This is a genomic window from Streptomyces sp. NBC_01450, from assembly GCF_036227505.1.
In the GTDB taxonomy this organism is placed as follows: domain Bacteria; phylum Actinomycetota; class Actinomycetes; order Streptomycetales; family Streptomycetaceae; genus Streptomyces.
Genome location: NZ_CP109480.1, coordinates 3,262,697 through 3,637,500 on the forward strand (window position 1 = coordinate 3,262,697; position 374,804 = coordinate 3,637,500).

The window sequence follows — 374,804 nt, forward strand, 5'->3', positions numbered from 1 at the left end:
CGGGACGGTGCCCGACTGGGCGGCGTTGATCGCGGCCTCGCTCGCGTCGATGCAGGCCAGCGAGCCGTCCGTCGAGACGATGTACAGCCGTTCGTCGTGGTACTGCATGGACAGCGCCGAGCCGCCGCCCGTGCCGAGCTTCCACAGCCGGGTGCCGTCGGCGGTGAAGCAGTAGACGGAGGAGGCGGAGTCGCCCGCGAAGACGTACTGCCCGCCGGGGGACGTGGCACACGAGTACACCGCGGCGTCACACACGTAGGAGGCCTCGATCAGCCCGGTGGACTTGGCGAGCCGCTGGACGACCCGGCGCCCCGTACCGGCGTAGACCGCGTTCTCCTCCTGCCATCCGAAGAGCACATTGCCGTTGGTCGCGGTGTGCCAGAGCTGGCTGGTGCCGTCCGCCGCGTAGGCCGTCACACCGCGGCTGTGCCCGTGGTAGACGGCGTGGTCGTCGGCCCGCACCATCCACGCGTTGTCCCCGGACGAGTTGCGTGACCACTGGAGCTCGTCCTCATGGTCGATGACCGTCAGACCGCCGTTGCGGTCGGAGACGTTCAGCACGCCCGCGTGAATGTCCAGCCAGAAGATGTCCACCTCGGCCGCTATCTCGTAGGCCGCGAACGGCACCTTCGAGGAGAGGTCGTACACCCGGCCGTCGTCACAGCCCGCGTAGATCCAGAAGTCGTCCGCCACCAGGCACTTCACACCGTCGGGCAGGGAGTAGTGCGCCAGCACCTCACCGTCATGGCTCAGGTTGTAGACGCTGCCGTGCTGGTTGCCGACCCAGCAGCGGTCCTCGTCCACATGAATGCCGAACGCCGAGGCTCCCGTACGGAACCGCCACAACACCGGAGCCGTCGCCCGCGCCGTGGAGGGGGCGGACGTCACCTGACGGCGCGTCACCGCCCGGGCCGCGCGCTGCCCCTGAACGGCGGGCGCATACCCCTTGCGCACCTTCTCGGCTATCTTCTTCGCCGCCGCCGCGTTCGCCTTCTCGACGGTCGGAAAGGCGGAGGTCTGGCGCTGCCCGTCCACACCGATCCGTCCGTACCGCACGGAGACGGTGGTCCCCTCGACGGTCACCTCGTAGAACTTGTGGGCACCGCCGCTCTCCTGGGACAGCTCCAGATACGTCGTGTTCCCCGACTGTCGTGCCTGCGCAGCGGACACAGCACACCCCTCCCCAAAGGCCCGGTCGGCCGGTTCGGCCGTTCTCCAGTGACTCCAAACTAGTGGTCACCACTGACAACGACGGGGTCGGACCGAGGCCGCTACGCAAGGACCTTCACACCCGCACCTTCGACCTCGACCCGAAAAGGTCGACCGGCGGTTCTTCGCCATCGCCACCGCCCTCGTCGGAACCCCCACCGAACTGATCGACGCGTCGGGCGACCCCGCGTGGCGCAGCCGCAGCACGCTCTGGGGCACCACGGCCTGGGCCCGTGACAGCAGTGCTTACACCCCCCCTCCGGTTCCCAGGCCAGTACTACGACCCCTAGACCGGCCTCCACCACAACTACTTCCGCCACTACGACCCGGAGACCGGCCGCTACACCTCCCCGGACCTCCTCGGCCTCGCTCCCGCGCCGAATCCCCTCGGATATGTGGACAACCCCCACACCGGGTGCCACCCGCTGGGTCTGATGCCCAACTACACGACGGGCGGAAGACTCACGTTCCGGCACGGCGAGGACGTCGTCGTGACCGACGGGCCCGGCATCACCCAGGGCCAGGCCATCACGGCATACGGACCGTCGGGCATCAAAGGCGACTCCGGGGTGGGGCGCTCGGCGGCGATCCCACGGACCCCGGTGCACCAGTGACCCACGAGGACATCGTGGAGGGCAGGATTCCCGCCAAGGGTGGCTATTTGGCTCCGGCAGTGCGGATCAGATGAGGCAGGAATGACCATGAAACCGTCGCTCGACGGCGACTGGCGCGCAACGGTGACGGATGATCCGCTGCACATCACCCCCCGCTTCGACGGCGGCTCCGTGCGCGTCATGCGCTACGCGGACGTGCAGGAACGTGAGGGGTTCTTCGTGGACACCTTCGGCAGCCGGCAGTGGCTGTGGGACGCGCCCGACATCCTCCGGTTCGACCCGGCCGGCCGGCAACTGGTCGGGGCCTAGATCCAGTTGCCGGAGGAGTCCGCCTCCGCCGAGGACGCCGCCCGCCTTTCGCTCACGCCCACGGTGCGCCCGGGCGGGCTGCGCGCGGACGAGGTCCGGGACTTCCGGCATGAGATGTGCACGGTGCTGTGTCGCGTTCCCGGGGACGCCGTGCTGACCGGTCTGCGCGATCTCGAAGTCCTCGACGAGCCGCTGGAGGCCCGCATCGGCATCGCCTCCGACGTGGCGCTCCTGGTGCAGCACGGCAGCGTCGTCGGCTGGAGTCTCACCGACCCCGCGCGGTATCTGACCACCGCCTACGCCGACCCCGACTCCGACCCGCCGTCGCGCGGCCGACGAGGCCCTGTGCAACCGGCCCGAGGACCGCCACCGGGCCGACGCCCTGCTCTCGCTCATCGCGAACCTGGTCGAGGACTACGGGAACTGGTGACGGTCAGCCGGCGAAGCAGAGGCACGCATGTCGCTCGGGGGCGTCCTCGTCGGTGTCGACGAGGCAGATCGGCCGCCGGGTGCCGAGCTCCAGCCGGACGTGGTGCACCGTCGTAGCCCGCCGCATGCAAGAGCCCCGCGGCCCCTCCCGGCGTGACTTCGTCATCTCGCGCGCCACCCGCCGGGCCATCAAGAGGATCTGTTTACGCGTCAGAGTCCCTCTTTGACCGGTTCGAGGATCGCCACGCACTCCACATGATGCGTCATAGGAAAGACATCACGAATGACCTAAACTCCCAAATATGCAGGTCAGGAGGCACTCGGGGAAGCTCTTCCCATGTTCTGCAACGCTGCGTGCGTCGCAGATGCGTCATGGCCGCGCAGGCTCGATAGAACCTGCGCCTCCTGGCAGCCCTTACTCCCACCATCATCGACGAGACACTGAACGCGTGCCCGGCGCACGCTGAGGTCCAGTTCAATGGACCCCAGCTCCTAGTGGGCGAAGGAACCTGCTGGGCTCACCGTTCCAGGAGATGGTGAGTGCATCTCTCGCTCTGGTAGCCGCGACGAACAGCAAAGAGCGGGCCCGCTGCAGTTCGCGCCTGTGGCGCAGTCGGTCAGTCCGTTCCCAGGTATCCACTGTCGAGCGGGGGACCAGGCCCTCCGAGACACCGGCGATGATCATGCGACGGTATTCGAGCCCTTTGAAGCGGTACATCGTGCCGACGTGTACGCCCTCGGCTCCTCGCGCCCCGTCGCCAGTGATCTTCGTGGCCACGATTCCGCGTCGGCCGAGACGCGCCACAACCTCGTCGACCTTTTCGTTCGTCGGCACGCAGACCGCGACGGACTCGCGTGGGACGTCGTGCCACGCCTGCACCTGCTCCGCCACGAGGTCGAGTTCCTCGTCCCAACTGTCCGCGCTCCGAAGGCACGGGCGTCCGCCGTGCAACACGGACCGGTATCCCGCGAGGTCGTCGGTGCTGCCGTCGAGGTCGTCGTAGTCGGTCCCTTCGAGGATGCCGATGGCGGCACCCAGGATCTCGCGTGTGGTGCGATAGCTGAGTGTCAGTTTCGCCGAACGGCCCCGGATGTTGATGCCCAGACTGCCGAGCGTGACTTGGTTGTCGTAAATCCTCTGGTGGGTGTCACCGACGAGGAACATGTCGTCGTCCTCGCGGGGAACCATGGCCCGCAGCATCTTCCAGTGCGCGGCACCAAGATCCTGCGCCTCGTCCACGACGACATGTCGGTAGCGGTAACGCAGCCAGGCACCTGTTCCCGACTCCACGTGGACATTGCCCGGTCCGCCGCGCTCTTCCTCCTGACGGCGGCGCTCCTCGATCTTGTGGCTGCGGGCCATCTCCAACTGGGCTGCCCGTTCCGCCACTTGTCGGTGAGTTTCCAGTCCCCTGACGTCGAGGCGTTGGGTGAAGCGCTCGGCGAGTTGCCAGATCTCCGCCCGGTCAGGGCGACTCACGCTGCGGCCCCGGCCGGCCCGCCGGGCCTTGAAGTAGTCGGAGCGCGACGCCACGGCCTGGCCGAGGATCACCTGGTTCCACTCGTCGCTGAGGAACTCGGCGTCCCAGCGGTTCTCCCCGGTCTCCACAAGCAGTTGGCGCCACTCGCGCAGAGCTTGTGTGTCATCGATTCTGCGCTTGGTGTTCCCCGGGTCGGCCTCACTGACGACACGTGTCGCCAACTGGTCGACGTGCAGGATGTCGACGCGGGCGAGCATCTGCGGGCCGCCGAGGGAGAGAAGACGAGAACGCAGGTCGGCGGCGAGGTTCTTGTTGAAGGTGGTGAGGAGGACCGGCTTGTTGTGGCCGGGGGCCAGGTGGTCCACCAGGTGCTTCACCCGGTGCAGAGCGACGATCGTCTTCCCCGTTCCGGGGCCTCCTCCCACGCGGGCCGGCCCGGAGTACCTGCGTCCCACCAGCTTCTCCTGGGTGGGGTGGAGGAACACCTTCCACCGGCCGAAGTCGCCCTCCTCAAGGATGCTCCGCAGCGACTCGTCATCAGTGATCACCACAGCCTGTGAACGGTCGGCCGCCGCTCGCCAGTCGTCACCGCGGGTGCTGTCGATCGATTCCTCGGAGGCAACCGCGACCGGCGCGGTCACCTCCTCCATGACCTGCTCGTAAGGAACTTCGTCACGCAGTCGCAGCAACACCTCGCCCGTGTGCCGCGGGGCGTACTCGGCGAGTCCGAGCAACTCGTCGTCCGTGGTGAGCTTGAGGACGATCGGGATAAGAGGCTCGGCCACCCCCAGGTCCGCCAGTTGCCGCGCGGTGTAGGCGGCGAACAGCGGAGTGTCGGTGGCAGCACTTTCAGCGGCGGATGGTTCGGGACGCGCCTCCGCTCCTTCCGTGCCCAGAACGCCGTCCTCCACCACCTGGAGGTCCACGTACTCGATCGCGCCGGTGATCTGGTTGATGCCGTATGCGAGCCGGTCGAGGTTGCGGTGGACGTGTCCGCGGTGCTTGACCGAGACCAGGAGCCAGTCGTTTCCGCTCAGCCGCACCAGAAGCGCCCGGTATTCGCGGTTGACACGCGCCGACCACAGACGCTCGTGTCCCTTGAGAGGCTTGAGGTCGAAGCCCGGCGCCTCGGGGTTCCTCCGGAACTCGTGCTGGAATTTGTAGACCGCCCCGACGATCGCCCGGTCCAGCTTGACGATCTCCTTGTCCGCCTTGTCGAGCAGGCGGAGGGTCGCGCCCGCTGTGGGCGCGCCGGTGCTGGTCATCGGTCCTGCTCCTCGTCGTCGTTCGCGGCCGGATGGCCGTCTTCGGTGTGTCGGGTGAGGGTGGCCGCGAGTTCCCGGGCGTCCCACTCGACGGCGGTCCGTACGGTCCACCCCGCTGCCACATAGGCGCGGTCACGGTCCTGCGCTTCGGCAACGGCGGCTTCGTCCTCCTGGACAGGGGCGAGAACGACACCGATGCGGTGTGCGGGCCAGGCCAGTTCGGCGGACCAGGCGGCATCGCCGAGCTCGAATCCGGCCTCGGGAGCAGGCACCGCGGACCGGACGAGTACGTCGACGAGTTCCGCGAGCCCTGGCTCTTCCACCAGGTAGTCGACGACCTCGTCCCAGGCGGGATCGCGTACGGCCTCCGTCGCCGAACCCGAGGGGAGCGGTGCTTCCACGGACGCTGTCTCGGTCTCAGCGGCCTCGGTGGAAGGCCCTTCCGTAGGAGATTGCTGCGGCTGTCGGCGGGACTCCAGCCAGCCCCCTCCACCTGTCACGGCCAGTTCCACGGGATCGAAGCCCGTCAGTTGGCCGGCCGCCAGCTGGACACCGTCGCCCTCGCCCTCGTTGAGGAACTGGAGGAGATTGGTCCAGTAGAGCCAGGCCTGCCAGCGCCTGCGATGGGCGTTCTCGTCGCGGCCCAACGCTTCCGGACTGTCGTCGAGAACGGTCAGAGCGGTCCACACCGCGCCCGCCTGCCCCTTGCGCAGGTCGAGGGCGACCGTCAGGGGGCATCCGCTGCTGTCCTGGGTGGCCATGATCTGGACAGCACCCTGCCCGCCGGAGAGCCGCTTGCCGTGCAGGGCCTCGGCGATACGGTGCCCGATCTCGGGCTCGTCCGCCAGGGCGCGGCTCGTCGCGGAGACCGCGGCGAAGCCTGCCAACGCGCTCTGGGTACGCCGCCTCCACAGCTCTTGGTCCGGGGTAGTCAGGTAGCCGATCAGGGTGTCGACCGGGTTGGTCCACACGAAGCGGTTCAGGTCGCGCGGGTCGTCGCCGTGCAGCCGCCGGTGGATGTCGGACGCGGTCTTCTGCGCCGTGTTCTGGTACGGCACCCATACGGGATCGGTGGGTGGCTTCGCGTCGCCGGTCCAGGCGCGTACGTCGTCCCAGGTCAACTGGAAGACCTGCCACCCGTGCCCGGCGCGCAGCCGGGTCCGTTTGTCGGCGTCGGACGCGATGCGGTTGTGGTCGGGACTCGCGTGATAGCGGTAGCCGTCCAGGTAGACGGCGACGCGCTTGCGGTCGTCGTCCAGGCTGCGGAAGACCACGTCGGGCACGGTGAAGCCGAGGTCTGTCTGGGTCTCCATGCGCCAGCCGCTGACCTTGCCGTCGGGCGCGGTGAACCGCAGCGTCGTGTCGCGCTCGCCGTCGGGTGTCTGCGCGGAGCGCACGCTCACCTCGTCGACGCCTTCGGCCCAGGAGAGGAGCCCCCGGCGGAACAGCGCTTCCAGTTCGCTCTCGACCTGTTTGTCGAGGCTGATGGCACGGGTCGTCCCGGCTTCCTCGATGTGCCATGCGTCACCGGTGCGGCCGAGGAGCTCACCCAGCATGTCGAGGGCGTGTTCGCGTGAGACCAGTTCGTACTCGCTGTCACCGACATACCGCAGCAGGCAGCGGTGGCAGGCGGGGCGCTTCTCGCCGACGCACGGGCAGCGTTCGATGACCTGGCGGGCCCGGGTCAGCACGTCGTGCAGCCCGTCGGGCCCCGCGAGCCGGTGCAGATAGCCGGTGCCGCCGGGCAGCGAGTCGTACAGCACGAGGAAGTGCCTGCGGACGTCGCCGCCGGGCTCGGGCATCGAGTCGGTGACCACGGCGAGGTGGTCGGGGTCGCCGCCGTAGCTCTGGGCGATGCCCGCGAGCAGCAGCGCCTTGAACGAGGCCAGGCGCTCCTCGGTGTACGCGGTGACCGCGGGGATGAGGATGCGCAGCGCCTCGCTGCGCAACTCGTGGGCAAGCAGCAGTCTCACGCCCGCCTGCGCGGCCTGTGTCTCGCCGAGCCCGTCGCGCAGCCGGGGGCACCACGGGCGGTGGTACTTCGTGGCCCGGGACGCGCCGAAAGCGCTCTGCTGTCCGGCCTGCGCGGTGGTGGGTCCGCCGTCGGGGTCGGCGTATCCGCAGGAGTCGCAGACCCAGAAGGGGTTGAGCCGTACCTGGCGTCCCGCGAAGGCGCTCTCCACCCCGGTGTCCACGCGAGAGGCGCCGACGTTGAGGTGGCGGATCACGGCCTGCCGGGTGAACTCCCAGCCGAAGGTGGCGTTCTTGTGCTTCCACCCCGCCTCGACGTGCTCCTGCGGAATGTCCACGGCGGGGACCACGGTGTAGAGGCGCCGCTCCCGGTCGTCGGTGTCGTCGCGTACGCGGATGTCGTCCCGCTGGTCGCGGGCCGTCACCCGGTGCGGCACCAGTACTTTGTGCAGGCAGCCGACGTCGCCGATGGCCGGGGAGTGGCAGCGTGGGCATGCGGTGGAGTCCTGCCGTGCCTGCTCCGTGCGGATGTGCCCGCAGTCGGGGCAGACGCGCCACCACAGCCACGCGGGGCGGTTCGGGCTGCCGACGTCGAGCCCGGTGACGCGGTGCTTGTAGCCCTGTACGTAGTAGTGGTTGCCGGGCGCGAAGTCGGTGAGGGCGAGGCGCGCCGACCGGTCGTATCTGAGTACTTTGCTGTGGTGCTCGGGCTGCCCGTCCTTGCCGTCCTCCTTCCAGGTGAGGGTGGCTTCGAGTTCGGTCAGCGAGTCGACGAGGCTGTAGTTGGGCAGCAGCCCGAGGTCGACGAGCGCGCCGTGCGCGGTGGTGCGGCTGATCTCGCCCGCGTGCCGGGACACGGCTCGCCGTTCGGCCCGCAGTTCCCTGCCCTGCCGTTCGTGTTCGGGATCACCGGCCACCAGTGCCTTCAGCGCCTCGTCGATCGACGTGACCCGGCGCTGCATCTCGCCGCGTCGTTCCTCCCACTGATCGCGCGCCTCCTTCAGTGCACTTGCGAGTCCCCCCGTCGCGTACGAGCGCAGTGCCTCGGCCGCCTGCGGGCTGACGCCCGTTCCCTTCGTCTCGTCGTACGGCGGGAACAGCAGAAGGAAGGTGTCGACGCGGCGGGGGCCCTCGGCCAGTGCGGCCTGCTGGAACTCCGCCAGCCATGCCGAGGCACCGAACAGGTCGGTGGCCTGGCGGGGCATCGGGCTGAGCGGTTCCCCTTCGCCGTCCGGCGCGGGCAGGCGCCCGGCGCCGACGAGGTCGAGGAGGTGTGCGAGGTACTGGCGGCGCAGGATCTCACTCGCGGAGAGGAAACAGCCGGGAGGCTGGATGTCCCCGGCGATCATCTGCCGGGGGTCGTCCAGGTAGTAGCGGTCGCGGGGGCCGCGGTCGACCATGGTCAGCAGGTAGGCGTTGCCGGTGGCGCGGCCGGCCCGGCCCACCCTCTGCACGTAGTTGGCCGGCCCCTTGGGCAGCGAGGCGAGTACCACGGCCGACAGATCACCAATGTCGATACCGAGTTCGAGCGTGGGGGTGCAGGACAGGACCTGCGGGTTGGCGTAGTGGACCCGGGTGCCTTCGCGGAACGCCTTCTCCACGGCTTCGCGCTTGGGGCGGGTGAGGGTGCCGGTGTGCTCGGCTGTGTTGATGGTGAAGACGCCGGCGTCGCGGTACATCCGCCGGTAGAAGTCCTGGGTGAAGTCCCGGCGTCGTACGCCGCTCTCCAGGTCCTGACCGGTGCGCAGCAGTCCGCCGCAGCGGTAGCGGGGGCACGGCTGTCCGTGCCACTGGTCGGCCAGGGCCGGGTGGACGGTCTGTTCCCAGGAGCAGACCGGGCAGTGCGCGGAGGCGTCGGCCACCTGGTCGTCGGCCAGCTTGCGGACGTGTACGTGGCCGGGCTGGAGACCGTAGACGCGGGTCACTCCGTCCTTGGCGGTGCGGGCGGACAGCACGCCCGCGTCGACGAGCGCGGGCAGCAGTCGTACGAGGAAGGCGTTGGCGGCGTCGGGACGCAGGCCGAGACTTCGTCGCGTCCAGTCCTGGTACCAGCCGAGGCGGCCGGTGACCACGTCGAAGTCGTCGCTGCCCTGTTTGGGGCTGCCGAGCAGGAACGCCGGGGCGGACACGCCGGGCGGGAACGCCGGCATCCCGGTCCTGCGCCCGCCCCAGACGAGCCAGCGGCGTACGCCCGCCTCGTCCAGCCAGCCGTCGAGCCAGGCGTGCCGGATGGCGCCGCGCGTGCGCAGCCGTTCGAGGAGGCCGCGTACGTACCCGGTCCAGCGGTCCGGACCGGGCAGGGAGCCGTCCGGCAGTGCGATGTCCCCTGGAGTGGTGTGCAGGAGTTCTCGCACGATCTCGGCGACCGCGTCCGGGTCCTGGAGCGGGACGTCCGCAGCGACCGTGCGGGTCAGCTCCAGCGTGCGGCCCTGCCGGGACCTCAGCCCGAACTCCAGAACCGCCGCGAAGGCGAGGCGCTGGGCGATGAGTTCCCAGGTGGGGCGGGAGCCCTGGCTGCGCCCGGACAACAGGGTGTCGACGCCGCGCACGACGTGCAGGTCGGGCGGGATCACCGCGGCCTGTACGGCCTTGCTGTCCACGACGTCCGCGATGAGGTCGGCGGCCAGGTCGCTCAGCGCGATGGGCTCGTCCTCGTCGATGTGGCTGGCGAGCAGGGAACGCAGCGAGAACGTGTACGAACGGTTGGCGACGAATCCGGCGCGGTGGGCGGCGTCCTGCACGGAGTCATTGAAGAGGAGGGTCTTGTCCTCGTTCAGGTTCTTGTCGAGCTCGCCGCCCGTGAACAACTGGGTGATGGAGGCGGCGGCGAGCGCGGCAAGCCCGGTACCGAGGTAGCGGATGGCGTTGAAGGTGCGGCAGGCCGGGCACTGGTCGCCCCGCGCCGCCCGGTCGTCGCCGAGGTCCGCCCAGACGAACGCCGCGTCGTGCAGCGGCTTGGCCGTGTGTGGGCCTTCGCCGTCGCGCGGCGGGTCGAAGTCCGTTTCCCGCGACAGCGGCCGCACTCGTCCGGTCGCCCCGTCGAGCACCATCACGGTCGGTCCGCTGCGCTGCTTCTCGGCCACGAAGGCCGCGTCGTACGCCTGCCGCGGGGTCGCCGCGATCATGTTGCGGACGCGGCTCTTGTCGCGGCCGACGGACGCCCGGCGGATCTTCGTGGCGTTCATGTCGAGCTCCGCCGGATCCGCCTCCGGGGAGAGCGCGGCCCAGCCCGAGCGGCCGCATTCCCGGCAGAAGACCGCGGGCAGGAACACCTGCGCGGGCGGGGGCGCACTGTCACCCGCGGGTGTGACCGGGACCGTATCGCCGTCAGGGGCGAGGGCTCCAGCCTCACGGCCACCGGCCGTACGAGCGGTGAGCCTGCCGCCTGTGGTGATCCGCTCGTCGTCCCAGCGGAACTCGGCCCTCGCCGCGCTGACACCGCGCAGTACCCGGGAGACCGAGCGCACCCAATGGTGCACCTCGATCGACAGGAGTGGTCGGGTCGGGTGTTCGGGGTCACGAGCCGTGGACAGCAGGGCGACATAACGCGCGAGGGCCTGGGCGGCGACGCCCGGGCTCTGCTGGACCGCCATGCCCCAGTGGTAGGCGTAGCGCGGCAGGACGTCCATGATCTCGGCCGTGGTGCGCGGCCGGCCGTCGAGGATCTCCAGGACGGCGGCGGTCAGCCGGTGGCGGCGCAGTTGTCTGCCGAGCTGCCCGGGGTCCAGGCCGCTCCGGCCCGTGAAGGCGGCGGCCAGCTGATCCAGCACGTCGCGGTCGCGGGCGGGATCACCGAGTTCCGCTACTTCGTGCGGGGCGGGGAAGGGCAGTCCGAAGTCGCTGCTTCCCGCGAAGTCCTGGGCACTACGCCGGTCTTCGCCCACCACGGCGTCCGGCGGGAAGGGTACGCCGAACACCTGCTCCGCCACGTCCAGCATCGACCCGCCCGCCGTGCCCGGCGTGCCCTCGCCGAGGGTGGCCGAGGTGGCGACGGGGCAGACCGGGCCCAGGGGTCGTCCCGGCTCGTCGAGGCCCGCGACGGCGCCGAGCCGGCGCAGCAGCATGGCGACGTCGGTGCCCTGGGCGCCGTCGTAGGTGTGGAACTCGTCCAGGACGACGTACGCGAGCGCGGAGCCGCCCGGCTCCTGCCACAGCCGCTGGTCCTCGGGCCGCTGGAGCATCAGGTCCAGCATCTTGTAGTTGGTGATGAGGATGTCGGGCCGGGTGCGCCGGATCTCGTCCCGGTCGACCGCGACGCGCGGGTTGGCCTGCTTGAACTCCTTGGACGCTTTGTCGCCGATGTAGAGCGCGGCGCGCACCCCGGCGTCCCTGAGCCGGGCGTCCCGGGGACTGTCGAGGTAGTCGTTGATGCGGTGGGCCTGATCGGTGGCCAGCGCGTTCATCGGGTAGAGGAGGACGGCTTTGACGCCCTCTCGGCCGGCCTCGCGCTCCCGCCGGCAGTGGTCGAGGATCGGCACGAGGAACGACTCGGTCTTGCCGGACCCGGTGCCGGTGGTCACCAGTGTGGGCAGGGCGGGACCGTGCAGGGTCGAAAGGCGTTCCCAGGCCCGCTCCTGGTGCCGGTACGGGGTGGTGAAGCCTTTGGTCCGCGGCCACCAGGTGAGATGCCGCTGCCAGTCGTCGTTCTCGGCCGAGCGGAAGGGGGTGCGGATGCGCAGGTAGGGGCCGCGGAAGATGCCGTCGTCCGCGTCGCCGAGAAACTGCTCCAGGGCGGTACGGGTGCCTTCGTCCGCCAGCGCGTACGTCGTCGACAGGTACTGGCTCAGGCTGTCGCGTACCTGCTCGGCGGCGAGGGTCGGTCGCACCCTGCTTCTCCTTCGTTCCGATGTCTCGTCGGTGCCGTCTCACCTGCGCGGCTCCGGGCCCCACGGTAATGGGCGAGGCCGACACCCCGGCACGGCGGAGGTGGCCGGGCCTTGCTTCGTCGTTCTGCTCAGACGCCCAGCTTGCGGCCTACATGCGCGACGCGTAAGGCCTTGTTCTCCGGCACGAGCCGGAAGTGCACCCGGCCGGGTCCCGGGGTGAAGCGGGCATGCGTGTCGAAGATCCGTGTCCGGCCGTCGAGGTCGGTGAACGCGCAGAGCTCGCGGCCGCGCTGTTCGCCCTCGCCCGTCACCCAGGAGTGCCACTGAGGTCCGCCGGGCTCGGTGTCCGGGTTCCACGAGGCGACCGCCTGGTCGAGTTCGGCCAGCCGCCTGCCGGCCGGGCGTACCCAGACCTGGAGCAGGTTCCGCAGCTGCTGTTCCACCCCGGGGAGGAACTCCAGGTGAGGGAAGAGGGCTGCGCGCCGCTCCCACAGGTCGGCCCCCTGGGTCACCGCGTCGAGTCCGCCCCTGCGGGCGAGTTCGACCTGTTGCGCGATCCACCTCAGATGCTCGTCGACATGCGTCCCGCTCGACGCGTGCCGAAGCTCGACGTCGCTGACGTGCGACGCGAACGCGCCGTCTTCCTCCTCGACCAGTTGCTCACGTTCCAGCCACACCCGGTCCACGCCCCAGCACGGGTCGACGGCCAACGACACACCGAGCCCGTCCATGAGGTGGGCCGCGCCGAGTCCTTCGACCGTCTCGCCCCGGTGCCGGTACTCGACGTCGTAGAAGCCCTCTCCCTCGGGAAAGGCGACGCGGTGCGGCCACTTGCTCTGCATCTGGAGGAGCCGCCGCCACGCGTCACGGTTCTTCGGGTCGCCGTGCCACTTGCCGATCGGATGCCCGTCCGCGATCTGAAGTCCGGTGATCGGATCCCTGCTGACCAGTACGGTGCCCGCCCGGTCGGCCCGGACGACGGCGAGCACCGCCCGCGCCAGTTCGGTCATGGCCCGTTCGGCCCGCGCGGGATCGGCTCGGGTCCCACAGGATCTCTCGTTCAGGAACAGCAGCGGCACGTTTCCCCCTCCGTGATGTCGTCCGCGCCCGTCGGTCGGCTCCCCGGCCGGTCTTCAGGCGAGCAGCTCGTCCAGGGTGTTCTCCACCTCGTCGAAGAACCCCTCGGGCCACTGGTCGATCAGCCCGTCGCGGTCGATGCGGGGGCTGGTCACCTCGCTGCCCGTGGAGCCGCCCCGGAAGTAGTGGAGAACGGCCTTGTCCGGTGCCAGCACCCCACGCTTGACGGCGAGCCGCACCCCGTTGAGCACGTGATCGCTGTGCGTCTCCACGACGAACTGCGCCCCTTGTGCCGCCGCTGCGGAGACGAGGGCGGCCATCCGGGTCTGACCGCGCGGGTGCAGATGCGCCTCGGGGTTCTCCAGCAGGACGAGCGATCCGGGCTCCGCCGTCAGGCAGGCCACGACGATCGGCAGGGCGTACGTGAGACCGAAGCCGACGTTCGTGGGGCGCCGCCGGGTGCCGCGCGGCCCGTCGAAGCCGTAGGAGAGGCGCACCGAGTCGGTGCCTTCGATGGGCTCGGCCTGGAGGTCCACCCCCGGGCAGAGCTCCCCCATCCACGCGGCGGCCTGGTCGAGCAGCCGCGCCGACTCCGCGCGCACGTGGCGTAGCGGCCCTTCGGGAACTTCGTCCCTGGCGTGGTGGCGCAGGAAGTTGACGGTGTGTTCGCCGCGCACGCCGAGAAAGCCGCGCCCGATGGCAACGTGGTGATCGCGCGGGTAGAACTCGGCGGGCGAGATGCGGTCGGCGTGCAGGTACTGGAACCCGGCGGTGAAATATCCGGGGACGACGGCGGCGGGGCCGACGGGAGGCGACGCCCCTTCACTGGTCAGCGGGATGTCGACACCGGTCAGCGGAAGCAGGTTCTGTTCGGCCGCGTAGGCCACGGTCCAGGAGTAGCGGTACGCGCCTTCGCTCACGGAGAGGGTGATCTCCGGCTCGTCGCCGGTGAAGTCCTCGTGCAGGACGTCGTGGCCGGTGCCGAGGGAGACGAGTTCGCCGTTGAGGAGAAAGCCGTTGTCCACGGCGGCGACCTCGCCGGAGCCCGCCTCCTCCACCAGATCCCGCACGTCATCGAAGTCGCCCGCTGCGTACGACTGATGGAGGAGGCCGAGCGACTGGAGCACGCTGCTCTTGCCGGAGGAGTTGAGGCCGGTCAGCAGGGTGAGGGGCCCAAGTCGCAGGTCCGCGTGCTGGAACGCCTTGAAGTTCGTCAGCGTCAGCTGGTCAATCACTGCCCACTACCCCCCGGAAGAGCTCCGCCATGGCGGTGAACCTCTTGCGCACCTTCTTCGTGTCGCCGGTGGCGACGGAGATGGCCCGGTCGAAGTCCCAGTCCCCCATCAGCCCGAAGAACCCTTCGAGCACCCTGTCACGCGACGTTACCAGCGTCTCACGCTCGTGATCGTCCAGGATGGCCAGATTGACCGCGACCGTCTCGAACAAGGCTTTGTTGATGGGGGACTTGCTCCCCTTTCCACCCCGCCATTTCCGGAACGCGTGATCTCCGAAGATGTCCGAAGCGCAACGCATCGCCTTGCGGAACTCCAGCGCCAGCAGCTCCCGTTGATCCGCGCTGAGCCGGTTGACGTAGTGCATGGAGGTGACGAGGAACTGGTCGAAGTCCCGCTGCGCGTGCCCGGAGGGGTCGCTCAGCCGGAACGCCAGGAAACGCAGCACCATCTCCCGGTCGGCCATCCGTTCGTTGGACACGCTGTGCCCGGTGGCGTCCCCGAACGCCGAATCCTCGGCGAGGTCGGCGAGGTAGCCGCGCACCGGCCCGTCGACCAGGGCGTGCCGGATCTCCTGCGGGGTGAGCGGCAGCCCCCCGGTGTTGATCCGCGAGAACACGTTGAACTTCACCGCCTCCGGCGTGCCCTGCTGGATGATGTGCACCACCAGCTGGGTCTCGCGCAGCCTGATCTTCAGCCGGCCGGTCAGCGCCTCGTAGCCCTTCCCGTGGTAGTCGCGCAGGTAGTCGAGGCCCCGCAGGGTCAGCGGCGGCATGTCCACCGCCTCCGGCGCGATGAACCGGGCGATGGCCGTGAGCCGCTGAATGCCGTCGACCACGGCCCAGTCGTCCTTCTCGTCCTGTGCCATGTGGAAGGACGAGATGGGGATGCGCAGCAGCAGCGACTCGATGAGACGGCTCTGCTGTACGTCGGTCCAGATGCCGGCCCGGCGCTGGAAGTCGGGCGCGAGGTCGATCATCCCCTCCCGCAGCCGCGAGAGCAGCAGGTCGACGGTGGTCGTCTGGGTCTCGATCTTGATGCTCTCGGGCCGGAAGGGCGCGGAGATCTCATCGGGGTCACTGGTGCTCGCGCCTGCTTCCGCCCCTTCCTCGTCGGCGGGCTGCTCCAGTTCCACCCCGGTCGGCAACCCGTCGCCGCCGACCTCGACAGGGCCGTGCAAGGAGGGGAAAAGTCCGGGCTGGAGCAGTTCGCTGTCCTCCAGCGGGAACTGGTAACGCCGGAATCCGACGTCTCGCCCCCGCCCGGTCGCCCGTCCGCTGCCACTGTCCTCAAGCCCTGCCATGACTCCCCGTCGCCTCCGCCGCCCGCCGCCGCTGACCTTGATGCATGGTCGGCTGCCAGCCTATAGACGGCGGGCTGGACAGTCAGCGCGGAAGGTCCAGTTCGGCGCGGACCGTTTTGCCTACGGGCAGACGGTCGAGGACAGCCCATCGGTCGGCCAGCGCCTCCACGAGCAGCAGTCCTCGGCCGCCGTCCGCCCCGGCCGGCGGGGACGGGACGGTGCCCGGCCCGACAGGTCGGCGCTCTCCGCGCGGGTCCGACACGTCGATCCGGAGGACGTACGCGTCGAGGCTGAGCCGTACCTCGAAGTCGCGGCCGGGAACGCGGCCGTGGGTGACGGCGTTCGCGGCCAGCTCCGCGACGAGCAACGCGGCGGTGTCGGAGGCGTCGGAGTCGTACGGGATGCCCCAGGCGTCCAGCCGGTGCGCGGCGAGGTGGCGGGCGAGGCGGGCACCGCGCGGAGTGGCACTGAAGCGCTGCACGAACACACGTACGGTAACCGGCGCTTGGCGGGCTGGACTTGGCGTCATGCGCCCAAACTGGCCGCCCGCACGACCTGCACACCAGGTCAGCGACTCGTACTCTGCGCGAGAGTACGAGTACGGAGGGTGGACAGGGCTGGCAACTGACCGTAACCATGGCGGGGTTGGAAGTGGTTTGCGGGGCAGGCGTACGGGAGGGGTCCTCGCATGACGGACGGTACGGGCGGGTCGCCGGGCGGCGGTGAGCCGGAGGTGTCGGACAGTCTCCGGACATTCGGCGAGGTCTTCAAGGCCTTCCGCAAACGGGCGGGCCTGACCCAGGAGGAGTTCGCCGAACTGGTCCCCTACTCGGTCCAGACGGTAGCCAAGATCGAGCAGGGCCGCCGCTTTCCGCAGCCGGACTTCGTGGAGCGGGCGGAGGGGGCGCTGGACGCGTTCGGGGCGCTGCGGGGAGCGGCTCGGCATCTTTCGCGGCAGCCGGGGCTGGCGAGTTGGTTCCGGCAGTGGGCGCGGCTTGAGGCGGAGGCGGTCACTCTGTGGACTTACGAGTGCCGTGTCATCCCGGGCTTGTTGCAAACGGAGGCATACGCGCGGGCGGTGACCGTCAGCGTGCCTCCGGTCAAGGATGACGAACAGGTCGATCAGCAGGTGGTCGCCCGCCTGGAGCGCCAGAAGCTCTTCCAACGACGGCCGCCCATCACGTTCAGCTTCATCATTGAGCAAGCCCTGATCGAGCGTTGCACCGGCGGACCAGAGGCGACACGGGAGCTGATCGACCATCTGCTGGAGCGGGCAGGTCAGTTCAACGTGGAGTTGCAAATCATGCCGTTGCGGCAGCCGGATCATGCTGGGTTCGATGGACCGTTGCGACTGTTGGAGACGCCGGAGAACAAGTGGCTCGCCTACGCCGAAGGGCAGCGCGGCGGCCTGCTGATTACCGACCCCAAAGAGGTCAGCATCATGCTCCAGCGCTATGCGAGACTGCGCTCACAGGCTCTCACCCCCGAGGACTCCAAGGGCCTGTTGAAGCGGATGCGAGGAGCGCTATGAGCACGTCCGAACTGGCCTGGTTCAAGAGCAGCTACAGCGGCTCCGACGGCGACGACTGTGTCGAGGTGGCTCTCTCCTGGCGGAAGTCCACCTATAGCAGCGGAAGCGACGGTGACTGCGTCGAGGTCGCAACCTGCCCTACCACCATCCACGTACGAGACTCCAAGCTGCGGCAGAGCCCGCAGTTTGCGGTCACCCCTGGGACGTGGCAGAGCTTCGTCTCGTACGCGCGTCAGGGCTGACGCCGCTACGCCCGTGAGCGCCCCGCTGGAACCCAAGTCCCGTGCGGGGCGCCCTCGTTACGCCTGCTTCTCCTGCGCCTTCCTCAGCCTCTCCGAGAAGATGGCGTGGGCAGCCCGCATTTCCTTCTCACGGTCGGCTTTGTAGAAGGGGGCGGTGTAGCCCTCTGGGGGGTCGGAGCGCTCGCCCTTGTCGTAGGCGAGGAACTGTTCGTAGTGCTCCTTGGTCTGGCCGAAGCCGTAGGTATGACGGACCCCGGCGATCTTCCGTTCATGCCCGTCAAACCAGGTGGCTTCGTCGAAGTCCTGCATGATCGGAAAGCGGGACTTGTACATAGCCACCAACGCATCGACACTGACTCCCAGCCAGACCGCCACGAGCGCGTCGATTTCCACGAGGGCGGCACGACGTGCTCGCTCGGTACGTAGCGGAGTCTCGCGCGTCCAGTCGGACGTGACGCTGTGCAAAGGCTGTAGGCCAGGCCAGGTATGAGCCCAGGGCTCGTAGCTGGACCATGTGGGGTCGTAGAGCTCTTGCCAGAGGTCGGCGTATGCGCTCGTCAGACAGTTGAGACGAAGGGTGCGCAGTAGAAGTGCCGAAGCCAGAGGATGATCGGCTGCGGGCATTGGCAGACGGCCCGCGGGCGCCACGTCCAGGTTCCTCACGCGTGCCGTGCGGAGCAGATAGTCGACAGGTATCGACGACCAAAATCCAGTCACGAGAGCAGTAGATCGGAACCCACACACCGACCCACTGCGCATCCCATCGATGTGTGACGGGCCAGGCGGCAAGAGCGCTACGTAGAGGGCACGTTCGGTGTCCGGCGCGATCATCTTTCGCCAACCGACCCTATAGAACTCTGTATACGGCCGCCGCAACCGCCCCACCAGTTGCCCGTCCATCTCCTCCGCAGATACCTCCTCCGACACAACCTTTCGAGCCTCGGCCACAGCGGCCCGCGCCCGCCTCACCTCGTGCTCCGACGCCCGTAGCTCCTCCAGCGTCCGGTGATCACTCCACACGTCCTGGGCAGCACGATAGACAGCGGGCTCCGCCACGTACACGTACTCAGACTCGGGAACCGCGTCGTCCGCGAGCGTCAGCGGGTTGAGCCCCAGAACCTCACCGGCGCCCTGGCTGGGCTGCTTGAACATCGGGTTCGCCAGACCGAGTTGAGGCCCCTTGAGGATCACCTCGGACCAATCGGCCGGCTGGTGTACTGTGCCGGTCTCGTCCGGCACGTTGTACCCGATGATCCCGTCATCCTTCGCAGTTTTTTCGTTGTAACCGCTGCTGATCTGCGGGTCAAACGCAGCCAGCCGCACGGGATACTCCGCCAACGCCTGAATGGCCTGAGCCTCAGCCGTGCTCACTGGCGACAGCAGTCGCGTCTGACGGACGGGCTGAGACTCCTCACCCGTGAGGCGCTGCCACTGAGCCAGAGCCTCCACGGTTACCCGGACGATCCGCTTGCGGTGCGGGCGCTCGTCCCAACTACCGGCGTACCGGATGCCCGGGTCAGGGGCGGTGCCGTCATCCTGCGCCGACAGTCGTAGAGCGTCCACCGAAACCAACCACGAAAGGTGGTCAAACCCGATCTCGCCCGCCTGACCGTAGATGTGCACCCCGAAGTGACTGGCATGTCCCACAGGCGGCGGGAAGAAGCGATTTCCCTGGTTCATGAAATCGCCATGGACCAACAGCCGCTCGTAGGCGGCCTCACGCAGCCGTCCTTCTTTGTCACCGCTGAAGTGGGAACCTGGATGAATGAGACCCACGGTGCCCTGGCGACCCGCGTGCGCCCACGTCGTGCACATGAACGCGCGGTACAGGTCCGGTCGCGTACCTGCCAGCACGGGGTACGTAACCGGATTGCTCAAGTACGCGGCCGTGCCCGCCGTGACAACCAGGTCACGCAAGTACTGACCACGATTGCCGCCCTGCGCCAGCGTTTCGGCCTTGCGCTCCTGCCACACGGTCGCCGACGGCTTCTCCGCGAGCTGGAACCATGGCTCGAACTCGGCGAGCACCACGCCCTCGTTCCAGTCCGGCCTGACCCACGGCGGATTCCCCACCTGAAGGTCGAACCCGCCCCCAGGTCCCCGGAAAACATGCGCGAAGTGCAGCTCCCAGTGGAAGAACCCGTGTCCGTCCTCCGCCTTTATGTCGCGTTCCGTCGTGCCCGCGATGTCCTCGACCACGTCCAGCCACGGGAAGCGCTCCGCCAGCTTGAACGGGCTGTCCATGCCCAGGACGCCGTCCAGGCTGCGCTCGTACGTCTCCAGGAGTGGCAGGGCCTCGTCCACCGGGAGGTCGTCCAGGCCGTCCAGGAAGGAACCGGCGTCCGCGTCCTTCGTACCGAGCGTCAGCTCAAGGAAGTCCAGCCAGTCGGCGAACGTCTTCAGCGGGATGAACGGTCGCCGAAGGTCCTCGGCGATCTCGGCCTGCCGACCGGTCGCCCTCCGCCCCTTGATCTTCAGGCCCTTGATCTCCAGGCCCTTGATCTCCAGGCCCTTGTCGCTGTCCGCGAGGGTGCCCAGCTCGTCCTGTTCGCCGTCGGGGTCGTCGAAGAGCCCGGCAGCCCGCCAGGCGACGTCACCCGGCGCGGGACCGCTCGGGGCCGCGTCCTCCGGCTTCGGCGCCACCGGGGCGGCCACCGCCCCGAACGCCCCCTCACCCACCGCGTACGCCGCGTCCGTGCCGTCCAGCAGTCCCACCTGGTCCAGCGGCCAGAACCACAGCGCGCACCACGCGTCCATGACCGTCTTCAGCCGCCAGTAGGGCGTGCCGGCCGCCGTCAGGTCGTCCAAAACGCGCTGCTTGTCGGCGGCCTCCGTGGCGGGCTCCAGCCAGTCCGCGCCCCAGACGTCGATGCGGCGCGACACCTTCCGTTCAGAGAGTTCGAGACGCTTGGCAACCAGGCTCCACAGGAACTCGGCCCGGCGGGCCACCGCCTGGAGCCGGTTCAGCTCGGTCTTGGCCGCCGCCTTGGCCCACCGGGCGTAACGTGCCTGCCGCTTCTCTGGCGACTCGCCGTCAAGTTCCTCGAACAGCTTGCCCTTCGGGGCCTTCTGCACGCCCTTCCGCCACTGTCCGAGGGCCTTCGCCTGCTCCTCCGCCAGCTTCTTCGCCTCGGGCTCCCCCGCCACCGCGCCCCAGCCGAGGGCGGGGAGGAGGAAGTGGTGCACGGCGCCGTCGGGCAGGTCGCCGTCCCGGAAGGGGAGTTCGGTGGGCGGCAGCGGGACCTTCTTCGACAGCCACTGGCCGTGCGGCAGCGCGTCCGCGCCGTACACCTTGCGGCCGGCCCCGATCAACGAGTTGCCGCGCCGCAGATGCAGACCGAACCAGGGTGCGCGCATGCCAGGGTGCATGGAGTTGAGCCAGAGGGAGACCTCGGCCAGCTCCACGGCGGTGGCGTTGAGGTCCACGCCATACGCGTTGTGCAGGGCGATGTACGCCTTGACCTTCTGGAGTTCGACGGGCCGCGCCTCCGGATCGACGCGCCGGTCCACCTCCCTTTCCCTGCGCCGCAGGTACTCCGCCGCCACTTGGTCGATGGCCTCGTTGAGGAACGCGCCGGAGCCGAGCGCGGGCTCGCAGATCTTCCAGCCCAGGAGTTCCTCGGCCGACGTCTCGGTGCCGTCCTGGTCGAGGCGGTGCTTCAGCGCGAGCTCGACGGTGACCTCGGTCAGGGACTTCGGCGTGTAGTAGGAAGCTGACGTCTGACGGTCGCGGCCTGCCAGGCGGTACACGAACGAGCCCCTGGGGTGGACGACGCGCAGCGGACGGCCGGTTTCCTCGTGCGGGCGCTCGACGAACACCTCGTCGGGGTAGTCCTGGACCCGCCCGGCGGGGATCATCCAGCTGCCGCCGGACGCGTCGCCGCCCTTGGCCACCTCGTACAGGTCCTCGTCGGCGATGAAGCCGGTGTAGGACATCAACCCCTCGTAGACCGCTCCGAGTTGGTTGATGCCGAGCTGCGCGTAGGAGATGAAGCCGCCGCGCTCACGCCCCTTGCCCTTGGTGAGCATCAGGCTGCGCAGCACCTTGTGCAGGGTCTCGTTGCGGAGCCGGGTGTCGAGGAACTCGGGGAGGTCCGAGCCCTCCTCGTACGCCGGGTTCTCGACCTGGTCGGCGGAGATGAGGCGTACCGCGTCACTCTTGAACAGGTCGGAACGCAGTGGCTCGAAACGCAGGCCGACATCGGCGCTGAGGGCGGCGGTCTTGCGCGCGCGGTCGGCTTCGCGGACCCGCTCCGTGTACTCGTCCCGGGTGATGGCCCCGGACGTGAAAAGCTCGGCGGCCTCCCGTTCGGCCTCGGTGGCAGCCCGGTCGGCGGCTTGGGCCTCCAGGTCCTCGGGCTCGCTGCCGAACTCCCGATGGCCCTTCTGGACCTGCTGGAAGAGCAGGTCCAGGGACTCGTACAGATGGAATCCGCGCCGCGACCGCTCGCCCACCAGGTCGCGGACGACGAGGTCGCCCAGGCGCTGGAGGCCGTAGCCGCTGGCGTACTCGGGATCGTCGGCCGGCAGGATGCCCAGCGACGGCTGGGCCTCGGCGTACAGCAGGAACAGGATGCGGTAGAGGTAGCGCAGCGACTCGCGGCCGAGTTCCTTGGCGAGGCGGGCCGGTTCGTCGATCCGCTCCGGGGTGACGCCCTGGTCCCGCAGCCGGGCCAGGACCTCGTTGGCGATCCACTCGACGGACAGCCGCAGCCCCTCCCGCAGTTCGGTGGAGACTCCGACCGCGTGCTTGCCGGACTTGTCGACGAAGCCGGCGAGCGGCGCGGTGCCGCCCTCCTCGGGGGTCCGCAGCGAGTCGGCGCCGAACAGCGCGGCGACCGTGTCGAGTTCACCGCCGTTGCGGATGTCGCGGCGGTTGAGCGCGGCGTCCAGGCCGACGGCGAGGTAGCGGCCCTCGTGCCAGGCGAGACGGTCCGCGAGGACGACGACGCCACCGGCCAGCATGAGGATGTAGCGCGGCGGCTCGTCGCACTCGAAGAGGAAGTCCGCCAGGGCCTTCGCGTCGGTGAGACGGGCCGACGCCTCCAGGGCGACGGGGCTCAGCAGGCGGCCCGCGCCGTCCGGGTCGAGGGCCGCGTCCGGCTCGTCCGTCCAGCCGCAGGGGACGGCGATCAGGCCGGGCTCGGTGTGCAGGACCTGGACCGGGTGGTCGTGGCCCGAGCGGTGGACCGTGACGGTCTGCTCATGGGCGTCGTCGAAGCCGAGCGCGCGCAGGGTGTCCAGGTGCAGTTCGGTAAGACGCTTGGTCCAGTCGGCGGGGACCGGCGCGTCCGGTACGGCGAGGGCCTCCGCGTCCCGGGCGAAGTCGGCGCGGGAGGCGAAGTAGGGGCCGTGCAAGGCTCGCAGGCCCTCGCGCGGGGTGCGGGTACGGGGTGGAACGGACGCGGGGTCGCGCCCTTCCGACGTGGCCTCGGCGACGGAGGCGGCGTGGGCTCGCCGCTCCCGCTCCTCGGTCTCGGCCCACCGGGCGAGAAGACCCTCCTTGGACTTGAGGTCCTTGGGGAGGACTTCGGCGAGATAGTGCGCCGAGAGGTAGTCGCCGTGGTTGACCAGCGAGTCGTACGTCACGTCAGTTCTCCGCCGGGTCGAAGGCGTGGTCGGGGGTTCCGTGGTCGGGGGTCCCGTGGTCGGAGGCCTCTTCCGAGGTCTCGTACGGCGCGCTTTCCGGGGCGGGCCGGTCCAGGACCGCGAGGACGCGCAGCAGCGGAAGTCCGGTGGTGTGCAGCTGGTCGAGCAGATCTGCCTGGTCGCCCGCGGTCTTCTCGACCTGCCGCTTGCGCCGGGTGCTCTCACCGGGCAGTGAGTCCAGGGACTCCTGGCGCCAGTCGGTCAGACGCTTGCGGTACTCGGCGAGCGGGACGCTGATCTGCCGCGCCCACTCCTCCTTGTACTGCTCCAGGTGCTCGCGAGCTCGCGCCACCGCGGCGGGCACCAGCGACTGCAGGTGCGCGAGATCGCGCGGGCCGCCGGTGCGAGCGAGGTCGGGACGGACCTTCGCCGCGCGCAGGGCGTCGGTCATCTCGCCCACCGGGGCATCGGGGTCGGCGCTGACGGCCATCCACCGTACGACCGTGGGGCGGCCCAGCGCGTTGGAGTAGATGCCCTGGATGAGGAAGGTGGGGTGCTCCACGTGCGGGGAGGTGATCACCGGCGCCTCCTGGCGCCCGAACTGCACCAGCACCTTGTCCGTGAGCCACTCCACCACCGGATGGATGTCGCTCAGATAGGAGACCGTGGGCCAGATGGTGTCCGTCGCCTCGCGGGCCTCGGTCAGCTTGTCCTGGGCGAGGCCCCGGTCGAAGGAGAGGATCATCCGTTCGGCCACGCCCTGCTCCTTCAGGTAGGAGGGGGGCAGGGCCTTCAGGCGGCGCAGCAGGTCGGGCGCCTTGACCGGGGAGAGAGAGAAGTACGGGCGCTGTTTTTTGGCGTCCTTGCTGCGGGACAGGCCGATGACGTCCTCGGCGTGGTCCTCGTACAGCTCCTCGAACGCCGTGGCGACGAAGGCCGCCGTGTCACCGTCGAACAGCGAGGGGACCTCGGCGCGGTCCGGCAGCTCCTCCTCGGTGATGGTGTCCACCTGACCGAACAGCCCGGCCAGGTCGGTGTCGTCCGCGGCCGGCGCGGACGCGAGGAACTCCTCGACCGTGCCGCCTGCCATCAACTCCCTGATGAGACGGCGTTCTTCCTCGTCGGCGCGGTAGTAGCCGGTCTCCGCCTCCGCCGTGCCGCTCAGCTTGTGGGCCTCCTCCTCGCGGACGAGGAGCTTCTCGGCGACGGTCCTGTCGTCCTTGGCGCCCGGCTGTCCCGAAGTGAGGATCAGTGCCCGAAACTCCGGCTCGTGGCGCTGCCCGTAGCGGTCGATGCGTCCGTTGCGCTGCTCGATGCGGATCAGCGACCACGGGATGTCGTAGTGGATCAGATGGTGGCACTGGCGGTGCAGGTTGACACCCTCGGAGGCGACGTCACCGGCGAACAGCAGCCGAACCGGCGAACCGGCGAGGCTGAACTCCTCACGGATAACGCGCTGTTGTTCCTCGACGACGCCACCGTGCATGACCCGCACGGCCGCGTGGCCGCCGTCCTTGCCGGGTGTGAATCCGAGACGCTCGGGGACCTTCGCGGCCAGCCATGTGAGGGTTTCGACCCGCTCGGAGAAGATCACCGCGCGGGTGTCGCTGCCCGGCCGTACTCCGATCTGTTCCAGCTGCTCGACGAGGGTGTCCAGTTTCGTCGAGTCCCCCAGCGCGCTGCCGTCACCCATCGAGTCGACGAGCGTACGCAGCCGGGTCAGGGCACCCTGCTCGCCGTCGATCGCGGGGTCCGGCCGCCTGCCTTCGGCCAATGCGTCCGCCACCCGCTTGCCGAGCGCCTTGACACGCCGGTCGACCAGCTCTCCCAGAGCCTTGTGGGAGGAGAGGAACGTCTTGAGGACGTTGTACGCGAAGAGCGGATCGGTGCTCACCGAGGTCCGCTCCTGGTCCGCCGTACCGAACTCGGTACTGGTGGACGGCGTGGGCAGCCAGTGCTCGGCGAGCTCCGCGAAGATCCGCTCCTCGGTCTCGTTGGCCGCGCAGCGCAGCGAGCGGGTGGGGCCCCGGTCCGCCCACTCCTTGCCGATGCCGTTGCGGACCTCGGGACTGATCTTCGTGCGCCGGATGAAGAGGTGTCCGAGGTCCTCCGCCGGGTCGTAGTGATCGCGGTCCACGATGGCGGCGGGGTCGAGCAGGGACACCAGGTCGGCGAAGGAGCGCTTGTCGCCGTTGTGCGGGGTGGCGCTGGCCAGGAGCAGGGCGTCGGTGCGCGGGGTGAGCGTCTCGGCCAGGGCTCGACGCTGACTGCCCTGGTTGATGAGGTTGTGGGACTCGTCGATGACGACCGCGTCCCACTGGATACGCTCCAGGTGGTGCCGGTACTGGCCGATGTTCTTGAGCGTGTCGACGGAGATGATGACACGCTTGTAGTGGGTGAACGGATTGCGGCCCGCGGGAATCTCGCGCTGAATGCGCTGGATGCCCAGCGAGTCGAGCCGCACCAGTGGGATCGAGAACCGCGTCCACAGTTCGTGCTGGAACTGTTCCAGAACACTCTGCGGGGTCACCACGAGAATGCGCTCGCCGCGGCCCCGGCGGATCAACTCGGCGAGGGTGAGACCTATTTCGAGGGTCTTGCCGAGGCCGACGACGTCGGCGATCAAGATGCGGGGGCGGAGGTTGCGCATCGACAGGGCGAGCTCCGCGGGACGCTGCTGGTAGGGCAGCGGGTCGAGGAGGAAGCGGTCGGCCAGAGCGAGCCCACGCTCGGTCTGCGGCAGCGGCGTCTTGCGCAGGACCGCCTCGAGGAAGAGCCGTCCGCGGCGGAAGTAGGAGGACGTGTCGGGGACCAGACGCGTCTTCTCCGGTTCCAGCAGCTCGACCGTGTCGATGCCGGTGAAGAACACGGCCTCCTCGTCCCGGACGAACTCCGAAACACCGATGGCCTCGATGCGGTCACCGTCGTGGTCGGTCCGGCGCGCGATCCTGACCAGCCACTCCTCGTCCCGAACGAGGATCTGGGCCCCGGGTGGAAACCGATTCTGCCCCTGCTCTGTCACCCGTGGTCACTCCGTTGTCCGTGCCGGGAAATACGGTCTGCTCAGTACGCCCCCGAGTCTTTCACGAGGCGTACATGGGTCATGCGGGAATCCCGGCGAAACGGGGCTTTCGCCGCGAGGCAGCGGCGAGCACTCCTCAGAAGCGGGCGTCGCTCGCGTAGGCGGCCCGCAGCTTTTCGGCGATCCGCAGCGGCGCGGAGAGCCGGACACCCGGCCTGGGGGGACGGCTCCCTTCGGGCCTTTCCGGAGTGGACGCGGCGGAGGGGCCGACATCGTCGGTGGGCGTATCGCCGCCCGAAGCTCCGTCCTCGTCCACACCCTCGTCGCGTGACGCGTTCTCCTGCGGCGACGGGACGTCATCGTCCTCGCGTACGGCGACGTCCACCACGGTCGGGGTGTAACCGGGCCGGCTCTCCGGAACCTCCGGAGGCTCGGGTGGCAGTGGCATCTCGGGCAGGACCGCCTCGGGGGTCAGCGCCGTGAGTCGGCGCTTGGCCCGCAAGGCGGTCAGTCCCTGGCCCGCGATGACCTGCACAAGCTGGGCGGTGACCTGGGGCAGCGTCGGCCGGTCGGCGGGGTCAAGGGCAAGCATCAAGGAGATCAGCGGTTCCATCTGGGGAGGCAACCCGCTCAGGTCCGGCGGAACGGCCGGATCCTCGATCTGGCGGGCGATCGCCTGCCAGCTGGTACCGCTGTAGGGGTAGTGGCCGGTGGCCGCGTACAGGAGAACCGCGCCCAGGGCGTAGACGTCCGCGGCCCGGTCGAGGTGCTGCCCGCCCTGCGTCTGCTCCGGCGGCATACAGAGTACGGAACCCACCACCACACCGGTCGCAGTGAGCGTCGAGCGCCGCTCGGCCAGCACCGCGAGGCCGAAGTCGATCACCTTGGGGCCGGACTGAGCGAGCAGGATGTTCTGCGGCTTGAGGTCACGGTGCAGCAGCCCCGCCTCGTGCACGGTCCCGAGCCCTTCCGCGAGCAGCGCCCCGAGGCTGGCCGTCTCCACGAGCGGCAGCGGCCCCTGCTCGGCAACGTGTGCCAGGAGGTCGAATCCGGGGACGAACTCGACGGCCAGCCAGGGGCGTTCCGCTTGAGCGTCGGCGGCGACGAAGGATGCGATGAACGGGCCGTACACCGTCTTGAGACTGTCAACTTCGAGCAGGAAGCGAGCCCTGCTGTCCTCGTCGAGCACGGACGGCTTGATGACCTTCACCGCGACCAGCTGGCCGGCCGGTGACTCTCCGAGGTAGACCTGCCCCATGCCTCCGGCACCGAGCCGGCACACGAGCGTGTACACGCCAATGGTCCGCGGATCGTCATCCCTCAATGGCTCCACTGTTTGCGGACCTTCCCTGTTCGGTGATGATGTTGTCGGTCGCCTGCGCATCCGACCTGGTGTCCTGAGGGATTCCTGGCCGACCGGAGAGCGCATCCGGAGTGTATCGACGGCCCCTCGTGTCAGGCCGCTCCACTGTCCTCCCAGCAGTCCTTGAACCAGCCCAGCGTCTTCAGGAGGAGCTCCCGGTTCTGCTCGTCCTCCAGCACGGAGAGCCGGAAACCGGGGCGCAGCTCCAGCTTTCCCTGCGGCAGGGAGACACCTTCCAGCTGGTTCAGCCTGTCCAACAGTTCGGCACGGAGCCGGCGCTCCGTGAAAGGCTCGCGCTTCGCCAGATGCTGGAAGACGATCTCAGCGGTGCCCCCTCGCCCACTGCCCGGGTAAAGGACCATGGGCCAGATGCCCCGGCCAGGACCGCCCGCACTCCCGAGCATCAGGAACGCGCTGGTCATGGCCTCGCCGGCACCATGACCTGTCCAGCCCCCGAGCCCCTCCCAACCAGCGATCAGCTCGCGCACGGCTGCCACGGTCGTGGGGGTGTCGTCCGCCGCGAGCTGACGGAGGAACCTCGCAGCACGCGTCTCCACGCCCAGCTGCTCCGCGCTCTCCCGTGCGGCCTCCCCCACGCCGGCATCCCCGTCCGCCTGTTCGGCGTCTTCGGCGTCGACGACGAGCAGAGCAAGGTCGCCGCTGGTGAGGCGCTGGACCGGATCGGCGGCGCCCAGGGCCGTGAAGTGGACGCCGTCGGCACGCAGCCGGACGCGTACGTCACCGCGATCCTGCCCGGTCCACTGGAATCCGTCGGCCACCTTGCCGTCGGCGTTGAGCACCCGGTACGCGTTGACCACTCCGTCGGTCTTGGCGAGGTGATTGCCTACGGCCTGGGCACCGGACCCGACATACGCTGCCAGATCTCCGTACGACGTCCAGGTGCCATGCGGAAGCGCGGCGAGCACCTGGTGGGCGAGGCTCCAGTCGCGGCTGCGCTCTGCCCGCCCCACGCCGCGCAGCGGCGCGGGCCACAGCCGAATCGCCCGGTCGGCGAGATCGTCGGCGCGGGCCAGGATCTCCGCGCAGCCCAGCGCTCGGTGGCGGCGATACGCCGGTTCATCTCCAGGTGGCTACCGTGCAGCAACCCCTGTTTACGCTCGAAGGGATGGTTCGAGAGTTCCGCGTTCACGCCGGTCAGCGTCAGGTTGCCGAGGGTGTGCTGCAAGCGGGAGTGCAGGTCCTCCGGGCTCTCGCCCTCGGCCGTGCCGGTCTTCAGCATCTGCATCCACTCGTCGCCTGGCGACTGCGGCATCACGTGTTCGATGGTGAGCTGCGCCGCGTCGAAGTCCACCGGCTCGGGATGCTCATAGCTTTCCTCCAGCCGCTGGAGGACCAGCTTGCGCTGGTTCGGCCGGCCATACTGGTAGAAGGGCGCGGACCGGATCTTCTCGCGCAGCTCCTCGTCGTCCGGCCACTGGCGGTTGTCGGCGGAGAGCAGCTGACGCAGGCCGTCGGCCACCGGCACATCGCGCGGGAGTTGAGCGGGAACAGCCTGAAAGATCCGGTTCAGGTTGTTCGTGGCCACTCGGCAGACCGTCCTGCGTACCAGGAAGCTCTCGACGTACGACAGGGCGCGCGCGGTCTCGTCGTCGTCCAGCTCGCCGCGTGCCCGCCGGTCAAGCAGCAGCATCAGCGCGGGGTAGGTCACGACGGCCTGCCAGTCGTGCAGCCTGCGCAGGTGACCGCGGACCGTCGGAGCGCTCTCCTCCGCCGGGTGGATCATCTTCCTGAAGTGCGCGCTGCGACGGTGCAGCTCCTTGATGTAGTCCTCGATGTCCGCCTCGGTCCGCGCCTCTCCCGTCTCCCCGTTCTCGAAGTGCTTCTGCTGGGCGGCGTACAGGTCCTGTCGTCGGACCCGGTCGTCTCCGTCGAGCACCAACTGCAGCCACATCAGCTGTTCGAGCTCGTCGTTGGTGAGGCTGGCCTGCAAAGGCAGCCAGTACGTCTCGTACACCCGCTCACCGCGGGTCGGCAGACGCATGAACAAGTAGTTGCGCAGCAGATCCGCCTGGCTGAGTTTCAGTCCTGTGTTGTTGAGTGACTCGAAGATGCGATGCACGTTGTCACCGCGCTCGGCACTCACCACGACCAGCGTGAGGCGCGACGTGATCGCCTGCTCGATGCGCAGGATGCCCTTGGTGCTCGCCGCGTCGTCGGCCTCGACCAGTTTGCGGCGGAAGAACCGGTAGGCAGAAGCGACTCTGTCCCCCGCGGTCTGCTCCGCGGGAAGACTGCGGATGTGGGCGGCGAACTGCGGCCGGTCCGCCTGCGTAGGCAACAGCCGGAAGTACTCGTCGCCGTGCTTGCGCTTGTTGATGAGGTATTCCTCGTCGATGCGCTCGGCCTCGTCGGGCTTCCCTCCGGTGATGTGGTCACGAATCGCCACCAGCGCAAGGGACAGTGTGGTCAACCGCTGCTGCCCGTCGACGACGAGCCAGCGGGGGAACGTCGCCTCGTTCTGCGGGGACGGGGCGAGCACGACGGAGCCGAGGAAGTGTGTGCTCTCCGACGCACCGGAATCCAGGAGTTCGGTCTGTTCGAGGATGTCGTTCCACAGTTGAGCCAGCTGCTTCTCCGACCAGGAGTACGTGCGCTGGTAGAGCGGTACCTGGAACTGCTGAGTCCGGCCCTGCATCAAGTCGGCGAAGACGGTCTCTTTGGCCTGCACGGAAGTTCTCCTAGGACGAGGACGGTAGTCGGTCCGGCACGGACCGGATACGACTGGTGACAGCAGGACGACCTATTTCTGGCCAATGACCGATCCTCGTCCGAAGTCGGACAGCAGTCGCCCATGACCGCTTCCCCCTCCACCCACCGCACCGGAGTTCTCCAACGCGCCCGCCGGGTCGCGGTCCCACCGGTCGTCGGCCGGCATCTTGGGTGAGGGGCGAGCCGATAGCTAGCCTGCACAAAGCAGTTCGGTAGTCGGCGGCGGTGTAGCGCCAAGGGCTACAACGACGCGGCGCAACGGCGAACCGGCTCGCGAGCGCGTCGAGCTCGAGATATGCCTTGCCGGGCTGCTCGTCGGCTGTGAGGGAGAGGAAGGCCCGCACTTGCGTGACGATGTCGTGCAGAGCGAGGGCCCGGAGGGCACCGCACCGACCAGCGCCTCGCGGAGAGCGGCGAGGGCCTCCTCGGCGGCTTCGCTGTCCTGGGAGAGCATCGCGTTCCGCACGGCGAGGTAGGTGAAAGGGCTTTGGTCCACCAGCCAGATAGGCTCCGGTGACAATCATCAGCAGCCATTTTGTCGTGGCGGGAACGCTCCTGGGCACGGGCCGAAGCACTTGGCTGAATAGTGCCGGAGATGCCCCACTGCCGTCCGCCTGCCACGAGCAGCACAGCAGGGCTCGCTTCATAGACCGCCCTTCAACCCTCGCGACGCCCTGTCCACTGCACAGCCCCTTTGAAGATCCTCGCTCCCCAAACTCAACGCGGCACCCACACGGCAGCCTGTGTTTCATAGTGCCGGGACGTAGGCGGCCTCGCAGGTCTCCAACAACCTGTGGATTCAGTCGGCCGGAAAAATCTGACGGCGCTTCAGAACATGCGTCATCTGTGCGTCAGAATTTTCAGCGATTTACTGAGCTGCTACCGGAGCGGCCGTCGCACCGTCCGGAAACCGCAGGCCAACCGCTTTCGAGAGCCAACGAAGCCATCGCCCAACCTTCGCCCGTTGAATGTACGGAAACACGTCGAGGAGACCAATCGGACCAAGAAAGCGCAGGTCAGGAGCCCTTTGACGCAGGCTCCAGAATCGCCACGCACTCCACATGATGCGTCATCGGGAAGGTGTGCAGTTTGACCCCTTCCAGAAAACGTGCAGGTCAGAGGAGGTTTCGAGGCGAAATCCAGACCCCTCAAAGAGCCTCGTGCGTCATACGTGCGTCACCGCCACAGCCGTGCGTCAGACGCGCACGGATCCCGATAGATTCCCGCCGTACCCGCGCCAACGGCACCCTCTAGCAGCACAAGGACAGCCACTGGGAAGCCGCCGAATACGTCTTCGCCCCCGGCGACACCCGCAAACACGTCCGCGTCTACTGCAGCTCGCGCAAGGAGGCGCTGGCCAAGCTGACCGAGAAGATCGCCGCCAGGAACCACGGCCTCCCGATTATCACCGCCCAGGACAGCCGCGCCGCGTACCTGACGTACTGGCTGGAGAACGTCGCCGTCCACCAGCTCCGAGAGACCACCCACACCCACTACACCGCAGTCGTCCACCAGCTCCTCATCCCCCGGCCTCGGCCAAAAGAAGCTCTCCAAGCTCGCCGCCATAGGCGTCCGCACCGACGACGAAGCCCGACGCTTCCTCACCGCCGTCCAGGGCCACCGGCACCCCTCGCTGTTCGAACCCGCCCTGCGCACCGGTCTACGCAAGGGCAAACTCCTCGGTTTGCGCTGGGAAGACCTCGACGCCAGTACCGCCACCATCCGCCGCGCCCTCTAGCGCTCCCGTACCGGCGGTCTGACCACCTCGCCGGCCAAAACCATCAGCTCCGAGCGGCGCATCGCGCTGCCGGTCTTCTGCGTCGCCTCGCTTCGTGCGCACCGCGAGCATCAGGCACAGGAGAAGGAGGATGCGGGCAGCGGGCACGTCTTCACGCGACCCGGCGGGCACCCGATCGAACCCGCCCCTCACCCGCCACTTCAAAGCCTTGATCCGCGACGCCCTCCTACAGCGGATACGCTTCCACGACCTCCGTCACTCGACCGCGACCCTGCTCCTGGAGCAAGGCGTCGAACTCTGCGTCATCAAGGAGCTCCTGGGCCACGCGCCCATCGAGGTGACCGCGATGGTGTACGCGAACACGTCCATCTCCGCCTCCAGCGCCAAGCCATCGACACCCTGAGCACCGCGCTGAACGGCCCGACGAACGCCGAGAGGACGGCCAACGGCGGCGTCGATGAACCGCCGCCCTGCGCCGACCTCGTCCTCTGATGTTGCCGTGTATGCGGAGGTATCCCGGCGATCGAGAGCCTCATGCTGAAGATCGCCAAGTCCTCTTCGCGCTCGCGGAAGTACCCCGGGGCCTCACGCTTAATTTCTCATGTGAGGCTTCAAGCGGATATCAAACCATTTCCGAGAATCGAGTCAGAGATCGACAGTGAATCCCAAAGCGGCGGAATATTTGGCCGCCCACCCTTTAGCGGACGACAAGATCTCAAGCAGCCTTCCATTTGACAGGCGGATCGGCTCTTGAGCCAATTTCCTCTCGATCTGAACCTGCATCTCATCCAAACCCAAATCACGTGCCAAAATGAGAGCCTGAACTAGTCTCGCTGGATAGTTTGCCACCGGGAGCCAAGCGTGGAGATTCCCTCGGACCACGGTCTCGGGTGAAGACAGGATGGAGCACAGGTCGCCTCTATCAGCGACAAATTCTGCCGCCTCACCAAGCCCATCCTGAAGAAAACTGGTCAGCGAATCATCAAGTGCGGTCGGCCAAGCCGTTGAATCCTGAGAACTACGGATTGGTACCGACAAACTTCCATACGTCGCCAGTGGCGGACCGAACTTCGCGTCACCCACGTTCAGATGCCAGGTCAGAGCGCCCTCTGGGGTCTTGGAAACCCACCCAAGATGCGCCAGCTCCCGGCTCTCCCAGCGCGCTTCACCCTTCCGCGTTATGGATGCATCCGAGGGGATGAGTCCTAGGTCGACGGCTGTGCGTAGTACGGCTGGGGCAGCTATGGGCTTGGCCATCCGACATCACCACCTATTCCACCGGCGAGACGCGACCTTGGGTGTCGCAACCAGATCGAAGACTACACCGTCCGGCGTGTCGCGATACGTCCACAGCTCACCGTAGTCCACGCCCATTTCATTCATGTAGCGGCGGAGCTGCCGAGTTCCAGCCTTGATGCCGCTCCGAGTGTTCGGCTTCAGCTCGACTGGGAAACCATCTGCGGTGAATCCGTCTGGAATATTTCCGGGCGAGATCTGATGGCCACGCGAGTATCCGAGAGAAGCAAGATGCTCGCCCCACTCGGGTCCATTGTGGACTGCAGTACCGGCTGCGGCTGCGGCATTATTCCCAGATTGGAGATTACGCGTGCAGGTCCCACCACCGGCATTGTGCACCAATACTGGCCTATTTCCTGCCAGTACATAGTACGTGTGGAGCTGTTGGATGGTGAGGTTGTACATGTCCGCTGCCCCTGGGCGGACCCGGATGGCGAGGATGCGGGCGTGCCGGTTAGTTGCGGTTTCCAGGACGTGGCCTGGCTTGAGGCGGCCGGCCGGTACCCAGGTGTGATCCGTGTCGTCCCAGAACGGGTGGCGGGAGGTGGTGTGGACGATGGCGGAGTGGTGTGGTGCGGTTTCTATCGACAGGTCGATCAGGTCGTTGTCGTGGTGGACGAGGCGCGCCAGGACAGCGCGTGGACCCCGGTGTTTTCCTGTCTTGGGGTCGGCGGCCTCGACCTGGTCACCGACCTTGATCTCGGCAATGGCCTTGGTCTTGCTGTGGGCCATCAGAACCGGCGTCGAGGGCGTGAAACTGCATGGATCCCCGAGGATTTCGGGATCATCCTCGAAGAATTTTCCACCCAAAGCCAGGAACGGCGCTGTGAAGCCGTTAGCTGCTGCCTTCTTGTAGGCATTCGCTTCAGTATCCGCTCCCGCATCCTTCGCCCAATTATCAACCGTTGCGGGGTCAGAGCTGCAGGAACCCGAGTCGAACCAGCAGAACGGATTCGTCAAGTCACTTATCTTGTCAAGACCGTTGGTTACGCCGGCGAGTTCACCCAGGACGATCGTCGTCGTACTGAGGTTGCCGTGGGACTGCATGGGGACCGTGGTCGCGTGTCCGCTGCCACCGCACGGGTTGAGCAGGGCGTAGTGGCAGCCGCCACCGCCGCCGCCCACAATGCCGCCGCCACCGCTGCTGCCGACAACGCCACCGCACGTGTGGTAACAGCCGCCTGCGCCTGTTCCGCCTGCCGGGATCCCAGGGGTGGGGCTGGCCGGTCCGGAGGGACCGTCGCTGCGGGGCTCGTTGTGGCCGGTTCCGTCGTCGAGCCACAGGCCGGTGGGGTCGCTGTTGGCCATGGGATTGTCGCCGGCGTAGGTGTAGCCGCCGAGTTGCTGGGGGCTGGTGGCGTCGAAGACGGGGTCGGGGCTGATGAAGCGGCCCAGGGAGGGGTCGTACTTGCGGGCGCCGACGTCGGTGTAGCCGGTGGTGGTGTCCTGGGGTTTGCCGAGGTAGGAGTGTGTGGGGTCAGGCCAGGTGGTGGTGTTGGCGCTGGCTCGTGGCTGGCCGTAGGGGGTGTACTGCTGGCGGGCGACCTGCTGGGTGGTGGTGTCCATCGAGAGGGTCGCGGTGCCATGCGGGTCGTTGAAGAGGTACTTCACTCCACCGTTCGCGAGGCTGGAGCGGACGGCCACGGGGGTCCCGGCGCCGCCGTGGGTGTAGGTGCGGACTGCGCCGAGGAGGACGTTGGGGGTGACGCTGGTGTTGACGACGATCTCGGTGTCGCCTGCGAAGAGGGTGGTCTGGCCGGGGTCGCGACGGATGAGCTGGTTGCCGTCGGCGTCGTACAGGTACTTGGTGGTCGTGGGGGTGGAGCCGCTGGTGTCCACCTGGGCGAGGTGGCCTTCGTCGTCCCAGGTCAGACTCTGGCCGGGTCCGGTGGTGGGGGTGCGGGTGTGCAGGTTGCCGTCTTCGTCGTAGCCGAAGGCTGTGGGGTTGGTGCCGCCGGTGGTGGCGGTGAGGGTGTGGGGCTGGGCACCGGTGGAGTTGCAGTTGGCGGTGCACCCGTTGGTGTAGCCGGTGGTGACGTTGGTGCCGGAGCTGCCGATGGCGTGGTCGACGCTCTGCTGGCGGTCGCCGATGGCGTCGTAGCTGAACGACTGCCAGTAGGAGCCGGGCGTTGTGGTGAGGGTGCCGGCGGTGGGCGGGTTGACAGTGCAGTTATTGCCGGTCCAGGCATCCGCGAGCCGGTCCAGGGCGTCGTAGCTGTAGCACTGCTGGTCGGTGACGGCGTTACCGGTCTCCGACTGCAGGTCGGTGATGGAGGTCGGATTACCGGAGGCGTCGTAGGCGTATTTGGTGTCATCGACTACCGGGCCGGGAGCCTGGGTCCGTTTGATCACACGGTCGGTCAGCCGGAGGGTCTGGGCGTCGTAGTCGTAGGTGGTCGTGGCCGGGTTGGTCGAGGCGCCCTGGGTGACCAGGGAGGGCGCGCCGAAGGGCGTGTAGACAGTCGAGCTGACATAGACGAAGGCGCTGCTGCCCGTGGTGGTCGGGTTGCCCAGCACGTCGTGGCCATAGGTGATGAGCTCGCTGTTGAGCCCCTTGGTACTTGGGTCTGTCTGCGTGGCGAGCAGCTGGTCGTTGATGGTGTAGGTGTAGTTCGTCGTGTAGGTCGACGGCAGCGGCGTCTCGGAGGCTGGGAGGGTGATCTGCGTGCCGGTCGGCTTGCCGAGGACGGTGTAGCCGGTGGCGGCGACGGTATAGCCGCCGGTGGTGCCCTGGACGTAGCGGGTCGAGGAGGTCAGGTAGCCGATGCGCTTCGTGTCGTACAGCCAGGAGGCGAACTGGAAGTTGGACTTCGCCTTGTCGCTGCCGGTGAGTTTGCGGCCCAGAAGGTCGTAGGTGTAGTCGAGTTCGACCTGCTTGGCGTCGGTGGTGGACACGAGGTTGCCGGCGTCGTCGTACCCGTAGCCGCTGCTGCCCGCGTCCGGGTCGTTCTGGGACGTCTTACGCCCGAGCAGATCGTAGTCGGACGTCCACACGACGTGGTCAGGGCCGGTGACCTGGTGCTGCTGGCCTGCGGCGGTGTATGTGTAGGTGGTGGGTGAGGGGGTACCGCCGGTGGCGGTGAACCCGGTAGCCGCGGTGCCGGAGAGGGTGGGGGCGGCCGTGTACTGGTCGAGTTCGGTGCTCTGCCCGCGTGCGTTGACGACCGTGGTGGTGGCGACGCCGCCCTTGGGGGGCAGGACGGTGGTTTTGTCTCCGCTGTAGGCGGTGGTCGTGGTCCAGGTCTTGGAACCGTTGTGCTGCTCGGTGACCAGGCCGGCGCGGCCGAGTCCGTCGTGGTCGGTGACGGTGGCGTCGGGGATGGTCACCTGGGAGATGGTGTCCAGGCTGCTGCTGGGGTTGCCCGCGACGTTGTAGGCGTTGTTGGTGACAACGGTCCAGCCGTGCGAGTCGTACTGGATGTCGCTGACCGTGGTGGTCGAGTTCTCCCCGGTCGCCTGCGTCTGCAGGGGGCGCAGCATGGCGTCGTACAGCGTTTCGCTGGTCGCGTAGCTGCCGTTGTCCAGGAGAGAGTTGGTGGCGACGATCGAGGGGCCCGTCTGGGACAGGTTGTAGGTGTAGGTCGTGTTCGCCGGCGCGCCGTTGACCTTGCTCTCGTTGGGCAGCCATACCCCCGCGCGGCGGCCGAGCGCGTCATAGGTGAGTGAGGTGAGCCGGCTCGCCGCGTCGGTGGTGGCGGTGGGCACGGCGCGGGCCGGGTCCATGGTGCTGCTGGCGACGTGGCAGTCCTTGGAGCTGGTCGTGCTGGTGGTGCAGGTGGCTCCGGGGGTGACCTGGGTGGCGGTGACGACGGTGGTCGGGAGTTCTCCCGTGGCCGGCGTGTAGCCGGTGGCGGTGCTCTGCGACAGGCTGGTGCCGTTGGGGGCGGTGGAGTGGGGTGTGCGTGTGGTCAGTGTGCTGCGGCCGTAGCCGTCGTAGGTGTTCGCCGCCTCGTCGACGAACGCGGTCGCTGTGGCGCCGGTGGCAGCGGACGCCTTCTGGACCAGGGTGACGTCACCTGTCGTGGGAAGCACTGGGTTCTGCTGGCCGTCCCCGTCGTAGGCGAAGGCGTTGCTGTCGTAGGACGTGCGGACGTCGGAGATCAGCGTGCCGCCGGGAGTCGCTCCGGCAGCGGAACAGTCCTGGCTGGTGGTGATGATCTCGGCCGGCACAACCAGGGTGTCCACGCTGCCGGTGAGGTAGCGGGTGTAGGCGCACTTGGCGACGTTGTCGCTGTCCGTGGTCTCGCCGCGGTCGTCGATCTGCACGGGCATGCCGGTGGTCGGCTTACCCTGGGTGGTGTTGTAGAAGGTGTCGGTCTCGGTCTTGCGCCAGCCAGTGGAGACCGCCTGCCGGCTGAGGCTCTTGGCGGTGCGGACCATTCGTGCCGTGAGGTCCGGCAGGCCGCTGCGGGACCGAAAGGCCGTGGGCCCGATGATCGTGGGAACGGTGACGGTGGCTGTGTTCAGGCTGCCGGTGGCGCTGATGTAGGTGTCGGTCTCGAAGACCTGCCCAGCCAGCGCCTTGTCGTCGGCGACGGAGGTCACGCCGTCCTGGCTGGTCAGCGCCGGCACCGAGCGGATCTTCCCGCCGGGCAGGATGTCGCCGTTCATGCCGAGGAAGTAGTAGGTCTTACTCAGGGTCTTCTGGTCGTAGACCTGGGCGCCGTCCGTTTTGTGGAACACAGTGGGGTCACCGGTGGTGACGTCTACCTCCGGGTAGCCCCGGAACTGTCCCCAGGTGCGGTACTTGGCCTTGACGACCTCGTTGTCGTCGTAGTGCCAGCCAGGGCCGCCCTTGTACGCGTAGTCCGTCTCCAGCTTCGGCTCGGTGCCGTCCTGGTAGGAGTTGTGCTTATCTTCGGTGACGACCGCGGTGACCTTGTACTTGTAGAACCAGTCCATCATCGGCGCCGGCTGCCCGTAAGGCGTCCAGTACACCGGGAAGCACGACAGCGTGTTGGTCGACGCGAAGGTCCGAGCGGCTGCGTCCGTCGGGTCGTTGGGGTCACTGGCCGGGGCGCTGGAACAGTTGGGCCGGTCGTAGGTGACGGTGGTCTGGGAGCCGGTCTCGCTGGTGACCGTCTGGATGCGGTCGTGGTACATCAGCGGCATCTGCGGGATGGTTCCGACCCGGTTGGGCAGCTGCAGCGGCGGGTCGAAGTTCACTGCCGGCGTGGAGGTACTGCCCGATGCACCGCCCAGGGTGTCCAGACCGGTGCGCTGGATGGAGTCCAGCCACAGTGTGGGGGCGTGGTCGCCGCCGTCGGGGAAGGACTGAGTGAAGCTGTACTTGTCGACCTGCTTGGTCGCCCCTCCCGTCTGGATCTGGGTGGTGATCGACGTCAGGCGCTTGCGCGACCAGAAGCTCGGACCGTGGTTGGTGCAGCTCGACGAGCCCGAGGTGCAGTTGAGGTCGACCGGCACATCCGGCCAGTACGCGGCGTTCGCGGCTGTGAACTGGCTGTCCGCGCAGGTGTTGCCGGAGGGAGTGCCAGCAATGCAGCGTTCGGCGGAGGCGTCGAACACGATCTGCTCCGGCGCCGTACCGGAGTAGATGCTCGAGGAGGTCATGCCGTAGTCGATGCGGGACAGGGCGCCGCCCCGGGTGTAGGACACCGCGGTGTCCTTCAGGTCCGCGCCGTAGTAGCCGGTCTCCGGCGTGTAGTACCAGGCGGTGGCGTTGCCGTGCAGGTCCACCGCGTAGTCCAGGTTGAAGCGGTAGCCCAGCACGCAGGAAGTGGCGGCGAAGTCGGTGCTGTCCGGGCAGTCGGACACGCCGCTGTGCGCGTGGTACACCGGCACCGTCCACACGGACTTCGTCTCGTCCTTGCCGCTGGACCAGCCCGGCAGGCGGTTGAGGCCGAAGAAGTACTGCACCCCGCCCTCGGTGACCTTGAAGTACTCCCCGTTCTTGGTGCCGTTCGTGCCGTTGCTCAGGTCCTCAATCTTGGTGGTGGAGTTGTCGTCGGCGGGACGGAAGGTCTTGGTCCCGTCGTCATAGACGATGTCGGTGGACGTGCCGTTCAGCGACAGGGTCAGGATCTGGCCCGCCCAGCACTCGTCGCCGTCGTTCTTCGGCGCACCGGACGAGGAGTCGTCGCTGCACGACTTGTAGGTGCGCTCGACGTAGTTCTCCGACGAGCTCCAGCCGTCACCCAGCCACGAGGACTGGTTGTTCGTCCCCTCGGTGCGTGCGTCCTGGCTGGCGGAGCTGTACGACAGGCCCACCTGAGGTGCCGCTCCGCCGACCGCCGGCGGCACCGCGATCGGGTAGCTGTAGGTGAACGCGCCGGTGTTCCCCGAGGTCGACCAGGAGCCGCCCGGAGACAGACTGGTCGCCGAGTAGTCACCGGATGAACCGGAAGTGCCTGCGGTCGCCGCCATGACAACCATCGCACTGGACGCAGCCATTGCCGAGCGAGGAGAGAGCACCGTGCCGGAGGCAGTGGGGGAGCCCGGCACCGAGACCTGGGCGGACAGCGGCGCACCGGGGGCCGCGTGCACAGGAGTCTGCGCCTGGCACTTCGCCAGTTTCGGCGTGGTCAGCGCGCAGGCGGGCAGCTCGACCAGGTGGAGACGCGAGGCGAAGTCGCCGCCGAAGGCGTAGCTGAAGGACGAGTCATCCACCCGCAGCGCGACCTTCCCGCTCCCCGGGCTGGTGCGCTGCAGCGTGAACAGCACACCGTGGACACCGGCGGAGCGCGCGGCTTTCTGGTCCAGCATCGTCACCCGCACTCGCTGCGACCGGGTGACGGCGGCTGACGGGGACTGCGAACCCGCACCAGTACCGAGCAGGACGGGCATGCTTCCGGCCCGTACCTGAGTCGCCTTGGCGCTCAGGTTCGCGGAGGCAGCCGCGTCGGGCAGGGTCACCACGGCGCTGCCCGGCGCAGGGAGCTTCGTGTGCCCGCTGGGATCGAAGTGCTTGAACGGTTTGGGAGAGGGCCCTCGCTTGGGGGTGGCGCGAGTGAAGGGGATCAGCTTGTCGTGTGGAGCGGCGGAAGCCGCCAGGTGCGGCTTGGCCGGAGAGGCCGCCGCGGCCACACCGGCGGGCAGCAGGCCCACCACCAACGCACCGGCCATCACCACAGCCGTGCGACGAACCCTCCGGGCAGCCCAGACCGCCCGACCGCGTCTCCACTCCGAAATCCGCGCCATGCTGTGCGTCCCCTCCCCAGCCCCGAACCGCCCAAGTTCCCCTCAACCTGGACGATTTGAGTGCACGTCAAAACGGAGGCACACATCGGTCAAGCCCCCCGCGGACGATCACGCTACGGCCTGAGGTCGATCCAATACGCAAAGTATCTCCACAGGAAGAACAAAAGAATCACCCAAACTAGAACGCAAGTTGATGCTAATGCGTCAAAAACGAACTACAGACGGGCACTTGGTGATCCCTTGACGATGGACCCCGCACACACCAGCCCCACAGAATGCACAGCGGCGCGGAGCCCACGGGGGGAACCGCATGAACCTGCGAAGGACCCCAACCTCGATGTCCGCTTCTCGCAAAACCGTGCGCGCGTCCAGACGCCCCACGTCGAGACCGATCGCCACCGCCGTCGTCGCCGCCCTGGCTGCCGGATCACTGGCCGCCACGGCACCAGCCCACGCCGTATCCGACGCGCCGGCCCCCTCACACCAGGCCACCTCTCCGAGTGACCGCCCCAAATCCGCCGCCAGGCGCCTCAACCCCACGGAGTCGGCGTCCGCGCAGGCGAAGGCGACCGGCCAGCCGGTGATCATCGACCAGCTCACCGGCACCGGGACCCAGGTGGTGGCCAACCCGGACGGCACCTTCACCCGGACCGATACCTCGATGCCGCAGCGTGTGCAGCAGCAAGGGAAATGGGTCCCGATCGACACCACCCTGGTGCGGCAGACTGACGGGACCTGGACACCCAAAGCCGCCGTCACGCACGTGGCCTTCTCCGGCGGCGGCTCCAGCACGCTCGTCACGATGCGCGACGGGGCTGACAAGCTGGGCTTCTCCTGGCCGGGCGCACTTCCCAAACCGGTGATCTCCAAAGACACCGCCACCTATCCGGAGGTGCTGCCCGGGGTCGACCTCCAGCTGACCGCGGACGCCTCCGGCTACTCCTCGATCCTGGTGGTCAAGACCCCCAAGGCCGCAGCCGATCCGCGGCTGCAAAGCCTCGGGTGGAACACCACCGCGGCCAACCTCAAGCTGGCCGCCACCTCGAACGGCGGTGCGCAGGCCACCGACAAGCGCACCGGCAAGACGGTGTTCCACAGCGACACCGCGCTGATGTGGGACAGCGCCGGCCAGAAGACGGGGGGCACGGCCCGCGCCCGCACCGCGACCGTCTCGGCCGCGCGGGCCGAACACACCGCGGCGGCCAAGGTCGGCAAGCACCGTGCCCGGGTCCATGTGACCCTCAAGCACGGCAAGCAGCTGCTCGGCCTGGACAAGTCCCTGCTCACCGCCAAGACCACCACCTACCCGGTCTACGTGGACCCGGAATGGAGCGGCAGGCCCTCCCAGCTGGACTGGGCCCGGATCTCCGACAACGGGTGGAACGTCTACAACTCGACCTCCACCAGCGGAGCGACCAACGCCCGGGAGGGATGGGACAACACCGCCCCCGGCAACGGTGAACGCGCCCGCACTTACTACCAGATCAACACCAGCGGCATCAAAGGCGCCGTGGTCAGCCACGCCTCGCTGTACGTGAAGCAGCTCTCCGCCGCCTCCTGCTCCGACACCCCGGCCGCCGTCTACGGCACCGACCGCCCTGCCGGATGGAGCTCGTCCTCGCTGTACTGGGGGCATGAGCCCGGGGGGCGCACCGGCGCACTCGGCACCAACCCGAAGAGCCATGAGGCCGGCACCTGCCCGGTCACGGATGGTTCCAACTCCTGGGTCAGCCCACCGTCGCTGGAGTTCGATGTCACCTCCCGGGCCCAGAGCGCGGCGGGCGGCAGCTGGAGCAGCATGACGCTGATGGTGCAGTCGCCCGACATGAACGACGCCTCCCAGTGGAAGCAGCTCGCCTACGGTGGCGGCGCCACCCTGTCGGTCACCTACAGCTACCGGCCCAAGCTCAAGAACGGCACCGGTACCCCCGCCATCAAGCCGTCCATCGTCAGCTCGGGCAAGACGATGACCACCACCAACACCCCGACGCTGTCCGCCCGCGCGGTCGACCCCGACCTGGCCGGCGGCAGCGAGCTGGTGCGCATCGACTACAGCGTCTACAACTCCTCAGGCACCCTCGTGGGCCAGGGCTTCGGCCCCAACCTCGACTCCAAAAAGCGCGCACGGTACAACACCAACGGCAGCGACTGGACCACCCCGAAACTGCCGGACGGCACCTACACCTGGAAGGCCACCGCGCAGAACGCCGCCGGGTACTGGGTCGGCCCCGGCTCCGGCATCTGGACCAAGACCCAGACCTTCACCGTGGACACCAGCGCCCCGCCCGCCCCCACGGTGACCTCCAGTCAGTTCCCCGCCAAGCAGATCGGCGCCGCTTTCGGCGACCAGGGCACCTTCGTCCTGGGCAACAACCACACCAACAACATCACCGGCTACCTGTTCTCCCTGGACTCCACACTCGCCGGCACGGCGTACACCAGCAGCGGCGTCATCCACTTGACAGCAAGCACGAAAATCACAAAGGCCAACATCTACTACGCCACGTCCGACAACGGTCCCGGCACCGGGACCTCGGTCATCAACGGCAGTGCCTCCCCCGCCTTCGCCCCCGGCGTGACGGGATCCCACACCCTGTACGCGAAGGCGGTGGACCAGGCCGGCTCGACGTCCATCTCCCAGACGGCCTACGTCTTCTACGCCGGGACCAGCACCCCGACGTACGCCTACGGCGACAAGATGATCAGCGGCTGGACCGCGACCAACGCCGACGGCACCACCACCGTCGTGCCCAAGGCCACGACCACCAGCACCGGCGGCCAGCTGATCAGCCAGGCCGCCGGCAGCGGCTACGACTTCGCCGACGGCTACCAGGCCATGCTCGCCAACAAAAGCACCACCTCGAAGGCCGTCAGCGGTGACAGCGCAACCTTCAGCTTCGACATCCCCAAGGACGGCCCCTGGAGCTTCGGCGCCAACCTCACCAAGGCCAAGGACTACGGCATCTACCACCTGGTCCTGGACGCGGGCCAAAGCACCCAGTCCACCCTGATCAGCGGCTTCGACGCCTACAACTCCTACACCACCACCCAGTTCCTCAACCTCGGCATCCCCAAGGACACCAGCGGCCAGCTACTCACCCTCAGACAGGGCGTACACACCCTCACGCTCACCCTGAGCGGCAAGAACCCCAGCTCGACCGGCTACCAGGCCGGCATCGACGTGCTACGCCTCGGCCCGGCACTGACCTGCGCGATCAACGACACGACTAGCTGCCTCAACAACACCGCCACCAGCACCTTCACCACCACAACCAGCACAGCGGACGCCGACGGCTCCGGCAACAGCATCAACTCCGCCGACCTGACGAGCACATCGGGCTGGCAGAGCAACAAGACGGTCACCGTGGACGGCGCCACCGTCACACTGCCAAAGTTCGGCACCGGCACGTACGACAACATGCTGGCCTCCGGCCAGACCATCACCCTGCCGGGCAGCGGAGTGGTCAACACCGGCGACGCCCTGGTCTTCCTCGCCTTCGCCACCGGCGGCGCCGCCAAAAGCGCTACCGGCACCATCACCTACGCCAAAAACAACTGTGTGGACCTAAACAACCCAGTCGATCAGAGCTACCAGCTGGACACCGTGCCCGACTGGCTCTCCGGCCCGGCCTCCGCGGCCTCCATCAGCCTGGTCCACGAGAACCACAGCAACAACACACAGACCAGCCCGACCTCCGGCCCGAAGATCTATGCCATCAGCGTCCCGCTGCAATGCCCCGGCTCGGTCATCAGCAGCATCTCTCTACCGCTGTTCACCAACGGCGTCCAGGGAGGCCAGCCCTCCCTGCACGTCCTCGGGCTCGGCCTGCGGCCGATGACCATCACCGGCAGCGGAACAGACGCCCAGCACTGGGTCGGCACCTGGTCCTCGGTCCAGGACACCGCCAAGGTGCAGCTGTCCAGCGGCAGTACTGCCGTCATCAACGGGGGGCAGACGCTCCGTATCCCGGCGCACGTCAGTGTCGGTACCGACGACGGCAACGGCGTACGCATCCACCTGTCCAACGCCATGGGCACCACCCCGGTGACCTTCGACGCGGCCTCCGTCGCGCTGCAGGACACCACCGCGGGCGGCGCCACCGCGGACAAAGCCCCGACCCCGCTTACCTTCGGCACCTCCCCCTCCCCCTCCAACTCCGTCACCATCCCGGCAGGTGGCGACGTCACGAGCAACCCGGTGACCCTGGCCGTCACTCAGCAGGCGACCGTCCTGGTCAGCCTGCATGTGCCCGGCTCGATGTCCGCGATGCCCGGCCACGCCGTGGCCCAGACCCCCGTCTGGGCCAGCGATGCCGCCAACCGCACCGGTGACACCGCCGCCACCAACTACACGCAGACCACCTACACCGGTCTGCCCTACCTCGCCGGAATCGACGTCACCACCCCCACCGCCGCCCCCACCGGCTCGCTGGTCCTCTACGGCGACCAGAGCGTCAACGGTGATACCGCAAAAGGCGACGGGAACTCCCCAAACGGCGACGGACAGCACCACCTCAGCGACGCCATCACCAACGCCCTGGTCAGCGACACCAACGGGGACAACTCCGTGGACTACGGCATCCTCAACGCAGGCACCAACAGCACCAGCCTGAACAACAACCTGCTGCCCCAGATCACCAACAACACCACCCCGACCAACGCACTCAACCCCCTGGACCGCAACGTGCTGACCCAGGGCAACGTGCGCACCGTCCTCGTCGCCACCGGCGCCGCCGACCTGCTCAACTGCACCAGCGACGCCAACACCTGCGCCACCAACGTGGAGAACGGACTGGCCTCCCTCAACAGCCAGCTGGGCTCGTACAACACCGACGACAGCCAGACCGGGGTCACCCAGTACTCCAACATCACCGTCTACCTCGCCACCATCCCGCCCTTCACCGCCGCCCACCCAGGCACGGCAACCCAGGAATCCGCACGTCAGCTGGTCAACAACTACCTGCTCAACAACCTCCCCAGCCAGGTCATCGACTTCGCCACTGCAGTCTCCACGGACGGCAACGCCACCTCCTCGACCGTGAAAGCAGCCGACCTCTCAGGCGGCAACCCCTCCAACGCCTACTACACCGACCTCGCCGGCCAGTACCTCAACGACACCAACACCGTGGTCGACATCAAGCCGAACCTGATCGTCCCGCTCGCCACCGGCAGCGACACCCCCGAGGACGACTGGGAACTGGCCACCGACGGCAACGACACCAACGCAGACAACCCGCTCACCACAGTCGGCAGCGCGAGCTTCAGCTCCGACGGCCCGGACGCGGTCAACGCCGGCGCCGGTACGGCATCCTTCGACGGCAGCACCGGATTCCTGGAAAGCGACCACACCGCCGTCAACACCTCCAGTGACTACACCATCTCCGCCTGGGTGAAGATCAACTCGGACGTCGGCGCCACCGCCATCTGCCAGGGCACCAGCCAGCACCAGGCCCTCTACATCGGCTACGACAGCGGCAACAAGGGCTGGATGTTCCAGACCACCACCACCAACGACGCCGACGCCGACTTCCCCACCGCAGAAGGAGACAGCAACACCGCCGCCGTCGGCACCTGGGCCCATCTCCTGGTCACCTACACCGCCCCCGTCGACGGAGACCCCAGCACGGGCGTGATGTCGATCTACCAGAACGGCAGCCTGATGGGGACCACCACCAACCTCACCCCGCAATACGACTCCTCCATGCCCCTGACCATCGGCGGCTGCGTCAACAGCGTCGACGCGACCACGCCGTACGCCGCCTTCCCCGGCTCCGTGGCAGACGTCCACACCTACCCCTACGCCATGCCGACCGCCCAGGCCAGCGCAGACAGCGTGATCGTTCCCATGGGCTGGGACAACGGGATGCCCGAGGACGAATGGAAGCTCGCCACCAGCGGGACCGACACCGCCGCCCTCAACCCGTTCACCGCTTCCGGCAGCGCCACCTACGGCACCGACGCACCCAGCGGGATGGCCGGCAGCGTCGCCTTCGACGGAAACACCGGCTTCCTCAAGAGCAAGCAGAGCGCGGTGAACACACTCGGCGACTACACCGTCTCAGCCTGGGTGAAGATCAACTCAGCTCTCGGCACCACCGCCGTCTGCCAGGGCACCACCCAACACCAGGCGTTCTACCTCTCCTACGACAAGCCCAGTAAAGCCTGGATGTTCCAGACCACCACCACCAACGACGAGAACTCCGACTTCCCCACCGCAGAAGGAGATCCCAACACCGGCCCCATCGGCACCTGGACCCACCTCGTCGCCGCCTACCGGGCCCCCATCGCCGGAAAGTCCAGCACCGGCTCCATGGCCCTCTACCAAAACGGGACCCTGATGGGGACCGCCACCAACCTCAGCCCTCAGTACGACTCCTCCATGCCCCTGACCATCGGCGGCTGCGTCAACAGCGCGGCAGCCACCAGCCCCTACCTGGCCTTCCCCGGCTCCGTGGCCGACGTCCACGTCTACCCACGGACGCTCTCAGCAACCGAGGTCGGCGCACTGCACTGACCCCACCACTGCCACCCGGGCCCCGCCGCTCCCGCCAGGAGCGGCGGGGCCCGTTCGTGTCCTCGGCCGAGACGAAATGGCAGCGCCGCTCTGACGGCACCTCGGTACCCAACGATGAAACGATCCGTCGGATCCGCGGACGTAACTCACCGGACACTGCTCCACCAACCTGACGTGCCATCAGTACTAACGTCAGATGAGCGTCAGAAGAGCCTCACGACCGCCTCACAAAGCCGAGACACGGCACCCGGGTTCATCGCGCAAACCGAGTGAAACACCTGGTCAGCCTGCCTTCTCAAAAATATCCGACGCTGACCACATCATGCTCACCGGGAAACAGGTCGAACGAGTCGCAGCCTGCGACAAACCGCAGGTCAGACGCCCTTTCCAACAGGCTCCAGAACCGCCACGCACTCCACATGCGACGTCATAGGGAACACATCGCAGAAGGCAGACCTGCGAGACGCCGCAGGTCAGACCTGGTTTTGGCCTATGTTGAGCGGACCCTCGGGCGCCCGGAGCGTCAGATGAGCGTCACGGAACGAGGAACGGCGCATCACAAGGAGGTCGAGGCTGCCGGTCACAAGCATGCCTGCTCTGATGCCCAGCACAGCGCGCACGCGCGCCACCAGCGCAGGGTTGCTGTCACGACAGCCGAACCCCCGGGACCCGGTTCGGCCCGCAGCCGACCGATGGAACCGGTGCCAGCGAGGAGCCCCGCGAGGTCTACTGGCCCGGCAGCGCCGACGAGCGCTGGACGTCGGTGCCAGGGCGGTCAAATTACACTCGCCTACGTTTTGATATCCAGGAACCGCTGGAGCAATCGTTGCGCCGGTTCGTGACGATAATGTTTCGCTATCTGCATCGGTGTTTCACCATCAGCAGCTGGCAATTCAGGGTCCGCCCCATAGGCCAAAAGAATCGCCGTCGCAGCAGTATTCAGCGGATAACCTGATTGCAAGTGTCCGTCACCTTCCACGTCAATGGCGTGAGTAAGTAGCGTATGCCCGAAACACATCTCATTCGGGTCGACACCAGCATCCAGGAACATGGCCAACGCTTCGTAATCACTACTCTCCACTTCTTTGTGCACAGGCGTCCATTCATCACCCTCGATAAGTACTGACTCAACAGGAGATTCGTCACCCACATCAAACTCCTTCACTTAGACCTACAGACCCGATTCCTTTTTCACGCCAGACGGGATAAATGATACCGCATCCCATGATGCTTTGAATAGCCACTTCACACGCTACCCCGAGCCCGCGCCGCCAACCTCGTCGGGCTAAATACCCGATCCATAATTTAAGTGAATGTTCGGGAATTCTTGCGCAAATCGCCCGATGACATGCGTGCACGAGAGACATGCCGCCTGCGTGGAGAAAAGAGTAAGACTTCCACTAACATGCGACGGGGCACCCAGTTGGTTGGCGATATGTGTGAGCATCTTATATTCGGTATCGTTGTCGCGCGCATTCTTACCTGTAGGCGTTGCAACATAACGAGCAGGGTTCCCGGGACTCCCCACATCGGGAACCCATCCCTTTCGCCCAGGACCTCTCTCTTGTCCGCTGAACGCTCTCAGCAGTTCCGGCTTGCCATCTCCCAGACGCAAAACGCCACCTAGTCCCGCCCTGTTCTTGCCAAGTTCTTTGTTGGCAATGGCATCCGCTATCAGCTGCCTTGCGGTTACCCTCTCCGCTGCAACCCGTGCCCGATTGGCAAGCAACTCTTGCACAGCTTGACCGAAGGTGCGCCCACCTCCGCTGCTCCCGCACCCGTCCCTGACGCCGCTGAGCCCCAGCGGGTCCACCCATCCAGTCGGGTTGTGGACATAGGTGGATGGATTAGGGGCCGGGACAAGACCGAATGGGTCCGGGCTGGTGTAGCGTGCGGTTTCAGGGTCGTAATAGCGGTAGAAATTGTAGTGGAATCCTGTTTCTGGATCTAGGTATTGCCCAGGAAAACGGAGGGGGGCGCTGGCCGTCGATTGGGTGGGCCAGGAAGCTGCACCCCAGACTGTCGAACGGTTTTCCCAGGCAATGTGACCCGCGTCGTCAACCAGTTCAGTGGGGGTACCTACCAGGTCAGTAATGATGACATAGAAGCGCTTGTCTATCTCATGCCCTGGAGCCTCGGCAAGAGTTATCCGTTCGGTCTGAGAGAGGGGGTATAATCCGTCGTGATCCCAGGTAATGGTGGTCGGATACAGCGCCCCGGAAGAGGTAGTGGTCTGTTCGGCGAGGGTGGTGCCATCCCATGTGAATTCGGTCTGCTCCAGGACGGTTCCGTCGTCGGCCAAGCGCTGTTTTTCGATGCGACGACCGAAGGGGTCGTAGAGGTAGCGCCAGACAGCACCGTCGGGGGTGGTTACCGACGTGAGTCGGTCTTCAGCGTCCCACTCGTAGTGCCAGGTGTCGGGTTTTCGGGACAGCCGGGTCTTCTGGCGAAGGACGATGCGGCCCTGGGCATCGTGTTCGTAACGGATGGAGCCGGCACGGGTGATCCGAGTTCCCGTGTAGGTGCGGATGCCGGCGGCCTCCGCACCGAAATGCCTTGACGGCCACTGCGCAGTGGTCTGGTTGCCGACTTCGTCGTAGGCGTACCGCTCGGTCCAGTCGCATGCGTGGACGGCCGTCACCCGGCCGGTAGTGTCGAGGTCGAAGGTGCGTGAGCCGTTGAGGTCGTCATCGATGGCGGTGAGGTAGCCGTCGGCGCGGTAGGCGTACGCGCGGTGCTGCAGCGTGCGGGCGTCGGGGCCGCCGGTGACGGTCTGCGTGCTGAGTCGGCCGGTCAGGTCCCATGTGTGTGTCAGGGTGAGTGTCTCGCCGAGTCGGCGTGTGACCTCGCGGCCCGTAGCGTCGTGTTCGAAGGTGAAGGTGTGCTCTGCCGTGGTGAGTGCTGTGGGGCGGCCAGCCGCGTCGTAGGTCCACGTGCTGGTGGCGCCGACGGACGTCGTGCGGCTGGTGCGGTTGCCAAGAGAGTCGTATGTGAAGGTGATGGTGCGGCCGTTACAGGTCTCGGATTCGACGCGACCCAGTCTGTCTCGGCTGTAGGTGATGGTTGCGTCGGTGCCGGTAGCTTGCAGAAGGCGGCCTGCGGGGTCGTGGGCGTAGGTTGTGACTGTTCCGTCGGCGTTCTTGGTGAGTACCTGGCCGAGTGCATCATGCGTGTAGGTGACGGTCTGACCGAGTGCGTTGGTGCGGGCGGTGAGTTGGCCCGCTTCGTCGTGGGAGTAGGTCAGCGTCCGGCCGTCGAAATCGGTTTCCGATGTGAGGTGACCTGCTGAGTCGTACTTGTACGACCAGATCAGCCCTTGGGGGTTGGTGACCCTGCGCAGTTGCAGCTCGGTGTCGTGCTCGAACTCGTAACGCACGCCGTCGGGGCCGGTGCGGGCGGTGGGCAGGTCGAAGTGGATGTACTCGAAGCGGGTGATCCCGCCGATCGGGTCGATGTGGCTGGTGCAGTTGCCTTCGCCGTCATAGGTCCAGGTCTCTTCGGCTCCGTCCGGATCGTTTCGGCGGGCGAGCTTGCCTTCGACGGTCCAAGACAGACGCGTCGTGGCGCCCAAGGGGTCGGTGACGGTGATGATGCGGCCGAAGGCGTCACGTTCGCGTCGGGTGATCGCTCCCAGCGGGTCGGTGACGGCAATGAGCAGCCCCGCGGCATTGCACGCGAGGTGGGTAGTGTTGCCCAGGGCGTCCGTGATGGAGGCGAGGTCGCCGCGGCCGTCGTAGGTGTAGCGGGTCGTCGCCCCCACGGCATCAGTGACTGCGGTCAGGTTTCCGCCGTCATCGAATGCCTGGTGGAGTTGCGTTCCATCTGGTTGGGTCACCGTGACCGGCAGGCCCTGGTCGTTGTATGCGACGGTGATCGCGCGCCCGTCGGGGCGGACGATCCCCACCACGCGGCCTGCCTCGTCGTAGCTGCATTCGACAGTGCGGCCGAGCGGGTCGGTGATGGTGAGGGGCCGGTGGAGCCGGTCGTAGGTGGTGTGCGTGGCGGCGCCGTCCGGGCGGATCTCGGTGACCACCTGCAGCTTGTCGTTGACCAGGTGCCGGCTTGTGTGTCCGAGCGAGTTGGTCACGGCTGTGACCTTGAGACCCGTCGCCGGGTCCGTGTCACCGTAGGTGTAGGTGTTCCGCATGTGTCCGGCTTCGCCGGTCTGGTAGGTGCAGCGGTCCTCGTCGTCGTACTCGTAGCGGTACGACGAGCCGTTGGTGTCCGTCCATGCGGTGATTCGGCCCATTGCGTCGTTGGTGAACCGTGTGGGGACACCGCAGGAGTTCGTTACCGAGGAGAAGTGGCCGTGTTCGTCATAATCGAAGCGGAGCAGTTCCTGGTCACTGCCGTCCTCGGCCGCACCCACCAGGTGGAGGGCGGTGATGCGCTTGCCTTCCGTGGTGATCTTCAAGCAGTAGCCGGCCGAGTGCCGAATCGCGCTGGGGGCGCCGTCCGTGTCGTAGGCGAACGTCAACCGCTGGGTGCCTGTGCGGTCGGTGACGTGCACCAGGAGTGCGATGCCGCGGCCGTCGGCGCCTGGGGCCGCGAAGTCCCATCTACAGCCCGTGTCGGGGTCGGTGACGGTGTAATCGCCGTTGGTGTCAACAGTCAGCGGTAACAAGTCGCCCTCGACGGGCAGCGAGGCGGCTTCCGAAGTCGGGTGGGGATATGACAGAAGCGACCCGTCCTCGCGTACGAAGACGACGCCCTCGGCGTCGATCTCGAGCCGCTGGTCCGCCGTCGAGGTCCAGGTGGGGCCGAACCATCGCCCGGCCCGGTAGGACGACTCGAAGTGGCGAGAGAACACCAGGGGGAGCCGAGCCGGCAGGCGCAGATCCGTCTGCGGAAGGGCCATTCGTCCGGTGGCCAAGTCGACCGGGTCGCCACAGAACACCTTATTCTCATGTTTCCTGGCCACATCGCCGAGCGCGGACTTGACGGCCCATCGGGCCGACCCCGTAGCGGCGCCGCGCGCTGCCCCACGTGCGGCCAGCAGGGCTGCGGTTCGGGCAGCTGCGCCACCGCCCCGGCCGGACGCCACCGCACTCGAACCAAGCGCGGGTATGGCGGCGCGTATCGCCTGCGCACACCGCTCTTCAGCTTCGGCGGCAACCTGCGCCACCTGACGGGCCATCGTGGCGGCGTCCTGCCGCTCCCCTTCGGCCTGGGCGGCGTAGGCGCCGACCCGTGCGGCGACTGCGCGGATCTCGGGGCGTTGGTACTGGGTGTACCTGAGCGCGAACGGCTCGTCGAGCTCGCGCCAGTTGCCGGTGTACCAAAACCCCGGGGCGAGCGTGCAGAACTGCCGTAACGCGGCCTTGTACTGGGCGTCCGCCTGCAGGCCCCGGCTCAGCGCGGCGCGGGACTCGATCTTGGCCTGCTCAAGGGTCTGCGCGTACGCGATGAGCGCCCTGCCGCAGCTCTCGTGAGCCGGCCCCAGAGCGGCTGCCTGCTGCGGGAGTTGGGCAAGCCTTTGCTGGAACAGCGGCGCGTAGTCGCCCTGCATGCGCAGGTCCGCGCTGTTGGCGGCGACCTGCCCGAGGCGGCTGGCGTGCTGCTCGGCGTACTGTGCCTCGCGCAGCAGTCGTGCCGCCAGCGTCTGGATCTGGGCGGGGTCGCCCGGGACCGGGTCCTGAGGCAGGTCCAGAACGCTCCAGTCCTCCATGCTCAGGCGCCCCCGCCGGTCAGTTGCCCGCGCCGCCCGCCAGCCGTGTGTCGAGTTCCTGGTGGCCGCTTACGACGTTGTTGAGGAAGCCCGCCATCCCCTCCAGGCCCTGGATCATGTTCTGGGCGCCGGTCGTCCACTGCTGGTACGACTCCTGGAACCTGGGCGACGCCATCTGGGTGCGGAACTCGCCGGCCACCAGCTGGTCGACCATGCTCTTGAGGGACTGCAGCTTCTCGCTCATCTCGGTCTGCCCGCTGACCAGCCGCGACGCCGCCTGCTGCACGCCGTCATAGCCGACACTGACATCCGCCATCGGTTTCTCCTCACATCTCCATGGCCTGGCCGGCGAAGACCTGGTCGAGGTCGAGCGCGCCTTCCACCAGGCCCGCGAAAAGTCCCGCGGCCGTATCGACCGACGCGATGAGGCTGGTCTGGGCTGTGGTGACGGCGTTGAGGAACTCGGCGAGAGCCTGTACGACCGGGCCGCCGGTCATCGTGCTCATCGCATCGGCCAAGGGGTGCGGCACCGAGAGTTTTATGTCCGAGCGCATGCGGGTCAACTCCCGTGCGACGACATCCGCTTCCTCTGGATCGCAGGCGAATTTTTGAGCCATCAGCTCGGATCTCCCCCGTGAGACCTCAACTGCGCGTCAATAGTGGCTAATCTGCTGTCAGGTTAGCGTACGGGGCGCCGACCGGTAAGCGATCCGACAGGAGCGCGGTGGTGACAGGGACGGACTCCTCCCAGACCGGACCGAGACTGGTTGCAGGGCGCTACCGGCTGACGGAGGTGCTCGGGCGGGGCGGCATGGGCGTCGTCTGGCAGGCCGCCGACGAACTGATCGGTCGCACGGTCGCGGTCAAGGAACTCCGCGTCCCGCATGGGCTCTCCGAGAGAGAGCGCGCGGCCTTCGGCGAGCGGGCGTTGCGCGAGGCCCGCACCGCTGGGCGCATCCACCATCCCGGAGTGATCGCCATCCATGACCTGATTCCGGACACGGCGCAGCACGCCGTGGTCTACGTGGTTATGGAGTTCGTGGAAGCACCCTCGCTGGCAGCGGTTCTGGAGCAGGATGGCGCCCTGCCCGAGCGGCGCGTGGCACGTCTGGGAGTCCGATTACTGGAGGCGCTGGACGCTGCACACGCGATCGGCCTGGTGCACCGGGACGTCAAGCCCAGCAACATCCTGGTCCTGGCCGACGACCAGGTGAAGCTGGTCGACTTCGGCATCGCCCACGCTGTCGACGACACCCGCCTCACCCGCACCGGTGTCGCCGGCTCCATCGGATACATAGCCCCCGAACTGTTCGAGGGTGAGTCCCCCACTCCCGCGGCCGACCTGTGGTCCGTCGGTGTCACGCTGCACCACGCGGCCACCGGCCGCAGCCCCTTCGAGCGCGGATCCACTGCGGCCACCATTCGAGCGGTCCTCCACGAGGACCCACCGCCGCTGGACCGTCATCCTTCGCTGTCCCCTGTGATCGAGGGCCTGCTCGTCCGGGACCCGGCCCGACGCCTGGGCGGCGGGGAAGCGGCCGAGGGTCTTCGCTCTGCCGTCACCTCAGCCCGGAACCCGGCCCCCGAACCAGTGAGACAGGCCCCCCGGCCGGACGAAGCCACCGGCCGACCCGCCACATGGCAGGGCCGCCCCACCGGCGTGCACCCCCGCCTCACCAGCGCCCGGAGACCGAGAGCCAGAGCGGACACGACGGGCCAGGCATCCACCACGGGCAGAGACACGGCCACCGGATCACCGAGGCAGCCCGAGCCGGCGGACCGTTCCGCTGCCGCCCTGCGTCACCAGGGGGAACAGCGGAACAACGGTGGCAGCGGACCGGCCACATGGGCAGACCAGCCCACCACTGTCCGGAATACGGCGCCACCGAGACCAACGGCGCGATCGCGGGCGGCTGGATGGTCGGACGACGAGACGGATGGGGGCACCGAACGCTACGCGATCTCTCCGTCGCAAGCCGTGCGGCAGTTCAGGCGTTCCTCCCTCGTCGTCCTGGCCGGACTGAGCTGGTGGACCGGCTGGAGACTCTGCAACGACGTGTTGCAACTTCCGTTCCTCCTCGTCGTCGTGGTGGCCGGTTGCCTGTTCTTCGTGACGCAGCTGACCGTGGTCGGCAGTTCAGGGTTAGGCAGCTTCGCCCTTGATAGCCAGGGCATCACCCTGTTCTGGAGGAAGGAACCCTGGCGGAGGCTCCTTTCGCCCCCGAACGGCAAGGTTTTGGTGCCGTGGAACCTCATCGACGAAGTCGTCCTGCTCCCTCGGCCCCATACCGAGACCACCAGCCAGGACAGGCGGACCGCCATCGCGCTGCATGTCTCCCTGAGCAAACGACGCCCCGTGCTCGGCGTCGATCGCACGGATGACGGGCGCGGCTTCATCTGGAGCTTGGGGGAAGCGGATCACCCGGCTGCCGAACTGAACGAATCGATCCACGCCGCCGCACCTCCACAGGCCACCGTCAGATGTCCGTCTGAGCAGGACTCCAAGGATCTGTGGCATCACCGTCCTCGGCGTCTCGGGCCGGTACTGGCCTCCCTCTCACTTGCCGGGATTCTCGTGGCCACGTACGTCTTCCACCATGAGGGAGGGCCGGTTCAGCTCGAGAAGGCCGGATGGGACGGTGAAGTAGAGTTCAGTCCCGACGGGGCGACACTGGCAAGCAGCAGTACCGACCACAGCATCAGACTGTGGGACGTCGGTACCCGCAAGAACACCGGTGTCCTTTCCGGAGATACGGGCGACATCTCGGCACTGAGGTTCACTCCGGATGGGAGCCTGCTGGCCGCTGCCGCCGACGACATCGACGAGCACACCATCAGGCTGTGGGACGTGTCCACGCACACCGAGCGCAGGACCCTGACCGTGGGCGAAGACACCTCGGTGGTGTCGCTGGCCTTCAGCCCCGACAACCACACCCTTGCCAGCGTGGACGAGGACGGCACCATCCTGGTGTGGGACGTCCGATCGGGCCGGAAGACCGCCACGATACGCGAGAACACGTCCGACGCCTTCCCGGTCGAATTCAGTGTGACCAGCCAGTTTCTCGGCGGTTTCGACAGCGGGAACCGGCCGCACCGGTGGTATCTCGTCACCGGCCGCCCTGTGCCCGTAGCCGCCCGCGACGGGAACTGGGCCACCATCTCGGGCTCCACCGTCTCCATACGGGACGGTTCCGGATCGTCCAGGCTCCTGCTGATCGGCCACGAAAGCAAGATCACCGACATGGACTGGTTGGGGGGCACTGCGAAACTCCTGGCCACCGCCAGCACGGACGGCACGATCCGCATCTGGCGCACCGATACCGGCAAGATGGCGCGGAAACTGACCCTGGACCGGGATAGCGGCTCCACGGCCGATGCCGTCGCCCTCAGCCCCATCGGAAGGACTCTCGTCTACGGGAGTGGCACGGCCCTGTGGATATGGGAGACGGGAGTCAAACCGTAGGTCGCCCCAACTCGCGACGTTTCCACAGGGGTTCACTGCAGACGACTCCTGGCTAACCTGTTGTCACGCTGGCGTGCCGGGCGCCGGCCGGTGAGCGATTCCGACAGGGGCGCGACGTTGGTGGGGACGGACTCCCAGGCGGCACGGCGGCTGGTGCACCGGGATGGCAAACCCAGCAGCATCCTGGTCGTACCTTCTGACGACGAGGTGAAGCTGGGAGGCGGAGCATGATTCTCCGGTTGACCGTTCAGGACGCTGACGCGGGCACGCTTGAGGACGTCGAGGTGGTCGCCGGTCCCGACAGCAGTACGGCCTCGCTGCTCGCGGCCTTACCGGTGGCCGTGGGTGACAGGCAGTGTTTCGTCGGATCGATTCCGCTGGATCCCGAGGCCGGCCTGGCGGACAGCCCGTTGATGCCGGGAGCGGTGATCAGCGTGGGGGCGCCGGGGCCGGCTTACCGCTTCCCCTCGGGGGACGGGGTCGGCGTGCTTCGGGTGACCGCCGGCCCGGACACCGGGCTGACGGTGGCGCTCGGCCCCGGAACCCATACCGTGGCGAGAAACTCGACGGCAGCGGTGTGTCTGCGGGATCCGGACATCTCCCGCCGCGAGCACGCCCGGCTGGAGGTCTCGCCGGACGGCCGGGTCTTCGTAGTGGACCGGGGCTCGACCAATGGGACGTACATCAACGGCCGCAGGGTCACCGGCCGGATCGCGCTCGCTCCGGGCAGGACCCTCCAGGTGGGAACCGACGAGCTGCAGTGGACGGCCCGGCCGACGGGAACCCAGCGGGCCACCCGCAGTGCGGACGGATGGCTGGACTTCGACCGGGCGTTCAGCCCGGCCCCGGCGATCCCTCGTACGGAGGCCACGTTGCCGGTGCAGCAGACCGCGACGGGCAATGCGGGCCTCGCAGGGCTGGCGGTGGGTTTGCCGGTATTCGGCGCGTTGGTCATGGCCATGATGATGCACCAGCCGAAGATGGCGTTCATCGCCTTACTGGGCCTCGTGGCCTGGGGGGTGATGGACAACAACCAGGACAAGCAGCGTGAAAAGCGCGAGGCCGTGTACGCGACGGCGAAGACCACCGTCCAGGAGAAGATCGACGCCCACGTCGCCGAAGAACTGCGCGTGCGTCGGCTCCTGGCCCCCGACCCGGCCAAGATCACCAGCATGGCCACGGGCGCTCGCCCGGACCTGTGGTCCCGGAGAGCGGACTCTCCGCACGGGCTGGTGCTGCGCGTGGGAACCGCCGATCAGGCGGCCGCCGTGGAACTGCGGGGCGAACCGTCGGAGGGCTTCGAGCCCCCGTTGCTGCGCAAGGCGCCGATCACACTGGACCTGCGGGTCACCGGCGTGCTGGGGGTGGTCGGTTCACGCCGGCAGGTGCAGGCGCTGACGGATTGGCTGGTATTGCAGCTGGCCGCCTTGCGCGGGCCGGCCGATCTGCGCATCGTGGTGATCGCGGCCGACGGGCACGACGGACTGGCCTGGACCCGGTGGTTGCCGCACGTGGACGCCGGGCCGGCGGCCGATGTTCCGTGCGTCATCGGCAACACCGGCACGACGCGCGCCGCGCGGGTGAAGGAACTGCGGCAGCTCGTCGGCGCGCGCCGCGAGCAGGGCACCCGTGACTCCCGCACACGGTTCGGTGACGAGGTCGTGGTCATCCTGGACGGAGCCCTCGCCCTGCGCGAACTGCCCGGCATGGACGAGGTGCTGCGGGACGGGCCGTCGGTCGGTGTCTATCTCGTGTGCGCCGATCGGCGCGGCATGAACGAGTGCCGCGGCCTGTGCGAGATGACCGGCACCACGCTCCGGCTCACCCGCACACCCGAAGAACACGCCATCACCGTGACGCCTCACACCCTCGACGAAGGCGCCGCCGAGCCGCTCGCCCGGGCACTCGCCCCGATGCGGGACCGGCTCACACTCGGCTCGTCAAGCAACGCCGTACCCGGCTACGCACGCTTCCTCGATCTGCTCGGCATCGGAAGACCCACCGCCGACGACGTCCTCGCCCTGTGGGGGCACGGGCAAGGACCGCGTACCCAGGTGATGCTCGGCGCGGACGCCGCAGGCCCGGTGGCCGTGGATCTGGCCGGTCAGGGCCCGCACACCATGCTCGGCGGCGCCACCGGAGCGGGGAAGAGCATTCTGCTGCAGACCCTGGTGACCTCGTTGCTGCTGGCCAACCGGCCCGACGAACTCAACCTGGTGCTCGTGGACTTCAAGGGGGGCAGCGCCTTTCTGCCCTTCCAGCACTGCCCCCATGTGGTCGCCCTGATCCGATCCACCGGGGAAACCCCCGCCGACATCTTCGATGACGCCGCCGCGACCCGGGTGCTGGCCTCCGTACGCGCCGAGGTCAGCCGCCGCGAGTCCCTCCTCGCCCGGTACGACGGAGAGATCGACCGGTACTGGAAAAGGCGCCGCACCGACGCAGCTCTGCCGCCGCTTCCGCGCCTGGTGATGGTCTTCGACGAGTTCGCCCGCGTCCTGGAGACCTCACCGGACTTCCTCAAAGAACTGGTCAATGTCGCCGCCAAGGGCCGTTCGCTGGGCATGCACCTGGTTCTGGCCACCCAGTCCCTGCAGGGGAAGCTGTCGCCGGAGCTGAAGAACAACATCTCGCTGCGCGTCAGCCTGCGGCAGAACGAGGCCGCCGACAGCACCGAGGTTCTCGGTGTGCCCGACGCCGCTGCCATCCCTGGCTCGCTGCGCGGACGCGGCCTGATCCTGTGCACCACCGACGAGGCGCGCATCCCGCAGGTGTTCCAGTCCGGATACCTGGGCTCCCCGCCGCCCTCCGGAGCGGCGCAGCCCGTCACTGTCCGTACCCTGCAGTGGCACCAGCTCGGAGCGCCACGGCCGGCCGAACATCTGACACGCGTGGAGGCGCCCACCGACCAGGAGCTGGCGGTGACCGCCGTCGAGGAAGCAGCCCGCCGCCGGGGGCTCGTCGCCCCCTTCCGGCCCCTCCTGCCGCCCCTGCCCCTGACGTTGACGCTGGAGGAACTCGCGGGCCGTCAGACCACCGCGCCGCCCGCCACAGCCGTGCCCTTCGGGCTGGCGGACGAACCCGCGGAGCAGGCCCAGCCCGCCCAGTACCTCGATCTGTCGGGTACGGACCGGCTCATGGTGGCGGGCGGTCCCCAGTCGGGCCGCACCATCTTCGCCCGGACGCTCATCAACGGCCTCGTCACCCGATTCCGGCCCGATCAGGCTCATCTCTACGTCATCGAACACCACCCTGCCGGGCTCGCGGACTTCGCCGAACTGCCGCACTGCGGCGGTGTCTTCTCCCCTGCCGAACCCGACCGCATCCGGCGCCTGGTCGCCTGGCTGGACGAAGAGGTCCAGCGCCGGTCCACAAGTGACCCCGCCCAGGGCTCGGACAGACCCCGCATCGTGGTCGTCATCGACGGCTGGGAGTACTTCGAGGACCACGGCGCCCCCACCTTCACCGAGACCTCACTGCTGACCGCGCTACGCGGCATCATCGCGGCCGGCGCTCCGCTCGGGGTGCACATCGTGCCACTCGGGGGCCACGACATGCTCAACCACAAGCTCCCCACCTACTACACCCGCCGCCTGCTACTCCCCTTCCCCAAGGAAGAGACCCGCCGAGCCCACTTGACCTCCCGCATGACCAGCCCGCCCGCCCTGCCCGGACGGGCGATCGACGCCGCGAGCGGCCGCCACATACAGATCTGCCGACCGGACGCACTCCCCGCCGATCTATCATCCCGCTTCACCGACCCCGACCCCGCCCGTCTGCCCCGCGAGTTCCCCGCACTGCCCACCCGGATCACACTCGAGGAACTGCCGCTGCCCGAACCACCGCCCTCCCCCACCTGGATCCCCCTCGGCATCGGCGGGCCCGACCACAACGCGGTGGGCATCGACCTCATCGAGGGAGCCCATCTGCTGCTCGTCTCCGGGCCGCCCGGCTCCGGCCGCACCACCGCGACGGCTGCACTCGCCCACTCGCTACGCCGAGCCGGCATCGGCGTGCTCGCCGTCGCCCCGCCCCGCTCCCCCCTTCCCGGCCTGCTTCCCGAAGACCCGGGCGTACGCGTCCTCACCGGCATCTCCCACAAGGACGTCGACCTCCGCGAGGCCGCCGAGGTCTTCGGTGACGGCCCCTATGCCCTGATACTCGACGACGCGGACCACATCACGGTGCTCCCCACCCAGCAGGGGTTCGCCGACGCGCCCACGCTGCTGGACGACATCGCCCGCCTCTCCGCACGCGGCCGCCAGGCCCTCGTTCTCAGTGCCGACGCGACCCCCCTGCTCACCGGCTTCCCCAGCCCACTCACCCGCCTGATCAACACCATCCTGGCGACGGGCCATCGGCTCCTGCTCACCCCGGCCGGCCGCCCCTCCGCCGTGGCGCACAGCATCACCCTGGAACCGGACCAGTACTTCGCCGCGCCACCCGGCCGGGGATATCTCTCCTCGAGCCGGGCACCGATCCTCCTCCACCTGGCAACGGCCCCCCGACACCTGCTCTGATCACAACAGCGGCTTTGGATCAGCACCCGCAGCCGCTGCCCGACCCGGTGAAAACGTCTGCGCGCTCAGGGCTGCTCTCCGCGCTTGACCTGCGGCCTCGGCAGCCGGAGTCGGCGCATCTGCAGGGAACGCTGCAGGGCGTAGCCGACCGCGCCGTGCGTGTTCTCGTCCGGGAAGCGCTCCTCGAGCCGCTTCTTGAGGCGGATACCGCTCACGGCCGCGTCCAGCACCATCAGCCCAATGACAATCGGCCACAGCAGCAGCGCGATGTTCTGCACCGCGGACATCTGCACCACGCTCAGCACGAGGATGACCACAGCGAGCGGCAGGAAGAACTCCGCCACGTTGACCCGCGAGTCCACCCAGTCCCGGGCGAACCGGCGGATCGGACCCTTGTCCCGGGCCGGCAGATACCGCTCGTCGCCGCCGGCCAGCGCCTGGCGTTGCCGCAGCATCTGCGATCTGACGGTGGCGGGGTGGGACTCCGGGGTCGAGGCGCGAGAACGGGCGGAAAACGGGCCTTGTGGGCCGTTCGTGCCGTGCTCCGGTGGCGGCATCGGCCTGACGCTGGTGGGGTGGACCTCCCAAGTCGCCCGGAAAGCGTCGCTGTCCGCGTCGGCCTGATGGGGAACGGTCCCGGTGACGCCATCCGGCTCACCCTGCCGGGACGGCGCCACGTCGGCGGCGGTGCGCAATGCCGCCATGGCCTGTTCGCTGGTCATGCGGTGCTCCCTGTCACGCGTGAGCAGACCACCGATCAGCGGTCCCAGCGACGGGTACTCGCTGAGGGACGGCGGGTCGTCGTAGAGGATCGCGTGCAGGGTGGCCGCCGTGGAGGCACGATCGAACGGACCGGTACCCGCCACGGCATGGAACAGGGTCGCGCCAAGTGACCACAGGTCCGCGGCCGGCGAAGGTGAATTGCCTTCGAACAGCTCCGGAGCCATGTATCCGGTGGAGCCGGCTACGCCATGGCGTGTGAGACGGGTGTCGTCGATGGCATGTGCGATGCCGAAGTCCACCAGTTTCGCTTTGTCACCGGGCAGGACCAGGATGTTGCTGGGCTTGACGTCGCGGTGCACCAGACTGATGGCGTGCGCCTCGTTCAATGCCGCGAGCGCCCCGAGGCCAAGGCGCGCCACGCGCCACTCAGGCAGGGCGCCTTCCTGTTCGAGGATTTGCGCCAGAGAGGGTGCCTCGACCAATTCCATGACGATATAGGCCGCTTCGTCATCCGGCGTGATGGGGATGAGGTCGTAGATGGCTACAAGAGCAGAGTGGTTAAGCCTTCCAGCGGTGCGCGCCTCCCGCAGCGCCCTCTCACTGAAGACTTCTCGCTCCTGACCGGACAGACCGTGCGGGGCCCGTAACTCCTTCACGGCGACCGTACGTCCGATCAACTCGTCGGATGCCCGCCACACGACCCCCATGCCGCCTCGGCCCAGCACCCCGGTCAACCGATACCGTCTCGCAACCAGCCTTGCTTCCCCGGAGCCCGTCCCCGTCACAGCCCAACTCCTCGACGTTGAGAAACCGCACCAGCAGTACGACTAACACGGCAGGGCCGTTCGCACCAGCGCCATCACAACTCGGGATGATCGCTTTCATACCCGCATTCTTGCTCGTCCGGCGGGCCCAGGGTCAGCCCTTCCTTGTGGACTTCCCACGTGAACTCCGCCCCACGCAGGTAGGCGCGCACCGCGCGTCCGACGTCGGCCAGAGCGCCAAGGAGTGCGTGCTGGTCGAATCACACCTTCTCAGCCACCACTCGCGGGTGCTCCACAGTAAGCATCTCGATGTCTTCCACGTCGGAGGTCAGAATCGTCACCCGGCCCGGATGAGCCAAGGCCGTCGCGCAGAGCATGGCGTCGATGGCGTACTTGTGGCCATGGACGCCCGCAGCCCGAAGGAGAGCCGCTGCAGACTGGGCAATCGCTTGAGTGACCGGCTCGATGCGCAGGCGGGACAGAGTCCACTTCAGGGCAGCGTCGTTGATCCTCGGGTGGATAACCTCGACCAGCACCGCAGCCGACGTGATCACCGGGAGATCCGCCTCGCGGCCGGCCGTCAGCCACTCGTGGACGTCCCGGTCTCGTTGGACGGCCTTCGCCAAGCCCTCACTGTCCAGGATCAGGGCACCACTCACGCGGCAGCCTCGGCCCCGGGCTGGGATCCGGTGAGCTTGGCTCGTTTGGCCGCCACGGCCTCCGGATCGGCCGGGCCGTGGACCTTGTCAAAGTCCGCAATCAGCTCGTCCAGGTTGTCACGCTCGATCTGGCGCTGCGCGGCCCGCTCCAGATATGCCGAGACTCCACGCCTGCCCACCCGCTCGCGGATGGCCTGCAGCGTGCCGGCGGTCAGGGACACAGAGATACCGCTACTGGGGCCGTCTCCTGGGAGGAAGTCAGCATCGTCAACCATGGGGACAGTTTGGCATTCGAAATAGCATAGCGCTACCCGGTTGTGGATCCACATCCAAAAGCGTCGGCCCGGCAACGTCCGTGGACGCGGCCGGGGCCAACGTGATGGGGCTTCAGAACGTGCGTCATTTGAGCGTCAACAGTCGGAGGAATCGCTCTGATACTGCTAGCGAAGGGATCATCGCCCCCTGCTGAAACCGCAGGTCAGGCTGTTTCCGGCAAACAGCGTCACCCTTCACACGTTGCACGCCCGGAAACGCGTCGAGCAGATGACAGATCCCAAAAACCGCAGGTCAGGCACCCTTCTGAGCAGGCTCCAAAATCGCCACGCACTCCACGTGGGAGGTCATAGGAAACAGATCGAACGCCCGCAGCGTCCGCACCTTGTACCCGCCGTCGCGGAAGTACCCGAGGTCGCGGGCCAGTGCCGCCGGGTCGCAGGCGACGTACGCGATGCGGCGGGCGCTCAGGGAGGTGAGGTGTTCGACCGTCTTCTTGCCGGCGCCGGCGCGGGGCGGGTCGAGGACGATCAGGTCGACCTCGGTGATGCCGGTGCGCGGGAGGACCGACTCGACCTTGCCCTGTTCGATGCGGACCCGGTCGAAGGCGGCGAGGTTGTGCCGGGCGTCCTCGACCGCGCGCTTGCCCGACTCGATGCCGAGGACCGCGCCCTTGTCGCCCAGGCGGTCCGCCAGGGCGCCCGCGAAGAGGCCGACGCCGCAGTACAGGTCGAGCGCCATCTCGCCCTTGCGCGGCATCAGGCCCTGCATGACGGCCTTGACCAGGGTGTCGGCCGCCATCGGGTGGACCTGCCAGAAGCCGCCGCTGCCGACGCGGTACGTACGGCCGTCGGCGCGCTCGCGCACGAACGCGCGGCCGTGGACGCGGTGGATGCCGCCGTCGTGCTCCTCGACGCGCATCACGGAGACGGGCTTGTCGAGTTCCACGAGGGGCAGGCGGGCGCCGGGGCGGGGCTCCAGGATGACCATGCGGTCCTGGGAACCGGTCGCGGCGATCGCGTCGACCGAGGCCATGCCGGACCAGTCGCGCTCCTCGATGCCGAGTTCGCTGACGCCCGGCGCCGCGATCATGCAGTGCTCGATCGGCTCGACCTCGTGCGAGCGGTGGCGGCGCAGTCCGGCGTTGCCATCGGGGTCCACGGCGTACTGGACGCGCGTGCGCCAGGCCGGGACCTCGCCGGCGGGCAGCTTGTCGCCCTCGGCGGGCATCACCGTGCCGTCCCAGCCCGCCTCCTCGGGCGTGAGGCCCGCGAGTCGCTGCAGCTGCTCGGCGATGACCTCGCCCTTGAGGCGGCGCTGCGCGCCCGGCTTGGCGTGCTGCCAGTCGCAGCCGCCGCAGCGGCCGGGGCCGGCATAGGGGCAGGGGGCTTCGACGCGGTCCTTGGAGGCCGAGAGGATCGTCACCGCGTCCGCGCGCAGGAAGCGCGCACCCTCCTCGCCCTCCGTGACGCGCGCGACGACGCGCTCCCCGGGCAGGGTGTGCCGGACGAAGAGGACCTGGCCCTCGCTCGTACGGGCGATGCAGTGCCCGCCATGGGCCACGGGGCCGATCTCGACCTCGTACTCCTCCCCCACCAGCGATTTCTTCGGTTCTGCCTGCATGGCGGGGTGACTCCAGATGCGAAAGGGGATGAAGGAAGGGGTCGCGGAACGACGAGCGGCCGGACAACAGCCCACCAGTCTACGTGGACGTTGCCCGGCCGCTCACCACAAGACCGTCAGCCCTTGGCGTTCGAGGTCTCCTTCGGACGCTCCTCCGCCGGACCCCGGCGCACCGCACCCGGCGCGTTCCAGTCCTGCCGCTTGCGGGCCCGGTTCTTCGCGACCTCGGAGGACTCCAGCTGGTAGGGCACGGAGGTCACCATCACACCGGGCGTGAACAGCAGCCGGCCCTTGAGCCGCAGGGCGCTCTGGTTGTGCAGCAGGTGCTCGTACCAGTGGCCGACCACGTACTCGGGGATGATCACGGAGACCGCGTCGCGCGGGGACTCCTTGCGCAGGCTCTTGACGTACTCGATGATCGGCCGCGTGATCTCGCGGTACGGCGAGTCGAGGACCTTCAGCGGTACGTCGATGCCGCGCCGCTCCCACTCCTCGCGCAGCGCCTTGGTCTCGGCCGGGTCGACGTTGACGCTGAGCGCTTCGAGGGTGTGGGAGCGCATCAGCTTGGCGTAGGCGAGGGCGCGCAGGGCCGGGCGGTGGATCTTGGAGATCAGGACCACCGAGTGCACGCGGGAGGGGCGGACGCTGTCGTCGGAGGGACCCTCGGGGGCAGCGAGCTCCTCGGAGACCCGGTCGTAGTGCTTCCGGATCGCGCTCATCGTGGCGTAGAAGATCACCATGCCGAGCAGGGCCACCCAGGCGCCGTGGGTGAACTTGGTGACGAGGACGACGACCAGCACCAGACCGGTGAAGAAGGCGCCGAAGGCGTTGATCGCGCGGGAGCGGATCATGTGGCTGCGCTTGGCCGGGTCCTTCTCGGTGCGCAGGTGACGGTTCCAGTGCCGGACCATGCCGGTCTGGCTGAGCGTGAAGGACACGAAGACGCCGACGATGTAGAGCTGGATCAGCCGGGTCGAGTCGGCGCCGTAGATGACGACCAGGAGCGTGGCCGCGCCCGCGAGCAGCACGATGCCGTTGGAGAAGGCGAGGCGGTCGCCGCGGGTGTGCAGCTGGCGCGGCAGATAGCGGTCCTGGGCGAGGATCGAGCCGAGCAGCGGGAAGCCGTTGTACGCGGTGTTCGCCGCGAGGAACAGGACCAGCGCGGTGGCGGCGGCGAGCACGATGAACAGGAGGCTGCCCTTGCCGAAGACCGCCTCGGCGACCTGCGAGATCACCGGGTTCTGGACGTATCCGGAGCCGATCGGGACGCCGTTGTGGATCAGGTCGGTGGCCGGGTTCTCGGCCATCCGGACCTTGGTCGTCATGGCCAGGGCGATGATGCCGCAGAACATGGTGACGGCGAGCAGGCCCATCGCCGCGAGTGTGGTCGCGGCGTTCTTCGACTTGGGCTTGCGGAAGGCGGGAACGCCGTTGGAGATGGCCTCGACGCCGGTGAGCGCCGCGCAGCCGGAGGAGAAGGCACGCAGCAGCAGGAAGACGAGCGCGAAGCCCGCGAGGCCCTGGTGCTCGGCCTTGATGTGGTAGTCGGACGTCGGCGCGCGCATGGTGTCGTTCAGGACGAGCCCGCGGAAGGCACCCCACGCGATCATGATGAAGACGCCCGCGACGAAGACGTACGTCGGAATCGCGAAGAGCTTTCCGGACTCCTTCACTCCGCGCAGGTTCATCAGCGTGAGCAGCACGATGACGACGACGGCGCACAGCACCTTGTGCTCGACGACGAAGGGGATCGCGGAGCCGAGGTTCTCGATGCCGGAGGCGATGGACACGGCGACGGTGAGGACGTAGTCCACGAGCAGCGCGCTGGCGACGGTGAGGCCGGCCTTGGGGCCGAGGTTGGTGTTGGCCACCTCGTAGTCGCCGCCACCACTGGGGTAGGCATGCACGTTCTGCCGGTAGGAAGCGACCACCGTGAACATCAGCACGACGACCGCGAGCGCGATCCAGGGGCTGAAGTGGTAGGCCGACACGCCCGCGATGGAGAGGACCAGAAGTACTTCCCCGGGTGCGTAGGCCACGGAGGAGAGCGGGTCGGACGCGAAGACGGGGAGTGCGATGCGCTTCGGCAGGAGGGTTTCCCCGAGCCGATCACTGCGCAGTGCGCGCCCGATCAAGATCCGTTTGGGCACGTCGGTCAGTTTGGACACGCAGAGGATCGTAAGCGTTCGAACGGGACGTCGCCCACCCGCCGCTCGACATCTGCTCTCCGAGTGAAAACGGGAAGGGGTCCCGTTGCGGATTCCGTAGCCACGTACTTCCGCATGCCTATATGACAAAGCCCCGGTTTGTCCCACTATGGAGGTTCCATGCACGCGACCGCTGAGCTCATCGGTGCCACGGCAGGACTCGTCGGACTCGGAATCCTGACTCTTCTCAGTGTGCGCAGCTTCAATCGCCGCTGATCGCCGAAGACGCGCAGGCGAACGTGCACAGGGGTGCCCCTGATCGACCGCGCGTGTGTAGCTTGGGCGGCGGTCTGAGACCCTGTTCAGCCTGAGCCGTAACCAATTACATCCGGAAGGACGGTCGTGCACATCGTCATCATGGGCTGCGGAAGAGTGGGTTCCGCTCTCGCCCAGACCCTGGAGCAACAGGGGCACACGGTCGCTGTGATCGATCAGGACCCCACCGCCTTCCGACGACTGGGCTCCGGCTTCGGCGGCCGTCGTGTCACCGGAGTCGGCTTCGACCAGGACACCTTGCGCGAAGCGGGCATCGAGGAGGCCGGAGCCTTCGCCGCCGTCTCCAGCGGTGACAACTCGAACATCATCGCCGCCCGGGTGGCCCGCGAGATGTTCGGCATCGAGAACGTCGCCGCGCGCATCTACGACCCGCGCCGCGCCGAGGTCTACCAGCGCCTGGGCATCCCGACCGTCGCCACCGTCCGCTGGACGGCCGACCAGATGCTGCGGCGGCTGCTCCCCTCGGGCGCCGAGCCGCTGTGGCGCGACCCCACCGGCGGGGTTCAGCTCGCCGAGGTGCACGCCTCCGCCGCCTGGGTCGGCCACAAGATCAGCCGTCTCCAGGACGAGACCGGGGTGCGTGTGGCCTTCCTCACGCGGCTGGGTGAGGCGATCCTGCCCTCCTCGCAGACGGTGCTGCAGGAGGGCGACCTCGTGCACGTGATGATGCGCACGGACGACGTCGAGAAGGTCGAGGCGTCGTTCGCCGAGGGCCCCGAAGAGGAGAGCGGTCACTGATGAGGGTCGCCATTGCCGGTGCCGGTGCCGTCGGCCGCTCCATCGCGGGCGAGCTCCTGGAGAACGGGCACGAGATTCTGCTGATCGACAAGGCGCCGACCGCCATCTCGGTCGAGCGCGTCCCGCAGGCGGAGTGGCTGCTCGCCGACGCCTGCGAGATCACCTCGCTGGACGAGGCGGCGCTGCAGCGCTGCAACGTGGTCATCGCGGCCACCGGTGACGACAAGGTCAACCTGGTCGTCTCGTTGCTCGCGAAGACCGAGTACGGCGTCCCGCGCGTCGTCGCCCGCGTGAACAACCCCAAGAACGAGTGGCTGTTCAACGAGGCCTGGGGCGTGGACGTGGCGGTCTCCACCCCGCGTCTGATGTCGGCCCTGGTCGAGGAGGCGGTGAGCGTCGGCGACCTGGTCCGGCTGCTGCGCTTCAGCCACGGCGACGCGAACCTGGTCGAGCTGACCCTCCCGCCGGAGTCGGCCCTGGCCGGCACCCAGGTCGGCGACGTGGAGTGGCCCGAGGACACCTCCCTGGTCACGATCATCCGCGGCACCCGCGTCCTCACCCCCTCCCAGGAGGACTCCCTGGAGGCGGGCGACGAACTCCTCTTCGTGGCCGCCCAGGCCCGCGAGGAGCAGCTCGAGGACCTGCTCTCGGTCCGCCGCGACGACGCGACGAGCTAGTCGGCTCCGACAGCTCCGATACGACGGCGGGGGCGCCCGGAGATCTCCGGGCGCCCCCGCCGTCGTATCAGCCCGTCCGGTGCACGCCGCCCTCAGGGACGGCCACTCCGGCGCGCCGGCGCTACGCCTATCGGCGGTGGCGACCCGCGGTGGTGTCGTGCTCCCCGGCGGCAGCCGCCCGGCGCTCCTTCTCGGCCTGCTCCTCCGCCTCCATCTCGGCGAACACGTCGATGGGCGCCGGGGCCTTGGCCAGGAACACCCAGGTCAGCCAGACGGCCAGCAGGAAGGGCGGGATCTTCAACGCGATCAGGACCCAGCCCAGCTGGGCGGTGTTGGCCCACCAGTAGAGCGGGAAGAGGATCGCGCACTTGGCGAGCAGGATCAGGCCCCAGGCCCAGCTGGCCTTCGCGTAGGCCTTCTTGCGGCCGGGGTTGCGGGTGCGCCAGGAGAGGTTCTCCTTGAAGACCGGGCCGAGGATCAGACCGATCAGAGGCACGCCGGCGAGGGTCGTGACGATGTAGGCGACGGCCAGGCCGAGCGTGTAGAGCATGCCCGGCAGATAGAAGTCCTTGGCGTTGCCCGTCATCATCGCGAAGACCACGCCGAAGGCGACGCCGAAGACGCCGCTGAAGGCGTGCTTGACGGTGTCCCGCATCGCGAGGCGGACCACGACCAGCAGCAGGGACACCCCGAGGGCGGCGATCGCCGACCAGTGCAGGTTCTTGTTGATCGTGAAGATGGTGACGAAGAGCAGGCCGGGCACCACCGTCTCGACCATGCCCCGCACGCCGCCGAACGCCTCGAAGAGTGCGGCCTCGGTCACCGCCCGCGCGTCCTGCTGGGCGTTCTGGGCGTCCTGGGCGTCTTCGGTCGGCTTGTCGAGCGACGTCACCGGCTACTCCCGTCCAAGGGGTCTGAGTTCGTACTTCGGATTGAACAGCACCCTACGGCCCCGGCTCATCGAGATCCGGCCCGAGGCGATCAACTTGCGTCCCGGCTCTATGCCCACGATGGAGCGTCTGCCGAGCCAGACCACGTCCAGGGCGGCCGAACCGTCGAACAGCTCGGCCTCCAGGGCCGGGACTCCGGCCCGTGGGCGCAGAGTGACCGTGCGCAAGGTACCAGTAACCGTGACGATCTGTCGGTCGTGGCAGTCACCGATACGCGTACACCCCGCGGTCTCGGAGTCCTCGCGCAGCTCCTCGGACTCCAGGTCCTCCTGGGACGAGGAGAGCCGGTCGATCATGCGCCGGAACCGGCCCGCCGGCTTTTCGGAACGAGGAACAGCACTCATACCGAAAGCGTACCGGGGAGCGCTGACGTCGGATGAACGCGTGCGCTCACCAGCGCTCCTTCGCGCGCCTGTGCCGTTCCTGTGGCCCTGCCCGCCCTGTACCCCTTCCCGCAGGGACTACTTCTCGAACCGATATCCCATCCCCGGTTCCGTGATGAAGTGCCGAGGATGCGAGGGGTCCACCTCCAGCTTGCGGCGCAGTTGCGCCATGTAGACCCGCAGGTAGTTCGTCTCGGTGCCGTACGACGGTCCCCACACCTCCTGGAGCAGCTGCTTCTGGCTGACCAGGCGGCCGGTGTTGCGCACCAGCACCTCCAGCAGGTGCCACTCCGTGGGGGTGAGCCGTACGTCCCGCCCCGCCCTGTTGACCTTCTTGGCGGCCAGGTCGACCGTGAAGTCCTCGGTGTCGACGACTACGTCGTCCTCGCCGCCCCCGGTCGGCTCCGCGCGGCGCACGGCGGCGCGCAGCCGGGCCAGCAGCTCGTCCATGCCGAAGGGCTTGGTGACGTAGTCGTCGGCGCCCGCGTCGAGCGCCTCGACCTTCTCGTCCGAGGAATGCCGGGCGGAGAGCACCAGGATCGGCACCCGGGTCCAGCCGCGCAGCCCCTTGATCACCTCTACGCCGTCCATGTCGGGCAGCCCGAGGTCGAGGACGACGACGTCCGGATGGCGGGCGGCGGCGAGCTGGAGGGCACCAGCGCCGTCGGCGGCCGCGTCGACCTCGTAATGGCGTGCCTTCAGGTTGATCACGAGGGCACGCACGATCTGCGGCTCGTCGTCGACCACGAGCACCCTGGTCATGAAGCCTGCCTTTCTGCTGTTGCCGTGGCCAGGGCGCGTCGGTTGTCCACCGCCCGGACCGTGAGCACCATGGTGAGTCCGCCGCCAGGCGTGTCCTCGGCGTTCAGTGTGCCGCCCATCGCCTCGGCGAAGCCGCGGGCGACCGCGAGGCCGAGGCCGACGCCCGCGCCGCGGGGAGCGTCGCCGTAGCGCTGGAAGGGCGCGAAGATGCGGTCCTTGGCCTCGTCCGGGACTCCGGGGCCGCGGTCCACCACCCGTACCTCCACCCGGTCGGCCATGGCGCTCGCGGACACCAGGACCGGTTCGTCGGCGGGGCTGTACTTGACGGCGTTCTCGACGAGGTTGGCGACCGCGCGCTCCAGCAGGCCGGGGTCGACGGCGACCATGGGCAGCGTCTCGGGGATGTCCAGCTCGGCACTGCCCTCGGGTACGCCGCCCAGCGCCATCGGGACCACCTCGTCGAGGTCGATCTCGCGGATCAGCGGGGTGACCGTACCGGTCTGCAGGCGGGACATGTCGAGCAGGTTGCCCACCAGGTGGTCTAGGCGGTCGGCGCCCTCCTCGATCGCCTCCAGGAGCTCCGCCTGGTCCTCCTCCGACCAGGCCACGTCGTCGGACCGCAGCGAGGACACGGCGGCCTTGATCGCGGCCAGCGGGGTCCGCAGGTCATGGCTCACGGCGGCCAGCAGCGCGGTGCGGATGCGGTTGCCCTCGGCCAGCTCCTTGGCCTGGTCGGCCTCGTGCTGGAGGCGCTGACGGTCCAGGACGACCGCGGCCTGGGCGGCGAAGGCGGCGAGCACCCGGCGGTCGGAGGCGGGCAGGACGCGTCCGGACAGCGCGAGCGCCATGTGGTCGCCGACCGGCATGTCCACGTCCGCGTCCTCGGGCCGTGTCGGTGCCTGGGGGCCCACGCTGCCCGCGCACGTCCACGGGTCGACGTCGCCGGCCCGCTCCAGCAGGGCGACCGACTCCATCCCGAAGGTCTCCCGGACCCGTTCCAGCAGGGCCTCCAGGCTGGTCTCGCCGCGCAGCACGCTGCCCGCGAGGAAGGAGAGGATCTCCGACTCGGCGCGCAGCCGGGCCGCCTGATGGGTGCGTCGGGCCGCGAGGTCCACGACCGAGGCCACGGAGACGGCGACCCCGACGAAGATCGCGATGGCGACGATGTTCTTGGGGTCGGCGATCGTCAGCCGGTGCAGCGGCGGCGTGTAGTAGTAGTTCAGCAGCAGCGAGCCGAAGGCCGCCGAGGCGAGGGCCGGGAAGAGCCCGCCGAGCAGCGCCGCCGCGACCGTCACCGTCAGGAACAGCAGCATGTCGTTGGCGAGGCCGAGGTCGATGGTGTTCAGCAGCAGGGCCAGCACCACCGGGCCACCGACTCCGATCAGCCAGCCCCAGATGATCCGGGAGCGGCCGAGCCGGGCGCCCCGGGCGACGGGCAGCCCGCGCCCCTTGGCGACCTCGTCGTGGGTGACGATGTGGACGTCCAGATCGGGGCCCGACTCCCGGGCGACGGTGGCGCCGACGCCGGGCCCGAAGACGTACTGCCAGGTCTTGCGGCGCGAGGAGCCGAGCACGATCTGGGTGGCGTTCACCCCGCGCGCGAAGTCGAGCAGCGCGACCGGTATGTCGTCCCCGACGACATGGTGGAAGGTGCCGCCCAGGTCCTCGGCCAGGGTGCGCTGGACGGCGAGCTCCTTGGGCGAGGCGGAGGTCAGTCCGTCGCTGCGGGCTATGTACACGGCCATGACCTCGCCGCCCGCGCCCTTCTCGGCGAGCCGGGCGGCCCGGCGGATCAGTGTGCGCCCCTCGGGACCGCCGGTCAGCCCGACCACGATCCGCTCACGGGAGCCCCAGATCTTCGAGACCCGGTGCTCGCTGCGGTACTCGGTCAGATACTCGTCGACCCGGTCGGCCACCCACAGCAGCGCGAGCTCACGCAGTGCGGTGAGGTTGCCGGGGCGGAAGTAGTTGGACAGTGCGGCGTCGACCTTGTCGGACTTGTAGATGTTGCCGTGCGCCATACGGCGGCGCAGCGCCTGGGGCGACATGTCGACCAGCTCGATCTGGTCCGCCCGCCGCACGACCTCGTCCGGGACCGTCTCACGCTGCCGTACACCCGTGATCGACTCGACGACGTCGCCCAGTGACTCCAGGTGCTGGATGTTGACGGTGGAGACGACGTCGATCCCGGCGGCGAGCAGCTCCTCAACGTCCTGCCAGCGCTTGGCGTTGCGTGAGCCGGGGACATTGGTGTGGGCGAGTTCGTCCACCAGAGCGACGGCCGGGGCACGGAGCAGGACGGCGTCCACGTCCATCTCGCTGAAGACCGAGCCGCGGTACTCGAGCTGCTTGCGCGGAACCTGCTCCAGGCCGTGCAGCATCACCTCGGTGCGCGGCCGGTTGTGGTGCTCCACGAAGGCGACGACGCAGTCGGTGCCCCGCTCCATGCGGCGGTGCGCCTCTGAGAGCATCGCGTACGTCTTGCCGACGCCCGGTGCCGCACCGAGGTAGATCCGAAGCTTGCCGCGTCCCATGGCCCCATTGTCTTCCTGTCACCGCTGTGTACGCAGCGTCGACCTTACGGCCAACAATCTCGACAAATGGGGTGGGAGGCCGGCCCGCGGCCGTCTTTGACGCAACCCTGATGCCGCCCGGCTCAGTGCTCGACGATCCCTCCGTCGCGCAGCTCGATGACCCGATCGGCCAGGTCGAGCGGGGTGGCCCGGGAGGGGGCGACCAGGGCCGTCACCTGTTCGCAGCGGACGATCACGTGCAGCAGCTCCATCAGGGCACGGCCGCTCCCCGCGTCGAGCCCGGCCGCGAACTCGTCGGCGACGAGGAGCGCGGGTTCGCCCGCGAGGGCGCGCGCGATCGCCACGCGCTGTTGCTGCCCGCCGGTGAGCTCCCCGGGCCGGCACGTCGCGTGGTCGGTGAGCCCGACGAGCGAGAGCAGCCGGGCGATCCGCTCCTCGCGCGCGTGCCCGGCGACCCCGCGCAGCCTCAGCGGCACACCGATGTTCTCGGCGACCGTGAGCAGCGGGATGAGCCCGAGGGGCTGGAAGACGAAGCCGATCCGGTCCCTGCGCAGCTCCAGCAGGCCGTCCTCGCCGAGCCCGTCCAGCGCGAACCCGTCGACGGTGATCCGCCCCGCGTCCGGTTCGTCGAGGCCGCCGACGAGGTTGAGGAGCGTGGTCCTGCCGGACCCGGGGCGGCCCGTGAGGGCGACCAGTTCGCCGCGTGGCACGTCGAAGGAGACGCCGCGCAGGGCGGGTACGACGGCGGCTCCACCGCCGTACCAGCGATGCACCTTCTCGACGCGCACCATGGTCTTTGTGGCGACCTCGACCTGGCTCATGTCCCTCCCCGGTCCACCGGGCGAATACCTTCCCCGCCGTTCGGGCGCCCCGGTGTCGCCACCGGGACGCCCGGCCGGACAGGGCGTCAGTTCGGATTGTCCCCGTCGGTGAGAGTCTCCCAGGCGACGAAGAGGTTGTTGCTGCCGGACGGCCGGTTCTGCTCGGTCAGCTTCTGGGTGTTGGTCATGGCGATGCCCAGGCGGTTGTGCAGGGCGTTGTAGCCGGTCTCGGTCACCGGCCCCAGCCCGAGGGTGAGGGAGCCACCGCACAGCCAGCTCGGTACCGCCTCGCCCAGCTGGTACTTCGACTGGAATCCGAGCGCCTGCCGCAGCCGCTCGCCGACGTCCGTGCCGTACAGGTCCTCGCCCTGGATCCGGCTGGTCTCGGCGATGTGCGAGATGGCCGAGATGCCGTACCCGGTGTGCGTGAAGTCGCGGCAGGTCTCCTGGGTGAGCCCGGTGACGAAGGTGGACTGCCCCTGCCAGTAGTTGACGATCTTCGCGGTGGTGTCGAGGTTCTGGCTCGGCACGGTCTTGGGCAACGCGCCGTCGGAGGAGAGGTAGACGTACGCGGCCGCGCGGGTCCGGAACTTCACCATGGCCTTGTCGTACGACGTCCGGTCCTCGAGGAAGACGGAGATGCCGACGGCGGCCTCCATCATCGACAGTTCCCAGTTCCCGTTGGAGTTGGAGCCGTTGATGACCTCGGGGAGGTAGACGGTGCGCAGCATGGTCGCGAAACGGCCGGAGTTGGCCCAGGTGCCGGTGTACGTGTACTTGATGAGCTCGGCGGCCTTGGGCCACGAGGAGCCGGCCCAGCCGGTCTGCAGGGGCGCGTTGCTGTTGGTGTGCTCTTTGATCACGGCCGACCAGGCGTCCATCAGGGCGATGGACTTCTGCGCGTACCGGTCGTCGCGGGTGATGTACCAGGCGAGGGCGTCGGTGTACGCGGCTATCGCGTCCTCGCGCTCGTCCGTGCAGCCGTAGTTGGGGTTGGAGTAGGAGCCGCACTCCACGGTCGCGCGGGGCTTCGGGACGCGGTTCAGGTCGGCGTACTTGCTCGCCATCATCTGGTCGTACGCGGCCTTCCAGGGCTGGGCCCCGGCGTTGACCTTGGTGCGGGCGAAGTCCAGCTGGCTCCTGGAGACCGTGACTCCGGGGTGCGCGAAGGTGGTGGGGGCGGCGTCGGCCTGTCGGGCGGCGGGCCAGACGAGGGCGCCCGCGACGAGGGCGGTGACGGTGGCGAGGAGGGCGGTACGGCGCATGGTGGGGGGCCATCCGTTCTCGTATGTGAACGATGAGCGCCTCCGTGAACTCAGGCGCTGGGCCGAGACCATAGGTACAGACCAACTGCCCGTCAAGGGATCGCGCACAAGAAAGGGCCGCACCCCCGTCGAGGGGTGCGGCCCTTTGAAGCCCTGTGGCTGTTCTGCCCGCGGAGTCCGACGGACAGGTCCTAGCGGACCTCGGTGATCTCCGGTCCGCGCTGCAGCTGTCCCATGCCTCCGGAGAAGCGGGAACCGCTCTGCTCCTCCTGCTGGACACCCTCGGGCACCATCTGCGCGTCGTTCGGCAGCTTCAGGACGATCGGGTCGCGCGGGGCCATCGGACCCTCACCGCGTACGACGACCGTGTCCCTGAAGATCTGCTCCAGCAGACCCGCGGCCTGCGGCTGCACGGCGCCCTGCCCGGAGATCACTCCGCGCAGGAACCAGCGGGGGCCGTCCACGCCGACGAACCGCACGACCTGGAAACCACCCGTGCCGTCCGGCAGCTGCACCGGCACCTGCGCCCGCAGCTCCCAGCCCAGCGGGCCCTCGACCTCGTCGATGACACCGCCCTGCTGCGTGATGCCGGAGGCGATCTCCTCGCGCACCTCGCCCCAGATGCCCTCGCGCTTGGGAGCGGCGAAGGCCTGCAGCTGGATGGCGCTGTCCTTGAGGACGACGGTGGCCGCCACGATCGCGTCACCCGCGACCTCGACCCGCAGCTCCATCCCGTCGACTCCGGGGACGAAGAGACCGCCCAGGTCCACGCGCCCCTCGGCGGGGTCCCGCACCTCCGAGTCGTCCCAGGGTCCGTCGGGTCGCGGCTCCGGCTCGAGCCTCACGCGCTCGCGCTCCGCCTCGTCCGCCTCAGTGTCGACACTGTCGACGACCTGCTCGGCCTCGCCCGCCGCGTCCTCGGCGGCACTGCCCTTCTTGCGACGTCCGAACACGTCACTGTCCTTCCCGGTCGGATACGACCGAAGCGTATCGATTCCCACCCGTTGTGCCGCCCACGGCGGCATGACCGCCAGTGGACCCGAAGCCCCCTGCAGCCCGCGCCGAATCGGGAAGTTCCGCGACCTCCTGGAAGCGGACCTTCTCGACCTGCTGGACGACCAGTTGAGCAATCCGGTCGAAGCGCTCGAACCGCACCGACTCATGCGGGTCGAGATTCACCACGATCACCTTGATCTCCCCACGGTACCCGGCATCAACCGTCCCCGGGGCATTCACGAGGGCGACACCGCAGCGGGCGGCCAGCCCGGAACGCGGGTGCACGAAGGCCGCGTACCCCTCGGGCAGCGCGATGGACACGCCCGTGGGCAGTACGGCGCGCTCACCCGGCTTCAGTTCACGGCTCTCGGTGGTGCGCAGATCGGCTCCCGCGTCACCCGGTTGCGCGTACTCGGGGAGCGGTACGTCCGGGTCGACGCGGCGGATCAGCACAGCGAGTTCTTGACGGGGCTCGCGGGTCACGGGTTCACCTCGAAGGCACGGACACGGCGGATCTGGTCCGGTTCGTTCATGGCGGCCCGGATCTCCTCCGGACGGCCGTTGTCGATGAAGTGGTCGACCTTGACCTCGACGAAGACGGCGTCGGCGCGCACGGCGACGGGCCCGTCGGGGCCGCCGATCCGCCCGGTGGCGGTCGAGTAGATCTTGCGGCCGGCCACCGCCGTGACCTCGGCCTCCAGATACAGCACCGTGTCCACGGGGACGGGCAGGGCGAAGTCGGTCTCCAGGCGGCCGGTGACCGCGATGGTGCGCAGCAGCCAGTTCAGCGAGCCGAGCGTCTCGTCGAGGGCGGTGGCCAGCACTCCGCCGTGGGCGAGCCCCGGGGCGCCCTGGTGGGCGGGCCGTACGGTGAACTCCGCCGTGACGGTGACGCCCTCCCCCGCGCGTGCCTCCAGGTGCAGCCCGTGCGGCTGCTCCCCGCCACACCCGAAACACTGTTCGTAGTGGGCGCCGAGGAGCTCGCCGGGGGCGGGCGCGTCGGGGTGCCGCACCGGCGCGACGGCGTCGGCGGGAGGCTTCAGAGCTGCGGAAGTACGACTCACAGCCGCAGACCTTACCCGCGCGTCCACCAAGTCTTCGCACCGTGCCAAGCTTGGCTTCATGCAGCTCTCCGCCTCCCCGTACGAAGAACGCCTCACCGCCCCCCGCAGCTGGTGGGCGATCTGCTTCCTGACCGGGATAGCGATGGCCCTGATCTTCCTCCCCTTCGGCACCTTGCCGCTGCTGGGCGGGCTGGTCGGCGGCACGGCGGTCTCGGCGGTCGTGGCGAGCGCGTACGGGTCGATCCGCATCCGGGTCGTCGGTGACTCCCTGCTCGCCGGCGAGGCCAAGATCCCGGTCACGGCCCTGGGCGACGCGGAGATCCTGGACCAGGAGGAGGCGCGCGCCTGGCGCACGTTCAAGGCGGACCCGCGCGCCTTCATGCTCCTGCGGGCGTACATCCCCACGGCCCTCCGCGTCCAGGTCACCGACCCGGCCGACCCCACGCCGTACCTGTATCTGTCGACCAGGGAGCCGGAGCGCCTGATCGCGGCGCTCGAGGCGGCTCGGGCCGCGGCGTAGGACCTTCGGAATCAGTAGGGCCTTCGGAATCAGGGGCGCGCCTTCGCGTGACGGTTGCGCACCCGCGCACACCGGTCCACGGCCAGTGCGCCTCTGCACGCGAGTACCGCCGTTCCGCCGCTGTCTCCGCTCCGCGGGCGGCCGGTGGTCAGGCGGGGCTCAGTGCCCCAGTTCCTTGGGGATCTCCCCGATCCGCAGTGGATCCGTCGGTTTCTCCAGGGGCGGCAGTTCCAACAGCGCGTCCCACGGCACCTGGGACTTGCGCAGGTCCTTGCGGATACGCGCCGCCAGGCGCTTGGTGTCCCGGCGGTTCATGACCGCCCCCACCGCCGCGCCCACCATGAACGGCATCAGGTTCGGCAGATCCCGGACCATCCGTTTCATGATCTGCTGGCGCAGCTCACGCTTCATCTGGCCGCCCAGCGCGGCGTTGATCGTCGACGGTTTGGTCACGTCGATCCCGCGTTCGGAGGACCAGGAGTTCAGATACCCGGTACTGCGCTGTTTGAGGTTGCCCGGCGGCCGCAGGCCGTAGACCTCGTGGAGCTCGGCGATCAGCTTCAGCTCGATCGCGGCGACCCCGGTGATCTCGGCGGCGAGCTCGGTCGGCATCGCGGGCGGCACCGGCAGCATCGCTGCGGCACCGATCCCGGCGCCCACGGTGGACGTCGCGTTGGCCGCACCCGCGACGAGCTTGTCCGCGAGCTGTTCGGGGGTGAGTCCCGGGAACTGCTTACGGAGGGTCGCGAGGTCCCGTACGGGGACCCGCGGTGCGATGTCGATGATCCGGTCGGCGAGGTAGGACAGGCCCGCCCTGGCCCTGCTGCCGCCTTTCTGGACGCTCTTCCTGACCCCGTCCCGGACGCCGGCCGCACGGCGGCCGGTGGCGGGTACGGAGGCGTCCGTCGGTACCGGATCGTCGGCCGGTCCGGGGTCTCCGGCCGGCGTCACCTCTCCGGCCCGCGCAAAAGCGCCTGTCGGCGCTGTGGCGGGCGCCCGCTCGAGCGAGGCTGATCCTGGTCGGGAAGAGCCCCGCTCGTCGTCACGCACGCCTTCAGGGCCGTCTGAGGGCCCTTCGTCCGCCGCCCGTGAGGGGAAGCGGCGCTTCCAAGGAGGGGTCGAGCCAGTCACGGCCGACCCTGCCTCAGTCGCAGTCGCGGCAGATCGGCTGACCGTTCTTCTCGCGGGCCAGCTGGCTGCGGTGGTGCACCAGGAAGCAGCTCATGCAAGTGAACTCGTCCTGCTGCTTGGGCAGCACCCGGACAGCCAGCTCCTCGTTCGAGAGGTCGGCTCCGGGCAGCTCCAGGCCTTCTGCGGCCTCGAACTCATCTACGTCGACCGACGACGTCGACTTGTCGTTCCGGCGAGCCTTCAGTTCTTCAAGGCTGTCCGAGTCGACGTCGTCGTCGGTCTTGCGTGGGGTGTCGTAATCCGTTGCCATGTCGCTCTCCCCCTCTGGGTGTCTGCGGTGTCTCAGCGCACGTAACGCGTGAGAGGCCGGACTTGTGCCCGACCTGAGGCGGAGATTTTGCCTCACATCAAGGTCTGTTACTCAATCGACACCCAACCGGACTCCTCATGAGTGATCGGCTTGGATGGCGATGCGGACCGTACACGGTCCGAAGGGCCCACTTCAAAGGCGTCCCACCGTGTACTTCCCGTGATCTAGACCTCCGAAAACCCGGATTTTCCCGGCTTTACGACAGCCTGCGTGGCCACGGAGAGTAGATGGCCAGAAACTCGCCCTTGTGATCGATCACACACGAGCCTCCCGGATGGGCGACCAGAAATTTCCGCGCAAAGCGAACATCGTCGCGTGTCCGCGACATGCTCTCAGATAGGCAGGGTGACGCGCATCACGAGTCCACCCCCCTCGCGCGGCTCTGCCGCGATATGGCCCCCGTGTGCGCGGGCCACCGACCGGGCGATGGACAGGCCGAGACCCACGCCCTTGTCGCTGCCCGTACGCTCCGTGCGCAGCCGCCGGAAAGGCTCAAAAAGATTGTCGATCTCGTACGCGGGAACCACCGGACCTGTGTTCGAGACCACCAGTACCGCGTGTCCGTGCTGGACCAGGGTCGTGACCTCGACCCAGCCGTCCTCCGGCACGTTGTACCGCACCGCGTTCTGGACGAGGTTCAGGGCGATCCGCTCCAGCAGGACACCATTGCCCTGGACGACCGCCGCGGCGCGCTCCCCGCGGATCTTGACGCCCTTCGCCGCGGCCTCGCCGTGCACCTGGTCGACGGCCTGTGTGGCGACCTCGGCGAGGTCCACGGGCTTGCGCTCCACGATCTGGTTGTCGCTGCGGGCGAGCAGCAGCAGGCCCTCGACGAGCTGCTCACTGCGCTCGTTGGTGGCGAGCAGCGTCTTGCCGAGCTGCTGCAGCTCCACCGGGGCTCCCGGGTCGGACAGGTGCACCTCGAGGAGTGTGCGGTTGATCGCGAGCGGGGTGCGCAGTTCGTGCGACGCGTTGCCGACGAACCGCTGCTGGGCGGTGAAGGCCCGCTGCAGCCGCTCCAGCATGTCGTCGAAGGTGTCCGCCAGCTCCTTCAGCTCGTCGTCCGGGCCGTCCAGCTCGATCCGCCGGGACAGGTCCGAGCCCGCCACCGCGCGCGCGGTGCGGGTGATCCGGCCGAGCGGCGACAGGACGCGGCCCGCCATCGCGTAGCCGAAGGCGAAGGCGATGATCGCGAGACCGAGCAGGGCGAGCAGGGAGCGGCTGAGCAGGTCGTCCAGGGCGTGCTGGCGCTGCTGGTTCACGCAGGCGTTCATCGCGTTGTTGAGCTCGGTCGCCGTCGGGTTCGACGGGAAGTTGCAGCTGCTGCTTCCCACCTGTCCCGAGAGGATCTTGAAGGGGAGCTCACTGCCCACGTTCAACGCCTGCGCCGCGAGCAGATAGATGATCGACAGCAGCATGATGCCGGCGATCAGGAACATGCCGCCGTACAGCAGTGTGAGCCGTATGCGAATGGTCGGACGCAGCCAGGGGAACGGGGGTTCCGCCCTTCTGGGGTCCCAGGTGGGCTTCGGAGGCGCCGTGGGAGGCGCGGGAGTCGTGGCCACCGGGGATCAGATCCGGTAGCCGGAGCCGGGCACGGTGACGATGACCGGGGGCTCCCCGAGCTTGCGCCGCAGGGTCATGACGGTGACCCGGACGACGTTGGTGAAGGGGTCCGTGTTCTCGTCCCAGGCCTTCTCCAGAAGCTGCTCGGCGGAGACGACGGCGCCCTCGCTGCGCAGCAGCACCTCCAGGACGGCGAACTCCTTGGGCGCGAGCTGGACCTCCTTGCCGTCGCGGAAGACCTCGCGACGGTTGGGGTCGAGCTTGATCCCGGCGCGCTCCAGGACGGGCGGCAGCGGCACGCTCGTACGGCGTCCGAGGGCACGCACGCGTGCCGTCAGCTCGCTGAACGCGAACGGCTTGGGGAGGTAGTCGTCGGCGCCGATCTCCAGGCCCTCGACACGGTCGCTGACGTCGCCGGAGGCGGTGAGCATCAGCACGCGCGTGGGCATGCCGAGCTCGACGATCTTGCGGCAGACGTCGTCGCCGTGCACGAGCGGGAGGTCGCGGTCGAGGACGACCACGTCGTAGTCGTTGACGCCGATGCGCTCCAGGGCGGCCGCGCCGTCGTACACGACGTCGACGGCCATGGCCTCCCGGCGCAGTCCGGTGGCCACCGCATCGGCGAGCAGCTGCTCGTCCTCGACGACGAGTACGCGCACGTCGCTTGTCCTTCCTCTGTCCACCCGCGTAGCGCCACTTCGGCGCACGCGGGTGGGGGGTCTGTCACGGGTAAGGCCTCCATCCTGCCCTTTTCGGCCATAAACCGGCTGTAAGACGGGTGAGAGGCGCCCAGTACGCCGGTTCCGGCCCCCGGGAATGCCAGATTTTCTCGTCGGGTTGAGGTTTCCACGGAAGGGAGCGGGGGGAGGACGGCTTTACACCCCGCGATCACGCTCTGCATGTGGCAAGCCACCTTGTGGTACGTCCAACCGCTTCCGCAGAGCGGACGTGGGTGTCCGGCACCGTCGCCGCCCAGCCCGGGCAGCGCTGGGCACCCTCTGGAGACGTGATCGCCCCTTCCCAACGGCACACCCCCGTGCCAACGACCCACGACCCAGGACGAGGGGGCGCAGCATGGACGCATTCACCGCAGGACTTCTGCAGCGCATAAGGGCGACCGAGTCCGACCTGACGCGGGCTCGCGAAACAGGCGACGACTTCCTCGCGGAGGTCGAGCAGGCCGAGCTCGAGGACCTGCGCCGCCTTGCCGCCGAGCACGGTGTGGAGGTCGGCGCGTCGCGCGTCTGAGCAGTTCGTACAAGAGCGGGGCCCCGGCATCGATCCAGTGCCGGGGCCCCGCTCCGTAGTCGTGCGTACCTAATTCCGTAGCCGCTGTACGGACCGAGGACGGCGGGAGTCCTCAGTCGTGCCAGGCGCCGAACTCCTCCAGGAGCCGCTGGAGGGGCTCGAAGACGCCCGGGGAGGCCGCGATCGCGAGATCGCCCGCGGGGCGCTCTCCGGGGCGTCCACCGGTCAGGGCGCCCGCCTCACGGGCGATCAGGTCGCCCGCCGCGAGGTCCCAGGGGTGCAGGCCGCGCTCGTAGTAGCCGTCGAGGCGGCCCGCTGCCACGTCGCACAGGTCTACGGCCGCCGAACCGCTGCGCCGGATGTCGCGCAGCAGTGGGATCAGCCGATGGGCGACCTCCGCCTGGTGGACCTTGACCTCGGTCACGTAGTTGAAGCCGGTCGAGACCAGGGCCTGGTCCAGCGGCGGCGAGGGACGGCAGGCCAGCCGGCGCTCGCCGACCCAGGCTCCGGTGGCCCGGGCGCCCCGGCCGCGCACGGCGCTGTAGGTCTCGCCGCGCATCGGTGCCGCGACGACCCCGACGACGGTCTCGCCGTCCTGTTCGGCCGCGATGGAGACCGCCCAGGTCGGCAGCCCGTAGAGGTAGTTCACGGTGCCGTCGAGCGGGTCCACGACCCAGCGGATGCCGCTGGTGCCCTCACTGGCGCCGCCCTCCTCGCCGAGGAAGCCGTCATGGGGGCGGTGCTGGGAGATCAGGTCGGTGATCAGCTTCTCGGCGGCGATGTCCATCTCGGTGACGACGTCGATCGGGCTGGACTTGGTGGCGGCGACCGTGAGATCCGCCGGGCGGCCGTCCCGCAGCAGCGCGCCGGCACGGCGGGCCGCGTCGTGCGCCAGCTGGAGCAGTTCGGTGTGCAGGGGCTCGATCACGGTGCTCCTCAGGCGTACGGGCTGTCGGCGCCCGCGGCGGCGGGCTTCGGGGCACGGGCCGGGCAGCAGCCCACCGGGCACAGGCCGTGACTCGCGCCGAGCGCGCCCAGGGCGCAGGGTGTCACCCGCAGCCCGTTCTCTGTCGCGGCGCGCTCCAGGACGAGGTCGCGGATCGCGGCGGCGAAGCGGGGGTCGGCGCCCACGGTGGCCGAGCGGCGCACGGGCAGTCCCAGCTCCTCCGCCTTGGCCTTCGCCTCCGTGTCGAGGTCGTACAGGACTTCCATGTGGTCCGAGACGAACCCGATGGGGGCCATCACGACGGCCGGGACCCCGGCCCCGTGCAGCTCCTCCAGGTGGTCGCAGATGTCGGGCTCCAGCCACGGGATGTGCGGGGCTCCGGAACGCGACTGGAACACGAGCTGCCAGGGGTGCTCGGTGCCGGTCTCCTCGCGGACGGCGTCGGCGATCAGCCGTGCCACGTCCAGGTGCTGCTTGACGTAGGCACCGCCGTCGCCGTGGTCCTCGGCCGGGCCGGAGCTGTCGGCGGCCGCGGTGGGGATGGAGTGCGTGGTGAAGGCGAGGTGCGCGCCCGCCCGTACATCCTCGGGGAGCTCGGCGAGGGACTTCAGGACGCCCTCGATCATGGGCTCCACAAAGCCGGGGTGGTTGAAGTAGTGCCGCAGCTTGTCGATCTTCGGCAGCTCCAGTCCCTCGGCCTCCAGGGTCGCCAGGGCGCCGGCGAGGTCCTCGCGGTACTGCCGGCAGCCCGAGTACGAGGCGTACGCGCTGGTGGCGAGGACGAGGACGCGGCGGCGGCCGTCGGCGACCATCTCGCGCAGGGTGTCGGTGAGGTAGGGCGCCCAGTTGCGGTTGCCCCAGTACACGGGCAGGTCCAGGCCGTGGTCGGCGAAGTCCTTGCGGAGGGCGTCGAGCAGACCACGGTTCTGGTCGTTGATCGGGCTGACCCCGCCGAACAGGAAGTAGTGCTGCCCCACTTCCTTCAGCCGTTCCTTGGGGATGCCCCTCCCCCGCGTCACGTTCTCCAGGAACGGAACCACGTCGTCCGGGCCTTCGGGGCCGCCGAACGAGAGCAGGAGCAGGGCGTCGTAGGGGGTGGCATCGAGCGCATCTGGCATGCGTCCGATCCTGCCATCCGTCGCTGACAGCCGGACAACAGCCACGTGACGAGCGGAATCGGGGAGGACCCGACAGAAGCGTTAGGGTCACCTAACCAGTAAGCTGTATTAGCCATCTTCACGCCTTACCGGAGTCCGGCCGCACGCGGTGACCGTGCGGCCGGGCCGAGCCCACCGGAGACCCCTCGTGCCGAGCCCGTACCGCGCCCTGTTCGCCGCCCCCGGCTCCAGGGGGTTCTCCGCCGCGGGCTTCCTCGGCCGGATGCCGCTGTCGATGATGGGCATCGGCGTGGTGACGATGATCTCCCAGCTCACCGGGCGGTACGGGCTCGCGGGCGCGCTGTCGGCGACCATGGCGCTGGCGGCCGCGGTGATGGGCCCGCAGGTCTCCCGGATGGTGGACCGGCACGGTCAGCGGCGGGTGCTGCGCCCCGTCACCCTGTTCGCGCTCATCGCGGCCGCCGGGCTGCTGCTGGCCGCGCACTTCGAGTGGCCGGACTGGGTGCTGTTCCTCTGCGCGGCGGGGATCGGCTGCGTCCCGAGCATGGGCGCGATGGTCCGGGCCCGCTGGGCGGCCCTCTACGGGGGCACCCCGCAGTTGCACACCGCGTACTCCTTCGAGTCCGTGGTGGACGAGGTCTGCTTCATCTTCGGGCCGATCTTCTCCATCGGCCTGTCCACGGTGTGGTTCCCGGAGGCCGGTCCGCTGCTCGCCGCCTGCTTCCTGGCCGCGGGCGTCTTCTGGCTCACCTCCCAGCGCGCGACCGAGCCCGTGCCGCATCCGCGTGAGCAGCACACCAGTGGTTCGGCACTGCGCGCGGCCGGACTCCAGGTCCTGGTGGCCACGTTCGTGGCGACCGGAGCGATCTTCGGGGCCGTGGACGTGGTCACCGTGGCCTTCGCGGAGGAGCAGGGCCACAAGGGTGCCGCGAGCGTGGTTCTGGCCCTCTATGCGGCGGGTTCCTGCGTGGCGGGAGCCGTGTTCGGACTGCTGCACCTCAACGGGGCGCCCGAACGTCGGTGGCTGCTGGGCATATGCGCCATGGCCGTGAGTATGATCCCCCTGCTACTGGTCGGAAACTTGCCGTTTCTGGCCGTGGCGCTGTTCGTTGCGGGCCTGTCCATCGCTCCCACGATGATCACGACGATGTCCCTCATCGAACAGCACGTACCACGCGCGAAACTGACCGAGGGCATGACCTGGGTGAGCACCGGACTCGCGGTCGGGGTCGCGCTCGGCTCCTCCGTGGCCGGCTGGGTGATCGACGCCGCCGGTGCGAAGGCCGGGTACGGGGTTCCGGCGGTGTCCGGAGCCGTCGCGGTCGCGGTCGGATTCCTCGGGTATCGCCGGCTGAGCAGGCCGGTTCCGCAGCGGGAGGGGACCCATGAGCACCACAGTGAGCGGGAAGAGCGGCACGTGGCGTAACTGGGCGGGGAACGTCACCGCCCGTCCCGTGCGGGAGGTCGCCCCCGCTTCGGTCGAGGAGCTCGCCGCGGCCGTACGCAAGGCGGCCGACGACGGCCTGAGGGTCAAGGCCGTCGGCACCGGGCACTCCTTCACGGCCGCCGCCGCGACCGACGGCGTGTTGATCCGCCCTCAACTGTTGACCGGAATCCGCAACATCGACCGCGAGGCCGGGACCGTCACCGTCGAGGCGGGCACCCCGCTCAAGCGTCTCAATGTGGCTCTCGCGCGCGAGGGGCTGTCGCTCACGAACATGGGCGACATCATGGAGCAGACGGTCTCGGGCGCGACCAGTACCGGAACGCACGGCACGGGCCGCGACTCGGCCTCGATCGCCGCGCAGATCAAGGGCCTTGAACTGATCACCGCGGACGGCTCGCTCCTCACCTGCTCCGAGAAGGAGAACCCCGAGGTCTTCACGGCCGCCCGCGTCGGCATCGGCGCCCTGGGGATCGTCACCGCGATCACCTTCTCCGTAGAGCCCATTTTCCTGCTCACGGCCCGCGAGGAGCCGATGACCTTCGACAAGGTCACCGCCGACTTCGACGAACTCTTCACGGAGAACGAGCACTTCGAGTTCTACTGGTTCCCGCACACCGGCAACTGCAACACCAAGCGCAACAACCGCAGCGCCGGCCCCGAGAAGCCGATCGGGCAGATCGGCGGCTGGATCGAGGACGAGTTCCTCTCCAACGGGGTCTTCCAGGTGGCCAATCTGGTCGGCCGCGCCGCGCCCGCCACCATCCCGACGATCGCGAAGATCTCCAGCCGCGCGCTGTCCGCGCGGACCTACACCGACATTCCCTACAAGGTCTTCACTTCTCCGCGCCGGGTGCGCTTCGTGGAGATGGAGTACGCCGTTCCGCGCGAGGCGCTCGTCGAGACGCTGCGCGAGCTGAAGACGATGGTCGACCGCTCGTCCCTGCGGGTCAGCTTCCCCGTCGAGGTGCGCACGGCCCCCGCGGACGACATCACGCTCTCCACGGCGTCCGGGCGGGAGAGCGCCTACATCGCCGTCCACATGTTCAGGGGTACGCCCTATCAGGCGTACTTCACCGCGGCCGAGCGGATCTTCACGGCGCACGAGGGCCGCCCGCACTGGGGCAAGGTGCACACCCGTGACGCGGAGTACTTCTCGAAGGTGTATCCGCGCTTCGGTGAGTTCACGGCACTGAGGGACCGGCTTGACCCGGATCGGCGCTTCGGGAACGACTACTTGCGTCGGGTGCTGGGCTCGTAGCCGAACCGTCCGTGGGCGCCGGGGTGTCGGCCGGCGCCTGCGAAGCGGCACTGGAACTCGGCGTCGGCGCCGGGGTCGTGACACCGCCGTCACCCTGAGGGGCGTCGGCGCCGGAACCGCTTTCGGTGCCGGGGGTGCTGTCGGTGGCCGACGGCTCCCCCGACGAGGATCCGCTCGACGGCGTCGTACCGGGCTTCGAGTTGGAGCTGGAGCCGCCGCTCTTGAAGGCGTCACCGACGGTCGTGCTCGTGCCGTCGCCGCTGAAGCTCTGCCCCGACACCAGCTCGTACGTCGTGATCCCCGCCATCGTGACGCCGAAGACGAGCGCCGCGGCCACCACCGGCCGCTTCCAGCTCCTGACCCTGGCGCGGTAGACGGTGCCCGCGGTGAACTGCCCCGTCACCGGGGTCTGCTGGGGCCTCGGCTTCGTCTGGACCGTCACATCACGGAGCTGCTCGCCGGTGCGCTTGAAGAAGTGCTGGAAGACGGTGCCCCCACAGGTGGCGATCGCGCTGACCACTCCGGCGCCCAGGATCGTCCCGTACACCCCGAAGTAGGAGGCGAGTTTGGCCGCCACCACCGCCGCCACGGCGCTGCCCGCCACTTGCGGAAGGCTCAGGTCCACCCGCTTCTTCCTCTGCTCCCCCTCCTTCGCCCTCGGTTCCTCGCCACCAGCCGACTTCTCACGCATCCCCGGACCTTGCCTGCCTTTCCCGTACTTCTCGACCGCTTGCACGAGAAAGGGACGAATAGGCGAAACCTTTGGTTCCGTTTCCGGCGATTACGTGAAGTACGACACGTTTCAAGGTCACGAATACGGCGCAACGGACGGCCAACTACCACCCCCCGCTAGAAGTTGGGCGGCGCGCCGATCCACGCACGTGGCCCGAATGGAGTACTGTTGCGAGCCCTGGGTCCGGACTCCCGCCAGGGTGTCCGGGGCCTGACAGGACCGCCGAGAGGGGGCTCGTTGCACAGGGTGATGGAGTTCGTCACTTAGCGTTGCGAATAGGTAACCGTGCCATAACGGCGACCCCGGGCCCGTGCCCGACACGCCGGGCAACTCGGCAAGGTTGTGGCAGGCTGCACCCGGGCAGGCCACACTCGACTAGCGGAAGCAGCGACGCACGTGACGTCGGCAGGCACCACCCGGGAGGTCCCCATGCCCGAACTGCGTGTCGTGGCCGTCTCTAACGACGGCACACGGCTGGTGCTGAAGGCTGCGGACAGCACGGAGTACACGCTTCCGATTGACGAGCGTCTGCGCGCCGCTGTTCGCGGCGACCGTCCCCGCCTCGGCCAGATCGAGATCGAGGTGGAGAGCCATCTCCGCCCCCGAGACATCCAGGCGCGGATACGCGCCGGCGCCTCCGCGGAGGAAGTCGCCCAGCTCGCGGGAATCCCCGTCGACCGGGTGCGTCGCTTCGAGGGCCCCGTGCTCGCCGAGCGCGCCTTCATGGCCGAGCGGGCCCGGAAGACTCCTGTCCGCCGCCCCGGTGAGAACGCCGGACCCCAGCTCGGCGAGGCCGTCCAGGAGCGGCTGCTGATCCGGGGCGCCGAGAAGGACACCGTCCAGTGGGACTCGTGGCGTCGAGACGACGGCACGTGGGAAGTGCTGCTGGTCTACCTGGTCGCGGGCGAACCGCACTCGGCGAGCTGGACGTACGACCCGCCCCGGCGGCTCGTCCAGGCCGTCGACGACGAGGCACGCTCGCTGATCGGCGAGTCCGACGATCTCGCGGCCCCCGAACCGAGCTTCCCGTTCGTCCCGCGCATCGCACGGCTGCCGCGCGACCGCCCGCTGGACCGTGCCCTGGACCGGCAGATGGAGCGCCCGAGCCTACCCGGGCCCTCCCCCGAGCCGGTCCAGGAGAGCGTGAGCGACCGCGACTCGCTCACCAGCCTCCTGGAAGCGGTGCCCAGCTTCCGGGGCGACATGGTGGTGCCCGAGCGGCCCGCCACCACGGAACTCCCGGCGACGGAGGAACCCCCCACCGAGCCCGAGGCGGAGGAGCCCCCGGCCCCCGCGGCCTCGGCCGGTGCCGGTTCCGCCTACGCGGACGTGCTCATGCCCCGCTCGGTCGGCAGCCATCGCGACCGTCTCGTCGGCGCGACCGACCGCCAGGCCGAGGCCGACGGCGTCCGCCCGGGCCGCAGAGCGGCGGTCCCGAGCTGGGACGAGATCGTCTTCGGGACACGACGGAAGAAGCAGGATTAGTCGGTTGTACGACAAAGGGGCCCGCGCCAGGCTGGAGCGGGCCCCTTTGCCGTTACTCGGGGTCGGGGCCGGCCGCGACTTGCCGTTACTGGGGGTCGGGGCCCACCGCGACCGGACGGCCGCCGTCCCGCGACCACTCCGACCAGGAACCCACGTACAGAGCCGCCGGGATGCCCGCGACGGCGAGCGCCAGCACCTCGTGGGCGGCGGAGACGCCCGAGCCGCAGTAGACGCCGACCTCCGAAGTGCCGGTCACGCCGAGGGACTTGAAGCGCTCAGCGAGCTCGTCCGATGGCCGGAACTCGCCGGTCTCCGTGACGTTCTCCGTGGTCGGCGCCGAGACCGCGCCCGGGATGTGCCCGCCGACGGGGTCGATCGGCTCGACCTCGCCCCGATAGCGCTCACCGGCCCGGGCGTCCAGCAGCAGCCCCGTACGGGCCAGCGCGGCGGCCCCGTCCGCGTCCAGCAGCGGCCGGGCGCCCGGTACCGGCTCGAAGGTTCCGGGGGCGGGCTTCGAAACCTCCGAGGCCACCGGCCCGTTCCAGGAGGCCAGCCCGCCGTCAAGCACGCGCACCGACGGATGACCCGTCCAGCCCAGCAGCCACCAGGCCCGCGCGGCGGCCCACCCCACGCCACCGTCGTACACGACGACATCCCGGTCCGTGGACACCCCGGCGGCCCGCATCGCGGCGCCGAAGACCTCCAGGTCGGGCAGGGGATGGCGGCCGCCCTTCCCCGGCTCCCCGGCCAGTTCGGCATCCAGGTCGACGAAGACCGCGCCGGGGATGTGCCCTGCCTCGTAGGCGGCCCTGCCGTCGAAGGGAGCGGCCCCGGCGGCCGTGGCCACGGAGAGCTGCCAGCGGATGTCGAGCACGACCGGCGGGTTCGGTCCCACCAGATCGCTCGCGAGTTCGGATGCGGAGATGATGGCGTTCATGGCCACCATCCTCGCCTACGGGGTGGCCCCGGCGTCCAGGTCCGGCTACTCTGCTCGGCCGGACAGGTCCGATCACCCGGCGTACGGGATCGGGCACATGCTGTACAACCGATGGACACCCCCCGGCAATCGCGCGGAAACGGATGGGAAACGGCACATCGGGCATTCTCCGGCGGTGGGCCGCTACACGACGACGCCGTCGGGGCGCGCAGGGTGACGGGTGGTGCGAGCATCGGCACGGGGCGTGCACGCGCGCGATTGCGGTACGCGGTTGGTAGGCGGAAGGTGAACGGCCACCGCGAGGGGCCGAGAAGAGAGTGACGATGACCGAGGCACGGGAGTCGGCCGGCCCGAAAGGCACCACGAACGCTCGGCACGCGCCCGGCGTGCCCTGCTGGGTGAGCCTGATGGTGCACGGAATGGCGACGACCCAGGAGTTCTACGGAGAGCTGTTCGGCTGGGAGTTCCAGCCGGGCCCGCGGCAGCTCGGCCCTTATGTGCGGGCCCTGCTCGACGGCCACGAGGTGGCGGGGATCGGACAGATGCCACCCGACCGGCATCTGCCGGTCGCCTGGACGCCGTATTTCGCCTCGGAGGACGTGAACCACACCGCCGAGTCGGTACGGCATTGCGGCGGCACCGTGGGCGTGGGCCCCTTGGACGCCGGAGAGGCCGGGCGACTGCTGATCGCCTCGGACCCCACAGGCGCCGTCTTCGGGGTCTGGCAGGCGGCGGCCCATCTGGGCACGGCGCTCCACGGGGTGCACGGCACGCCCGCCTGGATCGAGTTGCTGACCCGGGACACCGAGAGCGTCGTCAAGTTCTACCAGGGGGTCTTCGGACACGAGCCGGAGGCGGTCGTCTCGGCCGACTTCGACTACGTGACCCTGCACATCGACGGCCGCCCGGTGGCCGGCATGCACGGAGTCGGCCACGGGCTGCCCCGCGACCGCGGCTCGCACTGGCTGACGTACTTCGAGGTCGCGGACGTGGACGAGGCCGTCGCCGAGGCCACCCACCTCGGCGGACACCTCCTCAAGGCGGCCCACGACTCGCCCTACGGACGGGTGGCCACGGTGGCGGACCCGGAGGGCGCGGTGTTCTCGGTGATCCGCACCGAACGGTGATCGGCGCGGAGCGGTAACGGCCGCAGAGCGATGATCCGTACGAAGGGTCAGGCGGAGGCGATCGGCAGTACGTCCGGCGAGAGGGCGCCCGCGCGGGCCGTCGCCGCCGTCATCCGGCGCCGGTGGTGTCGGCGGCACAGGACCTCGTAGCCGATGTCCTCCGCCTGATTGACGTCGCCCACGACCACCTGGGCGCCCTCGACGACCATTTCGCCCCCTATCGTGCGGGCGTTGTGGGTGGCGCGGGCGCCGCACCAGCACAGGGCCTCGACCTGGAGGACCTCGACCCGGTCGGCGAGCTCCACGAGGCGCTGGGAGCCCGGGAAGAGCTTGGAGCGGAAGTCGGTGGTGATACCGAAGGCGAAGACGTCGACACCCAGGTCGTCGACCACCCGGGCCAGTTGGTCGATCTGTCCGGGAGCCAGGAACTGGGCCTCGTCCGCGATCACGTAGTCCGCCCGGCCGCCCTGGGAGAGGTGGTCGACGAGGTAGGCGTACAGGTCCTGGTCGTCGGCGACCTCCACGGCGTCCGTGACCAGGCCGAGGCGGGAGGAGAGCTTGCCCTCTCCCGCGCGGTCGTCGCGCGTGAAGATCATGCCCTGCAGGCCCCGGGCCGAGCGGTTGTGCTCGATCTGGAGAGCCAGCGTCGACTTCCCGCAGTCCATCGTTCCGGAGAAGAACACCAGCTCGGGCATGGGGAGTTGAGCACCTTTCGGCAAGAAGGGGGGCAGGCGGAGGGAGAGGGGCGGGGAGGGGTCAGGTACGTACTTCCAGGAGCGGAACATATTGCTCCGCCGGCACCATCGAACCGTGGTTGCCGACCATCGCCGACTCCTTCGGCTCCCGCTCGGACGCGATGATCAGGACGTCGTCGCAGGCCGCCGCCACGACGTCTCCGATCCGGGCGTACACCCGTTCGTCGACCTGCGGCCCGAACCAGCCCGCCGCGATCGCCTCGTCACGCGAAGCCACCCAGAACTGCTCGCCGAGCACCTCGCGCCAGCAGGTCAGGACGTCCGCCTCGGCACCGGGGACGGCGTACACGTGCCGGGCCCGGGCCTCGCCACCCAGCAGGGCGACTCCCGCGCGCAGCTCCCAGTCCTCGTCGAAGTCGATGCGGTGCTGCTCGTCGAAGGGGATGTCGATCATGCCGTGGTCGGCGGTGACGTACAGCGCCGCGCGCGGCGGCAGTTGCTCCGCGAGGCGCTGGACCAGGCGGTCGACGTACATCAGCTGGCCGCGCCAGGGGTCCGAGTCGACGCCGAAGCGGTGGCCCTTGCCGTCCACCTCGGCGTAGTAGGTGTACACCAACGAGCGGTCACCGGCAGCCAGTTGTTCGGCCGCGAGGTCCATGCGCTCCTCGCCCGACAGCCGCCCGTGGAACGATCCGCCGCTCAGGGCGATCTTGGTGAGCGGGGTGTTCTGGAAGGTCGGGGACGAGACCTGGGCCGTGTGCACGCCCGCCGCGTCCGCGAGCTGGAAGACAGTGGGGTACGGCTGCCAGACGCGGGGTTCCGTCCAGGGACTCCAGCGCAGCTGGTTCATCAGCTCGCCGGTCCTCGGGTTGCGCACGGTGTAGCCGGGCAGGCCGTGCGCGCCGGGCGGCAGGCCCGTGCCGACGGAGGCCAGGGAGGTCGCGGTGGTCGCCGGGTAGCCCGCGGTGAGCGGGCGGCCCGTGCCGCCGCGCGAGCTCCCGAGGAGGGAGCTCATGAAGGGGGCCTCGTCCGGGTGCGCCTTCAGCTGCTCCCAGCCGAGACCGTCGATCAGGAAGACGCAGTTCCGGTCGGCCCCGGTCAGCTCCGGTATGGCGGTGCTCATACCGGGGACGCCCATGCCGGCGGCGAGGGTGGGCAGCAGATCGGCGAGCGAGCCCGCGCCGTACTCGGGGACGGGCGCGGAATCGATGGCCAGCGGTTCCGGGTGGTCCCAGGTGGGCAGCGCCATCAGCGGGCGACGTCCGCGGTCGCCTCGGAGAGGGACTGCGCGAAGGCGAGAGCCTGGCGCACCGTCTCCGGACCGTCCCCGGCCTCGCTGACGCGCAGGCTCAGGTCGTCCGCCGTCGAGTTGCCTGTGTAGCCGTGGTCCGCCTCGCAGTTGGGGTCGCCGCACGCCGCGGGCTCCAGGTCGATGCGGGAGACCGCGCCCCAGCCGATGGTCAGGACGACCTCGCGGGGCAGTGTGCCCGGCGTGTACGACTCCGGGTTGGCGACGACGCGGCTGACGACGACCGACGAGATCCGGCCGAGTTTCACCGACTCGGTCGATGTGGTGGCGTAGGGCGTCGGTGAGGTCGTGTCCGCGTTCTGCTCGTCGGTGTGGCTCACGATGAAGCGGTTGCCGGTGAGGACGAGCACGGTCACGTGCCGGCGCACCTCGTTGGCGTCGAACGTCGTCTCCTGATGGACCAGGTACGACCGGATGGTGTCGCCGCCGATCGCGGCCTCCACCGCCTCGGCCACGAGGGCCGGGTAGTAGCCGCTGCGCTCGATCGCCGCTCGCAGCCCCTGGGTCGTCGTACTGGTCTTGGCCATGACGTCCATCCTACGGTGGCCCACTGACTGCGAGGCACCGCTCGCGGGTGTCTGTCGTGGACGGATCAGAACGAATCGTCGACGGCGGCGGGCGCCGGTGCGGCTCGCAGGACGGGCCGGCATGGGACGGCGCGGGACGGCACGGCTCGGGCGACGGGACCGGTACGGCTCAGACGACGGGAAGCGTGCGGGGGCCGAGGTCGTCGCGGACGGGGGCGCGGGCCAGCCGCACGGTGGCGCCGAGCACGCTCAGGCCGCGCGGGGCGACCACCACGGGCTCCAGGGAGACGGCGACGACCTCGGGATGGTCGTCGACCAGCCGCGAGACGCGCAGCATCAGCTCTTCCAGGGCCGCGGTGTCGACCGGCGCCGAGCCCCGCCAGCCGAACAGGAGCGGCGCCGTCCGGATCGACCGGACCAGCGAGCTCGCGTCCCGGTCGGTGACCGGAACCAGCCGGTGTGCCGTGTCCCCGAGCAGCTCCGACGCGGCTCCGGCGAGACCGAACGAGAGCACCGCTCCGGCCGCCGGGTCGATGACGGCCCGTACGACCGTGTCGACCCCGCGCGGCGCCATGCCCTGCACGACCGGGCGCAGCACCTCCGGCGTCCCGAAGAGGTCGGTCAACTCCACGTACGCCCTTCTCAGTTGCGCCTCGTCCGTCAGATCCAGGCGTACGCCGCCCAGGTCGGCGCGGTGCCTCAGGTGCGGAGCGGTGGTCTTGAGGGCCACCGGGTAGCCGAGGGTCCGCGCGGCCGCGGCGGCCTCGTCGGGTGTCGGCGCGGGCCGCGCCTGGTGTACGTCGATGCCGTACCGCCCGAGCAGCACACAGGCGGCCTCGGGGGCGAGCGTCAGTCCGGAGCCCCGGGAGAGCACCTCGTCGATCTGCTCGGCGGCACCCTTCTCGTCGATGTCCTCGTACTCGGGGACCTTGCCGGGGTCGGCCACCTCACGCCGCCACTGGGCGTACTTCACGGCCTCGGCGAGGGCGCGGACGGCACGCTCGGCGGCGGGGTAGGCGGGGATGAGCCGGGGGCTCGCCTGCGAGGGGGCGCTCACCGCGGCGGCCGGGCGTTCGGCGGGACGGGGTGTCTGGCCCGCGCCGGGTGCCGTGGACGCCGTCTGTGGTGCGGTGCTGGCCGCCGCGGACAGGGCCTCCGCGAGTCCACCGAGCTCGACGTGCACCACGAGCACCGGCTTCGCCGGGGCCGAGGCCGAGGCCGACCGCAGGGCCTTTGCCAGGGCCGTGTCCTGGGCCGACGTCTCCCCCACCGCAGGTATGGCGGTCACCACCACGATGTCGCACCGGTCATCGGCGAGGGCGTGCGTCAGGGCCCGGTGGAAGTCGTCCGCCGAAGCCGCCGTGGTCAGATCCAGGGGAGGCAGCGGTCGCAGTCCTTCGGCGAGGCACGCGTCGAACGTCAACAGCCCGAGGGACTCCGAGTTGCCGAGGATCGCCACCCGGGGTCCCTCGGGAAGCGGCTGGCGGGCCAGCAGGAGCCCCGCGTCGACCAGCTCGGTGATCGTGTCGACCCGGATCACCCCGGCCTGCCGCAGCAGCGCGGACACGGTGGCGTGCGGCAGCCGTGTGGCCCGTACGGCATGCCCCTGGGGAGCGGCGGCGTGCCGCGCGCCCTGGACCACGACCAGCGGCTTGGCCGCCGCCGTCCGCCGGGCGAGGCGGGTGAACTTGCGCGGGTTGCCGATGGATTCGAGGTACATCAGGGCGACGTCGGTGTCCGGGTCGTCGTACCAGTACTGGAGTACGTCGTTGCCGGACACGTCCGCCCGGTTCCCGGAGGAGACGAAGGTGGACACTCCGGTCACGCCGGTGACGCCGCCGCCTCGCCGGTGCAGCCGGGAGAGCAGGGCGATCCCGATCGCGCCGGACTGGGCGAACAGGCCTATCCGCCCGGGGCGCGGCATCTCGGGCGCGAGCGAGGCGTTGAGGCGCACCTCGGGGGAGGTGTTGATGATCCCGAAGGCGTTCGGCCCGATGATGCGCATCCCGTACGTACGGGCCTGGCGGACGAGTGCGCGCTGGCGCTCGCGTCCGGCGGGGCCGCTCTCGGCGTACCCGGCGGAGACGACCACGATGCCCTGTACCCCGTGCTCGCCGCACTCCGCGACGACCTCGGGGACGTACGGCGCGGGCACGGCGACGACCGCGAGGTCGACGGGCTCGGCGATGTCACGGACGGAGCGGTGGGCCGGGACCCCGGCGAGCTCCTTCTCCTGGAGCGCCTTGTTCACGGCGTACAGGCGTCCGGTGAACCCGGCCGCGCGCAGGTTGTCGAGGACGCTGCGTCCCACCCCGCCGGGGGTACGGCCCGCTCCGATGACGGCGACCGAGCCGGGCGCGAGCAGGCGCTGCACGGACCGTGCCTCGGCGCGCTGCTCCCGCGCGCGCTGCACGGCGAGCGAGCGGTCGGTGGGTTCGAGGTCGAACTCCAGGCGGACGACGCCGTCCTCGAAGTGCCGCTTCTGCTGGTACCCGGCGTCCGTGAACACCTTGATCATCTTGGTGTTGGCGGGCAGCACCTCGGCGGCGAACCGGCGGATGTCCCGCTCCCTGGCGACGGCCGCGATGTGCTCCAGGAGGGCCGAGGCGACGCCGCGGCCCTGGTGGGCGTCCTGCACGAGGAAGGCGACCTCGGCCTCGTCGGCGGGTGCGGAGGCGGCCCGACCATCGGCATTAATACGGTCATAGCGTACGGTGGCGATGAACTCGCCGCCGACCGTGGCCGCGAGTCCCACCCTGTCCACAAAGTCGTGGTGCGTGAAGCGGTGGACATCCTTGGCGGACAGGCGCGGGTAGGGCGCGAAGAAGCGGTAGTACTTCGACTCGTCCGAGACCTGCTCGTAGAAGCTCACCAGCCGCTCGGCGTCGTCGACGGTGATGGGCCTGATGCGGGCGGTGCCGCCGTCGCGCAGCACCACGTCGGCCTCCCAGTGGGAGGGGTACTCGTGCCGGTCCGACGAGGTCTGCATGGGGCCCAGAGTACGGCTCGCGTCCGACAACGGCGCGGGGCAGGCTGAGGGCACCGACGTCGGATCCAGGCCGGGATCCGACGTCGGAGTCCGGGAGAGGAACAACACCTTTCCCCGGACTCGCTTCACGTTGTGGAACACTGGTCTAGACAACCCTGAACACCTGAAGGGCAGCATCACATGGCTGAGCGCCGCGTCAACGTCGGCTGGGCCGAGGGCCTCCACGCCCGTCCCGCCTCCATCTTCGTCCGGGCGGCCACGGCCTCCGGTATCCCCGTGACGATCGCCAAGGCGGAGGGCAACCCCGTCAACGCGGCCTCCATGCTGGCGGTCCTCGGCCTCGGCGCCCAGGGCGGCGAGGAGATCGTCCTCGCCTCGGACGCCGAGGGTGCGGACGCCGCGCTCGACCGGCTGGCGAAGCTGGTGGCGGAGGGTCTCGAGGAGCTCCCCGAGACCGTCTGAGAAGGAGCCCCCACCCGGGGTTCCCGAATTGATGGCCGGGGTGGTCTTCGCACCAAAAGACCCCGCCCCGTACGCATTCGAAGGGCTCGCCTGAAAACATCGGGCGGGCCCTTCGCTTTTCCTAATTGCGGGCAGCGGAAATAATCCCCCGCGAATTACCCCTCTTTGTATACGGTGCCGGTGTTAATGACGCACGCCCGTCATGTTTACGGGATGTTGCGAAGTCCTCACGCGCTCCGGACGATCTCCCCCGCCGGGAAAACGCAGCCGGTGCGCGACCGCCGCGCGCTCCGTGTGCAGCGCCGTGACGGCCCGCGCCCGCTCGCTGTCGCCGCGCGCCACCGCGTCCACGATCCCGCCGTGCTCCGCCCAGGACTCCGCCGGGTTGGCCGGCGCCTCGACCGCGTACATCCAGGCGATCTTGTGCCGCAGCTGGGCCAGCGTAGAGGTCAGAGCGGGGCTTCCGGAGGCCTGCGCGAGGGTCTCGTGGAACCAGCCGCCGAGCGAGCGCAGATCCTCGCTGTTCCCCCTCCTGGCCCGCTCCTGGCCCAGTCTGACCAGGCCTCGAAGCACCTTGAGGTGGGCCTCGGTGCGCCGCTGCGCGGCCCTGGCGGCGCCCAGCGGCTCCAGGAGCATGCGCATCTCCAGCAGGTCCGCCGCCTCCTGCTCGGTGGGCTCCGCGACGCACGCGCCCGCGTGCCGACGGGTGACGACGAAGCCCTCGGCCTCCAGCGTGCGCAGGGCCTCGCGCACGGGGACCCGCGAGACGCCGTAGCGACGCGCGAGTAGTTCCTCGGTGAGCCGGCTGCCGCGCTCGTAGACACCCGCGACGATGTCATCACGGATCGCCGTGCATACCGAGTGCGCGGGAACGCGCATGACCGGACCTCCGCCTTAATCCCCGCGAAACGCGGTCGATTGACGCTTGTTCACCGACTCTATTGCAGAGAGCCGGAATTTCCGATGGCGGGCCGGAATCCATGGATATTTTTTGGACAGACAGCCGTTCGAAACGACGAAGCCCCGGCTCGGGGGAGCCGGGGCTTCTGAAGTGTTGACGCCGGTCGTCGGACGTTCGGGGTGTACGGGCGTCAGACGTTCACGCCGTGCGCGCGGAGGTAGGCGACCGGGTCCATGTCGGAGCCGTACTCCGCCGTCGTGCGGGCCTCGAAGTGGAGGTGCGGCCCGGTGGTGTTCCCGGTGGAGCCGGAGAGGCCGATCTGCTGGCCCGGGGTGACCGTCTGCCCCACAAAGACGCCGATGGACGACAGATGGCCGTACATCGTGTAGGTGCCGTCGTGCATCTTCAGGACGATCTGGTTGCCGTAGGCGCCGCCCCAGCCGGCCGTGACGACCGTGCCGGAGCCGACCGCGTGGACCGAGGTCCCGGAGGCGGCGTGGAAGTCGACGCCGGTGTGACTGCCGGAGGACCAGAGGCTGCCACCGGTCTTGTAGCCGGTGGAGATGTACGAGCCGGTGATCGGCAGGACGAAGGTGTTGAGACGCTTGCGCTCGGCGGCACGGGCGGCACGCTCCTTGGCCTCGCGCTCCTTCTTCGCCTCCTCGGCGGCCCTCTTCCGCGCGGCTTCCTCGGCCTTCTTGCGCGCGGCGGCCTCGTCGGCGGCGCGCTGCTGGGCGGCGGCCTGCGCGTCGATCTGGGCGGCGACCTTGTCCCCGAGGGTGACGGCCTGGGTCAGTCCGGTCTGCTCGACGGAGGCGTCCGCGGCGAGCGCCGGAGCGGCCAGGGTTCCGATGACACCGGTGGTGGTGAGCGCGGCGACGCCGACGGCGTTCGTGGTGGAGCGCTTCACGCGGCTCGGACGGCGGTGTTTCCCGGGGCCACAGGTGAACGCCATGTAGGGGCTGATCCTTTCCTTCCCTCTCGCCTACCGGGTTAGCTGACGGGTTCGGAGCAGGAAGGTCTCCTACGGACTCCCTCCGGGGAGGGCGTCCGATTCACCCCAGGGACTGCGTGTGGGTCCCCGGCTCCCCTGGCTCGCGCCGTACGGGGACTCGGCGATGACTGTCCGGTGCCGCGGGCGCGGCGCACTGCCTGACGAACAGCCGGACCGACGCTAGACGGGGCGTCTTTCAATCAACAAACGGATCACGGCTTTTGTAGTGCATGCCACAGGGCAGACGGGCAACCTCCCTACCAATACGGACATCTTGGGGATGAGGCCCGGGCGAAAATCCGAGCAAAAAGGGGCCCGGGCGACTCTTCAGTCACCCGGGCCCTACGGAGTCGCGCTCTTCCGCTCCGCGTGCGGCTCCGCTTCCGGCCGACGTCCCGCCGGCCTCTGTTGAGCCTCTACTCCGCCGACACGACGGTCACTTGACCGATTCCGAGGGCCTTGACGGGCTCCTGGATCTGCGCGGCGTCACCGACGAGGACGGTCACCAGACGGTCCACCGGGAACGCGCTCACGGCGGCCGCGGTGGCCTCCACGGTGCCGGTCGCGGCGAGCTGCTGGTACAGCGTCGCCTGGTAGTCGTCCGGCAGGTACTGCTCGACCTGGTCCGCGAGCGTGCCCGCGACGGCCGCCGCGGTCTCGAACTTGAGGGGCGCCACCCCCACCAGGTTCTGCACGGCGATGTCGCGCTCGGCGTCCGTCAGCCCCTCGGCGGCGAGGGTGCGCAGCACCTTCCAGAGGTCGTCGAGCGCCGGGCCGGTGTTCGGGGTGTCCACGGAACCGCTGATGGCGAGCATCGCGATACCGGTTCCGTCCGGAGCGGCCCGCAGGACCTGGCCGAACGCCCGCACACCGTAGGTGTAGCCCTTCTCCTCGCGCAGGACGCGGTCCAGACGCGAGGTGAGGGTGCCGCCGAGGCAGTACGTGCCGAGCACCTGGGCGGGCCACACACGGTCGTGCCGGTCGGCGCCGACGCGGCCGATGAGCAGCTGCGTCTGGACCGCGCCGGGGCGGTCCACGATGATCACGCGGCCGGTGTCGTCGGCGGTGACCGACGGCACGGGGCGCGGCTCGCCGGACGAGCCGGTCCAGTCGCCGAGCGTCTCGGCGAGCAGCTCGTCGAGGTCGACGCCGGTCAGGTCGCCGACGATCACGGTGGTGGCCGTGGCGGGACGCACGTGCTTGTCGTAGAAGGCGCGGACGGCCGCCGAGTCGATCTTCTGGACGGTTTCCTCGGTGCCCTGGCGCGGGCGCGACATGCGCGAGGTCGCCGGGAACAGCTCCTTGGAGAGCTCCTTGGCGGCGCGGCGGGCCGGGTTGGCCGTCTCGTGCGGGATCTCGTCGAGCCGGTTGCGCACCAGTCGCTCGACCTCGCTGTCCGCGAACGCCGGTGCCGCCAGGGCGTCGGCGAGCAGACCGAGCGCCTTGGGCAGGCGCGAGACGGGCACTTCGAGCGACAGCCGTACGCCGGGGTGGTCGGCGTGCGCGTCGAGAGTGGCGCCGCAGCGCTCCAGCTCCGCGGCGAACTCCTCGGCGGAGAGCTTGTCGGTGCCCTCGGAGAAGGCGCGCGCCATGATCGTGGCGACGCCGTCGAGGCCCGCGGGCTCGGCCTCCAGCGGCGCGGCGAGCAGCACCTCGACGGCGACGACCTGCTGGCCGGGGCGGTGGCAGCGCAGCACGGTCAGGCCGTTGTCCAGCGTGCCGCGCTCGGGCGCCGGGAAGGCCCAGGGCTTGGGCCGGCCGGCCTGGGGCTGCGGGTGGAAGTCCATGGTGGCGAGCTCGGTCACTTCGCCGCCTCCTCGTCCTCTTCGGTGGTGTCGGCAGCGATCGGCTCGTACACGAGCACCGCGCGGTTGTCGGGGCGCAGACGGGACTTGGCGACCTCCTTGACCTCCTGGGCCGTGATGTCCAGGACGCGCTGTACGGCCGTCAGGGCGAGCTGGGGGTCGCCGAACAGGACCGCGTACCGGCACAGTTCGTCGGCGCGGCCCGCGACCGTGCCCAGCCGGTCCAGCCACTCGCGCTCCAACTGGGCCTGGGCGCGCTCCATTTCCTCGTCCGTGGGGCCCTCCTCGGCGAACCGGGCGAGCTCCTCGTCGACGGCGGACTCGATCACCGGGACCTCGACGTCACCGGACGTCTTCACGTCCAGCCAGCCCAGGGACGGCGCTCCGGCGAGCCGCAGCAGCCCGAACCCGGCCGCGACGGCGGTGCGGTCACGGCGTACGAGCCGGTTGTAGAGCCGGGACGACTCGCCGCCACCGAGGATGGTGAGCGCCACGTCGGCCGCGTCGGCCGCGCGCGTGCCGTCCTCCGGGAGCCGGTAGGCGGCCATCAGGGCGCGCGCCGGAACCTCCTCCTCGACGACCTCGCGCAGCTGCTCGCCGATGACCTCGGGCAGCGCGCCGTCGCGCGGGGCGGGCTTGCCGTCGTGCCCGGGGATGGAGCCGAAGTACTTCTCGATCCAGGCGAGCGTCTGCTCCGGGTCGATGTCCCCGACCACGGAGAGCACCGCGTTGTTCGGCGCGTAGTAGGTGCGGAAGAAGGCGCGGGCGTCCTCCAGGGTCGCCGCGTCCAGGTCCGCCATCGACCCGATCGGGGTGTGGTGGTACGGGTGGCCCTCGGGGTAGGCGAGCCCGGTCAGCTTCTCGAAAGCGGTGCCGTAGGGCACGTTGTCGTAGCGCTGGCGGCGCTCGTTCTTGACGACGTCCCGCTGGTTCTCCATGGACTCGTCGTCGAGCGCGGCCAGCAGCGAGCCCATGCGGTCGGCCTCCAGCCAGAGCGCGAGCTCCAGCTGGTGGGCGGGCATCGTCTCGAAGTAGTTGGTGCGCTCGAAACTGGTCGTTCCGTTGAGGGAGCCACCCGCGCCCTGCACCAGTTCGAAGTGGCCGTTGCCCTTCACCTGGCCCGAGCCCTGGAACATCAAGTGCTCGAAAAGGTGAGCAAGGCCGGTACGGCCCTTGACCTCGTGCCGTGAGCCGACGTCGTACCAGAGGCACACCGCCGCGACCGGGGTCAGGTGGTCCTCGGAGAGCACCACGCGCAGGCCGTTGGCCAGGCGGTGCTCTGTCGCTGTCAGGCCGCCGGAGCCTGCCTCAGCTGTGGCCGTGTGACCCATGGGCATGTACGTCCCTTCGATCGCGGAAACTGCAGAATTCCTGCCGGTCCTGCCACTGTATGCAAGCGCGCCGACAGGTGGCGAAGTTCCCGCACCTCGTACGCCGAGAGCGAGAATTCCTGAGGTGGGAGGCCGGACTTCCGTTCGCCGTGAGCGATCGGAACCGGGCTCCGGGAAGCCCCTATGGACGGGTCGCGGTCGGCGTTGTCAGTGCGGCGGTCCACAATGGTGCGCGTCAGAACCCGTTCATGCCCCGGCAGAGACTGTGAAGGAGCCGCAGCAGCGATGGCCCGCCGCAGCACGAAGACCCCGCCGCCCGACGACTCGTACGAGGAGAAGATCCTCGACATCGACGTCGTGGACGAGATGCAGGGCTCCTTCCTCGAATACGCGTACTCGGTCATCTATTCGCGAGCCCTGCCGGACGCCCGTGACGGCCTCAAGCCCGTGCACCGCCGCATCGTGTACCAGATGAACGAGATGGGGCTGCGCCCCGACCGCGGCTATGTGAAGTGCGCCCGCGTCGTCGGCGAGGTCATGGGTAAGCTCCACCCGCACGGCGACGCGTCGATCTACGACGCGCTGGTGCGCCTGGCCCAGCCTTTCTCCATGCGCCTGCCGCTGGTCGACGGCCACGGCAACTTCGGCTCGCTCGGCAATGACGACCCGCCGGCCGCCATGCGTTACACCGAGTGCCGGATGGCCGACGCCACGTCACTGATGACCGAGTCCATCGACGAGGACACGGTCGATTTCACGCCGAACTACGACGGCCAGGAGCAGGAGCCCGACGTCCTCCCGGCGGCGTATCCGAACCTGCTGGTCAACGGATCGTCCGGGATCGCCGTCGGTATGGCGACGAACATGCCGCCGCACAACCTCGGCGAGGTCATCGCGGCCGCCCGCCACCTGATCCGCTATCCGGGCGCCGACCTGGACACCCTGATGAAGTACGTACCGGGCCCCGACCTGCCCACGGGCGGCCGGATCGTCGGCCTGACCGGGATCAGGGACGCCTACGAGTCGGGCCGCGGCACCTTCAAGATCCGTGCCACGGTGGCGGTGGAGGACGTCACGGCGCGCCGCAAGGGCCTGGTCGTCACCGAGCTGCCCTTCACCGTCGGTCCGGAGAAGGTGATCAGCAAGATCAAGGACCTGGTCAACGCCAAGAAGCTGCAGGGCATCGCCGATGTGAAGGACCTCACCGACCGTTCGCACGGACTGCGTCTGGTCATCGAGATCAAGAACGGCTTCGTGCCGGAGGCGGTCCTGGAGCAGCTCTACAAGCTGACGCCGATGGAGGAGTCCTTCGGCATCAACAACGTGGCACTGGTGGACGGCCAGCCGCTCACCCTGGGCCTCAAGGAGCTCCTCGAGGTCTACCTCGACCACCGTTTCAACGTCGTGCGCCGCCGCAGTGAGTTCCGCCGCGGCAAGAAGCGCGACCGTCTCCACCTGGTCGAGGGCCTCCTCGTCGCCCTCCTGGACATCGACGAGGTCATCCGCCTCATCCGCTCCAGCGACAACTCGGCGCAGGCGAAGGAGCGCCTCATCGAGCGCTTCTCGCTCTCCGAGATCCAGACGCAGTACATCCTGGACACGCCGCTGCGCCGTCTGACCAGGTTCGACCGCATCGAGCTGGAGTCGGAGCGCGACCGGCTCAACGGAGAGATCGACGAGCTGACCGGCATCCTCGACTCGGACGCGGAGCTGCGCAAGCTGGTCTCCGCGGAACTGGCCGCGGTCGCCAAGAAGTTCGGCACCGACCGGCGTACGGTGCTCCTGGAGTCCGCGGGCACCCCCGCCGCGACGGTCTCTCTCCAGGTGGCCGACGACCCGTGCCGGGTGCTGCTGTCCTCGACGGGTCTGCTGGCCCGTACGGCCAATGGCGCCCCCTTCGGGGAGGCCGAGGACGCCAAGCGCACCAAGCACGACCTGATCGTCTCCGCGGTGTCGGCGACGGCCCGCGGCGAGATCGGCGCGGTCACGTCCTCGGGCCGCCTGCTCCGGCTGAACGTGATCGACCTGCCGCAGCTGCCGGAGACGGCGGCGGCGCCCAACCTCTCCGGAGGCGCGCCGATCCCGGAGTTCCTGTCCTCGCTGGAGCCGGACGAGACGGTGGTCTGTCTCACGACGCTCGACGAGTCCTCGCCCGGCCTGGCGATCGGCACCGAGCAGGGTGTCGTGAAGCGTGTGGTCCCCGACTACCCATCGAACAAGGAGGAGTTGGAGGTCATCACCCTCAAGGACGGGGACAGGATCGTCGGCGCGGTCGAGCTGCGCACCGGCGAGGAGGACCTGGTCTTCATCACCGACGACGCCCAGCTGCTGCGCTACCAGGCCTCGCAGGTCCGCCCGCAGGGCCGGGCGGCGGGTGGCATGGCGGGCATCAAGCTCACCGAGGGCGCGAAGGTGATCTCCTTCACCGTGGTCGACCCGGCGGTGGACGCGGTGGTCTTCACCGTGGCGGGCTCGCGCGGCACGCTGGACGACTCCGTCCAGACCACGGCCAAGCTGACGCCCTTCGACCAGTACCCGCGCAAGGGCCGCGCCACGGGTGGCGTGCGCTGCCAGCGGTTCCTCAAGGGCGAGGACTGCCTCTCGCTGGCCTGGGCGGGCGCGGTTCCGGCGCGGGCCGCGCAGAAGAACGGCACACCGGCCGAGCTGCCGGAGATCGACCCGCGCCGCGACGGCTCGGGCGTGTCCCTGGCGAAGACGGTGTCGGTGGTGGCGGGCCCCGTGTAGATCAACCGGTCCCTTCGAGACCGTCGGGCTCCTCGTCCTGTACGTGGGCGTCCTGAACGTGGCTGTCCTGTACGTAGCGGAGGACGCCCCACATGCTGTGTTCGTCGGCGTGTGGGGCGTCCTCTTCGCACGCCTCCAGTTCCTTGCCGAGGGCGTCCGCGTCGATGCCCGAGCCGATGAGCACGAGCTGGGTCAGCCGCGCGTCGGAGGGGGCCCAAGGCTCCGGGTAGAAGCGCAGGAACCGCCCGACGGCGTGCACGGCGTAGCGGTTGCGGCGGTCGTGGGCGCCGAAGTCGACGTACCCCTTGATGCGGTAGAGCCCCTCGGGTCTGCTGTCGAGGAATTCCATCAACTTCCGGGGCCCGAGCGGCACTTCGGAGGTGAAGGAGAGCGATTCGTAGGCGGAGTGCAGGTGGTCGTGGTGCCCGTGGGGATCGCCCTCGTCGTGCCGGGGGAGGTCGTCGAAGGACAGCTGCCCGATACGCTCCTCGTTCGGCCTGCGGTCGAAGAGGAACTCGGGGTCGACCCGGCCGTAGGTGGCGGGCACGACGGCGGCCCGGTCGACGAGCTCCCGTACGGTGCGCAGCACGCGCTCGCCGTCGTCGGCGCGGTCGATCTTGTTGACGACGACGAGGTCGGCGAGGGCGAGATGCCGGTCGATCTCAGGATGCTTCTCGCGCGTACCGTCGAACTCGGCCGCGTCGACCACCTCGACGAGCCCGCCGTAGACGATCCGGGGATGCTCACTGGCCAGTACCATCCGCACGAGCTCCTGGGGCTCGGCGAGGCCGCTCGCCTCGATGACGATGACGTCGATACGGGCCGAGGGCCGGGTCAGCCGCTCGAGATACTCGTCGAGCTCACTGGCGTCGACGGCGCAGCACAGGCATCCGTTTCCCAGCGAGACGGTCGAGTCGCCGAGCGCCCCGGCCACGGCCATCGCGTCGATCTCGATCGCCCCGAAGTCGTTGACGACGGCGCCGATACGGCTGCCTCCGCCGCGGTGCAGGAGGTGGTTGAGCAGGGTGGTCTTTCCTGAGCCGAGGAAGCCGGCGAGGACGATGACCGGGATCTGCGTGGCGGAAGTCACGTCGATGGAGACCTGGTCACGGGTGCTCTGGTCGGTCGGGACCTGCTGCGGGCTGGGCTGGCTCAACGGGCGACCTCTTTCACACCGACGCGTGCACCGGCTCATGAACCGGCTCTTGGGCGAGGACGGCTCGTAGACCGGCGCTCGTACGGGGAATGACTGCCGACCAAGGATACGAGCGGGAGGAATCCCCGCGAAGTGAACGATTGTTAGCGGCGCTCGCGGGGCACACGTTGGGCATGGCGCCGGGAAACGCGACCCGCACTTCCCTCCGTGCGCCTCCTCTCCGCCTCCCCGCCGATCAGAGCCGCTCGGCAAAACTGGGAGACGGCAAGCGCGCCGCCCACCGCTCGCCGGTCCGCTCCCTGTCGCCCCACAACCGACGACCGGCGGAACGGTCGCCTGATTCGGGGGTTGACATGGCCACACGGAACTCCGCGATACGGAGGCTCGGCTCAGCTGCCTGGGCCAAGCTCGCCCTCGCGGCCAACGCCGTCACGGAACGGAGCTCACGACAGCGCAGGCGCGCCGTGCTCACCGAGCAGCACCGGCTCCATTTCGATCTGTTGTGCAAGGCCATGGACGATCCCGCCCTCGCCGCGGTCCTGAACACGTACGAGACGGAGATCACCTCCGAGGAACAGCGGCAGTACCTGTTCGCCAACGCGCTCTACATCAACGCCCTGTATTTCCACCGGATCGGGGCCCTGACGCGTGCGGAGCTGCACGGCCACTTCCGCATCATGTGCCAGAACCAGATCTTCCGGGCGTACTGGGTGGCGACGGAGCACCACCGCAAGAGCCTGCCCGACTCCTCCGAAGAGGCCGAACTGGGCCGGATGATGGACAGCCTGATCCAGGATCAGACTGATTCCGACACCGACGAATGGTGGGTCGTGGGGGAGCCCGACGAGGAAACGCCGTGACCCTCGCGCCGTCCGGCACCCTCGCACGCCCCTCGCACCCCCTTCACAGGGACACACCGAGTATCACTCGACTGCTCGCCGTCGCTCTGCGCACTACCGGCAACAAACACCGCTAAGTTGTCGCCCGGCCAACGGGGCGACGCGTACCGTGTCCTGGCGCCCATATGCAGCACCGAGGAGAAGGTATTCCGGCGTCGGGCATAGCGCCGCAGGTCACCACCCATTCGGATGCAGCGCGCCCCGGACATCCAGCGCACGGGAAGTGCGCCGCCAGTGACCCCGATGCGCACCTATCACCCCAATGCCACTTTTCGTCAAGGGGAGATGCAGAATTTCACTCGACTGCTTGTTGTTGCTTTGCGCACCATGGGCAACAGAAGCCGCTATGTTGTCGCCTGGCCAGATTTCCGGCCACTCCGACGAACACCCCTGCGCTCGGAGACACCTTGCATGCCTCCGACGAACATCTCCGCTCGGAGTCACCCTCCGAGGACCCCACAGCTCGGAGACACCCATCAGTCCGAGCCATAAGGTTGGTACCACTCCGTGAAAATCGTGCGACGTGTCGGGGCTACACCACGCGAGCGCGGCAGCGCCACTGGCCAGTCGTGCCCCGACATCTTCGAGCTCAGTGACGGCAGCTTCGCTGTCATTGGGCGCGAGGCCACCAAGGAACTCGACCCCGAGCTCCCGTCCGACGCCGCACGAGCCGACTATGAGCGGATCGTCATCATCACGCGCGAGACCCTGCTCCGAGCGAAGAAGGACATCCCTGATGCTTGACGTCACCGCCGTCAGGATCTGATCCAGGGATCGTTCCAGGCACGGCTCCAGGAACCGATCGCGGGCAGCTGAAGGGCAGAGCTCCGCCCGGTACCCCTGGGGCCACGACGTCCAGGCCCGGCATCGACGTGATGCCGGGCCCTTCACCTGCCACAACACTCGATCGCGTCAGCCGGCCGTCGGCACCGCCACCGGCGGAACCGGCCCCACATACCGTGCCGCCGGACGGATGATCTTCGGGTCCTCCGCCTGTTCGAGGATGTTGGCGCTCCAGCCGACGACGCGGCCCGCGGCGAAGGTGGGGGTGAACATCTCCCGCGGGAGACCGCAAAGTTCCATGACCACACCCGCGTAGAACTCCACGTTGGTGTGGAGTTCGCGGCCGGGCTTCAGCTCGGCCAGGATCGCCTCCACCTGGTGTTCGACCTCGACGGCGAAATCGACCAGAGGGCCGCCGAACTGCTGGGCGATGCCGCGGAGCATTCGGGAGCGGGGGTCCTCGGTGCGGTAGACCGCGTGTCCGAAACCCATGATGCGATCGCCCGCGAGGACCCGTTCACGGATCCAGGGGTCGATGCGGGCGGAGGTGCCGATCGCGTCAAGAGTGTCCAGGGCCCGGCTCGGCGCACCGCCGTGCAGTGGCCCGGACAGCGCCCCGACCGCACCCACCAGACACGCGGCCACGTCCGCTCCCGTCGACGTGATCACCCGCGCGGTGAAGGTTGACGCATTGAATCCATGATCAATGGTTGATATCAAGTACTGCTCGACCGCCCGGGCCCGCGCCGGGTCCGGCTCCGAGCCCGTCAGCATGTAGAGGTAGTTCGCGGCGTACGGCAGATCCTCGCGCGGTTCGACCGGTTCCAGGCCCTGCCCCAGGCGATACAGCGCGGTGAGCAACGTCGGTACGGCCGCGCACGCCGCGAGCGTGTCCGCGCGCCTCCGGTCGACGTCGATGTCGTACACCGGCCGGAAGCCCAACGACGCACCGAGCAGTGACAACGCGGTCCGCAGTCCCGCGAGCGGTCCGGACGGTCCGGTCGCCGCGGCGATCGCGGGCAGCGCCGCGCGCACCTCGTCCGGCAGCCCACGCAGCGCCGCGGTGCGTGCGGCGAAGGCCGCGCCGCGCGCCGCGTCCGGCAGTTCACCGTGGACCAGCAGATGCCAGACGTCCTCGAACCCGCGGGTCTGGGCGAGTTCGACGGCCGAGTACTGGCGGTAAATTCGGTGCACCGCTCTGACCTGGGCTTATGAAGGCCGAAACGGTTGTGACCTGCTAGGACGGGTCGCAGAGGCGATCGGAGGCAGTCAGAGGGAAACGCTCTGATTCGACCCCGGTTCGACCCGGGTTGCTCGGAGGCAGTCAGAGGCGATCCCTCTGATTTTGGCTCCGAGCGGACCCGAGTTGGCCGGCTCGATCAGGGCACCACCTCGACGCTCTTCGCTTCGCCCCGGTCGAGCCGCGATGGGGAAGCCTGCCTCTCGTCGGCGCCAGGCATACGAAAGCCCCCAGGACCGGAAATCCTGGAGGCTTCGCCTGGCACCGATTGGAGGTCGGTTCCGGACACCACCCGTGGTTATTGCGGGCCTGGGTGGCGTCCACGTCTTTGCGAGACGCCTTCAGAATGCCATACGACATACCGACTCCGCACTACTCGCAGCATGCTTCACCCCAGCCAGAGGCAGTCACAGGCACCCACACCACGCGGCAGGGCCTCGCGAAGCTCCCGCGGACGGCGGCTGACCTGGTCCTTCTCGGAGACCTCACCGGCCGCTACGCCTCAGGCAGCTACAGCCGGCTCGATCGTCAAGGACACGTAGTCCTGCGTCAGGTCAGGACGGGCGTGGCCGAGCACGGTCACCGCATCACGGCGGCCATCGCCTGCCATGTGGCCCGGGTCGGGGGCACCGTCAGCGAGTTGACGGAACTCCTTCTGCATCCGGATCACGAGGGCGGCAGGCACGCACAGCACATCGCCCTCCGCTCCGGCCAGGCCCGTGCCCTCGCCTATATCGAGCGCGTGTGGAGGAACGCCAGCGCCACGGTCACCAACAGCGTGAGGGTCGCGTCGCGGCAGGGCGTGCACGAAGACCTTGCGGCCCTCCGTGACCGCATCGAGGTCACGCCCTGGCGTGGGGAGCGGGGACGCACCGCCTTGCGGGTGCTGCGGGCGCATCTCAACTTCGCCGAGGCCGCCGGCGGCCGTCTGCACGCCGCGAGCGAGCGCCAGGCCGCGGAGGAGGCGGGGATCTCCCGGCAGACGCTCCGGCACGCGTACGAGACGGTTCTGAAGCCCGGTGGGTGGCTGCGCCGACTGAAGGTCGGGCGTGGCACGGAGGGATCCTCCTGGTACCTCGGCGACGGTCTCAACGGCGCGGCAGGCGTTTGGTCTTCTCGCACACAGACCACTCAGTTCCCCCCCTCCCCGGTACTTGAGGAGTGGACCACTCCTGAGACAGGCCTTTCTGCCGATGTCGACTCAACCGTCATCGCCCGCCTGATGGCCCACGACGCCTTCGCCCACCGCGCGCTGGGCAGTTCCGCCCTCATGATCATCGCAGCCTTGCACGCCCGCCCGGCCCAGACCGCCGGTGAACTCGTCATCACCTCGTCCGTCTCCCGCGCCACCGTCTACCGCGCCCTCGACCGCCTCACCAGCCACGGCCTCGTGCACCACATCGGCGAGACCTGGATCCTGGCCCCCCGCGCCCTCGAAGGCTTCGGTAACAGCCTCCCGGAGGCTGTTACCGCCCCGCACGTCGTGCTCTCACGCGGCTGGGACGCGGTCGCCACTCATCACGCAACCGCGGGCCTCGCAGCACGCCGGAGGGCACTACACGCGTCCGAGCGGTCGGCGTACCGCACGGCACTGGACCGGCTTGCGGGACATCGCAGCAGCGCCATGGTGATCGTCCGCGACGGCAGCCAGGTCCTCGTTCCGGCCCCGCGCCCCGACGAGATCCCCTCCACCGTGCAGGCCCGCAACGGATGCGTCCTCGATCCGGTCACCGGACAACCCTCCCCGGACTGGCGGATCGCCACTGACGGCCGCCTGATCCTCATCACCCCCGCCGACCAGCGCAGTTACGACGAACTGGCCGCCGCGCATGCCGAAGCCCTCAGCGAATGGGAGTCCGCAGCATGAACTCACAACCCCCGTGCACACCCGCCGACGATGAAATACGGGCCCCGCAGTCTCTGCGTGAACGGTATGAGTCCGGTGCCACGGTCCAGGAGCTCATGGCTGCAAGCGGCCTGTCGTACGGCACTCTCCTCAACCGGCTACGCGAGGCCGGGACCGTGATGCGCACCTCGTGGCAGACCCGCCGCATGCGCGCAGACCCCGAAGCGCGCCGACGTCTCGCCGCCCATCTGCGCACCCTCTACGAAAAGCACGGCGCAACCCTCACCGAACTCGCCTCAGCCGCAGGAGAGACGAGGACCGTCGCCCGAGGCCTGCTCATCGAAGCCGGCGGCACCGTGCGCACGACGCAACAGACGCTGCAGATCCGCTTCGCAGCGCGCACCGCCGAGCGGCAAAAGCTCGCACAGTCCTTGCGCACGAAGTACGAAGCGGGTGCCACGGTCCCGGAACTCGCACAGGAGTGCAGGTACTCCGTCGGCACGGTCTACCGGCTCCTACACCAAGCAGGCACCCCAATGCGGCCCCAGCACAGCCACGGCCCTGCCCGCGCCCCAAGGAAGCGGTCATGAGCGCTCTCGTGGGTGTCCCCGGCTGGGTCCTCCAGATCAAAAGACCGGTGGCGCGCCATTCCGGAGCCAGCGCTGCAGCACGGGGCCCTCCGCGGGGCCTCCGTCAGCCGCTACGGGACGTCGGCCTTCTCGTCGACGCGCCCACGTCAACACACCTTTCCAGATTCAGGAGATCAAGCACACGTGAACGAGAACACCCGTCACAAGACCCTGGCCGCGGCCACAGCCGCCGTCTGGGACGCGTTCGTCATCGTGGTCGGCATGCTCAAGGGCGGCACCGGCAAGACCACCTCCGCCTGGTTCATCGCCCTCTACTACGCCGTCATCCTCGGCCTGCCCACGCTGCTGCTGGACGCCGACGCGACGAGCCAGTCCGCCTACGACTGGTTCAAGGTCGCCCAGGCCGCAGGCTTCGAGATCCCCGCCAACCTGGTGGTCGAGCGGTACCCGTTCGACGACATCGCCGAGTACATCCGTACCAAGCGAGCCGAGTTCGGCGCGATCGTGGTCGACGCCGGCGGCGGCAGCGCCCGCATCTTCCACGAGGCTGTCACCGAGGCGAACCTGCTGCTCGTGCCGGTCGCCCCTACCAAGATCGAGCGCCGCAAGCTCGTGGCCACCTTCGACGAGGCCGAGCGCGCCGCCGCCCGCAACGAGCACGGCGTCACCGCCCACGTCGTCATGGTCAAAGCCGACGACCGCACCAGCCTGCCCAGCCGGGCCAAGGACCAACTCCTCGATCCCGCCCAGGGCGAGGGCATCGGCCCCGACCGCGACGAGGCATTCCCACTCGCCGAGACCACCATCCATTCCTGGGTGCACTACATGGAGGCCTTCGGCGAGATCCCGACCGAGCTGAGCGAGTACGCCCAGCTGATGAAGGAGCTGACCGCGGCATGAGCGAGAAGAACGAGAGGCCGAAGCCTCCGGCCCGCCGCACCGGCCGTGCCCTCGGGGGCGGGGCCAAGAAGGCGGCCCCGCTGCCCCCTCCGCCGACCGCCGAGCTCACCCCCGAGCAGTTCGCGGCCGAACAGGCAGCCGCCCAGGGCGAAGGGCGTCTCGCCGCGATTGAGCCCGAGGTCGAGCAACCTTCTACGGCTCCCGTGGAGACATTGAAGCAGGGCGAGCCGGCGGGGACGGTCTCTGACGGGCCGCAGCTCAAGGCTCCGCCGACCGTCGACGTCACATCGAGCGGCCCTGTCCAAGCCCCGACCGCCCAGTCCGCTCGCCCGGCCGCGGCAGAGGCCGCGGTGCAGCCGCTTCCCTCTGGGTATTCGTCGCAGGGCCAGGAGCAGTTCGTGGCCCGTGCTGCCGAGCCCGCGGCTCCGCCGGTTCAGTCCAGGCAATTGGTCGAGCAGGTTCCGCAGGCCGGTCTGCCCCAGGCCGCCCCCACGGTCGCTGAGTTGTCTCCGGCTGCCGAGGTTGCCGTCCGGCCAGCCGTTTCTCCGGTCCCGGGTGGTACGGCCTTCCCTGTGAGGAGCGATGCTCCGGGATCTCACCAGGAGCAGAACATCCGATCGGAGGCGGCACCGAGCGAGGGAACCCCGTGGGCTCAGGGACCCGGCCGACCCAAGGACATTCCCGAGACTGCCGCCGTGCTCAACCAGCGCATCATCATGCGCGAAAGCCTCGACTCGTCAGTCCCCGCCGCGCTGAAGCTGAAGAAGCGCATCAAGCGCTTCGCACTGGACAACGAACTCGACCACCTGCCCATCGGCGACATCGTCTCGGTCGCCCTGGACGAATGGCTCACCACCCGAGGCTTCTGACGCAGCCCGCATATCCCAGGGTGACCGCCCGTCGCAGCGGCGGGCGGCCACCCACTCGTCCGACTATTCGACTAGCTCGATAGGCGGATAACTATTCGTCTATCCGGACCGACCGGAGTATTCCATGCCCGATCTCACCCATCACGCCCGACGACTGCGTGAGCTGGCCGACGCGTTGGAAGCACAATCCCAGCCTGCCGAAGACCCGTTTTTGCCACACCCGAACACATTGGAGATCATCAGCAATCGCAGCACCCACCGCGGGCAGCTCAACTACGCCGTCCCCGATGTGCTTCAGCTCCAAAAACGCATCCGCCGCTATAGCGCCGACCACGACGTGCCCCACGGTGACATTGTTACCGTCGCCCTCGACACTTGGCTGCGCGCTAAGGGCTATCCACCCGACCTCACCCCGCCCAGCACCAAAGCACGGTGGTCACGCAGCTGATCCACCGGTGCATCGTTTCGGCGCAGTCACCGACCACTTCGGATTCCAGGCGCTCGTCTCCTCTCTCCGCCTTTGCCACGCGCTGACTCTGATTGTTTGTCATCTCATTCGCCGACGGGAATGGTTCCGGTCGGCCCGGCGGCAGTTCGAACCGGCATTGGCCGTGCCAACGGGGCGGTAGCCAGCGAGGCCGGGCGCGCTGAACGGCCGCGCCCCGAGCCGGGCAGGCAGTCCCGTCCGCTCTGGCCTCATCACCCGGCCTCTCGCACGGGATCGATGACGGATGCTGATCAATAATGATCAATACGGACGTAATCCTTCACATCACTGACCACTTTGAATTAAGTAGGCACCTCTGTCCCGTCCGTATCAGATACTGCTCTGACTCTCGGTAGTCGCACGCGCATGCCGTCCCGGGAGCTGGGTTGGGGACGATGTCGGGAGTGAGATGCAGCTGACCCATGCCGAAGTGATCAACTTTCGTGCCCTGGAGAGAGTGGACGTCAGGGTTGATCCGAAGGTCACCCTCATCGTCGGGCGCAACAACAGCGGCAAGACGTCGTTCGTCAATCTCTTCGAGAAGTTCTTCGGCGAAGAGGACACGAGGTTCGTCCTGGAGGACTTCTCCACCTGCCGTATCGCCGACATCGAGCAGGCACGGCAGATCTTCGGCGAGGCGCAGGCGCATGCTGGCCGGGGCGACGTTGAGACGAGCGAGGGCCTTTTGGCCAAGGCGTACGACCTCGTTCCGGCCATCCGATTGGTCCTCACCATCGAATACACGGAAGACGACGACCTCGCGCCGCTCACGGGTGTGATCCTCGACCTGGACGACACCTGCTTCGAGGTCAAGATCGAGGCGGCGCTTGAAGTTGCTCGCCCAAACGACTTCCTCAAGGACTTCTGGTCGGCCAGCCAGCGGGAGCCGTTCGACCGCATCAAGTGGCTGCGCAAGAACTTCTCGGACTACTTCGCCCCGGCCTATCGGGCGATCAGCCCCTTGGACAAGGACGTCCGCAAGGAGATCAAGCGCGGCGCCGCCGAATCCATGCTGTCGGTCAAATTCGTCTACGCGCAGACCAAGATGGATGACACGCCGAGCGACAAGGCCCGCACGTTGTCGAAGACTTTCGAGGCCTACTACAAGGTGAACAGCGGGCACGAGGACCGTCACCAGAGCGTCGAGCAGATCGAGACCGCTCTGGCGTCCGCCTCACAGCAGCTCGACGACAACTACGCCATGCTGTTCGATCCGATCTTCGAGGACCTGCGCACCTTCGGGGTGGGCACCATCACCCCGGTCCAGAAGCCGCGCATCGTCTCCCTCATCGAGGCCTCAGGCATCCTCCGCGGCAGTACCCGCATCCAGTACCCGTCCGAGGACGCCGACTTCCATCTTCCTGAAGGTCACAACGGGCTGGGCTACAGCAAGCTGATCTTTACGATCCTGCAGGTCATCAGCTTTCATCAGACCTACGAGCGCACCACACCCAAGCCAGCGCTGCAGGTGCTGTTCATCGAGGAGCCCGAAGCCCATCTGCATCCCCAGATGCAGGAGACGTTCATCAAGAACATCCAGGACTTCATCGACCGTAAGACGGGCTGGAAGGTGCAGGTGGTCATCACCACGCACTCCTCCCACATCGTCGCAAGCAGCGGCTTCCACACGGTGCGCTACTTCGACCGTTCCGAGCCTCAGCTCACGGTCAAGGATCTATCGACCTTCGAGGCCAACGTGAAGGCCACTCCGCAGGGTGACGAGACCCTGCGCTTCCTGCGCCAGTACATGGTCTTGCACCGGTGTGACATGTTCTTCGCCGACAAGGTGATCCTGATCGAGGGCACCGCAGAACGGCTGATCCTGCCGGAAATGGTCCGGCGGTGCGCCAAGGGGCTTCTGCACCAGTATGTATCGGTCATCGAGGTCGGCGATGCCTACGCCGTCCGCTTCCGGGAACTGCTCGCCTTCCTGAACGTCAAGGCCCTCGTCATCACCGACATCGACTCCGTGTGCCCCAAGCACCGCAAGGCCTGCCCACCCGGCCAGGGGCAGACGGTCACCTCGAATACGACGCTCAAGAACTGGCTGCCCGCAAAGTCCAGTATCGCCGAGCTGCTCGCCGCCGACCCGGCCGACAAAGAGCAAGGACACGTCCGCGTCGCCTACCAGATCCCGGAGAGGGATTCGGGAGTCTGCGCGCGGAGCTTCGAGGACGCCTTCATCATCGCCAACGCAGAACACCTTGTACGTGGCTTCCGCCAGCTCGCCCTGAAGACGGCCTTCGTCAAGGAGGTCGGGGCCGACCCCACCGCCGACGACATCGAAGCCAAGGCCTACGACATTGCACAGCAACTCAGCGACCACAAGACGGACTTCGCCTTCGACGTCATGCTCCTGGAGGACTGGGTCGTTCCCCGCTACATCGCCGAAGGACTGCAGTGGCTCGCCTAGACACCCTCGAAGCCGTCGCCACGGAGCTGGAGGCCCGGCGCAGCTTCCTCGTCGAAGCAGGAGCCGGCGCCGGCAAGACAACCACCCTGGTACGTGCCCTGCAGCACCTCCTAACCCACCACCGCACAGACCTGGAGGCACACGGGCGGCGGATCGCCTGCATCACGTACACCAACGTCGCCAAGAAGAAGATCCACGAACGCATCGCCGCAGACCCGCTCGTCGACGTCGGCACCATCCACGAATTCCTCTGGAGTGCCATCCAGCCCTACCAGCGTGAACTCTGGCAGCAGATCCTCGACTACAACAAGGACCTCACCAGACCGGAAGACCTCGATGACGTCACCGCTCCACCGGCCATCGAATATTCCGACCGCGGGCGCAGGCTGAGCGAGGGACGCATCTCCCACGACGACGTCATCGCACTGTCCCTCCGCCTTGTCACATCTCACCCCAAGCTCATACGAATCATCGCCAGCAAGTACCCGGTCATCTTTGTCGACGAGTACCAGGACACTTCTCCCAAGACGATCCAGCTGCTGCTGGACCACCTGGCGGGCGCGGGCCGTGAGAAATGCGTGGTCGGTCTCTTCGGCGACTCCATGCAGAAGATCTACGAATCCGGCGTGGGAACGGTGGAACGTCCCGGCCTCCTCACCGAGATCACCAAGCATGAGAACTACCGGTGCTCGCCTCCTGTCGTCGATGTGCTCAACCAGATGCGCCCAGAGCTCGTCCAGGACGCCGTCGGCAAGCAGCAGACAGGCGAGGTCCACCTGTTTCTCAACGGTGGCATCTCACCCGGCTTTGAGCGACTGTCGGCTGCCGAAGCGATACTCGCCCGGAACGGCTGGACACGGGAGAACAGCAAATACTTGCTGCTCACCCACCGAGGGATAGCCGGCACCCTGGAGTACGCCAACCTCCTGGAGGAGTACCGAAAACTGGGCCGCTACGGGCCCGACGACCTCATGGCACGCAACGAGTCGTACATTCAGTACCTCACCCGCATCGAGGCCGTCAGCATCGCTTTCCGCAACAACGACTTTGCCGAGCTGACCGGTCTGCTGGACGAGGGACGGACACGGATCACCCGCCACGCCCACAAACGCGCCATCAGTGACGCCATCCGCGCACTCGACGCCGTACGCATGACCGGAACCATCGGCGACGTGCTCGACCTGATGGCCGACGGCCACCTTCTCTCCATGCCAGGAAAGCTCAAAGACCTCGAACGCCGCAGAACCGCAACGGGCCTGGACGAGCGTGACCAGCGGCGAGCTGACTTCTCGAACAACCTCCGCAGCGTGGCCTACCGGGAAGTCATCAGCGTCACGTACTTCATCGACGAACTCACCCCGTTCTCGACCCAGCACGGTGTCAAGGGCGACGAATTCGAGAACGTCTTGGTGGTGGTCGATGACCGCGCGTGGAACAGGTACAGCATCGGCAGGATGCTTGCCGGCACCGACAAACCCGACCGGACAGAACGGTCACGCAACCTGTTCTACGTGTGCTGCTCGCGAGCCCAGCGCGGCCTGGCTGTTGTGTTCGTCGACGATCTCCCAGACGGGGCGGAATCCACACTCCACAAGTGGTTCGCCTCAGGAACCATTCATCCATAAGAGAATGGTTCGGAGCCTCCATCAGACTCGGAGCGGTTCACGTGGACGCGTAGCCCGGGACCTCGTCCCGAGCGGCTCAGACAGAAGTCAGGACGCGGGAACAGCCACTGGCGGTTGCGGTCCTACGTACCGCGCCACCGGGCGGATGATCTTCGGATCCTCCGCCTGTTCCAGGATGTTCGCGCTCCAGCCGACCACCCGGGCCGCCGCGAACGTCGGAGTGAACATCTCGCGGGGAAGACCGCACAGTTCCATGACCACGCCCGCATAGAATTCGACGTTCGTGTGAAGGTCGCGGCCCGGCTTGAGCTCCGCCAGGATCGCTTCCACGTGCTGTTCGACCTCGATCGCGAAGTCGACCAGCGGGCCGCCGAACCGCTCCGCGATGCCCCGGAGCATGCGTGAACGAGGATCCTCAGTGCGGTAGATGGGGTGCCCGAACCCCATGATGCGGTCACCTGCGAGAACGCGTTCGCGGATCCACGGGTCGATCCGGTCACGGGTTCCGATCGCGTCGAGCGTGTCCAGCGCACGGCTCGGAGCGCCACCGTGGAGGGGGCCCGAGAGTGCTCCCACCGCGCCGACCAAGGCGGCGGCCACGTCCGCCCCTGTTGACGTGATCACCCTCGCGGTGAACGTTGACGCATTGAATCCGTGATCAATGGTCGAGATCAGGTACTGCTCGATCGCCCTCACCCGCTCCGCGTCCGGCTCCGAACCGGTCAGCATGTAGAGGTAGTTCGCGGCGTACGGAAGATCCTCGCGCGGCTCGATCGGTTCTAGCCTTTGCCCCAGGCGGTAGAGAGCCGTCAGCAGCGTCGGTACAGCTGCCGCAGACACGATTGTGTCGTCGCGGCGCTGGCCGGCGTCAATGTCATACACGGGGCGGAACCCCTTTGCGGCCCCGAGCAGTGACAGCGCCGTCCGCAGAGCTGCGAGTGGGCCGGAGCGGCTGCTCGCCGCGGCGACGGCGGGCAGCGCTTCACGTACGCCGGAGGGCAGGCTGCGCAGTTTCGTGGTTCGGGCGGTGAAAGCGGACAGCTGCGCTGCGTTCGGCAGTTCACCGTGGACCATCAGGTGCCAGACGTCCTCGAAGCTGCGGGTGTGCGTGAGGTCCACGGCGGAGTACTGACGATAGTGATAGAAGCCTTCCAGTCCCCTGACGTCCCCCAGTTGAGTGTCGGTGACGACGACGCCCGCGAGTCCTGGCGGCACGTCGACGGTGGTGGACGCGGTCGGGTTGATGGGCATGTTCCCTCCTTGAACTTGATTCGACTGTCCATGCTTGACTGATCTCCTGTCAATATTGATTGAATCAATGCATCATCGTGTATGCCTGGATGTTGGCGGGAGAAGCGCGGTGGGCGCTCGCGTTCTGCAGCGGCGGTCGAATAGCCGGGTGGACGGAGACGTACGCAGACGAGCCGACGGTCGTCGGGGGCGCAGCGCTTCCGATGGTTATGCCGAGGCAACGAGGCGTTGATGCCCGTGAGGCATGTGTCGGATTCACGGTGGGCCCTCGGCCGGTGGCGTGGAACTGCGCAGGTCACTCGTCCTTGAACGGAAGGATCTGACGCATGGCCATTACCGTGCCGTCTCGGCTGATCGAGACGACCCCGCCCCAGGTGCGGTCCCAGAACGTTCCGTGCCTCTTGACTCTCCAGGCGTGTACTCGGCGTCGGTAGGCAGCGATATCGGCGTGTCGTTCGGGTTCTTTCCTGGTGACCAGGGAGTCGAGTACCTCGGTGGCGACGCCGGAGAACGCTTGGACTCGGTTGCCGTTGAGCCGGAAGACGTGATCGGTGCCCTCGAATTTTTCGCCGAGCAGGGTGTAGCCGAGGTCCTGGACGCTGCCGGAGGCGGCGTGTGCGAAGCCCTGGAAGAAGTCGCTGCCTTGGCGTGTGGTGAGGAGTGCGGCAGTGGATTCGCCGTCGCCGGCGAAGGCCGTCAGTCCTGCGGCTCCGGCGCGGGCCAGGGCACGCTGGAACCACTCGTAGTAGTCGGGGCCGACTTGGCATCCGGGCTCAGAGGAGTCGGGCTCTTTGCCGTGTCCTGGTTTGAGGATGCCTATGGCCGGGTTTTTGTCGCCTACGGGCAGGCCGATGTCGGTTGCGGGTGTGTTGTCAGGGATGTGCAGCCAGCCGCCGGGTCCGTCGGCATGGAGGACGTGCACGGTGAGCGGGTCGGTCAGGGAGATCTCCGTGCTGAAGAGCAGGGCCGGGGTTTCGTTCCAGGCTCCGATGTGTACGCCGTCGGCGTGGACGGCTGCGGAGGCGAGTTGTTCGTAGGCCTTTTGCCGGTCGCTGTGGTTGCCCTTGCATGCGATGGGGATGACGCGTGAGGACTCGCCGGGCTTCCAGAGTTCGGCGAAGAATTGCGGACGGTAGGGGTAGCCGACGGTCTTGGTTTTCGCCTTGTCGCGACTGGTCAGCGTCCAGCCGGCCCGTAGCGCTGTGTCGGCGCGGACGAACGAGACACTGTGGTCCGGGTAGCGGCGGGTGAGGATCTGTTCGCTGACGGCCAGCGCGAAGGCATGTCCCAGCTCTTCGGACTGCAGCGCCTTGTAGTACATGGCGATCTGTTTGCCTTCTTCGGACAGGCCGAGTGGGTTGCCCCCATCGGTGAGCCCGAGCTGGGTCATGGTGTCTGCGCTGAGTGCCTGGCAGTACTTCAGGCTGCCCCAGTGTTCGGCCAGCCCGCGCGAGGCGCCGCGCTGGGAGAGCGCCAGCGCTCGGCCCAGGTGGTGCAGGACGTCCCAGAATGTCAGCAGGACGGAGTGACCGCCCTGTGTGCCGGGGAGCGGGCGCAGATTCGGCTTGCGCCGCAGGGGTTCGTAGGTTTCTCCGGTCTTGGTCTTGCCCTCCTCCTGCCGTTTCTGGAATGTCTGGTGACGCTCCCGTTCCTTGTCGGCGGCAGCCTCGTCGACCTTGCCCACGAGTTCTCGCGTCGAGTGAACCGCCACGGATACCTGCTGCCTGAGGCTGGTCAGGACCTCTTCAGTCTTCGGAGTGCGTGCCACGACTGCCCTCCCCGCATTGGATGTCCCGGTCGACCGCCCATGGTCGATCGGTCGCTCAGTCGAACAGCGGCGCCAGTGCGTTCGGGCCGGCGAGGATGCGCCAGGCGGGGATCCGGACAACTCGCGTGACAGGACCGGCTTTTGTGCCCCGGCCACCGGAGGGCAGCCCGACGAGCAGGCCGGCTCGTTCATGCATCAGCCGGAGGTGTCGTGCCGGATCACGGTCGGGCATGGGACCGGTGTCGACGAGTACCGCAGTGTTGCCTTCGGGCGCGGTGAACAGGAGGTCGATCCGATGTCCGCCAGCCACCGCATCGCGTTCCAGCTCGACGATGCCGCGCGAAGCGAGGAGGTGCTGCACGGAGTCGGCGAGATCTCTGCGCCGAGGGTCCTGCCTCTGGCCGGCTTCTGGCACGGCGGACTGCGGCGCACCCGTGGGTTGTGTTCGGTCCCACAGGCGTGAGCGTGCGGACAGCAGGTGCGGGAGCCCCGTCCGCTGCTGCCAGTAGACGTGGTCGCCCACGGTGATCAGCTGGGACTTGGCCCGGGTGATCGCGACGTTCCAGAGGTTGACCTGGCTGGCCACCCAGTGGGCCGTTCTGGGCGGGGTGTTGGAGGTGGCGACCGGGCTGAGAATCATCACATCGCGCTGGCCGCCCTGGAAGGCGTGCACGGTTCCCACGCGCACTCGGTCGCTTCCCACCATGCGTTCCAGGGCGTCTTTCTGCGCGCGGAACGGCGTCACTACGCCGACTGTTGCGTGCTCCGGCAGGCGGTGAAGCAGTGCCTTCACGATGTCGGCCACGGTGGCGGCCTCGGACGGGTTGCGCCAGGACTTCCCTCCGGGGCCTTGTGCCGACTCGCTGGAAGGCACGTTCGCCCAGGCCAGGACGGGGGAGGTTTCCCCGGTGCCCATGAGGTCGACGGCGGGTACCTGCCGTCGTACGTCGGTCATGATCTCCAGTGCGCCGGAGTAGCAGTGGCCGTTGACGATGTCGGCGATGTCCGGATGGCAGCGGTAGTGCTCGTCGAGCAGCAGTGCGCTCTCGCCGTTCTGCGCGGCGGCGTGATACGAGGAGTGGACGTGATAGGCGAGCCGCCGGTCTTCCAGCCATGCCGCACTCAGCCCCGCCCTGAGGCGGGCTTGACGTTCCTGTTCCGGGGTGATGCCGGGAATGTGCGTCAGCTGCATCGGATCGCCGATGATCAAGGCTCGGCGGGCGCGGAACAGCAGGGGCAGCACAGCCGCGATGGAGCACTGGCTGGCTTCGTCGATGACGACCAGGTCGAAGAGATTCGGAGCCGGCGTCAGCTGGCGCACCGCGTGTGTGGTGATCGCCCACCCCTTCAGGTGGCGCAACAGGTTCAGCTGGCTTCGCTGGGTCCCTTTGTGCTGGCGCAACGTCTGGAGCCGCTGGTCCAACAGCGAGCGCCCGCGGCCGAGTACCTCCGCCGACACCGCTCTGCACAGCTCCGCGGACAGCTGGGCCCGTGTCGTGGCGCAGGCTGAGCGGGCCTGGTGCACGGTCTCTTCGTCGTAGGCGAGCTGAGCCGGCGTGAGTTCACGCACCTGACGCTCCAGACCGGTCAGATCCGCCAGGTCGTGGAGAAGGTTCGCGGCAACGGGCCGTTGCGCAGTCCATGACGGCAGATGCGGGATCGCATCGGGACCGGCAGCTGTGACGAACGCCTTCATGGCGCGTGCCCGGCGCCAGCGTCCCCACCAGCTGCCCGCCGCTGCCGCGCGATGGGCCCGCGCCTCCCAGCGGGCGAGCACTGAAGAGTCGTCGGACTCCCACCACCGGGACACAAGCTGCACCGGAAGTCCGACCTTCCCGGCCAACTCCGCACGCTGCCCGAGTACTCGGGCCAGCCGCACTTCCCCCTCGACCTGCCGTCCGGCCTGGTCACGCAGCGCGGCGGCGCGCGAGCGCAGGCTGCGCAGTTCACCCGCCACGGTCGGGGAGCTGCGGCCGGGCGGGGCAGGGGGAGTCGACAGCAGCTGCTCCAGCTTCTCGGCTTCCTTGACCAAGGCGTCGACGTTGCCGGTACGCATCAGCAGACCAGGAGCAATGTCGTCACAGCGCTGGGCGACGACGTTGACCGCCTCGTTGTTGGTCGACGCGACCAGAACCGACTCTCCGGCCGCGACACAGGTGGCCACCACCGAGGTGACGACCTCGCTCTTTCCCGTTCCGGGCGGACCGGTGGCCACGGTCAGCGGCTGCGTCATGGCCGAGAGGACCACCTGCTCCTGGCTCTCGTTGGAGGGCCCGGCCGCAACGACGAGTACTGGATCCGATGATGAAGCGGGGGTGCTGCCGTTCAGGAGGGTGTCCAGTGCCGTGCCCGGGATCTCGTCCGTGCGTGTGGAGAGGGCCAACAAGTTCTCCACGACTCCGTCGGTGGCGAACCGCTCCACGCTCGACGGGGCCAGGATCACTGCGGCGTTGTGCGCACCGGGGCGCAGGGCCTCGTTGGCCGAGTCCGCGCTCAGGGCGGAGGCCTCCAGCGGTTCAAGCTCCGGCAGTCCCAGCACGTTGAGCAACTCCCGGACGGCTTTGAGCATCTGCGCGCTGTTGCCGTGCTGCCAGGTGGGCTGCCAGCGGGCGAGCAGCTGGGCGGCCTCGTCCTCGGAGAGCAGCTCGGTCACCACTTTGGTGTGCAGGGACGGGATTCCGCTCGGGCGGAGTATGGCCTTGCCGCTCTCGTCCGGAGCCAACTCCATCTGCTGGATGAGCAGTGGCGCGATACCCACGTCCGTGCGCCGGCCTCCCTCGCCGCGGGATGGGAGCGTGATGGCCGGATACCCGTACCAGTACTCGTGCTGACCGGCGGCGCCCCCTGCCCCATGCTTCGCGCTGCCGTCCCCTGGGCCACGCGTACCGGGCAGGTTCTTGGGCGCCGCCAGTGCTGCGCCCAAACCGGACTGGATGGTCTCGGCTCCCTCGTCCACCAGGAAATACTGCGAGTTCCGCCCACCCCGCCGGTCGGGCAGCATGCTGGCTGCGGCCTGGGCGCTCAGGCACTGCGCGTAGTAGCGAAGCAGCCGCTGCCAGTCGTTGGCGCACTCACGTTCCCCCTCGGCCCGCTCGCGAGCCTTGAGGTGAGCCGCCGACAGCGGGGACGGTGCATCGGGTGGAGCGGGAAGGGGGACCGGGCGCGCCACTGACCTGGCGAAATAGAGTGTGTGGGTGGCACGGATGGTTGACTTGGTCGGGCGTTGTTCCTCCGGCACGCCCTTGCGGACCATCTGCGCGGTCAGGTACTCGAAGAGGTCCTCCGGCGATATCCAACCGCTGTCCTTGATCCGCCCGTTCCGCAGTCCTTCGACGATTTCACCGGTGAACCGCGAGGTGCCGAGCGTCGATCCCTCGGGGGCCATGGCGGAGGCGGCCTGCAGCGCGTCCGAAGCAGTGATGAAGTAGACGCCGGTGGGGCGCAACAGAGTACTGGGCTCCGCCTCGCCCGACTCCGAACTCTCCCTGCCCTTGGCGCGCCAGCCCTGGACGACCGAACCGCTCGCGCAGCAGTCGAGCAGCACGATCTTGGACGCGGCACGGCAGGACTGCAGGGTCCGCTCCAGGAACTCCGCCGACACCGCCGTACGGGGAAGATCAGCAGGGTCGCTGTCGCGGGTGAGGAAGTACAGCTGGTTGTCGGCCTCGCAGAACTCCCCGTGCCCGCTGAAGTACAGCAGCGCGCTCTCGCTCTGCTGCCGCTCCTCCAGGAACGACTCGATGGCGTACAGCATCTCGGCACGGGTCGGATCGGCCACCACATCACAGTCGTTGTACTGGCCGATCTCGGTGCTCTGCAGAACGGCCTGCATGTAGTGCAGATCCGCGCGCACGGCCGGAAGATTGTGGTAGGTGTCGCTGTCGTAGTCGGAAATGCCGATCAGCATCGCGTACCGGTCGTTGTTACGCACCCCTGGTCAGCCCGCCGTGGAAGTGCCGCTGTCGCCGAGAGTGCTGTCCATGGTCCCTGGCAGGGAGCTGCCTGTCAGGAACCGCTCAAGGCGCTCGTTGTCCTCACGGGCCTCAAGGCCCGTGATCTGCAAGGTGGCGCCGTCGGGACGGGTCGCGACGATGGTGCGCTGAGGCACTTTGGCCAGCCATACCTGGACGCAGGCTGCCGCCAATGAGCCGGCATTGAGCACGAGACCCACGACCTCCACGAGGTCGCCGCCCTTGTCGGTGCTTGTCGAGGTGGCGGCGGTGGGCAAGGACAGCGAGGCTGTTGGATCGGTCTGCTGCGCTTCGGCCAGTAGCTCGCGCGCGTCGCTGCGTGCCCGCAGCGGATCGTCGTCGATCACGGAGATCAACAAGTGTGGTGGGCCTTTGCTGTCGTTGCTCACGCGTCCCCCTGCGCCGTCAACCGTCGACTCAGATGCCCTGGGAAACTACCGGTGCGGCGGCATGGGGAAACAGGTACTTTCCGGAATCTGCCGATAGTTGACGCGAAACCAACTTCGCTACCGCAGACGGCACCGGCTGGTCGCAGACACGCGACGCGTGCTCCAGCGGGTCGGACCCGCCTTGACGATCACACGGCTGGCGTGCCGGTGCGAGGTCCGCCCGGTGGACTCTCGCTGGGCGACCTGTCCTGCTCAGCGGTCCCGGCGCTGGCATCGCAGAACCAATCCGGCCCTACCGCGCAGCTCCACGAGCAGTAATAAGCCACCACAACTATGAAAAAGTCGGGCAGGTGTTATCAATGCCTGAGAACGCAGTGCTGAATACTGCGACAGTGACTCCTTCCACCGCCAGGGGCGGGTGGGCATAGGTGTCCCACGTCTCCGAGAATTCGGCATGCCGGGAGAGCGCCTGTACGGTCTTCGGGTCGTGTTTACCGGAGGCGCCGAGAGTGGTGGTGTAGAAGTGCTTGAGATCGTGGAAACGGGTGCGCTCCGGGAGTCCGGCCAGTCGCACAGCACTCCTCCATTTCTCATAGAAGTCGCCGTGGAGGATGGGGAGTCCGAGCCGGTTGGTGGCGATCAGTTCCTGGTCCGCAGGATTGGCCAGGCCGCGCTCTCGGCGTTGGTATCCGGCGTATCTCAGTGCGGGCTCCGGTCCGGAAAATCGTGACGTGTGATGGGCCAGACGCTCGATCAGGAAGCGATCCACCGGCAAGGTCGCACAGCTGGACTTGGTCTTGAGGCGCGTAGCTTTACCGCGCTGCCGCTGCTCGACGATACGCAGCAGGTTTTCCTCCCAGGCCACCCGACTGTGCTTCAGCGCGAAGGCTTCGCCCTGGCGCAGGCCGGCGCATGCGCCGAGCCAGACCAAGACCTCGTATCGGGGCGCCACTGCGCGCATGGCGGCTGCGACAGCTGCGACTTGGCCTGGGGACAGAGGAACTGTGACGCGTGGCGTGACCTCGGGGAGGTCGATCCGCGCGACGATGTTGAACGGGAGGGGAACGTCCTCATCGAGCATGTAGTGCATGAGAACGCGCCAGACCTTGAAGTTCTGGACGACTGTGCTGGGTGAGTTGATGCCTGGTTTGTCGAGCAGGTAATCGACGAAAGCCGCAGAGTCCCGACGGCGCAGGGTGTCGGCCGGGCGGCTTTTAACGAAGGGTAGAACATGGTTGCGGAGGCATCCTTCGTAGCTCGCGGTGGTATTGGCATTCTTCCGTCGTCTATGCCTCCTCTCAATCATCTGAGCCGCATAGAAGGAAACCCGCCTGCCGTCAGCGGAGTTCGGTGATCTGTTGTCCCTGACCTTTACCGCTTCTTGATCCAAGTGCTCTCGTGCTTCCTGCCAGGTAGGCAGGGAGGCTCTTCGCTCATCGCCGTGGGCGTCGGTGTAGCGTGCTTGCCACCTCATGCCCCGGCCGTGATCCACAGAAGGGTATAGAGGGCGCTTTTTGGTGCCGCATCTGCACGGTGCGTCACCGCGTTCTGGTTTGGGATAACTCTTGTGCCAGCGGTCGAACGGTTCGGTTGGCTTGCCCAATTCCCTGCCCATGAATGCGTGTTCCTGTGGCCTTGCCTAAGATGCGCCAAGCCGTTGCAGTGACGGCGAATTGGTGTCGACCTGACGCGGGTCCCAGTGGCCGACGCGATGGGGTGCGCCCCTTGGATCCGGTGCGCCTGGGATGTTCCAATCGGCCACGGCGATGCTTTCCACTACACCCGGTAGTTATGCACAACTGTTCATGGTGCTGCCCGATGAGGTGACGGTCGAGTCACCGTGTGCCCAAAAGTGAATCACTGCCGGATCCGCGACTTGTATCCATCGGAATGCAGATCCGGCGGCTCAGGGAAGAACGCGGCTACAGCCTGGAGGAGCTCGCAGAACGCAGCGGGCTGAGCTTTCGAGGCCTGATCTACATTGAGCATGGCAAGCGCAATCCCAGTGCCTTGACTCTCGTCGACATCGCAGTGGCGCTCGCCGTGGCACCCGGAGACCTCATCAATCACCTGGTCCAGGGGCGCTCTGGCGAGACCCAGCCGTAGCCGTTAGCGGCGTTCCGGTTCCAAGATCCGATGTCGCCCGTACTCGTGGAGCGTTCAAGGATTCGGACTGGTCCCGCGGATGTGGCCGGCAGGAGAAGAGGAAGAGAGGGGCATCCCTGCGCGGCGACGGCATCGTGCTCGCCCAGCGCGAGGTCGATGCCAAGAGCAATGAGATCACCGCGTTCCGGCCGCTGCTGGCACAGCGGGATCTGACTGGCGCGGTGGTGACCTTCGAGGCGGCTTGTCGAGCAGGTGATGTCAGTGGGATTTCCCGCAACTCGCGTTTGGCTAAACGGGGTTGTGTTTCCCTGCCCTCTACTACGGTGACTGAGGATCGGTGATCACAGGGGGGTGGATGGAGGCCGTCACTCGATCGAAGGCTGAGCGGCAGCATCAAGCGCAAATCCTGCGTTTTTGGCGCGCCGTGGAGTACTTCAGCCCGCCGAAGGTCGAACCGGTAAATCCGCGTAAGGCTTGGTCAGTCACGGGACCTGTAGTTCTTGATCACGGTTGATCGTGACGGTGGTGTCGTTGCTGGTGGCAGGCCGTCGCGACGGCTTGGTGATGGCGTCGCCAGGCGGTCCAGTGCAGGACGTGTTCGCGGTCGCGGACGGGTGGTGGCAATACGAGGGCTCGCAGAAGCCGGATGAGTTCGGGGCAGCTCAGCGGGACGAGCGCGGGCTCGTCCTCGGCGGCGTCGTGGACGGCGGTGGCCGTGAGGGCAAGGACAGCGGCGGCGATCAGGGAGAACAGTGACCAGCGCATCCAGGAGTTCCAGCAGGTCACCTGCCCCTTGTCGAATCCGGTGAAGCCCTTGGCGAGTTGGAAGGTTTCCTCGATCCGCCACCTGCGGCAGATCACTTCCACCAGCGTGCCGAGCGAGACGTCGCCTGGTGCCCAGCAGCGGAAATAGGACACCTCACCGGTGCAGCGGTGTCGCCGCGCGACCAGCACACTCGTCCCGACCTGCTTCTCGTTCCGGTTCTCGTCGGGAGCGTCGTCGGGGCGGACATTGAGCCAGGCCCAGTCGTACTCGCGGGTGCCCTTGGTGCCGTGTCCGGTCCGCCGGCGCATCCACTGCCCGGGCCGCACCTTATTGATCATTTTGCGGGCCTCCCACCGGTGTCCGGCCCCGTCGATGACTTGGTAGGTAGCGGCGCTGCCAACGGTGTAGCCGAGCCCCAACGACCGGATGCCCCGGCGTAGTTCGCGCCCGCAATAGACTTCGTCGCCCGCGAACCAGCGGGCCTTCAGCCCGGCGGCGACCGCATCGGTGACCATGGCCAGCGCCTGTTGCGGCTTCGTCGCGAAGGCGATCTCCTCCGGCACTCCGGCGACCTCGCGGCGTTCCTCGTCCGCAGCCCAGTCCGCCGGGAGATGCAAGGCCCGATCGATGATCACCTTCGTCGTCGCGGTGACCGCCGCCAGGTCCACCGCCACCTGGCACAGTCCGACACCGCCGATGGCACCGGAGTACTGCCGGCCGGCGCCCACACAGTCCGTGGACGACTTCGCATCCCCCGTCTCGTCCGCCACCAACACCACGCTCTGACCGGCGAGTTCATCGATCACGAGGCAGGCGATCGCCTGCCGGGCCTGCTCATGGTCAAACCGGGCGCGCGCGAGCAGGTGCTACAGCCGATGCGGGCCTGGATGTCCCAGAACCTGCGCGAGCGTCCAGCAGTGAGCTGAACCGGCAGGGCCGCCGCGTGACCCGCTGCACCGTCGAACGCTTGATGCGCGAACTCGGCATCACCGGGGTGGTCCGTGGTAAACGCGTGATCACCACGCCGCCCGGCGGGCAGGCCGAACGGGCGCCGGACCTGCTGGACCGCGACTTCGTCGCTGCCGCCCCGAACCGCTGCTGGGTCGCGGACTTCACCCACGTGAAGACCTGGGCCGAAGTCGTCTACGTCGCCTTCGTCGTGGACACGTTCTCCCGCCGGATCGTCGGCTGGTCTGCGGCCACCGTGAAGGAAACGGTCTTCGTCCTGGATGCCCTTGAGATGGCCGTGTGGCAACGTGACCGCGACCAACACCCAGTTCAGCCAGGCGAGTTGATCCACCACTCGGATGCCGGGTCGCAATATACGAGTTTCCGGCTCGCCGAGCATCTGGACGCCGCCGACATCGCCGCCTCGACCGGATCGGTCGGCGACACCTACGACTGTCAATGCCCTGATGGAGAGCACGATCGGCCTGTACAAGACCGAGCAGATCAAGCCTCGACAGCCCTGGCTCGCTGGCTGCCGCCGATTGCACCGCCGCTACGAGCGCAAGGCCGAGCACTTCCTGGCCTTCACCAGCATCGCCTGCACCCTCATCTGCTACCGCAGACTCGCCAAATGAGATGACTTCTTATACTTCTCCGTCGGCCGCGACGCAGGCTGCGTGGCCAAAAACGTCGACCAGGCCCTCAAGGACATCGCAGCTAATCGCCGTGGGCAAGTCGCCGGCCAGTGCACTGGGTGGCGGGGATCGAGGAGGTCTACCCGCATTGCCCCAAGTCGCTGCTGCGCAGCGGGGCCTGGAAGGCGGAGCAGCAACTGCCGATGGACGCCCAGCCGACCTCAGCCGAGGCGACCCTGGCCCAACTGCGGATGGCGGAGCTGACGATCGCCGGCACGAACAGACGGAGGCGGACTCTCTGAAGTATCGCTATGAATAACGGGCCGACCTGCGATTGCCGAACCACCACCTGGCCGAACCTCCAGACCGACATGCTCCAAGGTCAACTGCCGGGCAGCCCGTAGTCACTACTCGCCAGGCAGCTCGAAGATGTCGGCGCCGGCCTGGCGGAGCAGATCGGCCAAGACATCGCCCTTTACGAAACGGGAAATAGCGCCTGCCGCAGCATCGCTGCGCGCCTCAATGTGACCAGCATTCACACCCGCCAAGACATACTGCGTGCCCATGGCTCCCTTTGAATCGAAGTCGTTCCACGTCACTGGTCGCGGGACCGCACACAGAACAGGGGATCCTGACATGCCCTTCCAGCTGAAGGCGTGACAAAGAGCTTCATCCGGGTACTCCTTCGAGCCCAACACCGCAGGGAACCGAGGATCAGTCGCGATGACCCCGCCTACCAGGATCGGGCGATCCGCCAGTTGGTCCCCAATGCCCGGATATCCCGGCATCAGCACCTGGCGCCCCACTGTCACATCTCCACTGCGGAAGTCGTGCCGCAGAGCCAGCATCGAAGCGGGGAGCACGTTGAATCGACCGCGTCCCGAGACCACTTCCGTGCGGTCAGTGATCAGCGGCAGCACCGCCAGATCAACGTGCCATGCCGAGGGAAAACAGAACTCGGGAGAGGCCAGCACGACCTCTTGCCGTACTGGCGGGGACTGAAAATCTCGGGAGCTCTGGTAGAAGCCTGTGATCCGAACATCCGTGAGCGTCCAGCCACGCCTCTTCTCGTAGTCGGCATCGACCACATGACGGTTCGTCACGAGGTACAGGTGCTCATCAGGTCCCGTGCCTTCCCCCACCACGAAACCGGTGCCCGAACCGGCCGAAGGCCGCACCTCCCCGTACTCCGAGAAACGCACTGTGAGACGGACAGCCGAGTACAGCGTCGTCGCGTCGATCTGCTTCAACATGGTGCTCAATCATGCCGTGCCTCTACGGCCGCCCCAACGCGGCAAGTTGGTTGCCCTTCCACAGGATCCATGGCGCTCCAACCGCGCTGGCGACCTGACTGCGCAAGCGGTCGCCGGCCAACACGGTGGCAATTCATCTCTAGCTGTGCCGAGGCATCCTTCGTAGGGCGCAGCGGTCGGCTACTCGCCGGTGGTGCCGTCGATGGCCTCGCGGAGGAGATCCGCGTGGCCGACGTGGCGGGCGTACTCCTCGATCACGTGCTCAAGGACGAACCGCACGTCGGTGTCACCGAATTCCGGGTTCGGCACGATGCGCGCGAGGTCGACGGTCACCCTCGCGAACACCTGCCGCGACTCCTCGCACGCCTTCAGGTAGTCCTCGTAGACGTCCCTGGCCGCCGTGGCGTCTGACTCGTCGTACCACTCCCCGCCGTCAGCGGTGGCATAGGTCCGATACGGGAAGAAGTCAGGCGCCGTGCCGGCCAACGTCCGCTGGAACCAAGCCCGTTCGACCCCCTGCAGATGACGCATGAGCCCCAGCAGGGTCAATGCCGACGGCCCCACGGGGCGTAGCCGTAGTTGTGCGTCCGAGAGACCCTCGCACTTCCACAGGAAGGTCGCTCGGTGGTAGTCGAGATTCGAGGCGATCAGCTCCACCCACGGGCCCGACAGTGCACGTTCGGGCCGGACGATCTTCTGGACGACAAGGTCACTCACGCTGGGGTCTCCCTGCTGGGCATCAGTCTCGGCCGAGTTGGTACGTCCCCACGATCCGAGAACCGAGCAGCCTCTCTATCGGCACCTCGGGGGCACGTTCGACCAAGGAGACCTCTCTTCGTATCGGAACTCATCGCTCGACGCTGCACCGAACGTGGCCAGGTGTCGCTGCGAGTCGCAGACGACCCGGACGCAACCCGGTGAACCCATGCGGGCACAGAATTCGGCGACCGCGAAATACACTCGCTGGAGGCCGATGGACGACACGTCAGAGGTAACCCATACTGACTTCCACCGGCCGCCACGAGCACACTCCGTCTGACGTCGAGACGTGGTCTTGGCCGTGGCTCTGTTGAACTCGCAGGGTGGATCGTGGGCAAGTGCCATCGAGTGGATCCAGTGAACCGGCCCCGCGCTGGCGCTGAGGTATTCGCTAGGTCGGCGCGCGGTCGCGTTGGCGCCGAACAGCAGGCCGTCGCCAGCTGACGACCCCAGCGGACTCTGTCCCCGTAGGTGCCGCATCGGTCGCTCAGAGAGCGCGGGCGAGGAAGACGTCGGTGACCTGGAGTACGTCGATTCCGCCGCCGTGGGCGTCGAGCAGGCGCCCGGCCTCGGCGAGTGCCTGGTCACGGCGGTCGTCGGACAGGATGCGGTAGGCGGACAGCGAAGTGAGATAGCCGAGGTAGGAGTCGGTGTCGTATCGCAGATCCTGCGGGAACCGGACCGACCGCAGATCAGTGAAGCGGCCGTCCCGACGGCACTCCGTGTCCGGCCAGACCTGGTCCCAGTTCCCGGGCTCGTCGCCGGAGAGGTCGCAGGCCAGGAAGCGGTGCGGAGACCCGGTGATCCCGTGGCGGTCTGCGATACCGGCGAGTTCGGCGCGCAATCCAGCGTCATGGATCCCGTGCGGGTTCCTGACCAGCGCGATGGCACCGCCGGGGGCGAGCGCGGCGTGGACCAGGTCCCAGCGCCGGCCATGGTTCAGGAAATTCCAGGCGGAGGCGGCGAACAGCAACCCGTACTGCCGCTCGCCCGGTTGCCACTGCTCGAAGTCGCCGACCTCGACCCGGACGTTCGGATATCCGGCGGTGTTGCGTCGCAGCACCTCGGCCATGCGCGCAACCGGCTCGACGCACACCAACGGAATCCCCAGCACGGCGAACGGCACCGTGGCCTTCCCGGTACCCGCGCCGATCTCCACAGCCGCACGGTCCCCGAGAGCCGCGTACGCCAGCACCTCGGTGACCATCGCGTCTGAGTAGCCGGGGCGGGCGGCATCGTAGAGCTCGGCCACCTCACCGAAGACCTTGCTACGGGCTGCGTTGACGTGTCCCTCTGAGGTCATGAGCGTCCCTCGGCTTCTTGATCGGCAGGCGGGAACCCTACCGACCTGACCGGCCGCAAGCCACCTCTTCAGGAGCCGCCCGCTTGCTCCAGACACCAACCTCCGCGGTCCGTGTCAACGCCTGCGAAGGTCCCGTATGAGCCCAGTTGCCACCGACAAAGCCCGGCGCCCCGGACAAGTGATGTCCGGGGCGCCCTGGCCGCGGTGGCCGCGTCTTTACACCGCGGCGATGCCCTCCATGCCGGACTCGGCGAAGGGAGGCAGTCCGGTGGTCGTGCCGACCTTGGTCAGGGAACCGTCGCGGCCGATGCGGAAGCCGTCGACGGTGCCCGATGTCGCGTTCTGCACGTAGAGGAACTTCTGGTCCTTCGTCACCGCCAGGTCGATGACGCCCTGGGACTTGGCGGACGGCGGGGTGGCAACGCCGACGTCGTTGGTGAGCGCCAACTTGCCGTGGCGGTCCGTGCGGTAGCCGGTGACAGTCGAGTTGCCGGTGTTGCCGCCGAAGAAGAAGTCGCCGGCGCGCTCCAGCCAGCACAGCGTGTCCTGGCCGTTGGGCAGACTCTTCTGGACGACCTTGAGGGTGCCGTCGGCGCGCACCTTGTACGTGCTGACCGTCGAGTCCTTGGCCTCGGCCACCAGCATCCGGCCGGCCCGGTCGAAGCTGATCGCGAACGGCACGGCACCGGCCGACTCGTTGACCTTCGCATGCCGCGCGGGCCGTCCCGCGCGGGTCATCGGAAAGACCTCAAGGGTGTTAGCGGACTTCGTGGTGACGACCAGCTCACGGCCGCCCGGGGTGAACGCGACCTGGCCGGGCGAACTGCTGAACAGCGGCACCTTCTCGTTGTCCAGCCCGAGCGAACGGTGCGCGTCGCTCAGCGGCGCCAGGCCCGCGGCCGTGAGGCGGAACCCCTGGACGCTGCCCGCGCCACCCGCGTTCATGACGTAGGCGACGCGCCCCGAGACCGCGATCGAGGCGGGGAAGTCCCCGCCGGAGCTCACCACTTGACGATCCGTCAGCTTTTGTCCCTCGACCCGGAACGACGTCACGGTGTTGCTGCCCGCGTTGACCGCGAGGAGCAGCCCGGACCGGTCGTCGTAGACGAGGGAGCCCTGGGAGGCGAGCGAGTCGGTGGGCGCGTCGACCTGGTCGCCGCCCTTGCCGCCGGTCGCGTAGCTGCCCGCCGCGCTCAGCGTGCCGTCCTGGGCGCGCTTGAAGACGTGGATCGTGTTGCCCTTGAGTTCGTTGCCCTGCACGAAGACCGCGTGGTCGGCCCCGGCCTCGGCCTGCTTCACGGTGTCGTGCCCGTGCGCCACCTCTCCCGCCGAGGCGACGGTCACCGCCGTCACAGCCGCCGCGGCGGCGAGAATGCCCGCTCCGACGACCGTCAGCTTGATCTGCAACGGTGACCTTCGCCTGATGTGCCTGCTCATACGCCGCTCCTCGGGCCTTCGCCGCCACCGCGGGGTCGGTGGAGAACGGGGACCAGAGTTGCCCCTGGGGTGAGTGAGCCGCAGGGATTCGGCCGTCACGTCAGTTTCCCGTAACAACTCCGTGCGCGTGGGCAGGAGTTGCAGGGAAATCCTGCCGCACGCCCCGCTCAGTTCAAGGTCGCGCCACCGGTTCCCCGGCCTCGCGTGCCTCCTCGGCCGACCGTGACCCGGCGTCGCGGCGGTCCAATCGGCTCAGCAGTGGAACGGTCATAACCGTGGTGGCCAGGGCGACGAGGACGAGCGCGGTTGGACCGCGCGGAGATGGCCGACGTAGCGGCTGTTCCAGGCCATGCAGACCGAGTGCGGGCCGACGACATGGATGACCGCGGCGGTCTCGACAAGGTTGTCAGCGGTCTCCAGGCGGAGTCGCCCTTGCCGATGATCAGAACGCGCGACGGGAGCCGGCGAGGGGACCCTCAGGCAGCCGTGCGGCACGCGCCCGGCGTCGCCGTCGCATCCGCTGAACCCATCCGGCCGGATCGGCTCCTCACGGTCGACCGGTGGAACCTGCGCGATGGATCGACGTGGATCTCGGCAGGGCGCCTGCCGCGAACCCCGCGAAGAGTTGAGCCATCGGCGCGCGGTCCGGCCGACGGGCTCAACAAGGCCGGGCAGCAGGGCACTTGGAGACCGGCGAGGGCTTCGCCACGGGACCGCGCCGCACCGGGTACGACTGATACAACGGCCCATACACACCGGGCGCGACCGACCGGCCTCGTCGGGTTCTCGACGGCATGGCCTGAACGACACCGCCGCCACCCTGCGTGCCGTCACCGACCCGGCCGCGCTGCGCCGCCTCGCCGAAGCGGCAGGGCCGGTCGACATCCTGGTCAACAACGCGGCGATCTTCCCCGGAGCGCCGACCGTGGACCAGGACCCCAGCACGCTCGACGAGAGCCTCGCGGCCAACGTCCGCGCCCCGTACCTCCTCACCGCGGCCCTGGTTCCCGCGATGATCGCCAAGGGCTCCGGGTCCATCGTCAAAGTCAGCACCATGGCCGCCCGGATCGGCCTGCCCGGGCTGTCCGTCTACAGCGCCACCAAGGCCGCGCTGGAGTCGCTGACCCGCACCTGGGCGGCCGAGTTCAGTCCGGCGGGCGTGCGCGTGAACACCGTCGCGCCGGGTCCCACGCGGACCGACATGGTCCTGGCGAACATGGGCGAGGAGAACGCCGAGCAGTTCGCGAAGACCACCCTGCTCGGCCGGCTCGCGGCCGACGCGGGCCGGACCGCCGTCTACCCGGCGGCGGCTCACCCACATGCCTGCGGGACCCCGGCGAAGGAGTCGGCGGGTATGTCTCACGACCGCTCCAGGAGGACCGCTTCGCCTACTTCATTTCGTGGAGCCCGGTTCGGGGTCCGGGCCTCCGAGCGGCAGTTGTCCGTACCCGCGGGCCATCGCCCGCGGCTATCGTGCCGCCAATGACGACCACTGCCACCATGACGCTGAGCGACGCGGACTTCGGCGCTCCGATCCAGGACCGCTTTTTCGAGGATTACGTCCCGGGTTCGGTGTACGTCTACGGCAGCATCACCATGACCGAGCAGGACATCCTGCGGTTCGCCGGGGAGTTCGACCCGCAGAGCATCCACACGGACCCTGAGGCCGCCGAACAGGGTCCCTTCAAAGGGCTGATCGCCAGCGGCTGGCACACCTGCGCCGCCATGATGCGCCTGTACGCCGACCACTACGTCAGCAAGGTCGCGAGCCTCGCCTCTCCCGGCATCGACGAACTGCGCTGGGTCCGCCCGGTCAAGCCCGGCGACAGTCTCTCGATCCGTACGACGATCCAGGAGGCCCGCGCCTCCCGGACCAAGCCTGACCGCGGCATCGTGCACACCGCCATCGAGGTGGTCAACTAGCGGGGCGAGCCCGTACTCACCATGACGGCGATCAACATCCTGCTGCGGCGCACGCCTCAGCGATAGTCGGGGTTGGCCGCGTCGAGGCGACAGCCGGCGTCCCACTCGGAGCGCTGGTTGCCGTGCGCCGGGATGCCCCCGGCCCGCTTGAGCATGGCGGCCAGGTGCATCAGGTTCCAGGCCATGAAGGTGGTGTTGCGGTTGGTGAAGTCGTTCTCCGGACCGCCCGAACCGGGGTCGAGGTAGGAGGGTCCGGGGCCCGCCGGGCCGATCCAGCCCGCGTCGGCCTGCGGCGGAATGGTGTAGCCGAGGTGCTGGAGGCTGTAGAGGATGTTCATCGCGCAGTGCTTCACGCCGTCCTCGTTACCGGTGATCAGGCAGCCGCCGACCCGCCCGTAATAGGCGTACTGGCCCGCCGAGTTGAGCAGTCCCGAGCCGCCGTAGAGCCGCTCGATGACCTTCTTCATGACCGAGCTGTTGTCGCCCAGCCAGATCGGCCCGGCCAGCACCAGGATGTCGGCGGCCATCACCTGCTCGTACAACGCCGGCCACGCGTCGGTGGCGAAGCCGTGCTCGGTCATGTCCGGGTAGACGCCCGGCGCGATGTCGTGGTCGACGGCGCGTACGACGTCCGTGGTGACGCCGTGCGCTTCCATGATCGCCCGGCTCTTGTCGATCAGTCCCTCGGTGTGGCTCTGCTGCGGCGACGGCTTGAGTGTGCAGTTGACGAACAGGGCGCGCAGGTCGTCGAAGCGGTACGGGTCGTCGAGCTGGTCGGGGGCGGGCGGTGGCTGGGTCATGGAGGCTCCTTCACGCGAGACCGCCGGGGCGAGTCCCCCATCCGGTCCGAGCCGTGGCTCGGCGACAGCGTCTCGCGTGGATCCCGGCCTGTCCCTCTGCGACGCACCGGCACCCGACGCTTGCGCACGGCGCCCGGTCGTACACCGTGCGCCCACCGTCCATCACGAGGATCCTGGGCTCAGCCCCGGGCGCGACGGGCACCGGGCAGGACGACAAGGCGGCGGTGCGATGGCCATCGACGTGTCCGCGCAACGTGTGATTCCCGTTCCGCCGGAGCAGGTGGCGGCGTACGCGATGGACTGGCGTCACGATGACGAATGGACGCAGGGCATCCGTAGCGCGGAGCTGACGAGGGAAGCCGACGGCGGTGGTTTCGGTGTCGGGGCCGAGGTCACCCGTACGGCGTACTTCCTGGGCCGGCGCATCGACTACGTCCTGCGCGTGGCCGCGCACGATCCGCCACGACTGCTGGACATGGTGTCCGTGGCCGGACCGATGCCCATGCACGTCACCTACACCTTCGACCCGCATCCCTCCGGGACGACGGCCCGTATCCGCGTCCAAGGCGGCGGGGGCGGCTTCTACCGGATGGCCGCACCCCTGATGGCCCGCCAGGTCCGCACTTCCATCGGGAGGGACCTACGCGACCTCGAACTCAGGCTCACCGGCACGAAATGAGAAACCCCCATGGCATACGACGAAGGGCTGGCCGAACGCATCCGCGCACGGCTGGGCGTGCATCCGGACATCGCCGAGAAACGGATGTTCGGCGGGATCGCCTTCCTGTACCGAGGGAACATGGCCGTGGGCATCAGCGGCAGCGACCTCATGGTGCGCGTCGGGCCCGAGCACACCGACGCGGCCCTGGCTCAGCCCGGCACCCTCGTCTTCGACATGACCGGCCGCCCGATGCGCGGCTGGATCCTGGTCGACTCCTCCGTCCTGGCCGAGGACGACGTGCTTGGCCGATGGGTCGACGAGGGGCACGCCTTCGCCGCGAGCCTGCCGCCCAAGTGAGTTGAACTGGACCGCACTCGTGCCCGGCAACCGACCATCCCGCATCGGGCAGCGATGCCGAGGCTATGAGCAGGTCTTACGGGCCGGTGACATGACGGGCGTGGTGCTGCCGAGCGGCGGGTCTGCGGTCCTAGCGTCGGGCGTATGCGAGTACTGGTCACCGGCGGTGCCGGGTTCATTGGGTCCCATGTCGTCGAGGCGCTGACCGCGCGGGGGCACGAGGCGGTCGTGTTCGATCTGCGCGACGGCCACGACGTGCGCAGTCCCCAGGCGGTCGCGTCCGTGCTGCCGGATGTGGACGCCGTGTGTCATCAGGCGGCGATGGTGGGGCTAGGGACGGGGTTCGGCGACGCGGCCGACTACGTGTCGCACAACGACCTCGGTACGGCGGTGCTACTGACCGCCATGGCCGACGCGGGGGTGCGCCGACTGGTGCTCGCCGGGTCGATGGTCGTCTACGGCGAGGGCTCCTACGCCTGTGAGTGGCACGGACCGGTGCGGCCGGGCCCCCGGGCCGTGGTCGATCTGGACGCGGGGCGTTTCGAGCCCCGGTGTCCGGACTGCGGTGAGGAGTTGGCGCCGGGGCTGGTGGGCGAGGACGCTCCGGTCGACCCCCGGAACGTGTACGCGACGACCAAGCTGGCCCAGGAGCATCTGGCGGCGGCGTGGGCGCGGTCGACGGGTGGTTCGGCGGTGTCGCTGCGCTACCACAACGTGTACGGCCCGCGGATGCCGCGCGACACCCCGTACGCGGGGGTCGCCTCCTTCTTCCGCTCCGCGCTCGCGCGTGGTGAATCGCCTCGGGTCTTCGAGGACGGCGGCCAGCGGCGGGACTTCGTGCACGTCCGGGATGTGGCGGCGGCCAACGTGGCGGCGCTGGAGTCCGAGCCCCGGGAGGGGGCACTGACCGCGTACAACACCGGTAGCGGGGACCCGCACACGGTGGGCGAGATGGCGCGGGCGCTGGCCGCCGCGTACGGCGGGCCCGAGCCCGTGGTGACCGGGGAGTACCGGCTCGGCGACGTCCGCCACATCACGGCGGACTCGTCACGGCTGCGGGCCGAGCTGGGATGGAAGGCCGAGGTCGAATTCGCGGAGGGGATGCGCGAGTTCGCGACGTCGAAGCTGCGCGGGGAGCAGTAGCCGGCCAGGGACCAGCCGGCAGTCGGCCGGCGAGCACCAGCCGGCCAAGGACGTCTCCGGCGTTCACGCCTCGGCCATGGGCAGGGTCACCTCGAAGCGGCAGCCACCCGACACGTTCCGTACGGCGGCCCGTCCCTGGTGCGCCTCGACGATCCCGCGCACGATGGCGAGCCCGAGTCCGGCCCCGGCGGGCGGGGTCCGCGCGTGCGTGCCGCGCCACCCGGTGTCGAAGACCCGCGGCAGATCCTCCTCCGGGATACCGCCGCAGCCGTCGGTCACGGACAGCACGACACCCTCGGCTGACCGCTCGGCGGCGACGGCGACAGTGCCGTCGGCCGGTGTCCGCCGGATCGCGTTGACCAGCAGGTTCCCCAGCACCCGGCTCATCTCCTTGCCGTCGACCTCGACCGGTACCGGCTCGATCCAGTCGCCGACCAGGCGTACGCCGTGCTCACGTGCGAGTGGATCGGCTCCCGCGAGGGCGTCGCCGATCAGGTCGTACAGGGACATCCGCGATGGGGAGAGAGTGAGCGTCCCGGCGTGGATGCGGGAGAGTTCGAAGAGGTCGCCGACCATGCCGTTGAGGCGTTCGACCTCGGTACGGATCTGGCGCAGGTAGCGGGCGGGGTCGGCGGCGACGCCGTCCTCCAGGGCCTCGGACATCGCGCGCAGACCGGCCAGCGGGGTGCGCAGATCGTGCGAGATCCAGGCGACGAGTTCGCGCCGGGACGACTCCAACGCGCGTTCCCGGTTGCGGGATTCGGCGAGCTTTGCGCTGGTCGCGGCCAACTCCCGGCTCAGGTCGGCCAGTTCGGCGGTGCCCGGACGGTCCGGGGCGAAGAAGTCGCCGTCGTCGCCGAAGTCACGTGCGGCGAGGGCGAGTTCACGGCTGCGGGCGACGACCCAGCGGCCGAGCAGCAGGGCCGTGGCCAGCGAGACCACGGCCGCCATGGCGACGACGGTGGTGACCACGGTCAGGTCGTGCGAGGAGAGGAACATCGCCTGCGCCACGGCCAGCGTGCCGGCGAGCATCGCGGTCACGGCTACGGCCGCGACCACGGCGACGGAGGTGGTGAGCGAACGCCGGCGCAGCGACCACAGCGCGCCCACACCCAGCACCCCGGCCGCGGCGGCCCCGAGGAGGGCGAACAGGGCTATGAGCAGCATGTCGCGCATGATCAGCCCTCCCCGGTGCCGACTGTGCCGGTGGACTCGAAGCGGTATCCGACGCCCCACACCGTCTGGATGAGCCGGGGCCGCCCGGGATCGTCCTCGACCTTGGCTCGCAGCCGCCGCACATGCACGGTGACGGTCGACAGATCACCGAAGTCCCACCCCCACACCTCCCGCATGAGGTCCTCCCGGCTGAACACCCGCCCGGGGTGTCGTAGGAAGAAGGCGAGGAGGTCGAACTCCCTGACGGTGAGGGCGAGTTCGGCGCCGTTCTTGGTGGCGCGGCGGCCGGCTGAGTCGGCGGTGAGTCCGGCCGACCGCAGGGTGCGTGCGGCGGTCGCGGGCCGAGTGCGCCGTAGCACCGACTCGACGCGCAGGACCAGTTCACGGGGGCTGAACGGCTTGGTGACGTAGTCGTCGGCGCCGACCTCCAGGCCCAGGATCCGGTCGTCCTCGTCGCCGCGCGCGGTGAGCATGATGACCGGCACGGGCCCGTGCCCGCGCAGCCGGCGGCACACTTCAAGGCCGTCGATACCCGGCAGCATCAGGTCGAGCACCACCAGATCGGGCCAGTGTGCGGCGGCCCGGGCGAGAGCCTCCGGCCCGTCCTCGGCGCGGTCCACGACGTATCCGGCACGGTCGAGATATCCGGAGACGACCTCGGCGACGGTCGGGTCGTCGTCCACGACGAGGACGCGCATCGTGTCCCGGGGCCTGCTCAGGACGGGTACGGCGGCTGGGGATTCGTACGGCTGCTGCATGTCGTCCAGCGTCCCACCGACCGCGCGCGCCACCCGGTTTCCTGTCTCGACGTCCGCGTTTCGTAAGGACCCGAAGCCCGATATGCCCGATTCTCGCCCGTAGGGTGAAAGCCGTGACGACCTCCCCCGCAACGGAACCGGACACGGCGCCTGTCGACGTGGTCCTCCCCTGTCTGAACGAGGCCGAGGCCCTGCCCTGGGTCCTGGCCCGCATCCCGGCCGGCTGGCGTGCGCTCGTCGTGGACAACGGATCCACGGACGGTTCGGCGGAACTGGCCCGTAGCCTCGGCGCCACCGTCGTGCACGAAGAGCGCCGCGGATTCGGTGCCGCCTGCCACGCCGGGCTGCTGGCCGCCACCGCGGACATCGTGTGCTTCTGCGACTGCGACGCCTCGCTCGACCCGTCCCTGCTCGTGCCCTTCGTGCGCGAGGTACGGGACGGCGAGGCCGACCTGGTGCTCGGGCGGCGCCGGCCGCAGGGGCGAGGAGCCTGGCCCGCGCACGCCCGGGTGGGCAACCTCGCGCTCGCCGGGATGTTGCGCCGCCGCACCGGACTGAGCCTGCACGACCTCGGGCCGCTCCGTGCCGCCCGGCGCGCGGATCTGCTCGCCCTCGGCCTGACGGACCGTCGCAGCGGCTACCCGCTCCAGATGGTCGTCCGCGCCGCGGACGCCGGTCTGCGCGTCGCCGAGCACGACGTGCCGTATCTGCCGCGCACCGGCGCCTCCAAGGTCACCGGGACCTGGCGCGGAACCTGGCAGGCGGTGCGGGACATGCGCCGTGTCCTTGCCGAACCCCCGGCCCCCGGGGGCGGGTCGGCCACCGGCTCCTTCTCCGCACCGCAAGGAGCGAACTCCCTGTGACCACCCTTCTCGTCATCGCCAAGGAACCGCTGCCGGGACGGGTGAAGACCCGGCTGACTCCGCCGTTCACGCCCGAGGAGGCCGCCGTGCTCGCCGAGGCGTCGCTCGTCGACACCCTGCACGTGGTGCTGGCGACGCCCGCACGGCGACGGGTGCTGGTGCTCGACGGAACACCCGGTCCCTGGCTGCCGCCGGGCTTCGACGTCGTACCGCAGTGCGGCGGCGGGCTCGACGAGCGGCTGGCCGCCGCGTTCGCGGGCTGCGACGGGCCCGCGCTGCTGATCGGCATGGACACCCCGCAGGTGACGCCCGAGCTCCTCACCGTGGACTTCGCCGACTGCGACGCGTACTTCGGGCCGGCCGAGGACGGCGGCTTCTGGGCTCTGGGCCTCGCCGCCCCCGATCCCGAACTCCTGCGCGGCGTACCGATGTCGACGCCCACCACCGGCGCCGTGCAACGCGGCCGGCTGACCGCCGGGGGACTGCGCGTCCGTGACCTGCCGAGTCTGCGCGACGTCGACACGGCGTACGACGCCGAACTCGTCGCCGCCGAGGTTCCGGAGGGGCGGTTCGCCGGGGAACTCGCGCGGCTGAAAACGGCAGTCGCCCGGTGAGCGCGGCGCACGAGCCGGAGCGTCCCGCGCCAACAGCGAAGGGGAGCCCGGCAACCGCCCTCATGAACCCCCGTCCGTCGAGCGTCACGAGTCACCCGAAGGGCGACCTCGGCGAGTGGTCGGCGCCGGCCGCCGGTCGGCTGTCCTCCGCGTCGCTCGACGTCACGGCACGCCCCTGGTCCGCCGACCCGTACACCGATGCGCTGCGCACCGGTCGCGGTCCCCTCTACCTCCGCCGCAGCGACGGCTGGCTGCTGCCCCTGGAGGTCGAGCGCTGGTGCGCCGAGGCCGATGCCGCGGACCAGGAGGTGCTGGGGCGGTGCGAGGGGGCCGTGCTCGACGTGGGATGCGGGCCCGGGCGGCTGGTGGCGGCGCTCGCCGCACAGGGGCGGCGAGCGCTGGGTATCGACGTCAGCGAGGCCGCCGTCGCGCACACCGTACGGCTGGGCGGGCAGGCGCTGCGCCGGTCCGTCTTCGAGCCCGTCCCGGGCGAGGGCCGCTGGGACACCGCCCTTCTCATCGACGGCAACGTCGGCATCGGTGGCAACCCCCACGCCCTGCTGCTCCGGATGTCCCAACTCCTCACCTGGGAGGGGCTGTTGATCGCCGAGACCGCGCCGGTCGATGTCGACGAGCGCGTGCAGGTGCACGTCGCCGACGGGCGTGGCGCCTCCGGCACGGACTTCCCGTGGGCCCGTCTGGGCACCCCTGCCCTGCTGCGCCACGCCCGTCGGGCGGGGTGGCGCCCGGACGGTCAGTGGGCGGCCGGGGGTCGCTCCTTCCTCGCTCTGCGCAACCGCAGGACGAGCAGTGCGGCCGACGCCCCGAACAGCACCGCCGTGACCAGCAGCCAGCGGGCCAGGAACCCGTCGCCGGACAGGCCGGTGGCGGACCTGTAGTGGTCCGCGACCTGCCCGCTGATCAACGGGAACCACACCAGGAGCAGGAGGCCGGAGAACATGGCCGGGACCCGGACGTAGACCGTCCACGTCCGGCGGCCGACCGCGCCCAGCGCTCCTGCCAGGGCCCGGTCCGCCCCCGCGTACAACGGCACCAGCACCAGGTCGTGCAGCAGTGCCGCGCCCACGAACCACAGCGCCACCCCGAACCAGTCGTCCGCGAGCAGCCGCACCCCCGCATACCCGGCGAGCGCGAACGAGCAGGCGAGGAGAAGGATCTGCAGCGGGCTGCCGAGGGGCGGCCGCCTGAACGGAATGCGCATCACAGGTCTCCGAACGTCATCCGGGCCACCCATTTGGTGTTGAGCACGCCGGGCGCCGCGGGGACGATGACGCGCGCCGGGTAGCCGTGGTCGGGGGTGAGGTCCTCGCCGTTGACGAACAGGGCGAGGAGGGAACGCGGGTCGGCGACCTGGTTGGCGCGCAGGGCCGCGCGCCGGAACGCCCCGTGGCGTTGCAGCGACTCCACGAGCACGTCTACGGGATCGTCGTGTCCGACCAGGGCGGCCAGATCCCGCAGTCGTACACCCCGCCACCACTGGTCCGAGGTCGACCAGCCCTCCACGCAGGCGATGGGCAACGCCGAGCTGTGGAGGGCGAGTTGGAGGAGCTGGGGGCGGGCGAGCCGTACGCTGCGGCCGGCGCGCCCGGTCACGACCAGCTGCCACGCTTCCTCTCCGGTCTCCGTCGGGCTGATGCCCGCGTAGGCGGCCGTCTTGTTGATCTGGAACCCGCCTGGACCGCCGCCCGGTTCGGGCCCGCCGTGCGGTGCGAGGACGGCCGTCTCCCGCAAGGGTCCGTCGAAGCTGCGGCCCGCCGTCGTGGCGAGCAGGAGCAGCGATCCGCCGCCCACCACACCGAGGGCGCCACGGCGCGAGACGGTGGGTTCCGCGGGGTTCGGGGACACCAACTCCCCTTCCTCGACAGAGGTCTCGACAGGGGTTTCGTCTCGGAGGTGGCGCAGGTTGCGCAGGGCCAGGGGCATCTTCAGGACGGCGTGCGCGAGGAAGGCGGCGAAGAAGACCCAGGCGCCGTAGAAGTGCAGGGGATAGAAGGAGCCGGGAAAGACGTAGTCCAGCTGGACGTTGAGCACGCCGGTGGTGAACTCGAACAGGGCGCCGCCCACGAGGAGCAGCAGCGAGAGCCGTTCCAGCGCGTGGGCCAGGGAGCGGGCCGGCGGCAGGGCGAACAGCTTCGGCACGACCGACCACAGCTTCGCCAGCAGCACCGGGATCAGCACGATGCCGAGGGTGACGTGCACACCCTGCGTGAGGCGGTACAGCCAGGACGGGTGCGTCGGCCAGGAGAAGAGATAGAAGCCGAGCAGGCCCTTGTCCGGGGTCTGGTCGTTCACCGGCGACAGGTCCGGGTTGTAGGCGGCGTACGACACCAGACCTGTCACGAACAGCACGGTGATCCCGACGAGCAGCACGACACCCAGCACGGAGGTGAACCAGGGACCGCGCAACGGGCTGCGCCAGAAGGCAGGTGAGGAGGGGGAACGTGGCATGACCCGACCGTAGGCCGAGGACACCCCCCGAACGGGTTCGCAAACCATGACGAAACACTGACGTCCACTCCAGCGGCGGCTCCACCGGGCACACCCCGGCCTAGCGTGTCGGTGTGAACCGCGATCTTCTCCGCGACCGTCCCCGTACCCGTCCCGACGACCGTCCCCGTGACGTTCCGGGCGACCGCCGACGCGACCTCGTCCGCGACCTGGCCGCAGCCCTCGCCGCAGCCCTGCTCGTCCTGGTGGCCGTCCTGGTCGGCACCGCCATCCAGCACCGTGACCATTCGCTCTTCGTCGCCTGGCCACCCGTCTTCGCCCAGTGGGAACCCCACGTCGGCCCCGGCACCCCGGCGGCACTCGCCGTCGCGGTCGCCGTCGTCGCCTACGGTCCCGGCCTCGCCGCCCGACTGCCCTGGCGAGCGCTGCTGCTCACCGCCTGGGGCACCGCAATGGCCTGGACGTTCTCCCTGGCCCTGGTCGACGGCTGGCAGCGCGGCATCGCCAGTCGGCTGACGACCACGAACGAATACCTCACGGTCATCGACCGCTTCCACGACATCCCCGCCACCCTGCGCGACTTCACCCACCACATCCTCAGCCACTCCCCCGCCCCCTGGCCCGCGCACATCGCCGGGCATCCCCCGGCGGCCACCGTCACCTTCGTCCTCCTCGACCGGATCGGCCTCGGCGGCGGAGCCTGGGCGGGCATCTGGTGCATCACCGTCGGGGCGACCGCCGCCACCGCGGTCCTCGTCACCGTGCGCGTGCTCGCCGGTGAGCAACTCGCCCGCCGTGCCGCGCCGTTCATGGTCCTGGCCCCGGCCGCCGTCTGGATGGGCACCTCGGCCGACGGCTACTTCGCGGCGGTCGCCGCCTGGTCCGTCGCCTTCCTCGCCCTCGCGGTCACCGGACACCGGACACGGTCCAGCGGCCTCGCCTCCGGGCTCCTCTTCGGCCTCACCGCGTATCTCTCCTACGGGCTGACGCTGTTCACGGTCATCGCGGGCGCCGCACTGCTGCTCGGCCACCGACGGCTCGCCCCTCTCCCCTACGTGATCGCCGGACTCACCGTCGTACCAGCCGTGTTCACGCTTCTCGGCTTCAACTGGTGGGAGGCGTACCACCTGTTGATCACCCGCTACTACGAAGGCGTCGGCGGGACCCGGCCGTACAGCTACTGGGTGTGGGCGAACCTGGCCTGCACCGCGCTGCTCGTGGGCCCGGCGACGGCGACGGGGCTGCGACGCGCGGGCGCCGCTTCCGCACGTCCCGAACTCCGCGACGTCCGGGGCGGTTTCCGAACCGCCGCACCCGAACACCGCCTCGCCCTGCTCGTGTTCGCCGCACTGCTCGCCCTCCTCATCGCCGATCTCTCCGGCATGAGCAAGGCGGAGACGGAGCGCATCTGGCTGCCGTTCGCGATGTGGCTGCTCCCCGCCTGCGCGTTCCTTCCCCGGGCCCGCGCCTGGCTCGCCGCACAGGCCGTGCTGGCCCTGCTCATCAACCACCTGCTGCTGACGGGCTGGTGACAGTGAACCGGGCAAGCTCGGGAGGCTGTGCAGGGCGGTCGTCGCGCGCTTCACCACGCCACCCCTCGTCACCGGTGACTCAGCCGACCGCCCCTGGCAGGCGTACGGGCCCTGGGAGTCGAGCAGTAACGCCTGTGGTGGGTGGCGTCGTCATGGATCCGTGGTCGGCGTCTTCACGTCGGGCGGCTGGTGTCGTGCGGCGATGCCGCTGAGTCGGCCCGCCGACGCCGCCGCAGCCAGTCGCCGACTTCCCCGATGGCGACGAGAAAGGCGGACGAGGCCGTGCACTGGGCGAGTGAGGCGGGTTGGTCGAGCATCGCACCCAGGGACCAGAGGATGACGGCGATCAGCATCCACCAGACGACGAGCGAGACGGCGAGGCGCCGCAGGCTTTGCCGGCCGGTCACGTGGTGGCGTTCCTGGTTCGGCGTGGGGCAAGGGCTGCGTACGTGCAGCCCACCGCAGCCACGACACCTGCGGCTGCCGTAGCGACCAGGATGATCAACGACGGAGCGTCGGCCAGGCGCGGGATCGCGGTGAGGGGGGCGACGGAGTAAAGAGCGAGAAGGGCCCAGCCACGCGGGCGCATGGGAGCCAGCCAGTACCGCAGACGACGGGGTATCCGGCCAGTGACCAGGGCCAGCCCGGCCGGGAGCAACGTGAGCGAGAAGAAGACGAGACCGGTCCAGTGCCAATTCATGGGTGCGAGGGCTCCTGTGGTGGGCGGGACAGGGTCAGGCAAGGCGTACGGTGCAGGTCACAACAGCGTCCGCAGCCGACGTTGCGTGGCCGGGACAGGCCACGCGACGCCTCGTCCGAACGACGCGTCGGGACTGCCCGAGACCACCGCGCACCGACGGCGCAGGCCCAGGGTCATAGTCATGGTCATGGGCGACGCCTGCCGCCGTGGACCAGATGAGCGGTGAGCGCCCCGATGAGCAGGCCCCAGGCGAGAGAAGCGAGGCCGGCCTGGTGCCAACCGAGCAGGATGACGGTACCCAACACCGTCGTTCCGGCGACCACAGCCTGGCGGTTGGCGACAAAGGCCCACTGTTCGCGGGCGCTGCCCGGGCGCTGCAGCTCGCCGAGCGCTGCTCTGATCACCAGTGCGGCAGCCAAGATCGCGGGTGCCAGGAGGGAGGTGTCGGCGGCCATCAGCCGGACCTCCCGTCATACCGGTCCGCCCGCGCGGAGGTTGGAGGTACCTGCTCGTATGCATCCGGTATGCCGTCAGCTTCCGCGTGGGTGTATTCCTCCTCGTGCCCGCACGGGTAGAGGCGGGCGTGTCCGCGCAGGAGCGGCGCCGAAAGGAGGGCGGAGGCCAGAGAGGCGAGGAGAACAGTGGCCTTGCCGTGCTCACCCCGCGCGGCCTGGGGCAGGCCGGTTCCCCGAGGACGAGTTCTCGTTTGAACTCGACTCCGGCGACCGGAAACAACGCGGTCAGCAATCCGCCTGCCGGCCGATGGCCGCAGCCAGGCCGAGCCGGAAGCCCGATACACCGAAGCGGACGTCGCGTATCGGCTCATCCGCACTGCGCAAGGACCTGTTCCCCCCGTACCCGAGCCGTCGCTACGGCGACCGGCAGCACCAGGCCGCCGGCTCTGTCCGTACGCGAGGCGCGAGAGACGGCCAGCCGCTCGCGGGGAGACGACAACGCCCAGCAACAGCGGGCACGAACGCGCAGTGGCCATGGCAGCAAAGCCTCCGGGACATCGGCGACATCGGGCACACGGCCCCTTCACGCCGACCAGACTTCCCGGCACACCTCGCATCACTTGACGCGTTCTTTGCACACTATCGCCGGCAGCCCTTCGTGCCCAGCCCGCGCCCGCCACCGACCGCTCTGCGGTATCGGAACAGGGAGCCTGGGGCTGGGGCCCACGGGGACCATGAGGCAGGTGCCTCGCGCCGGTCGGACGGCCTGACGGGTCGTGATCGTCACGCCGCAGCACGGCTCGAAGGCTGCCCGAGAGACCCAGGATGAAGCACCAAGTACAGACAGCGGGCTCGCGTCGGCCGTACCCTGCTGGCGGCCGGGGCGTGCAGGTGGTCAGCGGTCGAGCACCGGTCCTGCGGTGTCCAGCGCGGCGCCGACATGGTCGGCCAGGCTCACGGCCACGAGACGTGCCTGCAGAGGTGGCGGCGGCGTGCCTGGCTCCGGCTGCATCATGAACCAGCCGATGTAGCGGCCTCCGACCGAGGCGCGCAGTTCGATCTCCTCACCGGGCCAGCCGTCCTTGTCCAGGTCCCAGTGGGCCCGGGCGACGGTCAGCATGCCGTCCTGTTCCAGACGGGGGTGCCTGCCCAGCAGTGTCCCGTGTTCGAAGCGGCAGCCACGCAGTCCCAGGATCTCGACGAGTTGCAGCCGTACCTGGTCCACGACGGCATACGGCGAGGCTCCGGCCTGGACCATGTTCGCCGTCTCGTGGATCCGCGCCAGATGAGCCGCGTCGGTGATGGTGACCAGCTTCAGGGTGCGGGCGTGGGCGGCCAGTTGGGAGACGGTCACGCCCACCGCCAGCAGCAGGAGCGTGGTGATGATGTCGTCGCTGTCGGCGATGGTGAACCGCTGGTAGGGACGGGTGAGGAAGAAGTCGAACCACGCGGCCGCCGACAGCGCGGTCACCACCCCGGCCGTCCGGCTGCCCAGCGCGGCGACCGCGACCACCACGAGGATCAGCGCCAGGTTCGCGGACGTCATACGAGAGCGGACCGGAGCCAGAGCGAGGGCGACGACGAACGGAGCCAGTAGGGCGGCTGCCAGGGCGATCCGGTCGCGCAGGGTGATCCGCATGATCCACCACCTCACGGAAGCGAGGGGCAACCCATGCCCGAAGAGGCCGCCCATACGGGCGCGACGCGTCACTGCGCCGACGAGGCAAGAATCCCTCTGCCGCTCTCTCCCGGCCAGCGCCGCGCACGATCTTGACGTACTTCTGACGCCGCTCGCCCGAGGCCATCAGGCCGGCCGACCCCTTTTCGCCTCGGCGCCTGCCGATGCGTTCGCGCACCTCGCCCCACTCTTGCGCTATGCAAAACCCAGGGCCGCGAGGGCCCGGCTCCGCCGACAGAGCAACCGGGAATCCTGATGCGCCTCTAACCCCTTGAACGACGGGCATTTTGAGGTGGCAACACGAGTGGCGTGCCAGGAAGAGGCCGCGCCATGCGCCCTGCGCTGCGACCTCACACTGCCGCCGCCGACAGTTCCGGTGCGGGTCGGCGGTCCGACCCACCCGCGCCGACGCGGGCTGACCGCCCACAGAGGGGACGGCGCCACACGCTCGGCGTTCCCCGGCAGAGCACCACCCGGCTCACCCCTGTGACGTGCACCCTTGACTCGTTTTGCATAATGCAAAGGTATGGAAGGGGAAGCGATGAGTGCCATTCCGGCAGCAAGGGACGAGCAGCACGTGCCCAGCACCGCACCGAGGGGTCTCCCGCCAACACCGAGGATCGCGGGGCTGCGTACCGCCCCTTGGGGTCTGATGGCCCTGGCCGTCGTGGTGGGCGCCGGAGCCGGAGCGGGCTCAGTGGTCTTCCGCTGGTGCATCAAGACGTTCACCCGCCTGTTCTCCGGCCATGCCGACTACGCGGCAGCCCCCGGCGCGAGCAATCCGCACGTGCCGTGGCTGGGCCCGTACTTCGTACTCCTGGCGCCGGTGGTAGGTGGTCTGCTGTACGGGCCGCTGGTGAACCGGTTCGCCAAGGAGGCACGCGGGCACGGGGTGCCCGAGGTGATGCTGGCCGTCGCCCAGCGCGGCGGGCGGATCAGCCCCAAGGTCGCCGTCGTCAAGACTCTCGCCTCCGCTCTGTGCATCGGCTCGGGTGGTTCGGTGGGCCGGGAGGGGCCGATCGTACAGATCGGCTCGGCGCTCGGCTCCACCCTGGGCCGGGTGACGAAGGTGACCGAGGGCCGGATGAAGCTGCTGGTCGCATGTGGCGCGGCGGGCGGCATCGCGGCCACCTTCAACGCACCGCTGGCCGGCGTGTTCTTCGCCATGGAGCTGATCCTGGGCACCTTCACCGCGGAGGCGTTCGGTGCCACCGTGCTGGCCAGCGTGACCGCGAGCGTCATCGGACGGGCCGCGTTCGGCAACGCCGCCTTCCTGAGCCTCCCCGACTTCCACGTCGACCACCTCGCCCAGTACGGTCTGTTCGCCGCGCTCGGCGTCGGCGCCGCCGTGGTGGGGGTGGGCTTCTCGCGGTTCCTGTATCTGATCGAGGACGTCTGCGACTGGGTCTGGCGCGGCCCTGAGTGGCTGCGCCCGGCCGTCGGCGGCCTCGCGCTCGGCCTGCTCCTGCTGGCCCTGCCGCAGATGTACGGTGTCGGCTACCCCGTGCTGCAGAAGGCGACCGAGGGCGGTTACGCAGTCGGCTTCCTGTTCATGTTGCTGGCGGGCAAGATGCTCGCGACCAGCCTCACGATCGGGATCGGCGGCTCCGGCGGGGTCTTCGCCCCCAGCCTGTTCATCGGGGCGATGCTCGGCTCGGCGTACGGCATCGGTGTCCACCACCTGCTGCCCCACTCCGCAGGCGCGGTCGGCGCGTACGCACTGGTCGGCATGGGTGCCGTGTTCGCCGGCGCGGCCCGGGCTCCGATCACTGCCGTGGTGATCCTCTTCGAGCTGACGGGCGAGTATTCGATCATCCTGCCGCTGATGCTGGCGATCGTGCTGGCCACCGCCACCAGCCGGCTGCTGTCCCACGACACGATCTACACGCTCAAGCTGCGCCGTCGCGGCATCGATCTGGAGGGCCCCGCGTCCGGCGCCCGGCTCGGTGGGCAGCGGGTCGCCGACGTCATGGAACCGCTGCCCTCGGCCCTGCCCGCGTCCATCGGGCTCGGCGACGCGGCCGACCTGTTGAGTTTCTCCGGCCATGGCGCACTGCCGGTACGGGACGCCTCGGGACGCTACCTCGGCATGGTCACCGCCCAGTCCGTCGCCGAGGCGCTGGCCGAGCAGCCGGACGGAGCGCCCACACAGGTCGGCGAACTCGCCGAACCGCCGGCCTCCGTCACGGCCGACGAGCCGTTGGCCACGGCCCTGCACCACCTGGTGTCCGCGAGCGGCACGGGCGTGCCGGTCCTGGAGGGGGAGAAGGGCGAACCGGTCGGCTGGCTCAGCCACCAGAGCGCGCTGCGCGCCCTGCACTCGACAGCCCCGGCCACCGCGTAGCCGACCGCTCGCGGCTGCCGTTTCCCCGGCCCGCCCCCCAGCACTCCGGTGATTGCTTTCGGTCACGGCGTCGGGCATCCATGGCTCCCGGACCCGCCAAGAGCTTGGCATAGTGCAACCTTTACCTGGAGCAAGGGTTCTCTTTCCGTTGCGGGCCCGTACCTGCCGACGTACCCGCTGTCCGCTCCAGGAGGCACGATGCCCATCTCGCGCAGCACGCTCGGAACCGTCTTCGTGGGCGGCGCCCTGAGCGTCACGCTCGCCGCCCTGGCCTACCCGAGCATGCTCGGCGTCCAGAACGTGTCGACCAACCCGGCGCGCGTGATCGCCAACACCCAGTGGGGTCCGCTCACCGAGGCCGACCGCAACTTCGTGGTCTTCGTGCGCTCCGCCGGACTGTGGGAGGGCCCCTCCGGGGACCTGGCCATGAAGAAGGGGACGACCGCGGCCGTGCGCGAGGCAGGCCGACACCTGGTCATCGGGCACGCCGCACTCGACGCCTCCTGCCGCAAGATCGCCCCCGAGCTGAACATCACCATCCCCAACCAGCCCACCCCACAGCAGCAGGGCTTCCTGGCGACGTTCCAGTCGGACACGGGCAAGCAGTTCGACACCGACTTCGCCAACACCCTGCGCATCACCCACGGCTCGATCTTCAACACCATCGCCAAGATCCGTTCCACCACCAAGAACACCCTCGTGCGTGCACTGGCCGACCAGGCCAACGACGTGGTGCTGGACCACATCACCCAGATGGAGAAGACCGGGCTGGTCAACTTCGACCAGGTCAACTTCCAGGAGACGACCCCGCCGAAGCTGCCCGCCAGCCAGGTCACACCACCGGTGCCGCAACCGGGGGCACCCATGGTCGCCCTCACCGTGCCTCCCGGACTGCCGACCGCCGGAGTACCGACCGGCCCGGCGGACCCTGCCGCGACACCCTCACCGTCCGCCTCCCCCACCACCGGATGACCCCAGGCATGTGACGCACACCACTCGGCAGCATGCAAAATTTACCTAGAGCAATGATCGGATGCTCCGGCCTGTCCGTACCCCCTGGCATACGAGCCGCTCACACCTGGAGGCCGCATGCCCCTCTCCCGCAACATGGCAGGAACCGTCTTCGTGATCGGCGCCCTGGGCGTGACCCTCAGCGCCCTCGCCTACCCCGCGATGCTCGGCGTGCAGAACACCTCCGGCAACCCCTCACGCATCATCGCCAACACCCGCTACGGCCCGCTCACCGAGGCCGACCGCGACTTCGTCGTCAAGGTCCGCTCCGCAGGGCTGTGGGAGTACCCCCTGGGCGAACTGGCGCTGAAGAAGGGCTCCACGGAGGAGATGCGGGAAGCCGGCCGGCACCTGATCGTCGGTCACGCCGGCCTCGACGAGCTGTGCCGCAAGATCGCGCCCGAGCTGAACATCACCCTGCCCAACCAGGCCAGCCCTCAGCAGCAGCAGTTCGTGGCAACCTCGGCGGCCCAGTCGGGCACACAGTTCGACTCCACCGCCGCCAACATCATGCGCGTCACCCACGGCCAGATCTTCCCGGCCATCGCCAAGATCCGCGCCACCACCACGAACACCATGGTCCGCGCGCTCGCCGACCTCGCCAACGACACCGTCCTGGACCACATCACCGTGCTGGAGAAGACCGGCGTGGTCAACTTCGACCAGGTCAACTTCCAGCAGAGCACCCCGCCCAAACTCCCCAAGGATCAGGTCACCCCGCCCCCGCCGCAGGCCGGCGCGCCCCTCGTCGCCCTCACCCCCCGCCCCGACCTGAACGTCAACACCACCTCGCCCACACCCAGCCCAACGGCCGGATGATCAACGATGCGTGGTGGCGCCCCGCCCGGGAGACGCCAAGGCGACGGGAGGCACGGAGAGCCGGTAGGAGCGGACGACGGCGATCACGCTCGCGGCCACGAGGGAGACGGCCCACGGGGCCAGGTCACGCAGCGCTCCCGCCATCCCGGCGCCTGCTTCCATTCCGCGCGGGGCCACGTGCCCCTGGGGGTCGTAGACGACGGTGAGTGCGTCTCCTGGACGGGTCACCTGCCCGCACCCGCGCCAGATGCGCACCGTGAGCGGCGAACCGTCCCGGCGAGCCACCGCGCAGAGGTAACGGCCACGTCCACCAACCGCGGCCCGGCTGCTCTCGATCGACGTCACCACCACCGTCTGCACCCGTCCGCGTTCCATCAGCACGACGCCCGCGGCGGCCTGCGGCGCCTGGAGGGCGAGGCACACACCGAGCAGCGCCACGATGCCGACCAGCGCACGTCCCACCCCCACGACGGACAGGTATAGGGCGAGGGCTGCGGCACACACGAGGCCCGCCTCGCCGCCGGCCAGGGAGGACCTCCCCGTCCACGCCCCGAAGAGCGTCGCAGCGATGATCGCGGCGGCACCGAGGACTCCCGCAAGGAGCCCTTCGCCGACCAGCCGGCGGGGCGGCGTCCCGACGAACTCCGCGGGCCCCCACACCGACGTACGCAGATGCGCCATGAGGTGCGACTCGGCAGGTGCCCTGAACCGGCGCCATCCGCGCATTCCCCTGCACCCCTTGTGTCGTTCCCGGTCCGTCGGCGACCGCCCATGGTGCCGCCGCGGCGGCGCGACCGCCCTGCCTCTGACCGGACACGTCCGCCCGGCGCCCGTTGCCGGAATCCGGCAGCGGAGCGCCCCGCCCACCACTTCCTTGCATTATGCAAACAATGTCGGGCACGGAGAAAAGCCGACCGCCCGAAAATGCACGGAACAGCCGCAAACCGTCACACGTCGTGCGCCAGCGCGCCGTCCACGACCCAGCCGAGCGGGTGCGGCTCCGGGTCGTCCGCGGCGGGGGCCGGGGGCTCTCCGCCCGCCTCGTTGAAGGCGTTGAGGGCTTCGACGAGCGCCAGCCGCTGCGTCGGCCGGAGCCGTGCGACGACGGCGGCGATCTCGGTACGGCGCCGGGCGGTGACGTCCTCGACCGTGCGTCGACCCTCCTCGGTGAGCTGCAACATCGTTTCGCGACGGTTGCCGGGGTTGGTCTGCCGGTCGGCCAGACCGGCGGCGATCAGCCTGTCGACCATGCGCATGGCCGTCGAGGGCGCCACCTTGAGCAGCTCGGCGAGCGCGACCAGTTTGGTGGCACCCCGGGTGGACAGCACGACCAGCATCCGGAACTGCGGCAGGGTCACCCCCTCCTCGACAGCGGCGAGCGAGCGCGCGGAGACCGCCACCAGCAGCCGGGACGCGGTCAGCACCGCCCGGGTGACCTCGTCGACATCGTCCATGGCCCCCGCTGGGGTCTCTCGCTCCGGCATGTGTCCTTTCTACCGTGCCGAAGTCGCTGCTCACTCACGTGATGGGAACAGATTTTCCTTCCCCATGACCGTGGTAGCGCAGCAGGAGCATCGCGGCGTCGTCGTGCAGCGGCCCGGCGGCGTGCCGCACCAGGTCCTCGCGCAGGGCCTCCAGAGCACGGTGCGCGTCGGGTTCCTTGAGCAGGTCCGCCCTCTCGCCGAGGGGGTAGAAGGAGCCGCCCGCGTCGCGGGCCTCGCTGACCCCGTCGGTATACAACAGCAGCTGCTCGCCGGGCGTGAAGTCCACCCGATAGGGCTTCGGGCCCTCGATCCCCTGTGCACCCAGACCCAGCGGCAGGGCGTACACGGGCGGCTGCGGGAAGTCGACGGCGCCGTCCTGGCGTACGACCATGGGAGCCGGATGACCGTAGTTGAGGAAGACGACCACACCGTCCGGGCCGATCTCTGCGAGGACTGCGGTGACGAACTTCTCACCCTCCAACTCCCGGGCCACACTGCGCTCCAGACGTTCCCCCAGCCCGACCAGGTCGGCTTCGTCGTGCGCCGCCTCCCTGAAGGCACCGAGCACCACGGCGGCCGTCTCTACCGCGGCCAGCCCCTTGCCCTGCACATCCCCCACGATCACCCGGATCCCGTGCGGCGAGGCAACCATCTCGTACAGGTCACCGCCGATGCGCGCCTCCGCGACCGCCGAGGTGTACGACACCGCCGCCTGCAGCGGACCCGCGGTCCGCGGCACCGGCCGCAGCAGCACCCGCTGGGCCACCTCCGCGATCGACCGCACACTGGCCAGCTCCGCCTCTCTGCGGGAGCGCATCACGGCCGCCGCGATGCCGGCGCCGGTCACGCCCGCCACCGACACCATCGCGGTGAAGCCCCTGCGCTCCTCGAAGAGCCCGTCGTACAGCCCGAGCCCCACGCACAGGACCAGGGCCACGGAGCCGATCAGCGCCGTACGCCGCCACCCGCCGGCAAGCCCGGAGAACGCCGGCCCCAGCGAGACCAGGGGCAGAAATCCCACTCCCGGACCGGCAACGACGTCCGCAGCGGCCACCACGGCCATCGCCGCCACCGGCATCCAGGACAGCGTCGCTGAATCGGGCGCCGTCCCGCCCATGCCCATATCGTCCTCCAGCGGTGCGGCAGCGCGTAAGAGCCGCCTCTTCGTTTCTGACACAGACGCACCTCCCCGCCTTTAGACTATGCAAAGGTTTCTGGGGCGAAACAGCCCTCGCCCCGGCCTTTTAGCCGACAGAGGCCGCAAGCCGCCGCGTCCGACCCTCCGGAAGGCGAAGATGTCCCACAGACAGAGCACCCCGCACCGGCCCCAACTTCCCACCGGGTGGCGGCGTTTCGGCGCCCGGCTGCCGATCCTCCTCTTCCGCGGCGGGCTAGGACGGGTCTTCGGCAAGCGGCTGCTCCTGCTGCACCACACCGGCCGCGTCAGCGGACTCGACCGTTGCACTGTCCTCGAAGTGGTGGAGCACGACGCGGCCCACGTCAGCTGGATCGTGGCCTCCGGCTTCGGTCCGATGGCGGACTGGTACCGCAACCTGCACGCTAAGCCGAAGACCGTCATCCAGGTCGGCAACCGCCACCGCGCCGTCACGGCACAATTCCTCACGCCGGACGACGGCGCCGAGATCATGGCGGGCTACGCACAACGGCACCCCCGGACCGCACAACGCCTGTGCACGTTCATGGGGTTGCCCGGCGACGGGAGTGAGGCCGGCTTCCGTGACGCCGGCCGCAGCATCCCCTTCGTGCGCCTGGATGCCGACACCGATCCCCGACTGCCCTGACCCACGGTGCGCTCATCGCCGGGCCGGGAGACCGGACACGGCCAAGCGCCCCGGGATCGGCCCGGGGCGCTGTTCCACGGCAGCCGCTTCCCATACCGCGGCGGCACCCTCTCGGGCGCCGAACAAGACCAGAGTCGCGCATGGCACGGCCGGGGCGGCAGCATGCGCCCGCCATGTCAGAGTCTCGTAAGACGCAGGCACCCCAGGAGATTGGCGGCAACGCGGCCGGGCCGAGACCTTTACCCGAAGCGCTGGCGAACTGATTTTGCACTGTTCAAGAATCACATCGGGGGCCGAGCCGACGACCGACAAGCACCCGGCGCCCAGGAGTGACCGGCATTTGTCAGGGGTTTGGGTGGCACACCGGCCGTCGGCGGCCCCGCCATGCAGCCGCGCAGGGCGTGGACATCGCCTTCCGCGGAACCCTCGACCGGCCCTCGGTGAGCGAGTGAGCCGCCTCCAGAGGGAGATGAGAGCCCCACCCTGCGTGCGCCGGTCAACCGGCCATGGCCGCCACGACTAGCGCAACAGCCGCACCGCACAGCAGCACCACAAGCGGCCATGCCGGCCAGCCGCGCCCGGTACGCCTGCGCCACAGCACCAGCCACAGCGCACACGCCGCCACGAACACGACCGTCACACCGCTCAGCTCTCCGTCCCGCCACGCCACCCGCACGGCGCCAGGGTCAGCACCCCATACAAGGAGCGCAACGAGGACACCCACGGTCAGCGCACACACCGCTTCCAGCAGCCTGCTCATACGGTGCCCTTCTTCTCCGGCGTCTCCGTCAGGTCAGTGCGCGGGCGGAACGGATGGCTCGACCTCGACGGTCTCCGTCTTGTGGCCTTCTACGTCCATGCTGGTGGACCGCACGCGGGCTCCTTCGCACGGGACAGCCGGGACGAGTCCCCGACCCGATCCGAGACGCGGCTCCGCCACACCCTCTCGCGCGGACCCAAGTGAGATCTGGACCGCACTCGTACCGGGCCAGGACGCCGGCCCCCTTGCGTCCTAGCCCACCTCGTACGGCTCCTCGGCAGTGCTCTCCCTGGTGTCTCCCGTGTCCGCCGCAACGGCGGTCTTGTCGCGCCTGCGTCCGGTCAGGCGGGTGGCCAGGGGCTCCGTGTAGCGGGCGGTGAGGGGGCCGACGATGACCAGGATCAGCACATACGCCGTGGCCAGGGGGCCGAGGGAGGGTTCGATGCCGGCAGTGACGGCGAGTCCGGCGATGACGATCGAGAACTCACCCCGGGCGACCAGCGTGCCGCCCGCCCGCCAGCGGCCCTTCGCCGAGATCCCCGCACGCCGGGCCGCCCAGTACCCCGTGGCGATCTTCGTGCCGGCGGTGACGACCGCCAGGGCCAGCGCGGGCAGCAGGACCGGCGGGATGCTCGCCGGGTCGGTGTGCAGGCCGAAGAAGACGAAGAACACGGCGGCGAACAGGTCCCGCAGCGGCGAGAGCAGACTGTGCGCGCCCTCCGCCGCCTCTCCGGACAGGGCGATGCCGACCAGGAACGCGCCCACGGCGGCGGACACCTGGAGCTGCTGGGCGAGACCGGCCACCAGCAGGGTCAGGCCCAGCACGACCAGCAGCAGCTTCTCCGGGTCGTCGCTGGAGACGAAGCGGGAGATGTGGCGGCCGTAGCGGACCGCGACCAGCAGGACCAGTGCCGCGGCGCCGAGCGCGACGGCCAGGGTGAGACTGCCCGCCGCGAGGCCCGTACCTGCCAGCAGGGCAGTGATGATCGGCAGATAGACGGCCATGGAGAGGTCTTCCAGGATCAGGACGCTGAGGATGACCGGGGTCTCGCGGTTGCCCAGGCGGCCCAGGTCTCCGAGGACCTTCGCGATGACACCCGAGGAGGAGATCCAGGTGACCCCGGCCAGCACCACCGCGGCGACCGGTCCCCAGCCGAGCAGCAGCGCCATGGCCGCACCGGGCAGCGCGTTGAGGGCGGCGTCGACGAGACCGGCGGTGTACTGGGTCTTGAGGTTGGAGACGAGATCGCTGGCCGAGTACTCCAGGCCGAGCATCAACAGCAGCAGGACGACACCGATCTCGGCGCCGATGGCGACGAACTCCTCGCTCGTGCCCAGCGGCAGCAGCCCGCCCTCGCCGAAGGCCAGCCCGGCCAGCAGATAGAGCGGTATCGGGGAGAACTGGAAACGCGCGGCGAACCGGCCCAGCAGCCCCAGGGCCAGGATGATCGCGCCGAACTCGATCAGGAACCTCGCGGACGAATGCACCGGTTCACTCCCGTCCGAGTATCGCCGCGGCCGCCTCGACACCCTCGCGCGTGCCGATCACGATCAGGGTGTCCCCGCCGGCCAGCCGGAAGTCCGGCGTGGGAGACGGCACGGCCTCGGCCCGGCGCAGTACGGCCACGATCGAGACGCCGGTCTCCGTGCGCATCCGGGTCTCGCCCAGCACACGGCCGTTCCAGTACGAGAGCGCCGACAGCGCTACGCGCTCCGCGACCAGTCCGAGTTCGGTGGTGGACAGCAGATTCGGGCTGTGGTGCGAGGGCAGCAGGGCGTCGATGAGCGCCGTCGTCTCCCCCGCGGTCAGCCGCACCGACAGGGCGCAGGCGTCCGGGTCGTCCGCGCGGTACGCGTTCAGCGTGCGCTCGCCGTCCCGGTGCGCGACCACCGACACACGGCGCCGCTCACGCGTCGTCAGGTCGTACCGGACACCGATCCCCGGCAACGGCGTACTGCTCACGCGTGGAGTACCCATGTGCGTCTTCCTGTCCTCTGTCTCTGTCATCTCTGTCCGATGTCGGTGGTGGCCCTGTTCAGGCCAGTGCGAAGTAGCGCAGCCACACATAGCCGAGCGAGATGGCCACGGTGACAGCCGTGACGATCAGGCCGTACTTGGTGAACTGCCAGAAGGTGATGGGTTGTCGGTTGCGTTCGGCGATGCCGAGGACGACGACGTTCGCGGAGGCGCCGATGGCGGTGGCGTTGCCGCCGAGGTCGGCGCCGAGGGCGAGGGCCCACCACATGACGTGGTCGCCGGCGCCACCCATGTTGTGGACCAGGTCGCCGGTGATGGGCGCCATGGTGGCGACGTACGGGATGTTGTCCACGACCCCGGACAGGACCGCGGAAGCACCCAGCATCGTCAAGGACCCGCCGAGTTCGTTCGTGCCGATCGCGTTCGCGAGCGCGTTGGAGACCTCGTCGATCACGCCGGTGTCGATCAGGCCGCCGATCATGATGAACAGGCCCGCGAAGAAGGCGAGCGTGGGCCACTCGACCTCGGACAGGACCTCGCTCGTCTCGGCCGTGGAAACGGCGACGAGCAGCCCGGCGCCCAGCAGCGCGACGATGCTCGGCTCGTAGTGCAGCACCGGGTGCAGGACGAAGCCCGCCACCACCAGGGTCAGCACGATCAGGCCCTGGACCATCAGCTGCGGGTCCTTGATGGCCTCCCGCTCCTCCAGGGCCATGATCTCGGCGGCGCGGTCCTCGTCGTAGACGAAGGTCTTGCGGAACATCACCCGGCACAACAGGACGAGGACCATCACCAGGACCGCGGACAGCGGGGCGAGGTGGACCAGGAAGTCGTTGAAGGTGATCCCGGCCCGGCTGGCGATGATGATGTTGGGCGGGTCGCCGACCAGGGTCGCGGTGCCGCCGATGTTCGAGGCGAACACTTCGGCGATCAGGAACGGGGCCGCGGGCAGGGCGAGGCGTTCGCAGACCAGCAGCGTCACCGGGGCGATCAGCAGCACCGTGGTCACGTTGTCGAGCAGGGCGGAGGCGACCGCCGTGATGACGACGAGCATGGCCATCACCCGGAAGGGTTGTGCCCGGGCCTTCTTCACGGACCAGATGGCCAGGTACTCGAACATGCCGGTCTTCTTCAGCACGCCGACGATCATCATCATGCCCATGAGCAGGAAGATGACGTTCCAGTCGATGCCGGAGTCCTCGGAGTAGAACGCCGAGACGTCGTCGGTCGCCCCGATCGCGAGCATCAGGCCCGCGCCGCCCAGGGCGACAGCGACGCGGTGGATCTTCTCGCTGATGATCAGGGCGTACGCGCCGACGAATACGACGATCGCCGCCCAGCTGTGCCAGTCGTTCACGGTCCTCCGGTTGCCGAGAGTGCTTGTGGTGAGGTGCTTGTGGGGGCGTCCGTGTCGCCACTTCCGTCCGGGATGCCTGCCAGGTCCTCGACGTCGAAGGCTCGGGCGATGGGCACGTCCGTCGAGCTGTGGGCGACGATCGAGAAGGCGATGCACACCGCGACCAGCGTGAACGCCTGCTCCGCCTGCGGGATTGCGGACTGCAGGACCAACAGGCCGTAGACGACCGAGGCGAAGCCCTTCGGGCCGAACCAGGCCGCCACCAGCTTCTCCCGCCGGGAGATGCCCGTGCCGAGCAGGGACAGCAGCAGCGAGGCCGGGCGGATCAGGAAGATCGCCAGGACCACCGCCGCGTACCCGCCGAGCGACAGGGCACCGAACAGCTTCGGAGTCAGGAGCGCGCCGAACACGAGAAGCGCCGCGAACTTCGCCAGTTCCGCCAGGGCCTCGCCGAGCGGTTCGAAGGACGCCTTCGCCTCCGGTGAGACGTGGGCGAGGACCGCGCCCGCCGAGAACGCCGCCAGGTAGGGGTTGGCGTGGGTGAGGTGGCAGGCCGCGTACAGGATGATGCCGCTCGCCAGCGGCAGCAGCGGCTGGAGTTTCGCCTCCGCGCCCAGCAGCCGGAACCGCACCAACACATTGACCAGCAGGGGCAGTACGACACCGAAGGTCAGGCCGAGCAGCAGCTCGACCGCGATCTTCCCGGGTGACGCCTCGGCGCTGCCCGCGGTGGGACCGGCGGCGGCGATCAGGACGAGGACGACCGGGAGGGCGAGCCCGTCGTTGACACCGCTCTCCACGTTCAGCAACTGCCGCAGCTTGGCAGGCACTTCGGTGCGCCCGACGATCGCCGAGGCGAACACCGGGTCGGTCGGCGCCAGCACGGCGCCCACCAGGAACGATGTCGTCCAGTCCAGGCCCACCAGGAAGTGGGTGACCAGTGCCATGAAGACGAAGGCGAGGGGCATGCCCAGCCCGAGGGCGCGCGCCGGGTTCCTCCAGTGGGCGCGCAGCTTCGGCAGCGAAACGTGCATGCCGTCGGTGAACAGCACCGCGAACAGGGCGAGATCCGCCGTCACGGAGACGATCTCGCTGTCGGGGGTGATGTGGATCAGGCCGAGAAAACCGTCGCTGACAAGCGCGCCCCCGGCCAGGAAGAGGAAGGACGTGGACAGCACCGTGCGGGCCGCCAGGCCCGACAACAGCACCGCCACCAGCAACGCGACACCGAACACCGCCACCAGCACCATGCCGAGTACCCCGATCGGAAGAGAGAGCGATCCCCTGCTCGCCGACCAGGCTTCCCGGCACACCGCTGGAAACCTTACCGGTTCTTGACGCGTCTTTAACAGGCCGTTGCCAGGCACCGCGGGATGCACGGTCTTGCCGGTTTCCGGCAAGGAGCAAGGCGCGCCGGATGGTGCCGCCCTTCTTGTCGGACACCGCCACCCGCGTGGCTGCCCACGGAACGTACGCCTAGGCTGACGATCAGGTGTGCCCGGAAGTCTGGTCGGCGATCGGCCCTCCTCTGCCCTCGGAGCCCCGCATGCCGCACTCCCCCGCAGGTCACGGACCTCACGAGCGCCACCGTCTCCGGGAGATCGGACACCGCCTACGGAACGCCCTGCTGCCCCCGACCGTCAGCGTGATCTCCGACGGGGACCACGTCGTTCTGCGCCTCGCGGGGGAAATCACCTCACGCAACGCGAAGGAAGTCGGCGAACGTCTGCGGGAGGCCCTCGATGCCCGTCCCGGTGTCCTCGAAGTCGATCTCGGCCGGGTGACCTACCTCAGCAACGACGGGGGCGCGGCGTTCTTCCGGGCACTGCGGGCGCCACGCCCACACGGCACCCTGGTGACCGTGACGCATGCGAATGCCCGTGCCCGGACCACGCTCACCCAATTGGGCCTGGCTCGCCTCATCGACATCCGTACCGACTCGGACCGGGACGAGCTCTGACCCCGGAAGTCAGCAGGAAGCGGCGGCGAGCAGCCGTTCCAGCAGATGGGAAGCAGTGATCACGCCAAGCAGACGCACGCCCGCCCCGTCCTTCTCCACGACGGCCACCAACGGGCTGCGCACCTGGGCCATCTGAGCGGCGACCTCCAGCGCGGTGTCGTCCGGCGCGGCGACGGCGGGCCGTGGCGTGCTCTTCGACAGGCAGTCGCGCACCTTGCGGCCCGCGAGCGCCTCGCACAGCCGGTCGGCATGGCGCTCGTCGACCACCGCCGCGAGGGTCGGGTCCTCGACGACATAGGCCGGCACCAGGATCTTGACCATCTGGGAGGCGGGCAGGATCGCCTTCGGCGCTCCCCGTTCGTCGACCACCAGCAGCGCGGGGAGCCGCTGTTCGGCCATCAGCCGCGCGGCGTCCAGAGCGTCGCTGTCAAGGCCGACCGTTTCGTACTCCACCGCCAGGTCACGCGCGCGCACGCTCGGCTCCTGTCTCACGCTCGATGCACCGACTGCCGGCCTGTCCGGTCGTCCACCGCAACGGCAGGCTGGTCGTACGAGCACGATACAACCGACGGCTCAGGACGTACGTCCTGCGGACTAGCCCGCATCCGCCGTCGGTCCCCGCGAACCAGCACGGCCGTACCGAACGCCACAATCACCAGGGCGGCGGCAAGCGGCGCGAGGTAGTAGGCCATCACCGCTCCTCCCATCCCGCTGCATCCCAGGCGTCCAGGTCAGTGGCGTTCACGGCATACGTCCTTAGGCATGAGGAGAGTTGACGTGCGAGGCATGAGGACGTGGCCCCGGTGCAGGTGGGCTCTGGCTCAAGCGGCGTCGTGGTGCGCAGTCGGCCGGGACGGCCCGCGTTCGTCAGGGAAATGACGGCTCAGCCGCCGCACGCACCGGCGGGTCAGCCGCCAGGCGATGAGCGGCGCACCGACTGCCACCACCAGACGCAGCCCGCAGCCGATCGCCCCCGGCGGCGCGAGGACGGCCAGCAGAGCGGTCGCACCGACGCCGAGGACCCACGCGAGCACCGTGAGCAGAGTGACCGCGACCGCCACCGGCACTCCGCCCATGCCCGAGGCGTCCAGATCGGCGTCCGCGTCGAAACTGTCCAGGGCCACGAGTCCGACGGCGAGAAGCAGCCAGAAGCACACGGCCACCAGCAGGGCGGCGGTGCACAGGATCATGGGCAGGCCCGCGGCGGCTTCCACGAAGATCCGCATCACCGGCCCCTCCCCCGCTCGCCTCGTACTCCGACGGGGCACCGCTCCCCTCCGGGTTCCGGCCCGGCACCGTCTGCCGGTGTCCGGCACCGGAACCATCCGCAGCGCTCCCCGCACGCCATGCTGCACGCCCGAGCCCCGCCCTCGCATTGCCGGTTCCCGGCAGCATTCACTAGGGTCTGCATGCCGGTGAGCCGCTAAGAAACCATCACCGATGCGTCAAGATCGCGGGGGCCACATGACGAACCGAAGGATTCCCGACCACTACCTGGACGGCTACGCCGAGATCCTCACCGGGGTCTCGGCCACCGGCCGGCGCCTCACCCGGGAGGAGATCGAGTCCCGGCGCACCCTGGGGGAACAGGCCGCCGACGCCGGCCACGGGCTGCGCGACCTCGTCAGCGCACACCTGGCCGCCGCGCGCCTCGCCTGGCCCCGCGCCTCCGGCTCGACCGACATCGCACTCGCCGCCGTAGAGCAGGCGATAGACGCCTTCGCCGAGGGCTACGAACGCGCCCAGCGCCTCGCCGTACGACAGGAGGAGGCGGCCCGGCGGGAGTTCATCGACGACCTCCTCTACGGCCGCAGCGACCTGGGCCGCCTCGCCGAACGCGCCGAGCGCTTCGGCCTGCGTCTGTCCCACGCCCATGCGGTGGCCGTCGCCCAGGGTCCGGCCGCCTACGACGAGGGCGACCAGGTGCCCCGGCAGGTGGAGCGCGCGCTCATGGCCCGCTTCGGCGACCGCAGCATCCTGCTCACCACCAAGGACGGCCGCCTGCTGTGTGTCGCCCCCGGCCACCAGGACGAGGTCCTCGCCCACTTCGCCAAGCAGGTGTACGCCGCCACCGACGGCTGTCGCGTCGCCGTCGGGCGTCCACAGCCAGGCGCCGGCGGGGTCGTGCAGTCGTACGAGGAGGCACTGAACGCCCTCGACCTGGCCGAGCGTCTCGGCCTCGAAGGGCCGGTGCTGCGCGCCGCCGACCTGCTCGTCTACCCTGTGCTGACCCGCGACCGGCAGGCGATGGCCGACCTCGTCCTCGACACCCTCGGACCACTCACCACGGCCCGCGGCGGCGCCGAGCCGCTCCTCGGCACCCTCACCACCTACTTCGATTCCGGCTGTGTGGCCGCCGAGGCCGCCCGCCGCCTGACGCTGAGCGTGCGCGCCCTGACATACCGCCTGGAACGCATCCACAAGCTCACCGGTGCCGACCCGGCCGACCCCGCCCACCGCTACATGCTCCAGACCGCGGTGATCGGCGCCCGTCTGCTGGACTGGCCCGCTCAGGAGCTCTGAGGGCGATTCGGGCAGGCGGCACCGGCGTTCTCACGGTCGCGCCCCAGTGCCTTGGACGGGGTGCCCTGGGCGTCGGTCACGAAGAGCATGTGCCAGCCGGTCTGCAGCAGGGCCCCGTGGATTGTGTTCTGCCGGAACTCCTTCGGGACGTTCACCGGGTCCCAGTGCCCGTTCTTCGCCTTGTACTCGGGTCTGTTGATCGCGTACTGGTGGTACTTCTCGCTCCCGAAGCGGTACAGCCACGGCCCGTTCATACCGGCAAGCGCGAGCACCGCCACCGCGCCGACCACGAAACGACGGACACGTCGACCCGTGCCAAGATCACTCATTTCCTGCATCCCCCCGGAATGTCTGCAGAGACGGTAGATCGTCAGTCGCACGACCCCGCCTTCGTAATTTGCATGACGCAAAGAAGAGTCCAAACCCATGTAACGGGTGCGATAACCGGACCACTCGCGCACCAGCCGCCCCAGACGTGAAGTGCTCCAGGACGTCCGCGGGAGGACACTGGGATGGGAAACGGGGGCGGGAGCGGGGGTACGCGCGAGGGGGTGTCGACCATGACAGGTACCCGAGTCGGCAGGCTCTGGACCTGGCGCTGGCGCCGGAGTCCGCTCAGGCGCCGCAGCGACCTCGTCGAAGCCTGGATCGTGCTCACGGCGTGGCTGATCGCTCTGGCCGGGAGCCTCCTCGCAGGGCTGACGACAGCGGACGCGGTGAACCGAGGGCTCGACCAGCAGCGGGCGGAACGCCGCCCGATCACGGCGGTCCTGACCCAGAAGGCAGCCGGCAGCACGTCGGCACAGGCCGTGGACGACAGCCACGTATGGGCCGGCGTGCGCTGGACCGCTCCAGACGGTTCATCGCACATCGGCCGCACGGAGGTACGACCCGACACACCGAAGGGCACCCCGGTCGCGATCTGGACCGACCGGCAGGGGCAACTCGTGTCGAAGCCGCTCACGCCCGGGGACGCGGAGTTCCAGGCGGACTGGACGGGCGCGCTGGCCGCGGCGGGCGCGGCCGGATTCGTGTTCGGTGGCGCCCAGCTCGCCCGCGCCGGGCTGTCGCGGCGACGCCTGAGGCAATGGGAGGAGGAGTGGATGCGCGTCGACACCCGCCGGGGCGGGAGGACCGGATGACGCGACGCAGAACCTCTCAACTTCTCAGCTCTTCAACGCCACTTGGGTGCAGCCCGTTGGACGGGGCACACGGTCGGAGCCGGGCGGTTCGGTGCGCCTGACCGACCGTTGCCGGGACCAACGACCTCGAATCGTGGCACGATGCAAAGGTGAGCCGGAAAGCGGGTCCCCAAGGGAAAACGCGCGCCGGAGGCGGGACACCGGGCCGTGTCCGCCCGGCCCCGGACATCGCGCCGTACGACGAGGGGGCCGACCGTGTCCACCATTGCCGCCGCACTGCGCCAAGCGATGCGCATCGACGGAGTGCGCGGCGTGGCGGTCGTCGACTACTTCAGCCGTATGACACTCGGCGCCCTCGGCGACCCTGACGGACTCGACCTGGACCAGGCTGCCTGCGGCGACACGGATGTCGTACGCGCCAAGCTCTCCGCCATGGAGCTGATCGGTTACGCGCCGACGCGGCTGAAGGACATCCTGATCACCCTGGACACGGAGTACCACCTCATCCGCCCTCTGCTCCGCCGAGCCCACGAAGGACTCTTCCTCTACCTCGTCCTGGACCGCAGCTCTGCAGAACTGGAAGCAGTCCGCAAGGAGTTGCGCCGAATCGAGGATCTGCTGTGAAGACGACCGCCCGCCTCCCTCTTGACGAACTCCCCACCGAGATCGTGCAGTTGACCCGCGGCCCGGTCGAGTTCCGGTACGAACCCCGCGGTCCGGCCACCATCGTGGTCTTCTACGGCGGTCACCTGCGCGCCGGACTCTCTCTGGGCGAAGAGGTGTTCGCCGGCGGCGGCTGTTCGTTGCTGGTGGTGTCGCGGCCCGGATACGGCCGCACGCCGGTCACGACCGGGGACTCGGTGACCGGATTCGCCGATGTCACGGCCGAGTTGTGCGCTCATCTCGGAATCAGCGTCGTCGCCGCGGCGGTCGGTGTCTCGGCCGGCGGCCCGACCGCGGTGGCCATGACGGCACGCCATCCGGCGCTGGTGGAGCGGTTGATCCTGCAGAGCGCGGTCGGACCGCTGCCCTGGCCCGACCGCAGGACGCGCATCGGCGCCCGCCTCGTCTTCGCGGCCGGAGCGGAGGCCGTGACCTGGGCAGCCCTCCACACCCTGGTACGGCGCGCACCCGACGCGGGCCTGCGACTGCTGCTGCGCGACCTCACGATCGTTCCCGTCCGGGACATGCTGGCGGCTCTGCGACCGGAGGACCGGGCCAGACTCGCCGGCCTTTTCTCGCGAATGCGATCGGGACGCGGCTTCGTGCACGACCTCAAGGCACTGCGGAACCCGGCCACCTTGACCCGCCTGGCTGTGCAGGTCCGCCGGCCCACGCTGGTGATCGCCTCCCGGAAGGATGCGGCGGTGCCGTTCACCCATGCCCAGGCCCTCACATCGGCGATCCCCGGCGCGGAGCTGGTGGAAAGTCAGGCTGACGGGCACCTGGTGTGGTTCGGCCAGGACTGGCCCTCGATCTCCGAGAGGATCCGCACTTTCCTCACACCTCCGGAGGCGATTGCCGAGCCCGGTCGACGCGCCCGTTAGGACCGGATCGTTCAGGAGCCGATCCCTCCAGAAGGCAGCGGTGATCCACTTTGGCCATCCTCAACGACCTGGGCTCCGACGCCGACGGGGAGTACCGCCTCGGCTTCGGCTTCCTCGACGGTCACGCCATCGAACTCTCAGACCACGCCGTCGGCCTCCGCGCGGCCATGTCCCGATGGCGCTAGGTCACCGTCGTGGCCGACAGATCATGGTCGTCCGCTGTCGGGCCGGGAGCCACCGGCAGCGTAAGGACCATGGTGAGGCCGCCGCCGGGTGTGTCCTCGGCATTGAGGGTGCCGCCTATGGCCTCGGCGAAGCCGCGGGCGACGGCCAACCCCAGGCCCACCCCCGTGCCGCGCGGTGCGTCACCGTAACGCTGGAAGGGCGCGAAGATACGGTCCTTGGCCTCGTCCGGAACACCGGGGCCCCGGTCGACCACCCGGACCTCCACGCGATCGGCCATCGCGGACGCCGAGACCAGGACCGGTTCGCCGACCTGGCTGTATTTCACGGCGTTTTCGACGATGTTGGCGACGGATCGCTCCAGCAGACCCGGGTCGACCGCGACCATCGGCAGCGTCTCGGGGATCTCCAGTTCCACGCTGTCCTCGGGCACTCCGCCGAGCGCCATCGGCACGACCTCGTCCAGGTCGATCTCGCGGATGATCGGGGTGACCGTGCCGGTCTGGAGGCGGGACATGTCGAGCAGGTTGCCCACCAGATGATCGAGCCGGTCGGCGCCCTCCTCGATGGCCTCCAGCAGCTCCGCCTGGTCCTGTTCCGACCACTCGACATCATCTGAACGCAGAGAGGTGACGGCGGCCTTGATGCCGGCGAGCGGGGTGCGCAGGTCGTGGCTGACGGCGGCGAGCAGGGCGGTGCGGATGCGGTTGCCCTCGGCCAGTTCCTTGGCCTGGTCGGCCTCGGACTGGAGTCGTTGGCGGTCCAGGACCACTGCGGACTGAGCCGCGAAGGCGGCCAGGACGCGCCGGTCCTCGGCCGGCAGGACGCGGCCCGACAGGGCGAGCGCCATGTGGTCGCCGACCGGCACGTCGACGTCGGCGTTCTCGGGGAAGACGGGCGGCCGCGGTCCCACGCTGCCGGCGCAGGTCCAGGGAGCGACGTCGCTCTCGCGCTCCAGCAGGGCCGCCGACTCCATGCCGAAGGTCTCGCGCACCCGTTCCAGCAGTGCCTCCAGGCTGGTCTCTCCGCGCAGCACATTGCCCGCCAGGAAGGAGAGGATCTCCGACTCGGCCCGTAGCCGGGCAGCCTGATGCGTACGCCGGGCCGCCAGGTCCACGACCGATGCGACCGACACCGCGACGCCGAAGAAGACCGCGATGGCGACGATGTTCTCCGGGTCGGCGATCGTCCACGTGTGGATCGGAGGCGTGAAGAACCAGTTCAGCAGCAGCGAGCCCACCGACGCCGAGGCCAGGGCGGGCAGCAGTCCGCCCAGCAGTGCCGCGGCCACCGTGAGCGAGAGGAACAGCAGCATGTCGTTGGCGAGGCCGACGCCGGGGGCGGACGTGCTGAGGAGCAGGGTGAGCAGAGCCGGTCCGCCGAGCCCGACCAGCCAGCCCCAGATGATCCGGGAGCGGCCGAGCCTGGTGCCCCGGGACACGGGCAGGCCGCGGCCCTTGCCTGCCTCGTCGTGGGTGATCAGGTGGACGTCGAGGTCGGGACCGGAGTCGCGGGCGACCGTCGCGCCGACGCCGGGGCCGAAGACGTACTGCCAGCCTTTACGACGGGACACCCCGAGCACGATCTGCGTGGCGTTCACGCCGCGCGAGAAGTCGAGCAGTGCCGAGGAGACGTCGTCGCCGACCACGTGGTGGAAGGTGCCGCCCAGGTCCTCGACCAGCGTGCGCTGGACGGCCAGTTCCTTGGGCGATGCGTTGGTCAGCCCGTCGCTGCTGGAGATGTAGACGGCGAGCACCTCGCCGCCCGCGCCCTTCTCGGCCAGTCGCGCGGCCCGGCGGATCAGGGTCCGCCCCTCGGGGCCGCCGGTCAGACCGACGACGATCCGCTCGCGCGAACCCCAGATCTTGGACACCCGATGTTCGCTGCGGTACTCATTGAGGTACTCGTCGACCCGGTCGGCCACCCACAGCAGCGCCAGCTCGCGCAGGGCGGTGAGGTTTCCGGGCCGGAAGTAGTTGGACAGGGCCGCGTCGACCTTGTCCGGTTTGTAGATGTTGCCGTGTGCCATACGGCGGCGCAGCGCCGGTGGGGACATGTCGACCAGCTCGATCTGGTCGGCCCGGCGTACCACCTCGTCCGGCACGGTCTCCTGCTGCCGCACCCCGGTGATCGACTCGACGACGTCACCGAGCGACTCAAGGTGCTGAATGTTCACCGTCGAGACCACGTCGATGCCGGCCGCGAGCAGTTCCTCCACGTCCTGCCAGCGCTTGGTGTTGCGGGAGCCGGGGATGTTGGTGTGCGGCAGTTCGTCGACCAGGGCCACTTCGGGCTGCCGGGCCAGGACGGCGTCCACGTCCATCTCGGTGAAGACGCCGCCCCGGTACTCCAGCTCCATGCGCGGGATCTCCTCCAGGCCGTGCAGCATCACCTCGGTGCGTGGCCGGTGGTGGTGCTCGACGAAGGCGACCACGCAGTCGGTGCCGCGCTCGATACGGCGGTGGGCCTCGGAGAGCATCGCGTACGTCTTGCCGACGCCCGGTGCCGCGCCGAGGTAGATCCGGAGCTTGCCGCGTGCCATGTCATCCCTCGAAGCGATAGCCCATGCCGGGCTCGGTGATCAGATAGCGGGGGTGGGCTGGGTCCGCTTCCAGTTTGCGTCGCAGCTGGGCCATGTAGACCCGAAGGTAGTTGGTCTTGTTGCTCTGGGCTGCACCCCAGACTTCCTGCAGGAGCTGCCTCTGTGTGATGAGACAGCCGGGGTTGGTGACAAGGATCTCCAGCAGATGCCACTCGGTCGGGGTGAGACGGATGTCGTGCCCGCTCCGGGTGGCCTTCTTGGCGAGCAGGTTGATGGTGAAGTCGTCGGTGGTCACCAGCGTCGTCTCGGGAGCGAGAGGTATCGCCTCCGTACGGCGGACGGCGGCCCGCAGGCGGGCCAGCAGCTCGTCCATGCTGAACGGCTTGGTGATGTAGTCGTCCGCGCCCGCGTCCAGGGCGGCCACCTTCTCCTCCGATGCCCGCCGGGCGGACAGCACCAGGATCGGGACCCGGGTCCAGCCGCGCAGCGCCTTGATGACGTCCACGCCGTCCATGTCGGGCAGGCCCAGGTCGAGTACGACCACATCGGGCTGGCGCGCGGCGGCCAGCCGGAGCGCGGTGGCGCCGTCGGGCGCCGCGTCCACGCCGTACTGGCGTGCCTGCATGTTGATCACGAGGGCCCGTACGAGCTGCGGGTCGTCCTCCACCACCAGCACCCGGCTCATCGGTGTGCGGCCTTCCTGTAATCGGTGGGGTCCGGGCCTTCCGGACGACCGCGGGAGCCGGCAGGGCGGGAAGACCCGCACCGCCGGCTCCCGGCCGCCTGTCCGCGTAAGCCCATCAGTTCTTTGCCAGTTCCCTGAGCGCGATGTTGAGCTCAAGGACGTTGACGTGGGGCTCGCCGAGGAAGCCGACGCTCCGTCCGTCCGTGTGGTCCTTCACCAGCTTCTGGACCTGCGCGACGGTCAGACCGTTCGCCTCGGCGACCCGCTTGACCTGGATGTCCGCGTACTTCGGGGAGATGTCCGGGTCGATCGCGGAGGCGGAGCCGGTGACCGCATCCTTGGGGACGTCGGACTCGGGTACGCCGTTGAAGTCGGCGACCTGCTTCTTCGCCGCCTTGATGTTCTTGACGAGAGTCGGGTCACTGGCGCCCAGTTGGCCGGAGCCCGTGGCCAGCGGGTCGTAGCCGCTGTTGGAAGGCCGGCCCTGGAACCACTTGGGGTCCGGCTTGTCGGTTCCCTTGATGTTCCAGCTCTGGCCGATCAGCTTGGAGCCGACCTCCTTGCCGTCGACCTTCACCATCGAGCCGTTGGCCTTGTCGTGGAAGGCCAGCTGTCCGATGCCGGTCACCACCAGCGGATAGATGACACCGGTCACGACCGTGAGGACGAGCAGCATGCGCAGCGCCGCCCACACCATGCGTCCGGTGTTGACTACGGAGTTGTTCATGCTGATCAGCCGATTCCGGGGATGAGGGAGATGAGCAGGTCGATGATCTTGATGCCGATGAAGGGGGCGATCAGTCCGCCGATGCCGTAGATCCCGAGGTTGCGCCGCAGCATCTTGTCCGCGCTGACCGGCCGGTACTGCACGCCCCGCAGGGCGAGCGGGACCAGGGCGATGATGATGATCGCGTTGAAGATGACCGCGGAGAGGATCGCGGAATCAGGCGAGGACAGATGCATGATGTTGATCTTGTCCAGGCCCGGATAGACCGCAGCGAACAGCGCCGGGATGATCGCAAAGTACTTCGCGACGTCGTTGGCGATGGAGAACGTCGTCAACGCGCCCCGGGTGATGAGGAGTTGCTTGCCGATCTCGACGATCTCGATGAGCTTGGTCGGGTTCGAGTCCAGGTCCACCATGTTCCCGGCCTCCTTGGCGGCCGAGGTACCGGTGTTCATGGCCACACCGACATCGGCCTGCGCGAGCGCGGGCGCGTCGTTGGTGCCGTCGCCGGTCATCGCGACCAGCTTGCCGCCGGCCTGCTCCCGCTTGATGAGGGCCATCTTGTCCTCGGGAGTGGCCTCCGCGAGGAAGTCGTCGACCCCGGCCTCCTCGGCGATCGCCTTGGCCGTCAGCGGGTTGTCGCCCGTGATCATCACGGTCTTGATGCCCATGCGGCGCAGCTCGTCGAACCGCTCCCGCATGCCCTCCTTGACGACGTCCTTGAGGTGGATGACGCCCAGCACCCGGGCGCCCCTGTCGTCCTCGACGGCAACCAGCAGCGGTGTACCGCCCGCCTCGGAGATCCGGTCGGTGAGCGCGCCGGCGTCCTCGGAGACCTGGCCGCCCTGCTCCTTCACCCAGGCGATGACCGAAGCCGTGGCGCCCTTGCGGATCTTCCTGCCGTCCACGTCGACACCGGACATGCGGGTCTGGGCGGTGAAGGCGATCCACTCGGCATTGGCCAGCTCGCCCTGGTGGCGCTCGCGCAGACCGTACTTCTCCTTCGCCAGCACGACGATGGAACGGCCCTCGGGCGTCTCGTCGGCCAGCGAGGAGAGCTGCGCGGCATCCGCCAGCTCAGCCTCGGTGGTGCCGGACACCGGCACGAACTCCGACGCCTGACGGTTGCCGAGCGTGATGGTGCCGGTCTTGTCGAGCAGCAGCGTCGAGACGTCACCGGCGGCCTCAACTGCCCTGCCTGACATGGCCAATACGTTCCTCTGTACCAGCCGGTCCATGCCCGCGATGCCGATCGCGGAGAGCAGGGCGCCGATCGTGGTCGGGATGAGGCAGACCAGGAGGGCCACCAGCACGACCATAGTCAGATGGGTGCCCGCGTAGTCCGCGAACGGCGGCAGCGTGGCCACCGCGAGCAGGAAGACGATCGTCAGCGAGGCGAGCAGGATGTTCAGCGCGATCTCGTTGGGCGTCTTCTGCCGGGCGGCGCCCTCGACGAGGGCGATCATCCGGTCGATGAAGGTCTCGCCGGGCTTCGTCGTGATCTTGATGACGATGCGGTCGGAGAGGACCTTCGTCCCGCCGGTGACGGCCGAGCGGTCGCCGCCGGACTCGCGGATGACGGGTGCGGACTCGCCGGTGATGGCCGACTCGTCCACGGACGCGACGCCTTCTACGACGTCACCGTCGCCGGGGATGATGTCGCCCGCCTCGCACACGACCAGGTCGCCGATCTTCAGGTCGGTACCGGGGACCTGCTCCTCCTGGTCGCCCACGAGGCGCCGGGCCACCGTGTCGGTCTTGGCCTTGCGCAGGGTGTCGGCCTGCGCCTTGCCGCGGCCCTCGGCGACGGCCTCCGCCAGGTTGGCGAAGATGACGGTCAGCCACAGCCAGGCGCTGATCGCCCAGCCGAACCAGTCGCCCGGGTCCTTGAAGGAGAAGATCGTCGTCAGGACCGAGCCGACCAGCACCACGAACATCACGGGCGACTTGACCATCACCCGCGGGTCCAGCTTGCGGCAGGCGTCCGGCAGCGACTTGATCAGCTGCTTGGGGTCGAAGAGCCCCCCGCCGACGCGCCCGTCGGGCTTGTGCCCGGTCGGTGCGTCCTGGTGGGGCGCAAGAGTCGGAGTGGAACTGGACATGGTGTCCTGCTTCTTTGCGTCGGATTTCTGCGTGTTGGCCGTCATGACGCCAGCCCCTCGGCCAGCGGGCCCAGCGCGAGGGCCGGGAAGAACGTCAGACCGGTGATGATCAGGATCGCGCCCACCAGCAGGCCGGTGAACATCGGCTTCTCGGTGCGCAGGGTGCCCGCGGTGACCGGGATCGGCTGCTGCTCGGCGAGCGAGCCCGCCAGGGCCAGGACGAACACCATCGGCAGGAAGCGGCCGAGCACCATGCACAGGCCCAGCGTCGTGTTGAAGAAGTCGGTGTTGGCGCCGAAGCCCGCGAAGGCCGAGCCGTTGTTGTTGGAGGCCGACGTATAGGCGTAGAGCACCTCGGAGAAGCCGTGCGCCCCGATGTTGGTCATGGCGTCCTTGCCGTCCGGCAGGGCCATCGCCAGCGACGCGCCGATCAGCACCAGGGCCGGGGTGATCAGGATGTAGCAGGCCGCCAGCTTGATCTCGCGGGTGCCGATCTTCTTGCCCAGGTACTCGGGCGTACGGCCGACCATCAGACCGGCGATGAACACCGCGATGACCGCCATGATCAGCATGCCGTAGAGGCCGGAGCCGGTGCCGCCGGGTGCGATCTCGCCGAGCATCATGCCTAGCAGCAGCACGCCTCCGGAGAGCCCGCTGAAGGAGTCGTGGAAGGAGTTGACCGAACCGGTGGAGGTCATCGTGGTCGAGACCGCGAACACCGAGGACGGGCCCTCGCCGAAGCGCTGTTCCTTGCCTTCCATCGCGCCGCCCGCGAGTTGCGAGGCGGTGCCCGGGTGGGCGTACTCCAGCCAGGTCACCGCGACCACGCCGGCGAACCAGATGATGCCCATCGCGGCCACGATCGCGTAGCCCTGCTTGACGTTGCCGACCATCTTGCCGAAGGTGCGCGGCAGCGAGAACGGGATCACCAGTAGCAGGAAGATCTCCAGCAGGTTGGTGAAGCCGTTGGGGTTCTCGAAGGGGTGGGCGGAGTTGGCGTTGAAGTAGCCGCCGCCGTTGGTGCCGATGTCCTTGATGGCCTCCTGGGAGGCGACCGCGCCGGGGCTGATGGCCTGCTTGTCACCGCTGAGCGTGGTGATGGTGTGGATGTCGCCGAAGTTCTGGATGGCGCCGGCCGCGATGAGCACGATCGCCACGACCACCGAGAGCGGAATCAGAATGCGGACGATGCAGCGCACCAGGTCCGCCCAGAAGTTGCCCAGGTCGCCGGTGCGGGAGCGGGCGAAGCCGCGGACCAGCGCCACCGCGACGGCGATGCCGACGGCAGCGGAGACGAAGTTCTGCACGGCCAGACCGGCGGTCTGGGTGACGTGGCTCATCGCCACCTCACCCGAGTACGACTGCCAGTTGGTGTTCGACACGAACGACGCGGCGGTGTTGAACGCCTGGTCCGGGCTGATCGGCTTGAAGCCGAGGGACAGCGGCAGCTTGTCCTGTACGCGCTGCAGCACGTACAGGAACAGCACGCTCACCGCCGAGAAGACGAGCATGCCGCGCAGGTAGGCGGGCCAGCGCATCTCCGCGTCCGGGTTGGCACCCACCGAGCGGTAGATCCACCGCTCGACACGCAGGTGCTTCCTGGACTCGAAGACGGCGGCCATGTAGTCGCCGAGGGGACGGTGCACCAGGGCGAGCGCGCCGATCAGCGCGGTCACCATGAGCACATCAGCAAGAACGGGGCTCATGTCGGGGACTCAGAACCTCTCCGGGAAGATGAGGGCGAGGACGAGATAGCCCAGCAGGGCGACGGCCACGACGAGGCCGACGATGTTCTCGGCGGTCACAGCTTCGTCACCCCCTTGGCGACGAGGGCCACCAGCGCGAAGACCGCGATCGTGGTGACGACGAAGGCCACGTCGGCCATCGGGAACTCCTGGGTGAGGTTCGAATCGAGCGGATCGGACCAGTACAGGGAAGCGCCCCTCTGGCGGGATGCGATCCCCCTTAACGGCTCCCTTACGGCGAGCCTGGCAGCTTTGACGAAACCCATACGCCGCACCACGCACGCCTTTCGAGTGATCGTGACTGGCGCATGTTCCCCAGTCCTGACGGCACCCGACCTCGGGCCGGCGCCGCGGGCATCAGGGATGCGTCGGCTGCCCGTTAGTAACGCGTCAAGAAACGGGGAGCGGCATCTTCGCGCGCCTAATGTCGCAGGTATGGGACGCCGCATTCACAGGCCCGGTATCGGCCGGTTGGAGGGCGGGACCGGTGCGGCGCACGAACGCCACCTCCCGCAGGCGAGCCAGGTCTGTGACCGCCGTTGGGCAGGGGACCTGCGGAGCGCGATCGCGTGCGCCTCGGCGTTCCTCGGTCTGCTGCTGTTGGTGGACGCTGCGGCCGGTACGTTCACCCCGGCGCGCGTCGCACTGTGGAGCGGGCTCGCCCTGCTGCTGTTCCTCGCCCTCTTCCCCCAGCGGGTCACCGCCGGCCAGGGCTGGCTGGCGGTACGCACACCGCTGCGCACACACCGGGTGCGGACGGACCGCCTCGTTTCCGTACGCACCCCGGGAGGCACAAGAGAGCGCCTGGTACTCCGGGACGCACTCGGCGGTCGCGCAGAACTTGATCCACAGACTCTGGTCGCCAACCCGCAACTGTGGCATCGCGTCGACACGGACATCCGCGTCGCGGCGGCCCAGGGCCATCTATGCCAACCCTCGACAGCGCTGAGCGAGGTGTCGGAGCGGATCGACCGGGAGACGGCCTGGGCTGTCTTCAAGATGTCCGGACTGGCAGAGGAGTCCGACGAGTCTTCAGCCCACTAGCAAGAGCCCCCGCTTTACGCCATTTGTCCCTATCCGGCGAAATCCTAACGGCCCCTTAACACCTCCGGGCCTCTCGCCCTCCTGCTCAGCCCGCCTGCCACGGCTTAGCCTCGCGCACGTGCTCAACGTGACGGGGATCCTGAAGCGGTTGCTGATCGGCCAGGCCATGCGCAGCGAGGAACTGCACGAGACCCTGCTGCCCAAGCGGATCGCTCTGCCGATCTTCGCCTCCGACCCGCTGTCCTCGGTGGCGTACGCGACGCAGGAGATCCTGTTGGTCCTGTCCCTGGGCGGGCTGGCCTATCTGCACTTCACACCGTGGATCGCGGCGACGGTCGTACTGCTGCTGGCCGTCGTGGTGCTCTCCTACCGGCAGGTGGTCAACGCATATCCGAGCGGCGGCGGCTCCTACGAGGTCGTCTCCACCAACCTCGGCCCGTCGTCGGGACTTGTGGTGGCCGCCTCGCTCCTCGTCGACTACGTCATGACGGTCGCCGTGTCGGTCGCCTCCGGCGTCGACAACATCATCTCCGCCGTGCCCCAACTCGCCGACCACCGCGTGCTGATGGCGATCGGCTTCGTGGCCGTGCTGACCGCCATGAACCTGCGCGGCGTACGCGAGTCGGGCCGCGCCTTCGCCACACCGACGTACCTCTTCGTCGGCGGCGTCCTCATCATGATCGCGACCGGTCTCTTCCGGTATCTCGTCGGGGACGCGCCGGTCGCCGAGTCCGCCAAGTACGGCATCACCGCGCAGCCCGGGGACTCGCACCTGGCCGGGCTCGCCCTGGTGATGCTGGTGCTGCGCGCCTTCTCCCAGGGCTGCACCGCGCTCACCGGAGTGGAGGCGATCTCCAACGGCGTGCCTGCCTTCCGCAAGCCGAAGCCGAAGAACGCGGCGACCACCATGGCCGCGATGGGCATCATCTCCATCACCATGTTCGCCGGCGTCACCGCGCTGGCCCTCATCTCCAAGGTGCGCATCATCGAGGACTCCTGCCGCCTGACCGGCCTGGACGGCAACTGCGCGAGCTACACCCAGCGCACCGTCATCGCCCAGATCGCGGCCTCCGTCTTCGGCGGCGAACACAGCGTCGGCTTCTACTTCATCCAGGCCGCGACGGCCCTCATCCTGGTCCTGGCGGCGAACACCGCCTTCAACGGCTTCCCGCTGCTCACCTCGATCCTCGCCCAACACCGCTATCTGCCACGCCAGTTGCACAACCGTGGCGACCGGCTCGCCTTCTCCAACGGCATCCTCGCCCTCGCCGTCGTCAACGCACTGCTGCTGTGGGGCTACCAGGCCAACGTCACCCAGCTCATCCACCTCTACATCCTGGGCGTCTTCACCTCCTTCACGCTCTCCCAGACGGGCATGGTGCGGCACTGGAACCGGGAGCTGCGTACCGAGCGCGACCCGGCGCTCCGTCGCAGTCACCACGTCGCCCGCGCCATCAACGGCACCGGCGCCGTCGTGACGGGCCTCGTCCTGGTGGTCGTGCTGGCCACCAAGTTCACCCAGGGCGCCTGGCTCGCGGTCCTCGCCGCGACCGTGCTGTGGGTGATGATGCGCGGCATCCGCCGGCACTACGACACGACGGCGGCGGAGCTGGCCGTCACCGATCCGCACGGCGAACTCGCCCCGCCCAGCAGAGTGTTCGCCATCGTCCTGGTCTCCACGATCCACAAGCCGACCCTGCGGGCCCTCTCGTACGCCCGCGCCTTCCGCCCCGACCGGCTGGAGGCGCTGACAGTCTCCGTGGACCGCGACGAGGCGGCCGCCCTGCGCGAACGATGGGAGGAGTTCGGCATCGAGGTGCCGCTCAAGGTCATCGACTCGCCGTACCGGGAGGTGACCCGCCCGGTCGTCGAGTACGTCCGTTCCATCCGCCGCGAGAGCCCGCGCGACCTCGTCGCCGTCTTCATCCCCGAGTACGTGGTCGGCCACTGGTGGGAGAACCTGCTCCACAACCAGTCCGCCCTCTGGCTCAAGAGCCGCCTGCTCTTCACTCCCGGCGTGATGGTCACCAGCGTGCCGTGGCAGCTGACCTCCTCGCTCCGCGCCGACCGTCCCGCCGCCCGCGCCCCCGGTGCCGTCCGCCGCGGCGAACCCCCGACCCCAGCGCCCCACCCCCACGACAAGCCCCTGGGGTCCCACCGGCCGTAGGGGGGCACTACCGGCCGTCGCGCTCTCCTCGTCGGTCGTGCGGATGCGGCTGCAGGCCGGTCATCAGAATGTCCAGCCCGCGCCGCGTCGTCGCCAGCACCACACGGTCACCCGCGCGCAGCACCCGGCCGGCCACGGGACGCCAGTCGAGCCCGGTCCCGCCGCTCCGCGCACCGGCCGGGGTGTCCCGCGACGGCGCGGGCACCACGCCGACGCCGGCGGATCCGACGGCCAGCACCCGCCACTCGTTCTCCCGGAACGCCTCATGGACCGAGCGCCCTTCCAGCTCGGGGTGGCCGGCCACATCCACCACGGTGAACAGCAGCGAGCCCCGCTCCACCGGCATCACCCCCAGCACATGACGGCCCATCATCGCCGCGGCGAAGGCCGGTGCGGCGAGCGCCGAGACGCTACGGCTGCGGGTGGGCGCGTCGGGGTAGGAGGCGCGCAGGGTGCGCTGGACGGTGGCGGCGAAGTCGTCGTCGTACAGCCGCATCACCACGCGCACGCCCGGGTTGGCCTCGCGGGCGGCCATCACGATGTCGAGGTTCTCGCTGTCGTCGCGGGTCAGGACAAGCAGCGACCGGCTGTGCCGGATGCGCGCCCGGTCAAGGACACCAGGACTGCTCGCGTCTTCCAAAAGCAGGGGGACGCCGAGTTCGCGGGCGAGGGCGACGCCACGCGCGTGCGGGTCCCGTTCGACGGCCACGACCTTGTGGTCGGTGGTGCGCAGCTGCGCCAGCACGCGGGTGCCGATCTTGCCCAGGCCGACCAGGACGATGTGCCCGGCCAGGTCGTCCTCGGGCGGGTGGCTCGCGGAAGCGGTGCGGAACGCCTCGGTGGCATTCATGGTCGCGGCCACCACGAGCGGGAGGACCGCGAGGCCGACGAAGCCCGCGACCAGTTGAAGTATCCGGCGGGCCACGACCTCGTCGGTGGCCGGGTCGCCCATCGTGAAGATGTCCAGCAGCGGCAGGTAGAAGTTCTTCCACCAGGGGTGCTCGTCCGCGAACAGGGCCGTGGCGGCGGCGAGCGCGAGCACGATCGCGGTCAGGACGCCGAAGACCGCGATGACCTCGCGGGCGAGGAAGACCTTCCAGGGCAGGTGCGCGAGCCGCGCGCGCAGCCAGCTCCCGGGGCCACGCCGTGCGCGGGCGGGCGGCTCGGGTGCGTGGTGGTGGGTGACCTCTTCGAGCATCAGACGGCCGTGCGTGAACTGCCGGTGGTAGGCGGTGCGGGTGTCCGGCCGCAGCTGGGTGCCCTCCGCGCCCGGTGTCTCGGGGCTGTCCTGGCTCGCCGGGTCGTCCTGGTGCGCACCGGACAGCACGGCCAGCGTCGCCAGGTCGGTCGGCCTGACCGGTGAGCCCGCGGGCCGTACGACACCACGGAAGACCTTGCCCTCGACCTGGAGCGTGTGGCCGTGGCCGACCGCGGCGGCCGCCACCAGTTCGGGCACGGCGGTGTCGGCGTCGGACAACACGGTGGTGGACATGTCCAGTGCCGGATCGTCGGCGCCTCCTCCCGTGGCCTCGGCTGCCGCGCGGTCCAGGAGGCGTTCCAGGTGGCGGCCGCGTTCCCGGTGGAACATGCGGATGACCAGGCGTATGGACGGGTTGAGACCGCGGGCCAGCAGCGCCGCCGTCATGTTGACCTGGTCGTCGCCGTAGGTCAGCGCGAGGGCGGCGGCACGCTCCACGCCCGCGGCGAGCAGGGTCTGTTCGTCCGGGCGCGCCGACACCTGGAGCTCGACGGGCGAGTGCGGGTCACGGTGCAGCGCGGCGATCCCGGATCCGTACTCGTCGCGCCGCGACGGCAGGACGACGGTGACGGTCTCGCCGCACACGGCGTCCAGCTCGATGGCGAGCCGGTGTGCGAGCCCGTCGTCGCCGCAGATCACCATGTGCTGTGCGCGTTGGCCAACAGACGGGCCGGCAGGCAGAGTTGACGTCACATCAGTCTTGAATGGCGGTACGAGGCCGAATGGTTCCCGGAGGCGACGGGACCGGCGTCAAGATTCCGTATGTCTCGCAGCGACGCGTGGCTGTTCAGACCCGGGGCCGGGCCTGCGACAGCCCGGCCGTGTCCAGAGCCGCGCCCGCCTGGTCGGCGAGCGTCACCGCGACCAGGCGCGCCTTGAGCGACGGCACGGTCCCCGGTGTGGGGTCGAGCATGAACCGTCCGAAGTAGTGGCCGTTGCCGTAGGCGCGCAGCTCGGTCTCCCCGTCCGGCCACCCGCCGTGATCGACGTCCCAGTGCCGGCGCCCGACGGCCACCGTGCCGTCCTGTTCCAGTCTCGGCGGCTGTCCCATCAGCGTGCCGTACTCGAAGCGGCAGCCGCGCAGTGTCAGCAGTTCGATCAGCTCGCGCCGTACGTGCTCGACCACGGTATCGGCCGATTTCGTGGTCCGGGTGAGGTCGGCGGTCTCGTGGATGCGACGGAGATGGTCGGCGTCCGTCACGGTGATCACCTCCAGCCGCCGTGCGCGGGCCGCCAGTTGCGACACGACCAGGCCGACGACCAGCAGGAGTACGGCTGTCTCGATGTCGTCCGTGTCGGTCATGGTGAACCGCTCGTAGGGGCGGGTGAGGAAGAAGTCGAACCAGGCCGCCGCCGAGAGCGCGGCGACCGCGCCGGCGACGCGGTTGCCGACGGCGGCGACCGCGACCACCATCACGACCAGGATCAGCGCCGCGTTCGTGTTCGACAGGTCGGTGCGGAAGGGCACGAGGGCCAGTGCGACGAGAAACGGTCCTGCGAGGCCCGCCACCAGGGCGAGCCGGTCCCTGAGCGGATAGCCGGTCATGCGTCCGCCACCTCCTGAGCTCATGCGCTGCCTCCTACAGTCTGCGTGTCACGGGGGTGCTCCGCCTGCTCGGCGCAGGGCAGGGACAGGACCATGGTCAGGCCCCCGCCGGGAGTGTCCTCCGGGGTGAGTGTTCCGTCCATCGCTTCGGCCGGGCCCCGGGACAGTGCCAGTCCCAGGCCGAGTCCTGTGGTGCTGTCGTTGTCACCCAGCCGCTGAAAGGGTTCGAACAGCCGGTCGCGGTCGCCGTCGGGCAGGCCGGGGCCTCGGTCGACGACCCGCAGCTCGACCCGTCCGGCGAGGGCGCTCGCCGTCACGAGGAGCTTGCTTCCCGGCGGAGTGTGGCGGGCGGCGTTCCCGACCACGTTGTCGAGCACCCGCTCCAGCAGCGGCGGGTCGGCGAGCACGGGCAGGACCTCCTCCAGGTCCCGGACAGCCAGGGCATCCCTGAGCACCCGACGCCAGGGGCGATCCGTCCGCAGCCCCACTCGCGACCGCAGGCCGGCACCGCTCCCGTTCGGAGCCACCGGACGGTGCTGCTTCTGCGCCACAGCCTGGGCTTCCACCTCAGGACCGCGCGTGGGGCCGACCGTGATGGTCACGAACTCTCCAACGTCACGCACGAGCGGTCGCCCGTGTCCCACGTGCCGCTCAGTCTGCGACCGATTCCGGCCGCGGACATCGTCCGTTGACGCCCTCCTGACGCCTTCTCGGATTCGCTTGACGGGACCTTGACGCTCCCGGTGGCCGGTCCGTATGAGAGCCGCAAATTTCCGTGCCCGATAGAGCAGTTCGGGCATCGGGCCGGACTAGGTCCTCGATCGGACGCCGGAGAGGCCGCTGTCCCCTCGCACCGACCCTTCAATGTCCTTTGGCAACGAAGTTAGTCATGCGTCTCGCGCTGACCTGGGCTGCCCGAGTTGGATGGCAAAGGCTATTGCTGATCCTCTGGCTGTGATCGTTTCGGGCTGTTCATGGGCGAGTTGGTGGGCCCCGAGTCGTGGTCGCGTTCGTGCCGACTTCGTGTGCCGCACACAGGTGCGGGTACGGGGCCCTGTCCGGGAGTCAAAGGAGCATGAAGGGTGAGTGCTCGGCCAGCAGGAGCTTGCGCAGCGACGAGCGGATGCGCGACAGGATGGGGCGACGTGACGAGGTACGTGCAGACATGACTCCCCCGGCGACGGTAAGGTACGCGATGTTGCGTACCTTCAGGAAGGTACGCGCATGCACGTACCTTGTCGAGAGGCGGAGCGATGGCGGCGGGCGAGTTGGCTCATCCTCGCGTTGAGGAGCTGGAAGTGGGGGCCATCCTTGTGGCGCTGGCTGATGCGAACCGGCGTCGGGTCGTGGCTGAACTGGCCGCGGGACCGGATGAGGAGCGGTTGTGTGCTTCCTTCGATCTGCCGGTGGGGAAGTCCAGTCGCACCCGTCACTGGCGCGTCCTGCGTGAGGCGGGGTTGGTGTATCAGCGCGATGCCGGGAACGGGCTGTACATGCGCCTGCGCAAAGAGGATCTGGACCGCCGCTTTCCGGGCCTGATCCAGGCCGTCGTCTCGGCGGACTAGACGTTCCCGAGGCTGATCCAGTGTTGCCGACCTCGAACCGTTCGGCCCCGGGAGCTTCGGCAACTGCCGTGCCGGGGGCTCCGGTTGTGACCGGAAGTGATCACCGGGTTGGGTGATCCGGCGCTCTGCTGCACCGAGGCAGGGACCCATGATGTGGGGATGACTGCCAGCTCGCGTGCTCATTCGTTCAACTCGGCCGCTGCCCAGTACGAGGCGAGCCGCCCTTCGTACCCGCCGGCGCTCTTCGGCTTCGTCGAGGAGTTCCTGAGCCGTTCCCTGGCGGGTGTCCGCGTCGCCGATGTCGGCGCGGGCACCGGAATCGCGACCTCCCTGCTGCGGGAGCGGGGTGCCGATGTGGTCGCCGTCGAGCCTGGTGACGCGATGGCCGCCGAGTTTCGCCGGGTGCTCCCGGACGTGCCGATCGTCCGAGGAGACGGCAATGCCCTGCCACTCGCCGATGCCTCGCACGACCTCATCACCTACGCGCAGTCCTGGCAGTGGACCGACACCGGCCGTTCTGTCCCGGAGGCCCTGCGGGTCCTGCGCACGGGCGGGGCGCTCGCGATCTGGTGGAACACCACCGCCTTCGATGTGCCATGGATCCGCTCCCAGCACGAGCGCATCGCGCACCACTGCGGAGTTCCCGCCCGCTCCGCGGCGCGCCCCGACGACGGCGAGGCCATCCGGCTCGCGGGGCTGACCGGACTGCGGGTTGTGCGCCGGCAGATCCGCTGGCAGCGGACCGTCTCCCTTGCCACACACCTCGCCAATATCAGCAGCCGCTCAGCGTTTCTTGTCCTCGGCCAGACCGCCAACCGGGCCTTTCTCGCCGAGGAGCGCAGGCGACTGCGCGAGGCTTTCCCCGATGAACTGGTGGACGAGACCTATGTCGTTGACGTGCTGGTAGCCGCTCGTCCGTGACCTTGCGACGGGCCTGCAGACAGCGCAGGGCGGCACGGCGCCTTGGCCGATCCTGAATATTCCGTGCGTTCGGGCAGGCAGCTGTCCGTTACCGTACGCCCCATCGTCCACCACGCCTCGCCGAGTTCGGCGGGGAACCGAGTGAGAGGGCGTCCATGACGACGACTGTCCCTGCCCCCACCGACAACTTCACCCACCCCATCGAGGACCGCTACTTCGAGGACTACGTGCCGGGCGCCGTGCACGTCTTCGGCAGCAGCACCCTCACCGAACAGGACATCCTCGACTTTGCCCGGCGCTTCGACACCCAGAGCTTCCACACGGATCCCGTGGCGGCGCAGGCCGGACCGTTCCAGGGGCTGATCGCCAGCGGCTGGCACACCACCGCCGTCATGATGCGCCTGTACGCCGACCACTACCTCAGCAAGGTCGCCTCGCTCGCATCCCCCGGCGTCGACGAACTCCGCTGGCAGCAGCCGGTACGGCCAGGCGACACCCTCTCGGTCCGGGCCACGATCACCCGCGCCCGCATCTCCCGCTCCAAGCCCGACCGCGGCATCGTGCACACCCAGGTCGAGGTCCTCAACCAGCACGGCGAAACGGTGCTCACCATGACCGTCATGAACATGCTGCGCCGCAGGCCGTAGCTGCCCTCGGCACGGGCGGCGTGCAGGGCGATGATGCCAGTCATCGCCACGGCGCGAAGCCGACGCGCTGCCCAGTCGTCGCCCACCAGTACCAGTCCGAGAAACGCCAGATGGTCAGCCGGCCACGCGGTATCGCAGGTGCGTGACCCCTGGGGCGTCGATCATGCGGCCGAGGTCGAGCCGGCGGGGCGAGCCCAGCGCCGCACACTGGCCGGGTTGCTGATGCCGACCGAGGGGTACTGCACCACGTGGACCGACCGCGTGGTCCTGACCCCCGAGGACGAGCAACACCTTGCCGACTGGATGCGCCAACACTTCCACCTCACCTGGTGCGAGCGCCCCGATCCCGTCCCCTGAAGACAACGCTCACCTCCCGGCTCCGCCCGCCCCTGAACCTCGACGGCACAGAGCACGGCACCACCCGAGAATGCGTCAAGCGGGCGCGGGCCACTTACTACACCAGCGCCGGGTATCGCCCGGACACGGTCCGCGTCCCGACCTGGGCTGGCCCAGATTCCGCCGCGAAGGGCAGGCCGAGCGACCACACCGGGTCATCGGAACCGATGGGTCCGCCATCGTCGACGCAGCCAGTCGGCGGCCTCCCCGAGAGCAACGAGAAAGACCGCCGAAGCCGCGCACCGGCCCGGCGAGGCGGGCTGTGCGAGTGCCTTGCCCAGGAGCCAGAGGACCAAGGCAAGCAGCGCCCACCACATACCGAGCGACAAGGCCGCGCGTCTCGCGCGCGGGCTCACATCGCCCCTGCCGGACGCGTGCCTGGAGTGTCGCCCGGTCCGGACTGCTCGGCGGCGCCCATTTCCAAGGTGAAGACCGACGGGTCGCTGTCGAAACCGCGGATCATGTTGTGGAACTCCCAGGCACCGGAGCTATCCCTCGTGAAATCCGCGACCGTCGTGGCGGTCGCGTCGGCGACCCGGGCGAAGTCGTCTGCCAGTAGTTCCCTGTATCCCTCGACGACCAGCACACCGGCATTGGCCATGTCGCCGAAGGTCCGGCGCCCGCCGTCCTGATGGATGGCCACCCCCACCACGACCCGGCCGTAGGCGGATGCCAGCCGGTCGAACTCCAGACTCATGACCTCGACATAGCCCAAACCCAGCCCAGTCTGGCTGTGCCGGGACATGTTGATGGTGCCGTCGGGTGACCGGCTGTCGTAGTGGACGACATAGACCGGCCGCCCGTAGAGGTCGTCCGCGGAGTAGGTCGCGGCGATGATGTCGAGATGGCGAGGCTGTTCCCCCAGGGGACTCGGGTCCCACTTGAGTCGCACCTCGGCCTTCCCCAGTCCCTTGCCCGCGCTGCTCACCGGACGCCACCTTTCCCGTATCGAACCGTCCCACGACCGGTCGGCCCCTACTCGTCAAGTATGGCCTGTGACCAGCCACTTGATGCTTCCTTGATGGCCTCCGGGCCGATCCGGCAGCAATGGCAGCACGCGAGACCACCTCTTCGGGCCGGTCGGCAGGTTGCTGCCTCCTGGTCAATATGCCGACAGACCAGGGCAGTTGGTCTTCCGTCCGGTTCACGGCGCGCTCGCGCGCGTGTACGTCCAGGGAGGAGGGTTGTACGCTGCAAAGGTGGAGGGGGACAAGTATCGCTTCGGGGAGTACGAGCTGGACCTGGCTCGGCATCAGCTCCGCCGAGCCGGTGAGTCGGTTCACGTCGAGCCCCGGGCCCTGGACCTTCTGTGCCGTCTGGTCGCGCACCGGGACCGGGTGGTGACCAAGAACGAGTTGCTGGACGAGGTGTGGGGTGACCGCTTCGTCAGCGAGGCTGCCCTGACCACGGCGTTGCGGACCGCTCGGCTGGCCGTGGGGGACACCGGCAGCCGGCAGCAGGTGATCCGTACTGTGCACCGGCGGGGATACCAGTTCGTGGCCCCGGCGGAGGCCGTCGGAGGCGGCCCTTCGGCCGAATCCGGTCAAGAACACGGTGCCGAGCCGCCGCCAGCACCTGCCCCCATCGGCGCCGACCGTCAGACGATCCGGTTCTGCCGGGCAGGCGACGGCACCCGGATCGCCTATGCCTCCGTCGGGTCGGGCCCGCCTTTGCTCAAGGCGGCCAATTGGATGAGCCACCTCGACCTGGAGTGGACGACGCCGGTGTGGTCGCACTGGCTGCGCGGTCTCGCGCGCAGCCGCCGACTGGTCCGGTACGACGAGCGGGGGTGCGGCCTGTCGGACTGGGCGGTGCCCGGCTTCACGTTCGACGACTGGGTCGACGATCTCGAAACCGTGGTCGATGCCGTGGGGCTCGACCGTTTCCCCTTGCTCGGTGTGTCGCAGGGCGGTGCGGTTGCCGTGGCCTACGCCGTACGCCATCCCGAGCGGGTCAGCCGGTTGATCCTCGCCGGCGCCTACGCCCGGGGACGGCAGGTCCGGGCCAAAAACGGGGCGGAGCGCGACGAGGCGGCTCTCGATCTGGATCTGGCCCGCGTCGGGTGGCTCCACCAGGACGCCAAGTTCCTGCGGGTCTTCGCTTCCCAGTTCCTGCCCGAGGGCACGCCGCAGGAGTGGGAGGAGTTCATCACCTTCCAGCGGCAGACGACGTCGCCCGCCAACGGGGTGCGTTTCCTGGAGGAGTTCGCCCGGATCGATGTGTCCGACATCGCCCACCGCGTGCAGTGCCCGACGCTGATCATCCACTCGCGGGACGACGAGCGGGTGCCTGTCTCGCAGGCCGGTGAACTGGCCGCGCTCATTCCGGACAGCCGGCTGGTCGTGCTCAAGAGCCGTAGTCACCTGCTGACCGCGTTCGAACCGGCCTGGGACGAGTTCATCGCCCACATCGACGCCTTCCTGGCGGAGTGACCTCGAAGCGGGTGGCCGGCCGGAGCCGGACCAGGCAATCGGCTGCCCGCGGTAGCGACCGACGAGGTCGGTGACCGCCACCTCGCCGCTCTGATGCTCGGGCACCGAGGTCGCCTCCTGCTGCTCTACCCCCTCCCTCCCCGCACATGGTGAAGGCCCCGTTCGGGACACCCCGCACCCGCTCGGCACGCAACCTGAGGACGCGCACCCTCAGCTCGCCCTCAGGGAAGCCTCAGACCGCCCCCAAGCTCCAGACCGGGGTATGGCCGAAGCTCGAACTACGCCAGGCCGAGGGGCTCTTGACGAACCTCGCACCCAAGCCTGGCCTTCATCCAAGAGAGACACGAGAGAAGAGGGACAGTCGATGCGACTCGACAACACCAGGACGTCCGGCACCATTCGGACTCGACGGGGGCTGGCGCTGCTGATCGCCTCGGGGGCGGGGCTGGGTGCCCTGCTGCTGGGAACGGTGCCCGCGCAGGCCAACGACACGACCAGGGTCGTCTCGGCGGACGGCCAGTCGGTCACGTTCGCCGCGAGTGACAGCAGCCGGGGCGTCAGTGGAAGCGTCTCCTTCGTGGTCAACGCGGACGGCAACTGGTCGATCACCGGGACCGGGCACAACTCGCACCTCCTCGTCCGCACGTTCCACTGGACCTGTGATCTGACGTGGGACGCGGCGACCGTCACGCACGCCACCGGAGACAAGGCCGTGCCCGGCAAGAAGACCCGCACCATCAGCTCGGCGGCGTACGACCCGAACATCCAGGCGGACTTCGCCGACATCGCCGACCACGGCAGGGCCGACTGCGACATCGTCATCGGCTAGTCGCACACCATTCGCACAGGTCGGCGCGGAGCCGGCCCGGCAAGACCACGGGCGTCCGTGAAGCCGTTCGACGCCTTCACGGACGCCATTTCGGAACACCACAGGGGGAACCCAGACACATGATCACTCAGCGCTACGGCGACCTGGAGGTCGCCTACACCACGCAGTGGCACGCGAACACGTACCCGTACTTCCCGGCCGGAGTCCCCGCGGGGGACGGGCAATGGCGCGCCCTGGGCGCCGTCTTCGCGAACAATGCATCTTCGACGACGTGGCCGGGCGGCGAGTTCGGAGGGCTCCTGGTCAAGGACCTCTCCTCCGGCCAGGACCTGCTCCGGCCGCCCGTGGACTTCCAGAAGGTGGGCCGTTTTGACCCCTGGACGTCCCGCGACGCCGACATCTGGCGGCCCGTCCCGCCCGCCGGCTACGTCGCCCTGGGAGACGTGGTGACCATGCACACGAGCGCGGGGGCTGTCAAGCCCCGCGTCTCTGAGTTGGGCCTCGTGTGCGTCAAGCAGGTGCACGAAGGACGCGCCTATGTACGCCGCGGCGAACTCGGCCGGCTCCCGCTTCGGGTAAATGGCTCGGGGGAGGCCCTCTGGGCCGTCACGACCCCGCTGTTCCCGGCGGACGACACCGAGGAGCATCTGCTCCTGCCGGCCGCCACCTTCAGCTGCGGACCCGACACGCCGCACGCGCCGACGGCCGTGACCTGGGTGCTGGACCTGCCGGCCGCCGTCGACAAGACCGGCTACGCCCCGGAGATGACCCTGACGTCCTACAACCCGCCCCCGGCCCAGGCGATCGTCACCGACCGGACCGTGACCGTGCCGTACCACATGGTCAAGGACGATGGGCGCACCGAGGCGTGGAAGGTGGCCAACTCACCCTTCTACAAGATCCAGCGCAAGCGTCAGTACGATCTCGTCCGCCACGTGGACTACCGGGGCTCGGGCAGCGGGACGATCCTCGAGGAGATCCAGCAAGGCGTCTCGGAGGAGAGGGGGCAGGAGTTCTCGCAGAACGTCGGGATCTCCGTCAGCGTCACCGCGGGCGTGGAGGCGTCGGCCAAGCCCTTCGGCATGGGGGCCAGCTCCTATGCGGAAGCCACGGTGAGCGCGTCCCTCGAACTCGGGTACGCCTCGCGCTACAGCGTGTCCACCTTCGAGAACAAGGCGGTGAGCGTGTCGTACGACGTGCCCGCCGACCATGCCGGCGCGCTGTGGACCGACACTCATCTGCTGGTCCCGATCCGGGGCGACGGCACCCTGGTCACCGGCGCGAACCTGAGGCTGAACTCCGGCTACTACGTGGGTCGCACCTTCCCGCACCTCGACGCCACCAAGATCGTCGTCGCCCGCAAGTTCTCGGACGAGGAGATCAAGGCCGCACAGGACATGGGGATCGACCTCAAGAGCCTGACCGAATCCGACGTCACCGAGATCCAGCAGTAACCGTCACCTGGCGGGCAACAGGGGCCCACCGGCCGACGCTGTGCAGGTGGGCCCTCGCCCGTCGCCCATCTCTTCCCGGCATGGCCACGGACTGTGCGACCGCCACACCCACCGGAGCGCGACCGGCATCCGCACGCAGTCGCCGATACGGCCGTGCACAGCGCCGCGCGGGGCCCTCTCGTCAGCGCAGGCGTTCCGTCTGCCGGGCTACTCGGAGAGGAATTTGTAGAGGTGGGTGAGGAAGGTGGGCCATGCGGGGTCGTCCGCGGTGAACAGGTGGTTGCGGCTTTCGAGCAGGATCAGCCGGCTGTCGGGGATGAGCGTGGCCAGTTCCAGGGCCTGTGCGACGGGGACGCGCGCGTCGTCGCGGGCGTGGATGATCAGTGTGGGGCAGATCACGTCGCGAGCGATGCCCGAGACGTCGATGCGGGTGAACTCCTCAAGGAAGCGCAGGCCGTTGGCGGGCGAGGTCGTCTGCCGTTGGTAGGCGGCGAACGCGTCCCACTCAGCGGGAGTGGCGTCGGCGAGGAACTGGGAGGCGAAGTAGCGCAGGAAGCTGCTGTCCTGCGAACGCCATCCGGCGCGGGCAATGTTGAGGTCGACCTCGGCGGCATCGCGCTCGGCGTCACTGCCCGCGCGGATCTGCAGCCCCCTGGCGTAGGCCGAGGTGAGGATCAGATGGCTGACCCGCTCGGGACGGCGCGCGGCATAGGCGACCGCCACCGCACCGCCCTGTGACACGCCGAGCAGCGGGAAGCGGTCCAGGCCGGCGGCGTCGACCACGGAATCGAGGTCGTCGACCAGGTCGTCGAGGGTGAAACTGGGCACCGTCCACTCGGAGAGCCCACAGCCCCGCTCGTCGTAGCGGATGAGTTGCCGGCCACGGGTGAGGCCGTCGAACCAGTGGGCCCACATCGGGTTGGTCCGGTCGAGGTCGAGGTGGGTCAGCCAGTTGGCGGTCTTCACCAGGGGCGGGCCTTCGCCGGTGAGGGCGTAGGCGATGCGGGTGCCGTCGACCGACCGGCAGAAGCGGATGACCTCGTGATCGGCCTCCGTGACGGGTGCGGCGCCGGGAGGAGAGAGCGGCGTGCCGGGGACCACTGTCGTAGTCGCGACGAACTGATGGCTGTGCGGGCTCACGGTGCGAATGAGCTGTTGCCCGGTGTCGCTGTCGCCGATCGCGAGGCGGGCCGTGCGCAGCCACGTGGCGAGAGTGGTCTCACTGACCGTGCGTCCGCGCCCCATCCTGTCGCGCAGTTCGTCCTCGGACACGACACGGTCGCGGTGCTCGACCAGGAGGCACAGCAATTCGAGGGCCCGGGGGTCGACATCGACCTGCTGTCCACCGCGGCTGAGCCGACGGCGGTCCGCGTCCAACGCGTACTGCCCGAACCGATAAACCGCGCCGTCCACACGAAAACTCTACAACATCCCTTCATATTAGGGGAGTTGTGGGCTCTCTGGGTCGGCCCGAGCGCCGGGGCGGCAGGTACGGCCTGCGTCTCAGGAGCACGCCGGCTCCCGGTCCCTCAGCTGGCGCCGCAGGATCTTTCCGGAGGCCGCCTTCGGCACCGCCTCGATGAACTCGACCCGGCGGATCCTCTTGTACGGGGCGACCTGGCCCGCGACGTGGGCCATCACCTCGGCGGCGGATATCGGCACCCCCGTCATCGGCACCACGAACGCCTTGGGTATCTCGTTGCCCTCCTCGTCGTAAACGCCGATCACGGCCGCGTCCGCGATGCCGGGATGCTGCACCAGGATCGCTTCCAGTTCGGCCGGCGCCACCTGGTAGCCCTTGTACTTGATGAGTTCCTTGACCCGGTCGACGATGAACCAGTTCCCGTCCTCGTCGACCCGCCCGATGTCGCCGGTGTGCAGCCAGCCCTCCGCGTCCACCGTCGCGTCGGTGGCCTCCGGGCGGCCGAAGTAGCCCTTCATCACCTGCGGCCCCCGGACCCACACCTCGCCCGGTTCGCCCGCCGCCACGTCCAGCCCGGTGACCGGGGCGACCAGCCGCGCCTCGGTCGACGGGAGCAGGCGTCCGACACAGGCGGCGGGCTCGTCGACGTCGCCGTCGGCATGGAGGTGAGAGACGGGGGACAGTTCCGTCATGCCGTACCCCTGCCCGATCTCCACGCCCAGCCGGGCGGCCGCTGCCGCCTGCACCCCGGCGTCCAGCGGCGCTGCGGCGCAGATGATCCGCCGCAGGTGTGACAGGTTCACGTTCTCGACTGCGGGATGCTTCGCCAGCGCCAGCATCACCGGCGGTGCGACGTACGCATGAGTGATCCGGTCGCGCTCCAGGCTGCTCAGGAACACGTCGAGATCGAACCGCGCGTGCACATACACGGTCGCACCGCGCAGCAGCGCGTTGTTGAGCAGCGCGGTCAGCCCGAAAATGTGGAAGAAGGGCAGGATCGCGATGATCCGGTCGCCCTCGCCGACCCGATGCAGGGCGTCCACTTGATCGAGGTTGGTGCACAGGTTGCGGTGGGTCAGCATGACTCCCTTGGGTACGCCCGTCGTGCCGCTCGAATAGGGCAGCACGGCGACGTCCACGGCGGAATCGGTCTCGAACGCCGGCACCTCGCCGTCGCTGAGCATCCCCAGCACCGGCCGGTGGCCGTCGGCACTGTCACACACCAGGATCTCGACTTCCCGGCCGGTCATGCGCCTGACCACCCCGACCGCCGCCCGCGCGGTCTCGATCAGCGCCGACACGCTAACCATCAGCCGTGCCCCGGAGTCGATCAGTTGTTTGGCGATCTCGGCCGGCGTGGCCAACGGCGACAGCGTGGTCACCGTCCCGCCCGCGGTGGTGGTGGCGTACAGGACCACGGGGAAAAGGGTCGTGTTCGGCGAGTGCAGCGCGACCACATCCCCCTTGCCGATTCCTTCGGCGGCAAGACCGGCCGCGAGCTTGCGGACCAGGACGGCCAACTCGCCGTAGGTCAGTGTCCGTCCAGTGGCCACGTCCACCATGGCGGGCCGTGAGCCACGCCGCGCAGCATCGCCGAGCACGCGTTCATGGAGGGGACGGTCGATGTCGGGGACATCCGGGTACTTGCTCTTGTGGATCACGGGAACTCCGTTTCTCGGTCTGTGGCGTTGGCCGGAACCGCCAGTTGTCCGCGCGGTGGGCGACGACGGGCTTGTATTCGAACGGTCCTCCCGGGCCGGGGCATACAGGGCGCAGTACGCGTGCCTGACAAGGCAGGCATGAGCTGGTGCCCGCCTGGTCGGCCCCGACCAGGAAGCGGGCCGGTCGAACCACTGCGCAGCGGTGTCAGTCGACATGGATCGGCGTCACCTGGCGGTTCGGTCAGTCGAGGTTGGACAGCTCGATCATGGTTCCTGCCACCGGGTTCTCCTTGGCGGAACCCTGAGGCTTCTCTGAGGACGGGCTGAGGGCGACCGCCTTGCAGGATGGCACCATCAAAAGCACCGGCGGCTGCATCCCCAACTACGGCACAGCCGGCCTCGACCGCAACGAATTCCCCTTCGCCACCACTTATGAAGGCGCCGCACAACACGCCTACGACGCAACGGCGCCGACGGACAACTTCTCCGCCAAGATGATCGACTCAGCCGAGAACCAGGCAGGCGGAAGCCAACTCGGCGTCTACTACGGGTACGACGGCAGCGACGACGCGTTCTACGTCGAGATCACCCCGTAGCCGCAGACCGGAGATCGACTCCACCGTCAGGGGGACTTTTCGTGAGCGCTCTCATCACTCGACGGCCACCGTCGCCTGCCACGCCCCGGGCCGCATGCCTGTCGCGTTCTGGAAGAACACCGAGAAGTTGGACGCGTCGGGGAAGCCGAGCGTGCCGGCGCAGGCCGCCGCGGTGAGGCGGTCGTGCGCGAGGAGGCGTTTTGCTTCAAGGACGATCCGGTCGACGATGTACGCCTTCGCGGTGCGGCCAGTGGCCTGCTGCACCACTCGTGAGAGGGTGCGGGGCGCGTAGCCCAGAGTCCGGGCGTAGTACCCGGCGTCGTGATGTTGCCTGAAGTGTGCCTCGACGTTGGACCGGAACAGCCGGAACACCGGATGTGCTGAGCGTGCTCCGCCGTGCGGGGGCCGGAGCCGGGCGATCAGCGCGGAGAGGAGGATCTCGGGCAGCTCTGTGGAGAGGTCCCCGGGCAGGGCTGACGCCTCAAGGAGGAGATGGTTCCGCGCGGCGTCGATGAACGGCCAGTCAGCGTCGGGGATTCTCCAGTGCGCGGCCAGGTCCGGGGACGCGACGAGTTCCCGGGTGGCGTGGGTGACCGGCGCGGTCGGCACGAACAGCACGACGTGCCCTGCCACGCCGGCGATGTCGTCCCACCTGTGTACCGCCCCGGGAGGGATCCATACCGCGGAACGCTCCCGCAGCGGGTGCCGGAGGAAGTCCACCGTGACGGATCCGGGCCCGGCATCGACGACGGCGAGGACGTGGAAGTCGGCGCGTTGTGTCCCACCGTCGTTCAGCTCGCGGAGGTGGTCGAACGTCATCGTTTCGACGGCGGCGGCCCGGCGCTCGACGGGCTGGTAGGTCATCTGCCGGATCACGGTCACGTGTCCAGTTTCCACCATCGAGCGACCGGTCACGCCGATGCCCGGGAACAGCGGGAGATATTCAATGAACACACAGGCCGAATCGCCTCGTAGCGCAGATCGAGAGAGGCACGATGAACACCACGCAGAAACCGCTTCTACCCGTTTATGACCACAGGCAGGGGGCCGGCCCGACCCTGGTGTTCCTGCACTACTGGGGTGGTTCAGCCCGCACCTGGGACCTCGTCGTCGACCGCCTCGCGGGTCGCGACCTGCTCACTGTCGATTTCCGCGGGTGGAACCGCTCCAGCAACCTGACGGGGCCTTACACTCTCCACCGGCTCGCCGAAGACACGCTCGCCGTGATCGCCGACTCAGGCGTCACCGACTACGTCCTGGTAGGGCACTCCATGGGCGGCAAGGTAGCGCAGCTCGTCGCGGCGACCCGGCCCGCCGGGCTCCGCGGGATCGTCCTTGTCGGTTCCGGCCCGGCGAAACCCGCCACGGCGGTCACCGCGGAGTACCGGGAAGCCCTGTCCCACGCCTATGACTCCGAGGAGTCCGTCGCACGCGCACGGGACGACGTCCTGACCGCGACCGAACTGCCCGCTTCGATCAAGGAGCAGATCGTGGCCGACTCGCGTGCCGGAGCCGATGCCGCCCGCACGGAATGGCCGCTGCGCGGCATCGCGGAGGACGTCACCGAGCACACGCGCATGATCAGTGTTCCCTCCCTCGTCGTCACCGGAGGCAACGACCGCGTCGAGCCGGCCGGGGTGCTCGTCAACAACCTGGTGCCCTACCTTTCCGGAGCCGAGTTCGTGGTGATCCCCCACACGGGGCACCTGATCCCACTGGAAGCTCCGGCCGACCTCGTCGACGCCATCACGGCCTTCGCACCAGCAGCCTGACCATCTGGACGACCCAACGGCGGTGACTGTCCCCGATCGTCCGCCGAAGGCCCAACCGCGTCGAAGCATGAGGTGGGGATCCGCCCGCGTTGACTCGCACCCACCGACACCGGCCGCGGTCGGCCCGGGCGACAGGCTCATCAGCATCACCAGCCGGCGGAGACACCTCGAAATGCGGGGCAGTGCCGCCTATACATCAACCAGGAGTGGACATCATGACGAAGTTCAACGAGTTGCTGGAGCGCAACCACGAGTTCGCTGCGAACGTCGATCTTGCAAGGCTGGCCATGCCGCCCAGGGAAGCAATGCCTGACAGGCTGCTTCTCGTGCTGGCCTGTGTCGACCCGCGGGTCGAGCCGGCCGGCTTCCTCGGCATCGGAACCGGAGACGCGGGAGTGCTGCGCAACGCGGGCGGGCGCGTGGACGACCGGATCGCAGAGGACATTGCCTATCTCTCCATGCGCCTGGGTGTGCGGATGGATGTCGCCGTCATCCATCACACGCAGTGCGGGACCGGGAAGCTGTCCGAGCCGGCCTTCCGCCAGACCTTCGCTCACCACACCGGTCTGCACGAGGGCGACCTCGCCGACAAGGCGGTGACCGACCCGGCCGTAACCGTGCGCCAGGATGTCGCGAAACTGCTCGGACACCCGCTGCTGACCGACGACCTGCTCGCTTCGGTGTCCGGCCATGTGCTGCGGCTCGAAACCGGGCTGGTCGAGACGGTCGTCGAAGCGACCGCTCCGGTTCAGCCCCACCGGTGACACGACCGGTCCGACCTTCGGTTCCGCGGAAGCCTCGGGAGCTGGAGGCCTTGTCGGGCAATGACCTGGTCAGATCTGGAGCGCGGTCGGCCAGGGCCGGTGCGCTGGACACGGATGCGTTCCAGATGGGGGCGTGCGCAGCTGCGGCGCGTTCGAAGAGCCCGAGCCGATTACGGAGGAGCCGCGTGCCAGCTTCAGGTCCCCGGCCTCACGAATTCATGGTGCCCGGCGTCGTAGTGACAGTCGGTCACCTCATGAAGGACGGGTACTTTCGAACTGCGATGATTCAGCTTCTCTAGGACTGGATCACGTGCAGGGGAGGCACCCTTCCGGTGTCGAGGCGTACAGAGTGGGCCGATATCGCCGCCATAGTGGGGGCGGTGTACGACGGTGACGACGGCCATATCCGCGACCCGCTGCGGGCGTTGGCGCAATATGCGGAGGGGGGCACGCTGTTCGCGTTGCGCGACGCGCTCACCTTGGACCTGGAGGCGGCACAGCTGGGTCAGCCGCTGGCCTGAGCTGCGGCCATCTGTTCGGCCCGGGCCCGGGTGGCGGCCAGCCAGTAGGAGTCGGTGCCGGTCTCGATGATATTGCCGCCGAACGGACGTTCTTCGACCCGTTGCCTCAGCACCCAGCCTTTTCCCTCCGGTCACAGAATATTTCTGTTGCCGATGTAATCTGCGGGCGTTGTGAGCGGTGTGCCCTCTGCCTGCCGCCGTCGCGTCACTGGGGAGGGTCTGTGGGCGGGCGCGTTACGAGCACCAGGATGACAAAGGGGGAGGCGGGGTGGCCGGCGGTGCTGGTGCGGGAACGGCCTCGTCCACCTGCCATACGTGACCATCCCGACGCGTGGCGGCTTGCGGTCGCCACGGTGTGCTTCGGTGCGTTCATGGGACAGCTCGACGCCAGCATCGTCACGCTGACCTACCACAGCCTGCGCGTGCAGTTCCATGCTCCGCTGGCCGGCGTGGAGTGGGTGTCGCTGGCGTATCTGCTCACATTGGTGGCGCTGCTGGTGCCGGTCGGGCGGCTGGCCGACGCCCGCGGACGCAAGCTGTTCTACCTCTACGGGTTCGTGGTTTTTACCGCTGCCTCGGCGGCCTGCGGCCTGGCCCCATCGCTGGGCGCCCTGATTGCCTTCCGGGTGGTACAGGCGGCCGGGGCGGCGATGCTCCAGGCGAACAGTGTGGCGCTGGTGGCCACGAGTGCGCCGCCGGAGAAGATGCGGACGGCTCTGGGGGTGCAGGCGGCAGCCCAGGCGCTGGGGCTGGCGATCGGGCCCACCGTGGGCGCGGCGTTGGTGGCCACGGTGGGCTGGCGGTGGGTGTTCGGCATCAACGTGCCGATCGGTGTGGTCGCGGTGGTGGCCGGGCATTTCCTGCTGCCGCGCACGCGCAGCCGCAATCCGGTGCCCGCGTTCGACTGGTGGGGGCTGGCGTGGCTGGCGACCGCGACGACGTCGCTGCTGCTGGGTGTGTCGGCGGCGTCCGGGCTGCCCCTTCCGCCCTGGGTGGTGGCGGCGTTGTTCGCCGCGGCGGTGGCGGCGGGCGTGGCTTTCGTCCTGCGGCAGCGCCGGGCGCGGGTGGCGCTGCTGGATCTGGGGCTGCTGCGCCTTCCGGCGGTCTCGCCCGGGCTGGCGGGCGCGCTGAGTGGCTACCTGGTGCTCTTCGGGCCCCTGGTCCTGGTTCCGATCGTGCTGGTGCGCGCGGGCTGCTCGGAGGTGCTGACCGGTGTGGTGGTCAGTGCGCTGCCGGCCGGATTCGCTCTGGCTGCCACCGGCGCGGAACGGGTACTGCCGCGCTCGACGACCGATCGTGGCAGGTGTCTGCTGGGTGCGGTCGTTGCCGGTGGCGCGCTGGCGTGCATGCTGGTGGTGCCCGTGGAGGCCGGGTGGACGGCACTGCTGTTGGCGCTGCTCGGCGTAGGGCTCGGTGTGTTCACGCCCGCGAACAACACGCTGATCATGCGTGCTTTCCCGGTGGCCGCGTCCGGCACTGGTGGGGGCCTGGTGAACATGACCAGAGGGCTGGGCACGGCGCTGGGTGTCGCACTGGTCACCCTGGCCCTGCACCTCGCTCCGGCCGGGAGCGTGGCGCCGGCCGCCCGTCGCGGCGTGACGGTGCTGCTGGCCGCGGCCGGTGTGATGCTGCCGGCGGCCTGGCTCAGCCCGCGGCGGACGGCTTCGGACAGCGGCACGGTGACGAAGTAGCGCGGTTCGACGGCGGGGGCGGCAGGGGCAGAGACGGCCGAGGAGCCGCGAGGTGCGGCAAGGAGGCAGGGCCCGCGCAGGACGGTGATAGTGACCGGCATACCGGTCACTATCACCGCGCCCCTTGCAGTGACGGCAGCGCCGGGCCAGACCGTGCGGCTGGGAAGCCTGGCCGGCCTGAGGCGGCTCTGTTCGGGTATCCGGGTCGCCTCGTGGCCCGTCGGCGGCGCCTTGATTTACCCTGTGCCGCGTCGACCGGGCTCCCCATCCGCTCCGCGGCGCCGGATGTCCCGGCCGCTGAGGAGACGCCGCGTTCGGGACCGGGCGCCGGTATCTGCCGCGGTAGGCATGCGATGACTACCTGGCCCCCTGGCGATGAGCGAGCGCCGTGGGGGTCGCCGACGTGTCGCCTGGCGCCTCGTCCACGACCGGGACTGTTGTGGGCCCTGCGTCTGTGGCCGCCGGGCTCTGCCCCCGGGGCGCAGCCGCTGTCGAGGCCGGGTCGGCCGCTGTCTGCCGGTTTGCCTGCCGGCGGCCGGGCATCATGTCGACGACTCGCAGCGCGGGCCTGGTGAGGACGAGCCCGAGCCCCATCACCAGGACACCGACGGCGGCATCCATCAGGTAGTGGTTGGCGGTGCCCAGTACCACCAGGACCGTCACCACCGGGTAGGTCGCTCCGAGAGCGCGCACCGCCCAGTGCCGTCCGAGGCGGAAGAGCATGAGTCCGCACCACAGCGACCAGCCGACGTGCAGGCTCGGCATGGCCGCGTACTGGTTGGTGAGATGCCCCAGGCCGCGCGGTGCGCTCGCGTCGGCGCCCCACCAGCCGTAGGAGCTGTACTGCGCCATGGTGTCGATGAAGCCGTAGCCGCCGGTCAGCAGCCGGGGTGGGGCGGTGGGCAGCGTGGTGAAGCCGACCAGGCCGATCAGGGTGGAGATCATCAGCCAGGTGCGGGCGGTCCGGTAGTGCGTCGGCCGACGAAGCCACAGCCAGACCAGGACGGCGGGCGTCACCAGGTAGTGCAGTGAAGCGTACGCGAAGTCGGCGGGGACCCCCAGGAAGGCGTGGTGCGCGAAGAGCTGGTTGAACCAGCGCTCCGGGTCCAGGTGCAGCAGTTGCTCGTCGTGCAGGATGTCGGCGCCGTGGCCGACGGCGTTGCCCACCTCGCCTCTGACCAGCAGACGCACCCCGGAGTACACGGTGTAGACGACGGCTATGAGCGGCAGTTCGGACCACCAGCGAAGGCGGCCACGGTAAGCCGCGGCACGCAGCGCTGGGGCGTGGATCGTCATTGCGGGAGTGTCTCCTGGTTCTCCGAAGGCAGGGGGCCGGCGGTCATGGCACGGGGCGTGTCCGTCGTGCCCTCAACGGCATTGATACGGACACCGAACATGTAGCTGCCAGAACATATCGCTAGCCAAATATATCGGTAACCGAATAGCTTTGCCGTCGGTACATCGCTCGTTCACGTTCGTTCGCCCTGCGTTTCACCCTGCGCTCCTACGTTCACGGCTGCCTGCACACGACAGGCCCATGAATCCGGCGGCGGGACCTGCCCTCAGGGGGACCGGTTTGCCCAGGAAAGGACAGTTGCGGTGAAGCTCCAGCGGTTTGCGCTTGTGGCGGGTGTCGGTCTGCTCGCGACGGCCACGCTCTCGGCGTGCGGAAACGACAACAACAACTCAGGCTCGTCGTCCTCGGCCTCCGCCGGCGCGGGCGGATCGTCGGCCTCCGGCGTCTCGTGCGGCTCGGGCACGCTGACGCTGGCCGGTTCCAGTGCCCAGGCCAACGCGATCTCGAAGTGGACGAAGGACTACCAGGCCGCCTGCTCCGGGTCGACGATCAACTACAACCCCAGCGGCTCCGGTGCCGGCGTGACCGCCTTCGAGCAGAACCAGGTGGACTTCGCCGGTTCCGACTTCCCGCTGAGCGCCGACGACCAGCCCAAGGCGGACGCGCGCTGCGGCTCGGGCAACAATGCCATCAACATCCCGCTCGTGCCGGGCGCGATCGCCGTGATGTACAACGTCTCCGGCGTCAGCTCCCCGCTGAACCTGTCCGCGCAGACGCTCGCGAAGATCTTCAACGGCAAGATCACGAAGTGGGACGACCAGGCGATCAAGAAGGACAACCCAGGTGTGAGCCTGCCGGGGACGAAGATCACCACGTTCCACCGGGCGGACAAGTGCGGCACCTCCTACAACTTCTCCAACTTCCTGAACCAGACCGACGCCGCCGACTTCCCCGCGAAGGCGAACAAGCAGTGGCCGGGCAGCGGCGGCCAGGGGCAGAACGGCAGTTCCGGTGTCGCCCAGGCGGTCAAGACCACAGCCGGCGGCATCGGCTACGCGGAGATCTCCTACGCCCAGGCCAACGGTCTGCCCACGGCGAAGGTCGGCAACGCCAAGGGCCAGTTCGTCGAGGCCACCACACAGAACGCCTCGGCGTTCATCGCGAAGGCCAAGACCCAGCGCAACGGCGCGGACCTGCAACTGGCCTTCGACTACGGCTACTCCGACCCCAGCGCCTACCCCGCGGTCCTGGTGACCTACGAGATCGCGTGCGCCAAGGGCAACAAGTCCTCCCAACTGCCCCTGATCAAGGGCTTCTTGAAGTACGGCGCCGGTGACACAGCGCAGGGCGAGCTGCCGGCGGCCGGTTACGTCCAACTGCCCAAGAACATCCAGACGCTGGTGCAGTCCTCGGTCGACTCCCTGAGCTGACGCCCCTCCACGGCTGCCGTCGGACCCTCGGGGGGGGCCAGGCGGCAGCTCCCAGCCCGTCTTCGAACGCACGCGCACCGTCTGGAGAATCATGAGCGGAGAGTCGCCGACCGTGGCCGAGCCGTCCGGCGCGGCGCAAGGACGCCCCAGCCCCGGCACGTCCCCCTCCGGGCTGCTGAGGCGCCGGCGCCGCGCTTCCGGGCGGGGTGACAGGGTGTTCCGGCGTACCGCTGTCGGCGCCGCGGTGTTCCTGCTGCTGCTGATGGGCGCGATAGCCGTCTTCCTGCTCACCCAGGCCCTGCACGCCATCACCGTCGACCACGCCGACTTCCTCACCGCGTTCGAATGGAATCCGGACGAGGACCCCTCGGTGTGGGGTGTGGCCCTGGTCGCCTGGGGCACCCTGGTCACATCGCTGTTCGGCCTGGTCATCGGCGCGCCGGTCGCCATCGGGGCCGCGATGTTCATCACCCAGTACGCGCCGCGTCGCCTGGCCCAGGCACTGGGCTACATCGTCGACCTGCTGGCCGCGGTGCCGTCGGTGGTCTATGGCCTGTGGGGGATCATCTTCCTCGTGCCCCACATGGGCGGCATCTCCAAGTTCGTCGACACCGTCCTGGGCTGGATCCCGGTCTTCTCCTACGACGGCTCGCCCGCGCCGCGTTCGGTATTCGCCGCCGGCATCGTCCTGGCCATCATGATCCTTCCGATCATCGCGGCGCTGTCCCGCGAGGTCTTCCTCCAGACCCCGCACGAAACCCAGGAGGCCGCGTACGCGCTGGGGGCCACACGCTGGGAGATGATCCGCCTGGCCGTGCTGCCCTACGCGCGCTCCGGCGTGATCAGCGCGGTCGTCCTCGGCTTCGGCCGGGCACTGGGCGAGACCATCGCGGTGGCCATGGTGCTCTCGCAGACACAGACCTTCTTCACGCACTTCCTGAATCCCGGTGGCAACACCATCGCCGCCAACATCGCCATCCAGTTCAAGAACGCTTTCGGGGTCGGGCGCGGTGCCCTGATCGCCTCGGGCCTGGTGCTGTTCGTCATGACGCTGCTGATGAACTACCTCGCCCGGTGGATAGCCCGCCGCGGCACCCTTGACCAGCGTTCACAGACCCCCGCCGCCGCACCGCAGGCCCCGACTCCCCCGGCCGACGCGCCCGCCGGGCAACCGCACCACCTGCTGGCCACTGCACCCCGCACCACCCCGCACCCGCTGGACGGTCCGAGCGGACCGCGCGTGCCCATGGCGGGCACCAGTCTGGGACGTCGGATACGCGACCGGGCCGCCCAGGGCCTGGCCGCAGCCGCCTTCGCCGCTGCGGTGCTGCCCCTGGCCTCCATTCTGTGGCTGGTGGTCGGGCACGGGGCCAAGCGCTTCGACAGCGTGTTCCTGAACAACTCCATGCGCAACATCGCCGAGTCCGACCAGGGCGGGGGCGCCTACCACGCCATCCTGGGCACCCTGGAACAGGCGGGGATCGCCACGCTGATCGCCGTGCCGCTCGGGGTGTTCGTCGCGGTCTATCTCGTCGAGTACGGGCGCGGGGCGCTGGCCCGGATGGTCACGTTCGTGGTGGACGTCATGATGGGCCTGCCCTCGATCGTGGCGGGCCTGTTCATCCTGTCGGTGTGGATCCTGGCCTTCGGCTTCCAGGACTCCGGCTTCGCCGGCTCCCTCGCCCTGGTCATCCTGATGCTGCCGATGGTGATCCGCTCCTGCGAGGAGATGATCAAACTCGTTCCCGATTCCCTGCGCGAGGCCGCGTACGCCCTCGGTGCGCCCCGCTGGCGGACCATCGCGCGGGTTGTCCTGCCCACTGCGCTTCCCGGGATGGTCACCGGCATCATGCTCGGCGTCGCCCGGGTCATGGGTGAAACCGCCCCCGTGCTCCTGGTGGTCGGCTTCACCTCCTCGATCAACTTCAACCCCTTCAGCGGCGCCCAGGGCTCGCTGCCCGCCTTCATCTACAACGAGGCCACCCAGCCCTACGCACCTGCCGTCGACCGGGCCTGGGCCGGTGCGCTGACCCTCATCCTGATCATCATGCTGCTCAACCTCGTCGCTCGCCTGATCGCCCGGTGGAAGCAACCCGGTCGCGTCTGAGACCGCTCCCCTCCCGCCGAACCGACCCAGGAGGCTCCCATGGCCCCGCCCCGCCACACCCCCACCGCCCCGGCCGACCGGGGCGACTACGTGGTCGTCCCCCCGAGCACCCAGGGCCGGCTGCGCCTGCTCACCGTGGGCCCGGTGGAACTCGACCTGGACGGCAAGCAACTGCGCATCGCCGGTCAGGTCACCCACATCCCGATGAAGGAATTCCAGCTGCTGGCCATGCTCATGGACAACGCCGGCCTCGTGCTGACCCGCCGCCAACTCCTCGACGAGTGCTGGGAACCCGGCCATCCCGACGGCACCAAAACCCTCGACGTCCACATCAAACGCGTCCGCGAACACCTGGCCGCCGCCGACCCCGACCTGCGGGCCCGGCTGCGCACCGTGCGCGGGTACGGCTACGTCTTCGACGCCGACCCCCCTGGTCCCGTCGCACCGGCACCGGCCCCGAGCAGCACGCCCGATGGGGACCGTCATGTCTTCCGCCTTCCACACGCCTCGCACGGTGCGGCTCGACCCGGCCGGGGCGGTCGCGCATGAAGCACCGGAAAGCTGACCGAACTGGTGCCACCAGCCGGGGGCTGGCAGTGAACAGGGCGGCGAAGACCGGCATCATCGGGGCCTGCGCGGTCGCGCTGGGCCTGGGAGGCTTTGGCGCCTACGACATCGCGCACGGCCAGAGTCGGCCGTCGGGCGGGAGGCGGAGAACCGTGACTCCCGCGGCGGAGTCGAGCACACCACCGCCTACGGCGAAGGCCGGGACGTTCGCGCGTGGCTTCCTGAAGGACTGGGCGGCGGGCCCCGCCCACTACACGGCAGCGGCTGGCGAGACGGACGCGCCGAAGGACGCGCGGCAGGCACTGGACGCCTACCGCGCGGGCGTGAAGCTGCGCTCACTTGCTTTCAGCGACATCGCCACGACCGGAACAGACCCGCGCCGCGGCAACGCGGTGCGGGTCACCTTCACGGTCACAGCCCGGCTCACGGCAGGCACGTGGTCGTATCCCGGGGTGCTCGACGTGGTGCAGGACGCCGCCGGGCAGCAGGCGGTGCGCTGGTCGCCCTCGGTCCTCCACCCCCAGCTCGGCGCCGGCCAGAGCCTGCGCCTGGGCCCCCTCACGCAACCGGCTTCGCAGGTGCGGGTGCTCGCGCGGGACGGCAAGACGCGGCTGACGGGTGAGCGGTTCCCCTCTCTCGCGGCCATCGTGTCCACCATCGGAGCGCACGCGGCGGCCACCGAGAAGGGCAGGGACGGCAGCGGAGTGACGGTGGTGAACACCGCCGGGGCCAGCGTCGCCACCCTGAAGGTCTTCAAGGAGCCGACGGCCGTGTACGTACGCACCACCATCGACGCCGGCCTGCAGGCGGCGGCCGAAAAGGCGGTGCACGACCAGCAGGTGGACGGCAAGCCGGCCGGGGTGGTCGCGCTCGACCGCCACAACGGCCACATCCGCGCCGTCGCCTACGACGGCCCGGACGGCGACATCGCGATCAACGCGGCCAAGGCGCCCGGCTCCACCATGAAGATCATCACGTCGGCGGCACTGTTCGACCGGGCGGGCATGACGCCCGACAGCACGGCCCCCTGCCTCAAGACGCAGGCCGCGTCCGGCCAGGTGTTCCACAACGAGGCGGACGTGCCGGCCAACCCGGACGCCACGCTCCTGCAGGCGTTCGCCGAGTCCTGCAACACCGCCTTCGTCAAGGAAGGTTTCGACCACCTCGTCCACGGCGGTGACGACGCCGCCGACCTGCACGACGAGGCCCACGACATGTTCGGGTTCGGCAGCTGGTCGATCGGCGGGGGCGTGCAGACCACCGACCCGTCCGTCCCTGCAACCCCGTCGGGCGGGGACAAGGCGGCCCAGTTCATCGGCCAGGGCCAGGTCACGGCCAGCCCGCTGGTGCTGGCCTCGGTGGCGGCCACGGTCCGCGACGGCGCCTTCCACCAGCCGGTCATCCTGCCCGACCAGCCGCAGACCCCGGCGCCCCACCCGCTGTCGCCCACCACCGCCGGCTACCTCCAGCGCATGATGCGCGCGGTGGCCACGAGCGGTACCGCGAGCGCCCGCCTGGGCACCCTTTCCGGAGTGGGCGCGAAGACCGGCACCGCGGAAGAGGGCGACGGCACCAACGGCTGGCTCACCGCCTACAACGACGACCTCGCCGTCGCCTCCCTCGTGGAGGGCGGCAGTTCGGGCGTCGGCTCCGCCGGCTACGTCGTATGGGACCTGCTCACCGCACGGTGACATCCGGTCGGGCAAGCGGTGCTTCCACCGGGACGGACGCCCCTCCGATACCCGAAGGCACCCGGATTGGGCCGGTCGGACATGCCGTGCGGCCGGCGCGGGGGCCGGCTGTCGTCGGTGCGGGACACAAAGCACGCGGAGAGGCAGCAGCACTGAAAGGGCTGCTGAAGTCCGGCGCGGCCGGGCAGTCGATCGCGGGAACGGCACACCTCCTGGACCGTGAACCCCCGCGCAGGCTCCCCAAGTCGGCCAACGCGCGCGGGACCAGGAGGGTGCCGAGGCAGGGTGTGCGCCGATCCTCAGTGCGCACCCCGCGGAGGCCACCACGCGCCGCCCTCAGTACATGTACTCGGCTGCTCCGCGGCGCGCCTACTGCAGCGCGTCGCCTCCAAGGCCGTCGGCCGGCTCGCCAAGGTTCTCGGCGAGCCGGAAGAGGGCCGGCAGTGCGCCCGAGATCGCCCGGCGCTCGGCGTCGTCGAGGGCGGCGAGCGCGGCGTCCATGCGGCGCTCGTGGGCGGCGGTCCAGGCGGCGAGCTGTTCGCGCCCGGCGTCGGTGAGGGTGACCACGGAAGCGCGGCGGTCGGCCGGATCGACGTCACGCGCGACCAGCCCCGCGGTGATCATCTGTCCGATCAGCCCGCTGACGGTGCTCGGGGCCAGGCGCTGACGGGAGGCGAGGTCGCTGACGCGGGCCGGGGAGTGTTCACCGAGCACCTGCAGCAGTTCGACCTGGGCCATGGGGAGGGTCTCCCACGGGTAGTCGGTGCGGATCGAGGCCCTCAGCGCGCGGCGCAGCCGGGTGACGGCCTCGGTGAGCAGGCGTGCGTCCGGAGGCTGTCCGGCGGAACGGGGCGGAGAGACCTCGGAGTCGGGCTGCGCAGACATGCGCCAAGAGTAGTCGGACCACGCCCGGGTACAGCCCGGCGTCCGCCGTGTGGACGCTCCGCCCGCACCGATTCCGAATGCTTCGGTGTCCGATGTATTGTCGTGCGGGTACTCCGGCCGCGGGCCGGGTCCCAGATCACGCGAGAACGGTCGACCTGATGAACGTGGCGTACCTGCCCAGTCCCTCGCAGGGAGTGTGGCACCTCGGGCCACTGCCGATCCGCGCGTACGCGCTGTGCATCCTGGCCGGCATCTTCACCGCCGTCTGGCTCACCGGCCGCCGCTGGGAGGCCCGGGGCGGGCGCCGCGAGGACATCGCGGACATCGCGATCTGGGCGGTACCGTTCGGCATCCTCGGCGGCCGTCTCTACCACGTGATCACCGACCCGGAGCTGTACTTCGCTTCCGGCAAGCAGCCCCTGCACGCGCTGTTCATCTGGGACGGCGGCCTGGGCATCCCCGGCGCGGTGGCGCTGGGTGCGGTCGGCGCCTGGCTCGGCTGCCGCCGCCGTGGCGTCAAGCTGTCCGACTTCGCCGACGCCGTCGCCCCGGGGCTGGTGCTGGCCCAGGCGATCGGCCGCTGGGGCAACTACTTCAACCAGGAGCTGTACGGCGGCCCCACCCATCTGCCGTGGGCGCTGTACATCGACCCGGCCAACCGCCCCGCCGACTCCCCCACCATCGCCCTGTACCACCCCACGTTCCTGTACGAGTCGCTGTGGGACCTCGGCGTGATGGCCCTGCTGCTGTGGCTCGACGCCCGCCACCACCAGCGGCTGCGGCGCGGACGCCTGTTCGCCTGCTACGTCCTGGCCTACACCACCGGCCGGGCCTGGATCGAGGCGCTGCGCATCGACCACGCCAACCACTTCCTGGGCCTGCGCCTGAACGACTACGTCTCCCTCATCCTGTTCACCGGCGCGCTGGCATACCTGATCGTCTCCCGGCGTCCGCGCCCGGACGACGACGCCCCGTACCCGGCCCCGGACGCTGCGGATGCCGAGCCGGTGCCCGCCCAGGCGTCCGCGCGGGAGAAGGCGTGAGGGAGGCCACCCAAGCGTCGCCGGCCACCTCCGGGCACCCGCCGCGTCCAAGAGGGCGCATCGGCCCGCTGCTGCCCGCCCGCCTGCGCCCCCTGGACCGGCCCCGGCTGTGGATGGAACTGGCCTGCAGCGGGCTCCTCTACTGGGCCTACACCCTCACCCGCAACGCCGTACCCGCCCACCGCACCGCCGCCCTGCACCGCGCCCACGCCATCTGGCACGCCGAGCAGGTGCTCCACGTGGACATCGAACTCACCGTCAACCACGCCGCCGACCGGGTCGGCTGGCTGATCGTGGGGATGAACTACTACTACGCCACCCTGCACTTCATCGTCACCATCGGCGTCCTGGTGTGGCTGTACGTCCGCCACCCGGGCCACTACCGCGCAGTGCGCACCGCCCTCTATACCGCCACCCTGCTGGCACTGGCCGGCTTCGCGTTCCTGGCCACGGCCCCGCCCCGGTTCCTGGCCGGACGCGGGTTCATCGACACGGTAGTCGTCCACCACACCTGGGGATCGTGGGCGTCGGGGGACGTTGCCTCCCTCTCCAACCAGTACGCCGCGATGCCCTCGGTACACATCATCTGGTCCGCCTGGTCCGGCCTCACCCTGGCCTTCCTCGCCCGCCACACCTGGGTGCGGGTGCTGGGCCTCTGCTACCCGCTGGCGACCTTCACCGTCATCCTGGCCACCGCCAACCACTTCGTCACCGACGCGGCAGCCGGCGCAGCCACCCTCGCACTCGGCTTCCTCATCCAACGGCTCCTCACCGGCCGCCCGGCCTACCCAGCTCTACGGCGGAACGCCCTCACGGCCAGCAAGCCCTGACGCACCGCCAGTACCGCCCAGACCCCGGCGACGGCGGCCAGCCAGCGCGCCTGCAACACCACCGCGCCCGTCACCGCGAGCGCGGCGACCAGGACGTCCAGACTGGTCACCCAGGCGTCCCACACCCACTCGCCGGTGTTCCGGATCACTCCCGCGATCCCCTCTCGGACCCCGTCACAACGTCTCCCGTACCCCCTTCGGCTCCCCGCCCGGGCTCAGCCAGGCCGACGCAACCGCGACGGCCGAGGCCGCCACGAGGATCGCGGAGGCCCACCGGGCACCGGCCTGGCCACCGCCACCGCCGGCCAGGTGGAGGGCAAGAGTGACCAGGGCGACGCCCAGTGCGGTGCCCAGACCACGCGTCATGTTGACCAGGCCACCTCCGGTGCCGGAGGCGCGGGCCGGGATCGCCCTCATGATCATGGTGTTGTTGGCCGGGGTGAAAGTGCCCAAACCCAGCCCGGCCAGTGCCAGGACCGGCACCAGCCAGGCGATCGTCAACGGAACAGCCTGCAGCGCGGCCATGGCGAGGGCGAAGACACCGGCTCCGGCCAGGCAGCGCCTGCGGTCGGCCAGGGAGCGCGGCAGCAGCCGGTCACCTCCGGTCGCGGCCAAAGCGAACCCGGCCGGCAGCGCCGTCAGCACCGTCCCGGCCATCAACGCCGAAGTGCCCCGCGCCATGAGAACGACCGGCACCAGCACCAACGGTCCGAACAGCACCAGGTACCCGCTCAGCGCTCCGATCAGCCCGAACGCCACCGCCCGCCCCCGCAGCAGAGCCAGGTCCAGCAGCGGCGCGACGGCCCGACGCTGCCGGCGCACGAAGCCCCAGCCCGCCACCGCGGCCACTGCGAACAGCACGGCCACACCCCAGCCGGGCACCGGCAGCCCGGAGGCCGCCGACACACCCAGAAGCACGCTGGTAGTCGCCACCGCCAGCAGGGACAACCCCTGCCAGTCGAAGCCCACCACGCGGGTACGGCCCCGGGTACGCGGCACCAGATAGTGCCCGGCCACCAGCGCGACCAGCCCAACCGGCACGTTCACCCCGAACACCCAGCGCCAGCCCAGCGTCGACACCAGCACCCCGCCCACCGTCGGCCCCAAAGCCAGACCCAGCGCCTGCGCGGCGGCCTGCACCCCCAACGCCGTGCGCATCCGCTCCGGCGGCGCACTGGTGGTCACCAGCGCCACGCTGTTGGCCTGCATCAGCGCCGCCCCGGCCGCCTGCACCACCCGGAAGCCCACCAGCGCCGCCAGCGACGGCGCCAGCCCACAGGCGGCGGACGCCAGCGTGAACACCGCGAACCCGTACAGGTACAGCAGCTTGCGGCCGTGCGCGTCGGCCAGCCGCCCGGCCGGAATCAGCAGCGCCACCAGAGTGATCAGATAGGCCAGCGACACCCACTCCACCGCCGCCAGAGACGTACGGAACTCTGTACGCAGACTGCCGTAGGTCAGCGTCACGATGCTCGCGTCCAACTGCCCCATGAACGCCCCGAAGCACACCGTGCCCACCGCCAGCCACCAGGCGTTCGGCCGCGACCGTATCCCTTCCGGACGAGCCCGCTCCACGGTGAGCACGGCGGACCAGCGTCTCCTGGACGGGCGGGGACTCATGCGGGTGGCCATACCCCTCAGGATATATCGGTCACCGAAATGTTTTGCTATCGTTCCATCTCGGGTTCCGCGGCAGCGCCACCCGCACCGCCCAGATGACGGCGCGAGGAATGTCCATGGCGCCGCCGCGGGCCTCCCCACCCAGACGCAACACCCTGACATCAGGGGGAGCCGTGCCGATTGACCTCGACGAGGACGCCGCCATCCTGCGCGTCACCGACCAGCTCAAGACCTCCTACAGCGACCGCCACACACCCGACGAGATCGAGGCCGCGGTCGCCGAAGCCCGCGAGTCCCTCAGCGCCCTCCCGATTCGAACCCACATACCCGTCCTCGTGGAACGCAAGGCCCGCCGCATCCTCAGCGAGCACACCGGCTGAGGAAGAGCCCAGGGGAAGTTGCCGCCGTGACGTGGCCGCGGATCACCGGCTTCCCCGCGCACGCCGGCAGGCATCCCGGGGTCGTCGGCGCGCGACGGACGATGGCCAGGCACCCTCTGGAGCGAGTCGTATCAGGCCACTCGCAGCCCCGGAACCGCGATGAGAAGGTCCACCACGGCCTCCTCGGACCAGTGCCAGTGGGCGCGGCTACCGTGGACCGCCACATCTGAATCCGGAGGATGAAGTGGTCAGACGCATGGCGGACGAGGCGTTCCGCGACGAGCAGGAGAGCGGCCGGTACGCGCCGCATGTCCGTGCCATCAACGAGATGGTCGATGAACTGCGCGACCAGGACGGCCGCGGCTGGATGCCGTACGTGGCTCCCTGGCACGGGGGCGTCGACGCACGCGTGTTGTCGGTTCTGCGCGATCCGGGCCCCAAGACCCAGGACGGCAGCGGTTCGGGTTTCCTGTGCATGGAAAACGACGACGCCACGGCCGAACGCCAGTGCACCGGCTTTACCGAAGCGGGCATAGACGCCCGCGTCACCACCCCCTGGAATGCCTACCCCTGGTACATCAACCGCGCCCCCAACGCCGAGGAACGCAGAGCCGGCGTCACTGTTCTGGCCCGCCTCCTCGGTCTGCTTCCCCGCCTTGAAGTAGTCCTTTTGCAAGGAGTCGACGCGCAGGACATCTGGCGACGACTGGAGAAGACCCACCCCCAGCTCGTGGGCGAGGCACAGTACGAGGTCGTCCACACCTATCACCCCGGCCGGCAGGCCCTGTGGTCGCCGGACCCTGCCATCCGAGCAGCCCGGGAACAACAGCGCCACGACTCATACCAGCAGGTGGCGCAAGCGCTCCAGCGGTAGCAGGCACAGCGGCAACTCGACGGCGGCAGCACCGCACCGTCGCCGGCTTCCCGGATGAAGATCACTGCTCACGTCGGCGGGAGGATGGCGTGGAGTACGTGTGCCGCATGCCGACACACGTCACCCGCGTGTGGGTCTTGTCCAGCTCCTGCGGATGAGACGAGCCTGCGAAGCGGCGGCGAAGCGTGCTCCCGGGCCGGACGCCGCTCGACCCGATCGGTAGCGACGACCGCCATCGCAAGCGGACGAACGGGTCGCTCAGCACCCACTGTCTTCCCAGGGCCCTGCGAGAGGCGTCGGCATCCGACGCTGGTCAGAAACGAATCTCGACGGCGCGGCCTTCCGCGTCGAGCTGGGGCACCTCGGGAACCCTGCCCGAGGTCCCCCGTGCGATCCGGTACGCCGACCAGGCCGCGCCGGCAGCGTCGAGAACGTCGTCCGCGGGAACACGATCCGCCTCACCGAGCACGTCCGGGAGGACGATCCCGGCCCCGGCCAACAGGGAGCGGCGCAGGTGCTGCCCGCGCCAGGTCTTCTTCGCGTAAGCCGGCGAAACCCCGTCCGCCAGGGCGGAGAAGCACACCTCGGGGTGCACCTCGTGGACCCGTTCATCGGCGAGCCAGCATGCCCGAGCCTCAAGCAGCTTCGGGGCCAGCGCCCACGCCTGCTGACTCAACCGGTTACCGGTGAGCTCCTGGCACCGGTCGGCTGCCGCCACGTACTCGCGTTCCTGCCACACCGGTCTCGGCGCGATGAGGAAGACACTGTTGCGCCGCACACCGAGCAGGGCCTTGGCCGCCAGGTCCGCGGCACGCCAGCCCTTCTCGACGAGCCCGAGCGGCATGTCCACCGCGATCACCCGCGCTCCGACGGCACGCTCGATCAGCGTGTCGAGCCGGCTATCCACCAGGCTGCCCGCGTACGCGCCGTCCGTGAGCCCGATCCCGACCCAGCCCTGCTTACCGCAGGCGTCGACTCCCAGGACGTCCATCCCATCCACCCCGTCATACAAGGAGCGCAACCTACCGCGACGGCGCCCGTCCGATAGCCCACCACGGTCAGCTGTCCACACGGAGGACTTCACCGAACGCGTCCGCATGGGCCTTCAGCGCCTCGCGGGCGAAGGTGACGCCCAGGTCCACGACCTGTTCGATCGTCAGATCGGGTGCCGGGATGCTGCGGTAGACGAAGTCGGGGGCGAAGCCGTTGAAGGTCAGCGGCTGGTGCGGGGCGACGCCGGGACGTTCGGGTCCGGTGTCGCCGAGCAGGTCCCGCGCCCGGTCGAAGCGGAAGTAGTCGCCGTAGGCGCGCGCCTGGCCCTCGCGGACCTCCCGTCGCTCCTCGCCCTTCCCGTGCCCGGGGCCCGTGCCGGTCAGATACACGAGACGGAACTGGCCCTCCTGGATCTGCCAGCCGAAACCGGGTCCCGGGCAGGCGGTGAACATCTCGACGATGCCCTGGCCCCGGCTCATCGCGGTACGTACCAGGATCCCCTCCCGCTCGATCTCCCCCGCCAGCTCCGCCCGGATCCGGTTCGTGGCGTGCAGGCAGCGCATCTTCTGCACCGTCGCGTCCAGGCGAGCGGGCCGGAGGATTGCTGCCGCCTCCGCGGGAAGCAGCAACGGCTCCGAATCGGCGGGCGTGCCGACCTCGGCGCTCAGGTCCACGAGTGTGCCGATCAGGCCGAGCCAGCGCTCGAACACGTCGGCGCCGAAGCGGTCCGCCCCGCGCAGCTCCGGAAGGCAGGGACGCAGCGTGGCGGCCAGCTCGTCGTAGCCGCGCCAGTGCCACGCCGTCCCGGCCGGTGTCGTCCACGTCCGTCCCGGCCATCCGGGATCGAGCAGGCTCAGCAGCACCAGGACGGGACGGTCGAGCCCGTGCAGCTTGCCGTCGGCGTAGGAGTCCAACTGGTCGGTGTCCGGGAGCGAGAACACCTTGTTCTCCATCACCAGCGGGCTGCGACCGGGGTATTCCACGACAAGATCGAGGTTCCGCCACTCCCGCCGCACCCGCACCCGACCCAACCCATGACCACTCTCGGGTATCTGCCAGGCATCCAGAAGGGCCTCGCCCAGCACCGGATGGTGCTCCACGTACCAGGCGAGCGTGTCGCTGTGGAACAGTTCCTTGCTGCCCCTCGACATGGCGAAGACCACGTCGCCGGTCAGCGACTCCACCAGGTCGGAGAGTCGCGCGAATGAACCGCCGGGCACCCGTTGCCTCCCGCAAGGTCGAAGCACACGTGCACAGCCGACCCACTTGGCCTCGGCGCGAGCACCCGGCAGGCCAGGGTAGCCGCCTTCCCCTCGTCCGTTCCGTGCCGGGTTCCGCGACCACTCGCCGGCACCTGCGTGCCTGGCATCATTCCGCGGCATGGGAAGGGACAACAGCGACGAGGCGTACGTCCTCGATCTGTGCGACGAACTGCTCGGCGAACGCGGCCTGCGCCAGCACCGGTTCGACTGGCTGCTGGGCGACCCGGGGACGAACGGACGGCGCATGAGGCTGCCGGTCGACGCGTACTGGCCCGGTCAGCACCTGGTGGTCGAGTACCGGGAGATCCAGCACGACCAGCCGGTGCCGCACTTCGACAAGCCGGACCGGCTCACCGTCAGCGGCGTGCACCGTGGGGAGCAGCGCGCGCTCTACGACGCCCGTCGCGACACCCTGATCCCGCAGCACGGGATCCGTCTGGCGGTGATCCGGCCCGCTGACCTCGACGCCGACTCCAGGGGCCGCCTTCGCCGAACCAGAGACACGGACCTGCAGGCGGTACAGACGATCCTCGCACCGGTAAGCGACGAGGACCGCGTCACCGATGCCTTTCGCCGTCATCTGATCGCCGACGGATGGACCGTGGTCACCCCTACGGACCGGTGGACCGACGTCGAGGCCGTACGCGGCGAGGAGCGACTGATCGCCGAGGCGAAGGGCCGCACCCAGGAGAAGGGGATCGACGCCGACATCGCCTACGGCCAGTTGCTGCGCCGCATGACGAGCAGCTCCCCGAACATCCGCTACACGCTCGTCGTACCGACATCCTCGCTGTGGCATGCGCAACGCGTCCCAGCCCACATCCGGCGGCTGCTGCGGATCGACCTGTACGAGGTGGCCGACGACGGAGGGGTGAACCATCACCCCTCCTGACCAGCCCACGGCCGGAACCCGCCGTGAGACCGCCATGCTTGTGGACGAACGGATGAACCACGGGCGAATTCTCGATCGCCGTCCGGTCAGAACAGGGTCAAGAGGCCCGGTCAGGGCCCTGCGACCTGCCTAGGATCAAGAACACCGCTCCCGTTCGTACGACTCCCTCTGGAGGCCCGGCGTGCCCGTCACCAAGCGCGGCGCCGAAGCCGAACCCGGTCCGATATCGCCCCCGGATCCAGCACCGGCATCGTCTGCCCCGGCCGCCCGCCGCCGTACCGTGCTGCTCGCGGCGGGTGCTCTCGTGGCGGTGGCGGCCGTGGGGGCCGGAGTTCTCGCGGCCCGGGGATCCGGTTCGAGCGCGCGGCCAGCCGCCGCTGCCGACGGGCTCCCGCACACCACCGTCGAGGTCGCGACCTCCGGCTGCGGCAGCGGCTGGACGCACCCGCAAGCCGGTCACCAGGTCTTCGAATTGCACAACACATCCAGTACCGCGGCCGAGGTGTATCTCACCGACGCGAAGACCGGTGCCGTCTACGGCGAGGTCGAGGGGCTGGCGCCGGGTACCGTCCGGCCGCTCGGGGTGACCCTCGGGAACGGGTCGTACGCCTTCAAGTGTCTGCCCGACGACGCGGACGCCGTGACCGGACCGACCGTGCGGATCAGCGGCTCGAAGGTGAAGAGCGGGCCCGCGGCCGTGCCGATCACTCAGCAGGAACTCATCCCGCCAACGCTGGCCTACCAGAAGTGGATTCAGGGCCGGACCGTCGAACTCGCCCAGAAGACCGACGTGTTGCGGGCCGCCGTCGATCGCGGTGATCTCGCGGCGGCCTGGAGGGCTTGGCTGCCCGCGCATCTCGTGTACGAGCGGATGGGCGCCGCCTACGGCACGTTCGGTGACTCCGACGGGGCGATCAACGGCACCACGGCCGGGCTGTCCGGCGGGGTGCACGATGCCGGGTTCACCGGGTTCCACCGGGTCGAGTACGGGCTGTGGCACGGCGAGTCGGCGAGCGGGCTGCGTGGTCCCGCCGATCAACTCGCCAAGGATGTCCACGCGTTGGAGGGCAGTTGGCCCGCTCAGCGGATGGATCCGGCCGACACCGGTCTGCGTGCGCACGAGATCCTGGAGAACACCGTGCAGTTCGAGCTGACCGGCCGCACCGACTACGGCAGCGGGACCAATCTGGCCACCGCCCGCGCCAATCTCGACGGCACCCGCGTGCTGCTCGGATACCTGGGCCCGCTGCTGAAGACGCGTGACGCGGGGTTCGCTGAACTCGGCGACTGGATGGACCGGGCGCAGCACACCTTGGACGGCCTCGACCACTCCGGAAAGTGGACACCACTCTCCCAACTCTCGCGTCCGCAGCGGGAGAAGGTCGACGCCGACCTCGGTGGACTGGTCGAGCGGCTGGCCGACGTGGCCGCCCTCACGGACGTACGGAGGACCGCGTGAAGCGCGTGAACGAGGTGGGCCGCCGAGGTTTTCTGGCGAGTGCGGCAGCTGTGGCCGGTGGCGGTCTGGTCGCCGCCGATCGTGGTGCCGCCGCGGCTGCCGTGCAGACGCCGGCCACCACCGTGCCCTTCCACGGGGTCCATCAGGCCGGGATCGTCACCCCGGCGCAGCGCGCCACGGCGTTCGTGTCCTTCGACACCACCGCCGCGGACAAGTCCGAACTCACCGACCTGCTGCGGACGTTGACCGACCGGGCCCGCTTCCTCACCACCGGCGGCAGCCCGGCGGACCTGGGCATCACCGCCCCGCCCTCCGACTCGGGCACGCTCGGCCCGGACCTCCCCGCCGACCGGCTGAGCATCACGGTCGGCGTCGGGGCGTCCCTCTTCGACGACCGCTATGGGCTCGCGAAGCTCGCGCCCCGCCGGCTCACCGCGATGCCGTCGTTCCCGGACGACGATCTCAACTCCGCCTGGTGTCACGGCGATCTGAGTGTGCAGTTCTGCGCCGACAGCGCGGACACTGTGCTGCACGCCCTGCGCGATGTCACCCGGCACACGCGCGGTGGTCTCCAAGTGCGGTGGCGTACGGACGGGTTCATCAGTCCGCCGCGCCCGTCGGGCACCCCGCGCAATCACCTGGGCTTCAAGGACGGCATCTCCAACCCGGAGGTGACCGATGCCCGCGCGATGAACGACCTTGTGTGGGTGGGCGGTAGCGGAGGCGAGCCGGACTGGGCGACCGGTGGCAGCTATCAAGTCGTGCGGCTGATAAGGATGTTGGTGGAGTTCTGGGACCGGGTCTCGATCACCGAGCAGGAGCGGATGTTCGGCCGGGCCCGGGACACCGGCGCTCCGCTGGACGGGCGGCACGAGAAGGACACGCCCAATTTCGCGCAGGACCCGCAGGGCGATGTGATCCCGCTCGACAGCCACATCCGGCTGGCCAACCCGCGCACCGCGCAGAGTGCCGATCAGCGCATCCTGCGCCGGGGTTACAACTACGACCGGGGCATGGACAGCAACGGCAACCTCGACATGGGCCTGCTGTTCTGCTGCTACCAGCAGGACCTGGCCCGGCAGTTCGCGAAGGTGCAGGAGCGGCTCGCCGGTGAACCGCTGGTCGACTACATCTCGCCGTACGGTGGCGGCTACTTCTTCGCGCTGCCCGGCGTACGGGACGCGTCCGACTGGCTGGGCCGCACCCTGCTGGCCTGAGACACTGCTGATCTGAGACATGGGTCAAGAACAGGCCAACAAACCATGAGAATCTCCTGACCCGCCGTTCGCCTTGACGTCATTGCCGCTCCCCCGGGCCGCCGCCACCATTGCGCAGGATCCGGCTGTAGATGGCACAAACATCGAATCTGCGGGCCGGGCCCTGGACTTCGATGCTCCCTCGGAAGGCGAGACAGCATGATCGGCACAGGAAGATCCTCAGGTGGGCGACGTCAGGTGACGCGCATTGGCGCCTTGCTCGGCGCTGCCGCACTGGCGACCGCTGGCGGGGCCGTCCCCGCGTCGGCGAACTCCGGCGGTCACCACCCCTCCGGCACCCACACCGCGACACCGATCAAGCACGTGGTCGTGATCTACGACGAGAACGTCTCCTTCGACCACTACTTCGCCACCTACCCGCAGGCCGCGAACACCGACGGGACGAGGTTCAAGGCCGCAGCGCACACGCCGAAGGCCGACAACCTGCTCAACGCCGGGCTGCTGAAGAAGAACCCGAACCTCTACACGCCCACCCGGCTGAGCAGTTCGCAGGCGATGACCTGCGACCAGAACCACTCCTACGGCCCCGAGCAGTACGCGGCCGACGGCGGCAAGGCCGACAAGTACGTCGAGAACACCGAGGTCAACAAGTGCTCTGGCCTCTTCGGTGAGCCCGGCCTGGTCATGGACTACTACGACGGCAACACCGTCACGGGTCTGTGGAACTACGCCCAGCAGTACTCCCTCAACGACAAGTCGTTCAGCTCGGTCTACGGCCCCTCGACGCCCGGCGCGCTGAACCTGATCTCCGGTCAGACCCACGGCGTGATCTCGGTCGACCCGGCCTCCGGCACCGAGAACCCGAAGCAGACGACGACCCCGGACTCGTACACCGTGGTCTCCCCGAACGCCAAGGGCGTCGGCACGGTCATCAACGACCCCGACCCGGCCTTCGACGACTGCTCGGACAAGGACCACACGAGCACCAACGCACTCGCGGTGATGCAGGGCGAGAACATCGGTGACCTGCTCAACAACAAGGGCGTGACCTGGGGTTGGTTCCAGGGCGGCTTCCGGCCCAGCACCGCGTGGGACGGCAAGAGCGGCGACTACGCGAAGTGTGCCGGCACCACCCACACCAACGTCGGCGGCGCCGCTTCCGAGGACTACAGCCCGCACCACTCGCCGTTCGAGTACTACAAGTCGACGTCCAACCCGCACCACCTGGCCCCCAAGAGCGTCAGCGAGATCGGCCGCAACGGGCGCGCCAACCACAACTACGACCTCACGGACTTCGACGCCGCTCTCAAGACCGGCAATCTCCCCGCGGTCAGCTTCCTGAAGGCGGCCGAGTACCAGGACGGGCACGCCGGTTACTCCGACCCGACGGACGAGCAGAACTTCCTGATCAAGGAGATCAACGCGCTGCAGCAGTCCCCGGAGTGGAAGTCCACCGCTGTCGTGCTCGCCTACGACGACTCCGACGGCTGGTACGACCACGTCACGTCGAAGGTGCGCAACGGCTCCACGGACTCCACCGTCGGTTCCAACGGCAAGGCCCTCGACAGTGCAGCCTGCCAGTCCGGTCCGGCCGCCAAGGGTGGCTACGCGGACCGCTGCGGGCCGGGCACCCGGCAGCCGCTGCTGGTCATCTCGCCGTACAGCAAGGTCAACAAGGTCGACCACACCGCCACCGAGCAGGCGTCGATCACCCGGTTCATCGAGAACAACTGGCACACCGGCCGGATCGGTGACGCGTCCTTCGACCAGCGGGCCGGCAGCCTCACCGGCATGTTCGACTTCAAGCACCCGAACAACAAGCAGGTGCTGCTGAACACGGACGGCTCCGTGAAGTCGGTGAAGCGGATCCCGCACTACACGCAGACGGCCTCGTCCGCGTCCGACCTGGCCGCGTACAACCAGGACCTCGCCGCGCAGAACGTCTCCTATTCGGGTTCCACCTCAACGAGCCTGCCGATTGCCATCGCAGCCGGCATCCTCACCGCCGGCGCGGCAACCACCGCGTTCGCCCTGCACCGCCGCAAGGCGCGCACCCGGGGCGCGACCACGGCTGTGTGACCACTGCGGTGTGACCGCGCAACACCCCTGCGGACGGCGGGGTTCCTGCTCACGGGCCGGGACCCCGCCGTTGCCGCATACGCTCATCTGGACAAGACCCACAGGCCCGCAACGTGCCGGCTGCTGGGTGGAAGCCTTGGCCGACAGCAGGTGAACCCTGATGCCAGGGTCAATGGTGTGTCAGCCGGTCACCGGATGGCCGGGCGGCGCCGTCGCGCGGCAGCCGGATGACGATCCGTGTCCCTGCGGCGGGTTCCGAGAGGGCCGTGACGGTGCCGCCGTGCGCGGTGATCAGTTCTTTCACCACGGCGAGGCCGATGCCACTGCCGCCGCTGCGGTTCCGGGCGGCGCTGCCGCGCCAGAGCCGGTCGAAGACGTGCGGGAGTTCGTCGGCGGGAATGCCGGGGCCGTCGTCAGTGACCTCCACGAGTACCGTGTCGCCTTCGGCGGATGCGGTGACGGTGACAGTGTCGTCGGGGTGGCAGTAGCGGGCCGCGTTGCTCAGCAGGTTTCCCAGGGCCTGGTGGATGCGGTCGGCGTCGGCGTGGATGGGCAGCGGGTCGGTCACGATGCGGGTGCGGACGGTGAGTCCGGCGGCGCGCAGTTCGGCCTCCCGGTCGGTCACGGCATGGCGTACGAGGTGGGCGAGTTCGACCGGGGCCATGTTCAGGGACAGCCGGGCCGATTCGGCCTCGGACAGTTCGGCCAGGTCGCCGACGACGCGGCCAAGGCGCAGGGTCTGGTCGTGGAGTGCGGCCAGGCGGGCCGGTGAGGGGATGTCGTATCCGTCGCGCAGTTCCTCCAGGCCGGCCTGGAGCGCGGCCAGTGGGGTGCGCAGTTCGTGGGCGACATCGGCCGAGAGGCGGCGGCGGGCCTGCTCGGCGTGGGTGACGTCGTCGGCCATGGAGTCGAAGGCGCGGGAGAGGTCGCCCAGTTCGCCGGGCGCGTCCACCCGGGCGCGGGCGGTGTGGTCGCCGGCTGCGAGTGCGCGGGCGGTGCGGGCGACCCGTACGACCGGGTCGGTGAGGCGGCGGGTCACGAACCAGCTCACGGCCAGGGCCAGGGCCAGGGCGGCCAGCGCCGCGCCGGCGATCCAGCCCCAGGCGATGTTCCGGCCGGCCGATCCGGATGGGTAGGGAAAACGCAGGTGGACGGAGCCCACGGTGGTGCCGCCGGACACGATGTCGGCGCTCGCGGTGCGACCTGACCCGGCACCGGACATACCCGTGCCGTGTCCCTGACTCTGCATGCCCGTGCCGTGCTCCGTGTCGTCCGTGGAGTCGGCCGTGGACAGGATGACCCGGCTGTCGGTGTCTTGCACGGTGAGTACCGCGTCGGCGCCGGCCGCGATCGTACGGGTGGGGCCGAGGTCGGCCGCGCTCCAGCCGCCGGCCCTGCGGTAGGCCGCCGCCGCAGCGGCGGCCGTGCGGTCGGCGACGCGCTGCCGGTCGGCCTGCTGCGCTGTGCTGATCCCCCGGTCGGTGCCGACCAGGGCTGCGGCCGTCAGCAGGGCCACCGACGAGAGGGCCACGACGGCGAACGCCGCGAACAGCCGCCCGCCCAGGGGCCCGAGTCCCAGGCGCCGCCCGGCCTCACGCGTCACGGCTCAGTCCCAGCCGGTATCCCACGCCGAGCACCGTCTCGACGACGCCCGAGCCGTCGGGCCCCAGCTTGTGCCGCAGGTTCTTCACGTGCGAGTCGATGGTGCGTTCGTAGCCGGTGAACTCGTAGCCCTGGACCCGGTTGACGAGTTCGTAGCGCGAGTACACCCGCCCGGGGACCGAGGCGAGGGCGGTGAGCAGGCCCCACTCGGTCGGTGTCAGCTCCAGCGCCGTGCCGTCGAGCGTCGCCTCGTGCCGTGCTTCGTCGATGCGCAGCCGGCCCCCGCCGTACGAGACCGCCGATTCCCCCGGAGTGCCGGATGCCGCTCCGGCCCGGTGCAGCACCGCCTGGACGCGCAGCACCACTTCGGTGGGGCTGAACGGTTTGGTCACGTAGTCGTCGGCGCCCAGCCGCAGCCCGTGGATGCGGTCCTCGACCGCGCTGCGGGCCGTGAGCACCACGACCGGGATCCCGCCGCGGGCATGCGCCTCGCGCAGCACGTCGTCCCCGTCGACGTCCGGCAGACCCAGGTCCAGGACCGCCAGGTCCACCGACCCGTCACCGAGTAGCCGGATCGCCTCGGCACCGGAGCCGGTCGTCACCACCGCATACCCCGCCCGCTCCATGTAGCGGCGCAGCAGTTCGCGGATCTCCTTCTCGTCCTCGACGACGAGCACGGTGGTGGCCATGCACCCAGGTGTACGGGGCGCGGGCCGCCCCCGCCAGTGCCGAACAGCCCCTGCGGGCACGTCCGGTGGGCTCCATACCGCCTCCACACCACTGCCATGCCGTCTGCGACGCCCGGCGGGACGGTGAAAGCGCATCAACGAAGAGCACGCCAAGGGAAAGCAGATCCGGAGTAGGTGCCTCATGAAGCGCAACACCAAGCTCGCCACCGCGATCGCCGCGGCAGCGGCCGTCGTGACCGGCGGCATCCTCATCGCCGGACCGGCCACCGCCGGCGCGACCGGAGGGCAGACGCCGTCCGCGCGGTCCACCACGCAGAGCTCGATGATGATGAACGGTCAGCAGCACACCCACCGCCCCGGCGACGGGACGGGAGTCGGGGACGGCAACGGCCCCTGCTCGCGCTCCGGTTCGGCCGCCACCACCGCACCCAGCGGCACCCTGAGCGCGGCCCAGAAGACCACGCTCGCCCGCATGGCCCAGGAGGAGAAGCTCGCCCACGACCTCTACACCGTGTTCGCCGCCCGGTACGACGCCCACGTCTTCGACCGGATCGCCGCAGCCGAGACCCATCACCTCGATGCGGTCCGCACGCTCCTCGACCGCTACGACGTGAGCGACCCCACCACGGGCAAGGCGGCGGGCGACTTCACCGACACCACCGTCCAGGCCACGTACGACCGGCTGCTGAAGCAGGGCACGGCAAGCGTGGACGGCGCACTGAAGGCCGGCCTCACCTTCGAGACCGAGGACATCGCCGCCCTCACGAAGGCGCGGTCCGGGCTCGACGCCCCGGACGTCGAGCAGGTATACGCCAACCTGCTCGCGGCCTCGCGGATGCACCAGGCCGCCTTCGACTCGTGGCTCGTCCGGTGATCCCTGCCGACCGGTGCCCTTACCTGACGGGCAAAATACCCTAGGGGGTATTTGACAGCACTTCCGGGAGCACCCTACCCTCGCTGCCATAGATACCCCCTAGGGTATTCCGAGGAGGTTGCGAAGATGGCTCGTGAAGTGGATCTGGAAGCGTTCGCCGCGGCTCTGGCGGCCGGCGGGGTCGTCCTGGACGTCCGGGAGCAGGGCGAGTACCTGGTCGGCCACGTGCCGGGCGCGCGGCTGATGCCGCTCAGCGCGCTGGCGGGCCGGATCGGCGAACTGCCCGCCGGCCGGCCGGTGTACGTGATCTGCGCCAGCGGCAACCGCAGCCTGACCGCCGCCGACCGCATGAGTGGGGCCGGCATCGACGCGTACTCCGTGGCGGGCGGCACCAGCGGCTGGGCCCGAACCGGGCGCCCGCTGGTGACCGGACCCCACGCAACCGCGGCCTGATCGAGTCCGCCCCCTTTGGCCGCCTCTGGCCCCGGCCCGGTTCATCGGGCACCGCATCCGCACCCACATCCGATGGGAGTCCTTCCTTGGCCTCCATACCCTCATCCCCCACCCACCGTCACGTCGTCATCGTCGGCGGCGGCAGCGCCGGGATCAGCGTCGCGGCCCGGCTGCGCCGCGCCGGTGTCACCGGCATCGCCCTGATCGAACCGTCCGACACACACTGGTACCAGCCGCTGTGGACCCTGGTCGGCGGCGGCCAGGCCCCGCTGCGCGCCACCCGCCGCCCCGAGGCGTCGGTCGTCCCCGACGGAGTGCACTGGATCCGGCAGGCCGCCCGGGCAATCGACCCGGACCTGCGGACCGTCACCCTCGGCGACGGGCGCAGGCTCGGCTACGACTTCCTCGTCATGGCGCCCGGCCTCCAGCTCGACTGGAACGGCGTGCCGGGCCTCGCCGAGGCCATCGGCCATGACCGTGTCACCAGCAACTACGCACCCGAGTACGCCCCGCGCACCTGGGACCTGATCCGCGGCATGCGCTCGGGCACGGCCGTCTTCACCCACCCGGCCACCCCGCTCAAGTGCGGCGGCGCACCGCAGAAGATCGCCTACCTGGCCGCCGACCACTGGCGCAGGCAGAAGGTCCTGGACCGCATCCGGATCGTCCTCGTGATCCCCGACCCCGCCCTGTTCAAGGTGCCGGCCTGGTCCGAGGTACTGGAGAAGGTCGCCGCCCGGTACGGCATCGAGGTGCGGCTGCGTTCGGAGATGACCGCCGTCGACGGCGACGCCCGCGAACTGACCGTCACCGATCACGCCACCGGGACCAAGGAAACTCTCGCCTACGACCTCCTGCACGCGGTCCCGCCGCAGAGCGCCCCGGACTGGGTCAGGACCGGCCCGCTCGCCGACCCCGCGAGCCCGCAGGGATTCATCGCGGCCGACAAACACACCCTCCAACACCCCCGCCACCCGGAGGTCTTCGCGCTCGGCGACGTGGCGAACCTGCCCACGTCCAAGACCGGCGCGGCCGTCCGCAAGCAGTCCCCGGTGGTCGCCGCCAACCTGCTCGCCGTCATGCAGGGCGCCGAGCCCACCCGCCGCTACGACGGCTACACCTCCTGCCCGCTGGTGACCGCCCGCGACAAAATGCTGCTCGCCGAGTTCGACTACGACCTGCGGCCCACCCCGAGCTTCCCGCTGATCGACACCTTCAAGGAACGCCGCGACATGTGGCTGTTCAAGCGGTACGGCCTGCCGCCGCTGTACTGGCACGGCATGCTCACCGGCCGCCTCTGACCGGCCGGCCCGGGCCTCCCCCGACCCGGGCCGGTCACCTCACCACCCGCACAGGGTCCAACCCTGATCACTTGGATACCCCCCAGGGTATTAGATCTCGTCGATCCCACTACGGAGGTCATCCGTGTTCTTCGCCCAGCACTACCTCGACTGCCTCTCCCAGGCGTCCTATCTGATCGCCGACGAGTCCACCGGCAAGGCCGTCGTCGTCGACCCGCGCCGCGACGTCTCGGAGTACCTCGCCGATGCCGAGGCGCACGGCTTCACCATCGAGGCCGTCATCAACACCCACTTCCACGCCGACTTCCTCGCCGGCCACCTCGAACTCGCCGCCCGCACCGGCGCCTGGATCGGCTACGGCCACCGCGCCGAGACGGAGTACCCGATCCGCAAGCTCACCGACGGCGAGCGCATCAGCCTCGGCGACGTCACCCTGGAGATCCTGGAAACCCCCGGCCACACCCCGGAGTCCATCAGCGTCCTGGTCTACGAGCACGCGGCCGACGCGGTCCCGTACGGCGTCCTGACCGGCGACGCGCTGTTCATCGGCGACGTCGGCCGCCCCGACCTGCTGGCCTCCCTCGGTGTCACCGCCGACGAACTCGGCCACATGCTCTACGACAGCATCCAGCACAAGCTCATGGCCCTGCCCGACCCGGTCCGCGTCTTCCCCGCCCACGGCGCCGGATCCTCCTGCGGCAAGAACCTCTCCACCGAGCGCCAGTCGACCATCGGACAGCAGCGCGCCACCAACTACGCCTGCGCTCCCATGAGCGAGCAGGAGTTCGTCGCCCTCGTCACCGCCGGACAGCCCTCCGCGCCCGGCTACTTCGTCTACGACGCCATCCTCAACCGCAAGGACCACGGCCTGTTCGACGCGGCAGTCACCCAACAGCCTTTGTCCGCAACCGAGTTCCTCGACCGACGGGCCGCCGGCGCGTTGGTCCTGGACGCCCGCGACCCGCAGGAGTTCGCCACCGGGCACCTACTCGGTTCCGTGAACGTGCCCGCCGACGGGCGGTTCGCCGAGCAGGCCGGAACGGTCGTCGCCCCCGACCAGGACGTCGTCGTCATCGCACCGCAGGACCGCGAGGAGGAGATCGTCACCCGGCTCGCCCGGATCGGCTTCGACCGCGTCGGCGGCTACCTGCGCGAACCCGAAGGCGCCTTCCCCGCCATGGCCGACGAGATGCGCCAGGCAAGCCGCCTGACCGCCCATCAGCTCCGCCAGGCGCTCGACGGCGAGCAACCCCCGCTCGTCCTCGACGTCCGCAACACCGCCGAACGCGAGGAGGGCTTCATAGAGGGGTCCACGCACATTCCGCTCGCCGAACTCCCCCGCCGTCTCGACGAGATCCCCGCCGACCAGCCCCTGGTCGTGCACTGCGCCGGCGGCCACCGCTCCTCCATCGCCGCCAGCCTGCTCCGCCACAACGGCCTCGACGACGTCTCCGACCTCCTGGGCGGTTACGGCGCCTGGCTGACAGAGCCCGCAACGGCCGACGTCTGAAATCCCCCGCGCGCCGGGCGGCGGTGACCGCTTTCAACGGCACGGCCGCCCGGCGCCGTGCACCCCTCATTCCTCAACTTCCCTGTTCCGGCGGTTTCGTCCGCCCCGTGAAGGAGACCCCGTGACCGCCGACGCCACCAGCCCCAGCTCCGCCCCGCGGCTCGACCCAGCCGCCCTGCACGAGATCACCGAGAGCGGCGCCGACCCCCGGCTCCTTGACGTACGTACCCCTGGCGAGTTCCGCACCGCCCACATACCCGGCTCCTACAACGTCCCCCTCGACACCCTGCGGGAACACCGCGCCGAACTCCTGCGCCACCTGGACGAGGACGTCGTCCTGATCTGCCGCTCCGGCGGACGCGCCGCCCAGGCCGAGCAAGCCCTGGCCGAGGCCGGGCTGCCCAACCTGCGCGTCCTCGAAGGCGGCGTCCTCGCCTGGGAGGCGGCCGGTGGTCCGCTCAACCGCGGCCCGGCCCGCTGGGACCTGGAACGCCAGGTACGGCTGGTCGCGGGAGGCATCGTCCTGCTGTCCGGACTCACGGCCCTCCTCGTGCCCGGCCTCTACCTCATCGGCACCGCGGTCGGCGCGGGGCTGACCGTCGCCGCGCTCACCAACACCTGCGCCATGGGCATGCTGCTGTCCAAGCTCCCCTACAACCGCGGCCCGCGCACCGACCTGCAGTCCGTCATCGGCGCCCTGGGAGCCCACTCATAATCACCGTCGCCGTCGCCGCATCCCTCTGATCGGCGTCAGCCTCGGCATCCTGGGCAGCGGATCCATCACTCACCACGCACATCCTGATCTGGCTGACCGGCATGGAGGCCACGCAGGCCATCGCCATCTCCCACTTCGCCGTCACCCGCGCCGCCCGCCTCGTCTCGCACGCCCGCGCCGACGCGTCCGGTGGCGCACTGGGCTGCTGTTCGGCATGGCCGGAGGTACGGCGAAGGGCGCCTCGCGGAGTTCATCCCGGGCACTGTCCTGCTGATGGCCTTCGGCGGGATGAAGGCCGCGCCGGCGATCGCCATACTCCCCGGCCGCCCACCGAAGTCCGACAAGGACGACTGCAAGGAGCGCCACGCGGTGGAGCGCGGGATCGATCGCGTCAAGCGTCACCGGGCGGTGGCCATGCGCATGAATAGCTCGCCTCCCACACCGCCACACAGCGACATGGAGGATGCGTCAATCGGTCGCGACGGACGTTCCGCCCCATTCCTCCGGGGCAACATCTGCGAGCGTCTCCGAGAACGTCCACTGGTGGCCCGCAAGGTCCTCGGCCGTGTACTGCCGTTCGCCGTACTCGAAATCGGTCGGTTCCATGATGATGCGTGCGCCATGCTCTCGGGACCGCTCGTAGTGGGCGCCAACGTCCTCCACACGGACCGTCACCGAGTGGGTGACCTCGCCGGGACGTGGCGGGCGGCGATCATGTCGTACGTCTCCGACGATCACGGCACCATCGCCGAAACCGAGCTGTGCGCGGTGGTCCTCGCCGATCCGCACCCGCTCGACGAACCCGAAGGCCGCACCGAGCCAGGCAACCGCCTCGCGCACATCGGGATAGATCAGGACGGGGATAACCGTCGACGCCGGAATGGAGCGATTCGGCTTCATATCTGACTCCCGTCGTTGGGGCCACGCCGCGCAACTGAAGTACGTACCCGGCAGTGGACGCCAGGGCTGTTCGTCGCCGGAGACCTTCGCGGACGCGGAAGAAGGTCGTCCGATCTCAGCCCCAATTTAGCGGAGCGGCATCTGCGTGAGCCGCCACAGCCGCAGCGGCAGGTCGGCCCTCCTCGGACCCTCCGCAGCTTTGCCCGAGTGTGTCGAGAAGGGCGAGGTCGAAGCGGCGCCGGACAGTAGTGCCGGCTCTTTGGAGAACGGCGCTGAGGAACTGGAACATCGTCCAGGTACGGCGGCTTCTGCCCGGACCGGCCACTGCCGGCTACAACCTCCCACGGGCCGTTCCCACATCGCGGGTCGGCTCGCCTACAACATCCCGTCCGGCCGACGAGGGCGTACGAGCCGATGTCCGGTAGCCACGGATACCACACGCCGTACCGGGTGGGGCGTTCGATGCATTCCAGGTATCAGCCGCGTTCGAGTGCGTGGCGGCCACCTTCAATCCGCCTGCGCAGTGTGGTCGGCCACGGATACAGAGAACGTTCAGTAGCTCACCAGAGGGCGTCGGCGAGCATGAAGACCGCGACGGTCAACAGCAGTACGGCGAAGATGCGTTGCAGGCGCCGGGCGGGGACCTTGGCGGCGATGCGCTTGCCGTCCCAGGCTCCGAGGATCGCCGCTCCGAGGAAGGGGCCGACGAGCGCCCAGTCCAATAGTCCGGCCGAGGGCAGCCGGGCCGCCAGCGCGGCCAGCGAGTTCACGGCGATGACCAGCAGGCTGGTGCCGACCGCCTGCGGCATGGCGAAGCCGAGCACGGTGACCAGGGCCGGGACGGCAAGGAAGCCACCCCCGACGCCGAGCAGCCCGGTCACCCCGCCCAGCCCCGCTCCCGCAAGGGCCGCCCGGCCGGGCCGCACCATGTGGCCGGCTCCCGCCTCGGGGGCGCTTCCTCGCAGCATCCGCCAGGCAGCTGCCCCAGCGAGCAGGGAGAAGGCCACGGTGAGCAGGGTCTGCGGCAGCCGGTGGGACAGCGCTCCGACGGTGATCGCCAGTGGCACGCCCGCAGCGGCGAACGCGGCGCCAGGGACCCAACGGACGTTTCCGGCACGGGCGTGGGCCAGCAGGCCGGTGAACGAGGTCGCGGCCACGATCAGCAGGGATGCCGTGGTCGCCTGCGTCGGTGCCATGCCCAGCAGGTAGATCAGGGCGGGGACGGCGAGGACGCTGCCTCCCCCGCCCAGCGCGCCGAGGGACAGGCCGACGAGCGCACCGGCGATCAGTGCCAGTATGAGCGCGGTCACGCGGAACGCCCCCGGGCCCGGCGGCCGGTGACCGGCAGTCCCGCCCGCTCCCAGGCGGTCATGCCGCCCCTGACGTCCACCACGTCCACGCCCCGGGCCGCCAGCAGTCGGGCCGCCTGCCGGGACCGATGCCCCGACCGGCATACCGTCACCACAGGCCGTTTGGCCACGGAGCCCGGAAGCTGCGCGCCGGTCATCAACCGCGACAGGGGCAGATGGAGCGCTTCCGGTGCATGCCCCGCGTTCCATTCCACGCGCTCACGCACGTCCACCAGCACTGCGGCCCCGGCCTGAACGCGGCTGCGGGCCTCGCCCGGGGTTATTCGCCCCGTCCGACGGCGGAAGAACAGCATGACGGTCCTCTCCTTCAGGTACTTGATCGCGCACGAGGTTCGCGTCCTCCGGGGAGCGCACGACGGTCACTCGCCGCCGGCCGGACCGCGCAGGCCCTGCCCTGCCCCGCTCCGCTCACGGCTCCCGCCGGGGTCGCCCGTCAGGAGCGGCAACCAGGAGGAAGACGGGACTCGGCCCGGCAGTTCCCCGGCCTCACCCTCTCGCTCACTGAATACCCCCAGGGGTATCTATTGGAGCGTACACCAGATACCCACCCGGGTATAAGCGGCCAGTGCGCACCCGCCGACCACACCCGCCCCTCCATATACCCCATGGGGTATCATGACCTCATGGCGGAAACCCCGTACGGCATCAAGCGGTTGAGCCTCCCGGTCCGACAGAGCGCGACCACCGAACGGGACCGGCACTGCCCTGACACCCGGCCCTCCACAGGGCCGACGCCCGCTACCGAGCGGCGCGGCCGCGAAGACGTACAGGGCCGACTGACCCGCGCCTTCCCAGACACTCCGCCCGCGGTGCCGGCCGCCGCGACGGCAGAGTCATTCGATTTCTTCTTCTCGGCCCGGATCCGTCACTACGTGCCAGTACTGGCGTTCAAACGCGCCTCACGGAGGCTGACCCAACACCCCCTGAAGTCCGAAGCGAGAGGCGGGTGAACGTGAAACCGACCCCGAAGTGCGTCATCGACAGGTCCCGGCCCTGCAACGCCTGTATCGCCCCGGACCCCCGCAGCTGCCCGTACCCGTACCTCCTCGCCGGAGACGAGGAGACCGGTGGAGCAGCCCCCGAACACGAAGACTCGATCGCCCACGCCACCGCAGACGGCAGACCGCCCCCGACGGCGCCATCACACTGACGTCACCAGTTGCGATCACACACACGGGCGAACGCGACACAGCCCATAAGGGCGGACGAGGAGCAGGCAATGGACGCGGCAGGCTGGGACGAGCGGTACTGCGGCACCGAGTTGGTGTGGACGGCGGCCCCCAACCGGTTCGTCGAAGGCGAGCTGGCCGGGTTGCCCGCCGGACGGGCGGTCGACCTGGCGGCCGGCGAGGGACGCAACGCGGTCTGGCTCGCGGAGCGGGGCTGGGACGTGGACGCCGTGGACTTCTCCGCCGTCGCCCTGGCCAAGGCCGAGACCCTGGCCGCCGAACGCGGCGTACAACTGCGGACGCACTGCACCGACCTGACGGCGTGGGACGCCCCTGAAGCGGCGTACGACCTGGCGCTGATCGCTTACCTGCAGTTGCCGTGGCCGCAGGTGTCGCAAGTGCTGAGGCTGGCCGCGACCGCCGTGCGCAGCGGCGGGACCCTGCTGCTGGTCGGCCATGACGCCTCGAACCGCGAGCACGGCTTCGGCGGGCCGCAGGACCCGCGCGTCCTGTACACAGCGGAGCAGGTCGCCGCCGAATGGCGGCCCTACGCCCGGATCCTGCGCGCCGAGACGGTCACGCGACCGGTCGACGGTCCGGAAGGTCCGCGCACCGCCATCGACTCGTTGGTGCGCGCCGAACGCCTCTGACGAGCGACCATCCCGCCCTGTATACCCCCACGGGTACTATGAAATGCGATCGACCGGCCACGAGGAGGCTCCCGGTGAAGGTGGAAGAGGAAGCGATGGGCGCGGTGCTCAACCGGCTGCGCCGCGCGCAGGGGCAGCTGGCCGGGGTAATCGCCATGATCGAGGCGGGCCGCGACTGCAAGGACGTGGTGACCCAGCTCGCGGCGGTCTCCCGCGCCCTGGACCGGGCCGGGTTCAAGATCGTGGCCAGCGGTATGCGGCAGTGCCTCGCCGAACAGGAGGACGGATCCGCCCCACCGATGACAGAGGCGGAACTGGAGAAGCTGTTCCTGGCGCTGGCCTGAGACCGAGTCAACGGCATGGAGTGCCCGCCGCCTACCGGAAACCCGGGGCGGCGGGCGCTGGCGTTTCCGGGAACATTCCGAGCCTGCGCGACGCTGCCCCTAATACCCCACCGGGTATCCAGGGAAAGGGCGTGGGCAGGATGGCGGAGCCAGAGCACATACGGCTTGTTCCGGTCGGCGAGGCGCCGCTGGTGACCTCCTGCGGCCGGCGGATCGACGTGAAGTTCCTGCGACTGGCCGCCGCCACGGACCGGCCGATCAGCCGGGTCGCGCTCGATGTGGGCCCCGTCCGGAGCGGCGAACCGGGAACCTGGGCCTCGCTGACCATGGGCGAGGCACTCGACCTGGCCCGTCGGCTCACGGCACAAGTCCGCGTCGCCGAAACCGCCGAGTCAGCGCGGGTCGACGGCCCTGTGCCTACGCCGCATCGTGCTCCCTCCGCCTGACAACGAGCCGTTCCCCAAGGTCACAGCAGGCGACGCAAGTACTCGCTCTCCCCCAGGAGTTCGAGGCGACGCCACAGCACCGGGTTGTCGGTCGACTGGCTTGCGTGACAGGCGATGGCGCGGCGCTGCCGGGCCCGCGGTACCGACCTGATCTCATGGCACTCACCCGGCTCACGTCCCGCGAACGAGGCTCCGAACTCCCTGTTCATGGCCTCCGCGACCGCCCTCGGCAAGGTCCAGCCCAGGACCTGGATTCCCCTTTCACGGGCGGCGGCGAGGGCCGCCTCGGTGGCCCGCCGGTGATCACGGTGTCCGGTGACGCCGGTGGTGTCGAACACCAGCAGATGGCTGGGGCGCCGTTCGGTGATGAGCCGGCCGACCCGCGCGGCGAGCCGGCTCAGCGGGACGGAGGCGAGATCGCCGTCCGGATATGCGGCCAACTCCACGCGTTCCACGCCCAGTTCCCGTGCGGCGCAGGCCAGTTCGTCCGCCCGCAGCGTGCGCAGGTCGCCGGGGCCGGCGTGCAGCGTTGACGCCTCGCCGTGGGTGAGGCAGAGCACCGAGGTGGGCACGTCGCGAGCGGACAGCAGTGCCAGGAGGCCGCCCAGGCCGAACGACTCGTCGTCGGGGTGGGCGACCACCGCCAGCACGCGGCGCAGGTCGTCGGGCAGTCCCGCGCCGCCGGGCCGGGGGCCGGTCATGTGTAGATGATCTGGCCGCCGGCCGCGTGCTCGTAGAACTCGCCGACCGTGATGATGCCCTGGACCTGCTCGATGAGGTCGTCCTTGTCGAGTTCGAAGAGGTCCACGGACGCCTTGCAGGCGTAGATGCCGGCGCCGGTGTCGGCGATCATCTCGATGAACTCGGGGATGGGCGGGATGTCGAGCTTCTCCATCTTGCGTTCCATGTACCGGGTGATCAGGTCCGGGACGCCGGGCAGTCCGCCCAGGAGGGTGGGCAGGTGCAGGCCGGGGTTGCCGACGGTGGCGAGTTTGATGTGGTCGTACTGCTTCTTCGTGATGGCGTCGAGGCCGAAGAAGGTGAAGAACAGGTCGGCCTCGATGCCTTCGGCGCGGGCGCCGTTGGCCATGATCAGGGCCGGGTAGATCCCTTCCAGGGATCCCTTGGAGACGATGATCGAGACCTTCTCGATGGTGGCGCTGGCGGTCATGTCGGACGCTCCTTCGGGTAGCGGTCGGCGGGTGGGGTCAGATGCAGCCGCGGGGCTTGGGGATTCCGGCGATCTTGGCGGCGGTCTTCGCCGGGCCCTTCGGGAAGAGCTGGTAGAGCTCCTTGACGCTCACGCCGGAGGTCTTGCCGAGGATCCGTACGGTGGGGCCGGTGCCCTTGGCGGCGTATTCGGCGCGCATGAAGTGGATGACCGTCCAGTGCCGGTCGGTCAGCGTCGCGATGTTCTGTTCGCGGGCGATCTGCTCGGCCATGGGCTCGGTCCACTGGCCGGGGTCGGTGAAGAAGCCTTCGTCGTCGACGGTCACGGACGTGTCGGCGTAGCTGGCGGTGGTCATGGCGGTCTGTCTCCGTTCAGAAGGGTGTGTGGATCTCGTCAGGCGGGGGTGTGGGTCTTGCCGTGCTCGGGCATCGCCGAGCCGATGCCGGGCAGTTCCCGGCCGGGCAGCAGGCTGTGCCAGTACAGCCACTCGAAGGCGAGCTTGCCGAGGTGGTTGGCGCGCGACTCCTTCAGCAGCGGCAGCCCCAGCGCGCCCGGGAAGTGACCGGGCAGCGGCTCGGTGTCGTAGTTGAAGTCGATGAGCAGCGCCTTGTGGAAGCCGGTCTCGATGAAGCAGTTGGTGTGCCCGTCGAAGGAGGCGTCCAGCGGCTTCCCGGCCAGGAACTGGCCGATGTTGTGCGCCAGCACCTCGCCCTCGAAGTGGGCCACCGAGCCCGCCTTGGAGGCCGGCAGGCCCGCCGCGTCGCCGATGGCGAACACATGGGGGTGGTCCGGGTGTTGCAGTGTGTGCCGGTCCACGGGGACGAACCCGAGCTCGTCGCCCAGGCCCGGGGAGCGCTCGACGTACTCGGCGCCACCGTGCAGCGGAACGACCACGGCCAGGTCGAACGGCACCTCACGCTCGTCGTACGACACCAGCCTGCCACCGGTGCCGTCGACCTCACCGAGCGCGAACTCGGTGACCAGCTCGATGCCCTTCTCCTTCAGCAGGCCGCCCAGCGCCTTCGCGGCGACCGGCTTGGTGAAGGCGCCGTCCAGCGGGGTGACGTAGGTCAGCTCGACGCGGTCGCGGATACCCCGGCGCTGGAAGTACCAGTCCGCGAGGAAGGCGAACTCCAGGGGCGCGACCGGGCACTTGATCGGCAGGTCCACCACGTCGATGACCACCCGGCCGCCCTCGAAGCGCTCCAGCGCCTGGTGGAGGGCGACCGCGCCGGGCAGGTCGTAGAAGGTGTGGACCTTCTCGCCCCAGCCCGGCCCGGTCAGGCCCTCGGTCTCCTCCGGCAGCAGGCTCGCGCCGGTGGCCACCACGAGCACGTCGTAGCCCAGCGAGGTGCCGTCGGTGAAGTGCACCTGATCGGCGGTCAGGTCCACCCGGTCGATCTCGGCGCTCCGGTAGGCGATCCCGTCAAGGAGCTGCCGCGGGCGCGGGCGGACCAGGGCGTGGGGTTCGGCCAGGCTGAAGGGGACGAACAGCAGTCCGGGCTGGTAGACGTGGTCGTCGTTCTGGTCGACCACGGTGATCCGGCACTCGCGCTCGTCGTACGTCCGCCGCAGCCGGTTGGCCGTCAGCGTGCCGGCGGTGCCGCTTCCGAGAATCACGATGCTCTTGTCCATGCCCCCACTCTCGGCGGCGGGGTGAGGCATCGTCATGGGCCGTTGGTCCCGGAAGGGGTACCCGTGGGGGTATACCTTCGGCCCTGGGCTCAGCGGGGAGTGCCGGGCTTGGTCGCGAGATACCAGTCGGCGAGCTTGACGGTCTCGTCGGCGAGCCTGGCGTCGAGTTCGGCCTGGGTCTTCGGGGCGCCGAGGACGACATCGTCGCCGGGGCGCCAGTTGGCCGGGCAGGAGACGCCGTCGCGGTCGGAGGTCTGCAGGGCGTCCACGAGCCGCAGGATCTCGGGGATCATCCGCCCGGCGTTCATCGGGTAGTAGAGCACCGCCCGGACGGTCTGCTCCGGGTCGATGACGAAGACGGCGCGGACGGCGGCGGTGCCGGAGGTGTTCGGGTGGAGCATGCCGTAGGCGCGCGCGACCCGGGTGTCGAGGTCGGCGATGATCGGGAACGGGATGCGTACGCCGAGCTTCTCCTGAATGGACCGGGTCCAGGCCAGGTGGCTGTGGACGGAGTCCACCGAGTTGCCCAGCAGGGCCACGTTCCGGGCGGTGAACTCGTCGGCGAGTTCGGTGAAGGCGACGAACTCGGTGGTGCAGACCGGGGTGAAGTCGGCGGGGTGGCTGAAGAGCACCAGCCAGCGCCCGGCGTAGTCGGTCAGGCTGACCGGGCCGTGGGTGGACTCGGCCTCGAAGTCCGGCGCCCTGTCGCCGATGAGAGGAGGACGGGTGGGAGTGGTGGTCGGCTGTTCGGCAACGGTCATGGGGCACTCTCCTCGAAGATGAGCTCGAATACCCCCTAGGGTATTTGGGTCCATGAGGTTCATCCCAGGGCCGAACGGCCCTCTCTCCGATCCCCTCGGCCTCTCGCGAAGACGCACCGGGCGCGGTGCACTGGATACCAAAGCGACTGACCGGACCCGAGGAGACGCGGCCATGACCCACACCGCACCCGACACCACCACTCCCGCCCCGCCGTCGGCACAGGACGTGCACCGGCTGGAGGTCTCCCACGTCGACGGAGACGCGTACGCCATTGAGGTACGCGGCCACCGGCTGCTGGTCGACCAGCCCGAGGACGCCGGCGGCCAGGACACCGCCCCCACGCCCACCGAGCTGTTCGCCGCGTCCCTGGCTTCCTGTGTCGCCTTCTACGCCGGCCGCTACCTGCACCGCCACGGCCTGGACCGCACCGGACTGCGGGTGCGGACCGAGTTCACGATGTCCACCGACCGCCCGGCCAGGATCGACACGGTCCACGTGAGGGTCCTACCGCCTCCCGGCCTGCCCGAGCAGCGCCGCGCCGCCCTCCTCGCCGTCGCCTCGCACTGCACCGTCCACAACACCCTCCATCAGCCGCCGGAGATCGTCATCGGGCTGGAGCCCTGACGATGCCCGCCCGTCCGGTGACCGGCCAGGCGCCGCCCACGCTTCCCCTCCTGGAACGCATCCGCCGGGGGATCATCGGCGACGACGAGGTAATGGATGGCCCCTACGGGCCCCGGCGCGTCGTCTACGCCGACTACACGGCCTCCGGGCGCTCGCTGGACTTCGTCGAGGACTTCCTCCGCGACCACGTCCTGCCGCGCTACGCCAACACCCACACCGAGAGCTCCAGTACCGGGCTGCAGACCACCCGGCTGCGGGAAGACGCCCGCCGGATCATCCGCGACGCGGTCGGCGCCACCGAGGACGACCTCGCCATCTTCTGCGGTTCCGGCGCCACCGCGGCGGTCAACAAGCTGGTCGGCATCCTGGAACTGCGCCGGCCGGCCACCGCGCCGCCACCGCCCGCCGAACGTCCCGTGGTGTTCGTCGGCCCGTACGAGCACCACTCCAACGAACTGCCCTGGCGCGAGTCGATCGCCGACGTGGTCGTCATCGACGAGGACACCGACGGCCATGTCGACCTCGCCCAACTGGAGGGACAACTGCTCCGGTACGCCGACCGGCCCCTGCGCATCGGCAGCTTCTCCGCCGCCTCCAACGTCACCGGCATCCTCACCGACACCGACCGCGTCGCCCGCCTCCTGCACGCCCACGGCGCCCTGTCCTTCTGGGACTACGCGGCCGCCGCCCCCTACATCCCCATCCGGGTCGCCGAGAGCACCCCCGGCGCGAACGACCACAAGGACGCCATCTTCCTCTCCCCGCACAAGTTCGTCGGCGGCCCGCAGACCCCCGGCGTCCTCGTCGTACGGCGCGAACTGGTCCGCAACCCGGTGCCCACCGCACCCGGCGGCGGCACCGTCTCCTTCGTCGGCCCGCTCGGTCACCGCTATCTGGACGACCCGGTCGCCCGCGAGGAGGGCGGCACCCCGGCCATCGTCGAGTCCATCCGCGCCGGACTGGTCTTCGCCCTCAAACAGGCCGTCGGCACCGACACCATCCAGGCCGCGGAGGAACGCCACTGGCGCCACGCCCTGCACAGCTGGGACCGCAACCCCGCCATCGAGATCCTCGGCAACCACGAAGCCCGCCGACTGTCGATCGTCTCCTTCCGCATCCGCCACGGCGACCGCCACCTGCACCACAACTACGTCGTCGCCCTGCTCAACGACCTCTTCGGCATCCAGGCCCGCGGCGGCTGCTCCTGCGCAGGCCCCTACGGCCACCGCCTGCTCGCCATCGACGCCGCCACCTCCCACGACGTACTCGACGAGGTCCTCCTCGGCTGCGACGGCATCAAACCCGGCTGGATCCGCATCAACTTCAACTACTTCATCAGCGACACCGTCCGCGACTACCTCATCGACGCAGTCGACCTGATCGCCACCCACGGCCACCGCACCCTGCCCGACTACCGCTTCGACCCGCACACCGGCGGATGGCACCACCGCCGGGCTCCCACGGGCCCGCCCCTGAGCCTGACCGACCTGGCCTGGGAACCCGACGGACGCCCCACCCTCCCCGACCACCGCGTCCGCGCCGGCGAACACGTCCTGGCCGCTCAACTCGCCGACGCACGAACCCTGTTGACGTCCCTCCCCGACCATCTGGACGACGGACCGACCGGCCTGCCCGCCGACTTCGAGCGCATGCGCTGGTTCCACCTGCCACCCACCTGCATGGAACAAACCCGCCCCTCGACCCGTTGAAGCAAATACCCCCAGGGGTATTAAAATTCGACCACGAGAGGTGGAGATCACCATGGCGACCACTGAACTGACCAAGGCCAACTTCGACGAGACCGTCACCGGCGCGGACATCGTGCTGGTCGACTTCTGGGCCGCCTGGTGCGGCCCCTGCCGCCGGTTCGCCCCCGTCTTCGAACAGGCCGCCGCCAAGCACCCGGACATCGTCTTCGGCAAGGTCGACACCGAGGCGCAGCCCGAACTCTCCGCGAGCTTCCAGATCTCCTCCATCCCCACCCTCATGGCCATCCGCGACAAGACCGTCCTCTACGCCCGGCCCGGTGCCCTCCCCGCCCCGGCACTGGAAGACCTCATCACCAAGATCCGCGCCGTCGACATGGACGACGTACGCCGCCAGCTCGCGGCGCCCACCGCCGACAAGCACTGAACCGGAGCACCACGCAGGCTCCCTGGCCACCCGCCCGCCGGCCAGGGAAGACGACACCGCGCCGAACGCCACGAACAGGAAGGCCAACACCATGCGCTACGACCGCACCGTCCACCTCGACACCGACTTCGCCACCACCGTCAGCCGCGTCCGCGAAGCCCTCGCCGCACAGGGCTTCGGCATCCTCACCGAGATCGACGTCACCGCCACGCTCAAGGCTAAGCTCGACCACGACATGGAGGACTACGTCATCCTCGGCGCCTGCAACCCGCCCCTCGCCCACCGCGCCCTGGAGACGGACCGCAGCATCGGCCTGCTGCTGCCCTGCAACGTCGTCGTCCGCACCGACGGCGACCGCACCGCCGTACAGGCCCTCGACCCGAACACCATGGTCGCCCTCACCGGACTCGACGCCCTGCGCCCCGTCGCCGAGGAAGCCACCCACCGCCTCGACGCCGCCCTCGCCTCCCTCACCAAGGACGCCTGACAGCCCCGCTCCGGGACACCTCTGACCGAACCGTCCGGCGTTGCCGCCTCCTGGCCTCGGTATTCTCCCGAGGATCAGGGCAGGGTCGTAGGTACTCACTGCCGCCGAGGAGTCGTGGCCCTGCGGCGATGAGCGTGCCTCTTCGGTCACTCTAAAGATCAAGGGCAGCGGCGAAGGCAGAGAAAGTGGGCGCCACGACTCGCCACTCGTACAACAGGGGATTCATCGAGACGTAACTGCCCACGACCCGCGGGTCGTGGGCGTCGGTGCGGTAGTCGCGGGCGAGGCCGACGTCGTCACCGGGGACTCGGTTCACCGCGATGAAGAACGCCTGCTCGACATCCAACCAGGGCAGTTCGACCGGAGTTTCCTGGCTGCCGCCTCGCGCCACATGCAGCAAGGCCGCGTACCTGTCATCGTCGAAGATGTCCAGTGAGCTGGACTCCTGCCCACCGCTTCCTTCGCGAATCGCTGCGTGGCTGGAGTGCGGGTTTCGGGCCGAGGCGATCGATGACCCGGTCGCCCGCAGACTTCGACACCCCGAACAGCAGGGCCAGTTGCCACAGTGTCAGGTTCGTTCACCAGCAGGCCGTCACCAGCAGCACTCGATCCTCCGGCGACAGCTTCTACGGTCGTCCCCGGCCGGACGCGTGGCGCCCTCGCGCCGCAACTGGGCCAGCAGCTCGCCGAAGGCCAGCGGGCTCAGCCCACTGAACCGGAGCTGTCCAAGAAGATCTCCTCGCCCTTCCGGCTTCACGGACCGCGACTCCACTCGCAGCGCCCCTGCCCCCCTGGCCTCGGTCCGCTACCCACCAGGATCCGGACCATACGCGGGCCAGGGCTCGACCGCTCCATGCAATACAGCGTTTGCGCAGGTCAAAGCCTTCTGTGGCCCGTACCACCAGCAGACCAAACCTGCTGGCAGACCTTCGCACTTCCGCCGACACTCCGCTACACGTCCTGGCCCGCCTACAGAAACTCCGATTACTGAAGTAATCGTTGGCCTTTTTCGCCCCCAATTCGACCCCACGCCCCCACGTCAATGCCCTGACCTGCATAGATGAGATTCCAGGACATCAGACGCTACAAGTCGGGCGGTAGTGGTAGAAGCCCTCCCGCCCCCTGACGTCACCGAGCGCGGTGTCGGTGACTACGACGCCCGAGAGTCCTCTCGGTACGTCGACAGGGGTGATGGACGGTGCGGTCGCGGCCCGGTTGTTCGGCATGATTTCCTCCCTGAACTTGATTTGACTGTCCATGCTTGACTGGATGCGTGTCAATATTGATTGAGTCAATATGGCGATACACAGATCGATACACAGATACGGTGGCGTCCATGAGGGATCAAGAACCGGCGGGGTCGACGCACGAAGGCCGCGAAGGCCATGGAGGCCACGAAGGTCGGCGGCTCAGCACCAGGGAGACCGCCGAGCTCCTCGGCGTGAAGCCCGAGACCGTGTACGCGTATGTGAGTCGCGGCCAGCTCACCAGCCGGCGCGACCCCGGCGGCCGCGGCAGCACCTTCGACGCCAAGGAGGTGGAGGCGCTGGCTCGGCGCAACAAGCGTGATTCCGGCGGGAGTTCGAGCACCGGCGGCGAGCTGTCCGTCCGTACCCGCATCACCCTGATCGACAAGGACCGGTACTACTACCGAGGCGTCGACGCGACCGAACTGGCCGCGCGTCACTCCTACGAAGAGATCGCCGAATGGCTGTGGACCGGAGAGCTGCGCCCGGGCGTCACGTTCACCGCCCCGGAGGCGTCCGTCACCGCCGCCCGCCGCGCCGTCGACGCGCTGCCCGAGCACAGTGGACCCACCGACCGGCTCCGGGTCGCCGCGATCGCCGCCTCGGCCGCCGATCCGCTGCGCTTCGACCTCTCGGAGAGCGCCGTCCTCGGCACCGCGCGCGCCCTCATCCCCACCCTCGTCGCCGCCCTCCCGCCCCGGCGCCATGACCACCGCGACGCGGGCCCACTGGCCCACCGGCTGTGGGGGCGCCTCACCGGCCGAACTCCCGACGAGGCGTCACTGCGCGTGCTGGACACGGCACTCGGCCTGCTCGTCGACCACGACCTGGCCGCCTCGACGCTCGCGGTGCGGGTCGCCGCCTCGGCACGGGCACACCCGTACGCCGCCGTCTCGGCGGGCCTCGGCGTGCTCGAAGGCCCCCTGCACGGCGCGGCCAGCGGCCTCGCCCACCGGCTGCTCCTCGACGTCCTCGACCAGGGCACCGCGGCCCCCGTGGTCGCCGACGAACTGCGCGCCGGACGCCGTGTCCCCGGGCTCGGCCACCGGCTCTACCCCGGCGAGGACCCACGCGCGCGTGCCCTGTTCGCCCTCCTGGAGGAGGTGCCGGGCGCGGCGCCCGCCCTGGCGGCGGCCCAGGACATCGTGACCACCACCGCCCGGCACACCCCCCTGCACGCCAATGTCGACCTGGCGCTGGCCGTGCTCACGGTCTCCTCCGGCATGTCCGCCTCCGCAGGAGAGACGGTTTTCGCCGTCGCCCGAACGGCGGGATGGATCGCCCACACCCTGGAGGAGTACGAGGAACGCCCGCTGCGCATGCGCCCGAGCGGCCACTACGTAGGGGCGCGCCCGCCACAGCCACTCCCCAAGTGAGCTCCGAGCGCCCCACAGCGCTCCGAATGCGCCCAAAGTGCGCCCCTTACGCACCGCCGGAAGTCACCCCACGCGAAGTCAGGTTAGGCTCACCTCTGTGAGTACGTGCACGACCGCGTCCCGGGACCTCGACGAGCCCCTCGCGGGGACCGCGGCGACCGCGAGGACATGGCTGCTCCTCGAACAGCCCGGCCCCTGGGGTGCCAAGGCGCTCACGTCGAGCCACCTGGACCCGAAGCTCGGCCGCGCGCTCGAAGCCGCGGCCCGGGACACCGGGGTGCGGATCGCGCTCATCCGCCGCCCCGGACGGCACGCCGACTGCGGTACGTCCGCGGAGCGCCAGGTGTTCGCGGCTCACACCACCCCGGGCAACGTGTGGCTGCACGCCGCCACGACCCGCGCTCCTGAGCGGTTGCTCGACCTGGACTTCACCGCGCTCGGCGAGGGGGACCCGCGCACCTTCGACGCGGCGCTCCAAGGTCGGCACCACACGGGCGAGCCGCTCGCGCTCGTCTGCACCAACGGCAAGCGGGACCGCTGCTGCGCCCTCCTGGGCCGGCCCCTCGCGGCGGAGCTCGCCGCCTCGGGAGTGGCGGGCGCGTGGGAGGTCACCCACCTCGGCGGTCACCGCTTCTCGCCCACGCTGCTCGTCCTGCCGTACGGATACGCCTACGGGCGGGCCGAGGCCCACGCCGTCAAGGAGATCCTCCAGGACGTGCGGGAGGGCCGCGTCGTCACGGAGGGCTGCCGTGGCAACTCCGCGTGGGAACGGCCCGGGCAGGCCGCTGAGCTGGCCGTGCGCAGGGCCTCCGGGGAGCATGCCGCGGAAGCCCTCAGCGTCGTCCGCACGGACGGCGCGGCGCCGCGCTGGGACGTGACCGTCGCCCACACCGACGGGCGCCTGTGGCGCGTCGTCGTGGCGCAGGGCACCTCATTGCCGCCCCGCCCGGAAAGCTGCGGCTCGGCGCTGGGTTCCCCGGCCCGGATGGACGTGGTGGCCGTACGGGAGATGCCCCGCGCGGCGATCCCCGTGGCCTGCTGACCAAAGCTCTTGCGCGGGCCGGCCCGTACCCGCCGACCACGGCTTCCCCACACGCCGCTCAAGAGATCCACGCCACACTCCCTTCGGCCCGGCGCACGCTCCCCCGTACCGTCATGGCTATGAGCCCCACTCCCCCCGCACGACGACTGCGCCTCGGTCTGCCGCGGCGGGTGTTCTCGCAGGTGCTGCTGATGCAGGTGGCGATCGCCGCCGGGGTCGCCATCCTCGCGACCGGGCTGTTCCTCGCCCCGCTCAGCGCCCAGCTCGACGACCAGGCCAAGCGCCAGGCGCTCGCGATCGCGCAGACAACGGCCGCCCAGCCGCAGATCGCCAGGGACCTGCAGACGTCCATACCGTCCGTGAACGGCCCCGTACAGGTCGCCGCGGAGCGGATCCGCAAGGCCAGCGGGGCCGAGTACGTCGTGGTGATGAACACGCACTGGGTGCGCTGGTCGCACAAGGACACCACGCAGATCGGCGGGGTCGTCTCGACCGACCCCAGCCAGGCCCTGGCCGGCCGGGACGTCATGGACATAGACAGCGGCACACTGGGACGCTCGGCCCGCGGCAAGGTACCCCTGCGCGACGCCCACGGGCGCATCATCGGCGCGGTCTCGGTGGGCATCGAGTACGACAGTGTGCGCGCCCGGCTGATCCACGCGATCCCCGGACTCTTCGCCTACGCGGGCGGGGCCCTGGCCGTCGGTGCGTTCGCCGCGTATCTGCTCTCCCGACGAGTCCAACGGCAGACCCGTGACCTGGCCTTCTCCGACATCTCGGCGCTGCTCGCGGAACGCGAGGCGATGCTGCACGGCATTCGGGAGGGGGTCATCGCCCTGGACCGCGTCGGCCGCGTGAGGCTCCTGAACGACGAAGCGCAGCGTCTGCTCGGGCTCGACGCCGAGGCCATCGGGCAGCCCCTCGACGACGTGCTCGGGCCGGGCCGCACGACCGACGTACTGGCCGGACGGGTCACCGGCACGGATCTGCTGACCGTGCGCGGCCAGCGCGTCCTGGTCGCCAACCGCATGCCCACGGACGACGGCGGCGCCGTGGCCACGCTCCGCGACCGCACGGAGCTGGAACAACTGGGCCGTGAGCTCGATTCGACCCACGGTCTGATCGACGCCCTGCGCGCACAGGACCACGAGCACGCCAACCGGATGCACACGGTCCTGGGGCTGCTCGAGCTGGAGATGTACGACGACGCCGTGGAGTTCGTCGGCGAGGTGGTCGGCGACCACAGGGTCACCGCGGAACAGGTCACCGAGAAGATCCACGATCCGCTGCTGGCCGCCCTGCTGGTCGGCAAGGCCACGGTGGCGGCCGAGCGCGGGGTGGCTCTCTGGATCGCGGACGGGACCCGGCTGCCCGACCGGCTGGTCGACCCTCGGGGGCTGGTCACCGTCGTGGGCAATCTGGTCGACAACGCACTCGACGCCGTCGCGGGCACACCGCACGCGCGCGTGGAGGTCGAATTGCGCGCCGAGGGACGAACGGCCGTGCTGCGCGTACGGGACACCGGGCCCGGAATTCCGGCGGAGCGGCGGGAGCTGATCTTCACGGACGGGTGGTCCACCAAGAAGCCACCGGCGCACGGCAAGCGCGGACTCGGTCTCTCCCTGGTACGTCGTCTCGCCGAGCGGCAAGGAGGCAGCGCGGAGGTGGCGGAGGCCGACGGAGGGGGCGCGGAGTTCACGGTCGTGCTGCCGGAGGCCCTCACGGACGCCGACCTCGGGGCGGCCGAACACCGCGTGCCGGGCCCGGAGGGCGAACCCCTCCGCGGGCCCGCACCGGAACTCGTACGACAGCCCGACACGTTCTCCCGGAACACCACCGATGCCACCGCCACCACGACCGCCGAGGAGGAGTCGCGATGATCGAGGTCCTGGTCGTGGACGACGACACCCGGGTCGCGCGGGTGAACGCCGCGTACGTCGACAAGGTGCCCGGCTTCCATGCCGCGGGCGAGGCGCACAGTGCCGCCGAGGCGCTCCACCGGATGGAGACGCTGCCCCACCTGGACCTGGTCCTGATGGACCACTACCTGCCCGACGAGACGGGCCTCGCGGTCGTCCAGGAGATGCGTCGGCGCGGGCACCAGACCGACGTCATCATGGTGACCGCGGCCCGCGACATCTCGACCGTCCAGGCAGCCATGCGGCAGGGCGCCCTCCAGTACCTGGTCAAGCCGTTCGCCTTCGCGGGCCTGCGCGCCAAGCTCGAGGCGTACGCGGCTCTGCGCCGCACGCTCGACGGCGGCGGCGAGGCCGAACAGGCCCAGGTGGACCGGATATTCGGCGCCCTGTCGGCGAGTGCGGAGCCGAACCTGCCCAAGGGGCACTCCCCCACGACCGCGGAACTCGTCCGCCGGGCCCTGATGACCGCCGAGGGGCCGCTGTCGGCCCAGGAGATCGCCGAGGAGACCGGACTGAGCCGACAGACCGCCCAGCGCTATCTGAAGCTCCTGGAGCGCACGGGACGGGCCAGGCTGACCCTCAGATACGGCGACGCGGGCCGCCCGGAGCATCGCTACGTCTGGGCGACCCGCGCCTGAGGGCACGGCCGAAGAGGGAGATCCTGAAGGCGCGGCCACGGGGGCGGGGGGAAGAGGCCGCGCACCCCGCTCCGAGCCGGTGGCGGCCTTCTTCTCTCCGCCGGTGCCGGCCTTCTTCCTCAGCCGGTGGCGGCCTTCTTCACGAACTCCGTGGTGAACGTCTTACTCAGGTCCACCTTGGCGTTCTTGATGTTGGGGTTGAACGCCTTGAGCACCTTCTCGACGGTCTCGGGGCCGTCCTCGGGCATCACGCCGTCCTTGGTGAACATCGGCAGCGTGCTCTGGATGGCGGTCGCGTAGAGCGTCTTGTTGCCCTGGGAGTAGTCGGCGGGCATCTTGGCGGCGATCTCGGAGGCGCTGTGCGTGGACATCCACTTGAGGGTCTTCACGAAGGCGTTGGCCAGCTTCTGGACCGTCTCCTTGTGGCCGTTCACCCAGTCCGTCTGCATGTAGAGGCTGGACGAGGGATACGGTCCGCCGAGCGCCTCCTGCGAGCCACTCGGCGTACGCATGTCGATGAGCACCTTGCCGAGGCCCTTCTGCAGGACCGTGGCGACGGTCGGGTCCGTCGTCATGCCGCCGTCGATCGCCCCCTTCTGGAGTGCCGAGACGAAGGTCGGACCCGCTCCGACGGCGACCGGCGCGAACTCGCTGACCTTCACACCGTTCTTGACCGCGAGGTACTTGGTGAGGAAGTCGGTGGAGGAACCGAGCCCGGTGACGCCGAGCTTCTTGCCCTTGAAGTCCTTGGGCGAGGTGATGTCGTCCGCTCGCTTGTTGGAGACGATCTCCACCTCGCCGGGCGCGTGCGAGAACTGCACGACGGACTCCACGGCCTTGCCCTTGGTCTGCAGGTCGAGAGTGTGGTCGTAGAAGCCGACGGCTCCCTGGACCTGCCCGGACACGAGTGCGGTCTCCGCCTGCACACCGGCCGGCTCACTCAGGAGTTCGACATTCAAACCCTCGTCGTTGAAGTAGCCGAGCCGCTGCGTGAGCATCGCCGGCATGTAGATGACCTTGTCCAGGCCACCGACCATGATCTTGACGTGCTCCCCCTTGCCGCCGCCCCCGTTGCTGCCGGAGTCGGCGGTGGTGGAGGCCGCGTCGTTGGCACAGGCGGTGAGCGAGGAGAGGGCGAGCAGACCGGCGGCTGCCAGCGCGGAGTATCTGGCGGTCTTGCGCATGATGGGTCACGTCCTTGTGAGAGGGCAGTGCGGGAAAAGGGGTGCCCTGGGGAGCGTTGAGCGGAAAGGGGGGCACCCTGGAAAGCGTTGCGAGGAAGTCGGGCACCCTGGAGGGCCCTGAGAGGCAATCGAGCACCCTGGGCGGGTGTCGTCTGCCGATCAGCTCTCGGAGTCCGACGGCTTCCAGCGGAAGATGCGGCGCTCGGCGAAGGTGAGCAGCCCTTCGGCCAGAAGTGCGACGACAGCGAGGATGACCATCGCGGCGTACACACCGGCCGCGTTGAAGGTGCCCTGGGACTGGGCGACGAGCAGGCCGATGCCCTTGGTGGCGCCGATGTACTCACCGACGATCGCACCGATGAGGGCGAAGCCGAAGCTGACATGGAGGCTGGTGAAGATCCACGAGGTGGCGGAGGGGATGACGACCTGAAGCGTCACCCGGCGGTCGCTCGCCCCGAGGATCCGGGCGTTGGCGACGAGGTTGCGGTCGACCTCGCGGGCACCCTGGAACGCGTTGAAGAAGACCGGGAAGAAGACCAGGACCACGGCCGAGGCGACCTTGGAGGCCGGCCCGAGCCCGAACCAGATCACGAAGATCGGTGCGAGGACGATCCTGGGTATGGAGTTGAGCACCTTGATGTATGGACCAAGGACATCGGCGAGGAAGGCGACGCGTCCCAGCGCGATACCGAAGACCACGCCGGTCACGACCCCGATGACCCAGCCGAGCAGCGCCTCGTGGAGCGTGTACCAGATCTGCTCGCCGAGTGAGCCGAGCGCGGTCCCATGGGTCACCCAGGTGTAGACCTGGTCCCAGATCTTCGACGGCATGGAGAAGTTGAACGGGTCGATGATCTTGGCGCGCGCGAACACTTCCCAGAGGCCGAGTACGGCGATCAGCAGCACCGCACGGGCGGCGGCGACGATCACCCTGCGTCTGCGGGCGGCACGGGCGCGGGAGTGGGCGCGTCCCGGCTTGGCGGGCTCGGTGGCGGTCGCCGCGACGACGGCCTCGGGCATGACGTCAGGCGACATTCGCGGCGCCCCTCTCTCGGGTGATGCGGACCTCTTCACCGAGGGACTCCCAGATCTCGCGGTAGATCTCGATGAACCGCGGCTCCAGGCGCACCGATTCGACCTTGCGCGGCCTCGGCAGATCGATGTCGAAGACCTGCTTCACGGTGGCGGGGCCCGCGGTCATCACGACGACCTTGTCGGCGAGCGCGATGGACTCCTCCAGGTCGTGGGTGACGAAGACGACCGAGGCGCCCGTGCCCTCCCACAGCTCCAGCAGCTCGTCCGACATCAGGGCCCTGGTCTGCACGTCGAGCGCCGAGAAGGGCTCGTCCATCAGCAGGATCTCGGGGTCGTTGACGAAGGTCGCGGCGAGGGCGACGCGCTTGCGCTGACCACCGGAGAGCTGGTGCGGGTAGCGGTCCTCGAAGGCCGACAGTCCGACCCTGGCCAGCCATTCGCGGGCCCGCTGCTTGGCCTCCGCCTTCGGAACACCGCGAAAACGCGGGCCCGCCATGACGTTGGACAGGACCGTGCGCCAAGGGAAGGTGGCGTCCTGCTGGAAGACGAAGCCGACCTTGTCACCGACGCCCGCGACCGGCTCACCGGCCACCAGCACCTCGCCCTCGGTGGGCTCCTCCAGACCGCTCACCAGGGTCAGAGTGGTGGACTTCCCGCAGCCGGTGGGGCCGACGACAGCCACGAACTCGCCACGGCCGATGGTCAGATCGAGCTCCCTGACCGCCGTGTGCAGACCCCCTGACGGGGTCTTGAAGATCTTGCTCGCGCCCCGCAGCTCAATGGCGGGGCTGGTGTCTGCGCTCATGGCCCGGGACCGTAGATGTGGCGCGGGCCACAGCATCAGTCTTCTGGGCGCAAGGCCTTCTTCTGCTTGCAAGAGTCTGTTGTGCTCATTTTGCTCGCGCTACAACAGCGGAGCCGAAACACGGGCTTAACGCTCGCCAGGCCTTGAGAGAAAGAGGCCCGATGATTGACGTCCTGGTCGTGGACGACGACTTCCGCGTCGCTGAGATCAACGCGAAGTACGTGGGGAAGGTTCCCGGATTCCGGGTGGCCGCCCGCGCGCACAGCGCTGCCCAGGCCCTGGCCGCCGTGGAGCGCGCGCCCGTCGACCTGGTCCTGCTCGACCACTATCTGCCCGACCAGACGGGCCTCGAACTGGTGCACCGCATGCGCGAACGCGGCCACGGCACCGACGTCATCATGATCACCGCGGCCAGCGATGTGACGACCGTGCAGGCCGCGATGCGCCTGGGCGCCCTGCACTATCTGGTCAAGCCGTTCACCTTCGCCGCACTGCGCACCCGGCTCGACTCGTACGCGGCCCTGCGGCGCACCGTCGACCGGGTCGGCGGGCGCGGCGTGGCGGGCCAGGAGCAGGTCGACCGGATCTTCAGCGCCCTGCGCACCACGCCCGTCCCGTCGTCGCCGGGGCTGCCCAGCGGCCACTCGGAACCCACCACGGACCTGATCTGCGGTGTCCTTCACCGCGCGAACCAGCCGCTGTCGGCCCACGAGGTCGCGGCCGAGACCGGGCTCAGCCGCTCCACCGCCCAGCGCTATCTGCGCCATCTGGAGCAGGCGGGACGGCTGCGCCTCTCGCTCAAGTACGGCGACACGGGCCGCCCGGAACACCGCTATGCCTGGGTGGCACCCTGACCCCGCGCCTAAAGCCGTCACACCCACCCGGCACGTGGCGTGCGTCGCCGGGCCGTACGTCGCCGGGAGCACCCCCGCCCGCTGGAGGCGCCCCCGGACACTCGCAGGGGGCGCCCTCAGACCGCCCCGGCACCCGTCAGCGACCGCACCTCGGTCTCCGCGTGCTTGGCCTCGTCCGGCGGCTCCGCCGACGTGACCGTGCCCAGCCAGCCCGACAGGAAACCGAGCGGAATCGACACCAGGCCGGGGTTCTGCAGCGGGAAGTACTGGAAGTCCACACCCGGGAACAGCGAGTCCGGACTCCCCGACACCACCGGCGACAGCAGGACGAGCAGCAGCGCGGGCACCAGGCCTCCGTATACGGCCCACACGGCGCCGCGGGTCGTGAAACTCCGCCAGAACAGCGAGTACAACAGCACCGGGAGGTTCGCGGACGCGGCGACCGCGAAGGCAAGGCCCACCAGGAAGGCCACATTGAGGTCGCGGGCCAGCAGCCCGAGCGCGATCGCGACCACCCCGATGCCCACCGCCGCGGTGCGTGCCACGGTGACCTCGCTGCGGGGCTTCGCATGCCGACGGCGCAGCGAGGCGTAGAGGTCGTGGGCCACGGACGCCGAGGACGCCAGGGTGATCCCGGCGACGACCGCGAGGATCGTTGCGAAGGCGATGGCCGCGACGACGGCAAAGAGAACCGTTCCTCCCGCGGAGTTCGCACCGCCGCCCAGATCAAGCGCGAGTAGCGGAACCGCCGTGTTGCCCGCCGCGTTCGACCCCCGCACCGCCTCCGGACCGACGATCGCCGCCGCGCCGAAGCCCAGCACGATCGTCATCAGGTAGAAGCCCCCGATGAGCCCGATCGACCAGACCACCGAACGCCGCGCGGCCCGCGCGGTCGGCACGGTGTAGAAACGCGACAGGATGTGCGGCAGCCCGGCCGTACCGAGCACCAGCGCGAGGCCCAGGCTGATGAAGTCGAAGCGCGCCGTCCAGTCCCCGCCGTACTTCAACCCGGGTGCGAGAAACGCGTCACCGTGCCCGCTGCGCTCCGCCGCCGAACGCAGCAACTCATTGACGTCCCCGTGGAACCGCATGAAGACAAGCACGGTCAGCACAATGGAACCGCTCAGCAACAGCACCGCTTTGACGATCTGAATCCACGTGGTGGCCCGCATCCCTCCCAGCGACACATAGATCACCATGAGCGCGCCGACGCCGATCACCGTCCAGTTCCGCGCCGCCTCGCTCGAACCTCCCAGCAGCAGCGCTACCAGGCTGCCCGCCCCCACCATCTGCGCCACCAGATACAGAACGGACACGGTCACCGAAGAGGTTCCCGCCGCGATCCGTACCGGCCGCTCACTCATCCGGGCCGCGACAACGTCGGCGAGCGTGAACCGCCCGCAGTTGCGCACCAGTTCGGCGACGAGGAACAGGACGACGAGCCACGCGACGAGAAACCCGACGACATACAGCAGCCCGTCGTAGCCGTAGAGCGCGATGAGCCCCGTGACGCCCAGGAAGGACGCCGCCGACATGTAGTCGCCCGAGATGGCAAAACCATTTTCCATGGGCGAGAACAGCCGCCCGCCGGCATAGAACTCCTCGGCCGACCCGTGCCGGTTGCGACTCACCCACGTCGTGATCCCCAGCGTCACCGCCACGAACGCGCTGAACAGCAGCAGCGCCAGCGTCTGATGGGTGCCGGTCACCGCTCACCACCTCTGACGCTCCTCGTCAGCTCCTGGGTGTCCCAGCGCAGATCGAGCGCCGCCCGGTCCCTGCGCAGCCGCGCATGCCGCGCGTACGCCCACGTGAACAGAAACGTGGTGAGGAACTGCCCGAGCCCCGCCACCATCGCCACGTTCACCGCGCCGGCGACGGGCCGGGCCATGAACCCGGGCGCCGTCGTCGCGGTCACCACATAGCCCACGTACCAGGTGAAGAACACCGCGACGCCCGGCACCACGAACCTCCGATACCGGCTGCGCACCTCCTGGAAAGCCGCGCTGCGCTGCACCTCCAGATAGACGTCGGCCGTCCCGCCCGTGCGGCCTTCGCGCTCCAGGCGTGCGGACGGCACTGCGGGAGCAGGCGCGCCCGTGCCGTCCAACTCACCCCAGCCGGAGGCGAGCGCGTCGTACCAAGGGTCATCGAACCGGGCCTCTCCGGTATCGCGACCGTCGTGCTTCTCCACCGAACTCTCCTTGTCCGCGACCCTTTTCGGCCGCGTGCCCAAGGATGGACAGATCGGGAAGATCCCGGACTCTTCTCTCCGCGCTCTTCACCCCATCAGGTGACTCATCCTGTCGGCGGCCGTACGAGACCCTTTCCGAAGGCATAACGCACCGCCTGAGCACGGTCCTTGAGGCCCGTCTTGGCGAAGAGGTTGTTGATGTGGGTCTTCACTGTCGCGGTGGAGACATGCAGCTTGCGAGCGATCTCCTGATTGGTGAGGCCCTCGGCGATCAGCAGCAGCACCTCGGTCTCCCGCGTGGTCAGCCCATCGGGCGGCTCCACGAGCGCATCGGGCTCCGGAGCCGCCGCCGGCTCCGACAGCCGCTCCAGCAGTCGCCGTTGGACGCTCGGCGAGAGTCCCGCGTCCCCGGACAGCACACTCTCCACCGCGCGCACGATCTCGTCACCGCCCGCGTCCTTGGTGAGATAGCCGCGGGCCCCCGCTCTGAGCGCGGGAAACAGCGATTCGTCGTCCGCGTACGTGGTGAGCACGACGACCTGTGTCCCCGGATGCTCGGCACGAATGCGCCGGGTCGCCTCCACACCGTCGCATCGCGGCATGCGCAGGTCCATCAGCACGACGTCCGGGGCGAGCTCGGCCACAAGTGCCACGGCCTCGTAGCCGTCCCCGGCCGCGCCCACGACCTCGATCCCCGGCAGCAGACCCAGCAGCATCACAATGCCTTCGCGCACCACGGTCTGGTCGTCCGCCACCACGACCCGAGCCGGCTTCCTGGTCTCCTCCTCCGTCATACGGGCACCCTCAGCGTCACCACGAACCCCTCCTTGTCCGGCCCGGCCTCCAACGAGCCGCCCAGCAGCTCGGCACGCTCCCGCATGCCCAGCAGACCGTACCCGGCCCCCGCGCCGCTGAGTTCGCCCGGCGGCCCTCCCGAGTCCCGTACAGCCAGCGTCACTTCTTGCTCGCCGTACTCGAGCCGAATGTGGACCTTGGCGCCCGGCGCATGCTTGCGGACGTTCGTCAGGGCTTCCTGCGCCACCCTGCGCACCGCCTGCGAGGCCTCGGCGCACAGCGGCTTCCGTTCACCCTCCACGGTGACGTCGGCACCGTCCGCTGTGGCGACCAGCTCGCTCAGGAAGTCCTCCACCGGGGACATCTCACCCCGAAGGGCGGAGAGCGCCTGCCGGGTCTCGGCGAGCCCCTCACGGGCCATCCCACGTGCCGCCACGACCCGTTCGAGGATCTGCTCCCGCTCGGCGCCCCGCTCGATCAGCAGCCGGGCCGCCTCCAGATGCACCATCTGCGCCGAGAGACTGTGCGCCAGGACGTCATGGATCTCCCTCGCGATCCTGGCCCGCTCCGCGAGCGCCGCGGACTCCGCCTCGGCCACCCGAGCCGCCCGCTCCTGAGCGAGCAGACGCTGGGCACTGCCCCGCGCCTCCGCGTCGAGGCGCAGCACGTATCCGGCCAGGGCGAGCCCGACGGCGGTGGCCGCCGTGGTCAGCCACACGTCGTTGTTCACCGCCGCGAACGCGCTCAGCGCGACGGAGGTGGCAGGCAGTGCCGCCGCGAGAGGCAGCCTCTCCAGGGCGCTGATGGCACACCCGCACCACAGGACGATGGCCGGCACCCGAAAGCCGGTGCCCACTCCCACCGTCGCGATGGCGAGCAGCAGGGCGAGCAGCGCCAGTGAGGGCAGCAGACGGTGTTCGAGCGTGGTCCGCCAGAAGGCCCATGCCGCCAGCCCGCAGACAAGAATCCCCAAGACGCCCGCCACGATCCGCCAGGCACCCAGATGGCTGCTCATGAAGGTCGTCCACAGAAGCAGGCCCAGGGCGAAGAGGCGCGAGGCCCAGGCGAGTGCGCGCCTGGGCTTGGCCACTCCCGTTCGGGACAGCGCCTCGCGGGAGGGCCAGCGCTTCCAGGCGTTCTCCGTCACACGCGCTCCTTCCACGAGCCCCGGGGCACGTCGTCACCGTACGCCGTCGCCTGCGCGACGGCCGGGGGCAGAGACTGCGAGCGCCAGGCCAGGATCCCGGAGCGGACCAGCAAAGTGGCCGCGAGGGCGAGCAGCAGGGCGGAGCTGTCCTGGTGGACGCCCAGCAGGATGCCGATGCCGAACAGTCCCATCCGCAGGGCTATGCCCAGGCCCCAGACGGCCGCGCTGGCCTTGGTGCTCTTGCTCCACAGCGAGCCGTCCGGCTCCGCCCATATCCGTGTCGTCCATCCCCACGCGGCTCCGGTGGCCAGCCCGATGAACAGCTCTGCCCCCAGCAGCAGCATCGCCTCGGCCCGATGGTGGGTGTCGATCAGGCCGGGCTCCCGCAGGGCCATCACGGCCAGGATGGCCGGCACGATCCACCAGCGCCTGTCTGTGGTGATCCTGCGCGTACGGAACTGGCGCGCGACGACCAGGACAACAACGGCGAGGATCACCAAGGCATTGACAAGCCCGGACATCACGACCTCCGTGGGCGAGGAAGAGCGGGTTCCGACAGCGAGCGCTGTCGACGCCTTCGACGCTACGGAAATCGGCAGCCCACCAGATCGGAGCCAGGGTGGATCGTGGGTGGATCCGCACCCGCCCCACCCCTCCACCCACGGGTGGAGCCCCCTCGCGGCCCGCTCCCCACCGACCCCGTTTCTCGCCCCCGCCGCCCCTACCCGTCCCATCCCCAGGGGCTCCGCCCCTCCGACCCCACTGGGGGCTGCCGCCCCCAGACCCCCGCATCGGCCTGAACGGCCTCGTCCTCGAACGCCGGACAGGCTGAAGATGCGCGCCAGCCCCCACCCACCCGCGGCCTCGATGCGACGCAAGGGGCCGTGGCGGTGCGTCGCAAGCCCGCCGCTTACGTTCGGATCGAGCAGCGGCTTCCTTGCCCGGCCCACGTCTGATCCAGCCGCGACGGGCTCGACGCACATCCACGGCCCCGACCCACCACCGGCCGGCACCGGGCACAGGCCCCGGCACCGGCCCCCCGCCGACGCAGCGCCTACGCGTCGATGCGCGACCGATCCAGCGTCGCCGCAGAGCTGGAGATGAACTCCTTGCGAGGAGCCACGTCGTTCCCCATCAGCAGATCAAACACCTGCTCGGACGCCTCCAGGTCGGAGATGTTGATCCGCCGCAGCGTCCGGTACCGCGGGTCCATCGTCGTCTCGGCCAGCTGATCGGCATCCATCTCGCCGAGACCCTTGTAACGCTGGATCGAGTCCTTGTAGCGCACGTTCTTGCGCTGCAGTTCCAGCAGCGTCTCGCGCAGCTCACGGTCCGAGTACGTGTAGACGTACTTGTCCTGGCCCTTCTTGGGCTGGCTCAGCTCGATACGGTGCAGCGGCGGCACCGCGGCGAACACCCGCCCCGCCTCGACCATCGGCCGCATGTACCGCTGGAACAGCGTCAGCAGCAGAATCCGGATGTGCGCGCCGTCGACGTCGGCGTCGACGAGCAGGATGATCTTCCCGTACCGCGCCGCGTCGATGTCGAACGTCCGCCCGGACCCGGCCCCTATGACCTGGATGATCGCGCCGCACTCGGCGTTCTTGAGCATGTCCGTGACGGACGCCTTCTGGACGTTGAGGATCTTGCCGCGGATCGGCAGCAGCGCCTGGAACTCGGAGTTCCGGGCCAGCTTGGCGGTACCGAGCGCGGAGTCTCCCTCGACGATGAAGAGCTCGCTGCGCTCGACGTCGTCGCTGCGGCAGTCCGCGAGCTTGGCGGGCAGTGAGGAGGACTCGAGGGCGGTCTTCCGACGCTGCGCGTCCTTGTGCTGGCGGGCCGCGATCCGCGTACGCGCGGCGGCGACGGCCTTCTCCATCACGACCCGGGCCTGGGCGGCCGCGTCCCGCTTCGTGGTGGTCAGGAAGGCCTTGAGTTCGTTGGAGACCACGTTCGTCACGATCCGGCGCGCCGCCGAGGTGCCGAGGACCTCCTTCGTCTGACCCTCGAACTGCGGCTCCGCGAGGCGCACGGTGACGACGGCGGTCAGGCCTTCCAGGGCGTCGTCCTTGACGATGTCGTCCTCGGCGACCCGCAGCAGCTTCTTGGCCCGCAGCACTTCGTTCATCGTCTTGGCGACGGCCTGCTCGAAGCCGGCGACGTGGGTGCCGCCCTTGGGCGTGGCGATGATGTTCACGAACGACTTGAGGTTCGTGTCGTAGCCGGTGCCCCAACGCAGCGCCACGTCGACACCGAGCTCACGGGTGACCTCGGTGGGCGTCATCTGTCCGTGCTCGTCGAGGACCGGGACGGTCTCCTTGAAGGTGCCCTGCCCGGAGAAGCGCAGGACGTCACAGACGGGCTTGTCGGTGGCCAGGTACTCACAGAACTCGCTGATGCCGCCGTCGAAGCGGAAGGACTCCTCGCCCTTGCTGCCGCCCTCGCCCAGCCCGTACTCGTCGCGGACGACGATGGTCAGGCCGGGCACCAGGAAGGCCGTCTGACGGGCGCGCTGGTGCAGGTGCTCCAGGGATAGCTTGGCGTCCTTGAGGAAGATCTGGCGGTCGGCCCAGTAGCGCACGCGCGTTCCGGTGCGGGTCTTGGGGATCCGCTTCAGCTTGCGCAGCCCGCTCGTCGCGTCGAAGGCGGCGTCGGGGCCGTCCGCCTTGAACGCTCCGGGGGTGCCGCGCCGGAAGCTCACCTCATGGGTGTGACCACCGCGGTCCACCTCGACGTCCAGACGGGCGGAGAGCGCGTTGACCACGGAGGCACCCACGCCGTGCAGACCGCCGGAGGCCGCGTACGAGCCGCCTCCGAACTTGCCGCCGGCGTGCAGCTTGGTCATCACGACCTCGACGCCGGACAGGCCGGTCTTGGGCTCCACGTCGACCGGGATGCCGCGGCCGTTGTCCCGCACCTCCACCGAGGCGTCGTCGTGCAGGATCACCTCGATGTGGTCACAGTAGCCCCCGAGGGCCTCGTCCACGGAGTTGTCGATGATCTCCCACAGGCAGTGCATCAGACCGCGGCTGTCGGTCGAGCCGATGTACATGCCGGGGCGCTTGCGCACGGCCTCGAGCCCCTCGAGGACGAGCAGGTGCCGCGCGGTGTAGTTGGAACCGTCCCGGTCTGCTCCGGTCAGCAACGCTGTGGACGGCACGGACGTGTCGGCGGTCACGCGGTTCGCTCCTCGCTGAATTTCAGATGGGACCCTTTTGGGTAAGGGGCCGGCTTCGGTCGCCGCTCAGAGGGTACCGAGGCCTGGTAGAGCCGTTGTAACGCCACCCTCGCATGAACTCAGACTAGTCCAGGCTCGTATGAGTGTTCGATCCCTCGATTGAGTGAAGTACATATCACGTTCCCTTCCAGGCATGAACCATTTAGGCTCCGGGCACGTCCTCATGAACAACCGGCAAGCCAGCCGGGGAGGACCGACCCTGACAGACAGCGCGAACCCGTAAGACACAAAGACACGTAATACGGCCCATTCGCCGCCACCCGGCAGCAGACAGCCGCCCCGGAAGAATTTTTCGAGGAAAAGCCACGAGCGGGAACGTTTTCGGCCTGGTTGGATGTTGACCCTGGTACGACAGCTCGTCGAGCTAGAGAAGAGGCGACGTGACTACTGTTCTGACCCCCGCGAGCCCCCTGACGGCCGCTGACCGCTGCGACCGTTGCGGCGCCCAGGCATATCTGCGCGTCGTCCTCCTCAGCGGCGGTGAGCTGCTCTTCTGCGCCCACCACGGGCGTAAGTTCGAGCCGGAACTCAAGAAGATCGCCGCTGAGATACAGGACGAGACCGAGCGACTCACGTCGGTCCCGGCAACGTCCAACGACGAAGAGCGCTGACACTTCGCGTCAACGACGACGAGCCAGCCCCGGCACAGGCCGGTGTACGGGCGGCAACCCCTGCTACTTGGGGTGGCCGCCCGTATGCGTAACGCTTTCCGGCGGTGCGCTGCACCACCGTCCAGAACGCATCCACACGGCCCCGTGCGGTTGCGAATCGCGTCGCTGCGTGCAGTTCCATGCGCTACCGGTTCGTACCGTTGGCGCGGAAGTCCACGCGCCGTCGGCTCGTGCCGCTCCGCACACCCTCCACGCACCACCGGTTCACACCACTCCCCGGCGCCCCGCGGTCCGCTGCGTTCCGTATCACTTCCGCCCGGGTGCCCTCAGCGGTTCGAGCCGAGCCTTCTGACGACCTCGGAGACCCGCGTGTAGACCCCGGGGCTTCCCGCCTGCCCGCAGCCGCTACCCCACGACACAAGGCCGATCAGCCGCCCCTGGGCGACGAGCGGGCCACCGCTGTCCCCCTGGCAGGCATCCCGCCCTCCCGCGACCTCCCCGGCGCACACCATGGAAGCCGCTCGATAGGTTCCGTCCTCGCTCCCCGGGTACGCCCGCTCACAGTCGGAGTCGGGCAGCACTTTCACGCTCGCGGACCGCAGACTGAGCATGTAATTGCCAGTGCCGGTCGTATCGCCCCAGCCGTAGATCTCGGCGGTCGTACCGGGCGTGTACGCGGGATCCCCCGAGGGGGCCATACGGATGACCGAACTCTGGGGCAGCGGGGAGGCGAGGGTGAGCACGGCGAAATCCCCGGCGTTCGTGACGGCGTCGTACTGCGGATTGACCCAGGTGTCGCGGACCAGGATCTCCTTGCCCTTGCCGGACAGCAGGTCGGTACGGTCCGCGATGACCTTCAGGTCGCGGATCTGCTGCGGCGGCGCACCCAGCACGACCGAACTCAGGCAGTGGGCCGCGGTCAGTACGCGCGACGGGCCGATCACCACGCCGCCGCAGAACTGCCCGGCTCGCGTACCCCCGAACCGGTCACGACTGGACAGTGCCACCGTCCACGGACTCTGAGCGATGTCGACCGGATGGCCCCCGATGATGATGTCGTCGGTCGCGGCCGGGGCGGGGGACGCCAGCGGTATGAGGGCCGCGGCGGCCGCTAGGGCCAGTACTGGGGCGAAAGGGCGGCGCATGCGCGCTCCTCACTCTGAGACGGCTATGGAACACCCAGAGTGATCCAGCAGGCGGCGACGCGCACGCCATGCAAGCGCCGAGGGCCCGGCTCCCCATCGGGAGTCGGGCCCTCGGTGACGGTACGACCGAGACCTAGTCGAGGTAGTCGCGCAGCACCTGCGAGCGCGACGGGTGACGCAGCTTCGACATCGTCTTGGACTCGATCTGACGGATCCGCTCACGCGTGACGCCGTACACCTTGCCGATCTCGTCGAGGGTCTTCGGCTGACCGTCGGTGAGACCGAAACGCATGGAGACGACGCCCGCCTCGCGCTCGGACAGGGTGTCGAGGACGGAGTGCAGCTGCTCCTGGAGGAGCGTGAAGCTGACCGCGTCGGCCGGGACGACGGCCTCGGAGTCCTCGATGAGGTCACCGAACTCGCTGTCACCGTCCTCGCCCAGCGGGGTGTGCAGCGAGATGGGCTCGCGGCCGTACTTCTGGACCTCGATGACCTTCTCCGGGGTCATGTCGAGTTCCTTGGCCAGCTCCTCCGGGGTGGGCTCGCGGCCCAGGTCCTGGAGCATCTGGCGCTGCACGCGCGCGAGCTTGTTGATGACCTCGACCATGTGCACCGGGATACGGATGGTGCGGGCCTGGTCGGCCATGGCGCGGGTGATCGCCTGACGGATCCACCAGGTGGCGTACGTGGAGAACTTGTAGCCCTTGGTGTAGTCGAACTTCTCCACCGCGCGGATCAGACCGAGGTTGCCCTCCTGGATGAGGTCCAGGAAGAGCATGCCGCGGCCCGTGTAGCGCTTGGCCAGGGAGACCACCAGACGGAGGTTGGCCTCCAGGAGGTGGTTCTTGGCGCGGCGGCCGTCCTCGGCGATGATCTCCAGCTCACGCTTGAGCTTCGGGGCAAGCTTGTCGGCGTTGGCCAGCTTGTCCTCGGCGAAGAGGCCCGCCTCGATGCGCTTGGCGAGCTCGACCTCCTGCTCGGCGTTGAGCAGGGGGACCTTGCCGATCTGCTTGAGATAGTCCTTGACCGGGTCGGCGGTGGCGCCGGCCGCGGCGACCTGCTGCGCGGGCGCGTCGTCCTCGTCCTCGTCGGACAGCACGAAGCCCTGGGCGCCGTCCTCGGCGGGCTCCTCGGCACCGGGCTTGCCCGGCGTCTCCTCGACCGCCTCGTCGTCGATCAGCTCGACGTCGTCCTTCTTGGCAGTGGTCTTCTTCGCGACGGCCTTCTTGGCGACCGTCTTCTTCGCGACGGCCTTCTTGGCGACCGTCTTCTTGGCAGCGACCTTCCTGGCGGACGCGTCCTCAGCCGGGTCGTCGCCCATAGGCACTGCCGGGGCGGCGGTGGCGGTGGCCTTCTTGGTGGTCACCGTCTTTGCCGCGACCGTCTTGGTGGCGGTGCGCTTGGCCGGACTCTTCGCTGCGACGCTCTTTCGGGTGCGCTTGGGCTCCGCGGCACTGACCATCAGCGTCACACCCTCTTCCTCGAGGATCTGGTTGAGGCTGCGCAGTACGTTCTTCCACTGAGTGGCCGGAATCTGGTCAGCTTCGAAGGCCCGACGCACGTCATCGCCGGCGATCTGCCCCTCAGCCTTTCCCCGCTCGATGAGCGCCATGACAGAGACGGACTCGGCGATCTCCGGCGGGAGCGTACGGGATGTGCTGGCCGACACGAACAACCTCTCGGAACGTTGGAAAACGGCTTCCGGCCCCGTCCACTGCGGACAGGAGCCGACGACCGCCGACTGGGGATGGGTCGACGGCGCGGGTAGGGGCCGGGAAGATGCACAGCGCCGTAAACGGCGTCCGTATTCCCTCCTCGGCTGTCACCTCTTAGGTCATCGCGCAGTTCCGAAGAGCGTTACGCCCAATCTGCGTGGCCCGAGTCACACCCCGTAAGCGCCCAAAAGCGGCCAGACACGGTCAGATGAGGTCAGTCGATGGACTCATCACCTCAAACCGATGGGTTCATCACCTCAACCGATGGCTTGATCACCTTCATCGCATCGCCGGATCCCGCCGGACCCCGGAAGGATCCGACGGGGTTCGGCGGGAGATGGTTCACAGACCAAGCGATGCCACGAGAGGGCCCACACCCCCCGACCGCGCCGCCCTCGGGGCGCGATCAGTGCTCGCGCGGCGCGGGCACCACGCGCTCCACCTCGGGGTGCACGGCGAGCAACTGCCGCATGGCCGCCTCGGCCGCCGCGCCGTCGGCCGCGGCCAGGGCGTCGACGATCCGACCGTGGTGCGTCAGGGAGGTCTCGTTCGGCCGGTCGCAGCCGGTGACAGGGCCACCGGAGACCTGGAGCGCGGCCGAGACGATCCCGGAAAGGTGCTCCAGCATGCGATTGCCCGCGACCTGGATGAGCAGCGAGTGGAACTCCGCGTCAGCTCGCGAGAAGGTGAGCGAGTCACCCTGCGCCATGGCATGGCCCATGATCTCGACCATGTCGCCGAGACGCTGCTGGACCTCCTCACGTCCGTGCCCGGCGGCCAGACGCGCGGCGAGCGGCTCGATCGTCCAGCGCAGCTCGCTCAGCTCGCGCCGCTGGTCGTCGCGCTGCGGCCCGAACGCCCGCCATTCGATGATGTCCGGGTCGAGGAGATTCCAGTCACTGACGGGGCGCACGCGCGTGCCGACGTTGGGGCGGGCACTGACCAGCCCCTTCGCCTCCAGGACGCGGAGCGACTCACGGACGACGGTACGGGAGACCTCGAACCGCTGCCCGATCTCCTCGGGGACGAGCGGACGGTCCGCGCCCAGGTCGCCGGAGACGATCATCTGACCCAGCTGCTGAACGAGTTGGCCGTGCAGTCCGCGTCCGCGGCTGCCCGCGGCGCGCCGGCCGACGCGACCGAGTTCCTGGTCCGCGCCCTCCCACGCGGAAGCGCCGACGCGTTCGGCACCAGGGCCCTCGGCGTAGGGGTAGCGGTCGAGTCCGCCCGGGCCGGCCAGGCCGGAGTCTGAGGAGCGGGCGGCGGTCATCATGGTGTGCGCAAGGGTACTCACGGATCATTTGTCGGCGCTGTCTCCAACTCCCTTGAGGTCTTTGGTGAAAAGCACACGAAAGGGTGATCGCTCACCGCGTCGCAATTGACGCCTTATCGGAAAGAAATGAGCGTTCTCCGGGGAGTTGTGCGCACGGTGGAACCGGAAGGTTAAGGCCGGTCGTCATCGCACCCTGCTGCGCAGGGTCGTGAGCAGATATGCGCAGAGCAGAGCGGTCAGCGACAACGTCAGTGCACCGCCCACGGGTTGGGCCACAAGGCGCGCCCCGGCCGCGAGATAGCGCTCTCCCCCGAACGGCCACTGCATCAGCAAGAGCTCGCGCAGCCGCTCGGGAAACCCGGCCGCCGTCCGCACGGACGGTCCCGCCAAGGTCTTTTGTACGAGCGGTACGACCACGACCGGAACGGCGAGAACAGCCGCGAGCCCGGCGGTGGTGGACCGGAAGATGCCCGCTGCCAGCACCCCCGCCCAGGCGCAGCCCACCGTGAGGCCGATCCAACTCGCACTCAGCGACAGCCACTCCGCGGGAATCACCGCGAGCTCCCGTCCGTAGACGAGATAGAGCATTTCGAGGTCGCAGCCCACCGCGAGGACGGCCAGCGCCAGCGCGGTGACGGAGGCGACGAGGAGTTTGGCGGCGAGCAGTCCCAGGCGGCGGGGGACAGTGCCGCGGTCCGCGGCCAGGGCGGGGTGGCGGAACTCCTCGCCGGAGGCGAGCGCCCCGAGCAGCCCCGCCCCGAGCGCGGCGGGCGGCAGGGGACATTCCCGCGGCCAGGCGGCCAGAAGTCGCGGTTGGGGTGTGTGACCGATTCTGGCCAGGAGTACGGACAGCAGGGCAGAGGCGACCAGCACGAGGACCGCGGTGAGGTAGCCGGTGCCCACACCGGTGGCGCGCCGCAGTTCGTAGCGCAGCGGACGCAGCGGGCTCGGCGCCTGGCGTACGGCGATGAGGGGCGGAAGCTGGGGCACGTCCCGCGCGCCCAGCGAAGTGACCGGGCCGGTCCGCGACCCGGCCGGGCCCGGCCCGTCGGCCGCGTGCGCACCGGTCGCGGAAACGGCACCAGCGGTTTCGTCGGTCGCCGATTCATCGATCGCCGATTCATCGATCGCCGATTCATCGATCGCGGACCCATCGGTCGCGGACCCATCGGTCGCCGAGCCGTCGGTCGCCGACTCGTCGGTCGCGGAGGCGTCAGTCGTGGGGACGGTGACTGTGGGGGCGGAGGTCATGGGGCCGACGGTCGCGGGAGCGAGTCCCTCGGCAAGGAGCGCTGCCTGTGGCCCCATGTCACCTGTCTCGTCGGCGAGTTGGTGTACGAGGATGCCGTGCCGGAAGGCTGTCTCGCCGATGTCGGCACAGGTGCTGCCGTACACCGAGAGCCGGTTGCCTTCCTCGCGCACGACCTCGACGGAACGCTGTGCGGCACGGGCCTCCTTGGCCAGCAGGGCGCCGAGGCGGACGGCGTGCGGACTGCGGACGGCGACCCGGGGACGGAGCCGGGTGCGGGCGAAGTCCGCGGCCTCCTGATCGGCGACGAGTCGGCCTCCGTCCAGCGTGATGACCCGGTCGGCCGTCCGAGCGGCCTCCTTGGGGTCGTCCGTGCTGAACAGCACCGTGCCTCCATGGGCCGCGTGCGCGCGCAGAATCCCGTGCAGCCGGCGGCCTTCGCCGAGGGAGAGGCCGTCGGCGGGACCGTCGAGGACGAGGGTGCGCGGATCGGACAGCAGCGCACAGGCCAGGCCGAGACGGCGGTCCATGCTGTGCGACAGGGTGCCCAGACGTTCGTCGCGCAGGCTCACGAGCCCGACGGCTTCGATCACTTCGTCGACGCGCCGAAGCGGCACACCGACGGCGGCGCACAACATGCCGAGCTGACCGCGGACCGTACGCGCGGGATGGCCCGGCACCTGTCCCAGGAGCACACCGACCTCACGCGAGGGATGCGCGATCCGGTGCAGCGGACGACCGCTGAAGTAGGTGATTCCACGGCCCCCCTGGAGTTCGAGCATGAGCCTCAGCGCCGTCGTCTTGCCCGCGCCCGGGGCTCCGAGGAGCGCTGTGACACGGCCCGAGCGCGCCTCGAAGGACACGTCGTCGACGGCGGGGGGAAGCTCCTTGCGGGGGTTGCTGGTCAATCCGATGGCCTGGATCACTCACAGCAAGATAGCGCGACATTCACGATTTTTCGGGCATCTTACGGATCGTTCGAGTCGGCTCTCACCCCTCTTCCGGGGCGACGCACCCCGTGGGTGGACCCGCCCCCGTCAGACCTCGGGGCGCAGCATGGGCGGATTGAGCAACGTGGCACCGCCGGCGCGGAACAGCTGTGCGGGTCGCCCGCCCTGGCGCGTCGTCGTGCCGCCCGTGGGCACGAGGAAGCCCGGTGTGCCCGTCACCTTGCGGTGGAAGTTGCGCGGGTCGAGTGCCACTCCCCACACGGCCTCGTACACACGGCGCAGCTCGCCGACGGTGAACTCGGTCGGGCAGAAGGCGGTGGCCAACGACGAGTACTCGATCTTGGAGCGGGCGCGTTCCACCCCGTCCGAGAGGATCTGGGCGTGGTCGAAGGCGAGGGGCGCCGCCTGCTCGCCGTCGCGGCCGTACCCGCCCTGCTGCAGCAACTCCTCCACGGGCGCCCAGCGCGCGCTGTTGGCGTCGCCTCCGGCCCTGGGAGCCGGCAGATCGGGGGCCAGCGCGAGATGGGCGACGCTGACCACCCTCATCCGCGGGTCGCGCTTGGGGTCGCCATAGGTCGCCAGCTGTTCCAGGTGCGCGCCGTTGTCCTGCGCCGGGGCCGACGGGTCATGGGCGCGCAGCCCGGTCTCCTCGACCAGCTCGCGGGCAGCCGCCTGCGCCAAATCCTCGTCGGGCCGTACGAAGCCGCCCGGGAGTGCCCATCGTCCCTGGAAAGGCTGTTCACCCCTCCGTACCGCCAGCGCACACAGCGCATGGCGACGCACGGTCAGCACGACCAGGTCCACGGTCACGGCAAAGGGCGGAAAGGCCGACGGGTCGTAGGGCATGCCGCGATCATAGTCGTCTGCCTGACGATAAACACGCCCTTCGTCAGTCGCTTCCACTGATGATCCACTTACGTCCTGTTCAGGTCCCACCGGCCGCTGCCGGTCGCCGTCCGAGGACGCGTCGCGCAAGGTCACACTCCCAACTGCAGCCCGTCGGCCGCCTCCTCCACCATGGCGAGACCGAGCCTGCTGACACGTACGGAGAAGGGGGCCCCCGCGATCCGCAGTCCCGTCAGTCCGATCTCGCCCAGCGGCGCGCTGCTGACCGGACGCAGCGTCACCGTCCGGGCCGAGGCGTCGGGGCGGATGCCCGCGAGGGAGGTCAGGAGCAGAACCCCGGCGGCCGCCGCCGTGGCCGCCGGCCGACACGCGGCGGGATGTGGGAGCGGGGCGCCGCCTTCCGTACGCCGCTCGCCCGCGTACATCTCGGGCAGCCGGTACCCGAAGGTCTCGGCCGCTGCCAGCAGCCCCCGTAGCAGAGTGCTCGCCTCCTTCTCGTGGCCGGCGGCGACCAGACCGGTGACGGCGATCGCGGTCTCGTGGACGCGTACGGCGCCGCCCCGGTGGCCGAAGGGGTTGTACGCCGCCTCCTTGGCACCCAGGCTGCGCAGCCCCCAGCCCGAGTCCATGGCAGGGCCGCCGAGCAGCCGCGCCAGCTGCTCGGTCTGCGCCTTGTCGAGCAGGCCGGGGGCCAACGCGCCGGAACCCAGCAGTCCGGTGTCGAGGAGGTGGACGGTGCTCGCGCCGAGGTGCGGCACGAGGCGCCCGTCCGGGGCTCGGGCGGCCGCCGGTCTACCGCCTCCCCGGTCCTCGGCCCAGAAGTCCCCGCGGAACGCGGTCCGCAGCTCCTGGGCCCACTGCAGCAGTCCCTCGCCACCCGGCCGTCCGTACGCGTCGAGCAGTTCGGCGCCCAGCAGCGCCGCCCGGTGGGCATGGGCCTGCGTCTCGCAGCGGAACGGGCCGCCGGGGTGCGGATCGGGCAGATAGGTGCCGTCGCCGACGGTGGTCCGCAGCCATGCGAGGCACCGCTCGGCCGCGGGCAGCAGTTGTTCGGTCTCCGGCTCCGAAAGTCCCCAGCGCCGGGCCTCCGCGAGCAGTACGGGGAACAGCAGGGTCGCTTCGGTAGCCGTGCATCCCGGAGGCAGGTGCGGGCCCGCGTCTCGGCGCGGGCCCGGGATCAGCCCGGACTGGGCTCCCGGGCCCGCGATCTGGGTGCGGGCGAGGGTCCGCAGCGTGCCCGCGGCGAGCCGGGTGCCGAGCGGCAGCGTCATCCGGGCCGCGACCAGTGCCTCGGCCGGCGCCAGGCCGCAGCGCCACGGCGCCCCGGCCGCGAGGTGCGTGTCCGCCGGGTGGGCGGCATCGCGCAGCAGCAGCGCCTGGAGATCCTCGACGCAGGTGTTCAGGAGCGCCTGGACCCTGGGGTCGTCGCCCGTGGCCCGCGCGGGGGAGAGCGGGCTCGTGGCGGCGCGGCCCACGGATCTGGACGGTCCCGCACCGCCCGGTCGTACCCTCAGCTCCACACTTCGGGTACCGCCGGGTGGCAGTTCGAGCTCCCAGCGGAGCAGTCCCGCGGAGGCCAGGGCGTCGGCGGGATGTGGGTCGGCGGTGACGATCGAGCTCCCGGTGGCACAGGACCATCGCAGGCCCGAGTCGTGGACGCTGGCGGGCAGTTCGGGCCCGGCTCGGCCCGAGGCGACAGAGCCGAGCTCCGCGAGATCCGTGCCCAGCGCGACCTCCACGGGCAGGCGCAGGGCACGGGGAGACGCACTGCGCAGGGTGATCAGCTCCGTGCCGTCCGCGTCACGCGTCCGTTCCACGACCACGTCCGGATCTGGGCCACCGTCGGCGGAGGAACGCACCGTCCCCACGAAGTGGGCTCGGTCGGCGGTGACCATCCGGGCATGTACGGCGAGGGGTTCGCGACCCGCCACCCGCACCTGGCAGCGGGACAGCATCCGGCGGCCCGCGCGGTAGACCCCCTCCAGCCCGCGGCCGGTCAGCTGCCCCTGGTCCGTGGAGATCGTCAGTCCTGGCAGGGCGACGCAGATCAGAGCGGTGTGCACCGGTGGCAGGTCCGTGGTCCGGCGCGGCCCGGGAAGCGGGGCTTGACGCGTCGCCGGACCGGCCGGCCCCGCGAAGGGGCTCAAGGCGCTCTCGACACCTGCGAACGGGGCCCGGGGACCGGCGCGACGCGGGAAGGACTGCGCGGGCCCGCGCACCGGCGGGAGGGTGCCGTCGGGATCGGAGGGCGGGATGGACAGGGGCATGCGGCTTCCTCGGTCAGTGCGCCTGGGGCGCGCTCGGCGCCGGGTTGGGGGCTCCGGAGGGGCGAGGGCGTTCGGCGGCGCGGCCCGGCCACGGGTACCGCCACACAGGCGAACGGAACGGCACTGTCCAGGGTCACGCCCTGGGCCGCGCATGCCGACCGAATGGCGGTGGGACGGTCGGTAGGGCACGCCACGGACGGCTGGTACCGGTTCGGTGGGTGCCGAGGGGTCGGCCTTGGGGATCGCGCGCGCCCGCCGTCCGCCCATGCCGCGCGGGCGGGCGCGTGGCGCCGCGTCGAGTGGAGTGACATCCGGTGCCCAGGGCACCTCATGTGTCACCCGACCCGACCGTCGTCGATCCGCCCCGCTCCGCACGCTCACGTCTCCTCCCCCGCGACCCGCCGACCGCCCTTGCGGCGGGCCCGTGCCCGCTCGCCCGCCGCCTCGGGCGCGCGGCCCGGTCCCTCCCCGCCGGGCGCGGCCTCATCGGTGGGTCGACGCCGGGCGAGGCCGGCCGCCCCGGGGTGACGCCCACTTCCGCGCGATCCCCCGATCCCCGCCGTGCGTGCCCTGCGACGGCGACGGTTCGGGGTGCCCTCCGGCTCGGCGGCATCGCGCGGCACCGAACGATCAGGAACCGATGGCTGTTCCGCTGCCGCTCCCGTCCGGCCGGTGCGCTCCGCGCGCAGACAGCGGCGGATCGACTCCGGGTTGAGGCCTTCGTTGCACGCCTGGTGCAGAAGGCGGGCGAAGAGGTAGTCGGGATCGGCGCCGAGTGCCATGGCCAGGGCTTCGCGGGCCTCCAGTTCGTCACCGGTCGACCAGGCGACCCATCCGGCGAGGGTGAGGGGTGCCGCCGCGTGCTCGCCGTAGGGGCCGACGCAGCGGCGGGCCAGTGCCCGCCAGAGGCGCAGGGCCGGGCCGGCCTCGTCGCCCTCCATCCACTCGGCGGCGCGGTCACGCGTCGTGCGGTCCTGAAGTCCGAGGATCAGGTCGGCGGCCTCGTCGTGCTCCAGGAGACCGTCGTCGCGGAGGTCGGCCGGGCGTGTGCCGGACACGGGTGGGGCATCGGCGAACCGCTTCCTGATCTGCCGGGCCAGTCCGATGGTCTCCTCGGCCACCTCAGCGCGGCCCTCGGCGTCGAGGATCCTGGGAACCAGGGCCATGCTCGCCATGTCGAGCGCGGCCTGCTGCTCATCTGCGGCCGCGCCTTCCCAGGGAATGAACCGAGCGGTGAATTCCCTCAGCGATCCGCGCACTTGGAGGCCGGCGTAGGTCGCTGCGGCGGCAAGGACGGACGTACCGGGCAGTCCCATCGACTGCCCCTCGGACGAACAACACCCCTGGCCGGGGCAGCAGTACGACCAGAAACGGCCGTCGGAGATGCACAGGGCTTCGACGACGGGGACGCCGAGGCGACCGCAGGCCGTGCGCAGCAACTGCGCGAGCGGCCGCAGACGTTCCATGACGTCCCGTCCCGACTCCGCGGGCCCCGGCTCCTGGCAGAGGTAGGCGACCATGCTCTCGGGCCGGGCACCCCTGCGCTCGCTTCCCTTCACCAGTCCTTGCGCCAGCTGATCGGCCACGGACGGCCAGTCGTCCGCGTGGGCGGGGATGCCGAGCCGAGCCCGCCCGCCGAAGCGACCTCGCCTCTCCCCGTCATGCAGGGCGACCAGCACGATGCTGTCCTCGGGCCGGTATCCGAGCAGGTACGGAAGCGCGTCGGCCAGTTCGGCCGGTGTACGCAGGGTCACCTGGTGTTCCCCGGGCAGGTCGTGCCCCGCGTGCTCACCCCGTCCCCCGCGCCCACTCGGCGCACGGCCCACGCCGCCTTCCCCGTGCCGACCGCGCCCGCTGATGTCACTGTCGCCGGACATGCCGGCCGCTTCGCTGTGATTCGTCATGCCGTGACCATCCCGCGGATCTCGAAATTCCGCTTCGGCCTGTGGATAACCGTGGCCATGGCCACGACACGACTTGTCCACAACCCGGCGACCTCGTTCGCGCGATGTCCGCCCCATCGGGTTACATGGAGCCCTCGACCCTGCCGTTCAGCGTGCGACCGCCCAGTCGAGCACCTACGCGAGAGCCGGTCCGCCGCCGGGTGCGTCAGGTACGGGGTCGCCGCCGCGTCGGGGACGGGGCGGGCGAGCGCCGACGGGCGGTCGTCCGACCCGATCCGCGGGCGCTCGCCGTGCCTTCACGCTGTCGGCCGCAGGCTCGCGCCCTGCCGGCGGAGGCGGGGCGTGCACACCACGGCGAAGGCGACGCGTCCGATCACACTCAGAGGCGTCGCACGCACGGAGTGGGGAGGCTCAGCCTGCCGCAGCGAGGACCAATGGGAGAACCTGATCGCTGCCTGACCGGCGGAGGAGGCGGGCAGCGACCGCGAGGGTCCAGCCGGATTCGGTGTAATCGTCCACGAGCAGGACGGGGCCGGGAGTGCGCGCCAGGGCGGCAGCCAGGTCCTCAGGAACGGTGAAAGTGCCGGACAACGCCCTGAGTCGTTGGGCGGAGTTGCTGCGGCGTGCCGCGTGCGCGCCGCTCGGCCCGGTGTACGCCAGGGTGCCCAGCAGGGGGAGGCGACCGATGGTCGCGATTCCCTGGGCGAGGGAGGCGACCAGCTGCGGGCGAGCCAGGGACGGCACAGCGACGACTCCGACCGGCCGGGCAGAGGCGTCCGGGGCACTCGTCGCCCAACCTCCCGCAGAGCGCGCCCAGTCGGCGAGGACGGCCACCGCGGCCTTCAGGACGTCGTCGGGCACCGGCCCATCAGGCGCGTTCTCGGCCAGCAGCGGGCGCAGCCGGTTGCCCCAGCCGATGTCCGAGAGCCGCCCCAGGGCACGCCCGGTGGAGCACTGCTCCTTGGCCGGGATGCGGCCCTTGAGGTCAATGCCCAGTGCGGGCATCCCCGTCGGCCACATCCGACGCGGCTCGACCTCGACTCCCGGGCGGTCCAGTTCCTTCGCCGCGCCCGTCAACGCCTCCGACGAGACAGCGGAATCGACCCATGCCCCCGCGCAGTTGTCGCAACGGCCGCACGGGATCGCCCCCTCGTCGTCCAACTGTCGGCGCAGGAACTCCATCCGGCATTGGGACGTGCTCACGTAGTCGCGCATGGCCTGCTGCTCGGCCGCGCGCTGTCGAGCGACCCAGGCGTACCGCTCGGAGTCGTAGACCCACGGCTCTCCGGTGGAGATCCAGCCTCCCTTCACCCGCTTGACCGCCCCGTCCACGTCGAGCACCTTGAGCATGGTCTCCAGGCGGGTACGCCGCAGCTCCACCACCGCCTCCAGGGCAGGCACGGACAGCGGCCGTCCCGCACCGGCGAGCGCCGAGAGGGTCTGGCGGACCTGCGCCTCGGGCGGGAAGGCGGTATCGGCGAAATAGCGCCAGATCGCTTCGTCCTCCTTGCCCGGCAGCAGCAGCACTTCCGCGTGCTCCACGCCGCGCCCCGCACGACCCACCTGCTGGTAGTAGGCGATCGGGGAGGACGGCGAGCCGAGATGGACCACGAAACCCAGGTCCGGTTTGTCGAAGCCCATGCCGAGGGCCGACGTCGCGACCAGCGCCTTGACCCGGTTCTCCTGCAGGTCGACCTCGGCCTGCAGCCGGTCGGCGTTCTCCGTCTTGCCCGTGTACGACGCGACCGTGAAGCCGCGCTGCCGCAGGAAGGCGGTCGCCTCCTCGGCCGCGGCCACCGTCAGCGTGTAGATGATCCCGGAGCCCGGCAACTCGTCCAGGTGCTCGGCCAGCCACGCCAGGCGATGCGCGGCATCGGGCAGCTGCACCACACCCAGCCGCAGACTCTCCCTCTCCAGCGGGCCGCGCAGCACCAGGGCCTCACCGACGCCGGTACCCAACTGCTCGGCCACATCCGCCGTCACCCGCGCGTTGGCGGTCGCGGTGGTGGCCAGCACCGGGACACCCGGGGCAAGCTCGGCCAGCATCGCCCGCAGCCGACGGTAGTCAGGGCGGAAGTCATGGCCCCAGTCCGAAATACAGTGCGCCTCGTCAACCACCAGCAGACCGGTCGTGGCCGCGAGCTTGGGCAGCATCTGCTCGCGGAAATCTACAGAATTGAGACGTTCCGGACTTACGAGGAGAACGTCGGTCTCGCCACGCTCGACCTCCGCGTGGATGGCGTCCCACTCCTCCGGGTTGGCCGAGTTGATCGTGCGGGCCTGGATCCCGGCCCGCGCCGCCGACTCGACCTGGTTACGCATCAGCGCCAGCAGCGGCGAGATGATCACCGTGGGGCCGGAGCCACGCCGACGCAGCAGCGCGGTGGCGACGAAGTACACCGCCGACTTGCCCCAGCCGGTGCGCTGCACCACGAGCGCACGCCGGCGCTCCTCCACCAGAGCCGCGACCGCCTGCCACTGATCCTCCCGCAGCCGCGCCGAGCCCCCCGGGTCACCGACGAGCTCAGCGAGGATGGCGTCGGCTTCGGTGCGGAGCTCCTGGTTGTCCATGCCCCCATGCAACCCGATGGCACTGACACTCGGCCAATTCACCCAGCGTGACACCCGGCTCGCAGTCGGTCCACCGACCATGCGTCGATCGAGAACGGCCGGCATGGAGCGCCCGGCCACAACCCTCTCGATCAACGCGTTTACGCAGGCCAAGGCGCTATTTCCGCCCGGAATGCGAATGCCGCCCCAGTTCGGCGGCCCGGAGCGGCTCGACTATCCCGACGTCCTCAAGGAAGCAGGCGATCCCGTGCCGCTCGTGGATGACGCCATCAAGACGGGACGGATGCTCGCGGTCGCCGCGCGCATGCTGCGATGATCGGGGCGCGGGGGGTGTTACCGCTGGTCCTGGCCGTACAAGCGTGGCCCATGTGTCGCCATCGAGAACAGTGGGCAGGGATATACACGACGTATAGTCGGAAAACGGTCGGTGGCCCCAATTGCTCGTTGCCGCAACCAAGTTCGACAGGAAGAATTGAGGTCCGCTCCCCGCACGGCTCGCCCGTGATCCGGTAGGGCTCTGCTGCGGCGTGCGCTCCCCCAAGTCCGACCCCGCCCGCTGTGTGGGCGCGTAGCCGAAGGGAGGACCGTGACCTTCGGATTCGCTCCGTCCTCGGCGGCATCCATGTCGACGTCTGCCGATCTGTCCGCCGCTTCCGCCAACCCACTGACCCGCATGCTCGAACCCGCCGAATGGGCCGCCGCGGGGATTCCGCTGCTGCGCAATCCCCGGGAGGTCGTCAGCGGGTTGCACGCACGGCACCGGCCGAGACCCACGACCGCCGTCGTGGCCGTCCTCGACGCGGACGAGCGGCTGCGGGCGAGCGCCTCGTTCACCCGGCGGTCGGCTCCGGCCGACGGCTGGATGTTCCGCAACGCCCTGCTCGCGCAGCTGCGCCGGGTGATCCCGCACGACCTGCGGCGTCGCACCCCGGTGCGCACCGCCGTGCTGCTCTACTGCCGTGAGGGCGACGCGCGTTGGACCGAGGAGGACGGGGCGTGGATGTGGGGGCTGCGGGACGCCTGCACCCTCCACGGGCTGCGCTGCGGGGCGTACATCACGCTGACGCACGACGGCTGGCAGGTACTCGGCGAGGGCCGTGGCGGACGCCGTCCGAACACGGACTCCCCGCCGGAGTCCTTCGCCCTGGCCGAGGCACCGCCGCCGCTTCCGCGTACCGGAGGCGTCGCGTCGGAGGTGCTGCGCCGGGCGGCCGCCCGCTGAACCGGCCGCCCGCGAAGCCTCGCGCCCGCCCCAGGCGTCGGACCGCCTTGAAGGCCCCTGAAGGGCCCCGACGGGTACTCGCCCCTGTGACCCAGGCGTCCGCCCGGGCCGTAACGGCCACCACGGCGCAGACCTGGCGGGGGCGGGGCAGCGCCGTAGCGCTTGCGCCCGCTCCAGAGGCGTACGCGCGTCTCCGGAGCACACGGACGGTCCACCGGGACGTACGACGGTGGCGCATCCCGTAGAGACACCCCGCGCACACTCCGGGCAACGCTCCAGGCACGCTCCGAGCACGCCGGAACGACCGCCGTACAGGACGACCGCTGTACAGAACGACCGCCGTACAGGTGGTGCCGCGGCGGCACCACCGTCATACCTGAGGCATCACCCCGAGCGAATCCCGGACAGGTGTCCGGGATTCGTTCAGACTCCGGCGCCCAGCACCGAGTTGATCTGCTGCGGGTCACCGCAGACGATCAGCAGGGCGCCGGCCCGGCCGAGGGCCAGGGGCAGGGCGGTGGCGGCGGCAGCGTCGGGACCGCCATTGACGGCGACCACGACCACGGGACGGGACGCGGCCCGGCCCGCGACGGAGGCGTCGGCGTAGAAGACGTCGTCGCCCGCATCGTGCTGCGCCCAGTAGGCGGTTTCGCCGAAGGAGAGCTCGTGCGCGGCCCACGGGTGCGGTTCGCCGGTGGTGATCACCAGCACCTCACCAGGGGCTCGGCCCGACTCCAACAGCAGGTCGACCGCTTCTTCGGCGGCGTCCAGCGCACCCTCGGCCGAGGCCGGGATCAGCTGGACCTGTGGGGTGGCGGCAGCGGGCGCGGCCGCCGGGGCGGACGACCCCGGCGTGGCCGCGACCGGCTCGCGCGGGGTGCGTTGGGCCGGCGTCGGCCGGACAGGTCCCGGACGTCCGGGACGCGGCGGGGCCGCGGGACGGGGACCGGGTACGGGACGGGGGGTCGGCGCGGTGCGGCCACTGGCCGGAGTAGCGCGGGGACCCTGGGCACTCTCGTGAATCTGAGGCTCCTCGGGAATGAGAGGCATGAGCTGATTTTTATCAAACACCGGTGCGACTCGCGTCGGCGGGTGGCACATGAGTGCGAGCGGAACCGTCAGAAATCGAAGCCGAGCTGACCTTCGATCTCCGGAGCGCTTCCGTCCGCCCAACTGCGGACCTTCTTGAGGTGCCGCCACTGGGGCAGCGCATCAAGATACGCCCATGACAGCCGGTGGTACGGAGTGGGGCCCTGTTCCTCCAGTGCGGCCTTGTGCACCGGAGAGGGATACCCGGCGTTGGCCGCAAAACCGAAGTCTGCATGGTCGACACCCAGTTCGGCCATCATTTTGTCGCGCTGAACCTTGGCGATCACCGAGGCCGCCGCGACGGCCACGCAGGACTGGTCACCCTTGATCACCGTGCGAACCCGCCACGGCGACCCGAGGTAGTTGTGCTTCCCATCGAGGATGACCGCGTCGGGGCGGACGGGCAAGGCCTCCAGAGCCCGCACCGCGGCCAGGCGCAGTGCGGCCGTCATCCCCAGGTCGTCGATCTCCTCAGGAGAGGCATGCCCCAGGGCGTAGGACGTCACCCATTTCTCCAACTCCACGGCCAGCACGGTACGGCGCTTGACGGTGAGGAGTTTGGAGTCGGTGAGGCCTTCGGGCGGACGGCGCAGTCCCGTGACGGCGGCGCAGACGGTGACCGGGCCGGCCCACGCACCACGGCCCACCTCGTCGACACCGGCAATGATCTTCGCTCCGGTCGTGGCGCGGAGGGAGCGCTCGACGGTGTGAGTGGGTGGTTCGTACGGCATGGCGCCCTCAGCCTACGCCGCCCGGAGCGCCTCGCGACACCCAGGTTTCCCTGAGAGACCACCGCCCCACAGCCGGCATGGATCAGTCAACCGAAGATCCACTCACCGGACACCTGCCCGCCCCCGAACCAACCACCTGGCCGTCCCCCGAACCAGCCATCCGCCCGTCCCGCGAACCAGCCATCCGCCCGCCCTCGAACCCACCGTCCAACCGTCCCCACGTCAGCCGTCCGACCGCCCACGAACCGGCGACGAACCACCGACGAACCCGCGGCCCGACGATCCCCGGATTCAGGCCCCGGCCGCCCGTGGACCGTCCCCCGTCCGCCGCAGCAGCGGGACCATCAGCTGGTCGATCATCTCCTCCAGGTCCCGCTCACCCCATTCGCTCGCGCACACCTTCGAGCGATACATCATCATCGCCGGAATAGCATCGAAGACATAGGAGTTCGCGGCGTCCGGTCGGACCTCTTCCCGCTCGATTCCGCGGTGAACGATGTCTCGGAGCAGATGCTTGGTCGGCTCGACGACACCTCCGATGATCAGGCTCTGAAAGCGTTCCGCCTGCGCCACGTCGCATTCGTGAAGCACTGAGCGCAGCGCGAAGCCGGACTGCGAGTACATCGCCTCACGTACCTGTCGACACAGTTCCAGCAGGTCCTCCCGGACGCTTCCGAGGTCGGGCGCCACCGTCAGGCTCGGCAGCCCGGCCTTCAGCGCGTCCGCCACGAGGTCCTCCTTGGACGGCCAGCGGCGGTAGACCGCGGCCTTGCCGGTCTGGGCCCGGGCGGCGACGCCCTCCATCGTGAGGCCGTTCCAGCCGACCGTACTGAGCTGCTCGAGCGCGGCCTCGAGGATCGCGCGTTCGAGCACGGCACCGCGTCGGCGCAGGGAGGCCGCTTGAGCGGGAGCGGCCGTCCAATGCGAAGTAACCATCTGAGTGTCTCCGTTGTGCATGGGGGAGCGGGGAGTTCGGGGAGAGCGAGCGGCCAAGTGGCGACATCCGGCGGCGACTTCAGTGAACGCTTGCGTTCACTGTCGGGGACTCACTACCGTTGACGCAACAGTGAACGCGAGCGTTCACTAACGCACTTGTGGGGGACCCATAGTGACAACCTCTCAGTTGATCAAGGACTCAAAGCCAGGAGCGGCCCGCCGGGAGGGGCATCCCGGCATCGCACTCGCCGTCATCGCGGCCTGCCAACTCATGGTGGTACTCGACTCGACGATTGTGAACATCGCCCTCCCGCACATTCAAGACGCGCTCAAATTCAGCACGACCGACCTGACCTGGGTGATCAGCGCGTACACCCTCACCTTCGGTGGCCTGCTCCTTCTCGGCGGCCGCGCGGGTGACATCCTCGGTCGGCGCCGGGTCTTCATGACCGGCATCATGCTGTTCACGCTCGCCTCGCTGCTCGGTGGACTCGCCCAGGAACCCTGGCAGTTGCTGGCCGCGCGAGCCCTCCAGGGCGTGGGTGGCGCGATAGCGTCGCCCACCGCGCTGGCACTCATCACCACCACCTTCCCCGAGGGCCCGGAACGGAACCGGGCCTTCGCCGTCTTCGCCGCGGTCTCCGCGGGCGGCGGCGCCATCGGGCTCCTTGCGGGCGGCATGCTCACCGAGTGGCTCGACTGGCGCTGGGTGCTCTTCGTCAACGTGCCCATCGGTGTGCTGATCACCGTGCTCGCCCCGATGTACATCAACGAGTCCGAGCGCCATCCGGGACGCTTCGACATCGCGGGCGCGCTCACGTCGACGGCCGGTATGGCCTCCCTGGTGTACGGGTTCATCCGCGCCTCGGAGGAGGGCTGGCGCGACAGCCTCACGATCGGGTCCTTCGCCGCGGCGGTGATCCTGTTGCTGGGCTTCGCGTTCATCGAGACCCGGGCGAAGGAACCGATCACCCCGCTGAGGATGTTCGGCGACCGCAACCGCTCCGGCACGTACGTGATCATGCTGAGTCTGGCCGCGGCGATGTTCGGGATGTTCTTCTTCATCGTCCTGTTCGTGCAGAACGTGCTGGGGTACAGCCCGATCCAGGCCGGTCTGGCCTTCCTCCCCGTGACGGCGGCGATCGGCATCGGAGCGGGGCTGTCGCAGCGGTTCCTGCCGGTCCTCGGGCCCAAGCCGTTCATGGTCGTCGGCTCCAGCCTCGTCGCGCTCGGGCTCGGCTGGCTGACCTTCATGAGCCCCGACAGCACATACGTCGGCGGGGTACTCGGCCCGATGCTGCTCTTCGCCTTCGGCATGGGCCTGAACTTCGTGACCCTGACCGTGACCGCGGTCTCCGGCGTCGCCCAACACGAAGCGGGCGCCGCGTCCGGACTCCTCAACGTCACCCAGCAGGTGGGCGGTTCGCTCGGCCTGTCCATCCTGACCACGGTCTTCGGCTCGGCCAGCCGGAACGAGGCGGAGAAGCAGCTGCCGAAGTTCCTGGCGAACGCCTCACCCGAGCAGAAGGCGGAGTTCGCCAAGACCCGCCAGCTACCCGCTCCTTGGGGCCACGACGTGCTCGCCCACGGCATCTCGACGGCCTTCATACCGGCCGTCGCGATGGCTGTACTGGCCCTGTCCACCGCCGCGCTGGTGATCCGGGTCCGCAAGAGCGACCTGGAGGCCCTGGCGGGCACGGCGGGGCCCGCGGGGGGCTGACGCGGGCGCTGCGGATGGCCGGACCCCGGTCCGGGGACAGACGGCGAGAACCTCGGTCCGGCCATCCGCAGCGGGACGACACAGGGGGCCGGGCCTTGCGGGCGGCTGCACGGCACCGGGGCCACCCTTGCGGACGCACGGCACCAGGGGCAGGTCGTGTGACGTACGACATCGGGGGCAGCCCCTGCGCACGCGCGCGACACCGGGGACGGTCCCTACGCCCCTGCCAGGGGTGGGCCCTGCGGCCGGCATCCCGGCGCGAGGGCCGGCCCCGCGGGCTGGCCGTCAGGCCGGGGTACGGCATCACAGCCGGCCCAGCACGCGGCCGCTGTACGGCGCCGACAACCGACCCGTACGACACGACACCCCTACGAGCCGCCGACCGCGAAGAGCCCTGCCCGTACTTCACGAGCCATACGCACGCGACATACGGAGCCCCGCGCGGACCTCCGAAGCCGACAGAGCACGAAGACCCGGCCCCGCCCCCGCGATGGGGCAGGCGCTCCACAAGGGGACTCCCGGGGCGCCACCGGACCGCCCGCTGGCCTACGCCCCCACCCGCACCCAGCCCGGCAGGCTCTCCGTCCGCTCCACCCACTCCCCCGGCGGCGCCCCCGCCCTGCCCGCGGCGATCACACCGCCCACGATGGCGCAGGTCGTGTCCATGTCGCCGCCCACCTGGGCCGTCGACCAGAAGCCCTCTTCGTAGTCGCCGAGGGCCCGCGCCGCGGACCAGAGCGCGAACGGCACCGTGTCGTGCGCCGTCGTGCGCCGCCCACAGCCCAGTACGGCGGCGACCGTCGCGGTGTCCCCGTAGTCGAGCATGTCGCGGGCGCGCCGCAGACCCGCGCCCACGACGCTGCGCGGGACGAGCGCGACGACGCCGTCGAGCAGCGCCTCGGCGCTCGGCGGGCCCGCCGGGTCGGCCGCCAGCGCGGCGGCCGCGGCGACGGCCATGGCGCCCACGACGGCCTCACGGTGCTGGTGGGTGGGGTAGGCCGAGATCTCCGCCTGGTGGACCGCCTGCTCCGGGTCGTACGCGTACCAGGCCCCCAGAGGGGCGATCCGCATTGCGGCGCCGTTGCCCCACGAACCCTGCCCCTTGAAGAGGGCGGACGCCAGTTCCCGCCAGTCGCCCCCCTCCTGGATCTGCCGGAGCAGCCGGTTGACCGCGGGGCCGTAGCCCCGCTCCAAGTCGTGGTGATCGGCGAAGGAGCCGGCCAGCGCGTCCTGGTCGATGCGGCGGTGCCGGGCCAGGACAGCCACCACGGAGGAGGCCATTTCGGTGTCGTCCGTCCACTGCCAGGGACCGGACGGCAGCTCGCGTCGCTTGAGCAGCGAGTAGTTCACGGGCATGAAGAACTGCGAGCCCAGCGCGTCCCCCACCGCGAGTCCACGCAGGCTGGCCAGGGCGCGGTCCAGGCGCCCGTCGGGAGAGGAATCAGAGGTCATCGCCCTGCCACTCTATCCCTGTGCCTCCGTACGACTCGGGTTCACGCCAGCGTTCGAACGGACGGTCAAGCGTGTACCTCCCGTCGTCGCCGAGGACGAGCATCCGCATCTCGGCGTTCCCGGGATTCGACAGCGATTCGAACTCCGCGACCGTCCAGTGGAACCAGCGCATGCAGAACAGGCGCATGGCCAGACCGTGGGTCACCAGGAGCACGTTCGACGGGTGGTCGGGGGCCTCGAAGCTCCGGTACAGGCTCTCCAGGAAGCCGCCGACCCGGTCGTACACGTCGGCGCCGGACTCGCCCTGCGCGAAGCGGTAGAAGAAGTGCCCGTACGCGTCCCGGTAGGCCTTCTGGAGGCGTACGTCGTCACGGTCCTGCCAGTTGCCCCAGTCCTGCTCACGCAGCCGCGGTTCCTCGCGCACCCGTATGAGCTCGGGATCGAGGTGGAAGGCGCGGAGCGTCTCGTGGGTACGGCGGTACGGCGACACGTAAACGCTTACGCGCTCTCGTCCGAAGACCTCCCGCAGCCGTTTTCCCGTCTCCTCCGCCTGCTGCCACCCCTTCTCGGTGAGCGCCAGAGCGTGGTCGGGCTCGCGTTCATACACGGTGTCATCGGCGTTGCCCGCTGACTCGCCGTGCCGGACAAGGACGATACGCCGTGGTCGAACCATGCCAAGACCCTAAAACGGCTGACGGCCGATCGAGCACTCCTAGGGGCCGCATACGGCGTAGGTCACACGTCTTCCGCGCAGATCACACCCGCGGCCGACCCTCCGGTCAGACCGTCCACGAGGGCTCCAGCGCCACTATGTCGCCGGCCAGGGCCGCGACGTCGGCCTCCGTCTGGGCGCGCAGCGCGAGCCGTTCCACGCGCTCGGCCCGGTATTTACCGTGCTCGGCGGCCGACTGCCACATGGACAGGATCAGGAACTCATGGCCCGGCGCCTCTCCGAACAGGCCCCGCACCATGCCGGGCGAGCCCGCCATCGCGGGATTCCAGACCTTCTCCTGCATCAGCGCGAAATGCTCGGCCCGTTCCTCGTGGATACGGCAGTGGGCCACCCGCAACACGTCGGCCTCCGTGAAGCGCGGCTCGAAACCGGTCTTCACATCGAACCGGTGATCGAAGAGTTTGGCCTGCAAGTCCTTGAAGGTGCCCGACTGGGCGGCCGCCAGCCGGTCGTGCGAGCGGGCCATGAAAGAGTCGTAGAAGGCACGGCTCTCCCAGAAGGCGAAGATGTGCGCCACCCCGGGCCGCCCCCGGCTCCAGCCGCCACCCTGCCCCCGGAATCCCGGCTCACCCAGCAGCCCCGCCCACTTTCGCTGCCCCCGCTCGAAACCGCGGCGGTCCACCACGGTGCAGCGAATCCACTTGACCAGCACGGCGCCATCGTAAGGCCACGGAGCGTGGCGCCGGTCACGCTCCGGCAGAGTGCACCCGCGCGAGCGCCCCCGCGCGCGTGGCACGATGGACAACCGGCCTTGACCGCGAAGCAGTTGGGGCAGGAAGCAGACGGGGAACGGGGAGGGGGAGATCCGATGAACGGACTCAACAAGGGCATCCGCAAGGTCGAGCTCGCGGTGAAATGGGACCCGAGTCCCGTCGGCGAGCCCGCGACCGACCTCGACATCATCGCGGCGACGTACGTTGCGACCGATCCGTACGGAAGCCCGGCCTACGTGGTGCACTTCGACAGCCGCTCCCCGGACGGCACCATCTACCTCAACCGGGACAGCAAGGACGGCAAGGGCTTCGGCTGGGACGAGGTCATGACGCTGGAACTCGACCGGCTCAACAGCAACTACACGCGCGTGGTGGTGGGCGTGCTGATCCAGCAGCGTTCCGGCCACAAGTCGTTCGTCGGTGTCCTCAACCCGGGCCTGCGCATGCGGGAGGGCTACACCGTGCTGGCCGAGGACAACTTCGGCGGCGTCCTGGGGGCGACGGCCGCGACCGTCGGCGAGTTCGTACGTGACGCCTCCGGAGAGTGGACCTTCCATCCGGGGATCCACGGCTACGACACGGACCCGGCGGCGTTCCCGCGTGTCATGGGCACGCGGCACGACGCCTGAAACAACCCACTCCGTAGGAGACGCCTGAAACAGCCTTCTCCCTAGGAGCGAGAAAACGCCGAAGGGCGGCACGACCGGTGGTCGTGCCGCCCTTCAGGGCTTCAGATCAGCTGCAACCGCTGGTCGAGCCGCAGCCCTCGCAGATGTAGCAGGAGCCGGCCCGCTGCATCTTCGTACCGCAGGAGAAGCACAGGGGGGCGTCCGCCTGGATACCCAGCTGCATCTCCACCAGTTCGGCACTGGTGTGGGCCTGCCTCGGGGCGGGCTTCGCCGCCTCGACCTCGATCTTCGGGGTGGCGACGGCCTTCAGCTCCTGCGCACGGGGCGCGGACTGGGCCAGGCCCTCGACGTCCATGTCGACATCGTCGGAAGGCTCGTAGGAGCCCGTCTCCAGGTGCCGCTGACGCTCCTCGGCGGAGTGGATGCCGAGCGCGGAGCGGGTCTCGAAGGGCAGGAAGTCCAGCGCCAGGCGACGGAAGATGTAGTCGACGATCGACTGCGCCATCCGCACGTCCGGGTCGTCCGTCATACCGGCCGGCTCGAAGCGCATGTTCGTGAACTTCGAGACGTACGTCTCCAGGGGCACGCCGTACTGCAGACCCACGGAGACCGCGATCGAGAAGGCGTCCATCATTCCCGCGAGGGTGGAGCCCTGCTTCGACATCTTCAGGAAGACCTCGCCGAGACCGTCGTCCGGGTAGGAGTTGGCGGTCATGTAACCCTCGGCGCCACCCACCGTGAAGGAGGTGGTGATGCCGGGGCGACCCTTGGGCAGGCGCTTGCGGACCGGGCGGTACTCGACGACCTTCTCGACCGTCTCGCGGATGGTCGCCTCGGCCTTGGCGGTGACAGCGTCGGTCGCGGACTTCTCCTTCTCCTTGGTCTTGGCGGAGAGGGGCTGGCCGACCTTGCAGTTGTCGCGGTAGATCGCGAGCGCCTTGACGCCCATCTTCCACGCCTCGAAGTAGACCTCTTCGACGTCCTCGACGGTCGCCGTCTCCGGCAGGTTGACCGTCTTGGAGAGCGCACCGGAGATCCAGGGCTGGATCGCGGCCATCATGCGGACGTGGCCCATCGCGGAGATGGAGCGCTCGCCCATGGCGCAGTCGAAGACCTCGTAGTGCTCGTGCTTGAGGCTCGGGGCGTCGATCACATTGCCGTTCTCGGCGATGTGGGCGACGATCGCCTCGATCTGCTCCTCCTGGTAGCCCAGGCGGCGCAGGGCCTGCGGAACGGTGCCGTTGACGATCTGCATCGAACCGCCGCCGACCAGCTTCTTGAACTTGACCAGCGCAAGGTCGGGCTCGAGGCCGGTGGTGTCGCAGGACATCGCGAGACCGATGGTGCCGGTCGGGGCGATGACCGAGGCCTGCGCGTTGCGGAAGCCGTTCTTCTCACCGAGGTGCAGCACGTCCTGCCAGGCCTCCGTGGCGGCGGCCCAGATCGGCGTGTCCAGGTCGTCCACGCGGACGGCCACGGCGTTGGCGTCGGAGTGCTGCTTCATGACGCGCTGGTGCGGCTGCGCGTTGCGGGCGTAGCCGTCGTACGCGCCGACGACCGCGGCGAGCTCGGCGGAACGCTTGTACGAGGTGCCGGTCATCAGGGAGGTGATGGCACCCGCGAGGGCGCGACCGCCGTCGGAGTCGTACGCGTGTCCGGTCGCCATCAGGAGGGCGCCCAGGTTGGCGTAGCCGATGCCCAGCTGACGGAAGGCGCGGGTGTTCTCGCCGATCTTCTGGGTCGGGAAGTCCGCGAAGCAGATCGAGATGTCCATCGCGGTGATGACCAGCTCGACGACCTTGGCGAAGCGCTCGACCTCGAAGGACTGGTGGCCCTTGCCGTCGTCCTTGAGGAACTTCATCAGGTTCAGCGAGGCGAGGTTGCAGGACGTGTTGTCCAGGTGCATGTACTCGCTGCAGGGGTTCGAGCCGTTGATACGGCCGGACTCCGGGCACGTGTGCCAGCGGTTGATCGTGTCGTCGTACTGGATGCCCGGGTCGGCGCAGGCCCAGGCGGCCTCGGCCATCTTGCGGAAGAGCGCCTTGGCCTCGACCTCCTCGATGACCTCGCCGGTCATACGGGAGGTGAGACCGAACTTGCCGCCCGCCTCGACCGCCTTCATGAACGTGTCGTTCACACGGACCGAGTTGTTGGCGTTCTGGTACTGGACGGACGTGATGTCGTCGCCGCCCAGGTCCATGTCGAAGCCCGCGTCACGGAGGGCGCGGATCTTCTCCTCCTCCTTGACCTTGGTCTCGATGAAGTCCTCGATGTCGGGGTGGTCGACGTCGAGGATGACCATCTTGGCCGCGCGGCGCGTGGCGCCGCCCGACTTGATCGTTCCTGCGGAGGCGTCGGCACCGCGCATGAAGGAGACGGGACCCGAGGCGTTGCCGCCCGAGGACAGGAGCTCCTTGGAGGAGCGGATACGCGAGAGGTTCAGGCCGGCGCCGGAGCCGCCCTTGAAGATCATGCCCTCTTCCTTGTACCAGTCGAGGATCGACTCCATGGAGTCGTCGACGGACAGGATGAAGCAGGCCGAGACCTGCTGGGGCTGAGGCGTCCCGACGTTGAACCAGACCGGGCTGTTGAAGCTGAAGATCTGGTGCAGGAGGGCGTACGCCAGCTCGTGCTCGAAGATCTCGGCGTCGGCGGGCGAGGCGAAGTACTTGTAGTCCTCACCGGCCTTCCGGTACGTCTTCACGATGCGGTCGATGAGCTGCCTGAGGCTCACCTCTCGCTGCGGGGTACCCACAGCACCGCGGAAGTACTTGCTGGTGACGATGTTGACCGCGTTCACCGACCAGAAGCCGGGGAACTCGACGCCACGCTGCTCGAAATTGACCGAGCCGTCGCGCCAGTTGGTCATGACGACGTCACGGCGCTCCCACTCCACCTCGTCGTACGGGTGCACGCCGGGGGTGGTGTGGATGCGCTCGATGCGCAGTCCCTTGGTGGCCTTGGTGCCCTTGGCGCGGGAACCTCGTGCCGGACCGCTCGCCGTCTCTGTCATGCCGCCTCCCTGTATCGGGCTAAAACGCCCTGAAGTGCCACGTTCTTCCCATGGCACGGTGTGTGTCTGGTGCTGCGCGCGCCGCCACGCGGCCGCCCGCAACAGGTCTTTGGTCGCCACCGATGGGGGGCCGACGCGAGTCGGCCCTTCCGTCAGTCGGCGGCGTTGGCGGGCACGGGGACGTGGACAGTCCCTCCGGTCCCGCGATCACTTTCCGGGCGCTGCGCGTCCGCGGCTGCCACGTTCACATCCGCCTCGCCCGCGTCTTCCTCGTCCGCGGCGGGGCGCCGCCCCGTCTCTTCCCTGAGTTCCACGATGGCGGCCTCGAAGTCCTCGAGCGAGTCGAACGCCCGGTACACGGACGCGAACCGCAGATAGGCGACAAGGTCGAGCTCCTGCAACGGGCCGAGTATGGCCAGACCCACGTCATGGGTGGTCAGCTCGGCGCTTCCGGTGGCCCGCACCGCCTCCTCGACCCGCTGGCCGAGCTGGGCGAGCGCGTCCTCGGTGACGGGCCGCCCCTGGCACGCCTTGCGCACGCCGTTGATGACCTTGGTACGACTGAACGGTTCGGTGACGCCGGACCGCTTGACCACCATCAGCGAACACGTCTCCACCGTCGTGAAACGACGGGAGCAGTCGGGGCACTGGCGGCGCCTGCGGATCGACGTGCCGTCATCGGTCGTACGACTGTCGACGACGCGGCTGTCGGGGTGCCTGCAGAAGGGGCAGTGCATGGCTCCAACCCTCCTTCACAGCACGACTCATAGACCTCGTGAGACCTCACGGGCCCCTCGAAGCAGCCCCAAGCATAGGCGATGGCTGGAGGCTCGAAGACCCGGGGGACCACAACTTCTGGGCTGCTGTAGCAATCCAACCACTAGATGTGGGGATCGAACCGAAAATTCGCCCAGGATGCGCGTGTCGCACGCGTGACGGCATGTGCCGCACGGCCATACCGATCCCGGACACACGGAGATACCGTGGTCAGCGCGCCGAAGGGGGCCGGTACCCGGCCGACGGGGCGTCGGATGGCAGACTGGGCCGCGGCCTGCGACTGTCGGCACGGCCAGCGCCCCGGCGGTGAAGAGTACAGCAATGGGCCCTTTTGTCCGCCGGATGCAGCGTGAGCCATACACCCAGACACATGATCACGACAGACAATCCGCGATTTTTCACTCGAACGTGTGTTTGGCGCAACCTTTCGAAAGCAACTACCGTTGTCCAGCAGGGAGACCATCGAGAGGGGCCGACGTGACCACCACCGCAGACAGTGCCACCATCACTGCCCAGGACCGCTCCCAGGGCCGACTCGAGCCGGTGCATGCGATGAACGAAGCCACGAATATTGAGGGGCCCAAGCGCTCCCTGCCAGGGCGACCTCCAGGCATCCGCGCCGACAGCTCGGGACTAACCGACAGGCAACGCCGGGTGATCGAGGTCATCAGGGACTCCGTGCAGCGGCGCGGCTACCCGCCGTCGATGCGGGAGATCGGACAGGCTGTCGGCCTCTCCAGCACCTCCTCTGTCGCCCATCAGCTGATGGCACTGGAGCGCAAGGGCTTCCTGCGCCGCGACCCGCACCGACCGCGGGCGTACGAGGTCCGGGGCTCCGACCAGTCCTCGGCACAGCCCACGGACACGGCGGGCAAGCCGGCCGCGTCGTACGTCCCGCTCGTCGGCCGTATCGCCGCCGGTGGCCCGATCCTGGCCGAGGAGTCGGTGGAGGACGTCTTCCCCCTCCCCCGGCAGCTGGTCGGCGACGGCGAGCTGTTCGTCCTCAAGGTCGTCGGTGACTCGATGATCGAGGCCGCCATCTGCGACGGGGACTGGGTGACGGTCCGCCGTCAGCCGGTCGCGGAGAACGGCGACATCGTGGCCGCCATGCTCGACGGCGAGGCCACGGTGAAGCGGTTCAAGCGCGAGGACGGCCACGTATGGCTCCTCCCGCACAACGCCGCCTACCAGCCGATTCCCGGCGACGAGGCGACCATCCTGGGCAAGGTGGTGGCGGTGCTGCGGCGCGTGTGACAGCACACGCCGGGCGGGACACCCCGCCCCGCCCTTGACCGGGCCCCGGGACCACCTGCGCCGGTTCCGGGGCCCTGCGCGTTGCCCTCCGGGGGTCAGACGGGGGCAGCATGCGCGGCGTCCAGAGATGGTCCGCCCCGACGAGTACGCGCCCCTGAAGGGGATTCGCTCGCCGAGGGGGCGGGAGGATCGTCCACAGAAGCCGAGGGATATGGCGCGGGCGCCGAGCGATATGCGCAGGCGTCGGACGGCATGCGCGGGGCCCGCACCACGTGTGCGGACACCGGACGGCATGCGCGGACACCTGGCGACATACGCGGGCCCTCGGCCACATACGCGGGTGCCCGGCCGCATGCGCGGGTGCCGGGCCGCATGCGCGGGTGCCGGGCCGCATGCGCGGGTGCCGGGAGGATCAACGGTGGGGTCGGGGCGGAGATCCCGAGTCTGAGAGCACGCACGACACCTGGGGCGCCCACAGGGCGGGCGTCTTCGCGGGGCCCGGGTGTGGCCGTGCGGGTGGTGTTGTTTGGCCGGAGGGGCATCCGAGGCGGAGCGAATCGCCCGTAGGGGCACCCGGGCAGGCCCGCCTCGGGCCGAGTGCGCGGGTCCCCTCAGCCCCCCGCCCCCGCGGGGAAGGCCTACGCCTCCTCCGTCTCCCCCGCTCCCACCGTCTCCTCGGCCTTCCGTGCCGTCGCGTCGATCGCGGTGAGGGACCGGCGTACCTGGTTTCGGTCCGTGGTGTACCAGAAGTCGGGCAGGGAGGCCTTGAGGTAACTGCCGTAGCGCGCCGTCGCGAGGCGCTGGTCCAGTACGGCCACCACACCCCGGTCCCCCGTGGCCCGCACGAGGCGGCCGGCGCCCTGGGCCATCAACAGCGCGGCGTGGGTCGCGGCGACGGCCATGAAGCCATTGCCGCCGTTGTCCTCGACGGCCTTCTGGCGGGCGCTCATCAGCGGGTCGTCGGGGCGCGGGAACGGGATCTTGTCCATGACGACCAGCTGGCAACTGGGCCCGGGGACATCGACGCCCTGCCAGAGCGAAAGGGTGCCGAAGAGGCAGGTCTTGGGGTCGGCCGCGAAGTTCTTGATCAGCTCGCCGAGCGTCTCCTCGCCCTGCAGCAGGATGGGGTACTCGGGGATGCGCGAGCGCAGCTCCTCCGCCGCGAGCTGAGCGGCCCGCATCGAGGAGAACAACCCCAGCGTGCGACCCCCCGCAGCCTGGATCAGCTCGGTGAGCTCGTCCAGCATGTCCGCGCGGTCGCCGTCACGCGCGGGGCGGGACAGGTGCTTGGCCACGTACAGAATGCCCTGCTTGGGATAGTCGAAGGGCGAGCCGACGTCGACGCCCTTCCACTGCGGGAAGTCGTCACCCTCGGTGCCCTCCGGGGCGAGTCCCAGCGACGCCCCCACTCCGTTGAAGTCGCCGCCGAGCTTCAGGGTGGCGGACGTCAGGACGACGGAGCGGTCCGCGAAGAGCTTCTCTCTGAGCAGGCCGGAGACCGACATGGGGGCGACCCGGAGCGAGGCGCCGAAGCGGTCGTGGCGCTCGTACCAGACGACGTCCCATTCGGAGCCGTTGGTGATCCGCTCGGCGACATCGTGCACCGACTCCACCGAGGCGAGAGCCTGCTTGCGGACGGAGTCCTCGTCCTGGACGGACTTGTCGCGGGTCGAGCCGATCGCCGAGATCACCGTACGAGCGGCGTCGCGCAGTGCCATCAGCGCGTATCCGAGATCCTCCGGGATCTCCTCAAGGCGGCCCGGGAGCGCGAGCTCCATCAGCCGCTCGAAGCCCTCGGCGGCGGTCTGGAGCTGATCGGCCGCCTTCTCGTTGACGAGCTTCGCGGCGCGGCGCACCGCGCGGTTGACCTGGCCGGGCGTGAGCTCGCCCGTGACGACACCGGTGACCCGGGAGACCAGCTCATGGGCCTCGTCGACGATCAGCACCTCGTGCTGCGGGAGGACCGGCGCGCCCTCGATGGCGTCGATCGCGAGCAGCGCGTGGTTGGTGACGACGACCTCGGCGAGCTTGGCCCGCTCGCGGGCCATCTCCGCGAAGCACTCCGCTCCATAGGCGCATTTACTGGCGCCCAGGCACTCACGGGACGAAACGGACACCTGGGCCCACGCGCGGTCGGAGACACCAGGTGTGAGGTCGTCCCGGTCTCCGGTCTCGGTCTCGTCCGACCAGTCCCGCAGCCGCAGCAGGTCCTGGCCCAGCTTGCTGGTGGGCGCGGCCGCCTCGAACTGGTCGAAGAGGCCGTCCTCCTCGTCCTGCGGCACGCCCTCGTGCAGCCGGTGCAGACACAGATAGTTCGACCGGCCCTTGAGCATCGCGAACTCCGGGCGGCGGCGCAGCAGCGGGTGCAGCGCGTCGACCGTCCGCGGAAGATCGCGCTCTACGAGCTGGCGCTGGAGCGCCAGGGTGGCGGTCGCCACGACGACCCGCTCCCCGTGGGCGAGCGCGGGCACGAGGTATCCGAGCGACTTTCCGGTGCCGGTGCCCGCCTGGACCAGCAGGTGGGAGCTGTCGTCGATGGCACCCGCGACGGCTTCGGCCATGGTCACCTGGCCAGGGCGCTCCGTACCGCCGACAGCGGTGACGGCGGCATGCAGGAGTTCGGGGAGTGAGGGCTCTGTCATAGCGTTGCCAGCCTACGGGGCGCCACTGACAATCGGGCGATCAAGGCCCGGACGACGGACGCGATCAAGACGAGTACGAGAACGAGAACGAGAACGGGGTGGATGATCAAGGCCGGTGGAGGGGGTTCGGGACCGTACCGTGTACCGCGGCGTGCGGGCGCTCGGGCCGGTCGCGGTAGCCGTCGAGATGCAGTCGGTTGCGGTTCAGGCACAGGCGCTCGATCCGTGGAGTGAGCAGGTCGAACATCTCGTAGCGCTCCTTGAGCTCGGGGAAGCGCGCCTGGTGACGGACGATCTGCGCCCGGACGAGCGACCAGAACTCGGCCTCCGGAACGCCCAGTTGTTCCTCGCAGAGCGGTGCGAGATAGCGGAAGACCCCCACGAAGAGTCCGGAGTGGATGAACTGGGTCAGGAACGCCGGCGGCTCGGTCAGCAGTACGTTCCGTACGTCGTCCGGCATGGACGCGTGCTCGGGCAGGGGCTCCGCGCTCACGTTGACGTCGTCCACGAAGTCCTTCACCGCGAGCCGGACGGGGACGTCGTGGTCGTCGAAGACGACGATCGCGTTCTCCCCATGGGGGCTGAATACCGTGCCGTACCGATAGAGGAAGTGCAGCAGCGGCGGCAGGAGCGCGGCGAAGAGACGGCGCAGCCAGACATTGGGGGCGAGGCCCGAGCGGGCGACGAGCTCCGCCGTGAAGGCGCGGCCGTCCGGGTCGGTGTGCAGGAGCGCCGCCAGGGTACGGGCGCGTTCACCGGGCGCCAGATGGCGGGAGACCGGCTCGCGCCAGATCGCGCCGAGCAACTCCTTGTACTGATAGGGCACTTCGGGGAGGGCGTCGTACACGGGGTGGTTCACCGTCACCGAGGCGACCTCGCCGAGCAGGATCACCCCACAGGTGTCCCGCAGGAACGGGTCGGCGTCCCTTAACGCGTGCATCCAGGCGGTGACGGCGGGCGCCGCCAGGGTGCGTTCCGTCGGCAGGCCGCGCCAGACCAGGGTGTTGAGCACGGAAAGCGGCAGTTTCACCGTGTGCCGGTCCGGGTGCGAGACGTTGAGGAACGTACGGATCGACTGCTGGGGCAGCCGCAGGTCGCCGTCGGAGGGCAGCGGCACGATCGCCCCGGCGGCTACGGAGGGCGCGAACAGCGGCAGCACCACATCGTCCCACTGCCAGGGGTGCACGGGCAGATAGAGGTACGACTCCGGGATGAGCCCACGCGCGCGTAGTACCCCGTCGAAGGACTCCCGTGTGGCGGGGGCGAGTTCGCGCGCGTAGAGCTGTTCGGCGGAGTGGAGGCTCTGGACGCCTCGGTAGGTGGCGAGCGTGGTGTGCACCGCGATCCAGGGGATCGGCGTCGCCCTGCGGGCCTCCGGTGCCCAGTCGGCGGCGTCCGTCGCGGAGAAGCCGAGGCGGCCCTTGTTCAGCACGATCCAGGGGTGGCCGGTCTGGTGGCCCTCCAGCTCCGCATAGTCGAGGTCGGCCAGTTCGGCCGCCGTACGGGCGTCGCGGTCGAGGCGGGTGTCCGCGGCGAGCGTCGTACTGAGCTCACGGACCACGTGGCCGAGCGTCGCGCCGTCGATCTCCAGCGTGTCGCGGGCCCGGGTGAGGAAGCCCAGCGGGTCGGTGAAGGGGCACGGCTCCTCGCCCTCCTCGGTGAGGGTGAGCGAGGCGGGGTCGACGCGCCAACTGTCGTACGAGGCACGGCGGGCGCGGAAGGAGAGGCTGCCGCCGGCGTCGAGGCGGAGGGTGTAGGGGCGGAGGGTGTCGGCATGGCCGGTGTCCTCGCGCGGGAGGTTCTGGTGGGCGGGGGCGGGGTTTGGTGAGGGGTGCGCGGTGTCCGGTTCGGCGGAGGGATCGAGGCCGGTCCCCGGATTGCGCCGGCTGCGGAGGACGGTCCCTTTTCCCTCCGCGCCCCGCTGAGCCTCCGGATCCAGATCCGACTCCGACACCGACTCCCGATGTGGCTGCGGCTCCGGTCTGACGATCTCCTCGTGTGCGAACTCACCGATCATTTTCGCGAGCAGTCGGCGTCCTGCCTGGTCCCATCGGTCTTTGCGCAGCTCAGGCGGGTCGTACAAGGCGGGCAGCGCTCCGGAGGCCGGGGTGGCGGATGGATGCGGCACGGGGACTCCTCGACAGGGAACCGGATCGGGACGAGCGGTGCGGTGAAGGTCAGGGCGCTACAACAGGTCGCGCAGGTTCCGGTCCCGGACCATGAGGGCCGCTCGCTTGCCGGGCAGGTCGACCTCGGCGGAGAACCGGAAGCCCGCGCTCAAGAAGGCCGAGACGGAGGGGGTGTTGCGGAGATCGGGTTCCGCGACGACGCGGGCGCAGGACGGGCGCTTGTCCAGCACGAGGTCGGCGACGGCTCGGAGCAGGGCGGAGCCGATGCCTCGCCCGCGGTCGGCGACACCGCCGATGAGGAGGTGAAGGCCGGTGTCGTGCGGGCGGGCGGGATAGTGCCGGGCCAGGAGATCGAGGTCCGCGCGGTAGATCTCCCAGTAGCTCATCGGGGCGCCGTCCAGCACGCCGAGGCAGGGCACACTGCGGCCGTCGCCGTCGAGTTGGCGGCACAGGTGCTCCTCGGCGACCGACTCGGGTCCTGCCAGCTCCCAGAACTCGGCGACGGCGGGGTCGTTCATCCAGCGGGTGACGAGCGGGAGATCACGCTCCACACGGACGGGGACCAGGTGGAAGGCGCCCACGGGAGTGGCGATCGGGCCCCAGCCACCGATGCGGTCGAGCAGGTCGTCGCCCCCGGCCGACTCGACCTCGCAGCCGAAGAGCGCGAGGAGCTCGTCGGGCAGGCGCAGGTCGAGGGTGTCCTCGTTGTCCGTGCCCGGCCCGGGACCCGGGTCGGCTCCGAGGTCGGTGACGGGGGCGGTACCGGCGTCGGTGCTCGCATCGGTGGGAGGCACGGCGACGCTCCTCTCAGGAGACGGGGTGGGGCATGTTCCTCAGGAAATGGAGGGGGTTGTAGGGGGGTTATGGAGGGGGTCGACGAGCCCGGCTTCCTCAGGAATGGAGCGGGTTGGCGAGGGCGACGTAGACGGACTGGGTGTCGACCGGGCCGACGAGTTCGTCGAGGCCGTGCAGCCGGGTCAGCAGGTTGGCCTTGCAGCGCAGGACGGGCGAGTCGAGGAGGCGCGCGGGCAGTGGTGTACGCAGTCGGGCCGGGCCGGAGGCCGCGTCGGTGAGGAAGCGGCGGAAGGCGGCGAGCAGCAGTTGTTCGTCGGCGAGGTGCTGGGAGCCGAACGCGCCGATGAGGCCGAGTACGTTGTTGATCGCCAGGTAGTAGGCGAAGCGTTCGTCGGTGACCTCGTCGGAGACGAAGGTGTCGCTGAGTTCGCCGATGCCGGGCAGCCGGGCGTCCAGTTCGGCGCGCCGGGACGCGCGGAAGTAGTAGCCCTGGTTGTCCCGGTAGCGGCCGCCCGCGGGCCAGCCCTCGGGGTCCAGTACGAGCAGGGTGTTCTGCTGGTGTGCCTCCAGCGCGATCCCCGCCTCGCTGTCCAGCCAGAGCACGGGACGTACGACCTGCTCCAGGTAGCGCAGGAACCACTCGGCGGCGACGGCGCCACGGGGCTTGCTCGTGCGCCCGGCGAGGCGGGTGACGATCTCGGCGAGCCGCGACCGCATGACGGGGCGGTCCTCGGACCCGCCGCGTGCGCCGGGTTGGGCGTGGGGCCGGGGGGAGACGAGTCCCGCGACGCAGCCAGCGTCGTCCGTCGGACCGAACGGGTTGTGGCGGATCATCACGTCGAGCCCGGTCAGTGGGGTGCCGTCCGGGGCGTTGACCGCGAGCCAGGCGGGATCGCGGACGATGTCGAAGCCCCGGTGGGCCGACTGCCACTGCTTGGACAGGCCGCCGCGCAGCAGACGGTGGACCTCCACGCCACGGTGGAGCTCCTTGCGGAGGTTCTCCCGGCGGGAGTTGGTGATGCGCAGGCCCAGCGACAGCTTGAGCATCGCGGGGGCGCCGGAGCGGTAGAGGGTGCGGACGGAGGAGGTGGGGTGCCAGGCGGAGCCGTGCGGGCCGAGGTCCCGGAGCAGTCCGGCGTCGAGCAGGGCCGCGGTCTCGGGGCGGTGCCGGACCTCGGCCATCTGCCAGGGGTGCAGCGGCAGGGCGGCGTAACCGTCGGGCAGGGGCAGCCCGGCTCCGGCCAGCCGCGCGGTGAGCAGTTGCGCGGGGACGGGCCGGCCGCGCTCCGTCCACGCCGACTCGGCCGCCAGGACCGAGGGGGCGACCGCCATCCAGTGCAGCGGGAACGAGCCGCGCAGCTCGGGTGAGTACAGCCGTGCTTCGGCCTCGGAGAGCCCTTCCCGGCTCTTCGGGGTGGGGTGCCACGGGTGCCCCAGCACGAGTGCTTGTTCGGCGGCGAGGAAGAGGTCGGGGGTGTCGGCGGGCCGCTGCCTGCGGTCGTTGATGAACACGACGGTCCGCCGCACCGAGTCGGCGACACGGCCGACCAGGTCGGCACCGTCGCCGCCGGGGCCGCTCTCGGCAACGGGCGTCGAGGTCACCACGGCCGTGCTCGTCGTCCCGAGGCCCGTTCCCGCCTGGCGTGCGAGCAGCGCCGCCACGGTGACGGCGTCGGCGGGCGGCGCTCCGTCGGGGGCGTCGGCGAGGTAGGGGAGGCCGAAGCGGTGCCAGCCGGTCGGGGACCAGTAGTGGACCGGCGTCAGGAGGGAAACGCCGCTGGCCGGGAGCGGGATGCGGAGGGTGCCGTCGGTGGGGGCGGCGAGGTTGTTCTCCCGTACCCAGCAGCGCAGCAGGTTCTCGACCGCCGCCGCCTGGGCCGCGGTGTGGACGGCGGGGTGCTCCAGGAGGTCGGCGGTGGCGCCACGCAGCCGCTCGGTCTCCCGGGCCCCTCCCTTCTGCCGGGGGACCGCGTCGGCCCCGGCGACGAGCGGGGTCTGCGTGCCGCAGGCCGCTCGCTCGTAGGTGTCGGGACGGCCGTCGGATGCGGGGGTCGCGTTCAAGAGAGTTCCTCGTGGGGTCGTTCAGGCTCGTGCGGCGACGAACCGGGGCGGTACTGGCGTGCGCGGGGCCTTGGGCGTTCCTGGTCGATCCGGGTGAGGGCGGTGGTTCTGGTCGAGGTGGCGGTGGCGGTGGTCCGAGTGAGGTCCGCGTCTCACCGCCACGGCGCGGGAAGCTGGTCCGGCGTGGTGGAGCCGGTCGGGGCGAGGGCTGGTCCGGGGGGGAAACCGGTCGGGGCGGGGCTCCGTACGGCCCGCCCGCGGCGGTTCCCGGCCCTATCCGGCGTGCTCACCGGAGTCGGAACCCCGACCGTTCCCGGCCGTCCCGCCCAGCCCCGCACGCGCCACCGCCCCCACCGCGTCCGCCAGTCGGTCGAGCACCGCCGTCGCCTGTTCGTCACTGATCGTCAGGGGTGGGAGGAGGCGCACCACGCTGGCGCGGCGCCCGCCCAGCTCCACGATCAGACCGCGGCGCAGACACTCGCGCTGCACGGCGGCGGCGAGTTCGGGGGCGGCGGGCCGGGGGCCGTCGGTGGGGGTGTCGAACGGTGTCTCGGGGTCCACCAGCTCGACGCCGATCATCAGCCCGCGGCCCCGTACGTCACCGACGCAGGGAAACTCGCCCGCAAGTCCGCGGAGTTGGGTGAGCATGCGGGAGCCCAGGGTCGCCGCGCGCTCGGCAAGTCCGTTCTCGCGCACGTACGCGAGGGTCGCCGTGCCCGCGGCCATGGCCAGCTGGTTGCCCCGGAACGTTCCCGCGTGGGCGCCCGGTTGCCAGACGTCGAGGTCGTCGCGGTAGACGACGACGGCCAGCGGCAGACTGCCGCCGATGGCCTTGGACAGGACCATCACGTCCGGGGTGATCCCGCTGTGTTCCACGGCCCAGAAGGCACCGGTGCGCCCGACGCCGGTCTGGACCTCGTCCGCGATCAGGGGGATGGAGCGCGCCGCGGTGATCTCGCGCATCCGGCGCATCCAGTCGTCGGGCGCGGGGATCACCCCGCCCTCGCCCTGGACGGGTTCGAGGATCATTCCGGCGGGGCGCGGTACGCCGGACTTGGTGTCGTCGAGCAGGGACTCGGTCCAGCGCGCGGCGAGTTCGGCTCCGCGTTCACCGCCGATGCCGAACGGGCAGCGGTAGTCCTGGGGATAGGGCAGGCGCGCGACCCGTACCTCGGTCGCGCCCCCGGATGCTTCGAGCGCCCCCGCGGTCATCCCGTGATACGCGCCGGTGAACGCGAGCATCCCGGTGCGTCCGGTCGCCGCGCGCACCAGTTTGAACGCGGCCTCGACGGCGTCCGTCCCGGCGGGACCGCAGAACTGCACCCGCGCCCGAGCGGCGAACTCCGGGGGCAGCGTGCGGAACAGCTCGGTGGTGAAGGCGTCCTTGACGGGCGTGGCCAGGTCGAGGACGTGCAGCGGTGCCCCGGAGTCGAGGACTTTCCTGATCGCCTCCAGGACCACCGGGTGGTTGTGCCCCAGGGCCAGGGTGCCCGCGCCGGAGAGACAGTCGAGGTAACGGCGGCCGTCCGCGCCCTCGATGGTCAGCCCCCGCGCCCGCACGGGGACGATCGGCAGAGCGCGCGCATAGGTGCGGGCCGCCGACTCGCGCGCCGACTGGCGCCGCAGAATCCCCTCGTGCGCCGCGCGCGCCCCCTCGGACGCTCCGGACACCCTCTCCCGCGCCCCCTCGGAGGTCCCGGGCAACCTCTCTCGTGCCGCCCCGGACACGCCCTCCCGTGTCTCTTCGGGCTCTCGCCCCACCGGTACCACCGCAGACTCGGTCACGGCCACGACTTCAGGTCCTCCCGCTGTCCAGAGGCGAGTTGGCGGGGGGCTTCGAGCACAGACGGCAGGTCCCCCGTACGTACCAACGACGCGACTCGCTCGGGGAAGCGGGTGAGTCGAAGATCCTTGCCGTGACGGAACCGTTGCCGTTCCATGGGATGTCCCCCACAGCGAGCGCATAGTGTGTGGTGCCGTTCAGTGACACCGAACGACGCACCTGCGTCCCGTACTCAGGGACTCCGGATCGACGGATCCTGACAGGTTCTCTTACGTCCAGGGGGAGTTACACCATGCGATCCATACGCCCACCCTTCGCCGCCCGCCGAGGGAGGAACGCGCGCCGCAAGACCTCCCCCGTACTGGCCGTCGTCGGCCTGACGGCGGCGCTGGCGCTGACCGCCACCGGCTGCGACTCGGGTGACAGCACCGCGAGCGGCCAGGCCGGTGCGTCGGCGTCCCAGAGCGCCGACGGCAAGATCAAGATCCCGGACGACATCAAGAACAAGCTCAAAGAGCACGGGATCGACATCGACAAATGGAAGAGCGGCGCCTGGAAGAACTGGAACAAGGACGACTGGCTGCGCGAGGCCAACGACTTCGTCAACCCGATCATCAAGGGGCTGTGGGACCCGGAGCGGATGCGCGGCGCCGACGACCCGGACAAGAACAAGGGCGTCGACGAGAACGACCTCTCCGGTGACCAGGGCGTCACCGACGCCACTCCGCCCCCCGTGGCCGCGAAGGCCGTGAGCGCCGCCTACCACGACAGCGTGCCCGAGGCGGGCAAGGTGTTCTTCGACTCCCCCGAGGGCACGATGGTCTGCTCGGCGACCGTCGTCGAGGACCCGGCGCACCCGGGCAAGTCGAACCTCGTGTGGACCGCGGGCCACTGTGTCCACGCCGGCAAGAAGGGCGGCTGGTACCGCAACATCGCCTTCGTGCCGTCGTACAACGACGCCGGCAGGACGTCCGCCCAGCTGCAGAACGCCGCCAGGACGGAGGTCGCTCCGTACGGCGTCTGGTGGAGCGACGGGGCGCAGACCTCGGACCAGTGGATCGCGCAGGGCGGTTCCACCGGCGGCCAGGGCGCGTCGTACGACTTCGCGGTCCTGCATGTGACACCGGAGAAGGGCGGCAACGGCAAGTCCCTCGAGGAGACCGTCGGTTCGGCGCTCCCGGTGAACTTCAACGCTCCGGCCGTGCCGCAGGTCTCGAGCATCACAGCGACCGGGTACCCGGCGGCGGCTCCGTTCGACGGGCAGAAGCTGTATCAGTGCACCGACCGGCCGGGGCGGTTGTCGATCGCCAAGGCGGATCCGACGATGTACCGCATCGGGTGCACCATGACCGGTGGTTCGTCCGGCGGCGGCTGGGTGGCGACCGGGTCGGACGGCAAGCCCGCCCTGGTGTCCAACACCTCGATCGGTCCGGTCAGCGCGGGCTGGCTGGCGGGTCCGCACCTGGGTGCGGTCGCCAAGGGTGTGTACGACTCGGTGAGCAAGAAGTTCGCGAGCCAGTGAGCCGACGATCCGCAGGCCGGTGAGTCCGCGCGCCGCTCTCACCTTGCCACGGCGAAGGCCCGCCCCCTCTCGCAGGGGGCGGGCCTTCGTACGTCGCTCGGAAGCGAGGGGTTAGAGCGCGACCGGCGCCGGGACGTACGGCGTGAGGTCCGCGGCCAGTTCCTCGTGCACCCGCACCTTGAGCAGGGTGCCCTCCGGGGTGTGCTCCTCGGAGATCACCTCGCCCTCGGAGTGGGCGCGCGCGACCAGCCTGCCGTGCGTGTACGGGACGAGCGCCTCGATCTCGACCGAGGGACGGGGCAGCTCGTTGTCGATGAGCGCGAGCAGCTCGTCGATGTTCATCCCGGTGCGGGCCGAGACCGCGATGGAGCGCTTCTCGATCCGCATCAGCCGCTGGAGGACCAGCGGGTCGGCCGCGTCCGCCTTGTTGATCACCACGATCTCGGGCACGTCGGTCGCGCCGACGTCACGGATGACCTCGCGCACGGCGGCGAGCTGCTCCTCCGGCGCCGGGTGCGAGCCGTCCACGACGTGCAGGATCAGGTCGGAGTCGCCGACCTCCTCCATCGTGGAGCGGAACGCCTCGACCAGGTGGTGCGGCAGGTGGCGTACGAACCCGACCGTGTCGGCCAGGGTGTACAGCCGTCCGCTCGGGGTCTCGGCCCGGCGCACGGTCGGGTCGAGGGTCGCGAACAGCGCGTTCTCGACCAGTACGCCCGCACCGGTGAGGCGGTTGAGCAGGGAGGACTTGCCCGCGTTGGTGTAGCCGGCGATGGCGACCGAGGGCACCTTGTTCCTGCGGCGCTCCTGGCGCTTGATCTCGCGGCCGGTCTTCATGTCCGCGATCTCCCGGCGCATCTTCGCCATCTTCTCGCGGATACGGCGCCGGTCCGTCTCGATCTTGGTCTCACCGGGACCACGGGTGGCGAGGCCGCCGCCCTTGCCGCCGCCCATCTGACGGGACAGCGACTGACCCCAGCCGCGCAGCCTCGGCAGCATGTACTGCATCTGTGCGAGCGCGACCTGCGCCTTGCCCTCTCGGGACTTGGCGTGCTGGGCGAAGATGTCGAGGATCAGGGCCGTACGGTCGATGACCTTGACCTTGACGACGTCTTCCAGGTGGATCAGCTGGCCGGGGCTCAGCTCACCGTCGCAGATCACGGTGTCGGCGCCGGTCTCCAGGACGATGTCCCGCAGCTCGTTGGCCTTGCCGGATCCGATGTACGTGGCCGCGTCGGGCTTGTCGCGGCGCTGGACGACGCCGTCGAGCACGAGCGCGCCCGCGGTCTCCGCGAGGGCTGCCAGCTCGGCGAGGGAGTTGTCCGCGTCCTGAATGGTTCCCGTGGTCCACACACCGACGAGGACGACGCGCTCCAGACGGAGCTGTCGGTACTCGACCTCGGTGACGTCCTCGAGCTCGGTGGAGAGGCCCGCCACACGGCGCAGGGCCGCGCGCTCGGAGCGGTCGAACTGGTCGCCGTCCCGCTCTCCGTCGATCTCGTGGCTCCAGGCGACGTCCTCTTCCATCAGGGCATCGGCCCGAAGACCTTCGGGGTAGTTCTGCGCGAAGCTCTGCGCGTCCTGGGAAGGGGAAGAAGAGGAGGTCATTGGATCCTTACGTCGATGGGGACACCGATACGTCACTGCCGGTATCGATGGCGTCACTGGTGAAACCTGTTCGGCGACGGACACCACCCGTCACATACGAGAACGTCCGGGACCACCGGGAGATTCCCGGATTCCGCCGGGCCAACCCTCCGCGGGGCCGCGCCGCCGACCCGACGATGTTCGCACGGCACGGCCCGTCTCGTCACGCGAGTTCTCAGGCGCCCTTGCGTGCCTTCGGGGCGTCGCTCTTCCAGTCCGGGTGACCGGGCATGGGCGGCGTCTTCGTGCCGTAGACCCAGGCCCGGAAGAACCCGCTCAGGTCACGGTTCGCGAGAGTGGACGCGAGCCGCTCGAAGTCCGCGGTCGTGGCCGTGCCGTCCCGGTGAAGGGCGACCCAGGCGCGTTCCAGCCGCTCGAAGGCGGGGTGTCCGATCTCCTGGCGCAGCGCGTACAGGGCGAGCGCGGCCCCGTCGTAGACGCTGGGCCGGAAGATGCTGATCTTCTGTCCTGGCTTGGGCTCCTTGGGCGCTCCGGGCGGCCCTCCGGCGGCGCGCCAGCTGTCGGAGGCGCGGTAGGCCGCCTTCATGCGGGTCTCCATGGGCTTGTCCGCCTTCTCCTCGGCGTACAGGGCCTCGTACCAGGTCGCGTGGCCCTCGTTGAGCCACAGGTCGGACCAGGTGCGGGGGCTGACGCTGTCGCCGAACCACTGGTGCGACAGCTCGTGCACCATGATCGACTCGACGTACCACTTCGGCAGCGCGGGCTCCGTGAAGATCTCTCTCTCGAAGAGAGAGAGCGTCTGTGTCTCCAGTTCGAAGCCGGTCCGCGCCTCGGCCATCAGCAGCCCGTAGGTCTCGAAGGGGTACGGGCCGACCTTGCTCTCCATCCAGGCGATCTGGTCGGGCGTCTTCTTGAGCCACGGTTCGAGGAGCTCGCGGTCCTTGGTGGGCACGACATCGCGGACCGGCAGACCGTGCGGACCGTCGCGGTGCAGCACGCTGGAGCGGCCGATGGACACCTGGGTGAGTTCGGTGGCCATGGGATGTGAGGTGCGGTACGTCCAGGTCGTGGACTTTCCGGCCCGGTCCACCCCGGTGGGCAGTCCGTTGGCCACGGCCGTGTACCCGTCGGGGGCGGTGACGTGGATGGTGAACATCGCCTTGTCCGAGGGATGGTCGTTGCACGGGAAGACCAGGTGCCCGGCGTCGGCCTGGTTGGCCATGGCGAGGCCGTCCTTCGTCTGCACCCAGCCGCCGTCCCCGTTCCCGGTGGTGACCGGGTCGCTCGCGTGCCGCACGGTGATCCGCATCCAGCCGCCCGCGGGCACCGGATCCCTGGGCGTCACCACCAGGTCCTCCCCGGCGCTCGTGAACGTCGCCGGCGCCCCGTTCACCTCGACCGATCCCACCGTGCCGTGCGCGTAGTCGAGATTGACGTGCTCGAGCCGCTCGGACGTCACGGCGTCGATCGTGGTGACGGCCGCCAGCGGCTTGTCGTTGACGCCGGGGTAGGTGAAGGAGAGGTCGTACGCCTTGACGTCGTACCCGGGATTGCCCAGGTACGGGAAGAGGCGGTCACCGATGCCGAGCGGCGCGGCCGGGGACGGGGCACTCGCGGCGACGAGGCAGACCGAGACGGCGGAGGCGAGGAGCGCCGCCTTGATACGACGGTTCCTGGTGCGGGGGGTGAGCAGCATGGACCACCGCTACCAGCGCGCACCCGCCCCGCGGTGACGACTCGCGCCGGGCCCACCCGATCGGGTGCTACTGCGCGGCAGCCGCCGCGTGTTGCGCCCGGCTCACGTCGTACACGCCCGGCACGTTCCGCATCGCGCGCATCAGCCCGGGAAGGTGGGCCGCGTCCGGAAGTTGGAGCGTGTAGGTGTGGCGTACGCGCTGCTGGCTGGGGGGTTCCACGGTCGCCGAGACGATCGCGACGCCCTCCAGGGCGATGGCTTCGGTGAGGTCGGCGAGCAGATGCGGGCGCCCGAAGGACTCGGCGACCAGCGTGACCCGGCACTCGGCGGTGTCGCCCCAGCGCACTTCCACCTCCGCGCGCCCCGAGCTCTTCATGCGCGCCACTCCGGCGCACTCCACGCGGTGGACGGTCACCACTCCCCCGCGTACGGCGAAGCCGGTCACCTCGTCGGGCGGTACGGGCGTACAGCAGCCCGCGAGACGTGCGGAGGCGCCGGGCTGGTCGACGACGGCGTTCGCGGTGGCGGGGCGGGCGGTGTGGGTGCCGTTGGGGCGGGCGGCGGATGCGTCCGAGGGGCGGGTCGCGCGAGCCTCGACGGACGGCCTGGGGGCCGCGGCCGGGGTCTCGGTGGTGTCCGGGGCTTCCCGGACCGCCGGGTCCTGTGTGTCGGCGGGCGAGGGGTGCGCGGCCAGCCAGCGTTGGATGGCGATCCGCGCGGCGGGCGTGTGCGCGTGCTCCAGCCACTCTCTGGAGGGCTCCGAGGCCGGGTCCTGGCCCATGAGGAGCTGCACGGTGTCGCCGTCCTTCAGGACCGTACTGAGCGTCGCCAGGCGGCCGTTGACGCGGGCGCCGATGCAGGCGTGCGCGTCCTCGCCGTACTGGGCGTACGCGGCGTCCACACAACTGGCGCCCTCGGGAAGGCCCAACGCGCCGCCGTCGGCGCGGAAGACGGTGATCTCGCGGTCCTGGGCGAGGTCTTCGCGCAGCGTGGACCAGAACGTGTCCGGGTCCGGAGCGCCCTCCTGCCAGTCGAGGAGCCGGGAGAGCCAGCCGGGGCGGGTGGGGTCCACCCGCTCGCCGTCCACCGGGCGTCCGCCGACGCCGTCCGGCCGGCCCTCGGACTGCTCGTCCGGCTGCTCCTCCGTAGGCGGAGCGTAGGGATTGCCGAGTGCGATGACCCCGGCCTCGGCGACCTTGTGCATCTGGTGGGTGCGGATGAGCACTTCGGCGATCTCGCCGTCGCCGCTCGCGACGGCGGTGTGCAGCGACTGGTACAGGTTGAACTTGGGGACCGCGATGAAGTCCTTGAACTCCGAGACGACCGGAGTGAGACAGGTGTGCAGTTCGCCGAGGACCCCGTAGCAGTCGGCGTCCTCGTTCACGAGCACGAGGAGGCGTCCGAAGTCGGCGCCCCGCATGGGGCCGCGTTTGCGGGACACGCGGTGCACGGAGACGAAGTGCCGTGGCCTGATGAGTACTTCGGCCTGGATCCCGGCGTCGCGCAGGACCGCGCGCACCTCTTCGGCGATCTCGGCGAGCGGGTCGCTCGCGCGTGAGGCGTTGTCGACGATCAGTTCCCGGGTGTGCTCGTACTCCTCGGGGTGCAGGATCGCGAAGACGAGGTCCTCGAGCTCGGTCTTGAGCGCCTGGACGCCGAGCCGTTCGGCGAGCGGGATCAGCACGTCTCTGGTGACCTTGGCGATGCGCGCCTGCTTCTCGGGGCGCATGACGCCGAGCGTGCGCATGTTGTGCAGGCGGTCGGCGAGTTTGATCGACATCACACGGACGTCGTTGCCGGTGGCGACCAGCATCTTGCGGAACGTCTCGGGCTCGGCGGCCGCCCCGTAGTCCACCTTTTCCAGCTTGGTGACGCCGTCGACGAGATAGCAGACCTCGTCGCCGAACTCCTCGCGCACCTGATCGAGCGTCACTTCCGTGTCCTCGACGGTGTCGTGGAGCAGGGAGGCGGTCAACGTCGTGGTCTCCGCGCCGAGTTCGGCGAGAATCAGGGTCACGGCGAGCGGATGGGTGATGTACGGCTCACCGCTCTTGCGCATCTGGCCGCGGTGCGAGGACTCCGCCAGCACATAGGCCCGGCGCAGCGGTTCCAGGTTCGCGTCGGGGTGGTGGGCTCGGTGCGCCTCGGCCACGTGGCCGATCGCGTCGGGCAGCCGGTCGCGGGATGTCGTGCCGAGCAGCGCGGCACGGCCGATGCGGCGTAGATCGATCCGCGGACGGCTCTTCTTGCGGTGCGATGGGGATACCCCCTGCTCATGGGGGTCCCCCCGCTCGAGCGAAGTCGAGAGTGGGGGAGAAGCCGAGAGCTTGGGGGAGGGCGTTGCAGGGGCTGGCGTCGCGGGGTTCGTCGCCTCCGCACTCATGGGCACCTCCGGCTGCGTAGACCGGCGGACGGGGTGCCCCAGGGCGTACACGGCACAGGGGTTGGTGTCGATTCCCCCGTCCGGGCCGGTGCTTGATGCTACCGAGCCCACCACGCCCGGCTGACCGCCTCTCGCCGAGCGTGAAACGGATCACCCATTCGAGCGAAGGTTCAGGGGGTTTACGGACGCGAGGTTTTGGAAGGAACGAGGGTTACGACATCGTCCGGGACGTCCACTCAGAGCTGGACGGTGTCCAGCCACTCCGCGTCGAGCTCGCCCTCGGCGACGATCACCGCGGGGCCGGTCATCTCGATCTCGCCGTCCGGGTGCTCGGTGATCACCAGGCGGCCGCCGGGCACGTCGACGGTGTACGTCGACGGAGTGCCCGTCACGGCCGGGTCGGCGCCGTCACGGCGGGCCGCCGCGACGGCCACGGCGCAGGCGCCCGTGCCGCACGAGCGGGTCTCCCCGGAGCCACGCTCGTGGACGCGCACGGCGACGTGACGCGGCCCCCGGTCGACCACGAATTCGACGTTCACCCCGTCCGGGTACGCCGCGGCCGGAGCGAACGGCGGCGGCGTGTAGAGGTTGCCGGCGTGCGCGAGGTCGTCCACGAAAGCGACGGCGTGCGGGTTGCCCATGTTGACGTTGCGCGCGGGCCAGCTGTGCTCGCCGACGCTCACGGTGACGTCCCCTTCGGGGAGGACCGCCTTGCCCATGCCGACGGTGACGTCACCGTCCTTGGCGAGATGCACGCTCTTCACGCCCCCGCGGGTGGCGACCGCGATGTCTCCCTCGGTCACATGTCCGGCGCGCTGGAGGTAGCGCGCGAACACCCGCACTCCGTTGCCGCACATCTCCGCGACCGAACCGTCGCCGTTGCGGTAGTCCATGAACCACTCCGCCTCGGCCGCCATCTCCTGGGCCTCGGGGTGCGCGGCGGACCGTACGACATGCAGCAGACCGTCGCCGCCGATGCCCGCGCGGCGGTCGCACAGGGCGGCCACGGCGGTCGGGGGCAGGTCGATGGCGTTCTCCGGGTCCGGGACGATCACGAAGTCGTTCTCGGTCCCGTGTCCCTTGAGGAAGGCGATCCGCGTGCTCATCCCTCGATCCTACGGGGTCGGTCCGACACCCCGGTCCCGCTGGGGCCCCGGCCGAGGCGGGCCTCAGCGAAGGCGGGCGACGCGCCCGACGGCGAGCACCGCCACCACCGCGACCACCACGACGTACGCGAGCACGACACGCCAGTCCAGGCGGCGGCCGGAGCCGCGCGGCGGAAGGCCCGGCCAGGTGTAGCCGACCCGGCGGGCGGCCATCATGCCCCAGCCCGCGGCGCACGAGCAGATCAGCAGGCCGAGCATGGCGACCACCGCACCGCCGTCACCGAACTCGAAGGCCAGCGGGAAGGCGAACATCAGCGAGCCCGTCGCGGCCAGGATCACGATCGGCGCGAGCTGCCAGATCCGAAGTCGACGCTGCGGGCGCAGTTCGACCTCGACCTCGGGCTGCACCATCTCGTCCGGTTCCGGTCCGTCGGCGGTCACGCCGCCGACAGTCTCGTCGGGCCCGTCGGAACTCAGCGGGGCCCCGTCGGAACTCAGTCGCTCACCGTCGCCGTTCAGCCGCTCGCCGTCGTCGCTCAGTCGGTCTCCGTCAGTGCTCAGACGATCGATGACGAGGTCCTGACGTTCGAGCGGCTGCTGCGGCTGCTGCTCTGGCGCGGTGTCGTGCTCCGCGTCCTGTGCGGTGTCGCGAGGGCCGGCCTCCATCACCACGCACCCTCCCAACTCGGACTCCACTTGGTCGATCGAAGCTCGATGATGGCACGACGCCGGAGGCCCGGACGGCGGCCGGGGCGTCCCGATGCCATGACGTGATCAGGCTGTGACCGGTCGTTCGACCAACGCCAGCGCGAGCCGCGGGAGTTCCGTGAGATCCGCCGCGGCGCCGCTCAGCCAGTGCACCCGGGGATCGCGCCGGAACCAGGAGTCCTGACGCCGGGCGAAGCGTTTGGTGGCGCGTACGGTCTCGGCGCGCGCCTCGGCGTCGGTGCACTCCCCGGCGAGCGCCGCGAGCACCTGCTGGTACCCGAGCGCACGCGATGCCGTACGCCCCTCGCGCAGGCCCTCCGCCTCCAGCGCGCGCACCTCGTCGACGAGCCCCGCCTCCCACATGCGGTCGACGCGGCGCGCGATGCGCTCGTCGAGCTCGGGGCGCATGACGTCGACGCCGATCTGCAGGGTGTCGTAGACGGAGTCGTGGCCGGGGAGGTTGGCGGTGAAGGGTTTTCCGGTGATCTCGATGACCTCGAGGGCGCGGACGATACGGCGGCCGTTGCTGGGCAGGATCGCGTGCGCGGCCTCCGGATCGGCCATGGCCAGACGCGCGTGCAGCGCTCCGGAGCCACGCAGCGCGAGCTCCTCCTCCAGCCGGGCCCGTACCTCGGGGTCGGTGCCGGGGAACTCCAGGTTGTCGACGGCTCCGCGGACATACAGCCCGGAGCCGCCCACCAGGATCGGCCAGCGGCCCTCGGCGAGCAGCGCGTCGATGCGGGCGCGGGCGAGCCGCTGGTACTCGGCGACGCTGGCCGTGACGGTCACGTCCCAGATGTCCAGGAGGTGGTGCGGAATCCCGCCGCGCTCCTGCGGCGTCAGTTTGGCGGTACCGATGTCCATCCCTCGGTACAACTGCATGGAGTCGGCGTTGACGACCTCGCCGCCGAGCCGTTGGGCGAGGTAAACGCCCAGATCGGACTTTCCTGCGGCGGTCGGTCCTACGACGGCGATGACCCGGGGGGCGGGGGGTGCGCTACTCACCGCCCCAGTCTTGCAAACGTCGGGGCCTCTCCTCGAACGAGCTACGTGACGTCACGGGCCCGGGGTCGTTGCCAGTTGCGAGGTTCCAGCCGCCGGTTTTCGAGAACCGGTGACCCGTGCGACGCAATGGGACGCACCGGGTGACGCGGGATTTCGCTCTCACGAGTAACGTATGGAGTGGATATGGGCGTTTTTGCACGACTTCTTGGAAGGTCGAAGGCTACGGAGGAGGCGTCAACCGCCGCGGTGCAGGTCGACACGCGAACGGCCGATACCGAGGCGGAGGTGACGGAGGAGGCCAAGGGTTCGTCCGAGAAGTCCGAGGGCGCCGAGAGCCCGGGGGGCTCCGCGGACGAAGGCGGGGCCGCGGCGACCGAGCCCGCGGAGGCCACCGCCAAGGACGACGTCGAGATCCCCCAGCAGCAGACCGCCGAGAAGGCCGCCGACAACGAGGCCGGCGAGAACGCCCGCACGTAACTGTCCCGCGAGGGAAGGTGGACCATGAGTCTCCTGGACAATTTGAAAGCCAAGCTGGCACCCGCCAAGGACAAGGTCTCGGACCTCGCGCAACAGCACGGGGACAAGGTCACTCACGGTCTCGACAAGGCCGCGAAGGTGGTCGACGAAAAGACCAAGGGCAAGTACAGCGACAAGATCCAGACGGGCACGGGCAAGGCGAAGGGCGCCATGGACCGACTCGCCCACCACAAGGAGACCGGCGACGCCACACCGCCGCCGGACGCGCCCCCACCGCCTCCGGCGCCCTGAAGGGCATACATCGGTATCGCAGTACGGGTATCGCAGTACGGGTATCGCGTGATCGGTATCGCGTGATCGGTGTCGCATGACCGTTACACGTACTCGTGCGCGCAGGCACACATCGGCGGACGGCCGCGGAGCACACCGGGCTCCCGGCCGTCCGCCGTGTCCGGGCTCGGTACCGTCGGCCCACCGCTCTCCCGGCTGAGCCCTAGGACCAGGCCGCCACCACGTACCCCACCCCGTACGGCGCGTCCTCGTACAGCAGGGCACCGCCCAGGTCCGCGCCCTCGGCCGCGCCGGCGAGGACCTGCCAGGGGGCGCGTCCGGAGACCTTCAGTTCGTACGCCAGCTCGGCGTCCAGCGCCTTCAGGGCCGCCACGTCCGCCGCTCCCAGCGCCCGCGCGACCTCCTCGTCGAAGCCCGCCGCGCGCTTGTCGAGATAGCCGGGCGCCTTGAGCGTGCGGCACGCGCTCGCGTCGCCCATCACCAGCAGGGCCACCCGGTCGGCCCGCGTGACGATCCCCGCTCCGGCCTGGACGCACCGCTCGGCCTCGAGAGCTTCCCCCACGCCGAGCCCTTCGACGGGGGCGTCCGACCAGTCCGTGCGCTCCAGCAGCCAGGCGGCGACGGCGAGCGAGGGCGGAAGCGGACGCTCCGCCGCCCTGGGAAGCGACACGCCTTCCCCGAGGCGTACGTCGAGGTCCACACCGAACCCGTGGAACGAGCCCGGCGCACCCTCCGGGTACGGCCCGCGCCCGCTCTGTCCGGCGGGCCCGACCACGACCAGCAGGTCGGGGCGCGAGGCGGCGAGCACGCCCAGGGCGTCCGTGCAGGCGGCGCGCGCGGCGGCCAGCTCCGGTGCCGCACCGGCGGCGACCCGGGGGACGAGCAGCGGCGGACAGGGGCAGACTGCGGCGGCTACAAGCATGATCGGCAGCGTAACCCCGCACGGCCGGTCGAGGGCCCTCCCTGGCCCGAGGTCAGTCGCAGCCGCACCCGCTGCCCGTGGCCACGGGCAGCGGCTCCGGGACACCGATCCTGGGCAGCCCCAGCATCACACCGGCGGGCTTCGACGCCTCGGCCGCGTTGCGCTTCTCCCAGGCGTCCCCCGCGCGCGTACGGCGCACGTCCAGGACGGCGCCCTCGGCGAGCAGGTGATGCGGAGCGGCGTACGTGATCTCGACGGTGACCACGTCGCCGGGGCGTACGTCCTGGTCGGGCCTGGTGAAGTGGACCAAGCGGTTGTCGGGGGCGCGGCCGGAGAGGCGGTGGGTGGCGCCGTCCTTGCGGCCCTCGCCCTCGGCGACCATCAGCTCCAGGGTGCGGCCGACCTGCTTCTTGTTCTCGTCCCAGGAGATCTCCTCCTGGAGGGCGACGAGACGCTCGTAGCGCGCCTGGACGACCTCCTTGGGGATCTGGTTCTCCATGGTGGCGGCCGGGGTGCCGGGGCGCTTGGAGTACTGGAACGTGAACGCCTGTGCGAAGCGCGCCTGACGCACCGCGTGCATCGTCTGCTCGAAGTCCTCCTCGGTCTCGCCGGGGAAGCCCACGATGATGTCGGTGGTGATGGCCGCGTGCGGAATGGCGGCGCGCACCTTCTCGATGATCCCGAGGTAGCGGTCCTGGCGGTAGGACCGGCGCATGGCCTTGAGGATCGGGTCCGAACCGGACTGCATCGGCATGTGCAGCTGTGGCATCACGTTCGGCGTCTCGGCCATGGCGGCGATGACGTCGTCGGTGAAGTCACGGGGGTGCGGGGAGGTGAACCGGACCCGCTCCAGGCCCTCGATCTGCCCGCAGGCCCGCAGCAGCTTGCTGAACGCCTCCCGGTCGCCGATGTCGCTGCCGTACGCGTTGACGTTCTGCCCGAGCAGCGTGATCTCCGAGACACCCTCGCCGACCAGCGCCTCGATCTCGGCGAGGATGTCGCCCGTCCTGCGGTCCTTCTCCTTGCCGCGCAGCGCCGGGACGATGCAGAAGGTGCAGGTGTTGTTGCAGCCGACGGAGATGGAGACCCAGGCCGCGTACGCGCTCTCGCGGCGGGTGGGCAGCGTGGACGGGAACGCCTCCAGGGACTCGGCGATCTCGACCTGCGCCTCTTCCTGCACGCGGGCGCGCTCCAGCAGGACCGGCAGCTTGCCGATGTTGTGCGTACCGAAGACGACGTCCACCCAGGGCGCCCTCTTCACGATGGTGTCGCGGTCCTTCTGCGCCAGACAGCCGCCGACGGCGATCTGCATCCCGGGGCGCTTCGTCTTCATGGGCGCGAGGCGGCCGAGGTTGCCGTACAGCCTGTTGTCGGCGTTCTCCCGCACGGCGCAGGTGTTGAAGACGACGACGTCCGCGTCACCGTCGGCCCCCTCGGGCGCGCGGACATAACCGGCGCCTTCGAGGAGCCCGGAGAGCCGTTCGGAGTCGTGGACGTTCATCTGGCACCCGTAGGTGCGTACCTCATAGGTCTTGGGTTCCTGAACGTCCACTGCCTGACTCCGGTCGCTGCTGCTGGTCATCCCTCAAGGGTAGGCGCTCCGGAAGGATGCCTAATCTTCGGTTTCGGCACGGGGGCTCGGCCTGCCGCTTCATCGGCCGGCGGCCCACTCGCGGGCACCGGCGCCGGGGTCGCCGCGGCAGGCGTCACCGCCCTGGCCGCCGGGACGGCTCATCGTGGTCGTCGTGGTCGCCGGGACCGCGGCGGTGCGACGATCCGCGACGCGCGCTCACACGGACGACCGCCCGCCGTAGCTGCGCCGGCCGTCCGGGCTCAGGAATTCAGGGGCGGCAGATCGGCGTGGAAGCGGCTCTCCCCCATCAAGTAGGCCGCGTGCGGTGCCAGATAGGAACGCTGACGGCGACCGTGCACGATGTCGTCCGCCGTCGCCACGAGCACGCCGCGATCCGAGGGGTCCGAGGCCAGTGCCGTCAAGGCGTCCCGCAGCCGGATGCCTTCGGGGGTGTCGAGGCTGAGGTCCCAGATGTCGAAGAGCCGGACCACGCGGTAGGGCCGCCCGGGCACCTTCAGCGGGCCGTCCACCACATGCCGGACGTGGGTGAAATGGAGGCGGTCGATGCCGACGGCGAGCTTCGGGTGATCGATCTCGGCCAGCTCCTCGGCGAGTTCGCGGCGGACGCACTCCAGCGCCGACTCGCGATCCTCCTGACGGTCGAACCAGCGGACGAATCCGGGCAGTGCCCGACCCGGCAGGAAGCCCCGCAGATCGCTGCGCATGCGCTGGTCCACCCGCAGCTCCTCGCGAAACCGCAGCCGGTCGAGAGCCGGGCGCGCCGCGGGATGGTATTTGATCACGCCACCGGGCGGACCGTAGGAGTCGGGGCGGTAGGGCGAGTGCACCAGGATGTACCGGTCGTCGTCCTGGATGCGCAGTAACGACGCCATGGAGACGCGTACTTCACGGAACAGGCGCAGGGGTCCCGACGACCCGAACCTTCCCGTGGCCGCCGGCAACTGCGGCGCCACACTCCTGCGGCGCTACCGGCGGGACCACGATCGCGACGACCTCCGTGAGGCCATCGGACACCTGCAACGCGCCGTCGACATGACGCGCCGACAACACCTGTTCTTCGGGACGCATGCCGAGAACCTCATGTCCGCGCTGCACGAGGAGTTCATGATCACGGGTGACACCGAGCCGCTGCGCCGTGCCATGGCCGTCGGACGGCGTTCGATCGAAGACCTCGATCCCCACCGTCACGACCGGGCGCAACGGCTGAACAACTACTTCGTCCAGTTGTACCGCCTCTTTCAACGCAGCGGGCACACGGCGGCCCTCGACCGGGCCATCGAAGTCCAGCGGTCCGCCGTCTACGCGGAATCCCGTGATCACAAGGCCTGGGGGACTCTCCGGAACAATCTCAGCGCCGCCCTGTACGACCGTTTCGAGCGCACCGGTGACGAAGCGGATCTACGCGAGGCCATCGCCGTGCTCGACTTCGTGGTCGGCGACTCGGGCACCGACATCCGTTCGGTGTCCTACCTTTCCAATCTGTGCGGTGCGCAACTCGCCCTGTTCCGCCTCACCCGCGACACCGCCGTACTCGATGACGCGGTGGACAACGCCAGGCGGGCCGTCGAGTTGAGCGACAGCGGTCACCCGGCGCGGCCGATCCTGCACAACAGCCTCGGCCGCGCCCTGCGTGCGAGGTACTCCGTCTTCCAGCAGGCCGATGACCTGGTGCAAGCCGTAGCCGCGGGACGTGCCGCTGTCACCGGCGCTCGCGCCACCGACTCGAACCGTGCGACGTTCGCGGTCAATCTGGGCTGGTCCCTGTTCGATCTGTACCGGCTGAACGGCGACCGGGAGGCGCTGGCCGAACTCATCGGACAGTGTTCGCAGGCCACCTCCTCCCTCACGGCATCGCCCTTGTGGCGCCTGCGGGCGGCTCATCTGACCGCTGTCGCTCTGGTCGAGTCCGACGACTGGCCCACGGCCCTGCACCACTACTTGCTGGCGGTCGGCCTCCTCGGCCACGTCACGGCCCGCGATCTGCACCGGCACGACCAGGAACACGGGCTCTCCCTCACCGCCGGCGTGGCCACCGAGGCAGTGGCCGTCGCTCTGCGGGCCAGCACGGCAGAGCACGCGACGACCTTGCTGGAACAAGGCCGGACGCAGATCTTCAGCCAACAGCTCGACACGCGTACCGACCTGGAAGAACTCCGCCGGGTCGCCGCACCGCTGGCGGAACGACTGGAAGCCGTCCGGGGCCAGTTGGCCGAAACAGGCAGGCAGTGACGTCGGCCCATGGCATCGCGTCGATCCCGGGCATGCGGAGCCCGGTCATGAGGTCGGCGGCCGTCTTCACGCGGCTGACGGGGTCCGTGATGCAATGGGACACCACAGAGCAGATCTCGGGGTGGAGTGGGGCGTGTTGAGCGACGGTGGGCCCGATGCGGGAAGTTTCCAGCCTCTGGAGGACGGCGATCCGCAGGTCGTCGGCGGCTACCGCCTGGTGGCACGGCTCGGGTCCGGCGGCATGGGACGGGTCTATCTCTCGCACACGCCGGGCGGGCGGGCCGTCGCGGTCAAGGTGATCCGGCCCGAGCTGGCCGAGAGCGCCGAGTTCCGCAAGCGGTTCCAGGCCGAGGTGGCCGCGGCGAGCCGGGTGCACGGGCTCTACACGGCTCCGGTCGTGGACAGCGACACGGCGGGATCGATGCCGTGGTGTGCGACCGCCTATGTGCCGGGACCCTCCCTCGCCGACGCGGTACGCGATCACGGGCCGCTGCCCGTCGACACGGTGCTGCGGCTGATCGCCGGTGTCGCGGAGGCCCTGCAGGCGGTGCACCGCGAGGGCATCGTGCACCGGGACCTCAAGCCCTCGAACGTGCTGCTCGCCGCGGACGGCCCGCGGGTCATCGACTTCGGTGTCGCGCGGGCCGCGGACGCCACGTCGGTGACGAGGAGCGGCATGGCCCTCGGAACCGTCGCCTACATGGCGCCGGAGCAGGTACTAGGCGGGGATGCCATGCCCTCGGCCGACGTGTTCGCGCTGGGGCAGACCGCGGTGTTCGCGGCGACGGGCGGCGGCTCCTTCGGGGACGGTGATCCGCACGCGGTGCTCTACCGGGTGGTGCACGAGGAGCCCGATCTCAGCCGTGTGCCGGTGGAGATACGGGAGTTGGTGGCGCGGTGTCTGCGCAAGCCCGCCGCCGAGCGGCCTTCCGTCGAGGAGGTCATACGCTCCGTCCAGACGATCCAGGCGGATCTCGGTGCCGAAGCGCGGTCCACGTCCGGGGCGTGGCTGACGGGCGAGCTGGCGGCGGGAATCGCGGCTCGGGCCGAAGGCGCCGACCGGGCTCGGGCGGAGGCGGCTTCGGACGCTCACGCTTCAGGGGCCTCCGGGGCATCGGGGGCTTCGGGGGTTTTCGGACCCGCGGGCTCCGGCGCCTTCGGCCCCGGCGGTCCCACCGGTCCCGGTGCTTTCGGGCCCCCGATGGCCTACTCCCCCACCGCACCGCCCCATGCCGCGCTGCCCGGGCCTTTCGTGATGGGGCCGGGCGCCGCGCCGGGTCCGTACGCTCCGCCCCCCTGGCCGCAGTCGCAGGAGCCGGCCGCCGCACAGACCTCCTCGGTGGGCACGGACGCCAAGGGTCGCAAGGCCCGGGGCTGGGTGCTGTCGGCAGCCGCGGTCGTACTCGTCGCCGGCGGGGCGGCCGCCGCGCTGCTGCTCGTTCCGGGGGACGGCGACAAGAACGACAACCGGGCGCAGAACGTGGCCACGTCGCAGTCGGCCACGGCCGCCAAGGCCTCGCCGTCGACGTCGAGCTCCCCGTCCCCCCGGACCTCGAAGAAGCCAAAGCCGTCCAAGTCCGCTCTGCCGCCCAGCCCTTCGGGCCCCCCGACGCCCACGCGGACCGCGACCTCGGCTCCCCCGACCGCCGCGTCCAGCAAGCCCGCGCCCCCGACGGCCCCCGTCCCGGTGGCGTACTCCGGGATCCGGATGACCGCGAGCCACGACCTGTACCTGGCGGACACTCCCGTACGGTCCAAGGCGGACACCGGGACCTCCGACGAAGATCTGACGTACGCCGTCTACTCCTCGGGCGCGGTCCTCGCCCCCGGCACCGACTCCGGCAGCTCCCTGGCCCTGCTGCCCGTGGGTCGGCAGGGCGGCGTGGACGCGTGCAAGGCGGCGACCGGCTACAAGAGTTACGTCTGGGTCAAGGACCTCACCGTCGGCCAGCAGATGTGCGTGATCAGCGGGACGGGACATGTGGGACTGGTGACGTACCGGGGGTCGTCCGGGACGACGTACGCCACCTTGGACGTGAAGGTCTGGCGCAACGCGGCCTAGGAACGGCCTCTCCCCTCACGGCCTCACCACGGGTCTCACGGGCCTCATGGGTCTCACGGGCCGAGGACGCCCGCGCCCGGCCGTCGCACCATGAAGACGTCGACCGGGTCCTGAACCTCCACGGTGAACCCGTGGCGCTCGTACAGCCGCCGGGCGGCGCTGCCCTGCAGGACGTTCAGACGGACGAGCTTGCCGTCGGCGTCGGCCCGGTCCAGCAGGGTGCGCAGGACAGCCGAACCGAGCCCCCGGCCGTGCAAGCCCGGGGCGAGATAGAAATGCTCCAGCCACAGCCCGTCCTCGGCCGGCCTCAGCGTGACGCAGCCCGCGAAGTCGCCGTCGGCCATGACGACCGACGTGTGCCCCGGGGAGAAGGAATCCCGCAGCCGCCGGCGGACCCGGTGTTCGTCGAACCGGCCCAACCGCTCCAGGTCCGGGCGCATCACCGTCGCCCGCAGCTCGGCGATCACCTCGACGTCCGCCTGCTCCGCGGACCGCAGCGCCCAATCCATGGAAGGGCCCGCCCCGGTTCCCCGCAGCCCCTGTCCCTGTCGCTGTCCCTGTCCCAGCCGTATCCGGTCCGTCCCCGTACTCGTCTCCATGGTGGGAGTCTCTCAGTGGCCTGCCGAGACTTCGGGAGGGGCTTGTCCGCGGCGTCATGTCCCGCATACAACTCGTGACATGACTGACGCGACGGACAGGACTGAAGTGACCGGCGACTGTGACGCATCCCGGTGGTCGCGTGCCGAAGCCTTCCTGCGTGCGCGGGGAACCGCCGAGATGCCGCATCCGGGCGGCACCCTGCTGGCGCACCTCGGCCGCGTCCGGCGGCTCCTGGCCGACTGGGGCGACTCCCCCGCGGTCCAGGCGGCGGGGCTGTGTCATGCCACATACGGGACCGACGGCTTCGACCAGTACCTGCTGCCGGTCGCCGAGCGGGCGACCCTGGCGGAGGCGATCGGTGACCGGGCCGAGGCGCTGGTGTACCTGTACGCGAGTTGTGACCGCGGTGTCGTCTACCCCCGGATCGGGCGCGATCGGCCGGTGGTCTTCCGTGATCGCTTCACCGGCCGCGAGCACACTCCGGCCGAGGCGGACCTGCGAGCGTTCTTGCAGATCAGCGCCGCCAACGAACTCGACGTACTGGCCCACAACGAGGAACTGGCCGGGCGGTACGGCCCGTACCTGTACCGGCTGTTCGCCGGCGCGGGCGACCTGCTGTCCGCCCCGGCCCGGGACGCCTGCGCTCGGCAGCTCGGCCGGCACGCCGCGTACCCGGACCGCTGATCGCCGAGTCCGAGCACTTCAGGTCAATGTAGGTCGATGTAGGTCGGTGAACACTTTTACCCGCCCCTGATGGCATGCTCCGGTCAAATCTGCCAGGCTTCCCGCAGCCGTCGCCCTGACCCCAGGGAGACGCGACAAAAAATCTCACCCCAGCGATCGCGTGAGCGATGCGCGCAGCCCTCGGCCGTCCCCGGCGCACCCAAGCCGTCAGGGCGGCCACCGAGCAGGCCGCAATCCCGGCCGCCTCAAAGGAGTTTCGTGTGAGACCGACCCCCCACAAGGCCTTCGCCGCGGGCGCACTCGGCGTCATCGCGTTGGCCGCCACCCTGCTCCCCGTCACCCCGGCGGCAGCCGCGCCGCCCGCGGCACCACTGGCCGCCGACTGCACCCCGGCCCAGGTGGTCACCAACGGTGGTTTCGAGAGCGGGACTTCGCCCTGGACCCAGTCGTCGTCGACGGTGATCACCAGCCGTTCCGGGCAGAGCGCCCACGGCGGCACCAGCTTCGCCTGGCTGAACGGTGTCGGCAGTACGCACACCGACACCCTCTCGCAGAGCGTCACGATCCCGTCCGGCTGCAGCAGTGCCACCCTCACCTTCTGGCTGCACATCGACACCGCCGAGACGACCTCGTCCACCGCGTACGACAAGCTGACGGCGAAGATCGGCAGTACGACACTGGCGACGTACTCGAACCTCAACAAGGCCACCGGCTACGTCCAGAAGTCGTTCGACGTGTCGACGTTCGCGGGCCAGACCGTGAGCCTCGCCTTCACAGGGACCGAGGACTCCAGCCTCCAGACGAGCTTCGTCCTCGACGACATCGCCCTCGACACCTCCGGCGCCACGACCCCGCCGGCGGACTCCACGCGCACGCCGGCCGCACCCTCGTACACCGTCAGCCTGAGCAGCAACACGAGCGGCACCGTCTGGACCGGCCACGAGAGCGCCACCTTCACCAACGCCTCCTCGACCGCGCTCAGCGAGGTCTACCTGAGGCTGTGGGACAACTACCACGGCACCTGCTCCGCCATGCCGATCACGGTCAGCAACGTCACCGGCGGCACCGCGGGCGCCCTGTCGGTCGGCTGCACCGCCCTCCAGATCGCCCTGCCGACCCCGCTGGCGCAGGGCCAGTCGACCACGATCGGCTTCGACCTGGGGATCACCGTCCCCAGCGGCGCCGACCGGTTCGGCTACGACGGCGCGTTCAGCATGATCGGCAACGCGCTGCCGGTCCTCGCGATCAAGGACGGCTCGGGCTGGCACCTGGACCCGTACACCAACAACGGCGAGTCGTTCTACTCCCTGGCCGCCGACTTCAAGGTCACCCTCGACCACCCGACCACCCTGCTGGTCCCGGCCACCGGCACCTCGGTCGACACCCCCGGCACCAGCGGACGCACGGTGACCACGGCCACCGCGTCCAAGGTCCGTGACTTCGCCTGGGCGGCGGGCCCGTTCACGAAGATCTCCGGTACGTCGACCGCGGGCACCCCGATCAACATCTACTCGGTCTCCGGCATCAGTTCGTCCAGCGCACAGTCCATGCTCACCACCGCGAAGACCGCGGTGGACGCCCACGCCGGACGCTTCGGCGCCTATCCGTACGGCGAGTTGGACGCCGTGATCGACAACAACTTCTGGTTCGGCGGCATGGAGTACCCCGGCTTCGTCCTCGACCTGGTCAGCACCACGGCGCTCACCCACGAGATCGGCCACCAGTGGTTCTACGGGATCGTCGGCGACGACGAGTACAACAGCCCCTGGCTCGACGAGGCGTTCACCGACTACGCCACCGACCTGGCGCTGGGCAGCACCGGCACGAACTGCTGGAACAGCGTCTCCTGGGCCTCGACCGCGGAGAACATCACCAACTCGATGGCCTACTGGGACGCCCACTCGTCCCGGTACTCCACCGTCGTGTACGGATACGGCAAGTGCGCCCTGCACGATCTGCGGCGCGTTCTCGGTGACACCGCCATGGCCAAGTTGCTGAAGGACTACGCCACTTCACACTGGTACGGCGTCTCGACCACGGCCGAGTTCAAGGCTGCCGCCCAGGCCGCCACGACCACGGACCTGACCTCGTTCTGGACCACGCACCGCATCATCGGCTGATACGGCGGCGGTTCGCCGTGGTTGGCCCCTTGGGGTGTCATCCGCGGCGAACCGCGCCCTCGGCGTACACGACCGACCACGGGCGGGTTGATTCGTCCTCAGGGTGAGCCCCGTCCGCTCTCCCCGGTGCCGCGGGGCGGCCCCGGTCGTCCCGGCTCGGGGCTGCGGTGCGGTCCCGGGTCAGTACGTCGGCCGCGAGTTCCGCGAAGGGGCGCGCGGCCGGGTGGGCGGCTTGGCCGGCGGGCCACGCCCCGCTCAGTCGCTGGGTGAGGGGACAGCCCGCCAGGGGCCGCCAGGCCACGCGGGGCTCCTTGCGAGCCACCGGCCCCTGGTCGAAGGCGATTCCGTGCCCCGCCGTCACCAGGGCCAGCAGGAACTCGGAGTTGGACGCATGCCGCAGACGACCGGGCACGAAGCCCTCGCCGCGGCAGACATCGAGAATCCGGTCGTACCAACCGGGGGCGTGGGCCCGCGGAAAGAGCACGAGATCGTGGCCGGACAGCTCGCCGAGCGCCACCTCGGGCAGCCGGGCCAGCGGCGAGGTGCGGGGCAGGACGACTCCCAGATCCACCGAGACCTCGGGACCGAGCCGCAATCCGGTGGCGTCCACGGGCTGGTGGACGAGCCCGACGTCGAGTCCGCCGGAGGCGAGCAGTCGCACCTGCTCCTCCGTGGTGGCCTCCCGCAGGTCGACGGACAGCCCCGGAGAGCGCTCCGCACATCCGGCGAGCAGCGCGGACAGCACGGCGGCCGTGGTGTCGGGCGGCACGCCCGCGCGCAGGGTCCCCAGGCCACCGTCCCCGGCACGCCGGGCCAGCACCCGCAACCGCTCCTCACGGGTGAGGAGTTCGCGGGCCTCGTCCAGCAGCACCACCCCGGCGGCGGTCAGCCGGATCCGGCGGTGCGCGCGGTCGAACAGCTCGGCGCCGAGCTCCTTCTCCAGCCTGCGTACGGCCTGGCTGAGCGGCGGCTGAGCCATGCCCAGCCGGTCGGCGGCCCGACTGAAGTGCAGTTCCTCGGCTACGGTGACGAAAAGACGCAGGTGGCGCAAGAGATCCACGTTCAGGGACCTTACGCGAGGGGGCGGGCGAACAAGTGGTCGAGGAGCGGATCCGCGAGGTTTTCGCGGGAGCGGGCGCCGAGTGCCTCCTGCACGCGGTCCCCGTCGACGCCCGGCCGCCGGGTGACGTGCGGGAGGTGGCCGTCGGCGCGGACGAACCCGTCGTGATCGCCTCGATCTTCAAGGTGCTGCTGGTCCTGGAGTTCGCCCGGCAGGTGGCGGCCGGGCAGCTCGATCCCCGGGAACGGGTACGGGTGACGGCGGCCGACCGGCTCGGCGGCTGGGGCACGGCGGGCTGCGCGGACGACGTCGAGCTGTCGTTGCGCGATCTGGCCTTCTTCGCGATGTCGGTCAGCGACAACGCGGCGGCGGATCTGCTGCTGGACCGGGTCGGGCTGGACACCGTACGGCTGCTCGCCAAGGAGCTCGGGCTCGACCGGACCAGGATCGTGGGCGGCCCTCGTGACGTGCTCGAGTCGATGCTCGCCGAGGTCGGGGCGGGCGACGAGCGGGAGTTCGCCGTCCGGTACCCCTCCTTGCCGGACGACCGCAAGAGACGGATGGCCGTACTGGATCCCCTGCGCACCAACGCGAGTACGCCCCGGGAGACCAGCGAACTGCTGCGCCTGATCTGGCGTGACGAAGCGGGTTCTCCGGAAGCCTGCGCCCGTGTACGCGACTTGATGAGTCGTCAGGTCTTCCGGCACCGGCTGGTGTCGGGATTCCCCGACGACGTGACGATCGCGGCCAAGACCGGGACCCTGCCGGGGCTGCACATGGAGACGGGAGTGGTCCGGTATCCCGACGGCGGGTGCTACGCGATCTCCGTCTTCGCCCGTACCCGCGAACTGACCGCCGGCCGCCCGACGGTGGACGCCGCGATCGGCGCCGCAGCCGGAATCGCCGTCGACTTCTTGCGGAACAAGGGGCTCTGACCAGGTCTCATATGCGCTCGCATATCGCGCAGGGGCCGTTTCAATCTTGGACGCAGGCGGTCGGCCCCTGATCTGCTGACGACATGAGCGACACCACAGACACACAGAGAGACCCGATGCTCGGCCGACGCGGCCTGCTGCGCGGTGCCGCGCTCGGCGCGGTCACCCCACTCCTTCCCCCTGCGACGGCCACGGCCGTCGCATCGACGACAGCGACGCCATCGCCATCGCCATCGCCATCGGCTTCGGCTTCGGCTTCGGCGTCGGCGTCGGCGTCGGCGTCCTTACGCTGGCTGGGCACCTCCGGCTGGCGCATCGACGTCGACGACCGGACCGTGCTCTTCGACCCGTACCTCACCCGGTTCAAGACCGGTCTGTTCGACGGCGCCTTCCGCGCGGACACGGAGCTGAGCACCGATCCCGAGCTGGTACGGGAACACATCGGAGCCCCCGAACTCGTCCTGGTCAGCCACTCCCACTGGGACCACATCGCCGACGTGCCGTACATCGCCAAGTCCACCGGCGCCCGCGTCGTCGGCACGGAGACCACTTACCACCTGCTGGTCGCGTTCGGCGTCGACCCGGGGCAGATCTCCGTGGTGAAGGGCGGCGAGGTGCTGGACTTCGGCGGCATCACCGTCGAGGTCGCGGCGAGCCTGCACAGCCGCAACAACAAGTACTCCTACTTCGCCCCGGGCACGCTCACCACCCCGCCCGCGGCGCCTCCGAGGACCGTCGCGGACCTGCCGGAGGGCGACACGCTCGCCTTCCAGGTGACGGCCGGGAACGGCGGTCCGTCGATGTTCCTGATGGGCGCCAGCGACTTCTCCGAGCGGGCGGTCCAGGGACTCCGCCCCGATCTCGCCATGGTCGCCGTCCCTTCCAGCACCGCCACGCACCGCTACGTGTCCCGGCTGCTCCGTGCCCTCGGCGGCCCCGACGTCGTCGTACCCGTCCACTGGGACAACTTCGAGGAGCCGCTGGGCGAGCCCCCGCGCCGCGACCCGTCGGTGGACCTGGACGGCTTTCTCGCCCAGGTGCACCGGGAGTCTCCGGCGAGCCGCATCGCCGTCCCGGACTACCGCACGGTGTACGGCGGGGACATGCGCCCCCGCTCCTGACAAGGGCGGCCGGGCCGAGCCGCGATGGACGATGGGTAAGAAGTTGGTAACCCTCCGCAAGCCCCGACCACCAGGCGTTTTGTCGGATGATGAGGGTTTTCCAGTGCTTTTCGCACAGACGTGGGGCGTCCGCCCGGTCGCAGGCTCGGCAGTGACGTGGATAACCTCAAAAGCGAACAATTCGCCCATACGGGCGAGATTCGTTTGTGGGGGAATCCGTCACGTCAGGAGTCGCACGTGAATTCCACACTCCGCAGCCGCTGCGCCAAGGCGATCGGCGCCGGCGCGCTCTCCGTCACTCTGCTGTCGGCCGGGACGGTCGGTGCCTTCGCCGCGTCCTCGAGCGCCGCCGCACCGAATCCGAGCACGACCGGCAGCGCGAAGCCGCACACGACCGACACCACCAAGCCCCACACAACCGGCACCGCCAAACCGACCAAGACCGGCAGCGCCAGCCGCTCGCCCATGGCCGCCGTCTCGATCACTGCCAGGGTGAACAAGAGCCAGGTGAAAGCCGGGCAGTCGGTGACGTTCACCGGACGCACCAAGGGAGTGAAGGTCGGCACCAAGGTGGTGCTGCTGCACCTGCACAACGGTAAGTGGACCGCCCTGAAGTCCAGCACCGCGCTCAAGAACGGCAGCAGCTACTCCCTGACCACCAAGCTCAACACCAAGGGCAAGGAGCAGATTCGGGTCATGGCGGGCAAGGTCGTCTCGCCGACCATCACCGTGATGGTGAAGTGATCCGACGGCGCAGCCACGAGAGGGCCGGCCCGGGCACGGGTCGGCCCTCTCCATGCCCAGGTTCGGGTGGGCGGCGCGCCCGGGCGGCCGAGACCGGCGCGTACGTCGAGGCACAGCTGGCCCGTGCCGGCGGGGACGCTCGCCCCGTACGCGCAGGTGGAGCGGGCCTCGGGACAGGCGGTCGGCGTCACGGCCTACTGGGATCCGCGCTCATGGCTGGCGGAGGACCGGCTCTCCGCGATCGAGGTCGGTTTCACCTGGCTCGCGGCCTCGGCCCAGGGAACGGGGCTGAACACCGAGGCCAAGCTCCTGCTGTTCCGGCACGCCTTCGAAAGCTGGGGCGTGGTGCTGCGGAACTGGTCCAGGTCCTGGGCACCGGGCGAGAGCGGCCGGCTGCGCGACTCGGCGATCTTCTCCGTCATCGCCGAGGAATGGCCACAGTGCCGGGCACGACTGGAGGAGCGGCTGGCCCGGAAACTGGAGCGCCGGACGCCGGACACCGGCCCTGGAACTGGAACCGGGCCGGACGACGACTCCATGAGCCCGACCCCGGTCACGGCTCCATGAGTCCAGCGCCGGTCACGGCTCGATGAGCCCGGCCCTGATCGCGTACCGGGTGAGTTCGAGGCGGTCGCGCAGTCCGAGCTTCTGCAGCAGATTCGCCCGGTGGCTCTCCACGGTCTTGGCACTGATGTAGAGCAGTTCGGCGATCTCCTTCGTCGTATGGCCCTCGGCGACCAGCTTGAGCACCTCCTCCTCGCGGTCGGTGACGGTTCGCGCGGGCAGTCCCTCACCGCGCCGCATCCGCTCCAGGTAGGTGCGTACGAGCGCGGTCTCGGCGCCGGGATAGATGAACGGCTCGTCGCGCATCGCCGCCCGACAGGCCTCGACCAGGTCGCGGTCGGCGACCGACTTGAGTACGTAACCGCAGGCCCCGGCCTTGAGCGCCTCGAAGAAGTACTGCTCGTTGTCGTACATCGTCAGGATGAGAATGCGTAGGTCGGGCAGGCGGCGGGAGAGTTCGCGGGCCGCCTGCAACCCGGTCATCCGCGGCATCGCGATGTCGAGGACGGCGAGGTCCACGTCCGTGTCGCGGGCCCGGGCGACCGCTTCGGCACCGTCCCCCGCCTCGGCCACCACGGTCAGGTCCGGTTCGCCGTCCAAGATGAGCCGTACGCCGCGGCGCACGAGCGTGTGGTCGTCGGCGAGCAGAACCCTGGTGGGCCGACCCCCGCCAGGCTGCTGGTCAGGCACGGACGTCATCGATCTCCTCCGAAAGCGGTCGCGGCGCGGAGCCGGGGCGGTGTGCCGGTCTTCGTCGAGATGCGCAGCCGTACGTCGGTGCCCGCCCCCGGCCCCGCCTCGACCGAGAGCGTGGCGCCGATCAGCAGGGCCCGCTCCCGCATGCCGCTGATTCCCGCCCCTTCCCGCAGCCGGCCGGGGCCCCTGCCGTTGTCCCGGATGAGGAGCTCGACACCGTCGTCGCCGTCCCCGCCGCCGACTCGGCGCAACCGGAGTTCCGCGCGATCGGCGCCCGCGTGCCGGGCCGTGTTGGTGAGCCCTTCCTGAGCCACCCGGTAGACCACGAGTTCCGTCTCCTCGCTCAGCGGCGGCAGATCGCCGTCGACGTGGTGGCGTACGGACAGTCCGTGTGTGGTGAACTCGGCCGCCAGTGACCGCAGCGCGCTGTGCAGGCCGAGTTCCTCCAGGACACCGGGGCGCAGTCGGCGCGCGATGCGGCGGATCTCGTCCAGGCTGCCGCGGGTCGCCTCCTGCGCCTGGCGTACTTCCTCCCGTAGTTCCCCGGGCGCCTGGTCGGCGACCCGCTTGAGCTGCAGCAGCACGGCGGTCAGGGTCTGGCCCACCTCGTCGTGGAGTTCCTGTGAGACGCGCCGGCGCTCGCCCTCCTGCACGGAGAGCGCGCGGGCCGAGCTGGTGGCGCGCTCGGTCTCCAGCCGGTCGAGCATGGTGTTGTACGTGGTGATCAGCCCCGCGACCTCCGCGGGGCCGGTGACGGGTGCCCGGGCCCCGGGATGCAGCAGGTCGGCGGTGGCCATGGCCCGGCCGAGCCGTTGCAGCGGGGCCAGTCCTATCCGCAGGACGAGCGCGTTGACGACGAGCAGCATGGCCAGCCCCGCGACGACGACCAGCACCTCGCCCGGCAGTATCGGCGTCGACACGGTCACCGGGCCCAGCAGCAGCGCGGTGGCCACGGTCAGGCCCGCGGCGTTGAGCAGGAAGATCCGACGGAACAGCGACACGTTCCCCAGTCCGTCCCTTCCCGCTCCATCGACCCCTCCGGATCCTCCAGGCCCGCCCAACCCTCCGAGCTGCGGCGACGCCGCTGCCCCGGTCAGCCTCGCGCCTGTCGAGCGGTCGTGTCCATCCGTGCCAGCACCCATGTCGCCACCGTACGGGGAGATGGCAGCATGACCGTTTTGCACGGGATGCAAGACCACTGTGCACGGGATGCAAGACCACGGATCGATGAGCGACACGACTCGATGAACGACACGACTCGATGAGCAATCGACTCGACGAGCAAGGGGAGAGCATGTCCACGCCACGCCTTCGGGCGACGCCACTGCCGGGCATCGGGGTCCAGTACGACCTCATGACGCGCGAACAGCGCCACCTGTCGGTGGTGGCGCACCGCGACGGCGCCCGCACCGTGAGCGTGTACCGCGCCGACGACCCCGACTCGTGCGCCCAGTCGCTGCGGCTGACGAGCGGCGAGGCGGCCTCGCTGATCGACGCGCTGAAGCCCTCCCATCACAGCCCGAGCCTGCTCTACACCACCGACCTCGGGCTGATCGCCGAGCGCATCGAGATCGCCGCGACCTCCCGCTGGAACGGCCGGGTGCTGGGCGAGACCCGGATGCGGACCGAGACCGGCGCGTCCGTGGTGGCGGTGCTGCGCCGCGCCGAGGCCATCCCCTCCCCGACCCCGGATTTCCGGCTGGCGGGCGGGGACACCCTGATCGTCGTCGGCACCCGCGAAGGCGTCGACGGCGCCGCCGCGATACTCGGACGGGAGTGAGCGCGTGCACTCCGCTGTGCTGCTGATCGAGTTCGGCGCCATCATCCTCTGTCTCGGCCTGCTCGGGAGGGCCGCCGCCCGGCTGCGGTTCTCCCCCATCCCGCTGTATCTGCTGGCCGGTCTCGCCTTCGGCGAGGGCGGGCTGCTCCCCCTCGGCGCGAGCGAGGAGTTCGTCGCGACCGGCGCCGAGATCGGCGTCATCCTGCTCCTGCTGATGCTCGGCCTGGAGTACACGGCCAGCGATCTGGTCTCCAACCTCAAGGCCCACTACCCCTCGGGCCTGGTCGACTGTGCCCTCAACGCCCTGCCCGGCGCGGCCGCCGCGCTGCTGCTGGGCTGGGGTCCGGTGGCCGCCGTGGTCCTGGCCGGCGTCACCTGGATCTCCTCGTCCGGCGTCATCGCCAAGGTGCTGGGCGACCTGGGGCGGGTGGGCAACCGGGAGACACCGGTGATCCTCAGCATCCTCGTCCTGGAGGACCTGGCCATGGCGGTCTACCTGCCCATCGTCACCGCGCTGGTGGCCGGGGTCGGACTGGCCGCGGGCAGTGTGACGCTCGCGATCGCCCTGGGAGCCGCCGGACTCGTCCTGTTCGTGGCCGTCCGCTACGGCCGTGTCATCTCCCGCTTCGTCTCCAGCGACGACCCCGAGAAGCTGCTGCTCGTCGTGCTGGGCCTGACGATCCTCGTCGCAGGCATCGCGCAGCAGCTCCAGGTGTCCGCCGCCGTCGGTGCGTTCCTGGTCGGCATCGCCCTGTCCGGAGAGGTCGCGGAGGGCGCGCACACGCTGCTCAGCCCGTTGCGGGACCTCTTCGCCGCCATTTTCTTCGTCTTCTTCGGGCTGCACACCGACCCGGCGAGCATCCCGCCGGTGCTGCTGCCCGCGCTCGCGCTGGCCGTCGTCACGGCCCTGACGAAGATCGCCACGGGGTACTGGGCGGCGCGCCGGGCCGGTATCTCCGTGGGTGGCCGGTGGCGGGCGGGCGGTGCGCTGGTCGCGCGCGGCGAGTTCTCCATCGTCATCGCCGGGCTCGCGGTCACGGCCGGCATCGAGCCCTCACTCGGCCCGCTGGCCACGGCGTACGTGCTGATCCTGGTCGTACTCGGCCCGCTCACCGCCCGTTACACCCAGCCGCTGGCCGAACGGCTCACGACGCGGTTCGGCGGTCGGTTCGGCGTCACCCCGGAACGCCGGAACGTCGCGGAGCGGCCGCCCGAGGCGGAAGCTGGAACGGAACCGGAACCGGAACGGGCGGGCGAGGCGCGACAGCAGACGGCCGTACCGGACTGAGCAGGGCGGGCGTCACACGTCCGCGCCCCTCCACCCCTGACCCCGCAGCACCTCCGACACATCCGGCGCCCGGTAGTGCTCCCCCTTGAGGACCTTGCCGTCGGCCCGGCGGGCGACGCGGCCGTCGGGGCCCAGCTTCGTCATGTTGGAGCGGTGGACCTCGGCGATCACCGCGTCGAGGTCGATGCCGTGGACGAGCGCGGTGCCGTACGCCACATACACGACATCGGCCAGTTCGTGCGCCAGCCGGTCCAGCGGGCCCGAGACCGCGACCTCGGCGACTTCGGCGGCCTCCTCTGCGAGCAGTTCACCGCGGTGGGCGGCGAGCGCCGGGGAGACCTCCGTCGGCGTGCTGCGCGCGTCGAGCCCGAAGGCGAGGTGGAACTCACGGACCAGAGAAGCGGGGGAGGGAACGGGAGAAGTGCCGGAGGGGGTCGAGGAGTCGGGCGAAAGCTGCATCCACCGACCTTACCGAGCCGATGCCGTACCCCCCGTCGGCCCCGCCCTGGCCAGCACGGCCCCCGACTGGCAGGATCGCGCGCATGTTCCTGGCTCTCCCCCGTATCGACAGGCGCCGCGCGCTGTTCGGCTCGGCCGCCGCGTTCGTGGTGCTCGGGCTGCTGTTGTGGTGGCTGCTGCCGCTGGGCGAGGAGTCGCCGGGCGGCAGGATCAGGTTCAGCACGGGCACCCCGACCGGGGTGTACCAGAAGTACGGCACGCTCCTGCAGGCCGCGCTCGCCAAGGACATGCCGCGCCTGGACGTCCAGCTGAAGAACAGCGACGGCTCGCAGGAGAACGTCCGCCGGGTCGCCACGGGCAAGGCCGACTTCACCATCGCGGCGGCGGACGCGGTGGAGACGTACATCCTGGAGAACAAGCCGGGATCGGGCCAACTGCGCGGCTGCGCCCGGCTGTACGACGACTATGTGCACCTGGTCGTCCCGCGCTCCTCGTCCGTGCGGTCGGTGGCGGACCTGCGGGGCAAGAAGGTCGCCGTGGGGCCGGAGGGTTCCGGGGTGAGGCTGATAGCGGAGCATGTGCTGCAGGCGGCCGGGCTCGACTCCACGAAGGACATCAAGCCCTTTCCGGACGGCATCGGGACCATGCCGGACCTGCTCCGAGAGCACAAGATCGACGCGTTCTTCTGGTCGGGCGGACTGCCGACGAGCGCCGTGGATCAGCTGTCGAGGAACTTCGCCATCAGGCTGGTGCCGATCACGGGCGACCTCGTCGCGAAGCTGCACGAGCAGGGCGGCGCCTCCCGCTACTACCGGGCCGCGGTGATGCCCGCCGACGCCTACCCCGAGGCCCAGCACGGCTCGTCCGTGCAGACACTGGCGGTGGCGAACTTCCTGATCACCCGGGACAGCTCGGACGCCCGGCTCACCGAGGAGCTCACCCGTACGGTGATCGACAGCCGCGACCGCATCGGCGGTCAGGTGCACGCGGCCCAGCTGGTGGACCTGCGCACGGCCATCTACACGGATCCGCTGCCGCTGCACGAGGGCGCCCGGCGCTACTACCGCTCGGTCAAGCCGTAGCGCCGGCCACCGCACCCGACCGCCACACCCGGCGACACCTCCCCCGCCCTGTCGGCCCGGCTCACGACTCGGGCCGCGACCTCGGTACCGCCACCGTCACCCTGAGGCCGTGCGGCTCGTGACGGGCGTACGTGATGGAGCCGCCGCCCGCCGAGAGCAGCACCCGCGAGATGGACAGCCCGAGGCCCGACCCCTTGATGTTCTGGTGCCCGGCGCTGCGCCAGAAGCGGTCGCCGATACGGGCCAGTTCCTCGTCGCCGAGGCCCGGACCGCGGTCGGTGACGACCACCGTCGAGACCTCGCCGTTCGACGCGACCGCCACCTCGACGTCCTCCCCCTCGGGCGTGAACTTCAGCGCGTTGTCGATCACCGCGTCCAGGGCGCTGGACAGGGTGACCGGGTCGGCCCAGGCGGTGGTGGCCGGGCAGATACCGGTCAGGCGTACGCCCCTGCTGTCGGCCAGCGGTGACCAGGACGCGACGCGTTCGGCCGTCAGCGCACCGATGTCGGTCAGCCTCAGGTCCGCCTCGGCGTGCTCGGCGAGCGCCAGGTCGAGCAGGTCGTCCAGGACCTCGGCGAGGCGCTTGCCCTCGGTGCGGACCGACGCGATCTCCTCATTGTCCTCCGGCAGTTCGAGCGCGAGCAGTTCGATGCGCAGCAGCAGCGCCGAGAGCGGGTTGCGCAACTGGTGCGAGGCGTCGGCGACGAAGGCGCGCTGCTGCTCCAGAACGTCTTCGACGTTGTCCGCCATCTCGTTGAACGACCGGGCCAGGCGCCTGAGTTCCGGCGGACCGCCCGCGACCGCGACCCGCGACTTCAGCCGCCCGGTCGCGATGTCGTGGGTGGTGGCGTCGAGGACGCGTACGGGCAGGAGCACCCAGCCGGTCAGCCGTAGCGCCGCGCCGAGGGCGAGGAGCATCGCGGCGACCTCGCCCACGCCGATGATCACCCAGCCGTGCAGAATCTTCGAACGCATCTGTCCGGTGGGCGAGTCGGTGACCACGACCGCGATGACGTCACCGTCCCGGATGACCGGGGACGCGACGACGAGCCGGTCGCGCTGCCAGGGCCAGACCTGCTCCGGGTCGTGGCTGCGGCGGCCCACGAGCGCCTCGTTGAAGGCGTCGCGCCGCTCGCCCTTCTCGGGTATGTACCAGTTCTCGGGTGCGTTGGCCATGGGGTCGCGGTCGCGGTAGAAGACACCGACGCGGATGCCGTACACCTCGTGGTATGCGACGAGTTCCTTGCGCAGGGTCTCCCCGCGTTCGTCCGTCGCACCCACCTCGGAGCCGCCGGCCGGCTGCTCGGTGACGAACTGCGCGAGGGCGGCGAAGCGTGCCGTGTCGTCGATGCGGTCGACGACCACACGCTGTTGTTGGGCGGCCGCGACGCTCACGGCGAGCGGGATGCCGAGCGCGAGCAGCACGGCTGCCATCAGGGCGATGAGCAGCGGAAGGAGGCGGGTGCGCACCGGTGCACGCTACGCCGTGGGAGCGACGAGCCGATACCCCACGCCGCGCACGGTCTCGATCAGCGCGGGCATGCGCAGCTTGGAGCGCAGGGACGCGACATGCACCTCCAGGGTGCGCCCGGTCCCCTCCCAACTGGTGCGCCACACCTCGCTGATGATCTGCTCCCGGCGGAAGACCACCCCGGGGCGCTGAGCGAGCAGCGCGAGCAGGTCGAACTCCTTGCGGGTCAGTTGGACGACCGATCCGTCCACGCTGACCTGGCGGGTGGGCAGTTCGATACGGACCGGCCCGAGCCGCAGCGCGGTGTCGCCGGTGGCCGCCGCGTCGTCGTGGACGGTGCGCCGGCTGACGGCGTGGATACGGGCGAGCAGTTCCCCGGTGTCGTAAGGCTTCACCACGTAGTCGTCGGCGCCGAGGTTGAGGCCGTGGATCCGGGACCGTACGTCGGAGCGGGCGGTGACCATGATCACCGGGGTGCTGGTGCGCTTGCGGATCTTGCCGCAGACCTCGTAGCCGTCCTGGTCGGGCAGGCCGAGGTCGAGCAGGATCACGTCGAAGCCGTCGCTCTCGGGGACCAGCGCCCGTAGGGCCTCCTCGCCGCTGCGGGCGTGCGTGACGTCGAAGCCGTGCCGTGCCAGCACCGCGGACAGGGCGGCCGCGACGTGGTTGTCGTCCTCGACGAGCAGCAGTCTCACTCCGGCCCCCTCCGGTTCATCGGTCGTACGGTCTCATCCTGTTGGATGGCGGCGCACACACGTGTGCACCAACGAAGTCACGCCGATGCATCACGACGGCGTCAAGAGGCTTCGGGTCGCGGAGGGCTTCCGTTACCCAGCCGGTACGCGGCCACGTAACCGCTGCTACGACGCGTGTCCGATTGCTACCGGATCGTGATGCTCAAGTTCCCCTCAGATGTAATGACGCTGGTCGCACGGGGTCACTACTGTCCACCGAAACCGAGGAGGACGGAGCCCCAGAGCGATGACCGAAGTATCGGTGGCCAAGGATGCCGTGGCCGCGACCGAGGACCTGGTCGTCCTGAAGAGCGTCAACAAGCACTTCGGCGCGTTGCACGTACTCCAGGACATCGACCTGACGATCGCACGTGGCGAGGTCGTCGTGGTCATCGGGCCCTCCGGGTCCGGAAAGTCCACCCTGTGCCGCACCATCAACCGCCTGGAGACGATCGATTCGGGCGACATCACGATCGACGGCAAGCCGCTGCCCTACGAGGGCAAGGCGCTGGCCCGGCTGCGGGCCGACGTGGGCATGGTCTTCCAGTCCTTCAACCTCTTCGCGCACAAGACGGTGCTCGAGAACGTGATGCTGGGTCAGATCAAGGTCCGCAAGGCCGAGAAGAAGGCGGCCGAGGAGAAGGCCCGCGGACTGCTCGACCGGGTGGGTGTGGGCACCCAGGCGGACAAGTACCCCGCGCAGTTGTCGGGCGGCCAGCAGCAACGGGTCGCGATCGCCCGGGCGTTGGCGATGGACCCCAAGGTCATGCTCTTCGACGAGCCGACCTCGGCACTCGACCCCGAGATGATCAACGAGGTCCTGGAGGTCATGCAGCAGCTCGCGCGCGACGGCATGACCATGATCGTCGTCACCCATGAGATGGGCTTCGCCCGTTCGGCCGCGAACCGGGTGGTCTTCATGGCCGACGGCCGCATCGTCGAGGAGGCGGTGCCGGACCAGTTCTTCAGCAACCCCCGCAGCGACCGCGCCAAGGACTTCCTGTCGAAGATCCTCCACCACTGACGGCCTACGCGCATCCACCACCGACGGCCTACGCGCCTTCATCCCTGACGGCCCGCACGCCTCCATCACCGACGGCCCGGACGCCTTCATCACCGACGGCCCGCGCGCCTTCATCACCGACGTTCGTCACCGAACCGCGGTCCCTTACTGAAGACCTGCATCCGACTCGCATCTGACCGCATCTCTTCACCACGCAAAGGATGTTCACCATGAAGCTCCGCAAGGTCGCCGCCGCCTCGGCCGTCGTACTCGCGCTCGCCGTGACCGCCACGGCGTGCGGCTCCGACGACAAGAAGGACAGCGGTTCCTCGAGCAGCGGCGGCGGCAAGATCACCGTCGGCATCAAGTTCGACCAGCCGGGCATCGGCCAGAAGACCCCGCAGGGCTACGCGGGCTTCGACGTCGACGTCGCCACGTACGTCGCCGGAAAGCTCGGCTACAAGCCCGACCAGATCGAGTGGAGGGAAACGAAGAGCGCCGACCGCGAGAACGCGCTCTCGCGCGGTGACATCGACTTCATCGCCGCCTCCTACTCGATCACCCCCGAGCGTCAGCAGAAGGTCGACTTCGCCGGCCCCTACCTGCTCGCCCACCAGGACGTGCTGATCCGCGCCGACGACACCACCATCAAGTCGCCCTCGGACCTCAACAGCAAGAAGCTGTGTTCCGTGACCGGTTCGACCTCGGCGCAGAACGTGCACGACAAGCTGGCGCCCAAGGCCCAGCTCCAGAATCTCCCGACGTACTCGGCCTGCCTGACGGGTCTGCAGAACAAGGCGATCGACGCCCTGACGACGGACGACTCGATCCTCGCCGGCTACGCCTCACAGGCCGCCTTCAAGGGCAAGTTCAAGCTCGGCGGCTTCAAGATGACCAACGAGAACTACGGCATCGGTGTCAAGAAGGGCAGCGACCTCAAGGCCAAGATCAACACGGCTCTTGAGGCGATGGTCTCCGACGGTTCCTGGAAGACGGCCGTGGACAAGAACTTCGGTCCGGCGAACTACAAGAACGAGCCCGCTCCGAAGATCGGCAACATCGTCAGCTGATGTCGGGCCCGCCGGTGCGCCGCCCCCCCGGGGGGGGCGGCGCACCCGGGCATCACCACACGCGGAAGCGCGGGAAATCGTGTTCGACTTTCTTCAAGGTTACGACCTGCTGGGAGCGTTCTGGATGACGGTGAAACTCACCGTCATCTCAGCCGTCGGCTCCCTCATATGGGGAACCCTGCTGGCCGGCATGCGGGTCGGTCCGGTGCCTCTCATGCGCGGTTTCGGCACCGCCTACGTGAACATCGTGCGGAACATCCCGCTGACCGTGATCATCCTGTTCACCTCACTGGGCCTCAACCAGACCCTCGGGGTCAGTCTCGGCGCGGACAAGTTCGATACGATCAACTTCCGGCTTGCCGTGCTCGGCCTGATCGCGTACACCTCGGCCTTCGTCTGTGAAGCTCTGCGCTCCGGCATCAACACCGTGCCCGTCGGGCAGGCGGAGGCGGCCCGCGCCATCGGTCTGAACTTCACCCAGGTCCTGACTCTGGTCGTGCTTCCCCAGGCGTTCCGTTCGGTCGTCGGTCCACTGACGAACGTGCTGATCGCCCTGACGAAGAACACCACGGTGGCGGCCGCGATCGGTGTCGCCGAAGCGGCCACCCTGATGAAGTCCATGATCGAGAACGAGGCCCAACTCGTCGCGATCTCCGCCGTCTTCGCCTTCGGGTTCATGTGTCTGACGCTGCCGACCGGCCTCCTCCTCGGCTGGGTGGGCAAGAAGGTGGCGGTGAAGCGATGACGTCCGTCCTGTACGACGCCCAGGGCCCCCGCGCCAAGCGGCGCAACATCCTCTACTCGGCGCTGTTCCTGGTCGCCTTCGCGGCCCTGTTGTGGTGGGTGATCACCAGCCTCAACGACAAGGACCAGCTCGCCTGGGAGAAGTGGAAGCCCTTCGTCCATGGCGAGGCCTGGAGCACGTACCTCTGGCCAGGACTGCAGAACACCCTGAAGGCCGCGGCCCTCTCCATGGTCATCGCCCTGCCGCTCGGCGCCGTCCTCGGCATCGCCCGGCTCTCCGACCACGCCTGGATCCGGATACCCGCGGCCGCGATCGTGGAGTTCTTCCGCGCCATCCCGGTGCTGGTCCTCATGATCTTCGCCGTCGCCTCGTACTCCGAGTACACGAACATCAGCTCGGACGACCGTCCGCTCTACGCGGTCATCACGGGACTGGTGCTCTACAACTCCTCGGTCCTCGCGGAGATCGTCCGCGCGGGCATCCTGTCGCTGCCCAAGGGGCAGTCCGAGGCGGCCATGGCCGTCGGTCTGCGCAAGAACCAGGTCATGCGGTTCATCCTGCTGCCGCAGGCGGTCACCGCGATGCTCCCGGCGATCGTCAGCCAGCTCGTCGTGATCGTGAAGGACACCGCGCTCGGCGGCGCGGTCCTGACCTTCCCCGAGCTGCTCGCCTCCGTCGGTCCGATGAGCGCGTACTACGGCGCGAACACCATCGCCAGCTTCACTGTCGTGGCCCTGATCTACATCGCGCTCAACTTCAGCCTCACGAGCTTCGCGAGCTGGCTCGAGGGACGACTGCGGCGCGGCAAGAAGTCGACGGGCGTGGTGCTCGCGCCGGCCGCGGTCGGGGGCACGGAGTCGACCGGCGCGGGTGGCGCGGGTGGCATCATCTGACGGATCCTCACCCTGCGTCGGCGTCAACGGGGGCAGTGGCTTGATCACCACTGCCCCCGTCACTTGACGCAAGCACCGGCAATGGGTTGCATACGTTCTGTGATCGTGCACCCCGTTCCAACTGCCTGTTCCCGAACGTTCCTCAGGACACCGCTCCGGGCAGGGGGCCGCGCGCCGTGGACCCGGTGATCATCGTCGGCGCGGGGCCCGTGGGCCTCACGCTGGCCCTTGCGCTGGCCCGCCAGGAGGTCCCCTCCGTGGTCCTCGACGAGGGGCCGGGCAAGGACGAACAACGGCTCGCGCGGACGGTGGTGCTGCGCGAGGACACCGCCGCGCTCGTCGAACGCCTGACGGGCCTGCCCCTCGCCGATGCCGGTTTCCGTTGGGCCGGATGGCGGTCGATGCGGCGCAAGCAGGTGATGCGCGAGATCGCATTCGATCCCAGGGGATCCGACACGGACCCGCTGGACTTCGAAGCGGATCTGCGAGGTCTCGGGGGCGCGGCGCACGGCTCGGAAAGCGGCGCGCAGGCCTTCGGGGGCGCCTCCGGTGGCGGCGCGCACGGCTCGGCGAGCGGCGCCCAGCGCTCCGAGGGAAGTGCTCGGAACCCGAAGGGGAGCGCGCAGAGCCAGAAAAGCGCCGGGGTCGGCCCGACCGGGGACGCGCAGGACTCCGAAGGCGCCCACGCGCCCGCCCCACTGCACCTCGCCCAGCACGCGCTGACCGGCGCCCTGCGCGAGGCCATCAGCCACGAGCGGCTGATCAAGGTCGCCGTGAACAGCCGCCTCGACTCGATCGAACAGGAGTCCTCGGGCGTCACCGTGCACACCCGCGGCCCCAACGGCACGTGGTGGCGCGGCAGTTACGTCGTCGGCTGCGACGGACCGCGCTCGACCGTGCGCAAACTCCAGGACATCCGCTTCCCGGGGCGTACGGCCGTCGAACGGCACGCCGTGGCGGCGCTGCGTGCCGAACTCCCCTGGCCCGGCCAGGCGTTGTTGCACCGGATGCCACCGTGGCGGACATCGGGCCCCTCGGGCGGTGAGGTGACCGCGCGCCCCCTCGCCGACGACGTGTGGCGGCTGGACTGGCTGCTGCCGCCCGGCAAGGACCTGGTCACCCCCGACCTGCTGGTGGCACGCATCCGCGAGACGCTCGCGGGCTGGAACGACGGCTCCACACCCCCGTACGACCTGCTCGACACCGGAGTCCACACCGTCCACCACCGCCTCGCCCGCCGCTGGCGCGTCGGCCGGGTCTTCCTCGCCGGGGACGCCGCGCACCTGCTCGGCGCGCTCGGCACCCAGGGCCTGGACGAGGGCCTGCGGGACGCCGACAACCTCGCCTGGAAGCTGGCGCTCGCCTGGCACCACGGCCCGCACGAGGCGCTGCTCGACAGTTACCAGGCGGAGCGGCGGGCCGTCGTCGCCGCCCGGCTGCGCGCGGCCGACCAGGCGTTGCCGCTGCTACGAAGCGGCGGAGGCCTGCGCTCGTACGTCCCCGGGTCGGCCCGTGGCCACGACACGCTGCTCACGGACGGCCATCTGGGGCGCGGCCCGCTGGGTGCGCCAGGGGCGTACGCCGACTCGCCGCTCGCGCCCGCGCACACCGAGTCGGAGACCCCGGTGGACACGGCGCCCGGTGCGCCGGTCGTCGACGTACGCGTGACCGCGGAGGACGGCTCGTTCGTACGGCTGCGGGACCGGCTCGGGCGCGGGGCGCTGCTCGTCGTACTGATCGCTCCGGGTACCGGCGTGTGGGCGCGCAAGCACTGGGTGACGGCCGGGATCATGCCCCGGCTCGCGGCCGCCGTGACCGCGCTGCCGCACCGCGCCGAGTTGCTGGTCGCCGAGAGCTATCCCGGCGCCGCGGCCCACACCGTGCTCCTGGTGCGCCCCGACGGCCACCTGGTCACCGCGCTGAGCGGGGTGCGCCCGGCCGACCTGTACGCGGCGGCCGAGGCGACCCTGGGCGGCCCCGCCCTGGCGGAGGCGGAGACCGCGGCGAGCTCGACCTGACAACCCCGGTGGTCCGGCCCGCCCGGACCACCATGGTCAGGTCGCCGAACTCGCCCGGGCCGAAACCGTCCGGGGGGAGCCACGGCCATCGCACCACCCTCGGTCACCCGATGGTCCACATAGTGACAGTGAGTTGACCGGCCCACACCGCCATGGTCTACTCCGGATCGTGACCGACACCTGTGTGCGCCTGTGGCGGAGGGTCCATATGGACCTCGTCCGCTATGCGGGCTGCGTGTGTCGTCCGTCCCGCTGAATTCGCATCCCTTGCCGCGCGCATCTCATCTGCTGCCGCGCGCCCCACGCGAACGCCCAGGACGGTACCCGTGTCTGTGTCACCCTCTGTCTCCGCGCCTGTCCAGGCCCCTACCCAGGCCGACCTGCTCGACTTCGTGCGCCGCACCGCCGCCGACTCCGAACTGATCGCTTCCCTCCCGCTCGACCCCGAAGGCCGCACCTGGGTACGCCTGGAGGGCCCCGGCGGCAGCGAGGCCTGGCTCATCGGCTGGCCCCCCGGTACCGGCACCGGCTGGCACGACCACGCCGACTCGGTCGGCGCCTTCGTCGCCGCGGCGGGCGGGCTCAAGGAGCACTCGCTCGCCGCCCGCCTGCCCACCGACGGCTGGAAGACCCTCGAGCTCTCCGAGGACGTCGACCGCGAGCGTCGGCTGCCGGCCGGCAAGGGCCGCTCCTTCGGCCGCCACCACGTGCACGAGGTGCTCAACGAGTCCACCGAGGAGCACGCGATCTCCGTCCACGCGTACTACCCACCCCTGCCGCGCATCCGCCGCTACAGCCGTACGGGCCAGGTGCTGCGCCTGGAGCACGTCGAGCGTCCGGAGGACTGGCAGTGAGCGCGCCCCGCCCGGTGGGCATCGACACATTGCTGGAACGGGTCCGCGAGGGACTCGACCGGGTGCAGGCCGAGGAGGCCTACTCCGCCGCGCAGGCCGGCGAAGCCCTCCTCGTCGACATCCGGTACGCCGCCCTGCGCGAGCGCGACGGACTGATCCCCGGCGCCCTCGTCGTCGAGCGCAACGAACTGGAGTGGCGGCTCGACCCCCAGGGCAGCCACCGCGCCCCGGAGGCCACGAGCCACGATCTGCGAGTCGTGGTGATCTGCAACGAGGGCTACGCGTCCAGCCTCGCCGCCGTCTCCCTCCAGCAGCTCGGGCTGCACCGGGCGACCGACCTGGTGGGCGGCTTCCAGGCGTGGAAGGCGGCCGGCTTCCCGGTGACGGCCTAGCTCCCGGCTCCCGATCACCGTGCGGCGGTACGCACTTGGTTGCGGTACGCACTTGGTGGGCGCCCCTGGTGTAAGGGGCGCTCACCCTTGCCTACCGCCCCTTACCCCTTTGCGCCACTCCTCTTACTCCTTGGCCGTGGCCACCATGACCGGGGGCACCCGCAACGCCACCCGGCCCGGCAGCCCGGTGCCGACCAGCGCGAGCAGCCCGGCGATCGCCACCACGGTGACGTACACCAGGGGCGTGACCGCCGGAGCCGCCCGGCCCGTCATGCCGACGCTGAACGCGGTCAGGACGGCGAGCGCGATTCCGCTGCCGAGCGCGGTGGCGAGCAGCAGGACCGAGAGCGCCTCCGTGCGCAGCATCCCCAGCACCTGGCGCCGGGTCGCCCCGGCGAGGCGGAGCAGCGCGAACTCGCGAACACGCTCCGAGACCGACATGGCCAGCGTGTTGACGACGGCGATGGCGGTGAAGGCCAGGACGAGTCCCATGGCGAGGTAGTTGACCTCGGCGTTCGCCTGCTGCCGTGCGGCCTGGATCGAGTCGGCGGCGGCCGGGGCGAGAACGTGGACCCCCGGGAACTCACGGAGGGTAGTCGCGAGTTGTGTCTGTGTGCGGGCGGTGCCGACAAGGACGGAGGTCGCGAGTGGGTTGTCCACATGACGGGCGACCAGGTCATGGGCGAAGGTGAGGTCACCGAAACCGAGGCCCTTGGCGTAGACGGCCACGACGGTGAGCGTGACGGGCGTTCCGTCACCCAGCGTGAGTTTCAGAGAGCTTCCGGGCTTCAGGTGGAGCTGGTCGGCGGCGAGTTCGTTGACGGCGACGGTGTCCTCGGTGAGCTTCTTCAGGGAGCCGGCGGTGACGTCCGGGTCCCAGGTACGGGTGAGGCCCCCGGGGGTGACGCCCTGCGCCGCGTACTTGTCGAGTCCCACCCGGACGGTCGTACGGACCACTTCGGTGACGGTGTCGTGGTGCGTGCGCAGGAGCCGTGCGGCCTCGGCCGGTACGCCGGGGCCCTGGGCGGCCACCACCCAGTCGGCGCGGATGCCCTCGCGGGCCTGGGCGCGGGCCGCGTTGCCCAGGGTCGGCTGGACGAAGAGAACGGTGCAGGTCATGCCGATGAGGAGGGTGAGAGGAGTGACTACGGAGGCCATCCGGGCGGCATGGCCACGGAGGTTGGCACGCGCCAGGCGACTACTGGGTCCGGTCAGCGCGAGCGCGCCTCCGAGTACGGCTACGGCCGCCCTGACCAGCAACGGACCGAGCAGCGCGACGGAGGAGGCGAGGACCACGACGGCCAGGAAGGTCACGGGTGTCGAGGCGGGTTCGGTGCGCAGAACACTGAGCAGGGCGACGAGGACGGCACCGCCGGCGAGCAGGGCGAGACCCATGAGGATCCGTCCCCATGCCGGGCGGGCGCGCTCGGCCCTGGCTTCGGCGAGCGCCTCGGCAGGGCGGATCCGGACGATCCGGCGTGAGGAGATACGGGCGGCGGCCCAGGCACCGAGCAGTGTCGCGGCGAGCGCGGCGAACGGCGGGAAGACGCCGACGGTGTGCTGAAGCGTGGCCGGCACGGCCCCCATGGCCACGAACCGGCCGTGCAGCCAGCTGCCCAGCGGTAGCCCCACCAGCGCGCCGGTGGTACCCGCGGCCGCTCCGACGATCAGTGCCTCACGGCCGAGGAGCGCCCGGATCTGCCCCGGGGTGGCGGCGATGGCGCGCAGCAGGGCGAGTTCGCGATGGCGCTGCTGCACGGAGAGCGCGAAGGTACCGACGACCACGAGGACGGCCACGAGCAGTGAGGTGCCACCCATCGCACCACCCATGCTGACCAGCTTCGTACGCGCGGCGGCCGCGTCCAGGAACTCCACGGGCCCTCGGCCGTCACCGGCGCTGACCTGCGCGGTCCTACCGTGCGGCGCCTTGGTTGCGGACACCGTCCCGCTTCCTTGCAGCGCCTTGGTGACGGACCGCTGGAGCGCGGCCGTGTCCGTGCCCTTGACGGGAAGCACCCCGAAGGCGGTGACCTGCCCGTTGTGCGCGGCGAGGCGACGGGCCTCGGCGGTGGAGAAGAAGAGGGCGGTCTGGTGCCGCACCTCCTGGGCGGGGGCGGCTATTCCGGTCACCCGGTAGGTCCGCGGGCTCTGCGTCGACTGCACGGTGAGCCGGTCACCGGGCTCGAGGTGAGCGCGCTCGGCGAGATGGCGGTCGATGACGAGATCACCGTCGGCCTCGGGCGCGGTGCCGGTGGTGAGGGTGTAGGGGGTCAGCGCGGCGGAGTCCCAGGCGTGCCCGTAGGCGGGCCGGTTCTTGTCGACGGCCCCGCCCGGTACCAAGGGCTCGGCCAGGAAGGTCAGTTCGGGGACGACCTCACGCACGCCGGGAGCCCGCCGGAGCTCGGTGGCGAGGTCGTCCGGGAGCCAGGCCCGTTCGGCGATCGGCTTGGCCTTGTGTTTGACCTTGGTCTTGCCCTTCTTGTGTTTGACGGTGGTCTGGTGGACGTTCTGGTCGGCGGAGACCACGACAGGGGTCGCGGCATACCGTTCAGTGGCGATCGTGCCACGCAGGCCGGTCTCGAGGAGGGTCCCGCAGGCGGTGATGAGGGCGGCCGCGCACAGCAAGGCGAAGAACGCACCGAGGAAGCCACCTTTGCGGGCCCGGACGGTCCGCAGGGCGTAGCGCAGCATCATGAGGGTTCGCTCCCTGGTCTGTCGTGGGGTGCCGGGCGGTTCTCGGGCCCGGTGTCGGCGGCGGTGTCGGGGGCCGGGAAGGCGAGGAACCGGGTGAACACGGTGCGGGCGCCGGGCGGGGTGTCGGCCTCGGGGCGCTTGTAGCGGTTGAGGAGCACGATGTACTCCTCGAAGAACGCGCGGAGTTCGGGGAGCGTCAGCCGGATGCTTCCACGCGAGTAGGGGAAGGCGTCGACCCAGGGATCGGCTGCGCCCGCCTTCCCGTGCGCCCGCTGCGTCCGCCCCGGTCCCCGTGCTTCTGCCCCTGCCGCCGCCCCTGCTCCCACCCCTGTCGGCATCTGCAGTTGCATCTGCTCGAAGAGTTCGAGGTCGGCGGCGTACGCGTGATGGTTCAGCTCGTCCATGACGAGGCGCATCTCGGGGCTCTGCCGACTGCGCGGCGGGAATCGGCGGTCACCGGGGACGGCACGCCACCAGCGCTCCCTGCCGTGTCCGCCCGCCTCCGCCGGCTGGTCGGCCTCCTCCACGAAGCCGTACCGAGCGAGCTCGCGCAGGTGGTAGCTGGTGGCTCCGGTGTTGAGCCCGAGCGCCCTGGCCAGCGTCGCCGAGGTGGCGGGGCCGTGCACGGTGAGGTGCTGAAGCATCCGCTGCCGACGGGGCTGTGCGAGGGCCTTGAGTGTCGCGAGGTCGGAGAGCTCGGTGGGGGCGCGCGGAGTCTCCTCGTCCCGCCCCGCCAAGGGTTCCGCGCCGGGTTCCTGTGCCATGCGTACACAGTCCTCTGTGCACAGGCACCTGTGCATTGCGGCGACCCGGCGTCTCCCTCCGGGGGTTAACCCCACCTTCACGAAGGGGAGTTGGACTTGGGCAGTCCTGGATGGGGGGCGGGGTCTGGTTCAGGACCGGGTTCTGAATCCAGTTACCAGGCCCAGGCCCGGCACCGGCACCGGCACCGGCACCGATCCCCACGGTCAGAACCCCTCGTCCCCCAACCCCTCCGTGTCCTCGCCCTCTTCCTCCAGGGCCTGGCGAACCACGCGCAGCGCCATCCCCTCGCCGTAGCCCTTGCGGGCGAGCATGCCCGCAAGGCGTCGCAACCGCTTGTCGCGGTCGAGGCCGCGCGTGGAGCGGAGCTTGCGCGCGACGAGTTCGCGCGCCGTCGCCTCCTCCTGCTCGGAGTCGAGCTGCCCGACGGCCTCGTCGATCAGCGTCGAGTCCACGCCTTTGGTCCGCAGCTCCCGCGCGAGCGCCCGCCGGGCCAGACCCCGGCCATGGTGCCGGGACTCCACCCAGGCGTCCGCGAAGGCGCCGTCGTTGATCAGGCCGACCTCCTCGAACCGTGACAGCACCTCGTCCGCGACGTCGTCGGGAATCTCCCGCTTGCGCAGCGCGTCCGCGAGCTGCTTCCGCGTGCGCGGGGTTCCGGTGAGCAGGCGCAGACAGATCGCCCGCGCCTGCTCAGCCGGGTCCCCCGGGGGCTCCCCCTTCTCGGCCCTCGACGAGGAAGGAGTGCCTCCGTCCTGTGGGTCGTCGGACGGCTCTCCGAAACCGCCACGCCGCCGACGCCCTCGTCCACCACGCGGCCCTCCGTCGCCGCGCCGGCCCCCGCCACGGCGCGATCCACTGCCCGGAGAACCGAGACCGTCCGTCAGGCCGTCACCGTCGCCCGCCGGACCGTCACTGCCGTACGGATCCCCGCCGTGGAACCCCTCGGAGCCATACGTGTCACCGGAGTACGTGGAGGAGGCGCCATACGTCTCGTCCCCGTACGGCCCGTCCCCGCCGTGCGCTCTTTCACCGTCTCCGGCCGAGTCGCCGTTCCCCCCGTGCCCCTGCCCCCGCGGGGGGACGGGGTAGGCGTACTCGGCCCAGTCGGTTCGTCGCGTCATGGACTAGCTCTTGGCCGCCGCGGCCTTGGACTTGGTGGTCTTGGCCGCCGGAGCGGGCACCGTCTTCGCGGCCTCGTCCGAAGCGGTCGTGACCGCCGCGTCCGCGCCCGGCTCGGCGGTGGGCTCCGCAGGCCTCACACCGACGCCCAGCTTCTCCAGGATCTTCTTCTCGATCTCGTTGGCGAGGTCGGGGTTGTCCTTCAGGAAGTTGCGCGCGTTCTCCTTGCCCTGGCCGAGCTGGTCGCCCTCGTACGTGTACCAGGCGCCGGCCTTGCGGACGAAGCCGTGCTCCACGCCCATGTCGATCAGGCCGCCCTCGCGGCTGATGCCGTGCCCGTAGAGGATGTCGAACTCGGCCTGCTTGAAGGGGGGCGCGACCTTGTTCTTGACGACCTTGACGCGGGTGCGGTTGCCGACCGCGTCGGTGCCGTCCTTCAGCGTCTCGATGCGGCGGATGTCGAGTCGCACCGAGGCGTAGAACTTCAGCGCCCGGCCACCCGTGGTGGTCTCCGGGGAGCCGAACATCACGCCGATCTTCTCGCGCAGCTGGTTGATGAAGATCGCGGTGGTCTTCGACTGGTTGAGCGCGCTGGTGATCTTCCGCAGGGCCTGGCTCATCAGACGGGCCTGCAGACCCACGTGCGAGTCGCCCATCTCGCCCTCGATCTCCGCGCGCGGCACCAGGGCGGCGACGGAGTCGATGACGATCAGGTCGAGCGCGCCGGAGCGGACGAGCATGTCCACGATTTCCAGCGCCTGCTCGCCGTTGTCCGGCTGGGACAGGATCAGGTTGTCGATGTCGACACCGAGCTTCTTCGCGTACTCGGGGTCGAGGGCGTGCTCGGCGTCCACGAAGGCCACCTGGCCGCCGGCCTTCTGCGCGTTCGCCACCGCGTGCAGCGTCAGCGTCGTCTTACCGGAGGACTCCGGGCCGTACACCTCCACCACGCGGCCGCGCGGCAGGCCGCCGACACCGAGGGCCACGTCGAGCGCGGTCGATCCGGTGGGGATGACCTCGATGGGCTCGTTCGGCCGCTCGCCGAGGCGCATCACCGCGCCCTTGCCGAATTGCCGTTCAATCTGTGCGAGCGCGGCGTCGAGCGCCTTCTCGCGGTCCGTACCTGCCATGGGTTCCACCCGGTTTGCTTGAGTCGATCGCTTCACGTCACAGACGCTAACGCCTGCCACTGACAATGCGCCCCGACGCCCGTCCAGCCTGTGGATAACTCGGGTACATATCCGTGAAAATCCTGCTGAAATCCCCGCAGAGATCCCCGCAGAGATCCCCGCCGAGAGTCTCGCCGGAGACTCCATAAGAATGGATGTTCGATTTTGGTGTCAAGCGCATCCCGCGACACCTCCGAGCCTACGTTCGCGGACCGACAGCGGCCGGGATCCCCGCCTACTCCACGGGGCGTACCCCCGGAGTCTTCGGCCGTACGACGACCTCAGGGCCCGGACCGCCGAAGCTCGAACCTCATGGAGAGCCGCAGCGAAACACCCGCTCCCGCCGTGACCACCGCCGTCGCCCCACCGGCACGACCGTCCCTGGCACGACCGTCCCCGCCGCGCCCCGTGTGGCGCGGAGCGTGGCGGGGGGTGCGTCCCGCCGAGCGCCTCTGCCATGCGACCGGTGCGGTGCTGGTGCTCTCCGGGCTGGCGCATCTAGTCGTCTTCGCCGTGGACGGCGGCCCCTGGGACGGGCCCGTCTCCTGGCGCAAGCCCGTCACGTTCGGTCTCTCCTTCGGGCTGACGCTGATCGCACTCACCTGGGTCACGTCGTATCTGCGCATCGCAACGCGTCCACGCTCGGCGCTGCTCGTCGTGTTCGCCGCCGACTGTGTCGTGGAAGTGGCCGGGATCACCCTTCAGGCGTGGCGCCGGGTGCCCTCGCATCTCAACATGGAGACCGGTTTCGACACAGCGGTGTCGATGACGCTCGCGGTGGGCGGCGGGGTTCTCGTGGTGCTGCTCACCGTGTTCGCGGTGGCATCCTTCCGGAACCTGCCCGCGGGTCCCCTGGGGATGCCGCTGGCGCTGCGCTCCGGGTTCGCGATCCTGCTCGTCGCGCTGGCGTCGGGCGTCGCGATGATCGCGCGCGGGGTCGTCCTCACCCGCACCGGCCACCAGGAGGCGGCGTACCACTCGACGGCCCCGCTCAAGCCGCTGCACGGAGTGAGCCTGCACGCCGTGCTGGTCCTGCCCGCGCTGGCCTGGCTGCTGTCCCGCACGCCATGGAGCGACCGGACACGGCACCGGGTCATGTACGCGGCGGTCGGCTGCTATGCGGCGGCGGTCCTGGGCGCCGGGGTGTGGGCGGCCCTCACCTGGTGAACCTCATCGGCCGAGCAGTCCCCGCAGACGGACCCAGAAGGAGGACGTCCTCCTGATCCGGTGGCCGTGCACCCGGGGGTCGTCCGTGACGTCGTACCGCTTCACATAGGCCCCCAGGAATGCCTGGAGGGTGGCGACCGCGGGGATGGCGATCAGGGCGCCGACGGCCCCGAGGAGCGCGGTGCCCACGATGACCGAGCCGAAGGCGACCGCGGGGTGGATGTCCACGGTCTTGGCGGTCAGCTTGGGCTGCAGTACGTAGTTCTCGAACTGCTGGTAGACCACGACGAAGATCAGCACCCACAGCGCGTACCAGGGGTCGACGGTGAAGGCGATCAGCATCGGCAGGGCACCGGCGAGATACGTGCCGATGGTGGGGATGAACTGCGAGACCAGACCCACCCAGACGGCGAGCACGGGCGCGTAGGGCACACCGAGGGCCTGGAGCAGGATGTAGTGCGCGACGCCGGAGATCAGCGCCATCAGACCGCGCGAGTACAGATAGCCGCCCGTCTTGTCGACGGCTATCTCCCACGCGCGCAGCACCTCGGCCTGTCGCGCGGGCGGCAGCACGGAGCACAGCGCGCGCCGCAGCCGGGGCCCGTCCGCCGCGAAGTAGAACGAGAACAGCGCGATCGTCAGCAGCTTGAAGAGACCGCCCAGCACCTGCGCGGACACGTCCAGGACACCGGTCGCGCTGTTCTGCACGTATTTCCGCAGCCAGTCGGAGTGCACCAGGCTGTCCTGGACGTCCACCCGTCTCACGTGGGTGTGGAAGGTCGAGTTGATCCAGTTGATCACCGAGTCCAGATACTCGGGGAAGCCCTCGATCATCTTGATGATCTGACCCGCGAGCATCGAGCCGAGCAGCGTGACGAATCCGGCCGTCACGATCAGCAGACCGAAGAAGACGAGGAAGGTGGCCAACCCCCGGCGCATGCCGTACGAGGCCATCCAGCTCACCGCGGGCTCGATCGCAAGCGCCAGGAAGAACGCGATCAGAATGTTGATCAACAGACCGATGAGCTGGTGGAACGCCCAACTGCCCAGTTGGAACAGGGCGACGAACGTGAGCGCGAGCACCATCGCGCGCGGCAGCCAGCGCGGCATGCGCGCGCCCTGCGCGGCGGCGTCCCCGCCCGGGGGCGGAGTGGGCGGCGTCGTGCCGAAGGGGGATGTCTGCTGGTCGACCTGTGCGGTCTCGTCTGTCGGGGCCACGGGGCAAGTCTCGCCCACTCCACCGACAATCTGTGCCCGGCCCCGGATCTTCGTGGCCCGTCAGCGGTTTTCGTACGGAACGTTCATGGTCGCGCACACCACGCGCCACACCTCCTTGGCCTCCCAGCCGGCGTTCAGCGCCTGGTGCACGGTCCGTCCGCCGAGCTCCGTCATCACATGATCGCGCGCGAAAGTGTCGGCGTACGCCTCACCGAAGTGATCCGCCATCCGCTGCCAGAAGACCGTCAACCGCATGACTCCAGTATCCCGCCCCTGAGAGTGGGCCTGGGCCGGGACCGCTTGCCGAGACCGCTTTCCGTCCTACGGTCTGAGACATGGCCGAATCAGGAGCATCCCCACTCCCCCCGACGCCCCCGGCGCTGACCCCGCTCTCGCGCGCCGGGTACTTCATCTGGCTCACCGCACGCGTGCTGGAGCAGCGCCGTTTCACGTACCACTTCCTGAACACGGATGTCGGCGCCGCCGACGCGGTGGAGACCGCGCTGGCCGCCTACCGCAACGACGACGAGGGATACGGTCACGCGCTCGAACCCGATCTGCGCGGCCCGGTCAGCCAGCCCCTGCACACCGGGCACGCGCTGCGCGTCCTCGACTCGATCGGGCGGTGCGGCGGACAGCGCGTGGAGCGCGTGTGCCGCTATCTGACCTCGGTGTCGACGGCGGACGGCGCGCTGCCGGCGGTCCATTCCAGTCAGCGCGGTTATCCGCACGCTCCTTTCGTGCCGGTCGTCGACGACCCGCCGAGTGAACTCCTCGCCACCGGGCCCGTGGTGGGCCTGCTGCACCGCAACGAGGTGTGGCACGCGTGGCTGTTCCGGGCCACCGACTTCTGCTGGCAGGCGGTCGAGTCATTGGAGAAGTCCCACCCGTACGAGATCGAGGCGGCCGTGGCTTTCTTGGACTCCGCCCCCGACCGCCCGCGCGCGGAGGCCGCCGCCGACCGGCTGGGCCGCCTGGTGCGCGAGCACCGGCTCGCGGCACTGGACCCGGCGTACCTGGAGGAGTTCCCGGTGGCTCCCGGATACGCGCCGGACGAGCACCATTTCCCGCACGACTACGCGAAGACCCCGGGGTCACTCGCGCGCGCGTGGTTCACCGACGAGGAGATGGCGCGCTCGCTCGACTTCCTGGCGGACGAGCAGCGGGAGGACGGCGGCTGGCCGATCCGCTGGCGGCAGTGGGCACCGGGTACCGCCCTGGAGTGCCGCCCCATGGTGACGATCGAGGCCCTGCGCACCCTACGGGCGTACGGGCGGCCCATCGGCTGAGCGATCACGACGGTTCCCGGCCCGCACACACGCGTGCGGGCCGTCCGCGTACCGGGCGTCAGCCTGTCAGCGCCCGCGCCCCCGCCGTCACGCCCACGGCCGCGCCGACCACGAGCAGGAAGGGGGCGCGCAGGAGCAGGGCGACAGCGGCCGCGGCGAGTCCGGCGACCTTCGCGTCCACGACCAGGACGCGCCCGTCGGCGAAGGTCTGCTGAGCCGTGAGCGCGGCCAGAAGGGCCACGGGCAGCAGGGCGGCGAGGCGCTTGACGAGCGGCCGCTCCAGGACGCCGACGGGGACCAGCAGGCCGATGAGCTTGACGGCGTAGCAGCCGATGGCGGTCGCGCCGATCGCGATCCAGATGTTCAACGGTCTTCCCTCGGTGCGTCGTTGTCGGCCTTCATGCGGCCGGCGGACTTCGAAGCGCGTCGCCCCTCTGCGTAGAGGGCGGCGGGAGCGGCCAGCGCCGCCACCAGGACGGGGACTCCGGCGGGCAGCACGGGCAGCAGACCGAGCCCCAGAAGGACCGCGACACCGGCCACCGCGCGCTCCGTGGTGGTCTTGAGCATCGGAGCGAGCAGCGCGAGGAAGACGGCGGGCCCGGCGGCGTCCAGCCCCCACGCGTCGGTGTCCCCGATGGCCTCGGCCCCGACAGCGCCCAGCAGCGTGGTGAGGTTCCACAGCACGTACAGGGAGAGCCCGGTGACGGTGAAACCGATCCGGACACCGCGACGCGTGGGCTGGGCCAGCGCGACCGCCGTGGTCTCGTCGATGACCCACTGCGCGGCGAACGGGCGCACCGCGCGCGGGAGGGCCAGCAGCTGTGACAGACGTAGTCCGTAGAACGCGTTGCGCACCCCGAGGAAGAACGCGCCTGCGGCGGCCGTGAGGGGATTGCCGCCGCCGGCGAGCGCGCCCACGAGCGCGAACTGCGAGGCGCCGGTGAACACCAGGAGGCTGAGCGCGCAGGTCTGCAACACGGTGAGCCCGCTGCCGGCCGAGGTCACTCCGAAGGCGAAACCGGACAGTCCGACGGCGACCCCGACTCCCAGGGCGTCCCGGACGACGGCCGCGTCGGGTTTTCCGCCGCCTTCTTCACTGCGTATGTCTGCGAGAGCTGTCTGTTCTGCCACACCCCGGACGGTACGTACGGCCGCCCGTCGACGTCTTGTACGTTCTTGCGCTCGCGCTGGTAGGCGCCCGGAGGCACACCCACGATCCGGGAGAAGTGACGGTTGAGGTGCGGCTGGTCCGTGAAGCCGACGGCGACGGCCGCCTCGGCGGGCGCGGAACCGGCGTCCAGGAGGTGGCGTGCCCGGCGCACCCGGGCGTCGGTCAGCCAGGTGTGGGGCGGCATGCCGTAGGTGTCACGGAACGCGCGCAGCAGGGCGAACGGGCTGGCGCCGAGGTCGGCGGCGAGCCGTTCCAGGGTCGGAGGCTCGGCCATCCGCTCCTCCAGCACGGCACGCGCGCGTGCGGCGACACGGGCGCCCGCGGTGCGCACGCCCCGCTGCGGCAGCGAACCGCCGTTCAGACGCAGCAGCCGGGTCACCGCGACCCGCAGCAGGGTGTCGGCCGCGAGCGCGTTGCCCTCCTCCGCGGCCCGAAGCACTTCGTGAACCAGACCCGCCGCGTACGGATCGTCGAGCACCGGGCTGACGAATCCAGGCGTTCCGCGAATCGTGGTGGTCTCGGCCGCGATCTCGGCCACCAACCCGGGCGAGGGGTAGACCGCCCCGTACCGCCATCCCTCGGGAACACCCGCCCGGCCCGTGTGCGCGGTGTCGGGGTTGACCAGCGCGAGCGCGCCCGGACCCGCGTACTGGTCGGCACCGCCGTGGTGGAAGACCTCGACACCGTCGGAGATGGCGGCGATCACGAAGTTCTCGTGGGTGTGCCGCACAAAGATCTTCTCGACGAACCGCGCCCGCAGCAGATCGACACCCGGCAGCTCGGCGTACCGCCAGTGCCGCGCCCGCTCCTGCCCCGAACCTGCCACCCACTCATTCTCCGTTATGACACCGCGGACAACCGGCTCGGATGGCGCACCCCCACGCGCCGTCGGCCGCCCACGGCGGCGAGGGGTCGCGTCGGGGGGTGTCCGCCCGCAGCGGCTGGCGCGTCAACGCCGCCAGATCGGTAATCGACCGATTCCGCGCCTGACCGAGGACGGATACCCCCCGACGCGGCCCCGCCCCCTCACCGAGCCGCAGGCGCCCCACCACGCCACCGAGCACATTTCCGCAGGTCAGGGCGATTGTCAGTGGCCGGGTGCAGGATGGACGCATGGTCAGCTCCGCACACCGAGCCCTCGACGGCTTCTCCCCCGCGACCCGCGGCTGGTTCACGGGGGCCTTCTCCGCGCCCACCGCGGCCCAGGCCGGCGCGTGGAAGGCCATCGGTGAGGGCTCGGACGTGCTGGTGGTCGCCCCGACCGGCTCCGGAAAAACCCTGGCCGCGTTCCTGGCCGCGCTCGACCAGCTGGCCTCGACCCCGCCCCCGGCCGACCCCAGGAAGCGCTGCCGGGTGCTGTACGTGTCACCGCTCAAGGCCCTCGCGGTGGACGTGGAGCGGAATCTGCGCAGCCCACTGACGGGCATCCGGCAGGAGTCGGTGCGCCTCGGGCTGCCCGAGCCCGAGGTGAAGGTGGGTATCCGTTCCGGCGACACCCCGCCCGCCGAGCGCCGAGCGCTGGCCACCCGCCCGCCGGACATCCTGATCACGACTCCCGAGTCCCTGTTCCTGATGCTGACGTCGGCGACGCGCGACGCGCTGACGGGCATCGAGACCGTGATCCTGGACGAGGTGCACGCGGTCGCGGGCACCAAGCGCGGTGCCCATCTCGCGCTCACCCTGGAGCGCCTCGACGAGCTGCTGCCCAAGCCCGCGCGCCGCATCGGTCTCTCCGCGACGGTGCGTCCGGTGGACGAGGTGGCCCGTTATCTGTCACCCCGCCGCAAGGTGGAGATCGTCCAACCGCCGTCGGGCAAGGAGTTCGACCTCTCCGTGGTCGTCCCGGTCGAGGACCTGGGCGAGCTGGGCGGCTCCCCGGTCGCCGACGGCAGTGAGGGCGCGGAGAAGCCCTCCATCTGGCCTCATGTCGAGGAGCGGATCGCCGACCTCGTCCAGTCACACCGCTCCACCATCGTGTTCGCCAACTCCCGCCGCCTCGCGGAGCGCCTGTGCAACCGGCTGAACGAGATCGCGTACGAGCGGGCGACGGGCGAACCCCTGGCGGAGGCGCACGCCCCGGCCCAGCTCATGGGGGGCTCCGGCGCGGCCCAGGGCGCACCGCCCGTCATCGCACGGGCCCACCACGGCTCGGTCTCCAAGGAGCAGCGGGCCCTGGTCGAGGAGGACCTGAAGGCGGGGCGCCTGCCCGCCGTGGTCGCCACCTCCAGCCTCGAGCTCGGCATCGACATGGGCGCGGTCGACCTCGTCGTCCAGGTCGAGTCACCGCCGTCCGTGGCCTCCGGCCTCCAGCGCGTGGGCCGCGCGGGCCACCAGGTCGGCGCGGTGTCCACCGGCGTCGTCTTCCCCAAGTACCGCGGCGACCTGGTCCAGGCGGCGGTGGTCACCGAGCGGATGCGTACCGGCTCCATCGAGTCCCTGCGGGTTCCCGCCAACCCCTTGGACGTGCTGGCCCAGCAGCTCGTCGCCATGACCGCCCTCGACACCTGGCAGGTCGACGACCTGCTTGCCACGGTCCGCCGGGCGGCGCCCTTCGCCTCGCTGCCCGAGTCGGCGTTCACGGCCGTCCTCGACATGCTCGCGGGCCGCTACCCGTCCGACGCCTTCGCGGAGCTCAGGCCCCGCGTGGTGTGGGACCGCGTCGCGGGTACGGTCACCGGCCGGCCCGGCGCTCAGCGCCTCGCCGTCACCTCCGGCGGGACCATCCCCGACCGCGGGCTGTTCGGGGTCTTCCTCGCGGGGTCCGACCCCAAGAAGGGCGGCGGCCGGGTCGGTGAGCTCGACGAGGAGATGGTCTACGAGTCCCGCGTCGGGGACGTCTTCACGCTCGGCACGAGTTCCTGGCGCATCGAGGACATCACCCGCGACCGTGTCCTGGTCTCCCCCGCCCCCGGTGTCCCGGGCCGGCTCCCCTTCTGGAAGGGCGACCAGCTCGGCCGCCCGCTCGAGCTCGGCCGGGCGGTGGGCGCGTTCCTCCGCGAGGTCGGCTCGCTCCCCAAGGACGACGCCCGGCTGCGGCTGCTCGCCGCGGGACTGGACACCTGGGCCGCCGACAACGTGCTGTCGTATCTCGCCGAGCAGCGCGAGGCGTGCGGGCACGTCCCGGACGACCGCACGATCGTCGTCGAGCGGTTCCGTGACGAGCTGGGCGACTGGCGGGTGGTCGTGCACTCCCCCTTCGGCGCCCAGGTGCACGCCCCCTGGGCCCTCGCGCTGGGCGCCCGGCTCTCCGAGCGCTACGGCATGGACGCCCAGGTCATGCACGCCGACGACGGCATCGTGCTGCGCCTGCCCGACGCCGATGTGATGGGCCTGGACCTGCTCGACCAGGAGCCCGTGAAGCTGGGCACGGAGTACGACGCGGAGCAGGCACCCGTCGGCGCGGCGGACGTCGCCTTCGACAAGGGCGAGGTCGACCAGATCGTCACCGACCAGGTCGGCGGCTCGGCGCTGTTCGCGTCCCGGTTCCGCGAATGCGCCGCCCGCGCGCTGCTGCTGCCGCGGCGCAGCCCGGGAAAGCGCACCCCGCTGTGGCAGCAGCGACAGCGCGCCGCCCAACTGCTCCAGGTGGCCAGCGAGTTCGGATCGTTCCCGATCGTCCTGGAGGCGGTCCGCGAATGCCTCCAGGACGTCTTCGACGTCCCCGGCCTCACCGAGCTGATGGGCGACATCGAGTCGCGCAAGGTGCGGCTCGTCGAGGTCACCACGCCCGAGCCCTCCCCGTTCGCCCGCTCCCTCCTGTTCGGATACGTCGCTCAGTTCCTGTACGAGGGCGACTCCCCGCTCGCCGAACGGCGCGCCGCCGCCCTGTCGCTGGACTCACGCCTGTTGGCCGAGCTCCTGGGCCAGGCCGAGCTGCGCGAGCTGCTCGACGCCGAGGTTCTGGCCGAGCTGGAGCGGGAGCTCCAGTGGCTCACCGAGGACCGCCGCGTCAAGGACGTCGAAGGCGTCGCCGACCTGTTGCGGCTGCTGGGCCCGCTCAAGGACGCAGAGTTGACCGAGCGCGGCGCGGAGCCACAGTGGGCCAAGGAGCTGGCCGCCGCCCGCCGCGCCATCAAGGTCCGTATCGCCGGCGTCGACCACTGGGCGGCCATCGAGGACGCGGGCCGTCTGCGGGACGCTCTGGGCACGGCGCTGCCCGTCGGCGTCCCCGAGGCCTTCACCGAGCCGGTCAAGGACCCGCTCGGCGACCTCCTCGCGCGCTACGCACGCACCCACGGCCCGTTCACCTCCACCACCGCCGCCGCGCGCTTCGGTCTCGGCGCGGCCGTCACGGACGGAGCGCTGCAACGCCTCGCGGCGAACGGCCGCGTCGTCCAGGGGGAGTTCCACCCGGCGGGCATCGGCCAGGAGTGGTGCGACGCGACCGTGCTGCGCAGGCTGCGGCGCCGTTCGCTCGCGGCCCTGCGCCACGAGTTGGAGCCGGTGCCGCCCGCCGCGCTGGCGCAGTTCCTGCCGCAGTGGCAGCACGTCGACAGCGGACACGGGCTGCGCGGCATCGACGGACTGGTGCGTGCCGTCGAGCAGTTGCAGGGCGCCTCGGTGCCCGCCTCCGCCCTGGAGAAGCTGGTCCTGCCCTCCCGCGTCTCCGGTTACGCGCCCGCGCTGCTGGACGAACTCACCGCGGCAGGAGAGGTGGTGTGGGCCGGAGCCGGGGCGCTGCCGGGCAAGGACGGCTGGGTCTCGCTCTATCTCGCGGACGCGGCCCCGCTGCTCCTCCCGGACCCGCACCCCCTGGAGCTGACCGCCCTGCACCAGTCGGTCCTGGACGCGCTCTCCGGGGGCTACGGCCTGTTCTTCCGCCAGATCGCCGACCAGGTCCGTGCCACCACCCACCCCGACACCTCCGATCCCCAACTCGCCGACGCGGTCTGGGACCTGGCCTGGTCCGGGCGGCTCACGAACGACACGCTCGCACCGATGCGCGCTCTCCTGGGTTCGGGCCGCACAGCCGGGTCCACGGCGCACCGCGCCAAGCGCACGGTCCCGCGCGGCCGCTACGGCTCCTTGACCGGCACCGCACGCCCCCAGTCCCGTACGGGCCCGCCGACGGTGGCCGGCCGCTGGTCGCTGCTCCCCGACCGTGACCCCGACGCCACCGTGCGCGCCCACGCCCTGGCCCGCACGCTGCTCGACCGGCACGGCGTGGTGACCCGGGGCGCCGTCGCCGCGGAAAGCGTCGAAGGAGGCTTCTCCGCCGTGTACCGCATCCTGTCCGCCTTCGAGGACAGCGGCCAGGCACGCCGGGGTTACGTGGTGGAAGGACTGGGCGCCGCCCAGTTCGCGATGGACGGAGCGGTGGACCGCCTGCGCGCGGCGGCGAACGCGCGGGACCGGGGCGAATCCCTGACCGCCCAGGACCCCCGGGACACCTTCCCAGGGCCGACCGGTTTCCCGGACACACCCGGTTTCCCGGACACACCCGGCCGCCCCCACACCAACGGCTTCCCCGGCGGTCACGATGCCGCGCACACCCACGCCTTCCCCGACGACCTCGACGCGACGAGCCCGCTCGTTTTCCCCGGCACCGAGGACTCCGCCTTCGCCGACGGCCACGGCTTCGCGAGCGATCCCGCCCTCTCCCCCGACCGGTTCCGCGCCCGTTCCTCGTCCCGGGCCACCCCCCAGGCCGTGGTCCTGGCCGCCGCCGACCCGGCGAACGCGTACGGCGCGGCCCTTGGCTGGCCCGAGCCCCCCACCGGCGCCGGGCACAAGCCGGGCCGTAAGGCAGGCTCCCTGGTGGTGCTCGTCGACGGCGAGCTGACGCTGTACATGGAGCGCGGCGGCAAGACCCTGCTGGCCTGGCCCTCGGACCCGGACGGCTCGGTCATGGAGGACGCCCGTCTGCGTGCCGCCGCCGAAGCCCTCGCTGCGGCCGCCCGCGCGGGCTCCCTCGGCACGGTCACGGTGGAGCGCGTCAACGGCGCCTCCGCCCTGACCTCCCCGATCGGCACCCTCCTGGAGAGCGCCGGCTTCATCGCCACTCCCCGGGGCCTGCGCCTGCGCGCATAACCACCCCGCCCACACACCCCCCGTACCCGCATCCCGCCGCGCCCCATCCCAACCCGTGACACCCTGGAACCCATGCCCGAAGGAGACACCGTCTGGCAGGCCGCGAGGCGACTGCACACCGCCCTCGCGGGCAAGGTGCTGACCCGCTCCGACCTGCGGGTGCCCAAGTACGCCACCGCCGACCTCACCGGCCGCACCGTCCTGGACGTCACCCCGCGCGGCAAGCACCTCCTCACCCGGATCGAGGGCGGCCTGACCCTGCACTCACATCTGCGGATGGACGGTTCCTGGAAGGTGTATGCGAACGGCCGGCCCTGGAGCGGCGGCCCCGCCCACCAGATCCGGGCGATCCTCGGCACCGCGGACCGCACGGCCGTCGGCTACCGGCTCCCCGTCCTGGAGCTGCTCCGCACCGCGGACGAGACCCGCGCCGTCGGCCACCTCGGCCCCGACCTCCTCGGCCCGGACTGGAATCCCGACGACGCCTTGGAGAATCTCCTCCAGGACCCCACCCGCCCCCTCGGCGAAGCCCTCCTGGACCAGCGCAACCTCGCCGGAATCGGCAATGTCTACAAGAGCGAGCTGTGCTTCCTCCTCCGGGTCACTCCCTGGCTCCCCATCGGCGAGCTTCCCGCCGACCGCGCCGCCCAGCTCCCGGCCCTGGCCAAGAAGCTCCTGGAGGCCAACCGCGACCGCCCGACCCGCATCACCACCGGCCGCCGCGACCAGAACCTCTTCGTGTACGGCCGCGCACCCCGTCCCTGTCTGCGCTGCGGCACCTCGATCCGCCGGGCCGACCAGGGCGACGGCGCCCGGGAGCGCCCCACGTACTGGTGCCCGACGTGCCAGCCGGGCCCGACTCCGCCGCCGGGCCGTATCCCGCCCCCGGGCGCCGGCCGATCCCGTACAACTCTCCACCGCACGACTAATTGACGGCCCGTCAGAAATCCTCGTACCGTCCCTTCATGCCCGTCAAGGCGTACGACCTCACCGGACGCACCGCATTCGTCACCGGAGCCGCGAGCGGAATCGGCCGCGCGTCAGCCGTCCTGCTCGCGGAGGCGGGGGCCACCGTCCACTGCGCGGACCGCGACGCGCAGGGCCTGCACGAGACGGCGACCCTCATCAAGGCCGAGGGCGGCACGGCCCACACGCACCCGCTCGACGTCAGCGACCGCGCGCAGCTCCAGCAGGCCGTCGCATCCTGCGAGCGACTCGACGTCATGGCGGCGGTCGCCGGGATCATGCACAGCAGCCCGGTCCTGGAAACCCGGGACGAGGACCTCGACCGCGTCCTGGGCGTCAACTTCAAGGGCGTGCTGTACGCCTGCCAGGAAGCCGCCCGCCTCATGATCGCGAAGAGCGTCCGCGGGAGCATCATCACGATGGCGTCCGGCGCCATCGACACCGGCGGCCCCGGCCTGCTCTGCTATGGCGCGGCGAAGGCGGCCGTCGTGCAGCTGACGAAGACCCTGGCGACCGAGATCGGCCCGCACGGTATCCGTGTCAACGCGGTCGCACCCGGCTGGACGCGTACGCCGATGACCGACCGTCACGGGGAGGCCCAGGCGCGCACCGAGGCGGTCATGGCCCGACTCTCGCCGCTGGGCCGGGTCGGCGAACCCGAGGACGTCGCGCACGCCGTGCTGTATCTGGCCTCCGACGCTTCGGTGTTCACGACGGGGCAGATCCTCCGTCCGAACGGCGGCGTAGCGATGCCTTGGTAGCCCCCGTCAACCCCCAGCGCACCCCCACACCGCCGCGACTCGCCGCCGCCACACGGCATCCGCCCCCGGGACCAGCCTCTCCCCCACCCCCGCCGACACCTCGACGCGCCCCCGGCACGCCCCGCGCACCGGAGCCCCGAGCACCACGCGCCCCCGAACGCGCCGTGCCCGTCCCCCACCCCCTCCACCGAGCGTCCCGCCCCTACGAAGCCCCCGGCTCGCGCGCCCCACGCGCCTCCCGCCGAGGACGCGCCCTGGCGCCGGCGCGCACGACCCCCGCCTTCGGCACACAGTGCACCGGCAGCAGGCTCAACCCCCATCCCCCGGCCGCGACCGCCCCCTCCAGCACCCCGGCGTCGGGCACCAGCGCGAGCCGGAGAACCCCCCACCACCACAGTGCGCCGAGCCCCAGCGCAGCCCCCCAGCGCGCTATCCGCCCTGCCATGGTGTCCACCTCCAGCCCGAAGCTAGACCTGCGCTCTCACCCACCGGCAGGGCGCACCGACGGCACAGAGGCGCACCCACGGCACATACGAAGCCCGCCGTGGCGCCCCGTGGCCGCCACGAGGCGCCCGGCGGTCGCCGGCGTGAGCCGCCCGCCTCCGGGCGTCACCCGTTCTCCGCCTGGAACATCCAGTGATGCTTCTCGAGATCGGCCGTGATCTGGATGAAGATGTCCTGGCTCACCGGATCGGCTTCGCCGGTCGCGTCCACCCGCACCCGCATCCGGCTGATCACCGCGCTCAGCGCGTCCACGAGCATCCCTACGGCGTCGGTGTCCTTGATCCAGCCCTCGGGCGTCACACCGATGCCGCTGCTGGTGGCCACGGTCGCGGCCCGTCCGTCGGGTGGGACTCCCAGCGTCGAGGCGCGCTCCGCCACCGTGTCGGAGTGCAGCCGCGCGGTGTCCACGACCTCGTCGAGCTGAAGGTGGATCGAGCGGAAGCGCGGTCCGACCACGTTCCAGTGGACCTGCTTCGCGACCAGGGAGAGATCCACCAGGTCAACCAGCGCTCCCTGCAGGGCGCCGGACACGGTCCTAAGGTCCGCGTCGGACAACGGGCTCTTCACGACGTACATCGGGATCCTCCGATCCACTCGGCCTCATCAACCACGACCTCATCAACCATGGCATATACGAACAATTCGGGTCACCTGAAACAAGTCGCGCCAGCGGTCTCCCAGAGATCCCCAGAGATCCCCAGAGGCCCTCAGAGACAGCGAAAGCCCCGGCCGAGTCCGCTCCAGGTCTTCCCTGGAGCAGCCCCGGCCGGGGCTTTCACAAGCGTGCTCAGCTCATGAGCGTGAACTCGTGAGCGTCAGGCGGCGACGACGTCGACCGCCTCGGCTGGCGCCTTGATGGTGACCCGTTCCGGTGGCACGCCGGTGACCGATACGGAATTCAGCATCGGACGGCGCACCGGTGTGCGCACCGGCTCGGTGGCCGCTGCAGACTGGGCCAGCTCGGCGAGAGCGAGCTCATCGCTCACTTCCCGCATGAGCTCGGACATCCGTACGTCCAGCGCGTCGCAGATGGCGGAGAGCAGCTCGGAGGATGCCTCCTTCTGCCCCCGCTCCACCTCGGAGAGATAGCCGAGTGAAACTCGGGCGGACGAGGAGACTTCGCGCAGAGTACGGCCCTGGCGCTGGCGCTGCCGACGCAGCACGTCACCAAGCAGGCGACGGAGCAGAATCATCGGTGGCTCCCTCCTCGGACCGCGTAGCCGCATCCTTCACGCCCCACCGTACCGCCTTGCGCCGCGGCCGTGCGGGGAGCGATGTCGTGTTCACTCAGGGCTGCAAACATCAAAACCCCCCGTTCTGTTCCGTATCCTGTGCCCGCTCATTCCCGGTCTGTTCGCCCGCCAGCTCCTTCAGGAGCAGAGCGAGTACGCTCCGTACACTCTCCATACGGATTTCCGCCCGGTCGCCGTTCAACCGCAGCTGCATCACTTTCCCGCCGCCGGCAGCATGAAAATATGACCGGGCGGGCCCGTCGACGGCCACGAAAACCGTCCCGACCGGCTGCCCGTCCTGCGGCTCGGGTCCCGCGACACCCGTCGTCGCGATTCCCCAGTCCGCGCCGAGCGCCTTGCGCACACCGGCCGCCATCTGGGCCGCGACCTGCGGATCCACCGCGCCGCGCTCGGCCAGCAGAGTGGCGTCGACACCCAGCAGTTCGTGCTTGAGCGCGGTGGCGTACGCCGTCACGGAACCCCGGAAGGCCTGGGAGGCCCCGGGCGTCGCGGTGATCTCCGCCGCCACCAGACCACCGGTCAGCGACTCGGCGACGGCGAGCGTCTCGCCCCTCACCGTGAGTAGTCGCAGCACTTCGGCGGCCGTGGAACTCACCGTTCCGCCTCCTCGGCCGCCGCCTGCCGCTCGGCGATTCCACTCCGGCGCAGCACAATGGCCTGTCTCACGTAGTCGAGCCCGCTGACGACGGTCAGGACGACCGCCACGGCCATCACCCAGAACCTCAGGGTGGCCAGCGGCCCCGTCAGCGCCAGGACGTACATCCCGACCGCGGTGCCCTGCGCGAGGGTCTTCAGCTTGCCGCCGCGGCTGGCCGGAATGACCCCGTAGCGGATCACCAGGAAGCGCAGCAGGGTGATCCCGAGCTCGCGCCCGAGGATCACGCCCGTCACCCACCACGGCAGATCACCGAGGTAGGAAAGACAGATCAGCGCCGAGCCCATGATCGCCTTGTCGGCGATGGGGTCGGCGATCTTCCCGAAGTCGGTGACCAGGTTGTACGTACGCGCCAGGTGGCCGTCGAAGATGTCCGTGATCATGGCGACGGCGAAGGCCGCCCAGGCCCAGGCACGCCACACGGGGTCGTACCCGCCGTCGGCCAGCATCAGCGCCACGAAGCCCGGCACCAGTACGAGCCGGATCATGGTCAGGATGTTCGCGATGTTCCAGAGGCTGGCCTGATTGACAGCCGCAGCGCCCAGCTTCCCGCCCCGCGCCTGTTTGGAGCCCCCGGGAACGCCAGGAGCGCCCGCCGCGCCGTTCGCGCTGGGGGAGCCGCCCGCCGCGGACGCCGGGGCTCCGGTCATCTGGCCGCCTCCTCAGTACACGGGAGCGAGCCCAGAAGCGGCTCGGCCACCAGGTCGACACCTTCCGTACCGACCACCTTGGCCTCGACGATACGGCCGACCGTCAGCCCTTCGCCGCTCGTGAACAGCACCTGGCCGTCCGTCTCCGGCGCCTGGTGCGCGGCGCGGCCGTACGCGCCCTCGTCCCCGTCGAGCGACTCCACGAGCACGTACACGGTCTCCCCGACGCGCTCCTCGGCGCGCTGGGCGACCAGTTCCTCGGCGAGCCGGGACACACGCGCGAGGCGCTCGTCGACCACGTCCTGGTCGAGCTTGTTCTCGTAGGTCGCCGCCTCCGTGCCCTCCTCGTCGGAGTACCCGAAGACACCGATGGCGTCGAGGCGCGCGCCCGTGAGGAAGCGCTCCAGTTCCGCGAGGTCGGCCTCGGTCTCGCCGGGGAAGCCCACGATGAAGTTGGACCGCACACCGGCCTGCGGGGCCTTGGAGCGGATGGTGTCGAGCAGCTCCAGGAAGCGGTCGGTGTCGCCGAAGCGCCGCATCGCCCGCAGCACGTCGGGCGCGGAGTGCTGGAAGGACAGGTCGAAGTAGGGCGCGATGTTCGGCGTGGAGGTCAGCACGTCGATGAGCCCGGGGCGCATCTCGGCGGGCTGCAGGTAGCTCACGCGCACCCGCTCGACGCCGTCGATCTCGGCGAGCTCGGGCAGCAGGGTCTCCAGGAGGCGGATGTCGCCCAGGTCCTTGCCGTACGAGGTGTTGTTCTCGGAGACCAGCATGATCTCCTTGACGCCCTGCTCGGCCAGCCAGCGCGTCTCGTTCAGCACGTCGCTGGGGCGGCGCGAGATGAAGGAGCCGCGGAAGGACGGGATGGCGCAGAAGGAGCAGCGCCGGTCGCAGCCGGAGGCGAGCTTCACCGAGGCGACCGGGGAGCCGTCCAGGCGGCGGCGCAGGGGCGCACGGGGGCCGGAGACCGGGGCGACACCCTCCGGAAGGTCCGAGGGGGCGCCGTGGCCGGGAAGGGCCACCTCCTCGCCCGCGCTCTGCCGCTCGGCGGGGCTGATCGGCAGCAGCTTGCGCCGGTCGCGCGGGGTGTGGGAGGCGTGGATGCCGCCGTTCAGGATGGTCTGGAGGCGGTCGGAGATGTCCGCGTAGTCGTCGAAGCCGAGCACGCCGTCGGCCTCGGGGAGGGCTTCGGCGAGTTCCTTGCCGTACCGCTCGGCCATGCAGCCCACCGCCACGACGGCCTGGGTTCTGCCATGCCCCTTGAGGTCATTGGCTTCCAGGAGGGCGTCGACGGAGTCCTTCTTGGCGGCCTCGACGAAGCCACAGGTGTTGACGACGGCGACGTCCGCTTCTTCGGCGTCCTCCACGAGTTGCCAGCCGTCCGCCTCCAAGCGGCCTGCGAGCTCCTCCGAGTCCACCTCGTTACGGGCGCAGCCAAGGGTGACGAGTGCGACGGTACGGCGTTCAGGCATGGGCTCAAGACTACTTTGTCTCACTGACAGCCCACGTCGACGGGGTTGGCCGATCTTGGCCAACCCCGTACCCGCCTGTGCGGTGAGCTCTTTGTGCGCCCGGCTCGAGCGCCCGTTGTCCGACCCTCACGGCCGTCCGAAGTCATCCGACGACGGGGTCGCCCTTCGTGTAGGTCAGTCGCTCGACCTGGCCGGGCTGGAACTGGTCGTCGATCTTCTTGCCGTTCACGTACAGCTTGATGGCGCCCGCGTCGCCGAGCACCAGGTCGATCTTCGTCTTGTCCTGGAAGGTCTTGGACTCACCCTGCTTGAGCAGACCGTCGAAGAGGAGCCGGCCGTTGTGGTCCTTGGCGGAGATCCAGCTGCGCCCGTCCGGGGCGCTCACCTGGACGGTCACCTTGTCCTGCGGGGCGGCCGCGATGGCGCTGTCGGTGGGCTCGGGCTTCGGGTCGGCGGGCTTGCTGATCTTGGGGCTGGCGGACGTGGTGGACGTACTGGCGGTCGGTGTGGAGCCCTCGGCGACCGACGACTTCGCGTCGCTCCCACCGCTGCCCTTGACCACGGTGAACCCGACGAAGCCGATCACGGCGACGATGGCCGCGACCATGGCGGCGGTCCAGTTCGGCCCGCGGCGCTCGGGACGGATGCGTTCCGCCTCGAACAGCGGGGCGGCGGGGGTCGGCGCGGGACGCCCGCCGTGTTCGGCGTCGTAGCGGGCGAGCAGCGGGGCCGGATCGAGGCGCACGGCCCGGGCCAGCGTCCGGATGTGACCGCGCGCGTAGACGTCTCCGCCGCAGGGGGCGAAGTCGTCCTGTTCGATCGCGTGCACGATGGCGATACGGACCCGGGTGGCGTTGCTGACGTCGTCGACGGTCAGTCCGGCCTCGGTGCGAGCCTGCCGCAGGGCGCGACCGACCGAGAGGCCTTCTTCGCGGTGCTCTTCGAACGGGCGCTCGTCTTCAGGGGAGTTACCGTCAAGGGAGTTGCCGATGGACACGGGGGCGCCTTTCGAGCGTGTAGCCACCTGTGCTGGAGGTTCAGTTTAGGGGGGGTACGAAAGGGTGGGGCAACCGGGCGGTGGGACTTTGTACGCCATCAGAATGGCCGGTCATCCTGATGTGGGGACAGTGACCCGTCCCCTCGCTCAACTTGACGTACGACGGGGGGAAACGGTTGCCCGTCCTTGCCTTACGGGTGAGTCACGTTCGAATATCCACGGGTCACGGAGCGAACCGTCCGCGCCATGACCGCGCCGCCGAGATCTCACCCGTACGGTGACCGAGCTGTCCCGTTTTCCTCCGCCGAAAGCTCTACGCTCCAGCTTCCCCACGAATCACGGCGAGCACTCCATCCAGCTCGTCGGCCTTCACAAGAACGTCACGCGCCTTGGAGCCCTCGCTGGGCCCGACGATGCCGCGGGACTCCATGAGGTCCATCAGCCGCCCGGCCTTGGCGAAGCCGACCCGCAGCTTGCGCTGGAGCATCGAGGTGGAACCGAACTGCGAGGTGACGACCAGTTCGGCGGCGGCGCACAGCAGGTCGAGGTCATCGCCGATGTCCTCGTCGATCTCCTTCTTCTGCTTGGTGCCCACGGTGACGTCGTCCCGGAAGACCGGCGCCATCTGGTCCTTGCAGTGCTGCACGATGGCCGCGACCTCGTCCTCGGTGACGAAGGCGCCCTGCATACGGGTGGGCTTGTTGGCCCCCATCGGCAGGAAGAGCCCGTCGCCCTTGCCGATCAGCTTCTCGGCACCCGGCTGGTCGAGGATGACGCGCGAGTCCGCCAGCGACGACGTGGCGAAGGCGAGCCGGGACGGCACGTTCGCCTTGATCAGACCGGTGACGACGTCCACGGAGGGCCGCTGGGTGGCGAGCACCAGGTGGATGCCGGCCGCGCGCGCGAGCTGGGTGATACGCACGATCGCGTCCTCGACGTCGCGCGGGGCGACCATCATCAGGTCGGCGAGCTCGTCGACGATCACCAGCAGGTACGGGTACGGCGTCAGCTCGCGCTCACTGCCCTCGGGCAGCTTCACCTTGCCGTTCCTGATGGCCTCGTTGAAGTCGTCGATGTGCCGGTAGCCGAACGCCGCGAGGTCGTCGTAGCGCAGATCCATCTCCCGTACGACCCACTGCAGCGCCTCGGCGGCCCGCTTCGGGTTGGTGATGATCGGCGTGATCAGGTGCGGGATGCCCTCGTACGCGGTCAGCTCGACCCGCTTGGGGTCGACGAGGACCATCCGGACGTCCTCGGGGGTCGCCCGGACCATGACGGACGTGATCAGGCAGTTAATGCACGAGGATTTACCGGAACCGGTGGCTCCGGCGACGAGCACGTGCGGCATCTTCGCCAGGTTGGCCATCACGTAGCCGCCCTCGACGTCCTTGCCGAGCGCGACCAGCATCGGGTGGTCGTCCTCGGCCGCGTCCGCGAGGCGCAGTACATCACCGAGGTTGACCATCTCGCGGTCGGTGTTGGGGATCTCGATACCCACCGCCGACTTGCCCGGGATCGGGCTGATGATCCGCACGTCGGGGCTGGCGACGGCGTACGCGATGTTCTTGGTGAGCGCCGTGATCCGCTCGACCTTCACGGCGGGACCGAGCTCGACCTCGTAGCGCGTGACCGTCGGCCCGCGGGTGAAGCCGGTGACGGCGGCGTCGACCTTGAACTCCATGAAGACGTTCTGGAGCGAGGCGACGATCGCGTCGTTGGCGGCGCTGCGCGTCTTGCCGGGCCCGCCGCGCTCCAGCAGGTCGAGCGAGGGCAGGGAGTACGTGATGTCGCCGGACAGCTGGAGCTGCTCGGCGCGCGGGGGCAGGTCGCGGGGCGCGTCGGGCGCCGACTTGGTGAGGTCGGGCACGACGGACTCGACGGCCAGGGCCTCCTGCTTGGGCCGCTTGGCACCCGGGACGACCTTGGCGCGCGCGGCCGGCACCGGGGTCGTCTCCTCGTAGCCGTCGCGCTCCACCGTGACGCCGTGCGTCAGATCGGCGACCAGCGGGGAGGGCGGCATCCCGTGCAGCACGGCCCCGTCGAGCGCCGCGGCGGCGGCCGCGGCGACGTCCACCGCGTCCATCGGCCGGTTCATGTCGGGCTGCTGCACAGCGGGCCGCCGGGGACGGCCGCGGCGCTTGGTGAGCGCCTCCTCCTCGGTGCTCTCCGGGTCGTACCCCTCAGGAGCCTGCGAACGCCGCCGGGAGCGGGCGGGAAGCCCCTCGCGCCACTGCTCGTCGTAGCGCTCGTCGTCCTCGCCCAGGGCGTCCTCGTCGAAGTCGGCCTGGACGATGCCCAGCTTCTGCCCGAGGAGCCGCAGCCGCTGCGGGATCGCGTTGACGGGGGTCGCCGTGACGACCAGCAGGCCGAAGATCGTGAGCAGCACGAGCAGCGGTACGGCGAGAACCTCGCCCATCGTGTATGTCAGCGGGGTGGCCGCCGCCCAGCCGATGAGCCCGCCTGCGTCCCTTATCGCCTGCATGCCGTCGCTGCGCGCGGGCGCCCCGCAGGCGATGTGGACCTGGCCGAGCACGCCGATGACGAGCGCGGACAGGCCGATCACGATGCGGCCGTTGGCCTCCGGCTTCTCGGGGTGCCGGATGAAGCGGGCGGCGATGACCGCGAGCAGTATCGGCACGAGCAGGTCGAGGCGGCCGAAGGCGCCCGTCACCAGCATCTCGACAAGGTCGCCGACGGGCCCGTGCAGGTTGGACCACGTGCCCGCCGCGACGATCAGCGCGATCCCGATCAGCAGGAGCGCGAGTCCGTCCTTGCGGTGCGCCGGGTCGAGCCCCTTCGCGCCCCGTCCTATGCCGCGGAACATCGCGCCGACGGCGTGCGCGATGCCCAACCACACGGCGCGTGCGAGCTTGTACACACCCGCGGTGGGGTTGGGCGCCGACGCGGGTGGGGCCTTCTTCGCCGCGACCTTCTTGGCGGGCGCCTTCTTGGCGGCTGCCTTTTTCGCGGGGGCCTTCTTCGCCGGAGCCTTCGTCGGAGCGGCCGCCTTCTTCGCGGGCGGCTTCTTGGCTGCGGACTGACGTGAGGCCATGTGTGTGAGGTTACCGGTGCAGACGACAGCGGACACGTGTGCCTACAGCTTCACCCGTTCGTGTCGCCCGTACCAGGGACCAGAACTGACGCGCGCTCACCGCGAACGACGGACCGCTCGAGGGTCAGTTCTGCGACTCGAGGGTCAGTTCTGCGACGGCACCGACGGTGCCCCGCTTCCCGTGCCCGGCTCCAACGCGTCCAGCGCCCTGCGCAATCCCGTGAGTTTGCGTTCGAGATGGGCCGCGGTCGCCACCGCCGCCGCGTCCGCCGAGTCGTCGTCGAGTTGCTTGGACAGCGCCTCGGCCTGCTCCTCAACGGCCGCGAGCCGCGCGGAGAGTTCGGCGAGGAGACCGGCCGGTTCCTTGGCCGAGCCGAGCGCCGTCTTGCCGCCGCCCTCCAGCTGCAGCCGCAGCAGCGCCGCCTGCTCACGCAGTTGGCAGTTCTTCATGTAGAGCTCGACGAAGACGGAGACCTTCGCGCGCAGCACCCATGGGTCGAACGGCTTGGAGATGTAGTCCACCGCACCCGCCGCGTACCCCCGGAAGGTGTGGTGCGGACCGTGGTTGATCGCGGTGAGAAAGATGATCGGGATGTCCCGCGTCCGTTCTCGCCGCTTGATGTGCGCCGCGGTTTCGAACCCGTCCATTCCAGGCATCTGGACGTCCAGCAGAATGACCGCGAAGTCGTCGGTCAGTAGCGCCTTGAGCGCTTCCTCTCCGGACGATGCCCGTACCAGTGTCTGATCGAGCGCGGAGAGGATCGCCTCCAGCGCCAGCAGATTCTCCGGCCGGTCATCGACCAGAAGGATCTTGGCCTTCTGCACCATGGCCCGCCCTCCTCGCCCCGGCAGTGCACCGGGCGCCGCCCCAGGGGACGACTCCCTTGCGTCGCCCGTCCTTGTGCCGGTCATGGTAGCCGCACCCCGCCTGTCGCCACACCCTGTCACCGCGATGTCACTGTGCACGTAGCAGAAACGTAGCGGGAGACCAGAAGGTTCCCCGAATCCCGCGCTTCTACACGGCTTCGGCCACAGTCAGTTATACGACGTCGGGCGCCCCGCACCGCCGCCGCGGCGCGCACAGCCGGACTTCCCGGCCGTCCACAGCGCCCCTCGGCACCCATCCCTCTCACTCCTCGCGCATCCACTGCTCCATCACGGAGAGCAGATGATCGGGATCGACCGGCTTGGTGACGTAGTCGGACGCCCCGGACTCGATGGCCTTCTCCCGGTCGCCCTTCATCGCCTTCGCCGTGAGCGCGATGATCGGCAGTCCGGCGAACTGCGGCATCCGGCGAATCGCCGTCGTCGTGGCATAGCCGTCCATCTCGGGCATCATGATGTCCATCAGAACGACCGTCACGTCGTCGTGCTGCTCCAGCACCTCGATGCCCTCACGGCCGTTCTCCGCGTACAGCACCGACAGGCCATGCTGCTCCAGGACGCTGGTGAGCGCGAACACGTTGCGGATGTCGTCGTCGACGATCAGCACCTTCTCGCCCTCGAACCGGATGCCTCGACGCGGCTGCGCCGCCGCCTCCTGCCGGCCCCCGGCCGCCCACTGGTCCTGAGACGCGCCCACGGCCCCGTTCGGCCCCGGCAGCCCCGGGCGCTGCTCGGTCGCGGGCAGCGCCCTGCGGCGCCGCCTGAAGAGCGCGGCAGGCCCGTTCTGCGTCTCCTGGTACGACTTCACCTCGGCCGGCGTCTCGATGCCGACCCCGGACAGCTCCGCCTCGGAGGCGAGCAGTTCCCCGGCCTCCAGGGCGGGCGCGAGCTGCCCGTAGCCCTGCGGGGGCAGTTCGCTCGGGTGCAGCGGCAAATACAGCGTGAACGTCGAACCGCGTCCCGGCTCACTCTGAGCGTAGATCTCACCGCCCAGCAGACGGGCGATCTCCCTCGAGATGGACAGCCCCAGACCCGTACCGCCGTACTTCCTGCTCGTCGTGCCGTCCGCCTGCTTGAAGGCCTCGAAAATCACCCGCATCTTGCTGGCGGCGATCCCGATGCCGGTGTCGGTCACCGAGAACGCGATCAGACCGGCGTCCGCGTCCCGCAGCGAACCCGCTTCCAGGAGCTGCTCCCGGATCGCCAGCGGGACGTCCGCGCCGGCGGGCCGGATCACCAATTCGACCGCTCCGGAGTCGGTGAACTTCACCGCGTTGGAGAGCAGGTTGCGCAGTACCTGAAGGAGCCGCTGCTCGTCGGTGTGCAGCGTCGCGGGCAGTTCCGGCGACACCCGGACGGAGAAGTCGAGCCCCTTCTCCGCGGTCAGCGGACGGAAAGTGGCCTCTACGTAGTCGACGAGTTGGACCAGCGCGATACGGGTCGGCGACACGTCCATCTTGCCCGCCTCGACCTTCGACAGATCGAGGATGTCGTTGATCAGCTGAAGCAGGTCGGAACCCGCTCCATGGATCGTTTCCGCGAACTCGACCTGCTTCGGAGTCAGGTTCGACTCGGCGTTGTCGGCGAGCAACTTCGCGAGGATCAGCAGGGAGTTGAGCGGCGTCCGCAACTCGTGCGACATGTTCGCCAGGAACTCGCTCTTGTACCGCATGGAGACCGCGAGCTGCTCGGCACGCTCCTCCAGAACCTGCCGCGCCTCCTCGATCTCGGTGTTCTTGACCTCGATGTCACGGTTCTGCTGAGCGAGCTGTTCGGCCTTCTCCTCCAGCTGGGCGTTGGACTCCTGGAGTGCCTTCTGACGGCTCTCCAACTCGGCCGATCGCTCCTGGAGTTGCTCGGTCAGCTCCTGCGACTGCTTCAGCAGCACCTCCGTCTTGGTGTTGACGGAGATCGTGTTGACGCTCGTCGCGATCATCTCGGCGATCTGGTTCAGGAAGTCCTTCTGGATCTGCGTGAACGGCGTGAAGGACGCCAGCTCGATCACACCCAGCACGGTCCCCTCGAAGAGCACCGGAAGCACGATCACCTGCGCCGGGGGCGCCTCGCCGAGCCCGGACGAGATCTTCAGGTAGCCGCTCGGCGCGTTCTCCACCAGGATCGTGCGCTTCTCCTGGGCGGCCGTCCCGATCAGCGCCTCACCGGGCCGGAACGACGTCGGCATGGAGCCCATCGAGTAGCCGTACGAGCCGAGCATGCGCAGCTCGTACGCGTCCTCGTCGTTGCCGGCCTCCTTGCCGTCGACCAGCGGCATGGAGAGGAAGAACGCACCGTGCTGCGCCGAGACCACCGGCGTCAGCTCACTCATGATCAGCGAGGCCACGTCGTCGAGGTCGCGGCGCCCCTGCATCAGCGCGGAGATACGGGCGAGGTTGCCCTTGAGCCAGTCCTGCTCCTTGTTGGCGATGGTGGTGTCGCGCAGGTTGGCGATCATCTTGTTGATGTAGTCCTGAAGTTCCTGGATCTCGCCCGAGGCGTCCACATCGATCTTCAGGTTCAGGTCGCCGCGGGTCACCGCGGTCGCCACGCGCGCGATGGCACGCACCTGCCGGGTCAGGTTCCCAGCCATCTCGTTCACCGACTCGGTGAGGTCGCGCCAGGTGCCGTCGACGTCACGCACGCGTGCCTGGCCGCCCAGTTGCCCCTCGGTACCCACCTCGCGGGCGACTCGGGTGACCTCCTCGGCGAAGGACGACAGCTGGTCGACCATCGTGTTGATGGTGGTCTTCAGCTCCAGGATCTCGCCGCGCGCATCGATGTCGATCTTCTTGGTGAGGTCGCCCTTGGCGATGGCCGTCGTCACCATCGCGATGTTGCGCACCTGGCCGGTCAGGTTGGACGCCATCCCGTTCACGGACTCGGTGAGGTCCTTCCACGTACCGGCGACACCCGGGACGTGCGCCTGCCCGCCGAGGATGCCGTCCGTACCCACCTCGCGGGCCACCTTGGTGACCTGGTCGGCGAACGAACTCAGCGTCTTCACCATGGTGTTGAAGGTGTCGGCGAGCTGCGCGACCTCGCCGCGCGCCTCGATCGTCACCGTACGGGTCAGATCGCCGTTGGCGACGGCCGCGGCGACCTGGGAGATGTTGCGCACCTGCACGGTCAGGTTGTTGGCCATCAGGTTGACGTTGTCGGTGAGGTCCTTCCAGATGCCCGTGACGCCCGACGCGTGCGCCTGGCCGCCCAGAATGCCCTCGGTACCCACCTCCCGGGCCACCCGGGTCACCTGCTCGGCGAAGGACGACAGCTGGTCCACCATCGTGTTCACGGTGGTGACGAGTTCGAGGATCTCGCCCTTGGCGTCGACGGTGATCTTCTTCGACAGGTCGCCCATGGCGACCGCCGTCGTGACCTCGGCGATGTTACGGACCTGGATGGTCAGGTTGTTCGCCATGAAGTTCACGGACTGCGTGAGGTCCTTCCAGGTGCCGGAGACACCCTGCACCTCGGCCTGACCACCGAGCATGCCCTCCGTACCCACCTCACGGGCCACCCGCGTCACCTGCTCGGCGAAGTTCGAGAGCTGGTCCACCATCGTGTTGAGGGTGTTCTTCAGCTCCAGGATCTCGCCACGCGCGTCCACGTCGATCTTCTGCGACAGGTCACCCCGCGCCACCGCGGTGGCGACCTGCGCGATGTTGCGCACCTGGGCGGTGAGGTTGCCCGCCATGCCGTTCACGGAGTCCGTCAGGTCGCGCCACACACCGGCGACGCCGGGCACCTGCGCCTGCCCGCCGAGGCGGCCCTCCGTGCCCACCTCACGGGCCACCCGCGTCACCTGGTCCGCGAAGGCGGAGAGCTGGTCGACCATCGTGTTGATGGTGTTCTTCAACTCCAGGATCTCGCCACGCGCGTCCACGTCGATCTTCTGCGACAGATCACCCCGCGCCACCGCCGTCGTGACCTGGGCGATCTGCCGTACCTGCGAGGTGAGGTTCCCCGCCATGAAGTTGACGGAGTCGGTGAGTTCCTTCCACGTACCGGACACGCCGTCGACGCGGGCCTGACCGCCGAGGCGGCCCTCCGTGCCCACGTCCCGGGCCATCCGGGTCACCTGGTCGGCGAAGGACGACAGCTGGTCCACCATCGTGTTCACGGTGTTCTTCAGCTGGAGCATCTCGCCGGAGACGTCGACCGTGACCTTCTGCGACAGATCGCCGTTCGCCACCGCCGTCGTCACCTGCGCGATGTTGCGGACCTGACCCGTCAGGTTCCGGAACGCCGTGTTGACGGAGTCGGTGAGGTCCTTCCACGTACCGGCCACACCGGGCACCTGCGCCTGGCCGCCCAGTTCACCCTCGACACCGACCTCGCGCGCCACGCGCGTGACCTCGACACCGAACGAGGACAGCTGGTCGACCATCGTGTTGACGGTGTTCTTCAGCTCCAGCATCTCGCCGGCGACCTCGACGCTGACCTTCTGGGAGAGATCACCGTTGGCCACGGCCGTCGTCACCGCGGCGATGTCCCGCACCTGGATCGTGAGGTTCCTGAAGACCGTGTTGACGGAGTCCGTCAGGTCCTTCCAGGTCCCCGCGGCCCCCGGCACGTTCGCCTGCCCGCCGAGCCGCCCCTCGCCACCGACCTCGTTGGCCACGCGTGTGACCTCGTCCGCGAACGTCCGCAGCGTCTCGGTCATCTGGTTGATCGTCTCGGCGAGCTGCGCGACCTCACCGCGTGCGGAAACCGTCACCTTCTGCGACAGGTCACCGCTCGCGACGGCCGTCGTCACCTGAGCGATCCCACGCACCTGGGCCGTGAGGTTGCCGGCCATCAGGTTCACCGAATCGGTGAGGTCCTTCCACACGCCGGCCACACCGGGCACCTGCGCCTGGCCGCCGAGCTCACCCTCGGTGCCCACCTCACGGGCGACTCGCGTCACCTCGGAGGAGAACGACGACAGCTGGTCCACCATCGTGTTGACGGTGTTCTTCAGCTCCAGCATCTCGCCGGCCACATGCACCGTGACCTTCCGCGACAGGTCGCCCTTGGCGACCGCCGTCGTCACGAGAGCGATGTCACGTACCTGAGCCGTCAGCCGGTACGCCATGGTGTTGACCGAATCCGTGAGGTCCTTCCACGAACCGGACATTCCACGCACCCGGGCCTGCCCACCCAGCTTGCCCTCGGTGCCCACCTCGCTGGCCACCCGCGTGACCTCGTCGGTGAACGTCGACAGCTGGTCGACCAGGTTGTTGACCGTCCGTCCGACCTTCAGGAACTCTCCGCGCAGCGGATGCCCGTTGCCGTCCGCCGCCTGCGCCCGCAGCTCCATACGCGGCGACAGATCACCGTCCGCCACCGCGGACAGCACCCGGCCGACCTCGGAGACCGGTCGCACGAGGTCGTCGACGAGCGCGTTCGACGCGTCGATCGCCGCACCCCAGGAACCCTCGCAGGCGCCCGACTCCAGCCGCTCCGTGAGCTTTCCCTCACGCCCGACCACGCGCCGCACCCGCGACAGCTCACCCGTCAGATGCAGATTCCGGTCGGCCACCTCATTGAAGACAGCCGCGATCTCCGACATCACGCCATCGCCGGAGACCGTGAGGCGCTTGCGGAAATTGCCGTCCCGCATCGACACCAGCGCGGCCAGCAGCCTGTTCAGGGCAGCCGTGTCCACCTCGGTGGTGCCATTGCGTGGTGTGCGCCGGTTGTTCAGGGACTGTCCGTCTTCTGCGCGCGTCTTACTGCCCCGCGTCGCTGCGCCAGACTCCACTGTGTCCCTCCCGCAAGGGTCGACCATTACTGCTCGGCGTACTCGGGTACTGCTCGCTCGTGTACTTCTGCTCGTGCTCAGGTACTACTTGCTCGTGCTCAGGTGCCGCTTGCTCTGCGACCCGGCAGGCACTCGGCCCGACCGACGTTCTCACTGGAGCTTGCCCAGTGTTTCACCCCGGCTGAACCAGGCCATAACAGTTCGGCAGCTTCGCACATCGTCCGCACACCGCCCGGAGGCGGGCACAGCCTCGTCAGGACGGAATCACAGGCACCTGTCCGAACGGAAACTCTGCCCCTCTCCCGACGGAAACACTGGTGACCGGCATCCGCAGGGACGGCGAAGGTAAGTAACCTTGCATGCGGCTGTCCAGCCAAACCGGTTTGTCCGGCCTGGGCGGTGGCACGAGAACGAGCGGGCAGGCATCGGAGGGGCACCGCACCATGACCACCGGACTGCATTCTGGGGAACAGCCCCAGGATCCTCGGCCGACGGGGAACCAGGCACTGCCCCGGCAGGAGCGGGTGGGCCTCGGAGCCCCGCACGCCGACAACCGGACAAGGAGTTCTGTGATCACCGCGCGCGCGGCCGCCAGTTTCGATCCCGTCGGGCGATCGGTGGCGACCGCCAGATCCTTCGTCCGCGACACCCTCCAGGGCTGGGGCTTCGCCGACATCGTCGACGACGCGGTGGTCCTGACCAGCGAACTCGTCACCAACGCTGTCGTACATGCGGGCACCTCCGCGGACGTCCTGTGTCTGCGCAGCGACGAAGGCGTACGCATCGAGGTGGCGGACCGCTACCCGGAACGTGAAATTCCACTCCAGGTGACGGCTGTGAACATGGGCAGCCCCGACCGCGAGGGCGGGCGCGGGCTCCAGTTGTGCGCGGCCCTCGCCGGCCGCTGGGGCGTCGACTACTCCCCCACGCACAAGCAGGTCTGGTTCCACATCGACCTGCCCGAGCGCCCGGTCGGCACCCGCACCGCGGGACCTGCCCTCCCCGCCCACCTCCTGCCGCTCGCCGACGCCCGCGTCCGCGTCGCGGTGGTCCAGATCGACCGCGCCGGCGCCATCTCGGCCTGGAACGAGGACGCGGAAGACCTCTTCGGGTACGCCGGCGAGCAGGTCATCGGCAAGCCCCTCACCGACCTCGCCGCCTGGCCGCACACCCCGGGCACCAGCACGGGCATCGTCGAGGCCCTCCAACTCTCGCGCTGGGAGGGCAGTTACGGAATCCGCGGCGCGAGCGGCCGCGTGACCCCGGTCTACGCCTCCCACCTCCGCGTCCGCGACACCGGCGGCGAACCCTCCACGGTCTGCCTCCTCGTACGCGACCACGAACGGGCGGTCCTGCAGACCCCGTTGCGGGCCTCGGCCACCGACACGACGACCAGCTCCGAGGGCCAGGCCACGGACCCCTTCGAGGTCTTCATCGGCTCCCCCGCCCCGGACGACCTGGACGGCCTCCTCCAGCGCACGGTGGAGCGCGCCCGCGACATGCTCGACGGCGACTCCGCCTTCCTGCTCCTCGCGACCGACGACGAGACCGAGTTGGAGGTACGCGCCTCGACGGGCCTGCCCTCCGCCCGCCAGCGCTTCGCCCGCGTCCCCGTCGAGGCGGGCCCCGGCCGCTACGGCTCGGCCCGCATGCCCGCCGTCCACGAGGACCTGACGGTCGTCCCCGGCGCCGTACCTCTGCTGGCCGGCACCGGCATGCGCTCGGTCGTCACGGTCCCGCTGAAGGTCGAGGGCCGCCTCACCGGCTCCCTCGGTGTCGCGGCCGAAGGACCCGCCCGCTACTCCAACGAGGAGGCCCTGCGCCTCCAGTTCGCCGCCGACCGCATCGCGCTCGCGGTGGAATCGGCCCGTCTGGGCGAGCTGGAACGCCTGCGCCGCGGCTCACTGAGCTTCCTCGTCGAGGCCTCCGACCTCCTCGCCGGCACCCTGGACCGAGACCAGACCCTCGCCCTCATGGCCCAGATGACGGTCCCGACCCTCGCCACCTGGTGCGCCGTCTACACGATCGCCGACCAGGCCTCGGACCCGTACCTCTCGTATGTCCTGCACGAGGACGAGGAGCGCATCGACGGCCTCAAGGCCCTCCTCTCGAAGATCGCCCCGCCGGACCCGGTCCCCACCCCCGGCGCCCGTATCTGGGCGGCCCCCGGCGAAGCGGCCCACCAGGCGGCCCTGCGCACCTCCATGCGCAGCCTGGGCCTAGGCGAGCCCGCCTCGGTCACCTCCGGCATCGGTACGACCCTGGCGACGGCCGCGGCGGTCGGCGGCGAGACCGTCGTCCTGCCCCTGGTGGCCCGCAACCGCGTCATCGGCATGCTGACGCTCGGCAAGCCCTCCGACGAACACTTCCGCCAGGAAATCGTGGAACTGGCCGAGGACCTGTCCCGCAGGGCCGCCCTGGCCCTCGACAACGCCCGCCTGTACTCGGAGCGCACGGCCATCAGCCAGTCCCTCCAGCGCAGCCTCCTGCCGCCCGACCTCCCGCAGATCGAGGGCGTCGAGGTCGAGGTCATCTATCGCGCGGCCGGCGAGGGCAACGAGGTCGGCGGCGACTTCTACGACCTCTTCCCCATCCGCGACGGCGTCTACGGCTTCGCCATCGGCGACGTCTGCGGTACGGGCCCGGAGGCGGCGGCGGTCACGGGCCTCGCCCGGCACGCCCTGCGCCTCCTGGCCCGCGAGGGCTTCGGCGGCCCGGCGGTCCTGGAGCGCCTGAACTCCGCGATCCTGGACGAGGGCGCCCGCAGCCGCTTCCTGACCCTGCTCTACGGCGAGTTGTGGCCCCAGGAGGACGGCAGCGCCATGCTGAAGGTGGTCTGCGCGGGCCACCCGCTCCCGCTCCGCCTGCGCCAGGACGGCACCGTGGAGGCGGCCGCCGAACCGCAGCCCCTCCTGGGCGTCATGGAGGACCTGGAGCTGTACGAGCAGACCGTCACCCTCGACCCCGGCGACGTGCTGCTGTGCGTGACGGACGGCGTCACCGAACGCCGCGAGGGCACCCGCATGTTGGGGGACGACGGCCTCACGGACGTCCTCACCACCTGTACGGGCCTCACGGCGGGGGCGGTGGCCGCCCGCATCATGCGCGCGGTCGAGCGCTTCGCCTCCGACGCCCCGTCCGACGACATGGCGATTCTGGCGATGCGGGTGCCGGGTCTGCAGCGGGACTGAGGTCGGGCTCGACTCCGGGGACATGGCTCCGGAGTCGACGCCGGGATACGACAAAGGCCCCCGCCCGTAAGGGCGGAGGCCTTTTCTGTCTGAGCCCCCCAACGGAATCGAACCGTTGACCTTCTCCTTACCATGGAGACGCTCTGCCGACTGAGCTAGGGGGGCCTGTCGCCTTTTCGAGGTTTCCCTCGTGGCAACGGAATAGATCATACCCCGAACAGGAGCGTGCTCCCAACCAGTCCCGCTGGATCAGAACGCGGGCTGCAGCAATCCTCCGAGCGCATTGCACGCGGAGACGATCCGCTGCATCTCCCGCTTCGTCAACGACGCGTCCACGGGCAGCGCCAGGGTCTCGTCGGCGGCCCGCTCCGTCTCCGGGAGGTGCACGTCCCGACGGAACCCGGGCAGCCGGTGCACGGGCGTCTTCACCGGCACCCTGCACTCAACTCCCTTGGCCCGTATGGCCCGCGCGAAGGCGTCCCGGTCCGGTCGCCCATTGCCGGGCACACGCACGACGTACTGCTGATACGTGTGCCCGTCGCCACCATCGGGCGTGCGCACTCCGCTCAGCCGCCCGTCAAGATAGGCCGCCCGTTCCCTGCGCTGCGCGATCTCGTCGAACGGCGCCTCGGACTCGCCCAGTTCCAGCACCAGGAGCCCGTGCCGCTGCCCGACGTCCCGCAGTCGCGCCATGTCGGCCGACCGACCGAAGCGGTGTACGACGACGACGGCCGTCGACCGCGGGGTCACGGCCGCCTCGACAGCACCGGCGTCGAGGCAGTACGTCACCGGGTCTATGTCGGCGAAGACGGCCGACGCACCGACCTGGGTCGCGGCCTCCGCGACCTCGACGTTCCCGAACGCCGGCACGATGACCTCGTCGCCGACTCCGACACCCGCGGCCCTGAGCATTGCAGCAGTACCCATGCCGCGGATGTTTGTCGCGCAAAGTGAACGCAAAGTGTCGGACAACAAAAAAGAGCTGGTCCCCGAACCGAAGTTCGGGGACCAGCTCTTTTAATATGAGTTCGGCGGCGTCCTACTCTCCCACAGGGTCCCCCCTGCAGTACCATCGGCGCTGTGAGGCTTAGCTTCCGGGTTCGGAATGTAACCGGGCGTTTCCCTCACGCTATGACCACCGAAACACTATGAAACTTTTCAAACTACCGCACCATTGCCGTGGCCCGACAACGGGGTTGTTCGTGGTTTCAGAACCAACACAGTGGACGCGAGCAACTGAGGACAAGCCCTCGGCCTATTAGTACCGGTCACCTCCAGCGGTTACCCGCCTTCCAGATCCGGCCTATCAACCCAGTCGTCTACTGGGAGCCTTAACCCCTCAAGGGGGTGGGAATACTCATCTCGAAGCAGGCTTCCCGCTTAGATGCTTTCAGCGGTTATCCCTCCCGAACGTAGCCAACCAGCCATGCCCTTGGCAGGACAACTGGCACACCAGAGGTTCGTCCGTCCCGGTCCTCTCGTACTAGGGACAGCCCTTCTCAATATTCCTACGCGCACAGCGGATAGGGACCGAACTGTCTCACGACGTTCTAAACCCAGCTCGCGTACCGCTTTAATGGGCGAACAGCCCAACCCTTGGGACCGACTCCAGCCCCAGGATGCGACGAGCCGACATCGAGGTGCCAAACCATCCCGTCGATATGGACTCTTGGGGAAGATCAGCCTGTTATCCCCGGGGTACCTTTTATCCGTTGAGCGACGGCGCTTCCACAAGCCACCGCCGGATCACTAGTCCCGACTTTCGTCCCTGCTCGACCCGTCGGTCTCACAGTCAAGCTCCCTTGTGCACTTACACTCAACACCTGATTACCAACCAGGCTGAGGGAACCTTTGGGCGCCTCCGTTACTCTTTAGGAGGCAACCGCCCCAGTTAAACTACCCATCAGACACTGTCCCTGATCCGGATCACGGACCCAGGTTAGACATCCAGCACGACCAGAGTGGTATTTCAACGACGACTCCACACGGGCTGGCGCCCGCACTTCACAGTCTCCCACCTATCCTACACAAGCCGAACCGAACACCAATATCAAACTGTAGTAAAGGTCCCGGGGTCTTTCCGTCCTGCTGCGCGAAACGAGCATCTTTACTCGTAGTGCAATTTCACCGGGCCTATGGTTGAGACAGTCGAGAAGTCGTTACGCCATTCGTGCAGGTCGGAACTTACCCGACAAGGAATTTCGCTACCTTAGGATGGTTATAGTTACCACCGCCGTTTACTGGCGCTTAAGTTCTCAGCTTCGCCACCCCGAAGAGTGACTAACCGGTCCCCTTAACGTTCCAGCACCGGGCAGGCGTCAGTCCGTATACATCGCCTTACGGCTTCGCACGGACCTGTGTTTTTAGTAAACAGTCGCTTCTCGCTGGTCTCTGCGGCCACCCCCAGCTCACGGAGTAAATCCGATCACCGGTGATGGCCCCCCTTCTCCCGAAGTTACGGGGGCATTTTGCCGAGTTCCTTAACCATAGTTCACCCGAACGCCTCGGTATTCTCTACCTGACCACCTGAGTCGGTTTAGGGTACGGGCCGCCATGAAACTCGCTAGAGGCTTTTCTCGACAGCATAGGATCATCCACTTCACCACAATCGGCTCGGCATCAGGTCTCAGCCTTAATGTGTGACGGATTTACCTATCACACGGCCTACACCCTTACCCCGGGACAACCACCGCCCGGGATGGACTACCTTCCTGCGTCACCCCATCACTCACCTACTACAGGTCTGGACCGTCGGCTCCACCACTCCCCTTTGCCCGAAGGCTCCGGGGCGGCTTCACGGACTTAGCATCGCCTGGTTCGATGTTTGACGCTTCACAGCGGGTACCGGAATATCAACCGGTTATCCATCGACTACGCCTGTCGGCCTCGCCTTAGGTCCCGACTTACCCTGGGCAGATCAGCTTGACCCAGGAACCCTTAGTCAATCGGCGCACACGTTTCTCACGTGTGTATCGCTACTCATGCCTGCATTCTCACTCGTGAACCGTCCACCACTGCCTTCCGGCGCGGCTTCACCCGGCACACGACGCTCCCCTACCCATCACAGCCTCCGTTGGGAGTATTGCTGCAATGACACGACTTCGGCGGTACGCTTGAGCCCCGCTACATTGTCGGCGCGGAATCACTAGACCAGTGAGCTATTACGCACTCTTTCAAGGGTGGCTGCTTCTAAGCCAACCTCCTGGTTGTCTCTGCGACTCCACATCCTTTCCCACTTAGCGTACGCTTAGGGGCCTTAGTCGATGCTCTGGGCTGTTTCCCTCTCGACCATGGAGCTTATCCCCCACAGTCTCACTGCCGCGCTCTCACTTACCGGCATTCGGAGTTTGGCTAAGGTCAGTAACCCGGTAGGGCCCATCGCCTATCCAGTGCTCTACCTCCGGCAAGAAACACACGACGCTGCACCTAAATGCATTTCGGGGAGAACCAGCTATCACGGAGTTTGATTGGCCTTTCACCCCTAACCACAGGTCATCCCCCAGGTTTTCAACCCTGGTGGGTTCGGTCCTCCACGACCTCTTACAGCCGCTTCAACCTGCCCATGGCTAGATCACTCCGCTTCGGGTCTTGAGCGCGCTACTAAATCGCCCTATTCGGACTCGCTTTCGCTACGGCTTCCCCACACGGGTTAACCTCGCAACACACCGCAAACTCGCAGGCTCATTCTTCAAAAGGCACGCAGTCACGACGCACTGAGTAAACTCAATGCGCGACGCTCCCACGGCTTGTAGGCACACGGTTTCAGGTACTATTTCACTCCGCTCCCGCGGTACTTTTCACCATTCCCTCACGGTACTATCCGCTATCGGTCACCAGGGAATATTTAGGCTTAGCGGGTGGTCCCGCCAGATTCACACGGGATTTCTCGGGCCCCGTGCTACTTGGGTGTTTCTCAAACGAGCCGTTGACGTTTCGACTACGGGGGTCTTACCCTCTACGCCGGACCTTTCGCATGTCCTTCGCCTACATCAACGGTTTCTGACTCGTCTCACGGCCGGCAGACCGTGAAAGAGAAATCCCACAACCCCACATACGCAACCCCTGCCGGGTCTCACACGCATATGGTTTGGCCTCATCCAGTTTCGCTCGCCACTACTCCCGGAATCACGGTTGTTTTCTCTTCCTGCGGGTACTGAGATGTTT

General features: G+C 69.5%; 294 protein-coding genes, 1 tRNA gene, 2 rRNA genes, 15 pseudogenes and 1 riboswitch (2 of these 313 running past the window's edge). Of the genes and pseudogenes, 129 read left to right on the forward strand and 183 right to left on the reverse strand.

The window, feature by feature from the left end; translation table 11 throughout:
* On the reverse strand, positions 1 to 1,170 hold the 5' portion of the coding sequence (locus OG568_RS14650; RefSeq protein WP_329531868.1) for a WGR domain-containing protein. The gene continues 297 nt to the left of window position 1, outside the view; 1,170 of the gene's 1,467 nt are visible here — the first part of the coding sequence; it begins with the start codon at positions 1,168 to 1,170; its stop codon lies off the left edge, out of view.
* A 142-nt stretch (positions 1,171 to 1,312) separates the two neighbouring features.
* On the opposite strand from OG568_RS14650, the pseudogene OG568_RS14655 reads away from it, so the two are divergent.
* Positions 1,313 to 1,649 (forward strand): annotated as a pseudogene (locus OG568_RS14655) (RHS repeat-associated core domain-containing protein); the annotation flags it as partial.
* 255 nt (positions 1,650 to 1,904) lie between these two features.
* The gene (locus OG568_RS14660) at positions 1,905 to 2,132 is read left to right on the forward strand and encodes a hypothetical protein (protein ID WP_329531869.1); all 228 of its coding nucleotides are present in this window, start codon (positions 1,905 to 1,907) and stop codon (positions 2,130 to 2,132) included.
* 904 nt (positions 2,133 to 3,036) lie between these two features.
* Here OG568_RS14660 and OG568_RS14665 read toward each other — a convergent pair.
* The 6 genes from OG568_RS14665 to OG568_RS14690 all read right to left on the reverse strand — a co-directional run bounded on the left by OG568_RS14665 (position 3,037) and on the right by OG568_RS14690 (position 16,245).
* Complete coding sequence (locus tag OG568_RS14665) at positions 3,037 to 5,307, reverse strand: UvrD-helicase domain-containing protein (RefSeq protein WP_329531870.1); 2,271 nt, start codon at positions 5,305 to 5,307, stop codon at positions 3,037 to 3,039.
* Positions 5,304 to 12,104: a DEAD/DEAH box helicase gene (locus tag OG568_RS14670; protein ID WP_329531871.1), complete on the reverse strand. Its 6,801-nt coding sequence runs from the start codon at positions 12,102 to 12,104 to the stop codon at positions 5,304 to 5,306. The genes OG568_RS14665 and OG568_RS14670 overlap by 4 nt, the downstream gene beginning before the upstream one ends.
* 128 nt (positions 12,105 to 12,232) lie before the next feature.
* The gene (locus OG568_RS14675) at positions 12,233 to 13,183 is read right to left on the reverse strand and encodes a hypothetical protein (protein ID WP_329531872.1); all 951 of its coding nucleotides are present in this window, start codon (positions 13,181 to 13,183) and stop codon (positions 12,233 to 12,235) included.
* Positions 13,184 to 13,237: 54 nt separating this feature from the next.
* Positions 13,238 to 14,416 carry an AAA family ATPase gene (locus OG568_RS14680; protein ID WP_329531873.1) on the reverse strand — a complete coding sequence of 393 codons (1,179 nt, stop codon included), beginning with the start codon at positions 14,414 to 14,416 and terminating at the stop codon, positions 13,238 to 13,240.
* A complete protein-coding gene (locus OG568_RS14685) occupies positions 14,409 to 15,716 on the reverse strand; it encodes a DUF262 domain-containing protein (protein ID WP_329531874.1) in 1,308 nt (435 codons plus the stop codon). Before OG568_RS14685 ends, OG568_RS14680 begins: the two co-directional genes overlap by 8 nt.
* 82 nt (positions 15,717 to 15,798) lie before the next feature.
* A complete protein-coding gene (locus OG568_RS14690) occupies positions 15,799 to 16,245 on the reverse strand; it encodes an ATP-binding protein (protein WP_329531875.1) in 447 nt (148 codons plus the stop codon).
* A gap of 159 nt (positions 16,246 to 16,404) precedes the next feature.
* Between OG568_RS14690 and OG568_RS14695 the strand changes: the two genes are divergently transcribed.
* Together OG568_RS14695 and OG568_RS14700 are read left to right on the forward strand one after the other, a co-directional pair.
* Positions 16,405 to 17,247 carry a helix-turn-helix domain-containing protein gene (locus OG568_RS14695; RefSeq protein WP_329531876.1) on the forward strand — a complete coding sequence of 281 codons (843 nt, stop codon included), beginning with the start codon at positions 16,405 to 16,407 and terminating at the stop codon, positions 17,245 to 17,247.
* Complete coding sequence (locus OG568_RS14700; protein WP_329531877.1) at positions 17,244 to 17,489, forward strand: DUF397 domain-containing protein; 246 nt, start codon at positions 17,244 to 17,246, stop codon at positions 17,487 to 17,489. Before OG568_RS14695 ends, OG568_RS14700 begins: the two co-directional genes overlap by 4 nt.
* A gap of 57 nt (positions 17,490 to 17,546) precedes the next feature.
* Here OG568_RS14700 and OG568_RS14705 read toward each other — a convergent pair whose 3' ends face one another.
* The 5 genes from OG568_RS14705 to OG568_RS14725 all read right to left on the reverse strand — a co-directional run bounded on the left by OG568_RS14705 (position 17,547) and on the right by OG568_RS14725 (position 30,152).
* A complete protein-coding gene (locus OG568_RS14705; protein WP_329531878.1) occupies positions 17,547 to 23,078 on the reverse strand; it encodes a DNA methyltransferase in 5,532 nt (1,843 codons plus the stop codon).
* Between the two features lies 1 nt (position 23,079).
* Positions 23,080 to 26,100 (reverse strand): SNF2-related protein, encoded by a 3,021-nt coding sequence (locus OG568_RS14710; protein ID WP_329531879.1) that lies wholly within the window; start codon positions 26,098 to 26,100, stop codon positions 23,080 to 23,082.
* Positions 26,101 to 26,236: 136 nt separating this feature from the next.
* Positions 26,237 to 27,394, reverse strand: a complete 1,158-nt coding sequence (locus tag OG568_RS14715) for a serine/threonine-protein kinase (RefSeq protein ID WP_329531880.1) — start codon at positions 27,392 to 27,394, stop codon at positions 26,237 to 26,239.
* 161 nt (positions 27,395 to 27,555) lie between these two features.
* Complete coding sequence (locus tag OG568_RS14720) at positions 27,556 to 28,389, reverse strand: MGMT family protein (RefSeq protein WP_329531881.1); 834 nt, start codon at positions 28,387 to 28,389, stop codon at positions 27,556 to 27,558.
* Positions 28,308 to 30,152, reverse strand: a complete 1,845-nt coding sequence (locus tag OG568_RS14725) for a DUF262 domain-containing protein (protein ID WP_329531882.1) — start codon at positions 30,150 to 30,152, stop codon at positions 28,308 to 28,310. The genes OG568_RS14720 and OG568_RS14725 overlap by 82 nt, the downstream gene beginning before the upstream one ends.
* A 1,250-nt stretch (positions 30,153 to 31,402) precedes the next feature.
* On the opposite strand from OG568_RS14725, the pseudogene OG568_RS14730 reads away from it, so the two are divergent.
* Positions 31,403 to 32,423: pseudogene (locus OG568_RS14730) on the forward strand (site-specific integrase).
* A gap of 153 nt (positions 32,424 to 32,576) precedes the next feature.
* Here OG568_RS14730 and OG568_RS14735 read toward each other — a convergent pair.
* Complete coding sequence (locus tag OG568_RS14735; RefSeq protein WP_329531883.1) at positions 32,577 to 33,014, reverse strand: hypothetical protein; 438 nt, start codon at positions 33,012 to 33,014, stop codon at positions 32,577 to 32,579.
* A gap of 180 nt (positions 33,015 to 33,194) precedes the next feature.
* Positions 33,195 to 40,310, reverse strand: a complete 7,116-nt coding sequence (locus OG568_RS14740) for a polymorphic toxin-type HINT domain-containing protein (protein ID WP_329531884.1) — start codon at positions 40,308 to 40,310, stop codon at positions 33,195 to 33,197.
* Between the two features lie 412 nt (positions 40,311 to 40,722).
* Here OG568_RS14740 and OG568_RS14745 point away from each other — a divergent pair, with 412 nt between their 5' ends.
* Positions 40,723 to 46,899, forward strand: a complete 6,177-nt coding sequence (locus tag OG568_RS14745) for a LamG-like jellyroll fold domain-containing protein (RefSeq protein ID WP_329531885.1) — start codon at positions 40,723 to 40,725, stop codon at positions 46,897 to 46,899.
* Between the two features lie 790 nt (positions 46,900 to 47,689).
* On the opposite strand, the gene OG568_RS14750 is transcribed toward OG568_RS14745, so the two are convergent.
* From OG568_RS14750 to OG568_RS14765, 4 genes are all read right to left on the reverse strand, one after another.
* The gene (locus tag OG568_RS14750) at positions 47,690 to 48,049 is read right to left on the reverse strand and encodes an ankyrin repeat domain-containing protein (protein ID WP_329531886.1); all 360 of its coding nucleotides are present in this window, start codon (positions 48,047 to 48,049) and stop codon (positions 47,690 to 47,692) included.
* 135 nt (positions 48,050 to 48,184) lie between these two features.
* Positions 48,185 to 52,567 (reverse strand): DUF6531 domain-containing protein, encoded by a 4,383-nt coding sequence (locus OG568_RS14755; RefSeq protein ID WP_329531887.1) that lies wholly within the window; start codon positions 52,565 to 52,567, stop codon positions 48,185 to 48,187.
* A 19-nt stretch (positions 52,568 to 52,586) separates the two neighbouring features.
* Positions 52,587 to 52,883 (reverse strand): WXG100 family type VII secretion target, encoded by a 297-nt coding sequence (locus tag OG568_RS14760; RefSeq protein ID WP_329531888.1) that lies wholly within the window; start codon positions 52,881 to 52,883, stop codon positions 52,587 to 52,589.
* A gap of 10 nt (positions 52,884 to 52,893) precedes the next feature.
* Entirely contained in the window at positions 52,894 to 53,184 is a 291-nt protein-coding gene (locus OG568_RS14765) for a hypothetical protein (protein WP_329531889.1), read from the reverse strand.
* A gap of 110 nt (positions 53,185 to 53,294) precedes the next feature.
* Between OG568_RS14765 and OG568_RS14770 the strand changes: the two genes are divergently transcribed.
* The gene (locus OG568_RS14770) at positions 53,295 to 56,030 is read left to right on the forward strand and encodes a WD40 repeat domain-containing serine/threonine protein kinase (RefSeq protein ID WP_329531890.1); all 2,736 of its coding nucleotides are present in this window, start codon (positions 53,295 to 53,297) and stop codon (positions 56,028 to 56,030) included.
* 239 nt (positions 56,031 to 56,269) lie between these two features.
* Positions 56,270 to 60,550 (forward strand): FtsK/SpoIIIE domain-containing protein, encoded by a 4,281-nt coding sequence (locus OG568_RS14775; protein WP_329531891.1) that lies wholly within the window; start codon positions 56,270 to 56,272, stop codon positions 60,548 to 60,550.
* Positions 60,551 to 60,615: 65 nt separating this feature from the next.
* On the opposite strand, the gene OG568_RS14780 is transcribed toward OG568_RS14775, so the two are convergent.
* From OG568_RS14780 to OG568_RS14800, 5 genes are all read right to left on the reverse strand, one after another.
* Complete coding sequence (locus OG568_RS14780) at positions 60,616 to 62,007, reverse strand: DUF3043 domain-containing protein (RefSeq protein WP_329531892.1); 1,392 nt, start codon at positions 62,005 to 62,007, stop codon at positions 60,616 to 60,618.
* Between the two features lie 290 nt (positions 62,008 to 62,297).
* Complete coding sequence (locus OG568_RS14785) at positions 62,298 to 62,696, reverse strand: PIN domain-containing protein (protein WP_329531893.1); 399 nt, start codon at positions 62,694 to 62,696, stop codon at positions 62,298 to 62,300.
* Positions 62,693 to 62,971, reverse strand: coding sequence for a hypothetical protein (locus tag OG568_RS14790; protein WP_328779982.1), 279 nt, complete (start codon positions 62,969 to 62,971; stop codon positions 62,693 to 62,695). Before OG568_RS14790 ends, OG568_RS14785 begins: the two co-directional genes overlap by 4 nt.
* Before the next feature lie 292 nt (positions 62,972 to 63,263).
* Positions 63,264 to 64,592 carry a class I SAM-dependent RNA methyltransferase gene (locus OG568_RS14795; protein ID WP_329531894.1) on the reverse strand — a complete coding sequence of 443 codons (1,329 nt, stop codon included), beginning with the start codon at positions 64,590 to 64,592 and terminating at the stop codon, positions 63,264 to 63,266.
* Between the two features lie 116 nt (positions 64,593 to 64,708).
* Positions 64,709 to 66,760 carry an APC family permease gene (locus tag OG568_RS14800; RefSeq protein WP_329531895.1) on the reverse strand — a complete coding sequence of 684 codons (2,052 nt, stop codon included), beginning with the start codon at positions 66,758 to 66,760 and terminating at the stop codon, positions 64,709 to 64,711.
* 381 nt (positions 66,761 to 67,141) lie between these two features.
* On the opposite strand from OG568_RS14800, the gene OG568_RS14805 reads away from it, so the two are divergent.
* Both OG568_RS14805 and OG568_RS14810 read left to right on the forward strand, forming a co-directional pair.
* Positions 67,142 to 67,813 (forward strand): potassium channel family protein, encoded by a 672-nt coding sequence (locus tag OG568_RS14805; protein WP_266430049.1) that lies wholly within the window; start codon positions 67,142 to 67,144, stop codon positions 67,811 to 67,813.
* Complete coding sequence (locus tag OG568_RS14810) at positions 67,813 to 68,490, forward strand: potassium channel family protein (protein ID WP_054237132.1); 678 nt, start codon at positions 67,813 to 67,815, stop codon at positions 68,488 to 68,490. Before OG568_RS14805 ends, OG568_RS14810 begins: the two co-directional genes overlap by 1 nt.
* Positions 68,491 to 68,617: 127 nt before the next feature.
* Here OG568_RS14810 and OG568_RS14815 read toward each other — a convergent pair whose 3' ends face one another.
* From OG568_RS14815 to OG568_RS14855, 9 genes are all read right to left on the reverse strand, one after another.
* Positions 68,618 to 69,382 carry a DUF3159 domain-containing protein gene (locus OG568_RS14815; protein ID WP_266430060.1) on the reverse strand — a complete coding sequence of 255 codons (765 nt, stop codon included), beginning with the start codon at positions 69,380 to 69,382 and terminating at the stop codon, positions 68,618 to 68,620.
* Positions 69,383 to 69,385: 3 nt separating this feature from the next.
* Positions 69,386 to 69,784: an OB-fold nucleic acid binding domain-containing protein gene (locus OG568_RS14820; RefSeq protein WP_079090087.1), complete on the reverse strand. Its 399-nt coding sequence runs from the start codon at positions 69,782 to 69,784 to the stop codon at positions 69,386 to 69,388.
* 117 nt (positions 69,785 to 69,901) lie between these two features.
* A complete protein-coding gene (locus OG568_RS14825) occupies positions 69,902 to 70,585 on the reverse strand; it encodes a response regulator (RefSeq protein WP_266430067.1) in 684 nt (227 codons plus the stop codon).
* Positions 70,582 to 73,119 carry a sensor histidine kinase KdpD gene (locus tag OG568_RS14830; protein ID WP_329531896.1) on the reverse strand — a complete coding sequence of 846 codons (2,538 nt, stop codon included), beginning with the start codon at positions 73,117 to 73,119 and terminating at the stop codon, positions 70,582 to 70,584. Before OG568_RS14830 ends, OG568_RS14825 begins: the two co-directional genes overlap by 4 nt.
* Before the next feature lie 122 nt (positions 73,120 to 73,241).
* On the reverse strand, positions 73,242 to 73,940 hold the full coding sequence (locus tag OG568_RS14835; RefSeq protein WP_329531897.1) for an ABC transporter ATP-binding protein: 699 nt from the start codon (positions 73,938 to 73,940) through the stop codon (positions 73,242 to 73,244).
* 86 nt (positions 73,941 to 74,026) lie between these two features.
* Positions 74,027 to 75,205 (reverse strand): alginate lyase family protein, encoded by a 1,179-nt coding sequence (locus OG568_RS14840; RefSeq protein ID WP_329531898.1) that lies wholly within the window; start codon positions 75,203 to 75,205, stop codon positions 74,027 to 74,029.
* Between the two features lie 191 nt (positions 75,206 to 75,396).
* Positions 75,397 to 76,158 carry a DUF3710 domain-containing protein gene (locus OG568_RS14845; protein ID WP_266430079.1) on the reverse strand — a complete coding sequence of 254 codons (762 nt, stop codon included), beginning with the start codon at positions 76,156 to 76,158 and terminating at the stop codon, positions 75,397 to 75,399.
* A 1-nt stretch (position 76,159) separates the two neighbouring features.
* Entirely contained in the window at positions 76,160 to 76,684 is a 525-nt protein-coding gene (gene dut / locus OG568_RS14850; RefSeq protein WP_095852176.1) for a dUTP diphosphatase, read from the reverse strand.
* Complete coding sequence (locus OG568_RS14855; protein ID WP_329531899.1) at positions 76,681 to 77,265, reverse strand: PaaI family thioesterase; 585 nt, start codon at positions 77,263 to 77,265, stop codon at positions 76,681 to 76,683. The genes dut and OG568_RS14855 overlap by 4 nt, the downstream gene beginning before the upstream one ends.
* A gap of 58 nt (positions 77,266 to 77,323) precedes the next feature.
* On the opposite strand from OG568_RS14855, the gene OG568_RS14860 reads away from it, so the two are divergent.
* Complete coding sequence (locus OG568_RS14860; protein WP_329531900.1) at positions 77,324 to 77,785, forward strand: DUF3093 domain-containing protein; 462 nt, start codon at positions 77,324 to 77,326, stop codon at positions 77,783 to 77,785.
* A 159-nt stretch (positions 77,786 to 77,944) separates the two neighbouring features.
* On the opposite strand, the gene OG568_RS14865 is transcribed toward OG568_RS14860, so the two are convergent.
* From OG568_RS14865 to OG568_RS14880, 4 genes are all read right to left on the reverse strand, one after another.
* Positions 77,945 to 78,916 (reverse strand): hypothetical protein, encoded by a 972-nt coding sequence (locus OG568_RS14865; RefSeq protein ID WP_329531901.1) that lies wholly within the window; start codon positions 78,914 to 78,916, stop codon positions 77,945 to 77,947.
* A gap of 13 nt (positions 78,917 to 78,929) precedes the next feature.
* Positions 78,930 to 79,226, reverse strand: a complete 297-nt coding sequence (locus OG568_RS14870; protein ID WP_003997302.1) for a DUF4193 domain-containing protein — start codon at positions 79,224 to 79,226, stop codon at positions 78,930 to 78,932.
* 392 nt (positions 79,227 to 79,618) lie between these two features.
* Positions 79,619 to 80,851, reverse strand: coding sequence for a sensor histidine kinase (locus OG568_RS14875; protein ID WP_266586595.1), 1,233 nt, complete (start codon positions 80,849 to 80,851; stop codon positions 79,619 to 79,621).
* A gap of 6 nt (positions 80,852 to 80,857) precedes the next feature.
* Positions 80,858 to 81,511 carry a response regulator transcription factor gene (locus OG568_RS14880; RefSeq protein WP_010983842.1) on the reverse strand — a complete coding sequence of 218 codons (654 nt, stop codon included), beginning with the start codon at positions 81,509 to 81,511 and terminating at the stop codon, positions 80,858 to 80,860.
* 415 nt (positions 81,512 to 81,926) lie between these two features.
* Between OG568_RS14880 and OG568_RS14885 the strand changes: the two genes are divergently transcribed.
* Complete coding sequence (locus OG568_RS14885) at positions 81,927 to 82,100, forward strand: hypothetical protein (protein ID WP_165854003.1); 174 nt, start codon at positions 81,927 to 81,929, stop codon at positions 82,098 to 82,100.
* A gap of 112 nt (positions 82,101 to 82,212) precedes the next feature.
* On the opposite strand, the gene OG568_RS14890 is transcribed toward OG568_RS14885, so the two are convergent.
* Together OG568_RS14890 and OG568_RS14895 are read right to left on the reverse strand one after the other, a co-directional pair.
* The gene (locus tag OG568_RS14890; RefSeq protein WP_329531902.1) at positions 82,213 to 83,028 is read right to left on the reverse strand and encodes an inositol monophosphatase family protein; all 816 of its coding nucleotides are present in this window, start codon (positions 83,026 to 83,028) and stop codon (positions 82,213 to 82,215) included.
* Between the two features lie 8 nt (positions 83,029 to 83,036).
* Positions 83,037 to 84,164 (reverse strand): ferrochelatase, encoded by a 1,128-nt coding sequence (locus tag OG568_RS14895; protein WP_329531903.1) that lies wholly within the window; start codon positions 84,162 to 84,164, stop codon positions 83,037 to 83,039.
* Positions 84,165 to 84,351: 187 nt separating this feature from the next.
* Here OG568_RS14895 and OG568_RS14900 point away from each other — a divergent pair, with 187 nt between their 5' ends.
* Together OG568_RS14900 and OG568_RS14905 are read left to right on the forward strand one after the other, a co-directional pair.
* Positions 84,352 to 85,590, forward strand: a complete 1,239-nt coding sequence (locus OG568_RS14900; RefSeq protein WP_329531904.1) for an MFS transporter — start codon at positions 84,352 to 84,354, stop codon at positions 85,588 to 85,590.
* The gene (locus OG568_RS14905) at positions 85,550 to 86,869 is read left to right on the forward strand and encodes a D-arabinono-1,4-lactone oxidase (protein WP_329531905.1); all 1,320 of its coding nucleotides are present in this window, start codon (positions 85,550 to 85,552) and stop codon (positions 86,867 to 86,869) included. The genes OG568_RS14900 and OG568_RS14905 overlap by 41 nt, the downstream gene beginning before the upstream one ends.
* Here OG568_RS14905 and OG568_RS14910 read toward each other — a convergent pair.
* A complete protein-coding gene (locus OG568_RS14910) occupies positions 86,793 to 87,560 on the reverse strand; it encodes a hypothetical protein (RefSeq protein ID WP_329531906.1) in 768 nt (255 codons plus the stop codon). The genes OG568_RS14905 and OG568_RS14910 overlap by 77 nt on opposite strands.
* A 471-nt stretch (positions 87,561 to 88,031) precedes the next feature.
* Between OG568_RS14910 and sepH the strand changes: the two genes are divergently transcribed.
* The gene (sepH, locus tag OG568_RS14915; protein ID WP_329531907.1) at positions 88,032 to 89,087 is read left to right on the forward strand and encodes a septation protein SepH; all 1,056 of its coding nucleotides are present in this window, start codon (positions 88,032 to 88,034) and stop codon (positions 89,085 to 89,087) included.
* 85 nt (positions 89,088 to 89,172) lie between these two features.
* Here sepH and OG568_RS14920 read toward each other — a convergent pair whose 3' ends face one another.
* On the reverse strand, positions 89,173 to 90,024 hold the full coding sequence (locus OG568_RS14920) for a sulfurtransferase (protein ID WP_329531908.1): 852 nt from the start codon (positions 90,022 to 90,024) through the stop codon (positions 89,173 to 89,175).
* 323 nt (positions 90,025 to 90,347) lie between these two features.
* On the opposite strand from OG568_RS14920, the gene OG568_RS14925 reads away from it, so the two are divergent.
* Positions 90,348 to 91,151 (forward strand): VOC family protein, encoded by an 804-nt coding sequence (locus OG568_RS14925; protein WP_266586578.1) that lies wholly within the window; start codon positions 90,348 to 90,350, stop codon positions 91,149 to 91,151.
* 47 nt (positions 91,152 to 91,198) lie between these two features.
* Here OG568_RS14925 and OG568_RS14930 read toward each other — a convergent pair whose 3' ends face one another.
* The 4 genes from OG568_RS14930 to OG568_RS14945 form a co-directional block, all read right to left on the reverse strand.
* The gene (locus OG568_RS14930) at positions 91,199 to 91,846 is read right to left on the reverse strand and encodes a thymidine kinase (RefSeq protein WP_266430144.1); all 648 of its coding nucleotides are present in this window, start codon (positions 91,844 to 91,846) and stop codon (positions 91,199 to 91,201) included.
* A gap of 61 nt (positions 91,847 to 91,907) precedes the next feature.
* Positions 91,908 to 93,095, reverse strand: coding sequence for an alkaline phosphatase family protein (locus tag OG568_RS14935; RefSeq protein WP_329531909.1), 1,188 nt, complete (start codon positions 93,093 to 93,095; stop codon positions 91,908 to 91,910).
* Positions 93,095 to 93,682 carry a DUF5998 family protein gene (locus OG568_RS14940; RefSeq protein ID WP_206300944.1) on the reverse strand — a complete coding sequence of 196 codons (588 nt, stop codon included), beginning with the start codon at positions 93,680 to 93,682 and terminating at the stop codon, positions 93,095 to 93,097. Before OG568_RS14940 ends, OG568_RS14935 begins: the two co-directional genes overlap by 1 nt.
* Before the next feature lie 169 nt (positions 93,683 to 93,851).
* Complete coding sequence (locus tag OG568_RS14945) at positions 93,852 to 96,671, reverse strand: bifunctional acetate--CoA ligase family protein/GNAT family N-acetyltransferase (RefSeq protein WP_329531910.1); 2,820 nt, start codon at positions 96,669 to 96,671, stop codon at positions 93,852 to 93,854.
* 180 nt (positions 96,672 to 96,851) lie between these two features.
* Here OG568_RS14945 and OG568_RS14950 point away from each other — a divergent pair, with 180 nt between their 5' ends.
* Positions 96,852 to 97,133 (forward strand): HPr family phosphocarrier protein, encoded by a 282-nt coding sequence (locus OG568_RS14950; RefSeq protein ID WP_054229914.1) that lies wholly within the window; start codon positions 96,852 to 96,854, stop codon positions 97,131 to 97,133.
* A gap of 183 nt (positions 97,134 to 97,316) precedes the next feature.
* On the opposite strand, the gene OG568_RS14955 is transcribed toward OG568_RS14950, so the two are convergent.
* From OG568_RS14955 to OG568_RS14970, 4 genes are all read right to left on the reverse strand, one after another.
* The gene (locus OG568_RS14955; RefSeq protein ID WP_266430163.1) at positions 97,317 to 98,012 is read right to left on the reverse strand and encodes a GntR family transcriptional regulator; all 696 of its coding nucleotides are present in this window, start codon (positions 98,010 to 98,012) and stop codon (positions 97,317 to 97,319) included.
* A gap of 212 nt (positions 98,013 to 98,224) precedes the next feature.
* Positions 98,225 to 98,989, reverse strand: a complete 765-nt coding sequence (locus OG568_RS14960) for a M23 family metallopeptidase (protein WP_329531911.1) — start codon at positions 98,987 to 98,989, stop codon at positions 98,225 to 98,227.
* Positions 98,990 to 99,001: 12 nt separating this feature from the next.
* Positions 99,002 to 99,162: riboswitch (cyclic di-AMP (ydaO/yuaA leader) on the reverse strand.
* Between the two features lie 282 nt (positions 99,163 to 99,444).
* Positions 99,445 to 100,833, reverse strand: a complete 1,389-nt coding sequence (locus OG568_RS14965; protein ID WP_329531912.1) for a M16 family metallopeptidase — start codon at positions 100,831 to 100,833, stop codon at positions 99,445 to 99,447.
* Entirely contained in the window at positions 100,830 to 102,170 is a 1,341-nt protein-coding gene (locus OG568_RS14970; protein ID WP_329531913.1) for a M16 family metallopeptidase, read from the reverse strand. Before OG568_RS14970 ends, OG568_RS14965 begins: the two co-directional genes overlap by 4 nt.
* A gap of 279 nt (positions 102,171 to 102,449) precedes the next feature.
* Here OG568_RS14970 and OG568_RS14975 point away from each other — a divergent pair, with 279 nt between their 5' ends.
* The gene (locus OG568_RS14975; RefSeq protein ID WP_329531914.1) at positions 102,450 to 104,909 is read left to right on the forward strand and encodes a DNA gyrase/topoisomerase IV subunit A; all 2,460 of its coding nucleotides are present in this window, start codon (positions 102,450 to 102,452) and stop codon (positions 104,907 to 104,909) included.
* A gap of 1 nt (position 104,910) precedes the next feature.
* Here OG568_RS14975 and OG568_RS14980 read toward each other — a convergent pair whose 3' ends face one another.
* Positions 104,911 to 106,005 carry a CobW family GTP-binding protein gene (locus OG568_RS14980; protein WP_329536360.1) on the reverse strand — a complete coding sequence of 365 codons (1,095 nt, stop codon included), beginning with the start codon at positions 106,003 to 106,005 and terminating at the stop codon, positions 104,911 to 104,913.
* Positions 106,006 to 106,418: 413 nt separating this feature from the next.
* On the opposite strand from OG568_RS14980, the gene OG568_RS14985 reads away from it, so the two are divergent.
* Positions 106,419 to 106,925, forward strand: coding sequence for a DUF6082 family protein (locus tag OG568_RS14985; RefSeq protein WP_329531915.1), 507 nt, complete (start codon positions 106,419 to 106,421; stop codon positions 106,923 to 106,925).
* A gap of 546 nt (positions 106,926 to 107,471) precedes the next feature.
* A complete protein-coding gene (locus tag OG568_RS14990) occupies positions 107,472 to 107,708 on the forward strand; it encodes a hypothetical protein (protein ID WP_266430178.1) in 237 nt (78 codons plus the stop codon).
* Between the two features lie 168 nt (positions 107,709 to 107,876).
* Here OG568_RS14990 and OG568_RS14995 read toward each other — a convergent pair whose 3' ends face one another.
* The gene (locus OG568_RS14995) at positions 107,877 to 108,941 is read right to left on the reverse strand and encodes a citrate/2-methylcitrate synthase (RefSeq protein ID WP_329531916.1); all 1,065 of its coding nucleotides are present in this window, start codon (positions 108,939 to 108,941) and stop codon (positions 107,877 to 107,879) included.
* Between the two features lie 611 nt (positions 108,942 to 109,552).
* On the opposite strand from OG568_RS14995, the gene OG568_RS15000 reads away from it, so the two are divergent.
* From OG568_RS15000 to OG568_RS15030, 7 genes are all read left to right on the forward strand, one after another.
* On the forward strand, positions 109,553 to 110,854 hold the full coding sequence (locus OG568_RS15000; protein ID WP_329531917.1) for a transcriptional regulator: 1,302 nt from the start codon (positions 109,553 to 109,555) through the stop codon (positions 110,852 to 110,854).
* Entirely contained in the window at positions 110,851 to 111,423 is a 573-nt protein-coding gene (locus OG568_RS15005) for a helix-turn-helix domain-containing protein (protein WP_443077650.1), read from the forward strand. The genes OG568_RS15000 and OG568_RS15005 overlap by 4 nt, the downstream gene beginning before the upstream one ends.
* A gap of 183 nt (positions 111,424 to 111,606) precedes the next feature.
* Positions 111,607 to 112,323, forward strand: coding sequence for a ParA family protein (locus OG568_RS15010; RefSeq protein WP_329531919.1), 717 nt, complete (start codon positions 111,607 to 111,609; stop codon positions 112,321 to 112,323).
* Positions 112,320 to 113,192, forward strand: a complete 873-nt coding sequence (locus tag OG568_RS15015; protein ID WP_329531920.1) for a hypothetical protein — start codon at positions 112,320 to 112,322, stop codon at positions 113,190 to 113,192. The genes OG568_RS15010 and OG568_RS15015 overlap by 4 nt, the downstream gene beginning before the upstream one ends.
* A 124-nt stretch (positions 113,193 to 113,316) precedes the next feature.
* Positions 113,317 to 113,640 (forward strand): hypothetical protein, encoded by a 324-nt coding sequence (locus OG568_RS15020; protein ID WP_329531921.1) that lies wholly within the window; start codon positions 113,317 to 113,319, stop codon positions 113,638 to 113,640.
* Positions 113,641 to 114,088: 448 nt separating this feature from the next.
* Positions 114,089 to 116,092, forward strand: coding sequence for an ATP-dependent nuclease (locus OG568_RS15025; RefSeq protein WP_329531922.1), 2,004 nt, complete (start codon positions 114,089 to 114,091; stop codon positions 116,090 to 116,092).
* Positions 116,080 to 117,717: an ATP-dependent helicase gene (locus OG568_RS15030; protein WP_329531923.1), complete on the forward strand. Its 1,638-nt coding sequence runs from the start codon at positions 116,080 to 116,082 to the stop codon at positions 117,715 to 117,717. The genes OG568_RS15025 and OG568_RS15030 overlap by 13 nt, the downstream gene beginning before the upstream one ends.
* 87 nt (positions 117,718 to 117,804) lie before the next feature.
* Here the strand turns inward: OG568_RS15030 and OG568_RS15035 are convergent, their stop codons facing one another.
* The 5 genes from OG568_RS15035 to OG568_RS15055 form a co-directional block, all read right to left on the reverse strand.
* Positions 117,805 to 118,968 (reverse strand): citrate synthase/methylcitrate synthase, encoded by a 1,164-nt coding sequence (locus OG568_RS15035; RefSeq protein ID WP_329531924.1) that lies wholly within the window; start codon positions 118,966 to 118,968, stop codon positions 117,805 to 117,807.
* Positions 118,969 to 119,263: 295 nt separating this feature from the next.
* Positions 119,264 to 120,736 carry a hypothetical protein gene (locus OG568_RS15040; protein WP_329531925.1) on the reverse strand — a complete coding sequence of 491 codons (1,473 nt, stop codon included), beginning with the start codon at positions 120,734 to 120,736 and terminating at the stop codon, positions 119,264 to 119,266.
* 55 nt (positions 120,737 to 120,791) lie between these two features.
* Positions 120,792 to 124,667, reverse strand: a complete 3,876-nt coding sequence (locus OG568_RS15045; RefSeq protein WP_329531926.1) for a caspase, EACC1-associated type — start codon at positions 124,665 to 124,667, stop codon at positions 120,792 to 120,794.
* Between the two features lie 6 nt (positions 124,668 to 124,673).
* Complete coding sequence (locus OG568_RS15050) at positions 124,674 to 125,096, reverse strand: effector-associated constant component EACC1 (RefSeq protein ID WP_328678012.1); 423 nt, start codon at positions 125,094 to 125,096, stop codon at positions 124,674 to 124,676.
* A 331-nt stretch (positions 125,097 to 125,427) separates the two neighbouring features.
* Complete coding sequence (locus tag OG568_RS15055) at positions 125,428 to 126,486, reverse strand: tyrosine-type recombinase/integrase (RefSeq protein ID WP_329531927.1); 1,059 nt, start codon at positions 126,484 to 126,486, stop codon at positions 125,428 to 125,430.
* Between the two features lie 452 nt (positions 126,487 to 126,938).
* On the opposite strand from OG568_RS15055, the gene OG568_RS15060 reads away from it, so the two are divergent.
* Positions 126,939 to 127,202, forward strand: coding sequence for a helix-turn-helix domain-containing protein (locus OG568_RS15060; protein WP_328678014.1), 264 nt, complete (start codon positions 126,939 to 126,941; stop codon positions 127,200 to 127,202).
* A gap of 504 nt (positions 127,203 to 127,706) precedes the next feature.
* On the opposite strand, the pseudogene OG568_RS15065 reads toward OG568_RS15060, so the two are convergent.
* Positions 127,707 to 128,888: pseudogene (locus tag OG568_RS15065) on the reverse strand (IS701 family transposase); the annotation flags it as partial.
* Between the two features lie 23 nt (positions 128,889 to 128,911).
* On the opposite strand from OG568_RS15065, the pseudogene OG568_RS15070 reads away from it, so the two are divergent.
* The 3 pseudogenes from OG568_RS15070 to OG568_RS15080 all read left to right on the forward strand — a co-directional run.
* Positions 128,912 to 129,346, forward strand: a pseudogene (locus OG568_RS15070) (DDE-type integrase/transposase/recombinase); the annotation flags it as partial.
* Between the two features lie 91 nt (positions 129,347 to 129,437).
* Positions 129,438 to 129,551: pseudogene (locus OG568_RS15075) on the forward strand (IS5/IS1182 family transposase); the annotation flags it as partial.
* Between the two features lie 55 nt (positions 129,552 to 129,606).
* Positions 129,607 to 129,870: pseudogene (locus tag OG568_RS15080) on the forward strand (MSMEG_1061 family FMN-dependent PPOX-type flavoprotein); the annotation flags it as partial.
* Between the two features lie 88 nt (positions 129,871 to 129,958).
* Here the strand turns inward: OG568_RS15080 and OG568_RS15085 are convergent.
* The 5 genes and pseudogenes from OG568_RS15085 to OG568_RS15105 all read right to left on the reverse strand — a co-directional run.
* Positions 129,959 to 130,804 (reverse strand): S1 family peptidase, encoded by an 846-nt coding sequence (locus OG568_RS15085; protein WP_329531928.1) that lies wholly within the window; start codon positions 130,802 to 130,804, stop codon positions 129,959 to 129,961.
* A gap of 180 nt (positions 130,805 to 130,984) precedes the next feature.
* Positions 130,985 to 131,521 carry a DinB family protein gene (locus tag OG568_RS15090; RefSeq protein ID WP_329531929.1) on the reverse strand — a complete coding sequence of 179 codons (537 nt, stop codon included), beginning with the start codon at positions 131,519 to 131,521 and terminating at the stop codon, positions 130,985 to 130,987.
* A gap of 529 nt (positions 131,522 to 132,050) precedes the next feature.
* On the reverse strand, positions 132,051 to 132,866 hold the full coding sequence (locus OG568_RS15095) for a class I SAM-dependent methyltransferase (protein WP_329531930.1): 816 nt from the start codon (positions 132,864 to 132,866) through the stop codon (positions 132,051 to 132,053).
* 216 nt (positions 132,867 to 133,082) lie between these two features.
* A complete protein-coding gene (locus OG568_RS15100; RefSeq protein WP_329531931.1) occupies positions 133,083 to 134,303 on the reverse strand; it encodes a lactonase family protein in 1,221 nt (406 codons plus the stop codon).
* Between the two features lie 309 nt (positions 134,304 to 134,612).
* Positions 134,613 to 134,755, reverse strand: a pseudogene (locus OG568_RS15105) (pyridine nucleotide-disulfide oxidoreductase); the annotation flags it as partial.
* A 122-nt stretch (positions 134,756 to 134,877) separates the two neighbouring features.
* Here OG568_RS15105 and OG568_RS15110 point away from each other — a divergent pair.
* Positions 134,878 to 135,789, forward strand: coding sequence for an SDR family NAD(P)-dependent oxidoreductase (locus tag OG568_RS15110; RefSeq protein WP_329531932.1), 912 nt, complete (start codon positions 134,878 to 134,880; stop codon positions 135,787 to 135,789).
* Positions 135,786 to 136,226: a MaoC family dehydratase gene (locus OG568_RS15115; RefSeq protein ID WP_329531933.1), complete on the forward strand. Its 441-nt coding sequence runs from the start codon at positions 135,786 to 135,788 to the stop codon at positions 136,224 to 136,226. Before OG568_RS15110 ends, OG568_RS15115 begins: the two co-directional genes overlap by 4 nt.
* Before the next feature lie 56 nt (positions 136,227 to 136,282).
* On the opposite strand, the gene OG568_RS15120 is transcribed toward OG568_RS15115, so the two are convergent.
* Positions 136,283 to 137,026, reverse strand: a complete 744-nt coding sequence (locus OG568_RS15120; RefSeq protein WP_329531934.1) for a flavodoxin family protein — start codon at positions 137,024 to 137,026, stop codon at positions 136,283 to 136,285.
* A gap of 229 nt (positions 137,027 to 137,255) precedes the next feature.
* On the opposite strand from OG568_RS15120, the gene OG568_RS15125 reads away from it, so the two are divergent.
* The 3 genes from OG568_RS15125 (at position 137,256) to OG568_RS15135 (ending at position 139,187) form a co-directional block, all read left to right on the forward strand.
* Positions 137,256 to 137,705: an SRPBCC family protein gene (locus tag OG568_RS15125; RefSeq protein ID WP_329531935.1), complete on the forward strand. Its 450-nt coding sequence runs from the start codon at positions 137,256 to 137,258 to the stop codon at positions 137,703 to 137,705.
* Positions 137,706 to 137,714: 9 nt separating this feature from the next.
* Complete coding sequence (locus OG568_RS15130; protein WP_329531936.1) at positions 137,715 to 138,044, forward strand: TfoX/Sxy family protein; 330 nt, start codon at positions 137,715 to 137,717, stop codon at positions 138,042 to 138,044.
* Between the two features lie 144 nt (positions 138,045 to 138,188).
* A complete protein-coding gene (locus OG568_RS15135; protein WP_329531937.1) occupies positions 138,189 to 139,187 on the forward strand; it encodes an NAD-dependent epimerase/dehydratase family protein in 999 nt (332 codons plus the stop codon).
* A 63-nt stretch (positions 139,188 to 139,250) separates the two neighbouring features.
* On the opposite strand, the gene OG568_RS15140 is transcribed toward OG568_RS15135, so the two are convergent.
* Complete coding sequence (locus OG568_RS15140) at positions 139,251 to 140,363, reverse strand: sensor histidine kinase (protein ID WP_329531938.1); 1,113 nt, start codon at positions 140,361 to 140,363, stop codon at positions 139,251 to 139,253.
* Between the two features lie 2 nt (positions 140,364 to 140,365).
* Complete coding sequence (locus OG568_RS15145; RefSeq protein WP_443077866.1) at positions 140,366 to 141,121, reverse strand: response regulator transcription factor; 756 nt, start codon at positions 141,119 to 141,121, stop codon at positions 140,366 to 140,368.
* 104 nt (positions 141,122 to 141,225) lie between these two features.
* On the opposite strand from OG568_RS15145, the gene OG568_RS15150 reads away from it, so the two are divergent.
* The 3 genes from OG568_RS15150 (at position 141,226) to OG568_RS15160 (ending at position 143,497) form a co-directional block, all read left to right on the forward strand.
* Positions 141,226 to 141,984 carry a glycosyltransferase family 2 protein gene (locus OG568_RS15150; RefSeq protein WP_329531939.1) on the forward strand — a complete coding sequence of 253 codons (759 nt, stop codon included), beginning with the start codon at positions 141,226 to 141,228 and terminating at the stop codon, positions 141,982 to 141,984.
* Entirely contained in the window at positions 141,981 to 142,598 is a 618-nt protein-coding gene (locus tag OG568_RS15155; protein WP_329531940.1) for a TIGR04282 family arsenosugar biosynthesis glycosyltransferase, read from the forward strand. The genes OG568_RS15150 and OG568_RS15155 overlap by 4 nt, the downstream gene beginning before the upstream one ends.
* Before the next feature lie 62 nt (positions 142,599 to 142,660).
* Entirely contained in the window at positions 142,661 to 143,497 is an 837-nt protein-coding gene (locus OG568_RS15160; protein ID WP_329531941.1) for a class I SAM-dependent methyltransferase, read from the forward strand.
* A 322-nt stretch (positions 143,498 to 143,819) separates the two neighbouring features.
* On the opposite strand, the gene OG568_RS15165 is transcribed toward OG568_RS15160, so the two are convergent.
* Complete coding sequence (locus OG568_RS15165) at positions 143,820 to 145,067, reverse strand: molybdopterin-dependent oxidoreductase (RefSeq protein WP_329531942.1); 1,248 nt, start codon at positions 145,065 to 145,067, stop codon at positions 143,820 to 143,822.
* Between the two features lie 113 nt (positions 145,068 to 145,180).
* Here OG568_RS15165 and OG568_RS15170 point away from each other — a divergent pair, with 113 nt between their 5' ends.
* On the forward strand, positions 145,181 to 146,599 hold the full coding sequence (locus OG568_RS15170; RefSeq protein ID WP_443077654.1) for a hypothetical protein: 1,419 nt from the start codon (positions 145,181 to 145,183) through the stop codon (positions 146,597 to 146,599).
* Positions 146,600 to 146,772: 173 nt separating this feature from the next.
* On the opposite strand, the gene OG568_RS15175 is transcribed toward OG568_RS15170, so the two are convergent.
* From OG568_RS15175 to OG568_RS15190, 4 genes are all read right to left on the reverse strand, one after another.
* Entirely contained in the window at positions 146,773 to 147,006 is a 234-nt protein-coding gene (locus OG568_RS15175) for a hypothetical protein (RefSeq protein ID WP_019070523.1), read from the reverse strand.
* The gene (locus OG568_RS15180) at positions 147,003 to 147,299 is read right to left on the reverse strand and encodes a hypothetical protein (protein ID WP_329531943.1); all 297 of its coding nucleotides are present in this window, start codon (positions 147,297 to 147,299) and stop codon (positions 147,003 to 147,005) included. The genes OG568_RS15175 and OG568_RS15180 overlap by 4 nt, the downstream gene beginning before the upstream one ends.
* A 185-nt stretch (positions 147,300 to 147,484) precedes the next feature.
* Positions 147,485 to 147,754 (reverse strand): hypothetical protein, encoded by a 270-nt coding sequence (locus OG568_RS15185; protein WP_329531944.1) that lies wholly within the window; start codon positions 147,752 to 147,754, stop codon positions 147,485 to 147,487.
* Between the two features lie 895 nt (positions 147,755 to 148,649).
* The gene (locus OG568_RS15190) at positions 148,650 to 149,393 is read right to left on the reverse strand and encodes a DUF4118 domain-containing protein (RefSeq protein ID WP_329531945.1); all 744 of its coding nucleotides are present in this window, start codon (positions 149,391 to 149,393) and stop codon (positions 148,650 to 148,652) included.
* 691 nt (positions 149,394 to 150,084) lie between these two features.
* Here OG568_RS15190 and OG568_RS15195 point away from each other — a divergent pair.
* The 3 genes from OG568_RS15195 (at position 150,085) to OG568_RS15205 (ending at position 153,606) form a co-directional block, all read left to right on the forward strand.
* A complete protein-coding gene (locus tag OG568_RS15195) occupies positions 150,085 to 151,776 on the forward strand; it encodes a chloride channel protein (RefSeq protein WP_329536364.1) in 1,692 nt (563 codons plus the stop codon).
* A gap of 198 nt (positions 151,777 to 151,974) precedes the next feature.
* On the forward strand, positions 151,975 to 152,748 hold the full coding sequence (locus tag OG568_RS15200; RefSeq protein WP_329531946.1) for a DUF4142 domain-containing protein: 774 nt from the start codon (positions 151,975 to 151,977) through the stop codon (positions 152,746 to 152,748).
* Positions 152,749 to 152,865: 117 nt separating this feature from the next.
* Positions 152,866 to 153,606 (forward strand): DUF4142 domain-containing protein, encoded by a 741-nt coding sequence (locus OG568_RS15205; protein ID WP_329531947.1) that lies wholly within the window; start codon positions 152,866 to 152,868, stop codon positions 153,604 to 153,606.
* On the opposite strand, the gene OG568_RS15210 is transcribed toward OG568_RS15205, so the two are convergent.
* The 3 genes from OG568_RS15210 to OG568_RS15220 all read right to left on the reverse strand — a co-directional run bounded on the left by OG568_RS15210 (position 153,607) and on the right by OG568_RS15220 (position 156,213).
* The gene (locus tag OG568_RS15210; protein WP_329531948.1) at positions 153,607 to 154,332 is read right to left on the reverse strand and encodes a hypothetical protein; all 726 of its coding nucleotides are present in this window, start codon (positions 154,330 to 154,332) and stop codon (positions 153,607 to 153,609) included. It lies immediately after the preceding gene.
* 221 nt (positions 154,333 to 154,553) lie between these two features.
* Positions 154,554 to 155,090 (reverse strand): MarR family winged helix-turn-helix transcriptional regulator, encoded by a 537-nt coding sequence (locus OG568_RS15215; protein ID WP_329531949.1) that lies wholly within the window; start codon positions 155,088 to 155,090, stop codon positions 154,554 to 154,556.
* Positions 155,091 to 155,124: 34 nt separating this feature from the next.
* A complete protein-coding gene (locus OG568_RS15220; RefSeq protein WP_329531950.1) occupies positions 155,125 to 156,213 on the reverse strand; it encodes a PP2C family protein-serine/threonine phosphatase in 1,089 nt (362 codons plus the stop codon).
* Between the two features lie 172 nt (positions 156,214 to 156,385).
* On the opposite strand from OG568_RS15220, the gene OG568_RS15225 reads away from it, so the two are divergent.
* Positions 156,386 to 156,892 carry a nitroreductase family deazaflavin-dependent oxidoreductase gene (locus tag OG568_RS15225; protein WP_329531951.1) on the forward strand — a complete coding sequence of 169 codons (507 nt, stop codon included), beginning with the start codon at positions 156,386 to 156,388 and terminating at the stop codon, positions 156,890 to 156,892.
* A 496-nt stretch (positions 156,893 to 157,388) separates the two neighbouring features.
* On the opposite strand, the gene OG568_RS15230 is transcribed toward OG568_RS15225, so the two are convergent.
* From OG568_RS15230 to OG568_RS15250, 5 genes are all read right to left on the reverse strand, one after another.
* Positions 157,389 to 157,652, reverse strand: coding sequence for a hypothetical protein (locus OG568_RS15230; protein WP_019070513.1), 264 nt, complete (start codon positions 157,650 to 157,652; stop codon positions 157,389 to 157,391).
* A gap of 252 nt (positions 157,653 to 157,904) precedes the next feature.
* Positions 157,905 to 159,140, reverse strand: coding sequence for a cation:proton antiporter (locus tag OG568_RS15235; protein WP_329531952.1), 1,236 nt, complete (start codon positions 159,138 to 159,140; stop codon positions 157,905 to 157,907).
* A 4-nt stretch (positions 159,141 to 159,144) separates the two neighbouring features.
* Positions 159,145 to 159,630: a cation:proton antiporter regulatory subunit gene (locus tag OG568_RS15240; protein WP_043260500.1), complete on the reverse strand. Its 486-nt coding sequence runs from the start codon at positions 159,628 to 159,630 to the stop codon at positions 159,145 to 159,147.
* A 58-nt stretch (positions 159,631 to 159,688) separates the two neighbouring features.
* Entirely contained in the window at positions 159,689 to 160,987 is a 1,299-nt protein-coding gene (locus OG568_RS15245) for an ArsB/NhaD family transporter (RefSeq protein ID WP_329531953.1), read from the reverse strand.
* Positions 160,984 to 162,237 (reverse strand): cation:proton antiporter, encoded by a 1,254-nt coding sequence (locus OG568_RS15250; RefSeq protein ID WP_329531954.1) that lies wholly within the window; start codon positions 162,235 to 162,237, stop codon positions 160,984 to 160,986. Before OG568_RS15250 ends, OG568_RS15245 begins: the two co-directional genes overlap by 4 nt.
* Positions 162,238 to 162,533: 296 nt before the next feature.
* Here OG568_RS15250 and OG568_RS15255 point away from each other — a divergent pair, with 296 nt between their 5' ends.
* A complete protein-coding gene (locus OG568_RS15255) occupies positions 162,534 to 162,947 on the forward strand; it encodes an STAS domain-containing protein (RefSeq protein WP_329531955.1) in 414 nt (137 codons plus the stop codon).
* Positions 162,948 to 162,956: 9 nt separating this feature from the next.
* Here the strand turns inward: OG568_RS15255 and OG568_RS15260 are convergent, their stop codons facing one another.
* A complete protein-coding gene (locus OG568_RS15260; protein ID WP_329531956.1) occupies positions 162,957 to 163,421 on the reverse strand; it encodes a CBS domain-containing protein in 465 nt (154 codons plus the stop codon).
* Positions 163,422 to 163,768: 347 nt separating this feature from the next.
* Positions 163,769 to 164,173: a hypothetical protein gene (locus OG568_RS15265; protein ID WP_329531957.1), complete on the reverse strand. Its 405-nt coding sequence runs from the start codon at positions 164,171 to 164,173 to the stop codon at positions 163,769 to 163,771.
* 238 nt (positions 164,174 to 164,411) lie between these two features.
* Here OG568_RS15265 and OG568_RS15270 point away from each other — a divergent pair, with 238 nt between their 5' ends.
* Complete coding sequence (locus OG568_RS15270; protein ID WP_329531958.1) at positions 164,412 to 165,470, forward strand: PucR family transcriptional regulator; 1,059 nt, start codon at positions 164,412 to 164,414, stop codon at positions 165,468 to 165,470.
* A 95-nt stretch (positions 165,471 to 165,565) separates the two neighbouring features.
* On the opposite strand, the pseudogene OG568_RS15275 reads toward OG568_RS15270, so the two are convergent.
* Positions 165,566 to 165,799, reverse strand: a pseudogene (locus tag OG568_RS15275) (galactose oxidase); the annotation flags it as partial.
* A 231-nt stretch (positions 165,800 to 166,030) separates the two neighbouring features.
* Between OG568_RS15275 and OG568_RS15280 the strand changes: the two are divergent.
* The 4 genes from OG568_RS15280 to OG568_RS15295 all read left to right on the forward strand — a co-directional run bounded on the left by OG568_RS15280 (position 166,031) and on the right by OG568_RS15295 (position 168,344).
* Positions 166,031 to 166,612, forward strand: a complete 582-nt coding sequence (locus OG568_RS15280) for an Rv1733c family protein (protein ID WP_329531959.1) — start codon at positions 166,031 to 166,033, stop codon at positions 166,610 to 166,612.
* Positions 166,613 to 166,867: 255 nt separating this feature from the next.
* Positions 166,868 to 167,236 carry a hypothetical protein gene (locus tag OG568_RS15285; protein WP_329531960.1) on the forward strand — a complete coding sequence of 123 codons (369 nt, stop codon included), beginning with the start codon at positions 166,868 to 166,870 and terminating at the stop codon, positions 167,234 to 167,236.
* A complete protein-coding gene (locus tag OG568_RS15290; RefSeq protein WP_329531961.1) occupies positions 167,233 to 168,159 on the forward strand; it encodes an alpha/beta hydrolase in 927 nt (308 codons plus the stop codon). The genes OG568_RS15285 and OG568_RS15290 overlap by 4 nt, the downstream gene beginning before the upstream one ends.
* 50 nt (positions 168,160 to 168,209) lie before the next feature.
* The gene (locus OG568_RS15295) at positions 168,210 to 168,344 is read left to right on the forward strand and encodes a hypothetical protein (RefSeq protein ID WP_329531962.1); all 135 of its coding nucleotides are present in this window, start codon (positions 168,210 to 168,212) and stop codon (positions 168,342 to 168,344) included.
* On the opposite strand, the gene OG568_RS15300 is transcribed toward OG568_RS15295, so the two are convergent.
* The 7 genes from OG568_RS15300 to OG568_RS15330 all read right to left on the reverse strand — a co-directional run bounded on the left by OG568_RS15300 (position 168,341) and on the right by OG568_RS15330 (position 176,409).
* Positions 168,341 to 170,884 (reverse strand): sensor histidine kinase KdpD, encoded by a 2,544-nt coding sequence (locus tag OG568_RS15300; RefSeq protein WP_329531963.1) that lies wholly within the window; start codon positions 170,882 to 170,884, stop codon positions 168,341 to 168,343. The genes OG568_RS15295 and OG568_RS15300 overlap by 4 nt on opposite strands.
* Before the next feature lies 1 nt (position 170,885).
* Complete coding sequence (locus OG568_RS15305) at positions 170,886 to 171,569, reverse strand: response regulator (RefSeq protein ID WP_329531964.1); 684 nt, start codon at positions 171,567 to 171,569, stop codon at positions 170,886 to 170,888.
* 115 nt (positions 171,570 to 171,684) lie between these two features.
* Positions 171,685 to 172,296 carry a potassium-transporting ATPase subunit KdpC gene (gene kdpC / locus OG568_RS15310; protein ID WP_329531965.1) on the reverse strand — a complete coding sequence of 204 codons (612 nt, stop codon included), beginning with the start codon at positions 172,294 to 172,296 and terminating at the stop codon, positions 171,685 to 171,687.
* A 5-nt stretch (positions 172,297 to 172,301) separates the two neighbouring features.
* Entirely contained in the window at positions 172,302 to 174,398 is a 2,097-nt protein-coding gene (kdpB, locus tag OG568_RS15315) for a potassium-transporting ATPase subunit KdpB (protein ID WP_329531966.1), read from the reverse strand.
* A 41-nt stretch (positions 174,399 to 174,439) separates the two neighbouring features.
* Complete coding sequence (kdpA, locus tag OG568_RS15320) at positions 174,440 to 176,104, reverse strand: potassium-transporting ATPase subunit KdpA (protein WP_329531967.1); 1,665 nt, start codon at positions 176,102 to 176,104, stop codon at positions 174,440 to 174,442.
* A gap of 9 nt (positions 176,105 to 176,113) precedes the next feature.
* Positions 176,114 to 176,203, reverse strand: a complete 90-nt coding sequence (gene kdpF, locus OG568_RS15325; RefSeq protein ID WP_016434100.1) for a K(+)-transporting ATPase subunit F — start codon at positions 176,201 to 176,203, stop codon at positions 176,114 to 176,116.
* A complete protein-coding gene (locus OG568_RS15330) occupies positions 176,200 to 176,409 on the reverse strand; it encodes a hypothetical protein (protein WP_329531968.1) in 210 nt (69 codons plus the stop codon). The genes kdpF and OG568_RS15330 overlap by 4 nt, the downstream gene beginning before the upstream one ends.
* Before the next feature lie 169 nt (positions 176,410 to 176,578).
* On the opposite strand from OG568_RS15330, the gene OG568_RS15335 reads away from it, so the two are divergent.
* Positions 176,579 to 177,187 (forward strand): hypothetical protein, encoded by a 609-nt coding sequence (locus tag OG568_RS15335; protein ID WP_329531969.1) that lies wholly within the window; start codon positions 176,579 to 176,581, stop codon positions 177,185 to 177,187.
* Positions 177,188 to 177,353: 166 nt separating this feature from the next.
* Positions 177,354 to 179,354, forward strand: coding sequence for an amino acid permease (locus OG568_RS15340; protein ID WP_443077867.1), 2,001 nt, complete (start codon positions 177,354 to 177,356; stop codon positions 179,352 to 179,354).
* A 7-nt stretch (positions 179,355 to 179,361) separates the two neighbouring features.
* Here the strand turns inward: OG568_RS15340 and OG568_RS15345 are convergent, their stop codons facing one another.
* The 3 genes and pseudogenes from OG568_RS15345 to OG568_RS15355 form a co-directional block, all read right to left on the reverse strand.
* Positions 179,362 to 181,254: an NAD-binding protein gene (locus OG568_RS15345; RefSeq protein WP_329531971.1), complete on the reverse strand. Its 1,893-nt coding sequence runs from the start codon at positions 181,252 to 181,254 to the stop codon at positions 179,362 to 179,364.
* Positions 181,255 to 181,399: 145 nt separating this feature from the next.
* The gene (locus tag OG568_RS15350; protein WP_329531972.1) at positions 181,400 to 182,182 is read right to left on the reverse strand and encodes a DUF4118 domain-containing protein; all 783 of its coding nucleotides are present in this window, start codon (positions 182,180 to 182,182) and stop codon (positions 181,400 to 181,402) included.
* A pseudogene (locus OG568_RS15355) lies at positions 182,179 to 182,592 on the reverse strand (sensor histidine kinase); the annotation flags it as partial. The pseudogene OG568_RS15355 and the gene OG568_RS15350, both read right to left, overlap by 4 nt.
* An 819-nt stretch (positions 182,593 to 183,411) precedes the next feature.
* Between OG568_RS15355 and OG568_RS15360 the strand changes: the two are divergent.
* From OG568_RS15360 to OG568_RS15375, 4 genes are all read left to right on the forward strand, one after another.
* Positions 183,412 to 183,723 carry an ArsR/SmtB family transcription factor gene (locus OG568_RS15360; RefSeq protein WP_329531973.1) on the forward strand — a complete coding sequence of 104 codons (312 nt, stop codon included), beginning with the start codon at positions 183,412 to 183,414 and terminating at the stop codon, positions 183,721 to 183,723.
* Between the two features lie 159 nt (positions 183,724 to 183,882).
* Positions 183,883 to 184,644 (forward strand): class I SAM-dependent methyltransferase, encoded by a 762-nt coding sequence (locus OG568_RS15365; RefSeq protein ID WP_329531974.1) that lies wholly within the window; start codon positions 183,883 to 183,885, stop codon positions 184,642 to 184,644.
* Between the two features lie 155 nt (positions 184,645 to 184,799).
* On the forward strand, positions 184,800 to 185,291 hold the full coding sequence (locus tag OG568_RS15370; protein WP_329531975.1) for a MaoC family dehydratase: 492 nt from the start codon (positions 184,800 to 184,802) through the stop codon (positions 185,289 to 185,291).
* Between the two features lie 138 nt (positions 185,292 to 185,429).
* Complete coding sequence (locus OG568_RS15375) at positions 185,430 to 185,648, forward strand: hypothetical protein (protein WP_329531976.1); 219 nt, start codon at positions 185,430 to 185,432, stop codon at positions 185,646 to 185,648.
* 391 nt (positions 185,649 to 186,039) lie between these two features.
* Here OG568_RS15375 and OG568_RS15380 read toward each other — a convergent pair whose 3' ends face one another.
* Positions 186,040 to 186,615, reverse strand: a complete 576-nt coding sequence (locus OG568_RS15380; protein ID WP_329531977.1) for a TerD family protein — start codon at positions 186,613 to 186,615, stop codon at positions 186,040 to 186,042.
* A 271-nt stretch (positions 186,616 to 186,886) separates the two neighbouring features.
* Between OG568_RS15380 and OG568_RS15385 the strand changes: the two genes are divergently transcribed.
* The 3 genes from OG568_RS15385 (at position 186,887) to OG568_RS15395 (ending at position 190,402) form a co-directional block, all read left to right on the forward strand.
* Positions 186,887 to 188,119: an alpha/beta fold hydrolase gene (locus OG568_RS15385; RefSeq protein WP_329531978.1), complete on the forward strand. Its 1,233-nt coding sequence runs from the start codon at positions 186,887 to 186,889 to the stop codon at positions 188,117 to 188,119.
* 364 nt (positions 188,120 to 188,483) lie between these two features.
* On the forward strand, positions 188,484 to 188,948 hold the full coding sequence (locus OG568_RS15390) for a hypothetical protein (protein ID WP_329531979.1): 465 nt from the start codon (positions 188,484 to 188,486) through the stop codon (positions 188,946 to 188,948).
* Positions 188,949 to 189,067: 119 nt separating this feature from the next.
* On the forward strand, positions 189,068 to 190,402 hold the full coding sequence (locus OG568_RS15395; RefSeq protein WP_329531980.1) for a Vps62-related protein: 1,335 nt from the start codon (positions 189,068 to 189,070) through the stop codon (positions 190,400 to 190,402).
* A 207-nt stretch (positions 190,403 to 190,609) separates the two neighbouring features.
* Here OG568_RS15395 and OG568_RS15400 read toward each other — a convergent pair whose 3' ends face one another.
* On the reverse strand, positions 190,610 to 191,815 hold the full coding sequence (locus OG568_RS15400; RefSeq protein WP_329531981.1) for an alpha/beta fold hydrolase: 1,206 nt from the start codon (positions 191,813 to 191,815) through the stop codon (positions 190,610 to 190,612).
* 90 nt (positions 191,816 to 191,905) lie between these two features.
* A complete protein-coding gene (locus tag OG568_RS15405) occupies positions 191,906 to 193,486 on the reverse strand; it encodes an AMP-binding protein (RefSeq protein ID WP_329531982.1) in 1,581 nt (526 codons plus the stop codon).
* Positions 193,487 to 193,824: 338 nt separating this feature from the next.
* Here OG568_RS15405 and OG568_RS15410 point away from each other — a divergent pair, with 338 nt between their 5' ends.
* Positions 193,825 to 194,082 (forward strand): hypothetical protein, encoded by a 258-nt coding sequence (locus OG568_RS15410; RefSeq protein WP_329531983.1) that lies wholly within the window; start codon positions 193,825 to 193,827, stop codon positions 194,080 to 194,082.
* Between the two features lie 54 nt (positions 194,083 to 194,136).
* Here OG568_RS15410 and OG568_RS15415 read toward each other — a convergent pair whose 3' ends face one another.
* On the reverse strand, positions 194,137 to 194,964 hold the full coding sequence (locus OG568_RS15415) for a helix-turn-helix domain-containing protein (RefSeq protein ID WP_329531984.1): 828 nt from the start codon (positions 194,962 to 194,964) through the stop codon (positions 194,137 to 194,139).
* Positions 194,965 to 195,077: 113 nt separating this feature from the next.
* Here OG568_RS15415 and OG568_RS15420 point away from each other — a divergent pair, with 113 nt between their 5' ends.
* From OG568_RS15420 to OG568_RS15430, 3 genes are all read left to right on the forward strand, one after another.
* Positions 195,078 to 195,854 carry an alpha/beta fold hydrolase gene (locus OG568_RS15420; protein ID WP_329531985.1) on the forward strand — a complete coding sequence of 259 codons (777 nt, stop codon included), beginning with the start codon at positions 195,078 to 195,080 and terminating at the stop codon, positions 195,852 to 195,854.
* 215 nt (positions 195,855 to 196,069) lie between these two features.
* Complete coding sequence (locus OG568_RS15425; RefSeq protein ID WP_329531986.1) at positions 196,070 to 196,618, forward strand: carbonic anhydrase; 549 nt, start codon at positions 196,070 to 196,072, stop codon at positions 196,616 to 196,618.
* A gap of 332 nt (positions 196,619 to 196,950) precedes the next feature.
* Positions 196,951 to 197,139 carry a hypothetical protein gene (locus OG568_RS15430; RefSeq protein WP_329531987.1) on the forward strand — a complete coding sequence of 63 codons (189 nt, stop codon included), beginning with the start codon at positions 196,951 to 196,953 and terminating at the stop codon, positions 197,137 to 197,139.
* Here OG568_RS15430 and OG568_RS15435 read toward each other — a convergent pair.
* A pseudogene (locus OG568_RS15435) lies at positions 197,124 to 197,237 on the reverse strand (IS21-like element helper ATPase IstB); the annotation flags it as partial. The gene OG568_RS15430 and the pseudogene OG568_RS15435 overlap by 16 nt on opposite strands.
* Before the next feature lie 150 nt (positions 197,238 to 197,387).
* Between OG568_RS15435 and OG568_RS15440 the strand changes: the two are divergent.
* Positions 197,388 to 198,830, forward strand: a complete 1,443-nt coding sequence (locus OG568_RS15440) for an MFS transporter (protein ID WP_329531988.1) — start codon at positions 197,388 to 197,390, stop codon at positions 198,828 to 198,830.
* A gap of 357 nt (positions 198,831 to 199,187) precedes the next feature.
* Here OG568_RS15440 and OG568_RS15445 read toward each other — a convergent pair whose 3' ends face one another.
* Positions 199,188 to 200,126: a phosphatase PAP2 family protein gene (locus OG568_RS15445; RefSeq protein ID WP_329531989.1), complete on the reverse strand. Its 939-nt coding sequence runs from the start codon at positions 200,124 to 200,126 to the stop codon at positions 199,188 to 199,190.
* A gap of 303 nt (positions 200,127 to 200,429) precedes the next feature.
* Here OG568_RS15445 and pstS point away from each other — a divergent pair, with 303 nt between their 5' ends.
* The 5 genes and pseudogenes from pstS to OG568_RS15470 all read left to right on the forward strand — a co-directional run bounded on the left by pstS (position 200,430) and on the right by OG568_RS15470 (position 205,922).
* On the forward strand, positions 200,430 to 201,557 hold the full coding sequence (gene pstS / locus OG568_RS15450; protein WP_329531990.1) for a phosphate ABC transporter substrate-binding protein PstS: 1,128 nt from the start codon (positions 200,430 to 200,432) through the stop codon (positions 201,555 to 201,557).
* A gap of 91 nt (positions 201,558 to 201,648) precedes the next feature.
* Positions 201,649 to 202,647 (forward strand): annotated as a pseudogene (pstC, locus tag OG568_RS15455) (phosphate ABC transporter permease subunit PstC); the annotation flags it as partial.
* 177 nt (positions 202,648 to 202,824) lie between these two features.
* Positions 202,825 to 203,664, forward strand: a pseudogene (pstA, locus tag OG568_RS15460) (phosphate ABC transporter permease PstA); the annotation flags it as partial.
* 39 nt (positions 203,665 to 203,703) lie between these two features.
* Positions 203,704 to 204,213: a winged helix-turn-helix domain-containing protein gene (locus OG568_RS15465; RefSeq protein ID WP_329531991.1), complete on the forward strand. Its 510-nt coding sequence runs from the start codon at positions 203,704 to 203,706 to the stop codon at positions 204,211 to 204,213.
* Positions 204,214 to 204,383: 170 nt separating this feature from the next.
* Positions 204,384 to 205,922 carry a penicillin-binding transpeptidase domain-containing protein gene (locus OG568_RS15470; RefSeq protein ID WP_329531992.1) on the forward strand — a complete coding sequence of 513 codons (1,539 nt, stop codon included), beginning with the start codon at positions 204,384 to 204,386 and terminating at the stop codon, positions 205,920 to 205,922.
* Between the two features lie 369 nt (positions 205,923 to 206,291).
* Here the strand turns inward: OG568_RS15470 and OG568_RS15475 are convergent, their stop codons facing one another.
* Complete coding sequence (locus tag OG568_RS15475; protein WP_329531993.1) at positions 206,292 to 206,807, reverse strand: MarR family winged helix-turn-helix transcriptional regulator; 516 nt, start codon at positions 206,805 to 206,807, stop codon at positions 206,292 to 206,294.
* 158 nt (positions 206,808 to 206,965) lie between these two features.
* Between OG568_RS15475 and lgt the strand changes: the two genes are divergently transcribed.
* Both lgt and OG568_RS15485 read left to right on the forward strand, forming a co-directional pair.
* On the forward strand, positions 206,966 to 207,850 hold the full coding sequence (lgt, locus tag OG568_RS15480) for a prolipoprotein diacylglyceryl transferase (protein ID WP_329531994.1): 885 nt from the start codon (positions 206,966 to 206,968) through the stop codon (positions 207,848 to 207,850).
* The gene (locus tag OG568_RS15485; protein WP_329531995.1) at positions 207,847 to 208,680 is read left to right on the forward strand and encodes a phosphatase PAP2 family protein; all 834 of its coding nucleotides are present in this window, start codon (positions 207,847 to 207,849) and stop codon (positions 208,678 to 208,680) included. The genes lgt and OG568_RS15485 overlap by 4 nt, the downstream gene beginning before the upstream one ends.
* On the opposite strand, the gene OG568_RS15490 is transcribed toward OG568_RS15485, so the two are convergent.
* Positions 208,635 to 208,829: a hypothetical protein gene (locus tag OG568_RS15490; RefSeq protein ID WP_329531996.1), complete on the reverse strand. Its 195-nt coding sequence runs from the start codon at positions 208,827 to 208,829 to the stop codon at positions 208,635 to 208,637. The genes OG568_RS15485 and OG568_RS15490 overlap by 46 nt on opposite strands.
* Before the next feature lie 25 nt (positions 208,830 to 208,854).
* Positions 208,855 to 210,312, reverse strand: coding sequence for an MFS transporter (locus OG568_RS15495; protein WP_329531997.1), 1,458 nt, complete (start codon positions 210,310 to 210,312; stop codon positions 208,855 to 208,857).
* 161 nt (positions 210,313 to 210,473) lie between these two features.
* Between OG568_RS15495 and OG568_RS15500 the strand changes: the two genes are divergently transcribed.
* Positions 210,474 to 210,680, forward strand: coding sequence for a three-helix bundle dimerization domain-containing protein (locus OG568_RS15500; protein ID WP_329531998.1), 207 nt, complete (start codon positions 210,474 to 210,476; stop codon positions 210,678 to 210,680).
* A gap of 244 nt (positions 210,681 to 210,924) precedes the next feature.
* Positions 210,925 to 211,554: a uracil-DNA glycosylase gene (locus OG568_RS15505; protein WP_329531999.1), complete on the forward strand. Its 630-nt coding sequence runs from the start codon at positions 210,925 to 210,927 to the stop codon at positions 211,552 to 211,554.
* A 313-nt stretch (positions 211,555 to 211,867) separates the two neighbouring features.
* Here the strand turns inward: OG568_RS15505 and OG568_RS15510 are convergent, their stop codons facing one another.
* Together OG568_RS15510 and OG568_RS15515 are read right to left on the reverse strand one after the other, a co-directional pair.
* Entirely contained in the window at positions 211,868 to 212,545 is a 678-nt protein-coding gene (locus OG568_RS15510) for a DUF429 domain-containing protein (RefSeq protein ID WP_329532000.1), read from the reverse strand.
* 67 nt (positions 212,546 to 212,612) lie between these two features.
* Positions 212,613 to 213,767 (reverse strand): PD-(D/E)XK nuclease family protein, encoded by a 1,155-nt coding sequence (locus OG568_RS15515; protein ID WP_329532001.1) that lies wholly within the window; start codon positions 213,765 to 213,767, stop codon positions 212,613 to 212,615.
* Between the two features lie 160 nt (positions 213,768 to 213,927).
* On the opposite strand from OG568_RS15515, the gene OG568_RS15520 reads away from it, so the two are divergent.
* From OG568_RS15520 to OG568_RS15535, 4 genes are all read left to right on the forward strand, one after another.
* Complete coding sequence (locus OG568_RS15520; protein WP_329532002.1) at positions 213,928 to 214,701, forward strand: hypothetical protein; 774 nt, start codon at positions 213,928 to 213,930, stop codon at positions 214,699 to 214,701.
* A 181-nt stretch (positions 214,702 to 214,882) separates the two neighbouring features.
* Positions 214,883 to 216,160, forward strand: a complete 1,278-nt coding sequence (locus OG568_RS15525) for an EfeM/EfeO family lipoprotein (RefSeq protein ID WP_329532003.1) — start codon at positions 214,883 to 214,885, stop codon at positions 216,158 to 216,160.
* A complete protein-coding gene (gene efeB / locus OG568_RS15530; RefSeq protein WP_329532004.1) occupies positions 216,157 to 217,377 on the forward strand; it encodes an iron uptake transporter deferrochelatase/peroxidase subunit in 1,221 nt (406 codons plus the stop codon). The genes OG568_RS15525 and efeB overlap by 4 nt, the downstream gene beginning before the upstream one ends.
* Before the next feature lie 198 nt (positions 217,378 to 217,575).
* A complete protein-coding gene (locus OG568_RS15535) occupies positions 217,576 to 219,456 on the forward strand; it encodes a phospholipase C (protein WP_329532005.1) in 1,881 nt (626 codons plus the stop codon).
* Between the two features lie 169 nt (positions 219,457 to 219,625).
* Here the strand turns inward: OG568_RS15535 and OG568_RS15540 are convergent, their stop codons facing one another.
* Positions 219,626 to 221,059, reverse strand: coding sequence for a sensor histidine kinase (locus OG568_RS15540; protein ID WP_329532006.1), 1,434 nt, complete (start codon positions 221,057 to 221,059; stop codon positions 219,626 to 219,628).
* Positions 221,049 to 221,747, reverse strand: a complete 699-nt coding sequence (locus OG568_RS15545) for a response regulator transcription factor (protein ID WP_329532007.1) — start codon at positions 221,745 to 221,747, stop codon at positions 221,049 to 221,051. Before OG568_RS15545 ends, OG568_RS15540 begins: the two co-directional genes overlap by 11 nt.
* A 181-nt stretch (positions 221,748 to 221,928) precedes the next feature.
* Between OG568_RS15545 and OG568_RS15550 the strand changes: the two genes are divergently transcribed.
* The 5 genes from OG568_RS15550 to OG568_RS15570 all read left to right on the forward strand — a co-directional run bounded on the left by OG568_RS15550 (position 221,929) and on the right by OG568_RS15570 (position 226,600).
* Positions 221,929 to 222,621 (forward strand): DUF2202 domain-containing protein, encoded by a 693-nt coding sequence (locus OG568_RS15550; RefSeq protein WP_329532008.1) that lies wholly within the window; start codon positions 221,929 to 221,931, stop codon positions 222,619 to 222,621.
* 126 nt (positions 222,622 to 222,747) lie between these two features.
* Complete coding sequence (locus OG568_RS15555; RefSeq protein ID WP_329532009.1) at positions 222,748 to 223,074, forward strand: rhodanese-like domain-containing protein; 327 nt, start codon at positions 222,748 to 222,750, stop codon at positions 223,072 to 223,074.
* Between the two features lie 86 nt (positions 223,075 to 223,160).
* The gene (locus tag OG568_RS15560; RefSeq protein WP_329532010.1) at positions 223,161 to 224,375 is read left to right on the forward strand and encodes an NAD(P)/FAD-dependent oxidoreductase; all 1,215 of its coding nucleotides are present in this window, start codon (positions 223,161 to 223,163) and stop codon (positions 224,373 to 224,375) included.
* A gap of 124 nt (positions 224,376 to 224,499) precedes the next feature.
* Positions 224,500 to 225,885 (forward strand): MBL fold metallo-hydrolase, encoded by a 1,386-nt coding sequence (locus tag OG568_RS15565; RefSeq protein ID WP_329532011.1) that lies wholly within the window; start codon positions 224,500 to 224,502, stop codon positions 225,883 to 225,885.
* Positions 225,886 to 226,006: 121 nt separating this feature from the next.
* Positions 226,007 to 226,600: a rhodanese-like domain-containing protein gene (locus OG568_RS15570; RefSeq protein WP_329532012.1), complete on the forward strand. Its 594-nt coding sequence runs from the start codon at positions 226,007 to 226,009 to the stop codon at positions 226,598 to 226,600.
* Between the two features lie 468 nt (positions 226,601 to 227,068).
* Here OG568_RS15570 and OG568_RS15575 read toward each other — a convergent pair whose 3' ends face one another.
* From OG568_RS15575 to OG568_RS15585, 3 genes are all read right to left on the reverse strand, one after another.
* The gene (locus tag OG568_RS15575; protein ID WP_329532013.1) at positions 227,069 to 227,500 is read right to left on the reverse strand and encodes a VOC family protein; all 432 of its coding nucleotides are present in this window, start codon (positions 227,498 to 227,500) and stop codon (positions 227,069 to 227,071) included.
* A gap of 560 nt (positions 227,501 to 228,060) precedes the next feature.
* Positions 228,061 to 228,810 carry a sulfite exporter TauE/SafE family protein gene (locus OG568_RS15580; RefSeq protein ID WP_329532014.1) on the reverse strand — a complete coding sequence of 250 codons (750 nt, stop codon included), beginning with the start codon at positions 228,808 to 228,810 and terminating at the stop codon, positions 228,061 to 228,063.
* Positions 228,807 to 229,163, reverse strand: a complete 357-nt coding sequence (locus tag OG568_RS15585) for a rhodanese-like domain-containing protein (protein ID WP_329532015.1) — start codon at positions 229,161 to 229,163, stop codon at positions 228,807 to 228,809. The genes OG568_RS15580 and OG568_RS15585 overlap by 4 nt, the downstream gene beginning before the upstream one ends.
* Positions 229,164 to 229,493: 330 nt before the next feature.
* Here OG568_RS15585 and OG568_RS61455 point away from each other — a divergent pair, with 330 nt between their 5' ends.
* From OG568_RS61455 to OG568_RS15600, 4 genes are all read left to right on the forward strand, one after another.
* Positions 229,494 to 229,820 (forward strand): three-helix bundle dimerization domain-containing protein, encoded by a 327-nt coding sequence (locus OG568_RS61455; protein ID WP_443077660.1) that lies wholly within the window; start codon positions 229,494 to 229,496, stop codon positions 229,818 to 229,820.
* Between the two features lie 269 nt (positions 229,821 to 230,089).
* The gene (locus OG568_RS15590) at positions 230,090 to 230,689 is read left to right on the forward strand and encodes a class I SAM-dependent methyltransferase (RefSeq protein ID WP_329532016.1); all 600 of its coding nucleotides are present in this window, start codon (positions 230,090 to 230,092) and stop codon (positions 230,687 to 230,689) included.
* Between the two features lie 95 nt (positions 230,690 to 230,784).
* Positions 230,785 to 231,033 (forward strand): metal-sensitive transcriptional regulator, encoded by a 249-nt coding sequence (locus OG568_RS15595; protein WP_266507361.1) that lies wholly within the window; start codon positions 230,785 to 230,787, stop codon positions 231,031 to 231,033.
* Between the two features lie 140 nt (positions 231,034 to 231,173).
* Positions 231,174 to 231,479, forward strand: coding sequence for a hypothetical protein (locus OG568_RS15600; protein ID WP_329532017.1), 306 nt, complete (start codon positions 231,174 to 231,176; stop codon positions 231,477 to 231,479).
* A 20-nt stretch (positions 231,480 to 231,499) separates the two neighbouring features.
* Here the strand turns inward: OG568_RS15600 and OG568_RS15605 are convergent, their stop codons facing one another.
* From OG568_RS15605 to OG568_RS15625, 5 genes are read right to left on the reverse strand one after another with little or no spacing between them, the layout of a single operon-like run.
* Entirely contained in the window at positions 231,500 to 232,180 is a 681-nt protein-coding gene (locus tag OG568_RS15605) for a PIG-L family deacetylase (RefSeq protein WP_329532018.1), read from the reverse strand.
* Positions 232,177 to 232,650, reverse strand: coding sequence for a DsrE/DsrF/DrsH-like family protein (locus OG568_RS15610; protein ID WP_329264401.1), 474 nt, complete (start codon positions 232,648 to 232,650; stop codon positions 232,177 to 232,179). The genes OG568_RS15605 and OG568_RS15610 overlap by 4 nt, the downstream gene beginning before the upstream one ends.
* Before the next feature lie 37 nt (positions 232,651 to 232,687).
* A complete protein-coding gene (locus OG568_RS15615) occupies positions 232,688 to 233,005 on the reverse strand; it encodes a TusE/DsrC/DsvC family sulfur relay protein (protein WP_329532019.1) in 318 nt (105 codons plus the stop codon).
* Positions 233,006 to 233,043: 38 nt separating this feature from the next.
* Positions 233,044 to 234,321 (reverse strand): type III sulfide quinone reductase, selenoprotein subtype, encoded by a 1,278-nt coding sequence (sqr, locus tag OG568_RS15620; RefSeq protein ID WP_329532020.1) that lies wholly within the window; start codon positions 234,319 to 234,321, stop codon positions 233,044 to 233,046.
* A gap of 53 nt (positions 234,322 to 234,374) precedes the next feature.
* Entirely contained in the window at positions 234,375 to 235,046 is a 672-nt protein-coding gene (locus OG568_RS15625; RefSeq protein WP_329532021.1) for a peroxiredoxin, read from the reverse strand.
* Between the two features lie 172 nt (positions 235,047 to 235,218).
* Here OG568_RS15625 and OG568_RS15630 point away from each other — a divergent pair, with 172 nt between their 5' ends.
* From OG568_RS15630 to OG568_RS15645, 4 genes are all read left to right on the forward strand, one after another.
* Entirely contained in the window at positions 235,219 to 235,671 is a 453-nt protein-coding gene (locus OG568_RS15630) for an OsmC family protein (RefSeq protein WP_329532022.1), read from the forward strand.
* 2 nt (positions 235,672 to 235,673) lie between these two features.
* A complete protein-coding gene (locus tag OG568_RS15635; RefSeq protein ID WP_329532023.1) occupies positions 235,674 to 237,380 on the forward strand; it encodes an aminotransferase class V-fold PLP-dependent enzyme in 1,707 nt (568 codons plus the stop codon).
* Between the two features lie 52 nt (positions 237,381 to 237,432).
* Complete coding sequence (gene trxA / locus OG568_RS15640; RefSeq protein WP_329532024.1) at positions 237,433 to 237,804, forward strand: thioredoxin; 372 nt, start codon at positions 237,433 to 237,435, stop codon at positions 237,802 to 237,804.
* A 91-nt stretch (positions 237,805 to 237,895) separates the two neighbouring features.
* A complete protein-coding gene (locus OG568_RS15645; protein ID WP_329532025.1) occupies positions 237,896 to 238,291 on the forward strand; it encodes a DUF302 domain-containing protein in 396 nt (131 codons plus the stop codon).
* Between the two features lie 151 nt (positions 238,292 to 238,442).
* On the opposite strand, the gene OG568_RS15650 is transcribed toward OG568_RS15645, so the two are convergent.
* From OG568_RS15650 to OG568_RS15660, 3 genes and pseudogenes are all read right to left on the reverse strand, one after another.
* Positions 238,443 to 238,691 carry a hypothetical protein gene (locus tag OG568_RS15650; RefSeq protein ID WP_329536663.1) on the reverse strand — a complete coding sequence of 83 codons (249 nt, stop codon included), beginning with the start codon at positions 238,689 to 238,691 and terminating at the stop codon, positions 238,443 to 238,445.
* Between the two features lie 50 nt (positions 238,692 to 238,741).
* Positions 238,742 to 239,034, reverse strand: a pseudogene (locus OG568_RS15655) (transposase family protein); the annotation flags it as partial.
* 336 nt (positions 239,035 to 239,370) lie between these two features.
* Positions 239,371 to 239,517: pseudogene (locus tag OG568_RS15660) on the reverse strand (citrate synthase/methylcitrate synthase); the annotation flags it as partial.
* A 110-nt stretch (positions 239,518 to 239,627) separates the two neighbouring features.
* On the opposite strand from OG568_RS15660, the gene OG568_RS15665 reads away from it, so the two are divergent.
* From OG568_RS15665 to OG568_RS15680, 4 genes are all read left to right on the forward strand, one after another.
* Positions 239,628 to 240,914: a citrate synthase gene (locus tag OG568_RS15665; RefSeq protein ID WP_329532026.1), complete on the forward strand. Its 1,287-nt coding sequence runs from the start codon at positions 239,628 to 239,630 to the stop codon at positions 240,912 to 240,914.
* 97 nt (positions 240,915 to 241,011) lie between these two features.
* Positions 241,012 to 241,956, forward strand: a complete 945-nt coding sequence (locus OG568_RS15670) for a sucrase ferredoxin (protein ID WP_329532027.1) — start codon at positions 241,012 to 241,014, stop codon at positions 241,954 to 241,956.
* Positions 241,957 to 242,075: 119 nt separating this feature from the next.
* Positions 242,076 to 243,836 carry a sensor histidine kinase gene (locus OG568_RS15675; protein WP_329532028.1) on the forward strand — a complete coding sequence of 587 codons (1,761 nt, stop codon included), beginning with the start codon at positions 242,076 to 242,078 and terminating at the stop codon, positions 243,834 to 243,836.
* Entirely contained in the window at positions 243,833 to 244,513 is a 681-nt protein-coding gene (locus tag OG568_RS15680) for a response regulator (RefSeq protein WP_329532029.1), read from the forward strand. The genes OG568_RS15675 and OG568_RS15680 overlap by 4 nt, the downstream gene beginning before the upstream one ends.
* 119 nt (positions 244,514 to 244,632) lie before the next feature.
* Here OG568_RS15680 and OG568_RS15685 read toward each other — a convergent pair whose 3' ends face one another.
* The 3 genes from OG568_RS15685 to OG568_RS15695 all read right to left on the reverse strand — a co-directional run bounded on the left by OG568_RS15685 (position 244,633) and on the right by OG568_RS15695 (position 247,537).
* Entirely contained in the window at positions 244,633 to 245,697 is a 1,065-nt protein-coding gene (locus tag OG568_RS15685) for an ABC transporter substrate-binding protein (protein ID WP_329532030.1), read from the reverse strand.
* A 159-nt stretch (positions 245,698 to 245,856) separates the two neighbouring features.
* Positions 245,857 to 246,732, reverse strand: a complete 876-nt coding sequence (locus OG568_RS15690; RefSeq protein ID WP_266586553.1) for an ABC transporter permease — start codon at positions 246,730 to 246,732, stop codon at positions 245,857 to 245,859.
* Positions 246,722 to 247,537: an ABC transporter ATP-binding protein gene (locus OG568_RS15695; RefSeq protein ID WP_266430202.1), complete on the reverse strand. Its 816-nt coding sequence runs from the start codon at positions 247,535 to 247,537 to the stop codon at positions 246,722 to 246,724. Before OG568_RS15695 ends, OG568_RS15690 begins: the two co-directional genes overlap by 11 nt.
* Before the next feature lie 161 nt (positions 247,538 to 247,698).
* Between OG568_RS15695 and OG568_RS15700 the strand changes: the two genes are divergently transcribed.
* On the forward strand, positions 247,699 to 248,391 hold the full coding sequence (locus tag OG568_RS15700; protein ID WP_054229901.1) for a response regulator: 693 nt from the start codon (positions 247,699 to 247,701) through the stop codon (positions 248,389 to 248,391).
* A gap of 116 nt (positions 248,392 to 248,507) precedes the next feature.
* Here the strand turns inward: OG568_RS15700 and OG568_RS15705 are convergent, their stop codons facing one another.
* The 6 genes from OG568_RS15705 to OG568_RS15730 all read right to left on the reverse strand — a co-directional run bounded on the left by OG568_RS15705 (position 248,508) and on the right by OG568_RS15730 (position 255,705).
* On the reverse strand, positions 248,508 to 250,100 hold the full coding sequence (locus OG568_RS15705; RefSeq protein ID WP_266430206.1) for a solute symporter family protein: 1,593 nt from the start codon (positions 250,098 to 250,100) through the stop codon (positions 248,508 to 248,510).
* Entirely contained in the window at positions 250,097 to 250,585 is a 489-nt protein-coding gene (locus OG568_RS15710) for a DUF485 domain-containing protein (RefSeq protein WP_266586547.1), read from the reverse strand. The genes OG568_RS15705 and OG568_RS15710 overlap by 4 nt, the downstream gene beginning before the upstream one ends.
* Before the next feature lie 104 nt (positions 250,586 to 250,689).
* Complete coding sequence (locus tag OG568_RS15715) at positions 250,690 to 251,379, reverse strand: response regulator transcription factor (RefSeq protein WP_329532031.1); 690 nt, start codon at positions 251,377 to 251,379, stop codon at positions 250,690 to 250,692.
* The gene (locus tag OG568_RS15720; protein WP_329532032.1) at positions 251,376 to 252,527 is read right to left on the reverse strand and encodes a sensor histidine kinase; all 1,152 of its coding nucleotides are present in this window, start codon (positions 252,525 to 252,527) and stop codon (positions 251,376 to 251,378) included. The genes OG568_RS15715 and OG568_RS15720 overlap by 4 nt, the downstream gene beginning before the upstream one ends.
* Positions 252,524 to 253,048: a DUF1453 domain-containing protein gene (locus OG568_RS15725; RefSeq protein ID WP_329532033.1), complete on the reverse strand. Its 525-nt coding sequence runs from the start codon at positions 253,046 to 253,048 to the stop codon at positions 252,524 to 252,526. The genes OG568_RS15720 and OG568_RS15725 overlap by 4 nt, the downstream gene beginning before the upstream one ends.
* 533 nt (positions 253,049 to 253,581) lie before the next feature.
* Positions 253,582 to 255,705, reverse strand: coding sequence for a DNA gyrase/topoisomerase IV subunit B (locus OG568_RS15730; RefSeq protein WP_266586539.1), 2,124 nt, complete (start codon positions 255,703 to 255,705; stop codon positions 253,582 to 253,584).
* 440 nt (positions 255,706 to 256,145) lie between these two features.
* Between OG568_RS15730 and OG568_RS15735 the strand changes: the two genes are divergently transcribed.
* Positions 256,146 to 256,376 carry a DUF7455 domain-containing protein gene (locus OG568_RS15735; protein ID WP_075030622.1) on the forward strand — a complete coding sequence of 77 codons (231 nt, stop codon included), beginning with the start codon at positions 256,146 to 256,148 and terminating at the stop codon, positions 256,374 to 256,376.
* 326 nt (positions 256,377 to 256,702) lie between these two features.
* Here the strand turns inward: OG568_RS15735 and OG568_RS15740 are convergent, their stop codons facing one another.
* The 8 genes from OG568_RS15740 to OG568_RS15775 all read right to left on the reverse strand — a co-directional run bounded on the left by OG568_RS15740 (position 256,703) and on the right by OG568_RS15775 (position 270,296).
* On the reverse strand, positions 256,703 to 257,521 hold the full coding sequence (locus OG568_RS15740; protein ID WP_329532034.1) for a serine protease: 819 nt from the start codon (positions 257,519 to 257,521) through the stop codon (positions 256,703 to 256,705).
* 133 nt (positions 257,522 to 257,654) lie between these two features.
* Positions 257,655 to 259,190: an RNA polymerase sigma factor gene (locus tag OG568_RS15745; RefSeq protein WP_329532035.1), complete on the reverse strand. Its 1,536-nt coding sequence runs from the start codon at positions 259,188 to 259,190 to the stop codon at positions 257,655 to 257,657.
* A gap of 452 nt (positions 259,191 to 259,642) precedes the next feature.
* On the reverse strand, positions 259,643 to 260,530 hold the full coding sequence (locus tag OG568_RS15750) for a FadR/GntR family transcriptional regulator (protein ID WP_266430231.1): 888 nt from the start codon (positions 260,528 to 260,530) through the stop codon (positions 259,643 to 259,645).
* Positions 260,531 to 260,692: 162 nt separating this feature from the next.
* A complete protein-coding gene (locus OG568_RS15755; RefSeq protein WP_329532036.1) occupies positions 260,693 to 262,684 on the reverse strand; it encodes an ABC transporter ATP-binding protein in 1,992 nt (663 codons plus the stop codon).
* Positions 262,685 to 262,795: 111 nt separating this feature from the next.
* Positions 262,796 to 263,554 (reverse strand): NUDIX hydrolase, encoded by a 759-nt coding sequence (locus OG568_RS15760; protein WP_266430237.1) that lies wholly within the window; start codon positions 263,552 to 263,554, stop codon positions 262,796 to 262,798.
* A 131-nt stretch (positions 263,555 to 263,685) separates the two neighbouring features.
* Positions 263,686 to 265,821 carry a glycogen debranching N-terminal domain-containing protein gene (locus tag OG568_RS15765; RefSeq protein WP_329532037.1) on the reverse strand — a complete coding sequence of 712 codons (2,136 nt, stop codon included), beginning with the start codon at positions 265,819 to 265,821 and terminating at the stop codon, positions 263,686 to 263,688.
* A gap of 377 nt (positions 265,822 to 266,198) precedes the next feature.
* Positions 266,199 to 267,725 (reverse strand): DUF4192 domain-containing protein, encoded by a 1,527-nt coding sequence (locus tag OG568_RS15770; protein WP_329532038.1) that lies wholly within the window; start codon positions 267,723 to 267,725, stop codon positions 266,199 to 266,201.
* A gap of 411 nt (positions 267,726 to 268,136) precedes the next feature.
* Positions 268,137 to 270,296 (reverse strand): RecQ family ATP-dependent DNA helicase, encoded by a 2,160-nt coding sequence (locus OG568_RS15775; protein ID WP_329532039.1) that lies wholly within the window; start codon positions 270,294 to 270,296, stop codon positions 268,137 to 268,139.
* A 16-nt stretch (positions 270,297 to 270,312) separates the two neighbouring features.
* Here OG568_RS15775 and OG568_RS15780 point away from each other — a divergent pair, with 16 nt between their 5' ends.
* Both OG568_RS15780 and OG568_RS15785 read left to right on the forward strand, forming a co-directional pair.
* Positions 270,313 to 270,612, forward strand: coding sequence for a hypothetical protein (locus tag OG568_RS15780; protein WP_329532040.1), 300 nt, complete (start codon positions 270,313 to 270,315; stop codon positions 270,610 to 270,612).
* Between the two features lie 270 nt (positions 270,613 to 270,882).
* On the forward strand, positions 270,883 to 271,518 hold the full coding sequence (locus OG568_RS15785) for a hypothetical protein (protein WP_266629463.1): 636 nt from the start codon (positions 270,883 to 270,885) through the stop codon (positions 271,516 to 271,518).
* Positions 271,519 to 271,941: 423 nt separating this feature from the next.
* Here OG568_RS15785 and OG568_RS15790 read toward each other — a convergent pair whose 3' ends face one another.
* From OG568_RS15790 to OG568_RS15800, 3 genes are all read right to left on the reverse strand, one after another.
* Positions 271,942 to 272,568: a hypothetical protein gene (locus OG568_RS15790; RefSeq protein WP_329532041.1), complete on the reverse strand. Its 627-nt coding sequence runs from the start codon at positions 272,566 to 272,568 to the stop codon at positions 271,942 to 271,944.
* 68 nt (positions 272,569 to 272,636) lie between these two features.
* On the reverse strand, positions 272,637 to 273,338 hold the full coding sequence (locus OG568_RS15795; RefSeq protein WP_329532042.1) for a ribonuclease HII: 702 nt from the start codon (positions 273,336 to 273,338) through the stop codon (positions 272,637 to 272,639).
* Between the two features lie 291 nt (positions 273,339 to 273,629).
* Positions 273,630 to 274,274, reverse strand: a complete 645-nt coding sequence (locus tag OG568_RS15800) for a TetR/AcrR family transcriptional regulator (RefSeq protein WP_266647854.1) — start codon at positions 274,272 to 274,274, stop codon at positions 273,630 to 273,632.
* 172 nt (positions 274,275 to 274,446) lie between these two features.
* Here OG568_RS15800 and OG568_RS15805 point away from each other — a divergent pair, with 172 nt between their 5' ends.
* Positions 274,447 to 275,994 (forward strand): MFS transporter, encoded by a 1,548-nt coding sequence (locus OG568_RS15805; RefSeq protein ID WP_329532043.1) that lies wholly within the window; start codon positions 274,447 to 274,449, stop codon positions 275,992 to 275,994.
* 546 nt (positions 275,995 to 276,540) lie between these two features.
* Here OG568_RS15805 and OG568_RS15810 read toward each other — a convergent pair.
* The 3 genes from OG568_RS15810 to OG568_RS15820 all read right to left on the reverse strand — a co-directional run bounded on the left by OG568_RS15810 (position 276,541) and on the right by OG568_RS15820 (position 278,831).
* Complete coding sequence (locus OG568_RS15810; RefSeq protein WP_329532044.1) at positions 276,541 to 277,446, reverse strand: ADP-ribosylglycohydrolase family protein; 906 nt, start codon at positions 277,444 to 277,446, stop codon at positions 276,541 to 276,543.
* Entirely contained in the window at positions 277,436 to 278,119 is a 684-nt protein-coding gene (locus OG568_RS15815; RefSeq protein ID WP_266586516.1) for a histidine phosphatase family protein, read from the reverse strand. Before OG568_RS15815 ends, OG568_RS15810 begins: the two co-directional genes overlap by 11 nt.
* A 106-nt stretch (positions 278,120 to 278,225) precedes the next feature.
* On the reverse strand, positions 278,226 to 278,831 hold the full coding sequence (locus OG568_RS15820; protein ID WP_266430272.1) for a YdbC family protein: 606 nt from the start codon (positions 278,829 to 278,831) through the stop codon (positions 278,226 to 278,228).
* 156 nt (positions 278,832 to 278,987) lie between these two features.
* On the opposite strand from OG568_RS15820, the gene OG568_RS15825 reads away from it, so the two are divergent.
* Positions 278,988 to 279,521, forward strand: a complete 534-nt coding sequence (locus OG568_RS15825) for a TerD family protein (RefSeq protein WP_266430275.1) — start codon at positions 278,988 to 278,990, stop codon at positions 279,519 to 279,521.
* 106 nt (positions 279,522 to 279,627) lie between these two features.
* Here OG568_RS15825 and OG568_RS15830 read toward each other — a convergent pair whose 3' ends face one another.
* Together OG568_RS15830 and nrdR are read right to left on the reverse strand one after the other, a co-directional pair.
* A complete protein-coding gene (locus OG568_RS15830) occupies positions 279,628 to 282,534 on the reverse strand; it encodes a vitamin B12-dependent ribonucleotide reductase (RefSeq protein WP_329532045.1) in 2,907 nt (968 codons plus the stop codon).
* Between the two features lie 152 nt (positions 282,535 to 282,686).
* A complete protein-coding gene (nrdR, locus tag OG568_RS15835) occupies positions 282,687 to 283,271 on the reverse strand; it encodes a transcriptional regulator NrdR (protein WP_266430280.1) in 585 nt (194 codons plus the stop codon).
* A gap of 517 nt (positions 283,272 to 283,788) precedes the next feature.
* Here nrdR and lexA point away from each other — a divergent pair.
* Positions 283,789 to 284,565, forward strand: coding sequence for a transcriptional repressor LexA (gene lexA / locus OG568_RS15840; protein ID WP_266430282.1), 777 nt, complete (start codon positions 283,789 to 283,791; stop codon positions 284,563 to 284,565).
* A gap of 638 nt (positions 284,566 to 285,203) precedes the next feature.
* Here lexA and OG568_RS15845 read toward each other — a convergent pair.
* From OG568_RS15845 to OG568_RS15865, 5 genes are all read right to left on the reverse strand, one after another.
* Positions 285,204 to 287,207, reverse strand: coding sequence for an ATP-dependent DNA helicase (locus tag OG568_RS15845; protein ID WP_329532046.1), 2,004 nt, complete (start codon positions 287,205 to 287,207; stop codon positions 285,204 to 285,206).
* 106 nt (positions 287,208 to 287,313) lie between these two features.
* Positions 287,314 to 289,335, reverse strand: a complete 2,022-nt coding sequence (locus OG568_RS15850) for an IucA/IucC family protein (protein WP_329532047.1) — start codon at positions 289,333 to 289,335, stop codon at positions 287,314 to 287,316.
* Between the two features lie 57 nt (positions 289,336 to 289,392).
* On the reverse strand, positions 289,393 to 290,130 hold the full coding sequence (locus tag OG568_RS15855; protein ID WP_266586507.1) for a GNAT family N-acetyltransferase: 738 nt from the start codon (positions 290,128 to 290,130) through the stop codon (positions 289,393 to 289,395).
* Positions 290,131 to 290,227: 97 nt separating this feature from the next.
* Positions 290,228 to 292,192 carry an IucA/IucC family protein gene (locus OG568_RS15860; protein ID WP_329532048.1) on the reverse strand — a complete coding sequence of 655 codons (1,965 nt, stop codon included), beginning with the start codon at positions 292,190 to 292,192 and terminating at the stop codon, positions 290,228 to 290,230.
* 273 nt (positions 292,193 to 292,465) lie between these two features.
* Complete coding sequence (locus tag OG568_RS15865) at positions 292,466 to 293,863, reverse strand: diaminobutyrate--2-oxoglutarate transaminase family protein (protein WP_329532049.1); 1,398 nt, start codon at positions 293,861 to 293,863, stop codon at positions 292,466 to 292,468.
* A 404-nt stretch (positions 293,864 to 294,267) separates the two neighbouring features.
* On the opposite strand from OG568_RS15865, the gene OG568_RS15870 reads away from it, so the two are divergent.
* Positions 294,268 to 295,497 (forward strand): trypsin-like serine peptidase, encoded by a 1,230-nt coding sequence (locus OG568_RS15870; RefSeq protein ID WP_329532050.1) that lies wholly within the window; start codon positions 294,268 to 294,270, stop codon positions 295,495 to 295,497.
* 111 nt (positions 295,498 to 295,608) lie between these two features.
* On the opposite strand, the gene hflX is transcribed toward OG568_RS15870, so the two are convergent.
* The 6 genes from hflX to miaA all read right to left on the reverse strand — a co-directional run bounded on the left by hflX (position 295,609) and on the right by miaA (position 304,003).
* On the reverse strand, positions 295,609 to 297,105 hold the full coding sequence (gene hflX / locus OG568_RS15875) for a GTPase HflX (protein WP_329532051.1): 1,497 nt from the start codon (positions 297,103 to 297,105) through the stop codon (positions 295,609 to 295,611).
* Between the two features lie 214 nt (positions 297,106 to 297,319).
* Positions 297,320 to 298,801: a M1 family metallopeptidase gene (locus tag OG568_RS15880; RefSeq protein ID WP_329532052.1), complete on the reverse strand. Its 1,482-nt coding sequence runs from the start codon at positions 298,799 to 298,801 to the stop codon at positions 297,320 to 297,322.
* 67 nt (positions 298,802 to 298,868) lie between these two features.
* Positions 298,869 to 301,184, reverse strand: a complete 2,316-nt coding sequence (locus OG568_RS15885) for a RelA/SpoT family protein (protein ID WP_329532053.1) — start codon at positions 301,182 to 301,184, stop codon at positions 298,869 to 298,871.
* Positions 301,185 to 301,420: 236 nt separating this feature from the next.
* Positions 301,421 to 302,290, reverse strand: coding sequence for a diaminopimelate epimerase (gene dapF / locus OG568_RS15890; RefSeq protein ID WP_329532054.1), 870 nt, complete (start codon positions 302,288 to 302,290; stop codon positions 301,421 to 301,423).
* Positions 302,291 to 302,353: 63 nt separating this feature from the next.
* The gene (locus OG568_RS15895; RefSeq protein ID WP_443077868.1) at positions 302,354 to 302,962 is read right to left on the reverse strand and encodes a hypothetical protein; all 609 of its coding nucleotides are present in this window, start codon (positions 302,960 to 302,962) and stop codon (positions 302,354 to 302,356) included.
* Between the two features lie 102 nt (positions 302,963 to 303,064).
* Positions 303,065 to 304,003 carry a tRNA (adenosine(37)-N6)-dimethylallyltransferase MiaA gene (miaA, locus tag OG568_RS15900; protein WP_329532056.1) on the reverse strand — a complete coding sequence of 313 codons (939 nt, stop codon included), beginning with the start codon at positions 304,001 to 304,003 and terminating at the stop codon, positions 303,065 to 303,067.
* Positions 304,004 to 304,288: 285 nt separating this feature from the next.
* Between miaA and OG568_RS15905 the strand changes: the two genes are divergently transcribed.
* A complete protein-coding gene (locus OG568_RS15905) occupies positions 304,289 to 304,480 on the forward strand; it encodes a gliding motility protein (RefSeq protein ID WP_329532057.1) in 192 nt (63 codons plus the stop codon).
* A 24-nt stretch (positions 304,481 to 304,504) separates the two neighbouring features.
* Positions 304,505 to 304,771, forward strand: coding sequence for an antitoxin (locus tag OG568_RS15910; protein WP_329532058.1), 267 nt, complete (start codon positions 304,505 to 304,507; stop codon positions 304,769 to 304,771).
* A 202-nt stretch (positions 304,772 to 304,973) separates the two neighbouring features.
* On the opposite strand, the gene OG568_RS15915 is transcribed toward OG568_RS15910, so the two are convergent.
* From OG568_RS15915 to OG568_RS15925, 3 genes are all read right to left on the reverse strand, one after another.
* The gene (locus tag OG568_RS15915; protein ID WP_329532059.1) at positions 304,974 to 305,693 is read right to left on the reverse strand and encodes a class III extradiol dioxygenase subunit B-like domain-containing protein; all 720 of its coding nucleotides are present in this window, start codon (positions 305,691 to 305,693) and stop codon (positions 304,974 to 304,976) included.
* A gap of 52 nt (positions 305,694 to 305,745) precedes the next feature.
* Positions 305,746 to 307,275, reverse strand: coding sequence for a tRNA (N6-isopentenyl adenosine(37)-C2)-methylthiotransferase MiaB (gene miaB / locus OG568_RS15920; protein WP_329532060.1), 1,530 nt, complete (start codon positions 307,273 to 307,275; stop codon positions 305,746 to 305,748).
* Positions 307,276 to 307,526: 251 nt separating this feature from the next.
* Positions 307,527 to 308,159, reverse strand: a complete 633-nt coding sequence (locus OG568_RS15925; RefSeq protein ID WP_329532061.1) for an SMODS-associated NUDIX domain-containing protein — start codon at positions 308,157 to 308,159, stop codon at positions 307,527 to 307,529.
* Between OG568_RS15925 and OG568_RS15930 the strand changes: the two genes are divergently transcribed.
* Together OG568_RS15930 and OG568_RS15935 are read left to right on the forward strand one after the other, a co-directional pair.
* Entirely contained in the window at positions 308,158 to 309,516 is a 1,359-nt protein-coding gene (locus OG568_RS15930) for a hypothetical protein (RefSeq protein ID WP_329532062.1), read from the forward strand. The two genes, OG568_RS15925 and OG568_RS15930, sit on opposite strands and share 2 nt — an antisense overlap.
* A gap of 133 nt (positions 309,517 to 309,649) precedes the next feature.
* A complete protein-coding gene (locus OG568_RS15935) occupies positions 309,650 to 311,578 on the forward strand; it encodes a serine/threonine-protein kinase (protein WP_329532063.1) in 1,929 nt (642 codons plus the stop codon).
* 53 nt (positions 311,579 to 311,631) lie between these two features.
* On the opposite strand, the gene OG568_RS15940 is transcribed toward OG568_RS15935, so the two are convergent.
* On the reverse strand, positions 311,632 to 312,087 hold the full coding sequence (locus tag OG568_RS15940; RefSeq protein ID WP_329536365.1) for a GNAT family N-acetyltransferase: 456 nt from the start codon (positions 312,085 to 312,087) through the stop codon (positions 311,632 to 311,634).
* Between the two features lie 169 nt (positions 312,088 to 312,256).
* Between OG568_RS15940 and OG568_RS15945 the strand changes: the two genes are divergently transcribed.
* Together OG568_RS15945 and OG568_RS15950 are read left to right on the forward strand one after the other, a co-directional pair.
* A complete protein-coding gene (locus OG568_RS15945; RefSeq protein ID WP_329532064.1) occupies positions 312,257 to 312,862 on the forward strand; it encodes a DUF6817 domain-containing protein in 606 nt (201 codons plus the stop codon).
* 260 nt (positions 312,863 to 313,122) lie between these two features.
* Positions 313,123 to 314,982 (forward strand): M1 family metallopeptidase, encoded by a 1,860-nt coding sequence (locus OG568_RS15950; protein WP_329532065.1) that lies wholly within the window; start codon positions 313,123 to 313,125, stop codon positions 314,980 to 314,982.
* Between the two features lie 37 nt (positions 314,983 to 315,019).
* On the opposite strand, the gene OG568_RS15955 is transcribed toward OG568_RS15950, so the two are convergent.
* Entirely contained in the window at positions 315,020 to 316,033 is a 1,014-nt protein-coding gene (locus OG568_RS15955) for a LysR family transcriptional regulator (RefSeq protein ID WP_329536366.1), read from the reverse strand.
* 44 nt (positions 316,034 to 316,077) lie between these two features.
* Between OG568_RS15955 and OG568_RS15960 the strand changes: the two genes are divergently transcribed.
* From OG568_RS15960 to OG568_RS15975, 4 genes and pseudogenes are all read left to right on the forward strand, one after another.
* Positions 316,078 to 316,977, forward strand: coding sequence for a serine hydrolase (locus tag OG568_RS15960; RefSeq protein WP_329532066.1), 900 nt, complete (start codon positions 316,078 to 316,080; stop codon positions 316,975 to 316,977).
* Positions 316,978 to 317,060: 83 nt separating this feature from the next.
* Entirely contained in the window at positions 317,061 to 318,098 is a 1,038-nt protein-coding gene (locus OG568_RS15965) for an MBL fold metallo-hydrolase (RefSeq protein WP_329532067.1), read from the forward strand.
* A 237-nt stretch (positions 318,099 to 318,335) separates the two neighbouring features.
* Positions 318,336 to 318,842: a hypothetical protein gene (locus OG568_RS15970; RefSeq protein WP_329532068.1), complete on the forward strand. Its 507-nt coding sequence runs from the start codon at positions 318,336 to 318,338 to the stop codon at positions 318,840 to 318,842.
* Between the two features lie 80 nt (positions 318,843 to 318,922).
* Positions 318,923 to 319,409, forward strand: a pseudogene (locus OG568_RS15975) (GNAT family N-acetyltransferase); the annotation flags it as partial.
* Between the two features lie 12 nt (positions 319,410 to 319,421).
* Here the strand turns inward: OG568_RS15975 and OG568_RS15980 are convergent.
* Both OG568_RS15980 and OG568_RS15985 read right to left on the reverse strand, forming a co-directional pair.
* On the reverse strand, positions 319,422 to 320,105 hold the full coding sequence (locus OG568_RS15980; RefSeq protein WP_329532069.1) for a response regulator transcription factor: 684 nt from the start codon (positions 320,103 to 320,105) through the stop codon (positions 319,422 to 319,424).
* Positions 320,102 to 321,103, reverse strand: coding sequence for a sensor histidine kinase (locus tag OG568_RS15985; RefSeq protein ID WP_329532070.1), 1,002 nt, complete (start codon positions 321,101 to 321,103; stop codon positions 320,102 to 320,104). The genes OG568_RS15980 and OG568_RS15985 overlap by 4 nt, the downstream gene beginning before the upstream one ends.
* A 293-nt stretch (positions 321,104 to 321,396) precedes the next feature.
* Here OG568_RS15985 and OG568_RS15990 point away from each other — a divergent pair, with 293 nt between their 5' ends.
* Positions 321,397 to 321,882: a cation:proton antiporter regulatory subunit gene (locus OG568_RS15990; RefSeq protein WP_054229957.1), complete on the forward strand. Its 486-nt coding sequence runs from the start codon at positions 321,397 to 321,399 to the stop codon at positions 321,880 to 321,882.
* 4 nt (positions 321,883 to 321,886) lie between these two features.
* Entirely contained in the window at positions 321,887 to 323,170 is a 1,284-nt protein-coding gene (locus OG568_RS15995) for a cation:proton antiporter (protein ID WP_329532071.1), read from the forward strand.
* A 12-nt stretch (positions 323,171 to 323,182) separates the two neighbouring features.
* Here the strand turns inward: OG568_RS15995 and OG568_RS16000 are convergent, their stop codons facing one another.
* Entirely contained in the window at positions 323,183 to 323,629 is a 447-nt protein-coding gene (locus OG568_RS16000; RefSeq protein ID WP_266430387.1) for a MazG nucleotide pyrophosphohydrolase domain-containing protein, read from the reverse strand.
* Positions 323,630 to 323,712: 83 nt separating this feature from the next.
* Between OG568_RS16000 and OG568_RS16005 the strand changes: the two genes are divergently transcribed.
* Positions 323,713 to 324,711, forward strand: a complete 999-nt coding sequence (locus OG568_RS16005; RefSeq protein ID WP_266430390.1) for a TAXI family TRAP transporter solute-binding subunit — start codon at positions 323,713 to 323,715, stop codon at positions 324,709 to 324,711.
* A 61-nt stretch (positions 324,712 to 324,772) separates the two neighbouring features.
* On the opposite strand, the gene OG568_RS16010 is transcribed toward OG568_RS16005, so the two are convergent.
* Together OG568_RS16010 and OG568_RS16015 are read right to left on the reverse strand one after the other, a co-directional pair.
* Positions 324,773 to 326,182, reverse strand: a complete 1,410-nt coding sequence (locus tag OG568_RS16010) for a sensor histidine kinase (RefSeq protein WP_329532072.1) — start codon at positions 326,180 to 326,182, stop codon at positions 324,773 to 324,775.
* A gap of 9 nt (positions 326,183 to 326,191) precedes the next feature.
* On the reverse strand, positions 326,192 to 326,878 hold the full coding sequence (locus OG568_RS16015) for a response regulator transcription factor (RefSeq protein ID WP_329363591.1): 687 nt from the start codon (positions 326,876 to 326,878) through the stop codon (positions 326,192 to 326,194).
* A gap of 286 nt (positions 326,879 to 327,164) precedes the next feature.
* Between OG568_RS16015 and OG568_RS16020 the strand changes: the two genes are divergently transcribed.
* The 8 genes from OG568_RS16020 (at position 327,165) to OG568_RS16055 (ending at position 333,892) form a co-directional block, all read left to right on the forward strand.
* Positions 327,165 to 327,941 (forward strand): amino acid ABC transporter ATP-binding protein, encoded by a 777-nt coding sequence (locus tag OG568_RS16020; RefSeq protein WP_266430398.1) that lies wholly within the window; start codon positions 327,165 to 327,167, stop codon positions 327,939 to 327,941.
* A gap of 209 nt (positions 327,942 to 328,150) precedes the next feature.
* Positions 328,151 to 328,990 (forward strand): glutamate ABC transporter substrate-binding protein, encoded by an 840-nt coding sequence (locus OG568_RS16025; RefSeq protein ID WP_329532073.1) that lies wholly within the window; start codon positions 328,151 to 328,153, stop codon positions 328,988 to 328,990.
* A 79-nt stretch (positions 328,991 to 329,069) separates the two neighbouring features.
* Positions 329,070 to 329,735, forward strand: a complete 666-nt coding sequence (locus OG568_RS16030) for an amino acid ABC transporter permease (protein WP_266586451.1) — start codon at positions 329,070 to 329,072, stop codon at positions 329,733 to 329,735.
* Complete coding sequence (locus OG568_RS16035) at positions 329,732 to 330,628, forward strand: amino acid ABC transporter permease (protein WP_329532074.1); 897 nt, start codon at positions 329,732 to 329,734, stop codon at positions 330,626 to 330,628. Before OG568_RS16030 ends, OG568_RS16035 begins: the two co-directional genes overlap by 4 nt.
* A 176-nt stretch (positions 330,629 to 330,804) precedes the next feature.
* Positions 330,805 to 332,646, forward strand: coding sequence for an FAD-dependent monooxygenase (locus OG568_RS16040; protein ID WP_329532075.1), 1,842 nt, complete (start codon positions 330,805 to 330,807; stop codon positions 332,644 to 332,646).
* A 184-nt stretch (positions 332,647 to 332,830) separates the two neighbouring features.
* Positions 332,831 to 332,902: a putative leader peptide gene (locus OG568_RS16045; protein WP_311136958.1), complete on the forward strand. Its 72-nt coding sequence runs from the start codon at positions 332,831 to 332,833 to the stop codon at positions 332,900 to 332,902.
* A 70-nt stretch (positions 332,903 to 332,972) separates the two neighbouring features.
* On the forward strand, positions 332,973 to 333,500 hold the full coding sequence (locus OG568_RS16050; RefSeq protein WP_329532076.1) for a cysteine dioxygenase: 528 nt from the start codon (positions 332,973 to 332,975) through the stop codon (positions 333,498 to 333,500).
* On the forward strand, positions 333,497 to 333,892 hold the full coding sequence (locus OG568_RS16055; RefSeq protein ID WP_443077664.1) for a rhodanese-like domain-containing protein: 396 nt from the start codon (positions 333,497 to 333,499) through the stop codon (positions 333,890 to 333,892). The genes OG568_RS16050 and OG568_RS16055 overlap by 4 nt, the downstream gene beginning before the upstream one ends.
* 123 nt (positions 333,893 to 334,015) lie before the next feature.
* Here the strand turns inward: OG568_RS16055 and OG568_RS16060 are convergent, their stop codons facing one another.
* From OG568_RS16060 to recA, 4 genes are all read right to left on the reverse strand, one after another.
* Positions 334,016 to 336,586 carry an ABC transporter permease gene (locus OG568_RS16060; RefSeq protein WP_329532077.1) on the reverse strand — a complete coding sequence of 857 codons (2,571 nt, stop codon included), beginning with the start codon at positions 336,584 to 336,586 and terminating at the stop codon, positions 334,016 to 334,018.
* Positions 336,583 to 337,350, reverse strand: coding sequence for an ArsR/SmtB family transcription factor (locus OG568_RS16065; protein WP_329532078.1), 768 nt, complete (start codon positions 337,348 to 337,350; stop codon positions 336,583 to 336,585). Before OG568_RS16065 ends, OG568_RS16060 begins: the two co-directional genes overlap by 4 nt.
* A gap of 204 nt (positions 337,351 to 337,554) precedes the next feature.
* On the reverse strand, positions 337,555 to 338,472 hold the full coding sequence (recX, locus tag OG568_RS16070) for a recombination regulator RecX (protein ID WP_329532079.1): 918 nt from the start codon (positions 338,470 to 338,472) through the stop codon (positions 337,555 to 337,557).
* 3 nt (positions 338,473 to 338,475) lie between these two features.
* Entirely contained in the window at positions 338,476 to 339,600 is a 1,125-nt protein-coding gene (gene recA, locus OG568_RS16075; RefSeq protein WP_266586437.1) for a recombinase RecA, read from the reverse strand.
* A 351-nt stretch (positions 339,601 to 339,951) separates the two neighbouring features.
* On the opposite strand from recA, the gene OG568_RS16080 reads away from it, so the two are divergent.
* Entirely contained in the window at positions 339,952 to 340,806 is an 855-nt protein-coding gene (locus OG568_RS16080; protein WP_329532080.1) for a hypothetical protein, read from the forward strand.
* Between the two features lie 3 nt (positions 340,807 to 340,809).
* Here OG568_RS16080 and OG568_RS16085 read toward each other — a convergent pair whose 3' ends face one another.
* On the reverse strand, positions 340,810 to 342,024 hold the full coding sequence (locus OG568_RS16085; protein ID WP_329532081.1) for an AI-2E family transporter: 1,215 nt from the start codon (positions 342,022 to 342,024) through the stop codon (positions 340,810 to 340,812).
* 60 nt (positions 342,025 to 342,084) lie between these two features.
* On the reverse strand, positions 342,085 to 342,279 hold the full coding sequence (locus tag OG568_RS16090) for a DUF3046 domain-containing protein (protein ID WP_329532082.1): 195 nt from the start codon (positions 342,277 to 342,279) through the stop codon (positions 342,085 to 342,087).
* Positions 342,280 to 342,359: 80 nt separating this feature from the next.
* Here OG568_RS16090 and OG568_RS16095 point away from each other — a divergent pair, with 80 nt between their 5' ends.
* A complete protein-coding gene (locus OG568_RS16095) occupies positions 342,360 to 343,313 on the forward strand; it encodes a hypothetical protein (RefSeq protein WP_329532083.1) in 954 nt (317 codons plus the stop codon).
* A 58-nt stretch (positions 343,314 to 343,371) separates the two neighbouring features.
* Here OG568_RS16095 and OG568_RS16100 read toward each other — a convergent pair whose 3' ends face one another.
* From OG568_RS16100 to OG568_RS16110, 3 genes are read right to left on the reverse strand one after another with little or no spacing between them, the layout of a single operon-like run.
* On the reverse strand, positions 343,372 to 343,680 hold the full coding sequence (locus OG568_RS16100; protein ID WP_329532084.1) for an AzlD domain-containing protein: 309 nt from the start codon (positions 343,678 to 343,680) through the stop codon (positions 343,372 to 343,374).
* Complete coding sequence (locus OG568_RS16105) at positions 343,677 to 344,417, reverse strand: AzlC family ABC transporter permease (RefSeq protein WP_329536368.1); 741 nt, start codon at positions 344,415 to 344,417, stop codon at positions 343,677 to 343,679. The genes OG568_RS16100 and OG568_RS16105 overlap by 4 nt, the downstream gene beginning before the upstream one ends.
* Positions 344,315 to 345,310, reverse strand: coding sequence for an AraC family transcriptional regulator (locus tag OG568_RS16110; RefSeq protein WP_266430447.1), 996 nt, complete (start codon positions 345,308 to 345,310; stop codon positions 344,315 to 344,317). The genes OG568_RS16105 and OG568_RS16110 overlap by 103 nt, the downstream gene beginning before the upstream one ends.
* A gap of 287 nt (positions 345,311 to 345,597) precedes the next feature.
* Between OG568_RS16110 and OG568_RS16115 the strand changes: the two genes are divergently transcribed.
* The 3 genes from OG568_RS16115 (at position 345,598) to OG568_RS16125 (ending at position 352,241) form a co-directional block, all read left to right on the forward strand.
* Positions 345,598 to 350,514 (forward strand): ATP-dependent helicase, encoded by a 4,917-nt coding sequence (locus tag OG568_RS16115; RefSeq protein WP_329532085.1) that lies wholly within the window; start codon positions 345,598 to 345,600, stop codon positions 350,512 to 350,514.
* 72 nt (positions 350,515 to 350,586) lie between these two features.
* Positions 350,587 to 351,447, forward strand: coding sequence for an Fpg/Nei family DNA glycosylase (locus tag OG568_RS16120; RefSeq protein WP_329532086.1), 861 nt, complete (start codon positions 350,587 to 350,589; stop codon positions 351,445 to 351,447).
* A gap of 32 nt (positions 351,448 to 351,479) precedes the next feature.
* Entirely contained in the window at positions 351,480 to 352,241 is a 762-nt protein-coding gene (locus tag OG568_RS16125) for an SDR family NAD(P)-dependent oxidoreductase (protein WP_329532087.1), read from the forward strand.
* A gap of 202 nt (positions 352,242 to 352,443) precedes the next feature.
* Here the strand turns inward: OG568_RS16125 and OG568_RS16130 are convergent, their stop codons facing one another.
* The 10 genes from OG568_RS16130 to OG568_RS16175 form a co-directional block, all read right to left on the reverse strand.
* The gene (locus tag OG568_RS16130) at positions 352,444 to 352,686 is read right to left on the reverse strand and encodes a hypothetical protein (protein WP_329532088.1); all 243 of its coding nucleotides are present in this window, start codon (positions 352,684 to 352,686) and stop codon (positions 352,444 to 352,446) included.
* 164 nt (positions 352,687 to 352,850) lie between these two features.
* Complete coding sequence (locus tag OG568_RS16135; RefSeq protein ID WP_266430463.1) at positions 352,851 to 353,321, reverse strand: Dps family protein; 471 nt, start codon at positions 353,319 to 353,321, stop codon at positions 352,851 to 352,853.
* 239 nt (positions 353,322 to 353,560) lie between these two features.
* The gene (locus OG568_RS16140; protein ID WP_266430466.1) at positions 353,561 to 353,938 is read right to left on the reverse strand and encodes a helix-turn-helix domain-containing protein; all 378 of its coding nucleotides are present in this window, start codon (positions 353,936 to 353,938) and stop codon (positions 353,561 to 353,563) included.
* A 109-nt stretch (positions 353,939 to 354,047) separates the two neighbouring features.
* Positions 354,048 to 354,593 carry a CinA family protein gene (locus OG568_RS16145; RefSeq protein WP_329532089.1) on the reverse strand — a complete coding sequence of 182 codons (546 nt, stop codon included), beginning with the start codon at positions 354,591 to 354,593 and terminating at the stop codon, positions 354,048 to 354,050.
* Complete coding sequence (gene pgsA / locus OG568_RS16150) at positions 354,590 to 355,303, reverse strand: CDP-diacylglycerol--glycerol-3-phosphate 3-phosphatidyltransferase (RefSeq protein WP_266430473.1); 714 nt, start codon at positions 355,301 to 355,303, stop codon at positions 354,590 to 354,592. The genes OG568_RS16145 and pgsA overlap by 4 nt, the downstream gene beginning before the upstream one ends.
* Complete coding sequence (gene rimO, locus OG568_RS16155) at positions 355,300 to 356,775, reverse strand: 30S ribosomal protein S12 methylthiotransferase RimO (protein WP_266430476.1); 1,476 nt, start codon at positions 356,773 to 356,775, stop codon at positions 355,300 to 355,302. The genes pgsA and rimO overlap by 4 nt, the downstream gene beginning before the upstream one ends.
* 142 nt (positions 356,776 to 356,917) lie before the next feature.
* Positions 356,918 to 357,772 carry a helix-turn-helix domain-containing protein gene (locus tag OG568_RS16160; protein ID WP_266430479.1) on the reverse strand — a complete coding sequence of 285 codons (855 nt, stop codon included), beginning with the start codon at positions 357,770 to 357,772 and terminating at the stop codon, positions 356,918 to 356,920.
* Positions 357,773 to 358,085: 313 nt separating this feature from the next.
* A complete protein-coding gene (locus OG568_RS16165) occupies positions 358,086 to 360,824 on the reverse strand; it encodes a DNA translocase FtsK (RefSeq protein WP_329532090.1) in 2,739 nt (912 codons plus the stop codon).
* 144 nt (positions 360,825 to 360,968) lie between these two features.
* Positions 360,969 to 361,652 (reverse strand): response regulator, encoded by a 684-nt coding sequence (locus OG568_RS16170; RefSeq protein ID WP_054228614.1) that lies wholly within the window; start codon positions 361,650 to 361,652, stop codon positions 360,969 to 360,971.
* A gap of 301 nt (positions 361,653 to 361,953) precedes the next feature.
* Positions 361,954 to 367,449 (reverse strand): HAMP domain-containing protein, encoded by a 5,496-nt coding sequence (locus OG568_RS16175; RefSeq protein ID WP_329532091.1) that lies wholly within the window; start codon positions 367,447 to 367,449, stop codon positions 361,954 to 361,956.
* Between the two features lie 443 nt (positions 367,450 to 367,892).
* Between OG568_RS16175 and OG568_RS16180 the strand changes: the two genes are divergently transcribed.
* Positions 367,893 to 370,640 carry a SpoIIE family protein phosphatase gene (locus OG568_RS16180; protein WP_266586415.1) on the forward strand — a complete coding sequence of 916 codons (2,748 nt, stop codon included), beginning with the start codon at positions 367,893 to 367,895 and terminating at the stop codon, positions 370,638 to 370,640.
* A gap of 92 nt (positions 370,641 to 370,732) precedes the next feature.
* On the opposite strand, the gene OG568_RS16185 is transcribed toward OG568_RS16180, so the two are convergent.
* The 4 genes from OG568_RS16185 to OG568_RS16200 form a co-directional block, all read right to left on the reverse strand.
* Positions 370,733 to 370,805, reverse strand: a tRNA-Thr gene (locus OG568_RS16185).
* Between the two features lie 84 nt (positions 370,806 to 370,889).
* Positions 370,890 to 371,552: a DegT/DnrJ/EryC1/StrS family aminotransferase gene (locus OG568_RS16190; protein WP_266431890.1), complete on the reverse strand. Its 663-nt coding sequence runs from the start codon at positions 371,550 to 371,552 to the stop codon at positions 370,890 to 370,892.
* Between the two features lie 114 nt (positions 371,553 to 371,666).
* Positions 371,667 to 371,783, reverse strand: a 5S ribosomal RNA gene (gene rrf / locus OG568_RS16195).
* A gap of 95 nt (positions 371,784 to 371,878) precedes the next feature.
* Positions 371,879 to 374,804 (reverse strand): 23S ribosomal RNA (locus OG568_RS16200); it runs 197 nt beyond the window's last position.

What these genes read in the sequence shown, in the direction of transcription:
- OG568_RS15335 (WP_329531969.1), top strand. Translation starts at nt 176,579, where the DNA reads ATGGGACGCCGCATTCACAGGCCCGGTATCGGCCGGTTGGAGGGCGGG.
- OG568_RS15645 (WP_329532025.1), top strand. Translation starts at nt 237,896, where the DNA reads ATGCGCTACGACCGCACCGTCCACCTCGACACCGACTTCGCCACCACC.
- OG568_RS16130 (WP_329532088.1), bottom strand. Translation starts at nt 352,686, where the DNA reads ATGGCAGGGCGGATAGCGCGCTGGGGGGCTGCGCTGGGGCTCGGCGCA.
- OG568_RS15160 (WP_329531941.1), top strand. Translation starts at nt 142,661, where the DNA reads ATGAACCCCCGTCCGTCGAGCGTCACGAGTCACCCGAAGGGCGACCTC.
- OG568_RS15370 (WP_329531975.1), top strand. Translation starts at nt 184,800, where the DNA reads ATGACGACGACTGTCCCTGCCCCCACCGACAACTTCACCCACCCCATC.
- OG568_RS15145 (WP_443077866.1), bottom strand. Translation starts at nt 141,121, where the DNA reads ATGCAGCAGCCGTACGAATCCCCAGCCGCCGTACCCGTCCTGAGCAGG.
- OG568_RS14740 (WP_329531884.1), bottom strand. Translation starts at nt 40,310, where the DNA reads ATGGCCGGTGCGTTGGTGGTGGGCCTGCTGCCCGCCGGTGTGGCCGCG.
- OG568_RS14885 (WP_165854003.1), top strand. Translation starts at nt 81,927, where the DNA reads ATGGACGCATTCACCGCAGGACTTCTGCAGCGCATAAGGGCGACCGAG.
- OG568_RS14795 (WP_329531894.1), bottom strand. Translation starts at nt 64,592, where the DNA reads ATGCAGGCAGAACCGAAGAAATCGCTGGTGGGGGAGGAGTACGAGGTC.
- OG568_RS15965 (WP_329532067.1), top strand. Translation starts at nt 317,061, where the DNA reads ATGAGCGACACCACAGACACACAGAGAGACCCGATGCTCGGCCGACGC.
- OG568_RS14810 (WP_054237132.1), top strand. Translation starts at nt 67,813, where the DNA reads ATGAGGGTCGCCATTGCCGGTGCCGGTGCCGTCGGCCGCTCCATCGCG.
- OG568_RS15255 (WP_329531955.1), top strand. Translation starts at nt 162,534, where the DNA reads ATGCCGCACTCCCCCGCAGGTCACGGACCTCACGAGCGCCACCGTCTC.
- OG568_RS15870 (WP_329532050.1), top strand. Translation starts at nt 294,268, where the DNA reads ATGCGATCCATACGCCCACCCTTCGCCGCCCGCCGAGGGAGGAACGCG.
- OG568_RS15135 (WP_329531937.1), top strand. Translation starts at nt 138,189, where the DNA reads ATGCGAGTACTGGTCACCGGCGGTGCCGGGTTCATTGGGTCCCATGTC.
- OG568_RS15695 (WP_266430202.1), bottom strand. Translation starts at nt 247,537, where the DNA reads ATGAGCGCAGACACCAGCCCCGCCATTGAGCTGCGGGGCGCGAGCAAG.
- OG568_RS15680 (WP_329532029.1), top strand. Translation starts at nt 243,833, where the DNA reads ATGATCGAGGTCCTGGTCGTGGACGACGACACCCGGGTCGCGCGGGTG.
- OG568_RS15465 (WP_329531991.1), top strand. Translation starts at nt 203,704, where the DNA reads ATGGCCCCGCCCCGCCACACCCCCACCGCCCCGGCCGACCGGGGCGAC.
- OG568_RS15665 (WP_329532026.1), top strand. Translation starts at nt 239,628, where the DNA reads ATGAGGGATCAAGAACCGGCGGGGTCGACGCACGAAGGCCGCGAAGGC.
- OG568_RS14905 (WP_329531905.1), top strand. Translation starts at nt 85,550, where the DNA reads ATGAGCACCACAGTGAGCGGGAAGAGCGGCACGTGGCGTAACTGGGCG.
- pgsA (WP_266430473.1), bottom strand. Translation starts at nt 355,303, where the DNA reads ATGACCGGAGCCCCGGCGTCCGCGGCGGGCGGCTCCCCCAGCGCGAAC.
- OG568_RS16095 (WP_329532083.1), top strand. Translation starts at nt 342,360, where the DNA reads ATGGCCGAATCAGGAGCATCCCCACTCCCCCCGACGCCCCCGGCGCTG.
- OG568_RS14700 (WP_329531877.1), top strand. Translation starts at nt 17,244, where the DNA reads ATGAGCACGTCCGAACTGGCCTGGTTCAAGAGCAGCTACAGCGGCTCC.
- OG568_RS15800 (WP_266647854.1), bottom strand. Translation starts at nt 274,274, where the DNA reads ATGGTTACTTCGCATTGGACGGCCGCTCCCGCTCAAGCGGCCTCCCTG.
- OG568_RS15110 (WP_329531932.1), top strand. Translation starts at nt 134,878, where the DNA reads ATGGATCGACGTGGATCTCGGCAGGGCGCCTGCCGCGAACCCCGCGAA.
- OG568_RS15305 (WP_329531964.1), bottom strand. Translation starts at nt 171,569, where the DNA reads ATGAGCCGGGTGCTGGTGGTGGAGGACGACCCGCAGCTCGTACGGGCC.
- OG568_RS15765 (WP_329532037.1), bottom strand. Translation starts at nt 265,821, where the DNA reads ATGCCCCTGTCCATCCCGCCCTCCGATCCCGACGGCACCCTCCCGCCG.
- OG568_RS15425 (WP_329531986.1), top strand. Translation starts at nt 196,070, where the DNA reads ATGACGAAGTTCAACGAGTTGCTGGAGCGCAACCACGAGTTCGCTGCG.
- OG568_RS14910 (WP_329531906.1), bottom strand. Translation starts at nt 87,560, where the DNA reads ATGCGTGAGAAGTCGGCTGGTGGCGAGGAACCGAGGGCGAAGGAGGGG.
- OG568_RS15240 (WP_043260500.1), bottom strand. Translation starts at nt 159,630, where the DNA reads ATGGGTACTCCACGCGTGAGCAGTACGCCGTTGCCGGGGATCGGTGTC.
- OG568_RS15740 (WP_329532034.1), bottom strand. Translation starts at nt 257,521, where the DNA reads ATGCGCCGCCCTTTCGCCCCAGTACTGGCCCTAGCGGCCGCCGCGGCC.
- OG568_RS14825 (WP_266430067.1), bottom strand. Translation starts at nt 70,585, where the DNA reads ATGACCAGGGTGCTCGTGGTCGACGACGAGCCGCAGATCGTGCGTGCC.
- OG568_RS61455 (WP_443077660.1), top strand. Translation starts at nt 229,494, where the DNA reads ATGGCGGAAACCCCGTACGGCATCAAGCGGTTGAGCCTCCCGGTCCGA.
- OG568_RS15005 (WP_443077650.1), top strand. Translation starts at nt 110,851, where the DNA reads ATGAACTCACAACCCCCGTGCACACCCGCCGACGATGAAATACGGGCC.
- OG568_RS16135 (WP_266430463.1), bottom strand. Translation starts at nt 353,321, where the DNA reads ATGTACGTCGTGAAGAGCCCGTTGTCCGACGCGGACCTTAGGACCGTG.
- OG568_RS15120 (WP_329531934.1), bottom strand. Translation starts at nt 137,026, where the DNA reads ATGACCCAGCCACCGCCCGCCCCCGACCAGCTCGACGACCCGTACCGC.
- OG568_RS15990 (WP_054229957.1), top strand. Translation starts at nt 321,397, where the DNA reads ATGTCCACGCCACGCCTTCGGGCGACGCCACTGCCGGGCATCGGGGTC.
- OG568_RS15115 (WP_329531933.1), top strand. Translation starts at nt 135,786, where the DNA reads ATGACGACCACTGCCACCATGACGCTGAGCGACGCGGACTTCGGCGCT.
- OG568_RS15300 (WP_329531963.1), bottom strand. Translation starts at nt 170,884, where the DNA reads ATGGCACGCGGCAAGCTCCGGATCTACCTCGGCGCGGCACCGGGCGTC.
- OG568_RS16140 (WP_266430466.1), bottom strand. Translation starts at nt 353,938, where the DNA reads ATGATTCTGCTCCGTCGCCTGCTTGGTGACGTGCTGCGTCGGCAGCGC.
- recA (WP_266586437.1), bottom strand. Translation starts at nt 339,600, where the DNA reads ATGGCAGGTACGGACCGCGAGAAGGCGCTCGACGCCGCGCTCGCACAG.
- recX (WP_329532079.1), bottom strand. Translation starts at nt 338,472, where the DNA reads ATGACGCGACGAACCGACTGGGCCGAGTACGCCTACCCCGTCCCCCCG.
- sepH (WP_329531907.1), top strand. Translation starts at nt 88,032, where the DNA reads ATGCCCGAACTGCGTGTCGTGGCCGTCTCTAACGACGGCACACGGCTG.
- OG568_RS15095 (WP_329531930.1), bottom strand. Translation starts at nt 132,866, where the DNA reads ATGACCTCAGAGGGACACGTCAACGCAGCCCGTAGCAAGGTCTTCGGT.
- OG568_RS15810 (WP_329532044.1), bottom strand. Translation starts at nt 277,446, where the DNA reads ATGACCTCTGATTCCTCTCCCGACGGGCGCCTGGACCGCGCCCTGGCC.
- OG568_RS15165 (WP_329531942.1), bottom strand. Translation starts at nt 145,067, where the DNA reads ATGCCACGTTCCCCCTCCTCACCTGCCTTCTGGCGCAGCCCGTTGCGC.
- OG568_RS15940 (WP_329536365.1), bottom strand. Translation starts at nt 312,087, where the DNA reads ATGGATTGGGCGCTGCGGTCCGCGGAGCAGGCGGACGTCGAGGTGATC.
- OG568_RS15270 (WP_329531958.1), top strand. Translation starts at nt 164,412, where the DNA reads ATGACGAACCGAAGGATTCCCGACCACTACCTGGACGGCTACGCCGAG.
- OG568_RS16180 (WP_266586415.1), top strand. Translation starts at nt 367,893, where the DNA reads ATGACCACCGGACTGCATTCTGGGGAACAGCCCCAGGATCCTCGGCCG.
- OG568_RS16115 (WP_329532085.1), top strand. Translation starts at nt 345,598, where the DNA reads ATGGTCAGCTCCGCACACCGAGCCCTCGACGGCTTCTCCCCCGCGACC.
- OG568_RS15035 (WP_329531924.1), bottom strand. Translation starts at nt 118,968, where the DNA reads ATGCCCATCAACCCGACCGCGTCCACCACCGTCGACGTGCCGCCAGGA.
- OG568_RS15675 (WP_329532028.1), top strand. Translation starts at nt 242,076, where the DNA reads ATGAGCCCCACTCCCCCCGCACGACGACTGCGCCTCGGTCTGCCGCGG.
- OG568_RS14975 (WP_329531914.1), top strand. Translation starts at nt 102,450, where the DNA reads ATGGCCCGCCGCAGCACGAAGACCCCGCCGCCCGACGACTCGTACGAG.
- OG568_RS15760 (WP_266430237.1), bottom strand. Translation starts at nt 263,554, where the DNA reads ATGCCCTACGACCCGTCGGCCTTTCCGCCCTTTGCCGTGACCGTGGAC.
- OG568_RS15600 (WP_329532017.1), top strand. Translation starts at nt 231,174, where the DNA reads ATGGCGGAGCCAGAGCACATACGGCTTGTTCCGGTCGGCGAGGCGCCG.
- OG568_RS15575 (WP_329532013.1), bottom strand. Translation starts at nt 227,500, where the DNA reads ATGAAGCCGAATCGCTCCATTCCGGCGTCGACGGTTATCCCCGTCCTG.
- OG568_RS14920 (WP_329531908.1), bottom strand. Translation starts at nt 90,024, where the DNA reads ATGAACGCCATCATCTCCGCATCCGAACTCGCGAGCGATCTGGTGGGA.
- OG568_RS16035 (WP_329532074.1), top strand. Translation starts at nt 329,732, where the DNA reads ATGACGTCCGTCCTGTACGACGCCCAGGGCCCCCGCGCCAAGCGGCGC.
- OG568_RS14895 (WP_329531903.1), bottom strand. Translation starts at nt 84,164, where the DNA reads ATGCCAGATGCGCTCGATGCCACCCCCTACGACGCCCTGCTCCTGCTC.
- OG568_RS15830 (WP_329532045.1), bottom strand. Translation starts at nt 282,534, where the DNA reads ATGACAGAGACGGCGAGCGGTCCGGCACGAGGTTCCCGCGCCAAGGGC.
- OG568_RS14765 (WP_329531889.1), bottom strand. Translation starts at nt 53,184, where the DNA reads ATGGCTCAAAAATTCGCCTGCGATCCAGAGGAAGCGGATGTCGTCGCA.
- OG568_RS15445 (WP_329531989.1), bottom strand. Translation starts at nt 200,126, where the DNA reads ATGACGATCCACGCCCCAGCGCTGCGTGCCGCGGCTTACCGTGGCCGC.
- OG568_RS15910 (WP_329532058.1), top strand. Translation starts at nt 304,505, where the DNA reads ATGAGTCTCCTGGACAATTTGAAAGCCAAGCTGGCACCCGCCAAGGAC.
- OG568_RS15495 (WP_329531997.1), bottom strand. Translation starts at nt 210,312, where the DNA reads ATGGCCACCCGCATGAGTCCCCGCCCGTCCAGGAGACGCTGGTCCGCC.
- OG568_RS15360 (WP_329531973.1), top strand. Translation starts at nt 183,412, where the DNA reads ATGGCGGCGGGCGAGTTGGCTCATCCTCGCGTTGAGGAGCTGGAAGTG.
- OG568_RS15945 (WP_329532064.1), top strand. Translation starts at nt 312,257, where the DNA reads ATGACTGACGCGACGGACAGGACTGAAGTGACCGGCGACTGTGACGCA.
- OG568_RS14665 (WP_329531870.1), bottom strand. Translation starts at nt 5,307, where the DNA reads ATGACCAGCACCGGCGCGCCCACAGCGGGCGCGACCCTCCGCCTGCTC.
- OG568_RS14695 (WP_329531876.1), top strand. Translation starts at nt 16,405, where the DNA reads ATGACGGACGGTACGGGCGGGTCGCCGGGCGGCGGTGAGCCGGAGGTG.
- OG568_RS15250 (WP_329531954.1), bottom strand. Translation starts at nt 162,237, where the DNA reads ATGGTGCTGGTGGCGGTGTTCGGTGTCGCGTTGCTGGTGGCGGTGCTG.
- OG568_RS14940 (WP_206300944.1), bottom strand. Translation starts at nt 93,682, where the DNA reads ATGGCCAAGACCAGTACGACGACCCAGGGGCTGCGAGCGGCGATCGAG.
- OG568_RS15585 (WP_329532015.1), bottom strand. Translation starts at nt 229,163, where the DNA reads ATGCTGTTCTTCCGCCGTCGGACGGGGCGAATAACCCCGGGCGAGGCC.
- OG568_RS15475 (WP_329531993.1), bottom strand. Translation starts at nt 206,807, where the DNA reads ATGTCTGCGCAGCCCGACTCCGAGGTCTCTCCGCCCCGTTCCGCCGGA.
- OG568_RS15790 (WP_329532041.1), bottom strand. Translation starts at nt 272,568, where the DNA reads ATGCCTCTCATTCCCGAGGAGCCTCAGATTCACGAGAGTGCCCAGGGT.
- OG568_RS15345 (WP_329531971.1), bottom strand. Translation starts at nt 181,254, where the DNA reads ATGGTGATCTGCGGCGACGACGGGCTCGCACACCGGCTCGCCATCGAG.
- OG568_RS15605 (WP_329532018.1), bottom strand. Translation starts at nt 232,180, where the DNA reads ATGACCGGCCCCCGGCCCGGCGGCGCGGGACTGCCCGACGACCTGCGC.
- OG568_RS15125 (WP_329531935.1), top strand. Translation starts at nt 137,256, where the DNA reads ATGGCCATCGACGTGTCCGCGCAACGTGTGATTCCCGTTCCGCCGGAG.
- OG568_RS15230 (WP_019070513.1), bottom strand. Translation starts at nt 157,652, where the DNA reads ATGAGCAGGCTGCTGGAAGCGGTGTGTGCGCTGACCGTGGGTGTCCTC.
- kdpC (WP_329531965.1), bottom strand. Translation starts at nt 172,296, where the DNA reads ATGAACAACTCCGTAGTCAACACCGGACGCATGGTGTGGGCGGCGCTG.
- kdpB (WP_329531966.1), bottom strand. Translation starts at nt 174,398, where the DNA reads ATGTCCAGTTCCACTCCGACTCTTGCGCCCCACCAGGACGCACCGACC.
- OG568_RS15215 (WP_329531949.1), bottom strand. Translation starts at nt 155,090, where the DNA reads ATGCCGGAGCGAGAGACCCCAGCGGGGGCCATGGACGATGTCGACGAG.
- OG568_RS15700 (WP_054229901.1), top strand. Translation starts at nt 247,699, where the DNA reads ATGATTGACGTCCTGGTCGTGGACGACGACTTCCGCGTCGCTGAGATC.
- OG568_RS16165 (WP_329532090.1), bottom strand. Translation starts at nt 360,824, where the DNA reads ATGGCCTCACGTCAGTCCGCAGCCAAGAAGCCGCCCGCGAAGAAGGCG.
- hflX (WP_329532051.1), bottom strand. Translation starts at nt 297,105, where the DNA reads ATGACCTCCTCTTCTTCCCCTTCCCAGGACGCGCAGAGCTTCGCGCAG.
- OG568_RS14745 (WP_329531885.1), top strand. Translation starts at nt 40,723, where the DNA reads ATGTCCGCTTCTCGCAAAACCGTGCGCGCGTCCAGACGCCCCACGTCG.
- sqr (WP_329532020.1), bottom strand. Translation starts at nt 234,321, where the DNA reads ATGACGATGCCTCACCCCGCCGCCGAGAGTGGGGGCATGGACAAGAGC.
- OG568_RS15815 (WP_266586516.1), bottom strand. Translation starts at nt 278,119, where the DNA reads ATGGTTCGACCACGGCGTATCGTCCTTGTCCGGCACGGCGAGTCAGCG.
- OG568_RS14945 (WP_329531910.1), bottom strand. Translation starts at nt 96,671, where the DNA reads ATGCAGACCTCGTCGGACCGGCACGAGTACCCCTCCCACTGGGAGGCC.
- OG568_RS15625 (WP_329532021.1), bottom strand. Translation starts at nt 235,046, where the DNA reads ATGACCGTTGCCGAACAGCCGACCACCACTCCCACCCGTCCTCCTCTC.
- OG568_RS15690 (WP_266586553.1), bottom strand. Translation starts at nt 246,732, where the DNA reads ATGTCGCCTGACGTCATGCCCGAGGCCGTCGTCGCGGCGACCGCCACC.
- OG568_RS15930 (WP_329532062.1), top strand. Translation starts at nt 308,158, where the DNA reads ATGGAGACGCGTACTTCACGGAACAGGCGCAGGGGTCCCGACGACCCG.
- OG568_RS16170 (WP_054228614.1), bottom strand. Translation starts at nt 361,652, where the DNA reads ATGGTGCAGAAGGCCAAGATCCTTCTGGTCGATGACCGGCCGGAGAAT.
- OG568_RS16005 (WP_266430390.1), top strand. Translation starts at nt 323,713, where the DNA reads ATGTTCCTGGCTCTCCCCCGTATCGACAGGCGCCGCGCGCTGTTCGGC.
- OG568_RS14840 (WP_329531898.1), bottom strand. Translation starts at nt 75,205, where the DNA reads ATGCGCCGTACCGCCCTCCTCGCCACCGTCACCGCCCTCGTCGCGGGC.
- OG568_RS15085 (WP_329531928.1), bottom strand. Translation starts at nt 130,804, where the DNA reads ATGTTGAAGCAGATCGACGCGACGACGCTGTACTCGGCTGTCCGTCTC.
- OG568_RS15265 (WP_329531957.1), bottom strand. Translation starts at nt 164,173, where the DNA reads ATGCGGATCTTCGTGGAAGCCGCCGCGGGCCTGCCCATGATCCTGTGC.
- OG568_RS15225 (WP_329531951.1), top strand. Translation starts at nt 156,386, where the DNA reads ATGTCCCACAGACAGAGCACCCCGCACCGGCCCCAACTTCCCACCGGG.
- OG568_RS16025 (WP_329532073.1), top strand. Translation starts at nt 328,151, where the DNA reads ATGAAGCTCCGCAAGGTCGCCGCCGCCTCGGCCGTCGTACTCGCGCTC.
- lgt (WP_329531994.1), top strand. Translation starts at nt 206,966, where the DNA reads ATGAACGTGGCGTACCTGCCCAGTCCCTCGCAGGGAGTGTGGCACCTC.
- trxA (WP_329532024.1), top strand. Translation starts at nt 237,433, where the DNA reads ATGGCGACCACTGAACTGACCAAGGCCAACTTCGACGAGACCGTCACC.
- OG568_RS16060 (WP_329532077.1), bottom strand. Translation starts at nt 336,586, where the DNA reads ATGATGCTGCGCTACGCCCTGCGGACCGTCCGGGCCCGCAAAGGTGGC.
- OG568_RS15185 (WP_329531944.1), bottom strand. Translation starts at nt 147,754, where the DNA reads ATGGCCGCCGACACCTCCCTCCTGGCACCCGCGATCTTGGCTGCCGCA.
- OG568_RS16090 (WP_329532082.1), bottom strand. Translation starts at nt 342,279, where the DNA reads ATGCGGTTGACGGTCTTCTGGCAGCGGATGGCGGATCACTTCGGTGAG.
- OG568_RS15140 (WP_329531938.1), bottom strand. Translation starts at nt 140,363, where the DNA reads ATGCGCGACATGCTGCTCATAGCCCTGTTCGCCCTCCTCGGGGCCGCC.
- OG568_RS15780 (WP_329532040.1), top strand. Translation starts at nt 270,313, where the DNA reads ATGGCACTGACACTCGGCCAATTCACCCAGCGTGACACCCGGCTCGCA.
- OG568_RS15825 (WP_266430275.1), top strand. Translation starts at nt 278,988, where the DNA reads ATGAACGGACTCAACAAGGGCATCCGCAAGGTCGAGCTCGCGGTGAAA.
- OG568_RS15725 (WP_329532033.1), bottom strand. Translation starts at nt 253,048, where the DNA reads ATGTCCGGGCTTGTCAATGCCTTGGTGATCCTCGCCGTTGTTGTCCTG.
- OG568_RS14930 (WP_266430144.1), bottom strand. Translation starts at nt 91,846, where the DNA reads ATGCCCGAGCTGGTGTTCTTCTCCGGAACGATGGACTGCGGGAAGTCG.
- OG568_RS15510 (WP_329532000.1), bottom strand. Translation starts at nt 212,545, where the DNA reads ATGGACGTCCTGGGAGTCGACGCCTGCGGTAAGCAGGGCTGGGTCGGG.
- OG568_RS15885 (WP_329532053.1), bottom strand. Translation starts at nt 301,184, where the DNA reads ATGAGTGCGGAGGCGACGAACCCCGCGACGCCAGCCCCTGCAACGCCC.
- OG568_RS14820 (WP_079090087.1), bottom strand. Translation starts at nt 69,784, where the DNA reads ATGAGTGCTGTTCCTCGTTCCGAAAAGCCGGCGGGCCGGTTCCGGCGC.
- OG568_RS15025 (WP_329531922.1), top strand. Translation starts at nt 114,089, where the DNA reads ATGCAGCTGACCCATGCCGAAGTGATCAACTTTCGTGCCCTGGAGAGA.
- OG568_RS14960 (WP_329531911.1), bottom strand. Translation starts at nt 98,989, where the DNA reads ATGGCGTTCACCTGTGGCCCCGGGAAACACCGCCGTCCGAGCCGCGTG.
- OG568_RS15630 (WP_329532022.1), top strand. Translation starts at nt 235,219, where the DNA reads ATGACCCACACCGCACCCGACACCACCACTCCCGCCCCGCCGTCGGCA.
- OG568_RS15980 (WP_329532069.1), bottom strand. Translation starts at nt 320,105, where the DNA reads ATGACGTCCGTGCCTGACCAGCAGCCTGGCGGGGGTCGGCCCACCAGG.
- rimO (WP_266430476.1), bottom strand. Translation starts at nt 356,775, where the DNA reads ATGCCTGAACGCCGTACCGTCGCACTCGTCACCCTTGGCTGCGCCCGT.
- OG568_RS15205 (WP_329531947.1), top strand. Translation starts at nt 152,866, where the DNA reads ATGCCCCTCTCCCGCAACATGGCAGGAACCGTCTTCGTGATCGGCGCC.
- OG568_RS15595 (WP_266507361.1), top strand. Translation starts at nt 230,785, where the DNA reads ATGGGCGCGGTGCTCAACCGGCTGCGCCGCGCGCAGGGGCAGCTGGCC.
- OG568_RS15180 (WP_329531943.1), bottom strand. Translation starts at nt 147,299, where the DNA reads ATGAATTGGCACTGGACCGGTCTCGTCTTCTTCTCGCTCACGTTGCTC.
- OG568_RS15220 (WP_329531950.1), bottom strand. Translation starts at nt 156,213, where the DNA reads ATGGGCATGGGCGGGACGGCGCCCGATTCAGCGACGCTGTCCTGGATG.
- OG568_RS15915 (WP_329532059.1), bottom strand. Translation starts at nt 305,693, where the DNA reads ATGCTTGTAGCCGCCGCAGTCTGCCCCTGTCCGCCGCTGCTCGTCCCC.
- OG568_RS15795 (WP_329532042.1), bottom strand. Translation starts at nt 273,338, where the DNA reads ATGCCGTACGAACCACCCACTCACACCGTCGAGCGCTCCCTCCGCGCC.
- OG568_RS14935 (WP_329531909.1), bottom strand. Translation starts at nt 93,095, where the DNA reads ATGGCGCTGCCCACCTGGGACCACCCGGAACCGCTGGCCATCGATTCC.
- OG568_RS15685 (WP_329532030.1), bottom strand. Translation starts at nt 245,697, where the DNA reads ATGCGCAAGACCGCCAGATACTCCGCGCTGGCAGCCGCCGGTCTGCTC.
- OG568_RS14870 (WP_003997302.1), bottom strand. Translation starts at nt 79,226, where the DNA reads ATGGCAACGGATTACGACACCCCACGCAAGACCGACGACGACGTCGAC.
- OG568_RS14955 (WP_266430163.1), bottom strand. Translation starts at nt 98,012, where the DNA reads ATGCGCGTTCCCGCGCACTCGGTATGCACGGCGATCCGTGATGACATC.
- OG568_RS15440 (WP_329531988.1), top strand. Translation starts at nt 197,388, where the DNA reads ATGACAAAGGGGGAGGCGGGGTGGCCGGCGGTGCTGGTGCGGGAACGG.
- OG568_RS14860 (WP_329531900.1), top strand. Translation starts at nt 77,324, where the DNA reads ATGCAGCTCTCCGCCTCCCCGTACGAAGAACGCCTCACCGCCCCCCGC.
- OG568_RS14790 (WP_328779982.1), bottom strand. Translation starts at nt 62,971, where the DNA reads ATGGTTGACGATGCTGACTTCCTCCCAGGAGACGGCCCCAGTAGCGGT.
- OG568_RS15200 (WP_329531946.1), top strand. Translation starts at nt 151,975, where the DNA reads ATGCCCATCTCGCGCAGCACGCTCGGAACCGTCTTCGTGGGCGGCGCC.
- OG568_RS15925 (WP_329532061.1), bottom strand. Translation starts at nt 308,159, where the DNA reads ATGGCGTCGTTACTGCGCATCCAGGACGACGACCGGTACATCCTGGTG.
- OG568_RS15635 (WP_329532023.1), top strand. Translation starts at nt 235,674, where the DNA reads ATGCCCGCCCGTCCGGTGACCGGCCAGGCGCCGCCCACGCTTCCCCTC.
- OG568_RS14970 (WP_329531913.1), bottom strand. Translation starts at nt 102,170, where the DNA reads ATGCCCATGGGTCACACGGCCACAGCTGAGGCAGGCTCCGGCGGCCTG.
- OG568_RS14685 (WP_329531874.1), bottom strand. Translation starts at nt 15,716, where the DNA reads ATGGCAGGGCTTGAGGACAGTGGCAGCGGACGGGCGACCGGGCGGGGG.
- OG568_RS14985 (WP_329531915.1), top strand. Translation starts at nt 106,419, where the DNA reads ATGGCCACACGGAACTCCGCGATACGGAGGCTCGGCTCAGCTGCCTGG.
- OG568_RS15190 (WP_329531945.1), bottom strand. Translation starts at nt 149,393, where the DNA reads ATGCGGATCACCCTGCGCGACCGGATCGCCCTGGCAGCCGCCCTACTG.
- OG568_RS15330 (WP_329531968.1), bottom strand. Translation starts at nt 176,409, where the DNA reads ATGGGTTTCGTCAAAGCTGCCAGGCTCGCCGTAAGGGAGCCGTTAAGG.
- OG568_RS15365 (WP_329531974.1), top strand. Translation starts at nt 183,883, where the DNA reads ATGACTGCCAGCTCGCGTGCTCATTCGTTCAACTCGGCCGCTGCCCAG.
- OG568_RS14755 (WP_329531887.1), bottom strand. Translation starts at nt 52,567, where the DNA reads ATGGAGGACTGGAGCGTTCTGGACCTGCCTCAGGACCCGGTCCCGGGC.
- OG568_RS16020 (WP_266430398.1), top strand. Translation starts at nt 327,165, where the DNA reads ATGACCGAAGTATCGGTGGCCAAGGATGCCGTGGCCGCGACCGAGGAC.
- OG568_RS15395 (WP_329531980.1), top strand. Translation starts at nt 189,068, where the DNA reads ATGATCACTCAGCGCTACGGCGACCTGGAGGTCGCCTACACCACGCAG.
- OG568_RS15015 (WP_329531920.1), top strand. Translation starts at nt 112,320, where the DNA reads ATGAGCGAGAAGAACGAGAGGCCGAAGCCTCCGGCCCGCCGCACCGGC.
- OG568_RS15770 (WP_329532038.1), bottom strand. Translation starts at nt 267,725, where the DNA reads ATGACGAATCACAGCGAAGCGGCCGGCATGTCCGGCGACAGTGACATC.
- OG568_RS15420 (WP_329531985.1), top strand. Translation starts at nt 195,078, where the DNA reads ATGAACACCACGCAGAAACCGCTTCTACCCGTTTATGACCACAGGCAG.
- OG568_RS14760 (WP_329531888.1), bottom strand. Translation starts at nt 52,883, where the DNA reads ATGGCGGATGTCAGTGTCGGCTATGACGGCGTGCAGCAGGCGGCGTCG.
- OG568_RS14660 (WP_329531869.1), top strand. Translation starts at nt 1,905, where the DNA reads ATGACCATGAAACCGTCGCTCGACGGCGACTGGCGCGCAACGGTGACG.
- OG568_RS15520 (WP_329532002.1), top strand. Translation starts at nt 213,928, where the DNA reads ATGGGAAGGGACAACAGCGACGAGGCGTACGTCCTCGATCTGTGCGAC.
- OG568_RS14830 (WP_329531896.1), bottom strand. Translation starts at nt 73,119, where the DNA reads ATGGGACGCGGCAAGCTTCGGATCTACCTCGGTGCGGCACCGGGCGTC.
- OG568_RS16000 (WP_266430387.1), bottom strand. Translation starts at nt 323,629, where the DNA reads ATGCAGCTTTCGCCCGACTCCTCGACCCCCTCCGGCACTTCTCCCGTT.
- OG568_RS15195 (WP_329536364.1), top strand. Translation starts at nt 150,085, where the DNA reads ATGGCCCTGGCCGTCGTGGTGGGCGCCGGAGCCGGAGCGGGCTCAGTG.
- OG568_RS15350 (WP_329531972.1), bottom strand. Translation starts at nt 182,182, where the DNA reads ATGAGCTCAGGAGGTGGCGGACGCATGACCGGCTATCCGCTCAGGGAC.
- OG568_RS16190 (WP_266431890.1), bottom strand. Translation starts at nt 371,552, where the DNA reads ATGCTCAGGGCCGCGGGTGTCGGAGTCGGCGACGAGGTCATCGTGCCG.
- OG568_RS15130 (WP_329531936.1), top strand. Translation starts at nt 137,715, where the DNA reads ATGGCATACGACGAAGGGCTGGCCGAACGCATCCGCGCACGGCTGGGC.
- OG568_RS14690 (WP_329531875.1), bottom strand. Translation starts at nt 16,245, where the DNA reads ATGACGCCAAGTCCAGCCCGCCAAGCGCCGGTTACCGTACGTGTGTTC.
- OG568_RS15550 (WP_329532008.1), top strand. Translation starts at nt 221,929, where the DNA reads ATGAAGCGCAACACCAAGCTCGCCACCGCGATCGCCGCGGCAGCGGCC.
- OG568_RS15775 (WP_329532039.1), bottom strand. Translation starts at nt 270,296, where the DNA reads ATGGACAACCAGGAGCTCCGCACCGAAGCCGACGCCATCCTCGCTGAG.
- OG568_RS15210 (WP_329531948.1), bottom strand. Translation starts at nt 154,332, where the DNA reads ATGCGCGGATGGCGCCGGTTCAGGGCACCTGCCGAGTCGCACCTCATG.
- OG568_RS15100 (WP_329531931.1), bottom strand. Translation starts at nt 134,303, where the DNA reads ATGAGCAGGCACATCAGGCGAAGGTCACCGTTGCAGATCAAGCTGACG.
- OG568_RS15610 (WP_329264401.1), bottom strand. Translation starts at nt 232,650, where the DNA reads ATGACCGCCAGCGCCACCATCGAGAAGGTCTCGATCATCGTCTCCAAG.
- OG568_RS16080 (WP_329532080.1), top strand. Translation starts at nt 339,952, where the DNA reads ATGGAGAGCCGCAGCGAAACACCCGCTCCCGCCGTGACCACCGCCGTC.
- OG568_RS15615 (WP_329532019.1), bottom strand. Translation starts at nt 233,005, where the DNA reads ATGACCACCGCCAGCTACGCCGACACGTCCGTGACCGTCGACGACGAA.
- miaB (WP_329532060.1), bottom strand. Translation starts at nt 307,275, where the DNA reads ATGACCAGCAGCAGCGACCGGAGTCAGGCAGTGGACGTTCAGGAACCC.
- OG568_RS15535 (WP_329532005.1), top strand. Translation starts at nt 217,576, where the DNA reads ATGATCGGCACAGGAAGATCCTCAGGTGGGCGACGTCAGGTGACGCGC.
- OG568_RS15390 (WP_329531979.1), top strand. Translation starts at nt 188,484, where the DNA reads ATGCGACTCGACAACACCAGGACGTCCGGCACCATTCGGACTCGACGG.
- OG568_RS15555 (WP_329532009.1), top strand. Translation starts at nt 222,748, where the DNA reads ATGGCTCGTGAAGTGGATCTGGAAGCGTTCGCCGCGGCTCTGGCGGCC.
- dapF (WP_329532054.1), bottom strand. Translation starts at nt 302,290, where the DNA reads ATGAGCACGCGGATCGCCTTCCTCAAGGGACACGGGACCGAGAACGAC.
- OG568_RS16125 (WP_329532087.1), top strand. Translation starts at nt 351,480, where the DNA reads ATGCCCGTCAAGGCGTACGACCTCACCGGACGCACCGCATTCGTCACC.
- OG568_RS14950 (WP_054229914.1), top strand. Translation starts at nt 96,852, where the DNA reads ATGGCTGAGCGCCGCGTCAACGTCGGCTGGGCCGAGGGCCTCCACGCC.
- OG568_RS15880 (WP_329532052.1), bottom strand. Translation starts at nt 298,801, where the DNA reads ATGCTGCTCACCCCCCGCACCAGGAACCGTCGTATCAAGGCGGCGCTC.
- OG568_RS15340 (WP_443077867.1), top strand. Translation starts at nt 177,354, where the DNA reads ATGCGCAGCGAGGAACTGCACGAGACCCTGCTGCCCAAGCGGATCGCT.
- OG568_RS15590 (WP_329532016.1), top strand. Translation starts at nt 230,090, where the DNA reads ATGGACGCGGCAGGCTGGGACGAGCGGTACTGCGGCACCGAGTTGGTG.
- OG568_RS14925 (WP_266586578.1), top strand. Translation starts at nt 90,348, where the DNA reads ATGACCGAGGCACGGGAGTCGGCCGGCCCGAAAGGCACCACGAACGCT.
- OG568_RS14835 (WP_329531897.1), bottom strand. Translation starts at nt 73,940, where the DNA reads ATGAGCCAGGTCGAGGTCGCCACAAAGACCATGGTGCGCGTCGAGAAG.
- nrdR (WP_266430280.1), bottom strand. Translation starts at nt 283,271, where the DNA reads ATGCACTGCCCCTTCTGCAGGCACCCCGACAGCCGCGTCGTCGACAGT.
- OG568_RS15280 (WP_329531959.1), top strand. Translation starts at nt 166,031, where the DNA reads ATGACAGGTACCCGAGTCGGCAGGCTCTGGACCTGGCGCTGGCGCCGG.
- OG568_RS16065 (WP_329532078.1), bottom strand. Translation starts at nt 337,350, where the DNA reads ATGGCACAGGAACCCGGCGCGGAACCCTTGGCGGGGCGGGACGAGGAG.
- kdpA (WP_329531967.1), bottom strand. Translation starts at nt 176,104, where the DNA reads ATGAGCCCCGTTCTTGCTGATGTGCTCATGGTGACCGCGCTGATCGGC.
- OG568_RS15545 (WP_329532007.1), bottom strand. Translation starts at nt 221,747, where the DNA reads ATGGCCACCACCGTGCTCGTCGTCGAGGACGAGAAGGAGATCCGCGAA.
- OG568_RS16120 (WP_329532086.1), top strand. Translation starts at nt 350,587, where the DNA reads ATGCCCGAAGGAGACACCGTCTGGCAGGCCGCGAGGCGACTGCACACC.
- OG568_RS15020 (WP_329531921.1), top strand. Translation starts at nt 113,317, where the DNA reads ATGCCCGATCTCACCCATCACGCCCGACGACTGCGTGAGCTGGCCGAC.
- OG568_RS15715 (WP_329532031.1), bottom strand. Translation starts at nt 251,379, where the DNA reads ATGACGGAGGAGGAGACCAGGAAGCCGGCTCGGGTCGTGGTGGCGGAC.
- OG568_RS15845 (WP_329532046.1), bottom strand. Translation starts at nt 287,207, where the DNA reads ATGACAGAGCCCTCACTCCCCGAACTCCTGCATGCCGCCGTCACCGCT.